Below are 334,561 nucleotides of genomic sequence, written 5' to 3'. Positions count from 1 at the left end.
CACTACAAAGGCAGGTTCTTTAAGGTAAGGAGGTGATCCAACCGCAGGTTCCCCTACGGTTACCTTGTTACGACTTCACCCCAGTCATGAATCACAAAGTGGTAAGCGCCCTCCCGAAGGTTAAGCTACCTACTTCTTTTGCAACCCACTCCCATGGTGTGACGGGCGGTGTGTACAAGGCCCGGGAACGTATTCACCGTAGCATTCTGATCTACGATTACTAGCGATTCCGACTTCATGGAGTCGAGTTGCAGACTCCAATCCGGACTACGACGCACTTTATGAGGTCCGCTTGCTCTCGCGAGTTCGCTTCTCTTTGTATGCGCCATTGTAGCACGTGTGTAGCCCTACTCGTAAGGGCCATGATGACTTGACGTCATCCCCACCTTCCTCCAGTTTATCACTGGCAGTCTCCTTTGAGTTCCCGGCCGGACCGCTGGCAACAAAGGATAAGGGTTGCGCTCGTTGCGGGACTTAACCCAACATTTCACAACACGAGCTGACGACAGCCATGCAGCACCTGTCTCAGAGTTCCCGAAGGCACCAAAGCATCTCTGCTAAGTTCTCTGGATGTCAAGAGTAGGTAAGGTTCTTCGCGTTGCATCGAATTAAACCACATGCTCCACCGCTTGTGCGGGCCCCCGTCAATTCATTTGAGTTTTAACCTTGCGGCCGTACTCCCCAGGCGGTCGACTTAACGCGTTAGCTCCGGAAGCCACGCCTCAAGGGCACAACCTCCAAGTCGACATCGTTTACGGCGTGGACTACCAGGGTATCTAATCCTGTTTGCTCCCCACGCTTTCGCACCTGAGCGTCAGTCTTTGTCCAGGGGGCCGCCTTCGCCACCGGTATTCCTCCAGATCTCTACGCATTTCACCGCTACACCTGGAATTCTACCCCCCTCTACAAGACTCTAGCCTGCCAGTTTCGAATGCAGTTCCCAGGTTGAGCCCGGGGATTTCACATCCGACTTGACAGACCGCCTGCGTGCGCTTTACGCCCAGTAATTCCGATTAACGCTTGCACCCTCCGTATTACCGCGGCTGCTGGCACGGAGTTAGCCGGTGCTTCTTCTGCGGGTAACGTCAATTGCTGTGGTTATTAACCACAACACCTTCCTCCCCGCTGAAAGTACTTTACAACCCGAAGGCCTTCTTCATACACGCGGCATGGCTGCATCAGGCTTGCGCCCATTGTGCAATATTCCCCACTGCTGCCTCCCGTAGGAGTCTGGACCGTGTCTCAGTTCCAGTGTGGCTGGTCATCCTCTCAGACCAGCTAGGGATCGTCGCCTAGGTGAGCCGTTACCCCACCTACTAGCTAATCCCATCTGGGCACATCTGATGGCAAGAGGCCCGAAGGTCCCCCTCTTTGGTCTTGCGACGTTATGCGGTATTAGCTACCGTTTCCAGTAGTTATCCCCCTCCATCAGGCAGTTTCCCAGACATTACTCACCCGTCCGCCACTCGTCACCCGAGAGCAAGCTCTCTGTGCTACCGTTCGACTTGCATGTGTTAGGCCTGCCGCCAGCGTTCAATCTGAGCCATGATCAAACTCTTCAATTTAAGTTTGATGCTCGTGAATTAAACTTCGTAATGAATTACGTATGTTCACTCAGAGACTTGGTATTCATTTTTCGTCCGAGGACGTTAAGAATCCATGTCACTTTGAGTGCCCACACAGATTGTCTGATAAATTGTTAAAGAGCAGTTGCGACGCGGCTTACAGCTCACCGTCGCGAGGTGGCGTATATTACGCTTTCCTCTTTCAGAGTCAACCCTGAAGTTCAGGATTTTTTCTCTTCAACCGACCGGCTTAACTGTGAAGTGATTCACATCTGCCGTGTCGATGGAGGCGCATTATAGGGTGCCGCCGAGGAATGACAAGCGGAAATATGCATTTTTATTTCGACCGCTCACCTTTTCACCAAAAAGGCTATTTTTGGTGCTTTTTAATCTCTTTTGGCAGCTCTGCCAGGCTATTAATCACCCAATCCGCGGCACTCTCTGCTTCAGGGGTCACAGGTTTGCCGGTGCGCACAAGTATTTTAGTCCCCACACCTGCGGCGGTTGCTGCCTGCATATCTTCCAGTTTATCGCCCACCATATAAGAAGCAGCCATATCGATATGCAGGAATTCCTGCGCAGAGATAAACATTCCCGGATGCGGCTTGCGGCAATCACACGTCTGGCGAAACTCTTCTACAGTTCCCTGCGGGTGGTGCGGGCAATAGTAAATGCCATCAAGTTCGACACCGCGGTCAGCCAGCGACCAGTCCATCCATTCCGTCAGCGTCTCGAATTGCGCCTCGGTGAATTTTCCACGTGCGATACCGGACTGGTTGGTCACGACCACCAGCGCATAGCCCATCTCTTTCAGCTGGCGCATGGCATCGATAACGCCCTCGATAAACTCGAACTCATCAATCTCGTGGACATAACCGTGATCCACATTGATAGTGCCATCACGATCGAGAAAAATTGCGGGTACTGATTTTGCCACCGGTTTGCTCCTGAAAAAGGCATGTACAGCTAGTATCTCATGAATCGCAGCGCAATAAAGTGCTCATCGTACAGAGTTGGATTGATTTAGACGTCTGGATGCCTTAACATCCGTTTTGTTTACGGTCATCACCCGTATCTGGCAGAAGAAAATGCCACGGCTAACTTACATACGATAAAAATAATCTAATGATTAAACTTTCCAATATCACCAAAGTGTTCCAGCAGGGGAACCGAACCATTCAGGCGCTGAACAATGTCAGCCTGCATGTTCCTGCTGGTCAAATTTATGGCGTCATTGGCGCATCGGGTGCAGGTAAAAGTACGCTGATCCGTTGTGTTAACCTGCTTGAGCGCCCAACCCAGGGTCGTGTAGAAGTAGGCGGGCAGGAACTGACCGCCCTTTCAGAGAAAGAACTGACGAAAGCACGCCGCCAGATTGGCATGATCTTCCAGCACTTTAACCTGCTGGCCTCCCGTACGGTGTTTGGCAACGTTGCCTTGCCGCTGGAACTGGACAACACGCCAAAAGAAGAAGTTAAGCGTCGCGTAACCGAACTGCTGGATCTCGTCGGCCTAGGTGATAAACACGATAGCTACCCGGCAAACCTGTCCGGTGGACAAAAACAGCGTGTGGCCATTGCCCGCGCGCTGGCAAGTAACCCGAAAGTGCTGCTGTGCGATGAAGCCACCAGCGCATTAGATCCCGCCACTACGCGTTCCATTCTGGAGCTGCTGAAGGACATCAACCGTCGCCTCGGCCTGACCATTCTCCTTATTACACATGAAATGGACGTGGTGAAACGCATCTGTGATTGCGTCGCGGTAATCAGCAACGGTGAGTTGATTGAGCAAGACACGGTCAGCGAAGTGTTTTCCCATCCGAAAACCCCACTGGCACAACAGTTTATTCAGTCCACGCTGCACCTGGATATTCCGGAAGATTATCTGGAGCGTTTAAAAACAGAATCGACAGCGGACAGCGTCCCGATGCTGCGTATGGAGTTCACTGGCCAGTCCGTCGATGCGCCACTGCTGTCCGAAACCGCACGCCGCTTTAATGTGAATAACAACATCATCAGCGCGCAAATGGATTACGCCGGTGGCGTGAAGTTCGGCATCATGCTGACGGAAATGCACGGCACACAAGCAGAAACCCAGGCGGCCATTGCCTGGCTGCAAGAACATCACGTAAAAGTAGAGGTACTGGGTTATGTCTGAGCCGATGATGTGGCTGCTGGTTCGCGGCGTTTGGGAAACGCTGGCAATGACCTTTGTATCAGGCTTCTTTGGTTTTGTGATTGGTCTGCCGGTCGGCGTGCTGCTGTATGTGACGCGCCCGGGACAAATCATTGAGAATGCGAAGCTGTATCGCACCCTGTCTGCACTGGTGAATATCTTCCGTTCTATCCCGTTCATTATTCTGCTGGTGTGGATGATTCCATTTACCCGTGTGATCGTGGGAACGTCTATCGGTTTGCAGGCAGCCATCGTTCCGCTGACCGTGGGAGCTGCGCCGTTTATCGCCCGTATGGTGGAAAACGCCCTGCTGGAAATCCCGACCGGTTTGATCGAGGCTTCCCGCGCGATGGGGGCAACGCCAATGCAGATCGTGCGTAAAGTCCTGCTGCCTGAAGCGCTGCCCGGGCTGGTTAACGCGGCAACCATTACGTTGATTACTCTGGTGGGTTATTCCGCGATGGGCGGTGCCGTTGGCGCCGGCGGTTTAGGCCAGATTGGCTACCAGTACGGCTATATTGGTTATAACGCTACCGTAATGAATACCGTTCTGGTATTGCTGGTTGTGCTGGTTTACTTAATCCAGTTCTCTGGCGATCGCATCGTCCGGACTGTTACTCACAAATAACGTTACACACAACACAAACTCGACGAGTTAAGGATATAACATGGCGTTTAAATTAAAGACCTTTGCAGCGGTAGGCGCGCTGATCGGCTCTCTGGCACTGGTGGGTTGCGGTCAGGACGAAAAAGATCCAAACCACATCAAAGTGGGCGTTATCGTGGGTGCAGAACAGCAGGTTGCTGAAGTCGCGCAGAAAGTCGCGAAAGAGAAGTATGGTCTGGACGTTGAGCTGGTGACCTTTAACGATTACGTTCTGCCGAACGAAGCGCTGAGCAAAGGCGATATCGACGCCAACGCCTTCCAGCACAAACCTTACCTGGATCAGCAGATCAAGGACCGCGGCTATAAACTGGTGGGTGTGGGTAACACCTTTGTTTACCCTATTGCCGGTTACTCCAAGAAAATTAAATCTCTGGACGAACTACAGCCAGGCTCTCAGGTTGCCGTCCCTAACGACCCAACCAACCTTGGCCGTTCCCTGCTGCTGCTGCAGAAAGTGGGCCTGATTAAGCTGAAAGACGGTGTTGGCCTGCTGCCAACCGTTCTGGATGTCACCGAGAATCCGAAAAATCTGAAAATTGTTGAGCTGGAAGCCCCACAGCTGCCACGTTCTCTCGACGACGCGCAGATTGCCCTGGCCGTTATCAACACCACGTACGCCAGCCAGATTGGCCTGACGCCAGCGAAAGACGGTATCTTCGTTGAAGACAAAGACTCCCCGTATGTAAACCTGATCGTGACTCGCGAAGACAACAAAGATGCGGAAAACGTGAAGAAGTTCGTACAGGCTTATCAGTCTGACGAAGTTTACCAGGAAGCCAACAAAGTGTTTAACGGCGGCGCTGTTAAGGGCTGGTAATCTCACCTCAGTGTAATATCATCAAGACGGGCTTATGCCCGTCTTGTCATTTGTGCAGTCAACTGATTCAATATCTGACGTTTTGATTATCCATTGAGGAATTATTATGCGTGCTTTACCGATCTGTCTTTTAGCACTCATGCTGAGCGGCTGTTCTATGCTAAGCAGATCTCCTGTTGAACCTGTCCAAAGCACGGCAACCCCGCCAAAAGCAGAACCCGTAAAACCGAAAGCGCCTCGCCCTGCGCCGGTTCGCATTATTACCAAAGCTGACGAACTCGTGGGTAAACCTTTCCGTGAACTGGGTGAAGTAAGCGGCGAATCCTGTCAGGCTACCAATCAGGACTCTCCACCGAATATCCCAACAGCGCGTAAACGCATGCAGATCAACGCGGCAAAAATGAAAGCCAACGCGGTTCTGCTGCATAGCTGCGAAGTGACCAGTGGAACACCGGGTTGCTACCGTCAGGCGGTTTGCATCGGCTCGGCGCTGAACATTACGGCGAAATGAGTTCATTTCAGTTCGAACAGATAGGCGTTATTCGCTCTCCCTATAAAGAGAAGTTCGCCGTGCCACGCCAGCCAGGTCTGGTCACCAGCGGTGGCGAGCTTCACTTGATCGCGCCCTACAATCAGGCCGATGCCGTACGCGGGCTCGAAGCATTCAGCCACTTATGGGTTGTGTTTGTGTTTCACCAGACGATGGAAGGTGGCTGGCGTCCGACCGTACGCCCTCCTCGCCTGGGAGGCAACGCCAGGATGGGCGTGTTTGCGACGCGCTCAACCTTCCGTCCAAACCCTGTCGGGATGTCGCTGGTCGAACTGAAAGGTATACGCTGTCAGAAGGATCAGGTCATACTGGAGTTAGGCAGCCTTGACCTGGTTGATGGCACGCCGGTTATCGATATCAAGCCGTATCTCCCCTTTGCCGAAGCGTTACCCGACGCCCGCGCAAGCTATGCACAGGAAGCACCGCAGGCAGATATGCCTGTTCACTTCACGGCTGAGATAACCACGCAGCTTCAGCAGCTGGAAACACGCTATCCCCGCCTTCGTGACTTTATCACCGAAGTGCTGGCTCAGGACCCCCGTCCGGCCTATCGTAAAGAAGAGGACGCCGGGAAAACCTACGCCGTCTGGCTGCTGGATTTTAACGTTCGCTGGCGCGTGACCGGGGCAGGTTTTGAAGTGTTTGCCCTTGAACCCAGGTAATTTTGTCCTCCTCTCTTTTGGCATCTTTGCCACACTGGTAAACTAAACCACTTTTTTTGTCTCAGGCTGGTGTTTCAGCCTGTTCCAATCGTCGAAATGGAACCGTAACAACATGCGTACTAGCCAATATCTGCTCTCCACTCTGAAGGAGACGCCTGCCGACGCCGAAGTGATCAGCCATCAGCTGATGCTGCGCGCCGGGATGATCCGCAAGCTGGCCTCCGGGTTATATACCTGGCTGCCGACCGGCGTGCGCGTCCTGAAAAAAGTCGAAAACATCGTGCGTGAAGAGATGAACAACGCCGGTGCTATCGAGGTGTCCATGCCTGTGGTTCAGCCCGCTGACCTGTGGCAGGAGAGCGGCCGTTGGGAGCAATATGGCCCTGAGCTGCTGCGTTTCGTTGATCGTGGCGAGCGTCCATTCGTCCTCGGCCCAACGCATGAAGAAGTCATTACCGACCTGATTCGTAATGAGCTGAGCTCTTACAAACAGCTGCCGCTAAACTTCTTCCAGATCCAGACCAAGTTCCGTGATGAAGTTCGCCCACGTTTCGGCGTCATGCGCTCACGCGAATTCCTGATGAAAGATGCTTACTCTTTCCATACGTCTCAGGAATCGCTGCAAGAGACCTACGACAAAATGTACGAGGCTTACAGCAAAATCTTCTCCCGTATGGGTCTGGATTTCCGTGCTGTGCAGGCTGATACCGGTTCTATCGGCGGAAGCGCGTCTCATGAGTTCCAGGTTCTGGCTCAGAGCGGCGAAGACGATGTGATCTTCTCTGACTCTTCTGATTACGCCGCGAACATCGAGTTTGCAGAAGCGCTGGCCCCTAAAGCGCCACGTGCTGCTGCAACCGAAGAGATGACGCTGGTTGATACACCTCACGCAAAAACCATTGCCGAGCTGGTTGAGCAGTTCAACCTGCCCGTCGAAAAAACGGTAAAAACCCTGCTGGTGAAATCCACCGAAGGTAGCGCGTACCCGCTGGTTGCCCTGCTGGTGCGTGGCGATCACGAACTGAACGAAGTGAAAGCTGAGAAGCTGCCTCAGGTTGCCAGCCCGCTGACGTTCGCAACGGAAGCGGAAATCCGTGCCGTCGTGAACGCAGGTCCTGGCTCTCTGGGCCCGGTGAATATGCCGGTTCCGGTGGTTATTGACCGTACGGTAGCCGCAATGAGCGACTTCGCCGCTGGCGCTAACATCGACGGTAAACATTACTTCGGTATCAACTGGGATCGCGATGTCGCGACACCGGAAGTGGCTGATATCCGTAACGTGGTGGCAGGCGATCCGAGCCCGGACGGTCAGGGCACCCTGATGATCAAACGCGGTATCGAAGTGGGCCACATCTTCCAACTGGGGGATAAATATTCCCGCGCACTGAATGCCGCCGTTCAGGGGGAAGATGGCCGCAACCAGATCCTGACCATGGGTTGCTACGGTATCGGTGTGACGCGTGTGGTTGCAGCAGCCATTGAACAGAACTACGACGAACGTGGCATCGTCTGGCCAGACAATATCGCCCCGTTCCAGGTGGCTATTCTGCCAATGAACATGCACAAGTCTTACCGCGTGCAGGAGTTGGCCGAAAAACTTTACTCCGAGCTGCGCGCTCAGGGTATCGAAGTGCTGATGGATGACCGTAAAGAGCGTCCAGGCGTGATGTTTGCCGATATGGAACTGATCGGTATCCCGCACACCGTAGTCATCGGCGACCGTAACCTCGACAGCGACGACATTGAATACAAATACCGTCGCAGTGGTGAAAAGCAGATGATCAAGACTGGCGACATTCTTGATTACCTGGTGAAAGCCATCAAAGGTTAACGTTCAACAAAAAACCCCGCTCAGGCGGGGTTTTTTAATGGGTCGATATCGGCTTATTTGCTGTTACAGTCTTTGCCCGCAACAAACTTCGCGTCTTTATCTGCCACCAGCGTTTTCACCAGCTCTCCGCTATCCGGGTTCGGCTCCAGCGTAAAGTGACCATCTACCGTCAGCAGGACAGGCTTGCTGTCATTGCCACGCGCAACAGCGTAATCACGCTCCAGCTGCGCATTGTTCGCCACGCTGGTTTTCTTGCCGGTGGCGCAGTCGGTAAAGATCGCCGCATCCGCCATATAGAAATACATCCCACGCATTGGCATTGGCGTTGCAGGCAGGGCCGCTTTCACCGGGGCCAGCGTATAGTTGAATTGGGACTCAATCGGATTGCCTTCGCGGTCGAGCATCTCCATCCCTTCACCTTTGGCGCGGAAATAGGTTTTCTCACCGGTGGTATCCGTCAGTACCAGCTTCTCAGCCGTACGCGCCCATGTCCCGTAGCTCGCAAAGGAAGATGGTTCTTTCGCGCCCTGATAACGCTGGTTCATAACCCAGGTACCATCTTTCTGCAGGAACAGTGACGTTTCAATGCCCTCGCAGTCGGCACACGGTAAAACGCCGCGCCAGCTCTGCTGCATTGGTTTTAACTCTTCATTCTGCGCAGGCTGCACGACCTGCGTTTCAGAACGGTTGTTACACCCGAAAAGCGCAAACAGCGTACTCACTGCCAGCGCTGACAATAATGCTTTTTTCACAATGAATTCCTTATGAAATTGTGTTCCTTTTCGTCACTCCGTAGGGCGACGAACTTTACCGCGTAGTGCTTTCACTGTGGATTTTTGGGCCTTCGACGATAGCCGACGCTCTTTCGATGCGCGGGTCGGTCGCGTTGCCCGACGGCTTTTTTGCACTGCCGTTAATTCTTTAATCATCGACACCAGTCTGGCAATCGCCGCTTCGCGGTTCAACTCCTGGCTGCGGTACTCCTGCGCTTTAATCACAATCACGCCATCACTGGTGATCAGATGATGGCTGGCAGCGAGCAGGCTTTCTTTGTAATACTCTGGCAGGCTGGAGGCCCGAATGTCAAAGCGCAAATGGATAGCCGTTGAAGCCTTGTTAACGTGCTGTCCACCCGCCCCCTGAGCACGGATGGCGGTGATCTCCAGCTCATTGTCAGGGATACTAACGTTTCGGGACAAGACAATCATGGCGCTGGCTGCCACGCCGTCAAATGAATTTCCAGATTATTCTGAGAATCAGAAAGCCAGATAGCACCGTCCTGAATTGTGGCCTGCAGGACCATCGTCCGGCTGGCAAACTCGCTCAGCTTCGCCAGCTGCTCATCGTCCAGATACCAGACGGTAAGATTGGCAAACTGCCCGCACTTGCTCTTGCTTTGCTGCCACCAGATTTCCGCAGCACGTTGATTATACGCGAATAACGCCACGTTAGCGGACTGCGTGCAGGCCTTTTTAATGCGGCGCTCATCCGGCAGACCGAGTTCAATCCATAAATCGATACCCAGATGATCGTTGTGCAGCCAGGCCTCTGGCTCGTCCTCAGCGCTTAAGCCACGGCTAAATTGCAGACGCTCGTCAGCATACTTTATCCACGCCAGCAGGCGCAGCATCATGCGCTCCAGGGTTTCAGAAGGGTGGCGTGCCAGAGTGAGTGACGCATCCAGGAACTGGTTGCGGTCAAGATCTGCCACATTGACCACAGCTTTATAAATTGTCGCTTTCAGCGCCATGAGAGAACTCCTTTCGAATCAGGCGCACATTGTAGCGAAAAAGGAATAAAAAGGCTGTTCCCGGGTGAACATTCACCGGCTATCAAGGCGCTGATATTGCTTAAATGAGTATGGTATAGTCACCTTGCTAAACCGAGTTTATCTTCGTAGGCTTAATGATATCTCACAGTAAGTCAGTGCGCTGGCGGGAGGGGATGTGAATAATTATTGTGAGTTAATTCGCAAACGGTATGCGGAAATCGCCAGCGGAGATCTGGGGTATGTCCCGGACGCGTTGGGCTGTGTATTGAAAGTGCTTAATGAAGTGGCCTCTGATGAGGGCCTTTCAGAATCGGTCAGGGAAAAAGCAGCGTATGCTGCGGCGAATTTACTGGTGAGCGATTATGTCAATGAATGAAACTTATCAACCCATCAATTGTGATGACTATGACAACCTCGAACTCGCCTGCCAGCATCATTTAATACTGACGCTGGAGCTAAAAGATGGCGAAGTGTTGAAGGCAAAAGCCAGCGACCTGGTTTCGCGAAAGAATGTGGAATATCTGATAGTGGAAGATGCCGGGGCGACGCGTGAGCTACGTCTGGACAAAATTGCCAGCTTCAGCCACCCGCAAATCGGCACCGTTGTGGTGAGCGAATCCTGATGACACTAACGGGCAGCCCGGCTGCCCGTTACGCTTTCCACTCAAACTGCACGCCCGTGTCTGCCCACCCCTCTTGCGTAATGAATCCCCCTGCTGCTGCAATCAGCGTTTCACCGTAGAAAAGTAGCGGCGTGGTATCGCGTCGCCAGGGCGGCACATTGCTCTCCTGCCAGATTTTCTTCAGCTTCCGCCCTCCGTTGCGCCCGACAATATGCAGCAGTCCGCCCGCCTTAAAGCGCACGGTGACCGGCTCCCCGGGTTCAGGCAGACGCACATGGCCGGTTGGCACCAGAGACACACGACCGGCATCACAGGGCAACAGCAGCGGTTCCGCAAGCGACGGCCAGTCGAGCACCCTGTCGGCGAGCGAGGGGGATGATTTAACCCACCAGAGCGCCCCTTTATAGCGTCTGACGTCAAAACCGTTCAGGTGCACACACGGCGTAGCATCTTCCCGTGCCAGGGCGACTTCATCCCAGAGACGAGCCAGCATTGCCCGCGACGGCATAGCGGCACCGTGAGAGGCCAGCCAGCGTCGTAACAATGCGGCCCGACGCACCGGGCTCATCGCTTCCAGCGGTGCGATGGTAAGCGATCCCTGCTCGGTAATCAGTTCCGCCAGCACTTCGCTCAGCAGCTCATCCAGCAGACTCTCCTGTTCAGCGCACAGCATGGCGCTGCGTGCTGCCGCTTCTGCAAAGTGCGGCCAGCGCTCGCTCAGAAGCGGTACGACACGCAGACGCAGGAAGTTACGGTCATAGCGGTCATCCTGGTTGCTTTCATCTTCAATCCAGCTCAGCCCGTGTTCCCGTGCCCACGTTTCCAGCGAGGCTCGCGTCTCGCCAAGCAGTGGGCGAAGGAGGTGCGATCCGGCGAAATCAGCCCGTTCTGGCATCGCGGATAATCCCGCCGGGCCGCTTCCTCGTTTGAGGGCCAGTAATAACGTCTCGCACTGGTCATCGAGATGCTGCGCCGTGACCAGCGCTTCGTCAGGCTGTAATTCAGCGGCAAAAGCGGCATAGCGTGCTTTACGCGCCTGCGCCTCAATGCCCAGCCCCTCATCCTGGAGATGTACACGTTCAACAGTCAGCGGGATCGCCCATGCCGCACACACCGCCTCGCAGTGTGCCACCCACGCATCCGCGTGCGGGCTTAACCCGTGATGAATGTGCATCGCCCGAAGCTGAATATCAGGCTCGTTGTCACGCCAGAGTTTGAGACGGTGGAGCAGAACGGTGGAATCCAGGCCACCGCTAAACCCCACCAGCAGCTGGCGGTACGGTGAAATGGCTTGAGCAATCGCGGGTAGGGTCATAGAAAATCACACATAAAAATGCCCGAACTGAGCGGGCATTATCACACAGGGTGGAAATTACTGCTGGTAAAGCTCCAGCGGAAGGCCATCCGGATCGTTGAAAAAGGTAAAACGCTTGTCGGTGAACGGGTCGATACGAATCGCTTCGCACTTCACGCCGTGGGTCTCCAGATGTTTTACGGCGCGATCAATGTCGTCGACGCTAAAGGCAAGGTGGCGCAGGCCGCAGGCTTCCGGGCGGGACGGACGTGCTGGCGGAAAAGGAAAAGAGAACAGCTCAATCACATATTGCCCGTTTAAAGCGAGATCGCCTTTCCAGGAGTCACGCTCCTCACGGTAAGCCTCGCTTAACAACGTAAAGCCCAGAATATCGCAGTAGAAGGCCTTACTTTTTGCGTAATCGGTGGCAATGATCGCAATATGGTGAACTTGTTTTAAACCCAGCATAGCTTCTCCTTTTTATGATGCCTGAACGTTACAACCGACAACCCGGGCCTGGCAAGCTGTCGCCCTTATTTTAGGACTCGCACCCAGTAAACCCCTTGCTCATCGCGCTTCGCCCCGTGAATATCAGTCTCAAAGCCCGGATAGTGGCGCCCCACTGAGCAGAGCATCAGCAGAAAATCGAGCACCGCCCGACTCTCTTCGGTGATCATCTCCCCCGGCATCAACAACGGTACGCCCGGCGGATAAGGCAGGATCATGTTAGCCGACACGCGCCCGACCAGATTTTCCAGCTCAACGGTTTCAACCTCCCCTTTCACCTGACGTTGCCAGGCCTTGTGTGGGGTCAACTTCATCTCCGGCAGCACGTCAAACGCCTGCAGCATCAGGCGCGGCAGATCGTGCTGACGGATCAGCCGATGGATCCCCTGGGCCAGATCCTGAATGCGCATATTGCGGTAGAAGTCAGGATCTTCAGCATAAAGATCCGGCAGCATATTTTTCACCCGCAGGTTGAGATCGTAAGCGCGCTTAAACTCCATCAGTCCGCGCAATAAGCCCATCGCACGGGTTTTATCAATCCCAATACTGAACAGGAACAAGAGGTTATACGGGCCGGTTTTCTCCACCACTACGCCACGTTCATCAAGGAATTTTGCCACCAGAGCAGCAGGAATGCCTTCGTCACTCATCGTGCCCTGTTCGTCCATCCCCGGCGTCAGGATCGTTACCTTCACCGGGTCGAGGAACATATGGTCGGCGTCGGCATCGCGAAAACCGTGCCAGCTTTCGCCGGGTGAGACAGGCCAGCACTCGGCCTCATCAATCTCTTCGGGTTGCCAGATATCGAAGAACCAGCCGTCCGCTTCATCTTTCAGCCGCTGAACTTCTTTACGGAAATGCAGCGCCCGCTCTACAGACCGATTGATCAGACGCTTGCCCGGATTCCCGCGCAGCATTGCCGCCGCCGTTTCAATAGAGGCCACCAGCGGATAGCTTGGCGAGGTGGTGGTGTGCATCATAAAGGCTTCGTTAAACGTCTCTTCGTCGTACTCGCCTTTGATGTGAATAAGCGAGGCCTGAGAAAACGCGGCCAGCATTTTGTGCGTCGACTGTGTTTCGAAAAACACTTTGCCCGGCACGCGCTCACCGCTCATGCCGCTTTTTCCCGCGTAAATCGGATGAAAGTTGGTGTATGGCACCCACGCGGAGTCAAAGTGGATCGACGGCACATCCAGCGTCTGCTTAATCCAGTTGGTGTTATAGAGCAGACCGTCATAGGTGGAGTTAGTGATGACCGCATGGATCGGCCAGCTTGCCCCCGGGATCGCCGCGACCTTATGTTCAATCGCGGCGTGGCTAAATTCACGACGCGGGATCCCGCCGAGGATCCCAAGCGCGTTTCGCGTCGGGGAGAGCCATAACGGCACGACATCGCTCATCATCAGCAGATGAGCCAGCGACTTGTGGCAGTTACGGTCAATCAGCAAGGTGCTGCCGGCGGGTGCGGCGTACATTCCGACGATTTTGTTTGATGTCGAGGTGCCGTTGGTCACCATATAACTCTGCTCGGCCCCAAAAGTCCGGGCAATGTATTCTTCAGCTTCCAGGTGCGGTCCGGTGTGATCGAGCAGCGATCCGAGTTCAGTGACGGAAATCGACACGTCCGCTTTAAGCGTGTTGCCCCCGAAGAAATCATAGAACAAACAACCCACCGGGCTTTTTTGATAGGCCGTCCCTGCCATATGGCCTGGCGTGCAGAAGGTGTATTTGCCTTCTTTGACGTAAGTAAACAGCGCGCGGGTAAACGGTGGCGTGATGTTATCGAGATATTCACCGGTGTACTGCTGAATACGGGTCGCAATATCTTCCGCGACACCGAGTGAGTATTCAAAGAACCACAGCGCCATTCGCATATCATGAGCGCTCACGTCCATCGTCGAGTGGGTATTAATAAAAGCGTACAGCGGGAGATATTCGTTCAGCTTATTGATATCGCTGCACAACTCCATGTCGTACTCGTCCCAGTCGAAGATCACGCCACAGATGCGAGGGTTGTGCTCGATAAATTTCAGCAGGTCGGCGCTATTGTGCGGCCAAATCAGTTGGTACCCGCGAGACTGAAGGGCGTGCTCCAGCTCCTTAATGGGCTCGTCTTTATAAAAGACGCCGTGCGGCCCCATAATGGCGATGATGTTCACGGTTTACCTCCTTGAAAAACATTAACTAAGCATAGTTAAGGTAAACGGCAGGCATAAAAAAAGCCGCAACAATGTGCGGCTTTTAAGATAATTGTGAAGCTTACGCGTAACCGTAGGTCATCAGACGCTGGTAACGACGGTTGAGCAGATCTTCTGTGCTCAGGACATCCAGGTCCGCCAGGTCTGCCAGCAGTTGCGCTTTCAGGGAAGCCGCCATCACTTCCGGCTTACGATGCGCGCCACCCAGAGGTTCAGGGATCACGGAGTCGATCAGCTTCAGCTCTTTCAGACGTGGGGCAATGATGCCCATCGCTTCTGCAGCCAGAGGCGCTTTATCGGCGCTCTTCCACAGAATAGAGGCACAACCTTCCGGGGAGATAACGGAATAGGTGCTGTACTGCAGCATATTCACTTTATCGCCCACGCCAATCGCCAGCGCACCACCGGAACCCCCTTCACCGATAACGGTACAGATGACCGGCACCTTCAGGCGAGACATCTCGCGAAGGTTACGCGCGATGGCTTCTGACTGGCCACGCTCTTCCGCGCCCACGCCAGGATACGCACCCGGGGTGTCGATGAAGGTGATGATTGGCATCTTGAAACGCTCAGCCATCTCCATCAGACGCAGGGCTTTACGGTAGCCTTCTGGTGCCGGCATACCAAAGTTACGACGAATTTTCTCTTTGGTTTCACGGCCTTTCTGATGACCAATGATCATCACCGGGCGCCCGTCCAGACGTGCGATGCCGCCGACGATAGCTTTGTCGTCAGCGTAAGCGCGATCGCCTGCCAGTTCGTCAAATTCGTCAAACGCCAGGCGGACATAATCCAGGGTGTACGGACGCTGTGGATGACGCGCCAGCTGGGCGATCTGCCATGCGCCGAGATCGGCAAAGATTTTGCGCGTCAGTTCTACGCTTTTCTCACGCAGACGATGCACTTCTTCATCGATGTTAATATCCAGTTTTTCATCCTGACGGCTTACCGCTGTCAGAGAATCGATTTTCGCTTCCAGCTCAGCAATCGGCTGTTCGAAATCAAGGAAATTCAGACTCATAGTATTCCTGTATTAGTCAAACTCCAGTTCCACCTGCTCCGAACCAATGAGGCCACGGAGATCGTTAAGTAAACGATCGCTCGGAGAGACACGCCACGTTGCACCAAAGCGCAACCGCGCACGTGCATCCGCCCTCTGATAGTAGAGATGTACTGGAATTGTCCCCGAGCGGTGGGGTTCCAGAGACTGACGGAGTCGGTTTAAAAGCTGGTCATCAATTTGCCTGTCCGTCAGCGAGATAGCAAGCCCGCGAGCATATTTTTCCCGGGCTTCGTCAATGTCCATCACTTCGCGGGCGGTCATTTTAAGCCCCCCACTGAAGTCATCAAAGCTGACCTGTCCGCTGACGATAAGTATGCGGTCTTTTTCCAGCAAATGCTGGTATTTATCCAGCGCGTCGGTGAACAACATCACCTCCAGACGCCCGGAACGGTCATCCAACGTACAGATGCCGATACGATTGCCGCGCTTGGTGACCATAACCCTTGCAGCAATCACGAGCCCCGCAGCCGTGGTGATTTTACCACGTTCTGTCGGATGCATGTCTTTCAGCCTGTAGCCTCCGACATAGCGCTCAATTTCTTTGATGTACTGGGTGATGGGGTGCCCCGTCAGGTATAAGCCTAACGTTTCACGCTCTCCATCCAGCACCACCTGTTCTGGCCACGGCTGGCAGCTGGCATAAGACTGCTCTATCTGCTCTGGCTCTTCCGCCAGTACGCCAAACATATCCGCCTGACCGATCGCTTCCGCTTTGGCGTGCTGATCCGCCGCTTTCAGCGCATCGCCGAGAGAGTTCATCAGCGCGGCACGATGCGGCCCCAGCCTGTCGAACGCGCCGGACATGATCAGTTTTTCGAGCACGCGGCGGTTCAGTTTTTTGGTGTCCGTACGGGCGCAAAGATCGAACAACTCGCGGAAATAACCGCCGTTGTTACGCGCTTCGAGAATCGCCTCAATCGGGCCTTCACCCACGCCTTTGATCGCGCCAATCCCGTAAACAATTTCCCCGTGCTCGTTGACGTGGAAATGATAGAGACCGGAGTTGATATCCGGCGGCAGGATCTTAAGCCCCATGCGCCAGCACTCATCGACCAGGCCAACCACCTTCTCGGTGTTGTCCATATCGGCAGTCATAACCGCTGCCATAAATTCAGCAGGATAGTGCGCTTTCAGCCACAGCGTCTGGTAAGAGACCAAAGCATAGGCAGCAGAGTGGGATTTGTTAAATCCGTACCCGGCGAATTTCTCTACCAGGTCAAAGATTTTGATCGCCAGCTCGCCATCAATACCGTTTTTTCTTGCGCCTTCTTCGAAAGTGCCGCGCTGCTTGGCCATCTCTTCCGGCTTTTTCTTACCCATCGCACGACGCAGCATGTCCGCGCCGCCAAGGGTGTAGCCAGAGAGCACCTGGGCAATCTGCATAACCTGTTCCTGGTACAGGATAATGCCGTAGGTTGGCTCCAGAACGGGCTTCAGGCACTCGTGCTGCCACTGCACATCCGGATAGGAAATCTCTTCACGCCCGTGCTTACGGTCGATAAAGTTATCTACCATCCCTGACTGTAGCGGGCCCGGACGGAACAGGGCCACCAGTGCGATCATATCTTCGAAGCAGTCAGGCTGCAGGCGCTTAATCAAATCTTTCATGCCGCGGGATTCAAGCTGGAAGACGGCGGTGGTCTCCGAGCGCTGCAGCATGTCGAAACTTTTCTTATCATCAAGCGGGATGGCCGCGATATCCAGCGGCGGCTCGCCATTCTTCTCGCGACGGGCGTTGATCATCTCCAGCGCCCAGTTGATGATGGTGAGCGTACGCAGACCGAGGAAGTCAAACTTCACCAGCCCGGCGTATTCGACGTCGTTCTTGTCAAACTGGGTGACCGGATGCTGGCCCGCTTCATCGCAGTATAGCGGCGCAAAATCGGTGATTTTGGTCGGCGCGATAACCACCCCACCCGCATGCTTACCGGCGTTACGCGTGACGCCTTCCAGCTTACGGGCCATGTCGATCAGCGCTTTAACTTCTTCATCGGCTTCGTAGATTTCTGGCAGCTGTGGTTCTGCTTCAAACGCTTTTGCCAGCGTCATACCTGGGTCAGGCGGCACCAGTTTAGAGATACGATCGACAAAACCGTACGGATGCCCCAGTACACGGCCAACGTCGCGAATAACCGCTTTCGCTGCCATCGTACCGAAGGTAATAATCTGCGATACCGCGTCGCGGCCGTACATGTCCGCCACGTGTTCAATAACCTGGTCGCGTTTCTCCATGCAGAAGTCGACGTCGAAGTCGGGCATCGAGACACGTTCCGGGTTAAGGAAACGTTCGAACAGCAGGTCAAATTCCAGCGGGTCGAGGTCGGTAATTTTGAGTGCATAGGCCACCAGCGAGCCCGCACCGGAGCCACGCCCCGGTCCAACCGGTACGCCGTTATCCTTCGACCACTGGATAAACTCCATAACGATCAGGAAGTAGCCCGGGAAACCCATCTGGTTGATCACCTGGAGTTCAATATCCAGGCGCTCGTCATATTCTGGACGACGCTTTTTACGCTCTTCTTCATCCGGGAAGAGGAATTCCAGACGCTCTTCGAGGCCTTCTTTTGACTTCATGACCAGGAAGTCTTCCGTGGTCATGTCCCCGGTCGGGAACTGCGGCAGGAAGTATTCGCCAAGGCGCACGGTGACGTTACAGCGTTTGGCTATCTCAACGCTGTTCTCCAGCGCTTCCGGGATATCGGAGAAGAGTTCACACATCTCCTCTTCATTGCGCATATACTGCTGCGTCGAGTAGTTACGCGGACGTTTCGGATCGTCAAGCGTGAAGCCATCATGGATCGCGACGCGAATCTCATGCGCGTCAAAATCGCCAGGCTCAAGGAAACGCACGTCATTGGTTGCCACCACGGGCAGGCCGCGTTCTTCAGCCAGCGCAACCGCGGCGTGCAGGTAACTCTCTTCGTCCTGCCGACCGGTGCGGATCAGCTCAAGGTAGTAACGATCCGGGAAATGTTCTTCATAGAACGACACGCACTGATCCACCAGCGCACTGTTGCCACGCAGCAGACATTTGCCGACATCACCCATACGGCCGCCGGAGATCAGCAGCAGCCCGTCGTTCAGCTCAGCCAGCCAGTCCCGGTCGATCCACGGCCCCAGTGCGCCATAGCCGCGCTGATAGGCTTTGGAGATAAGCAGAGTAAGGTTTTGATACCCTACGTTATTCATCGCTAACACGGAGATTTGCGTCAATTCATCGCCGATAAGATCGCTTTGGACGTGAAAATCCGCGCCAACGATGGGTTTCATCCCCGCGCCATGTGCCGCTCCGTAGAACTTCACCAGGCCGCACAGGTTGGTAAAATCGGTGATCGCCAGCGCAGGCATGCCAAGCGAGGCCGCCTTTTTTACCAGCGGCCCGGTCTTCGCCAGCCCATCGATCATGGAGTAGTCGCTATGCACCCGCAGGTGTACGAAACGTGGTTCAGCCATCTTCAGATTCCGCGTTACTTAATTGCTTGCGTATTGATTCAGGACACCAGTCCCAGCGCGCGTTTCACCGGGCCAAAGCTGCGTCGGTGATGTTCAGTTGCGCCATGTTCAGCCAGCCTTTCCAGATGAAAGGCCGTTGGATAACCCTTATGCTGGGCGAAGCCATACTGAGGGTAAGTGAGGTCCAGCGCGGCCATTTCGGCATCACGCGTCACTTTGGCAATGATAGAAGCCGCACTGATTTCTGCGACCCGGCTATCGCCTTTCACCACCGCCATTGACGGCATCGGCAACGCAGGGCAGCGGTTTCCGTCAATCAGGACATACTCCGGGGTAATTTTCAGACCCGCCACCGCACGCTGCATCGCCAGCATAGTGGCATGCAAAATATTGAGTTCGTCGATCTCATGCGGCTCTGCACGCCCCAGGCTCCAGGCCAGCGCCTTTTCCTGAATCTCACTAAACAGCGCCAGACGGCGCTTTTCAGACAATTTTTTAGAGTCGTTTAACCCGATAATCGGGCGAGCAGGATCGAGGATCACCGCAGCGGTCACCACTGCACCCACTAACGGGCCACGACCGACTTCGTCCACACCCGCCACAAGGTGGGTATGAGGATAAATAAATTCCATCATTTTGCTAACTCCAGCACCGCTTCAGCCGCTTGTTCATCGGCATTACAGCGGATCTGCTGATGCAGTTCGCGGAACGTATCATGCATCTGGTGGCTGGTTTTGCCGTCGGCCAGTAGCGGTAACAACGCATCGGCTAGCGCCTGCGGCTCGCACTCATCCTGCAGAAGCTCTTTTACCAGCTCGCGCCCGGCAAGCAGATTTGGCAGAGAGACATAGTCCGTTTTCACCAGACGTTTCGCCAGCCAGAAGGTGAACGGCTTCATGCGATAGCCTACCACCATCGGGCATTTCGCCAGCATACACTCCAGCGCAGCGGTGCCCGAGGCCAGCAGTGCGGCGTCGCTTGCGACCATCGCTTCACGGCCCTTCCCGTCCAGCAGATGAACATGGAGATCCGGAGCAACGTCCGCCTTGATGCGCTCAAACTGCTCGCGACGTTTTGCATTTACCAGCGGCACAACCACTTCGAGGTCAGGATAGGTCTTGCGAAGGATTTGCGCCGTTTTCAGGAAGTCCGCGCTGAGCATCTCGACTTCTGCACCACGGCTACCGGGCAGCAGTGCCAGACAGTGCGCATCATGAGGAATACCCAGCACATCGCGCGCCGCGTTTTTATCCGGATCCAGCGGCATTGCATCCGCCATGGTATGACCGATAAAACGGCACGGGACATTAAATTTGTCGTAAAACGCTTTTTCGAAAGGCAGAAAAGCCAGCACCAGGTTGGTTGACCGTCCGATTTTGAAAACGCGTTTCTGTCGCCACGCCCAGACGGACGGACTGACATAATGAATGGTTTTGATGCCCTTCTGCTTCAGATTCCCTTCGAGGGTAATGTTGAAATCCGGTGCATCGATACCGACAAACACATCGGGTTTGAGTTCGGTAAAGCGACGGGTGAGATCGGCACGAATGTGCAGCAGACGACGCAGGCGACCCAGCACCTCAACGATGCCCATCACAGCCAGCTCTTCCATTTCATACCAGGCTTCACAGCCTTCGGCCTGCATCAGCGGGCCAGCAACGCCTACAAAGCGTGCATTGGGTACCCGGGCCTTAAGTGCGCGGATAAGACCTGCACCAAGAATATCGCCGGAGGTTTCTCCGGCGACCAGGGCTATCGTAAGCGGACGACTGTCGACCATTAACGAATCAGACCCCTTGTGGAACGGTCAAAGAACGTCATGAACTCGTTCACTTCAGGGTGCTTCTCCGCCAGCTCGGCAATTTCCGGCTTCGCCTCTTCCAGCGTTTTACCGCTACGGTACAACAGTTTGTACGCGTTGCGGATTGCAGTAATAGCTTCGCGGCTAAAGCCACGACGCTTGAGGCCTTCGATGTTCACGCCAAACGGCGTGGCATGGTTACCCTGCGCAATGACGAACGGTGGGACATCCTGCGCCACACCGGAGCATCCGCCGACCATCACGTGTGCACCAATGATGCAGAACTGATGGACTGCGGTCATGCCGCCAATAATTGCGAAATCATCTACCGATACGTGTCCTGCCAGCGTTGCGTTGTTGGCAAGAATACAGCGGTTACCTACCGTACAGTCGTGCGCGATATGCGCATTAACCATAAACAGGTTGTCGCTGCCCACCTTCGTCAATCCACCACCCTGTACTGTTCCACGATGAATGGTGACGCTTTCGCGAATGCGGTTACGATCGCCGATTTCCAGACGGGTCGACTCACCAGCATATTTAAGATCCTGGTTTACTTCGCCGATGGAAGCGAACTGATAGATCTCGTTATTGCAGCCAATAGTCGTATGACCATTCACGACAACGTGAGATTTCAGTACTGTACCATCACCAATTTCGACATGGGGTCCAACAATACAAAATGGGCCAATATGGACGTTAGCACCAATAATGGCACCGACTTCCACAATGGCGGTAGGATGAATAAAGGCGGATTTATCAATCACGTATCAAGACTCCCGGCTACGAGCACACATCATAGTCGCTTCGCAAACAACTTTGCCGTCAACCAGAGCTACGCCTTTGAAGCGAGTCAGGCCGCGACGCGTTTTTTCAAAAGTGACTTCCATGATCATCTGATCACCAGGCACGACAGGACGCTTGAAGCGCGCTTCATCGATACCCGCGAAGTAGTACAGCTCACCCGGCTCCAGTTTGCCCACGCTTTTAAACGCAAGAATACCGGTAGCCTGTGCCATCGCTTCCAGAATCAACACACCCGGGAAGATAGGTTTACCCGGGAAGTGTCCCTGGAAGAACGGCTCGTTCACGGAAACATTTTTCACTGCGCGCAGAAAACGACCTTCTTCAAAATCCAGCACACGGTCTACCAGCAAAAACGGGTAGCGGTGCGGCAGAAGTTCTAAAATCTCTTCAATATGCAGAGTATGAGTGTCAGTAGTCAAAATACTCTTCCTGTCAAAATGTACTGATAAAAATAATAACACGGCCTGCCGGTTTATAAGAAAGCCGACAGGCCGGGGAATATAGCATTAAACGGATGAACGCTTAGTCTTGTTGATCGATTTTGCGCTCAAGAGACTTGAGTCGCTTGCTCATATCATCAATATTCATCACCAGAGCAGCTGTTTTACGCCATACCTTGTTGGGTTGCAGCGGGATGCCAGAGGAATAGACGCCAGGTTCGGTGATAGGACGCATTACCATGCCCATTCCTGTCACGGTCACCTTGTCGCATATTTCCATATGGCCATTAATCACGCTCGCACCGCCGATCATGCAGTAACGGCCAATTTTCAGGCTGCCCGCCATGATAACGCCACCCGCAACCGCGGTATTGTCGCCAATCACAACGTTATGCGCAATCTGGCACTGATTATCGATGATAACACCATTGCCAATAATCGTATCGTCAAGTGCACCACGGTCAATGGTGGTACAAGCACCGATCTCAACACGATCGCCGATAATCACGCGACCAAGCTGTGGGATCTTAACCCAATTACCACGATCGTTAGCGTAGCCAAAGCCATCAGAACCAATCACTGTGCTGGACTGAATGAGGCAATTTTCGCCAATTTCTACTTCATGGTAAACAGACACGTTGGCCCATAAACGGGTCCCGGCGCCGATTTTCGTATTTTTCCCAATGAAGCAACCTGGGCCAATGACAACGTTATCGCCCAGCACCACGCCAGATTCGATAACGGCATTTGCGCCAACTGCCACGTTGCGACCAAGCTGAGCCGTCGGATCAATCGCTGCACTGGCAGCAATGTCCTGCGCCGGCTGCGGCGTGGAATCAAGAATTTGTGCCATGCGTGCATACGTCAGGTAGGGATTTTTCACTACCAACGCGCTTCCAGTGGCAAACGGAAGATCGTCCTGCGTCAGAACAACAGCTGACGCCTGGCATTGAGCCAGTTGCTCACGGTACTTAGGGCTTACCATGAAGGTAATAGTGCCGGCTTTAGCAGATTGCATGGACGCAACAGCGGTGATGACGAGATCGCCATCACCGTGTAATTCTGCATCCAACTGCTGAGCTAAATCAGCCAGTCGAATTGAAGGCATTACTTATTTAACCTGTTTCAGAACATCAGCGGTGATGTCTTTAACATCGCTGCTGTTGAAAGCAACGGCATTCGCATCAACAACCAGATCGATGCTCTGATCGGCAGCAACTGCTTTAACAGCAGTCTGAATGCGAGTCACCAGCTTGCCACGCTCTTCGTTAGAACGACGCTGACGATCCTGCTCGAAAGCCTGCGCTTTCTGGGAGAACGTCTGACGCTGAGCCATTACGTCTTTTTCCAGCTTGCTACGGTCGCTCGCTTTCATGGTAGAACCATCACGCTGCAGACGCTGCATTTTGGACTGAAGATCGTTTTCCATACCCTGCAGTTCGCTTGCACGGCCTTTGAATTCGTTTTCCAGCGTCGCAGAAACACCTGTTTTCTGTGCAACCTGCTGGAACAAATTACCCATGTTGACGATTGCAATTTTGTCTGCTGCCTGAGCAGAGGTTGCCATCGCTAAACCGAGACCTGCAGCTAATAACCACTTTTTCACAATTAACTCCTTACCATCCCATTGGCACCAGAAGGTACCGTTCTTTGCGTGGCAAGGCGATCGTGTTACCGATCGCCAGTTGTCAGCGCTACACTGCCAACGCATTCCATTGCAGCGGATTATTACCAGGTTTTACCAATGTTAAACTGGAATTGCTCCGCTTTGTCTCCATCGTATTTCTTAAACGGCTGGGCGTAAGAGAAGACCAACGGCCCCAGCGGTGACATCCATTGTAATGCGATACCTGCAGACATGCGAATATTGCTCGGATCACTGTAGTCTGGTACGCCTGCCGCACGCATCTGGGCAGTATTCTCCCAGTTGGTATCCCATACAGTACCGGCATCCCAGAAGATGGATGTACGGACTGAGTTTGCGTATTTATCACTGATGAACGGCGTTGGTGTGATGAACTCCAGGCTGGCAACGGCCATGGCGTTACCGCCCACCGCATCATCAGAGCTACAGACTTCAGAAGACGACGATTTATTACAGTTATCGGTGTCGTTACCGCCGTAATAGACCGCTTTCGGACCAATGTTGTTGGACTGGAAGCCACGGACGGTGCTGGAACCACCGGCGTAGAAGTTCTCATAGAATGGCAGTTCTTTGCCACCTAAACCATCGCCATAGCCCCAACGGGTACGACCCAGGACTACCCACTTGTGGTCGTCATCAATTGGGAAGTAGGACGCGGTGTCCAGCGTTACCTTGTAGAACTCGTTATCAGAACCCGGAACGGTCACTTTACCGTTCAGGTTGACACGAGAACCTTCCGTCGGGAAGTAACCGCGGTCGAGACGGTTATAGGTCCAGCCATAGTTGAAGGTGAAGTCATCAGCAGCAAAGCCGTTGTTGTCCCCATTTTTACTGGTTGACTGGCCAATAGAGTCCAGATAACGCCACATCGCCACCTGCGGTTGCATGTTGGACAGGTCGTTATGCACGTAACCTAAACCAGCGCGCAGCGAGTTATATTCGTTAACCGGGAAGCCGAGCGTACCATCTACACCGTAGCTCTTGTTGGTGTAAGAAGACAGATCCGCGTCATCTGCTTTAAAGTCGTTATAGAAGATACGACCGCCCAGGCTAACACCATCTACGGTGAAGTATGGGTTGGTAACAGAGAACTCAGAGTAGGTCTGGTAGTCGTTTTTGGTACCATTGATACCCACGGAGTAACCCGTACCCAGCCAGTTATCCTGCTGTACGCCGACCTGGAAGCTGACGCCACTTTCAGTACCGTAGCCCACACCGAAGTTAAAGCTACCGGTGTTACGCTCTTTGACTTTATAAACGACATCAACCTGATCCGGGCTGCCCGGAACACGCTGGGTATCGGTATCAACCGTTTCGAAATAGCCCAGACGGTTCAGACGCTCTTTACCCTGGTCAACAAGGTCGCTACCTAACCATGCGCCTTCCATCTGACGCATCTCGCGACGCAGGACAGAATCTTTAGAGGTGTCGTTACCTTCGAAGCGGATCTTACGCACGTAGAAACGGTTACCCGCATCAACGTTAACGTGAAGCTTCACAGTTTTATCCGCGTCGTTGATTTCAGGCTGAGTTTGTACACGCGGATAAGCATAACCATAGCGGCCGAGCAGCTTCTTAATGCTGTCTTCCATTTTAGTCACTTTAGACCCGCTATACAGCTCGCCCGGCTGAATTTTGGTCAGCGATTCGATCTCAGCAGAATGGCCTGCCAGGTTACCACTCACGTCAACACCAGAAAGCTTGTACTGATCGCCTTCTGTGATGTTAATCGTAATGTAGATGCCTTTCTTGTCTGGCGTCAGACTGACCTGAGTCGAGTCGATGTTGAAACGGGCATAACCGCGATCCAGATAGTAGCTGCGCAGGGTTTCAAGGTCGCCCGCCAGTTTCTGCTTCTGGTATTTACGATCGCCCACCACGTTCCACCATGGCACTTCGTCGCGCAGCTGGAACGTAGAGATCAGTTCATCGGTGCTGAACGCGTGGTTACCCACGATGTTGATCTGCTGGATCTTCGCAGAAACACCTTCCTGGAAGACCAGTTTCAGGTCAACACGGTTACGTGGCAACGGCGTCACAACCGCTTTCACGCTGGCACTGTATTTACCCACGCTGTAATAGAAGTCTTCCAGACCTTTTTCTATGTCTGAAAGGGTTGTGCGGTCCAGGGATTCCCCCACACGTACGCCAGATGCTTCAAGGTTCTGCTTGAGCATGTCATCTTTCACCGACTTGTTACCGGAGAAGGTGATACTGGCGATCGTCGGACGTTCTTTTACCTGAACCAGAAGCGTATCACCATCGCGCAGGACGCGGACATCCTCGAAGTTGCCAGTGGCAAACAGAGCACGGATGGTGTTACTGATGTCATCATCATTAACCGTATCGCCGGGGCGCACAGGCATACTGAGGAGGGCCGCACCAACGGCGACACGCTGAAGGCCTTCGAAATGAATGTCTTTCACTACGAACCCGTCAGCACCGTATACGGTGGCGCTGCTAAACAGCAGCGACGCTATGAGCAACTTTTTCATCGCCATCGTTATTATGCGTTCTTCCTAACTAACTCTCTTACAACCGAGAGAAATCATTGAAAAGTGCAAGCCCCATTAACAGCACCAGCAAAATCGAGCCAATGCGATAACTAAAGTCTTGAACTCGCTCGGATACCGGCCCGCCTTTTAGCTTTTCAATCGCCAAAAACAGCAGATGACCCCCGTCTAAAACGGGAAGCGGGAACAGGTTGATTATCCCAAGGTTCACGCTAATGAGCGCAAGAAACATGAGATAGTAAATCACCCCGAACTCCGCTGACATCCCAGCCCCCTGAGCTATTGAAATTGGCCCACTGAGGTTGTTCAGTTTCACATCACCGGTTATCAATTTCCCCAACATGTTTACCGTCAGCTTCATCAGTTGCCATGTTTTATCCGTGGCTTCAAGGATGGCGCTGAACGGCCCATACTGGCGTATTGTCTTGTACTCATCTGGCAGCGGGATGACTTTCGGCACAACGCCTGCAAACCCTTCTGCCTTTTTGCCGACCGACTTCGTATCCGGAGTCAGCGTCAGCGAAAGCGGACTGCCCTGCCTTTCAACTTCCAGCGCGAGCGACGTGCCCGGATTATCGCGCACCAGAGTAACAAAGGTCATCCACTCTGTTAATGGTTGACCATCGACTTTAACGATCCTGTCGCCCGCTTGCAAACCTGCTTTGCTGGCAGCCGAGTTTGCCTGTACTTCGGCTAATACCGGCTCAATCTGCGCACCGCGTGGACGAATGCCCAGCGCAGAGACGGGATCTTCTTTGTCTGGCTCGAAACGCCAGTGACGTAAATCGAGCACTTTGTCCTGCCGCTGGTCAGAACCAAACGGCGACACGCTGAATGTTGTCTGCCGATCGCCAATTTTGGCTACCAGCTGCAGACGCACGGCATCCCAATCAGGGGTTTCGATGCCATCAATCGCTTTAAGTTCCATCCCCGGCGTAATTTGCGCACTCGCCGCGATGGAATCAGGCGCAATTTCACCCACAACCGGACGCACACCAGGCACGCCGATGATAAACACCAGCCAGTAGGCGAAAACAGCAAAGATGAAGTTGGCTACCGGCCCGGCAGCGATGATGGCGGCGCGTTGTCCAACGGTTTTGTTGTTGAATGCGCTGTGTCGTAGCTCAGGGGCGACAGGCTCAACGCGTTCGTCGAGCATCTTAACGTAGCCGCCAAGCGGGATAAGAGCGATGACAAATTCTGTGCCGTGGCGGTCAGTGCGCGTCCAGAGTGATTTACCAAAACCGATGGAAAACCGCTCTACCCGCACACCGCAACGGCGAGCAACCCAGAAATGGCCAAATTCATGCACGGTAATCAGTACACCCAGTGCAACAATGAACGCCGCCAGATTCCAGAGAATGCTCAGCATAAAACCTTCCGTTAAATCGTCCCGAATACCAGTAAAAGCAAGCACGCAAACACTGGAACAGCCGCTGTCAGGCTATCAATGCGATCCAGTATACCGCCATGTCCTGGAATCAGGTGTCCGCTGTCCTTAATCCCTGCTTCACGCTTAAACATACTTTCGGTTAAATCACCGAGTACCGAGGCCAGCGCAGCAAAAATAGAGCACACCAGCAGTATTGACGGTGCCACTTCCAGATTCGCCCAGACGCCATAGCCCCAGGAAATGATTGCTGCCGTAAACAGGCCGCCGATGAATCCTTGCCAGGTTTTGCCGGGAGACACTTTTGGCGCCAGTTTATGTTTGCCAAACAGTTTACCAAACATATAGGCCCCAGAGTCAGCCCCCCAGACGAGAATCATCACATAAAGCAGCCAGATCGCGCCGCTGTAGTGGTTTTCGTCATAGTGCCAGGCGCGCAGTGCGACCATACCCCAGAAAAAAGGAACAATTGTGAGCAGGCCAAAAATAAGACGCAACACTTTTGAATTACGCCAGAATGCCGCGGAACCTGGGTAAAAAAGCACCAACAGCAGCGCGGCAACCCACCAGCCCAGCGATACCCAAAGGGAACCGGCAACCAGCGGTTGGTGAATATCATGGTGATATTCAGGCAAGGTAAACAGCATCAGGGCCAGGATAAAGCCACAGAGTACCGCCAGCCATACCCGCTGAGTGCGCGAGGTAAAGCCGCTAAACTGACCCCATTCCCACGCGGCGAGCATGCAGACCACCAGCGTCAAAATAGCGAATCCCACCGGGGGCAGTAAAAACAGCGCCGCAATGACAATGGGTATTAATACAAAAGCGGAAATCAGGCGATACTTCAGCAAAAGCTACCCCCATCAGGCTTTGTCGCCACCTGGCTCGGTGCCGCCGAAACGACGCTCTCGATTGGCAAAGGCATGCAGCGCACCTTCAAAGTCTTGTTCATCAAAATCGGGCCAAAGAACATCAGTAAAGTAAAGTTCGGCGTAGGCAATTTGCCACAGCAAAAAGTTACTGATGCGATGTTCTCCCCCTGTCCTAATTACCAAATCCACAGGTGCCAGTTCATTCATGCAGATTTGCTTACTCAGCGCCTCTTCATCAATTTGGTCGGGTCTCAACAGCCCTTCCTGAACCTGTTCGGCCAGATGCCGAACGCCCTGGATAATATCCCAGCGTCCACCGTAATTCGCCGCGATATTGAGCGTCAGACCGGTATTATTTTCAGTCAGCGCTTCTGCTTTACGAATCCGTTCCTGCAAACGTGAGTTAAAACGACTGGTTTCGCCGATAATACGCAGACGGACGTTGTGGCGGTGCAGGCTTTTTACTTCGCTATCGAGCGCCCACACAAACAATTCCATCAACGCGGTCACTTCCTGCGGCGGTCGATTCCAGTTTTCACTGCTAAAAGCATAGAGCGTTAACGCATCAATGCCGTTATTGGCGGCAAAAGAAACGGCGCGGCGAACAGATTTCGCCCCAGCTTTATGCCCAAAGGCTCGTATCTTCCCTTGTCTTTTCGCCCAGCGGCCGTTGCCATCCATAATGATTGCTACATGACGGCAGCCATGAGCTGGCAAGTTTTCGCTTATTGGTTGATTCGCAGACAACATAACGCGTTTTTGGTCCCTGAAAAGGATTTAACGGTACTCAGGAATACTGAAGCCTATACGTAAAAAAGCCGTGTCAAACCACGGCTTACCTGACCACGTAAAGTCAAATACCTGCGATCAGGTGGCGCAGACTATATCACTGAAGCCCAACGCTAACAAATAGCACAACCACTAGTGCTTGCTTTATCACCAGCTTGCGAGGCGTGTCACCTGCTTACGTGCAATAACGCGAGCCTGTGCATCCACCGCCAGCACCTCTTCCACGCTTTGTGGTTCGCGCAAATCCATCATTTCCAGTACCGATAAATTCAACGTCGCAATATCGGTAAAGTGGATCTGCTGATTCAGAAATGCCTCAACGGTAATTTCATTAGCTGCATTAAGTGCCGTCGTCGCCGCCTGCCCCTGGTCAAAGGCTTTCATCGCAAGCTTCAGACACGGATAACGATCGTAGTCCGGTTCGCTAAAGGTCAGTGAACTCAGCTTGCAAAAATCGAGCGGTTTCGCCCCGGACTTCACCCGATTCGGCCACGCCATGGCATGCGCGATAGGCGTGCGCATGTCCGGTTCGCCCAGTTGCGCAAGGACGCTGCCATCCTGATAGCGCACCATCGAGTGAATCACCGATTGCGGGTGGATCAGCACTTCCATCTGTTTCGCCGACGCATTGAACAGCCAGCGCGCTTCAATGTATTCCAGACCTTTGTTCATCATGGTGGCGGAGTCAACGGAGATTTTACGCCCCATTGACCAGTTCGGATGACGGCACGCCTGCTCAGGCGTCATTGCGCTCAGTTCAGACAGTGGCGTTTCACGGAACGGGCCACCTGACCCGGTAAGCAAAATCGATACTACGCCATTCTGCTCCAGGTCAGCGTACCCCAGGTTCTGTTGAAAAGGTTGCGGTAAACTCTGAAAAATCGCGTTGTGCTCGCTGTCGACCGGTAAAAGACGCGCCCCGCGCTGCTTCACCGCCTCCATAAAGAGACGTCCGCAGGTCACCAGCGACTCTTTGTTAGCCAGCAGAACCTCTTTACCGGCATCAATAGCGGCAAGCGTCGGTAGCAGCCCTGCAGCCCCGACGATTGCCGCCATGACCTGATCAACCTCATCCAGCGCAGCCATGTCGCAGGCCGCCTGCTGGCCGCTCAGGACCTCGGTACGACAGCCTTTCTCACGCAACTGCGCGGTGAGCAGGCGGGCGCTCTCTTCGTCATCCATAACCGCATAGCGAGGCGTAAACTCCAGGCACTGTTCGATCATACGCTGCACATTCTTACCGGCCACCAGCGCGGTCACGGTGTAATGTTCAGGATTATGGCGAACAACGTCGAGAGTGCTGCAACCGATAGAGCCGGTTGAGCCAAGGAGTGTTAAATGCTTCATGAGATGCCCGAAAAAAGTTAGACCAGATAAAAGCAAAACGCCGCCAGCAAGACCCGAAGTCCTTCTGAACGGCGTTTATCAGTGTACGACAGAAATCAGAACTGCATCAGTTCCGCTTCTTTATCTGCCAGCGCCGCATCAATTTTCTTGATCGCAGCATCCGTCATCTTCTGAATGTCGTCCTGAGAACGACGATCGTCATCTTCACTGATCTCTTTTTCTTTCAGCAGCGCTTTGAGTTTATCGTTCGCATCACGACGTACGTTACGCACGGATACGCGACCCTGCTCAGCTTCACCACGAACAACTTTGATCAGGTCTTTACGACGTTCTTCAGTCAGTGGAGGCAGTGGAACGCGAATGTCAGCGCCCGCAGAGCTTGGGTTCAGACCCAGGTCAGACGCCATGATCGCTTTCTCAACCGCTGGGCTCATAGAACGATCGAAGACGTTGATTTTCAGCGTACGGGTATCTTCAACGGTAACACTCGCCAGCTGACGCAGTGGCGTTGGCGTGCCGTAGTATTCTACGATGATGCCATCCAGCAGGCTTGGGGAAGCACGGCCAGTACGGATTTTGCTGATTTGGGTTTTGAACGCTTCTACGCATTTTTCCATGCGTACTTCAGCATCTTTTCTGATTTCGTTAATCACGTTACGAATCCTTGAAAACTTGTCTCAGGCAGACTATCCGCCAGCACAGCGCTACAGGTGTGCTAAGTATAGTCGCGTTTAATTCTGACAACGCCAAAGGCGCGCCCAGGTAAGATACCACTACAAAATAAAGCGGAATCTTACCTGTATTTATCGCCGACGGAAATTATTCCGTGATCAAAGTGCCTTCTTTTTCACCCATGACCACGCGACGCAGTGCGCCAGGTTTGTTCATGTTGAAGACACGGATCGGCAGTTTGTGGTCACGAGCCAGCGTAAAGGCGGCAAGATCCATCACTTTCAGCTCTTTTTCCAGCACTTCGCTGTAGCTCAGCTGATCGTACATGGTGGCAGACGGATCTTTTGCCGGGTCGGCAGTAAACACGCCATCCACTTTGGTCGCTTTCAGAACCACATCGGCTTCGATCTCGATACCGCGCAGGCAGGCAGCGGAATCGGTAGTAAAGAACGGGTTACCCGTACCGGCGGAGAGGATCACCACGCGGTTGTTGCGCAGCAGGCTAATCGCCTCTGCCCAGCTGTAGTTATCGCAGACGCCATTCAATGGGATTGCGGACATCAGGCGGGCGTTCACATAGGCGCGATGAAGCGCATCACGCATTGCCAGGCCATTCATCACGGTTGCCAGCATACCCATGTGGTCGCCCACAACGCGGTTCATCCCCGCTTTCGCCAGACCAGCACCACGGAAAAGGTTGCCACCGCCAATGACCACGCCAACCTGAATACCCAGTTCGACCAGTTCTTTGATTTCCTGTGCCATGCGGTCAAGGATGCTTGCGTCAATACCGAAGCCTTCCGATCCCTGCAGCGCTTCGCCACTCAGCTTAAGCAGAATGCGTTTGTACACGGGTTTTGCATTGGTAGCCATGTTTCTTTCCTGAGACTGTCAACGATTAAGATGGGGGTTAATTCTGGCGACATGATATGTCGCATATCAGCACAGGGATACTGGAGCCTGTCTGATTTCGTGTGACGGGTGACAAAAAGAAGCCGCCCTCAGGCGGCTCCTTTTCAATCATTAAGACTGCTTGGACATTGCAGCAACTTCTGCTGCGAAGTCAGTCTCAACTTTCTCGATGCCTTCGCCCACTTCGAAGCGGATGAAGCCAGTCACGTCAGCGTTGTGCTCTTTCAGCAGCTGAGCAACAGACTTGCTTGGATCCATAACGAATGGCTGGCCAGTCAGAGAAACTTCGCCGGTGAATTTCTTCATGCGGCCTTCAACCATTTTCTCTGCGATTTCTTTTGGCTTACCAGACTGCATCGCGATGTCCAGCTGAACCTGGTACTCTTTTTCTACCACTTCAGCAGACACGTCTTCTGGCTTAACGAATTCTGGTTTGCTTGCAGCGATGTGCATAGCCAGCTGTTTAACCAGCTCTTCATCAGCGCCTTTAGCCGCAACCAGAACACCGATACGTGCACCGTGCTGGTATGAACCCAGAACGTCGCCTTCCAGAGAAGCAACACGACGGATGTTGATGTTCTCACCGATTTTAGCAACCAGAGCAACACGTTCTTCTTCGAACTGTGCTTTCAGAACTTCAACGTCAGTGATTTTGCCCGCAACAGCTGCGTCCAGAACTTTGTTAGCAAATGCCTGGAAACCACCATCTTTAGCAACGAAGTCAGTCTGGCAGTTAACTTCCAGGATGATGCCGTAGTTGCCGTCGATCTTAGTGATGATCACGCCGTCAGCAGCAACGTTGCCTGCTTTTTTAGCTGCTTTGATCGCACCGGATTTACGCATGTTTTCGATTGCCAGCTCGATGTCGCCGTTCGCTTCAGTCAGCGCTTTTTTGCAATCCATCATGCCTGCGCCAGTACGCTCGCGCAGCTCTTTTACCAGGGATGCGGTAATTTCAGCCATTCTTAAATCCTCGGGAGATGTGAACTGCCCGGCCTGAGGCCAAACAGTGTAAATTGAAAAAAGGGGCCGATAATTGGCCCCTATTCATACACGGTACTAATAAGGGGTGAAACCTTATTATTCAGCTTCTACGAAGCTTTCTTCCGCCTGAGAAGCCAGATCCTGGGAACGGCCTTCACGAACGGTAGCAGCTACAGCGCTCAGGTACAGGCTAACAGCACGGATTGCGTCGTCGTTACCCGGGATAACGAAGTCAACACCGTCCGGATCGGAGTTGGTATCAACGATAGCGAATACCGGGATACCCAGGTTGTTAGCTTCTTTGATTGCGATGTGCTCGTGGTCTGCATCGATTACGAACAGCGCGTCTGGCAGGCCGCCCATATCTTTGATACCGCCCAGGCTGTTTTCCAGCTTGTCCAGTTCACGAGTGCGCATCAGCGCTTCTTTCTTAGTCAGCTTGTCGAAAGTACCGTCCTGAGACTGGGTTTCCAGATCTTTCAGGCGCTTGATGGACTGACGAACGGTTTTCCAGTTAGTCAGCATGCCGCCCAACCAGCGATGGTTCACGAAGAACTGATCGCAGCTGTTAGCAGCATCTTTCACAGCTTCGCTTGCAGCGCGCTTAGTACCAACGAACAGAATCTTACCTTTACGGGAAGAGATCTTGTTCAGCTCAGCCAGGGCTTCGTTGAACATTGGTACAGTTTTCTCAAGGTTGATGATGTGAACTTTGTTACGTGCGCCGAAGATGAAAGGCTTCATTTTCGGGTTCCAGTAACGGGTCTGGTGACCGAAGTGAACACCAGCCTTGAGCATGTCGCGCATGGAAACAGTTGCCATGTTTAAAACCTCTATATTAAAAGTTGGGGTTATGCCTCCACGTATCCCATATTACCGACCCCGAAGGGCACCCCGGAATATGTGCCGATACGTGTGTGTTGTTACACAAAGTGAGATTTGTCGCTTCCGTCCAGCCTGTGTATCTGAAATGGATCGGAAGTCCGGCGCGCTTTATACCACAAAACACGACCAGAAACCAACAGTTGTTGGCCGAGTGTGCTGTTAATGATTCTCAATTTGGCACGGGGTGCGCCTGACTGATACCATTAACGACACTTAGACTAGTATTGTCGAAAAAATCGACACTGATGGACAGATTACATGGCTATCTCTATTAAGACACCTGAAGAAATTGAAAAGATGCGCGTCGCCGGTCGTCTGGCCGCAGACGTGCTGGAAATGATCGAGCCGTACGTGAAGCCGGGCGTGAGCACGGGTGAACTGGACCGCATTTGTAACGACTATATCGTCAATGAGCAGCACGCGGTCTCCGCCTGCCTTGGCTACCATGGTTTCCCGAAATCCGTCTGCATTTCGATTAACGAAGTGGTTTGTCACGGTATTCCGGACAACGAAAAACTGCTCAAAGATGGCGACATCGTCAACATCGACGTGACGGTCATTAAAGATGACTACCATGGTGACACCTCTAAGATGTTCATCGTGGGCAAGCCGACGATTCTGGGCGAGCGTCTGTGCAAAGTGACGCAAGAAAGCCTCTACCTGGCGCTGAAAATGGTTAAACCCGGCATTCGCCTGCGCACCATTGGGGCCGCTATCCAGAAATTCGTTGAAGCGGAAGGTTTCTCCGTTGTGCGTGAATACTGCGGCCACGGCATTGGCCGTGTCTTCCACGAAGAGCCACAGGTTCTGCACTATGATGCGGATGACGGCGGCGTGGTACTGCAAAAAGGCATGACCTTCACCATCGAGCCGATGGTCAATGCCGGTGATTACCGCATCCGCACCATGAAAGATGGCTGGACGGTGAAAACCAAAGACAGAAGCTTGTCTGCGCAGTACGAGCATACTATTGTGGTAACAGACAACGGCTGCGAAATTATGACGTTGCGCAAGGATGACACCATCCCGGCGATACTCACGCACGATGAATGATAAAAAAGCCGGCAGATGCCGGCTTTTTTAATGGCTATAGCTTTTTCTTATGGGTGGCGCACGATGAGTAATCTTTTACCCGAACAGTATGCTAACACAGCACTTCCCACCCTACCCGACCAGCCCGATAACCCGGGCGTCTGGCCCCAGCAGGATCTGACCTGCGCCGGTATCAAGGCGCATATGGATGTCTTCCAGCGCTGGCTCGGAAGCGCATTTGATGCCGGCATCTCCGCGGAGCAGCTCATTGAAGCTCGCACCGAGTTTATCGACCAGCTCCTGCAGCGTCTGTGGATTGATTACGGGTTTGGGCAGATCAGTGACGTGGCACTGGTCGCTGTCGGGGGCTATGGCCGCGGTGAGCTTCATCCGCTTTCCGATATCGACTTACTGATTTTAAGTCGCAAAAAGCTGCCGGATGAACAGGCGCAGAAAATTGGCGAACTGCTGACGCTGCTGTGGGATGTAAAGCTTGAAGTGGGCCACAGCGTGCGCACGCTGGAAGAGTGCCTGCTCGAAGGATTATCTGACCTGACCGTCGCCACCAACCTGATTGAAACCCGCCTGTTGATTGGCGACGTTGCGTTGTTCCTGGAGCTGCAAAAACACATTTTCAGCGACGGCTTCTGGCCTTCAGAAAAATTCTTCGCCGCGAAGGTCGAGGAGCAGAATCAGCGTCACCAGCGCTACCACGGCACCAGCTATAACCTGGAGCCGGATATAAAAAGCAGTCCGGGCGGACTGCGCGACATTCACACGCTGCAGTGGGTGGCCCGCCGCCACTTTGGCGCTACCTCAATGGACGAGATGGTTGGCTTCGGCTTTTTAACCGAGGCTGAGCGAAACGAGCTGAATGAGTGTCTGCACCTGCTCTGGCGGATCCGTTTTGCCCTGCATCTCGAGCTTAGCCGCTACGATAACCGTCTGCTGTTTGACCGTCAGCTCAGCGTGGCGCAGCGCCTCAACTACCGCGGTGAAGGTAACGAGCCGGTTGAGCACATGATGAAGGATTTCTTCCGCGTTACCCGTCGCGTCACTGAACTGAACCAGATGCTGCTGCAGCTGTTCGACGAAGCGATCCTGGCCCTGACGGCGGACGAAAAACCGCGGCCGATCGATGATGAATTCCAGCTGCGCGGCACGCTTATCGATCTGCGCGACGAAACGCTGTTTATCCGTGAGCCGGAAGCGATCCTGCGGATGTTCTACACCATGGTTCGCAACAGCACGATCACCGGGATCTACTCCACAACGCTGCGTCATCTGCGCCATGCGCGCCGTCATCTGACGCAGCCACTGTGCTATATCCCGGAAGCCCGATCCCTTTTTCTCAGTATGTTGCGCCATCCGGGGGCCGTCAGCCGTGGGCTTCTGCCGATGCATCGCCACAGCGTGCTGTGGGCCTATATGCCGCAGTGGTCACATATCGTCGGGCAGATGCAGTTCGATCTGTTCCACGCCTATACGGTGGATGAACACACGATCCGCGTCATGCTCAAGCTGGAGAGCTTTGCCAGAGAAGAGACACGCTCACGTCACCCACTGTGCGTCGAACTGTGGCCACGTCTTACCCACCCGGAACTGATCCTGATTGCCGCCCTGTTCCACGACATCGCCAAAGGTCGCGGCGGTGACCACTCGGTGCTCGGCGCGCAGGACGTGCTGAAATTTGCCGAACTGCATGGACTGAACTCTCGCGAGACGCAGCTGGTTGCCTGGCTGGTACGCCATCACCTGCTGATGTCCGTCACCGCGCAGCGTCGTGACATTCAGGATCCGGAGGTCATCAAGCAGTTTGCAGAAGAGGTTCAGACGGAAAACCGCCTGCGCTATCTGGTCTGCCTGACGGTAGCCGATATTTGTGCCACCAACGAAACGCTGTGGAACAGCTGGAAGCAAAGCCTGTTGCGCGAGTTGTACTTTGCCACCGAAAAACAGCTGCGCCGCGGGATGCAAAACACCCCGGACATGCGCGAGCGTGTACGCCATCATCAGCTGCAGGCGCTGGCGCTGTTGCGGATGGATAACATTGATGAAGAGGCGCTGCATCAGATTTGGGCGCGCTGTCGTGCCAACTATTTTGTCCGCCACAGCCCAAACCAGCTTGCCTGGCATGCGCGACATCTGCTTCAGCATGATTTATCGCAGCCGATGATCCTCCTCAGTCCGCAGGCCACGCGCGGCGGTACCGAGATCTTTATCTGGAGCCCGGATCGGCCTTATCTGTTTGCTGCGGTTTGTGCCGAACTGGACAGGCGTAACCTGAGCGTTCACGACGCGCAGATTTTCACCACCCGGGACGGCATGGCGATGGACACCTTTATTGTGCTGGAGCCAGACGGAAGCCCGCTGTCGTCGGACCGCCATGAAGGGATACGTTTTGGCCTGGAACAGGCGATCACCCAGCGCAGCTGGCAGCCACCGCAGCCGCGTCGTCAGCCGTCGAAATTACGCCACTTTACCGTCGATACCGAGGTCAATTTCCTGCCGACCCACACCGATCGTAAATCGTTCCTGGAGCTGATCGCGCTCGACCAGCCTGGGCTGCTCGCCCGCGTCGGCCAGGTTTTTGCCGATCTGGGAATTTCGCTTCACGGGGCCAGAATTACAACCATTGGCGAACGAGTAGAAGATTTATTTATAATCGCCACCGCCGACCGGCGTGCCCTTAATAATGACCTGCAACTTGAAGTGCAACAACGGTTGACAGCAGCCCTCAATCCAAACGATAAAGGGTGACGTGTTTTTTAGTGAAATGGAAAGAGTAAACAATGCAGCAGTTACAGAACGTTATTGAGTCCGCTTTTGAGCGTCGCGCCGAGATTACTCCGGCAAATGTGGATACCGTTACCCGTGAAGCGGTTAATCAGGTTATTTCTCTGCTGGATTCCGGCGCGCTACGTGTAGCAGAAAAAATCGACGGTCAGTGGGTAACTCATCAATGGCTGAAGAAAGCCGTGCTGCTCTCTTTCCGTATCAATGATAACCAGGTTATCGACGGAGCAGAAAGCCGCTACTTCGATAAAGTCCCCATGAAATTCGCTGACTACGACGAAGCTCGCTTCCAGAAAGAAGGCTTCCGCGTAGTACCGCCAGCGGCCGTACGTCAGGGTGCGTTCATCGCGCGTAACACTGTGCTGATGCCCTCCTACGTTAACATCGGTGCTTACGTAGACGAAGGCTCCATGGTGGATACCTGGGCAACCGTCGGCTCCTGCGCGCAGATCGGTAAAAACGTTCACCTGTCCGGCGGCGTGGGTATCGGTGGTGTACTGGAGCCACTGCAGGCTAACCCAACCATCATCGAAGATAACTGCTTCATCGGCGCGCGCTCTGAAGTGGTGGAAGGCGTGATCGTTGAGGAAGGCTCCGTTATCTCGATGGGCGTTTACATCGGTCAGAGCACCCGTATTTACGATCGTGAGACCGGTGAAATTCACTACGGTCGCGTGCCGGCCGGTTCCGTTGTGGTCTCCGGCAACCTGCCGTCAAAAGATGGCAAGTACAGCCTGTACTGTGCGGTTATCGTGAAGAAAGTTGATGCGAAAACCCGCGGTAAGGTGGGCATCAATGAGTTGCTGCGCACCATCGATTAATCGGATATAACAAAAAGCGGGGGCCACCCCGCTTTTTTCATATCTGAGGGTGGCGAAAATAGATTTTTTCGTTAATTATTCAAAGGTTATGTTGAGATCAAGGGTACCGCTATGTACGATAATCTGAAAAGTCTGGGCATTACCAATCCTGATGAAATTGATCGTTACAGCCTTCGCCAGGAAGCTAATAACGACATTCTGAAAATCTATTTTCACAAGGACAAAGGAGAGTTTTTCGCCAAGAGCGTGAAGTTTAAATATCCACGCCAGCGTAAGACCGTCGTCGCTGACGGTGTAGGACAGGGATACAAAGAAGTTCAGGAAATCAGCCCTAATCTGCGCTATGTGATCGATGAACTCGATCAGATCTGTCAGCGCGACCGCACTGAAGTCGATCTCAAACGTAAGATCCTCGACGATCTGCGTCACCTTGAAAGCGTTGTCACCAACAAGATTAGCGAAATCGAAGCGGATCTTGAAAAGCTTACCCGGAAATAAACGCAAAACGGCAATCTTTGATTGCCGTTTTAGTGTTTGCGCCCTCTCCCGTGGAAAGGGATGGCGTAAGGGCATCAGGCCGTATTCCACTCATCTCTGCTCATCGAGCTGTAACGCCACATAGAGCAGCAGCCTGTCGTCAAAGCTCCCCAGATCCAGCCCTGTCAGCTCCGAAATCCGGTTCAGTCGATATTCCAGCGTATTACGATGTATAAACAGCGCTTTCGACGTTGCCAGCGGCTGTACGTTATGACGGAACCACGCCTGCAGCGTCCGACGCAGCAGACCGTTATTGTCCATCGCCTTGAGGCGCGCTAACGGACGTGCCAGCTCATTGGCCTGCCAGCCACCGCGCAGGCTGTCGAGCAGCACCGGCAGCATCAGATCCTGGTAGAAATAACTGCGGCTTTCCGGCATCCGCTGCTTACCCACCATCATGGTGGTGCGGGCAGTACGCCAGGAGCGGGCAATACTGCCCGGACCAGTGAAGTAATTGCCCAGCGCGACGCGAAAACGAAGCTGACCATTCTCCTTCATACGGGCTATCAACTGCTCCACGCGACGACGATGATCTTCTGCATCCCAGCGCCCGAACGCGTTCAGCGCGGGCTTGAGCACCACCATTTCCGTCAGAGAGACAATCGCCACCAGGTTATCGCGTTCCGGCGTCGCCAGCGCATTTTGCAGCTGCTGCAGCTCAGCCATCGCACTGTCAACGCCAAGCTGGCCGCTGTCCACCTCAATTACCGCCACGACGCGCGGCTGATTCAGATCGATTCCCAGGCGCTGCGCCCATTCATTGAGTGCAGGGGTATGCTCATCCGCCTGAATCAGATTCATCACCAGCTCTTCACGCAGACGGCTGTCCTGGGCGAGCAGATGCATCAGGCGCGACTGCTCAAGCATCATCTCCGCCGTCATACAGACCAGTTCGCCATATTTTCGCAGCGACTCCGGCTCGCCGGTCAGGCCGATAACGCCAACAATTTCCCCCTCAAGACGCAGCGGTAAATTGATGCCCTGACGGACACCGTGCAGGTGTTTCACCACCGCATCGTCGATGTCCACCACCCGCCCCTGGGAGAGCACCAGCAGCGCCCCTTCGTGCAATTCCCCAATACGCTCACGATCGCCACTGCCAATAATGCGCCCACGGGCATCCATTACGTTGATATTGGTATCAATGATGCGCATGGTGCGTGCCACAATATCCTGCGCCATTTTGGTATCGAGATGCCAGCCAGCCATGTAACCCTCCTGTGAGCAGAGCTCAAGCATAGGGAAGTTCAGCTACCGCTGCATTGTGCGAATGCACAAAGTGAAAGGGAGAAGTATGGAGTTGTGGAAAAGGTCACAGAAAGGTGAAAAGCCCCTGCTCATCTGAAACAGGGGCCTGAGAGGATTACTGCATCAGCAGGTAAATTGAGGTATCACCACGCTGAATATTCAACGCCAGCACGGAAGGTTTGCTGTCCAGAATTTTGCGCAGTTCAGCAATGTTTTTCACTGGCTGCTGGTTCGCACCCATGATCACATCGCCTTTTTTCAGGCCAATGCGCGCAGCCGGGCTGTTCGCTTTAACGTTGTTTACCACAACGCCTTTGTCCTGACCTTTATTGCTCATCTCGGCGCCTTCAATGCCGCTGAAGATGGTGCTGGAATCAACCTGATTCTGGCTGCTCTGCTGCAGTTCCAGGCTCACGTTAACCGGTTTACCGTCACGCAGCAGGCCGAGGGTGACTTTGCTGCCAATCGGCATGGAGCCCACTTCAGCACGCAGCGCGGCAAAGCTGCTGATCGGTTTCCCGTTCAGGGAGGTGATGACATCACCTGCTTTAATGCCCGCTTTCGCCGCGGAGGAGTTCGGCATCACCTGGCTGACAAATGCGCCGCGCTGGGCGTCAACTTTCATCGCCTTAGCCAGTTCGGAATTCAGTTCGGTACCCAGAATCCCCAGTTCACCGCGTTTCACCTGGCCATACTGCACCATCTGCGCGGTCAGGTTTTTCACCATGTTACTTGGGATAGCAAAGCCGATCCCGATATTGCCGCCGTCCGGTGCAAGGATCGCGGTGTTGATACCAATCAGCTCACCGTTCAGGTTCACCAGCGCGCCGCCGGAGTTACCCCGGTTGATGGCGGCATCCGTCTGGATGAAGTTTTCATAGTTTTCAGCGTTGAGGCCGCTACGACCCAGCGCGGAAACAATCCCCGAGGTTACGGTTTCACCCAGACCGAACGGGTTACCGATAGCGACGGTATAATCACCGACACGCAGCGCATCGGAGTCGGCAATTTTAATCGCCGTCAGGTTTTTCGGATCCTGAATCTGGATCAACGCGATATCGGAGCGCGGGTCTTTCCCGACCACTTTGGCATCAAATTTACGCCCGTCGCTCAGTTGGACCTTAATGCTGTTGGCGTTATCAACAACGTGGTTGTTGGTCACGACATAGCCTTTCGCCGCATCGATAATCACACCCGAGCCAAGCGCCATGAATTTCTGCTGCTGGCCACCCCCCTGGGTGTCATCCCCTGCACCACCGCCCTGACAGAACGGGGAGCTCTGGAATGGCGAACCGTCCTGGCAGAAAGGTGAGTTATCACCAAAAAACTGCTGGAAGTTACGCGGCATACGCGGCGTATTGACGGTTGTGCTGCCCTCAACGTTAATACTCACCACCGATGGCATCACTTTTTCGAGCATCGGTGCCAGGCTTGGCATCTGCTGCGCGGTCGCTGCCGACGATGCGGTCTCAGCTGCAGTAGCAGTCAGAGGAGACAGCGCTAAACCTAAACTCAGAGCCAGTGCACTCATTGCTAATGTGTTTTTTTTCATGTGTCTTAATCTCGATTTACAGATAACGCAAAATTGCTGTGTAACTCAGATTCATTTTATACCGCTTAGTTCCGGCCATAAGTTTATGGAAAAGGTAAAAATTTATTGGCCGTCTTTACAAAACTCCGTACTTATTCCACCGCCATGAGCTTGCGGTATTCATCCCAGGCATACAAATCTGTCATCCCGCTGATATAGTCCTGGATAAGACGGCAGCGATAATAATATTCCAGCACCGGCCACTGGGGCGACTGCCGATCCAGCTTGCCGATGGCTTCGACATAAGCCAGACGGTGGCGGGTTGAAAGTTTCTGATAAAGCCGGGATTCAATCGGTATTCGCCGCACGCGCTCTTTTTCCACCAGCTCGCTGAACTCGTCGACGGATAACTGCAGCAGAGGCCGATAGATTTCGAGTAACCCACTGATAACCCTGTATCCCTGCAGCTCAAGCTGTTCAACATCCGGATGGCTGAAAACATGACGCACGGCCACGTTTTTATAGAGCTCAAGAAGCTGGCTAAAGCTGCTGTCATCTTCCAGCAACGCATGGTTGAATTCGCCGCTATAAATTAACGGCAGGTTGTCTATAAAGCGCGAGGCGGCATAAGGCACCAGTTTATTTAATGTATTGACCCGTAAATACATAAAGAACTGATCTTCCGTGCTGCGGCTTAATGTATTTGAACGCGATTTCTCCCAGGCATTTTCGACAACCTGAGCAAACAGCGAGCCTTTTTCATGCGTTCCCCAGGCCTCATAAAGATGCTGATAAAGTTCTTCGACGCTGAATATTCTTTTCTCAACGGCGTCTTCCAGGTCGGCAACACAATATGAAATGTCGTCGGCAGCTTCCATAATCCAGGTTAAGGGGAAGCGGCCGTTTGGTGTCAGAGAAAGTTCTTTACGCAGGCGCTCTATATAGGCTTCTTCAGAAAGATAATAGCCCGGCTTTTTCATCAAATAACTGTGCGACGCGGGCGTCTCGCCCATCCACCATGCCGGTCGCGTATATTTCAGGATGCACCCCACCTGTGCCCAGGTCAGGTTCATACGCATCAGGGAGTGGACCAGCCGGATCCCCTGCGCATTGCCTTCGAAGTGACAGAGGTCGTGACGGACTTTACTCCGCAGGTCGTTCAGCGCGTCTTCACCTTCGCGCAGGCGTAAATCCCGCACCAGGCAGCGGTCATCGCTCAGAGGCTGGCTTACCGCATCAGCAGGATAAAGCCGCTGTTTAAACCAGTCATTTATGGCGGCTTCGCCAAAATGACCAAAGGGCGGGTTACCGATGTCATGCATCAGGCAGGCCATCTCAACAATGCTCTCAAACGGCCCGGTCAGCTCATTCAGCCCATAGGTTTCGAGAAGCTGCTGCTCTTTGAGACGGCTTAAAATCTCTTTGGCAATGTAGCGGCCAACCTGCTGAACTTCCATAGAATGCGTTAAGCGCGTGCGCACCGCAGCGTTACGTTCAAGCGGAAACACCTGGGTTTTTTGCTGTAACCGACGGATTGCCGGCGAGTTTATGATCCGCCCACGATCGCTTTCGAAGATACGCAGGATCTCATGCTCGCTCTTGTCGCCCTGCGGCGAACGGAAACGTCGGTGCCAGTTAATTTTGGTGCGAAAATCGATTGGTGACATGTGCTCCCCCGCGTGAGAATGCGTTTCCTCTTAACCGCATGATAGACTATGCATCTTAACAAGGCACATCGCGAGTAAATCTATGAAAATCGGCATTATTGGTGCAATGGAAGAAGAAGTTACGCTGCTGCGTGACAAAATTGAGAACCGTCAGACTCTCTCCCTCGGTGGCTGTGAGATCTATACCGGCCAGTTGAATGGCGTTGACGTCGCTCTGCTGAAATCAGGCATCGGTAAGGTTGCTGCTGCGCTGGGCGCGACCCTGCTGCTCGAACGCTGCAAGCCGGACGTTATCATTAACACCGGTTCTGCAGGCGGCCTGGCGTCGACGCTGAAAGTGGGTGATATCGTTGTTTCCGATGAAGCGCGTTACCACGATGCAGACGTTACCGCATTCGGCTACGAATACGGTCAGCTTCCGGGTTGCCCGGCCGGGTTTAAAGCCGATGACAAACTGATTGCGGCGGCTGAAAGCTGCATCGCTGAGCTGAACCTCAACGCGGTACGCGGCCTGATCGTCAGCGGTGATGCGTTCATCAATGGCTCCGTCGGCCTGGCGAAAATTCGTCATAACTTCCCTCAGGCCGTTGCCGTTGAGATGGAAGCGACCGCCATTGCTCACGTTTGCCATAACTTCAACGTTCCGTTCGTGGTGGTTCGCGCCATCTCCGACGTGGCTGACCAGCAGTCTCATATCAGCTTCGACGAGTTCCTGACCGTTGCGGCAAAACAGTCCACCGTGATGGTGGAGCGCCTGGTGCAGAAACTGGCTCGTGGGTAACCCATACATCAGGGCGCTGGTCGCCCTGCTTTTTCTCGCACCGGCATGGCTATTTGCCGCGCCGCGTGTGATTACGCTCTCTCCGGCAAACACCGAACTGGCCTTTGCCGCCGGGATCACGCCTGTCGGCGTGAGCAGCTTTTCGGATTACCCTCCGCAAGCGGCCCATATTGAACAGGTGGCGACCTGGCAAGGGATGAACATTGAGCGCATCGTGGCGCTTAAACCCGATCTCGTGCTCGCCTGGCGCGGCGGTAACGCCGAGCGGCAGGTCAACCAGCTCTCCTCGCTTGGGATCAAGGTGATGTGGATTGATGCGGTGAGCATTGAGCAGGTCGCTCAGGCACTGCGTTCTCTGGCCCCCTACAGCCCTACCCCAGCAAAAGCCGAGAATGCCGCGAAACAGATGCTCAGCGACTATGCCGCGCTGAAATCCCGCTACGATACCCCCGTCAAAAAACGCATCTTCCTGCAGTTTGGCAGCCAGCCGCTGTTCACCACCGGGAAAGGATCCATTCAGAATCAGGTGCTGGAAATCTGCGGCGGTGAAAACATCTTTGCAGCCAGCCGGGTGCCATGGCCTCAGGTCAGCCGGGAACAGGTGCTCGCACGCCAGCCACAGGTCATCGTGGTGGTCGGAAATGCGAGCGAGATTCCTAAAATTGAACAATTCTGGCAACGTCAGCTAAAAATACCGGTGATCCCCCTCACCAGTGACTGGTTTGAACGCGCCAGCCCGCGTATTATCCTCGCCGCAAAACAGCTCTGCGCCGCGCTGGCAGAGAGTCACTAACAACATACCCCGCTCGAGGATTTAACGATGCTCGTTTATTGGCTGGATATTCTTGGCACAGCCGTTTTTGCTATCTCCGGCGTTTTACTCGCCGGAAAACTGCGCATGGATCCGTTTGGCGTGCTGGTGCTGGGCGTGGTCACCGCCGTGGGTGGCGGGACGATACGTGATATGGCCCTGGCGAATGGCCCGGTATTTTGGGTGAAAGATCCAACCGATCTGGTGGTGGCGATGGTCACCTGTCTGTTGACCATTGTGTTGGTTCGCCAACCCCGCCGGTTACCGAAATGGATACTCCCGGTGCTGGATGCCGTCGGTCTGGCCGTCTTTGTGGGCATCGGGGTCAATAAAGCCTTCAATGCGGGAACGGGCCCGATGGTGGCCATCTGCATGGGCGTGTTAACCGGGGTCGGCGGCGGGATTATTCGCGACATTCTGGCGCGTGAAGTTCCCATGATCCTGCGTACCGAAATCTATGCCACGGCGTGTATTATTGGTGGGATTGTTCACGCGACGGCGTATTACACCTTTGCGATGCCGCTAGAAAATGCAGCCATGCTGGGTATGGTGGTCACGCTGGGGATACGGTTAGCGGCGATACGCTGGCATCTGAAGCTGCCGACGTTTGCGCTGGATGATAATGCACGATAAGCGTTGTTTATAAGCCCGGTGGCGCTACGCTTACCGGGCTTACGACTGCATCCCTGTCAGATGCTGAACGAAGAGCCACATCCACAGGTACTTGTCGCGTTCGGGTTAGTCACAACGAAGCGCGAACCTTCCAGGCCTTCAGTGTAATCCACCGAACCACCCACCAGGTACTGCAGGCTCATCGGGTCAACCACCAGCGCAACGCCCTGCTTCTCGATAGTCATATCGCCGTCGTTGACCTGATCGTCAAAGGTAAAACCATACTGGAAGCCGCTGCAGCCGCCACCGGTAATATAGACACGCAGTTTCAGATCCGGATTGTCCTCGTCGGCAATCAGGGTTTTCACTTTGTTGGCTGCTGCTTCGGTAAATTCCAGCGGCAACGCTACGTCATCACTCATCTTATGCTCCCATGAATACTGCTACTGCTATTGGGTAAAATTCACCCAATTCTTTATGTCATTATCTAATACCCTGGTAATTCATTCAAGTATTCTGCGTCGGGGCCCGCTCGGCCTCTTGTTTTGCCAGGGTACGGGCAAGAATGGTGGAGTATAGCGGTTTTCCACCCAGGAATTGGGCTAATAGTGTCGCGCCGAGACAGGTAATGATCATTGGCAAAATGAGCTGGTAATTATCCGTCATCTCCAGAACCAGCACGATGCCGGTCAACGGCGCGCGCAGGGACGCCGCCAGCAGCGCGCCCATTCCGGCAATAGCAAAGGTCCCGGCGTCCAGATGATAGGCCGGGAATCCGGCAGCAGCGACCATGCCAAACGCGGTTCCCAGAAGCGTACCCAGCGCCAGCATCGGGGCAAAAATACCGCCAGGCGCACCAGAGGAGAAGCACAATACGGTGGTAATCACCCGCGAAATAAACATGAACAGCAACAGACCAATGCTGAAATTACCCGCCGCGGCAATCGGTATCAGCCCGAAGCCACCGCCTGCGGCATTGGGCTCAATGAAGCCGAGCACGCCGCAGGCGCCGCCCAGCAGTCCGCCGATCAATACCCAGCGGGTGGTATTCCCACCGTGAATGCGCTGGAACATATCCTGAGCGCGTAAGATAAGCGTGTTAAACAACGGGCCGACCACGCCAAAAATCATGCCGAGGATCAGGTACAGCCACAGCGTATTCACCGGCGCATTGGTCAGTTTTCCCACCTCAATCACCGCCCCTTCGCCATTAAAAATGCGAAAGACAATGCTCGACATAATGACGCCGGTGAATACCGCTTTTATCGAGATAAGGTTGTAGCGAAACTGTGCCCGCATCTCTTCAATAATGAACAGGATCCCCGCGAGCGGTGCGTTGAACGCCGCCGAAAGGCCGGCCGCCGCCCCCGTTGCCAGCAGCGTATGTCGCGCCTCCGCGCTGCGCATGCGAAACAGATCGCCGACCATGCGCCCAACGTTTCCGCCCAGCTGCACCGTTGGCCCTTCGCGCCCGAGCACCATGCCTGCCCCGAGCGTTCCCATGCCACCGATAAATTTTACCGGGATGACGCGCCACCAGCGAACCGGCCTCAGCTCTTCCAGTGCGCCTTCTATTTCAGGGATCCCGGAACCGCCCGCTTCCGGCGCAAATTTACGGACCAGGAAATAGCCCACCATGGCAAACAGCGCAGATAAGCCAAAGGCCCACACCCATACCCATCCACCGCTATAGGCAAAACCCGCCACGGTTCCAATTCGCCAGTTCATTATCGCGTTAACCGCTTTTTCGAAGGCGATACCCACCAGCCCGGCAACTGCGCCGACCACGGCAGCAGCCAGCAGGATAGCCAGCGGCGTTTTATCACGATTAAGCAAGCGCCGGATGCTGATACGGTGCTGCGCACGTCTGAACTGCTGTTCAGTATAAGAATGAGTGTCTGCTTTCATTACCGTTTCTTTTCGTCATACAAATAACCGCAGGGATTTTACCAGAGTGCGTAATATCATCCCGTGAAAAATACTTAACAATTGTTTGGGCATGAAAGGGGGCAAAAATTTCATTACCTTCCGAGGATCACTTAGAATAGTGTGCTTAATCATTTTATACGAACCAGGAACGACGCCATGAGCAAGTCTGAAAACCTCTACAGTGCAGCCCGCGAGCTTATCCCAGGTGGCGTGAATTCGCCTGTTCGCGCCTTTACCGGCGTAGGCGGTACGCCGCTGTTTATCGAACGTGCTGACGGCGCGTATCTGTATGATGTCGATGGCAAAGCCTATATCGATTATGTCGGCTCCTGGGGTCCGATGGTGCTGGGTCACAACCATCCTGCTATCCGCAATGCGGTGATCGAAGCCGCCCAGCGCGGCCTGAGCTTCGGCGCGCCAACCGAGATGGAAGTGAAAATGGCGGAACTGGTCACCGAACTGGTCCCGACAATGGACATGGTGCGTATGGTGAACTCCGGTACCGAGGCCACCATGAGCGCGATCCGCCTGGCACGTGGTTTTACCGGCCGTGACAAAATCATCAAATTTGAAGGCTGCTACCACGGTCATGCGGACTGCCTGCTGGTAAAAGCCGGCTCCGGCGCGCTGACCCTCGGTCAGCCGAACTCACCGGGCGTACCGGCTGACTTTGCGAAGCATACCCTGACCTGCACCTATAACGATCTGAACACCGTTCGGGCAGCCTTCGAGCAGTATCCGCAGGAGATTGCCTGCATCATCGTTGAACCTGTCGCAGGCAACATGAACTGCATTCCTCCGCAGCCGGAGTTCCTGCCGGGTCTGCGCGCCCTGTGCGATGAGTTTGGCGCTCTGCTGATCATCGACGAAGTGATGACCGGCTTCCGCGTCGCGCTGGCGGGGGCACAGTCTTACTACGACGTAGAGCCGGACCTGACGTGCCTTGGCAAAATCATCGGCGGCGGCATGCCTGTCGGTGCATTCGGGGGACGTAAAGAGGTGATGGAAGCGCTGGCGCCGACTGGCCCGGTCTACCAGGCGGGTACCCTTTCCGGCAACCCGATTGCAATGGCCGCAGGTTTCGCCTGTCTGACCGAAGTCGCGCAGCCGGGTATTCACGAAACCCTGACCGATCTGACAACGCAACTGGCCAACGGCCTGCTGGAGGCCGCGCAAGAAACCGGTATTCCTCTGGTGGTAAACCACGTTGGTGGGATGTTCGGGATTTTCTTCACCGATGCGAAAACCGTGACCTGCTATCAGGATGTGGTGAAGTGTGACGTTGAACGCTTCAAGCGCTTCTTCCATCTGATGCTGGAAGAAGGCGTCTACCTGGCACCATCCGCGTTTGAAGCAGGCTTTATGTCCGTCGCGCACAGCGAAGACGATATCAATAAGACTATCGATGCTGCACGCCGGGTCTTTGCGAAGTTGTAAGACAGAAACGATCTGCTGCCCTCTCCACCGGGAGAGGGCAATACCCCACCGCCCTTCTACCTGCTTTGCTTTCTCAACAAATAGATAAAGTACGGCGCCCCGATAAACGTCGACAGCAACCCGGCAGGTATCTGGTACGGGAACAGCACCATCCGCCCCAGCCAGTCAGCCACCACCAGTATTACGCCCCCCGTCAGCGCCGACATCACAATGTGCGGCATCGTGCGACGAAAGCCCATCATTCTGGCAATGTGCGGCGCCATTAAGCCGACAAAGCTCAGCGGGCCGATGGTCATGGTGGCCGTTGCCGTGAGGCATGCGGCCAGCAGCAATAACCCGATACGGGACGGCGCCAGGGCCATCCCCACCGCACGCGCGGTCTCGCCGCCCAGCGGCAGAATGGTCATCCAGCGACGACACAGCGGCACCATCGCCAGCAATACGATCATTGCAATCCCGGAATGCACGACCTGGCTGCCGGTGGCGCTGTACGTTGAACCGGAGATCCAGGTCAGGATCTTGGCCATACGCGGATCGCCACTCGCCTGCAGCATCATCAGCAGCATGGTAAATGCCGTGCTGAGCGCCATCCCGGCAAGCAGCATCCGGTGAGGGGAAAACCCGCCACGCCCGGAGGCAATGAGGATGATCAGCAGCGTCACCGCCGCGCCAACGCTCCCGGCAGGCATCAACCAGCCGAAGGCATTTCCTGGCACCAGGAACAGCATCAGAACCACGCCAAAGGCGGCACCAGAACTGATACCCAGAACCTCCGGGCTGGCCATCGGGTTACCGGTCAGACGCTGGATAATACAGCCCGCCACCGCCAGCATAACCCCGGCGATTAACGCCGAGAGAATGCGCGGCCAGCGCCACTGCATGAGTTCGTTAAGCAGATCCCCAGACGCCCAGTGCCAGCCCACCGCATCGCGTCCGAAAGCGAGCGCGGCAAATGAGATAACAATCAGCACTGCCAGCCCGGCAAGGCTGAACCCCAGCACTGACTGGCGCTCAGCATAGACCTTATCGCCAGCATCCATCGCTGGCGCGCTGATACTGCGCAGACGCGGCAGCAGCCACAGCAGCAGCGGTGCACCGATAAGCGCCGTCATCGAACCGGTAGACACTTCCATCCAGACGCGTGCCAGCCAGAGAATGATTTGATCGGAAAGCCAGAGGATCAACGCGCCAATCAGCGGGGCTAACATCAGGCGCGCCAGCAGGCGGCGCGCACCGAGCATTTTTGCCAGCAGCGGCGCAAACAGTCCGATAAACCCGATGATACCTACCGCATTAACCAGCAGGGCACTGAGCACAATCGCCAGCGTCAGCGCCCCCAGACGCGCCAGCGACAGCGCCAGCCCCAGATTACGCGCCACGCCATCGTCAAGACCCATCAACGTCAGCGGGCGCAAGAGCAGCAGCGTCAACACGACGCCACCGACGAGCTGCGGCCACAGACGCTGCACGACGCTCCAGTCGGTCTGGGTGAGCGTACCGGTGCTCCAGAGGAACATGCTTTGCAGCTGATCGTGATGGAACAGCACCAGCAGCTGATTAATCGCGCCGCAGTACAGGCTCACCACCAGCCCCGCAAGAATAAGCGTGACGGGGGAGAGACGTTTGCCCCAGGCGACGCCGAATACCAACGCGCCCACCACACACGCACCGGCGAGGGCAGCAAACTGCGAGGTCAATGCCCCTGGCAACGCCCAGAGTGTGGTAATCGTGATCCCAAGCTGTGCCCCGGTCGCCACGCCAAGCGTCGTCGGCTCGACCAGAGGGTTACGCAGTACCTGCTGGAATAAAACGCCCACCAGCCCTAATCCCGCACCGACCAGCAGCGAAATCGCAAGCCGCGGCAACAGACTGTAGTGGAACAGCATTTGCTGAATATTATCGATATCTGGCGTCACCAGCGCCGCACGCCACTGGTCGCGCGGTAAGGCCGTCGACAGATTGAACCAGGTCAATGCCAGCGCGCACAGGAAAAGGAGGCAAAGCAACAGTGCCGGGAAACGGGCAATACGCGTACTCATGCCTGGCCTCCCAGCGCATTGTCCAGCACGCGGGCAAAGTGCATGGCAGAAAGCGTCGCGCCGTAGAACCATACCGCAGGTGCGCGCAGGAACCGTTTTTCACGCACAAACGGCATTGCCTGCCAGAGCGGCGTCGCCATCAGGGTTTGCATCTCCCGCTCGTTGCCGTGGTCAAAGCACAACACATCCACATCGCGAAATGCCGCAAGACGATCAATCCCCACGGCTGTGCTGCCCCAGAAGGTCATCTCCCCTTCCCAGGCATTACGAATACCAAAACTGTCGAGCACGTCCTGGAACAGGCAGTTTTTCCCAAAGACCAGCATATGGCGGGCATCCAGCAGCGTCACCATCAGCAGCGGGCGATCGCCCCGGTGAGCAAAACGCGGCTTCAGGGCGTTAATCAGTGCATCAAAATCGTCGAGATGTTTTTTGGCCTCAACCTCACGGTTAAGGAACTGTGCCATCTCGTGGAGGGAGTTTTTCGCCATCGCCAGCGGATTTTTACCGTCGCTGAAGGAGAAACCACGGCCGGGCGCAATCCGTGCCATTGTCTCTTCTGACGGGCCGTAACCTGCAGACCAGAACAGGAATGACGGCTTCATCTGGGTGAGCAGTTCGAGGTTTGGCTCGGTGCGCAGGCCGATGTCGATTACCGAGTCCGGTAGCCTCGGCTCATTCACCCATAGCCTGTAGTTGGGAATATCCGCCACGCCATAGGGCGTAACGCCCAGCGCCATCATCAGCTCTACCGGCAACCATTCCAGCGCCACAATGCGGTGTGGATCGACCGCAGCCGCACGCGCGGTATTCATTTTTAACAGCAGCGGTGAAAGCGCCAGTGCCGTCAGCAGACGACGGCGACTCATCAACATAGAATCCAGCATCAGTACACAAAGCTCACCGGTGCAGCCCCGGCAGGGTGAGGCAAAATCCCCATTGGAATACCGTAAATGTGTTCCAGCGTTTCACTGCGCATCAGTTCAGACGGCGTCCCCTGGGCGATCATCTCACCGCCGCGCAGGGCAACGAGGTAATCGCAGTAACGCGCGGCCATGTTGATATCATGCAGGACCGCGATAACCGTCAGACCGCGCTGCTGGCTTAAACGATGCACCAGCGCAAGCACGTCGACCTGATGGGCAATGTCCAGCGCAGAGGTCGGTTCGTCGAGCAGCAGGCAGCGGCTGTCCTGGGCCACCAGCATTGCTATCCACGCGCGCTGACGTTCCCCTCCTGACAGGCTGTCTACCAGACGGTGGGCCAGCGGTTTTAGCCCCACCAGCGCAATCGCCTCTTCCACTTTCTCTCTGTCGGCCACGCCGAAACGGCCAAGCGCGCCGTGCCACGGATAACGCCCAATCGCCACCAGTTCACGCACGGTCATCCCCTCCGCCTGCGGCAACTGCTGCGGCAGATACGCCACTTTGCGGGCAAAGGCTTTACTGCTCCAGCTCTCCAGCGGCTGACCGTCCAGCAGGATATCGCCTTCTGACGGCGGCTGATGGCGGCCAAGCATTTTGAGCAGCGTTGATTTACCAGAGCCGTTGTGACCAATCAGGCCTGTCACTTTACCTGCCGGGAAGGTCAAAGAGAGCGGATGCAGCAGGGTGCGTCCGGGCACGCGAAAGGAGAGATTATTGAGCGTGAAGGTGGTGTCGGATTGCGTTTGATTATCCTGCATATCGGCCAACTTAAATAAAAAGGGCACGGCGAACCGTGCCCGAAGAGAGATTAGAAGCGGAAGGTCGCGGTGGCGACAACCTGACGTTCAGCACCCCAGTAGCATGCATAATCCTTGTAGCAGCTGGAGACATATTCCCGATCGAACAGGTTATTCACGTTCACCGCCACAGATGACCCCGGCAGACCCAGACGGGCCAGATCGTATTTCACCATCGCATCGGCAAGGGTGTAGCTCGCGACGTTAAACGGCTGATCTTTTTTGTCGCCGCTTGAGTAGTAGCTCACCGTGTTACCGATGTAACGGGTACCGGCACCAATCGTCAGGCCGCTTAAGGCCGTGTCGGTGAAGGTGTAATCTGCCCACAATGACGCCTGATTACGCGGCACTTCCGCCGGACGTTTACCTTCAAAGGTGCTGTCATGGGTGTACTCAGCATCAATAAAGCTGTACGCCGCGGTCACATTGATATTGGCGTTAACCGCTGCCTTCGCTTCCAGTTCGAAACCGCGAGAACGGATCTCACCGGTCTGGATACTGTGAGTATTCGTTGGATCGTTCGGATCCGCCGTCAGGTTCTTATCTTTCGTCAGCTGGAACAGCGATGCGGTGACCACAACCGGCAGGTCTTTCGGCGCGTATTTCACACCCGTTTCATACTGCTTACCGCGGGAAGGGTCGAACGGTGTGCCGTTACGATCGGCGCCCGATACCGGCTCAAACGACTCGCTGTAGCTGAAGTAAGGGGAGATACCGTTATCAAAGAGATAGTTAATCCCCCCGCGCCAGGTGAAAGCCTGGTCGTGGTTTTCAGCCAGCGAATCGGCCGTACCGCGCGTCAGCGTTGAGGCCATCACGTAGTCGTAGCGTCCGCCCAGCGTCAGCACCCACTTATCCCACTCCGCCTGATCCTGAGCATAGAGCCCGGTCTGTTCATTACGGTTAACGACGGAATAGTTAGACCATGGCAGGTTGGTGTTGATGTTCGCGTTGCCGTAATCCGGGTTCTGGATATCAATAGGGTCGGCGGAACCGTACAGCGCATTGATATCATTACGCATACGCGAGTAATCAACGCCCGTCAGCAGCGTGTGGTCTACGGCGCCCGTCGCGAATGTCGACTGCAGCTGAGTATCCACGGTAAACATATTCAGATCTTCATCTGAACGCACGTAAGCGCGGTTAATCTTGCCAGACTCAGCGTAGCCATTGCCGTAAACAGAGCGGTAGAGCGTATGCACTTTTGCGTAACGCAGATTCTGACGCACGGTGAACGTGTCATCAAACTGATGCGAGAAGCTGTAACCAATCAACTGCTGGCGACGAGCCATCTTATTATCCGCTTCACCTTCGTTGAAATCGGTTGGGATCTTATGCTCATTGCCGTTTGCGTCACGGTATGGCACCACGGTCCCTTCCCGTGGCAACCAGCCGTAGTAGCCCGCTTCCGGATCGTTCTGGAAATTGCTCAGGAAGGTGAAATCGGTTTTGTCATCCGGACGCCAGCTAAAGGAGGGCGCAATCGCATAGCGGGTTGATTTTGACATCTCCTGCTGTGCGTTCTGACTACTGCCAAGACCGGTCAGGCGGTACGACCACACGCCATCTTCATCGATTGCATCACTGAAATCGAAGCCCGTTTGCCACAGGTTATTGGTCCCCATTTTAAACTGGACTTCTTTCAGCGGCTCGGTCAGTGGGCGTTTGCTCACCATACTGACGATACCGCCTGGATTGCTGTTGCCGTAGAGCACAGACGTAGGTCCGCGCATCACTTCTACGCGCTCAAGGAAGTAAGGATCCATGGAAGCTTCGGAGTAGTTATTCCCCATCAGCTTCATGCCATCGAGATACTGGTTGGTGTTCACCGTCGAAGGCGCGGTAAAACCACGAATTGAGACCACATCATAGGTGGTGGAGCTGCCGCGGGTCGCAAACACGCTCGGCGTATAGCCCAGCGCCTCTTTTACGGTCGCTGGCTGGCGGCGTTCCATTTCATCACGCGTTACCACGGAAATAGACTGCGGGGTCTTTTCAATCGCGGTATCGGTTTTGGTCGCCGTTGCCGTGCGTTTTGCTGCGATCGTTGGCGCAGGCCCCCACGGACTTTCCTGGGCGGCAGGCGCGGCGGTGACGGTGATGGTTTCTTCTTTTTTCTGAGTTTCAGCCGCATGTGCATACGTAGACATGCCGGCAACCGCTGTGGCTACGACGACCGCGATTTTTCGCAGCGACGTGTGGATTGGCTGAGCAGTATTGGAAAGCGCCATGTTTATCTCTGATGGAAAAGTGAATGATAACGTAAACGAGAATTATTATTATGACCGCAGAATAATATGCGAAACGCTGGCTGCATAGCAAGCAGTAAGCGGCCCTACGAGAATTAAGGGTTTAAGAAATAAACAAGAGAAAACGAAGGGTTAATCAGAATGAAAACGAGGGTTAAGGAAATGGAAAGTACAGGTAAAAAAATCCCCCCTTTCGGGGGGATGTGAGGCGTTAGTTACCGCCGAACATATCTTTAATCCAGCCCGCGACACCGTCGCTGTCTTTTTTCTCATTCTGCTGCTGCGGCTGTTGTTGCGGCTGCTGCTGAGGCTGAGAAGACTGCTCGAACGGGTTACCCGTCGGTTGCTCTGGCTGGCTTTGCTGGCACAGCGAATCCGGGTTGGTGGTCCAGACAGGCAAGGTACGCATACCGCCGCCACAGACAAAGTTACCGGAACCGTCCACGCCCATATCGACAATATCTTCCGGCGCCACCAGATTCAGCGGTACCGGAGACTGATTCGCCAGATAGCGCTGGTAAATCGACATCGCCCCGCTCGCACCGTACAGTTTGGTTGGCTGGTTGTTATCGCGGCCTACCCAGGTGATCACCACTTCACGGCCATCGATACCGGCGAACCAGGTATCCACGTTGTTGTTAGTGGTCCCGGTTTTACCTGCCAGATGCAGGCCCGGATACTTCGCACCCAGTTGACGTCCGGTCCCCCGCTGCACAACCTGCTGCATCGTCCACAACGTCATATAGGCCGCCTGCGCTGGCACGGCACGTTCCGCTTGCGGGAAGCTCTGATACAACACGGAGCCATCCTCGGCAATCACCGAACGCAGAGCAGAGAGCGGTGCACGGTTACCCCCGCTGGCAATGGTCTGGAACGCCTGAGCCACTTCGATCGGCGTCAGGTTAAGCGCCCCCAGGATCATCGCCGGAACAGGATGGAGCTGATCTTTCGGCACACCCAGTTTCTGCCAGGTGTCGACAATCGCCGGCAGACCGAGCGCCATACCCAGGTTCACCGTTGGCACGTTCATCGAGCGGGTCAACGCATCCACCAGCATGACCTGGCCGCTGAACTGTTTATCGTCGTTCTGCGGAGACCATACCTGGCCGTTAGGCTGGCGCAGGGAAATCGGCGCATCGGCAATCCAGGTATTCAGGCGATACTGGTTAGGCTGACTCAGGGCGGTAAGATAGGTTGCCGGTTTTGCCAGTGAACCAATCGAACGTCGCGCCTGCATTGCACGGTTGTAGCCTGCGAACTGCGGCTCAGCACCGCCCACCATGGCGCGAACTTCGCCGGTGTTACGGTCAACCACCACCATCGCGGTTTCAAGATCGCTCAGCTTACGCTGTTTCTTCAGCGCCGGGATGCCTTCCACCGCGGCTTTTTCAGCGGCTTCCTGCGCCACGGAATCGAAGGTGGTAAAGATCTTCACGCCGGAGAGATCTTTCACCTTATCACCGAGCTTGCTTTGCAGCTCCTGACGCACCAGCTGCATAAACGCAGGCTGAGGGGAGATCACGCCACCGCGCGGCTGAACGCCGAGTGGTCGTGCGCTCAGCATGTCGTACAGCTCCTGGTCAATCACCTGCTGCTGTTGCAGCAGACGCAGCACCAGGTTACGACGTTCCAGCGCCAGTTTCGGGTTACGCCACGGGTTATAAATGGACGCCCCTTTCACCATGCCCACCAGCAGCGCCTGCTGGTCAAGGCTCAGCTCTTCCACCGGACGACCAAAGTAGTACAGACTTGCCAGCGGGAAGCCGCGGATTTCGTTATCCCCGCTCTGACCGAGGTACACCTCGTTCATGTACAGCTCAAGGATACGATCCTTGCTGTAACGCGCATCCATCAGTACGGCCATGTACGCTTCGTTGGCTTTACGCCAGTAAGAGCGTTCACTGGAGAGGAACAAGTTCTTCACCAGCTGCTGGGTCAGCGTACTCGCCCCCTGCACCGTCCGTCCGGCGGTCAGGTTAGCCAGCACCGCACGGCCAATCGAGTAAAGGCTGATGCCATCATGCTCATAGAAGTGACGGTCTTCGGTTGCCAGCAGGGTATCAACCAGCAGGTCCGGGAAGCCGTTACGGGCAACAAACAGACGTTGTTCGCCGTTCGCCGACGAGAGCATGGTGATCAGACGCGGATCGAGACGGAAGAAACCGAACTGACGGTTGTTATCCATGTTCTCGATGGTGTCCAGACGATCGCCGTCAAAGGTCAGACGCGCACGCACCTGGCCCTCTTTGCTGTCTGGGAAATCAAACGGACGGCGGATCATCTCAATGCTTTTCGCCTGCACGGTAAATTCGCCAGGACGCGTCATTTTCGACACCTGACGATACTGGGTGGCTTCCAGCAGTTTCACCATCTCGTTCTTGCTGATGGACATATCTGGCTCAAGGTTCACCATGCGGCCATACACCGCCGCAGGCAGTTGCCAGACTTTTCCGTCGATACGGCTACGGATCTTCTGATCCAGATAGACGCCGTAAATCGCCATCAGCACAACAAATACAATGAACAGCTTCAGCAGCAGCCAGAACCAGCCGCGCTTGCCCCGAGGCTTACGCCCTTTGCCTTTCCCTTTACGCGGCATCGGTTCTTCATCCTCATAATCGTCTTCATAGTCATCGTCATAGTCCTCATCTCTGAGGCGACGACGGCTTACCTTTTCTTTCGCCGGACGCGTTGGTTTTCCCTTACGTCCTATTGGCTCGCGGTCATTCCCCGCCATGCTTTTTCTCCGCAACTTTCAGGCGCAAGGGCCCGATTCTCTTTTCTTCCACTGGCCTGTGAAAGAAGAAATCTCTCAAAGTAAACAGCAAGACCTTCCTGACAGGAACGTCTTTAGTATTTTCTCCCGCACCCTGCGGGTGAGGGCATCAAGCCGCACGTTCCCAGCCACACCCGTCACGAATATTTCTTCGTCCGTCGTGTCGGTGCCGTATTTGCCGGATCGTCCGGCCAGACATGTTTGGGATACCGCCCCTTCATCTCTTTTTGCACGTCACGGTAGCTCCCCGCCCAGAATGCCCCCAGGTCGCGGGTAATCTGTAACGGGCGATGGGCTGGCGACAACAGCTCCAGCACCAGAGAGACGCGCCCTTGCGCCACAGAAGGCGTGGTGGCCTCTCCAAACATTTCCTGCATACGTACCGCCAGCGCCGGAGGATTATCCTCGTGATAACGAATGGCAATCCGGCTTCCGGTCGGCACAGTGTAATGCCCTGGCAGTTCACTATCCAGACGTTGACGTAATGACCAGTCCAGTAAATTCTGTAACGCGACCTTAACATCAAGCGCTTTTAGCGCACGCAGCGAGTGTACACCGTGCATTTGCGGCAGCAGCCAGCGTTCAAGCGAGGCCAGCAATGTCTCATCATCGACCGCGGGCCAGTCATACTCCGGTAGCCAGCGCGCAGCACAGTGCAGACGAATACGGTACTGTTCCGCCTCTGGCGTCCAGTTCAGCACCCCTAACCCTTTGTCCCGGATGCCGTTCAGCATGGCCAGATGCAGCACCTCTTCCGACGGTTTTGCCAGCGGCGTGGTGCCGAGGATCAGTTTACCTGTCTGGCTGCGACGAAACGCCTTCAGCGTGCCCTGAGCCTCATCCCATTCCACGGTATCGGATTGCTGGACCAACTGCGGACAGGCACGCGTCAGGGCATCTATATCCACCGCGATAGCCTGTAAAATACGCGCGTCCGGGGAGTGGCTACCCTGTAACAGTAACGGCGCAATCAGCCATTCGTGACGCGTCATGGCGTCATCGCTGTCCAGCATCGCACCCATGCCATTGGCCAGTTGATATCGCCCGTCCAGACCGCGACGACGCGCGATCCTGTCGGGAAACGCCTGCGCTAACAGAGGCGCGATAGCCGCGCTGTCTGGCGACCCGGCTTTGCCGTTGAGTCGCCGGCAAAGCTGCTGCGCCCGCTGCTGCCAGTTCCCCTGATTGCGGGAAAAGGCCTGCGCCAGATCGCTGCTGCCACCGCGCGGTGGCTCCTCAAGAATAGCCGCCAGTTTCGCCGCCGTAGCAATTTCATCTTCCCCCTGCGCGGCCACCAGCATCGCCGCCAGGCGAGGGTCATTGCCCAGCGCGGCCATTTTTTGCCCGCGGGATGACAATCGCTCACCATCAAGCGCCCCCAGGCGGTTCAGTAAGGCCCGGGCAGCAGCAAGGTTCGCGGCGGGTGGAGGATTAAGCCAGGTCAGCTGTGCCGGATCCGGGCATCCCCACTGCAGAAGATCCATCACCAGCCCCGCCAGATCGCTGTGTAAAATTTCCGGCGTGCTTTGCTGTGCAGCGCGCTCAGCCTGCTCTGCGCTGGTCAAATGCAGGCAGATACCGGGCTCAAGACGTCCCGCACGGCCTGCTCGCTGGACCATCGACGCCTGGCTTATGCGCTGCGTCAACAGTTTAGTCAGCCCGGTGCGCGCGTCAAAGCTCGCCCCCCTCTCCTGCGCACTGTCCACCACCAGGCGAATGCCTTCAATGGTTAAACTGGTTTCGGCAATATTGGTTGCCAGCACCACCTTACGCTGCCCCGCGGGCGCGGGCAGGATTGCTTTACGTTGATCCGCCAGCGACAGCGCGCCGTAGAGCGGGCAAAGCAGCACCTCACTTCCCACCCGGGAAGCCAGTTGGTCCTGCACGCGCTGGATCTCGCCTACGCCTGGCAAAAACAGCAGTAGCGATCCCGATTCCTGGCGGAGCAATTCGGCGGTTGCGATGGCTACCGCGTCGTCAAAACGCTGATGGGCAGGCAATGGTTGATAGCGACGCTCAACGGGAAATGCTCTGCCTTCGGAGGCGATAACCGGCGCGTCGGGCAACGTCTGCTGCAGTCGCTCGTTATCCAGCGTAGCGGACATGATAAGCAACCGGAGGTCGTCGCGTAGCCCTTGCTGAACATCAAGTAACAGCGCCAGTGCCAGATCTGCCTGCAGGCTACGTTCGTGGAATTCATCCAGAATCACCAGTCCGACGCCGTTTAACTCCGGATCGTTTTGCAGCATGCGGGTCAGGATCCCTTCGGTCACCACCTCAAGGCGCGTGGACGGGCCAACACAGGTTTCGGCGCGCATACGGTAACCCACCGTCTCGCCCGGCTTTTCACCAAGCAGTTCCGCCAGGCGCTGCGCCACGTTCCGTGCGGCCAGCCTGCGCGGCTCCAGCAGGATAATTTTCCCGCGGACAGTGCCCTCTTTGAGGATCTGCAGCGGCAGCCAGGTGGATTTACCTGCGCCCGTCGGGGCGTTAAGTAAAACCTGCGGGGCATGGTGTAAGGCAGCAAGAAGCTCAGGAAGGACGACGGCGACCGGCAATGAGGACACTAACAACTCCAGAGGGTTAACATTAGTCGGCGTACATTGTAGCATCGGCGCATACCATTACCGAGTCCCCTGTATGTCTGAGTCGAAACGGCTGTTTTTTGCCATAGAATTGCCCTCCACGCTGCAGCGAAAAATCGTTCGCTGGCGAGCCAGCCATTTTCCCCAGGACGCAGGCCGTCCGATCGCGGCGGCAAACCTGCACCTCACGCTGGCCTTTCTGGGCGATGTCAGCGCCGAAAAACAGCGCGCGCTGGCAGCAATGGCTGGCCGCATTTCTCAGCCGGCGTTTACGCTGCACCTCGACGACGCGGGCCAGTGGCTGCGCTCACGCGTGGTCTGGCTGGGTACGCGCCAGCCGCCCCGCGGGCTTTTACAGCTTGCGAGTATGTTGCGCGCCCAGGCGGCTCGCAGCGGGTGTTACCAGAGTCCGCAGCCGTTTCATCCGCATATCACCCTGCTGCGCGATGCCGGTCAGGCCGTTGCCATTCCGCCACCCGGTTTTCACTGGGACGTTGAGGTCAATACCTTCGCGCTTTACGAATCGGTCTTTACCCAAGGACGCACCCGTTACACGCCGCTACAGCGCTGGTCGTTGGGCGATACCCTAAGGAATTCTGATGAAGTTTAGTCCTGCCCTGCAGCACGCCACGCTGGTTCAACGCTACAAACGCTTTCTCGCTGATGTGATCACCCCCGAAGGTGAACAGCTCACGCTGCACTGCCCGAACACCGGTGCCATGACCGGCTGTGCGACGCCGGGTGACACGGTCTGGTATTCCACTTCAGAAAATACTAAACGCAAATATGCCCATACCTGGGAAATGACCGAGACGCAAAACGGGGCATTTATTTGCGTGAATACCCTGCGCGCCAATCAATTAGTTAAGGAAGCATTGACCCTTGGCACCCTGCCCGAACTGGTGGGGTATGGCACGCATAAAAGTGAAGTTAAATATGGCGATGAAAGCAGCAGAATTGACTTCATGTTACAGGCGGAAGACCGGCCCGAGTGCTATATTGAAGTAAAATCAGTGACGTTAGCGGAACAGGAAAACGGCTACTTCCCGGATGCGGTCACGCTACGGGGGCAGAAGCATCTGCGGGAGCTGATGAGTGTTGCGGCGGCGGGCAAACGCGCCGTATTGCTGTTTGCGGTTTTACATTCAGCCATTGAACGATTTTCTCCAGCCCGCCATATTGATCTCAAATACGCGCAATTGTTGAATGAGGCACAAAAGCAGGGGGTGGAGGTTTTGGCTTATAAAGCGGAACTTTCTGCCGATAATATGACTCTGAGATCCTCTCTTCCCATTGTCTTATAAGGGATTAGACGATTGACTATTAAGTGTTCTGGCCGCGTGCGCAAATACGCTTTTCCTCACAGGCTTGTCAAGTGTTACGTTTAGATAATTGCCATACGGAAAAGCATCTGCTATTTATAGCGACCTGATTTTTCCCCCAACACGGGGATCGATAGTGCGTGTTAAGGAGAAGCAACATGCAAGAAGGGCAAAACCGTAAAACATCGTCCCTGAGTATTCTCGCCATCGCTGGGGTGGAGCCGTATCAAGAGAAGCCGGGCGAAGAGTATATGAACGAAGCCCAGCTGTCGCACTTCAAGCGTATTCTTGAAGCATGGCGTAATCAACTCAGGGATGAAGTCGATCGCACCGTTACTCATATGCAGGATGAAGCTGCTAACTTCCCGGACCCGGTAGACCGTGCCGCTCAGGAAGAAGAGTTCAGCCTCGAACTGCGTAACCGTGACCGCGAACGCAAACTGATCAAAAAGATCGAAAAAACGCTGAAAAAAGTCGAAGACGAAGATTTTGGCTACTGCGAATCCTGCGGTGTTGAAATCGGAATTCGTCGCCTGGAAGCGCGTCCAACCGCCGATCTGTGCATCGACTGTAAAACGCTGGCAGAAATCCGCGAAAAACAGATGGCCGGTTAATACCAGCGCTGTTTACACACTCTAAAGGCGGGAGTTTCTCCCGCCTTGTTACTGTTGATATGTCTGAATCACACTATATTGGGCGCTTCGCGCCATCCCCTTCTGGTGAATTACACTTCGGCTCATTAATTGCCGCCCTCGGCAGCTACCTGCAGGCTCGCGCCCGTCACGGTAAATGGCTGGTCCGCATTGAAGATATTGATCCTCCGCGTGAAGTTCCCGGTGCAGCAGATACCATTCTGCGTCAGCTGGAACATTACGGTCTTCACTGGGACGGTGACGTCCTCTGGCAGTCAAGGCGACATGATGCCTACCGGGAACGCCTGGCGTGGCTCCACGCACAAGGGCTCTCCTACTACTGCACCTGCACCCGCGCGCGTATTCAGAGCGTGGGTGGCGTCTATGACGGCCACTGCCGCACGCGCAATAACGGTCCAGAACTGGCCGCCGTGCGCATAAAGCAGCATGCCCCGGTGACGCACTTTACTGATTTACTCTCCGGCGAGATCCATGCGGATGAACGTCTTGCACGCGAAGATTTTATTATCCACCGCCGTGACGGCCTGTTCGCCTATAACCTGGCGGTTGTGGTTGATGACCATTTCCAGGGCGTGACGGAAATTGTGCGCGGGGCTGACCTGGTGGAACCTACCGTGCGACAAATATCGCTCTATCACCAGTTTGGCTGGAACGCGCCGGATTACATTCATCTGCCGCTGGCGGTCAATGAACAGGGCTTTAAACTGTCAAAACAAAATCATGCGCCCGCCCTGCCAGACGGCGATCCGCGCCCTGTTTTGATCGACGCGCTGCGATTTCTCAACCAGAATGTAACCAACGAATGGCAGGATTTGCGAATTGACGAACTGCTGAAAATGGCGATCGCCAACTGGACGCTGACGACCGTGCCAAAAATCCAGCATTCTCAAATGCGTTGCGCTGAGCTATGATTAGCCGCTTTTTTCATAACAAAACACACTACGAGGTGTACTATTTTTACCCGAGTCGCTAATTTTTGCCGTAAAGTGCTAAGCCGCGAAGAGAGCATGGCGAACGACGCTATTGCGCAAAACCGCATGTCGGTTATTCCACGTGAGCAGCACAATATTTCCCGCAAAGATATCAGTGAAAATGCCCTCAAGGTGCTCTATCGTCTGAATAAAGCAGGCTACGAGGCCTATCTCGTTGGCGGTGGGGTGCGTGATTTACTGCTGGGCAAAAAACCAAAAGATTTCGACGTGACGACCAGCGCCACGCCAGAGCAGGTGCGCAAATTATTCCGTAACTGCCGCCTTGTTGGCCGTCGTTTTCGTCTTGCTCACGTCATGTTTGGGCCGGAAATTATTGAAGTGGCGACCTTCCGCGGTCACCACGAAGCGGGCGAATCCGATCGCACCACCTCCCAGCGCGGCCAGAACGGCATGCTGCTGCGGGACAATATCTTCGGCTCTATCGAAGAAGATGCCCAGCGTCGCGATTTCACGATCAACAGCCTTTACTACAGCGTGGCAGATTTCACCGTCCGTGATTACGTCGGCGGCATGCAGGACCTGAAAGACGGTCTGATTCGCCTGATCGGCACGCCGGAAACGCGTTATCGTGAAGACCCGGTGCGTATGCTGCGCGCCGTACGTTTCGCCGCCAAACTCTCAATGCGCATCAGCCCGGAAACCGCAGAGCCGATACCGCGTCTGGCGACGCTGATTAACGACGTGCCGCCAGCCCGTCTGTTTGAAGAGGCGCTGAAGCTGCTGCAGGCCGGTTACGGCTACGAAACCTACAAGCTGCTACGCGAATACAGCCTTTTCCAGCCCCTGTTCCCGACCATTACGCGCTGCTTTACCGAAAACGGTGACAGCCCAATGGAACGCATGATTGCGCAGGTGCTGAAGAATACCGATACCCGCATTCACAACGATATGCGTGTGAACCCGGCGTTCCTGTTTGCCGCGATGTTCTGGTATCCGCTGCTGGAAGCAGCGCAGAGAATTGCGCAGGAAAGCGGTCTGGCCTACTACGATGCGTTTGCGCTGGCCGCAAATGACGTGCTGGATGAAGCCTGCCGCACGCTCGCCATTCCAAAACGTATTACGACGCTGGTGCGTGATATCTGGCAGCTTCAGCTGCGCATGTCTCGTCGTCAGGGTAAACGCGCCTGGAAGCTGATGGAGCATCCTAAATTCCGCGCTGCGTTCGATTTACTGTCGCTGCGTGCTGAAATTGAACGGAACCAGGAACTGCAGCGTCTGGCGCAGTGGTGGGGAGAATTCCAGGTTTCAGCACCGCCAGAGCAGAAAGATATGCTCGTCGACCTCGATGACGAACCGACGCCGCGTCGTCGCCACCGTCGTCCGCGCAAACGTGCGCCGCGCCGTGAAGGTACGGCATGACCCTGGCGTACATTGCCATCGGCAGCAATCTGGCCTCTCCGCTGGAGCAGGTTAATGCTGCCGTTCAGGCGCTGGGTGAAATCCCACAAAGCCGTATTGTGGCGGTCTCTTCTTTCTACCGGACACCGCCGCTGGGGCCACAGGATCAGCCTGATTACCTGAATGCCGCCGTGGTGCTGGACACTGCGCTGGATGCCGACACGCTGCTGGATAATACTCAGCGAATCGAACTGCAGCAGGGCCGCGTACGCAAAGCCGAACGCTGGGGGCCGCGCACTCTCGATCTCGACATTATGCTGTTTGGCCACGAGGTGATTAACACCCCCCGTCTCACCGTTCCGCACTACGACATGAAAAATCGCGGCTTTATGCTCTGGCCGCTGTTCGACGTTGCCCCTGACCTCACCTTCCCTGACGGCCTCTCGCTGAAGGCAGTGCTGGATAGCCTCGACGCAGAAAAACCAGCCCGCTGGTGATCCGCATTTTTACCGGTTAACCCTCACTGAATTGTGGTTAATCGGTTGCCTAAAATCATTGTTCCCTCAAATGTTACTGTTAGAATGCGCAAAGATTCGCTTTTGGGCTATCAGGAAACAGTATGAAACCAACCACCATCTCCTTACTGCAGAAATGCAAACAGGAAAAGAGACGCTTCGCCACCATTACTGCGTATGACTACAGCTTCGCTAAGCTTTTTGCCGAAGAGGGTATCACTGTCATGCTGGTCGGAGATTCGTTAGGGATGACGGTACAAGGCCATGATTCCACCCTGCCGGTGACGGTCGAAGATATTGCCTACCATACCCGTGCCGTGCGCCGCGGAGCACCTGCCTGTCTGCTGCTTTCCGATCTGCCTTTTATGGCCTACGCGACCCCAGAGCAAGCGTTCGAGAATGCGGCAACCGTCATGCGTGCCGGGGCCAATATGGTCAAAATCGAAGGCGGAGCCTGGCTTGCAGAGACCGTGAAAATGCTCACCGAACGTGCCGTGCCGGTCTGCGGCCACCTGGGTCTGACGCCGCAATCCGTCAATATTTTTGGCGGCTATAAGGTGCAGGGCCGCGGTGACGCGGCACAGACACTGTTTGAGGATGCCCTGGCGCTGGAAGCCGCTGGCGCACAGCTGCTGGTGCTGGAGTGTGTGCCGGTTGAACTGGCAAAACGCATCACCGAGGCGCTGTCGATTCCGGTGATTGGCATTGGCGCAGGCAATGTTACCGACGGTCAGATTTTAGTGATGCACGACGCCTTTGGTATTACCGGCGGTCATATCCCTAAATTCGCCAAAAATTTCCTGGCAGAAGCAGGCGACATGCGTGCTGCTGTGCGGCAGTATATTGCCGACGTTGAATCCGGTGTTTACCCGGGTGAAGAACACAATTTCCATTAAGGAGTCTTGTTGTGCTAATCATTGAAACCCTGCCGCTGCTTCGCCAGCATATCCGTCGTGCACGTCAGGAAGGTAAACGTATCGCACTGGTTCCCACGATGGGTAACCTGCATGACGGCCATATGAAGCTTGTTGATGAAGCCAGAGCGCGTGCAGATATCGTGGTGGTCAGTATCTTCGTGAACCCCATGCAGTTTGACCGTGCCGACGACCTGGCGCGCTATCCGCGCACCCTGCAGGAAGATTGCGAAAAACTCAAAAAACGCCACGCGGACATTGTCTTCTCTCCGGCACCTGCAGACGTCTACCCGCAGGGGACCGAGGACGCGACCTACGTGGACGTGCCGGGCATTTCAACCATGCTGGAAGGCGCCAGCCGTCCGGGCCATTTCCGCGGCGTTTCAACCATCGTCAGCAAGCTGTTTAACCTGGTGCAGCCCGACGTTGCCTGCTTCGGTGAGAAGGACTTCCAGCAGCTGGCGTTGATCCGTAAGATGGTCGCCGACATGGGTTATGATATTGAGATCGTGGGCGTGCCGATTGTGCGTGCCAAAGACGGTCTGGCGCTCAGTTCCCGTAACGGGTACCTTACCGCGGATGAGCGTAAAATCGCGCCGGGATTGAGCAAGGTCATGAATACCATGGCGGAACAGCTTGTGGCTAAAGAGCTGAGCGCAGAAGAGATCGTTGCCCTCGCCGAACAGGCGCTGAACGACAAAGGCTTCCGCGCTGACGATATCCAAATCCGTGATGCCGATACGCTGCTTGAGCTGACCGATACCAGCAAGCGCGCGGTGCTTCTGGTGGCTGCATGGCTCGGTCAGGCACGCCTTATCGACAATAAAGTGGTTGAGCTGGCATAACTCTCTACCTCCCCTCGTTCGCGGGGGGTTAACGCATGATGATTAAAGGTAAACGTAATGATTCGCAAAATGCTGCAAGGTAAGCTTCACCGTGTGAAAGTCACTCAGGCCGACCTGCACTATGAAGGCTCCTGCGCCATTGATCAGGATTTTCTTGATGCAGCGGGCATCCTTGAAAACGAAGCCATTGATATCTGGAACGTGAATAACGGTAAGCGCTTCTCTACCTATGCGATCGCGGCGGAACGCGGCTCCAGAATTATCTCCGTGAATGGCGCTGCCGCTCACTGTGCCGACGTCGGTGATATCGTCATCATCGCCAGCTTCGTGATGATGTCTGACGAAGAAGCCCGTCGCTGGCAGCCAAAAGTGGCGTACTTCGAAGGCGACAACGAAATGAAACGCACCGCGAAAGCCATTCCGGTCCAGGTTGCCTGATATCCTGAAGGCTGTGAACCGTTCACAGCCTTCTCTCACCTCATCCCTGCGGCTGATTACTGATAAGCCGCGACATCGTCTCCAGCGAATCCGTCCTTAGAATATACAGTCGCTTAAGCAGGAACGGATTGTCCCCGGGCTTCACTTTGCCTTTTACCGTTGTCACCGCCAGGTGGAACCCTGCGTCATTCGCCGCTTTTACCGCTTTGTCGTCATAGGCGCCAAACGGATAAGAGAGATAGAGCACGTGCGGGTTAAATTGCGCCAGCGCCCGGCGTGAACGCGCGAAATCGAACAAAATCACGTGATGGCTACGGCTCAGTAAGATCGGGTGTTTATTGCCGTCCACCCGATGCAAGAAGTGGGTATGAGACTGGATATCAAACACATCCTGGATCTGCTCAAGCTCAGAGACACTCATAAACTGCAGGTATTTCGGCGCCCACTTCTGCGGATGACGTTTTATACGCGACGAGATGATAAACGCCGTCGCCTTGAATCCATACGCTTTGAGGACGGGATACGCATAGCGGCTCACCGACTTCAGCCCGTCATCAAAGGTGATCACCACAGACTTCGCCGGCAGGTTCATTTTGTTACGCACATACCCTTCAAGCTGAGCCATCGTCAGCGTGGTATAGCCCTGATCGCGAAGCCAGGTCATCTGGTTGCTGAACGCACGCACGCTGGTGGTCGTGGAGGTATGTCGGAAACGGGTGTTCTCTTCATCACGCAGGATATGGTGATAGGTCAGGACCGGGATGCCGTTATCTTCCTGCGCATCCAGGCTGCTGATCCACGCCAGACGATTGCCGATGCGGATCTGATACCAGGTCTGGTTCAGACGGTCTTTAAGTTTATTCAGAATGGGGTAGCGAAGGTTAGCGCTCATCGTGCCGAAAGGGGCGCTTCCGCTGCTGGGGGCGTTAAAGACAGGCGTGTCTTTCCAGGTTATCAGGTTCTGGTTACTCAGCGGTTTATTTAAATCGCCAAGGCTGTCTTCCACGCGCTGTTTGCCCTGCACGTCTTCCAGGTGCTCTTTATCAATAAAGCCCGTGCCGAAGCCAAAACGAAACTCGTAGTAATCAGCGGATGTGGGGACGACGGCCAGGATTTGCCCGGCACGAATATTGCCGACATTGACCACATTGTTACCTACTTGCGCCCAGATAGCCGCATCTTCGGTAGTTTGCATATATCGGGCGGGAAGCCCTTGCTGAGCGATCAGGCTGGCAGATGCGCCGCCGGAAACCAGCAGCAACAGAAGGAACACAACGCGCATGAACATGGAATATTAATCGACACGAAAAATCAGCCACCATTGTAACAAAAGCAGCATCAATACCAATGTTTAATTCTTATACAAATCATGGAGCAAGACAAAGGGAGGATTTTTTTGCTGCTGATGCCACAGGCTGCTGACGCCGGCCACTTTTTTGTCGACGATCGCATGACGGAATTCAGCGCTGCTTAAGGTTTCCCGGAAGGGATACATGGATTCCAGCAGCAAAAAGTTAATGCCTGATATCACTTCACAGTTGTCGTGCTTGTGGCTCAACAATGCCGCAGAGCGATAAGGTGCCGCGCCGGATTTATCGGTCAGGAAGATGACGCCGTCACCGGTGTCGGTTTCATGCAGGGCATCGCACATCATGCGGCTGAGCATGTTGGTGCTCAATCCACGCCAGTAGTTAACCGCACGGCATTGCGCCAGCGGACCAAATCTGGCCTCCAGTTTATCCAGCATATCCTGCGCCTGTTCATCATGGCAGGCGATCACCCATCCCAGCATCACTCTCTCCTTAGCAGGCAAGTAGTTTAGCGGAGTGAAGGTTAGCGTACGGTGATAACAATCAAAGAAAAGCGCCCGGCAAACAGAATGTCGCCGGGCGGGAGATTAGCTGCGCAGACCGCGTCCACGCTGAATGAGAGACCAGCACAGCAGGTAGAAGGCGATAATAAACACCACCAGCACCGCAACCGTGGTAATCAGTGGCACATCCGTAATGCCGAGGAAACCAAAGCGGAAGCCGCTGATCATATAAACAATCGGGTTCAGGTGTGACAGCGCCTGCCAGAACGGCGGCAGCAGCGTCAGGGAGTAGAACACCCCGCCAAGATAGGTCAGTGGCGTCAGCACAAAGGTCGGGATCAGGCTGATATCATCAAACGTTTTAGCAAACACCGCGTTCAGCAGACCGGCCAGCGAGAACAAGATGGCCGTCAACAGTAACGTGAGCGCCACGAACAGCCATGAATGCACCTGGAACGGCACAAAGAACAGGGAGATCGCCGTCACCAGAATCCCCACGCAGAGACCGCGCGCCACGCCGCCGCCCACATAACCCGCAATGATCACATGCGTTGGTACCGGCGCGACCAGCAGCTCTTCAATGTTACGCTGGAACTTGGCGCTAAAGAATGACGATGCCACGTTAGCATAGGCGTTGGTGATCACCGCCATCATGATCAGGCCCGGCACAATAAACTGCATATAGGTAAAGCCGTGCATTTCACCAATGCGGGAACCGATGAGGTTACCGAAGATGATGAAGTAGAGCGTCATGGTGATCACCGGCGGTACCAGGGTTTGCACCCAGATACGCATAAAGCGGTTAATCTCTTTCGCCCAGATGCTTTTCAGCGCGACCCAGTAAAGATGCGTCATGCCTTGTCTCCTTGTTTATCCTGCACCAGAGAGACAAACAGCTCTTCCAGTCGGTTCGCTTTGTTACGCATACTTAATACCTGAACACCCTGCGCGCTCAGCTGTGAGAACACGCTGTTAATGCCCTGCTCGCGCAGCACTTCCACTTCCAGCGTTGAGGTATCCACCAGACGATAGTTATAGCCTTCCAGCGTCGGCAGCGGGCTTTTCGCCGCCAGGTCGAGAATGAAGGTTTCGGATTTCAGCTTGGCGAGCAGGCTCTTCATCGAGGTGTTTTCCACCAGCTCACCGTTCTGAATGATGCCGATATTGCGACAGAGCATCTCCGCCTCTTCGAGGTAGTGCGTGGTCAAAATAATGGTCGTGCCTTTGTCGTTGAGGTCCTTCAGGAAGCCCCACATTGAACGACGCAGTTCGATATCCACGCCTGCGGTGGGCTCATCAAGGATCAGCAGCTTTGGCTCATGCATCAGCGCACGGGCAATCATCAGACGGCGCTTCATCCCGCCAGACAACATGCGCGCACGTTCATTGCGTTTTTCCCACAGATCGAGCTGTTTGAGGTACTTTTCGCTGCGCTCCACCGCTTCTTTGCGCTCAACACCGTAGTAACCCGCCTGATTAACCACGATTTGCTGCACTGTCTCGAACGGGTTGAAGTTGAACTCCTGCGGTACCAGTCCGAGCTGGCGCTTGGCATTCACCACATCTTTTTGCAGGTCGTAGCCAAACACGCTCACCCGGCCGGACGTTTTGTTGACCAGCGAACTGATAATGCCAATGGTGGTGGATTTCCCCGCCCCATTCGGCCCCAGAAGCGCGTAGAAATCCCCCGCTTCCACTTTGAGATCTATCCCACGCAGCGCCTGAACGCCGCCTGGATAGGTTTTTTTGAGCTGCTCAAGCTCCAGTGCAATCGCCATGAATTAAACTTACCTTAGGTTCTGACACACGTTGTGTGGTTTCATTAAAAGTCGAGTTACCCTATATTAGCGCAACGCAATCACTCGGTTACAGGTCGCTAACCTCCATGAACGACATAGATACACTCATCAGCAACAATGCACTATGGTCAAAAATGCTGGTGGAGGAAGACCCCGGATTTTTTGGAAAGCTCGCGCAGGCGCAAAACCCACGCTTTCTCTGGATTGGATGTTCCGACAGCCGCGTTCCGGCAGAGCGCCTGACAGGTCTCGAGCCTGGCGAACTGTTTGTGCACCGTAATGTTGCCAACCTGGTGATCCATACCGACCTCAACTGCCTTTCGGTTGTTCAGTACGCCGTTGACGTTCTGGAGGTCGAGCACATCATTATTTGTGGCCACTATGGCTGCGGCGGTGTGCAGGCCGCGATTGAAAATACCGAACTCGGGTTAATCGATAACTGGCTGCTGCATATCCGCGATATCTGGTTCAAACATAGCTCACTGTTGGGTGAAATGCCGCAGGAGCGTCGTCTCGATACCCTTTGCGAGCTGAACGTGATGGAGCAGGTTTATAACCTTGGCCATTCCACCATCATGCAATCGGCGTGGAAACGCGGGCAAAAAGTCTCGATCCACGGCTGGGCGTACGGTATTCACGATGGTCTGCTTCGTAACCTGGAAGTGACCGCCACCAACCGTGAAACGCTGGAGCAGCGCTATCGTTCCGGGATAGCTAACCTGAAGCTTAAGCACGTCAACCATAAATAGCTGCCTGTAAGCGGTTCAGATAAAAACAAAACGGCAACCCGGGTTGCCGTTTTTACTGTGTGTTCCCTCGTCAGAGGGCAACAGACCGCACGTCACAAACCTTACTCGTCGAGCAGGATCACTTTACCCACATACGGCAGATGACGGTAACGCTGCGCGTAGTCAATGCCATAGCCCACGACGAACTCGTCAGGGATAGAGAAGCCGACAAACTCTACCGGCACCTGCACTTCACGGCGGCTGGGTTTATCCAGCAGGGTGCAGATCGCCAGGGATTTTGGCTCACGCAGGCTCAGGATCTCGCGCACTTTAGAGAGCGTGTTGCCGGAGTCGATGATGTCCTCAACGATCAACACATCTTTGCCACGAATATCTTCATCCAGATCTTTCAGGATTTTCACATCACGGGTTGTGGACATGCCGCTGCCGTAGCTGGAGGCGGTCATAAAATCGACCTCATGGGACACCTGCACTTCACGGCACAGGTCTGCCATGAACATGAAAGAGCCACGTAAAAGACCGACCAGCACCATTTCGCTGCCGCTGTCCTTGTAATGTTCGGTGATTTGACGACCCAGTTCGGCGATACGCGCTTTGATCTCGACTTCCGGGATCATCACTTCAACAGTATGTTTCATATTACTAACCATATGATTTTAATGAAAATCTCTCAATGCGGATGAATGTTACTCCGGCATCGATACGCAAGCCAGCCATTATATCAGTAAATGGATACACCTGGCGCATGAGTTATAAAAAGCAAATATTGTGATTCCGATCACACTTGTTAATACCTATAATTAGTTGCTAGCAAATAATTAACAAAACTGACGAGTACACTTTCTATGGCTGAAATAAAAACTCAACAGCCACGTCTACTGGTGACATTAACAGCGCTATTCGCCGCCTTCTGCGGCCTGTATCTGTTAATCGGTGGCGTCTGGCTGGCCGCAATTGGCGGCTCCTGGTACTACCCTATTGCGGGTCTGGTTATGCTTGGCGTAACCGTCCTGTTGTGGCGTAGAAAACAATCCGCGCTATGGCTTTATGCTGTTTTACTCCTCGCAACCATGATCTGGGGCGTCTGGGAAGTCGGTTTCGACTTCTGGGCACTGACGCCGCGCAGTGACATCCTGGTCTTCTTTGGTATCTGGCTGATCCTGCCGTTCGTGTGGCGTCGCCTGATTGTTCCTTCAAGCGGTGCCGTTGCGGCGCTGGTGGTTGCCCTGCTGATCAGCGGTGGCATTCTCACCTGGGCCGGTTTTAACGATCCGCAGGAGATTAACGGTACGCTGAATGCCGAATCCACCCCAGCTGCGGCTATCTCGCAGGTCGCGGATGGCGACTGGCCAGCTTATGGCCGTAATCAGGAAGGTCAGCGCTACTCCCCGCTCAAGCAGATCAACGCGGACAACGTTAAGAACCTGAAAGAAGCCTGGGTATTCCGTACCGGCGACCTGAAGATGCCAAACGATCCGGGTGAACTGACCAACGAAGTGACGCCGATTAAAGTCGGTAACATGCTTTATCTGTGCACCGCGCACCAGCGTCTGTTCGCGCTTGACGCGGCCACCGGTAAAGAGAAATGGCACTTCGATCCGCAGCTGAACTCCAACCCGTCGTTCCAGCACATCACCTGCCGTGGCGTCTCTTACCACGAAGCGCGTGCTGATAATGCGAGCCCTGAAGTCATTGCCGACTGTCCTCGCCGCATCATGCTGCCGGTAAACGATGGCCGCCTGTTCGCGATCAATGCCGAAACCGGTAAGCTGTGTGAGACCTTTGCCAACAAAGGTATCCTGAATCTGCAGACCAACATGCCGGACACCACGCCGGGTCTGTATGAGCCAACCTCACCGCCGATCATCACTGATAAAACTATCGTGATTGCCGGCTCGGTAACCGATAACTTCTCCACCCGCGAAACCTCTGGCGTTATCCGTGGTTTTGACGTGAACACCGGTAAACTGCTGTGGGCCTTCGACCCGGGCGCGAAAGATCCAAACGCGATCCCATCGGACGAACACACCTTTACCTTTAACTCACCTAACTCCTGGGCACCGGCGGCGTATGACGCGAAGCTGGACCTGGTCTACCTGCCGATGGGCGTCACCACGCCAGATATCTGGGGGGGTAACCGTACGCCTGAGCAAGAGCGTTATGCCAGCTCTATCGTGGCGCTGAACGCGACCACCGGTAAACTGGCCTGGAGCTACCAGACTGTTCACCACGACCTGTGGGATATGGACATGCCGTCCCAGCCGACGCTGGCTGACATTACCGTTAACGGCAAAACCGTTCCGGTGATTTATGCACCCGCGAAAACGGGCAACATCTTTGTGCTGGATCGCAGCAACGGTAAGCTGGTTGTCCCGGCACCCGAAAAACCCGTTCCGCAGGGCGCTGCTAAAGGCGACTATGTCACCAAAACACAGCCGTTCTCTGACCTGAGCTTCCGTCCGAAGAAAGATCTCAGCGGTGCAGACATGTGGGGTGCCACAATGTTTGACCAGCTGGTGTGCCGCGTGATGTTCCATCAGCTGCGCTATGAAGGTATCTTCACGCCACCTTCTGAGCAGGGCACGCTGGTCTTCCCGGGTAACCTGGGCATGTTCGAATGGGGTGGGATCTCCGTTGACCCTAACCGTCAGGTGGCGATTGCCAACCCGATGGCCCTGCCGTTTGTTTCTAAGCTCATTCCACGCGGTCCAGGCAACCCAATGGAGCAGCCTAAAGATGCTAAAGGCAGCGGTACTGAAGCGGGTATTCAGCCGCAGTATGGCGTGCCATACGGTGTCACGCTGAACCCGTTCCTGTCGCCGTTTGGTCTGCCGTGTAAACAGCCTGCCTGGGGTTATATCTCCGGCCTGGATCTGAAAACTAACCAGATCGTCTGGAAAAAACGTATTGGTACGCCTCAGGACAGCATGCCGTTCCCGATGCCGGTTCCTGTCCCGTTCAATATGGGTATGCCAATGCTGGGTGGTCCAATTTCTACCGCCGGTAACGTGCTGTTCATCGCGGCAACCGCCGATAACTACCTGCGCGCGTACAACATGACCAACGGTGAAAAACTGTGGCAAGGCCGTCTGCCAGCAGGTGGACAGGCAACGCCGATGACCTATGAAGTGAATGGCAAGCAGTACGTTGTCATCTCTGCGGGTGGTCATGGTTCGTTTGGTACGAAGATGGGCGACTATATTGTGGCTTATGCTTTACCCGACGACGCTAAATAATTAACACCGCCAACGGTAAAAAAAACGGCAACTTCGGTTGCCGTTTTTATTGTTTATCCCCTCTGGACCGGGGTCTGGGCATCAGGGCACACGATATTAAACCGTGAACCCCAGCATCATGCCCGTATCTTCATGCTCCAGCAGATGGCAGTGCGCCATATAGGCAAACGCCTTCGGTGCCTCGTGGTCAAATTTCACCAGCACCTCACTGACGCCACCTTCAACCCTGACGGTGTCTTTCCATCCCGCGCGGTGCGCCTGTGGCGCGTTACCGTTTTCAGAAAGGATGCGGAACTGGGTGCCGTGAATATGGAACGGATGCAGCATCATGTCGCCTTCGCCTGAAATCACCCAGCGTTCAAACTGCCCTTTTGTGGCAGCAAACATTGGCGTGTTCATGTCGAACGCTTTGCCGTTGATCATGTTGGCATTGTGGAAATCGAAATCATGGCCACCGTGCCCCATGCCGCCCATTTTACCGTGGTCCATATTCATATGGCCCATCATCTCTCCGTGGTGCATACCCGCCATCGCCTGATTGCCATATTTCGCCATCAGTGCCTGCATGCCCATCATATCGAGCATCGGGTTCATGGACAGTTGCAGCTTGCGTTGGGTCAGGCCCTCGAGAGAAGGTAGCGCCGGGAGCGTGGTCAGGGTATCCGGCAGCATGCCCGAGGCCGTGACCTGCAGCGGCTGGATCTGCAGCACCGGGTGCGGCTTATCAAAGGGTGCAACCGCCATTCCCATCTGACTGACCGGAAGCGTGACCAGGTCAAACGGTTTGCCGTCGCTGATATCCACCAGCACCTCAAAACGCTCCCCCATCAGCATCGGTAGCGTATCCACCTTCACCGGTTCAGGCAGCAGCCCCCCGTCGCTTGCGACCACGTACAGAGGGCGTTTATCGCTGGTGGCGAAATTCAGTGAGCGGGCGTTACAGCCGTTGAGCAGGCGTAAGCGCAGCCAGCCTTTCGGTGCCGCATGCTGCGGATAAATGGCACCGTTGGTCAGCAGGGTGTCGCCAAACCAGCCTACCGCCGCGCTCATGACGTCCAGCTGGTAATCAATTTGCCCGTCAGCGGTGAATTTTTTGTCCTGCACAATGACCGGCACATCGTCGATGCCCCACTGTTTGGGCAGGCGCAGCAAACGGCTTTCGTCATCTTCAATCAGCACCAGCCCCGCCAGCCCCATCGCCACCTGATGGCCTGTTTTGCCATGCTGATGGGGGTGGAACCAGCAGGTCGCGGCGCGCTGGTCCGGGGTAAAAGTCACGCTTCGCTTACCGCCCGGTTTTATGATGCCCTGCGGCCCCCCATCCACCTCGCCCGGCACTTCCAGTCCGTGCCAGTGCAACGTGGTCTCCTCTGCCAGCGTGTTATGGATATCCACCGTTACCGCTTTCCCTTTACGTAACTGAAGTGCCGGGCCGAGAAGATTGCCGTTATAACCCCACGTTGTCGCACTGTGTGCGCCAAAGGTCGTTTTACCGGACTGGACAACAAGCTGGATGCGGCTACGGGCATCCGCGGTGAGTAAATCAGGGATCGGTAAGGCAGGTCTGTCGGCCGCAAAAGCCGCGCGGCTCCACAGCGGTAAAGCGCTGGCTACGCCAAGCGCAACGGAATATTTTAAAAAATCACGGCGTTGCATGTTCATTTCCTTATTTCCAGCAGGCGATCTTTTGAGCATAAACCCTCCCCTTACCGGAAGGTCAAGTGAAGCGGCAATAATAAAGATCGTCGGCCTGGCATCAAGTATGCTAACGTTAATTTTCCGTGATGCAGTGGTAGAAGCAATGAAGACGTTTTTCAGAACAATTTTGTTCGGTAGCCTGATGGCGATGTGTGCGAACAGTTACGCGCTGAGTGAAAATGAAGCGGAAGATATGGCCGATCTGACGGCAGTTTTTGTCTTTCTGAAAAACGATTGTGGTTACCAGAATTTGCCCAACGGGCAGATTCGTCGCGCACTGGTCTTTTTTGCCCAGCAAAACCAATGGGATCTCAGCAACTACGATAGCTTCGACATGAAGGCGCTCGGCGAAGACAGCTACCGCGATTTAAGCGGTATTGGTATCCCTACCGCCAAAAAATGCAAAGCGCTGGCTCGCGATTCACTCAGCCTGCTCGCCTACGTGAAATAACCTTCCCGACGCCCCCTTGTTGAGCCTATAGCCGTGCAACCACGGTTATAGTTAGCTATCATGTTTCGCTCATTTTTTGTGAGCGTAACGGATGTTAACAAAGGAGGAGTCCGCGTATGGCCGACCACACGTTGTGGCATGAAACACTGCATGACCAGTTTGGTCAGTACTTTGCCGTTGATAACGTGCTCTATCATGAGAAAACCGATCACCAGGATCTGATCATCTTCGAGAATACCGCCTTTGGCCGCGTGATGGCGCTGGACGGTGTCGTGCAAACGACCGAGCGTGACGAGTTTATCTATCATGAGATGATGACCCACGTTCCGCTGCTGGCACACGGGCATGCGAAGCATGTTCTGATTATCGGTGGTGGTGATGGCGCAATGCTGCGTGAAGTCTCCCGCCATCAATCCATCGAAACCATTACGATGGTGGAAATTGATGCCGGCGTGGTCTCTTTCTGTCGTCAGTACCTGCCGAACCATAACGCCGGTAGCTATGACGATCCGCGCTTCAGTCTGGTCATTGATGATGGGGTTAACTTCGTTAATCAGACGACCCAGACCTTCGACGTTATTATCTCCGACTGTACCGACCCGATCGGTCCCGGCGCGTCGCTGTTTACCTCCGATTTCTACGAAGGCTGCAAGCGCTGCCTGAAGCCGGGCGGGATTTTCGTGGCACAAAACGGCGTCTGCTTCCTGCAGCAGGATGAAGCCCTCGACAGCCATCGCAAGCTGAGCACCTATTTTGGCGATGTCAGCTTCTATCAGGCCGCTATTCCGACGTACTACGGCGGGATCATGACCTTTGCCTGGGCGACAGATAACGACGTACTGCGCCATCTTTCCACCGAAATTATTCAGGCCCGCTTCCACCAGGCCGGTCTTACGTGCCGTTACTACAATCCGGCAGTTCATACCGCAGCGTTTGCCTTACCGCAGTACCTGCAAGACGCATTATCCACTAAGGGGGTGAGCTAATTGAAAAAGCTTAAACTGCATGGCTTTAACAACCTGACCAAAAGCCTGAGTTTTTGTATTTACGATATCTGCTATGCCAAAACAGCGGAAGAACGCGATGGTTACATCGCCTATATCGATGAACTCTACAATGCCAACCGTCTGACCGAGATCCTGTCAGAAACCTGTTCGATTATCGGCGCGAATATCCTGAATATCGCCCGTCAGGATTATGAACCTCAGGGTGCCAGCGTCACGATTCTGGTCAGCGAAGAGCCGGTCGACCCTCAACTTATCGATAAAACAGAACATCCGGGCCCGCTGCCGGAAGTGGTCGTCGCCCATCTCGATAAAAGCCACATTTGCGTGCACACCTACCCGGAAAGCCATCCTGAAGGCGGTCTGTGTACCTTCCGTGCCGATATCGAAGTGTCGACCTGCGGCGTGATCTCCCCGCTGAACGCGCTGAACTATTTAATCCACCAGCTGGAATCCGATATCGTGACGATTGATTATCGCGTGCGAGGCTTTACCCGTGACATTAACGGCATGAAGCACTTTATCGATCACGAGATCAATTCCATTCAGAACTTTATGTCCGACGACATGAAGTCGCTGTATGACATGATGGATGTGAACGTGTATCAGGAAAATATCTTCCATACCAAGATGTTACTTAAGGAGTTCGACCTTAAGCACTACATGTTCCATACCCGACCAGAAGATTTAAGCGAAGAAGAGCGCAAGGCCATTACTGACCTGCTCTGGAAAGAGATGCGCGAAATCTACTACGGCCGCAATATTCCGACCGTGTAAACCGCGCTGGGAGCAAGGACGCTCCGGTGTGCTATTTCTGTTTCATGAACGCCCGGTACGCCGTTACGACTTGTAAAAAGTCTTCTACGCCGCACAGCGACAGACTCTCTTCATCGTAGTAGCTCATCCCCTCTTCCATCTCATCACCGGAGAATTCAAGCTGGTTGGCACGCACCATCACCTCTTCGCCATCCATCCACAGCGTGTATTCGTGCCCGGCACGTTGCCAGGAGCGTTCACTGCCTTTCACCGTATTTGCCGCCTGTTCAACTTCGTCCAGAAGGGCGAGATTCTCTTTCACCTCTTCGTTGAACCAGTGTCCAACAGCTTCGTGGCCCATCGACATACGCACTTTCACCACTCCGGTGATGTCGCGCAGAAATTCGTAATCCATAGTATTTTCCTCTGCAAAGCCATTACGCTAATTATCGCAGCAGAGAGGAAGAAAAAAAGCGTGGGAGGCAGGAGGAATGAAAATAAAAAGGTGAGAGCAAGACCTTGCGGTCTGATGCCCTCACCCTGTCCCTCTCCAGGGGAGAGGGTGCAAACACAAAACCGCCTCCGTGAAGACGGTTTAGCTGTTTATACTGCCGTCTGGAAGATAACCCCGTCAGCCTTCTCGGTGTACTGAGAGAGCTGGTCGAAGTTCAGATAGCGATAGGTATCTACCGCCGTCTTATCCACCTGAGCCACAAAGGTCTGGTACTCTTCCGGCGTTGGCAGTTTACCAATCAGTGCCGCAACCGCCGCCAGCTCCGCAGAGGCCAGGTAGACGTTAGCACCGGTACCTAAACGGTTCGGGAAGTTACGGGTAGAGGTGGAAACCACCGTCGCACCGTCAGCCACACGCGCCTGGTTACCCATACACAGGGAACAGCCAGGAATTTCGATACGCGCACCGCTCTTACCGAACACGCTGTAGTAGCCCTCTTCGGTCAGCTGAGCCGCATCCATACGGGTTGGCGGAGCCACCCACAGACGCGTTGGCAGCTGGCCTTTGTGAGTATCCAGCAGCTTACCGGCAGCACGGAAGTGGCCGATGTTGGTCATACAGGATCCGATGAACACTTCGTCGATCTTGTCGCCCTGAACGTCTGAAAGCAGACGCGCATCGTCCGGATCGTTTGGTGCACACAGGATCGGCTCTTTGATATCCGCCAGATCGATGTCGATCACTGCCGCGTATTCTGCGTCAGCATCGGCTTCCAGCAGCTGTGGATCCGCCAGCCATTTTTCCATGCCCTGGATACGGCGCTCCAGCGTACGACGGTCGCCGTAGCCTTCTGCAATCATCCACTTCAGCAGCACGATGTTAGAGGTCAGATACTCAATAATCGGTTCTTTGTTCAGCTTGATGGTACAGCCAGCAGCAGAACGCTCCGCGGACGCATCGGTCAGTTCGAATGCCTGCTCGACTTTCAGATCCGGCAGACCTTCAATTTCCAGAATACGGCCAGAGAAGATGTTTTTCTTCCCTTTCTTCTCAACGGTCAGCAGACCCTGTTTGATGGCATACAGAGGGATAGCATGCACGAGGTCACGCAGGGTGATACCCGGCTGCATTTTGCCTTTGAAGCGCACCAGAACCGATTCTGGCATATCCAGCGGCATCACGCCGGTCGCAGCAGCAAACGCCACCAGCCCCGAGCCCGCCGGGAACGAGATACCGATTGGGAAACGGGTATGGGAATCACCACCGGTACCGACGGTATCAGGCAGCAGCATACGGTTCAGCCAGGAGTGAATAACACCGTCACCCGGACGCAGCGACACACCGCCACGGTTCATGATGAAGTCAGGCAGCGTGTGGTGCGTGGTCACGTCAACCGGCTTCGGATACGCGGCAGTGTGACAGAAGCTCTGCATCACCAGGTCAGAAGAGAAGCCCAGGCACGCCAGGTCTTTCAGTTCATCACGGGTCATTGGGCCAGTGGTGTCCTGAGACCCCACGGAGGTCATCTTCGGTTCGCAGTACGCGCCAGGACGGACACCGGCGACGCCGCAGGCGCGACCCACCATTTTCTGCGCCAGGGAGTAACCACGATTGCTTTCCGCCACATCTTTCGCATGACGGAACACGTCGCTGTGCGGCAGACCCAGCGCTTCACGCGCTTTAGTCGTCAGGCCACGACCGATGATCAGCGGAATACGGCCACCGGCACGCACTTCGTCAATCAGCACGTCGGTTTTCAGCTCAAAACTCGCCAGCAGTTCGTTGGTTTCGTGGTTGCGCACTTCACCTTTGAACGGGTAAACGTCAATCACGTCGCCCATATTCAGGTTAGAGACATCCACTTCGATCGGCAGTGCGCCCGCATCTTCCATGGTGTTGAAGAAGATTGGCGCAATTTTGCCGCCCAGCACCAGGCCGCCGCCACGTTTGTTAGGCACATGAGGGATGTCATCGCCCATGAACCACAGTACGGAGTTGGTCGCGGACTTACGGGACGAACCGGTACCCACTACGTCACCGACGTATGCCAGCGGGAAACCTTTTTCCTGCAGAGCTTCGATCTGTTTGATCGGGCCAACGCTGCCCGGCTGATCCGGCTCAATACCTTCACGGGCATTTTTCAGCATCGCCAGCGCGTGCAGAGGAATATCAGGACGAGACCACGCATCCGGTGCCGGAGAGAGGTCATCGGTGTTAGTTTCACCGGTCACTTTGAAGACGGTAACGGTGATTTTTTCAGCCAGTGCAGGACGGTTCAGGAACCATTCGGCATCGGCCCAGGATTGCATAACCTGTTTCGCGTAGGCGTTGCCGGCTTTGGCTTTTTCTTCCACATCGTAGAAGTTATCGAACATCAGCAGCGTTGAGGAGAGCGCTTTGGCGGCAATCGGTGCCAGCGTGTCGTTATCCAGTGCGTCAATCAGCGGATGAATGTTGTAGCCACCCTGCATGGTACCGAGCAGTTCAATAGCTTTTTCAGGAGTAACCAGTGGGGAGGTTGCTTCGCCTTTGGCGACGGCGGCAAGGAATCCGGCTTTTACGTAGGCAGCTTCATCTACGCCAGGCGGTACACGGTTGATCAACAGATCTAACAGGAATTCTTCTTCGCCCTTAGGCGGGTTCTTCAGCAGCTCGACGAGCGCGGCCATTTGGGTTGCATCTAAAGGTTTGGGTACAATTCCCTCGGCGGCACGTTCTGCTACGTGCTTACGGTATTCTTCTAGCACGACGGTTCTCCTCGCTCTCATTGTCATATGCGGCGGGCGTTCTCTTCACGCTCCTGTGAGACAGCAGTTTGTAGGGTAAATGCCCGATACCGCGTCGGGCAGCATAGCAGGATTTCTGCACAGTGTTAATCCGTTTACAAAAAAGCAACATTAAAAAATTTGCTGAATCGTTAAGCATGGTGTAGCGGGCAGGTGCAACGAATTCTGACTGCAAAAACCGTGAGTGCGACCTTCTGAATATTCCGGCGGCATTTCAGCCATCCGATATAATTGTGTAATAAATACTCACACTCTTTATCCGGACGTACCGGATGATTCCCCACAAAAGTCAAAACAGTAAAAGACGGGTGATTGATACTCACGCCAACCGTAACGCCTCACGGCACAGCGCTTGTCTCGTTGGAGTCATTTTATGAAGTTGCCCTTTAAGCCACAACTGCTTGTCCTTCTGTGCAGTGCCGGGCTGTTTGCCGCCTCAGGCGTCATGTTCGTTAAAAGCCGCGCAACGGAGCCTGTGGCTCCTGCCCCCGTCGCACAACAACCGGCTGCGCCGCCTGCCGCTCAGCCAGCACCGGTCGTCGCGCCAGCCTACACGACCGCGCAAATTGATCAGTGGGTTGCCCCCATCGCGCTCTACCCGGATGCCCTGCTATCGCAAATTTTGATGGCTTCGACTTACCCGGCCAACGTCATCCAGGCGGCACAGTGGTCAAAAGACAACCCTAAACTGCAGGGCGATGCCGCCATTCAGGCCGTGGCGAATCAACCCTGGGATCCGAGCGTGAAATCACTGGTGGCGTTTCCTCAGTTGATGTCCCTGATGGGCGAAAATCCACCCTGGGTGCAGAGCCTGGGCGACGCGTTTCTCGCGCAGCCGAAAGATGTGATGGATTCCGTGCAACGTCTGCGTTTGCTGGCGCAGCAAACCGGTGCATTGCAATCAACACCGCAGCAAACGGTCACCACCGAGACAAAACCGGCCCCGGCGAAAACGGCTACCGGCCAGACAACAAGCACCGCCACGACGTCAGCCCCGACGGTCATTAAAATTGAGTCCGCCGACCCGCAGGTGGTTTACGTTCCCACCTACAACCCGAATACCGTGTATGGCACCTGGCCGAACACCGCTTATCCGCCCGTCTATTTACCGCCCTCCCCGGGAGAGCAGTTTACGGACAGCCTGGTCAAAGGCTTAGGGTTCAGCCTGGGCGTGGCGACCACCTACGCTATTTTCAGCAACATCGACTGGGATGATGACGATGACTGGGATCACCACCATGATGACGACTGGGATCACCACGGCGGTTATAACCGCAACGGTGATAACAACATCAATATCAACGTTGAGAACTTTAATAAAATCAGCGGCCAGCGCCTGACGGACGCCAACCGCACCTGGCAGCATAACCCGGCCTATCGTGAAGGAGTGCCCTATCCCACTAACACGCTCAACAATCGCTTCCACTCAACGAACACGGCAACGGGGCTAAGCGCGACGCAGCAAAAACCGGTCAACCGGGACAGCCAACGACAGGCTGCACTGAGCCAGATGGAGAAATCAACGGGAAAAACCTTCCCGCAGACCGCGCGTCCGGGCACCAAAGATGCACAGCGTCAGGCGTCAACCGCCCAGCTGAAGCAAATTTCTCAGCGCAACAACTACCGGGGCTACGACACCAAACCGCAAACGGCACAGCGGACAGCCGCTAAGACGCGAGACAGCCGCCCGACCACCTCGCAAAGGCAAGAGAAACGGGTTTCGCAGCCTGCGCGGAGTAGCCAGCCGCGCGCCAATGCGCTCAGCGGTAACGACAGTCGTTCCGCCAACTGGCAAGCCCAGCAGCAGCGAGGCGCCCAGAGCCGGCAACAGGCTGCCCGCCATCAGCAACCACGCCAGACGTCTACCGGGCGTGCTGAACACCGTGAATTCCGTCACCGTTAAGGAAGCCGACATGAAAAGCAAATTACTCAGTGGGATCGCGTTATTCATGCTGTCGGCCGCCGCAATGGCGCAGCAATCTTTCAGCACGCCAGACCAAGCAACCGATGCGCTGGCCAGCGCCATCAGTGAGCAAAATGAAAGCGCGATGAACACCCTGCTCGGTGAAAACTGGCGTGATTTCCTGCCGCCGGAAGGGGTGGATCCTGATGCCGTGGATCGCTTCCTGCGCGACTGGAAAGTTCGGCACAATACGGTCGTTGACGGGGATAAGGCACATCTTGTGGTCGGTGACAGCGACTGGCAGCTACCGATTCCGGTGATCAAAACCGCCTCTGGCTGGCAATTTGATATCAAAGAAGGGGCTGAAGAGATCCTGACCCGCGAGATTGGCCGCAACGAGCTCGCCGCCATCGAGGCGCTACACGCGTATGTGGATGCACAGCAAAGCTATTTTGCGCTGAACCAGAAATATGCACAGAAGATTGTCAGCTCAGCCGGCAAAAAAGACGGCTTATACTGGCCGGCTTCGCCCGGCGAAGCCCCCAGCCCACTCGGTCCGGCCTTCAGCCCGAAAGAACCCGGCACTGGCTATCACGGCTACCGTTTTCGCATCCTGCCGGATAAAAACGGTTTTGCAATGGTGGCCTGGCCAGTCAGCTACGGTCAGACGGGCGTGATGAGTTTTGTAATAAACCAGACCGACAAGGTGTACCAGTCGGACCTCGGCAGCGAGTCAGAGAAGAAAGCGCAGGCGTTACCTGCTTATCATCTGGATCACACCTGGCAACCGGTCGCCCCATAACGCAGGCAAAAAAAACGCCTCCGGAGGAGGCGTTTCGCAATCATGAAGAAACTTATTTCTTCTTCGCTTTCGCGTTAGGCAGGTCGGTGATGCTACCTTCGAACACTTCTGCCGCCAGGCCAACAGACTCGTGCAGAGTCGGGTGAGCGTGGATGGTCAGCGCGATGTCTTCAGCGTCACAACCCATTTCGATAGCCAGACCGATTTCACCCAGCAGCTCGCCGCCGTTGGTACCGACAATCGCACCACCGATCACACGGTGAGTCTCTTTGTCGAAGATCAGTTTGGTCATACCGTCTGCGCAGTCGGAAGCGATAGCACGGCCAGAAGCAGCCCACGGGAAGGTGGCGGTTTCGTAGCTGATGCCTTTCTCTTTCGCTTCTTTCTCAGTCAGACCCACCCATGCCACTTCTGGCTCGGTGTAAGCGATAGATGGGATCACTTTCGGATCGAAGTAGTGTTTCATGCCGGCGATAACTTCAGCGGCAACGTGACCTTCGTGAACACCTTTGTGCGCCAGCATTGGCTGACCGACGATATCGCCGATAGCAAAGATGTGCGGCACGTTGGTGCGCAGCTGTTTGTCAACGCGGATGAAGCCACGGTCGTCCACTTCCACGCCTGCTTTGCCCGCGTCGAGGTTTTTACCGTTCGGCACACGGCCGATAGCCACCAGCACGGCGTCGTAACGCTGTGGTTCGGCAGGGGCTTTTTTGCCTTCCATGGAAACGTAAATACCGTCTTCTTTCGCTTCAACGGCAGTCACTTTGGTTTCCAGCATCAGGTTGAATTTCTTGCTGATACGTTTGGTGAAGACTTTAACGATGTCTTTATCGGCAGCCGGGATAACCTGGTCGAACATTTCAACCACGTCGATCTCTGAACCCAGCGCATGGTACACGGTACCCATTTCCAGACCGATGATACCGCCACCCATAACCAGCATACGCTTAGGTACGGATTTCAGCTCCAGCGCATCGGTGGAATCCCACACGCGTGGATCTTCATGTGGAATGAATGGCAGCTGAATTGGACGGGAACCCGCAGCGATGATCGCGTTGTCGAAGTTAATAACGGTTTTGCCGTTTTCGCCTTCCACTTCCAGGGTGTTCGCGCCGGTGAATTTACCCAGACCGTTGACCACTTTCACTTTACGGCCTTTGGCCATACCTGCCAGACCACCGGTCAGCTGAGTGATAACTTTCTCTTTCCAGGTACGAATCTTGTCGATATCGGTTTTCGGCTCGCCGAAGACGATACCGTGTTCAGCCAGTGCTTTGGCTTCTTCGATAACTTTCGCAACGTGCAGCAGAGCTTTAGAAGGGATACAGCCTACGTTCAGGCAAACACCACCGAGGGTGTTGTAGCGTTCTACGATTACGGTTTCCAGACCTAAATCAGCGCAACGGAAGGCAGCAGAGTAACCCGCCGGGCCTGCCCCAAGTACCACGACCTGAGTTTTGATTTCAGTACTCATCATGACCTCTTATTGATTTCCGGCGGTCCAGGTACTTGTCGCCCTTCATCCACCGGGACGTTCTATCCGCCCGCAGTTTACAAAATTGTTAACAATTTTGAAACAACAAACGGCTCACGAATTGTCGCTTTTCGCCAATAACCTCACAGACCACATGAGATTAACAGAAAAAAGCCGGCCGACTGGCCGGCTTTTCGATTACATCACCAGGCGGCGAATGTCGCTCAGGGTGTTGTTGATGATGGTGATGAAACGCGCACCATCAGCACCGTCGATCACGCGGTGGTCGAAGGACAGAGAGATTGGCATCATCAGACGCGGCACGAACTCTTTGCCATTCCATACCGGTTCCATCGCGGACTTGGACACACCGAGGATAGCCACTTCCGGCGCGTTAACAATCGGTGCGAAGTGGGTAGTACCCAGGCCGCCGATGCTGGAGATAGTGAAGCAGCCGCCCTGCATTTCGCCGGCAGTCAGCTTACCATCACGCGCTTTTTTGGAGATGGTGGTCAGTTCACGGGACAGCTCAGTGATGCTCTTCTTGTTCACGTCTTTAAAGACCGGAACAACCAGACCATTTGGCGTATCAACCGCAACACCGATGTTGATGTATTTCTTCAGCGTCAGCTTCTGGCCATCTTCGGACAGGGAGCTGTTGAAGCGTGGCATCTGCTCAAGCGCCGCAGCAACGGCTTTCATGATGAAGACGACTGGGGTGAATTTCACGTCCAGTTTACGCTTCTCAGCTTCGGCATTCTGCTGTTTACGGAACGCTTCCAGATCGGTGATATCCGTTTTGTCGAAGTGCGTAACGTGCGGGATCATCACCCAGTTACGGCTCAGGTTGGCACCCGAGATTTTCTGGATACGACCCAGTTCCACTTCTTCGATTTCACCGAACTTGCTGAAGTCCACTTTCGGCCATGGCAGCATGCCCGGGATACCGCCGCCAGCGGCAGCAGCAGGGGCAGCTTCAGCGCGTTTCACCGCGTCTTTCACATAGGCCTGAACGTCTTCGCGCAGGATACGACCTTTACGGCCAGTCCCTTTCACTTTCGCCAGGTTTACACCGAATTCGCGCGCCAGGCGACGAATCAGTGGCGTAGCGTGGACGTAAGCGTCGTTCTCAGCGAACTCAGATTTACCTTCTGCTTTTGCAGCAGGGGCAGCAGCAGGTTTAGCCGCCTGAGCCGGTGCAGCGGCAGGTGCTGGTGCAGCAGCGGCAGCCGGAGCAGCAGCTGGCGCAGCGCCTTCCACTTCGAAGACCATGATCAGAGAGCCCGTAGACACTTTGTCGCCGGTGCTGATTTTGATCTCTTTAACGGTACCCGCGAATGGCGCGGGTACTTCCATAGACGCTTTGTCGCCTTCAACGGTGATCAGTGACTGTTCAGCAGCAACTTTGTCGCCCACTTTCACCATCACTTCGGTGACTTCAACTTCGTCACCACCGATGTCAGGTACGTTGACATCTTTCGCACCGCCAGCAGGTGCAGCGGCCGGTGCTGGCGCAGCAGCCTGAGCAGGCGCGGCAGCAGGTGCAGCACCTGCCACTTCGAAGATCATGATCAGAGAGCCGGTAGAAACTTTGTCACCGGTGTTGATCTTGATCTCTTTAACCGTACCCGCGAATGGCGCCGGCACTTCCATAGAGGCTTTGTCGCCTTCTACGGTGATCAGGGACTGCTCAGCCGTAACGGTATCGCCCACTTTCACCAGGATTTCAGTGACTTCAACTTCGTCACCGCCGATGTCAGGCACGTTGACTTCTTTTGCCGCAGCAGCTGCTGGTGCAGCAGCCGCAGGAGCAGCTTCTTTCTTCTCTTCCTGCGCAGGTGCAGCAGCTGCTGCACCGTCGGCGGAATCGAAAATCATGATCAGTTTGCCAGTCTCGGTTTTATCGCCAACAGAGACTTTGATCTCTTTAACGATGCCAGCCTGAGGAGACGGAACTTCCATAGAGGCTTTATCGCCTTCTACAGTGATCAGCGACTGTTCAGCTTCAACTTTGTCGCCCACTTTGACCAGGATCTCGGTGATTTCAACTTCATCAGCCCCGATGTCCGGTACTTTGATTTCGATAGCCATTCTTCTTTTACCTCTTACGCCAGACGCGGGTTAACTTTATCTGCATCGATGTTGAATTTGGTGATTGCGTCCGCAACCACTTTCTTATCGATTTCGCCACGTTTAGCCAGTTCGCCCAGTGCTGCTACAACCACGTAAGATGCATCCACTTCGAAGTGGTGACGCAGGTTTTCGCGGCTGTCAGAACGACCGAAGCCGTCAGTACCCAGTACGCGGTAATCATCAGCCGGTACGTAAGTACGAACCTGCTCAGCGAACAGTTTCATATAGTCAGTAGACGCAACCGCAGGCGCGTCATTCATCACCTGAGCGATGTATGGAACGCGTGGCGTTTCCATTGGGTGCAGCATGTTCCAGCGCTCACAATCCTGGCCATCACGCGCCAGTTCAGTGAAGGACGTTACGCTGTACACGTCAGAGCCAACGCCGTAGTCGTTCGCCAGGATCTGTGCCGCTTCACGTACGTGACGCAGGATAGAACCGGAGCCCAGCAGCTGAACTTTACCTTTGCTACCTGCAACGGTTTCGAGTTTGTAGATACCTTTACGGATACCTTCCTCGGCACCTGCTGGCATGGCCGGCATGTGGTAGTTTTCGTTCAGCGTGGTGATGTAGTAGTAAATGTTCTCTTGCGCTTCACCGTACATGCGCTGCAGACCGTCATGCATGATGACTGCCACTTCGTACGCGTAAGACGGGTCGTAAGAAATACAGTTAGGGATAGTCAGAGACTGAATATGGCTGTGACCATCTTCGTGCTGCAGACCTTCACCGTTCAGGGTCGTACGACCAGAAGTACCACCGATCAGGAAGCCGCGAGCCTGCTGGTCGCCTGCCTGCCAGCACAGGTCACCGATACGCTGGAACCCGAACATGGAGTAGTAAATGTAGAACGGGATCATCGGCAGGTTGTTGGTGCTGTAAGAGGTCGCAGCAGCCAGCCAGGATGCGCCTGCGCCCAGCTCGTTGATACCTTCCTGCAGGATCTGACCTTTCTCGTCTTCTTTGTAGTAAGCAACCTGTTCACGGTCCTGCGGGGTGTACTGCTGGCCGTTCGGGCTGTAAATACCGATCTGACGGAACAGACCTTCCATACCGAAAGTACGCGCTTCGTCGGCAATGATTGGAACCAGACGATCTTTGATCGACTTGTTCTTCAGCATCACGTTCAGGGCACGAACGAAAGCGATAGTGGTAGAGATCTCTTTGTTCTGCTCTTCCAGCAGCTGAGAGAAATCTTCCAGCGCTGGCAGTTCCAGCTTCTCGGTGAAGTTAGGCTGACGAGCTGGCAGGTAGCCTTTCAGCGCCTGACGACGTTCGTGCAGGTACTTATGCTCTTCAGAACCTTCAGGGAAGGTGATGTAAGACAGGTTTTCTACCTGCTCATCGGTCACTGGAACGTTGAAACGGTCGCGGATATAACGCACGCCGTCCATGTTCATTTTCTTAACCTGGTGAGCGATGTTTTTACCTTCTGCGGTATCACCCATGCCGTAACCTTTGATGGTATGGGCCAGGATTACAGTCGCTTTACCTTTGGTTTCACGCGCTTTTTTCAGTGCAGCGTAAATTTTCTTCGGATCGTGGCCGCCACGGTTCAGAGCCCAGATCTGTTCGTCAGTCCAGTCTGCAACCAGTGCTGCGGTTTCAGGATATTTACCGAAGAAGTGCTCACGAACGTAGGCACCGTCTTTGGATTTGAAGGTCTGGTAGTCACCGTCAACGGTTTCGTTCATCAGCTGGATCAGTTTACCGCTGGTGTCTTTACGCAGCAGTTCGTCCCAACGGGAACCCCACATCACTTTGATCACGTTCCAGCCAGCACCTGCGAAGATGCCTTCCAGTTCGTTGATGATCTTGCCGTTACCGGTTACCGGACCATCCAGACGCTGCAGGTTACAGTTGATGATGAAGCACAGGTTGTCCAGTTTCTCACGGGTCGCAATGGTGATTGCGCCTTTCGATTCTGGCTCATCCATCTCGCCATCGCCCAGGAAGGCGTAGACGGTCTGTTCAGAGGTGTCTTTCAGACCACGGTGTTCCAGATATTTCAGGAATTTAGCCTGATAGATAGCACCGATTGGGCCCAGACCCATGGATACTGTCGGGAACTGCCAGAATTCTGGCATCAGTTTAGGGTGTGGGTAAGAAGACAGACCTTTACCGTGAACTTCCTGACGGAAGTTGTTCATCTGCTCTTCAGTCAGACGACCTTCCAGGAATGCACGTGCATAGATGCCCGGAGAGATGTGGCCCTGGAAGTACACCAGATCGCCGCCGTCTTTCTCGTTAGCTGCACGGAAGAAGTGGTTGAAACACACTTCGTAAACGGTCGCAGAGGACTGGAAGGACGCCATGTGGCCACCCAGCTCCAGGTCTTTCTTGGACGCGCGCAGAACGGTCATGATGGCGTTCCAGCGGATTGCAGAACGGATACGGCGTTCCAGATCCAGATTGCCCGGGTATTCCGGTTCGTCTTCAACGGCAATCGTGTTTACGTAGTTGCTAGCCCCTGCACCTGAAGCAACCTTCACACCGCCTTTGCGGGCTTCAGAAAGCAGCTGATCAATCAGATACTGAGCACGCTCAACACCTTCTTCACGGATGACCGATTCGATCGCCTGTAGCCAGTCGCGAGTTTCGATCGGATCCACGTCATTTTGGAGACGTTCTGACATGGGGGTATTCCTTATCTATCTAATACGTTGATTTGTCTGGAACCTGTCCCATTGTGCTCTTGGGCAAGAACACAATAAGACAGGTTCTGCGTTTAGTTGCCGCGCTCTAAAAAACCCTGGCGCTTAATCCTTTCGTTGCTGTATGCGGCGTAATGAACGTTCGCGACGCGATTGTTCACGGCTGCGGTCCAGCAAGATTTCCTCAATGAAAGCCAGATGTCGGTGCGACGCTTCGCGCGCCTGCTCCGGTTCCCCGGCCATTATCGCCTCGAATACTCGGGTGCGATGGTTGCTTACCAATGGGAGCATGTCCCGACGGGCATACAACAATTCAAAATTCTGACGAACGTTCTGGGCCAGCATCGGCTCCATGCAGCGTAGCAGATGGAGGAGCACAACATTGTGTGCAGCTTCGGTGACGGCGATTTGATACTGGACAACGGCATTGGACTCGGCGTCTAAATCGCCGGATTGCTGTGCCCGTTCAATGGCCTGATGAAGTTCGCGGATACGCACGCGATCTTCATCAGTGCTACGAAGTGCGGCGTAATAGGCCGCGATACCTTCTAGCGCGTGACGGGTCTCAAGCAGATCAAACTGGGATTCTGGGTGGTCAGAGAGAAGTTCTACCAGCGGATCGCTGAAGCTCTGCCACAGGCTGTTTTGCACAAAGGTTCCGCCGCCCTGGCGACGAAGCAGCAAGCCCTTTGCTTCGAGACGTTGAATCGCCTCACGCAGAGAGGGACGTGAAACGTCGAACTGTTTTGCCAGCTCGCGTTCTGGCGGAAGTTTCTCACCCGGGCGCAGTGTCCCTTCGAGGATTAAAAACTCCAGCTGCTGCTCAATCACATCAGATAGTTTTGGTTGGCGAATTTTGCTGTAGGCCATATTCCCTGTCTTACGCCTTTTTGCCCGGAGTCAATTGGTCTTACCAATTTCAAGTTCGTATCGCTAAAGTAACAAAGTATTCACCTTCTGTCCATATTGGTTTTGATTGAAATCAGTAAACCCTGCACATTTTAACAACCTTACAGAAATAACGTTTCAGAAATGTAACTTCGCACAAATGAGTTAGTTACTCCCTTAGTGGGAGTTTTAACCTTAATGAAACGAGGGTTTTTGCAATCTGAAGCGATTCAACAACGCAAAATATGAAATTTTGCCCACTTACGGAACATTTCTATTCTATAGGTTGGGGTATGAAGGGTTAGCGGGGTAATTTACAAATGCTTTCTTTTTATTCAACTCGTCATCGCCCCGGCATAAAGCAGGTGCAATCGCTGGCGCTTACCACTATTCTGGCGATTACGGAAGACATCTCCGCTTTTTTCGGTCTCATTGACTGTAAAGAAATAAATACAGAAAACGGATATTCATAATTACACACGCGTCGCGTGAACATAACAACCACACACGAGGTTTCAAATGGAAGCTCAACAGCACGGCGATCAGCTAAAGCGCGGTCTGAAGAACCGCCATATACAGCTAATCGCACTGGGCGGTGCTATTGGCACTGGACTATTTCTGGGAAGTGCATCCGTTATCCAGTCTGCCGGTCCCGGCATTATTTTGGGTTACGCCATTGCCGGTTTTATCGCTTTTCTGATTATGCGCCAGTTAGGTGAAATGGTCGTTGAAGAGCCGGTTGCGGGCTCTTTCAGCCACTTTGCCTATAAGTACTGGGGCAGTTTCGCCGGTTTCGCGTCAGGCTGGAACTACTGGGTGTTGTACGTTCTGGTTGCCATGGCTGAACTGACCGCCGTCGGGAAATACATTCAGTTCTGGTACCCGGAGATCCCCACCTGGGCTTCTGCTGCGGCCTTCTTCGTCATCATTAACGCCATCAACCTCACCAACGTTAAAGTCTTCGGTGAGATGGAGTTCTGGTTTGCCATCATCAAAGTGGTTGCCGTCGTGGCGATGATCATCTTTGGCGGTTGGCTGCTGTTTAGCGGCAACGGTGGCCCGCAGGCCACGGTACGCAACCTCTGGGAACAGGGCGGCTTCCTGCCTCACGGCATGACGGGCCTCGTGATGATGATGGCAATCATTATGTTCTCCTTCGGCGGTCTGGAGCTGGTCGGCATCACCGCAGCTGAAGCCGATAACCCGGAACAGAGCATCCCGAAAGCGACCAACCAGGTTATCTACCGTATTCTGATTTTCTATGTGGGCTCACTGGCCGTTCTGCTCTCTCTGCTGCCGTGGACGCGCGTTACTGCCGACACCAGCCCGTTTGTCCTGATTTTCCACGAGCTGGGCGATACCGTCGTGGCGAATGCGCTCAACATCGTGGTGCTGACAGCGGCGCTGTCGGTCTATAACAGCTGCGTATACTGCAACAGCCGTATGCTGTTCGGCCTGGCCCAGCAGGGTAACGCGCCGAAGATGCTGCTCAACGTCGACAAGCGTGGCGTTCCGGTGAACACCATCATCGTTTCGGCGATCGTAACGGCGCTGTGTGTCCTGATTAACTATCTGGCACCGGAATCGGCGTTTGGCCTGCTGATGGCGCTGGTGGTCTCTGCCCTGGTTATCAACTGGGCGATGATCAGCCTGGCACACATCAAGTTCCGCCGTGCCAAGCATCAGCAGGGCGTGAAGACTCGCTTCCCTGCCCTGCTCTATCCGCTGGGCAACTGGATCTGCCTGCTGTTTATGGCGGGAGTGCTGGTCATCATGCTGCTGACCCCGGGTATGGCAATCTCGGTGTACCTGATCCCAGTCTGGGTTGCCGTTCTTGGTATCGGCTATCTGTTTAGCCAGAAAAGCCGCAACGCCCTGAAAGCTCACTAAGTCTCCCCCGCGGTATCTGCGTTTTGCAGGTACCGCGTGTTGTTACCTCCCTCACAGTTTCACGCCAACAGCGCATTTATCCATATCACCGCCCTGATACTGCAACGCATATATTCGTTTGCCAGCAAATAATTCTCTCCATACCGTAACCCGGAGAGCAGTCTATGGATAACGCAAAACTGTCAGTAAAAGAAAAGATCGGCTATGGGATGGGCGATGCAGGTTGCAACATCATCTTTGGCGCCATCATGTTGTTTGTTAATTATTTTTATACCGATATTTTTGGTCTGGCGCCTGCACTGGTCGGCGTACTGCTGCTGTCTGTCCGCGTAATTGATGCCGTAACGGATCCGATTATGGGGGCCATCGCCGACCGTACCCGCAGTAAATATGGCCGGTTTCGTCCATGGCTGCTGTGGATTGCCTTTCCCTATGCGCTGTTCAGCATCCTGATGTTCACCACACCAGAGTGGAGCTACAACAGCAAAGTTATCTATGCCTTCGTCACCTATTTCCTGCTCTCTTTAACCTATACGGCAATCAACATTCCTTACTGCTCGTTAGGCGGCGTGATTACCAACGATCCGCAGGAACGTGTTGCCTGCCAGTCCTATCGCTTTGTGCTGGTAGGTATCGCCACGCTGCTGCTGTCGCTGACGCTGTTACCGATGGCCGACTGGTTTGGTGGTGACAACAAAGCCAAAGGCTACCAGATGGCAATGACCGTGCTGGCGCTGATTGGTACCGGTATGTTCCTGTTCTGCTTCTATACCGTTCGCGAGCGTGTACGCCCGGCGGTACAGACTCATGACGAGCTGAAAAACGACCTGAAAGACGTGTGGAAGAACGACCAGTGGGTGCGCATTCTGCTGCTGACCCTGTGCAACGTGTGCCCGGGCTTTATCCGCATGGCGGCCACGATGTACTACGTGACCTGGGTTATGGGCCAGAGTACTCATTTCGCCACGCTGTTTATCAGCCTGGGCGTGGTTGGCATGATGCTCGGCAGTATGCTGGCGAAAGTCCTCACCGACCGCTGGTGTAAGCTGAAAGTGTTCTTCTGGACCAACATCGTGCTGGCGATTTTCTCCTGCGCCTTCTATTTCTTCGATCCGAAAGCCACGGTCACCATTGTGGTGCTCTACTTCCTGCTGAACATCCTGCACCAGATCCCGTCTCCGCTGCACTGGTCGCTGATGGCCGACGTCGATGACTACGGTGAGTGGAAAACCGGTAAGCGTATCACCGGGATCAGCTTCTCCGGTAACATCTTCTTCCTCAAACTGGGGCTGGCGATTGCCGGTGCGATGGTTGGTTTCCTGCTCTCCTGGTACGGTTATGACGCGGGGGCGAAAGCGCAAAGTCCGGATGCCATCAACGGCATTGTATTGCTGTTTACCGTGATTCCGGGCGTCGGGTATCTCATTACCGCAGGCGTGGTACGTCTGCTGAAGGTTGACCGCGAAACGATGAAGCAGATCCAGGAAGACCTCGAGAAGCGTCGCAACAATTATCGCGAGCTGAATAATTATCAGGAACTCAAAGCCGCTGAGACGAAATAAGGAAAGCCGAATGCACACCTGGCCAAACCCGTTTATTGAACAACGTGCCGACCCCTATATTCTGCACCACGAGGGTCTGTACTACTTTATCGCTTCCGTGCCGCAGTACGACAGGCTCGAGATCCGTCGCGCCGACTCGCTGGAAGGACTACGCGATGCCGAAGAGGTCGTGGTCTGGCGTAAACCGGAGACCGGGCCGATGAGCCAGTTGATCTGGGCACCGGAACTGCACCACATTGACGGTAAGTGGTATATCTATTTTGCCGCCACCCATACCCAGGCGCTGGACAGCCTCGGGATGTTCCAGCACCGTATGTTTGCGCTGGAGTGTGCGGAGCACGATCCCCTCACCGGGACGTGGATCGAGAAAGGCCAGATTACCACCCCGTTCGACACCTTCGCACTGGACGCCACCACGTTCGTCCATCAGGGAAAACGCTGGTATTTGTGGGCACAAAAAGCCCCGGATATCGCCGGAAACTCCAACCTCTATCTGTGCGAAATGGCGAATCCGTGGACGCTCAAAGGCGAGCCGGTGATGCTCAGTAAACCGGAGTATGACTGGGAATGCCGCGGATTTTGGGTCAACGAAGGTCCGGCAGTGCTGTTTCACGAAGATAAGCTGTTTATCAGCTACTCCGCCAGCGCCACGGATGAGAACTATTGCATGGGGTTACTGTGGATAGACATGAATGCCGATCCGCAAAATCCGGCGAACTGGCATAAAGCGTCGCGTCCGGTTTTCCGAACCAGCGTCGAGAATCGTCAGTTTGGGCCCGGGCATAACAGCTTTACGCAAACGCCGGAGGGAGAAGACGTGCTGGTCTACCACGCGCGAAACTACACCGAGATTGAAGGCGACCCGCTCTATGACCCGAATCGTCACACGCGTCTGAAACACGTGCGCTGGGACGAAAACGGGATGCCTTACTTTGGCATCCCGCCTGCTGATACGATCTGACCGGTACGGCGCGCTGGCTTAGACCAGCGTGCCGTAAATAGTCAGCAACGCCACGACCACGACCACCACAAACGACGTTTTCTTCGCCATGGAGACAGCCGCTTTCGGCGTTTCAATCTTGTCGGTATGCGGCTCACGCGCCAGCGAGAACTGCGCCAGACGTGTCAACACCTGATACTGAGACGTGTGGCGGTCGGCAAGCGAAGCAAACCATGCCGGCAGCGCTTTTTCACCGTGGCCAATTAACGCATAAACGACGCCCACCAGACGTACCGGGAGCCAGTCCAGCACATGCAGAATGGCATCGATTCCCGACAATAAACGTTCATGCGGGGTAAGGTAACGGGCAAGCCAGGTCTGCCAGGCGCGCAGAAACGCATAGCCCATCAGCAGTACCGGCCCCCACGGGCCGCCCACCACAAACCAGAACAGCGGTGCCAGGTAGTAACGGAAGTTGATCCACAGCAGCGCATTTTGCAGTTCGCGCAAAAATTCACGCACATCGCAATCCGGCGGCACGCCGTGGATCATCGTCAGCTCGCTCGCCATGGCGCCCCGCGCATGGGCATCGTCACGGGATGCGGCTTTCAGATAGGCGTGGTAGTGCATACGCACCTTGCCCGCGCCAATACAGAGCACGCCGAGCAGGATCCACACCACCAGCAGCGGCACGTTGAAAAAGAGGCCGTAAAGCGAACGCAGCAGTAAAAACGTTATAACCATCACGCCAGCGGTCATCAGCAGCGTGCGCAGCATGGAAAAATGTTTGATCCGGCGGAAAAGCACCTCCAGCCGGTGATCCAGATGCCAGTGCTCGCCGAGTTTGAACAGGCGTTCAGCGATGATAACCAGCAGCATGGTAAACAACGTCATGTTATCTCCTTATTCTGACGACGCGGTAAGCAAGGCGCGAAACCGGGGCCAGTCAAAAGCCGGGCCGGGATCGGTTTTTCTCGCCGGGGCAATATCGCTGTGTCCCGTAATATTCCCGGCTATCGCGGGATAGAGCCCGATCAGCGTTTGGGTTACAGCCACCAACTGTTGATACTGTGAATCGGTGTAGGGGGTGGTGTCAGTGCCTTCCAGCTCAATCCCGATGGAAAAATCATTGCAGCGGTCGCGTCCCTGGTACATCGACACGCCGGCATGCCAGGCACGCTTATCAAAAGGGACGTACTGAACCACTTCGCCGTCGCGACGGATCAGACAGTGAGCCGACACGCGCAGATGCGCAATCTCAGCAAAGAAAGGATGGGCATCAGGATCCAGGGTCCCCGTGAATAATGCGTCGATCCACGGGCCGCCAAACTCACCCGGCGGGAGACTGATATTATGAACAACCAGCAGTGTGGGCTTTTCATCCTCCGGGCGGCGGTCGTGGTGCGGCGAGGGCACATGCCGCGCATCCACCAGCCATCCGTTTTCTAACAACATGCTGGAACTCCTTATGTATGGTGCTGTTACTCGGTTCAGAGTAGCATGTTTCAATATTATGATTCGTTACCAATTTGGAGTTTTATCATGCCGCCTCGCCGTTACAACCCCGACAACCGACGTGAAGCGCTTCTGGAACGTATTAGTATGGATATTCCGGCAAGCGTTGCCCATGCCCTGAAAGAAGATCTGGGCGGTGACGTCAGCGCCGACAGGGATATTACCGCACAATTATTGCCAAAAGAGACTCGCTCACATGCGGTCACTATTACGCGCGAAGAGGGTATTTTTTGCGGTAAGCGTTGGGTTGAAGAGGTCTTTACCCAACTGGCAGGCGATGAGGTGCAGATCACCTGGCATGTCGACGACGGTGATGCGATTACGGCAAATCAGCCGCTGTTCGAACTTGATGGACCTTCCCGCGTACTGCTGACCGGCGAACGAACCGCGCTGAACTTCGTGCAGACGTTGTCCGGTGTGGCAAGCGAAGTGCGTCGCTACGTTGACCTGCTGGCGGGTACCCGCACGCAGTTGCTGGATACCCGCAAAACGCTACCGGGTCTGCGCACTGCGTTGAAATACGCGGTGCTCTGTGGCGGCGGTGCAAACCATCGTTTGGGGTTGTCTGACGCGTTCCTGATTAAAGAGAACCATATCATTGCCTCAGGATCCGTGCGTCAGGCGGTCGAAAAAGCCTTCTGGCTGCATCCGGATGTGCCCGTCGAAGTGGAAGTCGAAAACCTGGAGGAGCTGGAGCAGGCTATCAAGGCCGGCGCCGATATCATCATGCTTGATAACTTCGAAACCGGGCAGATGCGCGAGGCGGTAAAACTGACCAACGGCAAAGCCCAGCTTGAAGTATCCGGCAACGTGACGTTTGATACGATCCGTGAATTCGCCGAGACCGGCGTTGATTTCATCTCCGTTGGGGCGCTGACCAAGCACGTTCGCGCCCTCGACCTCTCGATGCGTTTCAAATAATGACTCTCCCCTCTCGTTGCGGAGAGGGGAAATTCACTCCCGCTCGCAAAAGCATTGCCCTACCCTGCAACACGCCACGAATTCCCTGAAAGCCCCTTCACGTTCCTTTTTTTGCCCCTCGTTTCTGCGCTGTCTCACTGCCAGAGTAGCCCTACTTAACGTAAGGAGCAGACATGGACAGACAACAAGGATTCACACTCATTGAGCTGATGGTGGTGATCGGCATTATTGCCATTCTGAGCGCCATCGGCGTTCCCGCATACCAGAACTACCTGCGAAAAGCAGCGTTGACCGATATGCTGCAAACCTTCATTCCCTACCGTACCGCCATTGAGCTTTGCGCCCTGGATCACGGCGGCGTGGAGAGCTGTGACGGAGGCAGTAATGGCATCCCGTCCCCCACCACTACCCGCTACGTTTCAGGCATGAACGTGGCGAAAGGCGTCGTGACCTTAACCGGCCAGGAGAGCCTTAACGGGCTGGAGGTGGTCATGACGCCACAATGGAGTGATGGCAACGGCATGACGGGGTGGACGCGTGACTGCAACATCGGTACCGACAGCGCGCTCAAGCAGGCCTGTGAAGACGTTTTCCGCTTCGACACCCACTGAGGAGCGGATGATGAATACCGATCAGCTTGTCGCACTTTGTCTGCGTCATCATGCCCTTCTGCTGAGCAGCGATAGCGACATGATTAGCATTGCCGTCGTGGGAAACCCCGGCCCTGAACTGATGGAAGCCCTGCGTTTCGCTACCCAGAAACGGATTGATATCGAGTGCTGGAGCGCCGAGCGCATGGAAAAGCACCGGCAGTTAACCACACAAACGCATCTGCCCGTCGTTACGCCGACACACTCAGCGGTGGATATTCTTAACCACACGCTGCAGCAGGCGATAAACCAACGCGCTTCTGATATTCATATTGAACCGATGGAGCAGACTTGCCAGATTCGCCTGCGCATCGACGGCGTGCTTTGCCCGCAGCCCCCACTTTCAGCCGCGCTGGCCACCATGCTCAGCGCCCGGTTAAAAGTGCTGGGTAACCTCGATATTGCGGAGCGCCGCTTACCGCAGGACGGTCAGTTTACGATTGAGCTGGCAAACGAGCCGGTCTCATTTCGCATCGCCACGCTTCCCTGCAGCGGCGGTGAAAAAATTGTACTGCGCCTGCTGCATCAGGTTCAGCAATCTCTTGAGCCAGAAACGTTGGGGATGAATACTAAACAGCTGGCCGGCTTTAGCGAAGTGCTCCACCAGCCGCAGGGGCTGATTCTGGTTACCGGCCCCACCGGCAGCGGTAAAACCGTAACGCTGTACAGCGCGCTGCAGGCTCGAAACACGCCGGATGTGAACATCTGCAGCGTGGAAGACCCGATAGAGATCCCGCTTGCAGGATTAAACCAGACGCAGATAAACCCGCGTGCGGGCCTTACCTTCCAGACGGTGCTGAGAGCGCTGCTACGTCAGGATCCTGACATCATTATGGTCGGCGAAATTCGTGATGGCGAAACGGCAGAGATTGCCATTAATGCCGCACAAACCGGGCATCTGGTGTTGTCGACGCTACACACCAACTCGACGGCGGAAACCCTGATCCGCCTGCAGCAGATGGGGGTGGCGCGATGGATGATCTCTTCCGCCCTCTCGCTGGTCATCGCCCAGCGACTGGTGCGCCGTTTATGCCCCCATTGCCGCCAGGAAACCGACAAGCGGGCAGAACTGCCTCGCTCCATTTGGCCCCGGCCGCTGCCGCGCTGGCAACCCACCGGCTGTGAGCGCTGTTATCACGGTTTTTATGGTCGCGTCGCCATTTTTGAAGTGCTCGTCATTGACCAGACACTCCGGCAGGCCATTGCCAGCGGAGCGGGGTCAGAGGTGATTGAGGCCAGCGCCCGTCAGGCAGGAATGACATCCCTTTTCGAACATGGCTGTATGGCTGTTGAACAGGGACTGACCACGCTCGAAGAGTTGCTGCGTATCCTGGGAATGCCCGATGGCTGCTAATCACCTCTGGCGCTGGCGTGCGCTATCCGTTGAAGGAGAACCCCGAAGCGGGGCTCTGTGGGCAACTGACCGCAATGCGGCTTTCGACAGGCTGATGCGCAAAGCGCTACATCCTCTGACAATCACCCGCTGCACGCAGAGGTATCGCTGGCGACCACATCACCGCTACGAGGTATTTCACCAGCTCGCCACGCTTTTGCAGGCGGGCCTGACATTGTCTGACAGCCTGCAGATGCTGGCGGACCAGCATCCGATAACACCCTGGCAGGCACTCCTGCAAAGCCTTGCCGATGAGCTGAGTGAAGGATGCTCTTTTTCTGAGGCGCTGAAGCGCTGGCCCGCGGTATTTAGCCCACTATATGTGTCGATGGTGAAGACCGGCGAGCTAACCGGGAAGCTGGAGACGTGCTGCCGTGAACTTGCCCAGCAACAAAAATCACAACAGCAACTCAGTGCGAAAGTGAAAAAGGCACTGCGTTACCCGATGGTAATCCTGGCTCTGGCGGTACTCGTGGTGCTGGCCATGGTCACTCTGGTCTTGCCCGAGTTCGCCGCCATCTACAAAACGTTTAATACCCCGCTCCCGATGCTGACACAGATAGTCATGGGAATGGCAACGTTTATACAGTCCTATGCCTTCGCGCTGTTCGCGGGGCTACTCCTTCCTGTGATCATCGCCTGGGGTTTGCGGCAGGATCCACGCTGGCAACACGTACTGCTGCATATCCCCGTCATGGGCGCGCTGGCTAAAGGACAAAAGCTGGGGCAAATTTTTACCGTGCTGTCGCTCACGCAGCAGGCGGGCATCGCTTTTTTAAAGGGTCTGGAGAGTGCAGAAGAGACGGTTGAGAGCAGGTACTGGCAGGGGATACTCCGCGCCATCCGGGAAGACATTGAAAAGGGTTATCCCCTTTGGGCATCCTTTCAAAAGGCGGCGGTTTTTACTCCGCTGTGTATTCAGCTATTGCGAACCGGTGAAACGTCAGGTGCGCTCGACATCATGCTGGTAAACCTGGCGCGTCACCACACGGAGCAAACCTTTCAGTCAGCAGATAACCTGGCTGCCGTACTGGAGCCTGTGCTGCTGATTGTGACGGGTGTGATTATCGGCACGCTGGTGGTGGCAATGTATCTGCCTATCTTCCACCTCGGGGATGCGATGAGTGCGGGATAACGCTGGCACACGGATGTGCGCCAGCTTACGCGATTACAGGCTGTTGAAAACGCGGTTTTCCTGTTCCTGAACGCGAATAAAGGTCGTGCGTTTCGTCAACTCTTTCAGGCGGGATGCCCCCACATAGGTGCAGGCCGAACGCAGGCCACCAAGAATGTCACGTGCGGTATTCTCAACCGGGCCGCGCAGCGGCAGCTTCACGGTTTTGCCTTCTGCCGCACGGTATTTTGCAACGCCACCCACGTGACGGGTCATCGCCGATTCAGAGCTCATACCGTAGAACAGCATAAATTTCTCACCGTTCTCTTCCACCACGGTACCGCCACTCTCTTCGTGACCTGCCAGCATACCGCCAAGCATCACGAAGTCTGCGCCGCCGCCGAAAGCTTTCGCGACATCACCCGGGGTAGTACAACCACCGTCACTGATGATTTGGCCGCCCAGGCCGTGCGCAGCATCGGCACATTCAATAACCGCAGAAAGCTGCGGATAACCGACACCGGTTTTCACACGCGTGGTGCACACAGAACCCGGGCCAATGCCCACTTTGACGATATCTGCGCCAGAGAGGATCAGCTCCTCACACATCTCGCCGGTCACTACGTTACCCGCAATGATGGTTTTGTTCGGCCAGGCTTCACGCGCCTTGCTCACGAACTGCACGAAGTGTTCGGAATAACCATTCGCTACATCAATACAGACGAAGTTCAGCGCGGGGTTACTCTTGAGGATTTGTTTGGTCTTTTCGAAATCGGCATCTGAGGTTCCGGTAGAGACCATCACATGCTTCACGACCTCAGCAGAAGCGGATGCCACAAAGGCGTTCCACTCTTCAGGGCTGTAGTGTTTGTGAACTGCCGTGAGGATGTCGAACTGTGCCAGCGCGGTTGCCATCTCGAAGGTTCCCACGGTATCCATATTGGCAGCGATGATCGGCACGCCAGACCAGGTCTGACCGGAATGTTTAAAGGTGAATTGACGTTCGAGTTCAACGTCTGAGCGACTTTTCAGTGTAGAGCGTTTAGGGCGGATAAGAACGTCTTTGAAACCTAACTTCAGATCTTCTTCGATACGCATGTGCGGATTCCTGGGGTTAGAGGCAAATATGTTAAAAGCACAACTCCAGTGACGTTATCATACGCACTAATACCTGCTCCGCAAGACTGCGAAATTCTCTTTTTTTACGCTACAATCCTATAAATTTACCTGGTAAAAAGCCGGTAAAGAGAGCTAAACATTGGCTGGCACACGTTTGAATTTCAACCAACTGATTTTAATAATGAATAATTCCCAGGATTTGATTTAATGGGGTATACCGTCGCATTAACCGGCGGCATCGGTAGTGGCAAAAGTACCGTTGCGGACGCTTTCGCTCGCCTGGGTATCGCGATTATCGATGCCGATATCATTGCCCGTCAGGTGGTAGAACCGAATACACCCGCGTTAAAGGCTATTGAAGAACATTTTGGTCCGGCCATCATCAATGCAGACGGGACGCTAAATCGCCGGCAGCTTCGCGAATGCATTTTTTCCGATTCTGCGGAAAAGGTCTGGCTTAATGCCCTGCTCCACCCCATTATCCACCAGGAAACCCAGCGTCAGATTGCCGCCGCCCGCTCACCGTATGTGCTGTGGGTAGTTCCGTTGCTGGTAGAAAATCAGCTGCAGAATAAAGCCGATCGGGTTCTGGTCATTGATGTCCTTCCCGAAACGCAAATCCAGCGAACCATGACGCGCGATCGCGTCTCGCGCGAACATGCCGAACAAATTCTTGCCGCTCAGGCCACGCGCGATCAGCGCCTGGCCGTTGCGGATGATGTTATTGATAATAACGGCGCACCAGATGCCATTGCATCGGATGTTGCCCGTCTGCACGCGCAGTATTTGACCTTCGCCGCGCAGGCCGTTGCACAGGAAAAACCATAATGTCGACTCACATCCTTTTTGAGCATCCGCTTAACGAAAAAATGCGTACCTGGCTGCGTATCGAATTTCTTATTCAACAACTCTCGCAACATCTGCCTGTCAACGATCACGCCACTGCGTTGCACTTCTTCCGCAATGTGGGCGACCTGCTGGATGTGATTGAGCGTGGAGATGTTCGCACCGAATTACTGAAAGAACTTGAGCGTCAGCAGCGTAAACTGCAGGCATGGGCGGAAGTCCCGGGTGTTGATCAAAGCCGTATCGATTCCCTGCGTCAGCAGTTAAAAAGCAGTAGCAGCACGTTAATGGCTGCCCCTCGCGTTGGCCAGTTTTTGCGTGAAGATCGCTTGATTGCCCTGGTACGCCAGCGCCTGAGTATTCCCGGTGGATGCTGCAGCTTTGACCTGCCGACGCTTCATATGTGGCTGCACATGCCGCAAACGCAGCGTGATGCGCAGGTGAATATCTGGCTGGAAAGCCTGGAGCCGATGCACCGGACGTTATCGCTGATCCTCGATCTTATCCGTAACTCTGCGCCGTTCCGCAAGCAGACCAGCCTGAACGGTTTTTACCAGGATAACGGGGACGATGCCGATCTACTGCGACTGAACCTTTCGCTCGACGTGCAGCTTTACCCGCAAATTTCCGGGCATAAGAGCCGTTTTGCGATTCGCTTTATGCCGCTGGACAGTGAAAATGGCACCGTGCCGGAACGCCTCGATTTTGAACTGGCCTGTTGTTAAGGAGTGCCAATGTCTGACGTAACCATCGTAAATTGCCCAACCTGTGGCAAAAGTGTTGTCTGGGGCGAAGTGAGCCCATACCGCCCATTCTGCTGTAAACGCTGTCAGTTAATTGACCTGGGCGAATGGGCGGCGGAAGAGAAACGCATTCCGAGTGAAGGCACTCTTTCGGACAGCGATGACTGGAGTGAAGAACAGCAGTAAATTAAACGCCCTGCACTAACCGGGTAATCACAGGCTCATTTGCCGGCGGGAATTTGTCGGCATCGCTTGCCTGCAGTTCAACCCAGTTACCCGGTTGCCCCTCTTTGCCCCAGGGATCCCCCTCCCAGTTTTCCACCAGCCAGAACCAAAGTGTAATGTGACGATCGGGAAACTGGTATTCGAGCTTGTCAAACAGCGTTGCGCCAAGCGGGGTGATCCCCACTTCTTCCTGAAGCTCACGGATCAGCGCCTGTTCCGGCGTTTCGCCTGACTCGATTTTCCCGCCCGGAAACTCCCATTTGTTCGCCATATGGGCGTCGGCGGCGCGCTGGGTGATAAAGAACTGGTTTTGCGGGTTGCGAATAATCCCGACGGCAATTTGCAGTATTTTCATATTGTCACTTCCATAAAAAAGGCGCAGATTTCTGCGCCTTTTTGTTTTGTTATGAATTTAGCTCAGACGACCGTGGCACGCCTTGTATTTTTTACCGGAACCACACGGGCACGGATCGTTGCGGCCAACTTTACGATCGCCAGTCTGGGCCGCGATCGCTGCCGCAGCTTCGCTCTCGTCAGTCTGGTGGCTCAGCTGTTGCATCTGTGCCAGACGCTCAGCTTCTTCACGGCGCTGTTGCTCCATTGCTTCCACTTCTTCCGGCATGCGTACCTGAACTTTGCTCAGGGTGCTGATCACTTCATACTTTAGTGACTCCAGCATGGACGCAAACATGGCGAAGGATTCACGCTTGTACTCCTGCTTCGGATCTTTCTGCGCGTAACCACGCAGGTGAATACCCTGACGCAGGTAGTCCATCGCCGCCAGGTGCTCTTTCCACAGGGAGTCCAGCGTTTGCAGCATCACGCCTTTTTCGAAGTGACGCATCATCTCAGCGCCAACGACTTCTTCCTTACGCTTGTATACGTCCAGCGCGGTTTCGAAAATACGTTCACGCAGGGTCTCTTCGTGCAGCTCAGGCTCTTTGTCCAGCCACTCTTTGATTGGCAGTTCGAGGTCGAAGTCGTTTTTCAGGCGTTCCTGCAGACCTTCGATATCCCACATTTCTTCCAGAGACTGCGGTGGAATATGCGCGTCGATAGTCGCTTTGAATACGTCTTCGCGAATGCTGTTGATGGTGTCGCTCACGTCGGACACGTCCAGCAGCTCGTTACGCTGGGTATAGATGGCACGACGCTGGTCGTTGGCCACATCATCATATTCCAGCAGCTGCTTACGAATATCGAAGTTGCGGCTTTCCACTTTACGCTGGGCGTTAGCAATCGCTTTGGTGACCCACGGGTGTTCAATGGCTTCGCCAGGTTTCATACCCAGTTTACGCATCATGCCGGAAACACGGTCGGAGGCGAAAATACGCATCAGCGCATCTTCCATAGACAGGTAGAAGCGGGAAGAACCGGCATCACCCTGACGACCCGCACGGCCGCGCAGCTGGTTATCGATACGACGAGATTCGTGACGTTCGGTACCAATGATATGCAAACCACCGGATGCCAGCACCGCGTCATGGCGTACCTGCCAGTCCGCTTTAATCTGAGCAATCTGCTCCGGCGTTGGGTTTTCCAGCTCGGCAATCTCTGCCTGCCAGCTACCACCCAGCATAATGTCGGTACCACGACCCGCCATGTTGGTGGCGATTGTTACCGCTGCCGGGTAACCCGCCTGCGCAACGATATCGGCCTCTTTGGCGTGGAATTTGGCGTTCAGAACGTTGTGTTTGATGCCCGCTTTCGTCAACTCATTGGAAACCACTTCGGATTTCTCGATGGAGATTGTCCCCACCAGCACCGGCTGGCCATTAGCGGTACGATCGCGAATATCTTCAATGATTGCCTGAATTTTTTCCGCTTCGGTCATGTACACCAGGTCCGGCATATCCTTACGGATCATTGGACGGTTGGTTGGAACGACCACGGTATCCAGTTTGTAGATGGAGCTGAATTCAAATGCTTCGGTATCTGCAGTACCGGTCATCCCCGCCAGCTTCTCGTACAAACGGAAGTAGTTCTGGAAGGTAATAGAGGCCAGCGTCTGGTTTTCATTTTGAATATCAACGCCTTCTTTGGCCTCAACGGCCTGGTGCAGACCGTCAGACCAGCGACGTCCCTGCATGGTACGGCCGGTGTGCTCATCAACGATGATAACTTCACCGTCTTTCACGATGTAGTCGACATCGCGGGTGAACAGCGCATGGGCACGCAGCGCGGCAGTGACGTGGTGCATCAGCATAATGTTCGTCGGCGAGTACAGAGACTCGCCCTCTTCCATGATGCCTTCAGCCACCAGCAGCTCTTCAATTTTCACCAGACCGCGTTCGGTCAGGTTCACCTGGCGCGCTTTTTCATCGACAGAGAAGTGGCCTTCACCCTGGAAGGTGTCGGAATCTTCTTTCTCCTGACGCAGCAGGTGCGGAATGATTTTATCGACTTTACGGTACATCTCGGAGCTGTCTTCGGCCGGGCCGGAGATGATCAGCGGGGTACGCGCTTCATCGATCAGGATGGAGTCCACCTCATCCACCAGCGCATAGTGCAATTTACGCTGCACGCGCTCTTCAGGGCTAAACGCCATGTTGTCACGCAGGTAGTCGAAGCCGTATTCGTTGTTGGTACCGTAGGTGATATCCGCGTTATAGGCTTCACGTTTGGCGGGTGCCGGCAGACCGGACATGTTGATGCCAACGGTCATGCCCAGGAATTCGAACAGGGGACGGTTGTTTTCGGCATCACGCTGTGCCAGATAGTCGTTGACGGTAACGACGTGAACGCCTTTACCGGTCAGTGCGTTCAGGTAGGCGGGCAGCGTTGCGGTCAGGGTTTTACCTTCACCGGTACGCATTTCCGCGATGCAGCGCTCGTTAAGCACCATACCACCCAGCAGTTGAACGTCGAAGTGACGCATGCCAAACACACGTTTACTGGCCTCACGCACAACGGCGAAGGCTTCCGGGATCAGGCTTTCCAGCGTTTCGCCTTTTTCAAGACGCGCGCGGAATTCAACGGTTTTCGCTTTCAGCTCGTCATCAGAGAGCTTCTCCATCGCCGGCTCCATGCCATTGATGACGGTAACAGCTTTGCGCATACGGCGCAGGGTACGATCGTTACGACTACCAAAAACTTTTGTTAACAATTTGATTAGCATAATAAATTCTCAAACGCCCCAGGTTGGGCAGATAAATTAAGGTATTGAAAAAAGGTTAATTTAGCTGAGGCGTTGAGGCCCGGCGCGGATGCCGTGAGCCTGGCTAATCCATGTCGAAACGGAGGAGGTCGCAGGAGGAACGTGCGCGATTTGCGTGGTCTGACGCACCATGACGGGTGGTTGACTGTCCTGCGTAAGCAGCGCGTTAAGCGTGTCCAGCAGAGCAAGATGCTGCGCCTGTACCGGCAGCGTCTCTTCAGCAACAGGCAGTGCCTGCGGAGCCATCGCAAATGACAGATGGCGAATAACGGTACGGATCGCATGCTGGTGCCAGTAATCCACCGAGAAATTCGGGCGGCGATTGGCTTCAAGCCACGCCAGGTTAGTAAAATTAACCCGCGTGTTGAGATCGTGTTTGGTTGTGGAGGTCTTCGTCGGCGTCGCCGCTTCCGCACTGTTGCTGAGCGCAGGCAAGCCGAAACTCGCCGCGACCATCCCTAATAAGAGATGCGGCCAGAAGTAACGTCTGCCAAATTGTCGCCAGCGCGTCAGTATTCCGCTCAATTGCTCCACCACATTAAGCCAGCCTTCAAAAGGCTGAATTCAATTATTCTTTTAAGCGCCCAGATATTACCACTAAAGCCAATACACAGCAGCAGGAATGACGTATTGCTGCGGGGAAAAACGGTCAAGAATGCAGCTAACGCACAGATTTTCTGCACCGGGCAAACGAGAAGTGACGCTGGGGCAAATAAATGAAGAGGGGTAAAAATAAAAACGACTGGTCTCCCTGGTCGGAGAGAGTACCAGGTTAACCAGTCGATTTTTTACGAAACGGCTTTAACCGTTACGCCAGTACCGTGTTTGGTGCTTTGAAGGCCAGCGGCAGCTCAGCTTCGTCTTCAAAGGTCACATATTCCCAGGCTTCCTGTTTTGCCAGGACTGCCTGCAACAGTTTGTTGTTCAGTGCATGACCGGATTTAAACGCGGTAAATGCACCAATGATGTTGTGACCACACATAAACAGGTCGCCGATAGCATCCAGCATTTTGTGACGAACGAATTCATCTTCAAAACGCAGACCGTCTTCGTTCAGTACGCGATAATCGTCAACAACGATGGCACAATCGAAGCTGCCGCCCAGGCACAGACCACGGGACTGCAGATATTCGATATCACGCATGAAGCCAAACGTACGGGCACGGCTGATCTGGCGCATAAACGCATCAGCAGAGAAGTTCATCGCATAGCGTTGGGTGCTGGCATCAATCGCCGGATGGTTAAAATCGATGGTAAAGTCCAACGAGAAACCATTGTACGGTTTGAATTCAGCCCATTTGTCGCCATCTTCGACGCGAACGGTCTCTTTGATACGAACAAATTTTTTCGCGCAGTTCAGTTCTTCGATGCCGGCATCCAGCAACAGATAGACGAACGGAGCAGCACTACCATCCATGATCGGGATTTCTGGCGCATCGACTTCAACCATAATGTTGTCGATACCCAGACCCGCCAGGGCGGCGTTCAGGTGCTCTACGGTAGAAATCCGCACGTCATGCTCGTTCACCAGACAAGTACAGAGCATAGTATCACGCACAGATTTGGCATCGGCCGGAAAGTCTACCGGTGGATTCAAGTCGGTGCGACGATAGATGACCCCGGTATTGGCCGGCGCAGGGCGTAACGTCAGTGTGACTTTCTTGCCGGTATGTAAACCGACACCAGTCGCCTGAACGATACGTTTAAGTGTCCTTTGTTTGATCATCGTATAATCTCGCCAAATTAACTATCCAACCGAAAGTGTATATCACTGACGGTGGGCCAGTTTAGCACAAAGAGCGAAAATCCCCAAATTCCAGCCAATTCTTAGTCAGCTTGCTTGCGCAGGAACGCCGGGATATCCAGATAATCTGGCTCTTTCGCCGTTTGCGGAGTGGGGTCGTTAACCACTTTCGCGGCCGGTTTCTGCTCCTGAGTCAGAGGAGACATACCGTGCTGCTGGTAACGATCCATAACCGGCTGCTGAGTCTGTTTGTTGGTCACCAGGGTGATCTCAGGACGCTTGTCCATACCGATACCGGTAGCAACAACAGTAACACGCAGCTCGTCGTTCATTTCCGGGTCAAGGGAAGTACCGATTACCACGGTAGCGTTGTCAGAGGCGAACGCACGGATAGTGTTACCCACGGTTTCAAACTCATCCAGACGCAGGTCGAAGCCAGCGGTAATGTTGACCAGCACGCCGCGCGCACCAGACAGGTCGATATCTTCCAGCAGTGGAGAAGAGATAGCCATTTCAGCCGCTTCTTCTGCACGGTCTTCACCGCTTGCCACGCCAGAGCCCATCATCGCGTAGCCCATTTCGGACATCACGGTACGAACGTCTGCAAAGTCAACGTTCATCAGACCCGGACGGGTAATCAGTTCAGCGATACCCTGCACCGCGCCTTTCAGCACGTCGTTGGCTGCGCCAAAAGCGTCCAGAAGAGAGATACCGCGACCCAGAACTTTCAACAGTTTGTCGTTCGGGATGGTAATCAACGAGTCCACGTGCTTGGACAGTTCAGTGATACCCTGCTCCGCGAAAGCCATACGCTTCTTGCCTTCAAAGTTGAAAGGCTTGGTCACAACAGCAACGGTCAGGATACCTAAATCTTTCGCTACTTCAGCCACAACAGGTGCTGCGCCGGTACCCGTACCGCCACCCATACCCGCTGCGATAAAGACCATGTCCGCACCTTCCAGTGCAGCGCGCAGGGCCTCACGATCTTCTTCAGCCGCATTACGACCGACTTCCGGGTTAGCCCCAGCGCCCAGCCCTTTGGTGATGCCACCGCCGATCTGGATAGTCTGGCCTACAGCCGTCTTACGCAGTGCCTGTGCATCGGTGTTAACTGCAAAGAACTCAACACCTTCAATGCGTTCACGCACCATATGCTCTACGGCGTTACCGCCGCCGCCACCGACGCCGATGACTTTAATCACCGCGTCGTTGGTCAGTTCCATAGGTTCAAACATAATTTCTCTCTCCGTTGTGCCTGTCGCCCGAGACCGCTAATTCTCTCCGGTCTCTTAAAAAAATTAAAACTCTTTTCGCAACCAGTTGTTCAGTCGTTTGACCCACGACCCAACTGAGACGCGTTTTTCCACTTCTGCTTCACCACTGAGATGAGATTCTTTCCCGTAGTGGAGCAGGCCCACGGCCGTTGAATAGTACGGCTCCTGAGCATAATCCGTTAAACCGGTGATATTCAGCGGAGCACCGATACGCACTTGCGTATGGAACACGCGCTGAGCGCAGGCCGCAAGACCTTCAATTTGCGCTGCCCCGCCGGTTAATACAATCCCCGCTGCAAGATGATGTTTCACGCCCTGCTGGCGAAGCTGTTCCTGTAACTGCAAAATCTCTTCGTTGACCAGGTTAAGCAGCTCGGTATAACGCGGCTCAATGACCTCTGCCAACGTCTGGCGCTGCAGGCTGCGCGGTGGACGTCCGCCCACGCTCGGCACTTCAACGCTCTCATCTTTGCCAACGATAGACCCCAGCGCACAGCCGTGGCGTACTTTAATCGCTTCTGCATCACTCGGGGGCGTACCAAAAGCGTAAGCAATATCGCTGGTCACAACGTTCCCGGCATACGGGATCACTTTGGTGTGGCGCAGCGCACCGCCGGTATACACGGCCATGTCCATTGTACCACCACCAATATCGACCACACAGACACCCAGTTCACGTTCATCTTCGGTCAGCACGGAATAGCTCGCTGCAAGGCCGGCGAAAATGAGTTGGTCAACTTTCAGGCCACAACGTTCAACGGCTTTTACAATGTTCTTCGCCATATCGTTGTGACATGTGATCAAGTGCACTTTTGCCTGCATACGTACGCCGGAGAGACCGACCGGGTTTTTGATCCCTTCCTGGTAGTCAATCGCATACTCCTGCGGGATCACGTGCAGCACGCGATGCTCATCGCGAACGCGCACGGATTTCGCCGTATGCACAACGTTTTCAACGTCTTCCTGCGTCACTTCTTCTTCGGAAATCGGCACCATGCCGATTTCGTTCTGGCAGCTAATGTGCTTACCCGAAAGCGCCAGATAAACAGAGGAAATCTGGCAATCTGCCATCAATTCAGCCTGATCGATGGCGCGCTGTACGCACTTCACCACCGACTCAAGATCGTTAACCCCACCTTTATCCATACCACGGGACGGGCAACTGCCCACGCCAATGATATTGACCATACCGTCGGGCAGAACTTCCCCTACTAAAGCGGCAACCTTCGCGGTGCCAATCTCCAGTCCAACTACCAGTTTTCTGTCCGTCGCCTTGATCATTGTTGTTCTGCCTGTACCTGTGCCTGATTCTGTTGCTGATTAGGTTCCTCGACCGGAGCCGGTTCCCAACCGACTGCTGCGCCTGAGTCATAGCGCAAATCAACGTAGCTTATCCGTTTGCCGTCAGTCTGTGCCTGCTGCTGTAAAACCGGGTAAAGTTCTACAAATCGCGCCAGACGTTTCATTGTGTCCCCGCGACCCAGGTTGAGCTTAATGCCATTCGTTAACGTCAGTTGCCAGGAGCGGCGCGCCGTCATTGCAGCATCTTTTAGCGTAAACCTGTCCTTCGCCAGCACCTGCCCCATTTCACGAAAACCTTGTAACACTTCGTTTTCGCTACCTTCCGGGCCATACAACATCGGTAAATTTTGCTTGTTGACACGATCGGCCGGGACGCTGAAGGAATTTCCGTCTACGTCAACCATGTGCTGATCATTCCAACGCGCAATGGGCACATATTCAACCAGATGAATCTTCAATTCATCAGGCCATTGCTTTCTGACACTCGCCTGTTTTATCCATGGCAGACGTTCAATCTGACTCTGGATAATATTGACGTCCTGCGTCATAAAGGTGCCAGGCGATCCCAGCGCCAGAATGGTCTGGCGAATGTCATCGTTACGGGTGTAATGACGCTCACCGGTGACCACCAGCTTCGAAAGCGGCAACCGTTGCGCATCTTCCATCCAGCCCAGAACCATCCAGCCGCTGATAAACACGGTGCACAGCACCCCGAGCAGGAAAATAATACCTGCAAGACGCGTTCCATTACTCCGGCGTGAAGAAGAGTATTCTTCTTCGTCATCGCGGTTGCGCGTGTTCAATGCAGCCTGAGACATATCAGCCCGCCTGGTCCAGAATACGTACGACTAATTGCGAGAAGCTCATCCCCGCCTGACGCGCTGCCATCGGCACAAGGCTGTGGCTGGTCATTCCCGGAGAAGTATTTGCTTCCAGCAGATAAAATTGTCCATCACTGTCGAGCATCACGTCGATGCGGCCCCATCCACGGCAACCCAGAACATGCCAGGCTTTAACCACCAGGGACTGTAAATCGGTTTCACGCTCAGCTTCAAGACCACTTGGGCAGAAATATTGCGTCTCATCAGAGAGATACTTCGCCTCATAATCATAGAAGGTTCCGGCCGGTTGGATACGAATTGACGGTAAAATTTCTTCGCCAAGCATCGCGACGGTAAATTCCGGCCCGCTGAGCCATTTTTCAATCAGAACTTCTTCATCATGTTGAAATGCCAGGGCTAAAGCGGAAGATAAATCCTCAGCTTTCTCAACTTTGGACATGCCAACGCTCGACCCTTCGCGGCTGGGCTTTACAATAACCGGTAAGCCCAGCTCAGCAATGCGTGCATTAACGCTATCGGAGAGGCCCATTTCAAATTCGCGACGCGTCAGGGCAACCCAGGGGGCAACGGGTAAACCCGCGCCCTGCCACAGCAGTTTACTGCGCAGTTTATCCATAGAAATGGCGGAGGCCATCACACCGCTGCCGGTGTACGGCATGCCGGTGAGTTCCAGCAGCCCCTGAAGGGTGCCGTCTTCGCCACCACGGCCATGTAACGCGATAAAGACTTTATCGAAGCCCATCGCCTTTAACTGGGTTACGTCAGTCTCTTTCGGATCGACCAGGTGCGCATCCACACCCCCTTCACGCAGGCCCGCCAGTACAGCGGCACCTGAATTCAGGGAAACCTCGCGCTCGGCGGATGTGCCGCCAGACAGGACAGCAATCTTATCAGCCATGATGCTCATCCTCCTGAGTTTGCGGCTTCAGTTTGATTTCAGCTAAGGTACGGGCGATTTTGCCGATATTTCCCGCGCCCTGAATCAGAATTAGATCGTTGCCGGTCAGCACCGGGGCCAGAATTTCAGCCACCTGGGCAGGATCGGAAACCAAAATAGGGTCTACTTTACCGCGTCCGCGGATGGTACGACATAAAGAACGGCTGTCTGCACCAGGAATAGGAGTTTCGCCCGCTGCATAAACATCCAGCATCAGGAGCGTATCCACCTGTGACAGGACGCTGGCGAAATCGTCATACAGGTCACGGGTACGCGTGAAACGGTGCGGCTGGAAGATCATGACCAGTTTTTTTTCTGGCCAGCCTGCACGCGCGGCTTTGATCGTTGCGTCCACTTCCGTCGGGTGGTGACCGTAGTCATCAACCAGCATGGCAGTACCGGGTTTACCGTTCACCGCCTCCAGCGGGTATTCACCGAGGAAGTCGAAGCGACGCCCGGTTCCCTGGAAGCTTTCCAGTGCACGAAGAATGGCTTCGTCATCAATGCCTTCTTCTGTCGCCACGGCCACTGCCGCTGCGGCATTCAGGGCGTTGTGACGCCCTGGTGCATTCAGGGTGACATGCAGCAGTTCTTTGTCCTGACGCGCCAGGGTGAAATGCCCCTGCGCACCCAGCTGTTTGTAATCTTCCACGCGGACATCAGCGTCTTCGCTGAAGCCGTAAGTCGTGATTTGACGTCCGACGCGCGGCAACAGCTCGCGAATCACAGGATCGTCTACACACATTACCGCGCGTCCATAGAACGGCAGGTTGTGCAGGAAATTAATAAAGGTCTGCTTTAAGTTCTCGAAGTCACCCTGGTAAGTATCCATATGGTCGGCTTCGATATTGGTGACGATGGCGACCATCGGCTGCAGATGCAGGAACGACGCATCGCTCTCATCCGCTTCGGCAATTAAATAACGGCTGTGTCCGAGACGCGCATGCACGCCTGCCGCTTTTACCAGACCACCATTGACGAACGTCGGATCGAGGCCCGCTTCTGCATAAATGCTGGAGACCATCGCCGTGGTGGTGGTTTTGCCGTGGGTTCCGGCAATCGCAATGCCATGACGAAAACGCATCAACTCCGCCAGCATTTCCGCACGGCGGATCACCGGAATACGCGCTTCGTGCGCGGCCACGATTTCCGGGTTATCAGAGGAGATGGCGCTCGACACGACCACCACACTCGCATCGCGCACGTTTTCCGGGCGATGATTGAAATAGATAGTCGCCCCAAGCGACGCCAGCTGCTGCGTAACAGGGTTTGGCGCCAGGTCAGACCCGCTGATCTGATAGCCTTCGTTAGCTAACACTTCGGCAATACCGCCCATGCCAGCACCACCGATGCCAACAAAGTGAATGTGCCGGACGCGACGCATCTCGGGCACGATAGAACGCAGTTTTGCCAGTTGTTGTGTATTCATTCTCTAAACGCCATCGACTACTTAAAAAATTCGTGCAGCGCAACACGCGCTGCGAGGGTTAAGCCTGGGCTGCCAGGCTCACTTCTTTTGCCACCCGTTCCGTTGCATCAGGAATAGCGGTCGCGCGTGCGCGTTGCGCCATCTCCAGTAATGCCTCTCTGTTCCAGCCCGCCAGGGTGGTGGCGACCGCATCGGCGGTAAATTGTGGCTGTTCAAATATTTTCGCGGCGCCGGCTTTCTCAAGCGGCAGCGCATTCCAGTACTGCTGTCTGTCTTTGTGCTGGAACGGCACAAACAGAGCCGGCAACCCGGCGGCGGCAATTTCGCTCACCGTCAATGCGCCAGAGCGGCAGACCACGACATCGGCCCAGGCATACGCTGCGGCCATGTCGTCGATAAATTCCGTCACTTTATGCTGCGGCTGGCCTTCATCGGCGTAAGCCTGCTCAACCATCTGTTGAGCACCTTTTCCGCTTTGGTGCCAGATTGTCACCGCATCACCCAGCTTTGCTGCAACCTGCGGCATCGTCTGGTTTAAAATGCGTGCGCCCTGAGAACCGCCAACGACCAGCACACGGACCGGCCCTTCACGACCAGGCAGGCGCGCATCCGGTAATGGCAGCGCCAGCACGTCTACGCGCACCGGGTTACCCACCACGTCCGCCTTCGGGAAGGCTCCCGGGAAAGCCTGCATCACTTTGGTGGCAATTTTCGCCAGCCATTTATTGGTCAGACCGGCAATGCCGTTCTGCTCATGCAGCACCACGGGGATGCCCAATGACCAGGCCGCCAGCCCACCCGGGCCAGAAACATAGCCGCCCATCCCCAGCACCACATCAGGCTTAAAACGCTTCATGATGGCGCGCGCCTGACGCCAGGCGTTGAAAATACGCACCGGTGCCAGAAGCTGGGCCTTAATGCCTTTTCCGCGTAAGCCGGAAATGCGAATAAAGTCGATCTCGATACCGTGCTTCGGTACCAGGTCGGCTTCCATGCGGTCCGCGGTTCCCAGCCAGCGTACCTGCCAGCCCTGATCCATTAAATGGTGCGCAACTGCGAGCCCCGGGAACACATGTCCACCGGTACCGCCTGCCATCACCATTAACCGCTTCGGTTGATTCATCGTGAACCTCGTGTAAACGCCTGGGCTTTTTCCAGACGCGTTTCATAATCTATGCGTAACAACATCATGATGGCCGTCGACATAATCAGCAGACTGGAACCACCATAACTGATCAACGGCAACGTCAGGCCTTTGGTCGGCAGCATACCCGCTGCGGCCCCGACGTTAACCAATGCCTGGAAACTAAACCAGATACCTATTGAGCAGGCTAAGAAACCTGAAAAGCGGTGATCGATCTCCAGCGCTTTCCGCCCAATCGACATGGCGCGGAAAGCGACGAAGAATACCATTAATAGCGCTAATACCACACCGATATAACCCAGTTCTTCCCCAATAATGGAGAAGATGAAGTCAGTGTGCGCTTCGGGTAAATACTCCAGTTTCTGTACCGAGTTGCCCAGCCCCTGACCCCAGACTTCACCGCGACCAAAAGCCATCAGCGACTGCGTCAGCTGATAACCGCTGCCAAACGGGTCTTCCCACGGGTTCCAGAATGAGGTCACACGGCGGATACGGTAAGGCTCGGCGAGGATCAGCAGCACAACCGCTGAGATACCCATTCCGATGATGGCGATGAACTGCCACAGCTTCGCCCCGGCCAGGAACAGCATTGCCAGCGTGGTGACAAACAGCACGACCACGGTACCAAGGTCAGGCTGCGCCAGCAGTAAGACCGCCAGCACCAGAATAACGCCCATGGGTTTTAAGAAGCCGCGCAGGTTATTACGCACTTCATCCACTTTACGTACCAGGTAGTTAGCCAGGTAGCAGAACAGGGAGAGCTTGGTAAATTCCGCGGGCTGAATACGCAGTGGGCCAAAGGCAATCCAGCGCGATGCCCCGTTTACGGAGCTCCCGACCACCAGTACGATCAGCAGCATAATGATGGAGGCGATCAGCATCGCGGTACTGTGCCGCTGCCAGAACTCCATCGGCAGACGTAATGTCACCAGCGCCAGACAGAACGCCAGGATGATGTACAGGCCATCACGTTTCGCAAACAGGAACGGATCGTTCGCCAGTCGCTGCCCGACAGGCATTGACGCCGAGGTCACCATGATAAAACCAACCGCCGCCAGTCCCAGCGTGAGCCAGAAGAGCGTACGGTCGTACATGACCAGGCTGTCGTTATCTTTTTGACGAGAGCCCATCACCCAGCCTTTGAGTGCCGCAAACACCCACGCCAGAACGCCAAATCCTGGCAGGCGCGGCATTTTCAGGCGAGGGAGAGATAAACGCATCAGCCTAACTCCTTCGCCAGACGGGTAAAGAGATCGCCACGCTGTTCGAAATTCTTGAATTGATCGAGACTGGCGCAGGCCGGAGAGAGCAGCACCATATCACCCGGCTTCACGCGAGGGGCAATCAGCCGCATCGCCTGCTCCATGGTCTCGGTTTGCTCGGCAATGTCAGGACGCAGCTCAGCCAGCTCACTGCCGTCGCGACCAAAGCAGTACAAGCGGATATTATTCCCGGCGAGATACGGTTTCAGCGTGGAGAAATCCGCCGATTTACCGTCGCCACCCAGCAGTAAATGCAGGGTACCTTCAACGTGCAGGCCGTTCAGGGCGGCCTCGGTACTGCCGACGTTGGTGGCTTTTGAGTCATTAATCCAGCGCACACCGTTGTGCTCCAGCGCCAGCTGGAAACGGTGCGCCAGGCCGGTAAAGGTGGTCAATGCTTGCAGGCTGGACGAACGCGGCAGCCCTACGGCATCCGCCAGCGCCAGCGCCGCCAGAGCATTGGTGTAGTTATGCTGGCCGGTAAGCTTCATCTCTTTCACGTTCAGCACTTTCTCACCCTTCACGCGCAGCCAGGTTTCGCCCAGTTGACGGTTAAGATGATAGTCACCCATGGTGATGCCAAAGCTAATGCAGCGATCGTCCGCCCCGCGCACCGGCATGGTCAGGGCATCATCCGCGTTGACGACGCAGACCTTCGCATTTTCATAAATGCGCAGTTTGGCGGCGCGGTACTGCTGCAGACCAAACGGATAGCGATCCATATGATCTTCAGTAACGTTAAGGATCGTCGCCGCGGCCGCACGAAGGCTGGAGGTCGTTTCCAGCTGGAAGCTGGAAAGCTCGAGGACGTACAATTCACAGCCTTTATCCAGCAGCATTAGCGCTGGCAGGCCAATATTGCCTCCCACACCCACGTTCATGCCCGCCGCTTTCGCCATCTCACCCACAAGGGTGGTGACGGTGCTTTTACCGTTAGAGCCGGTAATCGCGATAACGGGTGCCTGCGCTTCACGGCAGAACAACTCAATATCACCGACAATCTCAACGCCCGCATCGGCCGCGGCGCTGAGTGAAGGATGCGCCAGCGCCATACCGGGGCTGGCGACAATCAGATCGGCTGCCAGCAGCCAGTCATCATTCAGACCACCAAGGTGGCGTTCAACCTGTTCCGGCAGTTTATCCAGACCCGGCGGAGAAACACGCGTATCCATTACGCGAGGCGTCACGCCGCGCGCGAGGAAAAAGTCCACGCAGGAGAGGCCTGTCAGGCCCAACCCGATGATAACGACTTTTTTGCCCTGGTAATCTGCCATGATTAACGTACCTTCAGCGTTGCCAGGCCAATCAGCACCAGCATCAGCGAAATAATCCAGAAGCGCACAATCACGCGCGGTTCCGGCCAGCCTTTCAGTTCATAGTGATGGTGAATCGGTGCCATACGGAAGATGCGCTGACCGCGCAGCTTGAAGGACCCGACCTGCAAAATCACTGAAAGGGTTTCAACCACAAATACCCCACCCATAATCACCAGCAGGAACTCCTGGCGCAGCAGTACGGCAATAATGCCCAGCGCGCCGCCCAGAGCCAGTGAACCGACGTCACCCATAAAGACCTGCGCCGGGTAGGTGTTGAACCACAGGAAGCCCAGTCCCGCCCCGACAATCGCCGTACAGACGATAACCAGTTCGCCTGCGTGTCGCAGGTATGGAATGTGCAGATAGTTAGCAAAGTTCATGTTACCGGTGGCCCACGCCACCAGCGCAAAACCGGCGGCGACGAAGACGGTTGGCATAATCGCCAGGCCATCCAGACCGTCGGTCAGGTTTACGGCGTTACCGGTGCCCACGATGACGAAGTAGGCCAGCAGAATGTAGAACAGTCCCAGCTGCGGCATCACGTCTTTAAAGAACGGCACCACCAGCTCGGTGGCGGGGGTGTCTTTTCCTGCCAGATACAGCGCGAAGGCCACGCCCAGCGCAATCACCGACATCCAGAAGTATTTCCAGCGGGCGATCAGACCTTTGGTGTCTTTACGCACGACCTTGCGGTAATCATCAACAAACCCAATGATGCCGTAGCCCACCAGCACGGTAAGTACGCACCAGACGTACGGGTTAGAGGGATAAGCCCACAGCAGTACGGAAACAACGATCGCGGTCAGGATCATGATCCCGCCCATGGTCGGCGTACCTCGCTTGCTGAAGTGCGACTCCGGACCGTCGTTACGCACAACCTGACCGAAGGAGAGTTTTTGCAGACGGGCAATCATGCGCGGGCCCATCCACAAAGAGATGAACAGCGCAGTCAGCAGGCTGACAATGGCGCGAAACGTCAGATAGGAAAAGACGTTAAAGCCTGAATAATATTTGACCAAATGTTCGGCCAGCCAAACTAACATGTCCCGTTCTCCTGTAATGCGTGCACAACCTCTTCCATGGCGGCACTACGTGAACCTTTCACTAACACAGTCACAATTTGTTTTTCTGTCATCAATGCCTTAAGGCGTTCAATCAGCGCGGCTTTATCGGCAAAGTGCTCGCCAACACCGCTGGCATGGCTAATCGCCTGGCTCAGTTTTCCGGCGCTCAGCACGCAATCAATACCTGCCGCTTTCGCCGCGTCCCCCACCTGGACATGACACGCTTCGCTTTCATCACCCAGCTCAGCCATATCGCCCACCACCAGCACGCGATAACCTGGCATCTCAGACAACACCTGCACCGCCGCGGTCATTGAGCCGACGTTCGCGTTATAGGAGTCATCCAGAAGCAGTTTGTTTTCCGCAAGCTGGATCGGGAACAGACGCCCCGGCACGGCTTTTAAATTTGCCAGACCGGTTTTAATCGCCTGATGCGACGCACCAACCGCCATCGACAGCGCCGCTGCCGCGAGCGCATTGGCGATATTATGACGACCCGGCAATGGCAGAAGCACCTCAATGCCACCGGTTGGGGTATTAAGGGTGAATTCCGTGCCATGCGAAGTCACATGAATATTGGTCGCGGTAAAATCACTGTTGGCCGCGTTCGGCGAGAAGCGCCAGGTCTTGCGGGAACCAATGATCTGTTGCCAGTTCAGCCAGTCATTGTTGTCGGCATTCATAATGGCGATACCGTCTTCCGGCAGGCCGGTATAGATCTCGCCTTTAGCTTTCGCCACGCCTTCCAGCGAACCAAAACCTTCCAGATGTGCAGCGGCCAGGTTATTCACCAGCGCTGCTTCCGGGCGCGTCAGTCTCACGGTCCAGGCGATTTCGCCCTGGTGGTTTGCCCCTAACTCGATCACGGCAAATTCATGCTCTTTGGTCAGGCGAAGTAATGTCATCGGCACGCCGATATCATTGTTAAGGTTGCCTGCTGTATAAAGCGTATTTCCGCACTGGCTCAGGATGGCCGCAGTCATCTCTTTCACAGAGGTTTTGCCTGATGAACCGGTCAGCGCGACGACGCGCGTCGGCACCTGCTGACGAACCCAGGCCGCCAGCTCGCCGAATGCCAGACGGGTATCTTTCACCACGATCTGCGGCAGATCGACAGCGAGTTTACGGCTGACCAGCAGCGCCCCTGCACCATTCTCCCTGGCCTGTTGTGCAAAATCATGCGCGTCAAAACGTTCGCCCTTCAGCGCCACAAACAGACAACCCGGGGTCACTTTGCGGGTATCGGTCGTCACGGCCTTGATGGTCAGATCGTGACCCAGCAGCTCGCCCTGCAGTACCGCAGCGGCCTGACTTAAGGTGATGCTAATCATGCCACGACTCCCAGCAGACGCGCGGCCGTGACGCGGTCCGAATAATCGAGACGACGGTTGCCAACAATCTGATAATCCTCATGGCCTTTCCCGGCCAGCAGCACAACGTCATTTTCCTGAGCCTGCATGATGGCGTTGGTCACGGCTTCCGCACGGCCTTCCACCACGCGGGCGCGGCCTGCATCCAGCATGCCCGACAGAATGTCGTTAATAATGGCGCGCGGCTCTTCAGTACGCGGGTTGTCATCGGTCACAACCGGAATATCCGCGAACTGTTCAGCAATGGCACCCATCAGTGGACGTTTGCCCTTATCACGGTCGCCACCGCAGCCAAACACACACCAGAGCTTACCGGTGCAGTGCAGACGCGCCGCTTCCAGCGCTTTTTCCAGTGCGTCCGGCGTGTGGGCATAATCGACCACCACAGTCGGTTTGCCCGGTGCGCTGAACACTTCCATACGGCCACATACCGGCTGCAAACGCTCAGCCGTTTCCAGCAGCGCGTTCATCGGATAACCCAGCGCCAGCAGCGTCGCCAGCGCCAGCAGCAGGTTGCTGACGTTAAACGCGCCCATCAGGCGGCTTTCAATTTCACCGTCACCCCATGAGGAGGTAAAACGAATGGTGGCGCCACTGTCGTGATAATCCACCGCAACCGCCTTCAGCCAGCGGCCGTGGCAGTTCGGGTTGATATGGTCTTCCATCGACACCGCAACCGCATCCGGCAGCTTCGCCAGCCAGCGGCGACCGACTTCGTCGTCAGCGTTGATGATGGCCTGTCCGCTATGGTGGGTGGAGTAGAGCAGCCATTTCGCCGCTTCGTAATGCTCCATATCACCATGATAATCAAGGTGATCGCGGCTCAGGTTAGTGAATACCGAGGCGGCAAACTTCAGCGCCGCCACGCGGTGCTGCACCAGACCGTGGGAAGAGACTTCCATCGCGGCAAAGGTTGCCCCCTGCCCTGCCAGGCCGGCCAGCACGTGCTGTACGTCGACTGCGGAGCCGGTGGTGTTTTCGGTCGGGCTCACTTTGCCCAACAGACCGTTACCGACAGTTCCCATGACCGCACCGGTTTCACCCAGCAGCTGCGCCCACTGCGCCATGAGCTGCGTGGTCGTGGTTTTGCCGTTTGTACCTGTCACGCCCACCAGACGCAGCCGATCGGACGGTTCGTGATAGAAACGTCCGGCCAGCGCAGAAAGACGCTCGTTTAACTGGCTGAGATAGATGACCGGCACCCCGTGCATTTCACGGATTTCACCGTCAGTTGCCTCATCTTTGGCCTCAGCAATAATGGCAGCAACACCTTGCGCAATCGCCTGCGGGATATAACGACGCCCGTCCGCCTGATGACCGACCACCGCCACAAAAAGATCGCCAGAAGCAGCCGCACGGCTGTCCAGTACCATCTCTCGCAGTGCTCGCTCCGGTGCATTAGGCACCCACGGAGCGAGAAGGTCGCGCAAATTACGATCTGCCACCTGTACCCTCGCCTTGATTAATTACAAATTCACTTTTCTCGCCCGTTGCCAGCGCATCCGGTTCGATGTTCATGGTGCGCAACACGCCGCCCATGATGGCCCCGAACACAGGCGCGGAAACGGCGCCGCCGTAGTATTTACCCGCCTGTGGATCGTTAATGACGACCACCAGCGCAAAACGCGGATTACTGGCAGGCGCAACGCCTGCGGTATAGGCAATGTATTTGTTGATGTAACGGCCGTCTGGCCCCACTTTTTTCGCGGTACCTGTTTTGATGGCGATGCGATAGCCTTTGATCGCCGCCTTCACGCCGCCGCCGCCAGGCAGCGCCACGCTTTCCATCATATGAACGACGGTACGAACGATGGATTCCGGGAAGATACGCTCACCTGGAACCGGTGGATCAACTTTGGTAATGGACAGCGGACGATAGACGCCATAGCTGCCAATCGTTGCGTAGACTCGCGCTAACTGTAACGGCGTTACCATTAGCCCGTAGCCGAAAGAGAAGGTGGCCCTCTCTATGTCAGACCACCGTTGTTTTTGAGGATATAAGCCACTGCGTTCTCCGACCAACCCCAAATTGGTCGCCTTTCCAAGCCCAAAACGTGAGTAAGTCTCTACTAACGCTGAGGACGGCATCGCTAACGCCAGCTTTGAAACGCCAACGTTACTCGACTTCTGTAAAACCCCGGTCAGGGTCAATTCGCTGTAGCGCGCCACGTCTTTAATCTCGTGGCCGTTAATACGGTAAGGGATCGTGTTCAGAACCGTGTTTTCATTGACGATGCCACGCTGGAGCGCCGTCATGACCACCATCGGTTTCACCGTGGACCCCGGTTCGAACACGTCGGTAATCGCCCGGTTACGCATCGCATCTTTTGCGGTGCCGGTAAAGTTGTTCGGGTTATAGGACGGGCTGTTGGCCATCGCCAGCACTTCGCCCGTACTGACGTCCACCAGCACGGCGCTGCCGGATTCCGCCTTGTTGAAAGCGACGGCGTTGTTCAGCTCGCGGTAGACCAATGCCTGCAGACGCTCATCAATACTCAGCGCCAGGTTGTGTGCCGCCTGACTGTCCGTGGAAGAGATATCTTCGATAACGCGGCCGTAGCGGTCTTTACGAACAATTCGCTCGCCAGGCTGGCCGGTGAGCCATTTATCGAAGCTTTTTTCAACGCCCTCAATCCCCTGGCTATCAACGTTGGTAAAGCCAATGAGGTGAGCGGTTACTTCGCCGGAAGGATAGTAGCGGCGGGATTCTTCACGAAGGTGAATACCCGGCAGCTTCAGCTTACGAATGTAGTCCGCCATGTCAGGGTTGACCTGACGCGCCAGATAGATAAAACGCCCTTTTGGATTGGCGTTGACGCGGGAAGCGAGCTGATCCAGCGGCATTTTCAGGGCATCCGAGAGCGCCTTCCAGCGGTTATCAAGCGTAATGCCACCCGCATCGTGCAGCTCTTTCGGATCGGCCCAGATGGCTTTAACCGGTACGCTCACGGCCAGTGGACGGCCTGAGCGGTCGGTGATCATCCCGCGGGACGTCGACACTTCCTGAACGCGAAGGGAACGCATGTCGCCCTGTCGAACCAGCATGTCAGGGGCGATGATTTGCAACCATGCCACGCGTCCCAGCAGGAAACCCAGCGCCAGTAAAATGCAGCCGCAAAGCAACGCAAAACGCCAACTGATAAAGTTGGCCTGTTCTTCCTGACGTTTTGGTTTAAGCGTTTTTGCCGCTGCTCTCATGCGTCGCGTTTTCCCTTATTTTTGTACTACAATATTTTCCTGAGAAGGATCAACATGCTGCAATTGCAGCTTTTCCGTTGCGATCCGTTCAACCCGGCTGTGATCGCCGAGCGCATTTTCTTCAAGGATCAGGTTTCGCCATTCAATATCCAGCGCATCGCGTTCCAGTACCATCTGCTCGCGTTGCGCAGTTAACAAGCGTGTGTGGTGGGCAGTCGTGACCACTGTGACGGCCGTGACAATGATGCAAATGAACAGACAGAGTGGCAGTTTCCCAAACCGCAAAAGATCGTCGCCGATCACGCCAGGCAAGGCATGGCGCTCGTTGCTTCCTAACGAATCCTTAACTTTGCTTAGGGTCTCTGTCACTCTGCCGATCATGCGTTCGTCCTCTCTGCAACACGCAGCACTGAACTACGGGCGCGTGGATTCTGTGCCACTTCTTCTTCGCCCGGCATCAACTTGCCTAATGCTCGCAACTGACGGCCACCCAGCTTCCTGAGTTGTTCTTCCGTCATCGGCAGCCCCGCTGGAACCTGTGGACCGCGGCTTTGTTCACGCATAAAGCGCTTCACAATGCGGTCTTCCAGCGAATGGAAGCTGATGATGGATAACCGCCCACCCGGGGCCAGCACGTCGAGCGAGCTTTTTAGCGCCAGCTCTATTTCCTCCAGTTCACTGTTTACCCAGATGCGAACCGCCTGGAAGGTACGGGTCGCGGGATGTTTGTGCTTATCCTTCACCGGCGTCGCTGCCGCGATCACCTCGGCCAGCTCTTTCGTGCGGGTCATCGGCTCAATGCGATTACGCTCAACGATGGCGCGCGCGATACGCTTGCCAAAACGCTCTTCGCCGAAGGTTTTGATCACCCAGGCAATATCCGCTTCGTCCGCGGTCTGTAACCACTCGGCGGCAGACTGACCGCGAGTAGGATCCATGCGCATGTCCAGTGGACCATCGCGCATAAAGGAGAAGCCGCGTTCAGCATCATCAAGCTGGGGTGAAGAGACGCCAAGATCGAGAAGGATTCCGTCGATCTTGCCCGTCAGGCCGCGCTCGGCAACATAATCAGCAAGCGCAGAGAAAGGTCCATGCACGATGGAAAAGCGTGGGTCATCGATGGTTTGCGCAACGGCAATCGCCTGCGGATCGCGATCGATTGCCAGCAGACGCCCTTCCGCTCCAAGCTGGGAGAGGATTAAGCGCGAGTGGCCACCGCGACCAAAAGTGCCATCAATGTAGATGCCGTCCGGACGAATATTCAGGCCGTTAACGGCCTCATCCAGCAGCACCGTTTTGTGTTTGTAATTTTCCATCATATTTATAGAGACAAGTCCTGCAGCCGTTCCGATAATGTCGCGGAATCAGACTGCTCAGCGTCGATATCTTCCTTGACCTGTTGATACCAGGTCGTTTCATCCCACAGTTCAAACTTGTTGAACTGCCCGACCAGCATCACTTCTTTGGTCAGACCGGCATGTTGCCGTAACACAGGGGCAATCAGTAATCGCCCTGCGCTATCCATCTGACATTCACTGGCATGTCCCAATAACAGCCGCTGCACGCGGCGTTCCTGCGGGTTCATGCTCGACAGTCGCGACAGCTTTTGCTCAATAATTTCCCATTCAGGTAAGGGGTAAAGCAGCAGGCAGGGGGAGTTGATGTCAATGGTGCAAACCATTTGACCCGTAGCGTTCTCAATCAGCTGGTCGCGGTATCGGGTTGGTACCGATAAACGCCCTTTGCTGTCGAGATTGACTAACGTAGCTCCACGGAACATGCCAGTCTCACCCCTCCTCACCACTTTAACCCACAAATTCCCACCTAAAGGAGTTTACGGAGCGAGGGAAAAGCTTGTCAAGCCAGGACTCTCCCTATACAGGCCCGAAAGGCCTCTATTTACAGAGATAAACAGTCCTGGTTAATAACTGCACAACTGGCGAGGCAAAATTAACGTTATGAATATTTGTAAGAAAAAAACCGAATATGCACACTAGCGTTAAGGCTCACTCAATATCATCGCAGATAAATATAAAGTGTCAGTTTGCGACGCGGGCAGCATTTTATGACAGATTCTCAGGGGATAACAGCGCCAGATTCACCCCAGGGCTCGCGAAACGCGGCGGTTGCCGTGCAAGCTGGCACAGGAGAAGGAAAAACGTCTGAATATTCATCGCCGGAAGAGGGTTTGTAACAAAATAATACAAAGACAGGCATTTAAAATCGTTTAAACGTCCTTTAAAGGAACCCTTAAACGCCAAAATGAATTAAGAAAAATAGCAGAAGGTAAATTCGCAAGAATTATCCTAATTTCTCTACGGGAATTATCCCGGCGAATTATTTCGTCAAAAGGGGGCAGATTTCTCCGCCCCGTCATTTCATTTATGGCGGCTCAGAATTCCGCGATGGTAAAGATTACGTTTAATTCGCGTCAGACCCGGCTTCGGTTTACGCGGCTCGTCCAGACTTGCCAGCACAATTTCCAGCACGCGTTCAGCCACATCACGATGGCGTTGAGCCACCGCCAGAACCGGGCACTGGAGGAAGTCGAGCAGCTCGTTATCACCGAAGGTCGCGATGGCCAGGTCGGAAGGCAGTTTACCCTCACGGCGTAAGGTCACATCCATCACCCCCTGCAGCAGAGCAAATGAGGTGGTGAATAACGCCTGCGGCATCGGGTGCGTTTCCAGCCATTTCTCGAAAAGCTGTGCGGCCGCTTCACGTTCATAGCTGTTGGCATAGAGGTAGTGCACCTCACGGGGATCGTCTTTCCAGGCGGTTCTGAACCCCTGTTCACGCAGGAAGCTGACTGACAGTTCAGGCAGCGCCCCCAGATACAGCACCGTTTCAGCCGGGAAGGTTCTCAGCTCTGCCGCCAGCATCTCGGCATCATCCTGATCGGCACCGACGACGCTCGTGAAATGCTCCCTGTCGAGCGCACGATCCAGCGCCACAATCGGGAATGGGTCGTTCGCCCAGCGTTGATAGAATGGGTGTTCAGGCGGTAAAGAGGTGGAGACGATGATGGCATCGACCTGACGCTGGAGCAGATGCTCAATACAGCGCATCTCGTTGTCGGGCTGGTCTTCCGAGCAGGCAATCAGCAACTGATAGCCACGCTGGCGCGCCTGACGTTCAAGATAGTTGGCGATACGGGTATAGCTGGTGTTTTCCAGATCCGGGATCACCAGACCAATAGAGCGGGTGCGTCCGGCACGCAGGCCGGCTGCGACAGCATTCGGATGGTAGTTATGTTCACGAACCACCGCCATAACTTTTTCAACGGTCTTATCGCTGACACGGTACTGCTTTGCTTTACCGTTAATCACATAGCTGGCCGTTGTTCGTGACACGCCGGCTAGCCGGGCGATTTCATCCAGTTTCACAATTGCCCCTTAAAAAAAGAAAAGAGTCCATGGCCTTGGCAAGGTTATGGTTAAATCTTTTAACATCTAAACGCAGAATAGCCTTCGCGGCAACCGCTTTTATCTCTGTTGTCGGCTGATTACACAAAAAAAAAGCCCGGCTTTGGTGACCGGGCAGAAAGAGGCGAACCTTTTAGACAACTAACGCATGATCTTATCGCCGCGTGACAGGCCAACAACCCCCGATCTCGCAACCTCAACAATTTTTGCCACATCCCGTACAGATGCCAGGAAGGCATCCAGCTTGTCACTCGTTCCGGCCAGCTGAACCGTATATATAGAAGGCGTGACGTCTATAATCTGCCCACGGAAGATATCCGTGTTACGTTTCACTTCCTCACGCCCGTAACCGCTGGCCTGGATTTTCACCAGCATGACCTCTCGCTCAACGTAGGCACCCTGCCCCAGCTCGCTGACGCGCAGAACATCGACCAGCTTATGCAGCTGTTTCTCGATCTGCTCAAGCACTTTGGCATCGCCGACGGTCTGGATGGTCATGCGCGACAGCGTCGGATCGTCAGTCGGCGCAACGGTGAGGCTTTCAATGTTATAGCCGCGCTGTGCAAAAAGGCCAATGACGCGCGACAGTGCGCCAGACTCGTTTTCCAGTAAAACAGATAATATCCGGCGCATATCAGGTTCTCTCCGTTTTGCTTAACCACATTTCATCCATACCACCACCGCGAATATGCATCGGGTATACGTGCTCGGTGCCATCAACAATGACATCCATAAAAACGAGGCGGTTATTTTTAACGTGCTCAAGCGCTTCACCGAGCTTCGTTTCCAGCTCTGCCGGATCGGTCACTCGCATCCCAATATGGCCGTAGGCTTCAGCCAGACGAACAAAGTCCGGCAGTGACGTCATGTAGGACTGAGAGTGACGACCAGAGTAGATCATGTCCTGCCACTGCTTCACCATCCCGAGATAACCGTTATTCAGGTTCAGCACCAGTACCGGCAGCTCATACTGAAGGGCCGTCGACAGCTCCTGGATGTTCATCTGAATACTGCCGTCTCCCGTCACGCAGACGACGGTTTCGTCAGGCAGAGCCAGCTTGACGCCCAGTGCGGCAGGCAAGCCAAAGCCCATCGTTCCTAACCCTCCGGAGTTAATCCAGTGGCGCGGTTTATCAAACGGATAATAAAGGGCGGCAAACATCTGATGCTGACCCACGTCAGACGTCACGTATGCCTCGCCTTTCGTCAGCCGCCAGATAGTTTCGATCACCGCCTGCGGCTTAATGCTGTCGCTTTGCGTGTCATACTTCAGGCACTGACGCGCACGCCATTGTTCGATCTGCTGCCACCAGTCACGGATCTCATCCAGCGGCTGGGAAGGGGGCTCCTGTGCCAGCAGATCCAGCATTTGCTCCAGCACCTGGCGGGCATCACCGACGATCGGCACATCCGCAGACACCGTTTTCGAAATAGAAGTGGGATCGATATCAATATGAAGCACGGTGGCGTTCGGGCAGTATTTCGCCAGATTGTTGGTGGTGCGATCGTCAAAGCGCACGCCGACGGCAAAGATCACATCGGAATGGTGCATCGTCATGTTGGCTTCATAGGTACCGTGCATACCCAGCATCCCCAGAGCCTGACGGTGAGTTGCCGGGAAAGCGCCCAGCCCCATCAGCGACGACGCAACGGGAAGATTGAGTTTCTCGATAAGCTCCCGAAGCTGCCCTTCACAGGCAGAATTGATTGCCCCACCACCGACATAGACTACCGGTTTTTTGGCGGCCAGCAGCGTTTGCAAGGCACGTTTGATCTGCCCCTTGTGGCCCTGCGTCGTTGGGTTGTATGAGCGCATGCTCACCGACTCCGGCCAGACATAAGGAAGCTTGTTCGCCGGGTTCAAGATATCTTTCGGCAGATCGACCACCACCGGGCCGGGACGCCCGCTTGCTGCCAGCCAGAAGGCTTTTTTCAATATCCCCGGGATGTCTTCAGTTTGCTTAACCAGGAAGCTGTGCTTCACAACGGGACGCGAAATCCCCACCATGTCGCACTCCTGGAACGCGTCGTAGCCGATCAGTGACGTCGCCACTTGGCCGGAAAGAATAACCAGCGGGATAGAGTCCATATACGCCGTGGCAATGCCGGTGATGGCGTTTGTCGCGCCGGGACCGGACGTCACTAATACCACGCCTACTTCACCTGTCGCGCGGGCCAGCCCGTCAGCCATATGTACCGCCGCCTGCTCGTGGCGTACTAAAACATGGTCAATGCCGCCTACCGTATGAAGCGCATCATAAATATCCAGGACTGCGCCTCCGGGATAACCGAACACTTGCTTCACGCCCTGATCGATTAACGATCGGACGACCATTTCCGCGCCAGACAACATCTCCATGCTTTGCCTCCAGGCATTTTGTTATAGACGAGCTGCAGAATTCATTTCCGCACCGTCTTACGACTGGGTTAAACCAATCTTATATTTTGCAGAGTGATCGTTACCTTAACCGCTCGTTATGAGGCAGGCAATTAGCAGACCGGGTGAGCTAAACGGTTCGCAAAGCAGAAAAAACAGGTATTAAGGAAGGATATGGTCAATTCATCTGGTATTAGAGGATGAGATGATTAATCATCGCTGAAAAGCGCGTCGATTCAGGAAATCATCTATTTTTGCGAGCCAGAGAGCAGTAAGAAAAAATTCACAACAGAATAAAATAACAATAACAGAGAAAAAACCAGGATAAATCACACGCGAAAATGCAATTTATCCTGATGCGCTTATCGACGGCAAATACTGATCAGCAACTCTTCCATCCACTGGTGCCCTTTATCCCGACCGGCGGCTTCATGCCAGGAGAGATAGCAGGTACGGCTATTCAGCTTGAGCGGCAACGGCAACATTTGCAGTTGTAGTTGTAGTTGACCGGAAAACTCCTCAGCCAGCCAGCGTGGTGCAATAGCCACCAGATGTGTCTGCGAGACCACGTTCAATACGCTGACCATTGCCATTCCCTGATAAGCAACGCTTGCCTGTTTATCCGCCGTGTCATACCACGGCAGGCTAAAGGAAGCATATCTGTCGAGCGCAACAACAGCATGCTGCTCACTATAAACGTCACTTTCCCGAAGCGGAGAATTGAGTCGGGGGTGTTTTTTACTGGCGACCAACACCATTTCATCTTTAAACAGCGGAACGCAAGAAAATTCGGGACGTCGAAATTCTTCATATCCCAGAACGAACTCGGTCTCCTGGTAGCGTAACTGATGCTCTGTGTTTTGATTTAAGGATGATTTAAAAACCAGATGGATATTGGGAGCGATCTCTTCAACTTTATTATAAATAATCGACGTCAAATAATTATCTAACGGACTGCAAACACAAAGATTGAATACACGCTCACTGCTTAAAGGTTCAAAGCCTGACCCTGGCAGCTCGTTCTGAACCAGCTGCAACGCCTGACGGATAGAGCCGAATAACTGGAATGCCCGTGCGGTAGGCTGTATTCCTCTCCCGTAACGAACGAATAACTCGTCGTTAAACATAACCTTAAGTCTGGCAACAGCATTACTGACCGCGGGCTGAGACATCCCCAACGTATGGGCCGCCCGGGTGATATTCTGCTCCTGCATGACAGCATCAAATACCGTGAGCAGATTAAGGTCCACCGTACGTAACTGCGGTTTAATCCCATCAGTAGTTTGAGGTTGTTTAATATTAATTTCTGGCACTTCTGACTCCACTGTCACGCTACACTCCCTTTGCCAACGTACTGTAATAATTCCGAAGAATATGATTTACCATGCATATACGATCAGCGAAAGAGAATTATTTTAAATTCGGAAAATATAAAGAACAGTTTAGCGAAAATGACTTTTCGCCGCTGACAAACGATAAAATAAACACCACTGCAAATGATATGATTCACTTTAGGATTTGAATGAAACCATAAACCAGGCCAATATACAATCGTCAGCGGGTTAATGATGTTTTAAGTATTATTAAACTGTTATTGCAACCCCGATTAAATAAGTTAACAATCTGTAATAACCATAAGACATCCGAAGTGATAAAAAACATTCACCGCATTTATAACTTAATGATATCAAACCCATTTGCGCCCCACACAATTGAGTAGCGAACTTTTAAGTTATTCATCACAATTATATTCAATTATTTCTGCAACCTTTTTCTCAGTCCAAAATTAGACAATTTGTAGGGTCGGAAAAGCAAAACCCAGCACAATTAGCTAAAGCACATATCCTGTCAACCTGGCCAGCCGGGTGCGTTTTTGCCTGCAGGGGTTGACATGCACAGTCGTATCCAGTACCACTAAAAGCATATTGAATTTAACGGAGCACGATTCATGATTCGCACCATTCGTTTCACCGGTCTACTACTACTAAACGCATCCACTGTGCGCGGTAGACTGGCGGGCGAAATTCAGCGTTGAATCGTCACCAGTAAGACTAAAAACCCGCGCCACTGCGCGGGTTTTTTTATGCTCGTAGCAAGGCGCCCTAAGACTGACAAGGACCTAACCCATGAGCCAGCAAGTCATTATTTTCGATACAACTTTACGTGACGGTGAACAGGCATTACAGGCAAGCCTGAGTGTGAAAGAGAAACTGCAGATCGCGCTGGCTCTCGAACGTATGGGTGTCGACGTGATGGAGGTCGGTTTCCCTGTCTCTTCTCCGGGTGACTTCGAATCCGTGCAGACCATTGCGCGTACCATTAAGAACAGCCGCGTCTGTGGCCTGGCACGCTGTGTGGAAAAAGATATCGATGTTGCAGCCGAGTCGTTGAAGGTTGCCGAAGCATTCCGTATTCATACCTTTATTGCTACCTCTCCTATGCACATTGCCACCAAGCTGCGCAGCACGCTGGATGAGGTCATTGAGCGCGCGGTCTACATGGTCAAACGTGCCCGTAACTACACGGATGACGTTGAATTCTCCTGTGAAGATGCTGGCCGTACGCCGATTGAAGATTTGGCGCGCGTGGTGGAAGCTGCCATCAATGCGGGCGCTAAAACCATCAACATCCCGGACACTGTCGGCTACACCATGCCGTTTGAGTTCTCCAACATCATTACCGGTCTGTATGAACGCGTACCAAACATTGATCAAGCGATTATCTCCGTACATACCCACGATGACCTGGGGCTGGCCGTTGGCAACGCCATCGCTGCGGTGCACGCCGGTGCACGTCAGGTAGAAGGCGCGATGAACGGCATCGGTGAACGTGCAGGTAACTGTTCACTGGAAGAAGTGATCATGGCGATCAAAGTGCGCAAAGACATCATGAATGTGCATACCCGCATCAATCACAACGAAATCTGGCGTACCAGCCAGACCGTCAGCCAGATCTGCAACATGCCCATCCCGGCTAACAAGGCGATTGTGGGTACCGGCGCCTTTGCGCACTCCTCCGGTATTCATCAGGATGGCGTGCTGAAAAACCGTGAAAACTACGAAATCATGACCCCGGAATCCATCGGCCTGAACCAGGTTCAGTTGAACCTGACCTCCCGTTCCGGTCGTGCGGCGGTGAAACACCGTATGGAAGAGATGGGTTATAAGGACAGCGATTACAACATGGATCAGCTGTACGACGCCTTCCTGAAGCTGGCCGATAAAAAAGGTCAGGTATTCGACTATGACCTGGAAGCGCTGGCCTTCATCAATAAACAGCAGGAAGAGCCTGAGCACTTCCGCCTCGATTACTTCAGCGTGCAGTCAGGCTCCAGCGACATTGCGACTGCCTCGGTCAAACTGGCCTGTGGCGAAGACATTAAGGCCGAAGCGGCAAACGGCAATGGCCCGGTTGATGCCATTTACCGCGCAATTAACCGCGTCACCGAATACGACGTAGAGCTGGTGAAATATGACCTGACAGCCAAGGGCCACGGTGAGAATGCCCTGGGTCAGGTTGATATCGTGGTCACCCACAATGGCCGTCGTTTCCACGGTGTGGGCCTGGCGACGGATATTGTTGAATCCTCCGCGAAGGCGATGGTCCACGTGCTGAACAACATCTGGCGCGCCGCTGAAGTTGAAAAAGAGTTGCAACGCAAAGCTCAGAATAAAGAGAACAACAAGGAAACCGTGTAATGTCGAAGAATTACCATATTGCTGTGTTACCGGGTGACGGTATTGGCCCGGAAGTGATGGCACAGGCGCTGAAAGTACTGGAAGCCGTTCGTTCACGTTTTGCGATGAAAATCTCCACCAGCCACTATGATGTGGGCGGTATCGCCATCGATAATCACGGTACTCCGCTGCCAAAAGCGACCGTTGAAGGGTGTGAAAATGCGGATGCAGTGCTGTTTGGCTCCGTGGGTGGCCCTAAATGGGAACACCTGCCGCCCGCCGGGCAGCCTGAGCGCGGCGCGCTGCTGCCACTGCGTAAACATTTTAAATTGTTCAGCAACCTGCGTCCGGCGAAGCTGTACCAGGGGCTGGAAACGTTCTGTCCGCTGCGTGCAGATATCGCGGCTAACGGCTTTGACATCCTGTGCGTGCGTGAACTGACCGGCGGGATCTACTTCGGGCAGCCTAAAGGGCGCGAAGGCAGCGGTCAGCATGAAAAAGCCTTTGATACTGAGGTCTATCACCGTTTTGAAATTGAACGTATCGCCCATATCGCCTTTGAGTCGGCGCGCAAACGTCGTCATAAAGTGACGTCTATCGATAAAGCGAACGTTCTGCAGTCTTCTATTTTGTGGCGTGAAATCGTCAGTGAAGTCGCGAAACAGTATCCGGATGTCGAACTGTCCCATATGTACATCGACAACGCGACCATGCAGCTGATTAAAGATCCGTCGCAGTTTGACGTTCTGCTGTGTTCCAACCTGTTCGGCGATATTCTCTCGGACGAGTGCGCAATGATCACAGGCTCTATGGGGATGTTGCCATCAGCCAGCCTCAATGAAGAGGGATTTGGCCTGTACGAACCTGCTGGCGGCTCCGCGCCCGATATCGCTGGCAAAAACATTGCCAACCCGATTGCGCAGATCCTCTCCCTGGCCTTGCTGTTGCGCTACAGCCTTGATGCCGGTGATGCAGCAACCGCAATTGAAAACGCCATTAACCGTGCGTTAGAAGAAGGTGTCCGTACCGGTGATTTAGCACGCGGCACGGCGGCAGTCAGTACCGATGAAATGGGCGACATTATTGCCCGCTATGTCGCTGAAGGGGTGTAATCATGGCGAAAACGTTATATGAAAAATTGTTTGATGCGCACGTAGTTTACGAGGCACCAAACGAAACCCCACTGTTGTATATCGATCGCCATCTGGTGCACGAGGTTACCTCCCCTCAGGCATTCGACGGACTGCGTGCGCATAAGCGCCCGGTGCGCCAGCCAGGTAAAACCTTCGCGACAATGGATCACAACGTCTCCACGCAAACCAAAGATATCAATGCGTCGGGTGAAATGGCGCGTATCCAGATGCAGGAGCTGATCAAAAACTGCAATGAATTTGGCGTCGAGCTCTACGATCTGAACCACCCGTATCAGGGTATCGTCCACGTGATGGGGCCAGAACAGGGCATCACCCTGCCAGGCATGACCATTGTCTGCGGTGACTCCCACACGGCCACCCACGGCGCGTTTGGGGCCCTGGCGTTCGGTATTGGTACCTCTGAAGTTGAACATGTTCTGGCGACGCAGACCCTGAAACAGGGCCGCGCCAAAACCATGAAGATTGAAGTGAAAGGCAAAGCGGCCCCGGGCATTACCGCCAAAGACATCGTGCTGGCCATCATCGGTAAAACCGGCAGCGCAGGCGGCACCGGTCACGTGGTTGAATTCTGCGGTGAAGCCATCCAGGCACTGAGCATGGAGGGCCGTATGACGCTCTGCAACATGGCCATTGAGATGGGGGCAAAAGCGGGCCTGGTTGCGCCAGACGAAACAACCTTCAGCTATGTGAAGGGCCGTCTGCACGCGCCGAAAGACCAGGATTTTATTGAGGCGGTTGCGTACTGGAAAACCCTGAAAACCGACGATGGTGCGACGTTTGACACCGTGGTTACGCTACAGGCGGAAGACATTGCGCCACAGATCACCTGGGGAACCAACCCGGGCCAGGTGATTTCCGTTAACGATAATATTCCTGACCCGGCCTCTTTCACCGATCCGGTCGAGCGCGCCAGTGCGGAAAAAGCGCTGGCCTATATGGGTCTGAAGCCAGGCATTCCGTTGACTGACGTGACCATTGATAAAGTGTTTATCGGCTCCTGCACCAACTCCCGTATCGAAGATTTGCGCGCGGCGGCCGAGATTGCCAAAGGCCGTAAAGTGGCACCTGGCGTTCAGGCGCTGGTTGTGCCGGGCTCTGGCCCGGTGAAAGCCCAGGCGGAAGCTGAAGGCCTGGATAAGATCTTTATCGAAGCGGGCTTCGAATGGCGCCTGCCTGGCTGCTCCATGTGCCTGGCCATGAACAATGACCGCCTGAATCCTGGCGAGCGTTGTGCCTCCACCAGTAACCGTAACTTTGAAGGCCGTCAGGGCCGCGGTGGGCGTACTCACCTGGTCAGCCCGGCAATGGCCGCCGCTGCGGCAGTGACCGGTCATTTCGCCGATATTCGCAGCCTGAAATAAGGAGACAATCATGGCAGAGAAATTTACCCAACATACGGGCCGGGTTGTCCCACTGGACGCCGCTAACGTCGACACTGACGCCATCATTCCAAAGCAGTTTTTGCAGAAGGTGACCCGTACCGGGTTTGGCGCGCATCTGTTTAACGACTGGCGCTTCCTGGACGACAAAGGCGAAGTGCCCAATCCCGAGTTCGTGCTGAACTTCCCGGAGTTTAAAGGCGCATCGATTCTGCTGGCGCGTGAAAACTTTGGCTGCGGCTCTTCCCGTGAACATGCACCCTGGGCGCTCACCGACTACGGGTTTAAAGTGGTTATCGCCCCAAGCTTTGCCGATATCTTCTACGGCAACAGCTTCAATAACCAGCTGCTGCCGGTGACGCTGAGCGATGCGCAGGTAGACGAATTGTTCGCCCTGGTGAAGGCAAATCCTGGGATTTCGTTTGAAGTGGATCTGGAAGCGGAAGTGGTGAAAGCGGGTGATAAATCCTACAGCTTCAGCATTGACGCCTTTCGTCGTCACTGCATGTTGAATGGCCTGGACAGTATTGGCCTGACGCTGCAGCACGAAGATGCCATCTCCGCCTATGAGCAAAAACAGCCTGCGTTTATGGGGTAGGCTGCGTACCATCCCGGTGAAGATCAACATCGTCCAACAAAATGGTGCTGTACACCATCAATGTTAATTGATGTGGGCCTCATTACTGTTTGCCTCTTGCGTCAGCCTGAGGCAAACAGCCTCGGCTGACGCCACGCGCTCTATGCGCCTTCTCAGACCCTGTCAGAAAATCGTTTTATTGCGTGAAGCAGCCTTCCAGAATCACACATCTTTTACCCGGCAGGTTAGCACCAGCGTCACCACGGAAATGGCCGCAATCATCCAGTACACTGACGCGTGACCGTAGGTTTGTGACAACGCCCCCTGAATCACCCCTGCCAGAATAACGCCCGTTGAAATGCTGTTGGTAAAGAGCGTAGTGGCAGAGCCTGCCCGTCCCGGCATTAAGTCCTGGAACCAGAGCATCCCAATCCCGGCCACGATGCCAATAAACACGGCGTTAAACAGCTGCAGCGCAAGCAGTGCTTCGCGCGAATGGAAGACGATCAGCCCCAGATAAAAAAGCACTCCCGCCGCCACGGCGACGATCATCATGCGGCGTTTTCCAAAACGCTTAACGTAATAACCCGCCAGGATCATCGCCGGAATTTCCAGGCCGGCAGCCGTCCCCATCAGGATCCCCGCAAGCTTGTCCGGCAACCCCAGATCGCTGCTGATCCACAGCGGCATATCAATGATGTACATGGTGTTGCAGGTCCACATCAGCATGGACGCGATAAACAGCATGCGGACGTTTTTATCCTGCCAGCCGCTCACCTGGGTGATGGGTTTATCGGTCGTCTGCTCCACTCGCGCCACCGAGGGTAGCGCAAAGGCAATCAGTATCAGGCTGATGACAAAAATGCCGGCAGCGATGGAAAACATGGTGGTAAAGCCATAGTTCAGCGCCAGCATAAACGCCAGCGGCGGGCCGATCACCCAGGCCAGAGAGAGCTGCGCACGCATGACCGAGCTGAACATCACCACTTCCCGCGCCGAGTTATCCGCGTATTCACGGGCCAGCGCGAACAGCTGCGGCATGGCGGTATTGGCGAGCGACGCCAGAAGCACGCCGCAGGTAATCAGCGTCAGGTAATGGCGATTGAAGGCAAACAGCAGCGCGTTACCCACGGCCATGGCGCAGCAAAAGAGGATCAGTTTGCGACGATCGCCCCGATTGTCCGATCGTTTTGCCAGTGCCAGACTGACCAGGATCCCGGCGATGGCGTTCACGGTATAAAACAGCCCCACCCAAAACGGCTGCGCCCCCACCTCACGGCTGAGAAACAGACTCAGCGTCGGAGCCTGCAATGCCCCCGCCACGCCCATCATAAAGGCCACCAGCATAAAAGCGGCATACACGCCGTTCAGGCGTCGCCCCATCGTCATCAACCAGAGCATGCGCAAGTCCTTGTGAAAGCGAATCGAAAGTGGGTGAATAGTAAACGAAAAAAGCCAGCAAAAACATTTTGCTGGCGGGTGAGAAGCACCAATACTCAGTCACACATGATCGAGGCGAGTTAGCAAGAAGAGGTCGGTTTCGTAACGTCCCACTGCATCAGATCTTCCAGGATTTTCAACCGTTGCTCTGCACACTGGCGGGCCAGCCAGGACGCTCCCTGCGTCGCTGAAAAATAACGCTGATAAAACTGACGTGCGGTAGACCTCTTCATAATTTACCTCCTCACTTCATCGGGAAGAATTATTGGCCTAATATAGGGATTAATAAATTGCTGATTTTTTGTCAGGAGTTCCCCTTTTATGCCCTCTGGTCGTCTGCAACAACAATTTATCCGCCTCTGGCAATGCTGCGAGGGGCGATCGCAGGAGACCACGCTGAACGAGCTGGCGGACCTGCTCAGCTGTTCGCGCCGGCACATGCGCACGCTGCTTAATACCATGCAGCAGCAGGGCTGGCTCAACTGGGAGGCCGAGGCGGGTCGCGGAAAACGCTCGCGCCTGACCTTCCTGTATACCGGGCTGGCGTTGCAGCAGCAGCGGGCGGAAGACCTGCTGGAACAGGACCGCATCGACCAGCTGGTGCAGCTGGTGGGGGACAAAGCGGCAGTACGCCAGATGCTGGTGTCGCATCTCGGGCGCAGCTTTCGTCAGGGTCGCCACATTCTGCGGGTGCTCTACTATCGACCAATGAAAAACCTGTTACCCGGCACGGCGTTACGCCGCTCTGAAACCCATATGGCCCGACAAATATTCAGCGGCCTGACGCGCATAAATGAGGAAAATGGGGAACTGGAAGCGGATATTGCGCACCACTGGCAGCAACTTTCTCCTCTTCACTGGCGCTTCTTTCTACGTCCTGGTATTCATTTCCACCACGGCCGCGAGCTGGAGATGGTCGATGTGATTGCCTCTTTAGAGCGCGCCTGCACGCTCCCGCTCTATTCCCATATTTCACGCGTTCACTCCCCTACGGCATGGACACTGGATGTTGAACTGTCTCAGCCGGACAAATGGCTTCCGTGGCTGCTGGGCTATGTACCGTCGATGATTTTGCCCGGTGAATGGGAATCGATGAATAATTTTGCCAGCCTGCCGATTGGCACCGGCCCCTACTCTGTATCGCGCAATAACAACAACCAGCTGAAAATCCGCGCTTTTGATGACTATTTTGGCTACCGGGCGCTGATCGATGAAGTGAACGTGTGGGTATTACCGGATCTCAATGAAGAGCTGAGCGCCGGGCTGACGCTGGAAGGGCCCACCACGGGCGAAAAGGCCGTGGAGAGCCGGCTCGAAGAAGGGTGCTACTACCTGCTGTTCGACAGCCGTACCCATCGCGGGGCAAACCATGAGGTGCGCAAATGGATAAGCCACGTGTTGTCGCCCTCCAGCCTGATTTATCATGCGGAGGAGCAGTACCAAACCTACTGGTTCCCGGCGTATGGTCTGCTTCCTCGCTGGCATCACGCCCGTCCGACATACTGCGACAAGCCCGCCGGGCTGGAGTCCATCACCCTGACCTACTATCGCGAGCACGTTGAACACCGCTTTATCGCCAGAATCTTGACCCGACTGCTGGCCGCCGTTGGGGTGAGACTGGATGTCAAAGAGGTGGATTACGATGAATGGCATCAGGGGGAGATCGTCAGCGACATCTGGCTCAACAGCGCCAACTTTACCCTGCCGCTTGATTTCTCGCTCTTCTCTCACCTGTATGAGGTCCCGCTTATCCAGCACTGCATAGACCGGGACTGGCAGCAGGACGCGGCCCTCTGGCGCGCCGGCGACATGAATCTGGCCTCATGGTGCCAGCAGTTGCTGGCTGAACAAGCGATCGTGCCGTTGATCCATCACTGGCTGATGATCCAGGGGCAGCGTAGTATGCGCGGTGTCAGAATGAATACGCTGGGCTGGTTTGATTTTAAATCCGCCTGGTTTTCCCCGCCGGAGCCATAACACTTTCGTAATATTTGCCAAATCATTACAATAGCGCCGTTCTCAACGGGGTGCTGCATCACTGATGTGCGCTGAGATAATACCCGTCGAACCTGATCCGGATAACGCCGGCGAAGGGATTTGAGGCTGTCACTCAAAATCCTTTGCCACTCAACCTTGAGGTGCAAAGTGTTAAAAAAAGTTCTCCCCCTTCTGGCGCTGTTTGCGCTGCCTGCCGTCGCGAAGCCCGTCCTGACGGTCTACACCTACGACTCCTTCTCAGCCGACTGGGGTCCGGGTCCGGTGGTGAAAAAAGCCTTTGAAGCTGACTGTCAGTGCGAACTGAAGTTCGTGGCGCTAGAAGATGGCGTCTCTCTGCTTAACCGCCTGCGCATGGAAGGCAAAAACAGTAAAGCCGATGTGGTGCTTGGGCTGGATAACAACCTGCTGGAGGCCGCCTCGAAAACCAAACTGTTTGCCAAAAGCGGCGTCGCCACCGATGCCGTCAGCGTCCCGGGCGGCTGGCAGAACGACACCTTTGTGCCGTTCGATTACGGTTACTTCGCGTTTGTTTACGACAAAAACAAGCTTAAAAACCCGCCGAAAAGCCTGAAGGAACTGGTCGAAAGCGAGCAGAAATGGCGCGTTATTTATGAAGATCCTCGCACCAGTACGCCAGGCCTGGGGCTGCTGCTGTGGATGCAGAAAGTCTACGGCGATGACGCTCCGCAAGCGTGGCAGAAGCTGGCCGCCAAAACCGTCACCGTGACAAAAGGCTGGAGCGAAGCCTACGGTCTGTTCCTGAAAGGGGAAAGTGATCTGGTTCTGAGCTACACCACCTCCCCGGCTTACCACATCATCGCCGAGAAGAAAGACAATTACGCCGCCGCCAGTTTTGCTGAAGGGCACTATCTGCAGGTCGAAGTGGCAGCCCGCACGGCATCCAGCAAACAGCCCGAACTGGCCGAGAAGTTCCTGAAATTTATGGTCTCCCCGGCATTCCAGAACGCCATTCCAGCGGGTAACTGGATGTACCCCGTGACCAGCGTGACGTTGCCAGCGGGCTTTGAGAAACTGACCAAACCGCAAACCTCGCTGGAGTTTACGCCTCAGCAGGTTGCCGCGCAGCGAGCAGCATGGGTAAGTGAATGGCAACGCGCCGTCAGCCGTTAATTCCCGGCTGGTTAATTCCTGGGCTGCTCGCCGCCGTATTGATGGTGGCGGTCAGTCTGGGCGCATTCCTTGCCTTGTGGTTTAACGCGCCAGAGAGCGACCTGTTCGCGCTCTGGCACGACAGTTATCTCTGGCACGTTATCCGTTTCTCTTTCTGGCAGGCCTTTCTCTCTGCGCTGCTGTCGGTTATCCCCGCCATTTTCCTGGCACGCGCGCTTTATCGCCGCCGTTTTCCCGGCAGGCAGGCCCTGCTGCGCCTGTGCGCCATGACGCTGATCCTGCCGGTCCTGGTGGCCGTGTTTGGCATCCTGAGCGTCTATGGCCGTCAGGGGTGGCTGGCTTCACTTTTCAGCCTGATGGGTCTGGAGTGGCGCTTCTCGCCCTACGGACTGAAGGGCATTCTGCTGGCGCACATCTTTTTCAATATGCCGATGGCGACCAGACTCTTTTTACAGGCACTGGAAAACATCCCCGGTGAACAGCGCCAGCTTGCCGCCCAGTTGGGCATGCGCGGTATGTCCTTCTTCCGCCTGGTCGAATGGCCGTGGCTGCGTCGTCAGATCCCGCCGGTTGCGGCTCTGATCTTTATGCTCTGTTTCGCCAGTTTTGCCACCGTGCTTTCACTCGGCGGCGGCCCGCAGGCCACCACCATCGAACTGGCAATTTACCAGGCGCTCAGTTACGACTATGACCCCGGCCGCGCTGCGCTGCTGGCGATGGTGCAGATGGTTTGCTGCCTGTGCCTTGTGCTGCTGAGCCAGCGTCTGAGCAAAGCCATCCCGCCGGGCAGTAATCAGATAACCGGCTGGCGCGACCCGCAGGACAGCATGCATAGCCGGATCGCTGATCTGCTGCTTATCACGCTGGCGCTGCTGCTTCTGCTTCCGCCGCTGATGGCCGTCATCGTCGATGGCCTGAACCTGAATCTCGTTACCGTGATGCAGCAGCCCGTTCTCTGGCAGGCAACGTGGACCTCGTTACGGATCGCGCTCGCCGCCGGGCTGCTGTGTGTCATGCTGACCATGATGCTTTTATGGAGCAGCCGCGAGCTTTACGCGCGTCAGGCCCGTAAAGCCGGGCACGCCCTGGAGCTGACAGGCATGCTGATCCTGGCGATGCCCGGCATTGTACTGGCGACGGGGTTCTTTTTACTGTTCAACAGCACTATTGGCCTGCCGGAAAACGCCGACGGCATCGTGATTTTCACCAATGCCCTGATGGCGATCCCCTACGCGCTGAAGGTGCTGGAAAATCCGATGCGAGACATCAACAGCCGCTACGCGCTGCTGTGCCATTCGCTCGGTCTGCAGGGCTGGCAGCGGCTAAAGATTATCGAACTGCGTGCGCTGAAACGCCCGCTGGCCCAGGCTCTGGCCTTCGCCTGTGTGCTCTCAATTGGTGATTTTGGTGTCGTGGCGCTTTTCGGTAATGAAGATTTCCGCACCCTGCCGTACTGGCTGTACCAGCAAATTGGCTCCTATCGTAGCCAGGAGGGAGCCGTCACGGCGCTGCTGTTACTGGTGCTCTGCTTTGCCTTATTTACCGTTATCGAAAAACTTCCGGGGCGTAATGTTAAAACTGACTGATGTAACCTGGCTCTACCAGCATCTGCCAATGCGCTTCTCCCTTTCGGTTCGTCAGGGAGAGATGATTGCGGTTCTGGGTCCGAGCGGGGCCGGAAAGAGTACTTTGCTCAATCTGATTGCCGGTTTTCTGCAACCGGCGAGCGGGTCGATAGTGATTGAAAACCGCGACCATACGCGCACGCCACCCGCCCGACGTCCGGTGTCGATGCTGTTCCAGGAAAACAATCTGTTCATGCATCTGACGGTGCGGCAAAACATCGCCCTGGGTATGGATCCTGGCCTGAAACTCAACGACGGTCAGCGCCAGAAGCTGGAGCTGATTGCCGCTCAGATGGGCATTACCGCGTTTATTGACCGCCTCCCCGAAGCCCTCTCCGGCGGGCAGCGTCAGCGGGTGGCGCTGGCGCGCTGCCTGGTGCGCGAGCAGCCCATACTGCTTCTGGATGAGCCCTTCTCTGCACTCGATCCTGCCTTGCGCCAGGAGATGCTTACCCTGGTGCAGGACGTGTGCCAGCGTCAGCAACTGACAATGCTGATGGTTTCGCACAGCATCGAGGATGCCGCGCGGATTGCGCCACGATCGGTGGTCATTGCAGAAGGGAGAATTGCCTGGGATGGCGGCACAGAGGAACTGCTCAGTGGTCACGCAGGGGCGTCTTCATTGTTGGGCATCAGTGCGGGCTGACCCTCTCCCACGGGAGAGGGAAACAAATTAACGGCTCACCACCTTCAAGAGAATTTCACCGTACACCGGCATCAGCGGGTGGCGAATCAGGGCGACCAGCGCCACCACGGCAACCCCCAGCATTAACGGCGCGAGCCACAACAGGCGCGAGCGTGGCAGATAACGCGTCAGGCGATCAACATTCGCTTTCGCGCTGCGCCACAGTCGCCAGCACAGCCAGGCAGCGATCCACAACAGCAGGGCCGTAGCCAGCAACAACCACTTAAACTCGCCACTTTGCATTCCGTCAGGAATATCAACGGTGGCCCCTGCCAGGATCCCCGGCAGAAAGTAGAACGGCGGCCAGAAAACACAGCCGATGATGTTCGGCACCACGAATTTCGCAACAGGCAGATCCAGCATCCCCGCGACCATCGGCACCAGCGGACGCGTTGGTCCAACAAAGCGACCGACGAGGATCGTGAACATGCTGTGCTGATGCAGCGCGTGTTCGGTTTTATCCAGCAAGGCTTTGTTCTTTTTCATGAACGACCAGCGGTGCAGCGGTTTCTTAAAGCGCCAGCCCAGCCAGAAGGAGATCCAGTCGCCAAGTAAACAGCCAATAATCCCCGCCATCCACGCCTGCCAGAAATTCACTTCACCGCTGCCAATCAACGCGCCCAGCCCCGCCATCATCACCGTGCCGGGGAGGATCAACCCAACAAGTGCAAGCGATTCCAGAAACGCCACCAGCGCAACGGCGATAAGCGAATACATAACGGACTGGGTGATAAAATGTTCCAGCAATGCCTGCATAACTATTCCGGTCAGAAAACGAATCAGGGATTCTGCTTAGCGCCCTGCACCGCGTCAAGACAACAATTGTCTGAATAGTTTACAGGTTGCTTCCACAGTTCACCTGCTTGTTTATCTTTTTTTACCGTTTATTCACATCCTGCCCGGAATTCACTGGGGCTGGCACCGGTGCATTTTTTAAATACCCGGGAGAAATAGAGCTGATCTTCAAAGCCCACATTGCGCCCCACGGTGGCAATGGGCATGCGGGTGGTGCTGAGCAGGAGCTTCGCCTGGCTGATACGCTGGTCCTCACGCCAGCTCAGAACGCTAACGCCCAGCTGCTGACGGAACAGATGTGACAGCCGCGACGGTGAGAGACACACATGCTGGGCGACGCTGGCGATATCGAACTGGCTGTCGGCCAGATGGTCGCTGATGTACTGGCAGGCGTCGCGCACGCGGTTGTCCAGCGGAGGATTAAGTGACGCGTTTATCGCCTCCATCCGGCGCAACAGCACCTGTTCAAGCAGATTAATCGCCAGCAGTTCGGCATACCGGCCACCCGCCTGCCCCGCTTCAATAATTTGGGCAAAGAGTTCGCGGAACTGAGCCAGATGAACCTCGTCCGGGCGATAAAAACCGGTGTGCGCAAAAATAGCCGGCCACGAGAGCCACTCCTGCCAGTAGGCGCGCGGGCGGAAGTAGACCCACTGGTGATACCACTCTTTGGCCTCCGGGTGACGCCCGTAGTGGTGGATCTCTCCCGGCGGAAACAGCAGCATATCGCCCGGACGGCAGACAAACTGCTGATCGTTATTTTTGATAATCCCTTCCCCACGCACCGTCAGGTTCAGAATATACCCTTTCATCCCGAGCGGTCGGTCGACGTAAAAATCGAGATATCCCTCAGCCTCGATAGGGGTCAGCCCCGCCACCAGGTGAGCATTAAACGAGTAGCCCGGTAATAAGGGATCGTTTTGCGTTTCGGCCATAGATTCAGTTCTCCCAAGGGTCCTGAAGGAAACCAATTGTCCATATCGATAAAAGCAGTATAAAAATGGCCCGCGAAAAGATCCAAAAAGCATCACGCCTCTTTTACGTCCGCCATGTTTCAGCCTTTCCCCCTGATTTGTCCGCCCACGGGGGCAGATCAGCAGTAACAAAAGTGTCTATAAGTGCGGCAGAAATGTCCACATTGATTATTTGCACGGCGTCACACTTTCTATTGCAACAGCAATTTAGTCCATAAGATTAGCGGATCCTGCCTGACGATTTTCGCCTCCAGTCTCTAATGTTCTCTCATACCTGTTTTTTGATGGAGCAACACCATGGCAATTGCGATTGGCCTCGATTTTGGCAGCGACTCGGTTCGCGCTCTGGCAGTGGACTGTACAAGCGGCCAGGAAATAGCAACCAGCGTTGAGTGGTACCCGCGCTGGCAAGAGGGGCGCTACTGCGATGCGCCACATAACCAGTTCCGTCACCATCCACGTGACTACATTGAGTCGATGGAAGCGGCAATCAAAACCGTACTGACTGAACTGACCGACGCCCAGCGGGCAGAAATCGTCGGGATTGGCGTCGACAGTACCGGCTCAACGCCTGCCCCTGTGGATGCCGAAGGCCATGTTCTGGCGCTGCGTCCGGAGTTTGCTGATAACCCGAACGCCATGTTCGTGCTGTGGAAAGATCACACCGCCGTTGAAGAGGCCGAAGCCATTACCCGCTTGTGTCACCAGCCCGGTAAAACGGACTACTCGCGTTACATCGGCGGTATTTACTCCAGTGAATGGTTCTGGGCCAAGATCCTCCACGTAACCCGCGCAGACGCATCCGTTGCGCAGGCCGCGGTATCGTGGATTGAACTGTGTGACTGGGTACCAGCCCTGCTCTCCGGTACCACGCGTCCGCAGGATATCCGCCGCGGCCGCTGCAGCGCCGGACACAAATCCCTGTGGCATGAAAGCTGGGGTGGCCTGCCACCGGCGGCGTTCTTCGATGAACTCGATCCCGTCATCAACACGAGTCTGCAATACCCGCTGTTCACCGACACCTTCACCGCCGATATTCCGGTGGGTACGCTTTGTGAAGAGTGGGCGACGCGCCTGGGTCTGCCGCAAAACGTGGCCATCTCCGGCGGGGCGTTTGACTGCCACATGGGCGCGGTGGGCGCCGGTGCCCAGCCAAACACGCTGGTGAAGGTTATCGGCACCTCCACCTGCGACATTCTCACCGCGGATAAAGCCAGCGTAGGCGATCGGGCGGTAAAAGGCATCTGCGGCCAGGTTGACGGCAGCGTCGTACCGGAGTTTATCGGTCTGGAAGCGGGTCAGTCCGCCTTTGGCGATATCTACGCCTGGTTTGGCCGCGTGCTGGGCTGGCCGCTGGATCAGCTGGCGGCGGCACATCCTGAGCTGAAGACCCAGATTGCCGAAAGTAAAAAGCAGCTTTTGCCGCAGCTCACCGCCGCGTGGGCAAAGAATCCTTCTCTCGATCACCTGCCGGTGGTGCTCGACTGGTTCAACGGTCGCCGTACGCCATTTGCCAACCAGCGCCTGAAAGGGGTGATCACCGATCTTAACCTCGCTACCGACGCGCCAGCGCTGTTTGGCGGCCTGATTGCCGCAACTGCCTTTGGGGCGCGCGCCATTATGGAGTGCTTCACCGAGCAGGGCATCGACGTCAACAACGTGATGGCACTGGGCGGCATCGCCCGTAAAAACCCGGTAATCATGCAGGCCTGTTGTGACGTGCTGAACCGTCCACTGCAGATTGTCGCCTCCGATCAGTGCTGCGCCCTCGGTGCAGCGATCTTCGCGGCCGTTGCGGCAGGCGTTCATGCCGATATCCCGACCGCGCAGCAGCACATGGCGAGCGCTGTCGAAAATACCCTCCAGCCGCGTGCTCAGCAGGCGCAGCGTTTTGAACAGCTTTATCAGCGCTATCAGCAATGGGCAAAAAGCGCCGAACTTCACTATCTCCCTGTCGCCGCCCCGGCCAAACACACCGCGGACACTACGGCAACCCTGACACATTAAGGACACAATAATGACCATTTTTAATAATTATGAAGTGTGGTTTGTCATTGGCAGCCAACATCTGTACGGGCCGGAAGCGCTGCAACAGGTGACGAAACATGCTGAGCACGTGGTCAACGCGCTCAATGCAGAGGCTAAACTGCCGTGCAAACTGGTGCTCAAACCGCTCGGCACGACCCCGGATGAGATCACGAACATCTGCCGCGACGCGAACTACGACGATAAATGCGCCGGCATGGTAGTGTGGCTGCACACCTTCTCACCGGCCAAAATGTGGATCAACGGTCTGGCCATCCTCAATAAACCACTGATGCAGTTCCATACCCAGTTCAACGCGTCCCTGCCGTGGGACAGCATTGATATGGACTTTATGAACCTGAACCAGACCGCGCACGGCGGCCGTGAGTTCGGCTTTATCGGCGCACGTATGCGCCAGCAGCATGCGGTCGTCACCGGCCACTGGCAGGATCAGCATGCGCAAAAACGTATCGGCTCCTGGATGCGCCAGGCGGTGTCCCGACAAGATACTCGCCACCTGAAAGTGGTGCGTTTCGGCGACAACATGCGTGAAGTGGCGGTCACCGACGGCGATAAAGTTGCCGCACAGATTAAATTTGGTTTCTCGGTGAATACCTGGGCCGTGGGCGACCTGGTGCAGGTGGTGAATGAAATCAGCGATGGCGACGTAAGCGCGCTGGTCGACGAATACGAAAGCAGCTACCGTCTGACCCCTGCGGCACAAATTCACGGTGACAAACGCCAGAACGTGCTGGATGCAGCACGTATCGAACTGGGCATGAAACGCTTCCTGGAACAGGGTGGCTTCCATGCCTTTACCACCACCTTTGAAGACCTCCACGGCCTGAAACAACTGCCCGGCCTGGCGGTACAACGTCTGATGCAGCAGGGCTACGGCTTTGCCGGCGAAGGCGACTGGAAAACTGCCGCTCTGCTTCGCATTATGAAAGTGATGTCAACCGGTCTGCAGGGCGGCACCTCCTTTATGGAGGACTACACCTACCACTTCGAAAACGGCAACGACCTGGTACTGGGCTCGCATATGCTGGAAGTGTGTCCTTCCATTGCCGTTGAAGAGAAACCGATCCTCGACGTGCAGTACCTTGGCATTGGCGGAAAAGCCGACCCGGCACGTCTGATCTTCAACACCCGTACCGGTCCTGCCATCAACGCCAGCCTGATTGACCTTGGCGACCGTTTCCGCCTGCTGGTGAACTGTGTGGATGCAGTTGAAACCCCGCATTCTCTGCCAAAACTGCCGGTCGCCAACGCCCTGTGGAAAGCGCAGCCTGACCTGCCAACCGCCTCGGAAGCCTGGATCCTGGCCGGTGGCGCGCACCACACCGTCTTCAGCCACGCGCTGGATTTGAACGACATGCGTCAGTTCGCCGAACTGCACGACATCGAACTGACCGTCATTGATAACGATACCCGCCTGCCCGCGTTCAAAGACGCGCTGCGCTGGAACGAAGTCTATTACGGTTCAAAACGTTAACAGGGGAACCTTTGGCCTGCCGCAGGGCGGGCCTCTTTTCCTGGAGGATTGCATGTTAGAAGATCTCAAACGTCAGGTACTTGAAGCCAACCTGGCGCTGCCCAAACACAATCTGGTGACGCTGACCTGGGGCAACGTCAGCGCCGTTGACCGCGAGCACGGCGTCTTCGTGATAAAGCCGTCAGGAGTGGATTACACGGTAATGACCGCAGAAGATATGGTTGTCGTCAGCATCGCCACGGGCGAAGTGGTGGAAGGAAAGAAAAAACCCTCCTCCGACACGCCAACGCATCGCCTGCTCTACCAGGCCTTCCCGACCATTGGCGGTATTGTGCATACCCATTCGCGTCATGCGACCATCTGGGCGCAGGCCGGCCAGTCCATTCCGGCGACCGGAACCACGCACGCAGACTACTTTTACGGCACCATTCCCTGCACCCGTTTGATGACTGATGAAGAGATCAACGGCGAGTATGAGTGGGAAACCGGCAACGTTATCGTCGAAACGTTTGAAAAACAGGGTATCGACGCTGCGCAAATGCCCGGCGTGCTGGTGCACTCCCATGGACCTTTTGCCTGGGGTAAAAACGCCGAAGATGCGGTACATAACGCGATTGTGCTGGAAGAGGTCGCGTATATGGGCATCTTCTGCCGCCAGCTGGCACCGCAGCTTCCGGATATGCAGCCAACCCTGCTGGATAAACACTACCTGCGTAAACATGGCGCAAAAGCCTATTACGGGCAGTAAACTGTATATATACCCAGCGTAAAATATTCAACCAGGCTATAATCAAGCCTGGTTTTGTTTTATGGGATAGCGGCGTGGCGCAGGCGCAAGAAGGTTTTTTACTTACCCGACACTGGCGGGATACTCCTCAGGGCACCGAGGTGGCATTCTGGCTGGCGACGGACAACGGCCCGCTGCACGTGACCCTGCCGCCGCAGGAGTCCGTGGCTTTTCTCCCGAACGATCATGTTGAGAAAGTAAAGCAACTGCTGCGCGGTGAAAATGGCTGGCGCCTGACGCCGCTTGAACTGAAAGATTTCCACCGTCAGCCCGTACATGGCCTCTACTGCCGCGCCCATCGCCAGCTGATGCGTTATGAAAAACTGCTGCGCGACGCTGGCGTGACGCTGTACGAAGCCGATATCCGCCCGCCAGAACGTTTTCTGATGGAGCGGTTTATTACCGCCCCCGTCTGGGTCGACGGCACCGCGCAAAACGGCAGCCTTATTAATGCCCGTCTCAAACCCAACCCTAGCTACCGGCCGCCGTTGAAATGGGTCTCGCTGGATATCGAAACCACTCGCCACGGTGAGCTGTACTGTATCGGCCTTGAAGGCTGCGGGGATCGGGTTGTTTATATGCTTGGCCCCCCGAATGGCAACGCATCCGCGCTGGATTTCCGGCTGGAGTATGTCAACAGCCGGCCACAGCTTCTGGAAAAGCTAAACCAGTGGTTTGCCGATCGCGATCCCGATGTGTTGATCGGCTGGAACGTGGTGCAGTTCGATCTGCGCGTGCTGCAAAAACATGCTGAACGTTACCGCATCCCCCTGATGCTGGGGCGCGGAAACAGCGAGCTGGAATGGCGCGAGCACGGTTTTAAAAACGGTGTGTTTTTCGCGCAGGCCAATGGCCGCCTGATTATCGACGGCATTGAGGCGCTCAAATCTGCCTTCTGGAATTTTTCCTCTTTCTCTCTGGAAGCGGTGGCGCAGGAGCTGCTCGGCGAAGGGAAATCCATCGACAATCCGTGGGACAGAATGGATGAAATCGACCGGCGCTTTAACGAAGACAAACCGGCGCTCGCCACCTACAACCTGAAAGATTGTGAACTGGTGACGCAGATTTTCCACAAAACGGAGATCATGCCCTTCCTGCTCGAGCGCGCGACGGTGAACGGCCTCGCCGCTGACCGGCACGGTGGCTCCGTGGCCGCCTTTAGCCACCTCTATTTCCCGCGTATGCACCGGGCGGGCTATGTCGCCCCCAACCTCGGTGACGTGCCGCCGCAGGCAAGCCCAGGCGGTTACGTGATGGATTCCCGGCCCGGGTTGTATGACTCCGTGCTGGTGCTGGACTACAAAAGCCTCTATCCGTCCATTATTCGCACCTTCCTGATCGATCCCGTCGGGCTGGTGGAAGGGATGGCGCAGCCTGACGATTTGCACAGCACAGAAGGTTTTCTCGGGGCCCGCTTCTCACGGGAAAAGCACTGTCTGCCGGAAATCGTGGGAAACATCTGGCACGGTCGCGACGAGGCTAAGCGTCATGGCAACAAGCCCCTTTCTCAGGCGCTGAAAATTATCATGAACGCGTTTTACGGGGTTCTGGGGACCAGCGCCTGCCGCTTCTTCGACCCACGACTGGCGTCATCTATCACCATGCGCGGGCACGACATCATGCGCCAGACCAAAGCGTTGATTGAATCCCAGGGTTATGACGTTATTTATGGCGATACGGATTCCACCTTTGTCTGGCTTAAGGGCGCGCATTCAGAAGAGGATGCCGCGCGAATCGGCAAATCACTGGTGACTTTTGTGAACGCCTGGTGGCAGGAAAGTTTGCAAAAAGAGCGGTTAAGCAGCGCGTTAGAACTGGAGTTTGAAACCCATTTCAGCCGCTTTTTAATGCCCACCATTCGCGGTACCGACCAGGGCAGTAAGAAGCGCTACGCCGGTCTTATTCAGGAAGGTGACAAGCAGCGAATGGTCTTTAAAGGGCTGGAAACCGTACGCACCGACTGGACGCCGCTGGCACAGCAGTTTCAGCAAACGCTTTATCTGCGTATCTTTCGCAACGAGCCTTATCAGGACTACGTGCGTGAAACAATTGCCAGCCTGATGGCCGGTGAACTCGACGCCCAGCTGGTGTACCGCAAGCGCCTGCGCCGCCCGCTGGCGGAATACCAGCGCAACGTTCCGCCGCACGTCCGCGCCGCGCGCCTGGCGGATGAGGAGAACGTGCGCCGGGGGCGTGCCCCGCAGTATCAGAACCGGGGAACCATCAAATACCTCTGGACCACCAGCGGCCCGGAACCCGTGGATTACCAGCACTCGCCTCTGGATTACGAGCACTATCTTACGCGTCAGCTTCAGCCGGTCGCGGACGGAATTTTGCCCTTCATCGACGACGACTTTGCTACACTAGTGACAGGGCAACTTGGCCTATTTTGACACGTGACGAAATGGCTGCCATCCAGTACCATAGCGCCCTTTCCATTCCCGGACCCATTTTTCAATGACTGTCATTTTTGACGGTGGTTGAACTATTGCCTGCAATTTACGATTAGAGCCGAACAAATATGCCTTTTACACTTGGTCAACGCTGGATCAGCGATACAGAAAGCGAACTTGGATTAGGAACCGTGGTTGCCGTGGATGCACGAATGGTTACCCTCCTTTTCCCTGCTACCGGTGAAAACCGCCTGTACGCCCGCAATGATTCCCCTGTGACCCGCGTGATGTTCAACCCGGGTGACACCGTGACCAGCCACGACGGCTGGCAGCTAAAGGTCGAAGACGTAAAAGAAGAGAATGGACTGCTCGCCTACATCGGGACTCGCCTGGACACCGACGAGGCCAATGTCATCCTGCGTGAGGTGCTGCTCGACAGTAAACTGGTATTCAGTAAGCCGCAGGATCGCCTGTTTGCCGGGCAAATCGACCGTATGGATCGCTTCTCCCTGCGCTATCGCGCACGCAAGTTCCAGAGTGAACAGTACCGTATGCCGTGGAGCGGCCTGCGCGGTCAGCGTACCAGCCTTATTCCCCACCAGCTGAACATCGCCCATGACGTGGGCCGCCGTCACGCACCTCGCGTACTGCTGGCAGATGAAGTGGGTCTGGGGAAAACCATTGAAGCGGGCATGATCCTGCATCAACAGCTGCTTTCCGGCGCAGCCGAGCGCGTGCTGATTGTGGTACCCGAAACCCTGCAGCATCAATGGCTGATCGAGATGCTGCGCCGCTTTAACCTGCGTTTCGCTCTGTTTGATGACGAGCGCTATGCAGAAGCCCAGCACGATGCGGACAACCCGTTTGAAACGGAACAGCTGGTGATCTGCTCTCTGGATTTCGTACGCCGCAGCAAGCAACGTCTTGAGCATCTGTGCGACGCCGAATGGGACCTGATGGTGGTCGATGAAGCGCACCATCTGGTCTGGAGCGAAGATGCACCAAGCCGGGAATATATGGCTATCGAACAGCTTGCCGAGCGCGTACCAGGCGTCCTGCTGCTGACCGCAACGCCGGAGCAGTTAGGTCTGGAGAGCCACTTCGCCCGTTTGCGACTGCTCGATCCAAACCGCTTCCATGACTTTGAGCAGTTCGTTGAAGAGCAGAATAACTACCGTCCGGTCGCCGATGCCGTTGCCCTGCTGCTGGCGGGTAAACATCTCTCGAATGACGAGCTCAACACCCTGAGCGATCTGATTGGCGAGCAGGATATTGAGCCTCTGCTGCAGGCGGCCAACAGCGACAGTGACAACGCGGATTCCGCGCGTAAAGAACTGATCGATATGCTGATGGATCGCCACGGCACCAGCCGCGTCCTGTTCCGTAACACCCGTAACGGGGTGAAAGGTTTCCCGAAACGCGAACTGCATACCATCAAATTGCCACTGCCGACGCAGTACCAGACGGCCATTAAAGTTTCCGGCATTATGGGCGCGCGCAAAACTGCAGAAGAGCGTGCACGCGACATGCTCTACCCTGAACAGATTTACCAGGAATTTGAAGGCGATACCGGCACCTGGTGGAACTTCGACCCGCGTGTTGAGTGGCTGATGGGCTATTTGACCGCGCACCGTTCTCAGAAAGTGCTGGTGATCTGCGCCAAAGCAGCCACCGCACTGCAGCTGGAGCAGGTCCTGCGCGAACGCGAAGGTATTCGCGCCGCCGTGTTCCACGAAGGGATGTCCATCGTCGAGCGTGACCGTGCCGCGGCATGGTTTGCAGAAGAGGACAGCGGTGCCCAGGTTCTGCTGTGCTCTGAAATCGGGTCTGAAGGCCGTAACTTCCAGTTTGCCAGCAACCTGGTGATGTTCGATTTGCCGTTCAACCCGGATCTGCTGGAACAGCGTATCGGCCGTCTGGATCGTATTGGCCAGGCGCATGATATTCAGATCCACGTTCCTTACCTGGAAAAAACCGCCCAGTCCGTTCTGGTGCGTTGGTTCCACGAAGGTCTGGATGCGTTTGAGCATACCTGCCCGACCGGCCGCCCGATTTACGATCAGGTGCACGCCGATCTGATCGGCTACCTGGCCGCGCCAGAGAACACCGACGGGTTTGATGAACTGATCAAAGCCTGCCGTGATAAGCATGAAGCGCTGAAATCTCAGCTGGAACAGGGCCGTGACCGCCTGCTGGAGATCCACTCCAACGGCGGTGAAAAAGCCCAGGCGCTCGCTGAAAGCATTGAAGAGCAGGATGATGACACCAGCCTGATCAGCTTCTCCATGAACCTGTTCGACATCGTTGGCATAAACCAGGACGATCGTGGCGAGAATTTGATTGTCCTGACCCCGTCCGACCATATGCTGGTCCCGGATTTCCCTGGCCTGCCGGAAGATGGATGCACCATCACCTTTGAACGTGATGTGGCGCTGTCGCGCGAGGATGCGCAGTTCATCACCTGGGAGCACCCGTTGATCCGCAACGGTCTGGATTTGATCCTCTCAGGCGATACCGGCAGCAGCACCATCTCGTTGTTGAAAAACAAAGCGCTGCCAGTGGGTACCCTGTTGCTGGAACTGATTTACGTTGTCGAAGCGCAGGCGCCGAAACAGCTGCAGCTCAACCGCTTCCTGCCGTCAACGCCTGTGCGTCTGCTGCTGGACAAAAACGGCACGAACCTCGCCGCTCAGGTTGAATTCGAGAGCTTTAACCGCCAGCTGAGCGCCGTGAACCGTCATACCGGCAGTAAGCTGGTCAACGCGGTACAGCAGGATGTGCACGCTATTCTGCAGCTGGGTGAAACGCAGATCGAAAAAGCGGCCCGGGTGCTGATTGATGCCGCACGTCAAGAAGCCGACGACAAACTGTCCGCGGAACTCTCCCGTCTGGAAGCGTTGAAAGCGGTAAACCCAAACATCCGCGATGACGAACTGGCGGCGATCGAGAGCAACCGTCAGCAGGTGCTGGAAAGCCTTAATCAGGCTGGCTGGCGTCTGGATGCCCTGCGTCTTATCGTTGTGACGCATCAGTAAACGGAGCGCAAGATGGTGATGGAGCCTTACAATCCACCTCAGGATCCCTGGCTGGTGGTGCTTTATCAGGATGAGCACATTATGGTGGTCAACAAGCCCAGCGGCTTGTTGTCCGTGCCAGGGCGTCTGGATGAGCACAAAGACAGTGTGATGACGCGTATTCAGCGTGATTATCCTCAGGCGGAGTCTGTCCATCGTCTGGACATGGCCACCAGCGGTGTGATTGTAGTGGCGCTGAATAAAGCGGCGGAACGCGAGCTGAAACGCCAGTTCCGCGATCGCGAGCCGAAAAAGCAGTATGTCGCACGTGTCTGGGGGCATCCTCAGCCGGCGGAAGGGCTGGTGGATTTACCGCTGATCTGCGACTGGCCGAACCGACCAAAACAAAAGGTCTGTTACGAAACCGGCAAAGCAGCACAAACCGAGTATGAAGTGCTGGAGTACGCGCCAGATAACACTGCGCGCGTACTGCTTAAACCGATTACCGGGCGCTCGCACCAGCTGCGTGTCCATATGCTTGCGCTGGGGCACCCGATACTGGGGGACAGATTTTACGCGCCGCCCGATGCACTGGCGCTGGCGCCACGCCTGCAGCTGCATGCGCAGACGCTCACCATCACCCATCCGGTTTTTGGCAATGCAATGACGTTTAAAGCCCCAGTCGACTTCTAAAAAAAAAGGCCCGACAGTGTCGGGCCTTTTTTATTTGAAACTTTTCTTCTCTTTAATCAACTCGTACGCTTTCTGAATTTCCTGCGCTTTTTGCTTCGCCATCTCCATCATCTCCGGCGGTAAGCCTTTCGCGACCAGTTTGTCCGGGTGGTGCTCACTCATCAGCTTACGATAGGCACGCTTGATGGTGGTCACATCGTCCGATGGCTTCACCCCCAGCACGTTACAGGCATCCTCCAGCGTCGGACCCCGCTGCGCCTGCTGCCAGGCACCGCCAGAGGACTGCTGGTGATAGCCGCCGCCAAACTGCGCACCGCCCTGCATCATGCGCAGGAACTGGTCGAACTGCATACGGGAGATGCCCAGTTCTTCCGCAATAACGTATAAAACATCGCGTTCATTCGGATGAAGTGAACCATCGGCAAACGCCGCCTGGATTTGGATCTCCAGAAACATCCGAATTAAATCAAAACGGCCGAAGCAGATGCTGCGGAACTGACGCATTTTATCGCGCAGCGGATAATTATCCGCTTTACCGATGCGAAACGCATTTTGTGCCGCGAGACGGGAGTCACCATGCAGATTCATGCGGTCCATAAAGACGCTGGCTATCTGAATATCGGCTTCCGTCACACGCCCTTTTGATTTGGTTAAGTGCCCCATCACCTCAAACGTGGTGGAGAAAAAGAGGGACTGACGCTCACGCTGATTGGCAAACCAGGCCATTTTGCGGCTGCGAGCCTTATCAAACATATGGCCGATAATAAGCCCCAGTACGATCCCCCAGAACCCGGCACCCATGATGATGGCGAACGCAACGCCGATTATTTTACCCCAATACTGCATATACTCCCCGGTTAGTCATGTTCCTGGCCGACGCAACGTCATCATCACAGTGTTCAAGCCACGGTCAATTGAAGGACATCGCCTATAATTTGCTTTATCATACTCGTCATTCGATAGCGAGCCTAACACTCTGGCGCGCAAACGGGCAGGATTAACGCTGGTACTGCGCTGATGAGTAAGATAGTCTCTGAACGTTTGTAAGCCGTAGCCACTGATGACGGAACAATAAAATACAACGTATGAAAAAACGTATCCCCACCCTCCTGGCCACAATGATTGGCACCGCCCTGTACAGCCAACAGGGACTGGCGGCCGATCTCGCCTCGCAGTGTATGCTTGGCGTCCCAAGTTATAATCGTCCACTGGTAAAGGGCGATACGAATAGCTTGCCGGTAACCATTACTGCCGATAGCTCTAAAGGCACATATCCTGACAATGCGACATTTACTGGCAATGTGGATATTAACCAGGGCAACAGCCGTCTGCAGGCAGATGAAGTGCAATTACACCAGAAGCAGCCGGAAGGTGCGGCCGAGCCGGTACGAACGGTGGATGCGCTGGGTAATGTGCACTATGACGACAATCAGGTCATCCTGAAAGGTCCGAAAGCCTGGTCAAACCTGAATACCAAAGACACTAACGTCTGGGAAGGTGATTACCAGATGGTAGGTCGCCAGGGGCGCGGTGATGCAGACCTGATGAAACAGCGCGGCGAAAACCGCTATACGATTCTGGAAAACGGCTCCTTCACGTCCTGTCTGCCCGGGTCTAATACCTGGAGCGTGGTCGGAAGTGAAGTCATCCATGACCGTGAAGAGCAGGTTGCCGAGATCTGGAACGCCCGCTTCAAGCTCGGTCCGGTACCCGTTTTCTACAGCCCTTATCTGCAGCTTCCTGTGGGTGACAAACGCCGCTCAGGTTTCCTGATCCCGAATGCCAAATACAGCACCACGAACTACTTTGAGTTCTATCTGCCGTATTACTGGAACATCGCGCCCAACATGGACGCCACGATCACGCCGCACTATATCCATAAGCGCGGCAACATTATGTGGGAAAACGAGTTCCGCTACCTGACACAGGCGGGCGCTGGCCTGATGGAACTGGATTATCTGCCGTCGGATAAAGTCTTCCAGGATGAACATCCAACAGAAGGTGATAAACACCGCTGGTTGTTCTACTGGAAACATGCCGGGGTGATGGACCAGGTCTGGCGGTTTAACGTCGACTACACCAAAGTCAGCGACCCTTACTATTTCAACGACTTTGACTCCAAATACGGGTCCAGTACCGATGGCTACGCCACGCAGAAATTCAGCGTGGGATACGCTATTGAGAACTTCGACGCTACGGTCTCTACCAAGCAATTCCAGGTCTTTAGCAGCCAGAACACAAGTACTTACGGTGCAGAACCGCAGCTGGACGTTAACTGGTACCAGAACGATGTTGGTCCGTTTGACACCCACGTGTACGCCCAGGCCGTGCACTTCGTTAACACCAACTCGGATATGCCGGAATCCACGCGTGTTCACCTCGAACCAACCATCAATTTGCCGGTGTCAAATGACTGGTCGAGCCTGAATACCGAGGCCAAACTGATGGCCACCCATTACCAGCAGAAGAATCTCGACTGGTATAACAACCGTTACGGTACCGATCTCGAAGAATCCGTGAACCGCGTCCTGCCGCAGTTCAAAATGGACGGCAAACTGATCTTCGAACGCGATATGGGTCTTCTGGCGGAGGGTTATACCCAGACGCTTGAGCCACGTATGCAGTATCTGTACGTCCCGTATCGCGATCAGAGCAACATTCAGAACTATGACTCCTCATTCCTGCAGTCTGACTACAGCGGTCTGTTCCGCGACCGTACCTACGGTGGCCTCGACCGTATTGCGTCAGCAAACCAGTTAACGACCGGCGTCACAACGCGCGTTTATGATGATGCCGCCGTTGAACGTTTTAACGTTTCTGTTGGTCAAATCTACTATTTCACCGAGTCCCGGACCGGTGATGACGACATTAACTGGGAGAAAGACAACAAAACGGGTTCTCTGGTGTGGGCGGGTGATACTTACTGGCGTATGACCGATCGCTGGGGTTTACGTGGGGGTGTGCAGTACGATACGCGTCTCAACAACGTCGCGACAAGCAGTGCGGCGATTGAATACCGTCGTGATGAAGACCGTATGCTGCAGTTGACCTATCGTTACGCCAGCCCGGAATATATTCAGGCCACGTTGCCAAACTATGCGAATACGGATCAGTACAAAGACGGCATCTCGCAGGTGGGTGGCGCAGCGAGCTGGCCAATCGCCGATCGCTGGTCAATCGTCGGTGCTTACTACTTTGACACCAACACCAGTAAACCTGCTGACCAGATGGTTGGTCTGCAATATAACTCCTGCTGCTACGCGCTGCGTGTCGGTTACGAACGTAAGCTTAACGGCTGGGATACCAAGAATGAACAGGGCAAATACGATAACGTGATTGGCTTTAATGTCGAACTGCGCGGCCTGAGCTCCAACTACGGCCTGGGCACGCAGCAGATGCTGCGCTCGAACATTCTGCCGTACCGCAGTTCCTTGTAATGTGCTTAATTTGCAACGTAATCCGCTTTGCGGTTAATTGAAATGGAAAAAGTATGAAGAACTGGAAAACGCTGCTGCTCGGTGTCGCTATGGTTGCGAATACCAGCTTCGCGGCCCCCCAGGTTGTTGATAAGGTCGCCGCTGTGGTTAACAACGGCGTCGTGCTCGAAAGCGACGTTGACGGTTTGATGAAATCTGTGAAGCTCAATTCGGGTGAAGCAGGTCAGCAACTTCCGGATGACGCTACCCTGCGCCACCAGATCCTGGAACGTCTGATCATGGATCAGATTGTCCTGCAAATGGGTCAGAAAATGGGTGTGAAGGTCACTGACGAGCAGCTCGATCAGGCCATTGCTAACATCGCGAAGCAGAACAACATGAGCCTGGACCAGATGCGCAGCCGTCTGGCCTATGATGGCATCAGCTATGCAACGTACCGTAATCAGATCCGTAAAGAGATGCTGATTTCGGAAGTGCGCAACAATGAAGTCCGTCGTCGCGTCACGATCCTGCCTCAGGAAGTGGACGCGCTGGCAAAACAGGTGGGTAACCAGAATGACGCCAGCACCGAACTGAACCTGAGCCACATTCTGATCCCGCTGCCAGAGAACCCAACCTCCGACCAGGCTGCGGAAGCTGAAAGCCAGGCGCGTTCGATTGTCGAGCAGGCACGTAACGGCGGTGACTTTGGCAAACTGGCCATCACCTACTCCGCTGACCAACAGGCGCTGAAAGGCGGCCAGATGGGCTGGGGACGTATCCAGGAGCTGCCTTCCATCTTTGCTCAGGCGCTGAGCACGGCGAAGAAAGGTGACATCGTGGGTCCCATCCGTTCAGGCGTGGGCTTCCACATCCTGAAAGTGAACGATCTGCGCGGTCAGAGTCAGAACATTTCGGTTACCGAAGTTCACGCTCGCCATATTCTCCTCAAGCCGTCACCTATCATGACTGACGATCAGGCGCGCGTGAAACTGCAACAGATTGCTGCAGACATCAAGAGCGGGAAAACCTCGTTTGCGAATGCCGCGAAAGAGTTCTCTCAGGATCCCGGCTCTGCTAATCAGGGCGGCGATCTGGGCTGGGCGGCCGCGGATATCTACGATCCTGCGTTCCGTGACGCACTGATGAAGCTGAACAAAGGCCAGATGAGCGCCCCGGTGCACTCCTCCTTCGGCTGGCATCTGATCGAACTGTTGGATACCCGCAATGTTGATAAAACGGACGCGGCGCAGAAAGACAGAGCCTACCGCATGCTGTTTAACCGTAAGTTCTCTGAAGAAGCAGCAACCTGGATGCAGGAACAACGCGCCAGCGCTTATGTGAAAGTACTGAGCAACTAATGAAACAGCATCGTGTTGTGATCACTCCCGGCGAACCTGCCGGGATTGGGCCTGACCTCGTTGTCCAGCTCGCCCAGCGCAGCTGGCCGGTGGAACTGGTTGTCTGCGCTGATGCAACACTGTTACAAGACCGGGCAACGCTGCTCGGTCTGCCTTTAACGCTCATCCCCTACGTTGAAGGCCAGCAGCCTGCACCACAGCAAGCCGGCACGCTTACGCTTCTTCCTGTTCCACTTCGTACTCCCGTCATCCCGGGTCAGCTCAGTACCGAAAACGGCCACTATGTTGTAGAGACGCTGGCGCGTGCCTGCGACGGTTGCCTGAAGGGCGAATTTGCCGCCCTGATCACCGGTCCCGTGCACAAAGGCGTTATCAACGAGGCGGGGATACCGTTTACCGGGCACACGGAGTTCTTTGAAGAGCGCTCGCACAGCCCGAAAGTGGTCATGATGCTGGCGACAGAAGCAATGCGCGTTGCCCTCGTGACGACCCATTTGCCCATCAGGGCCATTCCGGATGCCATTACTCCGTCTCTTTTACGGGAGATCATTGGGATCCTGCATCACGACCTGCAAACCAAATTCGGCATCAAACAGCCGCATGTGCTGGTCTGCGGGCTGAACCCGCACGCCGGTGAAGGCGGACATATGGGAACCGAAGAGATCGACACCATTATTCCGGTGCTTGAAGAAATGCGGGCAAAAGGGATGAACTTAAGCGGGCCGTTGCCTGCCGATACCCTTTTCCAGCCAAAATACCTGGATAATGCGGACGCCGTGCTCGCGATGTACCACGATCAAGGCCTGCCCGTGCTAAAATACCAGGGCTTTGGCCGCGGGGTGAATATCACCCTCGGTTTACCTTTTATTCGAACGTCCGTTGACCACGGTACTGCGCTGGATCTGGCAGGCCAGGGGAAAGCGGATGTCGGCAGTTTTATTACGGCGCTTAATCTCGCCATCAAAATGATTGTTAATACTCAATGACTAATCGAGTCCATCAGGGCCACTTAGCCCGAAAACGCTTCGGGCAAAACTTCCTCAACGATCAGTTCGTGATCGACAGTATCGTGTCTGCCATTAATCCGCAGAAAGGTCAGGCTATGGTCGAAATCGGCCCGGGTCTTGCCGCTCTGACTGAACCCGTAGGCGAACGCCTGGACGAACTGACCGTTATCGAACTCGACCGCGATCTCGCCGCACGCCTGCAAACTCACCCGTTCCTGGGGCCAAAGCTGACGATTTATCAGCAGGATGCCATGACCATGAACTTTGGTGAGCTGTCGGAAAAAATGGGCCAACCGCTGCGCGTGTTCGGTAACCTGCCGTACAACATTTCCACACCGCTAATGTTCCACCTGTTTAGCTATACTGATGCCATTGCCGACATGCACTTCATGTTGCAAAAAGAGGTGGTTAACCGTCTGGTTGCAGGGCCGAACAGTAAAGCGTATGGTCGTTTGAGCGTGATGGCGCAATATTTCTGCAACGTGATCCCGGTGCTCGAAGTACCGCCAACCGCCTTTACGCCGCCACCAAAAGTGGACTCTGCGGTAGTGCGCCTTGTACCGCATAAAATAATGCCGTACCCGGTGAAAGACCTGCGCGTGCTGAGCCGCATTACTACGGAAGCGTTTAACCAGCGCCGTAAAACGATCCGTAACAGCCTGGGCAATCTGTTTACCGTTGAAGTGCTGACTGAGTTGGGTATTGACCCGGCAATGCGTGCAGAAAATATTTCCGTAGAACAGTACTGCAAGCTGGCTAATTACATCAGCGAAAATGCGCCGCCGAAGGAGAGTTAAGCCATGATTGATTCGCCCCGCGTATGTGTCCATGTACAAAGCGTTTATGTTGAATCCCAGTCCTCACCGGATGAAGAACGTTTTGTCTTCGCTTACACCGTGACCATTCGCAATCTGGGGCGGATGCCTGTGCAACTGCTTGGGCGCTACTGGCTTATCACCAACGGCAACGGCCGCGAAATCGAAGTTCAGGGTGAAGGTGTGGTTGGTGAACAGCCCCACATCGACCCTGGCGAAGAGTATCAATATACCAGCGGTGCCGTGATCGAAACGCCGCTGGGCACCATGCAGGGCCATTACGAAATGGTCGACGTCGATGGCAATGTGTTCCGCGTTGCTATTCCTGTGTTCCGTCTCGCCGTTACAACACTCATTCATTAATCTAATGTCTACATATCTGATTGGCGACGTTCACGGTTGCTACGATGAACTGATCGCATTGTTAAAACAGGTCGACTTTACGCCTGGACAAGATACGCTCTGGCTGACGGGCGATTTAGTGGCGCGTGGCCCTGGCTCGCTGGACGTTCTACGCTTCGTCAAATCACTGGGCGACAGCGTGCGCATGGTACTGGGCAATCACGATCTGCATTTGCTGGCCGTCTTTGCCGGGATCAGTCGCAACAAACCCAAAGATCGTCTCTCGCCTTTGCTGGATGCCCCGGACGCGGATGTTCTCATCAACTGGCTACGCCGCCAGCCGCTGCTGCAGATCGATGAAGAGAAAAAACTGGTCATGGCGCATGCCGGGATCACCCCTCAGTGGGATCTTGAGACGGCGAAAACCTGTGCGCGTGACGTTGAAGCGGTGCTGGCAAGCGACTCGTATCCTTTCTTCCTCGACGCGATGTACGGCGATATGCCGAATCACTGGAGCGAAGATCTTAGCGGTCTGGCCCGCCTGCGCTTTATTACGAACGCTTTCACCCGCATGCGTTTTTGCTTCCCGAACGGGCAGCTGGATATGTATTGCAAAGAGACACCGGAAAGCGCACCTGCGCCTCTTAAACCGTGGTTTGCCATTCCCGGTCCGGTGACCAACGCCTATAACGTGGTGTTTGGCCACTGGGCGTCGCTTGAAGGGAAAGGTACACCGGAGGGGATCTACGGTCTCGATACCGGCTGCTGCTGGGGTGGAGAGTTAACCTGCTTGCGCTGGGAAGATAAAACGTACTTTGTTCAGCCATCCAACCGACAGCTGGACTTAGGGGAAGACGAGGCCGTTGCCTCCTGATGATGATTTCCCTCCCCCGGACGGGAGAGGGACATTCACTTAGCGACGTTCCAGAATTTCGAAGCAGTAGCTGTGGGAGTTCTGCGCATCCGCGTCGTGGAATTCACTGAAGACAGATTCCCACTCATCAGGATCGTAGTCCGGGAAATGCGTATCCCCTTCCACTTCCGCATCAATATGGGTCAGATACAGCTTCTGTGCTTTCGGCAGGAACTGTTCGTACACACGCCCACCGCCAATCACCATGATCTCTTCGGCATTACCGCATGCGGCAATGGCCTCGTCTACGGACTTCACCCATTCGACGCGATCGTCAGTGCCAGGCTGGCTACTGATAACGATATTTTTACGGCCCGGTAATGGACGACCAATCGACTCCCAAGTCAGGCGGCCCATCACTACCGGCTTGTTTAACGTAGTACGTTTAAACCATGCGAGATCGGCAGGCAGGTTCCACGGCATGGCATTTTCCATACCGATAACACGGTCCACCGCCAGCGCTGCAATCAGACTGATCATTGAAAATTTCCCGGATGCAAAAAATTGCCGCCACTATACGGAAAGCTTAATCTTTCGTCGACTGGCGGCTGAGTAAAGATAGAGAAATTTTTTAATATTGCTGGCAACTCCACTTCACGCGGAAGGTTTACTCTCCGGTTCGTCCGCCGGATCGCCGGTATGCTTGCCCTCTTCCGTGCCCTGCCAGCCGTGACGCTGGATAAGCGACAGGTGATTGCGGTCCTCGTTAATGATTTCCGTCAGCATCGCGCTGGTGCGTTTAAACACCGCTGCACGCTCGGTGGCTGTGCTGCCCGCCATCGCCACCATCTCTTCCACCATCTCGGTGTTAAAGCGGCGGAACAGGTCCGCACGTTCACGGGCTTCATAGGCACCTAGCCCCAGATTTTCCAGCGCCATCCGGCCAGACTTGAGCGCACCTTCGAACGTTTCACGCTCTGGCGCCTCCACACCTGCCTGACGCAGCCGGATGTAGTGATCCACATCGCGGGCGCGAGAGATAATGGTCAGCTCGGGGAAGTGTTCCTTGACCAGCTCCACCATCTGCATGCTGGTCTCCGGATCGTCGATTGCGTTAATCAACACTTCGGCTTTCGCCGCCCCGGCGGACTCCAGCAGATCGACACGCGTTGCATCCCCGTAAAACACTTTCATGTCGAATTTCCGCAGGGTCTCAACATGGTCGGGATCGTGGTCGAGGATCACCATTTTGACCCCGCTCGACAACAGCAAACGGCCCACGATCTGCCCGAAGCGACCAAATCCGGCGATGATCACCCGTGGCTGCTCCTCGTCGATCTCGTCGGCTTCGCGTTCTTGCTCGCTCCCCGTTTTTTCCAGACGCGCCAGCACCACCAGCAGAACAGGCGTTGCGGCCATCGACAGTGCGACGGCAAGCGTCAGCGCTTTCGCCCACTCAGCATCCAGTACGTTGGCCATCTGCGCCGCGCCAAAGACCACGAATGCAAACTCACTCCCCTGCCCCAGCAGTACGGCAAACCAACGACGCTGCTTGTTGGGCACCTTTAATGGACGCGCTATCAGCCACAACATGCCCATCTTAATGACCAGGAAACCGACCAGCAGGATGAGGATCCGCAGCGGATGCGTTACCAGCGTGCCAAAGTCGATAGACATCCCCACGCCGATGAAAAACAGCCCCAGCAATAATCCCTTAAACGGCTCGATATCACTTTCCAGCGCATGGCGATATTCAGAACTGGCCAGCAGCACCCCTGCCAGGAACGCCCCCATAGCCATCGATAAGCCGGCTTCCTCGAGCAGCAAACCAAAGCCAAACACCAGGAACAGCGCAACGGCACTGAAAACTTCACGCAGGCCGGAGCGAGCGACAAAGCGCAGCAGTGGTCGGGTCACGTAGCGGCCAAGCAGAATAACCAGCGCCAGGGCACCAACCACTTTCAGCGCGGAAAGCGCAAAAGCTCCCATGGTCGTTGAGGCACCGCTTGCGGCCAGCAGCGGGATCATCGCCACCAGCGGGATGGCTGCAATATCCTGGAACAGCAGCACCGAAAACGCGCTGCGCCCCATCTGAGAGACCGTCAGGTTGCGCTCGTTCATTGCCTGCATGGCAATGGCCGTAGAAGAGAGTGCCAGCGTCAGGCCGATGAGTGTCGCGACTTTCCAGTCCATGCCCAGCAGGATACAGAACCCACCCAGCAGCAGACCACAGGCCACCATCTGCAACGCTCCCCCACCAAATACCGAAGCGCGCAGTTTCCATAACCGCCGGGGATCCAGCTCCAGGCCAATTACAAACAGCATCAGCACGACGCCGATCTCAGCGAAATGGAGAATCGCCTCGGCATCAGTCACCAGACGGAAGCCCCACGGTCCAATGACACAGCCGGCAATGAGGTAACCCAGCACCGAACCCAGTCCCAGACGTACCGCCACGGGTACAATCAGCGCAGCCGCGCCGAGGTAAATCAGCGCCTGTATCAGCGTATGGCTATCCATTGTTCGCCTCCTGCCACTCAAGTAACCGTTGTTTATAATGGCGTGCCTGCGCCTGCAACGTCTCATCATCGCAAACGAACGTACAGTGCATCGCAAAAGGAGGGAGCCAGTTCAGCCCACAATAGAGCGCCGTCGCCTGCAGCGGCTGTGACAGCACCTCAAAGCCCGGGAAAGCACCAATATCGAAGTGGCTTTCTCCCCCGCCGGTGGTCACGGCCCACATCAGGCTTTTACCTTTAAGCGCGTGACCGTTGTGGCCATACGCCCAGCCGTGGGAAAAGACTTTATCGATCCACAGTTTGAGGAGCGGAGGGGTGCTGTACCATTGCATCGGATGCTGCCAGATAATTAAATCGGCACGAGAGAGCGCCTCCTGTTCGGCGGCGATATCGATATTAAAATCGGGATATAGTTGATAGAGGGAACGTATCTCTACGTTATCAAGCGTCCTTACCTGCTCAAGCATCCGTTTATTTGCATGCGAGTGATGCGGATACGGATGTGCGTAAATTATCAGAATCATTAATTAGCCTGTTGTTTTACTGCCTTCTTTTACCAAAAGAGTGTAGTCAGTAATTCAACAGGCTAATAGTGAATATTATTGACGGGCTAACGTCAGAAATCTGAACTAGTTATCCAGTTCGCCCATGGATTTCACCTGGTCACGGTTGATCTGTTCAGTTTGACCCGTTTCGGCGTTTTTATAGGAAACCAGACCGGTGTCATCATCGACCTGCGGCTTACCGTCAGTCACTATCGTACGGCCATCCGTGGTTTTTACTGCCTGATTGGATGAACAGCCCGCAATGGTAAACATGGCGGTGGCAGCCAGAACGGACGCGATCAGAAGTTTATTTTGCATGGTGTTTTCCCCTGCTCTCAGTTGAATTTCGTTATCGACCTAACTATTTTAGGCTAACTGACTGAATGCGGTTGGAAAACCAGAAGGTTCTGAAGGTAGGAATAATACCCGGCAGCGAATACTGCCGGGTATGTTGGCTTACTTGTTAATCTGAGCGTGCATTTCCTGAACGGAAATCACCTTCTCGGTGGCATCAGCGTTCAGTGCCATCGCGGTGGCGAAACCACCGTTCAGGGTAGTGTCGTAATGCACTTTGTACTGCAGCGCGCTGCGGCGAATCAGCTTGGAGTCTTCAATCGCCTGACGACCTGCGGTGGTGTTAATGATGTAGGTGTATTCGCCATTCTTGATGCGATCCTGAATGTGCGGACGACCTTCATGCACCTTGTTCACCAGACGCGGATTAATGCCCGCTTCACCCAGCACAATGGCCGTGCCGTGGGTTGCATCCAGCTCGAAGCCCTGTTTTAGCAGCTTAGCCGCCAGGTCAACCACGCGCTCTTTATCACCTTCGCGAACAGAGAGCAGCGCACGGCCAGATTTTTTCATGGTGGAGTTACTGCCTAACTGCGCCTTCGCGAACGCTTCTGCGAAGGTGCGGCCCACGCCCATCACTTCCCCGGTAGAACGCATTTCTGGCCCCAACAGCGGGTCGACGCCCGGGAATTTGTTGAACGGCAGTACCACTTCTTTCACCGAGTAGTACGGTGGGATAATTTCTTTCGTCACGCCCTGCTGTGCCAGCGTCTGGCCCGCCATCACGCGCGCCGCCACTTTCGCCAGCGGAACACCGGTAGCTTTGGAGACGAACGGTACGGTACGTGCTGCACGCGGGTTCACTTCAATCAGGTAGACTTCGTTGTCTTTGACAGCGAACTGGACATTCATCAGACCGCGAACCTGCAGTTCGAAGGCCAGCTTCTGCACCTGCTGGCGCATCACGTCCTGAATTTCCTGGCTCAGGGTGTACGCTGGCAGGGAACATGCGGAGTCACCGGAGTGAACGCCTGCCTGTTCGATGTGCTCCATGATACCGCCAATCAGCACCATTTCGCCGTCACAGATGGCATCCACATCCACTTCAACGGCATCGTCGAGGAAACGGTCGAGCAGAACCGGCGCATCGTTGGACACGCTCACTGCCGTCTGGAAGTAGCGACGCAGGTCAGCTTCGTCGTAGACGATTTCCATCGCGCGGCCGCCCAGCACGTACGAAGGACGTACCACCAGCGGGTAGCCAATCTCTTTCGCCTTCTCAACAGCCATCTCGATAGCGGTGACGGTGGCATTGGCCGGCTGTTTCAGCTTCAGACGGTCAACCGCCTGCTGGAAACGCTCACGGTCTTCTGCACGGTCGATTGCATCCGGGCTGGTACCGATTACCGGCACACCAGCGGCTTCCAGTGCGCGCGCCAGTTTCAGTGGGGTCTGGCCACCGTATTGCACGATAACGCCTTTAGGCTTCTCGATACGCACGATTTCCAGCACATCTTCCAGCGTTACCGGCTCAAAGTAGAGGCGGTCGGAGGTATCGTAGTCGGTCGACACGGTTTCCGGGTTACAGTTGACCATGATGGTCTCGTAACCGTCTTCGCGCAGTGCCAGGGAGGCGTGAACGCAGCAGTAGTCAAACTCGATGCCCTGGCCGATACGGTTAGGACCGCCGCCCAGCACCATAATCTTGTCGCGGTCGACGGACGGGTTCGCTTCACACTCATCTTCATACGTGGAGTACATGTAAGCGGTGTCGGTCGCAAACTCCGCTGCACAGGTATCCACGCGTTTGTAGACCGGGTGCAGGTCATACTGGTCACGCAGCTTGCGGATTTCCGCTTCACGTACGCCCGCCAGTTTGGCCAGACGCGCATCGGCGAAGCCTTTACGCTTCAGTACGCGCAGGAAGTCAGCGTCCAGGCCATTGATGCCCAGGTCCGCGACTCTTTCTTCCAGACGTACCAGCTCTTCAATCTGCACCAGGAACCAGCGGTCGATGTTGGTCAGGTTGAACACGCCATCAACAGAGAGGCCCGCACGGAACGCATCGGCGATGTACCAGATACGCTCTGCGCCTGCGTCTTTCAGCTCGCGGCGAATTTTGGTCAGCGCTTCAGGGTCTTCCAGACTCACTTTCGGGTCAAAACCCGTGGCCCCCACTTCCAGGCCACGCAGCGCTTTCTGCAGGGATTCCTGCTGAGTACGCCCAATCGCCATCACTTCGCCAACAGATTTCATCTGCGTGGTCAGACGGTCGTTTGCGCCGGCGAACTTCTCGAAGTTAAAGCGAGGGATCTTGGTCACAACGTAGTCGATGGACGGCTCGAAGGACGCTGGAGTGCGGCCACCGGTGATGTCGTTCATCAGCTCATCGAGGGTATATCCTACCGCCAGTTTCGCGGCCACTTTCGCAATCGGGAAGCCGGTGGCTTTCGAGGCCAGCGCGGAGGAGCGAGAAACACGCGGGTTCATTTCGATAACAATCAGGCGACCGTTTTTCGGGTTCACCGCAAACTGAACGTTAGAGCCACCCGTTTCTACGCCGATTTCACGCAGTACCGCCATCGAGGCGTTACGCATGATTTGATACTCTTTGTCGGTCAGCGTCTGGGCTGGCGCTACGGTGATGGAGTCGCCGGTGTGGATACCCATCGCATCGAAGTTTTCGATGGAGCAGACGATGATGCAGTTGTCGTTTTTATCACGCACCACTTCCATCTCGTACTCTTTCCAGCCAATCAGCGATTCATCAATCAGCAGCTCTTTGGTGGGGGAGAGATCCAGACCGCGTTCACAAATCTCTTCGAACTCTTCGCGGTTGTAGGCAATACCGCCGCCGGTGCCACCCATGGTGAAGGATGGACGGATAATGCACGGATAACCAACGTCAGCCGCCACGGCCAGCGCTTCTTCCATGGTATGTGCAATACCGGAACGCGCGGTGTCGAGGCCGATTTTCTTCATCGCCACGTCGAAGCGACGGCGGTCTTCAGCTTTATCAATGGCATCGGCTGTCGCACCAATCATGGTCACGCCGAACTCTTCCAGCACGCCCTGACGTTCCAGCTCCAGCGCACAGTTCAGCGCCGTCTGGCCGCCCATGGTAGGCAGAACCGCGTCCGGACGCTCTTTTTCGATGATTTTGCGTACCACTTCCCAGTGAATCGGCTCGATGTAGGTTGCATCAGCCATTTCCGGGTCGGTCATAATGGTGGCCGGGTTAGAGTTCACCAGAATAACGCGGTAACCCTCTTCGCGCAGGGCTTTACACGCCTGGGCACCGGAGTAGTCGAATTCGCAGGCCTGGCCGATCACAATCGGGCCAGCGCCAAGGATCAGGATGCTTTTTATGTCTGTACGTTTTGGCATGGTCTTCTCGGCTCCTGATTATTTAGCGGTCTTACGGTATTGCTCAATAAGTTCGATGAAATGATCGAACAGCGGCGCGGCATCGTGCGGGCCCGGGCTGGCTTCAGGGTGACCCTGGAAGCTGAACGCTGGCTTATCGGTACGATGAATCCCCTGCAGGGTGCCATCGAACAGAGACTTGTGGGTCACGCGCAGGTTAGCCGGCATTGACGCCTCATCCACTGCGAAGCCGTGGTTCTGTGCCGTAATCATTACCGTGTTGTTATCGATATCTTTCACCGGGTGGTTCCCACCGTGGTGACCGAACTTCATCTTCACGGTGTTGGCACCGCTCGCCAGCGCCAGCAGCTGATGACCCAGACAGATGCCGAATACCGGGATATCGGTTTCCAGGAAGGATTTGATGGCGTCGATAGCGTAATCGCACGGTGCCGGGTCGCCAGGACCGTTGGACAGGAAAATACCGTCCGGATTCATCTTCAGTACCTCTTCAGCAGAGGTTTTCGCCGGGACAACCGTCAGGCGGCAGCCGCGGTCGACCAGCATACGCAGGATGTTGCGCTTGGCACCAAAATCGTACGCCACCACGTGGAATGGCAGGTCGCTCTCTTTTTTCGCTTCCGGCAGGTCTCCCGCCAGCGTCCAGCTTCCCTGCGTCCAGCTATAGGCTTCTGCTGTGGTCACTTCTTTCGCCAGGTCCATGCCGTTCAGACCCGGGAAAGCTTTCGCTTTTTCCAGCGCCAGGGCTGCATCGAGGTTATCCCCTGCGATGATACAACCGTTTTGTGCACCCTTCTCGCGCAGCAGACGCGTCAGCTTACGGGTATCGATATCAGCAATCGCCACGATGTTATGGCGCTTCAGGTAGGAAGAGAGGTCCTCGGTATTGCGGTAGTTGCTGGCAATCAGCGGCAGGTCGCGAATGACCAGGCCTTGCGCATGTACCTGAGAGGATTCTTCGTCAGCAGCATTGGTGCCGACATTGCCGATATGAGGATAAGTAAGAGTAACGATTTGGCGAGAATAGGAAGGATCAGTGAGGATTTCTTGATAACCGGTCATTGAAGTATTGAAAACGACTTCCCCAACCGCCGAACCCGTTGCCCCTATGGCCCGACCGATAAACTGGGTTCCGTCTTCCAGAACCAATAGCGCTGACTTAATCAAAACACCCTCCAGAGAATATTCACTCACTTTATTTGCATATTAATTCATAACCGCGTCATGAATCAATGCAAATGTGTTGCCAGCGGATTTTTGGCAAACGGCGGCATTCTGGGGATTTGGTGGCTAAAAGTCAACTTAAAACGGAGATTTGTCATATTCTTTTGCGAGCCTGAGAGAGCCAGGAGAGCTTAAGCGGCAAAAAGATCAGGTAAATCACTGCGGGAAACGCTTGCGCGGCAAGTTTAATGGGAAAGAACGCTTCGTGGCATCAAAAAGTGGACCAGACGGTCAAAATTTACATTCAGATAACACAAAACACATGGAAGAGATGAACTTTAGTGTGCAAATTAATAAAATTACTATGAAACACATAAAATAAAAGGGCAATAAAATATTGCCCTATGCAATCAAAGCATTACGACTGCAATAACCACATCACGATGGGTAATAACGGTTACAAATTGTTGAGATCGAGCACATCTCGCATATCAAAAAGACCCTCTTTCTTGCCTTTTAACCACAAGGCGGAGCGTACAGCGCCATTTGCAAACGTCATCCGGCTGGATGCCTTATGCGTAATCTCGACGCGTTCCCCAATATCGGCGAACATCGCCGTATGTTCGCCGACGATATCGCCCGCGCGGACGGTAGCAAAACCAATCGTGCCGGGAACACGTTCACCGGTGTGCCCTTCACGGGCGTAGACCGCGCAGTCTTTCAAATCTTTATCCAGTGCATGAGCAATCGCTTCCCCCATCGCCAGCGCCGTACCGGATGGCGCGTCGACTTTATAACGATGGTGCGCTTCAACAATCTCAATGTCGGTATAACTGCCCATGACCTTCGCTGCCTTCTCCAGCAGCTTCAGCATGACGTTCACCCCCACGCTAAAGTTTGCGGCGAAGACAATCGCAATCTCGTGTGAGGCATCCTGAATGGCCTGCTTCCCGGCATCATCAAAACCGGTGGTGCCGATCACCATTCCTTTACCGTGCTGACGGCAAAATGCCAGATGCGTGAGCGTGCCTTCCGGACGGGTAAAATCGATGAACACATCAAAGTCATCTTTTACCGCCTCCAGGCTGCTCTGCACGGTAACGCCTGTCTTACCCGCGCCCGCCAGCTCACCCGCGTCAGCGCCAAGCAACGATGAGCCGTCACGCTCCAGCGCCGCGCCCAGTGCCACGCCATCCATCTGTAGTGCCGCCTGAATCAGCTGGCGACCCATACGTCCACCCGCGCCCGCAATGGCGACACGGATCTGTGCATCATGCATAGTTATTCTCTTACGTTAAAATGATGTAAACCGTTTTCAGATTAACCAGCCTTTGCAGATGCTGCCAACTGAAAACGACGATAATTAGAATTTAATGATAAACAGGAAGAAATATCAGCAAAAGGCATAATCTTCAGCGAAAACCGCACGATTCGCGGACCACCAGCGCGGGCGGTAAAATAATGCGTTTCGCCGGCTCCCGGTTCCCCTGTATCCGGCTGAAAAGCAGCTCGCCGGCCTTACGCCCTATCTCCTTCGCGGCAACGGAGACGGTAGTCAGTGCAGGCTGTACCAGCCCGGCCTCGGTAATATCGTCAAAGCCCACCAGGGCAAAATGACGTCCCGGCTCGCGTCCCATTTTGCGTAAACACTGCATAACGCCAAGGGCAACAATGTCCTGGTAACACACTGCCGCGGTAATCTGCGGATGGTTCATCAACAACGCTTCCGCCACGCGTGCGCCATCACTCTGGCTTGCCTGTGAGGTGACGATCCATTCGGGATTCGGCGTCACACCATACTCCAGTAATTTACTGGTAAATCCGCCGATACGCTGAGCGCGAGACCCCGAATTCAGGCTACCGCCGATAAAGGCAATCTGACGATGCCCCATCCTCAGTAGATGCTCTGTCGCCATTTGGGTGCCAAGGAAGTTATCGGTTCCCACAAAATCAAAGTCCGGATCGTTTAGCGGTCGCACGACCATAATTGCCGGAATATTGCGTCGCTTAAGACCATCGAAAAAGGCCTGCGGGGTTTCTCGCGCGGCACACAGCACCATGCCACAGACGTTGTTACGCATCAGCGAATCCACAAACTTTTGCTGTCGCTCGGACGACTCTTCGCTGTTTGCCAGAAACAGCAGAAGGTCGTGGCGTTCCATCTCATGGCTTAGACCTGCCGTCATTTCGCCATAAAAAGGGTTCGTGATGTCATGCAACAGGAGCCCCACCTGATTACTGCTGCGGTTTCGCAGGTTGGCTGCCGTCTGATTGTAAACATAGCCCGATTCATCCAGCGCCTGAAGTACGCGCTCCCGGGTCCGTTGCGAGATCCGCCCTTTATTACACAGCACCATTGATACGGTGGCGGTTGAAACCCCGGCGCGTTTTGCCACATCAGCCAGCGTGATACCCGTCATGATCGCTCCTTGTCGTTCACATCAGATTAATCGAATAACCTCAATTTTGCACTTTTGCGCGTGAGCCTCTTCACATAATGGCCGCCTTTTCGCCACTTATCGCCAGAACTGGCGGGTTAATCGCGTTAATCACCCTTCCCAAACAAGGTTAATCGAATAACCTTAAGCAACGAAGACGGAGAGAAAAGATGGCAACTTACGATAAATTCCCGGAAGTCGCAGTAGAGGGGTATGACGATTGTGCCTGGCAGGGCTGGGACGCGATTGTGCGCGAGCTTACCCGCAGAGCGGGTCAATATACACGAACCGTGCTGGTCATTGACTGCTACCCCGGCGTCAGGCTGGAGGAACTGGAGACAAAACTGCTGCCAGCATTGGGGGCCACGCTGACGCTCAATGCCGAACGGATGCGTCTCGACGAACACGCTTTAAGCCGGTTGCTGGCCCGACATCTCACTGACGACCGCGTCTTCGGCGTGCTCTCCTGCCACCAGCTCGACGAATTCATTGACCCGGTGAAACGCGAGGCGTTGCAGGCGCAGGTCGAACGGTGCCGCGAAGGGATAATCGTTATTTACGGGCCGGGTGCCGCGCTGGTTAATGCAGGCGATATTCTGGTCTACGCCGATTTACCGCGCTGGGAGATCCAGCAGCGCATGCGCAGCGGTGAACTGGCTAACTGGGGCGCGGCGAACCAACACGAGGATATTCTGCGTCGCTACAAACGCGCCTTTTTCATTGAATGGCGCGTATTCGATCGTCACAAAACCCCGCTGCTACGGCGTACTGATTTTCTCCTGGATACCACCCAGGCGGATAATCCGGCGATGGTCGGCGGCGATGCGCTGCGCGCCGGGTTGCAACATACCACCCAACGTCCTTTTCGTGTAGTGCCCTTTTTCGACCCCGGCGTCTGGGGCGGACAATGGATGAAACAGAAATTCGATCTCGATCCCTCTGCGCCTAACTACGCATGGTGTTTTGACTGCGTGCCCGAGGAAAACAGCCTGTTGCTTCGTTACGGCGCGGTGCGGATCGAGATCCCCTCTCAGGATTTGGTGCTGCTGCACCCCCGGGCGCTGCTGGGTGAAAAAGTGCATGCCCGTTTTGGCGCGGAATTTCCCATCCGCTTTGACCTGCTAGATACCCTCGGCGGGCAGAACCTGAGTTTTCAGGTGCATCCGACCACGGAGTACATACAGCAGCATTTTGGTATGCATTACACCCAGGATGAGAGCTATTACATCCTTGAGGCAGAGCCAGGGGCTCAGGTGTATCTGGGGACCCGAACGGGTACCCGGCCCGAAGAGATGATGGACGACCTCAGACGGGCCAGCCGCGGTGAAAAGCCGTTCGACGACGCCCGCTTCGTCAATCATTTTGCGGCGAACAAGCACGATCATTTTTTGATCCCCGCCGGTACAGTTCACTGTTCTGGAGCAGGAACCGTGGTACTTGAGATCAGCGCCACGCCATACATTTTCACCTTCAAGCTCTGGGACTGGGGACGACTGGGAATGGATGGGCAGCCCCGCCCGGTTCATCTGGCGCATGGCGAAAAGGTGATCGACTGGCAACGCGATACGCAGTGGGTCGAACAGCATCTTGTGAATCAGTGTGAACCCCTCGGCGAAGGCACCGGCTGGCGCGAAGAGCGGACCGGGCTTCACGAACGTGAATTTATCGAAACGCGTCGCCACTGGTTCAGTGAACCGGTGACGCACTCCCCCCACGGAGGCGTGAATGTCCTTAATCTTGTTGAAGGTGAAGAGGCGACGGTAGACAGCCCCGGCGGCGCATTCGCCCCGTTCGTCGTGCACTACGCAGAAACGTTTATCGTCCCCGCTGACGCAGGCGAATACCGTATTTCTCCGTCAGGGCCGAGCTGCGGTAAATCCATTGCCACCATTAAAGCCTGGGTAAGAGGTTAACCATGATTCACATTATTGTGGCGACACACGGCCCGCTGGCCACTGCCCTGCTGGAAAGCGGAAAAATGGTGTATGGCGATCTTCCTCATCGACAGGCGGTATGTCTGAACGCACAGGCTGGCATAGCGGGGTTTCGCCGTGATTTCGCTGCGGCATACCACCGCGCAGGTGCGGGCGCAGACGGCATCGTCGTCCTGTGCGATATGCAGAGCGGAACGCCCTGGAATGTGGCCTGCGAATACGCGTTTAATCCCCAGACGCATCCGCCGGTCGCCGTGGTGGCGGGAGTCAACTTCCCCATGCTCTTGCTCACCGACGACATTCTGATGGCCCGGGATGTCCATGCCGCCGCCGCGCAGCTCATCGCATTAACGCAGCCCACCCTGGTTCAGGCAAAACGGGTGGAATCCGCCCAGAACGACGATTTCTAAGGAGCTTATATGAGCATTTCGTTTGTACGTATTGACGACCGGGTGATTCACGGGCAGCTCGTCACGCGCTGGGCCAAAGAGCTGCCCTGTGATGGCATCGTGGCAATTGACGATGCCGTCGCGGCCGATCCGCTGCTCTCGTCGGTAATGAAAGGCGCGGTGTCAGATACCAGAGTGTGGCTGTTCGATATCCTGACAGCCATCGAAAAGCTGCCGAAAGTGATTGCCAGCGATAAGCGCTACTTCGTGATTGGCAAATCGCCTGTCACCCTGCAACGCCTTGAACAGGCAGGCATAAGCCTGAAGAACGGCAATGGCAAAATTAACGTCGGGCCAATGAGTGCCCGCGCCAACACCACCACCATTGGCCCTAATCAGTCCGTAACGCCAGAGGAGGCAGCAGCCTTTGACTGGCTGACTGAACAGGGACATGCCATCGAGTTTCGTCTGGTGCCCGATGCCAGTTTTTACAGCTGGCAGGACGCCCGGCAAAAACTGAAATAAGGAGCGCATGATGATTTTCGAAGCTTCTCTCATCGGTCTGCTTTGCTATCTCGGTGCACTCAGTAGTCCCTGGCTTTTTGGCCTGACGGGCGGCTGGTATCTCATCTCCCGCCCGCTGGTTTCGGGGATGCTGGTGGGCCTGATTCTGGGCGACGTTAAAACCGGGATCATGATTGGTGTGGCGGTGCAGGCCGTTTATATCGCGATGGTCACCCCCGGCGGTTCAATGCCTGCCGACCTCAATTTTGTCGCTTATCCTGCTATCGCGCTGGGGATTCTGTCGGGCAAAGGGCCAGAGGTGGCCGTGGCGCTGGCGGCGACCATTGGCATTGCCGGAACGATACTGTTTAACGCCATGATGGTATTGAACTCGTTCTGGAACCACCGCGCCGACGTGGCGCTTGAGCGCGGGGATGAGCGCGGAATTTATCTTAACAGCGCGGTCTGGCCGCAGGTGATGAACTTTGTTCTGCGCTTTGTGCCGACGTTCATCGCCGTCTATTTTGGCGCGCAGTACATCAGCGGGTTTATGGACAGTCTGCCCGACATCGTGCTTTCGACCATGAACGTGCTGGGGGGCATCTTACCGGCCGTTGGGATCGCCATCCTGCTTAAGCAGATCATCAAAAGCTACAGCATGCTGATCTACTTCCTGGTGGGCTTCATATGCATTGTGTTCCTGAAGCTCAACATGGTGGCACTGGTGATTGTGGGCGCCCTGCTGGCGTTAATTCATTACAACTACAAGCCGGAAGCGCCGCAGGCTGTCACGCCGGGTAGGCCCGCCGACGATGAGGATGAATTCTGATGGAAGACCGTAAACTGACCCGACAAGATCTGCGCCGCTGCTGGCGAGCGTGGATGATGCATAACCTCTCTTCGATGAGCTTCGAGCGTCTGGAATCGTTCGGCTTCTGTCTGAGCATGTTACCGGTCGCCAAAAAACTCTACCCGGATGCCGCCCAGCGCACCGAGATGCTGCGCCGACACGCCTCGTTTTACAACACGGAGCCGCAGATCGGTGCCATCGTAAACGGTATGGCGCTTGGGCTGGAAGAGAAAAAAGCCAACGGCGAGCCCATTGATGGCGAAACGATCAATACCCTGAAGGTGGGGCTGATGGGACCAATCGCGGGGATTGGTGACTCAATGATCCCCGGCATGCTGATCCCCATTTTGCTGAGCATCGGTATGGCGCTTGCCGCCGGAGGAAATGTTCTTGGCCCGTTGTTCTACACCGTCGCCTGGCTGGCCATCATTATCCCGGGATCCTGGTTTCTGTTTCTGAAAGGCTACCAGATGGGCTCAGGGTCGGTCGAGATGCTGGTGAGCAGCAAGTCAACGCGACTGCGCGAAGCTTTGTCTCTGCTGGGTGTATTTGTGATGGGCGGCGTGGCGGCAAGCTACGTTAAGCTGGGCACCGGACTGGAATTTATCACCCGTGACGGGGTTAACATCCATATTCAGCAGATGCTTGACGGTATCTTCCCGCAGCTATTACCGCTTCTGGTGGTTCTGGGCACCTGGTATCTGATGGCGAAACGTGGCGTCTCCCCGGTCAGGGCCATGATTGTGTTGCTTGCGCTGGCGGCGCTGGGCGTCGCGTCAGGTCTGTTTGCCGGATAAGACAGCCGGGGCAATGCCCCGGTTTTTTATGGGTGGAAGTTATGCCACAGCTCGGCCACTTTATCCGGGCGAGAGATAAACTGAAAGCGAGCAGGATCGGCAATAAATTGCGTATAGACAGGCTCATCCGTCAGGCCGAATTCGCTGTAGCGACGCGGTGTGATCATCTGTAGCCGCCCCGGCAGATAATGCGTGTTGTGCTGCCAGATGATATGGCTCCCCTGCAGCAGCGGATACCAGGCCAGTCCTTTACGCGCCCGCACGGCATCATATTCAAAACCATATTCCCTGTCGCACCACGCACCGAAGGTCAGCGGTTCATCCGGCGAGGCAGAGATAGTGGCATGCCCCCAGCCAGGCGGAACCAGCACCTTTTCACCCTGCCCGGCCAGTACGGCGAAACAGCGCCCGGGATCGTCCGCAACATACTCCTGCATATAGATAATGGCGCGCCCCTGCCAGATTTCATACAGCTCGGGCGGAGACCAGCCGCTGTGACGGCTTTTACGGTGAACATGCCCCTGGCTGCGGATCGGCTCTTCACCCAGCGTTCCCGTCGCGTAGGTCACGACCCCAAACAGCAGCATGCGTTTTTTCAGCTCCTGCCGGTCTGCCAGACGGGCGACATCCATCGCGATAGCATAAACGTCTTCCGGCCCTGAGCAGTCAGGATCCCGTAACGACGCGCGGATCTCATCAAGCGTACGGATCTCTGGCATCGGGCCAGTGACGTCCTCACCGTAGCTGAACCCCAGCGGGTGCCGGGTGATGGTCATGTCCAGCCCAAAGTTATCCATTCTGAACCTCCCAGCCACCGTCAGTGGTCAATACCCGCACGGCAAAACCATCGGGTAACGCGGCATAGTCGTGTCCGGCGACGGCGGGCCAGACCGCGAGTGAAGAGAGCGTGGTCTCACCGGTATTGATTAAACGGTGGGCGGTAAAAGGCGCAATAATATGGACGGATCCCGGCATCACGCACTCCAGACGGGTTTCGCCGGATGTCGTCTGGAGTAAAAGCAGGCCACTTCCCCGCAGTCCAAAATAGACTTCGCCCTGTTCACGACGTTGATGAAAATGGCCGCGGGTCATAAAGAATTCCCGGCCGATTTTACCTGCATGTAAATGGGTAACGCCGACAAACAACGCCCCTTCCTGTGCAGGCGATTCCAGCATTTCGACGTCATACACCGTCTGATGCGGATCGCATTGTGCCCAGGCGTCTCGATCGGCAAACAAACCATTGAGATCGGCAAGGCGTGTGGATTTAAGAATAAGTGCGCCGCGGGCAAGTGTACCACTGGCCCAGGCCACCAGAGGCGGCAGGATAATATCTGAAGTCATCGTCTTCTCCGGCCCGAGGAGAACAACCCGCCCAGCATAACAATTTAAACGATTAACCTGCGCATCAAAGGCGCAATGTGTCAGGTGAATCACAGTTAATCAGCAATAAAAATGCCGGCCACTGACGTGGCCGGCATTCGGGTCATGCGCGAGGAAACTTACTCGACTTCGCGTGCGTCGATACGCAGCTCTTTCGGGACCTCGAAAACAATGTTCTCTTCGCGTCCTTCCAGCGGGAGCGCTTCGCCGCCGCCCAGTTCCTGCAGACGGGAAATCACGTTCTGCACCAGGATATCCGGAGCCGAGGCGCCAGCGGTTACCCCGACACAGGCCACGTTTTTCACCCACGCTTCCTGGATATCGCTGGAATCATCAATCAGATAGGCCGCTTTCCCCATTCGCTGCGCAAGTTCAGCCAGACGGTTGGAGTTAGAGGAATTTTTCGAACCGACAACCAGCACCACGTCCGCCTGTTCAGCAAGAGCACGCACCGCTTCCTGGCGATTGGTGGTGGCGTAGCAAATGTCGTCCTTACGCGGGCCGACGATTTTCGGGAAGCGCTGGCGCAGGGCGTCAATCACGTCCGACGTATCGTCAACGGAGAGCGTCGTCTGGGTCATAAACGAGAGACGCGTTTCATTTTTGACGTTCAGCGTAAACACATCTTCCGGCGACTCCACCAGGTACATCCCCCCTTCCGGATTGCTGTACTGGCCCATGGTACCTTCGACTTCCGGGTGGCCGGCATGGCCAATCAGGATCGACTCTTCACCACGACGGCTGGCGCGCGCCACTTCCATATGCACTTTGGTCACTAATGGGCAGGTGGCGTCGAACACGGTCAGATCGCGGCTTTTCGCTTCGTTACGCACCGCCTGAGAAACCCCGTGCGCGGAGAAAATCAGGATCGCGCCGTCAGGCACTTCGCTGATCTGCTCAATGAAGATCGCGCCACGCTCGCGCAGGCTGTCGACGACATAACGGTTATGCACCACTTCGTGACGCACATAAATCGGCGCGCCGTAAATCTCGAGCGCGTTTTCAACAATGCTGATAGCGCGGTCTACACCGGCGCAAAAGCCGCGCGGGTTAGCCAACAGGATCTGCATTTCAGGCCTCCAGTACCGGATCGATCTCCAGCACTTCAATATCAAAATGGACGGTGCGCCCGGCAAGCGGATGGTTGAAGTCAACGGTGATGGAGTCACCATTGATTTCGCGGATCACGCCAGGCATTTCGCTGCCATCCATAGCGGTAAAGAGCATGATCGCCCCGATTTCCGGCTCACCTGCATCCATAAACTCGCGGCGCGAGAAGTACTGAACAAGGTCCGGGCTTGGCACGCCAAACGCGGCATCCGGCTCCAGCGAAAATGCCTTTTTCTCGCCTTCTTTCAGGCCAAGCAGCTGTTGCTCAAGACCTTCAGACAGGGAGGTGTCGCCGAGACGAAACAGGGCGGGTTTGCCGTTATTACGGGTGGATTCAGCCGTGGAGCCATCATCCAGTTTCAGCGTGAAATGAACGAGAACCGCGCTGTTGCTCTGTACGGATTTAGACATGCAAATTGCTCGCTTGTTTTGACCCACCGGTAAGAGACGGCAGGCCAGACATTCTGTAGGCCGGGGGCGCATGCGCCACCCGGCATTTACATTTAAGCCTGTTTCTTCGCGGCCGCGTTCGGCAAGAAGCCTTCCAACACGATTAACGCCGCGCCGATGCAAATTGCGCTGTCGGCGAGGTTAAAGGTCGCGAAGTGCCAGTCGCCGACATAGAAGTCGATCATATCGACCACAAAGCCGTGCCACAGGCGATCAAACAGGTTGCCCAGCGCGCCACCGATAATCAGCGCATAGGCGATGTTATTTAGCTTTTGTGTTGCCTTCGAACGGTACATCAGCAGCGATAGCACCACGCAGATACCGATAGCGATACCTGCAAAGAACCAGCGCTGCCAGCCACCGCTGTCAGCAAGGAAACTAAACGCCGCACCGTAGTTACGTGCGTAATGCAGGTTAAACGACGGGAACAGCGACACCGTCTCCCCCAGAGCAAAATTCTGGAGGATCAGGAACTTGCTGCCCAGATCGATAATCAGCACTACCACCACCAGCCACAGCCAGCGCAGTCCTGTTGAACAGAGAGTTTTACTCATCAGGCAAACTTACGTTTCTCGCCGTCACCGGCGACGTTGCTGACACAGCGTCCGCAGATATCTGCGTGTTCCGCCACCTGGCCGACATCAGTGGTGTAATGCCAGCAACGCGGGCATTTATCACCTTCGGCTTTGCTCAGTGCGACTTTCAGTCCTTTGAGCAGTTCGCTCTGCTGTGCATCAGCAGACGCCTGGGCATAATCCGCAACTTTCGCACCGGAGGTCAACAGGACAAATCGTAATTCATCGCCCAGCGCCGTCAGTTTCGCCGCCAGCTCTGGCTCGGCGTACAGGGTAACTGCCGCTTCCAGCGAGCCGCCGACTTTCTTGTCTGCACGCGCCTGCTCGATAACCTTGTTCACTTCGCCACGCACTTTCAGCAGCTCGTCCCAGAAGGCATCGTTCATCGCTTCGGTGCTGGAGAGATCGAACAGACCTTCATACCACTCGCCGGTGAAGACATACTTCTCACGGTCGCCTGGCAGGTAACCCCAGATTTCATCTGCGGTGAAGGACATGATCGGTGCCATCCAGCGAACCAGCGCTTCTGCGATGTGGAACAGCGCAGTCTGGCAGCTACGACGCGCCACGCTGTCCGCTTTCGCGGTGTACTGGCGGTCTTTGATGATGTCGAGGTAGAACGAGCCCATCTCGATGGAGCAGAAGCGCATCAGGCGCTGCACCACTTCGTGGAAATCATAAGATTCGTAAGCCTTCAGGATATCTTCCTGTGCCGCTTTCGCGCAGCCTACCGCCCAGCGATCCAGCACCACCATCTCTTCCGGTTTCACCATATCTTTTACCGGATCGAACCCGTTCAGGTTCGCCAGCAGGAAGCGCGCGGTGTTACGGATACGACGATAGCTGTCGGCAGCACGTTTCAGGATCTCGTCCGACACCGCCATTTCGCCGGTATAGTCGGTAGAAGCAACCCACAGACGCAGAATGTCCGCGCCCAGTTTGTTCATCACGTCCTGCGGAGAGACGGTGTTACCGATCGATTTAGACATCTTACGGCCCTGACCATCCACGGTGAAACCGTGGGTCAGCACCTGGCGATACGGTGCTTTACCTTTCATGGCGGTGGAAATCATCAGCGATGACATGAACCAGCCACGGTGTTGGTCAGAACCTTCCAGGTACATATCTGCCGCGTGGCCGGCAAATTCCGGACGCACGTCAACAACAGACGCGTGCGTTGAACCGGAGTCAAACCACACGTCCAGGGTATCAGGCACTTTCTCGTAGTTGTCTGCATCAGCGCCCAGGATGTCGCGGGAATCGAGATCCCACCATGCCTGAATGCCGTCAACTTCAACACGCTTCGCGACTTCTTCCATCAGCGCCAGGGTGTTCGGGTGCAGTTCCTGTGTCTCTTTGTGCACGAACAGAGACATTGGTACGCCCCAGGTACGCTGACGGGAGATACACCAGTCAGGACGGTTAGCGACCATGGATTCGATACGCGCCTGACCCCAGTCCGGGATCCACTGCACGCCTTTGATCTCTTTCAGGGACTGCTCGCGCAGGCCTTTCTGATCCATGCTAATGAACCACTGTGGGGTCGCACGGAAGATGATCGGTGATTTGTGACGCCAGCAGCACGGATAGCTGTGCTGCATTTTCTCAACGTGCAGCAGCGCGCCGCTGGTGCGCAGCATGTTAACGATGATGTCGTTCGCTTTGAAGACGTTAATACCGTCCAGCGCCGGGTAGGTACCAGGCAGGTAAGAGCCGTCAGGACCCACCGGGTTAGCGATTTCAAGACCGTATTTCAGGCTGATGCTGTAGTCGTCAGGACCGTGGCCACCGGCGGTATGTACCGCACCGGTACCCGCATCCAGCGTCACGTGATCGCCCAGAATCGCCGGCACATCGAAGTCCAGGAACGGGTGTTTGAAGCGCATCAGCTCCAGCGCGTCACCTTTCACGGTGCCCAGCACGGTGTAGTCGGCGATGTTCGCGCGTTTCAGCACGCTTTCGACCAGATCTTTCGCCAGGATCAGCGCCTGACCATCAACCTGCACCAGCGCGTACTCGAACTCACCGGACAGGGAGATCGCGCGGTTTGCTGGCAGCGTCCACGGGGTGGTGGTCCAGATAACCAGCGAGATGGTGCCATTGACAGAGGTCACGCCAAATTTGGCTTTCACCGCCTCCTGATCGACCGCGTGGAAGGCCACATCGATTGACGGAGAGGTTTTGTCGTAATACTCCACTTCCGCTTCTGCCAGCGCAGAACGGCAGTCCACGCACCAGTGCACCGGCTTCGCGCCTTTGTGCAGATGGCCGTTACCGATGATTTTACCCAGCGCACGGATGATGTTGGCTTCGGTTTTGAAGTCCATGGTCAGGTACGGACGTGACCAGTCACCCAGCACGCCCAGGCGGATAAAGTCCTGACGCTGACCGTCAACCTGCGTAGCCGCGTATTCGCGACATTTTGCGCGGAATTCTGCCGCGGTGAACTTCTCACCCGGCTTACCAAACTCTTGCTCAACTTTCAGTTCGATTGGCAGACCATGGCAGTCCCAGCCCGGAACGTAAGGCGAGTCATATCCCGCGAGGCCTTTGGACTTCACGATAATGTCTTTCAGAATCTTGTTTACAGAGTGACCAATATGAATGCTGCCATTCGCATATGGAGGGCCATCATGCAGAATGAAGGTTTTTTTGCCTTTTTTGGCTGCACGGATGATGCCGTACAGGTCATCATCGGTCCAACGCGCCAGCATTCCCGGTTCGCGCTTGGCGAGATCGCCGCGCATCGGGAACCCTGTTTCCGGCAAATTCAGGGTTGATTTATAGTCACTCATCAGATTCTCGGTTCCGTATTTTTCACGTAGGCATTTAAGCCGGGTTTACTCGCCCAAAAAACTCGCGGGCCGTTAATTCATCTCGCGCGATTTGCGCCTTTAGTTCATCCAGCGAAGCAAATCGCTGCTCATTGCGTATTTTTTTACGCAGTATCACATCTATATGGCGACCATAAAGGTCCATTACAACGTCCAACAGGTGCACTTCTAATTGTTGACGGACACCAGCGACTGTAGGACGTGTGCCAATATTGGCGACACCGAAATACGGTTTATCGCCCAGACCAGCCACTTCCACCGCATATACCCCTTTAACCGGGGAGACCTGACGACGTAGCGGTATATTCGCCGTCGGGAAACCTATGGTGCGGCCCAGCGCATCGCCATGGACCACACGGCCTGAAATGCTAAACGGATGTCCCAGCAGCGTTTCCGCCGTATCCAGTTCATCGTTGGCCAGCGCCTGACGCACCGCAGTGCTGCTAACCCGGACGCCGCCTTCGCAAAAGGTCATTGCGCTGGTGACATCAAAGCCGTACTCGAGGCCAGCCTTCTGTAATAGCAAGAAATCGCCCTGACGACCAGCGCCAAAGCGGAAATCATCCCCCACGGCCAGAAACTGCACGCCAAGGCGCCTGACCAGCAGGTCACTAACGAAATTTTGTGCTGTGAGCGCGGCAAAGCGGCGATCGAAACGCACGCACAATACGTAGTCCACCCCGGACTCTGCCAGGTAGCGCAACTTCTCGCGCAGGCGAGTGAGGCGAGCCGGTGATTTATCGCCGGCAAACAGCTCCAGCGGCTGCGGCTCAAAAATCATCACTACAACGGGCAGGCCACGCGCCTCCCCTTCTTTACGCAATCCCTGCAGCAGCGCCTGATGACCACGATGCACGCCGTCGAAATTACCAATGGTCAGCACGCACCCGTGCGGTGCTCTGCTGAGATTATGTATGCCGCGTATCAGCTTCATGTCTGGCTCAAAACAGTGAAAATCGCCAAAGTATACCTTGTACAGCGGTTAAGGTTAACCGGCGATTGTTCGCGCAAAACAGAAAGCCGTAATGATTTCATCAGGCTGACCTTTCACAGCAAAAAAATCTGCCTGTGAACTGCGTTTTTTGTGCCGAAAAGCTGTATTCACGAGCGACAAGCTGGTAGAATCCTGCGCCATCACTACGTAACGTAGCGTCGCCAATCAACGGCGCTTATTTGCACAAATCCATTGACAAAAGAAGGTATAGAGGGCATATTCCTCGGCCTTTGAATTGTCCACATAGATCATATTTGGGAGTTGGACCTTGGCTAATATCAAATCAGCTAAGAAACGTGCTATCCAGTCTGAAAAGGCTCGTAAGCACAATGCAAGCCGTCGCTCTATGATGCGTACTTTCATCAAGAAAGTATACGCAGCTATCGAAGCTGGCGACAAAGCTGCTGCGCAGAACGCATTTAATGAAATGCAACCAATCGTGGATCGTCAGGCTGCTAAAGGTCTGATCCACAAAAACAAAGCAGCGCGTCATAAAGCAAACCTGACCGCGCAGATCAACAAACTGGCTTAATCGCCACTTGTTGTTGCTTGTTTTAAAAGAACCCGCTTAACGCGGGTTTTTTTATATCTTCAGATTGCCGGTGGCGTAAACAGCGCCGAGTAGTCGCGGTTACAGATGCGCTGTACCGCTGGGTGTTGAATCATCCTTTCTGCAAATATCGCGTGATACTCCTCCATCACGTTATCGACCCGGCCAATCTCCGTAATCTTGTTATCTGAATAGAGATCGTGCACGTACAGCGTCGGTGCAACGAAGATGGCGTTATGCGCCTCACCAAAGGCTTTCATTAGCGCCGCATCGTCAAACTCGCCGAGGATCTCCACCTTCAGTCCCTGAGAGTTAAACCAGTTCAGCAGTTTGCGCCCAAGCATGGAGCGCCGGCCTGGTACCAGCAAACGACGCTCCTCCAGACAGGCAGGAAACGGTTTTTCGGGCGGCGGGTTAATGCACCAGAAGCTGACCCCGCATTCGCCAATCTTCACCGAGAACAGCCCTTCCTGCTGCGTAGAGTCGATCGGGCAGTCCGAGATAATCATATCCAGCTTATGCTGGCTCAGCTGCTCCAGCAGCATCTCGTGCGTGGACTCAAAACAGCGCAGGTGGATTTGCTCATCTTCGACCACCGCCGCATCCAGCACGCCGCTGACCAGCCGTTTTGACAACGCATCCGCCACGCCGACGTCAAAGAGCAGGTTTGACTCTTTGCGGTAGTTAACAATATCCAGCATCTCCTGGCTTAAGGTGAACATCTTATCCGCGTAGCGGAAAACCAGTTCGCCCAGCTCACTTGGCTCAATCCCACGGCCCTTGCGCTTAAAGAGCTTGCCCTGCAGCCGCTCTTCCAGCGCTTTGATTTGCCCGGTGATGGTCTGCGGCGTCAGGTAGAGCGCCTCTGCCGCCCCCACGACCGATCCCTGCTTATAGACGTGCCAGAAGTAGTAAAGGTGGTTGTAATTCAAATGAGACATCGTGTCTTCGCTCCCTGATCGTGTAGCGGGAGAAGGTGTTCTTCTCCCGGTTTCCTGTTATGCCTGAACGACCGGTCCGGACAGTTTGACCTTCAATAAGGTATAGCCAGTGACTGCGGCCAGTAACGATCCGATAAGGATACCCAGCTTCGCCCAGACGATAAGCTCAGGCGCATGGGCACCAAAAGCCAGCGTTGAGATAAAGATCGACATGGTAAACCCAATGCCGCACAGCACGCCCACCGCCATGATCTGCTTAAACGTGGTACCGTGCGGCAGTGACGCCAGCTTCAGCTTCAGCGCCAGCCAGCAGAACAGGCTAATACCCAGCGGCTTACCAATAAACAGTCCGGCAATAATGCCCAGCGGCAGCATTGAGGTCAGTCCCTCAAGGGTTACCCCTTCCAGCGAAACGCCTGCATTAGCGAAAGCAAACAGCGGCAGGATCATAAAGGCGACCCACGGGTGCAGCACATGCTCCAGCTGTTTAGCAGGCGATTTCCCCTCCTGCGGCTTAAGCGGAACGAAGAAGCCGACGATGACCCCGGCGAGCGTAGCGTGCACGCCTGATTTCAGTACCGCGGTCCACAGCACCATCCCCACCAGCACGTAGATCCCGATGCGGCGCACGTTGCAAATGTTCAACAGCGCCAGTACCGCAATCGCTCCTGCGGCAACGCTCAACGACAGGATCGACAGGTCGCTGGTGTAGAACAGCGCAATAATGACAATCGCGCCCAGGTCATCAATGATTGCCAGCGCCATCAGGAAGATTTTCAGTGCCACCGGCACGCGGCTTCCCAGCAAGGCCAGCACACCCAGGGCAAACGCGATATCCGTTGCTGCCGGAATAGCCCAGCCATGACGCGATACCGGATCCTGCCAGGTGAACACCAGGAAGAGCAACGCCGGAATGACCATCCCCCCGAATGCGGCAATCACCGGGAACGCGGCACGCTGACGGCTGGCAAGCGAACCCAGGACCAGCTCACGCTTAACCTCCAGTCCTACCAGCAGGAAAAACACGGCCATCAGTGCATCGTTGATCCACAGCAGCATGTTCTTGTTAATTTCCAGCGCCCCGACTTTCAGCTCGACGGGAGTTTCCAGAAACGCGTGGTAAAAGTCGCGTGTGAAACCCATATTGGCCAGCGCCATCGCGGCCGCAGCGGCAATAATCAGGATGATGCCGCCTGATGCTTCACTGCTAAAAAAACGGTGTATTAATTTCACGTAGGCTCTCTCTTACAGCAATACTTCGGTAAAACCATAATACCAGGCCAAACAGCTCGGCAAAAGCAGATTAATGTTGAGTATATATTCAGTTTTACCGAATGATAGCCATGAGGACAGCTACAAAAAGAAAAAGCCCGAAATCGCTTCCGGGCTTTTTGAGATGAACACCAGCTAACGGATCAGCGGGTCAAATCGTCGAAGAATTTTTTGACGCCATCGAAGAAGCTTTTGGAGCGCGGGCTGTTTTTCTCACCCGTCGGGCCGCCAAAACTTTCCTGCAGCTCTTTCAGCAGCTGTTTCTGCTTGTCGTTCAGGCCAACCGGGGTTTCAACCACCACGCGGCACAGCAGGTCGCCCTGCGCACCACCGCGAACGGATTTAACACCTTTACCACGCATGCGGAACAGCTTGCCGGTCTGGGTTTCGCCTGGAACCTTCAGATTGACGCGACCATCAAGCGTTGGCACTTCAATTTCGCCACCGAGTGCCGCCATGGCGAAGTTGATGGGCACTTCACAGTACAGGTTGTTGCCTTCACGCTCGAAGATGGCGTGCTGCTTGACCTGAACCTGAACGTACAGATCGCCTGCCGGTGCACCGTGCTCGCCGGCCTCACCTTCACCTGCCAGACGGATACGGTCGCCCGTGTCCACGCCTGCCGGGATTTTAACGGACAGCGTCTTGGTTTTCTCAACGCGACCATGACCGTGGCATTTTGTGCAGGGGTCTTTAATCAGCGTACCGCGACCATGACAGTGCGGACACGCCTGCTGCACGGCGAAGAAGCCCTGACGCATCTGTACCTGGCCGGAACCGTGACAGGTTGGACAGGTTTGCGGCTGGGTGCCTGCTTTCGCGCCGCTGCCGTGGCAAACGTCACACTCTTCCAGCGTCGGAATACGGATCTCTTTGGTGACGCCGCGTACGGCCTCTTCCAGCGTCAGATCCATGTTGTAGCGCAGGTCGGCACCGCGCGCCGCGCGCTGACGGCCACGACCGCCGCCAAAAATGTCGCCGAAAACATCGCCAAAGATATCGCTGAAGTCAGCGCCGCCGCCAAAGCCGCCGCCACCGAATCCACCGCCGCCCATGCCGCCTTGTTCGAAGGCTGCGTGACCGTACTGGTCATAGGCCGCACGTTTCTGTGCATCGGTCAGGACTTCGTAGGCTTCTTTGATCTCTTTAAATTTGGCTTCAGCCTCTTTGTCACCCTGGTTGCGATCCGGGTGGAATTTCATGGCCAGGCGCTTATACGCCTTTTTGATTTCACGCTCTTCCGCAGTTTTCGGAACGCCTAAAATCTCGTAATAGTCTTGCTTTGCCATTGGTTTTTTTAAGCCCCTTAACATGCGAGCACGGGCGTGGAGAGTTCTCCTACGCCCGTGCCGATTAATTACCCTGCATCAGGGCGATTATTTTTTGTCTTTCACTTCTTCGAACTCAGCGTCGACAACGTCGTCGTCTTTCGCGTTGTTCTGAGAAGCGTCAGCGCCAGCCTGCTGTTGGGCGTGCTGCTGCTGAGCGATTTCCATCAGCTTCTGAGAAGCCTGTGCCAGCTCCTGCATCTTCGCTTCGATATCCGCTTTATCTTCGCCTTTCAGAGACGTTTCCAGCGCGCTCAGTGCAGCTTCGATAGCCGTTTTGTCTTCAGCTGGCAGTTTATCGCCGGCTTCTTCAACCTGCTTACGGGTGCTGTGCAGCAGATGGTCGCCCTGGTTGCGGGTCTGAACCAGCTCTTCGAACTTACGGTCAGATTCCGCGTTCGCTTCTGCTTCACGAACCATTTTCTGGATCTCTTCTTCGTTCAGACCGGAAGAGGCCTTAATGGTGATCTTCTGCTCTTTACCGCTGTTTTTGTCTTTCGCGGAAACGTGCAGGATACCATCAGCATCGATATCGAAGGTTACTTCGATCTGCGGCATACCGCGTGGCGCCGGGTTGATGCCATCCAGGTTGAACTGACCCAGTGACTTGTTATCCGCCGCACGCTTACGCTCACCCTGCAGCACATGGATGGTTACTGCAGACTGGTTGTCTTCAGCAGTAGAGAACACCTGGCTGTGTTTAGTAGGGATAGTGGTGTTTTTGGTGATAAGCGCCGTCATCACACCGCCCATGGTTTCGATACCCAGAGACAGCGGGGTAACGTCCAGCAGCAGAACGTCTTTCACATCACCCGTCAACACACCACCCTGAACGGCAGCACCGATAGCCACTGCTTCGTCCGGGTTAACGTCTTTACGTGGCTCTTTACCAAAGAATTCAGCCACTTTCTTCTGAACCATTGGCATACGGGTCTGGCCACCGACGAGGATAACGTCGTTGATATCAGACACGGACAGGCCAGCATCCTGCAGAGCAACTTTCAGTGGCTCGATGGAACGGTTCACCAGGTCTTCTACCAGGCTTTCCAGTTTCGCACGGGTCACTTTAATGTTCATGTGTTTAGGACCGGTCGCGTCTGCAGTGATATACGGCAGGTTCACGTCGGTCTGCTGAGCGGAAGACAGTTCGATCTTCGCTTTCTCAGCGGCTTCTTTCAGGCGCTGCATTGCCAGCGGGTCGTTACGCAGGTCAATGCCCTGATCTTTCTTGAACTCGTCAACGAGGTAGTTGATCAGACGGGTATCGAAGTCTTCACCACCCAGGTGGGTATCACCGTTGGTTGCCAGAACTTCGAAGGTTTTTTCGCCATCAACTTCGTCGATTTCGATAATAGAGATATCGAAAGTACCACCACCCAGGTCGTAAACCGCGATAGTACGGTTGCCAACTTCTTTATCCAGACCGTAAGCCAGTGCCGCTGCGGTTGGTTCGTTGATGATACGTTTTACTTCCAGACCTGCGATACGGCCAGCATCTTTCGTTGCCTGACGCTGAGCATCGTTGAAGTAAGCAGGAACGGTGATAACAGCTTCAGTTACCGGTTCACCCAGGTAATCTTCTGCGGTTTTCTTCATTTTTTTCAGCACTTCAGCAGAGATCTGCGGTGGTGCCGTTTTGGTGCCTTTCACATCAAGCCATGCATCGCCGTTATCTGCTGCGATGATTTTGTAAGGCATGATAGAAACGTCACGCTGAACTTCTTCGTCCTGGAAGCGGCGGCCAATCAGGCGTTTAATCGCAAACAGGGTATTTTGCGGGTTTGTCACTGCCTGACGTTTAGCCGGCTGACCAACCAGAGTTTCACCATCCTGGGTATAAGCAATGATAGAAGGCGTGGTGCGATCGCCCTCGGCGTTCTCCAGCACGCGTGCGGTAGTGCCATCCATAATCGCTACACAAGAGTTGGTAGTACCCAGGTCGATACCAATAATTTTACCCATCTAAACGTCTCCACTTAAAATTCAGTCAACATGTGGTTGTGTACCTGTAATAAGGGCAGAACGTGCTTTTTCAACTGCCCACAATTGATTTTTTTCAGGTCCACACACTGCGGTTGACTACAAGATGGGGTCGCGCCAGCGTCCATCAAGGGGGAACGGTAAAAAAAATTTTTAATTTCACCCTGATGAGATCATAGACGGCATTGATTGCGCCCATTATGATGCCGCGCCCCGTCAGGGAGAACTGACGCGGGTTTAACCATTTCACCATATTAATGATGATTTTTTTGAGGACTTATGGGCAACACTAAGTTGGCTAATCCGGCTCCGCTGGGCCTGATGGGTTTTGGCATGACCACTATCCTGCTGAACCTGCACAACATCGGGATGTTCCCGATGGATGGCATTATCCTGGCGATGGGCATTTTTTACGGCGGTATCGCGCAAATCTTCGCGGGCCTGCTGGAATATAAGAAAGGCAACACCTTCGGCTTAACCGCATTTACCTCTTATGGTTCTTTCTGGCTGACCCTGGTCGCGATCCTGTTGATGCCTAAAATGGGCCTGGCAGACGCGGCAAACGCACATTTCCTGGGCGTTTACCTCGGTCTGTGGGGCGTCTTCACGCTGTTTATGTTCTTCGGCACCCTGAAAGGCAACCGCGCATTGCAGTTTGTTTTCCTGAGCCTGACCGTGCTGTTCGCCCTGCTGGCGATCGGCCACCTCGTGGATAACGAAAGCATCGTGCATATTGCCGGCTGGATTGGTCTGGTGTGCGGCGCAAGCGCTATCTACCTGGCAATGGGTGAAGTGCTGAACGAGCAGTTTGACCGCACCATTCTACCGATTGGTGAAAAACACTGATCCTTCTGTCGTGTCCGCCTCGCGGGCACGACATCCCTGTTTCTGCCGAAGCCAAATGCCTAACACCAGCCCCATCACCGACAGCGCGAGCACATACCAGGCAGGTGCCATCGGGGATACTCCCATCAACACCGTGACCGCAATCGGCGTCAGCCCGCCAAAGATGGCGTAAGAGACGTTATAGGAGAAAGAGATCCCGGTGAAGCGGACCTCTGGCGGAAAAGCTCGCACCATCACATACGGCACTGCACCGACAACCCCCACGCACAGCCCGACCGTACCGTAGAGCAGAAACAGCTGTTCAGGATGGCTGCCTGCCAGGTGGTAAAACGCCCAGCTCGACGCAGCCAGCAGCAGGCTGCCGATGATGAAAGTCAGGCCGGCACCGATACGATCAACGGCCAGCCCCGCGGCCAGACAGCCAAAGCAGAGCATAATGGTGGCGATACTGTTTGCCTGCAACGTTACCGCCGGCGCAAAACCGTACTGCTTTTGCAGCCATACCGGAGACATTAAGATAACAACCACGATGCCCGCCGACAGTAGCCAGGTGAGCAGCATCGACACCACAACCGCGCTCCGGTGGCGCACCACCACGGCTTTTACCGGCAACTCCTGTGCCAGCGCCTTGCGCTGCTGCATCTCAAGGAAAATGGGTGTCTCCTGCAGCCAGCGGCGAAGATACATCGCCACCAGGCCAAACGCCCCGCCGAGCAGGAACGGTACGCGCCATCCCCAGTCGTGAACCGCCTGTTGCGTCATGCTGGTATTCACGATAGTGGCCACCACTGAACCGAGGAGGATACCGACAGTCAGCCCCGCCGTTAAGGTTCCACAGGCGATGCCGATGCGGCGCGCCGGCACATGCTCCGCCACAAACACCCAGGCCCCCGGCACTTCGCCGCCAATCGCCGCCCCCTGAAGAATGCGCATCAGCAACAGCAGCAGCGGAGCAACAATGCCCATTGAGGCGTAAGTGGGCAGCAGACCAATGGCCAGCGTCGGCACGGCCATCAGTAAAATGCTGAGCGTGAACATCTTCTTACGCCCGACCAGGTCACCAAAGTGGGCCATCACAATGCCACCCAGCGGTCGTGCCAGATACCCGGCGGCAAAAATGCCGAAGGTTTGCACCTGGCGCAACCACTCCGGGATATCTGCCGGGAAGAAAAGCTCCCCCACCACGGCGGCGAAGAAGACGAAGATGATAAAGTCGTAAAACTCCAGCGCACCGCCTAAGGCCGCGAGCGTGAGGGTTTTATAGTCCTGTCGATTCAGAGGTCGGGTGTTATGTGACATAGCGAACCATTTGGCTTGTGTTGTGGATTTATTTTTACAGCAAACGTAAAGAAAAAATTACTATACCGTAAAACCCTTACCACGCTACCGTCGCTTCAGCTAATGTCACATATTGATTAATTTCAGGAGATTGTCTCGCGACGGGCGTTTTTCGGACGAAAAGCTGCTACCACTTTCTCATCGGTTTCTACATACGGACCGTCAAGTAACTGTATACAATACGGTACACTTGCAAAAATCCCGTGCACGATCACGCTGCCATCTTCCGCTTTCAGTCCTTCAAGCGTCTCTTTGATGGACTTCGGCTGGCCCGGCAAATTCAGAATCAATGCCTGCTTGCGGATCACCCCGACCTGACGGGAGAGGATCGCCGTCGGGACAAAGTGTAGACTGATCTGGCGCATCTGCTCACCGAAGCCAGGCATCTCACGATCGGCAACCGCCAGCGTGGCATCCGGAGTGACGTCCCGGCGCGCAGGTCCGGTGCCTCCCGTGGTCAATACCAGGTGGCAGCTCATCTCATCCACCAGCTCACAGAGTGTCTGTTCGATAATTGGCTGCTCGTCAGGGATCAGGCGGGTCTGGATCTCAAAGGGGGTTGTCAACGCACTGCCCAGCCATTCTTCCAGCGCGGGGATGCCTTTATCCTGATAAACACCGCTGGAGGCGCGGTCAGAAATCGACACTAAGCCGATGCGTAAGGTATTCATATCCATTCCATTCAAAAAAGTACTGATTAAAGGGAATGATACACGCAGAGGGGAAATTCAGACAGAGTACGAAAGAAGTAGCGTGACCGGGGACCCGGTCACGCAGAATGATTACAGCAGGTCGCCGATCATTTTTTCCAGTTTTTCCTGGTCGATAGCAAACTTACGGATACCGTCCGCCAGTTTATCTACAGCCATTGGATCCTGGTTATGCTGCCACAGGAACTCAGATTCAGTGATGCGCTCCGGACGCGCTTTCACTTCACCGGTGTAGGACAGTTTACGCTCGATAGCACCTTCGCTTTCAGCCAGCTCTTTCAGCAGTGCCGGGGCGATGGTCAGGCGGTCACAGCCAGCCAGTTCGATGATTTCACCTACGTTACGGAAGCTTGCGCCCATCACCACAGTCTCATAACCGTGCTGTTTGTAGTATTCGTAGATTTCGGTCACGGAAACGACGCCTGGATCTTCAGATGCCGCGTACTCTTTCTTATCCGTGTTGGCTTTGTACCAGTCCAGAATACGGCCAACGAATGGAGAAATCAGGTATACGCCGGCTTCCGCACATGCACGCGCCTGTGCGAAGGAGAACAGCAGCGTCAGGTTACAGTTGATACCGTCTTTTTCCAGCTGTTCAGCTGCACGAATACCCTGCCAGGTTGACGCCAGTTTGATCAGGATGCGGTCATTGCTGATGCCGGCATCGTTGTACATTTTGATCAGACGTTTTGCTTTGGCGATAGACGCTTCGGTGTCGTAGGAGAGACGTGCGTCAACTTCGGTAGAGATGCGGCCAGGAACCAGTTTCAGAATTTCCAGACCAATGTTCACGGCCAGTTTATCAGTGGCATCAACAACCTGCTGCGCGCGGTCGTTGCTCTGTGCTTTCGCCCAGGTCACTGCGTCGTCAATCAGTTTGCGATACTCAGGGATCTGTGCGGCGTTAAGGATCAGAGAAGGGTTGGTGGTGGCATCCTGCGGCTGGTACAGCTTCATTGCCGCGATATCTCCGGTGTCAGCTACGACAGTGGTGAACTGACGAAGGGAGGTCAATTTATCCGTCATGATAGTGTTTCTCTTTTAACGTGCCCTGGATAATTCACGCTACCGACAGCATGCCTGCAGCGGAAAAATGACAGGTTTACTTGTTAGGGGGATGTAACCGGTCTGCCCTGATGATAACACGACGGAGGGGTAGCGCAACCGCAGACCGTGCGCTTAGACAGAGTATGATAAACTCAGAATATTAACAGGCTGCTAAGTAACAGCATGTCCAATCAGTGGTAGCGCTTACATATTCATTTTGGCATCAACAAGAGGGACGTTAATGCCTGATTTCCTTTTCTTTATTAATGAAGTCCTTTGGGGTTCGATAATGATATACCTGCTGCTGGGTGCAGGTATTTGGTTTACGCTACGCAGCGGGTTTATCCAGTTTCGTTATATTCGCAAATTTGGCAGAAGTCTGAAAAACAGCGTCACGCCCCAGCCAGGCGGATTAACCTCTTTCCAGGCCCTCTGCACCAGCATTGCCGCACGCCTCGGCAGCGGTAATATGGCAGGGGTGGCACTGGCCATCAGCGCCGGTGGCCCGGGCGCCGTTTTCTGGATGTGGGTCACGGCGCTTATCGGGATGGCCACCTCCTTTGCCGAGAGCGCCCTCGCCCAACTCTACAAAGAAAAAGATAAAAACGGACAGTTTCGCGGCGGCCCGGCCTGGTACATGGCGCGTGGCTTAGGAATGCGCTGGATGGGCGTGCTGTTTTCGCTGTTTTTACTGCTCGCCTACGGTCTGATTTTCAATACCGTTCAGGCGAATTCTGTCGCCCATGCCTTGCGCTATGCCTTTGCGTGTCCGGAGTGGATCACCGGGCTTGTTTTAGCCCTCTGTATCCTGCTGACCATTTCGACCGGCCTAAAAGGTGTCGCCCGCCTGATGCAGTGGCTGGTGCCTGTCATGGCGCTGCTGTGGGTTGCCGCCAGCCTGTTCGTGGCCGCACGGCATATCGAGCAGGTGCCGGAAGTGATTGCAACCATCTTCAAAAGCGCATTTGGCTGGCGCGAGGCGGCATCGGGCGCACTGGGCTATACCTTCAGCCAGGCCCTGATGTCGGGCTTTCAGCGCGGAATGTTCTCCAATGAAGCCGGTATGGGGTCAACCCCCAATGCCGCAGCAGCCGCCGCGTCCTGGCCGCCCCACCCGGCGGCACAAGGCATTGTTCAGATGATTGGCGTTTTTACGGACACCATTATTATCTGTTCCGCCAGCGCCATGATCCTGCTGCTGGCCGGCCCGGTACCTCACTCATCGGAAACAGCCGGCATACAACTGCTTCAGCAGGCACTGGTGAATCTGACGGGCGGCTGGGGAGCCGGGTTTGTCTCGCTCATCCTGCTGTTATTCGCCTTCAGCTCGATTGTTGTGAATTACCTCTACGCCGAAAATAACCTTATTTTCCTGAAAGTGGACTCCCGCCGTATGATCACGCTGCTGCGCCTCGGGGTGATACTGATGGTGTTAGCAGGTTCGCTGCTCAGCATGCCGCTGGTCTGGCAACTGGCGGATGTCTTTATGGCGCTCATGGCCATCACTAACCTGACGGCGATCCTGCTGCTCTCACCCGTGGTTACGCTTATCGCACGGGACTATCTTCGTCAGCGCAAACTGGGCGTACCGCCGGTCTTTGATGCCTCGCGTTATCCCGACATCCAGGCGCAAATTGCGCCTGGCACCTGGGATGATTTGCCACGGCAATAACAGCTATCGATCAAATGAGGGCGATTTTTTGCTAAAGTCGCTCTAAATTTCCTGCAAGGACTGGATATGCTGATTCTGATTTCACCTGCTAAAACGCTCGATTACCAGAGCCCGCTCGCCACCGAGCGCTATACCCAGCCTGAACTGCTGGACTATTCGCAACAGCTGATTCACGTCGCGCGTAAGCTCTCTGCGCCACAAATTGCCTCGCTGATGAGCATCAGCGACAAACTGGCGGATCTTAACGCGACCCGTTTCCACGAGTGGCATCCGGACTTCACGCCGAACAACGCCCGCCAGGCGCTTCTGGCGTTTAAAGGTGATGTGTATACCGGCCTGCAGGCGGAAGATTTTAGCGAAGCCGATTTCGACTTCGCCCAGCAGCATCTGCGCATGTTGTCAGGTCTGTACGGCGTGCTGCGCCCGTTGGACCTGATGCAGCCATATCGTCTGGAGATGGGTATCCGCCTGGAAAACCCTAAAGGCAAAGATCTGTACCATTTCTGGGGCGATATCATCACCGACAAACTGAACGCTGCGCTGCGTGCTCAGGGCGATAATGTGGTGATCAATCTGGCCTCCGATGAATACTACAAATCGGTGAAGCCGAAAAAGCTGGATGCGGAAATTATCAAGCCCGTTTTCCTCGATGAGAAAAACGGCAAGTTCAAGGTCATCAGCTTCTACGCCAAAAAAGCGCGTGGGCTGATGAGCCGCTACATCATTCAGAACCGCCTGACGAAGCCGGAGCAACTGACCGGCTTCAACAGCGAAGGCTACTTCTTCGATGAAGAAGCGTCAGGAAAAGGCGAACTGGTGTTTAAGCGCCACGAGCAGTAAAACAAACCCCGCCAGATGGCGGGGTTTTGCATTAATGGTGTTTCCAGTCCGGGCCAGGACGCGGGTCGTCGTGACGATCGTGATGGTGGTCATCATGATGACGATCGTGATGCTCGTCATGTGGGCGCCAGTGATTATCGCGCCAGTCATAGTGAGCCTTCCACCAGTCATGGTCGCGCCAGCGACCACCATCCCAGTAGTGACCACGATTATCCTGATCGCCAATCTGCAGTTTTACCGCAGGGACGAGGGTGATTTCAGAGGCCTGAACCGCCATCGGAGCTACCAGCATCATTGAAAGCACCAGCAGAGCAGGTTTCAGTTTAGACATAGGTGACTCCTTATTCATTTACCCGATGTGGGCCGATGTAAGGAGAATACGTGAGGAGGACGGGGGATGTTATTCTCTGCAATCCTAATCGCTAAGTGACCGCATTTATTGGGAATTTCTGCTTTTTTACTGCTATTTTTCTCCTTAATTTCTCCATAAAAAAAGCCGGGTAAGTTTCACCTTACCCGGCCTGCATAGGAGGACAGAACCGTTATCCGCGCGTCATCATCAACTTACGCAGCGCGGCGAAATCCGCGGGCAGTTCATGCGAAAGCAGCGGCAGGTCCGCACGCTCGGCCAGCTCTTTTGGCAGCGGCAGCGTTTCACCCAGAATCACTTCCACGCTCTCTTTGAACTTCGCCGGATGAGCCGTTCCCAGGAACAGGCCATACTCCCCCGGATTCAGCTGATCGCGCAGCGCACGGTAAGCGATCGCCGCATGCGGTTCAGAGGTGTACCCCGCCGCTTTCAGCTCACGCATAGTGGCTTTGGTGGTCTCATCCGTCACCGCGGCGTAACCCAGATCGCCCAGACGCCAGACCTTACGGCGGAACAGCTCTTCCACACGCGGCCAGTTGTTCGGCTGGCTTACGTCCATCGCATTCGAAAGCGTCGCCTGCGTGGCGTTCGGCGCCCATTTACCGTCTTTCAGGAAGCGCGGCACGGTGTCGTTGGCGTTGGTGGCGGCGATAAAGCGTTTTACCGGCAGGCCGAGCGATTTCGCCAGCAGGCCCGCCGTCAGGTCACCAAAGTTGCCGCTTGGTACGGAGACGACCAGCTGATTGCGCGCCTCCTGTGGCAGCTGTGCAACCGCTTCGAAGTAGTAGCAGATCTGCGCCAGCAGACGGCTGATGTTAATGGAGTTCGCCGAGTTCAGACCCAGCGCCACTTTCAGCTCTTCATCATCGAAGGCCTGCTTGACCAGCGCCTGACAGGCATCGAAATCGCCGTCAATCGCCACGGTTTCAATGTTGCCCCCGAGCGTACAGAACAGTTTTTCCTGCAGCGGACTGATTTTGCCTTTCGGGTAGAGGATCACCACGCGAACGTTCTTCAGACCATAGAACGCATGGGCAACGGCCGCACCGGTATCGCCGGAGGTCGCCGTCAGAATCGTTACCGGTTTGTCGCCGCTGATGTGGGTCAGCATCTGCGCCATAAAGCGGCCACCGAAGTCTTTAAACGCCAAGGTTGGACCGTGGAACAGCTCAAGGCAGCCGACATCCGGCTCAACCTGCTTAACCGGTGCCGGGAAAGCGAACGCTGCACGCACGCGCTCTTCCAGCAGCTCCTGCGGGATTTCATCGCCGATAAAGGCAGAGAGAATTTTAGTGCTGCGGGTGACAAAGTCCTGCTTCAGCAGTTCATCAATGTCGGTCAGCTGAAATTCCGGCAGGTCATGGGGGAAGAACAGCCCCTGATTTTTGCCCAGTCCCTGAGTCACTGCCTGCGCGAAGCTGACCTGCTCGTTATGATCTTTAAGGTTGTAGAGTTTCATTCGTTATCCCAGTACTCGTGCGCCAGCCGTGTCCAGACGGCAAATATGAACAAAGCCTTCCTGATTTTGCAGGTAGTGTTTAGAGAGCCAGTCCGCCACGCGCTGCGCCGTGTCTGGCTTATCGCACAGGGCGAACAGCGTCGGGCCGGAGCCGGAGATACCGCACGCCAGGGCGCCGGTATCCATTGACGCCTGTCGCGCCTCGTTAAAGCCAGGCAGCAGCTTAGTGCGGTACGGCTCGGCGATAACGTCTTTCATTAATTTTGCTGCCAGCTGCGGCTGACGGGTGTAGCAGGCGTGTATAAAGCCGGCCAGATGACGTCCGTGAGCGATACAGTCCTGACGACGATACTGCGCAGGCAGGATCGCACGCGCTTCAGCAGTAGATACCTTAATGCCGGGATAGGCCAGCACCCACAGCCACTCATCAAACCCTGGCACCTGCTGGCTGATGATGCCATTTTCTTCAATCATCAGTTGCATACCGCCGAGGAAGCAGGGGGCGACGTTGTCATAATGAATGCTGCCGGAGATGCGCCCTTCCAGCTCGCCCATTAACCCGAGCAGACGGTTATTATTCAGCGGCTTGCCGCAGTGCTCATTCATGGCCACCAGTCCGGCGACCACGGAGCAAGCGCTGGAACCCAGACCAGAGCCAATCGGCATACTTTTTTCCAGCGTCATGGCGACCGGCACATTTTTGCCGATCTCCTGACAGAACCGCTCCCAGCACTGATAAACGATATTCTCGCGCGGGTCTGTCGGCAGTTTGCTGGCGAAGCGGCCCACGTTATTCAGGCTAAAGCTCTCTGCCGCTTCAACCGTTACCGTATCGCCCAGCAGCGAACCATCCACCGGCGTCACCGCCGCGCCCAGCACATCAAATCCGACGCTCATATTGGCGCTGGAAGCCGGGGCATAAACTTTCACCATGTTAAACTCCTAACTTCCATGACAGGGTACGCAGCAAATCGGCAAATACACCCGCCGCGGTAACATCATTCCCTGCGCCATAGCCGCGAAGCACCAGCGGCAGTGGCTGATAATAGTGGCTGTAAAACGCGAGGGCGTTTTCGCCGTTTTTTACTTTGAACAGCGGGTCGTTGCCATCCACTTCAGCAATCTTCACGCGGCACATACCATCGTCTTCAATATTGCCAACATAGCGCAATACCTTACCTTCATCACGGGCTTTCGCAACGCGTGCGGCAAAGGCGTCGTCTAGCTGCGCTAAATTGGCCATAAAGGTGTTCACGTCACCGCTGTCGTCAAACCCGGCAGGCAGAACAGGCTCAATCACGATATCGGAAAGCTCCAGCTCACGGCCCGTTTCACGCACCAGTATGAGCAACTTACGCGCCACATCCATACCGGAGAGATCGTCTCGCGGATCCGGCTCGGTGTACCCCAGTTCACGCGCGGCACGGGTCGCTTCCGACAGGCTCATGCCCTCATCCAGCTTGCCGAAGATAAACGACAGCGAGCCGGAAAGAATGCCGGAGAAACGCTGCAGTTCATCCCCCGCGTTCAGCAGGTTTTGCAGGTTCTCGATCACCGGCAGGCCCGCGCCTACGTTGGTGTCGTAGAGGAACTTACGCCGTGACTTGCTCGCCGCCAGACGCAGCTGGTGATAGTAATCCATCGACGAGGTGTTGGCCTTTTTGTTTGGCGTCACCACGTGGAAACCTTCGCGCAGGAAATCGGCGTACTGATCGGCCACCGCCTGGTTCGAGGTACAATCGACAATGACCGGGTTAAGCAGGTGATACTCTTTCACCAGACGGATTAACCGGCCCAGATTAAAGGGCTCTTTGGCATCATTCAGCTCAGCCTGCCAGTTTTCCAGGTTCAGGCCATGAACGTTGGTCAGCAGCGCTTTTGAGTTCGCGATACCGCACACGCGCAGATCAATGTGCTTTTTCTTCAACCACTCCTGCTGACGCTTCACCTGCTCCAGCAGCGCGCCACCCACACCGCCCACGCCAATCAGGAACAGCTCGATCACCTGATCGGTGTTGAACAGCATCTGATGAACCACGCGAACGCCGGTTGTCGCATCGTCGTTGTCAACGACCACCGAGATTGAACGCTCAGATGACCCCTGGGCAATGGCCACAATGTTGATGTTGGCCCTGGCCAGCGCGGCAAAGAATTTGGCCGAGATACCGCGCAGCGTACGCATACCGTCGCCCACCACCGAGATAACCGCCAGGCGTTCCTGGATAGAAAGCGGCTCCAGCAGCTCTTCTTTCAGCTCAAGGTAAAACTCTTCTTCCAGCGCACGACGGGCGCGCAGGCAATCCCCCTGCGGTACGCAGAAGCTGATGCTGTATTCAGAAGAGGACTGAGTGATCAGCACAACCGAGATACCGTTGCGGGACATGGCCGCGAAAACGCGGGCCGCCATACCGACCATGCCTTTCATTCCCGGGCCGGAAACGCTGAACATGGCCATATTGTTCAGGTTAGAAATGCCTTTCACCGGCAGGCCGTCTTCATCGGTACTGGCACCAATCAGCGTGCCTGGCGCTTGCGGGTTACCGGTGTTTTTAATCAGGCAAGGGATCTGGAACTGGGCTATGGGAGAGATGGTGCGAGGGTGAAGAACTTTAGCGCCGAAGTAGGAAAGCTCCATCGCTTCCTGGTATGACATCGACTTCAGCAGCCTGGCGTCCGGCACCTGGCGTGGATCGCAGGTGTATACACCGTCGACGTCAGTCCAGATCTCACAACAGTCGGCGCGTAAACAGGCTGCCAGCACGGCAGCAGAGTAGTCGGAGCCGTTACGGCCCAGTACGACAAGTTCACCCTTCTCGTTTCCGGCGGTGAAGCCCGCCATCAGGATCATATGGTCAGACGGAATTTTGCTCGCGGCAATGCGGCGGGTTGATTCGGCTATATCAACGGTAGACTCGAGGTAGTGACCCACTGCCAGCAGTTTTTCAACGGGATCGATAACCGACACATTGTGGCCACGCGCTTCCAGCAGGCCCGCCATGATGGCAATCGACAATTTTTCACCACGGCAGATTAACTCCGCGTTGATGCTGTCCGGGCACTGACCTAAAAGGCTGATACCGTGCAGCACGTGTTTGATTTGGGCGAACTCTTGCTCAACAAAGGATTTCAGCTGTGCGAGCGGGAAACCCGGCTGCGCCTCCGCCAGTCCCTGCAGCAGCTCAGCGAAGATACGCTCGGCGTCGCTCAAGTTCGGGAGTGCATCCTGGCCACCGATGGTCTTTTCAATCATCGCCACCAGGTGGTTGGTGATTTTTGCCGGGGCAGAGAGCACGGTCGCGACCTGCCCCTGCCTGGCGTTGTTCTCCAGGATATCGGCAACACGCAGAAAACGTTCTGCATTTGCCACTGATGTACCGCCGAACTTCAACACTCGCATGGTTCTACCTCGTTTCCTTTAGCCGAAAAAAAAGCCCGCACTGTTTGGGTGCGGGCTTTTTTCTGTTTTTCCTGTACGCGTCAGCCCGCATCATTTCCTGTGGTAATGATGATGGTTGTTGTAATGGTGGTGATGCTGATGCGTTTCATGGATGTTGTGTACACTGTCATTATTATCTGTCTGTGCTGTATTCTTTTAGGGTTAAAGGATTGGGCACCTTAAGTCAATGAATTTTTAATTTGATCACAATTCGGGACGCTCTCACGTCCCGCTGCTTGCAGATTTATTTTCATCCGATTCCCCCAGACGCACCCCACCCAGACAGACGGATACGCCATAGTAAAAACTTATGACAGCATTTTACTCGGCCAATTTTTTTTCAATATCATGCAGCAAACGGTGCAACATTGCCGTGTCTCGCTGCTCAAGGCGCCCAAGTCGCTGATGCAGCCAGTCCGCCATTTTTTGATCTTCCGCGACACCGAGTTGTAATAACAGATGGTCAACGCGAGCGCGCAGCGCGGCCAGTTGGTTTTCATCTGCCCCTTCAGCCTGGGGTTGAGGAATTTGTATTAGGGAGGCTAATTGATAGCAATACACCATTACCGCCTGGCCTAAATTCAGCGACGGATAATCCGCCACCATCGGCGCACCGGTCAGGACGTCCGCCAACGCCAGCTCCTCGTTCGTCAGACCGGAATCTTCCCGCCCAAAGACCAGCGCGGCCTTCGTCAGCCACTGGCTTTTCTCCGTTAACATCGGCACCAGTTCCGCCGGCGTGGCGTAATAGTGGAACTTTGCCCGGCTGCGTGCCGTGGTCGCCACGGTAAAGGAAATGTCGTGCAGCGCAGCGGCGAGCGTGTCGTAAGTGGTTATATTATCGAGAATATCCCCTGAACCGTGCGCCACCCAACGGGCCGCGGGCTCGAGGTGCGCCTGGCTGTCCACGATGCGAAGATCGGTAAACCCCATGGTCTTCATGGCACGCGCCGCAGCGCCTATATTTTCGGCTCTGGCTGGGGCGACCAGTACAATCGACAGATGCATTTATGCTCTCTTTTTAATCAGTTAGCGGGTGAAAATGTGATGCACTTCAACATATTACGCGGCGCGAATTTACAAAAATGCAACACAAATCACCGAAATAGCGTTTCAGAACAAATTAAAAACGCTAAACTATTTTGTGGCTGAACAATCAGTTAGAATGTTAACAGAAGGCTATTATCCTTATGTTTTATAATGGTAATGACCTCATGAATACTCTTTTCTGATTGGATTCGTATCGTTTATAAATCAAGGTACGCAACTAGTTGGTTTATTGAAAAATTGTGACAAAGGCTAGCATTCGGCTACGATGATTTCATCAAACTGTTAACGTGCTACAATTGAACTTGATATATGTCAACGAAGCGTAGTTTTATTGGGTGTCTGGTGTCACTTAGCCTGTTATGTTGCTGTTAAAATGGTTAGGATGACAGCCGTTTTTGACACTGTCGGGTCCAAAGGGAAAGTACCCACGACCAAGCTAATGATGTTGTTGACGTTGATGGAAAGTGCATCAAGAACGCAATTACGTACTTTAGTCACGTTAGGCCGGTCATGTTAATTTGCGACATGCATCAGGCAGGTCAGGGACTTTTGTACTTCCTGTTTCGATTTAGTTGGCAATTTAGGTAGCAAACATGCAGACCCCGCACATTCTTATCGTTGAAGACGAGTTGGTAACACGCAACACGTTAAAGAGCATTTTCGAAGCAGAAGGCTACGATGTCTTTGAAGCGACCGATGGCGCAGAGATGCATCAGATCCTTTCTGAAAATGATATCAACCTGGTGATCATGGATATCAACCTGCCGGGCAAAAACGGCCTTCTTCTGGCGCGCGAACTGCGTGAACAGGCGAACGTCGCGTTAATGTTCCTGACAGGCCGTGATAACGAAGTTGATAAAATCCTTGGCCTGGAAATCGGTGCGGATGACTACATCACTAAACCGTTTAATCCACGCGAGTTAACCATTCGTGCACGCAACCTGCTGTCCCGCACCATGAACCTGGGCACGGTCAGCGAAGAGCGTCGTAGCGTAGACAGCTACAAGTTCAACGGCTGGGAACTTGATATCAATAGCCGTTCACTGATTAGCCCGAACGGTGAGCAGTATAAACTGCCGCGCAGTGAATTCCGCGCGATGCTGCACTTCTGTGAAAATCCGGGCAAAATTCAGTCCCGTGCAGAACTGCTGAAGAAAATGACCGGCCGTGAGCTGAAGCCGCACGACCGTACCGTAGACGTGACCATCCGTCGTATCCGTAAACATTTCGAATCTACGCCTGATACGCCGGAAATTATCGCCACTATTCACGGTGAAGGTTATCGTTTCTGCGGCGACCTGCAGGAGTAATCCGGCAACTGAAGTAAAAAAAACGGCGCTTTCGCGCCGTTTTTTATTTCCAGACTCGCATCGTATCCGCATCAGGTTCTACGGGGGGGACGGGACGCTTCGGCTGAGAGAGCGAATACCAGTCAAGGTGACGCGTCAGGTACATGACCGCAAACAGTGCCATCGCCAGTACGGCAGCTCCCAGCAGCAACGCGCTGTCCTCAGAACGCAGCAGGAACCACATCACGACATCCAGCCCCAGCAGCGCCAGAATAAACACCCCGCTTCGCCTCCAGCTTTTCAGTACCGCCTGCAGGTACACACCATTCATCATCGCGCCGACAAGGCTTGCAATAATCCAGGCCGGCGTAAACCCGACATGCTCAGACAGGGCAAGTAAGACGAGATAGAAGAGGACCAGCGACAACCCTACCAGCAGATACTGCATTGGGTGCAGACGCAATCCGGTGAGGGTTTCGAACACGAAGAAGGCCATAAACGTCAGGGCAATCAGTAAAATAGCGTACTTGATCGCGCGGTCTGTCAGTTGGTACTGATCAGCTGGCGTGGCAACCGTCACGCTAAAGGCCGGGATAGAACTCCACTCCGGTGACTCGCCCTCGGCGAACCAGCTTTGCATGTTGTTAGCAAACCAACTGCTCTGCCAGTTTGCCTGGAAACCAGACTCGCTAATCTGATGCTTAACAGGCAAGTAGTATCCCATAAATCCCGGGTGCGGCCAGTTACTGCTCAGCGTCATTTCGCTATTACGCCCGACAGGCACCACCGCAAAACTGCCCGTCCCCGCCAGGTTAAACGACATATCAAGGGCGAGCGTTTTCGGCTCAAGGGCTTTATCACTCAGCGGAATATGAATACCGGCAAGTGTGCCATACACGCCGGTTCCCGGTTCTACGCTGAGCGCCTCACCGTTGATTTTTGCGACCTTCACCGTACCAATGCCCCGGGCATCACCCACGCCAATCACCAGGAATGGTTGCCCCAGCGTCATGGTTTCGCCCTTCAGCTGCGCCATTTTCTCCGTCGAAAACTGCGCTTTTATTTTGAGATCGGTGTTCCAGATTTGCCCGTCATAAATACCGATGCTTCTGGACTCCACGTGCTGATTTCCCTCAACGAGCAGAGATTCCGGCAGGATAAAGTGCAGGTAGCTTTTTTTGTATTCGACCTTTTTCTCATCCTCAAGTTTGTAAAAAACCTCGGTGACAGGAATGGCAATCAGCGGCCCTACCAGCTTTTGCGGCCCGCTGGTGCTTTGGCGAAGCGAGTGTTCAACATCGTTACGGTAGCTCTCACGCTCCGAAATCAGGTTACTGACCATAAAGAGCGGGACTAACAACAGCAGAATGCACCCCAGCAGGGTGCTTACTTTCCAGAACAGGGGGGATTTCATCATTACGTCTCCTTTGTGATGAGGAGAGCGTACCCGGGCTATGTGGGGCCAGTTTGAAGTTATGTGAAGTGACGGTGAAGTGTCAGCGTGGCTTTCACGCCGCCTTCTGGCTGGTTATGCAGAGCAATGTCCCCCTGATGCAGACGCGCCACCTCCTGCACGAATGCCAGACCCAGCCCGCTGCTTTTCAACCCGTTCTCGCGTGGGAGCGAGTAAAAACGTTCAAAAATACGCGCCATGGCATAGTCCGGTACCCCGCTTCCGCTGTCGCTTACGGTAAGCCGGATCTCGGTTGGCGTCTCCTCGGCAGCCAGCTGAAGCGTCCCGCCCTGCGGGGTAAAATCGATGGCATTATCCAGCAAATTGCCCAGCGCCTGTTCAAGCAGCTCGGGGTCGCCCTGCACCTGCAGCGAAGTGGGCTGGCAGGTCAGGATGATATTTTTCGCCGTGATAACGGCGGAGCGTGAATCCGCAAGCCGTGAAAACAGCGTGCTGATACTCACGCTCACCGGCTCTATCTCTACCCGGTTTTCAAGACGCGCCTGAGAGAGCAGTTTTTCCACCAGCGACTGCATACGCGCGTTTTGCACCAGAATATTATCGATAAACCGCGCGGCCACCGCCGGCGGCGGCTGCTCATTAAGGATCTCTGCCGCGCCGCGGATTGCCGCCAGCGGGCTTTTGAGTTCGTGAGTAAGCGCATGCACATAATGCTCGATGTAATTCTTACCCTCGAGGCGAATGCGCATATTTTCCAGCGCCTGCGCCAGCTTTCGTAGCTCACTGCTGCCGGGGTTAGGCAGCGGGAGAGGCGTGTCCGTGGTCACCGCATCGGCGTAGCGCGACAATCTGCCAATGGAACGATTGATCCATCCCGCCACCAGCAGACCAATCAGCAGGGCAATGCCGAGCAGCGCCCCACCCGCCCACAGGATCCGCCGCTCGCTACGGTGAATAACCGGCGCCATGGCGCTGTTAGGTTTTCCGACCGACAGCACGCCGATAATGTTGCCCCTGTCCATTACCGGTGCGGCAACATACATCACCGTACTTTCCGGATCGTCAGGGTTGCTCTGGGTGCTGCGCGCGCCATATTCCCCGCGAAGCGTCAGCCAGACGTCATTCCAGCGGGAGTAGTCTTTTCCTACCGCCAGGCCCGCCGAATCAAACACCACCTTGCCCGTGGCATCGGTCATGTAGACGTGGTACTCGTTGCGGACTTTATGAATGCCGCCAATGTTGGCGCGAAACGGCCGCTGATGGAGCCGTGAAAAGGCCTGAGCCAGCTGGCCCTGCTGCGGATTGCCTGCGAGCAGGTCGTCTCGCCCCACTTCCGCCAGCAGGGTCGCGGTGTCAATCAGCGTGCCTTCGGTGGCTCTGCGCACGCCGGGCTTGACCTCCTGCACGAAGATAGACAGCACAAACCACGCGGCGATAGCGACAATCAGGAAATAGCCCAGCAGCAGACGCATGCCAATACGCATTAATAAAGCCCCAGACTGTAACCCATCCCGCGATGGGTACTGATGGGCGAAAGCCCGTCATTGACCGCGCGCAGCTTGGCGCGCAAGGTTTTGATATGCGTATCCACGGTACGATCGAAGCTATCGCCGTCTTCGCCCCACACTTTGTCCATAAGCTGCTGGCGAGAAAAGACCCGGCCCGGCGCCTGCAACAATGTTTTGAGCAGCAGGAACTCGTAGCGCGTGAGCGGTAAAGGCTCCCCATACCAGCTGATTCTGGCGGCGGGTTCATTCAGTTCAAACTGCCCGATACGCACGATCTCGGTGGGGGCGGTGGATTTTTGTAACCGCCGTAGAATAGTCCTCACCCGGGCACAGACTTCACGCGGGGAGAAGGGTTTAGCGACATAATCATCCGCGCCCATCTCCAGTCCGAGCAGCTTATCCACCTCGTCACTTCGCGCCGTCAGAAACAGGATCGGCAGTGACGGATGCTGCGCCAGAAGCTGGCGGCAGAGTTCAAAGCCGCTGATGTCAGGCAACCCGACATCCAGAATCGCCAGCGCGGGAACCTGCCGCCGCGCCTCTTCCAGTACCGGTAACCCACGCCCGAAAGCCTTCACCGCAAACCCCTCCTGCTGAAGCATGTAGAGTAGCGTGTCGGCAATACTGATTTCGTCCTCAACCAGCCAGACCAGAGGTTGCTGCATGATTCATCCCTGAATTAGTGCCATGGCATGATCGGCACGGCGCTGATGGCGTTTTTCGGTGAGCCTTCAACCACTTTGTCGGAATAGGCCAGATAGGCGAGCGTGTTGCGTTTGGCGTCATAAAAACGCACCACCTGCAGCTTTTTAAACACCAGCGAGGTCCGTTTCTGGAACACAACGTCGCCCTGCGCTTTGCCGTTTTTGATTTTGTCACTCAGCTCCACAGGACCGACCTGCTGGCAGGAGATTGCCGCATCGGAGGTATCTTCAGCCAGCCCAAGCCCGCCTTTAATGCCCCCGGTTTTCGCCCGACTAACGTAGCAGGTGACGTTTTTCACGTCCGGATCGTCAAACGCCTCCACCACAATCTTGTGGTCCGGGCCGAACACTTTGAAAACGGTATCGACAGAACCAATCTGTTCCGCCTGCGCGGCGTGCCCCACCGTCAACATCAGGGCAGTGAAGATCAAAGTCTTGTATTTCATATTGTTACCATTTTTAAGAATTACGCTGAGCGATTATTCAACACTGTAGACAAAAATGTAGCAAGATCACAGGATTAGAATATATTCACCCAAAACGAGGAACAAAAGGCATTAATGAGCAAAAAAAACACTGAATGCTAAAACATCAAAAAATGCTATTATCCGCTAACCTGTTATCAGGCACCTGCTGTTTTAAGGATGAGGATAGTATATGGATCAGGCTGGAATTATTCGCGACCTGCTCACCTGGCTGGAAGGTCATCTCGACCAGCCTTTGTCACTGGATAATGTGGCGGCTAAAGCAGGCTATTCCAAGTGGCATCTGCAAAGGATGTTCAAGGATGTCACCGGTCATGCTATCGGGGCCTATATCCGCGCACGTCGTCTGTCAAAATCAGCGGTGGCATTACGCCTGACCGCGCGGCCGATTCTGGATATTGCACTGCAATATCGTTTCGACTCGCAGCAAACCTTTACCCGCGCCTTTAAAAAACAGTTCTCGTTAACGCCAGCGCTCTATCGCCGCTCGCCTGACTGGAGCTCGTTTGGCATGCGTCCGCCGCTGCGTCTGGGCGAGTTTGCAATGCCGAAATATGAATTTATCACCCTGCCAGAAACGCACCTGATTGGTACGACGCAAAGCTACTCCTGTTCGCTGGAGCAGATTTCCGAATTCCGTCATCAGATGCGCGTTCAGTTCTGGCGCGACTTCCTGAGCCATGCACCGGCGATCCCGCCCATCCTGTATGGTCTCAACGAAACGCACCCAAGCCAGGAAAAAGACGACGAGCAGGAGGTGTTCTACACCACCGCGTTAACGCCAGAGCTGGCGAATGGCTATATTCAGGGTTCAAAGCCCGTGGTGCTGGAAGGCGGCGAATACGTGATGTTCGCTTATGAAGGGCTGGGAACGGGTGTACAGGAATTTATCCTGACCGTTTACGGAACCTGCATGCCAATGCTGAACCTGAATCGCCGTAAAGGTCAGGATATTGAGCGCTACTATCCGGCAAGCGATGCTAAACCGGAAGAAGGCCCTATCAATCTGCGTCTGGAATTCTTAATTCCGATACGTCGTTAACGCTGAAGTTCGTCAAGTGCAGGGGCATCAAGATGCGAAATGTCCCCTGCCATCTCTACGACCCAACCTGACGCCAGCCACGCGCTTTCCTGATAGTCGATACGGGAAATAGAGCAGTTGCGCAGACGCAAACGGCGCTCTGCATACGCAGGTAACCCCAGAATCGTGCTCACCAGGCAGCCCAGCGCAATACCGTGACTCACCAGCAGCGGACGGCTCCCGGCCGGAAGCTTCAGGCATTCCGCCAGCGCGGCATGCATGCGCACGCTCAGCTCCTGCATGGATTCGCCTTCCGGAATACGGCCATCTTCAGTGCCGTTGACCAGCGTGCGACGCCAGCCCTCTTCCGTTTCCGTCAGCGTATCGATATGCCGTTTTTCCAGCACGCCCATATCCAGCTCGCGCAGACGCGGCTCGATCATGACATCACAACCACAGGCATCGGCAATGATGCGCGCCGTCTGCTGTGTGCGACCTAAGTCGCTGGTGATAACATGCGTAATGCCCAGCGTTCTGGCGCGTTCTGCCACCTGCCACGCCTGCTGCACACCCTTTTCAGTAAGAGGACTGTCTGACTGGCCTTGAATACGTCGCTCGGCGTTCCACTGCGTCTCACCGTGGCGAACAAGGTATACCTGTAACATGCTTTTTTTCCGTTATACTGCGATGAGTTTTTTTTGAATCGAGCTTAATTATGCACCATGTTGTCTCTGCTACCACCAATCCTGCCAAAATTCAGGCAATTCTAAGGGCATTTGAAGAGATTTTCGGCGAAGGATCCTGCCATATTGATGCCATCGGCGTCGAGAGCGGCGTGCCTGAACAGCCGTTTGGCAGCGAGGAAACGCGCGCTGGCGCACGAAATCGCGTGGCAAACGCCAGGGCTGCCGCACCGGATGCTGACTTCTGGGTGGCAATTGAAGCGGGTATCGACGAAGGCGCGACGTTCAGCTGGGTGGTCATCGAGAACCGTGAACAGCGTGGAGAAGCGCGTTCAGCAACCCTGCCGCTGCCAAAAATCATTCTGGAAAAAGTGTCCACGGGTGAAGCGCTCGGGCCGGTGATGTCTCAGTACACCGGCATCGATGAAATTGGCCGCAAAGAAGGCGCGATTGGCGTCTTTACCGCTGGCGCATTAACGCGTTCAGGCGTTTACCACCAGGCGGTGATTCTGGCCCTGAGCCCGTTCCATAACGCGATTTATCGCTGAGCGCCCAGCAGCACAGACTCCAGCCACTGACGCAGTTCCACCGGCGCGGATTTCAGGCTGTTCGATCCGCGGGTGATCGTTGCGATACCCGCGCCCAGCTCATTTTTAAGCTCACGCTGGCTCATCTCACCGCGCAACAGCTCTTCGATGATCCGCACGCGTGTGCCCAGGGCTTCACGCTCATCCGGCGTCAGCATCAGCTGTAATAAAGGCAAATGCAGATCCTGGTCGTAAGACTGGCGGAGCAACTCCACAAAACGAAGCCACTCCTGATGACGTTGTTCGGCCATTGCCGAGGAATACGGGGAATGCTGGGTCATGTTATGCCGCCTGTTGTACTCATTAACGAGTACAGCATAACACAACCCGCCCCATCAGTAACGTCTCTGCCACTCAGCATCGCTCATCAGGGTATCTTTTTGTCCCATGAAATAGCGATAGTAGGCGTCATAAGCCAATACGTTCTTCACATAGCCGCGGGTTTCCGAGAACGGAATACTTTCCACAAACGCGACGGCGTCAATGCGCCCGGCGCTGTTGCCAAGCCAGGTGCGCACGCGGCCCGGGCCTGCGTTATACGCCGCTGAGGAGAAGATGCGGTTATTGCCGAACTGCTGATAAACATACTGCAGGTAGCTGGTACCGATATTGATGTTGGTCTCCGGATCCAGCAGCTGTGACGGGCTGCTGTATCCCGGGATGTTAAACATCTTCACCGTGTGCGTCGCGGTTCCCGGCATCACCTGCATCAGGCCGCTGGCCCCGACCGGGGAACGGACTTTCGGGTTCCACGCACTCTCCTGGCGGGCAATGGCCATGGCGTAGCTTTGTGGAATGTCTTTACCGCTGGTGTAGCGCTCGAACAGATCTTTATAGGCCAGCGGGAAACGCTCTTCGAGATGATCCCACAGCTTGCCGGCGATCGTTGCCTGCACGCTCAGATCCCACCAGTGGTTATCAAAGGCATAGCGTGCAAGCTGTGCCTTCTCATCGGTCGTACGGCTGGTCACCAGATTCGCCCATTCGCTACGGGCGGTATTGTCCATGTTCCAGTACATCAGCTCGCGAACGCGCGCCATTTCTGGCCCCTGAGTCAACGCCGGGTTGGCGTTAGCAGGTGCTTTATCAATGCGGAACGTGTACTCCTCACCCAGACGCTGTGCGGCCGCCATCGGGTAGAACCCACGCTGCTGCATCAGCGCATGAAGGATCTCTTTGGCTTCATCGTCACGCCCGCGCTCCATCAGCAGATCCGCCTGCCAGTAACGCCATTCGTCTTTCTCTTTGGCATCCATTGGCAGACGCGCAAGCCAGGTATTCAGCCCCCGGCGATCGCCCGTCCCCAGCGCCATACGCACGCGGCGCTCCACCAGCGACGTGGAGTTCGAACGCATAATCGCATCGTCTCGCCAGCGCGCCTGCTCGTCGGTCACATCGGTGCTCATCAGTCGCCACGCCACAATGTCGCGCAGCTCCTGAGTTTGATCTTCGTTGAGCTGCTGCGCCTGCACCAGCTGCGGGATCATCAGCCGCGCATTTTCCACGTCGTCACGCGCCACGCTGGCAAAAGCCACCGCGGCCATCTGGCGGGTAAAATCGGTCGCGCCGGTGCTGCGGGCAAAGGTCAGTACGCTGTTCGGATCGTTCGCCAGGGCGATGACGGCGGTTGAGATCGTCTGATAATCAGACGGCATTTGTCCCGCAAGCGTGGTAACCAGCCGCGTGTTTCCGGCTTTCATCGCCAGGCGAATACGTTCAAGGTACGCCAGCGGATCCTGCTTACCTGACGCACGCCATGCGCCAAAGAGGGAATCACAGGCATTTGGCTGGCTTTTTCCGGTCAACCACAGATCTTTCGCGCCCGCCCAGGCCTCTTCCTGCTGTCCGGTAACCCACTTCGCATAGTAATAGTTACACTGGGCTTCGGTGGTGTTCGGTTTTTCCGGGCTAAACGCCAGCAGCCCACGCCAGTCTTCACGGCGTGCCAGCTCGTTCACAAAACGAGACTGCAGCGTCCGCGCGGGTGGCAGCGTCGGGTTCGCCTGAATAAAGTTATTCACGGTGACCGTGGGTTGATTCATGAGATCGTCAGTGATCTGCCGATACTCCAGATACGGATAGAGAGGATACGCTTTTAAGGTCGGCATCAGTGCCTGCACGGTATCCATCTGCTTATTGTCCCACGCCTGTTTAATCTGGGCGTAGCGATTACGTTGTTCATCCAGTGAATCGGCATGCACCGCCTGGCTTGCCGCCATCACGCATACGCTGGCAGCCAGCAGACGCCAGACCACCTGTTTGGCTTTTCCCACAAGCTCTTCCTCATTGTTTTTTCGTCAATTGCAGCGTCTTGCCACGTCAAAGTCTAATTAACTTATGCTAACCAGGCATCCTGCAACGCGCCACGTCGCGGACACTTTTTTACCTTTCTTGCGCGTTTTAACACTCCCGACGTTCCTGGCTGGGATTAGGACGGGAAAAAGGCTACACTTCGAGGCTGATATTCTTTCTCATCACGATAAAAGAGGCGAAGTCCAACGTGGCTCAATTCGTTTATACCATGCATCGTGTCGGCAAAGTTGTCCCGCCGAAACGTCATATTCTTAAAAATATCTCGCTGAGCTTCTTCCCGGGCGCAAAAATCGGTGTTCTGGGTCTCAACGGTGCCGGTAAGTCCACCCTGCTGCGCATCATGGCCGGCATCGATACAGATATCGAAGGTGAAGCCCGTCCGCAGCCTGGCATCAAAATTGGCTACCTGCCGCAGGAGCCTCAGCTCAACCCGGAACACACCGTTCGTGAATCCGTTGAAGAGGCGGTTTCTGACGTCGTTAACGCACTGAAAGGTCTGGATGAGGTGTATGCCAAATACGCTGAACCGGATGCGGACTTCGATAAACTGGCCGCTCAGCAAGGCAAGTTTGAAGAGATTATCCAGGCGCATGACGGCCACAACCTGAACGTGCAGCTCGAGCGCGCCGCTGACGCCCTGCGTCTGCCAGACTGGGATGCGAAAATCGCGAACCTCTCCGGGGGTGAACGCCGCCGCGTGGCGCTGTGCCGTCTGCTGCTGGAAAAGCCAGACATGCTGCTGCTCGACGAACCGACCAACCACCTGGATGCGGAATCCGTGGCATGGCTGGAGCGTTTCCTGCACGACTTCGAAGGCACCGTTGTGGCGATCACCCACGACCGTTACTTCCTCGACAACGTTGCAGGCTGGATCCTGGAGCTTGACCGTGGTGAAGGCATTCCATGGGAAGGCAACTACTCCTCCTGGCTGGAGCAAAAAGACCAGCGTCTGGCGCAGGAAGCCTCTCAGGAAGCCGCGCGTCGTAAGTCTATCGAGAAAGAGCTGGAATGGGTTCGTCAGGGCGCTAAAGGCCGTCAGTCTAAGGGCAAAGCCCGTCTGGCACGCTTTGAAGAGCTGAACAACACCGAATACCAGAAACGTAACGAGACCAACGAACTGTTTATTCCGCCTGGCGCACGTCTGGGGGATAAAGTGGTTGAAGTCATCAATCTGCGTAAGTCTTATGGCGATCGCCTGCTGATTGACGACCTGACCTTCTCCGTACCGAAAGGTGCCATCGTGGGGATCATCGGTCCGAACGGCGCGGGTAAATCCACCCTGTTCCGCATGATGTCAGGTCAGGAACAGCCAGACAGTGGTTCAATCACTCTGGGTGAAACCGTGAAACTGGCTTCCGTTGACCAGTTCCGTGACGCCATGGATAACAGCAAAACCGTGTGGGAAGAAGTCTCCGGCGGCCTGGATATCATGCGTATCGGTAACACCGAAATGCCAAGCCGCGCTTACGTTGGCCGCTTTAACTTCAAAGGTACCGACCAGGGTAAACGCGTGGGCGAGCTCTCCGGTGGTGAACGTGGTCGTCTGCACCTGGCCAAACTGCTGCAGGTTGGCGGTAACGTGCTGCTGCTCGATGAACCGACCAACGACCTGGACATTGAAACCCTGCGCGCGCTCGAAAACGCCCTGCTGGAGTTCCCGGGCTGTGCAATGGTTATCTCGCACGACCGTTGGTTCCTTGACCGTATCGCAACCCACATCCTGGACTACCAGGACGAAGGTAAAGTGGAGTTCTTCGAAGGTAACTTCACCGAATACGAAGAGTACAAGAAACGTACGCTGGGCGCGGATGCGCTGGAGCCGAAACGTATTAAGTACAAACGTATCGCGAAATAAATGTAAAACGGCAACGTCAGTTGCCGTTTTTTTTGTTTGTTCCTACACCCTGTGAGTGACGCACCGTTCACCCCCCCACGTAAAACCGCTTCACCTCATCACACTGCATCGCAAAGTCGATATAACGCATCAGCGCCGGCGAGTTCAGCTTGCGGCTCGGGTAAGCCAGCCACAAATCGTTCCCCTCGACGTTCCACTCCGGCAGCACCTTCACCAGCGCGCCCTTTTCAACCTTATCCTCAAGCAAAAAAGCGGGAAGCAGCGTGATCCCGGCGCCGGCGATGGCACATTCGCGCGCATACACCAGATTATCCGTCAGATGGGCGTTATCCGGCAGATAACGGTAATCCTCACTTTCGCTTTGCAGCAGCCATTCAGACCACGCCTTGTGGGTAATACAGCGGTGTTCCACCAGCTGCCGGGGATGCGTCAGCGGCTCCCGGCGCGCCAGGTAAGTCGGTGAGGCCAGCATATAACGCGGGCAATGACCGATCATACGGCCAATCAGAGAGGAGTCCTGCGGCTTACCGGTACGCAGCGCCACGTCAAAACCTGACTCGACCAGGTCGAGCACGTCGTCAGAAATGGACACGTCAAGCGAAACGTCCGGATAGCGGAGCTGGAACTCCGCATTCAAATGCGCCAGCAGCGTCGCGCCGATCCCGGCCGGGCAGGTGATGCGCAGTCGACCGCTGGGGTTTTCACGCAGCCGCTGAATGGCGTACTCCGCCCGTTCACTTGCCGCCAGCATCTCGCGGCAGTGAACCAGATAGTGCTCGCCGGCGAACGTCAGGTTCAGCCTGCGCGTAGTACGATTGAGCAAGCGGATCCCCACCTGCTGCTCAAGCTGGCTGATTCGCTGACTGACGCTGGATTTCGGCAGCTCAGCTTTCTGTGCCGCCGCGGTAAAACTGCCCAGCTCTGCCACCAGCGCAAACAGCGCCATATCCTGAAGCTGTTTAAACATGATTGTTCATCCTGTACGAACACTTCGTTCTCAATTGTCCATCTTATCACGCGACTGAGCACTTAATAGACTAGTCTCAACAACACGCTTTCCATAAAGGAGCTCACCATGTCAGTTAAAGCCATTGCCGTTAATCCAGACAGTCCTGCTGATTTCATTGATATTACCCAACCGATGCCGCAGCCCGGCGAGCACGATCTGCTGGTTGAGGTAAAAGCCGTTTCCATCAACCCGGTCGATACCAAAGTTCACGCGGGCATCGTCAGAAGCGGCCTGACAGAACCACGCGTTCTCGGCTGGGACGCCAGCGGCATTGTGAAAGCCGTGGGTGCAGGCGTTAGCGGTTTTAAACCGGGGGATGAAGTGTGGTACGCGGGCGATATTACCCGCCCGGGCAGCAATACCACCCATCAGCTGATCGATGCGCGCATTGTCGGGCATAAGCCGGTAAGCCTCGGCTGGGCAGCCGCAGCCGCCTTGCCGTTAACCGCCCTCACCGCCTGGGAAGGATTGTTTGAACGGCTGAATATCCAGGATGCCGGCCCGGACAAAACGCTGCTCATTATTGGCGGCGCGGGCGGCGTAGGATCGCTGGCGATCCCGTTTGCGAAACATCGCAGCAACGTGAAGATCGTCGCGACCGCCTCGCGGGAAGATTCTGCTCAGTGGTGTCGCGATCGCGGTGCCGATCACGTGGTGAATTACCGTGACCTGAAAGGTGAACTGGCTAAACAGGGCCTGACGTTTGTGGATTACATTTTCATTCTCAATGATACCGACGGCCACTGGGATGCCGTCAGTGAACTGATCGCACCACAGGGGCATATCTGCTCCATCGTTGAGAACGCACACCCGCTGAACCAGGATAAACTGAAATCCAAATCTGCCGCGCTGCACTGGGAGTTTATGTACACCCGCAGCATGTACCAGACCGCCGACATGGCGCGTCAGGGCGAGATCTTAAACGAGGTTGCGAAGCTGGTGGATAACGGCGTGGTGGAAAGCTCACTGAGCGAAACGCTGCACGGGCTGAGCGTCGAAAGCATCACCGAAGCGCACCGAAAAGTGCTGGACGGGCATATGCGCGGCAAAGTGGTGGTTGAGTATTGAGGGGGGGGTTCCCCCCTCACACCGGCCCTCTCCGTCAGGAGAGGGTTAGGATGAGGGAATTACCCCTGCTCCCCCATCATCTCTTTCACCAGCTCTACGCAGCGCAGGAAACGGCTGTCGTAATCTGACTCCTCCACATGCACAAACTCCACGTTATTTTCGTGCAGCATGTCGATGAGCATGCTCTGGAACTCTTTTCTGTCGACGGAACTGCCGAGGCTGCGGATCCCGTCGGCAACCCACGGGGTGTTGTTTTCGAGCAAAATCACCAGGTCAAAACGGTATTCGTCTATCAGCGCCTGCACAAACGGATGCTCGCGTCCCTCGTATTTTTTGCAAAACGCCTGGGTGGTGACGAAATCGGTATCAATGAAGGCCACTTTATTGGCGTATTTCACCGCGAAATCAATGTACTGCGCATGACCGAGCGCGATTTTATCATAGTCGGAGTACTGCAACGCCATCTCGTCACCGCCCAGATGTGAGAAGACGTAATCACGCCCGTACTCCCACGCACTGGTGGTGTTAAAGATGTTGGCCAGCTTGTTGACCAGCGTCGATTTCCCGCTCGACTCGCCGCCCAGAATCGCAACGGTGCGCACAAAGAACGGTTTTACCTCGGTTGGGATGTAATCCCAGTAGCGGAACGGGTTTTCGCGGATCAGCGCCCCGCTGATGTTCATAAAGGTACGCTTTGGATCGATCAGCACGGTTTCAATGCCCAGATGCTCGCGGAACTGCGGCGCATCGGACTCTTCAGAGGTGTAGATCCAGTTCGGGGTGATCCCCTTTTCGTCCATGAACGCTTTGACGCCATTGCTCCACACATCCCAGCCGTGCGGATACGGCTCCATGCCCTCTTCATTAAAAGCATGAATACGAATGTTTTTCTGGTACTTAAAGGTCTGCAGCAGCCAGCGCAGGCGATCCGGCACGGTTGGCTGCTGCGACATGGCGCTGTCCTCGAACAGCTGACGGTCGCGGGTTTCATCGTAACCCATGATGATATGCAGCTCGTCCACCTGGCTACAGGCACGCTGGATCAGATAGATGTGCCCGGTATGCAGCGGGTAAAACTTGCCAAATACCACGCCGACGTTCTTTTGCATACGCGGGAATTCAAGCCCCAGAAAGCGGTGCAACGCTTCCAGCTTTTGTGCGCTGGGGCTTTTGATTTTGGCGTTCAGCAGTTGGCTCAGGTAGCCTTTGGTCATGCCGCTGGCATCCGCCACCTGCTGCAGCGTGCAGCCTTTCTGGCGGATTGCGGTCTTGATGTAGTCAAATGATGACATAAATTACGGTGCCTCCTGCAAAATCGAATACGTAATTATAAGTCGTCAAAGACATTTAACGCATCTGCGAGTTTCTTCACGCCAAAGACCTGCATCCCTTCCGGGATTTTTTTCGGCACGTTGGCGGCGGGCACAATGGCGCGGCGAAAGCCGTGCTTCGCCGCCTCGGAGATGCGCTCCTGGCCGCTTGGCACCGGGCGTATCTCCCCGGCCAGACCCACTTCACCAAACACCACCAGGTCCTGGGGCAGCGGTCTGTCACGCAGGCTGGAGACCATTGCCAGCAGCAGCGCCAGATCCGCACTGGTCTCAGTGACTTTGACCCCGCCGACCACGTTGACGAACACGTCCTGATCCGCCATCTGCAGGCCGCCGTGGCGGTGCAGTACGGCCAACAGGATCGCCAGGCGGTTTTGTTCCAGGCCAACGGCCACACGCCGTGGGTTACCCATCATTGAGTGATCCACCAGCGCCTGAATTTCCACGAGCAGCGGACGCGTCCCTTCCCAGAGCACCATCACCGAGCTACCGGAGGTCACTTCATCGCCCCGGCTGAGGAAGATGGCAGACGGGTTGCTGACTTCACGCAGCCCCTGCTCGGTCATGGCAAACACGCCCAACTCGTTCACCGCACCAAAACGGTTTTTGTGGCTGCGCAACGTACGGAAACGGGAATCGGCATCGCCGTCGAGCATGACGGAGCAGTCGATACAGTGCTCCAGCACTTTCGGCCCCGCCAGCGAGCCATCTTTCGTGACGTGGCCGACCATCACAATCGCCACACCGCGCGTTTTGGCAAAGCGCGTGAGATAGGCGGCGGTTTCACGCACCTGCGCCACGCTCCCCGGTGAAGACTGGATATCCGCCATGTGCATCACCTGAATGGAGTCGATAACCATCAGCTTCGGCTGCTCTTCTTCGGCAATCATGCAGATTTGCTCGATGCTGGTTTCCGAAAGCATGTTGAGGTTGCCGGTTGGCAGGCCAAGACGGTGCGCACGCATCGCCACCTGCTGCAGGGACTCTTCACCGGTGACGTACAGGGTTTTCATCTGTTCGGCGAGCTTGCAGAGCGTTTGCAACAGCAGTGTTGATTTACCCGCTCCCGGGTTACCGCCGATCAGGATCGCACTGCCCGGCACCACTCCCCCGCCGAGCACACGGTCAAACTCTTTGAAGCCGGTCGAGAAACGTGGCAGCTCTTCGAGGCTGATATCCGAGAGCTTTTGCACTTTCGCGACACCGGCGTTGCCGGCATAACCGCTCAGGCGTTCATTGCGGGCCACGCTCGGCGAAGCCGCCACACCACGCACTTCGGTGATGGTGTTCCAGGCATGACAGGCGCTACATTGCCCCTGCCAGCGCGGATAATCCGCACCACATTCATTACAGACAAATGCGCGTTTTGGAGCTTTCGCCACGGTTTACCTCGTTATTTCTGATTCACGCTGCCGGAGAGAATGCAGAACACCCCCATCAGGTCAGCATGACGGATGGTGACTTCCGTCTTTTCATTCACTTTAGGCTTGGCATGGTAGGCAATGCCAAGGCCTGCCGCTTTGATCATCGGCAGGTCGTTCGCGCCATCACCGATGGCAACGGTCTGGACGACAGGAATTTCATATTTTTCCGCCAGACGGGTCAGGGTATTGGCTTTGTACTGGGCATCCACGATATCGCCGATCACCTGGCCGGTCAGCTTGCCGTCCATGATTTCCAGCTCATTCGCCACCACGGTGGTCAGGCGCAACGTGTCACGAAGGTAGTCGGCGAAGAAGGTAAACCCGCCCGAGGCGATAGCCACTTTCCAGCCCAGCGTTTCTAACTTCAGCACCAGCTGCGTCAGCCCCGGCATTAACGGCAGCTCATCACGCACCTGGCGCAGGATGTTCGCGTCCGCCCCTTTCAGGGTCGCCACGCGCTGTCTCAGACTGGCGGTGAAATCCAGCTCGCCGCGCATCGCGCGTTCGGTCACATCGGCCACCAGCTCGCCGCTGCCGGCAAGCCTGGCGATCTCGTCGATGCACTCGATCTGGATGGCGGTGGAATCCATGTCCATCACCAGCAGACCCGGCGTTTTCAGGTGTGGAATTTTGCCGAGAGGCGCCACGTCCAGGCCGGCATCATGCGCCAGACGGGTCGCGCGCTGCGTCAGGGAACCTGCCAGGCGGATGACCTGATAATCCTCTACGCACCAGGCAGCAACGATGACCATCGCTGCACCCAGTTTGGTTTGATATTGGGTCAGGCGTTGTTTGTCCAGGCCGCGTCCGTACAGCAGCCAGCCGCTACGGCCAGCGTGGTAATCCAGAGGCATCACCTCATCACCACTTAAAGAGAGCGGCAATCCTGGCCATAAAGAGACATCCGTAGGCAGGTCGCACCAGGTAATGTTCGGCATTGAAGCTCCTGTGAATTCGTTCGCGCCGGAAGGTTCCAGAGGGAAAATAACGCATGAGGCTACCTTGTAACCATCACTTCTGGCAACATTAAGCCGTAAATTTTCAGCAGGTGGAATATGGCTCGCGCAAAACTGAAATTCCGACTTCATCGTGCCGTGATTGTCCTGATATGTCTCGCACTCTTGGTCGCGCTGATGCAAGGAGCATCGTGGTTCAGCCAGAATCACCAGCGGCAACGTAACCCGCAGTTTGAGGAACTGGCGCGTACTCTGGCGCGTCAGGTCACGCTCAACATCGCCCCGGCGATGCGCACCGAAACGCCGGACGAGAAGCGCATAGGTCAGATATTACGCCAGTTAACCGAAAACAGCCGCATTCTTGATGCTGGTGTCTACGACGAACAGGGCGACTTGATCGCCCGTGCCGGTGAGCACGTTGACGTCCGTGACAGGCTGGCGCTGGACGGCAAAAAAGCCGGCGGCTATTTCAATCAGCAGATCGTCGAACCCGTGCAGGGGAAAAATGGTCCGCTCGGGTATTTGCGGCTGACGCTCGACACCCACACCCTGCCCACCGAAGCAAAACAGGTGGACAACACCACCAATATTTTGCGCCTGATGCTGCTGCTCTCGTTGGCCATCGGTGTGGTGCTGGCACGCACGCTGCTGCAGGGTAAACGCACCCGCTGGCAGCAATCGCCTTTCCTCCTGACCGCCAGTAAATCGGTGCCCGAAGAGGACGAGGGCGATAAGAAAGAATAGTGATAAAGTAGGCTTACGATTCGGAAAAGGAACTTTGCCATGACGACGTTACGCCTGCTTATCTCTGACTCTCACGATCCCTGGTTCAATCTCGCGGTAGAAGAGTGCATCTTCCGTCAGATGCCAGCCACTCAACGGGTGTTATTTTTATGGCGCAACGCCGATACGGTGGTGATTGGCCGTGCGCAGAATCCCTGGAAAGAGTGTAATACCCGGCGTATGGAAGAGGATAACGTCCGCCTGGCGCGACGCAGCAGCGGCGGCGGCGCGGTATTTCACGACCTCGGCAATACCTGCTTTACCTTTATGGCGGGCAAACCTGAATACGATAAAACCATTTCCACCGCGATTGTGCTTAACGCCCTGACATCGCTGGGCGTGACTGCCGAAGCGTCAGGCCGCAACGATCTGGTCGTCAAAACCCCCGACGGGGATCGCAAAGTCTCCGGCTCCGCCTACCGTGAAACCCTGGACCGGGGGTTCCATCACGGTACATTGTTGCTGAACGCCGACCTCAGCCGTCTTGCGAATTACCTTAATCCCGATAAGAAAAAGCTGCAGGCCAAAGGTATCACCTCCGTGCGAGGCCGCGTCGCCAACCTGACCGAATTACTGCCGGGCATCACCCATGAACAGATCTGCGATGCCATCCGCGAAGCGTTTTTCGCTCACTACGGCGAGCGGGTCGAAGCCGAAGTGATCTCCCCGGATAACACCCCTGACCTGCCAAACTTTGCGGAAACCTTTGCCCGTCAGAGCAGCTGGGAGTGGAACTTTGGTCAGGCGCCGGCCTTCTCGCACCTGCTGGACGAGCGCTTCACCTGGGGCGGCGTGGAGCTTCATTTTGACGTGGAAAAAGGCCACATTACCCGGGCACAGGTCTTTACGGACAGCCTGAACCCTGCGCCTCTGGAGGCGCTGGCCAGCCGCTTACAGGGCTGCCTGTATCGTGCCGACACGGTGCAGCTGACATGTGAGGCGTTACGTGGCGAGTTCCCCGATCAGGCAATCGAGCTGGGCGAGCTTTCTGCCTGGCTTTCGCAGGCCGTACGCTAAACTATGTTGCCCGGCGTGCTTCGCCGGGTGAGTGATGTAACCTGTTTACGCGATAACCTCTTATTCTTATTTTTTAAGCAGGCTTCAGGGATCCAGCCTGCCCCATCTTATTAAAAAATATTATATTATCGTCGGGAAGGGCATTGAATGCTTCCCGGCCTTACGAAAACCGCTAATAACTTTCAATAATAAATTGAACAATAAAAGCGGAAATATTCCCGTAAAATGCGTGAAAATATTCACACCATCTATGCTTTTATATTTTCATTACTGCCCGTTTAGAAATTCTAAATACACCATTTAGAGCAGCCACAATATACTACCGCCCGTGGTTATACCCATATATAAAACCTATTGATTACATTACTAGTCGACAGCTCTATAATTTCTCTTCGTTAAGGAACAACAATGAAAAAAATTCTTCTTGTCGCGGCCATCGCTGCGGCAACGTCCATGACCGCAGCCCATGCGGCTAACACCGCCGTCATGAAAGTGAAAGGCAAACTGACCAACGCGTCATGTACTCCTACAATGAGCAACGGCGGTGCAGTAGATTATGGCAAAATATCAATGGGCTCACTGAGCGCGACTGAGGATAACCAGCTCGGCCAGCGTGATATCACCATGACAATTACCTGTAATTCTGCGACCAAAGTCGGCTGGACAATGTACGACAACCGCAAAGACAGTCTGGCTGATGGCCATTATATTGAAGTCGATGATTCTGCCGTTGATGGCAGCTCGACATTCAGCCCTCAGTACACAAGCGGTTTAGGTTTTACCAAAGAGGGCCAGAAGATTGGCGGATGGGCAGTGTATACCAACCTGCCATATGTCACGGTAGACGGCGCACCTGCTGATGCGATTACCGCGGGAGGCACTAATCTGACTAAATGGAATAAAAATACGACGGGTCGTCTTGTTCTGGATGACTACGAAACCATGTCCGTCGCCAAACCGGGTGAACTCGTGCCGATGGCCTTTACCGAAGCCGTATTCCCAATGAAAGTCTCCATGGCAATCAGGAATACCAACAGACTGAGCATTACCGAAGATACCGAACTGGATGGTCAGGCGACCATTACGCTGAAATACCTCTAATTAAATTATCGCTCAGGCGATAACGTATCTCTGACGGCGAATTTAATTCGCCGTTTTTTATTCCTTTATTCATACTGCATCCATCATATTATTCGCAAGACGTAAATACATACATGATTGTATTTACAGCCCTTAATTAAACTCACAACCGAGTGTAGAATTTCTCATTTCACAAATAACTCTGACCATTAATAGAATTCCCGCGCTTGTGAATCAATACGTTAATTACACGCACATAAGAAAATGTCCACTTTTTGGTTAAGGAATAACAGTGAAAAAACTTCTTCTCGCCACTCTGATTGCCGTGGCTTCGCACGCTGCGCTCGCCGACTCTACCGTTGTGATGAAGGTGAAAGGCAAAATGAATAATGCGTCCTGTACGCCTGAATTAAGCAATGGCGGTTCTATCGATTTTGGCACCATCGCCCTGGATCAACTTTCTCCTACCCAGACGAATCAGATGGGTCAAAAGGACATGTCGTTAACCATTAACTGCCCTTCAGCGACCAAAGTGGCCTGGAGCATCGCGGACAATAAAGAAGATACCAATGCGGCAAATGACCTGACGTCCAGCCAGTTCTACATCCGCGATGCGGCGGATAACGGAGGTGATGCCTGGGGCGCTGGCACCACCTATGGCGTTGGCACCACGGCTGCGGGCGAAAAGATTGGGGCGTATGCCATCGCAACGCGCGTGAATGAAGTTACCGCCAATGGTCTTCCGGCTCAGGCCATTTATGCCCCGGCGTACGTCAACAGCAATGGCGAATACATGTGGCGTAACCTGAGTACCGGTATTATTGCCAACGGTAACGCAGAAATTATGACGGCGACCACCCCAGGCAAATCTTCTCCGCTGGCGATTACCAACGTCGTCTTCCCGTTTAAAGTCTCGATGGCCATTGTGAATACCGATCGCCTGACCACGACCGATGAAGCTCAACTGAGCGGCGAAACCACCATTACGCTGGTTTATCTCTGATACGTTAAGGTCATGTTTTCTTTTCTCCGGCGGGATATCCCGCCGTTTTAAAGCAGAATATAAATCCATTCATATCTGATTGTAATGACTTAATAAAATCTCAATGTGCTCGTTAGAAAATCTAATTATTGCATTCTGTGAATCATTAATAGAATCAGCGGCGCTTGTTATTTAACACGTGTATTCATGCAAGCACTTTGCGGACTAAAAATATCTTTTTTAGTCACTCTCTTTCAGGTTAAGGAATAACAATGAAAAAGCTTCTTCTTGCCACCGTGCTATCCATGGCGGCAACAGCCGTTTGCGCAGAACCGACCGCCATGCTCAAAGTACAGGGCTCACTGACCAGCGCAGGCTGCGTGCCGGAAATCAGCAACGGGGGTCTGGCCAACTTCGGTGAAATCGGTCTGGACTCCCTCTCCTCCAGCGTGCCATATCAGGCAGGCCATAAAGATGTCACCCTGACCATCAAGTGCCAGTCCGCCACACGCGTGGGCTGGACGCTTCACGACGATCGCGCGGATTCCAACGCCGGTGCCAGCCTGCCAGCCAACCAATTCCACGTGGATAACGCTACCGCAAACGGTGGCCAGGCTTCTGGCTCCAGCCAACTGAACGGCGTAGGTAAAACCAGCGCCGGCGAGAACATCGGTGCGTATGCCATTTCTACCTACCTGACCTCCGTTACCGCAGACGGCGCGGCGGTACAGCCTATCGCGGCTACCCTGTATACCGGCGGCACGATCAGCAGCAGAAGCTGGATGAACATGTGGACCAGCGGCATCCTCTCCAACGATGGCACCGACGTCATGACCGTTTCCAAAAGCGGCCAGCGTGCACCTTTAGCCTTCATGAGCGCGGCATTCCCGCTGAAGATTGCGCTGGCCGTAGCCCCAAGCGACAAGCTGACCCTGACCGACAAAACCGAGCTTGAAGGCCAGTCAACGATCACCCTGGTTTACCTCTAATCCAGCCCCCTGACGCAAAACTCTCCAGTTACATGGGGAGTTTTTTTCCTGACCAGCGAATGAAACCCACTATGTCTACGATCCACACATCAACACGTTTGATCTGCTCACTGTGCCTCGCCCTTCCGGCTTCGCTTTTTGCCGCCGGAATGGTGCCTGAAACCACCCTGCTGCTGATTGACGAAGCGAACCACGGCGGCGTCATGAGCGTGAAAAACACCGACAGCATTCCCACCCTGCTTTACACCTCCATCCGGGATATCGGGGGCGACCAGGGGGTAAAACTCAACGTCACCCAACCGGTAGTGCGCCTTGAGCCAGGCCAGGAGCAACAGGTTCGCTTTATTCTTGAAACCGACAAACCGCTTAGCGTTGAACAGTACAAACGCGTGGTGTTCGAAGGTATTCCGCCCAAAAGCACGGATAAAAACGTGAAGGTCGGGATCAACCTGCGTCAGGATTTACCGGTCCTGATCCATCCCAAAGATCTGCCGGTGGTCACCGACGCCTGGAAATTACTGACCTGGTCAGTCACCGGGAAAGAGGTCAAGGTGCAGAATCCGTCCGCCTACGTGGTCCGTTTCTCCACCTCTGTCACCTTACTGCCTTCGCATACGGAAGGTCTGGTCAACAAGACGTTTATCCTGCCGGGAGAGACCATGACGGTGCAGACCGACACCCCGGTTAACGGCACCGATAACGCCATTGAGTTCAATCCGGCCAGCCGCTACGGGATTGAAGTTGAGAGCTTTACCGCTTCCCTGACGCGCCAGTAAGACAGGGATGTTTTGGTGATTGAGTTCTCTTTGCGTAATCAGACGCTTCGCGCCGCCATACTGGGGGCTTTGACATTGCCCGCCCAGTCGGTATCGGCGGCCGGTATGGATTTTAATACCGATATTCTGGCGACCCGCGGTATCAGCACCAACCTCGCCCACTACTTCTCCCAGGCCCAGCGATACCTGCCGGGGCCGCATGCCGTGCAGGTAAAAATTAACGGCGTCGATAAAGGCACGCTTGCGATCCGCGTGGGAGAGGAAGGGCAACTGTGTCTGGATGATGACTTTACCCGTGCGGCAGGTCTTCTTCCGCTGAATATCGATGCAAAAGAGCCCTGCCATAATCTTCTGCAAGATTACCCGACGGCCACCGTCACGCTGCTGCCCAACGCGGAGTCGCTTGAGATTTATGTTCCCGCAGAGGCGATGGACAATGGTTTTTATGCCGCGAAATACTACGCGCACGGCGGTGCGGCGGGTCTTATCAATTACAGTGCGTTCAGCAACTACAACGAGTACGGCAGCGGCGGAAACAGTACCTTTTCCCAGGGCAATATTGGCGCCGGTCTCAACGTGGCGAACTGGACGCTGCGCAGCAACTTTATCCTGACCGACGATAACGGAACCCGCAGCACAGAGAATCTCTATACCTACGCGGAACACGTCTTCGAAGAACGGAAACTTCGCATTCAGGCGGGGCAGATTAACGTCAACTCGGCGCTGTTCAGTGGCGCACAAATTAATGGCGTACAGTTCATGCCGGAAACGGGCCTGCAACCGAATATTCCGGCGACGACCATTTCCGGCATCGCCCGCACCAACCAGGCGCGCGTTGACGTTCGTCAGTCCGGGCAGGTTATCTACTCTTCGCTGGTGAATGCCGGTCCGTTTACTCTGACCGATGTCCCGGTGGTGCGTGGCAACGTGGATTTGGACATCAGCGTGGTCGAAACCGACGGTTCCACCACGACGTTTACGGTTCCCTCCTCCTCACTGAACGTGAGCGGGATGACGCGCACTGAAGGGCTCAGCGTCTCGTTGGGTAAAGTTCGCGATACCGGGGATGAACAAGGGTCGCCCTGGGTATTTAATTTTTCTGACGGAACCCGGTTTACGCCCCAGCTCACCGGCGTCACGGCGGGCGTGCTGGCAGAGCAGTATCAGGCCCTCGGGGCGATGCTGGAATGGTCGCCAGCCGAGTACTGGCTCCTTTCTCCCAGCGTTCAGATGAGCCGCGCGCAGTTCTACGGTCAACAAAATGGCCGCAAGATAGAATTGCAAAGTCACCTTTCCCTGCCCGAGCAACTCACGCTTGGGGTCAGCGCATCAACTTACAGCACCGGCTACCGGGAGTTAAACGAGGCGATGGACGCTGAATCCCAGCGCTATCAAAGCGCCTGGAATACCAGCCTCAACTGGAACAACGCATGGGTTGGCTCGCTTTCTTTCCAGTACAGCGAGAATGCTGGCGATGAAGAGAGCAGTAGCTCCCGCTACCTGATGGTCTCCTGGGGCAAGAGTCTGGGGCACACGTCGCTCTCAGTGAACTGGCAGCACGCCCTCAGCAGCAGTGAGACGGAGAAGGGCGGCACACGTGATGGCGACCTGCTCTATCTTAATCTGGTCATTCCGTTTGGCACTGAGCGCATCAGTACCTATATGCGCAGCCAGGGTGAAAAACAAAACCTCGGTATTCAGGACAGCGGATCGTGGGGTCAAAACACCAATTACAACCTCTCGGTCGATCGCGACAATCAGGACAAGACCCAGTCGTTTAACGGCAATGTCAGCACCAACCTGCACTACACACAGCTGGGCATGGCCGCAGGGCTGAATGACGGGAACCAGCATAATTACAGCACCTCCCTCAGCGGCGGCATCGCCCTGCATGGTCATGGCATTACGTTTGCACCCTACCCGCTTAAAGACACCTTTGGCATTGCGCGATTAAGCGAGCCGGAAAGCGGTATTCAAATCACCACGCCCGATGGAACCGTCTGGACCGATGCGTGGGGACAAGCCGTGGTGCCGGGTCTGCGCGAGTGGCAAACCTCTCAGATTGTCATTGATGCCAGCTCCCTGCCACAGGGAATGGATTTATCGAACGGGATACAGACCGTTTCTGCAGCTTACGGCTCATTCGCGCAGGTGGATTTCCACGTGCTGAACACGCGTCGTCTAATGCTGAGCGTGAAACGCCCTGACGGGTCATGGCTCGCCAGAGGGCTTAGCGTGGTGGATAAAGACAGCCGTTATATCGTGAGCGTAATGGATAACGGCAGCGTGTTTATTCCCGACGCCACGGATGCGCCCGCCCTGTATGTGGTGGACGACAACATGGCAAAAATTTGCCACATCACGTATTCGCTCAGCGAAGACAAAAATACCGAGTCCTATTACGAAAAAGCAGAAGGAATGTGCCAGTGAAAACCTGTTATTCCCTTTTATTCGCGGCGTTTGCCAGCATGATTTTGCTCTTCTCCGCACGCGCGTCCAGTGAAGAGTGTCAGGTTACGTTTTCGCAGCCTGTTGTCTCGTTTGGAAAACTCAAACCGTCGGATATCGCCGCCTCGCAGAAGAACTGGAACCGGATGCCGGCCAAAGAAATCACGGCCAACGTCTTCTGCCCGGAGCCGAGAGTGATGGCCTTGTTTCTGCAGTCCACTGCCGGCGTCAACGGGGGGGTTCTCTTTGGTCAGGACGGGCGACTGGCCATTATTGCCGACAATATGGTAGTTGACGGGCATGCCTGCACGCTGGCGAAAACGACGGACCGTATCGGTTTTACGCCCTCCTCCAGCCCGACGCAACGCGCGTTTATCAAAAATAATGAAGGTCTCGTTGCCCGGCAAAATGCCGCGCCGGTGCGGGGTAAACACATGAGCTTCACCCTTAAGATTGTTCCCGTCATTAATAACAGCCAGCTTCGTCATGTTGCTGACAATACCCTTCTTGAGAGCAATATGGCCTGGGAATTATTAACACAGGAATAACCCCATTCACGCGTCAGGTACCTGCCTGCGTGAAGCGTAGAAAAGCACTACCGTTACAAATACTGACGGGTTAATACCCCGCAATGTCATGCTTTTTATTTATGTTAAGGATTAACAATGAAAAAATGTTTACTCGTTGTCGCGCTGGCCCTGGCGGCCACATCCGCACACGCGGGCGATACCGCCGTGCTGAAAGTCAAAGCCTCGCTTGCCGGTGCCTCGTGTGTACCGGAGCTGAGCAATAATGGCGTGATCGATTTTGGCAGGATTCATATTGGCGATTTGTCGCAAACCCAGGCTACGCAGCTGGGCGAAAAAGGGGTGATGCTGACGATCAACTGCCCTACGCCAACAAAGGTGGGCTGGAGCATTGCGGATAACCGTACCGATTCCAACGCCAGCACGGGCAGCAGCAGTAACCTGAAGGTGAAAAACGCCAATGCTAACGGCGGTGAACTTCGCGGTGCGATGAGCACCTTTGGGCTGGGCAAAACGCACGATGGTAAAAACATCGGCGCGTACTCCATCTACACCACGCCAGGCGATGTGACGGCGAACGGCAATAACGCTGAGCCTATCCGTACGGCCGTGACCGCGGGAGCGGGCGTGAGCCGCTGGCAGAAAGCCAACGGTGGTACCATCGCCAATAAAGATTTGGGTCTGATGAGCGTTGCACCGGCGGGAAAAAACGACCCGATGGCGGTCACCAGCGTCTCTTTCCCGCTGAACGTGTCGCTGGCGGTCGAGAATCTGAAGAATCTGTCTTTAACGGAAGATACGGAGTTTGACGGTCAGGCGACCATCAGCGTGGTGTATTTGTAACCGGGAAGAGCATGCCGGGCAGCGGACGCCGCCCGGCAGTACAACATTACTCTTTGTCGCCCAGCAGAACGGATTCCAGCGCGATTTTGATCATGTCGTTGAAGGTGGTCTGACGCTCAGCAGCGGTCGTCTGCTCGTGCGTACGGATATGGTCAGACACGGTGCAGATAGTCAGTGCTTTCGCGCCAAACTCAGCCGCGACACCGTAGATCCCTGCCGCTTCCATTTCCACACCCAGGATGCCGTACTTTTCCATCACGTCGAACATCTCGCCGCCGTCTGGTGCATAGAACAGGTCAGCAGAGAACAGGTTACCCACGCGTGCGTCTACGCCCAGCGCTTTTGCGGCGTCAACCGCGTTACGCACCATGCCGAAGTCAGCGATGGCGGCAAAGTCATGGTCTTTGAAACGCATACGGTTAACTTTAGAGTCCGTGCACGCGCCCATGCCGATAACCACATCACGCAGCTTAACGTCCATACGTACTGCACCGCAGGAGCCTACGCGAATGATTTTCTTCACGCCGAAATCGGTGATCAGCTCTTTGGTGTAGATGGAGCAGGATGGGATACCCATACCGTGACCCATCACGGAGATTTTGCGGCCTTTGTACGTACCGGTGAAGCCCAGCATGCCGCGAACGTTGTTCACTTCACGCACGTCTTCGAGGAAAGTTTCTGCAATGTGCTTCGCGCGCAGCGGGTCGCCCGGCATCAATACGACGTCAGCGAAATCACCCATTTCGGCATTAATGTGAGGAGTTGCCATCTTCAGTTCCTTTTATCGTGTTTTTGCCGGGTGGCGGCGGCGCCTGCCCGGCCTGCATGGTGTTCTCCCTCTCGCGAAGGGAGAGGGGATACGCCCGGATGTGTTTAGAACATGGCCTTGCCATATTCCATGTCGGACGTACCAAAGTATTTCGCAATAGTCTGACCGATATCGGCGAAGGTTTCACGGTGGCCCAGTGAGCCAGGTTTCACTTTCGGGCCGTACACCAGCACAGGAATGTGCTCGCGCGTGTGGTCGGTACCGGTCCAGGTTGGGTCGCAGCCGTGGTCGGCGGTCAGGATCAGAATGTCATCTTCACCCACCAGCTCCATCAGCTCCGGCAGACGGCGGTCAAACAGTTCCAGGCCCGCGGCATAACCGGCCACGTCACGACGGTGGCCCCAGGAGGAGTCGAAGTCCACGAAGTTGGTGAAGACGATAGTCTTGTCACCCGCTTCTTTCATCTCTTTGATGGTGGCGTCAAACAGCGCATCCAGACCGGTGGCTTTCACTTTTTTGGTGATACCGCAGTTGGCATAGATGTCTGCAATTTTCCCCACGGACACCACGTGGCCGTCTTTCTCATCAACCAGCTTCTGCAGTACGGTCGGTGCCGGTGGCTCAACGGCCAGGTCATGACGGTTACCGGTGCGCTGGAAGTTACCCGCTTTATCACCGATAAACGGACGTGCAATCACGCGACCGATGTTATAGCCGCCTTCGGTCAGCTCTTCACGTGCGATTTCGCACAGCTCGTAAAGCTTATCCAGGCCAAAGGTCTCTTCGTGGCAGGCAATCTGGAACACGGAGTCGGCAGAGGTGTAGAAAATCGGCTTGCCGGTTTTCATGTGCTCTTCACCGAGTTCGTCCAGAATCACGGTACCGGAAGAGTGACAGTTACCGAGGTAACCCGGCAGATTGGCACGCTTAACCAGCTTGTCCAGCAGCTCCTGCGGGAAGCTGTTCTCGTGATCGGAGAAGTAACCCCAGTCGAAGAGAACCGGCACGCCGGCGATTTCCCAGTGGCCAGACGGGGTATCTTTACCGGAAGAGAGCTCGTGCGCCCAGGCGTACGCGCCTACCACTTCCGCATTGCCGTCCATACCGGCTGCAATTTTACCGGTAGAGCCTTCATGGGCTTTCACCAGACCCAGACGGGTCAGGTTTGGCAGAGTCAGAGGGCCTTTACGACCGTTGTCCGCTTCGCCTTTCGCACAGGCTTCAGCGATGTGACCCATGGTATCGGAACCCACGTCACCAAAACGTTCTGCATCTTCGGTTGCGCCGATGCCGAATGAGTCCAGCACCATAATAAATGCACGTTTCATAATTGTTCTCCGTACGTAGTGCTTCAAAAATTATCGATCAGATCAGTATACCGCTATTCGGTGATACGGCGATAGACAGTCGGTGTGCTTTGCGGTGCTTTATCATCAAGCGTAATGGCCGCTTTCACCGCCTTCGCTGCTTCCTGCCAGCTGGCTTCATCTTTCGCGTGGATCACGGCCAGCGGACGTTGACCATCGACGCTGTCACCCAGACGCGCCATATCGGTAAAGCCGACGCTGTAATCAATGGTGTCCGAGGCCTGACGACGACCGCCGCCCATCGACACGACCGCCATGCCGAGCGCGCGCGTATCCATCGCCGAGACAAAGCCTTCGGTATCGGCGTAGACCGCTTTGCTGAGCGTCGCCGTTGGCAGGTATTTCGCGTAGTGTTCCACGAAGTCGGTCGGGCCTTTCTGCGCCGCTACCATGCGGCCGAAGATCTCTGCCGCTTTGCCGTTATCCAGCACCGCCTGAAGTTTGGCGCGTGCGTCGGCATCATCGCTGGCGAGCTTGCCGGAGATCAGCATCTCCACGCACAGGGCCATGGTGACATCAAGCAGACGCGGGTTCCGGTATTCACCGGTGAGGAACTGCACGGCTTCACGCACTTCCACGGCGTTGCCTGCGCTGGACGCCAGCACCTGGTTCATGTCCGTCAGCAGGGCGGTAGTACGCACGCCCGCTCCGTTGGAGACGCCCACAATGGCTTCTGCCAGCGCCGCGGAAAGCTCATAGGTCGGCATAAAGGCGCCGCTGCCCACTTTCACATCCATGACCAGCGCATCCAGGCCTTCCGCCAGTTTCTTGGCGAGGATAGAGGCGGTAATCAGGGGAATAGAGTCAACGGTCGCGGTGATATCGCGGGTCGCGTAGAAGCGCTTGTCTGCAGGAGCAAGAGAGCTGGTCTGGCCGATAATCGCCACACCAACGTCTTTAATAATGTCGCGGAAGCGATGGTCATCCGGGAAGATATCGAAGCCCGGGATGGCTTCCAGTTTGTCCAGCGTACCGCCGGTATGTCCCAGGCCACGCCCGGAGATCATGGGGATATAACCACCACAGGCCGCCACCATTGGGCCCAGCATCAGCGACGTCACGTCACCTACACCGCCGGTTGAGTGTTTATCCACAATCGGGCCGTTGAGGTTAAGGCTTTTCCAGTCCAGAACGGTTCCTGAATCTCGCATCGCCATGGTCAGCGATACACGCTCAGGCATCGACATATCGTGGAAGAAAATGGTCATCGCCAGAGCAGCAATCTGCCCTTCAGAGATGGTGTTATCACGAATGCCATTGATAAAGAAGCGGATCTCTTCGTCGCTTAATGCATGACCATCACGTTTTTTACGAATAATTTCTTGTGCGAGAAACACGGTAACCCCCGAGAAAACAGGTTAAATGCGGCGGATAGCCCGCCGCAGGATAAAAATCAGTAGCTGCTTGCGCTCTTACCGTCGCCGTGACCCAGCGCTTTCAGCAGGCTCGCCAGCAGGCTGGATGCACCAAAGCGATAATGACGGGAATCCGCCCACGCCGGGCCAAACAGTTCATCGGCAATCGCCAGGAACTGCTGCGCATCTTCAGCCGTGCGCACGCCGCCTGCAGGTTTGAAGCCCACGGTCTTTTCCACGCCCATATCACGGATCACTTCCATCATGATGCGCGCGCTTTCCGGCGTTGCGTTCACCGGCACTTTACCGGTAGAGGTTTTGATGAAATCCGCACCCGCGTTGATGGAGATTTCGGACGCTTTACGGATCAGCGCTTCTTCTTTCAGCTCACCGGTTTCGATGATCACTTTCAGCAGCACGTTTGCCGCTGCACAAGCGTCTTTACACGCTTTCACCAGGTCAAAACCAACCTGCTCGTTACCGGCGATCAGCGCACGGTACGGGAATACCACGTCCACTTCGTCAGCGCCGTACGCGATGGCCGCGCGGGTTTCCGCCAGCGCAATCTCGATGTCGTCATTGCCGTGCGGGAAGTTAGTCACGGTTGCAATGCGTACATCCGACGTGCCCTGCTCTTTCAGCGTCTTACGGGCAATGGGGATAAAGCGCGGGTAGATACAGACGGCTGCAGTGTTCCCGACGGGCGTTTTCGCCTGATGGCACAGGGCGATGACTTTCTCATTGGTGTCGTCATCATTCAGGGTGGTCAGGTCCATCAGTTTCAACGCGCGCAGGCTGCTTGCAGTTAAATCGGTCATAACATTCTCCAACGGCATCGCCGTATAAATTTCACCTTGCGGTCTGTGACTATTCTAACATCCAGCCGCACTTACACTTCGACATTCATCACAGTTAATGAAAACTGCGTACAAATTTGCATTACTGTAATGAGATGAACTTCAAATTTTACTGCTGTCGCTGCTGATTAAAGCAGCGATACCCGGTGTGGGATCAAAAGTCCCCCCGGGATGACTTCCTACAATTCGGTCATCATCCGCAGAACCATAAAGGAAGCGAATATGTCCCACGCCAGCCCTCACGCACTGCAACAACGTTGCCAGCAAATTGTGACAAGCCCGGTATTGACCCCCGAGCAAAAACGTCATTTTCTGGCGCTGGAAGCGGAGAATAATCTTCCCTACCCCGCGCTGCCTCAGGCCGCTCGCACCGCGTTGGAAGAGGGATTTATCTGCGACATGTTCGAAGGCCATGCGCCTTATAAACCGCGCTATGTTCTGCCTGATTACGCCAGATTCCTCGCCAACGGCTCGGCATGGCTGGAACTGGAAGGGGCAAAGGATCTGGATGACGCGCTCTCACTGCTGACCATCCTGTACCACCATGTTCCTTCTGTCACATCGATGCCGGTCTTCCTCGGTCATCTTGATGCATTACTGCAACCGTATGTTAATATTCTAACACAAGAAGAAATCGATAGCCGAATAAAACGTTTCTGGCGCTATCTCGACAGAACGCTTCCGGATGCGTTTATGCATGCCAATATTGGTCCGGCGGACACGCCCGTTACCCGCGCGATTTTACGCGCTGATGCAGAGCTGAAGCAGGTCGCACCGAATCTGACCTTTATTTATGATCCCGATATCACACCGGATTCGCTGCTGCTCAGGGTGGCCGAAAACCTCTGTGAATGCAGCAAACCCCATATTTCTAACGGCCCGGTGAATGATAAAATTTTCACAAAAGGCCGTTATGGCATCGTGAGTTGTTACAACTCCCTGCCGCTGGCAGGCGGCGGCAGCACGCTGGTGCGCCTGAACCTGAAGGCCATTGCCGAACATAGCGACTCGCCCGAAGACTTTTTTAGCCGTACGTTGCCCCACTACTGCCAGCAGCAACTGGCCGTCATCAATGCCCGCTGCGAGTTCCTGTATCAAAAATCCGGCTTCTTTGAGAATAGCTTCCTCGTCAAAGAGGGGCTGATTGATCCCGACCGCTTTGTGCCGATGTTCGGCATGTACGGCCTGGCCGAAGCGGTGAACGTGCTGTGTGAGAAAGCGGGTTCCCCGGGCCGTTACGGTAAAGACGACCAGGCCAACGCGCTGGGGTATCGCATCAGCGAGCAGCTCGCGGCGTTTGTTGAAAACACGCCGGTGAAATACGGCTGGAAACAGCGTGCGATGCTGCATGCCCAGTCCGGAATAAGCTCTGATATCGGTACGACGCCGGGCGCGCGGTTGCCTTACGGGGAGGAGCCGGACCCGATTAGCCACCTGCTGAGCGTGGCGCCACACCACAAGCACTATCACGCCGGGATTAGCGACATCCTGACGCTGGACGAGACGGTCAAACGCAACCCGCAGGCCGTGGTGCAACTGTGTCTGGGTGCGTTCAATGCCGGAATGCGGGAGTTCACCGCCAACGTGGCCGGTAACGATCTGGTACGCGTGACCGGATATATGGTGCGGTTGTCCGACCTGGAGAAATACCGTGAAGCAGGGTCACGCACTAACACCACCTGGCTTGGAGAAGAAGCCGCCCGACACACCCGCATCCTGGAGCGCCAGCCACGCGTGATAAGCCATGAACAGCAGATGCGCTTTAGTTAGTCAGGTGATCCCCTTCTCCTGCGTGGACGGGCCGGGCAGCCGCCTGGCTCTGTTTCTCCAGGGGTGCAACCTGCGCTGCAAAACCTGCCACAATCCGTGGACCATCGGACGCTGCAACGACTGCGGCGACTGCGTACCCCACTGCCCGCACGATGCGCTGAATATACAGGCCGGGCGGGTCTGGTGGCAGGAGAGTCAGTGTCAGCAGTGTGATACCTGCCTGCAGTTGTGCCAGCAGCAGGCAACGCCAATGGCGCACCGTTTTAGCGTCGACGAGATCCTCACTCAGCTCTCTAAATCCGCACCCTTTATTGAAGGTATTACCGTGAGCGGCGGTGAAGCGACAACGCAGCTACCGTTCCTGGTGGCGCTCTTCACGGCGATCAAAGCCGATCCCGCCCTGCAACACCTGACGTGCCTGGTGGACAGCAACGGTCTGTTAGGGGAAACCGGCTGGCAAAAACTGCTGCCGGTATTCGACGGAGCAATGGTGGATTTGAAGGCCTGGGGGAACGAACACCATCGCTTCCTGACCGGACGCGAAAATCCGCAGATTAAGCACAGTATCCGCTGGCTGGCACACCATCAGCGGCTGGCGGAACTGCGGTTACTGGTGATCCCGGAGCAATGTGATTATCTGGAGCATCTCAAAGCGCTGACGGCGTTTATCCACGCGTTGGGCAATGTCCCGGTACGCATTAACGCCTTTCATGCTCACGGCGTTTACGGTGAAGCGGCGTCCTGGCGCAGCGCCACGCCCGAAGATATTGAGCCGCTGGCACGGGCGCTGGAACAACAGCAAATCGTGGTGATCCGACCGGCGCTTTATCTATAACGTAATACCAAATACCGCGCGGGTATTCTCCAGCAGGGCATGCGCAATCACCTCTTCCGGCTCCTCGCGCAGCTCACACAGCGTGTAAAAGACCCGAGCGGCCTGCTCCGGGCGATTTGGCTGCCCCTGAAAACCGTTGAGCGGCATATCCGGTGCGTCGGTTTCCAGTAATAATGCTTCGAGCGGCAGCTGCGCCATCACATCGCGGGTTTTACTGGCACGTGGATAGGTGATGGTACCCCCGACGCCAATTTTATAGCCCAGCGCAATAAAGCGCTGCGCCTGCTGCAGGCTCCCTGAAAAACCGTGCACAACGCCCCTTCGCGGAAGATCGATACGCTTCAGATGCATTGCCAGTTTGTCATGGGTTCGACGGGAGTGAAGGATCACCGGCAGATCGTGGCGCTTCGCCAGCCGCAGCTGCGCATCAAGGATCGTCTGCTGGCGCGCAAACTGCGGATCGTCGCGATAGAGATCGAGGCCGATCTCACCGATGGCGACAAGTTTGTCGCCATCCGTCTGCACAATGGCGTCCAGCGCGTCGATATGCTCATCAAGATGGTGTTCAATCACAATGGGATGCAGGCCGAGCGCGGCATACAGCGCCTGGTGCCGCCTTGAGAGATCCAGTACTCGCTCAAAGTATGCCGCTTCAACCGCCGGCACAATTATCGCCTCTACGCCGGCTTGTGCAGCTCGCGTGATGCTTTGCTCTTCATCCCCCGTAAACGGTGGAAAATCAAAATGACAGTGGGTATCGATAAACCGGTACGTCACGCCAGATCCTCATTATCTAACAATGCGTCATTCGCCTGCGGAGCATCCACCAGCGGCATCGCCAGCGCATCATTCGCCACCACTGCCGGTGGGGTAATAATGGCTTTATGACGATGTATAGGCGGTTGTTCAGCCAGCAGTTTGCCTATTGTCGCCAGGAAGTAACGCCCGCACAGACGCCCCGTTTTGTAATCGGTACGCAGCGCAGGAACGCGGCTGCCCAGCGCCATGCTGACCAGCGGTTTAGGCGGATAAATTTCAAATATACGCAGCTTACCCGGCGGTTTTTCAATAAAGCGCTGCATGGCGCCGTAGGTCGTTTCATGCTGCTTCGCGATATTGACCAGATGTTGCAGGCTGCTGTCGCCTAACCAGCGCTCCATGCGTTTAAACCATTGCGGGGTATAGTACATTTGCGACGGGACGGTGCGGATCACCACAATGGTTTTTGCCCCGCGTCGCGCAGCTTCCTGTACCGGCACCGCGTCACTGATGCCGCCGTCCAGATAGCTGATGCCGTCCAGCAGCGCGCCGGAACGATAGAAACCGGGAATGGCGCTGGAGGCGCGAATGATATCCAGCCAGTTCTCTTTTTGAGGAGAGAAATACCCCGGCGTGTAGTCATCACCACGGCTGGCGCACATCCAGAACTCTTTTCCGCTGTCGAACAGGCGCGCCGCCGTATCCATTGCCAGCGGCATCTGGCTTGAGGTCGAATCCAGCAGCCAGTCAAGGTCAATCAGGTTCCCGCCACGCACAAAGCGCACCGGGTTGAAAAATTCTTTCGCCGTGGTGTAGCGCATGATCACTTTTCGCGCGTAGCCGGGCTGGTTACAGACATAAGCAGAGAGGTTTTGCGCCCCGGCAGAGGTCCCGAAGTACAGGTCAAACGGGTTGAATTGTGCGCGCATAAACTCGTCCAGCACACCGGCCGTAAAAATGCCGCGCTGTCCGCCACCTTCACACACCAGCGCAAGCGGGCCTGCGCGAAACGGCTTTAACGCCAGCGGCGCAATATTGCCGAGCGTAACGGGAATTCGTTGCCCCACCTCTGCTTTCCTGTTTTCATTTTTCTGTTATGACACAGTAGCGCACCCGACCAGCGACTGAAACAAGAAAAAGCCAGTCACGAGGACTGGCTTTTTTTTGTTGAAGGAATATTGCGTTTGCTACGGACGTCGACGACCCGTAAACAGGCTGACCAGGAACAGAATAATACCCACGACGAAGACAATTTTTGCTGCCCATGCCGCTGTACCTGCCAGACCACCAAAGCCCAATGCGGCGGCAATTAACGCGATAACCAGAAATATAATGCCCCAACGAAACATAAGCTTCTCCTTTACCATAGTTAATGTCGGCCGCTAAATGTGAGCGCGCTCAGATCACTCACCGGCGATTTTCCAGAGTCATTTTTATTTCGCCCGCTGACGTTAGCCAGACGGGCGAATGGTGCAGATTTACTTCGTTTTCAGATCGTTTTTAACGCTTTTAACACCATCGATCGCTTTCGCGATGGACTCGGCGCGCTCACTTTGCGCCTGAGAATCGACCGTACCGGAAAGCTGAACCACACCATCGGTGGTTTCCACTTTCACTTTACGAGATGGCACGATGTCATCTGCTAAAAGTTTAGCTTTGATTTCGCTGGTGGTGGCTGCATCTCCGGCATACCCTTTCACCGACGCGTTTTTGCTGTCCCGAACGTGCAGTTTGTCGCTCACGGACGCTACACCTTCAACACCCTTCGCCACTTTTACCGCCTGTTCGGCCTGGGCCTGGCTTTCTACAAAACCACTCAGGGTGACAACTTTCTTGTCAGTTTTAACGGAAATATCGGTGCTCTTGATAGCTTCATCATCCACCAGTGCGGCTTTCACTTTTGCTGTGATTGAGCTGTCATCCATGAAATTACCGACTTTATTCATAGAGCTATCGATTTTTTGCCCTGCGGTATCGGCGGTGGACTGCGCTTTATCCATAGTGCTGGTTTCAGCCAGAGCAGAACCACTTACCAGGATGCTACCCAGTGTCACAGCCAGCAGAGTTTTAGAAATCTTCAGTCTTGTCATATTCATCGATGTATTCCTGTGTATACCCGTCATTCGGGCGACATACTTCCCTAATTGCTAGTTTTATATATTGCGAATGAACACACGGGCAAAATGGAGAACCCAAAGTCATGCATTGAACAGTTAATTCATCCACGCCCGGTGTTAAACACTGAGTTAAATATAGATCACTCTCACAGTGCCGCTTTCAGATTTGGGTAAAAAACGAGCAAAAGACGCGAAATAATGTTGAATTAAGAACATTCCGCAAGAGATTAATAAGACAGGAAATAAAGAAGAGCACGGCGATTGCCGTGCTCTGAGAGGGGATCAGTGTTCGCGCGTTTTGCGGAACTGGACATCAGGATAACGTTCCTGCGTCAGGTTAAGATTGACCATGGTTGGAGCGATATACGTCAGGTTATCACCGCCATCCAGCGCCAGCTGCACTTCGTTCTTACGTTTAAATTCTTCGAATTTCTTCACGTCAGAACACTCTACCCAGCGCGCGGTCGCCACGTTCACCGATTCATAGATCGCTTCCACGTTGTACTCGCTCTTCAGACGCGCAACGACCACGTCGAACTGCAGCACACCGACAGCGCCTACGATCAGATCGTTGTTAGCGATTGGGCGGAACACCTGGACAGCGCCCTCTTCGGAAAGCTGAACCAGCCCTTTCAGCAGCTGTTTTTGCTTCAGCGGATCGCGCAGGCGAATACGACGGAACAGTTCCGGTGCGAAATTCGGAATACCGGTGAACTTCATCATTTCACCCTGGGTGAAGGTATCGCCGATCTGAATCGTACCGTGGTTGTGCAGACCGATGATGTCGCCCGGATAGGCTTCTTCAACGTGCGAACGGTCGCCCGCCATAAAGGTCAGCGCGTCGGAGATCACCACATCTTTACCGATACGTACCTGACGCAGCTTCATGCCCTTTTCATACTTACCGGACACCACGCGCATAAAGGCGACGCGGTCACGGTGTTTCGGGTCCATGTTGGCCTGAATTTTAAAGACGAAACCGGTGAACTTCTCTTCTTTCGCTTCCACTTCACGGGTGTCAGTTTTACGTGACATCGGTTGTGGCGCCCACTCCACCAGGCCATCAAGCATATGGTCAACGCCGAAGTTACCCAGCGCGGTACCAAAGAAGACCGGGGTGATTTCACCGCTCAGGAACAGCTCTCTGTCGAATTCGTGAGATGCACCTTGAACCAGCTCCAGCTCGTCACGCAGCTGCGCGGCCAGCTCTTCACCCACAGCCGCATCCAGCTCCGGGTTATCCAGACCTTTTACGATACGGACTTCCTGAATGGTATGGCCTTTACCGGTCTGGTAGAGATAGGTTTCGTCTTTATAAAGGTGGTAGACACCCTTGAACAGCTTGCCGCAGCCAATGGGCCAGGTGATAGGCGCACAGGCAATTTTCAGCTCGTTTTCCACTTCATCCATCAGCTCCATCGGGTCGCGGATGTCACGGTCGAGTTTGTTCATAAAGGTGAGGATCGGCGTATCACGCAGACGGGTAACTTCCATCAGCTTACGGGTACGATCTTCTACCCCTTTCGCGGCGTCGATGACCATCAGACAGCAGTCCACCGCCGTCAGCGTACGGTAGGTATCTTCCGAGAAGTCTTCGTGCCCTGGGGTATCCAGCAGGTTGACCAGGCAATCATGATACGGGAACTGCATCACGGAGGTGGTAATGGAAATACCACGCTGCTTTTCCATCTCCATCCAGTCAGATTTTGCATGCTGGTTGGAACCACGGCCTTTTACGGTACCCGCAGTCTGAATCGCCTGTCCGAACAGTAACACCTTCTCGGTGATGGTCGTTTTACCGGCATCCGGGTGAGAGATAATGGCAAAAGTACGGCGCCTGGCCACCTCTTGCAGATAAGGAGACAACGTCATAATGAAATCTTCTATATAAGCGCGGCGTCAGGCCGCGCATCATGGGATACGAAAAATGCGGCTATTTTACCCATCAATGGGGGGCAGGCAATCATTGTTTACACAGGAGCTGCTCCAGTTCGTTCAATGACGTGACGGTCCAGGTCGGCTGGATACCTTCCGGCAACGTGCGACCGTGTGCATTCAGCCAGACGGTCGACAGGCCGGCGTTCATCCCGCCACGAATATCCGACTCCGCGGTGTCCCCGACCATCAGCACTCGTTCACGATCGGGATTGCCCGCTTGTTCCAGCGCATAATCAAAAATACGCGGATCCGGCTTAGGTACGCCCACCTCTTCAGAGATCACCAGCGCGTCAAAATGATCGCGCAGGCCCGTACGCTCAAGGCGGATCTGCTGCAGGGCGGTAAAACCGTTGGTAATAATGCCCAGCTTCGCCTTGCCCTTCAGGGCGTCCAGCAGGGAAACCGCGCCCGACAACGGCGCGCAGATATCCGCCATGGCATTAAGGAAGGCATCGTTAAGCGCACCCGGGCTGACGTTTAACCGCTCGGCCCAGACATCAAAGCGCTGGTGCTGCAGCTGTAACGCGGTGATGGCACCGTTCTGGTAATCCACCCACAGCGGTTTGTTTACCGCCTGATAGTCCTGAAAGTCTTCAGCGGTGAAGGTAACGCTATAATCGAGAAACATCCGCTGTAGGCCGCCAAACGAGTCAAACGTAAACAGCGTTTCGTCGGCATCAAAGAAAATCCAGTCCCATTTCATCGTTACAACCTTATTTTAGTTATCCAAGCGGCAGAGCCATTATGATGGCGTCTTCACGTCCCTCTGCGGTGGGGTAGTAGTTACGGCGGATAGTCGCCTCGTTAAAGCCTAAGCTTTCATAGAGTGCGATGGCGGCGACATTCGACGCGCGCACCTCCAGCCACAGGGTGAAAACGTCACGGGTTTCGAGCTCGCGAATGAGATACTCAAGCAGTTCTCTTCCCAGCCCCCGGCGCTGATACGCGGGGTCAACCGCGATATTAAACAGCGTCGCTTCGTCCAGAACGACCTGCGTGATGGCAAAAGCGGCCATCGTGCCGTCGACGTCCAGACGGTAATTCAGATACCGCTCGCCCTGATTGCTGGCGAGGGTTTTTTCGCTCCATGGAAAAGCATGGGCGCGCGTTTCAATCGCGTACGCCGCGGTCAGATCAGGCGTCGTGAGGGAAGAAATCGTGTTCATATTCGCAGATTTGTTGCCATAGCGCGCTGCGCGCTTTTGGGTTGGCTTTCAGTTCGTCCAGCGCTGGCGAGCAGATCTGGCTCCCTTCCAGGGAGACCTCATCGATGTCTCCCATACGCCAGCTGTTGCAGCGGCTGTCGGATGGCAGCATGGTGACCCTGTCTGGCGTAAGCTGTAAAACCTGTTCAGTGGTCAGCTTCAGGCTACGAAGGACATCACCAATAAGGGGTTCATTCAGGGCAGGCAGTTCCTCCGCCACCATCACCAGCCGGACGTGCGCAGGGATGGAGATGGCGATTTCGCCCTGCAACGCCGTCGGGCGACGCAAGGCCCACTGGGTGATGCCCAGTTGCTGCAACTGCCAGTCTCGTCGGGATGTCATAGGGAAAACTCCTGTCTCTCAGGCGCGCAAATATAGCAAATGTGTCGAAACTGCGCCATCTACCTACTATAATCCCCGCCTGAGTTAATTGAGGAACAATTCATGTCTGCATTTACCCCGGCAAGTGAAGTCTTGCTGCGTCACAGTGATGATTTCGAAGAAAGCCGTATTCTGTTTGCCGGAGATATGCAGGATGACCTGCCCGCACGTTTCGACTGTGCTGAAAGCCGTGCCCACACCCAATATTACCACCACTGGCAGGTACTGAGCCGCCAGATGGACGACCGCGCGCGCTTTAGCCTGGTCGCTGAACAGAGCGACATCGCCGACTGCGACACGCTCATCTACTACTGGCCGAAGAACAAGCCAGAAGCCCAGTTCCAGCTGATGAACCTGCTTTCTCTGCTGCCCGTTGGCTGCGATATTTTTGTGGTCGGTGAGAACCGCAGCGGCGTTCGTAGCGCAGAACAGATGCTGGAAGGCTATGCGCAGCTGAATAAAATCGACAGCGCCCGTCGCTGTGGCCTGTATCACGGCCGTCTGGAAAAACAGGCGACCTTTGATGCTGAGAAATTCTGGGATGAGTATCAGCTTGACGGTCTGACCATTAAAACTCTGCCAGGCGTCTTCAGCCGCGACGGTCTGGACGTGGGCAGTCAGCTGTTGCTCTCCACCCTGACGCCGCATACGAAAGGCAAAGTGCTGGATGTCGGCTGTGGCGCGGGTGTACTGGCAACCGTACTGGCGAGCCATTCGCCAAAAGTGCGCTTAACCCTGTGCGATGTGAGCGCCCCGGCGGTTGAAGCAAGCCGCGCAACGCTTGCCGCAAACGGCCTGGAAGGCGACGTGTTTGCCAGCAACGTCTTCTCTGATGTGAATGGCCGTTTCGACATGATCATCTCCAACCCACCGTTCCACGATGGTATGGAAACCAGCCTTGAAGCGGCGCAAACGCTGATCCGTGGTGCAGTACGTCATCTGAACAGCGGGGGGGAACTGCGTATCGTGGCTAACGCCTTCTTGCCGTACCCGAAAGTGCTGGATGAAACCTTTGGCTTCCATGAAGTCATCGCCCAGACGGGTCGCTTTAAGGTTTACCGCACCGTGATGACGCGTCAGGCTAAGAAGTAATCCCCTTATCTGTCAGGCCGGATACGCGTAACCGCTATCCGGCAAAACCGGGCGCTACCATCGGCCATTTTTGCAGCAATCAAAACAGCGTGCGCATTTTTCTGTTGACGTAAAGCTGAAAACATCTAGAATGCGCCTCCGTGGTTACGATACTTTTACAGTGTCGATGGTATGCGAAGGTGGCGGAATTGGTAGACGCGCTAGCTTCAGGTGTTAGTGTCCTTACGGACGTGGGGGTTCAAGTCCCCCCCCTCGCACCAATTATCTTACATCCTTTCTGACGTTCTTCTCGCTTTCCGCTTATTTCAAACTCATCAGTATCACCAGAATTCCACTGACCAGTGCTACGCATGACGGCAGTAACACAAAGTGGCGTAGCTGTTTATGCCAGATCATCCCTGACGTCACTAACAGTCCTAACACAATGAGCGCTTTCCAGACATCAATGGAGAGATCGGCAAACATCAGACCGCCAAGAATCGCCCCCGGCAGTAACACTCCCCAACCACTTCCCAGCGCCCTGTTCAACATGGTTCGCCCTCTCACACTGATAATGATAACCAATATCATATGATATCAATTATCATTTGTCAGCACGATTAATCAAAAACTCTCCCCCTTTACCTTTCCTGTAATGACAGGAAATGCCTAAGGTGATAAATTGCTCACCTGTTAACTAGACCTAAAGTTTTTCTGATAATTACTCTTTGAGTTTTTTGCATCTTTCATTGCGAAACAACACCTATTTACCTGTTTTAATTAAATATTAATAAAAACGCACTACTATGACATCACAATCCTGGCGGTCTTTGGTCCACAGTAAATATCAATTATCGTTACGTTTATTTTTATTTTTGAACGCGACCTCAGCTGTGTTCTCGGTAACAAACCCGCTCTATTCTATTCGCCTGTTATCGGTCCCTCTGATTTCTATTTTTGTTATCAGCATCGGGCTACTCGTCTGGCACTGGAAAAAGAGAACCCGCAAGGTAAATATTCCTGCCGTTTCAGCGATCTTCGGTATTTTATGGGCGTGGCAGGTGGCCTCGAAATTTTCGTTAATTACCCACGATCAGGCGACCTATTTGATCATGGCATTATTAACGGTACTGTTTATTGGTACGCTGGCCTTCGCCAGTAATATCAAAGCATTTACGCTGCACTCCTTCCCCACCTTTATTGTCTGCCTGTGGTTAAGTAATCATGATATATGGCTGAGAATGACCTATTCTTTCGCACTTCCTGTGGTAGCAATTGCGATTCATAACATTTTGCAAAGACGTAACGATCGCTTCGCGCAGGAACTGCTTTCCCGTTTGCTGGAGGAGCGTGAGACCCTCACCGATCTGAGCATGATGGACCCGCTTACCGGCCTTTATAACCGTCGCGGACTGCAAAGCCGGCTGGAGAATCTTCCGGCAGTGGAGAACGGCGAGCACTTTGTCCTGCTGATGGATATCGACCACTTTAAAGCCTACAACGACCACTACGGCCATATGATGGGCGACCAGGCGCTGATCCGGGTCTCTGCTGCCATCCGTGATGCCGTGCGTTCACGTGATATTGTGGCTCGCTTCGGCGGGGAAGAATTTATGGTTCTGCTGACCAATATTTCTCTCGAGCATGCCCGCCAGACGGCAGAGCGGATCCGCCAGAAAGTCTACGATTTAAAAATCCCGCATATGTTCAATGAAAGCGTGGCGACAAACGTCACCATCAGCATTGGAATTGCCATTTTTGAGGATGAAGATGCCGAAGGCGCACTGGAGAAAGCGGACAAAGCCCTCTACGAAGCAAAGCATATGGGGCGCAATAACATCCTGCTGAGCGAAGAGCTTCAGACCGCGTAAGCGCGGCGTCATATAACGCGGACAAAAGTCTTGCCATCGGTATGAGCAATAGTTAGGATTGGCAATCATTATCATTTAGATTTGTATCTCTACTATGGCCACTCATACCGCACAAATCGTTGAACCCCTTCTCTGGAGAGCCCGCCTCCCCACCGGGAATGTTTCGCTTGCGGATGCCATCAGGGATAAGATCGCTAAAACCCGCGCCCACCTGCTGGACTTTATCAGGCTGGATGAAGCGCACCCGCACCACGCCATGACGCTGGAAGAGTGGCGACAGCCGTCGACACTGCAGTCGTTGCTGGCAACCTATTCCGACCATATCTATCGCAATCAACCGACCCTTACGCGGGAAAACAAACCCCTGCTCTCCCTATGGGCGCAGTGGTATATCGGGCTGATGGTGCCCCCACTCATGCTGGCGCTGCTCACTCAAAAGGGCATGCTGGAACTCTCCCCGGAATATTTTCATGTCGAGTTCCACGAGACCGGCCGTGCGGCCTGTTTCTGGATTGATCTCCACGAAGACCAGAATGCGGAGCACCTCTCTGCTCAGGAACGTATGGAGCAGCTCATAACTCGCGCCCTGATCCCGGTGGTGGATGCGCTGGAAGAGACGGGGGAAATCAACGGGAAGCTTATCTGGAGCAATACCGGGTATTTAATCCACTGGTATTTGACGGAAATGAAACCTCTGCTCGGTGATGAGAAGGTCGAGGCCCTGCGCCAGTCCTGTTTCTTTGCAAAACAGCTTTCCGATGGCCGCGATAACCCGTTATTCCGCACCGTGGTCCTTCGTGACGGGCTTCTGGTTCGTCGCACCTGCTGCCAGCGTTATCGCCTGCCGGACGTTCAGCAGTGTGGAGATTGTACGCTCAAGTAAGGTCAGGTGTTGCCGGGCCGCATTAACGCTGACCCGGCACCCGTTTCTCACGCTACCTGCTGATTTTCCTCTTCCGCATTACGTTGCGCTTCTTCCGCTTCCTGCTCCAGCAGCTGCTTCTCATACACTTTAAAGAACGGGAAGTAGATGATGGCCGATACGCACGCCAGGACCACCACCAGAATGGCTGCACGGAAATCCCAGCCCAGCGCCCATGCGGCACCTACCGGTGCAGGTGCCGTCCACGGCACAACGGAGATCACGCGGCCAATCAGATCGAACTTCATCGCCGACCAGGCCAGCACGGCGTTAACCATGGGTGCCAGCAGGAACGGAATAAAGAACACCGGGTTCATGACAATCGGCGTACCGAAAATAACGGGTTCGTTGATGTTAAAGAGGCTTGGCACCACGCTCAGGCGGCCGATAGAACGCAGATGAGCGGAGCGGCTGCGCAGGTAGCAGAACACCAGCCCCATCGTGGCACCTGACCCCCCGATGACGATAAAGAACGTCCAGAACGCTTCCATAAAAATATGCGGCAGCGGCTGGCTGGCGGCCAGCGCGGTCTGGTTAGCGCCCAGGTTGGTCAGCCAGAACATCTGCAACATCCCGGAGACAATCGCGGCACCGTGGATCCCGGCGAACCACAGCAAATGCCCAATCAACACCGCCAGCAGGATTGCCGGCAGGGAGTCTGCGGCGGAAACCAGCGGTTTGAAGACAGACATAATCGCCTGCGGGATCAGCATGCCAAACTCAGACTGAATCACCAGACTCAGCGGGTAAAGCGTCAACACCACCACCAGCACCGGGATCAACAGATCAAAGGAGTTTTTGATCATCGGCGGAACCTGGTCCGGCAGACGGATCCCGATGTTATGCGCTTTGAGAAAACGCATCATCTCAACGCAGTAGATAGCCACCAGAATCGCGGTAAAAATGCCTGTCCCGCCGAGGCTGTCGACCGGAAGCGTGCCTTTGGTTTTCGGCGCCGCGACCAGCAGAAACGCCATCAGCGACAGCATGGCGCACATAAACGGGTCTAACTGATGCGATTTGACATAGTGTTTGCCAAGGTTATAGGCAATGGCCGCGCAGATATACAGGGACATAACGCCCATGGTCATATCAAACGGCGTGAGGATCTGACCTTCAAATTGCTTCGCCATGTCCAGCCAGGCGCGCGCGAAACCCCAGGTGGTATCAGGCGAAAACGGTGGATACGCGAAGACGAGTAAAAATGAACCCACAATCATGAACGGCATCGCGGAGATAAAGCCATCACGAATAGCCATAACATGACGCTGGGAGGAGATCCGCCCGGCAATCGGGCTGACGTAATTTTCTACAAAACGAAATATCAGATTAAACGCAGCATGGTTGGCAGACATAGCAGATCTCCTTTCAGACGTTTATGACGGGCGCATGCACGCCATACGTTGGTCCATACATCACCTTCACAACCTTGCCGGCGCGTTTACCAGCGGTACTGCTCAGACGGAATGGTTTCATATTTAGCTCTTATTATTGGATACAGGGGACGTTACATAGTCAGTATTAATCTCTCACTCACGGTCTGCAACCGGTTACTGTAACCGGTTTCTGTGAATGTGAAGGCGATCCAGAAATCGACCGTGTGGGATATTTGTTACTGAAGAGATATTTACAGAGCATAAATTCTTATGACAGATTACGCGGGATATTTGTCAGGAGGAAACAATGAGTTTGCAGTCTGTACAGCAGTTTTTTGCCGACAACGCTCCGGATATAGAGGTTATTGAACTTAGCCAGAGTACCGCAACCGTTGCGTTGGCTGCTGCCGCCCATCGTGTTGAGCCGGGACAAATCGCCAAGACGCTGTCATTGAAGGTTAAAAATGACGTCATTCTGGTGGTCGCGAAAGGTGATGCGCGTCTGGATAATAAAAAACTGAAAGACACGTTTGGCGCAAAAGCACGCATGCTCAGTTGTGATGAAGTGGTGACCATCACGGGTCATCCTGTTGGCGGCGTGTGCCCGTTTGGGCTGGAAAATCCGCTCGCGGTTTATTGCGATATTTCACTGAAGCAGTATGCTGAAGTGCTGCCGGCCGCGGGTGCAATTCACAGTGCCGTGCGTATTTCACCAGACAGAATGGCAGAACTGACGTCCGCAAAATGGGTGGATGTTTGCATCTGAATGAGGCGCCAGAGCCTGTCTGGCGCACAGATATCAGCTTATAAAAATGTCGGCTGGCTTAATACTGATGTTCGCGGATCCCGGGCCGGGAGATGAGTCAGAATATCTGCCGCATCAAGCAGTCCCACGTCAGAATTGACCCCAAGCTTCACCATCGCATTAAACTTGTGCGCCCGGATGGTCTTAATATTGCGCTCAAGCTGCGCGGCGATTTCAGGAATAGAAAACCCGCAGGACATATACCGCAAAATCGCCCGCTCCGTTGGGCTTAACATCCTGTTTTGACTCTTGTACCAGTGGTTGAGCATATTGTCATTGATGTGCAGCGTTTCACTCAGCAACACCAGCAACTCCTCCTGCAGGCGGTCGAGCGACACCGATTTACTGACGACACCGTGAAGGCGTGAAGGGGAAAGATGGCTGATTAACCGCGCTTCCATTTCATCTGCCGCCAGGATGATGCGCTGAATATGATTATGCGTAAACGCGAGATCCCGCAGGGATGCCAGGCAGTTTCGACGCTCTTCTCGCGCATCAGAAAGTGAATAGATCAGCGAGAAAAAAGAGACATGAGGAAGCGCCTTCTTAAAGCTGTCAAATTCACTGAACATGTGCAGTTGATAATGGCTGAGCGTGGGCAGTGCAAACAGGTGCTCCAGCCCGACGGCACTCATCGCGCAATTTTCGATGACGGCAATATGTCTTGTTGAACCGGTTTTATCCATTCCTCGAACTCTCCATAGGCTGACATTAAACTCAGCTCTCTCAATCCCTGAGTACTGTTGATCCAGGCGTACAGATCGGCATTACTCCGTAATGACAACCGTCGCATCGCACTGTTTTTCTGTGCACTGATCGTTTTATTGCTCTTCTTGAGCAAAGTGGCAATTTGGTTAATCCCCCAGCCCTTGCCTAACAGACGCAATACCTTGCGTTCAGAGTGGGTGAGCGCAATGACCCGGTCGTCTTCATCATCGTTACAGGCAGGCTCGGGCGTTAATAACGTCTGGCTTATCCGCTCTGCCCGTTCACTGCCTGCACGGATGGCGTTAATTACGCCTTCTATCGGCTCCATATCAGAAAGCAACGTGCTTTCCGGACGCATCAGCAGCTCAACGGCAATAGGGTAAAGCGGCCGGGAGACTAAAAAAATCCAGTGAATATCCCGATATTGATTTAATAAACCGTAATATTCTTCGAGCGTGCCCCGGGGATTCCTGTATTCACCTGAAATATCAGCGATAATGACGTCTGCACGCCGTAACTGCAGCAGGGTTAATTCCTGCAGCGAACGGCAAAACGTTAAATCAAAATCGGCAAAATGGCGTGTCATCACGCCCCCCAACCCGTTTTGCATTACGGGTATCCTGCTAATGACGACGCCATGTTTACCATTCAATGACGACATAGACCCTCCGTGTCCATTTTCATATGATGAGTAACGTTAAAACGCATCAAGGTATAAGTGTATTCGTCCCTGAGTGTAAAACTGATTAATACAAGCAGAAGATGAGATGTGTGCTTCATTTAAGAAATGCCTAAAACAGCGGTAATATCTCACAAAGCACAGATAAATTTAATTATAAAGGCCTTAAAATAATTAAAATATAAACTTAGTAAAACTAAATATAAATATCTTATATTTCTCAATTAATAATTCATCATATTTATGACCCAAAACCGCATCCCGCCGCCAGACAGCCCGCAACTGTTTGCATAAATCTTGATCTGACCCACAGCTAGAGGCACTGCAGTTTGTGCTAAAAGTAAGCATGACGGGCCATCAGGCAAGCTATTCACCTTCTCTTCAGGACATGACATGCAGGCAGATCGATCAACGCAGCGTGCCATCACGCGGCTCTGTATTCAGTGCGGTCTTTTTCTGCTCCAGCACGGGGCGGAAAGCGCGCTGGTCGAGGAACTTTCCACCCGGTTGGGGCTGGCGCTGGGTATGGACAGCGTTGAGAGCGCCATTTCATCCAATGCTATCGTGTTGACCACCATAAAAGACGGTCAGTGCCTGACCTCCACCCGCAAAAACCACGACCGCGGCATCAATATGCACGTTGTAACCGAGGTCCAGCATATTGTCATTCTTGCTGAGCATAAGCTTCTCGACCTGCACGACATTGAAAAACGGTTCAACCAGATTAAGCCCTTACGTTATCCCCGCTGGCTGGTGGTGTTAATGGTCGGGCTGTCCTGCGCCTGTTTTTGTAAGCTCAACAAAGGCGGCTGGGACGGCGCGGTCATCACCTTTTTCGCCAGCAGCATCGCCATGTACGTGCGCCAGCTCCTGACGCACCGCCAACTCCACCCGCAAATTAATTTCTGCATTACCGCTTTTGTCGCCACCACGGTTTCTGGCCTGCTGCTTCGTCTGCCGCAGTTTGCCAACACGCCGACGATTGCCATGGCGGCCAGCGTGCTTCTGCTGGTGCCCGGCTTCCCATTGATTAACGCCGTAGCCGATATGTTTAAGGGTCACATCAATACCGGTCTGGCACGCTGGGCGATTGCCAGCCTGCTGACGCTTGCAACCTGCATTGGTGTGGTAATGGCCATGACACTCTGGGGGTTACGCGGATGGGCGTGATCGATTTTCTGCTGGCGCTGGCGCAGGATATGCTGCTGGCCGCGATCCCTGCCGTCGGTTTTGCGATGGTCTTTAACGTTCCGCAACGCGCGTTACCGTGGTGCGCGCTGTTGGGTGCTATTGGTCATGGCTCGCGAATGGTGATGATGACGGCGGGATTCAACATTGAATGGTCAACATTTATGGCCTCAATGCTGGTCGGTAGCATCGGAATTCAGTGGTCGCGCTGGTATCTGGCGCATCCCAAGGTGTTCACCGTCGCCGCCGTTATCCCGATGTTCCCCGGCATATCTGCCTATACGGCCATGATTTCCGCGGTAAAAATCAGCCATTTCGGCTACACCGAACCGCAAATGATCCTCCTTCTGAGCAACTTTCTTAAGGCTTCGTCCATTGTCGGTGCGCTCTCTATCGGACTGTCGATCCCCGGACTGTGGTTGTACCGCAAACGTCCACGGGTTTGAGATTTGTGTTATTACGCTGCCGTGAGGATAATCACTCCAATCCGTTTGGTGACGATAAGGAAAGGATGTGGCTAACCCAGGCAGCGAACTCCCCGAGCACAATGAAGAATCCAGCCTGAAAGAGAAAATCTTTCAGAGCGCTATCACGCTGTTTGCCGAATACGGGTTGAACGGTGCCCGCATGGAACAAATTGCGGAGAAAGCTGGCACCACCAAACGCATGGTTGTTTACCACTTCAAAAACAAAGAGAACCTGTATCTTCTCGTACTGGAGTATGTTTACACCCAGATCCGCGCCAGTGAACAGGCGCTCAGCCTGGCGGGAATGCCCCCTGTCGAAGCGTTGGTTCATCTGGTTGAAGCCACCTTTGACTACCATGCCGACCACCCGGATTACATCCGCATTATCTGCATGGAAAACATGCAGCGCGGCCGTTTTATGCAGCAGTCCAGCTACCTACGCCAGGTCAACCGCAGCGCGCTTGATCTGCTTGAAGCGATCCTCCGTCGCGGGAAAGAAAAGCAGTTGTTCAATCAGACGGTTGAAGCCCGCGATCTGCATCGTTTGATCAGCAGTTTCAGCTTCCACTACGTTGCCAACAGCTACACCTTCACCCTGCTGTTTGAAGAGGGTGCGGACGAACAGGCACAGCGCCAGCACTACCGCAAAATGGCCGTTCAGGTGGCGCTCCGTTATACTTGCCCATAAAATAGCTTGCAATTAAGTCGTACACTATCTATATTTATCTCATGAACGCGAAAACGAACGACACGACCGCTGCGCTCCTGCTGGATAACCAGCTCTGCTTTGCTCTCTATTCAGCAAATCTGGCGCTGAACAAGCTGTACCGGCAACTGCTGGCACCGCTGAACCTGACTTACCCGCAATACCTGGTGATGCTGGTGCTGTGGGAGCAGGATGACATCACGGTGTCGGACATCGGTGAACGGTTGTTCCTTGACTCTGCCACGCTGACGCCGCTGTTGAAGCGTCTGGAAAGCGCGGGGCTGATAAACCGCCACCGCTCACGTAAAGACGAGCGTCAGGTCGCCGTCACCCTGAGCGATGCGGGACGTCATCTCCAGCAGCAGGCTTCCGGGATCCCCCATGCAGTGGGATGCGCCGCCCAGTGTGATACTGAGACCATGCTGTCACTTAAGCAGCAGCTGGAACGTTTGCGACAACAGATCCAACGCGCGTAAGGCTATACTTTACGCGTATTTATTTATCCATATATATCGCACGCTATTTAATAGCACACATTAATGTAAGATGAGGAATCTGCCATGTCTTTAGAAAAAGTTGTCTACACTGCCAAAGCAAAAGCTACCGGAGGCCGTGATGGCCGTGCGACCTCTTCCGACGGCGTACTGGACGTTAAACTCGGCGTGCCAAAAGAGATGGGCGGCATGGGCGGTGACGTCACCAACCCTGAGCAGCTGTTTGCTGCCGGCTACTCTGCCTGCTTCCTGGGTGCCATGAAGTTTGTAGCCGCTCGCGACAAATTTACCCTGCCGAAAGAGGCCTTTATTGAAGGCGAAGTGGGGATTGGGCCGCTGCCAACCGGTTTTGGTATCGAAGCAAAACTGAACATCCACGTTGAAGGAATGGATCCTGCAGAAGCCAAAAAACTGGTCGATGCAGCACACATTGTGTGTCCGTACTCTAACGCGACCCGCGGTAACATCGACGTAACGCTGAACATTATCGCCTGATAACTGCCTGATGGCGTTACGCTTATCAGGCCAGCTGTTGTCGCCCCGGCAGGCATCGCGCCGCCGGGAAAAACCCCTCCTTCCCTTCCCGCTCTCTGTGCTACCATAAGCCCATATCACGCCCGTAGTTATCAGTAGAGTAAGCGTTATGTCCTCCAGAATTCTGACCACCAGCATTGCTGGTATTGATGCCTTTATGCGCGATCCCCGCGGTGTGCTGACCCACGCCGAAGGCGGCACGGTTGCGGTATTTGCTGACAACGCTCCGGCGTTTTATGTCATCACACCGGAACGTCTGGCACAGCTTCTGGAGATTGAAGCGCAGTTGTCCCGCCCGGCGAGCGACGTAACCCTCGATAACCAGTTCTTTGACGAGCCGGTTAACGTCCCCATGGCCGTTCCCATGGGAAAATTTGCCCTGTATGCGGGCTGGCAACCTGATGCTGATTTTCAACGGCAGGCGGCATTGTGGGGCATAGCGTTAACGCAACCGGCTACCCCCGAAGAGCTGGCCGCGTTTACCGCCTGGTGGCAGGCGGAAGGCAAAGTATTCACCCATATTCAGTGGCAACAGAAGCTCGCGCGTCATCTGCAAATTAATCGCGCCAGCAATAACGGCCAGCCAAAACGTGATATCAACGCGTTTTCCGAACCGGATAAACAGATCCCTAATGGATTCCGAGGTGCGAAATGAAGAACGTCGGCGACCTGATGAAACGTCTGCAAAAGATGATGCCAGCCAACGTGAAGCCCGCCTTCACGACGGGTGAAGAACTCCTGGCGTGGCAAAAAGAGCAGGGTAAGATCCGCGCCGCCGCGCTGGCCCGCGAAAACCGGGCGATGAAAATGCAGCGCACCTTTAACCGTTCCGGTATTCGCCCCCTGCACCAGAACTGCTCATTTGATAACTATAAAATTGAGACCAACGGGCAGATGAATGCACTCGCTGCCGCGCGTCAGTACGTGGATGAATTCGACGGCAATATCGCCAGCTTCATTTTTAGCGGCAAGCCTGGCACGGGGAAAAACCACCTGGCGGCCGCTATCTGTAACGAGCTGCTGCTGCGCGGGAAATCGGTGCTGATCATCACCGTGGCCGATATCATGTCCGCCATGAAAGACACCTTCAGCAACCGCGAAACCAGCGAAGAGCAACTGCTTAACGACCTGAGTAATGTCGATTTACTGGTTATTGATGAGATTGGCGTCCAGACCGAATCCCGCTATGAAAAAGTGATCATTAACCAGATTGTCGATCGCCGCTCTTCCTCCAAACGCCCCACCGGCATGCTGACTAACCATAACATCGACGAAATGACCCGCTTGCTGGGCGAACGCGTCATGGATCGCATGAAGCTCGGGAACAGTCTGTATGTCATCTTCGACTGGGAAAGTTACCGCAGCCGTGTCACGGGTAAAGAGTATTAAGATATTTCCAGGAAAGACCGGTGGCCCGGAGGTATATACTGACTCCACTTTCGCCCCAAAACGGACCTTTTTTGAGTAAGCCATTATGAAAAAACAGTTTCTTTTCAGCACCGTATTAGGCGCCCTGCTGGTTACCGGCGCGGCACAGGCCGCATCCTGGCAGGATTCGCTGTCCAGCGCAGCGAGCGAACTGACCAAAGAGAGCAGCAGCACCCAGGGCGGACTGTCAGCCTCTTCCCTTACCGGCCTGCTGGGTAACAGCACCCAGAGCCTGAGCGCAGGCACAATGAACAACGCCGCGGGGATTCTGGAATATTGCGCGAAGCAAAAACTGGCCTCCGTGACCGACGCGCAAAACGTGAAAAATCAGGTGCTGGGCAAACTCGGTCTGGATACACAGGAGCAGAAACAGGACACCAACTATATGGATGGTATTCAGGGCCTGCTGAATGCGCAAAACGGTCAACAGCTCAACCTGAGCACCATCGGCAACTCCTCGCTGGCGAAACAGGTGAAAACCAAAGCCTGCGATCTGGTGCTGAAACAAGGCGTTAATTTCATCTCCTGATCCCCGCCTGTATTGCCATTACACGCCGCGTTTAAGACGTTACTCTTTTAACGCGGCGTTAAAGCCGTCTTTTTCCTGTCTGCCACCGTCTGAGCGTCCATATGTCAGGATGCGACCCCCTTCAAAAAAACGATTTTCTAAACCAAATCCTAACAACAGCACACTTTCGTGACACTAAAATTGCAGCTACACGACAACGCAATTACATTGTATAACCCAAAAAATAATCAGTTAGCCAGCTAAGCGCCTGGCGTCATGAGGATAGACTGTTGTCAGAGTTAATGTCCCTTGTCCTTTTTCTGGCCTCTGTCGGCGTTTACGCCTGCAAAGCGGGCCGTAACACCTGGTGGTTTATCGCCACGCTGGTGGTGCTCGGCATTTTTATTATTTTAAACATTACCTTATACGCCAGCGATTACTTTACCGGTGACGGCATTAACGATGCGGTGCTCTACACGCTGACGAATAGCCTGACGGGCGCGGGCGTGGGTAAATACATCCTTCCCGGGCTTGGGCTGATTGCGGCGCTGGTGATTATTTTTGGTGCCCTGGCCTGGGTGCTGCGCCGCCGTCGACATCTTCCGCATCATGGCGGCTACAGCCTGCTGGCACTCTGTCTGGCGCTGGCGTCCGTGGATGCCAGCCCGGCATTTCATCAGATAACCGAGCTGGTAAAGTCACAGTCGCGCGACGGCGACCCGGATTTCATGGCCTGGTATAAAGAGCCGTCCAAAAAAATAGCCAACCCGAAGCTTAACCTGGTATATATCTACGGCGAGAGTCTGGAACGCACCTGGTTTGATAACAATGCTTTCCCGAACCTGACGCCGGAGCTGGGCGCGGTGAAAAACGAAAGCCTTGATTTCAGCCATACCGCGCAGCTGCCCGGTACGGATTACACCATCGCCGGAATGGTTGCCTCGCAGTGCGGTATCCCGCTCTTCGCCCCCTTTGAGGGTAATGCCTCGGCCTCAATGTCGAGCTTCTTCCCGCAGAACGTTTGCCTCGGCGATATCCTGAAAAACTCCGGCTACGAAAACTACTTCGTGCAGGGGGCCAACCTGCGCTTTGCCGGAAAAGATGTGTTCCTGAAATCCCACGGTTTTGACCATCTGTATGGCTCAGAAGAGTTAAAAACGACCGTTGCCGACCCGCATTACCGCAACGACTGGGGCTTTTACGATGACACGGTACTGGACGAAACCTGGAAAAAGTTCGAGGAACTGTCCCGCGCCGGCAAGCGTTTCTCCCTCTTTGCCCTGACGGTAGATACCCACCATCCGGACGGGTTTGTCTCGCGCACCTGTAAGCGCAAACGCTATGAGATTGACGGCAAAAACAACACGTCGTTCAGCGCGGTAACCTGCAGCCAGGAGCATATCGCCGCTCTGGTCGAGAAAATCAAAGCCTCGCCGTATTTTAAAAACACGGTCATCGTCGTCTCATCTGACCATCTGGCGATGAAAAACAGCGCCTGGGATCAGCTCAGCAAACAGGATCGCAGCAATCTGTTCTTCATTCTGCGCGGCGACCAGCCGCAACAGGACGTGATCGCCACCAAACGCAACTCCATGGATAACGGCGCAACCGTGCTGGACATTCTGGGCGGGGATAACTTTATTGGCCTTGGCCGCAGTACGCTCTCGGGGCAGTCACTGTCGGAAGTGTTCCTCAACATGAAGGAGAAAATCCTTGCGTGGAAGCCGGACATCATCCGCCTGTGGAACTTCCCGAAAGAGATGAAAGACTTCACCATCGATCAGGATAAAAACACTATCGCCTTCTCCGGCAGTCATTTCCGTCTGCCGCTGCTGCTGCGCGTGTCGGATACGCGCGTCGAACCGCTGCCGGAAAGCGAATACTCTGCGCCGCTGCGTTTCCAGCTGGCCGACTTCGCCCCTCGCGATAATTTTGTCTGGGTCGACAGGTGCTACAAAATGGGCCAGCTCTGGTCCCAGCCACTGGCGCTCTCCACCGACTGGTGCGTTTCTCAGGGACAGCTTGGCGGGGAGCAAACCGTGCAGCATGTCGATAAAGCGCAATGGAAAGGCAAAACCGCATTCAACGATACGGTCATCGATACCGCGCGCTATCAGCGAAATGTCGACATGCTGAAGATCGTGGATAACGATATTCGCTATAAAGCAGACAGCTTTATCTTCAACGTGGCCGGGGCACCGGAAGAGGTCAAACAGTTCAGCGGCATCTCGCGTCCGGAATCCTGGGGGCGCTGGTCTAATGCGCAGCTGGGCAGTGAAGTGAAGATTGAGTACGCGCATCCTCTGCCGGAAAAATTCGACCTGGTGATCACCGCCCGGGCCTATGGTCCAAACGCGAACCGTCCCATCCCGGTGCGTGTGGGCGATAAAGAGCAAACGCTGACGCTGGGAAATGACGTCACCACCACCACGCTGCATTTTGATAATCCTTCCCGCAGCAATACGCTGGTGATTGTTCCGCCGGACCCGCAGCCGACGAATGAGGGAAATATTCTTGGCCATTCACCGCGCGAGCTCGGCATCGGGATGGTAGAGATTAAAATTGTCAGTAAAGAGAGCTGATCCCTTCTGCGCCCGGCGTTCTGTCGGGCGCTTTATGTAAATATATAATCCTATAAAACCATTAAAAATAAGACAGAGACACCATATATCTCTCATTTCTATTTATAAATTCACCAGAAAGAAATCATATCTCAGAATGTGTAACTCCTTACACCCTGAGAGAGTTACCCACTTTTTATCATGCTAACCGGCAATACGTTCGAATCCACCCTGGCACAGCGCAGCGGAGTACGACCAGCGCTATCAGGGGAAAAAACCCTGATGCCGCAGACACTGAATGCCGACTATAAGGTCATCGTTTTAAGCGGCAATGCCTTCTTGTGGCTGGGCCTGAAGACGTTCATCTCGCAGAGTGTGGACCCCTGCCCTGAAATTTTCTGGATTAACGACGTGAGCCCTGAGGGGATCCTGCCCCTGCGGCAACTGATGTTGAATATCCGCGTCAAAAAAGGGTGGCTGGTATTCACCGATGCGTCCCGCGTCAATGATATTAAAATCATTCTGGGGGGTGAGCGTGTCCACGTGGTGGCGGGAAACCTGTCACTCGCGCAGCTCAGCCGCTGTTTTCAGAACACGCCGTTCGCAAGCGTAAAAAACGCCACGCTCACCTGCCAGGAGCTTCGGGTTTGCATGCTGTTCCGCAACGGGTTCAGCCCGGTTCGCATCGCGCAGATCCTGAATAAATCCCCGAAAACGATCTACACCCACAAGCGTAACGCGATGAACAAATTTCACTGCCAGAACCTGGCGGAATTCCATCGCAAACTCTTCCTGCTCGACTACCCGGCATCGTGTTTGTCACTGCACGGCTAATCACGTCGGGAAATAAGATCATGCGGCGTCATCTTCCCTGTCTCATTCTCTGGCTGTTGATGCTGGCGCTGCTGTCTCGCTATGCCCTTCCCGCCACGTTGGGATGACGTGGTAATCCGACTGCACGAGTAAATTGCCTTAAATCTTGTCTGGATCAATGTTATCGGTAACAATGGCGCTAAAATAGCCAGCGTGTTATGTCCGACAAGGCACAGCCTTATCTTCTTTTTTGTTATTTTTTCTGTATTACAATAACTTATGAAATACCTGCTTGCTGACGCCATCGTCTATAACGACGAAGACGGTTCTGTTTCTCTTATCAATGCACCCGATCTGGACAGACAAATCCTCACCTGTACCGCCAACGCCATCCTGAAGCTTCTGGTTCAGCATCACGGCAACGTCGTCGAACGTGACACCTTTCTGAGTGATGTCTGGGATCAACGTGGGCTCCAGGGGTCCAACAATTCGTTAAATCAATACATCAGTATTGTGCGCAAAATGCTGTCGAGCCTGCTGCCCGACACCCTGTTTATCGTCACCGTGCCGAAAACGGGCTTTATGCTCAGTGCTGATATCGCGGTAACGCCCCTGGAGGACGATTTTCCCGTCGAGGAGACGGTCCCGGCCTCACGACGCATTCAGCCAGAATGGCTATTCTGCGGTGTACTTACGCTGATGGTCGTGGCGCTGTGCATCGGCGCCTGTTTGACGAAACAGGCGCACCAGTACAGTGACACTCATCTGCTCACCCACATTGGCACCTGTCCGGTCTACACCTTCGCCCCGCTGGCAGATGTGTTTCACTCTAAGGCCATGGCGCTGGCGCAGACGCTTCAGCGCGAAGGTAATCTGCCCTGCCTGAAAAACTCTATTTTCTATATGCACATCCAGAGAACACTTTTCTATGGCCACGAAGGGCGGCTGGTCCTTTCCCAGTGTTCTCTCACGGACGGTAAAGCCAGCGCCTGCCGAACGCTTTACTTTTACGAGTGGTGATATGAAACAAAAAAAAGTGTGGCTTATTCTGGCGCTCAATCTGTTGCTGATTGGCGTGACGCTGGCGTGGTACGTCTACACGCCTCCGCTGTCCGGAACCTGTGCAGGAAACCTGACATTTTCAGCCCGACATGACGATCATGATTTCTCCTTTGAAGGGGAGGTTACGCTGCGCTTTCAGCCCGACAACACAGGGTACCTTACGCTTAACGGCGACGTGGTTAACGAGCCACATCACTGGGATGTTTCCCGCCAGGAGATGTTTACGTGGCGGCACGTTGAGGGCTCACTCTATGAAATATTCATACAAACCGTGGCGCGCTTTAGCCATGACACCCTGCCACCGGGGGTCTTTGAAAAGTACGTCGCCGGCCTGACGCCGGGGAACAAAAGACTCCTGAAGATTGAACGCACGCCGGAAGACGCGCTGGTGATCAGCAATTTCTATGCGCCGGTCCTGATTTGTTCAGAATAGGCACGGCTGGTCGGGGTATACTTTCCGCCATGAACATTCTCTTTCGATCGACGACGCCCAAAGATGTTGCTGCCCTGCCCGCCATCGAGCGCGCGGCTGGCGAGCGTTTTCGGGACGTCCCCGAACTGGCCTGGCTTGCAGACGGCGACGTCATTTGCGCGGAACATCATCTTGATTACGCGAAACGCGGGTTTAGCTGGCTGGCGCTGGCAAATGACCTGCCCGTCGGGTTTATTCTTGCAGAAGCCCATCCGTCATCGCTGTTTATTGTCGAACTCTCGGTTCATCGGGAGTGGCAGGGAAGAGGAATAGGTCGGCGACTTATCGCCTGCGTCGCAGACCATGCCCGCACGCTGGGGCTGACATCGCTGACGCTGACCACCTTTTGCGAGGTGCCGTGGAATGCGCCGTTTTATGCGCGACTCGGGTTTGAAACGGTGACGATGCTAACGCCTGAACTGCGTCAGAAAAGAGAGGAAGAAGCGGCGCACGGTTTCGCGTATGACTCCCGCTGTGCCATGCGCCTGCCTCTTTGATATCGGCCTGCAAAACGCCCCATTACAGGCCGGGTCAGGCGTAGCCGCCCCCCGGCACTGTGGCAGGATTAAAACGTTTCCCAGTTTTCGCCCGCATCGGTGGTCGCGGCTTTACGCGCCATCATAGGGGCTGCAGCGGTTTTCGCTGAGGCCTGCTCGCGGGCTTTCATCTGCTCCTGCTGAATGCGGAACACGGCCACGGCCTGAGTCAGACGGCTCGCCTGCTCTTCCAGTGCCGCTGCCGCCGCGGCAGACTCTTCCACCAGCGAGGCGTTCTGCTGGGTCACGCGATCCATCTCAGCCACCGCCAGACCCACCTGATCGATACCGCGGCTCTGCTCATCAGACGCAGAGGCGATTTCGCCCATGATATCCGTCACGCGGGTTACCGCATTAACGATTTCGCCCATGGTTTCGCCGGCGCTTTCTACCAGGGTAGACCCGACTTCCACGCGGCCAACAGAGTCTTCAATCAGGCTCTTGATCTCACGTGCTGCCTGGGCGCTGCGCTGTGCCAGGTTACGGACTTCACCCGCAACAACGGCAAATCCGCGGCCCTGCTCGCCCGCACGTGCCGCTTCTACCGCGGCGTTCAGTGCCAGGATGTTGGTCTGGAACGCGATGCCGTCGATCACGCTGATAATGTCGGCAATTTTCTGCGAACTGCCCGCGATGTCACGCATGGTTTGCACCACGTTATCCACCACTTTACCGCCCTTCTGCGCGGTTTCAGATGCGCTCAGCGCCAGGTTGCTCGCCTGACGGGCGTTCTCGGCGTTCTGCTTAACGGTCGCCGTCAGCTGCTCCATGCTGGCAGCGGTCTCTTCCAGGGATGCGGCCTGCTGTTCCGTACGGGAAGAGAGATCGTTGTTACCCATCGCGATTTCGCTCGCGCCGCTGTAGATGGCATTAGCACCGTTACGCACATCACCAACGGTACGGACCAGCTCGCCCTGCATATGACGCAGCGAGTCGGCCAGTTCACCCATCTCGTTAGCGCCCTGCACCTCGATGCGCTTCACCAGATCGCCGCTGGCGATATGACGAATGTTGTCGATAAGACGGGTAAGTGGCGAAATCAGCGCCTGCTTGATACCCAGCCACACGGCCACGATCACCACCAGCACCGCAATCAGTACGCTAATCAGCACCCAGATTGCCTGGCTGTAGGAGCTATTGCTGTTTTCCACCGCCATCTGATACAGCTTGTCGTTCTGCTGCAGATAGTTCACGTACTGCTTCTCAAAACCATCCTGATAGCTCTGGGTAGGTTGATCGAAGAAGGCGTTGATTTTGCCCGCGCCCAGCAGCTGGATCAGCTCCGCCAGTGCACCGTGGTAGATATCGTAGTTACGTTTGATCTCCGTCGCGTCGGCGTCGTTTTGACGCGGATCGCGTGGCAGGGCTTCGTATTCAGCCCAGTTTTTTTCTGCCTGTTTCAGAGAAGCCGCCGCAATTTGCATCAGATCGTTCACGGTCGCGCCGCTGCCGATATTGCTCTGATCCATCATGTAGCGGATACCCGCACGGTTCAGGGTATTACGGGTTTGCAGCAGGGCAACCCAGCTGGCGTTCAGCGTGGACTGTTGCTGGCGAATGGTTTGCAGGACGGTAAAATTCTCTTTGTCATGCTTGAGGGCATTGAAGAAAAGACCACCGGATGTGAGTTGTAAAAGGCCAAATATCGCTAATACCAGCATTAAGCTGGTGACAATCTTGATACGGTTTAACATGTTTTCGCTTTCCATCAGACAGATAACAGGATTTTCGGCCTGGAAAGGGAAAACTTTACGAAAATCATCCTTAAATTTGTGGTTTTTACTCTTCTTCGCGCGCTGTGATATGCCGGTTCCCCAGATCAATAAACTCTTCCAGCAGCGCTGTCAGCTGTTGCATCTTCGCTGGCGTATATTCGGCCTCGATTTGCTGATACGCCTCTTCCACCTGCGCCTGGGCACGCTCGTATAGCCTGTTCCCCTCTTTGGTCAGCGACACATACAACTTTCGCTGATCGTTTACGGGCTTAAGGCGCAGCACCAGACCGTCACGCTCCATGCGCGTCAGAATGCCCGTCAGGCTGGGACGCAAGATACAGGTGCGAAACGCCAGATCGTGAAAATCCATCGACGGATGTTCGGCCAGTACGCGCACGATGCGCCACTGCTGCTCGGTCAGGTTATGCCGTTTCACAATCGGGCGGAAGTAAGACATCGCCGCTTCCCGCGCCTGTAACAGGGCGATAGTTAATGAATCATGCATAGCCTCTCCCGGTAATCATTAACACATGAACAATTCAGTTCTGCTGGTTTTACAAACAACGCGTTTTACGACAAAAAGTCTAACAGAAACAAGCCTGATTTATTAACGCAATGATAAATATAGCCTTTAATCTCTTTATGTAAATTTATTGTTATTCATATCACAAATTATTCACTTCTGGTTGCGAAATAAACAGCAAAGGCATACAACCAGATCATTAACATATTAATGAAATCACAGGCCGGACGTCCGGCCTGAGGAGTAAGTGAATGAAAGGTACTGTTTTTGCCGTAGCGCTGAACCACCAGAGCCAGCGCGATGCCTGGCGCGACGCGTTTGAAAAAGCCCCCTACAACACGCCGCCAAAAACCACCGTGTGGTTCATCAAACCGCATAACACCGTGATCCGCACGGGCGACCCCATTCCCTTCCCGCAGGGTGAAACCGTGTTAAGCGGTGCCACGGTAGCGCTGGTTGTGGGTAAAACGGCGCGTAACGTTCCCGTGGACGAGGCGGCGGAGTACATCGCCGGTTACGCGCTTGCCAACGAAGTGAGCCTGCCGGAAGAGAGTTTTTATCGCCCTGCCATCAAGGCCAAATGCCGCGACGGCTTTTGTCCGCTGGGAGAGCTGGCCGCCGTCGACCACGTTGATAACCTGACCATCGTCACCGAAATTAACGGCCGGGAAGCGGACCACTGGAACACCGCTGACCTGCAGCGCAATGCCGCCGAACTGCTGAGCGCCCTGAGCGAATTCGCCACCCTCAGTCCGGGCGATGCCATTCTGCTCGGCACCCCACACTCGCGCGTCCCGCTGCAGCCGGGCGATCGCGTACGCATTCTGGCGAAAGGCTTCCCGTCCCTGGAAAACCCGGTGGTTGATGAACGCGAGGTCGCCCATGCGCAAGGCCCACATCCGCACGCCACGCTGTTCGCGCTTGGTCTGAACTACGCCGATCACGCCAGTGAGCTGGCGTTTACGCCGCCAACGGAACCGCTGGTGTTTATCAAAGCCCCCAACACCGTGACCGGCGATAACCAGACCTCGGTCCGCCCGAACAACATTGAGTACATGCACTACGAGGCGGAGCTGGTGGTGGTCATCGGCAAAACGGCGCACAAGGTCAGTGAGCGCGAGGCGATGGACTATGTCGCGGGCTATACCGTCTGTAACGATTACGCCATCCGTGACTACCTGGAAAACTACTACCGCCCGAACCTGCGGGTGAAAAGCCGCGACGGGTTGACCCCCCTCAGCCCGCATATCGTGCCGAAAGAGGCCATTCCCGACCCGCATAACTTAACCCTGCGTACCTTCGTGAACGGTGAATTGCGCCAGCAAGGCACCACTGCCGATCTGATCTTCAGCATCCCGTTCCTGATTGCCTATCTCAGCGAATTTATGACCCTGCAGCCCGGCGACATGATTGCCACCGGCACGCCAAAGGGTCTGTCTGACGTACAGCCTGGCGACGAAGTGGTCGTGGAAGTGGAGGGCGTGGGCCGCCTGGTGAACCGCATTGTCAGTGAGGAGACTGAAAAATGAAAAAAATGAACCATTGGATTAACGGTAAAAACGTCGCAGGAAGTGATTACTTCCACACCACTAACCCGGCCACCGGAGAGGTGCTGGCGGAGGTCGCGTCCGGCGGTGAAGCTGAAATTCATCAGGCCGTGGCGGCGGCCAAAGAGGCATTCCCGACGTGGGCTAACCTGCCGATGAAAGAGCGCGCACGCCTGATGCGTCGCCTCGGAGATCTTATCGATCAACACGTTCCGGAGATTGCGGCCCTCGAGACCGCCGACACCGGCCTGCCGATCCACCAGACCAAAAACGTGCTTATTCCACGCGCGTCGCACAACTTCGAATTCTTCGCCGAAGTGTGCCAGCAGATGAACGGTAAAACCTACCCGGTCGACGACAAGATGCTCAACTACACCCTGGTGCAGCCGGTGGGGGTCTGCGCGCTGGTGTCGCCGTGGAACGTGCCGTTTATGACCGCCACCTGGAAGGTTGCGCCGTGCCTGGCGCTGGGCAACACCGTGGTGCTGAAGATGTCTGAACTCTCCCCGCTGACCGCCGACCGTCTGGGCGAGCTGGCGCTGGAGGCCGGTATTCCGGCGGGTGTGCTGAACGTGGTGCAGGGCTATGGCGCAACGGCGGGCGATGCGCTGGTACGTCACCACGACGTGCGCGCCGTCTCCTTTACCGGCGGCACCGCCACCGGGCGCAACATCATGAAAAACGCCGGACTGAAGAAATACTCCATGGAGCTGGGAGGGAAATCTCCGGTGCTGATTTTTGAAGATGCGGATATCGAACGTGCGCTGGACGCAGCCCTGTTCACCATCTTCTCCATCAACGGCGAGCGTTGCACCGCTGGCTCACGCATTTTCATTCAGCAGAGCATCTACCCGGAATTCGTCAGGCGCTTTGCCGAGCGCGCGAACCGTCTGCGCGTGGGTGACCCGACCGATCCGAACACTCAGGTTGGCGCGCTGATCAGCCAGCAGCACTGGGAAAAAGTCTCCGGCTATATCCGTCTTGGCATTGAAGAGGGTGCGACCCTGCTGGCGGGCGGCCCTGACAAACCCACCGATCTCCCTGCTCACCTGAAAAACGGCAACTTCCTGCGCCCGACCGTGCTGGCAGACGTCGACAACCGGATGCGCGTGGCCCAGGAAGAGATTTTCGGTCCGGTTGCCTGCCTGCTGCCGTTTAAGGACGAAGCCGAAGGGCTGCGTCTGGCTAACGACGTGGAGTACGGCCTGGCGTCATACATCTGGACCCAGGACGTCAGCAAAGTGCTGCGCCTGGCGCGCAATATCGAAGCCGGAATGGTGTTTGTAAACACCCAGAACGTGCGCGATCTGCGTCAGCCGTTTGGCGGCGTGAAGGCTTCCGGTACCGGGCGCGAAGGGGGCGAATACAGCTTCGAAGTGTTCGCTGAAATGAAAAACGTCTGCATCTCCATGGGCGACCATCCGATTCCAAAATGGGGGATCTGAGTATGGGCAAGTTAGCGTTAGCGGCAAAAATTACCCACGTTCCGTCAATGTACCTCTCTGAACTGCCGGGAAAAAACCACGGCTGCCGCCAGTCCGCCATCGACGGACATAAAGAAATCAGCAAGCGCTGTCGGGAGCTGGGCGTCGACACCATTATTGTGTTCGATACCCACTGGCTGGTGAACAGCGCCTACCACATCAACTGCGCGGATCATTTCTCCGGCATCTACACCAGCAACGAGCTGCCGCATTTTATCCGCGACATGACCTACGACTACGACGGTAACCCGGCGCTCGGCCAGCTTATCGCCGACGAAGCGGTGAAACTCGGCGTACGTGCCAAAGCGCACAACATCCCGAGCCTCAAGCTGGAGTACGGCACGCTGGTACCGATGCGCTACATGAACAGCGATAAGCACTTCAAAGTGATCTCTATCGCCGCGTTCTGCACCGTCCATGACTTCGCCGACAGCCGCAGGCTGGGCGAGGCCATCGTCAGCGCGATTCAGAAATACGACGGCACCGTGGCGGTGCTCGCCAGCGGTTCGCTGTCGCACCGTTTTATCGACGACCAGCGCGCCGAAGAGGGAATGAACAGCTACACCCGCGAGTTCGACCGTCAGATGGACGAACGCGTGGTGAAGCTGTGGCGTGAAGGCAAGTTCAGGGAGTTCTGCAGCATGCTGCCGGAGTATGCCCACTACTGCTACGGCGAGGGCAATATGCACGACACGGTGATGCTGCTGGGGATGCTCGGCTGGGACACATACGACGGCAAGGTGGAGTTCCTCACCGAGCTGTTCCCCAGCTCCGGCACCGGCCAGGTTAACGCCGTTTTCCCCCTGCCCGCGTCCGCGTAAGGAGCCACCATGCCGCACTTTATTGCTGAATGCACTGACAACATCCGCGAGCAGGCTGACCTGCCTGGACTGTTCGCCAAAGTGAACGACGCGCTTGCCGCCACGGGAATCTTCCCACTCGGCGGTATCCGTAGCCGCGCGCACTGGCTGGACACCTGGCAGATGGCCGACGGTAAGCACGATTACGCCTTTGTGCATATGACGCTGAAGATTGGCGCCGGGCGCAGTCTGGAGAGCCAGGAGGCGGTGGGCAAGGCACTGTTTGAGCTGATTAAAACCCACTTCGCCGACCTGATGGCATCGCGCTATCTGGCGCTCTCTTTTGAAATAGACGAGCTGCACCCGACGCTCAATTACAAACAAAACAACGTGCACGCTTTGTTTAAGTAGCGCCCTTACCGGGCCGACAACGGCTTTGAACGCAAGCCGGGTGAGCAGCACGCCACCCGGCAACAACAGGAAATCGCCATGCTCGATAAACACACCCATACCCTGATCGCCCATCGTCTGCATCAGGCGGAGCAGTCCCGGGAGCAGATCCGCCAGATCTCGCTCGACTACCCGACGATCACCCTTGATGACGCCTACGCCGTACAGCGCGAATGGGTGAGCCTGAAAATCGCCGAAGGTCGCGTGCTGAAAGGCCACAAGATTGGCCTCACCTCCAAAGCGATGCAGGCCAGCTCGCAGATTAGCGAGCCGGACTACGGTGCTCTGCTCGACGACATGTTCTTCCACGACGGCAGTGATATCCCTGCCGACCGCTTTATCGTCCCGCGCATCGAAGTGGAGCTGGCCTTCGTGCTGGCAAAACCCCTGCGCGGCCCAAACTGCACCCTGTTCGACGTCTACAACGCCACGGATTACGTCATCCCCGCGCTGGAGCTGATCGACGCCCGCTGCCACAACATCGATCCCGAGACCCAGCGTCCGCGCAAGGTGTTCGACACCATCTCCGATAACGCCGCCAACGCAGGTGTGATCCTTGGCGGTCGCCCGATTAAGCCCGACGAGCTGGATCTACGCTGGATCTCCGCCCTGCTCTACCGCAATGGCGTCATTGAAGAGACCGGGGTCGCCGCGGGCGTGCTCAACCACCCGGCCAACGGTGTGGCATGGCTTGCCAATAAACTCGCGCCGTACGACGTTCAGCTGGAGCCTGGCCAAATCATCCTCGGCGGTTCGTTTACCCGCCCGGTGCCGGCCAGCAAGGGCGATACCTTCCACGTGGACTACGGCAAGATGGGCTCCATCAGCTGCCGTTTTGTTTAGGAGACCACCATGGAAAACAGATTCAAAGCGGCGCTGAGCGCCGGAAAACCGCAAATCGGCCTCTGGCTGGGGCTGACCAGCAGTTACAGCGCCGAGCTGCTGGCCGGTGCGGGTTTCGACTGGCTGCTGATCGACGCAGAGCACGCGCCCAATAACGTGCAAACCGTCCTGACCCAGCTGCAGGCGATCGCGCCTTACGCCAGCCAGCCGGTGGTACGCCCGTCGTGGAACGATCCGGTCCAGATCAAACAGCTGCTGGACGTCGGGGCGCAAACCCTGCTGGTGCCGATGGTACAAAACGCCGATGAAGCCCGGCTGGCGGTGCGCGCCACGCGTTATCCACCGGCGGGGATCCGCGGCGTGGGCAGCGCGCTGGCTCGCGCCTCGCGCTGGAACCGCACGCCTGATTACCTGCAGCGCGCTAACGATGCCATGTGCGTGCTGGTGCAGATTGAAACGCGCGAGGCGCTGAAAAATCTGCCGCACATCCTCGACGTGGAAGGCGTGGACGGAGTGTTTATTGGCCCGGCGGATCTGAGCGCCGACATGGGCTTTGCCGGAAATCCGCAGCACCCGGAAGTCCAGGCCGCCATCGAGAAGGCCATTTCGCAGATCCGTGCGGCAGGCAAAGCGCCCGGCATCCTGATGGCTAACGAGCCGCTGGCAAAACGCTACCTCGAGCTTGGCGCGCTGTTTGTCGCCGTCGGGGTCGACACCACCCTGCTTGCACGCAGCGCCGAGGCGCTGGCGGCACGTTTTATCGATATCCCGGTTACGTCAGTAAATAACAATAAATCCGTCTACTAAACGTACGATGTGGAGCGCAACATGACGACCTCTACCCTGCAAACCCATGATAATAAAGCTGTAGAACACCGCGTTATTCAGAAGCTGTTTCGTCGTTTGATCGTGTTTCTCTTTATCCTGTTTGTCTTCTCGTTTCTTGACCGCATTAACATCGGCTTTGCCGGGCTGACGATGGGCAAAGATCTGGGCCTCACCTCGACCATGTTTGGCCTGGCCGCCACCCTGTTTTACGTCACCTACGTGATATGTGGGATCCCCAGCAACATCATGCTGGCGAAGGTCGGTGCCCGGCGCTGGATCGCCGGGATCATGGTGGTGTGGGGCATCGCTTCCACCTGCACCATGTTCGCCACCAGCCCGCACACGCTCTATGTGCTGCGCATGCTGGTGGGCATTGCCGAGGCCGGATTCCTGCCGGGGATCCTCGTCTATCTCACCTGGTGGTTCCCTGCCTACCACCGCGCCCGCGCCAATGCGTTGTTTATGATCGCCATGCCGGTGACCATGATGCTCGGCTCGATCCTCTCCGGTTATATTCTGGCCATGGACGGGCTGTGGAACCTGAAAGGCTGGCAATGGCTGTTCCTGCTGGAGGGGCTACCGTCCGTAGTGCTCGGCGTAGTGACGTGGTTCTACCTGAACGACACGCCGGATCAGGCCAGCTGGCTGGATGACGACGAAAAGCAGGCGCTTAAAACAATGATCGCCCGCGAGCAGGAGTCGGCCATCGCCCGCCCCGTCACGCCGCGTTCGACGCTGCGCGAAGTGTTTACCCCGGCCGTGCTGCTCTATACCCTGGCCTATTTCTGCCTCACGAACACCCTGAGCGCGATTAATATCTGGACGCCGCAGATCCTGCAAAGCTTCAACACCGGCAGCAGCAACATTGTGATTGGCCTGCTGGCGGCGATCCCGCAGTTTTGCACCATCCTCGGGATGATCTGGTGGAGCCGCCGCTCCGACAGGCTGAAAGAGCGAAAAAAGCACACCATTCTGCCGTACCTCTTTGCGGCGGCAGGATGGTTACTGGCCTCGGCGACCCACCACAGCCTGATCCAGCTGCTTGGCATCATCATGGCCTCAACCGGATCGTTTACCGCCATGGCGATCTTCTGGACCACGCCGGATCGGGTTATTAGCCTGCAGTCGCGGGCGGTCGCACTGGCGGTGATCAATGCCATCGGTAACGTCGGATCCGCCGTCAGCCCGCTGTTGATCGGCATTCTGCGTGACAGCACCGGCAGCTTCAGCTCCGGGTTGTGGTTTGTTGCCGGCTTGCTGGTGGTCGGCGCGCTGGTGCTGACACGTATCCCGATGACGCAGCGGGAGAGCCTTGAGCACGAGCCAGGTATGGCGGCGCAGAAAATCCCGTAAGGAGCGGCTATGTGCCAGAGCCCGATCGCGAATATCGACATCAGCAAAGAGTACGACGAAAGTCTGGGAACGGATGATGTTCACTATCAGTCGTTCGCCCGCATGGCGGCCTTTTTTGGCCGCGACATGCAGGCTCACCGTCACGACCAGTATTTTCAGATGCACTTTCTGGATACCGGACAGATCGAACTGCAGCTCGACGATCACCGCTACTCGGTGCAGGCTCCGCTATTTGTGCTCACGCCCCCGTCGGTGCCGCACGCGTTTATTACCGAATCCGACAGCGACGGGCACGTTCTGACGGTGCGCGAGGATCTGATCTGGCCGCTGCTGGAAGTGCTCTACCCCGGCATGCGGGAAGCCTTTGGCCTGCCGGGGATCTGCCTGTCGCTGGCCGATAAGCCGGACGAACTGGCGGCACTGAAGCACTACTGGCCGCTGATTGCCCGGGAATCTACGGAACAACTGCCCGGGCGCGAACACATGCTGGTTCTGTTAGCCCAGGCGGTGTTCACCCTGCTGCTGCGCAACGCGAAGCTCGACGATCACGCCGCCAGCGGCATGCGCGGCGAGCTGAAACTGTTCCAGCGCTTTACCCAGCTGATTGATGTCCATTTTCATGAGCACTGGACGGTACCGGAATATGCCAGCGAACTGCACCTGACCGAATCGCGTCTGACCGATATCTGCCGACGCTTCGCCAACCGCCCGCCGAAGCGGCTGATTTTTGACCGTCAGCTGCGTGAAGCGAGGCGGATGCTGCTCTTCTCCGACAGCGCGGTCAGCGAAATCGCCTGGCAGCTGGGGTTTAAAGACCCGGCCTATTTTGCCCGGTTTTTTAATCGGTTAGTGGGGTGTTCGCCGAGTGCGTATCGGGCGCAAAAAGTACCGGTGTCGTCTGTTACCCCACCCCAGCCCTGACCCTCTCCCGGGTTCAGGGTGAGGGAAATCACACTCTGCGATCATATGCGAAAAGTACCAGCCGTTGTCCCAATCGTCCCTTCACGTTCACCCCCGCTCAGGCTTCAATTAAACAACAAAAACAAAACATAAATTTAACATCACTATTCCGATACGAGGTCCCTATGAAGCCTGAAGATTTCCGCGCTGATGCCAAACGTCCGTTAACCGGTGAAGAGTATTTAAAAAGCCTGCAGGATGGCCGCGAGATTTATATCTACGGCGAGCGCGTCAAAGACGTGACCACTCATCCGGCGTTTCGCAATGCGGCAGCCTCCATCGCGCAGATGTACGATGCGCTGCACAAGCCAGACATGCAGGACACGCTGTGCTGGGGCACCGATACCGGCAGCGGCGGCTACACCCATAAGTTTTTCCGCGTGGCGAAAAGCGCCGACGACCTGCGTCAGCAGCGTGACGCCATCGCCGAGTGGTCGCGCCTGAGCTACGGCTGGATGGGCCGCACCCCGGACTACAAGGCGGCGTTTGGCTGCGCGCTCGGTGCCAATCCGGCGTTCTACGGCCAGTTCGAACAGAACGCCCGCAACTGGTACACCCGTATTCAGGAAACCGGGCTTTACTTCAACCACGCCATCGTTAACCCCCCCATCGACCGTCACAAACCGGCGGACGAAGTAAAAGACGTCTACATCAAGCTGGAAAAAGAGACCGACGCCGGGATCATCGTTAGCGGCGCAAAAGTGGTGGCAACCAACTCGGCGCTGACTCACTACAACATGATCGGTTTTGGCTCCGCGCAGGTGATGGGCGAAAACCCGGACTTCGCGCTGATGTTCGTTGCGCCAATGGACGCCGAAGGCGTGAAGCTGATCTCTCGCGCCTCTTACGAAATGGTGGCAGGTGCGACCGGCTCTCCATACGACTACCCGCTCTCCAGCCGTTTTGACGAAAACGACGCGATCCTGGTGATGGATCATGTGTTGATCCCCTGGGAAAACGTGCTGATCTACCGCGATTTCGATCGCTGCCGTCGCTGGACCATGGAAGGCGGTTTTGCCCGTATGTACCCGCTGCAGGCCTGCGTACGTCTGGCGGTGAAGCTCGATTTCATTACCGCGCTGCTGAAGAAATCGCTGGAGTGTACCGGCACCCTGGAGTTCCGCGGCGTGCAGGCGGATCTCGGGGAAGTGGTGGCCTGGCGCAACATGTTCTGGGCGCTGAGCGACTCCATGTGTTCTGAAGCCACGCCGTGGGTGAATGGCGCGTACCTGCCGGATCACGCGGCGCTGCAGACCTACCGCGTCATGGCCCCGATGGCCTATGCGAAGATCAAGAACATCATCGAGCGTAACGTCACGAGCGGCCTGATCTATCTGCCGTCCAGCGCGCGAGACCTGAACAATCCGCAGATCGACCAGTATCTGGCGAAATACGTGCGCGGCTCCAACGGCATGGATCACGTGGAACGCATTAAGATTTTGAAACTGATGTGGGATGCCATCGGCAGCGAGTTTGGTGGTCGTCACGAGCTGTATGAGATCAACTACTCCGGCAGCCAGGACGAAATCCGTCTGCAGTGTCTGCGTCAGGCACAGAGCTCTGGCAACATGGACAAAATGATGGCAATGGTCGACCGCTGCATGTCCGAGTACGACCAGCATGGCTGGACGGTGCCGCACCTGCACAATAATTCCGATATCAACATGCTGGATAAGCTGCTGAAATAACGCAGCGGGAGGTTTCAATGCATACAGAACAACGCCTGCGTTTTCGCGATGCGATGGCCAGCCTGTCGGCGGCGGTTAACGTTGTCACCACCGAGGGCGATGCAGGACGCTGCGGCATTACCGCCACCGCCGTCTGTTCGGTCACGGATACCCCGCCATCGCTGATGGTCTGCATCAATGCCAACAGCGCCATGAACCCGGTTTTCCAGGGTAACGGTAAGCTGTGCGTCAACGTGCTGAACCATGAGCAGGAGATCATGGCCCGCCACTTCGCCGGGATGACCGGCATGGCAATGGACGATCGCTTTGCCCTCTCCTGCTGGCAGAAAGGTCCGCAGGGGCAACCGGTGCTGAAGGGCGCGCTGGCAAGCCTTGAAGGCGAGATTAGCCAGGTGCAAACCATCGGCACCCATTTGGTTTATCTCGTTGAAATTAAAAACATCATTCTGAGCGAAGCGGGACACGGCCTGATCTATTTTAAACGCCGTTTCCACCCCGTCATGATGGAGGCTGAAGCCGCAGTGTAACCCCCTCCTGCGCTGGCCGTTTCCCGGCCAGCGCCAATTTCCACAAAAATTCCTAAGGTTTCCGCTTAATCACGCCGTTATATAGCCATAAGAGAAATTTTCTGTGTCTGAATACTGACAATACATGTCAGTGCTACCCGCATCATTCAGCGCATACCCTAATATACAGGAAGACCTTATGGCTAAATCGACGCGGAGCCGCTCGGCTGAACGTCTGGTCGATATTCTGGTTGAGTTACATTTAAATGGTGTGGTAAACCGCAGTGCGCTCATGGAAAAATTTAAAATTACCGAGCGCACTGTCTACCGGGATTTAAATGCGCTTTCACCTATTGTGGAACATACCGGTAACGGACTGTATCGTCTGATCCACTCCGCACAATCTCCCGGTGGACAAGGATTACATCACACGATTGCTAACTTCCTGAATGCCGATAGCTTTTTCCCGGAAAGAAATACGGAATTCTGGCAGAAACTTGAAACACGCGTTGACGAAAATCATATTCTTATTCTTGGCAACGACGCAGAGCACACGGTAGAACGTGATATTCGTCGCTATTTATCGAAAATCGAGAAATCGATTAAGAATCGTAATGTATGCCAGATCGTTTATAAGGGTAAAACCCGCCTGATTAATCCCTATAAACTCATTAACAATAAAAATATATGGTATTTACAAGCCACCGAGAATAGCCGGCTAAAATCCTTCTCGTTGAGTCAGATTAGCTGGTTTGATATTCAACAAAAGACCTTCACGCCGGAAGAAAATGCGCTCGGGCTGCTGGAAAAAAGCCGCGATCCGTGGGTGTCGGAAGACACTTTCGAAGTGAAAATATTCATTAAAGATACTATTTCACATTACTTTATGCGCCGCGACCTGCTGCCAGAACAAGAGCTTGTCGGTGAGCACCACAACGGCGTCACGCTGCGCTGTCAGGCGGCACACGAGAACCAGATCCTGCCGCTGCTGTTCTACTGGCTGCCGAATATTCAAATTCTGGAGCCCAACTGGCTAAAAGAGAAGCTGCTTAAAACGCTGGAAAATTATCTGGCGGTAGAGCGCACAGCAGATAACCACGTGATCTCAATCACATAATTTCTCCCGGCGGCGGCGAGACGGAACCACTCGCCGCCCTCTTTGACCGCTCACCTGGCCCTTTCAACCGCTCATTCATTTACCTGTCTTTACACGCGCGTGGTTCTGGCACGATCGCTCCAGCATTAATCAATACCTCCTCATAACGAACCCTGACCCTTTTTCATTACATAAAAAACCAGGTCTTACTATGGATACGAAAAAACTACTGAAGCACGTGCCCTGGGCGTTACTCGGGATCCTCGGCGCTTTTTGTCTGGCGGTTGTCGCACTACGCCGGGGCGAACACGTAAGCGCCCTGTGGATCGTCGTTGCGTCTGTCTCCGTCTATCTTGTTGCTTATCGCTACTACAGCTTATACATCGCGCAGAAGGTCATGAAACTCGACCCGACGCGTGCCACTCCGGCGGTCATTAATAATGACGGCCTCAACTACGTGCCCACCAACCGCTACGTGTTGTTTGGTCACCACTTTGCCGCTATCGCCGGTGCGGGTCCGCTGGTCGGCCCGGTTCTGGCCGCGCAGATGGGCTACCTGCCTGGTACCCTGTGGCTGCTCGCGGGCGTAGTGCTGGCCGGGGCGGTGCAGGACTTTATGGTGCTGTTTATCTCTTCTCGCCGTAACGGCGCCTCTCTGGGTGAGATGGTCAAAGAGGAGATGGGCCGCGTGCCGGGGACCATCGCGCTGTTCGGCTGCTTCCTGATTATGATCATCATCCTCGCGGTGCTGGCGTTAATCGTGGTGAAAGCGCTGGCCGAAAGTCCGTGGGGGGTCTTCACCGTCTGCTCTACCGTGCCGATTGCGCTATTCATGGGTATCTACATGCGCTTTATCCGTCCGGGTCGCGTGGGTGAAGTGTCGGTGATTGGTATTGTGCTGCTGGTTGCATCCATCTACTTCGGTGGCGTGATTGCGCACGACCCGTACTGGGGCCCGGCGCTGACCTTCAAGGACACCACCATCACCTTCGCGCTGATTGGGTATGCGTTTGTCTCCGCTCTGCTGCCGGTCTGGCTGATCCTGGCACCGCGTGACTACCTGGCGACCTTCCTGAAAATCGGCGTTATCGTCGGTCTGGCGATCGGCATCCTGGTGATTAACCCGGATCTGAAAATGCCGGCAGTGACCCAGTACATCGACGGTACCGGTCCTCTGTGGAAAGGTGCGCTGTTCCCGTTCCTGTTTATCACCATCGCCTGCGGTGCGGTCTCTGGCTTCCACGCCCTGATTGCTTCCGGTACCACACCGAAGCTGCTGGCTAACGAAAAAGACGCGCGTCTGATTGGCTACGGCGCAATGCTGATGGAGTCTTTCGTGGCGATCATGGCGCTGGTTGCCGCGTCCATCATCGAACCGGGTCTCTACTTCGCGATGAACACCCCTCCGGCAGGCCTGGGCATTACCATGCCAAACCTGCATGAGATGGGCGGTGATAACGCGGCGCTGATCATGGCGCAGCTGAAAGATGCGAGCGCACATGCTGCCGCAACCGTCAGCTCCTGGGGCTTCGTGATTTCGCCTGAGCAGATCATGCAGACTGCGAAAGACATTGGCGAACCGTCAGTCCTGAACCGCGCCGGTGGCGCACCGACGCTGGCAGTGGGTATCGCACACGTGTTCCACAAAGTGCTGCCGTGGGCGGACATGGGCTTCTGGTACCACTTCGGTATTCTCTTTGAAGCGCTGTTCATCCTCACCGCGCTGGACGCCGGTACCCGTGCGGGACGCTTTATGCTGCAAGACCTGCTGGGTAACTTCGTGCCGTTCCTGAAGAAAACCGACTCTCTGGTGGCGGGTATTCTGGGAACCGCGGGCTGCGTGGGTCTGTGGGGTTACCTGCTGTATCAGGGCGTTGTCGACCCGCTGGGTGGCGTGAAGAGCCTGTGGCCGCTGTTCGGTATCTCTAACCAGATGCTGGCCGCTGTCGCCCTGGTTCTTGGCACCGTTGTACTGGTGAAGATGAAACGCACCAAATACATCTGGGTCACCGTGATCCCTGCGCTGTGGCTGCTGCTCTGCACCACCTGGGCGCTTGGTCTGAAACTGTTCAGCGCCAACCCGCAGCTGGAAGGCTTCTTCTTCATGGCTAACCAGTACAAAGAGAAAATTGCCGCAGGCGGCGCGGACCTCACTGCCCAGCAGATTGCCAACATGAACCACATCGTGGTGAACAACTACACCAACGCAGGTTTGAGCATTCTGTTCCTGGTGGTGGTGTACAGCATCATCTTCTACGGCATCAAAACCTGGCTGAACGTGCGTAACGCCGAGGGTCGTACGGATAAAGAAACCCCGTATGTCCCGGTACCGGAAGGCGGCGTGAAGACCTCTTCACACCACTAATCCGCCCTCGCATCCCTCTCCCTGCGGGAGAGGGTTAGGGTGAAGGGAAACAACGCCCGGCAGCCCCTGCCGGGCTTTTTCTATCTGGAAGGCACAATGTTTGGTAACTTAGGCGAAGCGAAAAAATACCTCGGTCAGGCGGCGAAAATGCTGATTGGCATTCCGGACTATGACAACTACGTTGAGCATATGAAGACCAACCATCCGGATAAACCGTACATGACCTATACCGAATTCTTCCGCGAGCGTCAGGAAGCGCGCTACGGCGGGAGTGGAGAAGGCGGCGTACGCTGCTGCTAAAGGAGAGACCATGACCCCGATTGCCGTCACCCTGCTGACCGGTTTCCTTGGCGCCGGTAAGACCACCCTGCTGCGCCACATTCTGAACGCGCAGCACGGCTTCAAAATCGCCGTGATCGAAAACGAATTCGGCGAAGTCTCGGTCGACGATCAGCTGATTGGCGATCGCGCCACGCAGATCAAAACCCTGACTAACGGCTGCATCTGCTGCACCCGCTCGAATGAATTAGAAGACGCCCTGCTGGATCTGCTCGACAGCCGCGATCGCGGTGAAATCGATTTTGACCGCCTGGTGATTGAATGCACCGGTATGGCTGACCCCGGCCCGATTATTCAGACCTTTTTCGCCCATGAGATCCTCTGCCAGCGCTACCTGCTGGATGGCGTCATTGCGCTGGTCGACGCGGTTCATGCCGACGAACAGATGAACCAGTTCACCCTCGCCCAGTCGCAGGTGGGCTACGCCGATCGCATCCTGCTGACCAAAACCGACGTGGCGGGCGACAGCGAAAAACTGCGCGAGCGCCTGACGCGTATCAACTCGCGGGCGCCGATTTACATCGCGACACACGGTGATATCGACCTCTCGCAGCTGTTCAACACCAACGGCTTTATGCTGGAAGAGCATGTCACCTCAACGCCGCGCTTCCACTTTATGGCAGATAAACAAAACGACGTCTCGTCGATTGTGGTCGAGCTGGATTACCCGGTGGACATCAGCGACGTCTCCCGCGTCATGGAAAACCTGCTGCTCTCTTTTGCCGACAGGCTGCTGCGCTACAAAGGGATGCTGTGGATTGATGGCGAACCGAACCGCCTGCTGTTCCAGGGCGTACAGCGGCTGTACAGCGCGGACTGGGACAGACCGTGGGGAGATGAAACGCCGCGAAGCGTCATGGTGTTTATTGGGCTACAGCTGCCGGAAGACGAGATCCGGACAGCGTTTGCAGCACTGCGCAAATAATCGTACGAACGCAGCCCTCTCCGCAGTTGAGGAGAGGGCTGTGAGATTATTTCAGCGCCTCGGGCAGCGTCACAATCCACAGTTCGCTTTCTGACGCCGGCTTCGCCAGCGGCTTCACGGCGAGGGTGGTCGCAACCGGTTTATCATCAATCGTGAGCGCGCCTTGCGAATTCACCCGATAGTCCTTGAGCTTCTTGCCCTCGACCGGATTTTCCATCGCCACCTTCACGCCAAAGTCGTTATCGTTCGCGACCGCCAGCGTTTTGTTGTCAATCAGCGCTAACCCTTCGGCCTTTTCCTGCTGCCAGCCAAGCGCGCGCAAATCCACGACCTGGGTTTTAGCCGCCAGCGTAATGCCGCGCTGGGCCAGCGTCTTCTCGTCATCAAACTCCGGGTATTCGCCCGGCTTATCGAAGCGTGTCAGATCGCTCGCCTTGCTGAGGTCCACCTTGTAGATGAGGTTGCGCATGCCATCGTTTTTATCGCTGCCCTGCTCAATCAGCAGCAGCTGCTGGTTATCAAGCGCCACAATATCGCCAATTTTGGCGTCACTGTTTTTGCTGTAGGCCGCGCTGTCGATGGGATAACCGTACATCGCGGTTTTCCCGGTCGCCGGGTCGAAGCTCACCAGGCGGGTAAACAGCGCCTGTTTTTTGCTTTTGCCGTCGATATCCAGCGTGCTTTGCACCGCGGCAATGATACGCCCGTCCGGCATACGGGTCAGTCCTTCAAAGCCCCGGTTTGGTTGACGCCATTTAATAATATTCGGCAAGCCGCCCGCGATGGATTTCTCGCCTTCCGCCGCCTGCGGACCGTGAATCGCCAGGATCTTGCCTTTGCTGTCGACGTTAATCAGGAACGGACCGTACTCGTCGCACAGCCAGTAACCGCCTTTACCGTCCGGCGTGATACCTTCCGTATCCAGCCCGCGATTGTCGCCCTTCAGCACCTTTAACGTGTCACTGAACGCCACTTCATTGGTCGAGCCAATCACGCCGCTTTGCAGCGGCAGACCGTTGATCTCGCCTTTATCGTCATGCAGAGGGCGCGCATCGACGGCCTCCGCTTTGCCATTTTGTACGCGAATCGTCATCAGCAGCGGAGCGAAATCGGGCGTGACAAAGATTTTGGCTTCGTCTTTCCCCACTTTCGGCGAATCCGCATTCGGACCGCGATCGGTCACGGTCGCAAACGTCAGGGTATCGCCCTGTTTACCGGTAAACAGCAGGCCAGAGCCGATCCCGACCGGGAGCCCCTTCGGGAACGCACCGGCAAACGCGCCGCTGTAGCTCACGCGCGTGCCTTCGGGGAAGCTGACAACATAGTGTTCAGCCGTAGGCTGCGCCGCCAGGCCAGAGAAAGAGAGCGCACAACCGATAAGCACAGGAATAATTTTTCTTTTCATATTGTTAGTATCCAGAAAGTGAAGCCAACAACGTAAAGAACAAACGTGTCAGGAAAATGACACCGCAGAGATACGCGGGCAGGCAATTGCAGGCGCATGAATCGCCAGAAATGTAAAACTAAACCACAAAGTGTAAAACTTGAAATGTTTCTGGAAATTATTAGAAAGCCAATTAATTCATCTCAAACGGTTATCCTCTGTCTCGTTCAGTGTCTATTTAGTCAAAAAACTAAACCTGTCTTAAACGTCCAGGTAATACATATTGACCCGGCGATAACTAAACATGAAAGCAACATTTCAAAAGCCAGCCATTAACAAAAACAGCATAAAAACACGACTTTAATCACATTTGCAGTCATAAACATCGCTTGTTAAGGTGGCCTCAGATGAAATTAATGACGAGGCATAAAACATGAAAAAACTGAATGTTCTTCTTCTTTCTGCTCTGACCGTCCTGTCGGGTTCCGCACTGGCTATGGGCGGCACGATTGAGCAAGGTAAAAACTTTACTAACCTTAATCTGGAAATGGGTAAATCCTCATCCGGTGTGTACCTTGAAAGCAACTGGCTCAAAAACACCGACGACGGCACGCAAACAGGTGGCGTTGGCGCCGGTTACAACCTGGAAGTGGGCCCGGTAATGCTGAATGCCGGCGCTAAAGCAATCTACCTTGGCCCGAAAAAAGGCGATAACGGCGTGGCATTCCCCATCGGTGGCGGTATTAACGTTGCGCTGACGGACAGCATCCACGTGTTTGGCGAAGGGTATGCCGCACCAGAAGGTCTGAACAACAGCGTGAAAAACTACGTGGAAGCCAACGGCGGTGTGAGCTGGACGCCAATCACGCCTGTGACGCTGAAAGTGGGTTATCGTCACGTAAGCGTTGACGGCAAAGACGGTCGTCCTGGCCACACGCTGATCGACGGCGCATATGTAGGCGGTGGAGTCACCTTCTGATGAAACACCGCATTACCGCGCTTTGCGTTCTGAGCATCACGCTTCTGCTCACCGGTTGCGTCCAGTATAAATGGGTGAAACCGGGAGTCAGTGACGCTGAGATGAATAAAAAGCTCACGGAATGCGAAGCACAGGCCCTGATTGATCTGCCCCCGGACAATGTTGTGACCGGTTCGAGCTCGGAAAAAATGGACAAATCGAAAAAGAAAAAGGATATTTCCACGAGCTACACGGTTGAAGACGCGAATGAATATCGCCGGGATACCTTAGTCGACAGCTGCATGTTCAAAAGCGGCTGGGACAAGATTGAAGTGCAATAACCCCAAAAAAAACCTGCCGAATGGCAGGTTTTTTATTCGCGGAGTTACTTACGCACCACCACCAGCTTCTGGTTCACAAACTCTTTGATCCCCAGGTCCGACAGTTCGCGTCCGTAACCGGATCGCTTCACGCCGCCAAACGGCAGCTCTGGCGCGGTATCGGTGAGCCAGTTGATATACACCATCCCGGTCTCAATACGCGACGCCATTTTCTTCGCCCGCTCGATATCCTTGCTGAACACCGCGCCGCCCAGACCATAGTGGGAATCGTTCGCCAGTGCGACCGCTTCGTCATCATTTTTCACCACATAGATCTGCGCCACCGGGCCGAAGAACTCCTCAAAGTAGGCCGGGTTGTCGCGCGAGATATGCGTCAGGATCGTCGGCTCAAAGAAGCACCCGTCACGCTGCACCGGTTTGCCACCGTAATGCAGTGTCGCGCCGTTTTTCACCGCCTCGTTGACCTGTGTGGTCAACGTGTCCAGCGCATCCTGAGAGGACAGCGGCCCCAGGGTGGTGCTCTCGTCCAGCGGATCGCCAATCTTCACCTGCTTAAATGCCTCGGTGAATTTCGCGAGGAAGGCATCCGCAATCTTCTCATGCACGATGAAACGCTTCGCCGCCGTACAGACCTGGCCGGCGTTATTGAGTCGGGCATTCACGCCCGTCTTCACGGCCTTCTCCAGATCGGCATCATCCAGCACCACAAAGACGTCATTACCGCCCAGCTCCAGGGTCGATTTTTTGATGTGCTTCGCCGCCTGCGCCGCGACCACGCTACCCGCTTTTTCGGAACCGGTCAGCGCGGCACCCTGTACACGATCGTCGGCGATGATGTTCGCCACCTGATCCGACGAAATAAACAGGTTGGTCCATGCCCCTTCCGGTGCACCGGCCTCACGCACCAGATGTGCAAACGTCTCTGCACAGTGCGGCACGATGCTGGCGTGTTTGGCGATCACCGGGTTACCGGCCGCCAGGTTCGGGGCGAGGACACGCATCAGCTGGTAATAAGGGAAGTTCCACGGCTCAACGGCCATCAGCACGCCAATAGGGTGGTGCTCGACCCACGCTTCCCCGAGTTCGGAGTCGTACTTCACCGGGGCGAGGAACCGTTGGGCATTATCCGCGTAGTAGCGGGCGATTTGCGCGCACAGTTTCACTTCACCGCGACTCTGCTCAATGAGCTTACCCATCTCCTTGCTGGCAATTCTGGCCAGATCCTCCGTACGTTCGTCGATGAGGTCCGCAAGTTTACGCAGTACCGGCAGGCGCTGGTTAATGTCGCCTTTTGCCCAGTCCGAATGGTAAAGCGCATCGGCCGCCTTCAGCGCCGCTTCAACATCCGCGTCGGTATGGGAGGGATATTCTTTGATGAGCTGGTTTGTGGCAGGATTTACTGTCTGGTAAGCCATGTCGAATCTCCTTGTTTTACCGCTTAGGGTATTAAGGGTAGACAATATGACTGGCGATGGACGTAAAGTTGGGTATATCCGGAAGGTTCTTAGCGTGGTACTGCAACATGTCGCGCGGGCATGGTATAAAAAACGTTCCTGACAGGAGTCCCCCATGACCGAGACCCGACACATCCGCCAGACCTTTCATCGCGCCTGCGGCCACGAGCTGCGCAGCACCTGGCAGAGCACCCAGGCGTATAAACGTCATTGTCACCCACAGCTCTCTATTGGCGCGATCCTGGAAGGCCAGACGTGCTGCACAGTCCATGACAGGGAGTATATCCTGACCCCTGGCGACATCATCGTCATCCCGGCGCATGCTCCCCACAGCTGCAACCCGGTGGCGGGACAGCCACGCAGCTACCACATGCTGTATATCGACACTGACCTTTCGCTGGCACTGCAGGTCATTCGCGACCAAACGCTGTTTAATCACTATCTTGGAGTGGTTGAGAACATGACCGCGGCCTCCCTGAACGCACTGCTTTGCGCCCTTCCCCCCTCTACAGGCCGCACAGATAAGCCCCATTCACTGAGTCAGCAGGTGCAAGAGGCGTTTCTGTCGAACCTCACCGCTCCGCCTTCCCTTGACGACCTTGCCCGGCGATTTTCACTGCGCAAAGAGACGTTAATCCGCACCTTTAAACAGGACACCGGCCTGACGCCAGGACGCTTTCTCAGCATCTCTCGCGTGGAATACGCCAAAGCGCGACTGCGTGCGGGAGATGATCTCGCCGATGTCGGTTACCAGAGCGGGTTTGCCGACCAGAGCCATTTCCATAAAACCTTCGTCAGCTACACGGCCGCCACGCCTCGCCAGTACGCGACGGGCCGATCAATATCAGACAATAATCAGGATACGTAACGCCGTAAGGTGATCTCCGTTTTTGCTCTGGAGGTCACGATGGAACTGTTCTTCCCTTCCGCTTTTCTCGCCCTGGCGCTGGCGCATTTTGTAGCCCTGTTAAGCCCCGGTCCGGATTTCTTTTTGCTGGTCGGTTACGCCGCACGTTACCGGCTGCGCGGCAGTGCCGGGTTGTGCCTCGGTATCGCCGCGGGTAACGCGCTCTATATTGTGCTGGTGATTATCGGCTGGAGCGCCCTGCGCACGTTTTCGTGGCTGTTCACCCTTATCGAATTATCCGGCGCGCTCTACCTGCTCTGGATTGGATCGCGGCTGGCGCGCAGCCGCCCACAGACGCTTGCGCTCAATGAGACTCATCAGCGGTGCCCCTCATTGCGTAAGCAAATCCTGCTGGGGCTCGGTTCGGCACTGTTAAACCCGAAGAATGCACTTTTTTATCTGGCGCTCATGACGGCGCTGTTAGGGCCAGATGTCACGCTGCTTCAGCAGTCAACCTGCGGTGTCTGGATGGTAATGGTGGTGCTGGTCTGGGATTTAGCCCTGGTGTCGCTGATGGGCTTGCCCGTGGTTCAGCGGACGCTCAGCCGTGCACTCTGGCTGATTGAGCGAACCGCTGGCGTGGTGCTGATGGCGTTTGGTGGGTGGGTCGTGTGGCGTTTTTTGCATTTTCTTCCCGCCTCCCTCTATTCTTAAGCCATGGAAAAAATAGCTGAACTTAAACGCGCCAAGTTGCTGGCGCTGTCGCTGCTGCTGATTGCCGCCGCGGCGTTTATCACCACCCTGTTCCTGCCGCAAACCTTCTGGGTGCGCGGCGTAAAGGCCATTGCCGAGGCGGCGATGGTCGGCGCGCTGGCGGACTGGTTTGCCGTCGTCGCGCTGTTTCGCCGGGTGCCCATTCCGTTTATCTCACGCCATACGGCGATCATTCCGCGCAACAAAGACCGCATTGGCGACAATCTGGGTCAGTTCGTGCAGGAAAAGTTTCTCGATACCCAGTCGCTGGTGGCATTGATCCGCCGCTATGAACCGGCACAGATGATTGGCACCTGGTTCAGCCAGCCCGACAACGCCCGGCGCGTCGGGCTGCATCTGATTCAGGTAATGAGCGGTTTTCTTGAACTGACCGACGACGGACGCATTCAGCGGCTGCTCAAACGGGCGGTGCACAAGGCCATCGACAAGGTCGACTTCACCGAAACCAGCGCGGTGATGCTGGAGAGCATGACCCGGAACAATCGCCATCAGGTGCTGCTGGACGCCATCATCAACCGCCTGATCGCGCTTATCCAGCGTGACAGCACGCGGGACTTTATCGCCGACCAGATTGTGCACTGGCTGAAGACCGAGCATCCGCGCAAGGCCATGGTGCTGCCTACCGAGTGGCTCGGCGATCAGAGTGCGGAGATGGTGTCGAATGCGGTGAATACGCTGCTGGATGATATCAGCCACGACCGCACGCACCAGATCCGTCAGGCGTTTGACCGCGCCACGCTGAAGTTTATCGACAACCTGAAAAACGATCCGGAAATGGCCGCCAAAGCCGATAACATCAAGCACTACCTGAAGAACGACGAGGCGTTTAACCGTTATCTGGGCGAGATGTGGGCCGACCTGCGTCAGTGGCTGAAAGCGGATATGCAAAGCGAGGACTCGCGCGTCAGGCAGCGCATCGCCAACGCCGGTCTGTGGTTTGGTGAAACGCTGTCGAACGATGCCAGCCTGCAGGCATCGCTGAACGAGCATCTGGAGCAGGCGGCGCACCGCGTAGCACCGGATTTTGCCGCGTTCCTCACGCGGCATATCAGCGACACGGTCAAGAGCTGGGATGCCAAAGACATGTCGCGCCAGATTGAGCTTAACATCGGCAAAGACCTGCAGTTCATCCGTGTGAACGGCACGCTGGTGGGTGGGACGATTGGCCTGATCCTGTTTTTACTCTCGCAATTGCCTGCCGTGCTCGCGCATTAATTCGCCTCAGGCGGCGCGATCACATAGCGCGTAGGGGCAAAGCGATTGAGGATCATATGCACCAGGAAGACCATTGTCAGGGTCGCCACCAGCGCAAAGGTCACCGAGGTAATGCGATAGAGATCGCTGAACACCAGGTCGCTGTCCGGGTGCATGTTCTGCCCGAACATAATGCCGATGGTGGTGATGCTGGAAAACCCGACCCCGGCGCCGACCTTCTCCATCACGTGCAGCCGCGCGCCAAATGCCAGCCCAAGGCCGATAAGCGGCATCATCAGCAGCATATGGCTGCTGTGATCGTAAAGGATAAGCTGGACGACCAGAATGTAGAGGCAGCCCAGCACCACGCCGACCACGCGCCAGAGGGAACTCATCACCGCGCCGCGATAGTGCATGGGAAACAGAATCAATACCCCGGCCATCAGCGCGGAAAGTGAGTCGCTCAGGTCGCTTATCTGGAAGATGACGAAAATCAGGGTGGCAACGGTCCCGGAAAGCAGCGACTCGTGGCGCACACGGGCGTCATCTTTTTCAATCAGCGGCGGCGGCTTGCGCGGCTCCACGTCCGGCAGCAGGTAATTCATCAGCGCGCTCAGGCACACCGCCATAACGCTCGCTTCGATATTGGAAAACAGCAACGTATGCCAGTCGGTGGTGGGATAGCTCATAAAGTTGAGCATCACGCTCTGGCAGACCACGCCCATCGAACCAAACAGAAACAGCGGTCCCTTACTCATAAAGCGAAAACGCATGACGTACAGGGCGAACACGACTACCGTCATGATCACCGGCCATTGCGACAGATAGCCGATGATAATGACCATTTCAACGCAGTTAAGCGAGGCGCTAAAGATAAATTGCTTCGCCACGTGGCGGTTAAAGACCGGTACCAGTGACAGCAGCATGATGGGGTAGACCACGAAAAACACGCCGTAGTGAGTGTTGTAAAAACTCGAAATGCTCAGCGCAATCATGCCGGCAAAGACGATGCGCAGGGTCTGGCGAAAGTCGTTTGCCGTATAGACGATGTTGCCGTGCGGGGTAAACACCCGCGCCAGAGTGTTAATAGACATAGTGCAGCAGGCTCACCAGGTGGATCTGCATCCCGGAGAAGAAGCGCGCAAACGGCCCTTCGCTGTTATAGAGCTGCACGGTGGCACGCGCACCGGTCGGAAGTTGCTTCGGCAGCGCCTCGTCCAGCGCCACGTGGATACGCATACGCTGGGCATCACGAACCCACCGGTTGGAGGTTTCTGGCTCGGACAGCTCACCGTTCACCGCTTCCTGTCCGGCGAGGATCCCCGCATCGCTGCTGGTCACATGCGCACGGAAGACGAGTCCCGGGAAGGCGTCAAACACCACGGCGGCATCGGTTCCCTGATGGGTATGGCGCAGGCTCTTCTCGCGAAAGTCGGCCACGATATCGGCCTGATTATTCACCAGCGCCAGCGCGGCTGAGCCGGAGGAGGCGTAATAGCCGGGGCTGAGCTGCAGGTTACTGACCGTGCCGTCCGCCTGGGCGTAAACCTTCGTCCAGCCAAGATTCAGTTCCGCTTCATCCAGCGCGTTGCGGTATTTCTGCAGGGTGACGTTGCGGTGTTCTTCCCGCTCACCGCGCTGAATGCGCAGGTTACGGATGTTCGCCTGCAGCGAACTGACGGACTGCTCGCTGCTCTGCCAGGTGGTCCGGACTTTATCCAGATCCGCCTGCGACACGTTCTGCAGCGTGCTGAGTTTCTGATAACGATCGTAGGTCACCTTGTCGTTACGCGCGGTCAGCACGGCGGTTTTCAGGCTGGCCTGTGCGGCCGCGATCTGCGCATCCAGCTGTTCGTTAGAAAGTCGCGCCTGCTCCAGCGCGATTTGCGCTGCTTCCACTTTATTGCGAAACGGCGTGTCATCCAGTTCAAACAGCAGGTCGCCTCGCTTCACCTGGCTGTTGTTGTGTACATGGACAGCCGCCACGTAGCCGGAAACGCGCGGAGAAACCGGTGTCACCACGCGCATGACGGTGGAGTCCGGCGTCAGCGGGATCCAGATGTCCGCGACGACAAAGTAGACAAACATCAGCAGGAAAGAGGCAATACTTACCCTTACCCAGCGGGCAAACTTTTGTTCAGGAGTCATTATTTTTCGGTCTTGTTATCTTCTTCGCGGATTTTCCGCAAATTGCAGGCGATTTGATTCAACGTGGCGCTGAAAATATCGAGATTCTCCGGCGCGATGTTTTGCGATACGCGCGCCTGAAATGTCTCGATCACCCGGGAGAGCGTCCTGAGTACGGCGTTCCCCTCCGGCGTCAGCGTGAGTAGCCGGATACGCTTGTCATAAGGCGATACGGTGCGTAACAGGTAACCCTGTTTTTCCAGCTGTGTCAGCGTGCGCATCAGCGGCGGCAGTTCAATACCCTGCACCTCCGCCAGTTCACTCACCGAGACGTTATCCCCAAGCTGTTGAAGCTGCATCATCACCGTCCAGCTCGACTGGGTTAACCCGGTCTCGAGAATGGCGTCGTCAATCACGGCGCGCCACTGACGCACGATCATGGCCATCCGCATCCCCATCGGTCTGCGGCTAAACAGTTCTTCTTCACGCATGGGATATCCTCTCGTAACACGCGGTCAAGATAATAGTTACCAGGGTAAGTATCAAGAAACGAGAGACAAAAGAGCAGGAATTGCGAAAGACGAATGCCCTCTCCCGGTGGGAAAGGGCATCAGACCGCCGAGAGTTTAGCGGCTAAAACGTTTTTTAATGGCAACGTTTCCTGACGCGGTGACCACCACGTCCCGAAATCCCGCCACCCGCTGGATCCAGCCGTTGCTGTCCAGATACGCGAGAAGCGCCGCGCCCGCCTCGCCCCCCAGATGAAACCGCCGCTCGCTCCAGTCAAGACAGGCACAGCAGGCCTTACGGCGCGGATTGGCGCTTAATGAAATACCGAGCGTCAGGAACTGTTCGCGTCCATACACGGTCAGGGCTGATCCGTCCGTCTCCAGCCAGCCCTGCGCCTGCATAAAATCGTAGATTTGAACGGCCACCGTCCCTGCCAGATGGTCGTAACAGGTGCGGGCTTCACGCAGGGCTTTCGGGGCGGTGGTTTCCGGCGGAGTGATGCGGCTCCACGACAGCCCCATCATCTGCTCGACCAGTTCCGCCACATCGTGTCCTGCCAGGCGGTAATAGCGATGCCGCCCCTGTGACAGACAGGTAATCAGCTTTCCGTCCAGCAGACGGGTCAGGTGCCCGCTGGCAGTGGAGGGGGCGACATCCGCCGCCGCGCTCAGCTCGGTGGCGGTCCATGCCCGGCCATCCATCAGCGCACAGAGCATTTTCACACGCGACGGATCCGCCACGGCGGCGGCCACTGCCGCCATGGCCTGTTCCAGCAGCGCGCTGTTGTCAGGGGGTAAACGAGTCTTAAGCATGGACTGCCCATGGTCTGGTGATCTCTGCCGCCAGCTTATCATTATCCGTCAGCAGAATGAGGTGATTCGCATGGTCGCTGTACTGGGTCAGTACAGACACACCGTGAGCCGCTAACGCCGCGGCAATCTCGCCCAGCTCACCGGGGCGCGCCTGCTGCAGTTTTCTGATCAGCGGTTTACGGACTGACCGGACGTTAAACCCGCCCTCAAGCAGCATGCGACGGGCTTTTTCGCCCTCTTCCACCAGGAAATGGGCTTCGGTACCAAACACGCCACCGCCCTCCAGCCCCACACCATTGCGCCCCAGCAGCTGGCCGAATCGCGCCAGTTCCCCTGGCGTAGCGTCGAAAATCACATGAACGTCATACATCCGCACGCCCTCCGGTTTCTGAGGCGTATTCCCGCACCACCTGCGCCACCCGGATGCGGTAGTACGTAAAGATAGCCTCCCGCCCCTCCCTCTGCGCCGCCTGATGAAAGACGTTCTGCTTCCAGCGGCGGACCGATTCTTCATCCCGCCACCAGGAGAGGGAGAGAATTTTGCCGTCGGTGGTCAAGCTCTGAAAACGCTCGATATCAATAAACCCGTCGATATCCGCCAGCAGGGGCTTGAGTTCGGCTGCGAGCTGCAGGTAACGCGCCTGATGGGCAGGCGCGGCCTGGGCTTCGAAAAGGACTGCAATCATGGTTGTCTCTCCGTTGTGAGGGTGCGGAGAGCATGCAGGAAAGAAAATGCGGATGCTTCGGTGAAGGGCGAAGTATTGTCGCCCTCTTTTCGGGAGGGCGACAAACGGTTATCCCAGAATCGACTTCGGCTCCATAAACGCGCGGATCCCCCACTCGCCCATCTCACGCCCCACGCCGGAGTGCCTGAACCCGCCAAACGGCGCTTTAGGCTCATGGGCCAGCGTGTTCACCAGCACGCGGCCCGCGACAATCTGCTGCGCCACGCGACGCGCACGTTCGACATCCCTGCCCAGCACCATCGCACTCAGGCCATACTCGGTGTCGTTGGCAATGGCGACGGCTTCGGCCTCGTCCTGATAAGGGATCACACACAGTACCGGGCCGAAGATCTCTTCCCGGGCAATCGCCATCTGATTTGTGACGTCAGCAAACAGCGTCGGGCGCACAAACCAGCCGTCCTGCGTGCCTTCCGGACGCCCTTCGCCCCCCACCAGCAGGTTTGCCCCCTCGTCGAGACCTTTACGGATATAGCCCTGCACCCGCAGCCACTGTTTTTCACTGACCATCGGGCCAATTTCTGTCGCGTTATCCCGCGGATCGCCGGATTTCACGGCCGCGACGGCCTGCGCCAGGGCAGTTTCGATTTCCGCCTTACGCGACTGCGGTACCAGAATGCGCGTTCCGGCCACGCACGCCTGCCCGCTGTTCATAAACCCGGCCTGCACCACCAGCGGGATAGCCTGCGCCAAATCGACATCATCGAGCAGGATCGTCGGCGATTTACCGCCTAACTCCAGCGTCACCCGCTTAACACTCTCCGCCGCGTTGCGCAGTATCGCTTTGCCGGTAACGGTCGAACCGGTAAACGAAATTTTCGCCACGTCCGGATGGCGGCTGATGGTCTCACCGACCGTATCGCCCCGTCCGGTGACAATGTTAAACACGCCCGGCGGTAACCCGGCATCGCGCAGCGCCTCGGTGACAATGCGGGTTTGCAGCGCGCTCATCTCGCTCGGTTTAATCACCGCCGTGCAGCCCGCCGCGAGCGCAGCCGCCAGTTTGCCGCAGATAAACCCCGCGTCGCTGTTCCACGGGGTAATAAGCCCGGCGACACCAAGCGGCGTCATCTGCACCGTTGCCGCCCCCGCCGTGGTCACAAACTCAAAGGCTTCCAGCGCCTCGATGGCCTGGGCAATGACATCTGCCGGGTAGCGGGCCATCCACGCCGAGCGCGAGGCTGGCGCGCCGTACTCTTCAATCACCGCGTCCAGCAGCGCATCATGACGGGCGGCCACGGCGGCATGCATGCGTTTCAGCGCGGCAATGCGTTCCTGTCGGGGGGTTTGCGACCATGCCGGAAATGCCGCTTTCGCGGCCGCGATGGCATGCTCAGCGTCTACCTCATCGGCCAGGCGAACCTGGCCAATCACCCGCGCCGTCGCCGGATTGTATAAATCAAAACGTTCGGTGCCGTGCGGGGTAACAAATTCGCCGTTGATAAAGATCTGTTCGATGTTGTGCATATAAACCTCCTCAGGCTGTATGGACACAGTCTGGCACGGCTTCTCCGTTGCGATAATCCACGCTATGCTGCAAGGGTTGTTTCGATTTTCAGGATAATCTATGCATCGTTCGGGTCTGACAGAGCTGGAAGTGGTCATGGCGGTGGTGCGGCGCGGCAGTTTTCGCGGGGCGGCACAGGAGCTGGGCATGTCCGCTACGGCGGTAAGTAACGCTATCGCCGGGCTGGAGAGCCGTTTGGAGACGCGCCTGTTTAACCGCACGACCCGCAGCGTGGCGCTTACCGACGCCGGGCAGCGCTATGTGGCGCGTATCGGCCCGGCACTGCAGGCGATACGCCAGGCCAGCGAAGAGATCCACAGCGATACCGGCGAACCTGCCGGCACCCTGCGCTTAAACGTACCGAACCATATCGGTGCGCTCTTTCTGGATCAATTGCTGATCGACTTTATGATCCGCTACCCGAAAATGCGCGTCGAGACGCTAAGCGAAGCACGAATGATTGACATCGTCGCAGAAGGTTACGACGCCGGGATCCGTCTTGAAGAATCCGTGCCGCAGGACATGATCGCCGTGCCGCTGACCGGTGAGATCCGCCAGCTTGTCACCGCCACGCCGGATTACTTTGCCCGCCACGGCACGCCGCACTCGCCGGAGGATCTGCTCTTACATCAGGGGATCGGTATGCGCATGGCGCACGGTGGGATCTACCGCTGGGAGCTGGCGCGTCGCGGGGAACAGTACGCCCTGGCGGTACCGCCGCGCTTTGCCACGTCCGATCTCTTCGCCTCGATCCGGGCCGTGAAGGCGGGATTAGGGATAGGGTTTTTACCGGAACTGTATATCCGGGAAGAGCTTGAAAGCGGGGAACTGGTGAGCGTGTTAAACGACTGGACGCAGCCGTTTGCCGGGCTGCGTTTGTACTATCCGGGGCATCGCCACGTCCCGCCAGGGCTACGGGCGCTGGTGGCGATGATCCGTGAGCGCGGGGTTATTCGAGGTTAGCTTTATTCAGCCCGTAAGCCGCGTCCAGCGAGCCCGGCGCCATGCGGGACGTGATCCCCAGACGGTTCCAGGCGTTGATCGCCACAATGGCAAAGTTCAGCTCTGAAATCTCCACGTCCGAGAAGTGCTCCGCCACGCTGCGGTAGAGCGCATCGCTCACGCCATGCACGCTAATTTGCGTCAGCGCTTCGGCGAAGGCCAGCGCCGCTTTCTCACGGGCGCTGAACAGCGGGGACTCGCGCCATGCCGCGAGGTGGTACAGACGCAGCTCGCGCTCTCCGGCGATTTTGGCCTCTTTCGAGTGCATATCCAGGCAGAAGGTACAGCCGTTCAGCTGTGAGACACGAATGTCGATCAGGTGCTTCAGCGCCGGGTCGAGAGAGGTTTTCGCCACTTCCATGCTCAGGTTGGACAGCGCGTTGGCGAGGGCTGGTGTGATCTTATGGTGGTTTACGCGGGTGCTCATTGTCTTTCCTCTTTTTTGTGCGGCATATGTCATGCGATGAGGACAATCTACGCGGATAATGACATAGTAAAAAGATACAAAAACCGTCAAACGAGGTAGGACATGAAGCCGGGCTATCACGCTATTTATACCCGCTATCGCGACAACATCACGCGTGGCGTGCTAAAGCCTGGCGACAAAGTCCCCGCCATTCGCGTGCTGGCGGAAGAGCTGAAGGTGGCGCGCAAAACCGTTGAAACCGCCTACGCCATCCTGACGGGCGAAGGGTATCTGGTAAGCCAGGGGGCACGCGGCACGCGGGTCAATCCGGACCTGTTACTGCCTGCACAGCACGCCCCTGCGGAGCAGACCACCGGCACGCTTCCGGCCTCGCTGATCGGCCAGCGCGAACGGGCAGGTTTTCTGCGCCCCGGCATTCCCTCCCTCGACAGCTTTCCCTATAAAAAATGGCTGCTGCTTTCAGGCCTGGCGACGCGCGCCATGCGCCAGGAAGAGATGCTGAATCCGCCCGTGCTGGGCTGGTATCCGCTGCGCCAGGCGATTGCCAGCTACCTTAATATTTCACGCGGGCTCGCCTGCACTGCCGAGCAGGTGCTGATCACCAGCGGCTACAGCGGTAGCCTGCGCCTGATCCTCGATACGCTGGCCAGCCGCAGCGACAAGGTGGTGTTTGAAGATCCGGGCTACTTTATGGGCCAGCAGTTGCTCAAGCGGATCGTGCCGCGCCTGCACACCGTGCCGGTCGATCGCGCCGGGATCGATACGGAATACCTGCTGCGCCACCATCGCGATGCCCGCTTCGCCATTGTCACCCCGTCGCACCAGAGCCCGCTGGCGGTCACCCTCTCTCTGCCGCGTAAACAACAGCTTCTCGACTGGGCGAGTCAGAACGAGGCCTGGATTATTGAGGATGACTACGACGGGGAATTTCACTACACCCGCAAGGTGCTGCCGTCGCTAAAAAGCCTCGACCGGCACGACCGGGTCATTTTTATGGGCACCTTCAGCAAAACCATTATGCCGTCGCTGCGCATGGGCTACGTGGTGATGCCCGCCAGCACCCTCGGGGCGTTTACCGACTGCGCGGACATCGTTACCAGCGGCCAGCCGGTGCTGACGCAAAAGATCCTCACCGCCTTTCTCAACGAAGGCCATTTTTTCCGGCATCTTAAGAAGATGCGGGCCCTGTATCAGACCCGGCGGGAGTGGATGATTAAGGCTTTACAGGAGGTGTATGGCGACCTGTTTTTCACCGAGCAAAACGACGGTGGGATGCACATCGTGGCATTCCTTTCGAAGGGGAGTTGTGACCGGGAAATCGCGCACTGCTGGCAAGCGCAGCAGCTACAGGTTAACGCGCTCTCGGAGTGGTATCGCGGCTCCGGCAAGCGGTACGGCCTGGTGATGGGCTATAACAACGTGCGCACGTATCAGGAGGCGGTGGCACTACTTGAAAGGCCAAAACAAGAAACGCTGGAATTACTACTCTGAAATCAGATAGCTATCCACGCTATAAAAGAACGTGATAAAGATACAATCTTGAGCCTTTTTTATATTTCTAAGGAAAAGAAAATGAAAGCCATTCTGGGATTTGACTACTTATTAACGCCACGCGTGCTGGTCTTCTTCTACTGGATCGTCATGCTGGTGATTTTGATTGCCGGCGTGTATTCCATGTTTACCGATCATCTGATCACCGGATTTATCGGGATGATTTTCAGCCTGATCGGCTGTCGCGTGACGTTCGAACTGATCATGGTTGCGTTTAAGAATAACGAATATCTGCGCCGCATCGCTGAAAACACCGCGGTGAAATCACTCGAATAATCTCTCCGTTGCGCCGGGTAGGGGTTTCTCCTTACCCGGCCAGCGCCGACCCTGCCCGCTTACACATCATAGCGCGACAACCCGACATCCTTAAGCTGCTCGTCACTCATCTTGCTCAGGATGCGACGTGTGCGGTGAATACGGTACCAATTGCGTAGCGTTTTGCCGATCCAGACAAAAACAACAAACGGACGTTTTGAACGGTTCTCGTAAAATTCCATGATGCTCTCCTCACTGTGCCAGTAGCGTTATCATCGTGGAATTCAGGTCGTACAATACAGATTCAAAAACATCTTTTGTTTAACATACAGATCCGCTAAAAGTGTATCTGCATGCCGTTTTTTGCGGCAATCTGTACTGGTTTTACAATCTGTATGGTGAAAACAAAGGATACAGCATGACGCGCTACCAACATCTCGCCAACCTTCTGGCGGAACGCATTCAACAAGGGCTGTATCGCAGCGGTGAACGCCTGCCGTCGGTGCGCGCGCTGAGCCAGGAGCATGGCGTTAGCATCAGCACCATACAGCAGGCCTACCAGATCCTCGAAAATCTGCAGCTGATCACGCCTCAGCCACGCTCCGGCTATTTTGTCTCGCAACGTAAGGCCATGCCACCCGTCCCGGCAATGACGCGTCCGGTGCAGCGTCCGGTAGACGTCACCCAGTGGGATGAAGTGATGATGCTGCTGGATGCCCGTGCCGACAAAGAGATGATCTCCTTTGGCGGCGGCTCGCCGGACGTCAATCAACCGAGCCTGAAACCGCTGTGGCGCGAAATGAGCCGCATCGCGCAGCACAACCCGGGCGAGATGCTGAGCTATGACGTGCTCGACGGTCGGCTCGAGCTGCGCGAGCAGATCGCACGGCTGATGCTGGACGGCGGCTCTACCGTGGCCGCGAATGAGATTGTCATCACCAATGGCTGCCACGGCGCGCTGTCGATTGCCCTGCTCTCGATATGCAAACCGGGCGATATTGTGGCCGTGGAATCCCCGTCGTTTCACGGCACCATGCAGATGCTGCGCGGGTTCAACATCAAAGCCATCGAAATTCCCACCGATCCCGAAACCGGGATCAGCATTGAAGCGTTAGAGCTGGCGCTGGAGCAGTGGCCCATTAAAGCGGTGATCCTGGTGCCCAACTGCAATAACCCGCTGGGTTTTATCATGCCGGAAGCGCGGAAGAAGCAGGTGCTGGCTCTTGCCCAGCGGCACGATATCGTGATCGTGGAGGATGATATTTACGGCGAGCTGGCGGCGGAATACCCGCGCCCGCGCACCATACACTCCATGGACATTGATGGCCGCGTGCTCCTGTGCAGCTCGTTTACCAAGACCGTGGCACCGGGCCTGCGCGTCGGCTGGATTGTGCCGGGGCGCTATTACGACCGGGTGATGCACATGAAATACGCTGCAGGCGGCTTTAACGTGCCGGGAACGCAGATGGCGGTGGCGGCGTTTATTCGCGACGGCCATTATCATCGTCACGTTCGCCGTATGCGCCAGATTTATCAGCAGAATATGGAAACCTATACCTGCTGGGTGCGGCAGTATTTCCCGGCGGAGATCTGCGTGACGCGCCCGCAGGGCAGTTTTTTGCTGTGGGTGGAGTTACCGGAAAACGTCGACATGGTGTGCGTCAGCAAGCAGCTGTGCCGGCTGAAGATCCAGGCGGCAGCCGGGTCGCTGTTCTCTGCGTCCGGCAAGTACCGCAACTGCCTGCGGATCAACGTTGCGTTACCGCCAACGGAGAAGCATCGCGAGGCGCTGAAGAAGATGGGTGAGGCAATTGTGATTGCGATGGAGGCGTAGTGCGGCCTGATCCCCTCCTCCACCAGGCCGGGCAAGGCGTCACCGCCGCCCGGCACTGTCACCGACTCAAAACGTCCATGAAACGCTGCCAACGATACTGCGTTCCGCGCCGAAATAGCAGTAGGAGAGCGAGTTACACGCCGCCACATAGCGTTTATCGGTCAGATTATTGACGTTCAGCTGCGCGCTCATGCCCGTGAGCCCCACTTTCGACAGGTCATACCCCACCACCATATCCACCAGCGTATACGACGGCAGCGTATGGGTGTTCTGGCGATCGCTGGTAATGCCGTTGACGTAACGAACGCCGGATCCGACGGTCAGGCCGTCCAGCGGGCCCGTTTTCACGTCGTAGCTGAGCCAGGCACTGGCCATATTCCGCGGCGCATAGACGGCGCGCTTGCCCTCCTCTTCCGGGCTGCTCTTCTTGTAGCGAATGTCGGTATAGGTGTACGCCGCCTGCATGCGCAGGCTGTCGGTCAGTTGACCCACCGCTTCCAGCTCAACGCCCTCGGACTCGATTTCACCGATGGAACGGTACGGATCGGTCGGCTCCTCTTTGGTGGCGATATTCTTCTGGTTGATGCGGAACACCGAGGCGCTGAACTGGCTGTTCATCCCCTCGGGTTCATACTTCACGCCCGCTTCCCACTGCTTGCCTTTCATCGGGTCCAGAATGTTGCCCTGCTCATCGGCGAAGCTGGTCGGCGTAAAGGCCGTGGAGTAGCTGACGTACGGCGCGACACCGTTATCAAACAGATACAGCAACGCCGCGCGGCTGCTGACGTTGTTCTTATCCAGGTCGCTGCGGGTATGGTTAACGTTATCAACGTTCGACACGCTTACCTGGTCATAGCGCCCGCCTAGCGTCAGGCGCCAGCGGTCAATGGACATCTGATCCTGCAGGTAGTACCCGGTCTGGCGCAGCTTATGTTTTTCCTTGCTGTACTGGGTGATGTAATCCGGTTTCGCGCCGTAAACCGGGTGGAACGCGTCGATGGGCGGGAAACCGCCGTAGTAGCCGGTCACGTTATTGGTACGGTCCTGATAATCCATGCCAATCAGCACGCGGTGGTTAACTGCCCCGGTATCGAAACTGCCGTCGACCTGGTTATCCAGCGTGATGGCATTCATCTTCTCGTCAGAACCGGAATAGCCGCGGTTGAGTTCGGTATCGTTCAGCCAGCCCGCGGCATATACCTGATTCAGCTCCACTTTGGTGTGCAGATAGCGCAGCTTCTGGCGCACCGTCCAGCCGCTATCGAACATGTGCTCAATGTTGTAGCCCACCATGTTTTCCCGACGATCGTACTTGTCGTAATCATCCTCACCTTCAAAGAAGGTGTTGGTGATTTTCTTACCGTTATGCGGCACCACGGTGCCGTCATAAGGCAGGCCGGAGTGGCTCCCCCCTTCCGGATCGCGGTGCAGATAGGCCATCAGATCCAGACGCGTGTTATCAGTGATGCGCCAGGTCAGGCTCGGCATCAGCGCGTAGCGCTCTTCCTTCAGCGGATCAAACTGGGAATCGGCATAGCGGGTCATCCCGCTGAGGCGCACCGCCACGCGGTCGTTATCATCGACCGGACCGGTAACGTCGAACATCGCCCCGCGCTGGTTATTGTTCCCGGCAAATAGCTTAATCTCCCCGCCCGGATCGAACGAGGGCTTGCGGGAGGTCAGCGCCACGATACCGCCCGGCGATGAACGGCCGTACAGCACGGAGGCCGGGCCACGCACCACCTCGATATTGTCGAGGAACCAGGGATCCACCACCAGCGAGCTGTGAGAGTTGGTGTCTCCCATCATCTTCAGGCCGTCGAGATAGACGTTATCCAGACTGCCGTCGGAGAAACCGCGTAGCACCATGTAGTCGAAGCGGTTTGACGCACCAATCTGGTTGCTGTAAACCCCCGGCGTGTAACTCACCGCCTGGCGCACGCTGGTCGCACCCTGCTCTTCAAACTGCTCGCGGGTAACGATTGAGACCGACTGCGGAGTCTCTATATCCGGCGTTTCAAGCTTAGTGGCAGCAGATTGCATCTGCGACGTGACCACAACGGTGTCCGTTTTTTGGGCATCCTGCGCCAGTAAAGGAAAAGCGACGCTACCGGTAACCCATCCCACCAGCAGTGCCAGACGTGACTTAGCAAACATAACCCTCTCCAAAGGTATTTCTTATTGTTAATAAGAATTATTACCTTTTTGAGAGGGCAAACAGCTATGCGCGCCGCCAGGATACGTATGCGCGGTGCTAAACCGCACGGGTTGCGTTCGCGCGAAGAGAGAAAGTAGGTTAGCGGCGTTTGCGCACGTCGCCCGGTGCAATACCGTAATGGCGACGAAACGCGGTAGCGAAATTGGTGGCGTGCTGATAGCCACACATCCACGCCGCCTGCTGCACGCTATAGCCTTCAAGCAGATAGCGACGCGCCAGCGCGAGCCGACATTCACGCAGGTAATCGAAAAGGGTGCAGCCGTAGCGTTGACGAAACTTGCTGCGCAGGCTGCTCGGGCTCATGGCGGCGAGGGCGGCCAGCTGCGCAAGAGTATGATCCTGCTCCGGAGACTGTTCCAGCCTGCTGCGCACGCGTTCAAGACGCGCATGCTCAGGCCGGCACGGGAAGGATTGCTGGCGCTGCGCCAAACCCTGGCCCAGAAGCTGATACATCAGCCCTTCCAGCAACAGCTGACGGGATAATGCGCTTAGACCCTGCTGCTGAGCATGCTGGATCCCCACAAGGACAAACTCAGGAACGTGCCAGACCAGAGTGGGCGCATTCAGGCTTTGCCATTCCTGGAGCAGTGACTCAAGCAGGGCCTCACGCCTGGCATCGTGTGGGAATAGACCAAACGAGAGCGTTTTCAGCGTGCTGTCGGCATCGTGACGCGCGCACATTATCTGCTCTTCACTCAGGCGGGAGCTGAAGGCCATGCCGGATCGTACGACATATTCAACGCCATTAAGCACGATCGTGACGCCCCCTTCCAGCACCACCAGCATATAAAGTGGGCTGCTATGGCGAGAGGTGGTTTCGTAAGGTTGTAAAACGCGAACGTTGGAGTGGGTCAGTGAAATGCCGGATGAAAGCGTCATCTCTTCCACATTCCCCTGCAGCACGGCGCGGTTGTTGACCTGCGCATCTTTTAACTGCGGGAACCGGTAGTCGATGCCGTAGCGCTCACCGAATATCTGAAAATCCTCAACAAAAAACAGGCGTTTCGCTGATCTATTTTCACGCTGGAGCATATGACGGTGCCTGCATCGGGGAAAAGACAAACGAAACAGTACCATTCATTGGTGGTGGCAGCAATCACTGGGCATAAAACGTATTACGCTCCGGTCTGAGCCGGAGCGAAGAAATATATTTCAGTTAAAGAGATATATTTATGCTTGCTGCCATTCAGCAAAAACCTCTTTATGGTTTTTGGTCAGGACAACTTTATTATCATCCACTTTGTCCACCCAGCCGAGCGGTATAAAGTGGTGCTTCCCACCGGATTCCGGATCGCTTTTCGCAAGCTTGATGCGCTCACCATCCAGATGGTCCACAACACCGACGTGTGTTCCGCAGCTGGCGACAACCTGAGCGTGATCCATAATTGCGTTTTTATCTACCATAATAATTCTCCCGTTTTGGTTATTTGGCCGTTGCACGGAATTAACTGTAGCGCATAAATTTGGCTTACGGGCGCTTATTAGCATTTTGAAACATCATTGACACAACAGGATATTATGGCTACCGCGAGGCATAGTGAAGTATAATGAAAAAATAAGAATAAGATGAATTATTCTCGCAGTTTATTTTTTATTTCATAATTACATTATCGCAACCAACGAGGAGGCATTAATGACGATTCGTAATATTCGTAATAATCGTACAGAAATTTCACTGGCTCTTGGTGAAGCGGTTTTAGACATTGTGCAAAAAGGCCACGAGCTGTCGCGTGAAAATCTGGCGCAGGCGATGAAAACAAAAGCAGAGAAGGAGCGCGACGATGAGCGGCTCCTGAATTACTGGAAAGCCTGTAATATGCTGGTCTGAACGAGGCGGCGTTTAGCCTGGCTAAACGCCGCCAGCCGTTACTCGTCGAAGAACCAGTAGCCCTGGTTAATCAGTCCGGTCAGTTCGTCAATAAACGCCGGATTGTTCAGCGCCTCGCCCAGCTCAGCCTGGCCGAGTTCCGTGTAGCGACACAGCACGTCCGCAGCCTTCGCATCTACCGTTTCCAGCAGTTCGCTGTTGATGAAGACGCTGCCGTTGATATTCAACACGCGCAGACCGCTCAGGCGAGACAGCGTTTCGCCACCCTGCAATGCATCAAGCACTTCTTCTGCCGTGTACGGCGGTTCCGCGGTGGCAATATCCAGCTCATGGCGCGGCGTCGAGACAAAGCTACCGAACCATTTCGTGAAATCATCAGGCTTGCTGATCATGTCGATCATCATCTGGCGAATACGATCCAGCTCGTACTGTTCCACGCGTCCAGGGTGTTCGCGGCAGGTCAGATCCGGATCGCTGTAGTGCTCGCCGCCCAGATCGTTTTCCAGCGCGTAATCGGCAAAGCTGCTGATCAGATCGCGGCCGTTCGGCCCGCGGAAACCGACGGAGTAGTTGAGCGCCGTTTCGTGGGTAAAGCCGTCGTGCGGGAAGCCTGGTGGAATGTAGAGGATATCGCCCGGGGCCAGATCTTCGTCGATGATCGGCTCAAACGGATCAACGTGCAGCAGTGCCGGATGCGGGCAGAACTGGCGCATTGGCAGCTTGTCACCCACGCGCCAGCGGCGGCTTCCCATCCCCTGAATGATAAACACATCGTACTGATCGATATGCGGGCCCACGCCGCCGCCAGGGACAGAGAAGGAGATCATCAGATCATCCAGACGCCAGTCTGGCAAGACGCGGAACGGGCGCACCAGCTCCGCTGCAGGCATGTGCCAGTGGTTCACCGCCTGCGCCAGCAGCGACCAGCCGGTTTCGCCCAGGCCATCGAAGTGCTCAAACGGACCATTGCTGGCCTGCCATTTACCGTTGGAATGGCTGACCAGACGGCTATCGACTTCAGGCTCCATCGCCAGCCCTGCCAGTTCGTCCGGGGTAATCGGGTCGACAAAATTGGGGAAGGCATTTTTCAGCACTACGGGTTGTTTCTGCCAGTATTTTTCAAGAAATTCCGGCCAGTTCAGGTTCAGTTGATACGCCATGGGTAGCACCAGTGAGAGGGTAAACAGGCGCGATTATAGGGGAGACGGTCAAGGGGGAACTTGTCATGGGTCAAACGAGAGGAGAAGGCCGGCGCAAACGTCCGGCCCTGAGGGATCAATCCAGCTTCAGATCGTCATAATGCGTAATCAGTTTACCCACAATGCCGTAGTCCAGCGCTTCTGCCGGAGACATCCAGAAGTTGCGGTCGGTGTCTTTTTTCACTTTTTCCAGCGGCTGGCCGGTGGCGTCAGCGATCAGCTTGTTCACGCGATCCAGCATGCGGATGATCTCGCGCGCTTCAATCTCAATATCCGTCGCCTGACCACGCACGCCACCCAGCGGCTGGTGGATCATAAAGCGGGTGTTGGGCAGAGAGTAGCGGTGCTCTTTTTTCGCCGCCAGGAAGATGGTGATCCCGGCGCTCGCCACCCAGCCGGTACCGATGATGTGTACGTCCGGACGGATGAACTTGATGAAGTCATGGATGGTATCACCCGCTTCCACGTGGCCACCCTGGCTGTTGATGTACAGCTTGATCGGATCGTTGCTCACGCTTTGCAGCAGGATCAGCTGGGTAATGACTTTTTGCGCCAGTTCCTGGTTGATCTCACCGGAGATAACAATCGAGCGGGACTCGAGCAGTTTTTGCTGCAGCGCGCCCGCGCCGTTTGACCCTTCCGCTTTATCCTTATCGCCTTCTTTCAGTGTGTAGTGCATTGTTATGTCCTCAGCATTTAGCGCTCAAAACCAGAGTGTAGCCTGTTTTACCGGTCAAAGTCCTCAGGCGCACACAATGCGAACATCCTGCGCCGCAAACGCGTCGATAACGTCCTGTTTAATATTCGCGTCCACCACCAGCACATCAATGTCGCGGCTCTTTGCCACGACAAAGCGCGCCACGCCGGGAAGCTTGTCAGCAGTCAACGCCACGATGGTCTGGTTGCTCTGGGCGATCACCGCTTTTTTGAACGCACAGTCGGCAAAATCAAAGCCGGTCAGCCCCATCTCAGGATCCATCGCACAGCCACCGATAAAGGCCTGATCAAAGATAATCCCCTCAAGCTGGCTTGCAGCCGTGGCACCCACCGTCGCGCCGGACGCCCGCTGGATCTGCCCGCCGGTGATGATCACCTCGCACAGCGGATGTTGCAGCAGCGCGGTCGCGATGGCCGGGGAGTTGGTCACCACCGTCACGCTGAGTTCGGCAGGAAGGGCTTTCGCCAGCGCCAGATTGGTGGTGCCCGTATCCATAAAGATACAGCCACCTGCCTTGATCAGCGTTGCCGCTTTCTGCGCGATTGTGGCTTTTTGTGCACTGTTTTCCTGCTCGCGGCGGCTAAATGTCCCCGCATCCGGAAGCTGAAGTACCGCGCCACCGTAGACCTTTTTACAGAAGCCCTCTTTGCTAAGCTCATGTAAATCACGGCGAATGGTGTGCTCGGAGACCTTCATTTGTGTCGCCAGTTCGGTGCACACCACCCTTCCGCTCTCCTGAAGGATCTGACGGATCAGCGCTTGTCGTTGCTCCGGAAAAGCAGCATAATCGAGCATTATAAGTCCTTTAAAATAACAAAACCGAGCATCAAAGCGCATAATGTTGCACTGCGCGTGCTCTGTCAATCAGCACTCACCGCGAGGATAACAATGAACATTGCCCATGTTGCACTCTGGACCCGACACCTTGATGCACAGGTACAGTTCTGGGAAACGGTTTTTGGCGGACGCCGTAATGAACGCTACCTCAGCAAAAATCGCCCGGGCTTTGCGTCACATTTTATTACCCTGGATGGCGGTCCAACCCTTGAACTGATGACGGTTCCGGACCTGCCCGACGCCCCGGCTCATCCGGAGTTTATTGGCTGGGCACATATCGCCATTCACGTCGGCAGCCAGGCTGAGGTGGACCGTATGGCGGCGCAGGCGCAGTCAAACGGCACCCTGCTCAGCGCCCCCCGCATGACCGGGGATGGGTTTTATGAGGCGGTGATTGCGGACCCGGACGGCAACCGGATTGAGCTCACAGGAGAGTAAAAGACATAACGCCTGCCATGCAGGCGTTAATGTTTAATTCACCGTGGCCGGGCGCGCCAGATTTTCCTCGCCCTCACGTTGCTGCGCTTTCTCGTGCTGACGTTCCGCCAGCAACCGGCAAATCTCCGCATGCTTCTCCTCGGTAAAGGTAAAGCGCGACATAAACCCAAGCCGGATCAGCGAGCCGATGGCGGGCAGCAGACAGATACCAAAGAACAGCCCCGACAGCACGCCGTCACTCTGGGTTTGTGCCTGCGGGACATAGCCGATCATCGTCAGAAACACGCCGATTAACCCACCGCCGACCGCCACCGACATCTTGCCGGTAAAGGTCTGTCCGGAGAAAGTGATCGCCGCACAGCGCTTGTGGGTGTGGTACTCCGCATACTCGATGGTGTCGGCAATCATCGACGAGGTGAGAATGTTGGACATCATCACAAACAGCGTACTCAGGCCAAGCAGGATAAACAGCATCGCCGTCTGCTGATAGCCCACAAACCACATCACCACGCGTACCGCGACATCCAGTCCGCAGAGGATCATAAACAGCTTCCGCTTCTGCATTCTGCGCGTCAGCATCGGGGCGACGAGACACACCACCGCCGCCATAATCCCCATCACACCGATCGCCATCTGCAGGCTGCCGTCACCCATATTGTTGATAAAGAAGTAGATGTAGAGGCCGCCGGCCACGTTATGGAACACGCAGAAGAAGAACGACAGCAGAACGATAAACAGCGGCTTGTTCTGGCGCAGGTTATGGAAAGTGTCACGTATCGTCACCTTTTCCGGACTCGGCGGCACACGCTCCTTAATCTGCATAAAGCCGTTGAGCATCAGCGGCAGGCCGACCAGCATCATCACCAGCGCCGCCATAAAATAGCCTTTGTCGTTGCTGTACTGGGCGAAGAACGCCGCCAGTTTTGGGAAGAAAATATTGGCGCAGGCGATTCCGGCGTTAACCCCCAGCATGGCCGCCGTCACCGCGCGGGTGCGCTGCCCGGAGTCATTAGTCATCACCGACGACATCGACCAGAACGGGATATCAGAGATGGCGTACAGCGTTCCCCACAGAATGTACGTCACCCCGGCGTAGAGAATTTTGGTGGTCATGTCCGCTTCGATTTTATAGAACGACAGCAGCGTGACGCCGGTAATGAGTAACGGGGCGATCAGCAAAAAGTGGCGAAACTTGCCGAACCGGGTGTTAATGGTGTCCATTATGCTGGCAAATAGCGGGTCGTGAACCGCATCCCACGCGCGGGCAATCAGGAAGATGGTACTCGCCGCCAGCGCCGAAATCCCGAGCACGTCGGTATAAAAATAGTTAATAAACGAACCCACTAGACCAAAGCTAAAACACTGACCTAATCCATAACCAAAATAAGACCACAACTCGCGAGACGGTATTTTCATTGTCATTGCCATAGTGCGTACCTGGTTGCCCGGCGGCAGGCCGCCGGGTCGATATTATTAGCCCTGCGCTTTCGGGGCGATCTTACGGAGCTTCTTCATTAAGGCCATTTCACTGCGCGAGAACGGGATACCGTTCTCCTCAAAGACGTCGTGGAACCAGAGGCGGCAGTAGTCCGTAGACTCCTTCATCACCACCGGCCACGGCAGCCACGTCTGGGTTTTACCGCGCACCAGCCCCCACTGATACGGCGCGACCTTCGCCGTGTACATCAACGGGAGCTGCTCCTCGAGGGTGCTGCCCACGTGGCGGGCCAGCCATTCGGTGCAGAAGATTGGTCGCCCAAGCGCCTGCAGCTGCTGGATAATCGCGGTCATGCGTCCGGTGTTGGTGTAAGCGTGGAAGCTCACCACATCGGATAGCGCCAGCGCGGTTTGATCCAGCGGATGCTGATAAAACGTCTCGCCCTCCTCTTCCGCCGGCAGACGCCACGCGCAGACGGTGAGCGGCTGAGTGGGATCCTCTTCACGCACCCACCGGAACGCCAGCTTCATCAGCTCATGCGCGCAGGTCTCCAGCTTCGCGTCGTACTGCACCTCCTGCGTACCGGTCGCAAAAATGCCGCGGTTGCCCGGCTCGTTATACAGATCCCACAGCAGTACGCGCTCATCGTTGCGGAACTGGCGGATAACGTCGCGGATATAGCGCTCAATCTGCGGCCAGCAGTCGGGATCGCAGACTTTATCGCGCCCCGGGCTCGCTGCCGCCTGGCTGTTGTGCTTGCCCGGTACCGGCGGTTTTTGCGGCCCCAGATACGGTTCATCGCCGGAGAAACCGCAGTCGTCCATCAGGGTCAGCATGGTGCTGAACCCGTGGCTGTCGGCCATCGCCAGAAACGCGTCGATGCGCGCCATCAGGCCGTCGCGGTCGTGTTCCCAGACAATAAACGGCAGGTTGATGCGCAGGGTGTTGTAGCCCGCCTCCGCCGCCCAGCCCAGTTCGCGATCGATGGTATCGGCATCGAAGGTCTCTTCCTGCCAGATATCAGTCCAGTTCACCGCCGTCGACGGTAAATAGTTAAACCCACACAGCCAGCCTTTTTGCTGATACCACGCCTGTGCCTGCTCCCTGCTCCACTGCTCTTTCATTACGCGTCCTCTTACTGATAATATTTAGCTAATAAATATTAGTTGCGGGATAAATGCGCAATTCATGACGCTCCGAAAAGCGACAGCCTTCACAAAGTTCATGCAGGCGCGAATAAGAAACGTGATCGACGGCGCGTAAGCGAACAGTTAGGGTATGATGCGGTGTCGCGAGAGGGAGAGGACGGATGAAGCGAAAAACAAAAGTCACGATGAACGATATTGCGCGGGCGGCGGGGGTGTCGCAGGCGACGGTATCGCTGGTGCTCAACCAGTCCCGTAACATCAAGCTCAGCGACGAGACCCGCCAGCGGGTGATCGGCGTGGCGACCGAGCTCGGTTATGACCGCCTGCCTGCCATTCACGCCCCGCGCAACCAGGAGGAAATCGCCCTGCTGGTAAGTTCCCTGCAAAGCTTTGATCCGTTTATCGATGCCATCAGCCAGGCGCGGGAAGCCGCATGGCGCAACGAAGCGCTGCTGACGGTGTACGACTACGGTGATGACGTAGAGCTGGCGCTGAACATTATCCGCCAGCTGGAGAAGCGTAACTGCGTGGGGATCATCCTCGCCTCCCCCGTTACCACCCTTGTCGACATGACCGCTTTTCAGGACTGCACCCGCATTCCACTGGTGCTGCTCAATCAGCGCGATCCCGGCTCGCCGCTGCTGCCGTCGTTTATTCCGGACGACTACGCCAACGCCTTCCAGGTGACCAAACACCTGATCGCCTGCGGTGCTACGCGTATCGCCCACATCACCGGCGAGAGCTGGATGGAGGCCTCCCGCCAGCGGCTGGCCGGCTATCAGGCCGCCTTACAGCAGGCCGGTTTAGCCTGTGACGAGGGTCTGGTGCGCCAGACCAACTGGCAGTTCAGCGAATCCTTTACCGCCACCACCTCTCTGCTGGCGCTGGACAAACGCCCGGACGCCATCTTCTGCGCCAGCGACTGGCTGGCGATCGGCTGCTATCAGGCGCTGGCGGTAAACGGCGTGCGCATCCCGCAGGATATGCTGCTGGCGGGCTACGACGACCAGAAGATCTCCGAGCAACTCACCCCACCGCTGACCAGTATCCAGCTCCCCTACAGCGAACTCGGACGGCTGGCGGTGGAGTACCTGTGCAATCAGGAAGATGCCGCCACCCATGTGACGCTGGCGGGCAGGCTGAAGGTACGGACATCAAGCCTCGTCTGAGGTGAAGACCATTCCGGCATAGGGTTTCTCCCGGCACGCCGCCAGCCGCGCGGCGAGGCTGCCCACGTGCAGTTCCAGCTTGTGCCCGTCCGGGTCGAGAAAATAGAACGATGCCCCCTCGCTTTTGTTTTGCTTCCAGACGGTAACGCCCGCCTGCTCCAGCTTGTGCGAGAACGGCTCAAAATCTTCCGCCGCAACGGTAAACGCGTAGTGGGTATAGTCGCTCTCCTGCGGCGGCACATACTGGCGCGCCTCGTCGTACGACAGGCAGACCCACAGATCGCCGCTGGTAAGATAGGCCCCGGTATTCCAGCGGGCGTGCAGCGTCAGCCCCAGCAGCTCGTGCCAGAAGGTGATGCTTTTTTGCAGGTCGCTGACCGCGAGGGTCAGATGGTTGAGTGATTGCAGCATGACGTGCCCTTTTGTTTTTTGCGCCAGACATGGTACGGTAACTTCATGAACATAAACCACGCCGTGCTCACCATAAACCGCTGGTGGCTGCCTTCTTAAAGGCGGCACGGAGTAGTTTTCCCCATTTTCAGATAGCCGCCGAAAGGCGGCTTTTACATTTCTAAGACCCCTTTCGGCACTTGCACATTAAGGAGTCTTTATGAACGTTCAAACCATCCTCACCGGCGACCGCCCAACCGGCCCGCTGCACCTGGGCCATTTCGTCGGTTCGCTGCGCCAGCGCGTGGCGCTTCAGCAGACGCATAACCAGTATGTCTTGATTGCCGATCTGCAGGGGCTGACCGACAACGGCAGCAACCCGCAAAAAATCCGCGACAACATCCCTGAAGTGCTCGCCGACTACCTCGCCGCCGGCATCGACCCGAACCTGACGACACTCTGCCTGCAGTCCGCCCTGCCCGCTCTCGCCGAGCTGACAATGTTGTATATGAACATCGTCACCGTCGCCCGCGTCGAGCGTAACCCGACGGTGAAAAATGAGATTGCGCAGAAAGGCTTTGCCCACTCGCTGCCGGTCGGTTTTATGGCCTACCCCATCAGCCAGGCGGCGGACATCACTGCGTTCAAAGCCGAGTGCGTCCCCGTCGGCGACGACCAGCTGCCGATGATTGAGCAGACCAATGAGATTGTGCACAAGATGAACAGCCTGTTGCCTGCCCCGGTGCTGCGCCACTGCAAAGCGATGCTCAGCGACACCGGCCGCCTGCCCGGCATCGACGGCAGCGCCAAGATGTCGAAATCACTGGGCAACACCCTGCACCTTTCTGCCAGTGAAGAGACGATTCACCGTGCGGTCAGTGCCATGTACACCGACCCGAACCACCTGAAGGTGAGCGACCCGGGGCAGATTGAGGGAAACGTGGTGTTTACCTACCTCGACGCGTTTCATCCGGACAAAGCGAAAGTGGAAGCGATGAAGGCGCATTATCAGGCGGGCGGACTGGGTGACCGGACATGCAAGAACGAGCTGGAAGCGTGCCTGCAGGAGCTGATTGCACCGATGCGGGAACGCAGAGCGATGTACATGCAGGATAAAGGGGAGCTGATGGCGATGCTGAAGCGCGGCACGGAACGGGCGCAGGCGGTGACACAGGGGACGCTGAGGGAGGTGAAGGTTGGGCTGGGGGTGCCGGTGTTTTGAACTCGCGATTACAGTCGTCTTCTCCTCAGTCGACGCCTGCATCTGTGGCCTTCACAACCAGAACCACCGCACTCTCGCAGCAGTGGCGGCGGTAGTGAGTCTGGAGGGATGGCGTCAGGGGATATCTCTACCGATGCGGCTAGCCGCCCTGCTCAATGGTCTGGACGGCGCTGATATCCAGGATGTGAACAAAACATGTTCTCACCCTGTTTAGCCCTTTTTCACCTCGTAATCCGGTAGCGAGAATCGAGTGATAAAGTTATTAAGTGCGTTGGTATCAGGTAACGCGGTCAGCGCCCCTTTGCGCGTTGTCGCGAGGGCACCGCAGGCGCTGGCCTGAGCAATGGACTGGTGGAGTTGTTCAACATTCTGCGGCATCCCGCGATGTGCAATCCAGGCCAGCAACCCTGCGACAAACGCGTCGCCAGCCCCGGTTGTATCAATACTGTTGACGGTATAACCGTCGAAATGAATAACGCTGTCGCGCCACAGCACCATGGCACCTTGCTCACCGTAGGTCACGACTTTAAGTTGCGCGGGCAGAGCATTGAGAGCATTAAGCGCATGGGAAAAATCGTGAGAGCCTGTCATCCAGTGCCATTCTTCTTCCGAGAGTTTAAGAATGTCGGCCTGGGCGGCGAAATGACGCACCGTCTCGAGCATTTCATGCTTATCGGGCCACATTTGCTCCCGTAAATTCACGTCGAAACTCAGTAATCCCCCACGCTGTTTTACATGGCTGATGGCGGTGACGAGCGTATGACGACACGTTTCGGCGACCAGGGCCAGAGAGCAGAAGTGCAGAATATCGTCGCTAAAGTCGGGCAGCGCATCGGGTGTTAAAAATTGATCCGCGGAAGGGTTGGTTAAAAACGTAAATCCACGCTCGCCAGCGCGGCCCAGAGAGACCAATACCGTGCTGGTTCTGTGCTGATTATCCAACTGCAGACTTTCGGTTGAAACGCCTGCGTCAGACAGCGTTTTCTTCAGAAAATAACCAAAGTCATCCTCACCGACCCGGCCAATAAAACCACTCTGGCAGCCCAGACGCGCAGCGCCAATTGCCACATTGAACGGGGCTCCTCCTGCGCAGGCCTGATATTGCATGTCTGAAAGCGGTAGAAGATCCACCACTGCATCGCCAAGAGTCCAGATATTCATGACATTTCCTCAATAATAATTAACTTTTTAAATGCGACCTGCGGGAAGGTCAGTTTTTTAATAGTGCTTAAGCGTGAACAGGTGCCATGGATTATCCAGGCATACGGTTTAAAAGTTATAATCCAGCATCAGCTTATATTCGGTGGTAACAGCCTCACCGTGGGTCACCCAGCTTCCGTCCTGTTTTATCAACGAGCCAGTAACTTCTCCGGACACGGTAAAACGAGAGGTCAAAGGGTAATTCGCCGATACCTTCAGGAAGCGGTTGCGGGTATTCTGGAAGACTTCGCCATCTTCAGGCTGCGCATTGTATTTCTTATAATGGCCATACCCGCCGCTGAGCGTTGTGGATAATTTCCCCCAGTTGCGCCAGACGCCGACTGACGTGGTCCAGCTTTTTTCGTCAATATCGCCCCATTGCGCCCTGTCTAAAATGGCAGAGGCAAATTGCTGGCGGAACCAGACGCCGGTGGTGTTATTAATAATATATTGCACGCCAGGCTCAATCTGAAATGAACGCACGTCGCGGTCATTTTGCGATCCACCGCTGCGGCGGTGATCGATCTGCTGATACAAATAGTTAAAGAATGAGAAATTGTCCGTAACCCGCAGATCGGTAAAAAACTTAACGCGGCCTTGCCAGCGGTCCTCGATTGAAGCGCTTCCACCCATGACATCCCAGCCATAGCGCAGACGTTTGTAAAAATATTCATGGCCGATGATCAACTGAGTCCACTGGTTTTGGCTGAGGTAAGACTGATCCTCCCACGTCCCGTTATAGTGGGTGGTTCTGCCCTCAGAGAAAGCCAGATACCAACCGGGTAACGCATCGTGTCGCATCACACCTTGTACAAATGTCAGTGAATCATTCCCGTTGTGGAAATGGCTGTTACGCCAGTTATTGTCCTCAATGGCATATTTCATCTTCAGTTGGCCATGAACGCGGCCACCGGCAGGATTAGAGGAGCGGGCTGAGGTCCACATAACCTCTTCATCCAGATAGGACCACGGGTCCACGGCAACAACCTTTCCCGAGGGGGCCTTCATGATGCTCATGCTCGCATTCGCCAGCGCGGGAAACAGAAGAGCAAAAATAACAGACAGGGCATGATAGTTTTTCATAATAATATCCCGTTAAATCATTTCTTTTATTTTCAACGTCGCGTGAAAATGGTCGTTTTGAGGCAGGCTAATACTCCACGGCTTCTCCTGCATGGAATACATCCGGGTACTGAATGCCGCTTTATTGTTTATATAAAAGACAGCAATTGAGTTTTGAATGAGAACGCGTAACTCAATTTTTTCCCCGATCGGAACATCTACCCAGGATTCCGCGTTAGCCTGATGAATCGACGCGAGCGGCGCGTTGAAAAAATAGACTTTTCCTTTGCTCTTATTGAATACAACGTTCAGCATCGCATCACTGACTCTGTTGTCGGTCAGACCAAAGCTCATCACCATTCCGGCAGAAGGAACATCGATGGTTGCGCTCAACTCACCGCGTTCAGGCAAGGCCGGGTACAGCGCCGACTGTAAGGGGCCGAACGACGTGGCCGTTTTAAGCGTTTTGGTGCTCGTTAAGGTGGTTACCGGACCAGGATTCTCACTGATGACCTTCTGAAGCTCCTGGGGCAGGATGCTGTTGAGTTGGCCCTGATCATCTGCGGTGAGCTCATGAGCAACCAGATTCCCTGCCCAGTCAATGTTGCCGCTGTCACGGTTACCGGCTTTCGTCGGGATCCAGCCGAAAACAAACAGCCGATCGTTTTTGAGTACCAGTTTCCCCGCGTAAAAACCCGACCCGTCGACCACATAATTGCCCAGTTTCCGCCACGGCCCCTCCGGATTATCCGCAACCCGGTATTGTGTCAGGCGTAACGGCCATTGGTCGCTAAAGCTGAGATACCAGCGTCCGTTGAAGTAAACCAGTGTCGGGCATTCGAGGTTGGCATTGCTGGTGATGGTGTCGTTATCAAAAAATACGCCGCGATCTTCCCAGTGCGTTAAATCCGTTGAACTGTACCGGGCAATAACCCCACGACCGTTACTGCGGGTAGTAATTAACATCCAGTATTCTTTCTTTTCCTCAACCCAAACGACGTGAGGGTCCCGGAAATCATTACCCCGATAGTTACCGCCGGGTAAAATGGTGTCCTGCGGGTGTTTCACCCAGTGAAGGCGGTCCTTACTGGTCGCGTGCATAATAGACTCAACCGGGAACACATTTTCATTGTGTGCGGTGTACCAGGCATGCCAGGTATCACCGACTTTAATAATCGAACCGGTTCCTAATAACAGTTCAGGATCGTCAACGTCGTTAACGTAGGGGATCACTTCGGAATGGTTCTGATAATCATACAAGTTGGCACTCGACAAGAGATGAAAAGCATGTACCCCCAGATCGCTGCCGCCGCGGACATCATTAAGATAATAAATATCAAATTTGCCATCGTTAAACACGGGCATAGGGTCGCCCACAAATGAACCGTCAACCCGCGGGAAAAAGCCATTAATATGGGTGATACTTTTATTCTGTAATGTTTCTTTCGAAGGCTGCGCCCAGGCAGAATTATTGCCGAATGAAAGCACAAGCAGCGCGACAGATGCCGCAACTATTAATTTTTTCATGCTACACCTGAATGTCAGAAGTTATAATTCACGCCAACCACGGTAAACGGGTTCCATGAGTGACCGGTCGATGTCCAAAGCCCGGTTTCTTTCGTAAATTGTGCTTTGAATTCACCGTATAATCGCACTTCACCAAATACCGGATAACTCAGCGTGCCACCGATAAACTTATACCGACCGTCATAGAAAACTTCGCTGGCATTGCTGGCGTTATCTATTTTGTCCTGGCCAAATCCAACATACAGGGAGGTTAATAATGGATACCAGTTTCGCCAGAGCCCGGCCGTGACTTTCCATTCTTCTTCGACAATATCGCCCCAGCTCTGACGTTCCTGGCGGTTATGGTAATAATAGGGTCGCAAATAGAGTCCGAGATCCGGATTCACGCGGTATTGAATGGCTGGCTCAATTTCGAAAATGTACTGCTCCAGATCGCCATTCCCCGGTTCGTTCCCCTGAGGCTGATATTCGCCATACGCGTATCCGGCCAGGCTCCATTTGTTGGACAGTCGCAGGTCCTGCCAGACCTTGAACCGGTTTTTCCAGCGTTTCGTTGCCGTTTCGGACCCGACCATAACTTCCGTACCGATATTACCTCGCCAGGTTTCGAAAATATGGCCCACAAAAAATTCATTGATGGTATTGGTGCCTTGATAGTCCTGATTACTGAACTGTCCTTTATAACTGTCTTCTCTGGCATTCCAGAAACCGAAATACCAGTTAGGCAATTCATCGTGCCTTAAAAAGGCCTGAATGGTGGCGAGTTTAAACTTGCCGCTGTTTTTCTTATTATTGCTCCAGCGAACATCGTCAATTTCAATCTGAGACCCGATGTTTCCGTGCAGGACACCCACTTCCATGTTACGACCGATACTGTTCCAGTGAACCGGCGGATCTTCCTGCCTTAAACGCAACAGACTGACGTCTTCGGGGTTATCCCCTTTAGGACGCTTTTTCACTTCAGCTTTTTTATTCTCCGTTTGCGCCGATAACGTCACGGGCTTTGACGAGGTCGTGTGTTCAGGTTTTTGACCTGCAGCAACCGGAGAAGACGAAGCACGAAGGGACGATTGTTCATTACCGTTATTGGCTGATGATACACTCGTACCGTTGGTGTCTGATTCATCCTGAAAATAGCTTTGATAGTTTCCTGTAACGTCTTCAGCAATGGCAGGAAATGCCGCTAATGTCACCATTAATGCCAGCGTCTGTTTTCCTGGAACAAATATGTTTTTATCTTTCGCGGTAATGCAATTTTGAGGTATTACGCTTTCATCCATTTTGCTCTCTCATTATTCCAGACAATAACATGCCAGCCAGAGACTGGCAGAAATAAAAACTCACCCTGCAAGAAACAGGTCGGAACGGAGAATTATTTATCTAAAGACCAGTATCCCGCATCGTATAATGAGGCCACACCCTGATTTGCAAACAATGAAATATCGCGCTCGCCCGGCTGCGGATAAATACGACTGCTTAAGCAAGCGTCACCATCGTTAACAAAAACTTCCACCGATGAGCGGTCAATAAAAATTCGCAGTGACAGAACGCTGTCTGCTGGTAGCGGAATACTGCGCGTGCCTTCCAGCGAATATTGCGGATAGCGGCGCTCCACCACCAGACGCCCGGCCTGATCGTCGACGTAAATTCTCAGCCCGTCGCCCAATGCGATACCAAACTGTTCAGCCGTCGATGCGCTCAAATCCCATGCCAGCTGTACTTCGACCGCATCGGCATCTGCCGCGACAAGGACGTTCTGATTGTTCAGGCAGCGGACGGGCGTGGGATAATAGCTGCCACGCAGCGCGGTCACTTCGGCAGCCGGTTTCATTCTCACCCGGCCATCGACAAGGCTTAATTCGCGCGGAAGCGAGAGCATTCCGGCCCAGCCATCCTGCTGTTCGGGCATCGGTGATTCCCACATATCCAGCCACCCGATGACAATGCGTCGGCCATCCGGGGTCACGAAACTCTGCGGGGCATAAAAGTCGTGGCCGTGGTCCAGCTCAGTAAATTGTCCGCTGTGGGTGAACGGTTGACCTGGCTGCCAGTCCCCAAGTAAATAGCCACTCTGGAACAGGTTGCGATAGTGATACCCTTCCGCCGCCATGCCCTGCGGCGAGAACATCAGGACACGCTTCTCTCCCAGGGTGAAGAAATCCGGGCATTCCCACATAAAGCCCTTGCCTTCATCAGCCTCGGCGAAAATACCTTCGTCATGCCATTCGCGGAGATCGGTGGAACGGTACAGGCGCACCTGGCCGGTATTTTCCACGCGGGAGCCGACAACCATGTACCAGAACTCACCTTCGCGCCACACCTTCGGATCGCGAAAGTGATGCAGTCCGGGCGGTGTATCAATCACCCTGCCGTGCCGTTCAAAGTGGATGCCGTCACGACTGGTCGCCAGACACTGCACCTGGTAGAGGTTGTCGTCTGTGTCCGACGGGCCGTGAAATTTATGTCCGGTGTAGATGAGCGCCAGCGTATCGCCGTCCACCACGGCGGAGCCGGAGAAACAGCCGTCTTTGTCCACCGGGCCTTCCGGCGCTAGCGCGACGGGCAGATGTTCCCAATGCACCAGATCTTTGCTTCGGGCATGCCCCCAGTGCATCGGACCCCATTTCGGGGAATAGGGATGATGTTGATAAAAGGCGTGATACCAGCCGTCAAACCATACCAGGCCATTAGGATCATTCATCCAGCCTGCGCGAGGGGCGAGGTGATAGCGCGGATACCAGCGCGGATTAATCCCGGATTGTGCTTTTTCAAGCACCTGTTCAGCCTGTTCTAATAAGGATGTCATCGTCTTTACTCTCAGTACATTACACAGCGTTTTGCTGCAGAAAAGATGGCTCAGATGAGGATTTAGTTGAGCGCAAAAGGAAAATGGAAATAAACGTGGTGCTGAACACCATGATGCCCATGATCAGATAGGATTGGGCGAAGCCAAATCTCTCATAGCTAAAGCCTGCCAGCGGGGACAAGACGGTGCCAATGACGGAGCTGGTGCAGGCAAATCCCACCAGATAAATGGTGGAGGAGAGACGTTTGTCGAAATTCAGGCTGTTGTATTTAAATATGGCGACTAACAATATTGGCAGTTCGACCGCGTGAAGCAGTTTGGTAATGGAGATAAGCAAGGGGCCTTCCACCAGCCCGGAAGCAATCATGCGCAGCGCCATCACCATACCTGCGAATATCAGGCCATTTTTAGCGCCAATGCGATTAACCAGCCACGGCGCACAAAACATACCCGCGGCCTCGAGAAAGACCTGGAAAGAGTTTAAATAGCCAAACATCTCGTTCCCTTCTCGTAATGTCGGGAACTGTGACGAGAAATAGACCGGGAATTGCTGATCGTATACGCCGTAAATGCAGGTTCCGACCACGAAGAATATCAGCGCCCAGAAGCGCGGCAGAGTCAGCAGACGCAGGGCGTCTTCCAGAGAAACTTTTTTAGCGCCAATTTCGAGTTTCTCCATGCTTGCCGGCGCGGCCACCTTTAAGCGGGCCAGCAGACAGAAGAAGATTAACCCTGAGCATGACGCCACCAGGAAGTTAAGGTCAGGGTTGATATTAAACAGTAACCCGGCAAAAAACGTGGCAACCGCCCAGCCCAGAGACCCCCACATGCGTGCCCGCCCAAACTCAAACGTACTCTGACGCGCAACGCGCTCGGTATAGGACTCCAGAACGCCGATACCGCCATTAAACGTCAGCCCAATAAATAAGCCCCCGAATACGCTGCCCAGCAGAATATTAACGCTCAGCAAGTAGCTAAAAAGCAGATAAGCCGGGCCGGAGAGGATCAACAACGCGGTGATAAACCATAACAAATGTTTGCGCAGACCGAGTCGGTCCTGGATAAAGCCATAACAGACCTGCGCGAAGAGCGCGGAGACGGATAACACGGAAAAAATAATGCCGGTTTCCGATGCCTTTAGCCCCACTTCCTGGTGAAGCCAGATTGAGAGAAGTGAACTTGATGAGGACCAGGTCACAAAGAAAAAGAACAGCAGAGCGCTGAGCAGCATGTAACTTCGAGTAGGCCGTTTTTTCATCTACGTAATCTCGCAAGAAGGATATGCTAAGATGGTAACGTTAACATTTAAGGCGTACATTCGATTTTGATGTGATACTCGATGTTAATCACAAAAGTTAACGTTAACATTAATGTGTTGAGATCGCGCTCAAACTTTTGAGTGTGACTTGCGTAACCCTGGGTGTCGGTGCCTAGAATAGGACATTCGCATTGGCTCACAATACCTTACCGGGTCGAATGCATTCAGATAATGGAAAGCTATGGCGTCTTTAAAAGATGTGGCCAAACTGGCCAATGTATCGCTCATGACGGTTTCTCGGGTGCTCAATGACCCGAAACGCGTAAAGCCTGAAACCCTGTCCCGGGTGCAGGAGGCGATCCTGCAGTTAAATTACGTGCCTGACCTCTCAGCCCGGCAGGTTCGTCGTGTCGGCTCCCGGAACAAAACCATCGGCGTGCTGGCGCTGGATACCGTCACCACCCCTTTTTCGGTAGAAATCACGCTGTCTATCGAAGAAACCGCACGGGCGTATGGCTGGAACAGCTTCGTGGTGAATATGTTTACCGATGATAACCCTGACGATATTGTCGACCTGCTGCTCGCCCACCGGCCCGGGGGGATCATTTTCACCACCATGGGGCTGCGTGAAGTGAGCATCCCGCCCCGACTACTGGAGCACCCTTGCGTTCTGGCCAACTGCGAGAACATGGGAGAACCGGTTGCCAGCTATATACCTGACGATGAACAAGGCCAGTATACGGCCGTACAGGCCTTGCTGGCGGCGGGATACAGCCGCCCTCTCTGCCTGCATTTACCTGTCAACCATCTGGCGACGCGTCGCCGCCGTCAGGGGCTGGATCGCGCCTGCCGTGAAGCCGGTATCGATCCTGATACGCTTGAACACTGCTATATGCAATTTGGCGATGAGCACTACCGGGATATTCCGGAGATGCTGCTGGCGCATATCGTTCAGGGGAAACCGCAATTTGATTCGGTCATCTGTGGTAACGACCGTATTGCCTTTATGGTGTATCAGACGCTGTTAACGCAGGGGATCCGAATCCCACAGGATATTGCCGTTCTTGGCTACGATAATCTTGTCGGCATCGGAAATTTGTTTTTACCCCCGCTATCCACGGTCCAGCTGCCGCATTATGAGATTGGGCGCTTAAGTACCCTGCACATTATCAATGGCGACACCCACCGGGATAAGGTGCTGGTCGAGAGCCCCTGGCTCAGGCGCGAATCCTGTTGAGCAAGAGAGGCCGCATACCGACGACCTTTTGACAGTCACCTGGGGACATTATGCAAAACGAATTTTACTGGATAAACGAACCGGCCGAATGGCATAGCGAGAACAACACGTTATCGGTCGTGACCGATGACCACACCGATTTCTGGCGCCATACATGATAGGCCGGGTTTGACTAATGGAGCCAGCTGAGACCAACCGATGCCTACAATTTGCTTATCGCGAAAATCGTCATAGAGCTTACCGCCGTCACCACGGATCATCCACATTCTGTTGCCCATACCAGTCCCTTCATGAGGAAAAGAAATTATGCTGGATCATAAGCTTGTTCGTAGTATGCGTCAAAACCATCAACAACGACGGCCCAGCATTCCCGGATTGTACTTGTGATAATGTGCCCAGTTAAAATTACAGCTTCTATTTGCATGATATTTCGTCCATATAAGTAAAAGCACCAACCAGCATCGGCAGGTGCTTTTTGGAATGAGTAAATATGTAAGGAAAGCTGCAGTGTGAATCAGGAAGGCTATTCCCAATGTTCACCGTGCCGCGCTAATACGATTTCTTTTCAATAAACCAGTTGCCTGTCGCGCCCGCAGAATATCGACTGCCCGCAGATATGGGGACTGTTCTTGCCAGTCGAATCCCCTGCGATCAATACGAACCAGCCCGTACTTTTCCACCAGAAAATTAACAGCATCGGCCAAAGATATACCGGCATCGATATGTTCCTGAATTACCGTTTCATCACTGAATGGTGTGTCGTTGAGTGTCAGGCCATAATGTTGTTCCAGCAGGCGTGCAAGCAGCATTTGCCAGACTGCCACGGGTGACAGACATAGCGTCGCCGCCTGCGGATTTGTTGCAGGTAGAGTTTTCATATTTGCTCTTGTGAAAGTAGTTAACGATGAGTGGGATAAACGGCGATGTATACGTAGCCGCAACTGCCAAGGGTATCGGCTTCGCAGGTGAAACCATTGTGGTACAGGGTGAAACAGTGGGCATGGCGAGGATTCATTTCACCAGTAGTCAGCATCGACTCCATCTGGCTGATAAAATGTGGGAATACTTCATCCAACTTCAAAGATTCTGCGTTGCTGAATTCACCGGTAATGCTGGCCCGGTCAGCCAGATAGTGAAGTCGGTTTCCCTCTTGTACCAGACGAGCGCCAAAGCAAGGTGTCACATTACAATTCAGACCCCACTTGAGAAATGAATCGTTCTCTGAGTCAGTAGATTTCATTGCAGTACCTTCATATCCAGCCTCGCTCTGCAAACGACACAATTCCATCTGATCCGATAACCAGATGATCGAGAGTGTTCACATCAACCAGTGCCAGCGCTTCTTTAAGCCTGCCCGTAATGTTGCGGTCACATTGGCTGGGCTCCGAATCACCGGATGGATGGTTATGCGCCAACACAACGGCCGCAGCATTGAAGCGAAGCGCTGATTTCACTACCTCACGGGGATGGACCTGCACATGGTTAATCGAACCGGCAAATAGCGTTTCACTCTCCAGTAAACGATGCTGGTTATCGAGATAGAGCACCATAAACACTTCCCGTTCTTGTCCTGCCAGCTGTAACCGAAGCCAGTCACGGGCAGCAGTACTTGAGGTAAAGGATATACCGGGCTGGCGCAGATATTTATCCAGCAGGTTGATGGCACGACGAATGGTGCGTTGGGCATAGGGGGTTAATCCGGAGGTCGCGTGGAGCAAACAACCATGCTGGGCCATAATCGCCAGTGGAAAGAGTTCAGGCTGAGATGACAGCGGGGATAATGCAGTATTCATGTTCGGTATCCCTCAGTCGATGAGATGCATAATGGCGCTGCACTCTGGATGGTTCAGCGCGAAGTCGCGTAAGCGATAATAGTGCTCAGTCATCGCGTCACACTCGGTGCGACAGGCGTGGTGGCTGTAAGCCATTAGGCAGACTGCTATACCGGCAGCCTCTCCGCTCATCTCCGCATCGTTGCCATTCATCGGGTTGAACAACGTCCATTTCTCACCGTCAGGCTCTGGAGCCATAAATGCGCCGCTATTGCTGAGTGTGTAAAAGCTCCAGACGCCGCCGCTGTAATCAGCGCACAGGCGATCCATCCAGCCGAAGATTTGGGGCTCAAGGGTTATCCATTGTGGGATGGAGCCAAAGTGCTGCGGCCAGAAGCCGATGCGTAACTCGTCCGGGACCACTGAGGCAGTAATTGCGGTATGCTCCGTGAACTGATGATTTTGTGTATTCATTAAACTATCTCCTTATGCCGGAACGGTTGTTTAACGCCCGAAAAAATCGAGCATGTTTTCTGCCATAACCCACAGGGCGCGATTGAGCTTCACATCGCCATCAATACCGGTAACAGCACGGGTGCGGCTGCTTTTCCCCTGAGCGGTTCGCCCTGACAATCCCCCTTTCATCAGGTTCTCCTGCACGCGCTGGTATACGGTCCACAGGTCATCGCTGTAGTCCTCCCGGCGACGTGGGGTCAGCAACTGCGATACCGTGACCGGCTGGTGGTCTTCACCAAAGCGATACTTCAGCGCGGCATTCGCCAGGGCGTTACGGGCGGGTTCTGGCAGTGCCAGTGACTGCATTACATCGCGCTTCTCCTCCACCCGGTCAAATACACCGAGCACTTCGTAAGCCCCTTCAATCACCTTCTCAACAACATTCCCTTTATGCGGTACCCGCACTTCGCCGAATGACTGGCCGCAGACCAGGCCGTTGGTACAGACGCCGCGAAATAGTCCCGGCAGCATCTGGTAGCTCGAGGAGCCGTCATGGCTGTTGAGCAGGATGATTTCCGGTACCTGATGCCCGGTAAGTTGCCCGGCTCGACGCAGACGCAGCATATGCTTGGTGTGCTCCCGCTTGCTCTGGTCCCGGACCTTCGTCTGGCAGGCAAAGAACGGCTCAAAGCCTTCACGCTGCAGGCTTTCGAGGATGGTGATGGTCGGGATGTAGGTATAACGGTCTGAACGAGATTCATGTTTGTCACTCCCGAACACGCTGGGAACATGACTCATCAGCTCTTCGTGGGTCAGAGGCCGGTCACGGCGTATCTGGTTTATACGGCCAAAGCGGCTGGCTAATCGCATAGGTAACTCCTTATGCAGTGGGTAAAAAGACAAAAGGCCACACTTCCCGAAGGAGGTGTGGCCTGACTTTGTTTATATCGGTGATGTGCTGGTGGTGGTTATGCAGGAAATTTGCGGATGCCATAACGAGTGATATACCGGTTCAGCCAGTAACCGGCATCCGGCTCAAAGTCCCAGGCTCGCCAGACCATGCAACGCTCATGACGGATAACCAGACGGAAATTCGTACCCTGGTCGTCCTCTATAGCAATGTTGGAATATTGAGCCGCAACCGCCTCTGCCTGCTGGCGCGAAAACGGTCCCTCTGGTAGTTCAGGCATACAGGCCCCTTAAAACAAAAAGCCCCTGCGGCATGTGCGACAGGGGCTGAATCAAACGGATAACGAATCGGCTAAGATGCCCTACCACCGACAACCGTGACTTGTATCGGTCGGTAATACTGCGGGTCGAAAACGGACAGTGGCAGGTCAATCTGATAACCATTACGCTCTTCCGTTGCCTTCATGATTTCGACCGAGTTGACGTTTTCCACGCATTCGTTCTCCAGCGAAGCTTCCTGAGAGCGGGTGGCATCGCTGTCGCCAAATGCAGCCACCGCCATATTCCCCATCGCCAGCGTGTTTCCCCCTTTATCTTTCAGACGCAGGGAGAGTGTCAAAGGCCCGAACCCTTCACCACTTCCGCCGTTGTCCAGGCGAAACTGCCAGACGCAGATATTGCCCGGCACCCAGACCATGTCGGTATTACGGATACTGATGTAACGCTGTTCTTCGGCCTGAGCCGGTGACAGCAGGCAAAGGCTCAGAGCGCAAACTGAGAGAACGCATTTCAGCTTCTTCATGGATTTTTCTCCTGATTCTCCGGCAGATAGAGTTTCCCCATGTCCTTGCCATCGTGCGAATACACCACTGATTTTTCACCCGTATAGCTGTCGGTTTCAATTCTGAAGCTCAGGGTGATATTGTCCGCAAGGCACAGGGCTGCCATCAGTGGCTGCACCGTTTTCTGCTGCATATCAGCAATGTAGTAATAATTGCCTGACTCACAGCCTTCCGGTGACTGGCGGGTTTTCATCACCGTATATTGCGGTGTACCGAAGGCATCCTTTTTTACCCATTCTTGGGCAATATCGGATTTATGCGAGACAACCTTGCTGAATGGTGGTGGAGTCAGGTCCTTAAACCGGGCTATCGCTTTCACGCCAGCATCTTCCTTGCTGTCGCAGCCAGAGGCACTCATTGCACCGATAACTGTCAGAACAGCAAGCACAGGTGGATACAATTTCTTCATGGTGCAGATTCCTTATTATTCGTCCGTTTCGTTGCGTCAGCAGTTGCCAGTTCGTCGGCACAACTCAGCCAGACTCTGTTGGGCTACCCACTGCTGCAGTTTCTGCTCTGAGGCAGAACGCTTCGCCGCCAGGGCAGCCTGCTGCTGTTTGTTGACACAGTTTTCCGGGAATGCAGCAAGTACCTGGTTGCTGTGAGGTTCATCAGCCAGCTCCAACTGATACTGGGTGTCGATGATAGTGAAGTAACACCCTTTCCCCTGGTCTTCGCCCTGATAGACCGATGTCAGGTCGGAGTAGTAACCGCTGGCAGGTTTCAGATTCAGCTTGCGCACGGTATGCGTTTTTTTATCGGCGAGAAAATAAGCACCACCACCACGCTGACGCAGCAGGAATTGCCTGGTCCAGGGATAATTGCCAATCACACTGGCCTGATAGAGCGTATTGTTTAGCGTGTCGTTATCCATGCCATCGGCCGATTTCCAGCCATCCGCCTGCATGTACTGCCAGAATTTGACGGTACCCACGACAGTTTCGGCAGACGCCGGAAAGGTAGCGCCAGCGCAGAGACTGACGGCCAGTGCTGTTGTGGTCAGTAATTTCTTCATCATGATTCCTTATGAGGTAAAAGACCGTCGCCGGTTCTGGCGAGCAGTGAGTGAAAAACGTGAAAATGGGGAAGGGCTCTGAGTAATTCCGGTTCGGCGAGAACGTTACGAATCTGAAGGTCGGGCACGAACAGTTCCGGGTGCAAGGTAACCGCATGGATATCGTTCAGCGGAAATACTGCCACGCGATGATGATCCTCTCCAGTCAGATACCAATGCCCGCCGCAGAGTACGAGGCGGTATGGTGCAAACCCTGAGCAACGACAACCTTCAGCCAGCAGCGTCACGCGACGATGCTCTGATATAGCCCTGACAAGGCGTGTAAATATGCCTGGCCTGGGCGGCGACAATGACTCCGATTCTGCCCATATGAGGCACGGAGACTCACCGGGCCCACTCAGCAGTGAGCTGACCATGTGGCTATCCATGTCAGGAAACAAGGCCTCCACACCTGACTGACGAGCAAAAGTCAGCACCGCCAGTTCGCGCTGATGGCTACCTGAGAGCAGACGACAGGTGCCGTCGCGATATTCCAGGTCCAGGTACATCAGTCGCTCACGAAAATCCCGGCGGAGGGTACGGATCGATACACCAAACTCTGCGGCAAGAAGGCCCATATCCAGTGTTTCGCCAGCAACAAGGCGGCTGATAATGAGGGATAGCCGAACCGCCAGCCGCTCATGGCGACGCTCAGTCTGGGACATTAGATTTTCTCCATCCTGTTAACAGGCTGAAAATTAAGTGATTAGTGTAACGAAGGGGTCGGACAGGGTATGGACATGGGAAGGCGTATTTTTTCAGTGCGAGGATTACAGCTGTAATGCGCCTTTGCGCGTTGAAGGTGCATTAATCGCTCGTTAATTGAGCACGGAAAGGACAGGAAGTGTCCGCTATACGCGGTTTTTCAGAAGAAAATCCAGTCCCAGACGGCACGGGCAACGGTCACCACGGCTTCCCGCACGGTTCGAATCACAGCCCTTACAGGCGCTGGCAGAAAAGATGATGACTCCACATTGCCAATCATTTCATCAACTGCATGACCAAAGCGCTCACGTGCCTGCTTTTTTACCGGCTCGGTGCAGAGCCTTCCATGAAGTTGTGTTGTCAGTGGACTGGTGGCCCGGTCAGGCAGGCTATGCATCATAATATCGACAAGGGTTTCCACGCCCCACCCTGTGCGGGCTGACACCACACAGACAGGATGGTGCGGCAGGAACAACTGCTGCGTCGCGATTCTCTTAGTCTCAATCGTTAACTGCTGAGCAGGTGAAGGCGTGCTATCGGTGGTACACCATTCATGACAGGGTTCGGCCTTGTCGGCCTGATTAACCACGAACAAAACCCGGTACTGATACGTCAGCATCACCTTGCGATAGAAGTGTTCATCCACTGACAGTGCCCGATCATCAGCCTTGATGACCCATAACACTAAATCCAGTTCGGGTAGGATGCGGCGATACAGTGCAGTGTATTCTTCATCGCGTTGCTCGCTTTCACCCACACCTGGTAAATCAACAATCATCAGGCTGTGATTGCCATTGCGGAGCCTGAAGCGCAGCACATCGCGGGTGCAGGCCTCCACATCGCTGACCGACGTGACTTCTCCCTGGAACAGGGCATTGCAGAGAGACGATTTGCCTGCCCCACTTTTGCCCATAATGCCAATAACCGGCTCGTACTGTGTGAGACTACGAAGGCGTTTAAGAATTAGACTGCGAAGAGTATGGGGTAGTGAAGCCAGAGGCTTCTCAATGGCCAGAAGGCCGTCAGATTTTTGCATAAGGAGATCTCAGCGCGAAAAATAAAAAGACCCGCGATCCAGTCAGGAAGGCGGGGGATTCACAGAAATGATATCTATCTGAAATTATTTGGAATTTTAGATTAATACATAAAGGACCTTGTGTAGCCCAGAACTGAACAATTTCCGCTTAGTGTCAGAAGCGGAAGTTGATAATCTAGTTTAAAAGCCATCCTCGGCTTATATGAAAATCAGTATTATCAATGACTCGAAAGTGTCTGGATTATCCGTGGCGATTCAGATCTCATGGTCACCTATGTTGTCCGCTGCGTGCCCAGGCTAAGTGAAAACTGTTTTGGTCGCTTAATCTGAAAGAAACCAGGCTGAAAACTGCGCTCATGTATAAAATTTGGTTCATCAAACCAGTCGAGTAATCCAGATTTTGCGTAGATGCGCGCACTTCAGTTCTAGGTCAGAGTGTTAACACGGCCTGTGCCAGAAGCAAAAGTGCTTGTGCCCATGCAAGTAATAGGTGACCAAATCTTAGCTGGAAATTTGAAGGGTCATATTCCTCGCATTAAAATTGAGTATAAGGATAATGTTCTTTACCAAAACGGGTAAATTGGTGTAGGTTACTCACTCGAAATAAAAACATTAATCATGAAAAAATTAAAATCAACGTCCTTAGGTGTGGGGTGGTTTTAAAAAATACTGGAGTTATTATGGACAATAAACCTTTAGAACACTTGGCAGAAGATCATATAAAAACAATACTTAGTCATGCTAATATCAAGTTTCTTAAACCAAATTATGACGAAAATGGTTCAGACCTTGTTTTATTGAATCCAATAAACAAACATCTTGCAAAGCAGGTAATTATCCAATCTAAGGGCCGGAATGTAACTACCAGTAGCAGCAATGTCACTATTCCCTCCAAATATATAGTGTCAAACTTCATATGCTTCATCTATCTGAAAATCGATGATGACTTCAATAATTATTGCTATGTTTTTTTTCACGATGACATATTGAATTGGAACTTAAATGCAGAGAGTTATGCTTTGAGTGTGCCAAAAAAATTCAGAGAGTCAGATTATTTCAATAATCACCAATTCAATCCAAATGTGCACATACCGAAAATCAAAAAAATGCTTAACCAAGCACCTATTCTGAGGCAGAGTTATGTGCATTTTGAGGATATGGCTTTAAAAGAAATATTATTCGAAATGTGGAAAAAATATGACTCATTTCCGGACTTAAATTTGGTAAAAGCCCTTTATGATGACTTAAGTAGTTTAACAAGTTCTATTCCCTTAGATATTTTTTTAATCTGCACAATCGCTAAACATCTAAATAAAATGGAATATAGAACTCTTGATTCATTTATGCAGGATTTGTATGACATTAGAAACATCAACAAGCCAATATCTCAATCACTGATCATTCATGACATCGAAAACATTAAAAGGCTCGATGGGACTTGGGCTATTTCATATCCAATCGTGAAGTTTGGACAAGTGAATGTCACTTATGATGGGATAGATTACAAAGGACTATATTGTCATATTGGTGATAGGAAAGACCATGTAGAAGTAATGTTATTTGATAATGGAGATTATCTTTGCTTTGGTCAAAGATTGGATATTTAAGTGCACCTTCGCATGAAGACTTGTATTTTGCGAGGTGGAAGGTCATGAACTTCCGCTCCTTGCTCGTAGCGGACAATCAATACAACCCCAGTTACAAAAACAGGTTGAGGTTAAGAGGGGGTCTTATTTAGTCGTGAGTAAGTTATCTGCCGGAAGAGAACGATGCTGATATCTAATCGTGTTAATTTATGGGTAACAGCTTATTAGAATATTGGCGTGTAACGTAAAGTCACCGCAAAGAGTTAACAGACTCAGTTGATTATTAAGGAGAGGAATTGAAGCTTTTTGATTATCTGAAGATGGAGTTTCCTAGTCTGACGCCTGAAGCTACCAAAGTCCACCTTGCACAAATGAATGATTATAAAGAGGATCCGTTGGTTAAATTCCGTGGAGGGACTTTCGATGACTGGCAATGCTGGCAGAAGCGGCTGGAGTTTAGCCGAAGATATGTCGTTTCACTGATCAGGATCCCGGGGACTGAAACTTGGCTATTTGCGGGAGCATTTCAGCAGACAGGCAATGCGGGAAAGAAAGCATACCCTGATCGTGAGGAATTGTATTATCAGTACCACCTTCAGAAAATTCCTGAGACTGAAGAATACGCAGGAAGGATGTATATCAGCTTTAAAAATACAGCCCGCAACTTCATTCGCCTCGGTGAAAGTATTCAGAGCGGACTGGTTATCAGCTCAATCACTCCAGTACGTCTGACCTTCGGCGAGTTTCCAGGCTACCGCAACGTTGTGCTGGATCGGAATAGCATCGGCGCGATCCTCAGACTTAATCTGCAATCCTGGCGCACCGCACTGTCCGTGGTTAAAGGCATCTATTTATTAACAGATCGGGATGGCGGAAAACTTTACGTTGTAAAAGCCGATGGAATCGATGGGATATGGGGCCGATGGGATTATTATTTTGGTTCCGGGCATGGCGGCAATGTAGGGCTTAAGGAAGCTTTCGGCACAGGCGATGAAAATCGACTGCAGAATATCACTTTCTCAATTCTTGAAGTCATGGATCTTAATGCCGAAAAAGGTGAAATTGACCGTCGCGAAACTCACTGGAAACAAATACTGCTCTCGCGGGAGTGTGGACATAACCGAAACTAATCAAGGCTATAAAGCACGCTGAACTGCTCCCCATTGATTAGGGCTCGGCATCAACTGTGGGAGCAATTGCGCACTTCTCTTTATTGCAGCCCTTGGTCGTTGCCGTGGGCTGCTATGTGCCTGGAGCGGAAGTTGGAGTGCCAGAGACTCTCTAAAAGTTGATGGTTCTTTTTGCAGGGATACTTACACTGGCATGCCATGGCATCAATGAATGTCCGCTCCGTGCCAGAAGCGGACGTTGAAAGGTTTCGATCTGACCCGCCCCGAACTCAGACTACGCTTACTTAAAAATGGTCGTCTGAATTTCGGTTGTGAGGTTCTTACTGAATGCTTAGATTCATTTTCAATCTATTGCGAGGAAATGAATATGAATTTTGCAGAACTCCACAACCAGCACCAACCTCTTCTTATCGCTAACGTTTGGGACGCCGCGAGTGCTGTCGCAGCGCAAAAAGCAGGTTATCAGGTACTGGGAACGTCCAGTGCAGCAATAGCGTCCACCCTGGGATATGAAGACGGGCAGGGAATGCCGTTTAATGAATTATTTTATTTGGTCACTCGTATCCGGGCTGTCAGCAACCTGCCATTGAGCGTTGACATGGAAGCAGGGTATGGTGATTCAGCCGAAGAGATAACAGCCAATCTCAAGCGCCTCGAACAGATAGGCGTATCAGGCGTAAACCTTGAAGACAGCAGAGTCGTTAATGGGGTTCGTCAGCTTGACGATGCATCTGATTTTTCCCGTAATCTGAGAGCAGTATGCAATTTGCTGAGAAGCGAAAATTATAAACTGTTTCTGAACATCCGGACCGACACGTACCTGCTCGGTCATGAAAGCGCGTTGCAGGAAACGTTATTACGGGGTCAGAGCTATAAAGCTGCAGGTGCTGACGGCCTTTTTGTTCCCTGCCTGACGTCAGAGAAAGACATCAGCCTCATTGCAGAGGCAACGGGTCTGCCTCTGAATGTCATGTGTATGCCTGATCTCCCGTCGTTCGGCAGGCTGAAACTAGCCGGGGTAAGCCGCATTTCAATGGGCAATTTTGTTCATTCGGCCATTCAGTCAAAGCTGACTGATGTAATGCATGCGATCCGATCGCATCAGACGTTTGAAGGACTTTTTGTTGATGAAAATTATCGATAAGAATTTGTGTGATGTCTGGTATCAGGCATTACTTGAACGTGCTTCAGAATATACCGGCGTGTTTTTTGTCGGCGTCAAAACCACTGGCGTATTCTGCATTTCAGTATGCCGGGCACGAAAGCCCAAACGCGAAAACGTTGAATTTTATAAAGATGCCAAATCTGCTCTGGCGGCCGGCTTCCGTCCATGTAAGGTCTGCAGACCTGCTGAAAATGCGCACAGCGCGCCATCATTTGTTGAACATGCGCTTGCGCTTGTCAGGCGCGATATTAAATCCCGTGTAGCTGACGCGGAGCTTCGTCAGCATGGAGTCAGTCCGGAGCGGGTAAGGCGCTGGTTCCTGCAACATCACGGCATCACATTTCAGGCTTTCCAGCGAATGCAGCGGGTAAACATTGCCCTGCAGGAGCTGAAAAGCGGACGAGCGGCAACGGACGTCGCGCTGGACAATGGCTATGAATCCCTGAGCGGGTTTGGTTACACCTACAAGCGGCTTACTGGAGCAGCTCCGACTCAGGCAACCCAGGTGATTGTCATTCACAGGTTTACCACTACGCTTGGGCCTATGTTTGTCTGTGCTACAGAGCGGGGAGTCTGCCTGCTGGAATTTACCGATCGCCGGATGTTAGAAACGGAATTTCGCGATCTCCAGCGTTTATTTAACGCCAGAATTGTCACCGGAGAAAACAGCCATACGCGGCAGACAGTCAAAGAAATGAGCGAGTATTTTGCCGGAACTCGCCGACAGTTTGAACTCTCTTTAGATGCCCCGGGCAGTGATTTTCAACAATCCGTCTGGCATGAGTTGCGTGCTGTTCCCTATGGGGAGACCTCACACTATCAGGCGATTTCACTACGGATTCATAAGCCAAATGCCGTACGTGCAGTCGCTGCTGCTAATGGTGCAAACCGGATTGCGATTGTGATCCCTTGTCATAGAATAATTGGAAAAGATGGAAAGATGACCGGTTATGGTGGCGGCATTTCTCGTAAAGAATGGCTCATTGATCATGAGAGAAGCAACATTTGATGATCTGATGGTCCCATTTAGCCAGAAACGTATGCTCCGTCTGAGGGCTTGGTTCTTGTGCCTTTCGCAGGTTTTGCAACTATAGGTCCGCTTCACGCCCTGAGACATTCGACAAGCTTTTTTATGGCTTCAGTAAGGGCGACTTTCGCGCTTCCAGTGCCAGCAAATACTTCGCTTCATCGTACTGGGTCTTGGTCTTCCAGCAGCGGTAAATGATCCTTATCCATTTGAAGGCCAGAGCCCGGATTGCAGACTGGTGAGATTTTCCTTTTTCTCGCAGTCCCCGATAATAAAGTCTGGCCCAGTATGATGAGTTAACCGTCTTGGCAGCCCATTCAACAAAGGTTTGCCGGACGAACTTGGCACACTGCCATCGCCAGTGAACCCAGGATTTCTGGCCACTTCGTTCTGTCACCGGTGCAATACCTGCGTAGTTTTGAATTTCTTCAGCGCTGTTAAACCGGTCACGGTTATCACCAAGTGCAGCAAGCATTCGTGGTCCCAAACACGGCCCCATGCCCGGAAGTGATTTGAACAGCCCCGAATCTGGCAATGTGTCAAACAGCGTTTCGATTCGTTCGTCATAGGTTTTGATGATTTCACTCACGACTTTAATTTGTGTCGCCAGTGCTGTTGCCATCAAAGCATTAGCCTCTATAACACTCGGGTCTGTCGTCAACGGAATGGCGTTATCAATACTCACAACACGCTGCTCGGTAAGGGCCATTGCGCGGCCACCTTTGGCATTGAGAAAGTTGCGGATCGTGTCTCGCCTGGCTCGTTTTAGTTGTTGCAGACTGGGCCATCGCATAATCAGTTCACACAATAGCAAGCTACCCCGATGTGAGAACCACTCCAGGGGCTGAGGATAATACTGTTTGAGTGTGTTGATTAGCCGGTTCACAAAACGGCGCTTATCTTCAACCAACTGACGACGCTGCTCAACCAGTTGCTGGAGTAACCGGATATCGGCATTGTCGGGTTCAATGGCTTTTATCTTTTGGGGATAACGCAGCATTAACTCTAATGCCAGCTCGGCATCCTGCGGGTCATCTTTAGCACCGCTGGGCGAGAAGGCTTGCCGGTAACGAGCCAGAGACAAAGCGTGGACGGGGAAAACGGTGATAAATGGATATTTCTGAAGAGCATACACCACGGGACCTTTCTTCAGCTCAACGGCGATAGCGATCCTGCCTTTTACCTTCTGGTGTAACTCGGTAAGCCAGACATCAAGCGCTTCCGGCGTATGTTCAATCACATGGAATGTGCGTTCACCGTTTTTAAACTGAACACAGACATCGTGCTTTTTATCTGCCCAGTCCAGACCAACGTGCGCAGCAAATTGATTAGTCTCAGTCATCACCAACTCCTTTTTATCGGGGATTGGTATGCATTCCACGCTCTTCGAAAGAAATATAGCCAGCAGTTATCTGCATGCCCTGAGTATTCGTTAGCGAACGTGGAGCACCTACTGGCTCGAAAGAAAAGCGGCGATCATCGCATGATTCTCGCTCAATATTCGTAACCAGTAAGCGCATACCCTGAATCACTTCAAAGTGTAATTCTCAGGGTGCGAATGACTATA

Annotated in this window: 311 protein-coding genes, 1 tRNA gene, 1 rRNA gene, 3 pseudogenes, 1 riboswitch and 1 other annotated feature; of the genes and pseudogenes, 139 read left to right on the top strand and 177 right to left on the bottom strand. The window is 55.0% G+C overall.

Going from position 1 to position 334,561, the window contains the following annotated elements:
* Positions 1–25 precede the first annotated feature (25 nt).
* A 16S ribosomal RNA gene (locus tag F8561_RS24095) occupies positions 26–1,565 on the bottom strand.
* Between the two features lie 370 nt (positions 1,566–1,935).
* Entirely contained in the window at positions 1,936–2,502 is a 567-nt protein-coding gene (gene gmhB, locus F8561_RS24090) for a D-glycero-beta-D-manno-heptose 1,7-bisphosphate 7-phosphatase (RefSeq protein WP_014168732.1), read from the bottom strand.
* Between the two features lie 188 nt (positions 2,503–2,690).
* Here gmhB and metN point away from each other — a divergent pair, with 188 nt between their 5' ends.
* From metN to proS, 6 genes are all read left to right on the top strand, one after another.
* Positions 2,691–3,722: a methionine ABC transporter ATP-binding protein MetN gene (metN, locus tag F8561_RS24085; RefSeq protein ID WP_014168731.1), complete on the top strand. Its 1,032-nt coding sequence runs from the start codon at positions 2,691–2,693 to the stop codon at positions 3,720–3,722.
* Positions 3,715–4,368, top strand: a complete 654-nt coding sequence (locus F8561_RS24080; protein WP_014168730.1) for a methionine ABC transporter permease MetI — start codon at positions 3,715–3,717, stop codon at positions 4,366–4,368. The genes metN and F8561_RS24080 overlap by 8 nt, the downstream gene beginning before the upstream one ends.
* 40 nt (positions 4,369–4,408) lie before the next feature.
* Entirely contained in the window at positions 4,409–5,224 is an 816-nt protein-coding gene (gene metQ / locus F8561_RS24075; protein WP_014168729.1) for a methionine ABC transporter substrate-binding lipoprotein MetQ, read from the top strand.
* Between the two features lie 106 nt (positions 5,225–5,330).
* Complete coding sequence (rcsF, locus tag F8561_RS24070; RefSeq protein ID WP_014168727.1) at positions 5,331–5,735, top strand: Rcs stress response system protein RcsF; 405 nt, start codon at positions 5,331–5,333, stop codon at positions 5,733–5,735.
* Positions 5,732–6,436 (top strand): tRNA (N6-threonylcarbamoyladenosine(37)-N6)-methyltransferase TrmO, encoded by a 705-nt coding sequence (gene tsaA / locus F8561_RS24065; RefSeq protein WP_041162435.1) that lies wholly within the window; start codon positions 5,732–5,734, stop codon positions 6,434–6,436. The genes rcsF and tsaA overlap by 4 nt, the downstream gene beginning before the upstream one ends.
* Positions 6,437–6,548: 112 nt before the next feature.
* Positions 6,549–8,267, top strand: a complete 1,719-nt coding sequence (proS, locus tag F8561_RS24060; RefSeq protein WP_014168725.1) for a proline--tRNA ligase — start codon at positions 6,549–6,551, stop codon at positions 8,265–8,267.
* A 53-nt stretch (positions 8,268–8,320) separates the two neighbouring features.
* On the opposite strand, the gene nlpE is transcribed toward proS, so the two are convergent.
* From nlpE to F8561_RS24045, 3 genes are read right to left on the bottom strand one after another with little or no spacing between them, the layout of a single operon-like run.
* Positions 8,321–9,019, bottom strand: coding sequence for an envelope stress response activation lipoprotein NlpE (gene nlpE / locus F8561_RS24055; protein WP_108647481.1), 699 nt, complete (start codon positions 9,017–9,019; stop codon positions 8,321–8,323).
* 33 nt (positions 9,020–9,052) lie between these two features.
* On the bottom strand, positions 9,053–9,475 hold the full coding sequence (gene arfB, locus F8561_RS24050; protein WP_020882624.1) for an alternative ribosome rescue aminoacyl-tRNA hydrolase ArfB: 423 nt from the start codon (positions 9,473–9,475) through the stop codon (positions 9,053–9,055).
* Complete coding sequence (locus F8561_RS24045) at positions 9,472–10,017, bottom strand: YaeQ family protein (RefSeq protein ID WP_108647483.1); 546 nt, start codon at positions 10,015–10,017, stop codon at positions 9,472–9,474. The genes arfB and F8561_RS24045 overlap by 4 nt, the downstream gene beginning before the upstream one ends.
* Before the next feature lie 196 nt (positions 10,018–10,213).
* Between F8561_RS24045 and F8561_RS24040 the strand changes: the two genes are divergently transcribed.
* Entirely contained in the window at positions 10,214–10,414 is a 201-nt protein-coding gene (locus tag F8561_RS24040) for a YaeP family protein (protein ID WP_014168721.1), read from the top strand.
* Complete coding sequence (gene rof / locus F8561_RS24035) at positions 10,401–10,661, top strand: Rho-binding antiterminator (RefSeq protein ID WP_014168720.1); 261 nt, start codon at positions 10,401–10,403, stop codon at positions 10,659–10,661. The genes F8561_RS24040 and rof overlap by 14 nt, the downstream gene beginning before the upstream one ends.
* A 28-nt stretch (positions 10,662–10,689) precedes the next feature.
* On the opposite strand, the gene tilS is transcribed toward rof, so the two are convergent.
* The 20 genes from tilS to rpsB all read right to left on the bottom strand — a co-directional run bounded on the left by tilS (position 10,690) and on the right by rpsB (position 34,170).
* Positions 10,690–11,976 (bottom strand): tRNA lysidine(34) synthetase TilS, encoded by a 1,287-nt coding sequence (tilS, locus tag F8561_RS24030; RefSeq protein WP_151888052.1) that lies wholly within the window; start codon positions 11,974–11,976, stop codon positions 10,690–10,692.
* Between the two features lie 57 nt (positions 11,977–12,033).
* Entirely contained in the window at positions 12,034–12,423 is a 390-nt protein-coding gene (locus F8561_RS24025; RefSeq protein ID WP_014168718.1) for a VOC family protein, read from the bottom strand.
* 65 nt (positions 12,424–12,488) lie between these two features.
* Positions 12,489–14,621, bottom strand: a complete 2,133-nt coding sequence (locus F8561_RS24020) for a lysine decarboxylase LdcC (protein WP_014168717.1) — start codon at positions 14,619–14,621, stop codon at positions 12,489–12,491.
* Between the two features lie 100 nt (positions 14,622–14,721).
* Positions 14,722–15,681: an acetyl-CoA carboxylase carboxyl transferase subunit alpha gene (gene accA, locus F8561_RS24015; protein ID WP_014168716.1), complete on the bottom strand. Its 960-nt coding sequence runs from the start codon at positions 15,679–15,681 to the stop codon at positions 14,722–14,724.
* 12 nt (positions 15,682–15,693) lie between these two features.
* Positions 15,694–19,176, bottom strand: a complete 3,483-nt coding sequence (dnaE, locus tag F8561_RS24010) for a DNA polymerase III subunit alpha (RefSeq protein ID WP_014168715.1) — start codon at positions 19,174–19,176, stop codon at positions 15,694–15,696.
* A gap of 38 nt (positions 19,177–19,214) precedes the next feature.
* Positions 19,215–19,811 (bottom strand): ribonuclease HII, encoded by a 597-nt coding sequence (rnhB, locus tag F8561_RS24005; protein ID WP_014168714.1) that lies wholly within the window; start codon positions 19,809–19,811, stop codon positions 19,215–19,217.
* Complete coding sequence (lpxB, locus tag F8561_RS24000) at positions 19,808–20,956, bottom strand: lipid-A-disaccharide synthase (protein ID WP_032681631.1); 1,149 nt, start codon at positions 20,954–20,956, stop codon at positions 19,808–19,810. The genes rnhB and lpxB overlap by 4 nt, the downstream gene beginning before the upstream one ends.
* Positions 20,956–21,744, bottom strand: coding sequence for an acyl-ACP--UDP-N-acetylglucosamine O-acyltransferase (gene lpxA / locus F8561_RS23995; protein WP_151888051.1), 789 nt, complete (start codon positions 21,742–21,744; stop codon positions 20,956–20,958). The genes lpxB and lpxA overlap by 1 nt, the downstream gene beginning before the upstream one ends.
* Positions 21,745–21,747: 3 nt before the next feature.
* Entirely contained in the window at positions 21,748–22,203 is a 456-nt protein-coding gene (gene fabZ, locus F8561_RS23990; protein WP_010426706.1) for a 3-hydroxyacyl-ACP dehydratase FabZ, read from the bottom strand.
* A gap of 103 nt (positions 22,204–22,306) precedes the next feature.
* Complete coding sequence (gene lpxD / locus F8561_RS23985; protein ID WP_151888050.1) at positions 22,307–23,332, bottom strand: UDP-3-O-(3-hydroxymyristoyl)glucosamine N-acyltransferase; 1,026 nt, start codon at positions 23,330–23,332, stop codon at positions 22,307–22,309.
* 3 nt (positions 23,333–23,335) lie between these two features.
* Positions 23,336–23,830 carry a molecular chaperone Skp gene (skp, locus tag F8561_RS23980; RefSeq protein WP_020882619.1) on the bottom strand — a complete coding sequence of 165 codons (495 nt, stop codon included), beginning with the start codon at positions 23,828–23,830 and terminating at the stop codon, positions 23,336–23,338.
* 122 nt (positions 23,831–23,952) lie between these two features.
* Positions 23,953–26,370: an outer membrane protein assembly factor BamA gene (gene bamA, locus F8561_RS23975; protein WP_014168707.1), complete on the bottom strand. Its 2,418-nt coding sequence runs from the start codon at positions 26,368–26,370 to the stop codon at positions 23,953–23,955.
* Between the two features lie 31 nt (positions 26,371–26,401).
* Positions 26,402–27,754 (bottom strand): sigma E protease regulator RseP, encoded by a 1,353-nt coding sequence (gene rseP, locus F8561_RS23970; protein WP_020882618.1) that lies wholly within the window; start codon positions 27,752–27,754, stop codon positions 26,402–26,404.
* 11 nt (positions 27,755–27,765) lie between these two features.
* Positions 27,766–28,623, bottom strand: a complete 858-nt coding sequence (gene cdsA / locus F8561_RS23965; RefSeq protein WP_032679640.1) for a phosphatidate cytidylyltransferase — start codon at positions 28,621–28,623, stop codon at positions 27,766–27,768.
* Positions 28,624–28,635: 12 nt separating this feature from the next.
* Positions 28,636–29,394 carry a (2E,6E)-farnesyl-diphosphate-specific ditrans,polycis-undecaprenyl-diphosphate synthase gene (gene ispU, locus F8561_RS23960; protein WP_014168704.1) on the bottom strand — a complete coding sequence of 253 codons (759 nt, stop codon included), beginning with the start codon at positions 29,392–29,394 and terminating at the stop codon, positions 28,636–28,638.
* A gap of 186 nt (positions 29,395–29,580) precedes the next feature.
* Entirely contained in the window at positions 29,581–30,780 is a 1,200-nt protein-coding gene (gene ispC, locus F8561_RS23955) for a 1-deoxy-D-xylulose-5-phosphate reductoisomerase (RefSeq protein ID WP_063934265.1), read from the bottom strand.
* Between the two features lie 95 nt (positions 30,781–30,875).
* The gene (gene frr, locus F8561_RS23950) at positions 30,876–31,433 is read right to left on the bottom strand and encodes a ribosome recycling factor (RefSeq protein ID WP_014168702.1); all 558 of its coding nucleotides are present in this window, start codon (positions 31,431–31,433) and stop codon (positions 30,876–30,878) included.
* Positions 31,434–31,599: 166 nt separating this feature from the next.
* Positions 31,600–32,325 (bottom strand): UMP kinase, encoded by a 726-nt coding sequence (gene pyrH / locus F8561_RS23945; protein WP_003856194.1) that lies wholly within the window; start codon positions 32,323–32,325, stop codon positions 31,600–31,602.
* A gap of 150 nt (positions 32,326–32,475) precedes the next feature.
* Positions 32,476–33,327 carry a translation elongation factor Ts gene (gene tsf, locus F8561_RS23940; RefSeq protein ID WP_008501911.1) on the bottom strand — a complete coding sequence of 284 codons (852 nt, stop codon included), beginning with the start codon at positions 33,325–33,327 and terminating at the stop codon, positions 32,476–32,478.
* Between the two features lie 117 nt (positions 33,328–33,444).
* The gene (gene rpsB / locus F8561_RS23935) at positions 33,445–34,170 is read right to left on the bottom strand and encodes a 30S ribosomal protein S2 (protein WP_003856207.1); all 726 of its coding nucleotides are present in this window, start codon (positions 34,168–34,170) and stop codon (positions 33,445–33,447) included.
* Between the two features lie 321 nt (positions 34,171–34,491).
* Here rpsB and map point away from each other — a divergent pair, with 321 nt between their 5' ends.
* The 4 genes from map (at position 34,492) to F8561_RS23915 (ending at position 39,380) form a co-directional block, all read left to right on the top strand.
* On the top strand, positions 34,492–35,286 hold the full coding sequence (gene map / locus F8561_RS23930) for a type I methionyl aminopeptidase (protein WP_014168699.1): 795 nt from the start codon (positions 34,492–34,494) through the stop codon (positions 35,284–35,286).
* 63 nt (positions 35,287–35,349) lie between these two features.
* Complete coding sequence (gene glnD, locus F8561_RS23925) at positions 35,350–38,025, top strand: bifunctional uridylyltransferase/uridylyl-removing protein GlnD (RefSeq protein ID WP_020882615.1); 2,676 nt, start codon at positions 35,350–35,352, stop codon at positions 38,023–38,025.
* 32 nt (positions 38,026–38,057) lie between these two features.
* Positions 38,058–38,882: a 2,3,4,5-tetrahydropyridine-2,6-dicarboxylate N-succinyltransferase gene (dapD, locus tag F8561_RS23920; protein ID WP_020882614.1), complete on the top strand. Its 825-nt coding sequence runs from the start codon at positions 38,058–38,060 to the stop codon at positions 38,880–38,882.
* Between the two features lie 111 nt (positions 38,883–38,993).
* Positions 38,994–39,380, top strand: coding sequence for a DUF3461 family protein (locus tag F8561_RS23915; RefSeq protein ID WP_014168696.1), 387 nt, complete (start codon positions 38,994–38,996; stop codon positions 39,378–39,380).
* Positions 39,381–39,470: 90 nt separating this feature from the next.
* Here F8561_RS23915 and F8561_RS23910 read toward each other — a convergent pair whose 3' ends face one another.
* The 3 genes from F8561_RS23910 to dgt all read right to left on the bottom strand — a co-directional run bounded on the left by F8561_RS23910 (position 39,471) and on the right by dgt (position 43,865).
* Positions 39,471–40,628, bottom strand: coding sequence for a CdaR family transcriptional regulator (locus F8561_RS23910; protein WP_151888049.1), 1,158 nt, complete (start codon positions 40,626–40,628; stop codon positions 39,471–39,473).
* A gap of 154 nt (positions 40,629–40,782) precedes the next feature.
* Positions 40,783–42,219 carry a serine endoprotease DegP gene (gene degP / locus F8561_RS23905; RefSeq protein WP_151888048.1) on the bottom strand — a complete coding sequence of 479 codons (1,437 nt, stop codon included), beginning with the start codon at positions 42,217–42,219 and terminating at the stop codon, positions 40,783–40,785.
* Between the two features lie 131 nt (positions 42,220–42,350).
* Positions 42,351–43,865: a dGTPase gene (gene dgt / locus F8561_RS23900; RefSeq protein ID WP_151888047.1), complete on the bottom strand. Its 1,515-nt coding sequence runs from the start codon at positions 43,863–43,865 to the stop codon at positions 42,351–42,353.
* Positions 43,866–43,947: 82 nt separating this feature from the next.
* On the opposite strand from dgt, the gene mtnN reads away from it, so the two are divergent.
* Genes mtnN through F8561_RS23885 form a run of 3 tightly spaced genes read left to right on the top strand, consistent with a single transcriptional unit; the run spans position 43,948 to position 46,090 of the window.
* Complete coding sequence (mtnN, locus tag F8561_RS23895; RefSeq protein WP_014168692.1) at positions 43,948–44,646, top strand: 5'-methylthioadenosine/S-adenosylhomocysteine nucleosidase; 699 nt, start codon at positions 43,948–43,950, stop codon at positions 44,644–44,646.
* The gene (gene btuF, locus F8561_RS23890; RefSeq protein ID WP_151888046.1) at positions 44,639–45,439 is read left to right on the top strand and encodes a vitamin B12 ABC transporter substrate-binding protein BtuF; all 801 of its coding nucleotides are present in this window, start codon (positions 44,639–44,641) and stop codon (positions 45,437–45,439) included. The genes mtnN and btuF overlap by 8 nt, the downstream gene beginning before the upstream one ends.
* 27 nt (positions 45,440–45,466) lie before the next feature.
* Complete coding sequence (locus F8561_RS23885; protein WP_014168690.1) at positions 45,467–46,090, top strand: TRIC cation channel family protein; 624 nt, start codon at positions 45,467–45,469, stop codon at positions 46,088–46,090.
* A 56-nt stretch (positions 46,091–46,146) separates the two neighbouring features.
* On the opposite strand, the gene erpA is transcribed toward F8561_RS23885, so the two are convergent.
* Positions 46,147–46,491: an iron-sulfur cluster insertion protein ErpA gene (gene erpA / locus F8561_RS23880; protein ID WP_013095643.1), complete on the bottom strand. Its 345-nt coding sequence runs from the start codon at positions 46,489–46,491 to the stop codon at positions 46,147–46,149.
* Positions 46,492–46,576: 85 nt separating this feature from the next.
* On the bottom strand, positions 46,577–47,977 hold the full coding sequence (clcA, locus tag F8561_RS23875) for a H(+)/Cl(-) exchange transporter ClcA (RefSeq protein ID WP_025205197.1): 1,401 nt from the start codon (positions 47,975–47,977) through the stop codon (positions 46,577–46,579).
* Between the two features lie 177 nt (positions 47,978–48,154).
* On the opposite strand from clcA, the gene hemL reads away from it, so the two are divergent.
* Positions 48,155–49,435: a glutamate-1-semialdehyde 2,1-aminomutase gene (hemL, locus tag F8561_RS23870; protein ID WP_032681635.1), complete on the top strand. Its 1,281-nt coding sequence runs from the start codon at positions 48,155–48,157 to the stop codon at positions 49,433–49,435.
* A gap of 56 nt (positions 49,436–49,491) precedes the next feature.
* Here hemL and fhuB read toward each other — a convergent pair whose 3' ends face one another.
* The 6 genes from fhuB to hrpB all read right to left on the bottom strand — a co-directional run bounded on the left by fhuB (position 49,492) and on the right by hrpB (position 60,789).
* A complete protein-coding gene (gene fhuB / locus F8561_RS23865) occupies positions 49,492–51,474 on the bottom strand; it encodes a Fe(3+)-hydroxamate ABC transporter permease FhuB (protein WP_151888045.1) in 1,983 nt (660 codons plus the stop codon).
* Positions 51,471–52,361 (bottom strand): Fe(3+)-hydroxamate ABC transporter substrate-binding protein FhuD, encoded by an 891-nt coding sequence (gene fhuD / locus F8561_RS23860; RefSeq protein ID WP_047743447.1) that lies wholly within the window; start codon positions 52,359–52,361, stop codon positions 51,471–51,473. Before fhuD ends, fhuB begins: the two co-directional genes overlap by 4 nt.
* On the bottom strand, positions 52,361–53,158 hold the full coding sequence (gene fhuC, locus F8561_RS23855) for a Fe3+-hydroxamate ABC transporter ATP-binding protein FhuC (protein WP_020882606.1): 798 nt from the start codon (positions 53,156–53,158) through the stop codon (positions 52,361–52,363). Before fhuC ends, fhuD begins: the two co-directional genes overlap by 1 nt.
* A gap of 50 nt (positions 53,159–53,208) precedes the next feature.
* On the bottom strand, positions 53,209–55,428 hold the full coding sequence (gene fhuA, locus F8561_RS23850) for a ferrichrome porin FhuA (protein ID WP_151888044.1): 2,220 nt from the start codon (positions 55,426–55,428) through the stop codon (positions 53,209–53,211).
* Positions 55,429–55,657: 229 nt separating this feature from the next.
* Positions 55,658–58,183, bottom strand: coding sequence for a bifunctional glycosyl transferase/transpeptidase (gene mrcB, locus F8561_RS23845; RefSeq protein ID WP_025205202.1), 2,526 nt, complete (start codon positions 58,181–58,183; stop codon positions 55,658–55,660).
* A gap of 176 nt (positions 58,184–58,359) precedes the next feature.
* Entirely contained in the window at positions 58,360–60,789 is a 2,430-nt protein-coding gene (hrpB, locus tag F8561_RS23840; RefSeq protein ID WP_151888043.1) for an ATP-dependent helicase HrpB, read from the bottom strand.
* Positions 60,790–60,862: 73 nt separating this feature from the next.
* Here hrpB and thpR point away from each other — a divergent pair, with 73 nt between their 5' ends.
* The 9 genes from thpR to panD all read left to right on the top strand — a co-directional run bounded on the left by thpR (position 60,863) and on the right by panD (position 67,824).
* The gene (thpR, locus tag F8561_RS23835; protein WP_014168680.1) at positions 60,863–61,417 is read left to right on the top strand and encodes an RNA 2',3'-cyclic phosphodiesterase; all 555 of its coding nucleotides are present in this window, start codon (positions 60,863–60,865) and stop codon (positions 61,415–61,417) included.
* Positions 61,407–62,111, top strand: coding sequence for a DNA/RNA nuclease SfsA (sfsA, locus tag F8561_RS23830; protein WP_014168679.1), 705 nt, complete (start codon positions 61,407–61,409; stop codon positions 62,109–62,111). The genes thpR and sfsA overlap by 11 nt, the downstream gene beginning before the upstream one ends.
* A 176-nt stretch (positions 62,112–62,287) precedes the next feature.
* Positions 62,288–62,743 carry an RNA polymerase-binding protein DksA gene (gene dksA / locus F8561_RS23825; RefSeq protein ID WP_001155232.1) on the top strand — a complete coding sequence of 152 codons (456 nt, stop codon included), beginning with the start codon at positions 62,288–62,290 and terminating at the stop codon, positions 62,741–62,743.
* A gap of 59 nt (positions 62,744–62,802) precedes the next feature.
* Complete coding sequence (gluQRS, locus tag F8561_RS23820) at positions 62,803–63,693, top strand: tRNA glutamyl-Q(34) synthetase GluQRS (RefSeq protein ID WP_014168677.1); 891 nt, start codon at positions 62,803–62,805, stop codon at positions 63,691–63,693.
* 42 nt (positions 63,694–63,735) lie between these two features.
* Positions 63,736–65,133: a polynucleotide adenylyltransferase PcnB gene (gene pcnB, locus F8561_RS23815; protein WP_071605427.1), complete on the top strand. Its 1,398-nt coding sequence runs from the start codon at positions 63,736–63,738 to the stop codon at positions 65,131–65,133.
* Positions 65,130–65,609: a 2-amino-4-hydroxy-6-hydroxymethyldihydropteridine diphosphokinase gene (gene folK, locus F8561_RS23810; RefSeq protein ID WP_032679634.1), complete on the top strand. Its 480-nt coding sequence runs from the start codon at positions 65,130–65,132 to the stop codon at positions 65,607–65,609. The genes pcnB and folK overlap by 4 nt, the downstream gene beginning before the upstream one ends.
* A gap of 122 nt (positions 65,610–65,731) precedes the next feature.
* Entirely contained in the window at positions 65,732–66,523 is a 792-nt protein-coding gene (panB, locus tag F8561_RS23805; RefSeq protein ID WP_151888042.1) for a 3-methyl-2-oxobutanoate hydroxymethyltransferase, read from the top strand.
* Between the two features lie 11 nt (positions 66,524–66,534).
* The gene (gene panC, locus F8561_RS23800) at positions 66,535–67,386 is read left to right on the top strand and encodes a pantoate--beta-alanine ligase (protein ID WP_025205376.1); all 852 of its coding nucleotides are present in this window, start codon (positions 66,535–66,537) and stop codon (positions 67,384–67,386) included.
* A gap of 57 nt (positions 67,387–67,443) precedes the next feature.
* Positions 67,444–67,824: an aspartate 1-decarboxylase gene (gene panD / locus F8561_RS23795; RefSeq protein ID WP_014168672.1), complete on the top strand. Its 381-nt coding sequence runs from the start codon at positions 67,444–67,446 to the stop codon at positions 67,822–67,824.
* A gap of 40 nt (positions 67,825–67,864) precedes the next feature.
* Here the strand turns inward: panD and F8561_RS23790 are convergent, their stop codons facing one another.
* The 4 genes from F8561_RS23790 to F8561_RS23775 form a co-directional block, all read right to left on the bottom strand.
* Positions 67,865–69,112 (bottom strand): polysaccharide deacetylase family protein, encoded by a 1,248-nt coding sequence (locus F8561_RS23790; RefSeq protein ID WP_014168671.1) that lies wholly within the window; start codon positions 69,110–69,112, stop codon positions 67,865–67,867.
* 63 nt (positions 69,113–69,175) lie between these two features.
* On the bottom strand, positions 69,176–69,616 hold the full coding sequence (locus F8561_RS23785) for a PTS sugar transporter subunit IIA (RefSeq protein ID WP_025205377.1): 441 nt from the start codon (positions 69,614–69,616) through the stop codon (positions 69,176–69,178).
* A 105-nt stretch (positions 69,617–69,721) separates the two neighbouring features.
* On the bottom strand, positions 69,722–70,492 hold the full coding sequence (locus F8561_RS23780; protein ID WP_014168669.1) for an ABC transporter permease: 771 nt from the start codon (positions 70,490–70,492) through the stop codon (positions 69,722–69,724).
* Positions 70,489–71,415, bottom strand: a complete 927-nt coding sequence (locus F8561_RS23775) for an ABC transporter ATP-binding protein (protein WP_014168668.1) — start codon at positions 71,413–71,415, stop codon at positions 70,489–70,491. Before F8561_RS23775 ends, F8561_RS23780 begins: the two co-directional genes overlap by 4 nt.
* A 107-nt stretch (positions 71,416–71,522) precedes the next feature.
* On the opposite strand from F8561_RS23775, the gene can reads away from it, so the two are divergent.
* The gene (can, locus tag F8561_RS23770; protein WP_020882596.1) at positions 71,523–72,185 is read left to right on the top strand and encodes a carbonate dehydratase; all 663 of its coding nucleotides are present in this window, start codon (positions 71,523–71,525) and stop codon (positions 72,183–72,185) included.
* Positions 72,186–72,286: 101 nt separating this feature from the next.
* Here can and hpt read toward each other — a convergent pair whose 3' ends face one another.
* Positions 72,287–72,823, bottom strand: a complete 537-nt coding sequence (gene hpt, locus F8561_RS23765; RefSeq protein ID WP_151888041.1) for a hypoxanthine phosphoribosyltransferase — start codon at positions 72,821–72,823, stop codon at positions 72,287–72,289.
* Between the two features lie 207 nt (positions 72,824–73,030).
* On the opposite strand from hpt, the gene F8561_RS23760 reads away from it, so the two are divergent.
* The gene (locus F8561_RS23760; protein WP_151888040.1) at positions 73,031–75,421 is read left to right on the top strand and encodes a glucose/quinate/shikimate family membrane-bound PQQ-dependent dehydrogenase; all 2,391 of its coding nucleotides are present in this window, start codon (positions 73,031–73,033) and stop codon (positions 75,419–75,421) included.
* A 96-nt stretch (positions 75,422–75,517) separates the two neighbouring features.
* Here F8561_RS23760 and cueO read toward each other — a convergent pair whose 3' ends face one another.
* Positions 75,518–77,077 (bottom strand): multicopper oxidase CueO, encoded by a 1,560-nt coding sequence (gene cueO, locus F8561_RS23755; protein ID WP_032679633.1) that lies wholly within the window; start codon positions 77,075–77,077, stop codon positions 75,518–75,520.
* 145 nt (positions 77,078–77,222) lie between these two features.
* Between cueO and F8561_RS23750 the strand changes: the two genes are divergently transcribed.
* The 3 genes from F8561_RS23750 to speD all read left to right on the top strand — a co-directional run bounded on the left by F8561_RS23750 (position 77,223) and on the right by speD (position 79,351).
* Positions 77,223–77,570, top strand: a complete 348-nt coding sequence (locus tag F8561_RS23750; protein ID WP_014882582.1) for a YacC family pilotin-like protein — start codon at positions 77,223–77,225, stop codon at positions 77,568–77,570.
* Positions 77,571–77,686: 116 nt separating this feature from the next.
* Positions 77,687–78,556, top strand: a complete 870-nt coding sequence (speE, locus tag F8561_RS23745; RefSeq protein ID WP_049023077.1) for a polyamine aminopropyltransferase — start codon at positions 77,687–77,689, stop codon at positions 78,554–78,556.
* On the top strand, positions 78,557–79,351 hold the full coding sequence (gene speD / locus F8561_RS23740; RefSeq protein ID WP_014168660.1) for an adenosylmethionine decarboxylase: 795 nt from the start codon (positions 78,557–78,559) through the stop codon (positions 79,349–79,351). It begins immediately after the preceding gene.
* 31 nt (positions 79,352–79,382) lie between these two features.
* Here speD and yacL read toward each other — a convergent pair whose 3' ends face one another.
* Both yacL and acnB read right to left on the bottom strand, forming a co-directional pair.
* A complete protein-coding gene (gene yacL, locus F8561_RS23735; protein WP_014168659.1) occupies positions 79,383–79,745 on the bottom strand; it encodes a protein YacL in 363 nt (120 codons plus the stop codon).
* A gap of 188 nt (positions 79,746–79,933) precedes the next feature.
* Positions 79,934–82,531: a bifunctional aconitate hydratase 2/2-methylisocitrate dehydratase gene (acnB, locus tag F8561_RS23730; RefSeq protein WP_020882592.1), complete on the bottom strand. Its 2,598-nt coding sequence runs from the start codon at positions 82,529–82,531 to the stop codon at positions 79,934–79,936.
* 412 nt (positions 82,532–82,943) lie between these two features.
* On the opposite strand from acnB, the gene F8561_RS23725 reads away from it, so the two are divergent.
* Both F8561_RS23725 and F8561_RS23720 read left to right on the top strand, forming a co-directional pair.
* Entirely contained in the window at positions 82,944–84,473 is a 1,530-nt protein-coding gene (locus tag F8561_RS23725) for a DUF3300 domain-containing protein (RefSeq protein WP_121339907.1), read from the top strand.
* Positions 84,474–84,483: 10 nt separating this feature from the next.
* Positions 84,484–85,275, top strand: a complete 792-nt coding sequence (locus tag F8561_RS23720; RefSeq protein WP_044858481.1) for a DUF2950 family protein — start codon at positions 84,484–84,486, stop codon at positions 85,273–85,275.
* A 52-nt stretch (positions 85,276–85,327) separates the two neighbouring features.
* Here the strand turns inward: F8561_RS23720 and lpdA are convergent, their stop codons facing one another.
* The 4 genes from lpdA to pdhR form a co-directional block, all read right to left on the bottom strand.
* Positions 85,328–86,752: a dihydrolipoyl dehydrogenase gene (lpdA, locus tag F8561_RS23715; RefSeq protein WP_020882589.1), complete on the bottom strand. Its 1,425-nt coding sequence runs from the start codon at positions 86,750–86,752 to the stop codon at positions 85,328–85,330.
* A gap of 198 nt (positions 86,753–86,950) precedes the next feature.
* Positions 86,951–88,843, bottom strand: a complete 1,893-nt coding sequence (aceF, locus tag F8561_RS23710) for a pyruvate dehydrogenase complex dihydrolipoyllysine-residue acetyltransferase (protein ID WP_151888039.1) — start codon at positions 88,841–88,843, stop codon at positions 86,951–86,953.
* Between the two features lie 14 nt (positions 88,844–88,857).
* Positions 88,858–91,521 (bottom strand): pyruvate dehydrogenase (acetyl-transferring), homodimeric type, encoded by a 2,664-nt coding sequence (gene aceE, locus F8561_RS23705; RefSeq protein WP_014168653.1) that lies wholly within the window; start codon positions 91,519–91,521, stop codon positions 88,858–88,860.
* Between the two features lie 123 nt (positions 91,522–91,644).
* On the bottom strand, positions 91,645–92,409 hold the full coding sequence (gene pdhR, locus F8561_RS23700; protein ID WP_013095596.1) for a pyruvate dehydrogenase complex transcriptional repressor PdhR: 765 nt from the start codon (positions 92,407–92,409) through the stop codon (positions 91,645–91,647).
* A gap of 537 nt (positions 92,410–92,946) precedes the next feature.
* On the opposite strand from pdhR, the gene aroP reads away from it, so the two are divergent.
* From aroP to F8561_RS23685, 3 genes are all read left to right on the top strand, one after another.
* On the top strand, positions 92,947–94,317 hold the full coding sequence (gene aroP, locus F8561_RS23695; RefSeq protein ID WP_014168651.1) for an aromatic amino acid transporter AroP: 1,371 nt from the start codon (positions 92,947–92,949) through the stop codon (positions 94,315–94,317).
* A gap of 164 nt (positions 94,318–94,481) precedes the next feature.
* Complete coding sequence (locus F8561_RS23690) at positions 94,482–95,879, top strand: glycoside-pentoside-hexuronide (GPH):cation symporter (RefSeq protein WP_014168649.1); 1,398 nt, start codon at positions 94,482–94,484, stop codon at positions 95,877–95,879.
* A 10-nt stretch (positions 95,880–95,889) separates the two neighbouring features.
* On the top strand, positions 95,890–96,840 hold the full coding sequence (locus F8561_RS23685) for a family 43 glycosylhydrolase (RefSeq protein WP_151888038.1): 951 nt from the start codon (positions 95,890–95,892) through the stop codon (positions 96,838–96,840).
* Positions 96,841–96,858: 18 nt separating this feature from the next.
* On the opposite strand, the gene ampE is transcribed toward F8561_RS23685, so the two are convergent.
* Together ampE and ampD are read right to left on the bottom strand one after the other, a co-directional pair.
* Entirely contained in the window at positions 96,859–97,713 is an 855-nt protein-coding gene (ampE, locus tag F8561_RS23680; protein ID WP_151888037.1) for a beta-lactamase regulator AmpE, read from the bottom strand.
* A gap of 9 nt (positions 97,714–97,722) precedes the next feature.
* On the bottom strand, positions 97,723–98,274 hold the full coding sequence (gene ampD, locus F8561_RS23675) for a 1,6-anhydro-N-acetylmuramyl-L-alanine amidase AmpD (protein ID WP_040018635.1): 552 nt from the start codon (positions 98,272–98,274) through the stop codon (positions 97,723–97,725).
* A gap of 87 nt (positions 98,275–98,361) precedes the next feature.
* Here ampD and nadC point away from each other — a divergent pair, with 87 nt between their 5' ends.
* From nadC to hofC, 4 genes are all read left to right on the top strand, one after another.
* Positions 98,362–99,255 (top strand): carboxylating nicotinate-nucleotide diphosphorylase, encoded by an 894-nt coding sequence (gene nadC, locus F8561_RS23670; protein WP_151888036.1) that lies wholly within the window; start codon positions 98,362–98,364, stop codon positions 99,253–99,255.
* 173 nt (positions 99,256–99,428) lie between these two features.
* Positions 99,429–99,866 (top strand): prepilin peptidase-dependent pilin, encoded by a 438-nt coding sequence (ppdD, locus tag F8561_RS23665; protein WP_014168644.1) that lies wholly within the window; start codon positions 99,429–99,431, stop codon positions 99,864–99,866.
* Positions 99,867–99,876: 10 nt separating this feature from the next.
* Complete coding sequence (gene gspE / locus F8561_RS23660) at positions 99,877–101,259, top strand: type II secretion system protein GspE (protein WP_151888058.1); 1,383 nt, start codon at positions 99,877–99,879, stop codon at positions 101,257–101,259.
* Positions 101,249–102,433, top strand: coding sequence for a protein transport protein HofC (gene hofC, locus F8561_RS23655; RefSeq protein ID WP_151888035.1), 1,185 nt, complete (start codon positions 101,249–101,251; stop codon positions 102,431–102,433). Before gspE ends, hofC begins: the two co-directional genes overlap by 11 nt.
* A 33-nt stretch (positions 102,434–102,466) precedes the next feature.
* Here hofC and F8561_RS23650 read toward each other — a convergent pair whose 3' ends face one another.
* A complete protein-coding gene (locus F8561_RS23650; RefSeq protein WP_014168641.1) occupies positions 102,467–103,510 on the bottom strand; it encodes a GMP reductase in 1,044 nt (347 codons plus the stop codon).
* A gap of 228 nt (positions 103,511–103,738) precedes the next feature.
* On the opposite strand from F8561_RS23650, the gene coaE reads away from it, so the two are divergent.
* From coaE to yacG, 3 genes are read left to right on the top strand one after another with little or no spacing between them, the layout of a single operon-like run.
* Positions 103,739–104,359: a dephospho-CoA kinase gene (gene coaE / locus F8561_RS23645; protein WP_044858277.1), complete on the top strand. Its 621-nt coding sequence runs from the start codon at positions 103,739–103,741 to the stop codon at positions 104,357–104,359.
* Complete coding sequence (gene zapD / locus F8561_RS23640; RefSeq protein WP_014168639.1) at positions 104,359–105,102, top strand: cell division protein ZapD; 744 nt, start codon at positions 104,359–104,361, stop codon at positions 105,100–105,102. The genes coaE and zapD overlap by 1 nt, the downstream gene beginning before the upstream one ends.
* Positions 105,103–105,111: 9 nt before the next feature.
* Complete coding sequence (yacG, locus tag F8561_RS23635; RefSeq protein ID WP_020882580.1) at positions 105,112–105,306, top strand: DNA gyrase inhibitor YacG; 195 nt, start codon at positions 105,112–105,114, stop codon at positions 105,304–105,306.
* Between the two features lies 1 nt (position 105,307).
* Here the strand turns inward: yacG and mutT are convergent, their stop codons facing one another.
* From mutT to leuO, 23 genes are all read right to left on the bottom strand, one after another.
* Positions 105,308–105,700: an 8-oxo-dGTP diphosphatase MutT gene (gene mutT, locus F8561_RS23630; protein ID WP_014168637.1), complete on the bottom strand. Its 393-nt coding sequence runs from the start codon at positions 105,698–105,700 to the stop codon at positions 105,308–105,310.
* A 57-nt stretch (positions 105,701–105,757) separates the two neighbouring features.
* Positions 105,758–108,463, bottom strand: a complete 2,706-nt coding sequence (gene secA / locus F8561_RS23625; protein ID WP_014168636.1) for a preprotein translocase subunit SecA — start codon at positions 108,461–108,463, stop codon at positions 105,758–105,760.
* 60 nt (positions 108,464–108,523) lie between these two features.
* The gene (gene secM / locus F8561_RS23620; RefSeq protein WP_192938276.1) at positions 108,524–109,027 is read right to left on the bottom strand and encodes a secA translation cis-regulator SecM; all 504 of its coding nucleotides are present in this window, start codon (positions 109,025–109,027) and stop codon (positions 108,524–108,526) included.
* A 283-nt stretch (positions 109,028–109,310) separates the two neighbouring features.
* Positions 109,311–110,228, bottom strand: coding sequence for a UDP-3-O-acyl-N-acetylglucosamine deacetylase (gene lpxC, locus F8561_RS23615; RefSeq protein ID WP_014168633.1), 918 nt, complete (start codon positions 110,226–110,228; stop codon positions 109,311–109,313).
* A 101-nt stretch (positions 110,229–110,329) separates the two neighbouring features.
* Complete coding sequence (gene ftsZ, locus F8561_RS23610) at positions 110,330–111,481, bottom strand: cell division protein FtsZ (protein WP_008501978.1); 1,152 nt, start codon at positions 111,479–111,481, stop codon at positions 110,330–110,332.
* A 63-nt stretch (positions 111,482–111,544) separates the two neighbouring features.
* Positions 111,545–112,801 (bottom strand): cell division protein FtsA, encoded by a 1,257-nt coding sequence (ftsA, locus tag F8561_RS23605; RefSeq protein WP_006173845.1) that lies wholly within the window; start codon positions 112,799–112,801, stop codon positions 111,545–111,547.
* Positions 112,798–113,640, bottom strand: coding sequence for a cell division protein FtsQ (gene ftsQ / locus F8561_RS23600; RefSeq protein WP_014168632.1), 843 nt, complete (start codon positions 113,638–113,640; stop codon positions 112,798–112,800). The genes ftsA and ftsQ overlap by 4 nt, the downstream gene beginning before the upstream one ends.
* A gap of 1 nt (position 113,641) precedes the next feature.
* On the bottom strand, positions 113,642–114,562 hold the full coding sequence (locus F8561_RS23595) for a D-alanine--D-alanine ligase (RefSeq protein ID WP_020882578.1): 921 nt from the start codon (positions 114,560–114,562) through the stop codon (positions 113,642–113,644).
* Entirely contained in the window at positions 114,555–116,030 is a 1,476-nt protein-coding gene (murC, locus tag F8561_RS23590; protein ID WP_151888034.1) for a UDP-N-acetylmuramate--L-alanine ligase, read from the bottom strand. Before murC ends, F8561_RS23595 begins: the two co-directional genes overlap by 8 nt.
* Before the next feature lie 58 nt (positions 116,031–116,088).
* Complete coding sequence (gene murG, locus F8561_RS23585) at positions 116,089–117,153, bottom strand: undecaprenyldiphospho-muramoylpentapeptide beta-N-acetylglucosaminyltransferase (RefSeq protein ID WP_020882577.1); 1,065 nt, start codon at positions 117,151–117,153, stop codon at positions 116,089–116,091.
* Entirely contained in the window at positions 117,150–118,394 is a 1,245-nt protein-coding gene (ftsW, locus tag F8561_RS23580; RefSeq protein WP_014168628.1) for a cell division protein FtsW, read from the bottom strand. The genes murG and ftsW overlap by 4 nt, the downstream gene beginning before the upstream one ends.
* Entirely contained in the window at positions 118,394–119,710 is a 1,317-nt protein-coding gene (gene murD, locus F8561_RS23575; RefSeq protein WP_025205419.1) for a UDP-N-acetylmuramoyl-L-alanine--D-glutamate ligase, read from the bottom strand. Before murD ends, ftsW begins: the two co-directional genes overlap by 1 nt.
* Before the next feature lie 2 nt (positions 119,711–119,712).
* A complete protein-coding gene (gene mraY / locus F8561_RS23570) occupies positions 119,713–120,795 on the bottom strand; it encodes a phospho-N-acetylmuramoyl-pentapeptide-transferase (RefSeq protein ID WP_008501985.1) in 1,083 nt (360 codons plus the stop codon).
* Complete coding sequence (gene murF, locus F8561_RS23565; RefSeq protein ID WP_151888033.1) at positions 120,789–122,147, bottom strand: UDP-N-acetylmuramoyl-tripeptide--D-alanyl-D-alanine ligase; 1,359 nt, start codon at positions 122,145–122,147, stop codon at positions 120,789–120,791. The genes mraY and murF overlap by 7 nt, the downstream gene beginning before the upstream one ends.
* Positions 122,144–123,631, bottom strand: coding sequence for a UDP-N-acetylmuramoyl-L-alanyl-D-glutamate--2,6-diaminopimelate ligase (gene murE / locus F8561_RS23560; protein ID WP_032679622.1), 1,488 nt, complete (start codon positions 123,629–123,631; stop codon positions 122,144–122,146). The genes murF and murE overlap by 4 nt, the downstream gene beginning before the upstream one ends.
* On the bottom strand, positions 123,618–125,384 hold the full coding sequence (locus F8561_RS23555) for a peptidoglycan glycosyltransferase FtsI (RefSeq protein WP_014168624.1): 1,767 nt from the start codon (positions 125,382–125,384) through the stop codon (positions 123,618–123,620). The genes murE and F8561_RS23555 overlap by 14 nt, the downstream gene beginning before the upstream one ends.
* Before the next feature lie 15 nt (positions 125,385–125,399).
* Positions 125,400–125,765, bottom strand: coding sequence for a cell division protein FtsL (gene ftsL / locus F8561_RS23550; protein WP_008501989.1), 366 nt, complete (start codon positions 125,763–125,765; stop codon positions 125,400–125,402).
* Entirely contained in the window at positions 125,762–126,703 is a 942-nt protein-coding gene (gene rsmH / locus F8561_RS23545) for a 16S rRNA (cytosine(1402)-N(4))-methyltransferase RsmH (RefSeq protein ID WP_014168623.1), read from the bottom strand. The genes ftsL and rsmH overlap by 4 nt, the downstream gene beginning before the upstream one ends.
* A gap of 2 nt (positions 126,704–126,705) precedes the next feature.
* The gene (gene mraZ / locus F8561_RS23540) at positions 126,706–127,164 is read right to left on the bottom strand and encodes a division/cell wall cluster transcriptional repressor MraZ (protein WP_025205427.1); all 459 of its coding nucleotides are present in this window, start codon (positions 127,162–127,164) and stop codon (positions 126,706–126,708) included.
* A gap of 598 nt (positions 127,165–127,762) precedes the next feature.
* A complete protein-coding gene (cra, locus tag F8561_RS23535; RefSeq protein WP_014168621.1) occupies positions 127,763–128,770 on the bottom strand; it encodes a catabolite repressor/activator in 1,008 nt (335 codons plus the stop codon).
* A gap of 180 nt (positions 128,771–128,950) precedes the next feature.
* Positions 128,951–129,442 (bottom strand): acetolactate synthase small subunit, encoded by a 492-nt coding sequence (gene ilvN / locus F8561_RS23530; protein WP_003856371.1) that lies wholly within the window; start codon positions 129,440–129,442, stop codon positions 128,951–128,953.
* Position 129,443: 1 nt separating this feature from the next.
* Entirely contained in the window at positions 129,444–131,168 is a 1,725-nt protein-coding gene (gene ilvI, locus F8561_RS23525; protein ID WP_014168620.1) for an acetolactate synthase 3 large subunit, read from the bottom strand.
* A 380-nt stretch (positions 131,169–131,548) separates the two neighbouring features.
* On the bottom strand, positions 131,549–132,499 hold the full coding sequence (gene leuO / locus F8561_RS23520) for a transcriptional regulator LeuO (RefSeq protein WP_151888056.1): 951 nt from the start codon (positions 132,497–132,499) through the stop codon (positions 131,549–131,551).
* A 635-nt stretch (positions 132,500–133,134) separates the two neighbouring features.
* On the opposite strand from leuO, the gene leuL reads away from it, so the two are divergent.
* From leuL to leuD, 5 genes are all read left to right on the top strand, one after another.
* Positions 133,135–133,221 carry a leu operon leader peptide gene (gene leuL / locus F8561_RS24690; RefSeq protein WP_071530973.1) on the top strand — a complete coding sequence of 29 codons (87 nt, stop codon included), beginning with the start codon at positions 133,135–133,137 and terminating at the stop codon, positions 133,219–133,221.
* A gap of 91 nt (positions 133,222–133,312) precedes the next feature.
* A complete protein-coding gene (gene leuA, locus F8561_RS23510; protein ID WP_014168617.1) occupies positions 133,313–134,884 on the top strand; it encodes a 2-isopropylmalate synthase in 1,572 nt (523 codons plus the stop codon).
* The gene (leuB, locus tag F8561_RS23505) at positions 134,884–135,975 is read left to right on the top strand and encodes a 3-isopropylmalate dehydrogenase (protein WP_020882572.1); all 1,092 of its coding nucleotides are present in this window, start codon (positions 134,884–134,886) and stop codon (positions 135,973–135,975) included. Before leuA ends, leuB begins: the two co-directional genes overlap by 1 nt.
* A gap of 2 nt (positions 135,976–135,977) precedes the next feature.
* The gene (leuC, locus tag F8561_RS23500) at positions 135,978–137,378 is read left to right on the top strand and encodes a 3-isopropylmalate dehydratase large subunit (protein WP_151888032.1); all 1,401 of its coding nucleotides are present in this window, start codon (positions 135,978–135,980) and stop codon (positions 137,376–137,378) included.
* Positions 137,379–137,388: 10 nt separating this feature from the next.
* Entirely contained in the window at positions 137,389–137,994 is a 606-nt protein-coding gene (gene leuD, locus F8561_RS23495) for a 3-isopropylmalate dehydratase small subunit (protein ID WP_014168614.1), read from the top strand.
* Between the two features lie 201 nt (positions 137,995–138,195).
* Here leuD and F8561_RS23490 read toward each other — a convergent pair whose 3' ends face one another.
* Entirely contained in the window at positions 138,196–139,374 is a 1,179-nt protein-coding gene (locus F8561_RS23490) for a sugar efflux transporter (protein WP_020882570.1), read from the bottom strand.
* Positions 139,375–139,493: 119 nt separating this feature from the next.
* A complete protein-coding gene (gene sgrT / locus F8561_RS23485; protein ID WP_014168612.1) occupies positions 139,494–139,646 on the bottom strand; it encodes a glucose uptake inhibitor SgrT in 153 nt (50 codons plus the stop codon).
* Between the two features lie 88 nt (positions 139,647–139,734).
* Here sgrT and sgrR point away from each other — a divergent pair, with 88 nt between their 5' ends.
* The 4 genes from sgrR to thiQ all read left to right on the top strand — a co-directional run bounded on the left by sgrR (position 139,735) and on the right by thiQ (position 144,813).
* Complete coding sequence (sgrR, locus tag F8561_RS23480; protein ID WP_151888031.1) at positions 139,735–141,390, top strand: HTH-type transcriptional regulator SgrR; 1,656 nt, start codon at positions 139,735–139,737, stop codon at positions 141,388–141,390.
* Between the two features lie 36 nt (positions 141,391–141,426).
* Positions 141,427–141,527: riboswitch (TPP riboswitch) on the top strand.
* Positions 141,528–141,558: 31 nt separating this feature from the next.
* On the top strand, positions 141,559–142,542 hold the full coding sequence (thiB, locus tag F8561_RS23475) for a thiamine ABC transporter substrate binding subunit (RefSeq protein ID WP_047743403.1): 984 nt from the start codon (positions 141,559–141,561) through the stop codon (positions 142,540–142,542).
* Positions 142,518–144,128: a thiamine/thiamine pyrophosphate ABC transporter permease ThiP gene (gene thiP / locus F8561_RS23470; protein WP_047743401.1), complete on the top strand. Its 1,611-nt coding sequence runs from the start codon at positions 142,518–142,520 to the stop codon at positions 144,126–144,128. The genes thiB and thiP overlap by 25 nt, the downstream gene beginning before the upstream one ends.
* Positions 144,112–144,813: a thiamine ABC transporter ATP-binding protein ThiQ gene (gene thiQ, locus F8561_RS23465; protein ID WP_020882567.1), complete on the top strand. Its 702-nt coding sequence runs from the start codon at positions 144,112–144,114 to the stop codon at positions 144,811–144,813. Before thiP ends, thiQ begins: the two co-directional genes overlap by 17 nt.
* A 27-nt stretch (positions 144,814–144,840) precedes the next feature.
* On the opposite strand, the gene F8561_RS23460 is transcribed toward thiQ, so the two are convergent.
* Complete coding sequence (locus F8561_RS23460) at positions 144,841–145,608, bottom strand: DedA family protein (protein ID WP_014168607.1); 768 nt, start codon at positions 145,606–145,608, stop codon at positions 144,841–144,843.
* Positions 145,609–145,736: 128 nt separating this feature from the next.
* A complete protein-coding gene (gene araC, locus F8561_RS23455) occupies positions 145,737–146,582 on the bottom strand; it encodes an arabinose operon transcriptional regulator AraC (RefSeq protein ID WP_025205437.1) in 846 nt (281 codons plus the stop codon).
* A 336-nt stretch (positions 146,583–146,918) separates the two neighbouring features.
* Between araC and araB the strand changes: the two genes are divergently transcribed.
* From araB to rluA, 6 genes are all read left to right on the top strand, one after another.
* On the top strand, positions 146,919–148,628 hold the full coding sequence (araB, locus tag F8561_RS23450; RefSeq protein WP_151888030.1) for a ribulokinase: 1,710 nt from the start codon (positions 146,919–146,921) through the stop codon (positions 148,626–148,628).
* Positions 148,629–148,638: 10 nt separating this feature from the next.
* Positions 148,639–150,141, top strand: a complete 1,503-nt coding sequence (gene araA / locus F8561_RS23445) for an L-arabinose isomerase (protein WP_014168604.1) — start codon at positions 148,639–148,641, stop codon at positions 150,139–150,141.
* Between the two features lie 52 nt (positions 150,142–150,193).
* Positions 150,194–150,889 (top strand): L-ribulose-5-phosphate 4-epimerase, encoded by a 696-nt coding sequence (gene araD, locus F8561_RS23440; RefSeq protein WP_032679615.1) that lies wholly within the window; start codon positions 150,194–150,196, stop codon positions 150,887–150,889.
* Between the two features lie 74 nt (positions 150,890–150,963).
* Positions 150,964–153,321: a DNA polymerase II gene (polB, locus tag F8561_RS23435; RefSeq protein WP_151888029.1), complete on the top strand. Its 2,358-nt coding sequence runs from the start codon at positions 150,964–150,966 to the stop codon at positions 153,319–153,321.
* Positions 153,322–153,449: 128 nt separating this feature from the next.
* A complete protein-coding gene (gene rapA / locus F8561_RS23430) occupies positions 153,450–156,356 on the top strand; it encodes an RNA polymerase-associated protein RapA (RefSeq protein WP_151888028.1) in 2,907 nt (968 codons plus the stop codon).
* Positions 156,357–156,368: 12 nt separating this feature from the next.
* Entirely contained in the window at positions 156,369–157,028 is a 660-nt protein-coding gene (gene rluA / locus F8561_RS23425) for a bifunctional tRNA pseudouridine(32) synthase/23S rRNA pseudouridine(746) synthase RluA (protein ID WP_014168600.1), read from the top strand.
* Between the two features lie 30 nt (positions 157,029–157,058).
* Here rluA and djlA read toward each other — a convergent pair whose 3' ends face one another.
* The gene (gene djlA, locus F8561_RS23420; RefSeq protein WP_014168599.1) at positions 157,059–157,874 is read right to left on the bottom strand and encodes a co-chaperone DjlA; all 816 of its coding nucleotides are present in this window, start codon (positions 157,872–157,874) and stop codon (positions 157,059–157,061) included.
* A 239-nt stretch (positions 157,875–158,113) separates the two neighbouring features.
* On the opposite strand from djlA, the gene lptD reads away from it, so the two are divergent.
* The 6 genes from lptD to apaH are packed head-to-tail and all read left to right on the top strand — an operon-like array spanning position 158,114 to position 164,843.
* Positions 158,114–160,465, top strand: a complete 2,352-nt coding sequence (gene lptD / locus F8561_RS23415; RefSeq protein ID WP_151888027.1) for an LPS assembly protein LptD — start codon at positions 158,114–158,116, stop codon at positions 160,463–160,465.
* A 53-nt stretch (positions 160,466–160,518) separates the two neighbouring features.
* Positions 160,519–161,805 (top strand): peptidylprolyl isomerase SurA, encoded by a 1,287-nt coding sequence (gene surA / locus F8561_RS23410; RefSeq protein WP_014168597.1) that lies wholly within the window; start codon positions 160,519–160,521, stop codon positions 161,803–161,805.
* Positions 161,805–162,791, top strand: a complete 987-nt coding sequence (gene pdxA / locus F8561_RS23405) for a 4-hydroxythreonine-4-phosphate dehydrogenase PdxA (RefSeq protein ID WP_020882559.1) — start codon at positions 161,805–161,807, stop codon at positions 162,789–162,791. The genes surA and pdxA overlap by 1 nt, the downstream gene beginning before the upstream one ends.
* Positions 162,788–163,609: a 16S rRNA (adenine(1518)-N(6)/adenine(1519)-N(6))-dimethyltransferase RsmA gene (rsmA, locus tag F8561_RS23400; protein WP_014168595.1), complete on the top strand. Its 822-nt coding sequence runs from the start codon at positions 162,788–162,790 to the stop codon at positions 163,607–163,609. The genes pdxA and rsmA overlap by 4 nt, the downstream gene beginning before the upstream one ends.
* A gap of 3 nt (positions 163,610–163,612) precedes the next feature.
* Positions 163,613–163,990, top strand: a complete 378-nt coding sequence (apaG, locus tag F8561_RS23395; RefSeq protein WP_014168594.1) for a Co2+/Mg2+ efflux protein ApaG — start codon at positions 163,613–163,615, stop codon at positions 163,988–163,990.
* A 4-nt stretch (positions 163,991–163,994) separates the two neighbouring features.
* A complete protein-coding gene (gene apaH, locus F8561_RS23390) occupies positions 163,995–164,843 on the top strand; it encodes a bis(5'-nucleosyl)-tetraphosphatase (symmetrical) ApaH (RefSeq protein WP_014168593.1) in 849 nt (282 codons plus the stop codon).
* A 39-nt stretch (positions 164,844–164,882) separates the two neighbouring features.
* Here the strand turns inward: apaH and folA are convergent, their stop codons facing one another.
* The 8 genes from folA to F8561_RS23350 form a co-directional block, all read right to left on the bottom strand.
* The gene (folA, locus tag F8561_RS23385; protein WP_008502023.1) at positions 164,883–165,362 is read right to left on the bottom strand and encodes a type 3 dihydrofolate reductase; all 480 of its coding nucleotides are present in this window, start codon (positions 165,360–165,362) and stop codon (positions 164,883–164,885) included.
* 114 nt (positions 165,363–165,476) lie between these two features.
* Complete coding sequence (kefC, locus tag F8561_RS23380; protein WP_040018605.1) at positions 165,477–167,342, bottom strand: glutathione-regulated potassium-efflux system protein KefC; 1,866 nt, start codon at positions 167,340–167,342, stop codon at positions 165,477–165,479.
* Complete coding sequence (gene kefF, locus F8561_RS23375) at positions 167,335–167,865, bottom strand: glutathione-regulated potassium-efflux system oxidoreductase KefF (RefSeq protein WP_020882557.1); 531 nt, start codon at positions 167,863–167,865, stop codon at positions 167,335–167,337. Before kefF ends, kefC begins: the two co-directional genes overlap by 8 nt.
* 105 nt (positions 167,866–167,970) lie before the next feature.
* A complete protein-coding gene (locus tag F8561_RS23370; RefSeq protein WP_151888026.1) occupies positions 167,971–168,204 on the bottom strand; it encodes a YgdI/YgdR family lipoprotein in 234 nt (77 codons plus the stop codon).
* 138 nt (positions 168,205–168,342) lie between these two features.
* Positions 168,343–171,567 (bottom strand): carbamoyl-phosphate synthase large subunit, encoded by a 3,225-nt coding sequence (carB, locus tag F8561_RS23365; protein WP_014168589.1) that lies wholly within the window; start codon positions 171,565–171,567, stop codon positions 168,343–168,345.
* Between the two features lie 18 nt (positions 171,568–171,585).
* Positions 171,586–172,734, bottom strand: coding sequence for a glutamine-hydrolyzing carbamoyl-phosphate synthase small subunit (gene carA, locus F8561_RS23360; RefSeq protein ID WP_020882556.1), 1,149 nt, complete (start codon positions 172,732–172,734; stop codon positions 171,586–171,588).
* A gap of 454 nt (positions 172,735–173,188) precedes the next feature.
* Positions 173,189–174,010 (bottom strand): 4-hydroxy-tetrahydrodipicolinate reductase, encoded by an 822-nt coding sequence (gene dapB / locus F8561_RS23355; RefSeq protein WP_050737504.1) that lies wholly within the window; start codon positions 174,008–174,010, stop codon positions 173,189–173,191.
* Positions 174,011–174,143: 133 nt separating this feature from the next.
* Positions 174,144–175,151 carry a LacI family DNA-binding transcriptional regulator gene (locus tag F8561_RS23350; RefSeq protein WP_020882554.1) on the bottom strand — a complete coding sequence of 336 codons (1,008 nt, stop codon included), beginning with the start codon at positions 175,149–175,151 and terminating at the stop codon, positions 174,144–174,146.
* Between the two features lie 188 nt (positions 175,152–175,339).
* Here F8561_RS23350 and F8561_RS23345 point away from each other — a divergent pair, with 188 nt between their 5' ends.
* Genes F8561_RS23345 through F8561_RS23325 form a run of 5 tightly spaced genes read left to right on the top strand, consistent with a single transcriptional unit; the run spans position 175,340 to position 179,643 of the window.
* Positions 175,340–177,082: a class I mannose-6-phosphate isomerase gene (locus tag F8561_RS23345; protein ID WP_151888025.1), complete on the top strand. Its 1,743-nt coding sequence runs from the start codon at positions 175,340–175,342 to the stop codon at positions 177,080–177,082.
* A gap of 2 nt (positions 177,083–177,084) precedes the next feature.
* Positions 177,085–177,513, top strand: a complete 429-nt coding sequence (locus tag F8561_RS23340; protein WP_020882552.1) for a PTS sugar transporter subunit IIA — start codon at positions 177,085–177,087, stop codon at positions 177,511–177,513.
* Positions 177,514–177,522: 9 nt separating this feature from the next.
* Entirely contained in the window at positions 177,523–178,017 is a 495-nt protein-coding gene (locus tag F8561_RS23335; protein WP_151888024.1) for a PTS system mannose/fructose/N-acetylgalactosamine-transporter subunit IIB, read from the top strand.
* Positions 178,018–178,027: 10 nt separating this feature from the next.
* On the top strand, positions 178,028–178,825 hold the full coding sequence (locus F8561_RS23330) for a PTS mannose/fructose/sorbose/N-acetylgalactosamine transporter subunit IIC (RefSeq protein ID WP_151888055.1): 798 nt from the start codon (positions 178,028–178,030) through the stop codon (positions 178,823–178,825).
* Positions 178,825–179,643 carry a PTS system mannose/fructose/sorbose family transporter subunit IID gene (locus F8561_RS23325; protein WP_151888023.1) on the top strand — a complete coding sequence of 273 codons (819 nt, stop codon included), beginning with the start codon at positions 178,825–178,827 and terminating at the stop codon, positions 179,641–179,643. Before F8561_RS23330 ends, F8561_RS23325 begins: the two co-directional genes overlap by 1 nt.
* A gap of 26 nt (positions 179,644–179,669) precedes the next feature.
* Here the strand turns inward: F8561_RS23325 and F8561_RS23320 are convergent, their stop codons facing one another.
* The 8 genes and pseudogenes from F8561_RS23320 to F8561_RS24505 form a co-directional block, all read right to left on the bottom strand.
* Positions 179,670–180,440 carry a glucose-6-phosphate isomerase family protein gene (locus tag F8561_RS23320; protein ID WP_151888022.1) on the bottom strand — a complete coding sequence of 257 codons (771 nt, stop codon included), beginning with the start codon at positions 180,438–180,440 and terminating at the stop codon, positions 179,670–179,672.
* Positions 180,433–180,987, bottom strand: a complete 555-nt coding sequence (locus F8561_RS23315; RefSeq protein WP_020882548.1) for a glucose-6-phosphate isomerase family protein — start codon at positions 180,985–180,987, stop codon at positions 180,433–180,435. The genes F8561_RS23320 and F8561_RS23315 overlap by 8 nt, the downstream gene beginning before the upstream one ends.
* A 158-nt stretch (positions 180,988–181,145) precedes the next feature.
* On the bottom strand, positions 181,146–182,096 hold the full coding sequence (ispH, locus tag F8561_RS23310) for a 4-hydroxy-3-methylbut-2-enyl diphosphate reductase (protein ID WP_151888021.1): 951 nt from the start codon (positions 182,094–182,096) through the stop codon (positions 181,146–181,148).
* Between the two features lies 1 nt (position 182,097).
* On the bottom strand, positions 182,098–182,547 hold the full coding sequence (fkpB, locus tag F8561_RS23305; protein WP_020882546.1) for an FKBP-type peptidyl-prolyl cis-trans isomerase: 450 nt from the start codon (positions 182,545–182,547) through the stop codon (positions 182,098–182,100).
* Between the two features lie 92 nt (positions 182,548–182,639).
* Positions 182,640–183,140, bottom strand: a complete 501-nt coding sequence (gene lspA / locus F8561_RS23300) for a signal peptidase II (RefSeq protein WP_151888020.1) — start codon at positions 183,138–183,140, stop codon at positions 182,640–182,642.
* Positions 183,140–185,956: an isoleucine--tRNA ligase gene (gene ileS, locus F8561_RS23295; RefSeq protein ID WP_151888019.1), complete on the bottom strand. Its 2,817-nt coding sequence runs from the start codon at positions 185,954–185,956 to the stop codon at positions 183,140–183,142. The genes lspA and ileS overlap by 1 nt, the downstream gene beginning before the upstream one ends.
* 34 nt (positions 185,957–185,990) lie before the next feature.
* Positions 185,991–186,929, bottom strand: coding sequence for a bifunctional riboflavin kinase/FAD synthetase (gene ribF / locus F8561_RS23290; RefSeq protein WP_014168574.1), 939 nt, complete (start codon positions 186,927–186,929; stop codon positions 185,991–185,993).
* 7 nt (positions 186,930–186,936) lie between these two features.
* Positions 186,937–187,155 (bottom strand): annotated as a pseudogene (locus F8561_RS24505) (DUF2575 domain-containing protein).
* Between the two features lie 102 nt (positions 187,156–187,257).
* Between F8561_RS24505 and rpsT the strand changes: the two are divergent.
* Positions 187,258–187,521, top strand: coding sequence for a 30S ribosomal protein S20 (gene rpsT / locus F8561_RS23280; RefSeq protein ID WP_008502037.1), 264 nt, complete (start codon positions 187,258–187,260; stop codon positions 187,519–187,521).
* 59 nt (positions 187,522–187,580) lie between these two features.
* Here rpsT and nhaR read toward each other — a convergent pair whose 3' ends face one another.
* The 4 genes from nhaR to dnaK form a co-directional block, all read right to left on the bottom strand.
* On the bottom strand, positions 187,581–188,480 hold the full coding sequence (nhaR, locus tag F8561_RS23275) for a transcriptional activator NhaR (protein WP_014168572.1): 900 nt from the start codon (positions 188,478–188,480) through the stop codon (positions 187,581–187,583).
* Between the two features lie 57 nt (positions 188,481–188,537).
* Positions 188,538–189,713: a Na+/H+ antiporter NhaA gene (nhaA, locus tag F8561_RS23270; RefSeq protein ID WP_151712091.1), complete on the bottom strand. Its 1,176-nt coding sequence runs from the start codon at positions 189,711–189,713 to the stop codon at positions 188,538–188,540.
* 182 nt (positions 189,714–189,895) lie between these two features.
* Positions 189,896–191,041: a molecular chaperone DnaJ gene (gene dnaJ / locus F8561_RS23265; protein WP_020882543.1), complete on the bottom strand. Its 1,146-nt coding sequence runs from the start codon at positions 191,039–191,041 to the stop codon at positions 189,896–189,898.
* A gap of 87 nt (positions 191,042–191,128) precedes the next feature.
* Entirely contained in the window at positions 191,129–193,042 is a 1,914-nt protein-coding gene (gene dnaK / locus F8561_RS23260; protein WP_014168568.1) for a molecular chaperone DnaK, read from the bottom strand.
* Between the two features lie 297 nt (positions 193,043–193,339).
* Between dnaK and satP the strand changes: the two genes are divergently transcribed.
* Complete coding sequence (gene satP / locus F8561_RS23255; RefSeq protein WP_020882542.1) at positions 193,340–193,906, top strand: acetate uptake transporter; 567 nt, start codon at positions 193,340–193,342, stop codon at positions 193,904–193,906.
* Here satP and F8561_RS23250 read toward each other — a convergent pair.
* From F8561_RS23250 to tal, 3 genes are all read right to left on the bottom strand, one after another.
* Positions 193,883–195,205, bottom strand: a complete 1,323-nt coding sequence (locus F8561_RS23250; RefSeq protein WP_047955028.1) for an MFS transporter — start codon at positions 195,203–195,205, stop codon at positions 193,883–193,885. The two genes, satP and F8561_RS23250, sit on opposite strands and share 24 nt — an antisense overlap.
* Positions 195,206–195,327: 122 nt before the next feature.
* The gene (mog, locus tag F8561_RS23245; RefSeq protein ID WP_020882540.1) at positions 195,328–195,915 is read right to left on the bottom strand and encodes a molybdopterin adenylyltransferase; all 588 of its coding nucleotides are present in this window, start codon (positions 195,913–195,915) and stop codon (positions 195,328–195,330) included.
* A gap of 111 nt (positions 195,916–196,026) precedes the next feature.
* Positions 196,027–196,980, bottom strand: coding sequence for a transaldolase (gene tal, locus F8561_RS23240; RefSeq protein WP_014168563.1), 954 nt, complete (start codon positions 196,978–196,980; stop codon positions 196,027–196,029).
* 262 nt (positions 196,981–197,242) lie between these two features.
* Between tal and F8561_RS23235 the strand changes: the two genes are divergently transcribed.
* Positions 197,243–198,673, top strand: coding sequence for an alanine/glycine:cation symporter family protein (locus tag F8561_RS23235; RefSeq protein ID WP_032681687.1), 1,431 nt, complete (start codon positions 197,243–197,245; stop codon positions 198,671–198,673).
* 66 nt (positions 198,674–198,739) lie between these two features.
* The gene (gene yaaA, locus F8561_RS23230) at positions 198,740–199,513 is read left to right on the top strand and encodes a peroxide stress protein YaaA (protein ID WP_025205476.1); all 774 of its coding nucleotides are present in this window, start codon (positions 198,740–198,742) and stop codon (positions 199,511–199,513) included.
* Between the two features lie 31 nt (positions 199,514–199,544).
* On the opposite strand, the gene F8561_RS23225 is transcribed toward yaaA, so the two are convergent.
* From F8561_RS23225 to yjjY, 7 genes are all read right to left on the bottom strand, one after another.
* Positions 199,545–199,844: a DUF2502 domain-containing protein gene (locus tag F8561_RS23225; protein WP_020882537.1), complete on the bottom strand. Its 300-nt coding sequence runs from the start codon at positions 199,842–199,844 to the stop codon at positions 199,545–199,547.
* A gap of 211 nt (positions 199,845–200,055) precedes the next feature.
* Positions 200,056–201,342, bottom strand: a complete 1,287-nt coding sequence (gene thrC, locus F8561_RS23220; RefSeq protein WP_032679598.1) for a threonine synthase — start codon at positions 201,340–201,342, stop codon at positions 200,056–200,058.
* 3 nt (positions 201,343–201,345) lie between these two features.
* Entirely contained in the window at positions 201,346–202,275 is a 930-nt protein-coding gene (gene thrB / locus F8561_RS23215) for a homoserine kinase (protein ID WP_014168558.1), read from the bottom strand.
* A 1-nt stretch (position 202,276) separates the two neighbouring features.
* Positions 202,277–204,739 carry a bifunctional aspartate kinase/homoserine dehydrogenase I gene (gene thrA, locus F8561_RS23210; RefSeq protein WP_151888018.1) on the bottom strand — a complete coding sequence of 821 codons (2,463 nt, stop codon included), beginning with the start codon at positions 204,737–204,739 and terminating at the stop codon, positions 202,277–202,279.
* A 24-nt stretch (positions 204,740–204,763) separates the two neighbouring features.
* Positions 204,764–204,881: a sequence feature (Thr leader region), on the bottom strand.
* Positions 204,820–204,888 (bottom strand): thr operon leader peptide, encoded by a 69-nt coding sequence (gene thrL / locus F8561_RS23205; protein ID WP_015572623.1) that lies wholly within the window; start codon positions 204,886–204,888, stop codon positions 204,820–204,822. It overlaps the preceding feature by 62 nt.
* Positions 204,889–205,099: 211 nt before the next feature.
* Positions 205,100–205,786, bottom strand: a complete 687-nt coding sequence (locus F8561_RS23200) for a tRNA/rRNA methyltransferase (protein WP_032679596.1) — start codon at positions 205,784–205,786, stop codon at positions 205,100–205,102.
* Between the two features lie 399 nt (positions 205,787–206,185).
* Positions 206,186–206,326 carry a protein YjjY gene (gene yjjY, locus F8561_RS23195; RefSeq protein ID WP_001541509.1) on the bottom strand — a complete coding sequence of 47 codons (141 nt, stop codon included), beginning with the start codon at positions 206,324–206,326 and terminating at the stop codon, positions 206,186–206,188.
* Positions 206,327–206,421: 95 nt separating this feature from the next.
* Between yjjY and arcA the strand changes: the two genes are divergently transcribed.
* Complete coding sequence (gene arcA / locus F8561_RS23190; protein WP_003856501.1) at positions 206,422–207,138, top strand: two-component system response regulator ArcA; 717 nt, start codon at positions 206,422–206,424, stop codon at positions 207,136–207,138.
* A 43-nt stretch (positions 207,139–207,181) separates the two neighbouring features.
* On the opposite strand, the gene creD is transcribed toward arcA, so the two are convergent.
* From creD to creA, 4 genes are read right to left on the bottom strand one after another with little or no spacing between them, the layout of a single operon-like run.
* Positions 207,182–208,534: a cell envelope integrity protein CreD gene (gene creD / locus F8561_RS23185; protein WP_086533229.1), complete on the bottom strand. Its 1,353-nt coding sequence runs from the start codon at positions 208,532–208,534 to the stop codon at positions 207,182–207,184.
* A gap of 56 nt (positions 208,535–208,590) precedes the next feature.
* On the bottom strand, positions 208,591–210,015 hold the full coding sequence (gene creC / locus F8561_RS23180; RefSeq protein ID WP_047356957.1) for a two-component system sensor histidine kinase CreC: 1,425 nt from the start codon (positions 210,013–210,015) through the stop codon (positions 208,591–208,593).
* Positions 210,015–210,704, bottom strand: coding sequence for a two-component system response regulator CreB (creB, locus tag F8561_RS23175; RefSeq protein ID WP_044857571.1), 690 nt, complete (start codon positions 210,702–210,704; stop codon positions 210,015–210,017). Before creB ends, creC begins: the two co-directional genes overlap by 1 nt.
* Positions 210,705–210,718: 14 nt before the next feature.
* Entirely contained in the window at positions 210,719–211,189 is a 471-nt protein-coding gene (creA, locus tag F8561_RS23170; RefSeq protein WP_014168552.1) for a protein CreA, read from the bottom strand.
* 211 nt (positions 211,190–211,400) lie between these two features.
* Here creA and robA point away from each other — a divergent pair, with 211 nt between their 5' ends.
* Complete coding sequence (robA, locus tag F8561_RS23165; RefSeq protein WP_149376230.1) at positions 211,401–212,270, top strand: MDR efflux pump AcrAB transcriptional activator RobA; 870 nt, start codon at positions 211,401–211,403, stop codon at positions 212,268–212,270.
* On the opposite strand, the gene gpmB is transcribed toward robA, so the two are convergent.
* Positions 212,267–212,914 (bottom strand): 2,3-diphosphoglycerate-dependent phosphoglycerate mutase GpmB, encoded by a 648-nt coding sequence (gene gpmB / locus F8561_RS23160; RefSeq protein WP_014168550.1) that lies wholly within the window; start codon positions 212,912–212,914, stop codon positions 212,267–212,269. The two genes, robA and gpmB, sit on opposite strands and share 4 nt — an antisense overlap.
* Positions 212,915–212,964: 50 nt before the next feature.
* Here gpmB and yjjX point away from each other — a divergent pair, with 50 nt between their 5' ends.
* The gene (gene yjjX, locus F8561_RS23155) at positions 212,965–213,480 is read left to right on the top strand and encodes an inosine/xanthosine triphosphatase (RefSeq protein WP_151888017.1); all 516 of its coding nucleotides are present in this window, start codon (positions 212,965–212,967) and stop codon (positions 213,478–213,480) included.
* Here the strand turns inward: yjjX and trpR are convergent.
* A complete protein-coding gene (gene trpR / locus F8561_RS23150; RefSeq protein ID WP_020885267.1) occupies positions 213,471–213,800 on the bottom strand; it encodes a trp operon repressor in 330 nt (109 codons plus the stop codon). The two genes, yjjX and trpR, sit on opposite strands and share 10 nt — an antisense overlap.
* Before the next feature lie 54 nt (positions 213,801–213,854).
* Complete coding sequence (gene sltY, locus F8561_RS23145; protein WP_014168547.1) at positions 213,855–215,792, bottom strand: murein transglycosylase; 1,938 nt, start codon at positions 215,790–215,792, stop codon at positions 213,855–213,857.
* 227 nt (positions 215,793–216,019) lie between these two features.
* On the opposite strand from sltY, the gene ettA reads away from it, so the two are divergent.
* A complete protein-coding gene (gene ettA, locus F8561_RS23140) occupies positions 216,020–217,687 on the top strand; it encodes an energy-dependent translational throttle protein EttA (RefSeq protein ID WP_151888016.1) in 1,668 nt (555 codons plus the stop codon).
* 67 nt (positions 217,688–217,754) lie between these two features.
* Here the strand turns inward: ettA and F8561_RS23135 are convergent, their stop codons facing one another.
* Positions 217,755–218,654 carry a LysR family transcriptional regulator gene (locus F8561_RS23135; RefSeq protein ID WP_014168545.1) on the bottom strand — a complete coding sequence of 300 codons (900 nt, stop codon included), beginning with the start codon at positions 218,652–218,654 and terminating at the stop codon, positions 217,755–217,757.
* Positions 218,655–218,762: 108 nt separating this feature from the next.
* Between F8561_RS23135 and F8561_RS23130 the strand changes: the two genes are divergently transcribed.
* On the top strand, positions 218,763–219,764 hold the full coding sequence (locus F8561_RS23130) for a zinc-binding alcohol dehydrogenase family protein (RefSeq protein WP_151888015.1): 1,002 nt from the start codon (positions 218,763–218,765) through the stop codon (positions 219,762–219,764).
* 59 nt (positions 219,765–219,823) lie between these two features.
* Here F8561_RS23130 and nadR read toward each other — a convergent pair whose 3' ends face one another.
* From nadR to serB, 3 genes are read right to left on the bottom strand one after another with little or no spacing between them, the layout of a single operon-like run.
* Positions 219,824–221,056 carry a multifunctional transcriptional regulator/nicotinamide-nucleotide adenylyltransferase/ribosylnicotinamide kinase NadR gene (gene nadR / locus F8561_RS23125; protein WP_014168543.1) on the bottom strand — a complete coding sequence of 411 codons (1,233 nt, stop codon included), beginning with the start codon at positions 221,054–221,056 and terminating at the stop codon, positions 219,824–219,826.
* Between the two features lie 35 nt (positions 221,057–221,091).
* Positions 221,092–222,477, bottom strand: a complete 1,386-nt coding sequence (radA, locus tag F8561_RS23120) for a DNA repair protein RadA (RefSeq protein WP_014168542.1) — start codon at positions 222,475–222,477, stop codon at positions 221,092–221,094.
* An 11-nt stretch (positions 222,478–222,488) separates the two neighbouring features.
* Positions 222,489–223,457, bottom strand: a complete 969-nt coding sequence (gene serB, locus F8561_RS23115; protein WP_020885272.1) for a phosphoserine phosphatase — start codon at positions 223,455–223,457, stop codon at positions 222,489–222,491.
* Positions 223,458–223,574: 117 nt separating this feature from the next.
* Between serB and F8561_RS23110 the strand changes: the two genes are divergently transcribed.
* From F8561_RS23110 to F8561_RS23070, 9 genes are all read left to right on the top strand, one after another.
* Positions 223,575–224,219, top strand: coding sequence for a YtjB family periplasmic protein (locus F8561_RS23110; RefSeq protein ID WP_020885273.1), 645 nt, complete (start codon positions 223,575–223,577; stop codon positions 224,217–224,219).
* 39 nt (positions 224,220–224,258) lie between these two features.
* On the top strand, positions 224,259–225,275 hold the full coding sequence (gene lplA, locus F8561_RS23105) for a lipoate--protein ligase LplA (protein WP_073397141.1): 1,017 nt from the start codon (positions 224,259–224,261) through the stop codon (positions 225,273–225,275).
* Between the two features lie 408 nt (positions 225,276–225,683).
* Positions 225,684–226,376, top strand: a complete 693-nt coding sequence (locus F8561_RS23100; protein ID WP_113656601.1) for a DUF1120 domain-containing protein — start codon at positions 225,684–225,686, stop codon at positions 226,374–226,376.
* 271 nt (positions 226,377–226,647) lie between these two features.
* A complete protein-coding gene (locus tag F8561_RS23095) occupies positions 226,648–227,358 on the top strand; it encodes a DUF1120 domain-containing protein (RefSeq protein WP_014168535.1) in 711 nt (236 codons plus the stop codon).
* Positions 227,359–227,609: 251 nt separating this feature from the next.
* Positions 227,610–228,326, top strand: a complete 717-nt coding sequence (locus tag F8561_RS23090; protein ID WP_014168534.1) for a DUF1120 domain-containing protein — start codon at positions 227,610–227,612, stop codon at positions 228,324–228,326.
* Positions 228,327–228,397: 71 nt separating this feature from the next.
* Entirely contained in the window at positions 228,398–229,102 is a 705-nt protein-coding gene (locus F8561_RS23085) for a fimbria/pilus chaperone family protein (protein ID WP_044867940.1), read from the top strand.
* A gap of 15 nt (positions 229,103–229,117) precedes the next feature.
* Positions 229,118–231,532 carry a fimbrial biogenesis usher protein gene (locus F8561_RS23080; RefSeq protein ID WP_151888014.1) on the top strand — a complete coding sequence of 805 codons (2,415 nt, stop codon included), beginning with the start codon at positions 229,118–229,120 and terminating at the stop codon, positions 231,530–231,532.
* Complete coding sequence (locus F8561_RS23075) at positions 231,529–232,098, top strand: hypothetical protein (RefSeq protein WP_127350138.1); 570 nt, start codon at positions 231,529–231,531, stop codon at positions 232,096–232,098. The genes F8561_RS23080 and F8561_RS23075 overlap by 4 nt, the downstream gene beginning before the upstream one ends.
* A 117-nt stretch (positions 232,099–232,215) precedes the next feature.
* Positions 232,216–232,920, top strand: a complete 705-nt coding sequence (locus tag F8561_RS23070; protein ID WP_025205508.1) for a DUF1120 domain-containing protein — start codon at positions 232,216–232,218, stop codon at positions 232,918–232,920.
* Between the two features lie 46 nt (positions 232,921–232,966).
* Here F8561_RS23070 and deoD read toward each other — a convergent pair whose 3' ends face one another.
* From deoD to deoC, 4 genes are all read right to left on the bottom strand, one after another.
* On the bottom strand, positions 232,967–233,689 hold the full coding sequence (gene deoD, locus F8561_RS23065; RefSeq protein ID WP_013095492.1) for a purine-nucleoside phosphorylase: 723 nt from the start codon (positions 233,687–233,689) through the stop codon (positions 232,967–232,969).
* 104 nt (positions 233,690–233,793) lie between these two features.
* A complete protein-coding gene (gene deoB, locus F8561_RS23060) occupies positions 233,794–235,017 on the bottom strand; it encodes a phosphopentomutase (RefSeq protein WP_020885280.1) in 1,224 nt (407 codons plus the stop codon).
* A 53-nt stretch (positions 235,018–235,070) separates the two neighbouring features.
* Positions 235,071–236,393 (bottom strand): thymidine phosphorylase, encoded by a 1,323-nt coding sequence (gene deoA / locus F8561_RS23055; protein ID WP_014168528.1) that lies wholly within the window; start codon positions 236,391–236,393, stop codon positions 235,071–235,073.
* A 56-nt stretch (positions 236,394–236,449) separates the two neighbouring features.
* Entirely contained in the window at positions 236,450–237,229 is a 780-nt protein-coding gene (gene deoC, locus F8561_RS23050) for a deoxyribose-phosphate aldolase (protein ID WP_226778119.1), read from the bottom strand.
* 261 nt (positions 237,230–237,490) lie between these two features.
* Between deoC and F8561_RS23045 the strand changes: the two genes are divergently transcribed.
* Positions 237,491–239,038 (top strand): YjjI family glycine radical enzyme, encoded by a 1,548-nt coding sequence (locus F8561_RS23045; RefSeq protein ID WP_151888012.1) that lies wholly within the window; start codon positions 237,491–237,493, stop codon positions 239,036–239,038.
* Positions 239,013–239,873, top strand: coding sequence for a YjjW family glycine radical enzyme activase (locus F8561_RS23040; protein WP_020885284.1), 861 nt, complete (start codon positions 239,013–239,015; stop codon positions 239,871–239,873). The genes F8561_RS23045 and F8561_RS23040 overlap by 26 nt, the downstream gene beginning before the upstream one ends.
* On the opposite strand, the gene F8561_RS23035 is transcribed toward F8561_RS23040, so the two are convergent.
* The 8 genes from F8561_RS23035 to F8561_RS23000 form a co-directional block, all read right to left on the bottom strand.
* Positions 239,868–240,650, bottom strand: a complete 783-nt coding sequence (locus tag F8561_RS23035; RefSeq protein ID WP_151888011.1) for a TatD family hydrolase — start codon at positions 240,648–240,650, stop codon at positions 239,868–239,870. The genes F8561_RS23040 and F8561_RS23035 overlap by 6 nt on opposite strands.
* Entirely contained in the window at positions 240,647–241,699 is a 1,053-nt protein-coding gene (locus F8561_RS23030; RefSeq protein WP_025205520.1) for a patatin family protein, read from the bottom strand. Before F8561_RS23030 ends, F8561_RS23035 begins: the two co-directional genes overlap by 4 nt.
* A 120-nt stretch (positions 241,700–241,819) precedes the next feature.
* On the bottom strand, positions 241,820–241,981 hold the full coding sequence (locus tag F8561_RS23025) for a DUF1328 domain-containing protein (protein WP_003856556.1): 162 nt from the start codon (positions 241,979–241,981) through the stop codon (positions 241,820–241,822).
* Positions 241,982–242,110: 129 nt separating this feature from the next.
* Complete coding sequence (gene osmY / locus F8561_RS23020; RefSeq protein WP_020885287.1) at positions 242,111–242,728, bottom strand: molecular chaperone OsmY; 618 nt, start codon at positions 242,726–242,728, stop codon at positions 242,111–242,113.
* Positions 242,729–243,031: 303 nt separating this feature from the next.
* On the bottom strand, positions 243,032–244,621 hold the full coding sequence (gene prfC / locus F8561_RS23015) for a peptide chain release factor 3 (protein WP_014168520.1): 1,590 nt from the start codon (positions 244,619–244,621) through the stop codon (positions 243,032–243,034).
* 91 nt (positions 244,622–244,712) lie between these two features.
* A complete protein-coding gene (gene yjjG, locus F8561_RS23010) occupies positions 244,713–245,390 on the bottom strand; it encodes a pyrimidine 5'-nucleotidase (protein WP_151888010.1) in 678 nt (225 codons plus the stop codon).
* Positions 245,391–245,409: 19 nt separating this feature from the next.
* Positions 245,410–245,853 (bottom strand): ribosomal protein S18-alanine N-acetyltransferase, encoded by a 444-nt coding sequence (rimI, locus tag F8561_RS23005; protein WP_014168518.1) that lies wholly within the window; start codon positions 245,851–245,853, stop codon positions 245,410–245,412.
* The gene (locus F8561_RS23000) at positions 245,822–246,235 is read right to left on the bottom strand and encodes a DNA polymerase III subunit psi (protein WP_014168517.1); all 414 of its coding nucleotides are present in this window, start codon (positions 246,233–246,235) and stop codon (positions 245,822–245,824) included. The genes rimI and F8561_RS23000 overlap by 32 nt, the downstream gene beginning before the upstream one ends.
* Before the next feature lie 102 nt (positions 246,236–246,337).
* Here F8561_RS23000 and rsmC point away from each other — a divergent pair, with 102 nt between their 5' ends.
* Entirely contained in the window at positions 246,338–247,366 is a 1,029-nt protein-coding gene (rsmC, locus tag F8561_RS22995) for a 16S rRNA (guanine(1207)-N(2))-methyltransferase RsmC (protein WP_014168516.1), read from the top strand.
* A 173-nt stretch (positions 247,367–247,539) separates the two neighbouring features.
* Positions 247,540–247,626, top strand: a tRNA-Leu gene (locus tag F8561_RS22990).
* Between the two features lie 40 nt (positions 247,627–247,666).
* Here F8561_RS22990 and F8561_RS22985 read toward each other — a convergent pair.
* Positions 247,667–247,936, bottom strand: coding sequence for a DUF1435 domain-containing protein (locus tag F8561_RS22985; protein ID WP_192938275.1), 270 nt, complete (start codon positions 247,934–247,936; stop codon positions 247,667–247,669).
* A 215-nt stretch (positions 247,937–248,151) separates the two neighbouring features.
* Here F8561_RS22985 and F8561_RS22980 point away from each other — a divergent pair, with 215 nt between their 5' ends.
* Together F8561_RS22980 and fhuF are read left to right on the top strand one after the other, a co-directional pair.
* Positions 248,152–249,216, top strand: coding sequence for a GGDEF domain-containing protein (locus F8561_RS22980; RefSeq protein WP_020885291.1), 1,065 nt, complete (start codon positions 248,152–248,154; stop codon positions 249,214–249,216).
* A 94-nt stretch (positions 249,217–249,310) separates the two neighbouring features.
* A complete protein-coding gene (gene fhuF, locus F8561_RS22975; RefSeq protein ID WP_020885292.1) occupies positions 249,311–250,099 on the top strand; it encodes a siderophore-iron reductase FhuF in 789 nt (262 codons plus the stop codon).
* A 47-nt stretch (positions 250,100–250,146) separates the two neighbouring features.
* Here fhuF and F8561_RS22970 read toward each other — a convergent pair whose 3' ends face one another.
* On the bottom strand, positions 250,147–251,493 hold the full coding sequence (locus F8561_RS22970) for a PTS sugar transporter subunit IIC (protein WP_025205610.1): 1,347 nt from the start codon (positions 251,491–251,493) through the stop codon (positions 250,147–250,149).
* Between the two features lie 328 nt (positions 251,494–251,821).
* Between F8561_RS22970 and F8561_RS22965 the strand changes: the two genes are divergently transcribed.
* Complete coding sequence (locus F8561_RS22965) at positions 251,822–252,280, top strand: YbaK/EbsC family protein (protein ID WP_014168511.1); 459 nt, start codon at positions 251,822–251,824, stop codon at positions 252,278–252,280.
* Between the two features lie 38 nt (positions 252,281–252,318).
* On the opposite strand, the gene bglJ is transcribed toward F8561_RS22965, so the two are convergent.
* Both bglJ and F8561_RS22955 read right to left on the bottom strand, forming a co-directional pair.
* Positions 252,319–252,954 carry a DNA-binding transcriptional activator BglJ gene (bglJ, locus tag F8561_RS22960; protein ID WP_032681707.1) on the bottom strand — a complete coding sequence of 212 codons (636 nt, stop codon included), beginning with the start codon at positions 252,952–252,954 and terminating at the stop codon, positions 252,319–252,321.
* Positions 252,951–253,688 (bottom strand): helix-turn-helix transcriptional regulator, encoded by a 738-nt coding sequence (locus tag F8561_RS22955; protein WP_014168509.1) that lies wholly within the window; start codon positions 253,686–253,688, stop codon positions 252,951–252,953. Before F8561_RS22955 ends, bglJ begins: the two co-directional genes overlap by 4 nt.
* A gap of 411 nt (positions 253,689–254,099) precedes the next feature.
* Here F8561_RS22955 and F8561_RS22950 point away from each other — a divergent pair, with 411 nt between their 5' ends.
* From F8561_RS22950 to F8561_RS22885, 13 genes are all read left to right on the top strand, one after another.
* A complete protein-coding gene (locus F8561_RS22950) occupies positions 254,100–254,876 on the top strand; it encodes a threonine/serine ThrE exporter family protein (RefSeq protein ID WP_014168508.1) in 777 nt (258 codons plus the stop codon).
* A complete protein-coding gene (locus F8561_RS22945; protein ID WP_020885295.1) occupies positions 254,867–255,340 on the top strand; it encodes a threonine/serine exporter in 474 nt (157 codons plus the stop codon). The genes F8561_RS22950 and F8561_RS22945 overlap by 10 nt, the downstream gene beginning before the upstream one ends.
* Before the next feature lie 67 nt (positions 255,341–255,407).
* Complete coding sequence (locus F8561_RS22940; protein WP_020885296.1) at positions 255,408–256,049, top strand: TetR family transcriptional regulator; 642 nt, start codon at positions 255,408–255,410, stop codon at positions 256,047–256,049.
* A 41-nt stretch (positions 256,050–256,090) separates the two neighbouring features.
* Positions 256,091–256,543 (top strand): MarR family winged helix-turn-helix transcriptional regulator, encoded by a 453-nt coding sequence (locus tag F8561_RS22935; RefSeq protein ID WP_014168505.1) that lies wholly within the window; start codon positions 256,091–256,093, stop codon positions 256,541–256,543.
* Between the two features lie 84 nt (positions 256,544–256,627).
* Positions 256,628–257,056: an organic hydroperoxide resistance protein gene (locus tag F8561_RS22930; RefSeq protein WP_006174091.1), complete on the top strand. Its 429-nt coding sequence runs from the start codon at positions 256,628–256,630 to the stop codon at positions 257,054–257,056.
* Between the two features lie 148 nt (positions 257,057–257,204).
* The gene (gene dnaT, locus F8561_RS22925) at positions 257,205–257,750 is read left to right on the top strand and encodes a primosomal protein DnaT (RefSeq protein WP_151888008.1); all 546 of its coding nucleotides are present in this window, start codon (positions 257,205–257,207) and stop codon (positions 257,748–257,750) included.
* Positions 257,747–258,484: a DNA replication protein DnaC gene (gene dnaC / locus F8561_RS22920; RefSeq protein ID WP_014168503.1), complete on the top strand. Its 738-nt coding sequence runs from the start codon at positions 257,747–257,749 to the stop codon at positions 258,482–258,484. The genes dnaT and dnaC overlap by 4 nt, the downstream gene beginning before the upstream one ends.
* A gap of 85 nt (positions 258,485–258,569) precedes the next feature.
* Positions 258,570–259,052 carry a DUF2501 domain-containing protein gene (locus F8561_RS22915; protein WP_020885299.1) on the top strand — a complete coding sequence of 161 codons (483 nt, stop codon included), beginning with the start codon at positions 258,570–258,572 and terminating at the stop codon, positions 259,050–259,052.
* Between the two features lie 269 nt (positions 259,053–259,321).
* Positions 259,322–261,613 (top strand): phosphatidylglycerol--membrane-oligosaccharide glycerophosphotransferase, encoded by a 2,292-nt coding sequence (gene opgB, locus F8561_RS22910; protein WP_032679575.1) that lies wholly within the window; start codon positions 259,322–259,324, stop codon positions 261,611–261,613.
* A 261-nt stretch (positions 261,614–261,874) separates the two neighbouring features.
* Positions 261,875–262,426, top strand: a complete 552-nt coding sequence (locus F8561_RS22905; RefSeq protein WP_025205614.1) for a helix-turn-helix transcriptional regulator — start codon at positions 261,875–261,877, stop codon at positions 262,424–262,426.
* 258 nt (positions 262,427–262,684) lie between these two features.
* Positions 262,685–263,425: a winged helix-turn-helix domain-containing protein gene (locus F8561_RS22895; RefSeq protein ID WP_151888007.1), complete on the top strand. Its 741-nt coding sequence runs from the start codon at positions 262,685–262,687 to the stop codon at positions 263,423–263,425.
* Between the two features lies 1 nt (position 263,426).
* Positions 263,427–263,900, top strand: a complete 474-nt coding sequence (locus F8561_RS22890; protein WP_151888006.1) for a hypothetical protein — start codon at positions 263,427–263,429, stop codon at positions 263,898–263,900.
* A 29-nt stretch (positions 263,901–263,929) separates the two neighbouring features.
* On the top strand, positions 263,930–264,436 hold the full coding sequence (locus F8561_RS22885) for a GNAT family N-acetyltransferase (RefSeq protein ID WP_041162417.1): 507 nt from the start codon (positions 263,930–263,932) through the stop codon (positions 264,434–264,436).
* 68 nt (positions 264,437–264,504) lie between these two features.
* Here F8561_RS22885 and tsr read toward each other — a convergent pair whose 3' ends face one another.
* On the bottom strand, positions 264,505–266,169 hold the full coding sequence (tsr, locus tag F8561_RS22880) for a methyl-accepting chemotaxis protein (RefSeq protein WP_032682055.1): 1,665 nt from the start codon (positions 266,167–266,169) through the stop codon (positions 264,505–264,507).
* A gap of 85 nt (positions 266,170–266,254) precedes the next feature.
* Positions 266,255–266,695 carry a homoprotocatechuate degradation operon regulator HpaR gene (gene hpaR, locus F8561_RS22875; protein WP_151888005.1) on the bottom strand — a complete coding sequence of 147 codons (441 nt, stop codon included), beginning with the start codon at positions 266,693–266,695 and terminating at the stop codon, positions 266,255–266,257.
* 269 nt (positions 266,696–266,964) lie between these two features.
* On the opposite strand from hpaR, the gene hpaG reads away from it, so the two are divergent.
* From hpaG to yjiA, 14 genes are all read left to right on the top strand, one after another.
* Positions 266,965–268,242, top strand: a complete 1,278-nt coding sequence (gene hpaG / locus F8561_RS22870; RefSeq protein ID WP_151888004.1) for a 4-hydroxyphenylacetate degradation bifunctional isomerase/decarboxylase — start codon at positions 266,965–266,967, stop codon at positions 268,240–268,242.
* Positions 268,239–269,705, top strand: coding sequence for a 5-carboxymethyl-2-hydroxymuconate semialdehyde dehydrogenase (gene hpaE, locus F8561_RS22865; protein WP_151888003.1), 1,467 nt, complete (start codon positions 268,239–268,241; stop codon positions 269,703–269,705). The genes hpaG and hpaE overlap by 4 nt, the downstream gene beginning before the upstream one ends.
* Positions 269,706–269,707: 2 nt before the next feature.
* Positions 269,708–270,565 carry a 3,4-dihydroxyphenylacetate 2,3-dioxygenase gene (gene hpaD / locus F8561_RS22860; RefSeq protein WP_020885307.1) on the top strand — a complete coding sequence of 286 codons (858 nt, stop codon included), beginning with the start codon at positions 269,708–269,710 and terminating at the stop codon, positions 270,563–270,565.
* Between the two features lie 9 nt (positions 270,566–270,574).
* Entirely contained in the window at positions 270,575–270,955 is a 381-nt protein-coding gene (locus tag F8561_RS22855; RefSeq protein ID WP_151888002.1) for a 5-carboxymethyl-2-hydroxymuconate Delta-isomerase, read from the top strand.
* A gap of 78 nt (positions 270,956–271,033) precedes the next feature.
* Positions 271,034–271,837 carry a 2-oxo-hept-4-ene-1,7-dioate hydratase gene (gene hpaH / locus F8561_RS22850; protein ID WP_014168488.1) on the top strand — a complete coding sequence of 268 codons (804 nt, stop codon included), beginning with the start codon at positions 271,034–271,036 and terminating at the stop codon, positions 271,835–271,837.
* A gap of 9 nt (positions 271,838–271,846) precedes the next feature.
* Positions 271,847–272,644 (top strand): 4-hydroxy-2-oxoheptanedioate aldolase, encoded by a 798-nt coding sequence (hpaI, locus tag F8561_RS22845; protein WP_047356939.1) that lies wholly within the window; start codon positions 271,847–271,849, stop codon positions 272,642–272,644.
* Positions 272,645–272,665: 21 nt separating this feature from the next.
* A complete protein-coding gene (hpaX, locus tag F8561_RS22840; RefSeq protein WP_020885310.1) occupies positions 272,666–274,018 on the top strand; it encodes a 4-hydroxyphenylacetate permease in 1,353 nt (450 codons plus the stop codon).
* A 9-nt stretch (positions 274,019–274,027) separates the two neighbouring features.
* Complete coding sequence (gene hpaA, locus F8561_RS22835) at positions 274,028–274,939, top strand: 4-hydroxyphenylacetate catabolism regulatory protein HpaA (protein ID WP_151888001.1); 912 nt, start codon at positions 274,028–274,030, stop codon at positions 274,937–274,939.
* Positions 274,940–275,103: 164 nt separating this feature from the next.
* Positions 275,104–276,666 (top strand): 4-hydroxyphenylacetate 3-monooxygenase, oxygenase component, encoded by a 1,563-nt coding sequence (hpaB, locus tag F8561_RS22830; protein ID WP_014168483.1) that lies wholly within the window; start codon positions 275,104–275,106, stop codon positions 276,664–276,666.
* 17 nt (positions 276,667–276,683) lie between these two features.
* Positions 276,684–277,193 carry a 4-hydroxyphenylacetate 3-monooxygenase reductase subunit gene (locus F8561_RS22825; RefSeq protein ID WP_020885312.1) on the top strand — a complete coding sequence of 170 codons (510 nt, stop codon included), beginning with the start codon at positions 276,684–276,686 and terminating at the stop codon, positions 277,191–277,193.
* 178 nt (positions 277,194–277,371) lie between these two features.
* Complete coding sequence (locus F8561_RS22820; protein WP_151888000.1) at positions 277,372–278,289, top strand: helix-turn-helix transcriptional regulator; 918 nt, start codon at positions 277,372–277,374, stop codon at positions 278,287–278,289.
* Between the two features lie 190 nt (positions 278,290–278,479).
* The gene (locus F8561_RS22815) at positions 278,480–280,633 is read left to right on the top strand and encodes a carbon starvation CstA family protein (protein ID WP_020885314.1); all 2,154 of its coding nucleotides are present in this window, start codon (positions 278,480–278,482) and stop codon (positions 280,631–280,633) included.
* Between the two features lie 96 nt (positions 280,634–280,729).
* On the top strand, positions 280,730–280,933 hold the full coding sequence (locus tag F8561_RS22810; protein ID WP_003856610.1) for a YbdD/YjiX family protein: 204 nt from the start codon (positions 280,730–280,732) through the stop codon (positions 280,931–280,933).
* Positions 280,934–280,943: 10 nt separating this feature from the next.
* The gene (yjiA, locus tag F8561_RS22805; RefSeq protein WP_020885316.1) at positions 280,944–281,897 is read left to right on the top strand and encodes a GTPase; all 954 of its coding nucleotides are present in this window, start codon (positions 280,944–280,946) and stop codon (positions 281,895–281,897) included.
* A gap of 46 nt (positions 281,898–281,943) precedes the next feature.
* On the opposite strand, the gene F8561_RS22800 is transcribed toward yjiA, so the two are convergent.
* The gene (locus F8561_RS22800; RefSeq protein WP_078774310.1) at positions 281,944–283,302 is read right to left on the bottom strand and encodes an esterase-like activity of phytase family protein; all 1,359 of its coding nucleotides are present in this window, start codon (positions 283,300–283,302) and stop codon (positions 281,944–281,946) included.
* A gap of 412 nt (positions 283,303–283,714) precedes the next feature.
* On the opposite strand from F8561_RS22800, the gene F8561_RS22795 reads away from it, so the two are divergent.
* Both F8561_RS22795 and F8561_RS22790 read left to right on the top strand, forming a co-directional pair.
* The gene (locus F8561_RS22795) at positions 283,715–284,260 is read left to right on the top strand and encodes a YfaZ family outer membrane protein (RefSeq protein ID WP_014168475.1); all 546 of its coding nucleotides are present in this window, start codon (positions 283,715–283,717) and stop codon (positions 284,258–284,260) included.
* A complete protein-coding gene (locus F8561_RS22790; protein ID WP_020885318.1) occupies positions 284,260–284,580 on the top strand; it encodes a hypothetical protein in 321 nt (106 codons plus the stop codon). The genes F8561_RS22795 and F8561_RS22790 overlap by 1 nt, the downstream gene beginning before the upstream one ends.
* Positions 284,581–284,624: 44 nt before the next feature.
* On the opposite strand, the gene F8561_RS22785 is transcribed toward F8561_RS22790, so the two are convergent.
* A complete protein-coding gene (locus tag F8561_RS22785; protein ID WP_151887999.1) occupies positions 284,625–285,995 on the bottom strand; it encodes an NAD-dependent succinate-semialdehyde dehydrogenase in 1,371 nt (456 codons plus the stop codon).
* 154 nt (positions 285,996–286,149) lie between these two features.
* On the opposite strand from F8561_RS22785, the gene F8561_RS22780 reads away from it, so the two are divergent.
* From F8561_RS22780 to F8561_RS22770, 3 genes are read left to right on the top strand one after another with little or no spacing between them, the layout of a single operon-like run.
* On the top strand, positions 286,150–286,902 hold the full coding sequence (locus F8561_RS22780; protein ID WP_032681723.1) for an AraC family transcriptional regulator: 753 nt from the start codon (positions 286,150–286,152) through the stop codon (positions 286,900–286,902).
* Positions 286,903–286,941: 39 nt separating this feature from the next.
* Positions 286,942–287,595, top strand: a complete 654-nt coding sequence (locus F8561_RS22775) for a LysE family translocator (protein WP_086533214.1) — start codon at positions 286,942–286,944, stop codon at positions 287,593–287,595.
* Positions 287,596–287,598: 3 nt separating this feature from the next.
* Positions 287,599–288,870, top strand: coding sequence for a DUF445 domain-containing protein (locus tag F8561_RS22770; protein ID WP_014168469.1), 1,272 nt, complete (start codon positions 287,599–287,601; stop codon positions 288,868–288,870).
* Here the strand turns inward: F8561_RS22770 and F8561_RS22765 are convergent.
* From F8561_RS22765 to F8561_RS22735, 7 genes are all read right to left on the bottom strand, one after another.
* Positions 288,867–289,943, bottom strand: a complete 1,077-nt coding sequence (locus F8561_RS22765) for a DUF2955 domain-containing protein (protein ID WP_032681728.1) — start codon at positions 289,941–289,943, stop codon at positions 288,867–288,869. The two genes, F8561_RS22770 and F8561_RS22765, sit on opposite strands and share 4 nt — an antisense overlap.
* On the bottom strand, positions 289,933–291,000 hold the full coding sequence (locus F8561_RS22760) for an HlyD family secretion protein (protein WP_151887998.1): 1,068 nt from the start codon (positions 290,998–291,000) through the stop codon (positions 289,933–289,935). The genes F8561_RS22765 and F8561_RS22760 overlap by 11 nt, the downstream gene beginning before the upstream one ends.
* A complete protein-coding gene (locus tag F8561_RS22755; RefSeq protein ID WP_151887997.1) occupies positions 290,997–291,467 on the bottom strand; it encodes a MarR family winged helix-turn-helix transcriptional regulator in 471 nt (156 codons plus the stop codon). The genes F8561_RS22760 and F8561_RS22755 overlap by 4 nt, the downstream gene beginning before the upstream one ends.
* 135 nt (positions 291,468–291,602) lie before the next feature.
* Positions 291,603–292,298, bottom strand: coding sequence for an ArsR/SmtB family transcription factor (locus F8561_RS22750; RefSeq protein ID WP_151887996.1), 696 nt, complete (start codon positions 292,296–292,298; stop codon positions 291,603–291,605).
* Complete coding sequence (locus F8561_RS22745; protein WP_134179311.1) at positions 292,291–292,668, bottom strand: amino acid-binding protein; 378 nt, start codon at positions 292,666–292,668, stop codon at positions 292,291–292,293. The genes F8561_RS22750 and F8561_RS22745 overlap by 8 nt, the downstream gene beginning before the upstream one ends.
* Entirely contained in the window at positions 292,661–292,984 is a 324-nt protein-coding gene (locus tag F8561_RS22740) for an antibiotic biosynthesis monooxygenase family protein (protein ID WP_068795244.1), read from the bottom strand. Before F8561_RS22740 ends, F8561_RS22745 begins: the two co-directional genes overlap by 8 nt.
* A 108-nt stretch (positions 292,985–293,092) precedes the next feature.
* Positions 293,093–294,508 (bottom strand): aldehyde dehydrogenase family protein, encoded by a 1,416-nt coding sequence (locus tag F8561_RS22735; RefSeq protein ID WP_151887995.1) that lies wholly within the window; start codon positions 294,506–294,508, stop codon positions 293,093–293,095.
* 100 nt (positions 294,509–294,608) lie between these two features.
* Between F8561_RS22735 and F8561_RS22730 the strand changes: the two genes are divergently transcribed.
* Positions 294,609–295,511, top strand: a complete 903-nt coding sequence (locus F8561_RS22730) for a LysR family transcriptional regulator (protein WP_047356931.1) — start codon at positions 294,609–294,611, stop codon at positions 295,509–295,511.
* Here the strand turns inward: F8561_RS22730 and F8561_RS22725 are convergent.
* Positions 295,498–295,977, bottom strand: a complete 480-nt coding sequence (locus F8561_RS22725) for a carboxymuconolactone decarboxylase family protein (protein WP_032679560.1) — start codon at positions 295,975–295,977, stop codon at positions 295,498–295,500. The genes F8561_RS22730 and F8561_RS22725 overlap by 14 nt on opposite strands.
* 102 nt (positions 295,978–296,079) lie before the next feature.
* Between F8561_RS22725 and F8561_RS22720 the strand changes: the two genes are divergently transcribed.
* Positions 296,080–297,468: a PLP-dependent aminotransferase family protein gene (locus F8561_RS22720; RefSeq protein ID WP_151887994.1), complete on the top strand. Its 1,389-nt coding sequence runs from the start codon at positions 296,080–296,082 to the stop codon at positions 297,466–297,468.
* A gap of 81 nt (positions 297,469–297,549) precedes the next feature.
* The gene (locus F8561_RS22715; protein WP_059306415.1) at positions 297,550–297,804 is read left to right on the top strand and encodes a DUF4282 domain-containing protein; all 255 of its coding nucleotides are present in this window, start codon (positions 297,550–297,552) and stop codon (positions 297,802–297,804) included.
* 59 nt (positions 297,805–297,863) lie between these two features.
* On the opposite strand, the gene F8561_RS22710 is transcribed toward F8561_RS22715, so the two are convergent.
* The gene (locus F8561_RS22710; RefSeq protein WP_032681737.1) at positions 297,864–298,025 is read right to left on the bottom strand and encodes a DUF1127 domain-containing protein; all 162 of its coding nucleotides are present in this window, start codon (positions 298,023–298,025) and stop codon (positions 297,864–297,866) included.
* Between the two features lie 176 nt (positions 298,026–298,201).
* Between F8561_RS22710 and F8561_RS22705 the strand changes: the two genes are divergently transcribed.
* Entirely contained in the window at positions 298,202–299,617 is a 1,416-nt protein-coding gene (locus F8561_RS22705; RefSeq protein WP_020885331.1) for a PLP-dependent aminotransferase family protein, read from the top strand.
* 66 nt (positions 299,618–299,683) lie between these two features.
* Here the strand turns inward: F8561_RS22705 and foxA are convergent, their stop codons facing one another.
* From foxA to F8561_RS22690, 3 genes are all read right to left on the bottom strand, one after another.
* Complete coding sequence (gene foxA, locus F8561_RS22700) at positions 299,684–301,792, bottom strand: ferrioxamine B receptor FoxA (RefSeq protein WP_151887993.1); 2,109 nt, start codon at positions 301,790–301,792, stop codon at positions 299,684–299,686.
* A gap of 121 nt (positions 301,793–301,913) precedes the next feature.
* Positions 301,914–302,867 carry an AraC family transcriptional regulator gene (locus F8561_RS22695; protein WP_151887992.1) on the bottom strand — a complete coding sequence of 318 codons (954 nt, stop codon included), beginning with the start codon at positions 302,865–302,867 and terminating at the stop codon, positions 301,914–301,916.
* Between the two features lie 138 nt (positions 302,868–303,005).
* Entirely contained in the window at positions 303,006–303,239 is a 234-nt protein-coding gene (locus tag F8561_RS22690; protein WP_020885334.1) for a DUF2171 domain-containing protein, read from the bottom strand.
* Positions 303,240–303,468: 229 nt separating this feature from the next.
* Between F8561_RS22690 and F8561_RS22685 the strand changes: the two genes are divergently transcribed.
* Entirely contained in the window at positions 303,469–303,663 is a 195-nt protein-coding gene (locus tag F8561_RS22685; RefSeq protein WP_020885335.1) for a DUF2767 family protein, read from the top strand.
* A 38-nt stretch (positions 303,664–303,701) separates the two neighbouring features.
* Here the strand turns inward: F8561_RS22685 and F8561_RS22680 are convergent, their stop codons facing one another.
* The 3 genes from F8561_RS22680 to F8561_RS22670 all read right to left on the bottom strand — a co-directional run bounded on the left by F8561_RS22680 (position 303,702) and on the right by F8561_RS22670 (position 306,375).
* Positions 303,702–304,823 carry a cupin domain-containing protein gene (locus F8561_RS22680; RefSeq protein ID WP_032679556.1) on the bottom strand — a complete coding sequence of 374 codons (1,122 nt, stop codon included), beginning with the start codon at positions 304,821–304,823 and terminating at the stop codon, positions 303,702–303,704.
* A 115-nt stretch (positions 304,824–304,938) separates the two neighbouring features.
* Positions 304,939–305,541, bottom strand: a complete 603-nt coding sequence (locus F8561_RS22675; RefSeq protein WP_014168451.1) for an ATP-dependent Clp protease proteolytic subunit — start codon at positions 305,539–305,541, stop codon at positions 304,939–304,941.
* Positions 305,542–305,604: 63 nt separating this feature from the next.
* Positions 305,605–306,375: a DeoR/GlpR family DNA-binding transcription regulator gene (locus F8561_RS22670; RefSeq protein WP_020885337.1), complete on the bottom strand. Its 771-nt coding sequence runs from the start codon at positions 306,373–306,375 to the stop codon at positions 305,605–305,607.
* 93 nt (positions 306,376–306,468) lie between these two features.
* Between F8561_RS22670 and F8561_RS22665 the strand changes: the two genes are divergently transcribed.
* Entirely contained in the window at positions 306,469–306,855 is a 387-nt protein-coding gene (locus tag F8561_RS22665) for a VOC family protein (protein WP_032681743.1), read from the top strand.
* 33 nt (positions 306,856–306,888) lie between these two features.
* On the opposite strand, the gene F8561_RS22660 is transcribed toward F8561_RS22665, so the two are convergent.
* Together F8561_RS22660 and F8561_RS22655 are read right to left on the bottom strand one after the other, a co-directional pair.
* On the bottom strand, positions 306,889–308,283 hold the full coding sequence (locus F8561_RS22660) for an MFS transporter (RefSeq protein WP_020885339.1): 1,395 nt from the start codon (positions 308,281–308,283) through the stop codon (positions 306,889–306,891).
* A 45-nt stretch (positions 308,284–308,328) separates the two neighbouring features.
* Positions 308,329–309,417, bottom strand: coding sequence for a cellulase family glycosylhydrolase (locus tag F8561_RS22655; protein ID WP_151887991.1), 1,089 nt, complete (start codon positions 309,415–309,417; stop codon positions 308,329–308,331).
* A gap of 185 nt (positions 309,418–309,602) precedes the next feature.
* Here F8561_RS22655 and F8561_RS22650 point away from each other — a divergent pair, with 185 nt between their 5' ends.
* A complete protein-coding gene (locus F8561_RS22650) occupies positions 309,603–310,610 on the top strand; it encodes a LacI family DNA-binding transcriptional regulator (RefSeq protein ID WP_073397102.1) in 1,008 nt (335 codons plus the stop codon).
* On the opposite strand, the gene fosA is transcribed toward F8561_RS22650, so the two are convergent.
* Positions 310,596–311,021: a FosA/FosA2 family fosfomycin resistance glutathione transferase gene (gene fosA / locus F8561_RS22645; protein ID WP_073397218.1), complete on the bottom strand. Its 426-nt coding sequence runs from the start codon at positions 311,019–311,021 to the stop codon at positions 310,596–310,598. The genes F8561_RS22650 and fosA overlap by 15 nt on opposite strands.
* A 199-nt stretch (positions 311,022–311,220) precedes the next feature.
* On the opposite strand from fosA, the gene trpS reads away from it, so the two are divergent.
* A complete protein-coding gene (gene trpS, locus F8561_RS22640; protein ID WP_151887990.1) occupies positions 311,221–312,222 on the top strand; it encodes a tryptophan--tRNA ligase in 1,002 nt (333 codons plus the stop codon).
* Positions 312,223–312,432: 210 nt separating this feature from the next.
* Here trpS and F8561_RS22635 read toward each other — a convergent pair whose 3' ends face one another.
* From F8561_RS22635 to F8561_RS22610, 6 genes are all read right to left on the bottom strand, one after another.
* Positions 312,433–313,383 carry an aminoimidazole riboside kinase gene (locus F8561_RS22635; protein WP_113656626.1) on the bottom strand — a complete coding sequence of 317 codons (951 nt, stop codon included), beginning with the start codon at positions 313,381–313,383 and terminating at the stop codon, positions 312,433–312,435.
* A gap of 108 nt (positions 313,384–313,491) precedes the next feature.
* The gene (locus F8561_RS22630) at positions 313,492–314,505 is read right to left on the bottom strand and encodes an OmpG porin family protein (protein ID WP_151887989.1); all 1,014 of its coding nucleotides are present in this window, start codon (positions 314,503–314,505) and stop codon (positions 313,492–313,494) included.
* A gap of 12 nt (positions 314,506–314,517) precedes the next feature.
* Entirely contained in the window at positions 314,518–316,011 is a 1,494-nt protein-coding gene (locus tag F8561_RS22625) for a glycoside hydrolase family 32 protein (RefSeq protein WP_151887988.1), read from the bottom strand.
* A gap of 14 nt (positions 316,012–316,025) precedes the next feature.
* A complete protein-coding gene (locus F8561_RS22620; RefSeq protein WP_151887987.1) occupies positions 316,026–317,291 on the bottom strand; it encodes an OmpG porin family protein in 1,266 nt (421 codons plus the stop codon).
* Between the two features lie 92 nt (positions 317,292–317,383).
* Complete coding sequence (locus tag F8561_RS22615; RefSeq protein WP_151887986.1) at positions 317,384–318,817, bottom strand: glycoside hydrolase family 32 protein; 1,434 nt, start codon at positions 318,815–318,817, stop codon at positions 317,384–317,386.
* A gap of 19 nt (positions 318,818–318,836) precedes the next feature.
* Complete coding sequence (locus F8561_RS22610; protein ID WP_014168436.1) at positions 318,837–320,075, bottom strand: MFS transporter; 1,239 nt, start codon at positions 320,073–320,075, stop codon at positions 318,837–318,839.
* Positions 320,076–320,316: 241 nt separating this feature from the next.
* Here F8561_RS22610 and F8561_RS22605 point away from each other — a divergent pair, with 241 nt between their 5' ends.
* Positions 320,317–321,312 carry a LacI family DNA-binding transcriptional regulator gene (locus F8561_RS22605; protein WP_020885349.1) on the top strand — a complete coding sequence of 332 codons (996 nt, stop codon included), beginning with the start codon at positions 320,317–320,319 and terminating at the stop codon, positions 321,310–321,312.
* Positions 321,313–321,362: 50 nt separating this feature from the next.
* Positions 321,363–321,467 (top strand): annotated as a pseudogene (locus F8561_RS22600) (DUF1349 domain-containing protein); the annotation flags it as partial.
* Here F8561_RS22600 and F8561_RS22595 read toward each other — a convergent pair.
* The 12 genes and pseudogenes from F8561_RS22595 to F8561_RS22540 all read right to left on the bottom strand — a co-directional run.
* Positions 321,468–321,590 (bottom strand): annotated as a pseudogene (locus tag F8561_RS22595) (restriction endonuclease); the annotation flags it as partial.
* 258 nt (positions 321,591–321,848) lie between these two features.
* Positions 321,849–322,190, bottom strand: coding sequence for a TA system toxin CbtA family protein (locus F8561_RS22590; protein WP_109220856.1), 342 nt, complete (start codon positions 322,188–322,190; stop codon positions 321,849–321,851).
* Positions 322,191–322,210: 20 nt separating this feature from the next.
* Complete coding sequence (locus tag F8561_RS22585) at positions 322,211–322,552, bottom strand: type IV toxin-antitoxin system YeeU family antitoxin (protein ID WP_181500142.1); 342 nt, start codon at positions 322,550–322,552, stop codon at positions 322,211–322,213.
* A gap of 10 nt (positions 322,553–322,562) precedes the next feature.
* Positions 322,563–323,105, bottom strand: coding sequence for a RadC family protein (gene radC / locus F8561_RS22580; protein ID WP_151887985.1), 543 nt, complete (start codon positions 323,103–323,105; stop codon positions 322,563–322,565).
* A gap of 12 nt (positions 323,106–323,117) precedes the next feature.
* Positions 323,118–323,558, bottom strand: a complete 441-nt coding sequence (locus tag F8561_RS22575) for an antirestriction protein (RefSeq protein ID WP_151887984.1) — start codon at positions 323,556–323,558, stop codon at positions 323,118–323,120.
* Positions 323,559–323,588: 30 nt separating this feature from the next.
* Positions 323,589–324,410: a DUF932 domain-containing protein gene (locus F8561_RS22570; RefSeq protein WP_151887983.1), complete on the bottom strand. Its 822-nt coding sequence runs from the start codon at positions 324,408–324,410 to the stop codon at positions 323,589–323,591.
* A 98-nt stretch (positions 324,411–324,508) separates the two neighbouring features.
* On the bottom strand, positions 324,509–324,730 hold the full coding sequence (locus F8561_RS22565; RefSeq protein WP_151887982.1) for a DUF905 domain-containing protein: 222 nt from the start codon (positions 324,728–324,730) through the stop codon (positions 324,509–324,511).
* 71 nt (positions 324,731–324,801) lie between these two features.
* Positions 324,802–325,251: an IrmA family protein gene (locus tag F8561_RS22560; RefSeq protein ID WP_151887981.1), complete on the bottom strand. Its 450-nt coding sequence runs from the start codon at positions 325,249–325,251 to the stop codon at positions 324,802–324,804.
* Positions 325,248–325,700, bottom strand: coding sequence for a YfjS/YafY family lipoprotein (locus F8561_RS22555; protein WP_151887980.1), 453 nt, complete (start codon positions 325,698–325,700; stop codon positions 325,248–325,250). The genes F8561_RS22560 and F8561_RS22555 overlap by 4 nt, the downstream gene beginning before the upstream one ends.
* 36 nt (positions 325,701–325,736) lie before the next feature.
* Positions 325,737–326,306 carry a hypothetical protein gene (locus tag F8561_RS22550; protein WP_103270123.1) on the bottom strand — a complete coding sequence of 190 codons (570 nt, stop codon included), beginning with the start codon at positions 326,304–326,306 and terminating at the stop codon, positions 325,737–325,739.
* The gene (locus F8561_RS22545; protein ID WP_151887979.1) at positions 326,306–327,010 is read right to left on the bottom strand and encodes a helix-turn-helix transcriptional regulator; all 705 of its coding nucleotides are present in this window, start codon (positions 327,008–327,010) and stop codon (positions 326,306–326,308) included. The genes F8561_RS22550 and F8561_RS22545 overlap by 1 nt, the downstream gene beginning before the upstream one ends.
* A 200-nt stretch (positions 327,011–327,210) precedes the next feature.
* Positions 327,211–328,086 carry a GTPase family protein gene (locus F8561_RS22540; protein ID WP_151887978.1) on the bottom strand — a complete coding sequence of 292 codons (876 nt, stop codon included), beginning with the start codon at positions 328,084–328,086 and terminating at the stop codon, positions 327,211–327,213.
* Between the two features lie 680 nt (positions 328,087–328,766).
* Here F8561_RS22540 and F8561_RS22535 point away from each other — a divergent pair.
* The 4 genes from F8561_RS22535 (at position 328,767) to F8561_RS22520 (ending at position 332,976) form a co-directional block, all read left to right on the top strand.
* Positions 328,767–329,693, top strand: coding sequence for a hypothetical protein (locus tag F8561_RS22535; RefSeq protein WP_032410759.1), 927 nt, complete (start codon positions 328,767–328,769; stop codon positions 329,691–329,693).
* A 275-nt stretch (positions 329,694–329,968) separates the two neighbouring features.
* A complete protein-coding gene (locus F8561_RS22530; RefSeq protein ID WP_151887977.1) occupies positions 329,969–330,802 on the top strand; it encodes a GIY-YIG nuclease family protein in 834 nt (277 codons plus the stop codon).
* Positions 330,803–331,169: 367 nt separating this feature from the next.
* Positions 331,170–331,946, top strand: coding sequence for an isocitrate lyase/PEP mutase family protein (locus F8561_RS22525; protein ID WP_151888053.1), 777 nt, complete (start codon positions 331,170–331,172; stop codon positions 331,944–331,946).
* On the top strand, positions 331,930–332,976 hold the full coding sequence (locus F8561_RS22520) for a bifunctional transcriptional activator/DNA repair enzyme AdaA (protein WP_151887976.1): 1,047 nt from the start codon (positions 331,930–331,932) through the stop codon (positions 332,974–332,976). Before F8561_RS22525 ends, F8561_RS22520 begins: the two co-directional genes overlap by 17 nt.
* A gap of 121 nt (positions 332,977–333,097) precedes the next feature.
* Here F8561_RS22520 and F8561_RS22515 read toward each other — a convergent pair whose 3' ends face one another.
* Positions 333,098–334,336 carry an IS110 family transposase gene (locus F8561_RS22515; protein WP_012291449.1) on the bottom strand — a complete coding sequence of 413 codons (1,239 nt, stop codon included), beginning with the start codon at positions 334,334–334,336 and terminating at the stop codon, positions 333,098–333,100.
* Between the last annotated feature and the right edge of the window lie 225 nt (positions 334,337–334,561).

The organism is Enterobacter sp. 198, assembly GCF_009025585.1.
Taxonomy (GTDB): Bacteria; Pseudomonadota; Gammaproteobacteria; order Enterobacterales; family Enterobacteriaceae; genus Enterobacter; species Enterobacter ludwigii.
Note: the sequence above shows the minus strand (reverse complement) of the source record. Positions and strands in the feature narration are given on the sequence as shown.

Excerpts from the sequence above, each read along its gene's own strand:
- metN (WP_014168731.1), top strand. The coding sequence starts at position 2,691 with ATGATTAAACTTTCCAATATCACCAAAGTGTTCCAGCAGGGGAACCGA.
- F8561_RS24080 (WP_014168730.1), top strand. The coding sequence starts at position 3,715 with ATGTCTGAGCCGATGATGTGGCTGCTGGTTCGCGGCGTTTGGGAAACG.
- metQ (WP_014168729.1), top strand. The coding sequence starts at position 4,409 with ATGGCGTTTAAATTAAAGACCTTTGCAGCGGTAGGCGCGCTGATCGGC.
- rcsF (WP_014168727.1), top strand. The coding sequence starts at position 5,331 with ATGCGTGCTTTACCGATCTGTCTTTTAGCACTCATGCTGAGCGGCTGT.
- tsaA (WP_041162435.1), top strand. The coding sequence starts at position 5,732 with ATGAGTTCATTTCAGTTCGAACAGATAGGCGTTATTCGCTCTCCCTAT.
- proS (WP_014168725.1), top strand. The coding sequence starts at position 6,549 with ATGCGTACTAGCCAATATCTGCTCTCCACTCTGAAGGAGACGCCTGCC.
- arfB (WP_020882624.1), bottom strand. The coding sequence starts at position 9,475 with ATGATTGTCTTGTCCCGAAACGTTAGTATCCCTGACAATGAGCTGGAG.
- F8561_RS24045 (WP_108647483.1), bottom strand. The coding sequence starts at position 10,017 with ATGGCGCTGAAAGCGACAATTTATAAAGCTGTGGTCAATGTGGCAGAT.
- rof (WP_014168720.1), top strand. The coding sequence starts at position 10,401 with ATGTCAATGAATGAAACTTATCAACCCATCAATTGTGATGACTATGAC.
- tilS (WP_151888052.1), bottom strand. The coding sequence starts at position 11,976 with ATGACCCTACCCGCGATTGCTCAAGCCATTTCACCGTACCGCCAGCTG.
- F8561_RS24025 (WP_014168718.1), bottom strand. The coding sequence starts at position 12,423 with ATGCTGGGTTTAAAACAAGTTCACCATATTGCGATCATTGCCACCGAT.
- accA (WP_014168716.1), bottom strand. The coding sequence starts at position 15,681 with ATGAGTCTGAATTTCCTTGATTTCGAACAGCCGATTGCTGAGCTGGAA.
- dnaE (WP_014168715.1), bottom strand. The coding sequence starts at position 19,176 with ATGGCTGAACCACGTTTCGTACACCTGCGGGTGCATAGCGACTACTCC.
- rnhB (WP_014168714.1), bottom strand. The coding sequence starts at position 19,811 with ATGATGGAATTTATTTATCCTCATACCCACCTTGTGGCGGGTGTGGAC.
- lpxB (WP_032681631.1), bottom strand. The coding sequence starts at position 20,956 with ATGGTCGACAGTCGTCCGCTTACGATAGCCCTGGTCGCCGGAGAAACC.
- lpxD (WP_151888050.1), bottom strand. The coding sequence starts at position 23,332 with ATGCCTTCAATTCGACTGGCTGATTTAGCTCAGCAGTTGGATGCAGAA.
- bamA (WP_014168707.1), bottom strand. The coding sequence starts at position 26,370 with ATGGCGATGAAAAAGTTGCTCATAGCGTCGCTGCTGTTTAGCAGCGCC.
- rseP (WP_020882618.1), bottom strand. The coding sequence starts at position 27,754 with ATGCTGAGCATTCTCTGGAATCTGGCGGCGTTCATTGTTGCACTGGGT.
- ispU (WP_014168704.1), bottom strand. The coding sequence starts at position 29,394 with ATGTTGTCTGCGAATCAACCAATAAGCGAAAACTTGCCAGCTCATGGC.
- ispC (WP_063934265.1), bottom strand. The coding sequence starts at position 30,780 with ATGAAGCATTTAACACTCCTTGGCTCAACCGGCTCTATCGGTTGCAGC.
- pyrH (WP_003856194.1), bottom strand. The coding sequence starts at position 32,325 with ATGGCTACCAATGCAAAACCCGTGTACAAACGCATTCTGCTTAAGCTG.
- tsf (WP_008501911.1), bottom strand. The coding sequence starts at position 33,327 with ATGGCTGAAATTACCGCATCCCTGGTAAAAGAGCTGCGCGAGCGTACT.
- rpsB (WP_003856207.1), bottom strand. The coding sequence starts at position 34,170 with ATGGCAACTGTTTCCATGCGCGACATGCTCAAGGCTGGTGTTCACTTC.
- map (WP_014168699.1), top strand. The coding sequence starts at position 34,492 with ATGGCTATCTCTATTAAGACACCTGAAGAAATTGAAAAGATGCGCGTC.
- glnD (WP_020882615.1), top strand. The coding sequence starts at position 35,350 with ATGAGTAATCTTTTACCCGAACAGTATGCTAACACAGCACTTCCCACC.
- dapD (WP_020882614.1), top strand. The coding sequence starts at position 38,058 with ATGCAGCAGTTACAGAACGTTATTGAGTCCGCTTTTGAGCGTCGCGCC.
- F8561_RS23915 (WP_014168696.1), top strand. The coding sequence starts at position 38,994 with ATGTACGATAATCTGAAAAGTCTGGGCATTACCAATCCTGATGAAATT.
- F8561_RS23910 (WP_151888049.1), bottom strand. The coding sequence starts at position 40,628 with ATGGCTGGCTGGCATCTCGATACCAAAATGGCGCAGGATATTGTGGCA.
- degP (WP_151888048.1), bottom strand. The coding sequence starts at position 42,219 with ATGAAAAAAAACACATTAGCAATGAGTGCACTGGCTCTGAGTTTAGGT.
- dgt (WP_151888047.1), bottom strand. The coding sequence starts at position 43,865 with ATGTCACCAATCGATTTTCGCACCAAAATTAACTGGCACCGACGTTTC.
- mtnN (WP_014168692.1), top strand. The coding sequence starts at position 43,948 with ATGAAAATCGGCATTATTGGTGCAATGGAAGAAGAAGTTACGCTGCTG.
- F8561_RS23885 (WP_014168690.1), top strand. The coding sequence starts at position 45,467 with ATGCTCGTTTATTGGCTGGATATTCTTGGCACAGCCGTTTTTGCTATC.
- erpA (WP_013095643.1), bottom strand. The coding sequence starts at position 46,491 with ATGAGTGATGACGTAGCGTTGCCGCTGGAATTTACCGAAGCAGCAGCC.
- clcA (WP_025205197.1), bottom strand. The coding sequence starts at position 47,977 with ATGAAAGCAGACACTCATTCTTATACTGAACAGCAGTTCAGACGTGCG.
- hemL (WP_032681635.1), top strand. The coding sequence starts at position 48,155 with ATGAGCAAGTCTGAAAACCTCTACAGTGCAGCCCGCGAGCTTATCCCA.
- fhuB (WP_151888045.1), bottom strand. The coding sequence starts at position 51,474 with ATGAGTACGCGTATTGCCCGTTTCCCGGCACTGTTGCTTTGCCTCCTT.
- fhuD (WP_047743447.1), bottom strand. The coding sequence starts at position 52,361 with ATGCTGGATTCTATGTTGATGAGTCGCCGTCGTCTGCTGACGGCACTG.
- fhuC (WP_020882606.1), bottom strand. The coding sequence starts at position 53,158 with ATGCAGGATAATCAAACGCAATCCGACACCACCTTCACGCTCAATAAT.
- fhuA (WP_151888044.1), bottom strand. The coding sequence starts at position 55,428 with ATGGCGCTTTCCAATACTGCTCAGCCAATCCACACGTCGCTGCGAAAA.
- mrcB (WP_025205202.1), bottom strand. The coding sequence starts at position 58,183 with ATGGCGGGGAATGACCGCGAGCCAATAGGACGTAAGGGAAAACCAACG.
- thpR (WP_014168680.1), top strand. The coding sequence starts at position 60,863 with ATGTCTGAGTCGAAACGGCTGTTTTTTGCCATAGAATTGCCCTCCACG.
- sfsA (WP_014168679.1), top strand. The coding sequence starts at position 61,407 with ATGAAGTTTAGTCCTGCCCTGCAGCACGCCACGCTGGTTCAACGCTAC.
- dksA (WP_001155232.1), top strand. The coding sequence starts at position 62,288 with ATGCAAGAAGGGCAAAACCGTAAAACATCGTCCCTGAGTATTCTCGCC.
- gluQRS (WP_014168677.1), top strand. The coding sequence starts at position 62,803 with ATGTCTGAATCACACTATATTGGGCGCTTCGCGCCATCCCCTTCTGGT.
- folK (WP_032679634.1), top strand. The coding sequence starts at position 65,130 with ATGACCCTGGCGTACATTGCCATCGGCAGCAATCTGGCCTCTCCGCTG.
- panB (WP_151888042.1), top strand. The coding sequence starts at position 65,732 with ATGAAACCAACCACCATCTCCTTACTGCAGAAATGCAAACAGGAAAAG.
- panD (WP_014168672.1), top strand. The coding sequence starts at position 67,444 with ATGATTCGCAAAATGCTGCAAGGTAAGCTTCACCGTGTGAAAGTCACT.
- F8561_RS23790 (WP_014168671.1), bottom strand. The coding sequence starts at position 69,112 with ATGTTCATGCGCGTTGTGTTCCTTCTGTTGCTGCTGGTTTCCGGCGGC.
- F8561_RS23785 (WP_025205377.1), bottom strand. The coding sequence starts at position 69,616 with ATGCTGGGATGGGTGATCGCCTGCCATGATGAACAGGCGCAGGATATG.
- F8561_RS23780 (WP_014168669.1), bottom strand. The coding sequence starts at position 70,492 with ATGACGCATCTTTACTGGGTCGCGCTGAAAAGCATCTGGGCGAAAGAG.
- F8561_RS23775 (WP_014168668.1), bottom strand. The coding sequence starts at position 71,415 with ATGGCGATTGCACTGGAGCTTGAGCAGCTCAAAAAAACCTATCCAGGC.
- can (WP_020882596.1), top strand. The coding sequence starts at position 71,523 with ATGAACGACATAGATACACTCATCAGCAACAATGCACTATGGTCAAAA.
- hpt (WP_151888041.1), bottom strand. The coding sequence starts at position 72,823 with ATGAAACATACTGTTGAAGTGATGATCCCGGAAGTCGAGATCAAAGCG.
- F8561_RS23760 (WP_151888040.1), top strand. The coding sequence starts at position 73,031 with ATGGCTGAAATAAAAACTCAACAGCCACGTCTACTGGTGACATTAACA.
- cueO (WP_032679633.1), bottom strand. The coding sequence starts at position 77,077 with ATGCAACGCCGTGATTTTTTAAAATATTCCGTTGCGCTTGGCGTAGCC.
- F8561_RS23750 (WP_014882582.1), top strand. The coding sequence starts at position 77,223 with ATGAAGACGTTTTTCAGAACAATTTTGTTCGGTAGCCTGATGGCGATG.
- speE (WP_049023077.1), top strand. The coding sequence starts at position 77,687 with ATGGCCGACCACACGTTGTGGCATGAAACACTGCATGACCAGTTTGGT.
- yacL (WP_014168659.1), bottom strand. The coding sequence starts at position 79,745 with ATGGATTACGAATTTCTGCGCGACATCACCGGAGTGGTGAAAGTGCGT.
- F8561_RS23725 (WP_121339907.1), top strand. The coding sequence starts at position 82,944 with ATGAAGTTGCCCTTTAAGCCACAACTGCTTGTCCTTCTGTGCAGTGCC.
- F8561_RS23720 (WP_044858481.1), top strand. The coding sequence starts at position 84,484 with ATGAAAAGCAAATTACTCAGTGGGATCGCGTTATTCATGCTGTCGGCC.
- lpdA (WP_020882589.1), bottom strand. The coding sequence starts at position 86,752 with ATGAGTACTGAAATCAAAACTCAGGTCGTGGTACTTGGGGCAGGCCCG.
- aceF (WP_151888039.1), bottom strand. The coding sequence starts at position 88,843 with ATGGCTATCGAAATCAAAGTACCGGACATCGGGGCTGATGAAGTTGAA.
- aceE (WP_014168653.1), bottom strand. The coding sequence starts at position 91,521 with ATGTCAGAACGTCTCCAAAATGACGTGGATCCGATCGAAACTCGCGAC.
- pdhR (WP_013095596.1), bottom strand. The coding sequence starts at position 92,409 with ATGGCCTACAGCAAAATTCGCCAACCAAAACTATCTGATGTGATTGAG.
- aroP (WP_014168651.1), top strand. The coding sequence starts at position 92,947 with ATGGAAGCTCAACAGCACGGCGATCAGCTAAAGCGCGGTCTGAAGAAC.
- F8561_RS23690 (WP_014168649.1), top strand. The coding sequence starts at position 94,482 with ATGGATAACGCAAAACTGTCAGTAAAAGAAAAGATCGGCTATGGGATG.
- F8561_RS23685 (WP_151888038.1), top strand. The coding sequence starts at position 95,890 with ATGCACACCTGGCCAAACCCGTTTATTGAACAACGTGCCGACCCCTAT.
- ampE (WP_151888037.1), bottom strand. The coding sequence starts at position 97,713 with ATGACGTTGTTTACCATGCTGCTGGTTATCATCGCTGAACGCCTGTTC.
- ampD (WP_040018635.1), bottom strand. The coding sequence starts at position 98,274 with ATGTTGTTAGAAAACGGATGGCTGGTGGATGCGCGGCATGTGCCCTCG.
- nadC (WP_151888036.1), top strand. The coding sequence starts at position 98,362 with ATGCCGCCTCGCCGTTACAACCCCGACAACCGACGTGAAGCGCTTCTG.
- ppdD (WP_014168644.1), top strand. The coding sequence starts at position 99,429 with ATGGACAGACAACAAGGATTCACACTCATTGAGCTGATGGTGGTGATC.
- gspE (WP_151888058.1), top strand. The coding sequence starts at position 99,877 with ATGAATACCGATCAGCTTGTCGCACTTTGTCTGCGTCATCATGCCCTT.
- hofC (WP_151888035.1), top strand. The coding sequence starts at position 101,249 with ATGGCTGCTAATCACCTCTGGCGCTGGCGTGCGCTATCCGTTGAAGGA.
- F8561_RS23650 (WP_014168641.1), bottom strand. The coding sequence starts at position 103,510 with ATGCGTATCGAAGAAGATCTGAAGTTAGGTTTCAAAGACGTTCTTATC.
- coaE (WP_044858277.1), top strand. The coding sequence starts at position 103,739 with ATGGGGTATACCGTCGCATTAACCGGCGGCATCGGTAGTGGCAAAAGT.
- zapD (WP_014168639.1), top strand. The coding sequence starts at position 104,359 with ATGTCGACTCACATCCTTTTTGAGCATCCGCTTAACGAAAAAATGCGT.
- yacG (WP_020882580.1), top strand. The coding sequence starts at position 105,112 with ATGTCTGACGTAACCATCGTAAATTGCCCAACCTGTGGCAAAAGTGTT.
- mutT (WP_014168637.1), bottom strand. The coding sequence starts at position 105,700 with ATGAAAATACTGCAAATTGCCGTCGGGATTATTCGCAACCCGCAAAAC.
- secA (WP_014168636.1), bottom strand. The coding sequence starts at position 108,463 with ATGCTAATCAAATTGTTAACAAAAGTTTTTGGTAGTCGTAACGATCGT.
- lpxC (WP_014168633.1), bottom strand. The coding sequence starts at position 110,228 with ATGATCAAACAAAGGACACTTAAACGTATCGTTCAGGCGACTGGTGTC.
- ftsZ (WP_008501978.1), bottom strand. The coding sequence starts at position 111,481 with ATGTTTGAACCTATGGAACTGACCAACGACGCGGTGATTAAAGTCATC.
- ftsA (WP_006173845.1), bottom strand. The coding sequence starts at position 112,801 with ATGATCAAGGCGACGGACAGAAAACTGGTAGTTGGACTGGAGATTGGC.
- ftsQ (WP_014168632.1), bottom strand. The coding sequence starts at position 113,640 with ATGTCTCAGGCTGCATTGAACACGCGCAACCGCGATGACGAAGAAGAA.
- F8561_RS23595 (WP_020882578.1), bottom strand. The coding sequence starts at position 114,562 with ATGGCTGATAAGATTGCTGTCCTGTCTGGCGGCACATCCGCCGAGCGC.
- murC (WP_151888034.1), bottom strand. The coding sequence starts at position 116,030 with ATGAATACACAACAACTGGCAAAACTGCGTTCTATCGTGCCCGAGATG.
- murG (WP_020882577.1), bottom strand. The coding sequence starts at position 117,153 with ATGAATCAACCGAAGCGGTTAATGGTGATGGCAGGCGGTACCGGTGGA.
- ftsW (WP_014168628.1), bottom strand. The coding sequence starts at position 118,394 with ATGCGTTTATCTCTCCCTCGCCTGAAAATGCCGCGCCTGCCAGGATTT.
- murD (WP_025205419.1), bottom strand. The coding sequence starts at position 119,710 with ATGGCAGATTACCAGGGCAAAAAAGTCGTTATCATCGGGTTGGGCCTG.
- mraY (WP_008501985.1), bottom strand. The coding sequence starts at position 120,795 with ATGTTAGTTTGGCTGGCCGAACATTTGGTCAAATATTATTCAGGCTTT.
- murF (WP_151888033.1), bottom strand. The coding sequence starts at position 122,147 with ATGATTAGCATCACCTTAAGTCAGGCCGCTGCGGTACTGCAGGGCGAG.
- F8561_RS23555 (WP_014168624.1), bottom strand. The coding sequence starts at position 125,384 with ATGAGAGCAGCGGCAAAAACGCTTAAACCAAAACGTCAGGAAGAACAG.
- ftsL (WP_008501989.1), bottom strand. The coding sequence starts at position 125,765 with ATGATCGGCAGAGTGACAGAGACCCTAAGCAAAGTTAAGGATTCGTTA.
- rsmH (WP_014168623.1), bottom strand. The coding sequence starts at position 126,703 with ATGATGGAAAATTACAAACACAAAACGGTGCTGCTGGATGAGGCCGTT.
- mraZ (WP_025205427.1), bottom strand. The coding sequence starts at position 127,164 with ATGTTCCGTGGAGCTACGTTAGTCAATCTCGACAGCAAAGGGCGTTTA.
- ilvN (WP_003856371.1), bottom strand. The coding sequence starts at position 129,442 with ATGCGCCGGATATTATCTGTTTTACTGGAAAACGAGTCTGGCGCACTG.
- ilvI (WP_014168620.1), bottom strand. The coding sequence starts at position 131,168 with ATGGAGATGTTGTCTGGCGCGGAAATGGTCGTCCGATCGTTAATCGAT.
- leuL (WP_071530973.1), top strand. The coding sequence starts at position 133,135 with ATGATTCGCACCATTCGTTTCACCGGTCTACTACTACTAAACGCATCC.
- leuA (WP_014168617.1), top strand. The coding sequence starts at position 133,313 with ATGAGCCAGCAAGTCATTATTTTCGATACAACTTTACGTGACGGTGAA.
- leuB (WP_020882572.1), top strand. The coding sequence starts at position 134,884 with ATGTCGAAGAATTACCATATTGCTGTGTTACCGGGTGACGGTATTGGC.
- leuC (WP_151888032.1), top strand. The coding sequence starts at position 135,978 with ATGGCGAAAACGTTATATGAAAAATTGTTTGATGCGCACGTAGTTTAC.
- leuD (WP_014168614.1), top strand. The coding sequence starts at position 137,389 with ATGGCAGAGAAATTTACCCAACATACGGGCCGGGTTGTCCCACTGGAC.
- F8561_RS23490 (WP_020882570.1), bottom strand. The coding sequence starts at position 139,374 with ATGCTCTGGTTGATGACGATGGGGCGACGCCTGAACGGCGTGTATGCC.
- sgrT (WP_014168612.1), bottom strand. The coding sequence starts at position 139,646 with ATGAAGAGGTCTACCGCACGTCAGTTTTATCAGCGTTATTTTTCAGCG.
- sgrR (WP_151888031.1), top strand. The coding sequence starts at position 139,735 with ATGCCCTCTGGTCGTCTGCAACAACAATTTATCCGCCTCTGGCAATGC.
- thiP (WP_047743401.1), top strand. The coding sequence starts at position 142,518 with ATGGCAACGCGCCGTCAGCCGTTAATTCCCGGCTGGTTAATTCCTGGG.
- thiQ (WP_020882567.1), top strand. The coding sequence starts at position 144,112 with ATGTTAAAACTGACTGATGTAACCTGGCTCTACCAGCATCTGCCAATG.
- F8561_RS23460 (WP_014168607.1), bottom strand. The coding sequence starts at position 145,608 with ATGCAGGCATTGCTGGAACATTTTATCACCCAGTCCGTTATGTATTCG.
- araC (WP_025205437.1), bottom strand. The coding sequence starts at position 146,582 with ATGGCCGAAACGCAAAACGATCCCTTATTACCGGGCTACTCGTTTAAT.
- araB (WP_151888030.1), top strand. The coding sequence starts at position 146,919 with ATGGCAATTGCGATTGGCCTCGATTTTGGCAGCGACTCGGTTCGCGCT.
- araA (WP_014168604.1), top strand. The coding sequence starts at position 148,639 with ATGACCATTTTTAATAATTATGAAGTGTGGTTTGTCATTGGCAGCCAA.
- araD (WP_032679615.1), top strand. The coding sequence starts at position 150,194 with ATGTTAGAAGATCTCAAACGTCAGGTACTTGAAGCCAACCTGGCGCTG.
- rapA (WP_151888028.1), top strand. The coding sequence starts at position 153,450 with ATGCCTTTTACACTTGGTCAACGCTGGATCAGCGATACAGAAAGCGAA.
- rluA (WP_014168600.1), top strand. The coding sequence starts at position 156,369 with ATGGTGATGGAGCCTTACAATCCACCTCAGGATCCCTGGCTGGTGGTG.
- djlA (WP_014168599.1), bottom strand. The coding sequence starts at position 157,874 with ATGCAGTATTGGGGTAAAATAATCGGCGTTGCGTTCGCCATCATCATG.
- lptD (WP_151888027.1), top strand. The coding sequence starts at position 158,114 with ATGAAAAAACGTATCCCCACCCTCCTGGCCACAATGATTGGCACCGCC.
- surA (WP_014168597.1), top strand. The coding sequence starts at position 160,519 with ATGAAGAACTGGAAAACGCTGCTGCTCGGTGTCGCTATGGTTGCGAAT.
- pdxA (WP_020882559.1), top strand. The coding sequence starts at position 161,805 with ATGAAACAGCATCGTGTTGTGATCACTCCCGGCGAACCTGCCGGGATT.
- rsmA (WP_014168595.1), top strand. The coding sequence starts at position 162,788 with ATGACTAATCGAGTCCATCAGGGCCACTTAGCCCGAAAACGCTTCGGG.
- apaG (WP_014168594.1), top strand. The coding sequence starts at position 163,613 with ATGATTGATTCGCCCCGCGTATGTGTCCATGTACAAAGCGTTTATGTT.
- apaH (WP_014168593.1), top strand. The coding sequence starts at position 163,995 with ATGTCTACATATCTGATTGGCGACGTTCACGGTTGCTACGATGAACTG.
- folA (WP_008502023.1), bottom strand. The coding sequence starts at position 165,362 with ATGATCAGTCTGATTGCAGCGCTGGCGGTGGACCGTGTTATCGGTATG.
- kefC (WP_040018605.1), bottom strand. The coding sequence starts at position 167,342 with ATGGATAGCCATACGCTGATACAGGCGCTGATTTACCTCGGCGCGGCT.
- kefF (WP_020882557.1), bottom strand. The coding sequence starts at position 167,865 with ATGATTCTGATAATTTACGCACATCCGTATCCGCATCACTCGCATGCA.
- F8561_RS23370 (WP_151888026.1), bottom strand. The coding sequence starts at position 168,204 with ATGCAAAATAAACTTCTGATCGCGTCCGTTCTGGCTGCCACCGCCATG.
- carB (WP_014168589.1), bottom strand. The coding sequence starts at position 171,567 with ATGCCAAAACGTACAGACATAAAAAGCATCCTGATCCTTGGCGCTGGC.
- dapB (WP_050737504.1), bottom strand. The coding sequence starts at position 174,010 with ATGCATGATGCACAGATCCGTGTCGCCATTGCGGGCGCGGGTGGACGT.
- F8561_RS23350 (WP_020882554.1), bottom strand. The coding sequence starts at position 175,151 with ATGACGGGTATCACGCTGGCTGATGTGGCAAAACGCGCCGGGGTTTCA.
- F8561_RS23345 (WP_151888025.1), top strand. The coding sequence starts at position 175,340 with ATGGCAACTTACGATAAATTCCCGGAAGTCGCAGTAGAGGGGTATGAC.
- F8561_RS23340 (WP_020882552.1), top strand. The coding sequence starts at position 177,085 with ATGATTCACATTATTGTGGCGACACACGGCCCGCTGGCCACTGCCCTG.
- F8561_RS23335 (WP_151888024.1), top strand. The coding sequence starts at position 177,523 with ATGAGCATTTCGTTTGTACGTATTGACGACCGGGTGATTCACGGGCAG.
- F8561_RS23330 (WP_151888055.1), top strand. The coding sequence starts at position 178,028 with ATGATTTTCGAAGCTTCTCTCATCGGTCTGCTTTGCTATCTCGGTGCA.
- F8561_RS23325 (WP_151888023.1), top strand. The coding sequence starts at position 178,825 with ATGGAAGACCGTAAACTGACCCGACAAGATCTGCGCCGCTGCTGGCGA.
- F8561_RS23320 (WP_151888022.1), bottom strand. The coding sequence starts at position 180,440 with ATGGATAACTTTGGGCTGGACATGACCATCACCCGGCACCCGCTGGGG.
- F8561_RS23315 (WP_020882548.1), bottom strand. The coding sequence starts at position 180,987 with ATGACTTCAGATATTATCCTGCCGCCTCTGGTGGCCTGGGCCAGTGGT.
- ispH (WP_151888021.1), bottom strand. The coding sequence starts at position 182,096 with ATGCAGATCCTGTTGGCTAACCCGCGCGGCTTTTGCGCCGGTGTAGAC.
- fkpB (WP_020882546.1), bottom strand. The coding sequence starts at position 182,547 with ATGTCTAAATCCGTACAGAGCAACAGCGCGGTTCTCGTTCATTTCACG.
- lspA (WP_151888020.1), bottom strand. The coding sequence starts at position 183,140 with ATGAGTAAAACTCTCTGTTCAACAGGACTGCGCTGGCTGTGGCTGGTG.
- ileS (WP_151888019.1), bottom strand. The coding sequence starts at position 185,956 with ATGAGTGACTATAAATCAACCCTGAATTTGCCGGAAACAGGGTTCCCG.
- ribF (WP_014168574.1), bottom strand. The coding sequence starts at position 186,929 with ATGAAGCTGATACGCGGCATACATAATCTCAGCAGAGCACCGCACGGG.
- nhaR (WP_014168572.1), bottom strand. The coding sequence starts at position 188,480 with ATGTCTCATTTGAATTACAACCACCTTTACTACTTCTGGCACGTCTAT.
- dnaJ (WP_020882543.1), bottom strand. The coding sequence starts at position 191,041 with ATGGCAAAGCAAGACTATTACGAGATTTTAGGCGTTCCGAAAACTGCG.
- dnaK (WP_014168568.1), bottom strand. The coding sequence starts at position 193,042 with ATGGGTAAAATTATTGGTATCGACCTGGGTACTACCAACTCTTGTGTA.
- satP (WP_020882542.1), top strand. The coding sequence starts at position 193,340 with ATGGGCAACACTAAGTTGGCTAATCCGGCTCCGCTGGGCCTGATGGGT.
- F8561_RS23250 (WP_047955028.1), bottom strand. The coding sequence starts at position 195,205 with ATGTCACATAACACCCGACCTCTGAATCGACAGGACTATAAAACCCTC.
- mog (WP_020882540.1), bottom strand. The coding sequence starts at position 195,915 with ATGAATACCTTACGCATCGGCTTAGTGTCGATTTCTGACCGCGCCTCC.
- tal (WP_014168563.1), bottom strand. The coding sequence starts at position 196,980 with ATGACGGATAAATTGACCTCCCTTCGTCAGTTCACCACTGTCGTAGCT.
- F8561_RS23235 (WP_032681687.1), top strand. The coding sequence starts at position 197,243 with ATGCCTGATTTCCTTTTCTTTATTAATGAAGTCCTTTGGGGTTCGATA.
- yaaA (WP_025205476.1), top strand. The coding sequence starts at position 198,740 with ATGCTGATTCTGATTTCACCTGCTAAAACGCTCGATTACCAGAGCCCG.
- F8561_RS23225 (WP_020882537.1), bottom strand. The coding sequence starts at position 199,844 with ATGTCTAAACTGAAACCTGCTCTGCTGGTGCTTTCAATGATGCTGGTA.
- thrC (WP_032679598.1), bottom strand. The coding sequence starts at position 201,342 with ATGAAACTCTACAACCTTAAAGATCATAACGAGCAGGTCAGCTTCGCG.
- thrB (WP_014168558.1), bottom strand. The coding sequence starts at position 202,275 with ATGGTGAAAGTTTATGCCCCGGCTTCCAGCGCCAATATGAGCGTCGGA.
- thrA (WP_151888018.1), bottom strand. The coding sequence starts at position 204,739 with ATGCGAGTGTTGAAGTTCGGCGGTACATCAGTGGCAAATGCAGAACGT.
- F8561_RS23200 (WP_032679596.1), bottom strand. The coding sequence starts at position 205,786 with ATGCATCTGTCGATTGTACTGGTCGCCCCAGCCAGAGCCGAAAATATA.
- arcA (WP_003856501.1), top strand. The coding sequence starts at position 206,422 with ATGCAGACCCCGCACATTCTTATCGTTGAAGACGAGTTGGTAACACGC.
- creD (WP_086533229.1), bottom strand. The coding sequence starts at position 208,534 with ATGATGAAATCCCCCCTGTTCTGGAAAGTAAGCACCCTGCTGGGGTGC.
- creC (WP_047356957.1), bottom strand. The coding sequence starts at position 210,015 with ATGCGTATTGGCATGCGTCTGCTGCTGGGCTATTTCCTGATTGTCGCT.
- creB (WP_044857571.1), bottom strand. The coding sequence starts at position 210,704 with ATGCAGCAACCTCTGGTCTGGCTGGTTGAGGACGAAATCAGTATTGCC.
- creA (WP_014168552.1), bottom strand. The coding sequence starts at position 211,189 with ATGAAATACAAGACTTTGATCTTCACTGCCCTGATGTTGACGGTGGGG.
- robA (WP_149376230.1), top strand. The coding sequence starts at position 211,401 with ATGGATCAGGCTGGAATTATTCGCGACCTGCTCACCTGGCTGGAAGGT.
- gpmB (WP_014168550.1), bottom strand. The coding sequence starts at position 212,914 with ATGTTACAGGTATACCTTGTTCGCCACGGTGAGACGCAGTGGAACGCC.
- yjjX (WP_151888017.1), top strand. The coding sequence starts at position 212,965 with ATGCACCATGTTGTCTCTGCTACCACCAATCCTGCCAAAATTCAGGCA.
- trpR (WP_020885267.1), bottom strand. The coding sequence starts at position 213,800 with ATGACCCAGCATTCCCCGTATTCCTCGGCAATGGCCGAACAACGTCAT.
- F8561_RS23135 (WP_014168545.1), bottom strand. The coding sequence starts at position 218,654 with ATGTTTAAACAGCTTCAGGATATGGCGCTGTTTGCGCTGGTGGCAGAG.
- F8561_RS23130 (WP_151888015.1), top strand. The coding sequence starts at position 218,763 with ATGTCAGTTAAAGCCATTGCCGTTAATCCAGACAGTCCTGCTGATTTC.
- nadR (WP_014168543.1), bottom strand. The coding sequence starts at position 221,056 with ATGTCATCATTTGACTACATCAAGACCGCAATCCGCCAGAAAGGCTGC.
- serB (WP_020885272.1), bottom strand. The coding sequence starts at position 223,457 with ATGCCGAACATTACCTGGTGCGACCTGCCTACGGATGTCTCTTTATGG.
- F8561_RS23110 (WP_020885273.1), top strand. The coding sequence starts at position 223,575 with ATGGCTCGCGCAAAACTGAAATTCCGACTTCATCGTGCCGTGATTGTC.
- lplA (WP_073397141.1), top strand. The coding sequence starts at position 224,259 with ATGACGACGTTACGCCTGCTTATCTCTGACTCTCACGATCCCTGGTTC.
- F8561_RS23100 (WP_113656601.1), top strand. The coding sequence starts at position 225,684 with ATGAAAAAAATTCTTCTTGTCGCGGCCATCGCTGCGGCAACGTCCATG.
- F8561_RS23090 (WP_014168534.1), top strand. The coding sequence starts at position 227,610 with ATGAAAAAGCTTCTTCTTGCCACCGTGCTATCCATGGCGGCAACAGCC.
- F8561_RS23085 (WP_044867940.1), top strand. The coding sequence starts at position 228,398 with ATGTCTACGATCCACACATCAACACGTTTGATCTGCTCACTGTGCCTC.
- F8561_RS23070 (WP_025205508.1), top strand. The coding sequence starts at position 232,216 with ATGAAAAAATGTTTACTCGTTGTCGCGCTGGCCCTGGCGGCCACATCC.
- deoD (WP_013095492.1), bottom strand. The coding sequence starts at position 233,689 with ATGGCAACTCCTCACATTAATGCCGAAATGGGTGATTTCGCTGACGTC.
- deoB (WP_020885280.1), bottom strand. The coding sequence starts at position 235,017 with ATGAAACGTGCATTTATTATGGTGCTGGACTCATTCGGCATCGGCGCA.
- deoC (WP_226778119.1), bottom strand. The coding sequence starts at position 237,229 with ATGACCGATTTAACTGCAAGCAGCCTGCGCGCGTTGAAACTGATGGAC.
- F8561_RS23045 (WP_151888012.1), top strand. The coding sequence starts at position 237,491 with ATGTCCCACGCCAGCCCTCACGCACTGCAACAACGTTGCCAGCAAATT.
- F8561_RS23040 (WP_020885284.1), top strand. The coding sequence starts at position 239,013 with ATGAACAGCAGATGCGCTTTAGTTAGTCAGGTGATCCCCTTCTCCTGC.
- F8561_RS23025 (WP_003856556.1), bottom strand. The coding sequence starts at position 241,981 with ATGTTTCGTTGGGGCATTATATTTCTGGTTATCGCGTTAATTGCCGCC.
- osmY (WP_020885287.1), bottom strand. The coding sequence starts at position 242,728 with ATGAATATGACAAGACTGAAGATTTCTAAAACTCTGCTGGCTGTGACA.
- prfC (WP_014168520.1), bottom strand. The coding sequence starts at position 244,621 with ATGACGTTGTCTCCTTATCTGCAAGAGGTGGCCAGGCGCCGTACTTTT.
- yjjG (WP_151888010.1), bottom strand. The coding sequence starts at position 245,390 with ATGAAATGGGACTGGATTTTCTTTGATGCCGACGAAACGCTGTTTACG.
- rimI (WP_014168518.1), bottom strand. The coding sequence starts at position 245,853 with ATGAACACGATTTCTTCCCTCACGACGCCTGATCTGACCGCGGCGTAC.
- F8561_RS23000 (WP_014168517.1), bottom strand. The coding sequence starts at position 246,235 with ATGACATCCCGACGAGACTGGCAGTTGCAGCAACTGGGCATCACCCAG.
- rsmC (WP_014168516.1), top strand. The coding sequence starts at position 246,338 with ATGTCTGCATTTACCCCGGCAAGTGAAGTCTTGCTGCGTCACAGTGAT.
- F8561_RS22985 (WP_192938275.1), bottom strand. The coding sequence starts at position 247,936 with ATGATATTGGTTATCATTATCAGTGTGAGAGGGCGAACCATGTTGAAC.
- F8561_RS22980 (WP_020885291.1), top strand. The coding sequence starts at position 248,152 with ATGACATCACAATCCTGGCGGTCTTTGGTCCACAGTAAATATCAATTA.
- fhuF (WP_020885292.1), top strand. The coding sequence starts at position 249,311 with ATGGCCACTCATACCGCACAAATCGTTGAACCCCTTCTCTGGAGAGCC.
- F8561_RS22970 (WP_025205610.1), bottom strand. The coding sequence starts at position 251,493 with ATGTCTGCCAACCATGCTGCGTTTAATCTGATATTTCGTTTTGTAGAA.
- F8561_RS22965 (WP_014168511.1), top strand. The coding sequence starts at position 251,822 with ATGAGTTTGCAGTCTGTACAGCAGTTTTTTGCCGACAACGCTCCGGAT.
- bglJ (WP_032681707.1), bottom strand. The coding sequence starts at position 252,954 with ATGAGTGCCGTCGGGCTGGAGCACCTGTTTGCACTGCCCACGCTCAGC.
- F8561_RS22955 (WP_014168509.1), bottom strand. The coding sequence starts at position 253,688 with ATGTCGTCATTGAATGGTAAACATGGCGTCGTCATTAGCAGGATACCC.
- F8561_RS22950 (WP_014168508.1), top strand. The coding sequence starts at position 254,100 with ATGCAGGCAGATCGATCAACGCAGCGTGCCATCACGCGGCTCTGTATT.
- F8561_RS22945 (WP_020885295.1), top strand. The coding sequence starts at position 254,867 with ATGGGCGTGATCGATTTTCTGCTGGCGCTGGCGCAGGATATGCTGCTG.
- F8561_RS22935 (WP_014168505.1), top strand. The coding sequence starts at position 256,091 with ATGAACGCGAAAACGAACGACACGACCGCTGCGCTCCTGCTGGATAAC.
- F8561_RS22930 (WP_006174091.1), top strand. The coding sequence starts at position 256,628 with ATGTCTTTAGAAAAAGTTGTCTACACTGCCAAAGCAAAAGCTACCGGA.
- dnaT (WP_151888008.1), top strand. The coding sequence starts at position 257,205 with ATGTCCTCCAGAATTCTGACCACCAGCATTGCTGGTATTGATGCCTTT.
- dnaC (WP_014168503.1), top strand. The coding sequence starts at position 257,747 with ATGAAGAACGTCGGCGACCTGATGAAACGTCTGCAAAAGATGATGCCA.
- F8561_RS22915 (WP_020885299.1), top strand. The coding sequence starts at position 258,570 with ATGAAAAAACAGTTTCTTTTCAGCACCGTATTAGGCGCCCTGCTGGTT.
- F8561_RS22905 (WP_025205614.1), top strand. The coding sequence starts at position 261,875 with ATGCCGCAGACACTGAATGCCGACTATAAGGTCATCGTTTTAAGCGGC.
- F8561_RS22895 (WP_151888007.1), top strand. The coding sequence starts at position 262,685 with ATGAAATACCTGCTTGCTGACGCCATCGTCTATAACGACGAAGACGGT.
- F8561_RS22890 (WP_151888006.1), top strand. The coding sequence starts at position 263,427 with ATGAAACAAAAAAAAGTGTGGCTTATTCTGGCGCTCAATCTGTTGCTG.
- F8561_RS22885 (WP_041162417.1), top strand. The coding sequence starts at position 263,930 with ATGAACATTCTCTTTCGATCGACGACGCCCAAAGATGTTGCTGCCCTG.
- tsr (WP_032682055.1), bottom strand. The coding sequence starts at position 266,169 with ATGTTAAACCGTATCAAGATTGTCACCAGCTTAATGCTGGTATTAGCG.
- hpaR (WP_151888005.1), bottom strand. The coding sequence starts at position 266,695 with ATGCATGATTCATTAACTATCGCCCTGTTACAGGCGCGGGAAGCGGCG.
- hpaG (WP_151888004.1), top strand. The coding sequence starts at position 266,965 with ATGAAAGGTACTGTTTTTGCCGTAGCGCTGAACCACCAGAGCCAGCGC.
- hpaE (WP_151888003.1), top strand. The coding sequence starts at position 268,239 with ATGAAAAAAATGAACCATTGGATTAACGGTAAAAACGTCGCAGGAAGT.
- hpaD (WP_020885307.1), top strand. The coding sequence starts at position 269,708 with ATGGGCAAGTTAGCGTTAGCGGCAAAAATTACCCACGTTCCGTCAATG.
- F8561_RS22855 (WP_151888002.1), top strand. The coding sequence starts at position 270,575 with ATGCCGCACTTTATTGCTGAATGCACTGACAACATCCGCGAGCAGGCT.
- hpaH (WP_014168488.1), top strand. The coding sequence starts at position 271,034 with ATGCTCGATAAACACACCCATACCCTGATCGCCCATCGTCTGCATCAG.
- hpaI (WP_047356939.1), top strand. The coding sequence starts at position 271,847 with ATGGAAAACAGATTCAAAGCGGCGCTGAGCGCCGGAAAACCGCAAATC.
- hpaX (WP_020885310.1), top strand. The coding sequence starts at position 272,666 with ATGACGACCTCTACCCTGCAAACCCATGATAATAAAGCTGTAGAACAC.
- hpaA (WP_151888001.1), top strand. The coding sequence starts at position 274,028 with ATGTGCCAGAGCCCGATCGCGAATATCGACATCAGCAAAGAGTACGAC.
- hpaB (WP_014168483.1), top strand. The coding sequence starts at position 275,104 with ATGAAGCCTGAAGATTTCCGCGCTGATGCCAAACGTCCGTTAACCGGT.
- F8561_RS22825 (WP_020885312.1), top strand. The coding sequence starts at position 276,684 with ATGCATACAGAACAACGCCTGCGTTTTCGCGATGCGATGGCCAGCCTG.
- F8561_RS22820 (WP_151888000.1), top strand. The coding sequence starts at position 277,372 with ATGGCTAAATCGACGCGGAGCCGCTCGGCTGAACGTCTGGTCGATATT.
- F8561_RS22815 (WP_020885314.1), top strand. The coding sequence starts at position 278,480 with ATGGATACGAAAAAACTACTGAAGCACGTGCCCTGGGCGTTACTCGGG.
- F8561_RS22810 (WP_003856610.1), top strand. The coding sequence starts at position 280,730 with ATGTTTGGTAACTTAGGCGAAGCGAAAAAATACCTCGGTCAGGCGGCG.
- yjiA (WP_020885316.1), top strand. The coding sequence starts at position 280,944 with ATGACCCCGATTGCCGTCACCCTGCTGACCGGTTTCCTTGGCGCCGGT.
- F8561_RS22800 (WP_078774310.1), bottom strand. The coding sequence starts at position 283,302 with ATGAAAAGAAAAATTATTCCTGTGCTTATCGGTTGTGCGCTCTCTTTC.
- F8561_RS22795 (WP_014168475.1), top strand. The coding sequence starts at position 283,715 with ATGAAAAAACTGAATGTTCTTCTTCTTTCTGCTCTGACCGTCCTGTCG.
- F8561_RS22790 (WP_020885318.1), top strand. The coding sequence starts at position 284,260 with ATGAAACACCGCATTACCGCGCTTTGCGTTCTGAGCATCACGCTTCTG.
- F8561_RS22785 (WP_151887999.1), bottom strand. The coding sequence starts at position 285,995 with ATGGCTTACCAGACAGTAAATCCTGCCACAAACCAGCTCATCAAAGAA.
- F8561_RS22780 (WP_032681723.1), top strand. The coding sequence starts at position 286,150 with ATGACCGAGACCCGACACATCCGCCAGACCTTTCATCGCGCCTGCGGC.
- F8561_RS22775 (WP_086533214.1), top strand. The coding sequence starts at position 286,942 with ATGGAACTGTTCTTCCCTTCCGCTTTTCTCGCCCTGGCGCTGGCGCAT.
- F8561_RS22770 (WP_014168469.1), top strand. The coding sequence starts at position 287,599 with ATGGAAAAAATAGCTGAACTTAAACGCGCCAAGTTGCTGGCGCTGTCG.
- F8561_RS22765 (WP_032681728.1), bottom strand. The coding sequence starts at position 289,943 with ATGTCTATTAACACTCTGGCGCGGGTGTTTACCCCGCACGGCAACATC.
- F8561_RS22755 (WP_151887997.1), bottom strand. The coding sequence starts at position 291,467 with ATGCGTGAAGAAGAACTGTTTAGCCGCAGACCGATGGGGATGCGGATG.
- F8561_RS22750 (WP_151887996.1), bottom strand. The coding sequence starts at position 292,298 with ATGCTTAAGACTCGTTTACCCCCTGACAACAGCGCGCTGCTGGAACAG.
- F8561_RS22745 (WP_134179311.1), bottom strand. The coding sequence starts at position 292,668 with ATGTATGACGTTCATGTGATTTTCGACGCTACGCCAGGGGAACTGGCG.
- F8561_RS22740 (WP_068795244.1), bottom strand. The coding sequence starts at position 292,984 with ATGATTGCAGTCCTTTTCGAAGCCCAGGCCGCGCCTGCCCATCAGGCG.
- F8561_RS22735 (WP_151887995.1), bottom strand. The coding sequence starts at position 294,508 with ATGCACAACATCGAACAGATCTTTATCAACGGCGAATTTGTTACCCCG.
- F8561_RS22730 (WP_047356931.1), top strand. The coding sequence starts at position 294,609 with ATGCATCGTTCGGGTCTGACAGAGCTGGAAGTGGTCATGGCGGTGGTG.
- F8561_RS22725 (WP_032679560.1), bottom strand. The coding sequence starts at position 295,977 with ATGAGCACCCGCGTAAACCACCATAAGATCACACCAGCCCTCGCCAAC.
- F8561_RS22720 (WP_151887994.1), top strand. The coding sequence starts at position 296,080 with ATGAAGCCGGGCTATCACGCTATTTATACCCGCTATCGCGACAACATC.
- F8561_RS22715 (WP_059306415.1), top strand. The coding sequence starts at position 297,550 with ATGAAAGCCATTCTGGGATTTGACTACTTATTAACGCCACGCGTGCTG.
- F8561_RS22710 (WP_032681737.1), bottom strand. The coding sequence starts at position 298,025 with ATGGAATTTTACGAGAACCGTTCAAAACGTCCGTTTGTTGTTTTTGTC.
- F8561_RS22705 (WP_020885331.1), top strand. The coding sequence starts at position 298,202 with ATGACGCGCTACCAACATCTCGCCAACCTTCTGGCGGAACGCATTCAA.
- F8561_RS22695 (WP_151887992.1), bottom strand. The coding sequence starts at position 302,867 with ATGCTCCAGCGTGAAAATAGATCAGCGAAACGCCTGTTTTTTGTTGAG.
- F8561_RS22690 (WP_020885334.1), bottom strand. The coding sequence starts at position 303,239 with ATGGTAGATAAAAACGCAATTATGGATCACGCTCAGGTTGTCGCCAGC.
- F8561_RS22685 (WP_020885335.1), top strand. The coding sequence starts at position 303,469 with ATGACGATTCGTAATATTCGTAATAATCGTACAGAAATTTCACTGGCT.
- F8561_RS22680 (WP_032679556.1), bottom strand. The coding sequence starts at position 304,823 with ATGGCGTATCAACTGAACCTGAACTGGCCGGAATTTCTTGAAAAATAC.
- F8561_RS22675 (WP_014168451.1), bottom strand. The coding sequence starts at position 305,541 with ATGCACTACACACTGAAAGAAGGCGATAAGGATAAAGCGGAAGGGTCA.
- F8561_RS22670 (WP_020885337.1), bottom strand. The coding sequence starts at position 306,375 with ATGCTCGATTATGCTGCTTTTCCGGAGCAACGACAAGCGCTGATCCGT.
- F8561_RS22665 (WP_032681743.1), top strand. The coding sequence starts at position 306,469 with ATGAACATTGCCCATGTTGCACTCTGGACCCGACACCTTGATGCACAG.
- F8561_RS22660 (WP_020885339.1), bottom strand. The coding sequence starts at position 308,283 with ATGGCAATGACAATGAAAATACCGTCTCGCGAGTTGTGGTCTTATTTT.
- F8561_RS22655 (WP_151887991.1), bottom strand. The coding sequence starts at position 309,417 with ATGAAAGAGCAGTGGAGCAGGGAGCAGGCACAGGCGTGGTATCAGCAA.
- F8561_RS22650 (WP_073397102.1), top strand. The coding sequence starts at position 309,603 with ATGAAGCGAAAAACAAAAGTCACGATGAACGATATTGCGCGGGCGGCG.
- fosA (WP_073397218.1), bottom strand. The coding sequence starts at position 311,021 with ATGCTGCAATCACTCAACCATCTGACCCTCGCGGTCAGCGACCTGCAA.
- trpS (WP_151887990.1), top strand. The coding sequence starts at position 311,221 with ATGAACGTTCAAACCATCCTCACCGGCGACCGCCCAACCGGCCCGCTG.
- F8561_RS22635 (WP_113656626.1), bottom strand. The coding sequence starts at position 313,383 with ATGAATATCTGGACTCTTGGCGATGCAGTGGTGGATCTTCTACCGCTT.
- F8561_RS22630 (WP_151887989.1), bottom strand. The coding sequence starts at position 314,505 with ATGAAAAACTATCATGCCCTGTCTGTTATTTTTGCTCTTCTGTTTCCC.
- F8561_RS22625 (WP_151887988.1), bottom strand. The coding sequence starts at position 316,011 with ATGAAAAAATTAATAGTTGCGGCATCTGTCGCGCTGCTTGTGCTTTCA.
- F8561_RS22620 (WP_151887987.1), bottom strand. The coding sequence starts at position 317,291 with ATGGATGAAAGCGTAATACCTCAAAATTGCATTACCGCGAAAGATAAA.
- F8561_RS22615 (WP_151887986.1), bottom strand. The coding sequence starts at position 318,817 with ATGACATCCTTATTAGAACAGGCTGAACAGGTGCTTGAAAAAGCACAA.
- F8561_RS22610 (WP_014168436.1), bottom strand. The coding sequence starts at position 320,075 with ATGAAAAAACGGCCTACTCGAAGTTACATGCTGCTCAGCGCTCTGCTG.
- F8561_RS22605 (WP_020885349.1), top strand. The coding sequence starts at position 320,317 with ATGGCGTCTTTAAAAGATGTGGCCAAACTGGCCAATGTATCGCTCATG.
- F8561_RS22590 (WP_109220856.1), bottom strand. The coding sequence starts at position 322,190 with ATGAAAACTCTACCTGCAACAAATCCGCAGGCGGCGACGCTATGTCTG.
- F8561_RS22585 (WP_181500142.1), bottom strand. The coding sequence starts at position 322,552 with ATGAAATCTACTGACTCAGAGAACGATTCATTTCTCAAGTGGGGTCTG.
- radC (WP_151887985.1), bottom strand. The coding sequence starts at position 323,105 with ATGAATACTGCATTATCCCCGCTGTCATCTCAGCCTGAACTCTTTCCA.
- F8561_RS22575 (WP_151887984.1), bottom strand. The coding sequence starts at position 323,558 with ATGAATACACAAAATCATCAGTTCACGGAGCATACCGCAATTACTGCC.
- F8561_RS22570 (WP_151887983.1), bottom strand. The coding sequence starts at position 324,410 with ATGCGATTAGCCAGCCGCTTTGGCCGTATAAACCAGATACGCCGTGAC.
- F8561_RS22565 (WP_151887982.1), bottom strand. The coding sequence starts at position 324,730 with ATGCCTGAACTACCAGAGGGACCGTTTTCGCGCCAGCAGGCAGAGGCG.
- F8561_RS22560 (WP_151887981.1), bottom strand. The coding sequence starts at position 325,251 with ATGAAGAAGCTGAAATGCGTTCTCTCAGTTTGCGCTCTGAGCCTTTGC.
- F8561_RS22555 (WP_151887980.1), bottom strand. The coding sequence starts at position 325,700 with ATGAAGAAATTGTATCCACCTGTGCTTGCTGTTCTGACAGTTATCGGT.
- F8561_RS22550 (WP_103270123.1), bottom strand. The coding sequence starts at position 326,306 with ATGAAGAAATTACTGACCACAACAGCACTGGCCGTCAGTCTCTGCGCT.
- F8561_RS22545 (WP_151887979.1), bottom strand. The coding sequence starts at position 327,010 with ATGTCCCAGACTGAGCGTCGCCATGAGCGGCTGGCGGTTCGGCTATCC.
- F8561_RS22540 (WP_151887978.1), bottom strand. The coding sequence starts at position 328,086 with ATGCAAAAATCTGACGGCCTTCTGGCCATTGAGAAGCCTCTGGCTTCA.
- F8561_RS22535 (WP_032410759.1), top strand. The coding sequence starts at position 328,767 with ATGGACAATAAACCTTTAGAACACTTGGCAGAAGATCATATAAAAACA.
- F8561_RS22525 (WP_151888053.1), top strand. The coding sequence starts at position 331,170 with ATGAATTTTGCAGAACTCCACAACCAGCACCAACCTCTTCTTATCGCT.
- F8561_RS22520 (WP_151887976.1), top strand. The coding sequence starts at position 331,930 with ATGAAAATTATCGATAAGAATTTGTGTGATGTCTGGTATCAGGCATTA.
- F8561_RS22515 (WP_012291449.1), bottom strand. The coding sequence starts at position 334,336 with ATGACTGAGACTAATCAATTTGCTGCGCACGTTGGTCTGGACTGGGCA.